Origin of the sequence: Pseudomonas sessilinigenes, assembly GCF_003850565.1 — a bacterium.
Lineage (GTDB): Bacteria > Pseudomonadota > Gammaproteobacteria > Pseudomonadales > Pseudomonadaceae > Aquipseudomonas > Aquipseudomonas sessilinigenes.
This window is the reverse complement of record NZ_CP027706.1, coordinates 5581717-6043089: the sequence shown is the minus strand read 5'-3', so window position 1 is coordinate 6043089 and position 461373 is coordinate 5581717. Positions and strand designations below refer to the sequence as shown.

383 protein-coding genes, 4 tRNA genes, 5 pseudogenes and 1 riboswitch (2 of these 393 cut by a window edge) are annotated in these 461373 nt (G+C 64.0%); of the genes and pseudogenes, 190 read left to right on the top strand and 202 right to left on the bottom strand.

Annotated features, from left to right (window positions below):
• Window positions 1-1552, top strand: the 3' portion of a protein-coding gene (fauA, locus tag C4K39_RS27620; RefSeq protein WP_068581319.1) for a TonB-dependent alcaligin siderophore receptor FauA. 656 nt of this gene lie to the left of the window's left edge; 1552 of the gene's 2208 nt are visible here — the last part of the coding sequence; its start codon lies beyond the left edge, outside the window; it ends in the stop codon at window positions 1550-1552.
• A gap of 29 nt (window positions 1553-1581) precedes the next feature.
• Here fauA and C4K39_RS27615 read toward each other — a convergent pair whose 3' ends face one another.
• From C4K39_RS27615 to C4K39_RS27600, 4 genes are all read right to left on the bottom strand, one after another.
• Window positions 1582-2643 (bottom strand): NAD(P)/FAD-dependent oxidoreductase, encoded by a 1062-nt coding sequence (locus C4K39_RS27615; RefSeq protein WP_124347945.1) that lies wholly within the window; start codon window positions 2641-2643, stop codon window positions 1582-1584.
• A gap of 18 nt (window positions 2644-2661) precedes the next feature.
• Window positions 2662-3228 carry a GrpB family protein gene (locus C4K39_RS27610; protein ID WP_124347944.1) on the bottom strand — a complete coding sequence of 189 codons (567 nt, stop codon included), beginning with the start codon at window positions 3226-3228 and terminating at the stop codon, window positions 2662-2664.
• Window positions 3229-3381: 153 nt separating this feature from the next.
• Window positions 3382-4923, bottom strand: a complete 1542-nt coding sequence (locus tag C4K39_RS27605) for an MFS transporter (RefSeq protein ID WP_124347943.1) — start codon at window positions 4921-4923, stop codon at window positions 3382-3384.
• Window positions 4920-5417, bottom strand: coding sequence for a GlcG/HbpS family heme-binding protein (locus C4K39_RS27600; protein ID WP_124347942.1), 498 nt, complete (start codon window positions 5415-5417; stop codon window positions 4920-4922). Before C4K39_RS27600 ends, C4K39_RS27605 begins: the two co-directional genes overlap by 4 nt.
• 103 nt (window positions 5418-5520) lie before the next feature.
• On the opposite strand from C4K39_RS27600, the gene C4K39_RS27595 reads away from it, so the two are divergent.
• The 8 genes from C4K39_RS27595 (at window position 5521) to C4K39_RS27560 (ending at window position 28708) form a co-directional block, all read left to right on the top strand.
• Window positions 5521-6396, top strand: a complete 876-nt coding sequence (locus C4K39_RS27595; protein ID WP_124347941.1) for a LysR family transcriptional regulator — start codon at window positions 5521-5523, stop codon at window positions 6394-6396.
• Between the two features lie 489 nt (window positions 6397-6885).
• Window positions 6886-8454, top strand: a complete 1569-nt coding sequence (locus C4K39_RS27590) for a TerC family protein (protein WP_124347940.1) — start codon at window positions 6886-6888, stop codon at window positions 8452-8454.
• A 291-nt stretch (window positions 8455-8745) separates the two neighbouring features.
• Window positions 8746-10857, top strand: coding sequence for a type I secretion system permease/ATPase (locus C4K39_RS27585; protein ID WP_124348419.1), 2112 nt, complete (start codon window positions 8746-8748; stop codon window positions 10855-10857).
• Entirely contained in the window at window positions 10857-12239 is a 1383-nt protein-coding gene (locus C4K39_RS27580) for an HlyD family type I secretion periplasmic adaptor subunit (RefSeq protein ID WP_225926514.1), read from the top strand. The genes C4K39_RS27585 and C4K39_RS27580 overlap by 1 nt, the downstream gene beginning before the upstream one ends.
• 2 nt (window positions 12240-12241) lie before the next feature.
• Window positions 12242-14383, top strand: coding sequence for a type I secretion system permease/ATPase (locus tag C4K39_RS27575; RefSeq protein ID WP_124347939.1), 2142 nt, complete (start codon window positions 12242-12244; stop codon window positions 14381-14383).
• 114 nt (window positions 14384-14497) lie between these two features.
• Window positions 14498-23488 (top strand): TcdA/TcdB pore-forming domain-containing protein, encoded by an 8991-nt coding sequence (locus C4K39_RS27570; protein ID WP_124347938.1) that lies wholly within the window; start codon window positions 14498-14500, stop codon window positions 23486-23488.
• Between the two features lie 111 nt (window positions 23489-23599).
• Window positions 23600-25027: a TolC family outer membrane protein gene (locus C4K39_RS27565; RefSeq protein WP_225926600.1), complete on the top strand. Its 1428-nt coding sequence runs from the start codon at window positions 23600-23602 to the stop codon at window positions 25025-25027.
• Between the two features lie 81 nt (window positions 25028-25108).
• A complete protein-coding gene (locus C4K39_RS27560) occupies window positions 25109-28708 on the top strand; it encodes a PAS domain-containing protein (RefSeq protein ID WP_225926515.1) in 3600 nt (1199 codons plus the stop codon).
• Here C4K39_RS27560 and C4K39_RS27555 read toward each other — a convergent pair.
• From C4K39_RS27555 to C4K39_RS27520, 8 genes are all read right to left on the bottom strand, one after another.
• Window positions 28705-29622, bottom strand: coding sequence for a LysR family transcriptional regulator (locus C4K39_RS27555; RefSeq protein ID WP_068581288.1), 918 nt, complete (start codon window positions 29620-29622; stop codon window positions 28705-28707). The two genes, C4K39_RS27560 and C4K39_RS27555, sit on opposite strands and share 4 nt — an antisense overlap.
• 20 nt (window positions 29623-29642) lie before the next feature.
• Window positions 29643-30617, bottom strand: coding sequence for a response regulator transcription factor (locus tag C4K39_RS27550; protein WP_124347937.1), 975 nt, complete (start codon window positions 30615-30617; stop codon window positions 29643-29645).
• Window positions 30618-30696: 79 nt separating this feature from the next.
• Complete coding sequence (locus C4K39_RS27545) at window positions 30697-31773, bottom strand: GGDEF domain-containing protein (RefSeq protein ID WP_124347936.1); 1077 nt, start codon at window positions 31771-31773, stop codon at window positions 30697-30699.
• Window positions 31774-31791: 18 nt separating this feature from the next.
• On the bottom strand, window positions 31792-32637 hold the full coding sequence (locus C4K39_RS27540; protein ID WP_124347935.1) for a DUF4434 family protein: 846 nt from the start codon (window positions 32635-32637) through the stop codon (window positions 31792-31794).
• Window positions 32637-35801 (bottom strand): NfrA family protein, encoded by a 3165-nt coding sequence (locus C4K39_RS27535; RefSeq protein WP_124347934.1) that lies wholly within the window; start codon window positions 35799-35801, stop codon window positions 32637-32639. The genes C4K39_RS27540 and C4K39_RS27535 overlap by 1 nt, the downstream gene beginning before the upstream one ends.
• The gene (nfrB, locus tag C4K39_RS27530) at window positions 35798-37975 is read right to left on the bottom strand and encodes a cyclic di-3',5'-guanylate-activated glycosyltransferase NfrB (RefSeq protein WP_124347933.1); all 2178 of its coding nucleotides are present in this window, start codon (window positions 37973-37975) and stop codon (window positions 35798-35800) included. Before nfrB ends, C4K39_RS27535 begins: the two co-directional genes overlap by 4 nt.
• Entirely contained in the window at window positions 37972-39123 is a 1152-nt protein-coding gene (gene wecB / locus C4K39_RS27525) for a non-hydrolyzing UDP-N-acetylglucosamine 2-epimerase (RefSeq protein WP_068581272.1), read from the bottom strand. The genes nfrB and wecB overlap by 4 nt, the downstream gene beginning before the upstream one ends.
• A 592-nt stretch (window positions 39124-39715) precedes the next feature.
• Entirely contained in the window at window positions 39716-40261 is a 546-nt protein-coding gene (locus C4K39_RS27520) for a P-loop NTPase family protein (protein WP_083235750.1), read from the bottom strand.
• A 270-nt stretch (window positions 40262-40531) separates the two neighbouring features.
• Here C4K39_RS27520 and C4K39_RS27515 point away from each other — a divergent pair, with 270 nt between their 5' ends.
• The 9 genes from C4K39_RS27515 to kdgK all read left to right on the top strand — a co-directional run bounded on the left by C4K39_RS27515 (window position 40532) and on the right by kdgK (window position 48394).
• Window positions 40532-40828, top strand: coding sequence for a hypothetical protein (locus C4K39_RS27515; protein ID WP_225926516.1), 297 nt, complete (start codon window positions 40532-40534; stop codon window positions 40826-40828).
• A 109-nt stretch (window positions 40829-40937) separates the two neighbouring features.
• Window positions 40938-41753, top strand: coding sequence for a hypothetical protein (locus C4K39_RS27510; RefSeq protein ID WP_124347931.1), 816 nt, complete (start codon window positions 40938-40940; stop codon window positions 41751-41753).
• Window positions 41754-41874: 121 nt separating this feature from the next.
• Window positions 41875-42069 carry a hypothetical protein gene (locus tag C4K39_RS27505; protein WP_124347930.1) on the top strand — a complete coding sequence of 65 codons (195 nt, stop codon included), beginning with the start codon at window positions 41875-41877 and terminating at the stop codon, window positions 42067-42069.
• Window positions 42070-42225: 156 nt separating this feature from the next.
• Window positions 42226-43659, top strand: a complete 1434-nt coding sequence (locus C4K39_RS27500; RefSeq protein WP_068581262.1) for an RtcB family protein — start codon at window positions 42226-42228, stop codon at window positions 43657-43659.
• A gap of 188 nt (window positions 43660-43847) precedes the next feature.
• The gene (locus C4K39_RS27495; protein ID WP_124347929.1) at window positions 43848-44393 is read left to right on the top strand and encodes a hypothetical protein; all 546 of its coding nucleotides are present in this window, start codon (window positions 43848-43850) and stop codon (window positions 44391-44393) included.
• 533 nt (window positions 44394-44926) lie between these two features.
• Window positions 44927-45313 (top strand): RidA family protein, encoded by a 387-nt coding sequence (locus tag C4K39_RS27485; RefSeq protein ID WP_085597965.1) that lies wholly within the window; start codon window positions 44927-44929, stop codon window positions 45311-45313.
• A gap of 62 nt (window positions 45314-45375) precedes the next feature.
• Complete coding sequence (locus tag C4K39_RS27480) at window positions 45376-46140, top strand: IclR family transcriptional regulator (protein ID WP_124347927.1); 765 nt, start codon at window positions 45376-45378, stop codon at window positions 46138-46140.
• 47 nt (window positions 46141-46187) lie between these two features.
• On the top strand, window positions 46188-47405 hold the full coding sequence (locus C4K39_RS27475) for an amino acid deaminase (protein ID WP_124347926.1): 1218 nt from the start codon (window positions 46188-46190) through the stop codon (window positions 47403-47405).
• A gap of 71 nt (window positions 47406-47476) precedes the next feature.
• Window positions 47477-48394: a 2-dehydro-3-deoxygluconokinase gene (kdgK, locus tag C4K39_RS27470; RefSeq protein WP_124347925.1), complete on the top strand. Its 918-nt coding sequence runs from the start codon at window positions 47477-47479 to the stop codon at window positions 48392-48394.
• Between the two features lie 101 nt (window positions 48395-48495).
• Here kdgK and C4K39_RS27465 read toward each other — a convergent pair whose 3' ends face one another.
• The 12 genes from C4K39_RS27465 to C4K39_RS27410 form a co-directional block, all read right to left on the bottom strand.
• The gene (locus C4K39_RS27465) at window positions 48496-48771 is read right to left on the bottom strand and encodes a peptidylprolyl isomerase (RefSeq protein ID WP_011061856.1); all 276 of its coding nucleotides are present in this window, start codon (window positions 48769-48771) and stop codon (window positions 48496-48498) included.
• Window positions 48772-48808: 37 nt separating this feature from the next.
• Window positions 48809-51361: a PAS domain-containing hybrid sensor histidine kinase/response regulator gene (locus C4K39_RS27460; protein ID WP_068581246.1), complete on the bottom strand. Its 2553-nt coding sequence runs from the start codon at window positions 51359-51361 to the stop codon at window positions 48809-48811.
• Between the two features lie 348 nt (window positions 51362-51709).
• The gene (locus tag C4K39_RS27455; protein ID WP_124347924.1) at window positions 51710-53665 is read right to left on the bottom strand and encodes an acetoacetate--CoA ligase; all 1956 of its coding nucleotides are present in this window, start codon (window positions 53663-53665) and stop codon (window positions 51710-51712) included.
• Window positions 53666-53736: 71 nt separating this feature from the next.
• Window positions 53737-54510 (bottom strand): 3-hydroxybutyrate dehydrogenase, encoded by a 774-nt coding sequence (hbdH, locus tag C4K39_RS27450; RefSeq protein ID WP_124347923.1) that lies wholly within the window; start codon window positions 54508-54510, stop codon window positions 53737-53739.
• 7 nt (window positions 54511-54517) lie between these two features.
• Window positions 54518-55909 (bottom strand): GntP family permease, encoded by a 1392-nt coding sequence (locus tag C4K39_RS27445; protein ID WP_124347922.1) that lies wholly within the window; start codon window positions 55907-55909, stop codon window positions 54518-54520.
• 285 nt (window positions 55910-56194) lie between these two features.
• Window positions 56195-57613 carry a sigma-54 interaction domain-containing protein gene (locus C4K39_RS27440; protein ID WP_124347921.1) on the bottom strand — a complete coding sequence of 473 codons (1419 nt, stop codon included), beginning with the start codon at window positions 57611-57613 and terminating at the stop codon, window positions 56195-56197.
• Window positions 57614-57837: 224 nt separating this feature from the next.
• Window positions 57838-59412 (bottom strand): ABC transporter ATP-binding protein, encoded by a 1575-nt coding sequence (locus C4K39_RS27435; protein ID WP_124347920.1) that lies wholly within the window; start codon window positions 59410-59412, stop codon window positions 57838-57840.
• A gap of 14 nt (window positions 59413-59426) precedes the next feature.
• Window positions 59427-60449: an ABC transporter permease gene (locus C4K39_RS27430; protein ID WP_068581232.1), complete on the bottom strand. Its 1023-nt coding sequence runs from the start codon at window positions 60447-60449 to the stop codon at window positions 59427-59429.
• The gene (locus C4K39_RS27425; RefSeq protein WP_124347919.1) at window positions 60449-61507 is read right to left on the bottom strand and encodes a microcin C ABC transporter permease YejB; all 1059 of its coding nucleotides are present in this window, start codon (window positions 61505-61507) and stop codon (window positions 60449-60451) included. The genes C4K39_RS27430 and C4K39_RS27425 overlap by 1 nt, the downstream gene beginning before the upstream one ends.
• Window positions 61507-63369 (bottom strand): extracellular solute-binding protein, encoded by a 1863-nt coding sequence (locus C4K39_RS27420; protein WP_124347918.1) that lies wholly within the window; start codon window positions 63367-63369, stop codon window positions 61507-61509. The genes C4K39_RS27425 and C4K39_RS27420 overlap by 1 nt, the downstream gene beginning before the upstream one ends.
• A 151-nt stretch (window positions 63370-63520) precedes the next feature.
• Complete coding sequence (locus C4K39_RS27415; RefSeq protein ID WP_068581222.1) at window positions 63521-63802, bottom strand: peptidylprolyl isomerase; 282 nt, start codon at window positions 63800-63802, stop codon at window positions 63521-63523.
• A 157-nt stretch (window positions 63803-63959) separates the two neighbouring features.
• Window positions 63960-65039: a 3-deoxy-7-phosphoheptulonate synthase gene (locus tag C4K39_RS27410; RefSeq protein WP_068581219.1), complete on the bottom strand. Its 1080-nt coding sequence runs from the start codon at window positions 65037-65039 to the stop codon at window positions 63960-63962.
• 650 nt (window positions 65040-65689) lie between these two features.
• Between C4K39_RS27410 and C4K39_RS27400 the strand changes: the two genes are divergently transcribed.
• Together C4K39_RS27400 and C4K39_RS27395 are read left to right on the top strand one after the other, a co-directional pair.
• Window positions 65690-66445, top strand: coding sequence for a carbon-nitrogen hydrolase family protein (locus C4K39_RS27400; RefSeq protein WP_124347917.1), 756 nt, complete (start codon window positions 65690-65692; stop codon window positions 66443-66445).
• Entirely contained in the window at window positions 66442-66903 is a 462-nt protein-coding gene (locus C4K39_RS27395) for a GNAT family N-acetyltransferase (RefSeq protein WP_124347916.1), read from the top strand. The genes C4K39_RS27400 and C4K39_RS27395 overlap by 4 nt, the downstream gene beginning before the upstream one ends.
• Window positions 66904-66916: 13 nt before the next feature.
• On the opposite strand, the gene C4K39_RS27390 is transcribed toward C4K39_RS27395, so the two are convergent.
• Window positions 66917-67147, bottom strand: a complete 231-nt coding sequence (locus C4K39_RS27390) for a DNA-binding protein (RefSeq protein ID WP_068581210.1) — start codon at window positions 67145-67147, stop codon at window positions 66917-66919.
• Window positions 67148-67228: 81 nt separating this feature from the next.
• Here C4K39_RS27390 and C4K39_RS27385 point away from each other — a divergent pair, with 81 nt between their 5' ends.
• The 8 genes from C4K39_RS27385 (at window position 67229) to C4K39_RS27350 (ending at window position 73691) form a co-directional block, all read left to right on the top strand.
• Complete coding sequence (locus tag C4K39_RS27385) at window positions 67229-67594, top strand: helix-turn-helix domain-containing protein (RefSeq protein WP_124348415.1); 366 nt, start codon at window positions 67229-67231, stop codon at window positions 67592-67594.
• A gap of 146 nt (window positions 67595-67740) precedes the next feature.
• Window positions 67741-68382: a response regulator transcription factor GacA gene (gacA, locus tag C4K39_RS27380; RefSeq protein WP_011061841.1), complete on the top strand. Its 642-nt coding sequence runs from the start codon at window positions 67741-67743 to the stop codon at window positions 68380-68382.
• 1 nt (window position 68383) lies between these two features.
• Window positions 68384-70207 carry an excinuclease ABC subunit UvrC gene (uvrC, locus tag C4K39_RS27375; RefSeq protein ID WP_068580282.1) on the top strand — a complete coding sequence of 608 codons (1824 nt, stop codon included), beginning with the start codon at window positions 68384-68386 and terminating at the stop codon, window positions 70205-70207.
• Between the two features lie 32 nt (window positions 70208-70239).
• Window positions 70240-70800, top strand: coding sequence for a CDP-diacylglycerol--glycerol-3-phosphate 3-phosphatidyltransferase (pgsA, locus tag C4K39_RS27370; RefSeq protein ID WP_068580280.1), 561 nt, complete (start codon window positions 70240-70242; stop codon window positions 70798-70800).
• Between the two features lie 65 nt (window positions 70801-70865).
• A tRNA-Gly gene (locus C4K39_RS27365) sits at window positions 70866-70941 on the top strand.
• Between the two features lie 515 nt (window positions 70942-71456).
• Window positions 71457-71906, top strand: a complete 450-nt coding sequence (locus tag C4K39_RS27360) for a hypothetical protein (protein ID WP_068580911.1) — start codon at window positions 71457-71459, stop codon at window positions 71904-71906.
• A gap of 181 nt (window positions 71907-72087) precedes the next feature.
• Complete coding sequence (gene hchA, locus C4K39_RS27355) at window positions 72088-72966, top strand: glyoxalase III HchA (protein WP_068580909.1); 879 nt, start codon at window positions 72088-72090, stop codon at window positions 72964-72966.
• Window positions 72963-73691 (top strand): PA1136 family autoinducer-binding transcriptional regulator, encoded by a 729-nt coding sequence (locus C4K39_RS27350; RefSeq protein ID WP_124347915.1) that lies wholly within the window; start codon window positions 72963-72965, stop codon window positions 73689-73691. Before hchA ends, C4K39_RS27350 begins: the two co-directional genes overlap by 4 nt.
• A 62-nt stretch (window positions 73692-73753) precedes the next feature.
• Here C4K39_RS27350 and C4K39_RS27345 read toward each other — a convergent pair whose 3' ends face one another.
• The gene (locus tag C4K39_RS27345; RefSeq protein ID WP_124348414.1) at window positions 73754-74740 is read right to left on the bottom strand and encodes an NAD(P)H-quinone oxidoreductase; all 987 of its coding nucleotides are present in this window, start codon (window positions 74738-74740) and stop codon (window positions 73754-73756) included.
• 164 nt (window positions 74741-74904) lie between these two features.
• On the opposite strand from C4K39_RS27345, the gene C4K39_RS27340 reads away from it, so the two are divergent.
• From C4K39_RS27340 to C4K39_RS27310, 7 genes are all read left to right on the top strand, one after another.
• A complete protein-coding gene (locus C4K39_RS27340; protein WP_124347914.1) occupies window positions 74905-75801 on the top strand; it encodes a LysR family transcriptional regulator in 897 nt (298 codons plus the stop codon).
• Window positions 75802-75870: 69 nt separating this feature from the next.
• A complete protein-coding gene (locus tag C4K39_RS27335) occupies window positions 75871-76953 on the top strand; it encodes a glycosyltransferase family 2 protein (protein WP_225926517.1) in 1083 nt (360 codons plus the stop codon).
• Window positions 76954-76992: 39 nt separating this feature from the next.
• Window positions 76993-78024 (top strand): hypothetical protein, encoded by a 1032-nt coding sequence (locus C4K39_RS27330; protein WP_225926518.1) that lies wholly within the window; start codon window positions 76993-76995, stop codon window positions 78022-78024.
• Window positions 78021-78755 carry a hypothetical protein gene (locus C4K39_RS27325; RefSeq protein ID WP_031320029.1) on the top strand — a complete coding sequence of 245 codons (735 nt, stop codon included), beginning with the start codon at window positions 78021-78023 and terminating at the stop codon, window positions 78753-78755. Before C4K39_RS27330 ends, C4K39_RS27325 begins: the two co-directional genes overlap by 4 nt.
• Window positions 78752-79843, top strand: coding sequence for a glycosyltransferase family protein (locus tag C4K39_RS27320; RefSeq protein ID WP_124347913.1), 1092 nt, complete (start codon window positions 78752-78754; stop codon window positions 79841-79843). Before C4K39_RS27325 ends, C4K39_RS27320 begins: the two co-directional genes overlap by 4 nt.
• 51 nt (window positions 79844-79894) lie before the next feature.
• Window positions 79895-80515, top strand: coding sequence for a phosphatase PAP2 family protein (locus tag C4K39_RS27315; RefSeq protein WP_124347912.1), 621 nt, complete (start codon window positions 79895-79897; stop codon window positions 80513-80515).
• Window positions 80502-81467 (top strand): fatty acid desaturase family protein, encoded by a 966-nt coding sequence (locus C4K39_RS27310; protein WP_124347911.1) that lies wholly within the window; start codon window positions 80502-80504, stop codon window positions 81465-81467. Before C4K39_RS27315 ends, C4K39_RS27310 begins: the two co-directional genes overlap by 14 nt.
• A gap of 41 nt (window positions 81468-81508) precedes the next feature.
• Here C4K39_RS27310 and C4K39_RS27305 read toward each other — a convergent pair whose 3' ends face one another.
• From C4K39_RS27305 to nspC, 3 genes are all read right to left on the bottom strand, one after another.
• Entirely contained in the window at window positions 81509-83248 is a 1740-nt protein-coding gene (locus C4K39_RS27305) for a dipeptidase (protein WP_068580885.1), read from the bottom strand.
• Window positions 83249-83458: 210 nt separating this feature from the next.
• Entirely contained in the window at window positions 83459-84703 is a 1245-nt protein-coding gene (locus C4K39_RS27300; protein WP_068580880.1) for a saccharopine dehydrogenase family protein, read from the bottom strand.
• A gap of 31 nt (window positions 84704-84734) precedes the next feature.
• Window positions 84735-85832 carry a carboxynorspermidine decarboxylase gene (nspC, locus tag C4K39_RS27295; RefSeq protein WP_068580877.1) on the bottom strand — a complete coding sequence of 366 codons (1098 nt, stop codon included), beginning with the start codon at window positions 85830-85832 and terminating at the stop codon, window positions 84735-84737.
• 402 nt (window positions 85833-86234) lie between these two features.
• Between nspC and C4K39_RS27290 the strand changes: the two genes are divergently transcribed.
• The 7 genes from C4K39_RS27290 (at window position 86235) to C4K39_RS27255 (ending at window position 94652) form a co-directional block, all read left to right on the top strand.
• Window positions 86235-87533 (top strand): flavin-containing monooxygenase, encoded by a 1299-nt coding sequence (locus C4K39_RS27290; protein ID WP_124347910.1) that lies wholly within the window; start codon window positions 86235-86237, stop codon window positions 87531-87533.
• Entirely contained in the window at window positions 87533-87943 is a 411-nt protein-coding gene (locus tag C4K39_RS27285) for a RidA family protein (RefSeq protein WP_022639313.1), read from the top strand. Before C4K39_RS27290 ends, C4K39_RS27285 begins: the two co-directional genes overlap by 1 nt.
• Before the next feature lie 214 nt (window positions 87944-88157).
• On the top strand, window positions 88158-88835 hold the full coding sequence (locus C4K39_RS27275; RefSeq protein ID WP_124347909.1) for a DUF1028 domain-containing protein: 678 nt from the start codon (window positions 88158-88160) through the stop codon (window positions 88833-88835).
• Window positions 88828-89991: an acetylornithine deacetylase gene (argE, locus tag C4K39_RS27270; protein ID WP_124347908.1), complete on the top strand. Its 1164-nt coding sequence runs from the start codon at window positions 88828-88830 to the stop codon at window positions 89989-89991. The genes C4K39_RS27275 and argE overlap by 8 nt, the downstream gene beginning before the upstream one ends.
• 231 nt (window positions 89992-90222) lie before the next feature.
• Window positions 90223-91713 carry an aldehyde dehydrogenase gene (locus tag C4K39_RS27265; RefSeq protein ID WP_124347907.1) on the top strand — a complete coding sequence of 497 codons (1491 nt, stop codon included), beginning with the start codon at window positions 90223-90225 and terminating at the stop codon, window positions 91711-91713.
• A gap of 87 nt (window positions 91714-91800) precedes the next feature.
• A complete protein-coding gene (locus C4K39_RS27260; protein ID WP_124347906.1) occupies window positions 91801-93249 on the top strand; it encodes an APC family permease in 1449 nt (482 codons plus the stop codon).
• 2 nt (window positions 93250-93251) lie between these two features.
• Entirely contained in the window at window positions 93252-94652 is a 1401-nt protein-coding gene (locus C4K39_RS27255; RefSeq protein ID WP_068580859.1) for an aspartate aminotransferase family protein, read from the top strand.
• A gap of 148 nt (window positions 94653-94800) precedes the next feature.
• On the opposite strand, the gene C4K39_RS27250 is transcribed toward C4K39_RS27255, so the two are convergent.
• From C4K39_RS27250 to C4K39_RS27220, 7 genes are all read right to left on the bottom strand, one after another.
• Window positions 94801-100032 carry a putative Ig domain-containing protein gene (locus C4K39_RS27250; RefSeq protein WP_217884154.1) on the bottom strand — a complete coding sequence of 1744 codons (5232 nt, stop codon included), beginning with the start codon at window positions 100030-100032 and terminating at the stop codon, window positions 94801-94803.
• A 114-nt stretch (window positions 100033-100146) separates the two neighbouring features.
• Window positions 100147-100683, bottom strand: a complete 537-nt coding sequence (locus C4K39_RS27245) for a GNAT family N-acetyltransferase (RefSeq protein ID WP_068580852.1) — start codon at window positions 100681-100683, stop codon at window positions 100147-100149.
• Entirely contained in the window at window positions 100683-101222 is a 540-nt protein-coding gene (locus C4K39_RS27240; RefSeq protein WP_124347905.1) for a phage tail protein, read from the bottom strand. Before C4K39_RS27240 ends, C4K39_RS27245 begins: the two co-directional genes overlap by 1 nt.
• 30 nt (window positions 101223-101252) lie before the next feature.
• Window positions 101253-101828 carry a phage tail protein gene (locus C4K39_RS27235; protein WP_124347904.1) on the bottom strand — a complete coding sequence of 192 codons (576 nt, stop codon included), beginning with the start codon at window positions 101826-101828 and terminating at the stop codon, window positions 101253-101255.
• A 35-nt stretch (window positions 101829-101863) separates the two neighbouring features.
• Window positions 101864-102409 (bottom strand): phage tail protein, encoded by a 546-nt coding sequence (locus C4K39_RS27230; RefSeq protein ID WP_068580842.1) that lies wholly within the window; start codon window positions 102407-102409, stop codon window positions 101864-101866.
• A gap of 717 nt (window positions 102410-103126) precedes the next feature.
• Window positions 103127-104260 (bottom strand): branched-chain amino acid ABC transporter substrate-binding protein, encoded by a 1134-nt coding sequence (locus C4K39_RS27225; RefSeq protein WP_124347903.1) that lies wholly within the window; start codon window positions 104258-104260, stop codon window positions 103127-103129.
• Window positions 104261-104341: 81 nt separating this feature from the next.
• On the bottom strand, window positions 104342-105601 hold the full coding sequence (locus tag C4K39_RS27220; protein ID WP_124347902.1) for a methionine gamma-lyase: 1260 nt from the start codon (window positions 105599-105601) through the stop codon (window positions 104342-104344).
• 124 nt (window positions 105602-105725) lie between these two features.
• Here C4K39_RS27220 and C4K39_RS27215 point away from each other — a divergent pair, with 124 nt between their 5' ends.
• On the top strand, window positions 105726-106205 hold the full coding sequence (locus tag C4K39_RS27215) for an Lrp/AsnC family transcriptional regulator (protein ID WP_068580830.1): 480 nt from the start codon (window positions 105726-105728) through the stop codon (window positions 106203-106205).
• An 11-nt stretch (window positions 106206-106216) separates the two neighbouring features.
• On the opposite strand, the gene C4K39_RS27210 is transcribed toward C4K39_RS27215, so the two are convergent.
• Window positions 106217-107131, bottom strand: coding sequence for a LysR family transcriptional regulator (locus C4K39_RS27210; protein WP_124347901.1), 915 nt, complete (start codon window positions 107129-107131; stop codon window positions 106217-106219).
• Between the two features lie 105 nt (window positions 107132-107236).
• Between C4K39_RS27210 and C4K39_RS27205 the strand changes: the two genes are divergently transcribed.
• From C4K39_RS27205 to C4K39_RS27185, 6 genes are all read left to right on the top strand, one after another.
• Complete coding sequence (locus C4K39_RS27205) at window positions 107237-108982, top strand: amidohydrolase (protein WP_124347900.1); 1746 nt, start codon at window positions 107237-107239, stop codon at window positions 108980-108982.
• Entirely contained in the window at window positions 108979-109143 is a 165-nt protein-coding gene (locus tag C4K39_RS31610) for a hypothetical protein (protein WP_164487333.1), read from the top strand. The genes C4K39_RS27205 and C4K39_RS31610 overlap by 4 nt, the downstream gene beginning before the upstream one ends.
• A gap of 64 nt (window positions 109144-109207) precedes the next feature.
• Entirely contained in the window at window positions 109208-110263 is a 1056-nt protein-coding gene (locus tag C4K39_RS27200; RefSeq protein ID WP_068580822.1) for a sugar phosphate isomerase/epimerase family protein, read from the top strand.
• Window positions 110264-110289: 26 nt separating this feature from the next.
• Window positions 110290-111177, top strand: a complete 888-nt coding sequence (locus tag C4K39_RS27195; RefSeq protein WP_124347899.1) for an alpha/beta fold hydrolase — start codon at window positions 110290-110292, stop codon at window positions 111175-111177.
• A gap of 138 nt (window positions 111178-111315) precedes the next feature.
• Entirely contained in the window at window positions 111316-111924 is a 609-nt protein-coding gene (locus C4K39_RS27190) for a TetR/AcrR family transcriptional regulator (RefSeq protein WP_124347898.1), read from the top strand.
• A gap of 126 nt (window positions 111925-112050) precedes the next feature.
• A complete protein-coding gene (locus tag C4K39_RS27185) occupies window positions 112051-113232 on the top strand; it encodes a sugar transporter (RefSeq protein ID WP_124347897.1) in 1182 nt (393 codons plus the stop codon).
• Window positions 113233-113397: 165 nt separating this feature from the next.
• Here C4K39_RS27185 and C4K39_RS27180 read toward each other — a convergent pair whose 3' ends face one another.
• From C4K39_RS27180 to C4K39_RS27150, 7 genes are all read right to left on the bottom strand, one after another.
• Window positions 113398-114615, bottom strand: coding sequence for an MFS transporter (locus tag C4K39_RS27180; protein ID WP_124347896.1), 1218 nt, complete (start codon window positions 114613-114615; stop codon window positions 113398-113400).
• Between the two features lie 3 nt (window positions 114616-114618).
• Complete coding sequence (locus C4K39_RS27175) at window positions 114619-115398, bottom strand: ABC transporter ATP-binding protein (RefSeq protein WP_124348410.1); 780 nt, start codon at window positions 115396-115398, stop codon at window positions 114619-114621.
• A gap of 47 nt (window positions 115399-115445) precedes the next feature.
• The gene (locus C4K39_RS27170) at window positions 115446-116513 is read right to left on the bottom strand and encodes a FecCD family ABC transporter permease (protein ID WP_124347895.1); all 1068 of its coding nucleotides are present in this window, start codon (window positions 116511-116513) and stop codon (window positions 115446-115448) included.
• The gene (locus C4K39_RS27165) at window positions 116510-117643 is read right to left on the bottom strand and encodes an ABC transporter substrate-binding protein (protein WP_124347894.1); all 1134 of its coding nucleotides are present in this window, start codon (window positions 117641-117643) and stop codon (window positions 116510-116512) included. The genes C4K39_RS27170 and C4K39_RS27165 overlap by 4 nt, the downstream gene beginning before the upstream one ends.
• Window positions 117630-118511 (bottom strand): PepSY-associated TM helix domain-containing protein, encoded by an 882-nt coding sequence (locus C4K39_RS27160; RefSeq protein WP_124347893.1) that lies wholly within the window; start codon window positions 118509-118511, stop codon window positions 117630-117632. The genes C4K39_RS27165 and C4K39_RS27160 overlap by 14 nt, the downstream gene beginning before the upstream one ends.
• A gap of 6 nt (window positions 118512-118517) precedes the next feature.
• The gene (locus C4K39_RS27155) at window positions 118518-120749 is read right to left on the bottom strand and encodes a TonB-dependent siderophore receptor (protein WP_124347892.1); all 2232 of its coding nucleotides are present in this window, start codon (window positions 120747-120749) and stop codon (window positions 118518-118520) included.
• A 222-nt stretch (window positions 120750-120971) separates the two neighbouring features.
• Window positions 120972-121874, bottom strand: coding sequence for an AraC family transcriptional regulator (locus C4K39_RS27150; RefSeq protein ID WP_124347891.1), 903 nt, complete (start codon window positions 121872-121874; stop codon window positions 120972-120974).
• Window positions 121875-122247: 373 nt separating this feature from the next.
• On the opposite strand from C4K39_RS27150, the gene C4K39_RS27145 reads away from it, so the two are divergent.
• From C4K39_RS27145 to C4K39_RS27105, 9 genes are read left to right on the top strand one after another with little or no spacing between them, the layout of a single operon-like run.
• A complete protein-coding gene (locus C4K39_RS27145; RefSeq protein ID WP_124347890.1) occupies window positions 122248-123915 on the top strand; it encodes a (2,3-dihydroxybenzoyl)adenylate synthase in 1668 nt (555 codons plus the stop codon).
• Window positions 123908-125653: an ABC transporter ATP-binding protein gene (locus tag C4K39_RS27140; protein ID WP_178083977.1), complete on the top strand. Its 1746-nt coding sequence runs from the start codon at window positions 123908-123910 to the stop codon at window positions 125651-125653. Before C4K39_RS27145 ends, C4K39_RS27140 begins: the two co-directional genes overlap by 8 nt.
• A complete protein-coding gene (locus tag C4K39_RS27135; protein WP_124347888.1) occupies window positions 125650-127416 on the top strand; it encodes an ABC transporter ATP-binding protein in 1767 nt (588 codons plus the stop codon). Before C4K39_RS27140 ends, C4K39_RS27135 begins: the two co-directional genes overlap by 4 nt.
• Window positions 127406-130873: a non-ribosomal peptide synthetase gene (locus tag C4K39_RS27130; protein WP_124347887.1), complete on the top strand. Its 3468-nt coding sequence runs from the start codon at window positions 127406-127408 to the stop codon at window positions 130871-130873. The genes C4K39_RS27135 and C4K39_RS27130 overlap by 11 nt, the downstream gene beginning before the upstream one ends.
• Window positions 130870-136287, top strand: a complete 5418-nt coding sequence (locus C4K39_RS27125) for a non-ribosomal peptide synthetase (RefSeq protein WP_124347886.1) — start codon at window positions 130870-130872, stop codon at window positions 136285-136287. The genes C4K39_RS27130 and C4K39_RS27125 overlap by 4 nt, the downstream gene beginning before the upstream one ends.
• Window positions 136284-137408: a saccharopine dehydrogenase NADP-binding domain-containing protein gene (locus tag C4K39_RS27120; RefSeq protein ID WP_225926520.1), complete on the top strand. Its 1125-nt coding sequence runs from the start codon at window positions 136284-136286 to the stop codon at window positions 137406-137408. Before C4K39_RS27125 ends, C4K39_RS27120 begins: the two co-directional genes overlap by 4 nt.
• A complete protein-coding gene (locus tag C4K39_RS27115) occupies window positions 137405-138184 on the top strand; it encodes a thioesterase II family protein (protein WP_124347885.1) in 780 nt (259 codons plus the stop codon). The genes C4K39_RS27120 and C4K39_RS27115 overlap by 4 nt, the downstream gene beginning before the upstream one ends.
• Window positions 138185-138207: 23 nt before the next feature.
• Window positions 138208-138531 carry an isochorismate lyase gene (locus C4K39_RS27110; protein ID WP_164487366.1) on the top strand — a complete coding sequence of 108 codons (324 nt, stop codon included), beginning with the start codon at window positions 138208-138210 and terminating at the stop codon, window positions 138529-138531.
• Window positions 138524-139939, top strand: coding sequence for an isochorismate synthase (locus C4K39_RS27105; protein ID WP_124347883.1), 1416 nt, complete (start codon window positions 138524-138526; stop codon window positions 139937-139939). Before C4K39_RS27110 ends, C4K39_RS27105 begins: the two co-directional genes overlap by 8 nt.
• A gap of 47 nt (window positions 139940-139986) precedes the next feature.
• On the opposite strand, the gene C4K39_RS27100 is transcribed toward C4K39_RS27105, so the two are convergent.
• The 4 genes from C4K39_RS27100 to C4K39_RS27085 form a co-directional block, all read right to left on the bottom strand.
• A complete protein-coding gene (locus C4K39_RS27100; RefSeq protein WP_068580812.1) occupies window positions 139987-140931 on the bottom strand; it encodes an alpha/beta hydrolase in 945 nt (314 codons plus the stop codon).
• Window positions 140932-141045: 114 nt separating this feature from the next.
• Window positions 141046-143436, bottom strand: coding sequence for a TonB-dependent siderophore receptor (locus C4K39_RS27095; protein WP_124347882.1), 2391 nt, complete (start codon window positions 143434-143436; stop codon window positions 141046-141048).
• A 116-nt stretch (window positions 143437-143552) separates the two neighbouring features.
• Window positions 143553-144536 carry a DUF4880 domain-containing protein gene (locus tag C4K39_RS27090; RefSeq protein WP_124347881.1) on the bottom strand — a complete coding sequence of 328 codons (984 nt, stop codon included), beginning with the start codon at window positions 144534-144536 and terminating at the stop codon, window positions 143553-143555.
• Window positions 144533-145042, bottom strand: a complete 510-nt coding sequence (locus tag C4K39_RS27085) for a sigma-70 family RNA polymerase sigma factor (protein WP_022639277.1) — start codon at window positions 145040-145042, stop codon at window positions 144533-144535. The genes C4K39_RS27090 and C4K39_RS27085 overlap by 4 nt, the downstream gene beginning before the upstream one ends.
• 175 nt (window positions 145043-145217) lie before the next feature.
• Here C4K39_RS27085 and C4K39_RS27080 point away from each other — a divergent pair, with 175 nt between their 5' ends.
• The 3 genes from C4K39_RS27080 to C4K39_RS27070 all read left to right on the top strand — a co-directional run bounded on the left by C4K39_RS27080 (window position 145218) and on the right by C4K39_RS27070 (window position 149078).
• Window positions 145218-146186, top strand: coding sequence for a bifunctional helix-turn-helix transcriptional regulator/GNAT family N-acetyltransferase (locus C4K39_RS27080; protein WP_124347880.1), 969 nt, complete (start codon window positions 145218-145220; stop codon window positions 146184-146186).
• 180 nt (window positions 146187-146366) lie between these two features.
• Window positions 146367-147374 carry a zinc-dependent alcohol dehydrogenase family protein gene (locus C4K39_RS27075; RefSeq protein ID WP_068580800.1) on the top strand — a complete coding sequence of 336 codons (1008 nt, stop codon included), beginning with the start codon at window positions 146367-146369 and terminating at the stop codon, window positions 147372-147374.
• A gap of 93 nt (window positions 147375-147467) precedes the next feature.
• Window positions 147468-149078, top strand: a complete 1611-nt coding sequence (locus C4K39_RS27070; protein ID WP_124347879.1) for a gamma-glutamyltransferase family protein — start codon at window positions 147468-147470, stop codon at window positions 149076-149078.
• Between the two features lie 30 nt (window positions 149079-149108).
• Here C4K39_RS27070 and C4K39_RS27065 read toward each other — a convergent pair whose 3' ends face one another.
• Complete coding sequence (locus C4K39_RS27065) at window positions 149109-150257, bottom strand: MalY/PatB family protein (protein ID WP_124347878.1); 1149 nt, start codon at window positions 150255-150257, stop codon at window positions 149109-149111.
• Between the two features lie 492 nt (window positions 150258-150749).
• Between C4K39_RS27065 and C4K39_RS27060 the strand changes: the two genes are divergently transcribed.
• Window positions 150750-151790: an ABC transporter substrate-binding protein gene (locus C4K39_RS27060; RefSeq protein ID WP_068580789.1), complete on the top strand. Its 1041-nt coding sequence runs from the start codon at window positions 150750-150752 to the stop codon at window positions 151788-151790.
• 7 nt (window positions 151791-151797) lie between these two features.
• Here the strand turns inward: C4K39_RS27060 and C4K39_RS27055 are convergent, their stop codons facing one another.
• A complete protein-coding gene (locus C4K39_RS27055) occupies window positions 151798-152952 on the bottom strand; it encodes an alpha-hydroxy acid oxidase (protein ID WP_124347877.1) in 1155 nt (384 codons plus the stop codon).
• A gap of 112 nt (window positions 152953-153064) precedes the next feature.
• Window positions 153065-153976 (bottom strand): LysR substrate-binding domain-containing protein, encoded by a 912-nt coding sequence (locus tag C4K39_RS27050; RefSeq protein WP_124347876.1) that lies wholly within the window; start codon window positions 153974-153976, stop codon window positions 153065-153067.
• A gap of 340 nt (window positions 153977-154316) precedes the next feature.
• On the opposite strand from C4K39_RS27050, the gene C4K39_RS27045 reads away from it, so the two are divergent.
• The 3 genes from C4K39_RS27045 to C4K39_RS27035 all read left to right on the top strand — a co-directional run bounded on the left by C4K39_RS27045 (window position 154317) and on the right by C4K39_RS27035 (window position 155850).
• Window positions 154317-154390 (top strand) — tRNA-Cys (locus tag C4K39_RS27045).
• 303 nt (window positions 154391-154693) lie between these two features.
• Window positions 154694-154987 (top strand): IS3 family transposase, encoded by a 294-nt coding sequence (locus C4K39_RS27040; protein WP_033974343.1) that lies wholly within the window; start codon window positions 154694-154696, stop codon window positions 154985-154987.
• Window positions 154984-155850 (top strand): IS3 family transposase, encoded by an 867-nt coding sequence (locus tag C4K39_RS27035; RefSeq protein ID WP_124347875.1) that lies wholly within the window; start codon window positions 154984-154986, stop codon window positions 155848-155850. The genes C4K39_RS27040 and C4K39_RS27035 overlap by 4 nt, the downstream gene beginning before the upstream one ends.
• Window positions 155851-156133: 283 nt before the next feature.
• Here C4K39_RS27035 and C4K39_RS27030 read toward each other — a convergent pair whose 3' ends face one another.
• The 7 genes and pseudogenes from C4K39_RS27030 to C4K39_RS27005 all read right to left on the bottom strand — a co-directional run.
• Window positions 156134-156571 carry a hypothetical protein gene (locus C4K39_RS27030; RefSeq protein ID WP_225926521.1) on the bottom strand — a complete coding sequence of 146 codons (438 nt, stop codon included), beginning with the start codon at window positions 156569-156571 and terminating at the stop codon, window positions 156134-156136.
• 10 nt (window positions 156572-156581) lie between these two features.
• Window positions 156582-157193, bottom strand: coding sequence for a hypothetical protein (locus tag C4K39_RS27025; RefSeq protein ID WP_053130902.1), 612 nt, complete (start codon window positions 157191-157193; stop codon window positions 156582-156584).
• The gene (locus tag C4K39_RS32075) at window positions 157194-157379 is read right to left on the bottom strand and encodes an ATP-binding protein (protein ID WP_124347874.1); all 186 of its coding nucleotides are present in this window, start codon (window positions 157377-157379) and stop codon (window positions 157194-157196) included.
• Between the two features lie 1349 nt (window positions 157380-158728).
• A pseudogene (locus C4K39_RS27015) lies at window positions 158729-158979 on the bottom strand (hypothetical protein); the annotation flags it as partial.
• A 213-nt stretch (window positions 158980-159192) separates the two neighbouring features.
• Window positions 159193-159351 carry a hypothetical protein gene (locus C4K39_RS31605; protein WP_164487332.1) on the bottom strand — a complete coding sequence of 53 codons (159 nt, stop codon included), beginning with the start codon at window positions 159349-159351 and terminating at the stop codon, window positions 159193-159195.
• A 159-nt stretch (window positions 159352-159510) separates the two neighbouring features.
• A complete protein-coding gene (locus tag C4K39_RS27010; RefSeq protein WP_124347873.1) occupies window positions 159511-159822 on the bottom strand; it encodes a hypothetical protein in 312 nt (103 codons plus the stop codon).
• A 146-nt stretch (window positions 159823-159968) separates the two neighbouring features.
• Window positions 159969-160202 (bottom strand): annotated as a pseudogene (locus C4K39_RS27005) (phage head morphogenesis protein); the annotation flags it as partial.
• Window positions 160203-160439: 237 nt separating this feature from the next.
• On the opposite strand from C4K39_RS27005, the gene C4K39_RS27000 reads away from it, so the two are divergent.
• The 8 genes from C4K39_RS27000 (at window position 160440) to C4K39_RS26965 (ending at window position 167100) form a co-directional block, all read left to right on the top strand.
• Window positions 160440-160973: a hypothetical protein gene (locus C4K39_RS27000; RefSeq protein WP_068580609.1), complete on the top strand. Its 534-nt coding sequence runs from the start codon at window positions 160440-160442 to the stop codon at window positions 160971-160973.
• Window positions 160974-161192: 219 nt separating this feature from the next.
• Window positions 161193-161633 (top strand): hypothetical protein, encoded by a 441-nt coding sequence (locus C4K39_RS26995; RefSeq protein ID WP_225926522.1) that lies wholly within the window; start codon window positions 161193-161195, stop codon window positions 161631-161633.
• Window positions 161634-162100: 467 nt separating this feature from the next.
• Window positions 162101-162475: a hypothetical protein gene (locus tag C4K39_RS26990; protein ID WP_124347872.1), complete on the top strand. Its 375-nt coding sequence runs from the start codon at window positions 162101-162103 to the stop codon at window positions 162473-162475.
• 322 nt (window positions 162476-162797) lie between these two features.
• Complete coding sequence (locus tag C4K39_RS26985) at window positions 162798-163457, top strand: carbonic anhydrase (RefSeq protein ID WP_068580604.1); 660 nt, start codon at window positions 162798-162800, stop codon at window positions 163455-163457.
• Window positions 163458-163563: 106 nt separating this feature from the next.
• Window positions 163564-163977, top strand: coding sequence for a hypothetical protein (locus C4K39_RS26980; protein ID WP_225926523.1), 414 nt, complete (start codon window positions 163564-163566; stop codon window positions 163975-163977).
• Window positions 163978-164329: 352 nt separating this feature from the next.
• On the top strand, window positions 164330-165142 hold the full coding sequence (locus C4K39_RS26975) for an alpha/beta fold hydrolase (protein ID WP_124347871.1): 813 nt from the start codon (window positions 164330-164332) through the stop codon (window positions 165140-165142).
• Window positions 165135-166310 carry a PAS domain-containing sensor histidine kinase gene (locus C4K39_RS26970; protein ID WP_068580601.1) on the top strand — a complete coding sequence of 392 codons (1176 nt, stop codon included), beginning with the start codon at window positions 165135-165137 and terminating at the stop codon, window positions 166308-166310. The genes C4K39_RS26975 and C4K39_RS26970 overlap by 8 nt, the downstream gene beginning before the upstream one ends.
• A 364-nt stretch (window positions 166311-166674) precedes the next feature.
• On the top strand, window positions 166675-167100 hold the full coding sequence (locus tag C4K39_RS26965) for a GNAT family N-acetyltransferase (protein ID WP_068580598.1): 426 nt from the start codon (window positions 166675-166677) through the stop codon (window positions 167098-167100).
• A 70-nt stretch (window positions 167101-167170) separates the two neighbouring features.
• Here the strand turns inward: C4K39_RS26965 and dmpG are convergent, their stop codons facing one another.
• From dmpG to C4K39_RS26920, 9 genes are all read right to left on the bottom strand, one after another.
• Complete coding sequence (gene dmpG / locus C4K39_RS26960) at window positions 167171-168205, bottom strand: 4-hydroxy-2-oxovalerate aldolase (protein WP_124347870.1); 1035 nt, start codon at window positions 168203-168205, stop codon at window positions 167171-167173.
• Window positions 168206-168216: 11 nt separating this feature from the next.
• Complete coding sequence (locus tag C4K39_RS26955) at window positions 168217-169158, bottom strand: acetaldehyde dehydrogenase (acetylating) (protein ID WP_068580594.1); 942 nt, start codon at window positions 169156-169158, stop codon at window positions 168217-168219.
• Window positions 169159-169180: 22 nt separating this feature from the next.
• Window positions 169181-169972, bottom strand: a complete 792-nt coding sequence (locus C4K39_RS26950; RefSeq protein WP_068580593.1) for a 2-keto-4-pentenoate hydratase — start codon at window positions 169970-169972, stop codon at window positions 169181-169183.
• Window positions 169969-171708, bottom strand: a complete 1740-nt coding sequence (mhpA, locus tag C4K39_RS26945; RefSeq protein ID WP_068580590.1) for a bifunctional 3-(3-hydroxy-phenyl)propionate/3-hydroxycinnamic acid hydroxylase MhpA — start codon at window positions 171706-171708, stop codon at window positions 169969-169971. The genes C4K39_RS26950 and mhpA overlap by 4 nt, the downstream gene beginning before the upstream one ends.
• Window positions 171705-172700 carry a VOC family protein gene (locus tag C4K39_RS26940; RefSeq protein ID WP_068580588.1) on the bottom strand — a complete coding sequence of 332 codons (996 nt, stop codon included), beginning with the start codon at window positions 172698-172700 and terminating at the stop codon, window positions 171705-171707. Before C4K39_RS26940 ends, mhpA begins: the two co-directional genes overlap by 4 nt.
• 15 nt (window positions 172701-172715) lie before the next feature.
• Window positions 172716-173585 carry an alpha/beta fold hydrolase gene (locus C4K39_RS26935; RefSeq protein ID WP_068580586.1) on the bottom strand — a complete coding sequence of 290 codons (870 nt, stop codon included), beginning with the start codon at window positions 173583-173585 and terminating at the stop codon, window positions 172716-172718.
• Window positions 173586-173768: 183 nt separating this feature from the next.
• Entirely contained in the window at window positions 173769-175133 is a 1365-nt protein-coding gene (locus C4K39_RS26930) for a DUF1329 domain-containing protein (RefSeq protein ID WP_124347869.1), read from the bottom strand.
• A gap of 14 nt (window positions 175134-175147) precedes the next feature.
• A complete protein-coding gene (locus C4K39_RS26925) occupies window positions 175148-177004 on the bottom strand; it encodes a DUF1302 domain-containing protein (RefSeq protein ID WP_124347868.1) in 1857 nt (618 codons plus the stop codon).
• A 242-nt stretch (window positions 177005-177246) separates the two neighbouring features.
• Window positions 177247-177855, bottom strand: a complete 609-nt coding sequence (locus C4K39_RS26920; protein ID WP_083235707.1) for a TetR/AcrR family transcriptional regulator — start codon at window positions 177853-177855, stop codon at window positions 177247-177249.
• 294 nt (window positions 177856-178149) lie between these two features.
• Between C4K39_RS26920 and C4K39_RS26915 the strand changes: the two genes are divergently transcribed.
• From C4K39_RS26915 to C4K39_RS26905, 3 genes are all read left to right on the top strand, one after another.
• Entirely contained in the window at window positions 178150-179220 is a 1071-nt protein-coding gene (locus tag C4K39_RS26915; protein ID WP_124347867.1) for an amidohydrolase family protein, read from the top strand.
• A gap of 100 nt (window positions 179221-179320) precedes the next feature.
• Window positions 179321-180451 carry an amidohydrolase family protein gene (locus tag C4K39_RS26910; RefSeq protein WP_124347866.1) on the top strand — a complete coding sequence of 377 codons (1131 nt, stop codon included), beginning with the start codon at window positions 179321-179323 and terminating at the stop codon, window positions 180449-180451.
• Between the two features lie 127 nt (window positions 180452-180578).
• Entirely contained in the window at window positions 180579-181088 is a 510-nt protein-coding gene (locus tag C4K39_RS26905) for a ProQ/FinO family protein (RefSeq protein WP_068580578.1), read from the top strand.
• Between the two features lie 264 nt (window positions 181089-181352).
• Here C4K39_RS26905 and C4K39_RS26900 read toward each other — a convergent pair whose 3' ends face one another.
• A complete protein-coding gene (locus tag C4K39_RS26900; RefSeq protein WP_124347865.1) occupies window positions 181353-182363 on the bottom strand; it encodes an AraC family transcriptional regulator in 1011 nt (336 codons plus the stop codon).
• A 169-nt stretch (window positions 182364-182532) separates the two neighbouring features.
• On the opposite strand from C4K39_RS26900, the gene C4K39_RS26895 reads away from it, so the two are divergent.
• From C4K39_RS26895 to C4K39_RS26875, 5 genes are all read left to right on the top strand, one after another.
• Window positions 182533-183375, top strand: a complete 843-nt coding sequence (locus tag C4K39_RS26895; RefSeq protein WP_124347864.1) for an SDR family NAD(P)-dependent oxidoreductase — start codon at window positions 182533-182535, stop codon at window positions 183373-183375.
• A gap of 137 nt (window positions 183376-183512) precedes the next feature.
• On the top strand, window positions 183513-184457 hold the full coding sequence (locus C4K39_RS26890; RefSeq protein ID WP_225926524.1) for an alpha/beta hydrolase: 945 nt from the start codon (window positions 183513-183515) through the stop codon (window positions 184455-184457).
• A gap of 47 nt (window positions 184458-184504) precedes the next feature.
• A complete protein-coding gene (locus C4K39_RS26885; protein ID WP_068580632.1) occupies window positions 184505-185344 on the top strand; it encodes an SDR family NAD(P)-dependent oxidoreductase in 840 nt (279 codons plus the stop codon).
• 99 nt (window positions 185345-185443) lie between these two features.
• Window positions 185444-186310, top strand: a complete 867-nt coding sequence (locus tag C4K39_RS26880; RefSeq protein ID WP_124347863.1) for an SDR family NAD(P)-dependent oxidoreductase — start codon at window positions 185444-185446, stop codon at window positions 186308-186310.
• A gap of 82 nt (window positions 186311-186392) precedes the next feature.
• Window positions 186393-187499 (top strand): YheT family hydrolase, encoded by a 1107-nt coding sequence (locus C4K39_RS26875; protein ID WP_124347862.1) that lies wholly within the window; start codon window positions 186393-186395, stop codon window positions 187497-187499.
• A 342-nt stretch (window positions 187500-187841) separates the two neighbouring features.
• Here C4K39_RS26875 and C4K39_RS26870 read toward each other — a convergent pair whose 3' ends face one another.
• The gene (locus C4K39_RS26870) at window positions 187842-188756 is read right to left on the bottom strand and encodes a LysR family transcriptional regulator (protein WP_124347861.1); all 915 of its coding nucleotides are present in this window, start codon (window positions 188754-188756) and stop codon (window positions 187842-187844) included.
• A gap of 137 nt (window positions 188757-188893) precedes the next feature.
• On the opposite strand from C4K39_RS26870, the gene C4K39_RS26865 reads away from it, so the two are divergent.
• Window positions 188894-189835, top strand: a complete 942-nt coding sequence (locus C4K39_RS26865) for an alpha/beta hydrolase (RefSeq protein ID WP_244935446.1) — start codon at window positions 188894-188896, stop codon at window positions 189833-189835.
• 64 nt (window positions 189836-189899) lie between these two features.
• Here C4K39_RS26865 and C4K39_RS26860 read toward each other — a convergent pair whose 3' ends face one another.
• On the bottom strand, window positions 189900-191390 hold the full coding sequence (locus C4K39_RS26860; protein WP_217884184.1) for a UbiD family decarboxylase: 1491 nt from the start codon (window positions 191388-191390) through the stop codon (window positions 189900-189902).
• A gap of 358 nt (window positions 191391-191748) precedes the next feature.
• On the opposite strand from C4K39_RS26860, the gene C4K39_RS26855 reads away from it, so the two are divergent.
• Window positions 191749-192693 (top strand): LysR family transcriptional regulator, encoded by a 945-nt coding sequence (locus tag C4K39_RS26855; protein ID WP_124347859.1) that lies wholly within the window; start codon window positions 191749-191751, stop codon window positions 192691-192693.
• A gap of 122 nt (window positions 192694-192815) precedes the next feature.
• Window positions 192816-193541 carry an alpha/beta fold hydrolase gene (locus tag C4K39_RS26850; RefSeq protein ID WP_124347858.1) on the top strand — a complete coding sequence of 242 codons (726 nt, stop codon included), beginning with the start codon at window positions 192816-192818 and terminating at the stop codon, window positions 193539-193541.
• A 51-nt stretch (window positions 193542-193592) separates the two neighbouring features.
• Here the strand turns inward: C4K39_RS26850 and C4K39_RS26845 are convergent, their stop codons facing one another.
• Window positions 193593-193916: a hypothetical protein gene (locus tag C4K39_RS26845; protein ID WP_206600591.1), complete on the bottom strand. Its 324-nt coding sequence runs from the start codon at window positions 193914-193916 to the stop codon at window positions 193593-193595.
• 201 nt (window positions 193917-194117) lie between these two features.
• Between C4K39_RS26845 and C4K39_RS26840 the strand changes: the two genes are divergently transcribed.
• Window positions 194118-194615 (top strand): hypothetical protein, encoded by a 498-nt coding sequence (locus C4K39_RS26840; RefSeq protein ID WP_083235709.1) that lies wholly within the window; start codon window positions 194118-194120, stop codon window positions 194613-194615.
• Window positions 194616-194730: 115 nt separating this feature from the next.
• Here C4K39_RS26840 and C4K39_RS31900 read toward each other — a convergent pair whose 3' ends face one another.
• Both C4K39_RS31900 and C4K39_RS26830 read right to left on the bottom strand, forming a co-directional pair.
• Window positions 194731-194940 carry a hypothetical protein gene (locus tag C4K39_RS31900; RefSeq protein WP_083235710.1) on the bottom strand — a complete coding sequence of 70 codons (210 nt, stop codon included), beginning with the start codon at window positions 194938-194940 and terminating at the stop codon, window positions 194731-194733.
• 112 nt (window positions 194941-195052) lie between these two features.
• Complete coding sequence (locus tag C4K39_RS26830; RefSeq protein ID WP_068580650.1) at window positions 195053-195337, bottom strand: DUF4156 domain-containing protein; 285 nt, start codon at window positions 195335-195337, stop codon at window positions 195053-195055.
• Window positions 195338-195805: 468 nt separating this feature from the next.
• On the opposite strand from C4K39_RS26830, the gene C4K39_RS26825 reads away from it, so the two are divergent.
• From C4K39_RS26825 to C4K39_RS26810, 4 genes are all read left to right on the top strand, one after another.
• Window positions 195806-196819, top strand: coding sequence for a sensor histidine kinase (locus C4K39_RS26825; protein WP_124347857.1), 1014 nt, complete (start codon window positions 195806-195808; stop codon window positions 196817-196819).
• 172 nt (window positions 196820-196991) lie between these two features.
• Complete coding sequence (locus C4K39_RS26820; RefSeq protein WP_068580654.1) at window positions 196992-197426, top strand: YfbO family protein; 435 nt, start codon at window positions 196992-196994, stop codon at window positions 197424-197426.
• 90 nt (window positions 197427-197516) lie between these two features.
• Window positions 197517-197840, top strand: a complete 324-nt coding sequence (locus C4K39_RS26815; protein WP_068580656.1) for a ribonuclease E inhibitor RraB — start codon at window positions 197517-197519, stop codon at window positions 197838-197840.
• Between the two features lie 64 nt (window positions 197841-197904).
• The gene (locus tag C4K39_RS26810; protein WP_124347856.1) at window positions 197905-199062 is read left to right on the top strand and encodes an FAD-dependent oxidoreductase; all 1158 of its coding nucleotides are present in this window, start codon (window positions 197905-197907) and stop codon (window positions 199060-199062) included.
• A gap of 34 nt (window positions 199063-199096) precedes the next feature.
• Here the strand turns inward: C4K39_RS26810 and C4K39_RS26805 are convergent, their stop codons facing one another.
• The 4 genes from C4K39_RS26805 to C4K39_RS26790 form a co-directional block, all read right to left on the bottom strand.
• Window positions 199097-200266, bottom strand: coding sequence for an MFS transporter (locus tag C4K39_RS26805; RefSeq protein ID WP_124347855.1), 1170 nt, complete (start codon window positions 200264-200266; stop codon window positions 199097-199099).
• A gap of 420 nt (window positions 200267-200686) precedes the next feature.
• Complete coding sequence (locus C4K39_RS26800) at window positions 200687-201556, bottom strand: proline iminopeptidase-family hydrolase (RefSeq protein ID WP_124347854.1); 870 nt, start codon at window positions 201554-201556, stop codon at window positions 200687-200689.
• A gap of 58 nt (window positions 201557-201614) precedes the next feature.
• Window positions 201615-202979 carry an APC family permease gene (locus C4K39_RS26795; protein WP_164487331.1) on the bottom strand — a complete coding sequence of 455 codons (1365 nt, stop codon included), beginning with the start codon at window positions 202977-202979 and terminating at the stop codon, window positions 201615-201617.
• Window positions 202980-203169: 190 nt separating this feature from the next.
• Window positions 203170-204186 (bottom strand): AraC family transcriptional regulator, encoded by a 1017-nt coding sequence (locus C4K39_RS26790; RefSeq protein ID WP_164487330.1) that lies wholly within the window; start codon window positions 204184-204186, stop codon window positions 203170-203172.
• 243 nt (window positions 204187-204429) lie between these two features.
• Between C4K39_RS26790 and C4K39_RS26785 the strand changes: the two genes are divergently transcribed.
• From C4K39_RS26785 to C4K39_RS26775, 3 genes are all read left to right on the top strand, one after another.
• Complete coding sequence (locus C4K39_RS26785) at window positions 204430-205455, top strand: PAS domain-containing protein (RefSeq protein WP_124347851.1); 1026 nt, start codon at window positions 204430-204432, stop codon at window positions 205453-205455.
• A 486-nt stretch (window positions 205456-205941) separates the two neighbouring features.
• Window positions 205942-207057 (top strand): ribonucleotide-diphosphate reductase subunit beta, encoded by a 1116-nt coding sequence (locus C4K39_RS26780; RefSeq protein ID WP_416220683.1) that lies wholly within the window; start codon window positions 205942-205944, stop codon window positions 207055-207057.
• Between the two features lie 53 nt (window positions 207058-207110).
• The gene (locus C4K39_RS26775; RefSeq protein WP_124347850.1) at window positions 207111-207548 is read left to right on the top strand and encodes a DUF1289 domain-containing protein; all 438 of its coding nucleotides are present in this window, start codon (window positions 207111-207113) and stop codon (window positions 207546-207548) included.
• Between the two features lie 69 nt (window positions 207549-207617).
• Here the strand turns inward: C4K39_RS26775 and catB are convergent, their stop codons facing one another.
• Complete coding sequence (gene catB / locus C4K39_RS26770) at window positions 207618-208253, bottom strand: type B chloramphenicol O-acetyltransferase (RefSeq protein ID WP_124347849.1); 636 nt, start codon at window positions 208251-208253, stop codon at window positions 207618-207620.
• Window positions 208254-208436: 183 nt separating this feature from the next.
• Window positions 208437-209693, bottom strand: a complete 1257-nt coding sequence (locus C4K39_RS26765) for an NADH:flavin oxidoreductase/NADH oxidase family protein (RefSeq protein ID WP_068580673.1) — start codon at window positions 209691-209693, stop codon at window positions 208437-208439.
• Between the two features lie 110 nt (window positions 209694-209803).
• Between C4K39_RS26765 and C4K39_RS26760 the strand changes: the two genes are divergently transcribed.
• Window positions 209804-210265: a MerR family transcriptional regulator gene (locus C4K39_RS26760; protein ID WP_124347848.1), complete on the top strand. Its 462-nt coding sequence runs from the start codon at window positions 209804-209806 to the stop codon at window positions 210263-210265.
• Between the two features lie 27 nt (window positions 210266-210292).
• Here the strand turns inward: C4K39_RS26760 and C4K39_RS26755 are convergent, their stop codons facing one another.
• Window positions 210293-210538 carry a hypothetical protein gene (locus C4K39_RS26755; protein ID WP_068580675.1) on the bottom strand — a complete coding sequence of 82 codons (246 nt, stop codon included), beginning with the start codon at window positions 210536-210538 and terminating at the stop codon, window positions 210293-210295.
• Between the two features lie 105 nt (window positions 210539-210643).
• Between C4K39_RS26755 and C4K39_RS26750 the strand changes: the two genes are divergently transcribed.
• Window positions 210644-211279, top strand: a complete 636-nt coding sequence (locus tag C4K39_RS26750) for a hypothetical protein (protein ID WP_225926525.1) — start codon at window positions 210644-210646, stop codon at window positions 211277-211279.
• Here C4K39_RS26750 and fabF read toward each other — a convergent pair.
• Window positions 211263-212531 carry a beta-ketoacyl-ACP synthase II gene (gene fabF / locus C4K39_RS26745; RefSeq protein WP_124347847.1) on the bottom strand — a complete coding sequence of 423 codons (1269 nt, stop codon included), beginning with the start codon at window positions 212529-212531 and terminating at the stop codon, window positions 211263-211265. The two genes, C4K39_RS26750 and fabF, sit on opposite strands and share 17 nt — an antisense overlap.
• A gap of 116 nt (window positions 212532-212647) precedes the next feature.
• Between fabF and C4K39_RS26740 the strand changes: the two genes are divergently transcribed.
• Window positions 212648-213133, top strand: a complete 486-nt coding sequence (locus C4K39_RS26740; protein ID WP_068580677.1) for a winged helix-turn-helix transcriptional regulator — start codon at window positions 212648-212650, stop codon at window positions 213131-213133.
• Window positions 213134-213237: 104 nt separating this feature from the next.
• Here the strand turns inward: C4K39_RS26740 and C4K39_RS26735 are convergent, their stop codons facing one another.
• Both C4K39_RS26735 and C4K39_RS26730 read right to left on the bottom strand, forming a co-directional pair.
• Window positions 213238-213951 (bottom strand): HAD-IB family hydrolase, encoded by a 714-nt coding sequence (locus C4K39_RS26735; protein ID WP_068580678.1) that lies wholly within the window; start codon window positions 213949-213951, stop codon window positions 213238-213240.
• A gap of 95 nt (window positions 213952-214046) precedes the next feature.
• Window positions 214047-214616, bottom strand: a complete 570-nt coding sequence (locus C4K39_RS26730; RefSeq protein WP_124347846.1) for a TetR/AcrR family transcriptional regulator — start codon at window positions 214614-214616, stop codon at window positions 214047-214049.
• Window positions 214617-214786: 170 nt separating this feature from the next.
• Between C4K39_RS26730 and C4K39_RS26725 the strand changes: the two genes are divergently transcribed.
• Together C4K39_RS26725 and C4K39_RS26720 are read left to right on the top strand one after the other, a co-directional pair.
• Window positions 214787-215398 (top strand): NAD(P)H-dependent oxidoreductase, encoded by a 612-nt coding sequence (locus tag C4K39_RS26725; RefSeq protein WP_124347845.1) that lies wholly within the window; start codon window positions 214787-214789, stop codon window positions 215396-215398.
• A gap of 663 nt (window positions 215399-216061) precedes the next feature.
• Window positions 216062-216340 carry a hypothetical protein gene (locus tag C4K39_RS26720; protein WP_068580685.1) on the top strand — a complete coding sequence of 93 codons (279 nt, stop codon included), beginning with the start codon at window positions 216062-216064 and terminating at the stop codon, window positions 216338-216340.
• Between the two features lie 74 nt (window positions 216341-216414).
• Here C4K39_RS26720 and C4K39_RS26715 read toward each other — a convergent pair whose 3' ends face one another.
• Window positions 216415-216903 carry a P-loop nucleotide/nucleoside kinase family protein gene (locus tag C4K39_RS26715; protein ID WP_124347844.1) on the bottom strand — a complete coding sequence of 163 codons (489 nt, stop codon included), beginning with the start codon at window positions 216901-216903 and terminating at the stop codon, window positions 216415-216417.
• 319 nt (window positions 216904-217222) lie between these two features.
• On the opposite strand from C4K39_RS26715, the gene C4K39_RS26710 reads away from it, so the two are divergent.
• From C4K39_RS26710 to C4K39_RS26690, 5 genes are all read left to right on the top strand, one after another.
• Window positions 217223-217474 carry a DUF1652 domain-containing protein gene (locus C4K39_RS26710; protein WP_068580778.1) on the top strand — a complete coding sequence of 84 codons (252 nt, stop codon included), beginning with the start codon at window positions 217223-217225 and terminating at the stop codon, window positions 217472-217474.
• Window positions 217475-217733: 259 nt separating this feature from the next.
• Window positions 217734-217794, top strand: a riboswitch (Fluoride riboswitch).
• Window positions 217795-217936: 142 nt separating this feature from the next.
• Window positions 217937-218320, top strand: coding sequence for a fluoride efflux transporter CrcB (crcB, locus tag C4K39_RS26705; protein WP_124347843.1), 384 nt, complete (start codon window positions 217937-217939; stop codon window positions 218318-218320).
• 185 nt (window positions 218321-218505) lie between these two features.
• Window positions 218506-219720 (top strand): MFS transporter, encoded by a 1215-nt coding sequence (locus C4K39_RS26700; protein ID WP_124347842.1) that lies wholly within the window; start codon window positions 218506-218508, stop codon window positions 219718-219720.
• Window positions 219650-220120 (top strand): glycoside hydrolase family 19 protein, encoded by a 471-nt coding sequence (locus tag C4K39_RS26695; protein WP_124347841.1) that lies wholly within the window; start codon window positions 219650-219652, stop codon window positions 220118-220120. The genes C4K39_RS26700 and C4K39_RS26695 overlap by 71 nt, the downstream gene beginning before the upstream one ends.
• The gene (locus C4K39_RS26690) at window positions 220117-220635 is read left to right on the top strand and encodes a lysis system i-spanin subunit Rz (RefSeq protein ID WP_124347840.1); all 519 of its coding nucleotides are present in this window, start codon (window positions 220117-220119) and stop codon (window positions 220633-220635) included. The genes C4K39_RS26695 and C4K39_RS26690 overlap by 4 nt, the downstream gene beginning before the upstream one ends.
• A 103-nt stretch (window positions 220636-220738) precedes the next feature.
• Here the strand turns inward: C4K39_RS26690 and C4K39_RS26685 are convergent, their stop codons facing one another.
• From C4K39_RS26685 to C4K39_RS26675, 3 genes are all read right to left on the bottom strand, one after another.
• Window positions 220739-221629, bottom strand: coding sequence for a hypothetical protein (locus tag C4K39_RS26685; RefSeq protein WP_124347839.1), 891 nt, complete (start codon window positions 221627-221629; stop codon window positions 220739-220741).
• An 866-nt stretch (window positions 221630-222495) separates the two neighbouring features.
• A tRNA-Leu gene (locus C4K39_RS26680) sits at window positions 222496-222582 on the bottom strand.
• 186 nt (window positions 222583-222768) lie between these two features.
• Window positions 222769-223704 (bottom strand): hypothetical protein, encoded by a 936-nt coding sequence (locus C4K39_RS26675; RefSeq protein ID WP_124347838.1) that lies wholly within the window; start codon window positions 223702-223704, stop codon window positions 222769-222771.
• 188 nt (window positions 223705-223892) lie between these two features.
• On the opposite strand from C4K39_RS26675, the gene C4K39_RS26670 reads away from it, so the two are divergent.
• The 5 genes from C4K39_RS26670 to C4K39_RS26655 all read left to right on the top strand — a co-directional run bounded on the left by C4K39_RS26670 (window position 223893) and on the right by C4K39_RS26655 (window position 226623).
• Window positions 223893-224537, top strand: a complete 645-nt coding sequence (locus C4K39_RS26670; protein WP_124347837.1) for a GNAT family N-acetyltransferase — start codon at window positions 223893-223895, stop codon at window positions 224535-224537.
• The gene (locus C4K39_RS26665; RefSeq protein WP_124347836.1) at window positions 224534-225304 is read left to right on the top strand and encodes an APH(3') family aminoglycoside O-phosphotransferase; all 771 of its coding nucleotides are present in this window, start codon (window positions 224534-224536) and stop codon (window positions 225302-225304) included. Before C4K39_RS26670 ends, C4K39_RS26665 begins: the two co-directional genes overlap by 4 nt.
• Window positions 225305-225383: 79 nt before the next feature.
• Entirely contained in the window at window positions 225384-225776 is a 393-nt protein-coding gene (locus C4K39_RS26660; protein WP_124347835.1) for an MliC family protein, read from the top strand.
• 236 nt (window positions 225777-226012) lie between these two features.
• Complete coding sequence (locus C4K39_RS31600) at window positions 226013-226171, top strand: hypothetical protein (RefSeq protein ID WP_164487329.1); 159 nt, start codon at window positions 226013-226015, stop codon at window positions 226169-226171.
• A 131-nt stretch (window positions 226172-226302) separates the two neighbouring features.
• Window positions 226303-226623, top strand: a complete 321-nt coding sequence (locus tag C4K39_RS26655; RefSeq protein ID WP_068580716.1) for a YbjQ family protein — start codon at window positions 226303-226305, stop codon at window positions 226621-226623.
• 22 nt (window positions 226624-226645) lie between these two features.
• On the opposite strand, the gene C4K39_RS26650 is transcribed toward C4K39_RS26655, so the two are convergent.
• The 6 genes from C4K39_RS26650 to C4K39_RS26625 form a co-directional block, all read right to left on the bottom strand.
• On the bottom strand, window positions 226646-227038 hold the full coding sequence (locus C4K39_RS26650; RefSeq protein ID WP_068580718.1) for a VOC family protein: 393 nt from the start codon (window positions 227036-227038) through the stop codon (window positions 226646-226648).
• A gap of 86 nt (window positions 227039-227124) precedes the next feature.
• Window positions 227125-228765, bottom strand: a complete 1641-nt coding sequence (locus C4K39_RS26645) for an ATP-binding cassette domain-containing protein (protein ID WP_124347834.1) — start codon at window positions 228763-228765, stop codon at window positions 227125-227127.
• A 184-nt stretch (window positions 228766-228949) separates the two neighbouring features.
• Window positions 228950-230032, bottom strand: a complete 1083-nt coding sequence (gene modC, locus C4K39_RS26640; protein ID WP_124347833.1) for a molybdenum ABC transporter ATP-binding protein — start codon at window positions 230030-230032, stop codon at window positions 228950-228952.
• 4 nt (window positions 230033-230036) lie between these two features.
• Window positions 230037-230717, bottom strand: a complete 681-nt coding sequence (modB, locus tag C4K39_RS26635; protein WP_068580724.1) for a molybdate ABC transporter permease subunit — start codon at window positions 230715-230717, stop codon at window positions 230037-230039.
• The gene (gene modA / locus C4K39_RS26630; RefSeq protein ID WP_068580726.1) at window positions 230718-231485 is read right to left on the bottom strand and encodes a molybdate ABC transporter substrate-binding protein; all 768 of its coding nucleotides are present in this window, start codon (window positions 231483-231485) and stop codon (window positions 230718-230720) included.
• A gap of 148 nt (window positions 231486-231633) precedes the next feature.
• Window positions 231634-232698, bottom strand: a complete 1065-nt coding sequence (locus C4K39_RS26625) for an NAD(P)H-dependent flavin oxidoreductase (RefSeq protein WP_124347832.1) — start codon at window positions 232696-232698, stop codon at window positions 231634-231636.
• 210 nt (window positions 232699-232908) lie between these two features.
• On the opposite strand from C4K39_RS26625, the gene C4K39_RS26620 reads away from it, so the two are divergent.
• Complete coding sequence (locus C4K39_RS26620) at window positions 232909-233397, top strand: GyrI-like domain-containing protein (RefSeq protein WP_068580730.1); 489 nt, start codon at window positions 232909-232911, stop codon at window positions 233395-233397.
• Here the strand turns inward: C4K39_RS26620 and ada are convergent.
• The 5 genes from ada to C4K39_RS26600 form a co-directional block, all read right to left on the bottom strand.
• Window positions 233361-234434 (bottom strand): bifunctional DNA-binding transcriptional regulator/O6-methylguanine-DNA methyltransferase Ada, encoded by a 1074-nt coding sequence (gene ada / locus C4K39_RS26615; RefSeq protein WP_124348403.1) that lies wholly within the window; start codon window positions 234432-234434, stop codon window positions 233361-233363. The genes C4K39_RS26620 and ada overlap by 37 nt on opposite strands.
• 31 nt (window positions 234435-234465) lie before the next feature.
• Window positions 234466-235200 (bottom strand): DNA oxidative demethylase AlkB, encoded by a 735-nt coding sequence (alkB, locus tag C4K39_RS26610; protein ID WP_124347831.1) that lies wholly within the window; start codon window positions 235198-235200, stop codon window positions 234466-234468.
• On the bottom strand, window positions 235190-235906 hold the full coding sequence (locus C4K39_RS26605; RefSeq protein ID WP_124347830.1) for a 2OG-Fe(II) oxygenase: 717 nt from the start codon (window positions 235904-235906) through the stop codon (window positions 235190-235192). Before C4K39_RS26605 ends, alkB begins: the two co-directional genes overlap by 11 nt.
• An 87-nt stretch (window positions 235907-235993) precedes the next feature.
• Complete coding sequence (locus C4K39_RS31595) at window positions 235994-236164, bottom strand: hypothetical protein (RefSeq protein WP_164487328.1); 171 nt, start codon at window positions 236162-236164, stop codon at window positions 235994-235996.
• Between the two features lie 35 nt (window positions 236165-236199).
• Window positions 236200-236502 carry a DUF1883 domain-containing protein gene (locus tag C4K39_RS26600; protein WP_068580737.1) on the bottom strand — a complete coding sequence of 101 codons (303 nt, stop codon included), beginning with the start codon at window positions 236500-236502 and terminating at the stop codon, window positions 236200-236202.
• Between the two features lie 210 nt (window positions 236503-236712).
• On the opposite strand from C4K39_RS26600, the gene C4K39_RS26595 reads away from it, so the two are divergent.
• The 4 genes from C4K39_RS26595 (at window position 236713) to C4K39_RS26580 (ending at window position 239149) form a co-directional block, all read left to right on the top strand.
• The gene (locus tag C4K39_RS26595) at window positions 236713-237063 is read left to right on the top strand and encodes a hypothetical protein (protein WP_068580739.1); all 351 of its coding nucleotides are present in this window, start codon (window positions 236713-236715) and stop codon (window positions 237061-237063) included.
• Window positions 237064-237281: 218 nt separating this feature from the next.
• A complete protein-coding gene (locus tag C4K39_RS26590; protein WP_124347829.1) occupies window positions 237282-237932 on the top strand; it encodes a c-type cytochrome in 651 nt (216 codons plus the stop codon).
• Between the two features lie 65 nt (window positions 237933-237997).
• A complete protein-coding gene (locus C4K39_RS26585) occupies window positions 237998-238849 on the top strand; it encodes a c-type cytochrome (RefSeq protein ID WP_164487365.1) in 852 nt (283 codons plus the stop codon).
• Window positions 238850-238918: 69 nt separating this feature from the next.
• Window positions 238919-239149 carry a hypothetical protein gene (locus tag C4K39_RS26580; RefSeq protein ID WP_124347827.1) on the top strand — a complete coding sequence of 77 codons (231 nt, stop codon included), beginning with the start codon at window positions 238919-238921 and terminating at the stop codon, window positions 239147-239149.
• A 13-nt stretch (window positions 239150-239162) separates the two neighbouring features.
• Here the strand turns inward: C4K39_RS26580 and C4K39_RS26575 are convergent, their stop codons facing one another.
• Window positions 239163-239444 carry a hypothetical protein gene (locus C4K39_RS26575; RefSeq protein ID WP_124347826.1) on the bottom strand — a complete coding sequence of 94 codons (282 nt, stop codon included), beginning with the start codon at window positions 239442-239444 and terminating at the stop codon, window positions 239163-239165.
• A gap of 410 nt (window positions 239445-239854) precedes the next feature.
• Between C4K39_RS26575 and galU the strand changes: the two genes are divergently transcribed.
• Together galU and gorA are read left to right on the top strand one after the other, a co-directional pair.
• Window positions 239855-240694 (top strand): UTP--glucose-1-phosphate uridylyltransferase GalU, encoded by an 840-nt coding sequence (gene galU, locus C4K39_RS26570; RefSeq protein WP_011061681.1) that lies wholly within the window; start codon window positions 239855-239857, stop codon window positions 240692-240694.
• A 132-nt stretch (window positions 240695-240826) separates the two neighbouring features.
• Window positions 240827-242185 carry a glutathione-disulfide reductase gene (gene gorA / locus C4K39_RS26565; RefSeq protein ID WP_124347825.1) on the top strand — a complete coding sequence of 453 codons (1359 nt, stop codon included), beginning with the start codon at window positions 240827-240829 and terminating at the stop codon, window positions 242183-242185.
• Here the strand turns inward: gorA and C4K39_RS26560 are convergent, their stop codons facing one another.
• Window positions 242186-243190 (bottom strand): DNA-binding protein, encoded by a 1005-nt coding sequence (locus C4K39_RS26560; RefSeq protein ID WP_124347824.1) that lies wholly within the window; start codon window positions 243188-243190, stop codon window positions 242186-242188.
• A 178-nt stretch (window positions 243191-243368) separates the two neighbouring features.
• Here C4K39_RS26560 and C4K39_RS26555 point away from each other — a divergent pair, with 178 nt between their 5' ends.
• The 3 genes from C4K39_RS26555 to ahpF all read left to right on the top strand — a co-directional run bounded on the left by C4K39_RS26555 (window position 243369) and on the right by ahpF (window position 246708).
• A complete protein-coding gene (locus C4K39_RS26555) occupies window positions 243369-244307 on the top strand; it encodes a site-specific integrase (protein WP_068580754.1) in 939 nt (312 codons plus the stop codon).
• Window positions 244308-244458: 151 nt separating this feature from the next.
• Window positions 244459-245022, top strand: a complete 564-nt coding sequence (ahpC, locus tag C4K39_RS26550) for an alkyl hydroperoxide reductase subunit C (protein WP_017907017.1) — start codon at window positions 244459-244461, stop codon at window positions 245020-245022.
• A 120-nt stretch (window positions 245023-245142) separates the two neighbouring features.
• Window positions 245143-246708 (top strand): alkyl hydroperoxide reductase subunit F, encoded by a 1566-nt coding sequence (ahpF, locus tag C4K39_RS26545; RefSeq protein ID WP_124347823.1) that lies wholly within the window; start codon window positions 245143-245145, stop codon window positions 246706-246708.
• 77 nt (window positions 246709-246785) lie between these two features.
• On the opposite strand, the gene gloA is transcribed toward ahpF, so the two are convergent.
• On the bottom strand, window positions 246786-247307 hold the full coding sequence (gloA, locus tag C4K39_RS26540; RefSeq protein WP_068580758.1) for a lactoylglutathione lyase: 522 nt from the start codon (window positions 247305-247307) through the stop codon (window positions 246786-246788).
• 196 nt (window positions 247308-247503) lie between these two features.
• Between gloA and C4K39_RS26535 the strand changes: the two genes are divergently transcribed.
• Window positions 247504-248031 (top strand): DUF4946 domain-containing protein, encoded by a 528-nt coding sequence (locus C4K39_RS26535; protein WP_068580762.1) that lies wholly within the window; start codon window positions 247504-247506, stop codon window positions 248029-248031.
• A gap of 240 nt (window positions 248032-248271) precedes the next feature.
• On the opposite strand, the gene C4K39_RS26530 is transcribed toward C4K39_RS26535, so the two are convergent.
• The 3 genes from C4K39_RS26530 to C4K39_RS26520 form a co-directional block, all read right to left on the bottom strand.
• The gene (locus tag C4K39_RS26530; RefSeq protein ID WP_068580765.1) at window positions 248272-248637 is read right to left on the bottom strand and encodes a histone-like nucleoid-structuring protein, MvaT/MvaU family; all 366 of its coding nucleotides are present in this window, start codon (window positions 248635-248637) and stop codon (window positions 248272-248274) included.
• 241 nt (window positions 248638-248878) lie between these two features.
• Window positions 248879-250417 carry an EAL domain-containing protein gene (locus C4K39_RS26525; RefSeq protein ID WP_068588141.1) on the bottom strand — a complete coding sequence of 513 codons (1539 nt, stop codon included), beginning with the start codon at window positions 250415-250417 and terminating at the stop codon, window positions 248879-248881.
• A gap of 61 nt (window positions 250418-250478) precedes the next feature.
• Complete coding sequence (locus C4K39_RS26520; protein WP_124347822.1) at window positions 250479-251372, bottom strand: LysR family transcriptional regulator; 894 nt, start codon at window positions 251370-251372, stop codon at window positions 250479-250481.
• 83 nt (window positions 251373-251455) lie between these two features.
• Between C4K39_RS26520 and C4K39_RS26515 the strand changes: the two genes are divergently transcribed.
• From C4K39_RS26515 to hpaR, 3 genes are all read left to right on the top strand, one after another.
• Window positions 251456-252412: a DMT family transporter gene (locus C4K39_RS26515; RefSeq protein WP_124347821.1), complete on the top strand. Its 957-nt coding sequence runs from the start codon at window positions 251456-251458 to the stop codon at window positions 252410-252412.
• 247 nt (window positions 252413-252659) lie between these two features.
• A complete protein-coding gene (gene hppD, locus C4K39_RS26510; protein WP_022639100.1) occupies window positions 252660-253736 on the top strand; it encodes a 4-hydroxyphenylpyruvate dioxygenase in 1077 nt (358 codons plus the stop codon).
• 128 nt (window positions 253737-253864) lie between these two features.
• Complete coding sequence (gene hpaR, locus C4K39_RS26505; RefSeq protein ID WP_068588147.1) at window positions 253865-254287, top strand: homoprotocatechuate degradation operon regulator HpaR; 423 nt, start codon at window positions 253865-253867, stop codon at window positions 254285-254287.
• Between the two features lie 99 nt (window positions 254288-254386).
• Here the strand turns inward: hpaR and rarD are convergent, their stop codons facing one another.
• The 3 genes from rarD to C4K39_RS26490 all read right to left on the bottom strand — a co-directional run bounded on the left by rarD (window position 254387) and on the right by C4K39_RS26490 (window position 257460).
• On the bottom strand, window positions 254387-255268 hold the full coding sequence (gene rarD / locus C4K39_RS26500; RefSeq protein ID WP_124347820.1) for an EamA family transporter RarD: 882 nt from the start codon (window positions 255266-255268) through the stop codon (window positions 254387-254389).
• A gap of 186 nt (window positions 255269-255454) precedes the next feature.
• Window positions 255455-256468 (bottom strand): aldo/keto reductase, encoded by a 1014-nt coding sequence (locus C4K39_RS26495; protein WP_124347819.1) that lies wholly within the window; start codon window positions 256466-256468, stop codon window positions 255455-255457.
• A gap of 92 nt (window positions 256469-256560) precedes the next feature.
• On the bottom strand, window positions 256561-257460 hold the full coding sequence (locus C4K39_RS26490; protein ID WP_124347818.1) for a LysR family transcriptional regulator: 900 nt from the start codon (window positions 257458-257460) through the stop codon (window positions 256561-256563).
• 100 nt (window positions 257461-257560) lie between these two features.
• Between C4K39_RS26490 and C4K39_RS26485 the strand changes: the two genes are divergently transcribed.
• Entirely contained in the window at window positions 257561-258292 is a 732-nt protein-coding gene (locus C4K39_RS26485) for an SDR family oxidoreductase (protein ID WP_124347817.1), read from the top strand.
• Entirely contained in the window at window positions 258289-258699 is a 411-nt protein-coding gene (locus tag C4K39_RS26480; protein ID WP_124347816.1) for a VOC family protein, read from the top strand. Before C4K39_RS26485 ends, C4K39_RS26480 begins: the two co-directional genes overlap by 4 nt.
• A 63-nt stretch (window positions 258700-258762) precedes the next feature.
• On the opposite strand, the gene C4K39_RS26475 is transcribed toward C4K39_RS26480, so the two are convergent.
• Window positions 258763-260073: an MFS transporter gene (locus C4K39_RS26475; protein WP_124347815.1), complete on the bottom strand. Its 1311-nt coding sequence runs from the start codon at window positions 260071-260073 to the stop codon at window positions 258763-258765.
• A 191-nt stretch (window positions 260074-260264) separates the two neighbouring features.
• Between C4K39_RS26475 and C4K39_RS26470 the strand changes: the two genes are divergently transcribed.
• Both C4K39_RS26470 and C4K39_RS26465 read left to right on the top strand, forming a co-directional pair.
• Window positions 260265-261386: a sugar diacid recognition domain-containing protein gene (locus tag C4K39_RS26470; RefSeq protein ID WP_068588167.1), complete on the top strand. Its 1122-nt coding sequence runs from the start codon at window positions 260265-260267 to the stop codon at window positions 261384-261386.
• 167 nt (window positions 261387-261553) lie between these two features.
• Complete coding sequence (locus C4K39_RS26465) at window positions 261554-262705, top strand: glycerate kinase (RefSeq protein WP_124347814.1); 1152 nt, start codon at window positions 261554-261556, stop codon at window positions 262703-262705.
• 172 nt (window positions 262706-262877) lie between these two features.
• On the opposite strand, the gene hpaI is transcribed toward C4K39_RS26465, so the two are convergent.
• The 8 genes from hpaI to C4K39_RS26425 all read right to left on the bottom strand — a co-directional run bounded on the left by hpaI (window position 262878) and on the right by C4K39_RS26425 (window position 270339).
• Window positions 262878-263678 (bottom strand): 4-hydroxy-2-oxoheptanedioate aldolase, encoded by an 801-nt coding sequence (gene hpaI / locus C4K39_RS26460; protein WP_124347813.1) that lies wholly within the window; start codon window positions 263676-263678, stop codon window positions 262878-262880.
• Between the two features lie 10 nt (window positions 263679-263688).
• Complete coding sequence (hpaH, locus tag C4K39_RS26455) at window positions 263689-264492, bottom strand: 2-oxo-hept-4-ene-1,7-dioate hydratase (RefSeq protein WP_124347812.1); 804 nt, start codon at window positions 264490-264492, stop codon at window positions 263689-263691.
• A gap of 2 nt (window positions 264493-264494) precedes the next feature.
• A complete protein-coding gene (locus C4K39_RS26450) occupies window positions 264495-265802 on the bottom strand; it encodes an MFS transporter (protein WP_124347811.1) in 1308 nt (435 codons plus the stop codon).
• Between the two features lie 54 nt (window positions 265803-265856).
• Complete coding sequence (locus C4K39_RS26445; protein WP_068588180.1) at window positions 265857-266243, bottom strand: tautomerase family protein; 387 nt, start codon at window positions 266241-266243, stop codon at window positions 265857-265859.
• Between the two features lie 134 nt (window positions 266244-266377).
• Window positions 266378-267235, bottom strand: coding sequence for a 3,4-dihydroxyphenylacetate 2,3-dioxygenase (gene hpaD, locus C4K39_RS26440; protein ID WP_053130720.1), 858 nt, complete (start codon window positions 267233-267235; stop codon window positions 266378-266380).
• Between the two features lie 199 nt (window positions 267236-267434).
• Window positions 267435-268895, bottom strand: coding sequence for a 5-carboxymethyl-2-hydroxymuconate semialdehyde dehydrogenase (gene hpaE / locus C4K39_RS26435; RefSeq protein WP_053130717.1), 1461 nt, complete (start codon window positions 268893-268895; stop codon window positions 267435-267437).
• Entirely contained in the window at window positions 268892-269671 is a 780-nt protein-coding gene (locus C4K39_RS26430; RefSeq protein WP_124347810.1) for a fumarylacetoacetate hydrolase family protein, read from the bottom strand. The genes hpaE and C4K39_RS26430 overlap by 4 nt, the downstream gene beginning before the upstream one ends.
• A complete protein-coding gene (locus C4K39_RS26425) occupies window positions 269668-270339 on the bottom strand; it encodes a fumarylacetoacetate hydrolase family protein (RefSeq protein WP_124347809.1) in 672 nt (223 codons plus the stop codon). Before C4K39_RS26425 ends, C4K39_RS26430 begins: the two co-directional genes overlap by 4 nt.
• A 205-nt stretch (window positions 270340-270544) precedes the next feature.
• Between C4K39_RS26425 and hpaA the strand changes: the two genes are divergently transcribed.
• Both hpaA and C4K39_RS26415 read left to right on the top strand, forming a co-directional pair.
• Window positions 270545-271465 carry a 4-hydroxyphenylacetate catabolism regulatory protein HpaA gene (gene hpaA, locus C4K39_RS26420; protein ID WP_124347808.1) on the top strand — a complete coding sequence of 307 codons (921 nt, stop codon included), beginning with the start codon at window positions 270545-270547 and terminating at the stop codon, window positions 271463-271465.
• Between the two features lie 110 nt (window positions 271466-271575).
• Complete coding sequence (locus C4K39_RS26415; RefSeq protein WP_124347807.1) at window positions 271576-272667, top strand: DUF1176 domain-containing protein; 1092 nt, start codon at window positions 271576-271578, stop codon at window positions 272665-272667.
• An 8-nt stretch (window positions 272668-272675) separates the two neighbouring features.
• Here the strand turns inward: C4K39_RS26415 and C4K39_RS26410 are convergent, their stop codons facing one another.
• From C4K39_RS26410 to C4K39_RS26390, 5 genes are read right to left on the bottom strand one after another with little or no spacing between them, the layout of a single operon-like run.
• A complete protein-coding gene (locus C4K39_RS26410; protein ID WP_124347806.1) occupies window positions 272676-274337 on the bottom strand; it encodes a GMC family oxidoreductase in 1662 nt (553 codons plus the stop codon).
• Between the two features lie 35 nt (window positions 274338-274372).
• Window positions 274373-275674, bottom strand: coding sequence for a carbohydrate porin (locus C4K39_RS26405; protein WP_124347805.1), 1302 nt, complete (start codon window positions 275672-275674; stop codon window positions 274373-274375).
• Window positions 275675-275724: 50 nt separating this feature from the next.
• Window positions 275725-276789 carry a 2,3-butanediol dehydrogenase gene (locus C4K39_RS26400; RefSeq protein WP_124347804.1) on the bottom strand — a complete coding sequence of 355 codons (1065 nt, stop codon included), beginning with the start codon at window positions 276787-276789 and terminating at the stop codon, window positions 275725-275727.
• The gene (locus tag C4K39_RS26395) at window positions 276786-278051 is read right to left on the bottom strand and encodes an MFS transporter (RefSeq protein ID WP_068595965.1); all 1266 of its coding nucleotides are present in this window, start codon (window positions 278049-278051) and stop codon (window positions 276786-276788) included. The genes C4K39_RS26400 and C4K39_RS26395 overlap by 4 nt, the downstream gene beginning before the upstream one ends.
• Window positions 278052-278083: 32 nt before the next feature.
• On the bottom strand, window positions 278084-278617 hold the full coding sequence (locus C4K39_RS26390) for a 2,4'-dihydroxyacetophenone dioxygenase family protein (protein WP_068588209.1): 534 nt from the start codon (window positions 278615-278617) through the stop codon (window positions 278084-278086).
• Between the two features lie 281 nt (window positions 278618-278898).
• On the opposite strand from C4K39_RS26390, the gene C4K39_RS26385 reads away from it, so the two are divergent.
• Entirely contained in the window at window positions 278899-279873 is a 975-nt protein-coding gene (locus C4K39_RS26385; protein WP_068588212.1) for an AraC family transcriptional regulator, read from the top strand.
• Window positions 279874-280053: 180 nt separating this feature from the next.
• On the opposite strand, the gene C4K39_RS26380 is transcribed toward C4K39_RS26385, so the two are convergent.
• The 6 genes from C4K39_RS26380 to hpaB all read right to left on the bottom strand — a co-directional run bounded on the left by C4K39_RS26380 (window position 280054) and on the right by hpaB (window position 286681).
• Complete coding sequence (locus C4K39_RS26380) at window positions 280054-281175, bottom strand: class II histone deacetylase (RefSeq protein WP_164487327.1); 1122 nt, start codon at window positions 281173-281175, stop codon at window positions 280054-280056.
• Between the two features lie 27 nt (window positions 281176-281202).
• Window positions 281203-282369, bottom strand: coding sequence for an MFS transporter (locus C4K39_RS26375; protein WP_124347802.1), 1167 nt, complete (start codon window positions 282367-282369; stop codon window positions 281203-281205).
• 23 nt (window positions 282370-282392) lie between these two features.
• Window positions 282393-283265: a transporter gene (locus tag C4K39_RS26370; RefSeq protein ID WP_124347801.1), complete on the bottom strand. Its 873-nt coding sequence runs from the start codon at window positions 283263-283265 to the stop codon at window positions 282393-282395.
• 137 nt (window positions 283266-283402) lie between these two features.
• Window positions 283403-284380, bottom strand: coding sequence for a helix-turn-helix transcriptional regulator (locus tag C4K39_RS26365; protein WP_068588218.1), 978 nt, complete (start codon window positions 284378-284380; stop codon window positions 283403-283405).
• Between the two features lie 171 nt (window positions 284381-284551).
• Window positions 284552-285064, bottom strand: a complete 513-nt coding sequence (gene hpaC, locus C4K39_RS26360; protein ID WP_053130693.1) for a 4-hydroxyphenylacetate 3-monooxygenase, reductase component — start codon at window positions 285062-285064, stop codon at window positions 284552-284554.
• Between the two features lie 54 nt (window positions 285065-285118).
• A complete protein-coding gene (gene hpaB, locus C4K39_RS26355) occupies window positions 285119-286681 on the bottom strand; it encodes a 4-hydroxyphenylacetate 3-monooxygenase, oxygenase component (protein ID WP_124347800.1) in 1563 nt (520 codons plus the stop codon).
• Window positions 286682-287038: 357 nt separating this feature from the next.
• Here hpaB and C4K39_RS32340 point away from each other — a divergent pair.
• The 3 genes and pseudogenes from C4K39_RS32340 to C4K39_RS26345 all read left to right on the top strand — a co-directional run.
• Window positions 287039-287803 (top strand): annotated as a pseudogene (locus C4K39_RS32340) (MCP four helix bundle domain-containing protein); the annotation flags it as partial.
• A gap of 42 nt (window positions 287804-287845) precedes the next feature.
• Window positions 287846-288709 (top strand): methyl-accepting chemotaxis protein, encoded by an 864-nt coding sequence (locus C4K39_RS32335; RefSeq protein ID WP_437179392.1) that lies wholly within the window; start codon window positions 287846-287848, stop codon window positions 288707-288709.
• 75 nt (window positions 288710-288784) lie between these two features.
• Window positions 288785-289957 carry a pyridoxal phosphate-dependent aminotransferase gene (locus tag C4K39_RS26345; protein ID WP_068588227.1) on the top strand — a complete coding sequence of 391 codons (1173 nt, stop codon included), beginning with the start codon at window positions 288785-288787 and terminating at the stop codon, window positions 289955-289957.
• Between the two features lie 129 nt (window positions 289958-290086).
• On the opposite strand, the gene C4K39_RS26340 is transcribed toward C4K39_RS26345, so the two are convergent.
• The 21 genes from C4K39_RS26340 to C4K39_RS26240 form a co-directional block, all read right to left on the bottom strand.
• Complete coding sequence (locus C4K39_RS26340; RefSeq protein ID WP_124347799.1) at window positions 290087-291067, bottom strand: 2-hydroxyacid dehydrogenase; 981 nt, start codon at window positions 291065-291067, stop codon at window positions 290087-290089.
• Window positions 291068-291085: 18 nt separating this feature from the next.
• Window positions 291086-292381, bottom strand: a complete 1296-nt coding sequence (locus C4K39_RS26335) for an MFS transporter (protein WP_068588231.1) — start codon at window positions 292379-292381, stop codon at window positions 291086-291088.
• Window positions 292382-292445: 64 nt separating this feature from the next.
• The gene (locus tag C4K39_RS26330; RefSeq protein WP_124347798.1) at window positions 292446-293402 is read right to left on the bottom strand and encodes a sugar kinase; all 957 of its coding nucleotides are present in this window, start codon (window positions 293400-293402) and stop codon (window positions 292446-292448) included.
• Window positions 293395-294177 carry a sugar phosphate isomerase/epimerase family protein gene (locus C4K39_RS26325; protein ID WP_068588237.1) on the bottom strand — a complete coding sequence of 261 codons (783 nt, stop codon included), beginning with the start codon at window positions 294175-294177 and terminating at the stop codon, window positions 293395-293397. Before C4K39_RS26325 ends, C4K39_RS26330 begins: the two co-directional genes overlap by 8 nt.
• 159 nt (window positions 294178-294336) lie before the next feature.
• The gene (locus tag C4K39_RS26320) at window positions 294337-295362 is read right to left on the bottom strand and encodes a LacI family DNA-binding transcriptional regulator (protein ID WP_124347797.1); all 1026 of its coding nucleotides are present in this window, start codon (window positions 295360-295362) and stop codon (window positions 294337-294339) included.
• Between the two features lie 206 nt (window positions 295363-295568).
• Window positions 295569-296174 (bottom strand): LysE family translocator, encoded by a 606-nt coding sequence (locus C4K39_RS26315; RefSeq protein WP_124347796.1) that lies wholly within the window; start codon window positions 296172-296174, stop codon window positions 295569-295571.
• 50 nt (window positions 296175-296224) lie between these two features.
• Window positions 296225-297064, bottom strand: a complete 840-nt coding sequence (locus C4K39_RS26310; protein WP_124347795.1) for an AraC family transcriptional regulator — start codon at window positions 297062-297064, stop codon at window positions 296225-296227.
• A gap of 73 nt (window positions 297065-297137) precedes the next feature.
• Window positions 297138-297779 carry a DUF1345 domain-containing protein gene (locus C4K39_RS26305; protein ID WP_053129007.1) on the bottom strand — a complete coding sequence of 214 codons (642 nt, stop codon included), beginning with the start codon at window positions 297777-297779 and terminating at the stop codon, window positions 297138-297140.
• Window positions 297780-297894: 115 nt separating this feature from the next.
• On the bottom strand, window positions 297895-298509 hold the full coding sequence (locus C4K39_RS26300; RefSeq protein WP_124347794.1) for a glutathione S-transferase: 615 nt from the start codon (window positions 298507-298509) through the stop codon (window positions 297895-297897).
• On the bottom strand, window positions 298506-302150 hold the full coding sequence (locus C4K39_RS26295; RefSeq protein ID WP_124347793.1) for an AAA family ATPase: 3645 nt from the start codon (window positions 302148-302150) through the stop codon (window positions 298506-298508). Before C4K39_RS26295 ends, C4K39_RS26300 begins: the two co-directional genes overlap by 4 nt.
• A complete protein-coding gene (locus C4K39_RS26290; protein ID WP_068595962.1) occupies window positions 302147-303391 on the bottom strand; it encodes an exonuclease SbcCD subunit D C-terminal domain-containing protein in 1245 nt (414 codons plus the stop codon). The genes C4K39_RS26295 and C4K39_RS26290 overlap by 4 nt, the downstream gene beginning before the upstream one ends.
• Before the next feature lie 135 nt (window positions 303392-303526).
• Window positions 303527-304498, bottom strand: a complete 972-nt coding sequence (locus C4K39_RS26285; protein ID WP_124347792.1) for an AraC-like ligand-binding domain-containing protein — start codon at window positions 304496-304498, stop codon at window positions 303527-303529.
• Between the two features lie 90 nt (window positions 304499-304588).
• Window positions 304589-306679, bottom strand: coding sequence for a caprolactamase subunit alpha (gene capA, locus C4K39_RS26280; RefSeq protein WP_124347791.1), 2091 nt, complete (start codon window positions 306677-306679; stop codon window positions 304589-304591).
• A gap of 18 nt (window positions 306680-306697) precedes the next feature.
• The gene (capB, locus tag C4K39_RS26275) at window positions 306698-308443 is read right to left on the bottom strand and encodes a caprolactamase subunit beta (RefSeq protein WP_068588266.1); all 1746 of its coding nucleotides are present in this window, start codon (window positions 308441-308443) and stop codon (window positions 306698-306700) included.
• A gap of 216 nt (window positions 308444-308659) precedes the next feature.
• Window positions 308660-310294 carry a BatD family protein gene (locus C4K39_RS26270; RefSeq protein WP_068588269.1) on the bottom strand — a complete coding sequence of 545 codons (1635 nt, stop codon included), beginning with the start codon at window positions 310292-310294 and terminating at the stop codon, window positions 308660-308662.
• Window positions 310291-312027: a VWA domain-containing protein gene (locus C4K39_RS26265; RefSeq protein ID WP_068588272.1), complete on the bottom strand. Its 1737-nt coding sequence runs from the start codon at window positions 312025-312027 to the stop codon at window positions 310291-310293. Before C4K39_RS26265 ends, C4K39_RS26270 begins: the two co-directional genes overlap by 4 nt.
• Window positions 312024-313100: a vWA domain-containing protein gene (locus C4K39_RS26260; RefSeq protein WP_068588274.1), complete on the bottom strand. Its 1077-nt coding sequence runs from the start codon at window positions 313098-313100 to the stop codon at window positions 312024-312026. Before C4K39_RS26260 ends, C4K39_RS26265 begins: the two co-directional genes overlap by 4 nt.
• Window positions 313093-313587, bottom strand: coding sequence for a DUF4381 domain-containing protein (locus C4K39_RS26255; protein ID WP_068588277.1), 495 nt, complete (start codon window positions 313585-313587; stop codon window positions 313093-313095). The genes C4K39_RS26260 and C4K39_RS26255 overlap by 8 nt, the downstream gene beginning before the upstream one ends.
• A complete protein-coding gene (locus C4K39_RS26250; RefSeq protein ID WP_068588279.1) occupies window positions 313584-314525 on the bottom strand; it encodes a DUF58 domain-containing protein in 942 nt (313 codons plus the stop codon). Before C4K39_RS26250 ends, C4K39_RS26255 begins: the two co-directional genes overlap by 4 nt.
• A gap of 5 nt (window positions 314526-314530) precedes the next feature.
• On the bottom strand, window positions 314531-315490 hold the full coding sequence (locus C4K39_RS26245; protein WP_068588282.1) for an AAA family ATPase: 960 nt from the start codon (window positions 315488-315490) through the stop codon (window positions 314531-314533).
• 246 nt (window positions 315491-315736) lie between these two features.
• Window positions 315737-316093, bottom strand: coding sequence for a hypothetical protein (locus C4K39_RS26240; protein ID WP_068588284.1), 357 nt, complete (start codon window positions 316091-316093; stop codon window positions 315737-315739).
• 519 nt (window positions 316094-316612) lie between these two features.
• Here C4K39_RS26240 and C4K39_RS26235 point away from each other — a divergent pair.
• Window positions 316613-321472: an NAD-glutamate dehydrogenase gene (locus C4K39_RS26235; RefSeq protein WP_124347790.1), complete on the top strand. Its 4860-nt coding sequence runs from the start codon at window positions 316613-316615 to the stop codon at window positions 321470-321472.
• A gap of 135 nt (window positions 321473-321607) precedes the next feature.
• Window positions 321608-321786 (top strand): annotated as a pseudogene (locus tag C4K39_RS26230) (DUF3363 domain-containing protein); the annotation flags it as partial.
• Here the strand turns inward: C4K39_RS26230 and C4K39_RS26225 are convergent.
• Window positions 321779-322678, bottom strand: coding sequence for a LysR family transcriptional regulator (locus C4K39_RS26225; protein WP_124347789.1), 900 nt, complete (start codon window positions 322676-322678; stop codon window positions 321779-321781). The pseudogene C4K39_RS26230 and the gene C4K39_RS26225 sit on opposite strands and share 8 nt — an antisense overlap.
• Before the next feature lie 174 nt (window positions 322679-322852).
• Here C4K39_RS26225 and C4K39_RS26220 point away from each other — a divergent pair, with 174 nt between their 5' ends.
• Both C4K39_RS26220 and C4K39_RS31700 read left to right on the top strand, forming a co-directional pair.
• Window positions 322853-324385 carry an MFS transporter gene (locus tag C4K39_RS26220; protein ID WP_124348402.1) on the top strand — a complete coding sequence of 511 codons (1533 nt, stop codon included), beginning with the start codon at window positions 322853-322855 and terminating at the stop codon, window positions 324383-324385.
• Between the two features lie 5 nt (window positions 324386-324390).
• A pseudogene (locus C4K39_RS31700) lies at window positions 324391-324550 on the top strand (helix-turn-helix domain-containing protein); the annotation flags it as partial.
• 270 nt (window positions 324551-324820) lie between these two features.
• On the opposite strand, the gene C4K39_RS26210 reads toward C4K39_RS31700, so the two are convergent.
• From C4K39_RS26210 to C4K39_RS26195, 4 genes are all read right to left on the bottom strand, one after another.
• The gene (locus C4K39_RS26210) at window positions 324821-325636 is read right to left on the bottom strand and encodes an META and DUF4377 domain-containing protein (RefSeq protein WP_068588297.1); all 816 of its coding nucleotides are present in this window, start codon (window positions 325634-325636) and stop codon (window positions 324821-324823) included.
• A 387-nt stretch (window positions 325637-326023) separates the two neighbouring features.
• Complete coding sequence (locus C4K39_RS26205) at window positions 326024-326434, bottom strand: cupin domain-containing protein (RefSeq protein ID WP_068588301.1); 411 nt, start codon at window positions 326432-326434, stop codon at window positions 326024-326026.
• 106 nt (window positions 326435-326540) lie between these two features.
• Window positions 326541-327974 carry a MocR-like pyridoxine biosynthesis transcription factor PdxR gene (gene pdxR, locus C4K39_RS26200; RefSeq protein WP_068588304.1) on the bottom strand — a complete coding sequence of 478 codons (1434 nt, stop codon included), beginning with the start codon at window positions 327972-327974 and terminating at the stop codon, window positions 326541-326543.
• 105 nt (window positions 327975-328079) lie between these two features.
• Entirely contained in the window at window positions 328080-329444 is a 1365-nt protein-coding gene (locus tag C4K39_RS26195) for an ArnT family glycosyltransferase (RefSeq protein ID WP_225926526.1), read from the bottom strand.
• Between the two features lie 380 nt (window positions 329445-329824).
• Between C4K39_RS26195 and C4K39_RS26190 the strand changes: the two genes are divergently transcribed.
• A complete protein-coding gene (locus C4K39_RS26190) occupies window positions 329825-330451 on the top strand; it encodes an FMN-dependent NADH-azoreductase (RefSeq protein ID WP_068588306.1) in 627 nt (208 codons plus the stop codon).
• Between the two features lie 14 nt (window positions 330452-330465).
• On the opposite strand, the gene C4K39_RS26185 is transcribed toward C4K39_RS26190, so the two are convergent.
• The gene (locus C4K39_RS26185) at window positions 330466-330783 is read right to left on the bottom strand and encodes a hypothetical protein (RefSeq protein WP_068588309.1); all 318 of its coding nucleotides are present in this window, start codon (window positions 330781-330783) and stop codon (window positions 330466-330468) included.
• Between the two features lie 289 nt (window positions 330784-331072).
• Between C4K39_RS26185 and C4K39_RS26180 the strand changes: the two genes are divergently transcribed.
• The 3 genes from C4K39_RS26180 to C4K39_RS26170 are packed head-to-tail and all read left to right on the top strand — an operon-like array spanning window position 331073 to window position 333215.
• Window positions 331073-331684 (top strand): STN domain-containing protein, encoded by a 612-nt coding sequence (locus C4K39_RS26180; protein ID WP_124347788.1) that lies wholly within the window; start codon window positions 331073-331075, stop codon window positions 331682-331684.
• A complete protein-coding gene (locus tag C4K39_RS26175) occupies window positions 331681-332226 on the top strand; it encodes a sigma-70 family RNA polymerase sigma factor (RefSeq protein ID WP_068588316.1) in 546 nt (181 codons plus the stop codon). The genes C4K39_RS26180 and C4K39_RS26175 overlap by 4 nt, the downstream gene beginning before the upstream one ends.
• Before the next feature lie 38 nt (window positions 332227-332264).
• The gene (locus C4K39_RS26170; protein WP_124347787.1) at window positions 332265-333215 is read left to right on the top strand and encodes a FecR family protein; all 951 of its coding nucleotides are present in this window, start codon (window positions 332265-332267) and stop codon (window positions 333213-333215) included.
• A 155-nt stretch (window positions 333216-333370) separates the two neighbouring features.
• Here C4K39_RS26170 and C4K39_RS26165 read toward each other — a convergent pair whose 3' ends face one another.
• Window positions 333371-333982 carry a PulJ/GspJ family protein gene (locus C4K39_RS26165; protein WP_068588945.1) on the bottom strand — a complete coding sequence of 204 codons (612 nt, stop codon included), beginning with the start codon at window positions 333980-333982 and terminating at the stop codon, window positions 333371-333373.
• Complete coding sequence (gene gspH, locus C4K39_RS26160) at window positions 333979-334440, bottom strand: type II secretion system minor pseudopilin GspH (protein WP_068588942.1); 462 nt, start codon at window positions 334438-334440, stop codon at window positions 333979-333981. The genes C4K39_RS26165 and gspH overlap by 4 nt, the downstream gene beginning before the upstream one ends.
• Before the next feature lie 118 nt (window positions 334441-334558).
• Between gspH and C4K39_RS26155 the strand changes: the two genes are divergently transcribed.
• A complete protein-coding gene (locus C4K39_RS26155) occupies window positions 334559-334987 on the top strand; it encodes a type II secretion system protein N (protein WP_068588939.1) in 429 nt (142 codons plus the stop codon).
• A 3-nt stretch (window positions 334988-334990) separates the two neighbouring features.
• On the opposite strand, the gene gspI is transcribed toward C4K39_RS26155, so the two are convergent.
• Window positions 334991-335377 carry a type II secretion system minor pseudopilin GspI gene (gene gspI / locus C4K39_RS26150; RefSeq protein WP_068588936.1) on the bottom strand — a complete coding sequence of 129 codons (387 nt, stop codon included), beginning with the start codon at window positions 335375-335377 and terminating at the stop codon, window positions 334991-334993.
• Between the two features lie 232 nt (window positions 335378-335609).
• Here gspI and gspG point away from each other — a divergent pair, with 232 nt between their 5' ends.
• The 10 genes from gspG to C4K39_RS26100 all read left to right on the top strand — a co-directional run bounded on the left by gspG (window position 335610) and on the right by C4K39_RS26100 (window position 359579).
• On the top strand, window positions 335610-336071 hold the full coding sequence (gene gspG, locus C4K39_RS26145; RefSeq protein ID WP_068588952.1) for a type II secretion system major pseudopilin GspG: 462 nt from the start codon (window positions 335610-335612) through the stop codon (window positions 336069-336071).
• A gap of 8 nt (window positions 336072-336079) precedes the next feature.
• Window positions 336080-337063 (top strand): type II secretion system minor pseudopilin GspK, encoded by a 984-nt coding sequence (gene gspK / locus C4K39_RS26140; protein WP_068588933.1) that lies wholly within the window; start codon window positions 336080-336082, stop codon window positions 337061-337063.
• Window positions 337060-338307: a type II secretion system protein GspL gene (gene gspL, locus C4K39_RS26135; RefSeq protein WP_124347786.1), complete on the top strand. Its 1248-nt coding sequence runs from the start codon at window positions 337060-337062 to the stop codon at window positions 338305-338307. Before gspK ends, gspL begins: the two co-directional genes overlap by 4 nt.
• Window positions 338300-338866: a type II secretion system protein M gene (locus C4K39_RS26130; RefSeq protein ID WP_068588928.1), complete on the top strand. Its 567-nt coding sequence runs from the start codon at window positions 338300-338302 to the stop codon at window positions 338864-338866. The genes gspL and C4K39_RS26130 overlap by 8 nt, the downstream gene beginning before the upstream one ends.
• A complete protein-coding gene (gene gspD / locus C4K39_RS26125) occupies window positions 338863-341253 on the top strand; it encodes a type II secretion system secretin GspD (RefSeq protein ID WP_124347785.1) in 2391 nt (796 codons plus the stop codon). Before C4K39_RS26130 ends, gspD begins: the two co-directional genes overlap by 4 nt.
• A 67-nt stretch (window positions 341254-341320) precedes the next feature.
• Window positions 341321-342742 carry a type II secretion system ATPase GspE gene (gspE, locus tag C4K39_RS26120; RefSeq protein ID WP_124347784.1) on the top strand — a complete coding sequence of 474 codons (1422 nt, stop codon included), beginning with the start codon at window positions 341321-341323 and terminating at the stop codon, window positions 342740-342742.
• Entirely contained in the window at window positions 342742-343953 is a 1212-nt protein-coding gene (gene gspF / locus C4K39_RS26115; RefSeq protein ID WP_068588917.1) for a type II secretion system inner membrane protein GspF, read from the top strand. Before gspE ends, gspF begins: the two co-directional genes overlap by 1 nt.
• Before the next feature lie 380 nt (window positions 343954-344333).
• Complete coding sequence (locus tag C4K39_RS26110) at window positions 344334-345518, top strand: substrate-binding domain-containing protein (RefSeq protein WP_068588914.1); 1185 nt, start codon at window positions 344334-344336, stop codon at window positions 345516-345518.
• Window positions 345519-345668: 150 nt separating this feature from the next.
• On the top strand, window positions 345669-346844 hold the full coding sequence (locus C4K39_RS26105) for a substrate-binding domain-containing protein (RefSeq protein ID WP_068588909.1): 1176 nt from the start codon (window positions 345669-345671) through the stop codon (window positions 346842-346844).
• A gap of 201 nt (window positions 346845-347045) precedes the next feature.
• Entirely contained in the window at window positions 347046-359579 is a 12534-nt protein-coding gene (locus tag C4K39_RS26100) for a filamentous hemagglutinin family protein (protein ID WP_124347783.1), read from the top strand.
• Window positions 359580-359637: 58 nt separating this feature from the next.
• Here C4K39_RS26100 and C4K39_RS26095 read toward each other — a convergent pair whose 3' ends face one another.
• Window positions 359638-360534 (bottom strand): alpha/beta hydrolase family protein, encoded by an 897-nt coding sequence (locus C4K39_RS26095; protein WP_124347782.1) that lies wholly within the window; start codon window positions 360532-360534, stop codon window positions 359638-359640.
• Between the two features lie 43 nt (window positions 360535-360577).
• A complete protein-coding gene (locus C4K39_RS26090) occupies window positions 360578-361375 on the bottom strand; it encodes a crotonase/enoyl-CoA hydratase family protein (protein WP_068587140.1) in 798 nt (265 codons plus the stop codon).
• A gap of 168 nt (window positions 361376-361543) precedes the next feature.
• On the opposite strand from C4K39_RS26090, the gene C4K39_RS26085 reads away from it, so the two are divergent.
• Complete coding sequence (locus C4K39_RS26085) at window positions 361544-362110, top strand: TetR/AcrR family transcriptional regulator (protein ID WP_068587139.1); 567 nt, start codon at window positions 361544-361546, stop codon at window positions 362108-362110.
• Window positions 362111-362213: 103 nt separating this feature from the next.
• Here C4K39_RS26085 and C4K39_RS26080 read toward each other — a convergent pair whose 3' ends face one another.
• The gene (locus tag C4K39_RS26080) at window positions 362214-362711 is read right to left on the bottom strand and encodes a hypothetical protein (protein ID WP_068587138.1); all 498 of its coding nucleotides are present in this window, start codon (window positions 362709-362711) and stop codon (window positions 362214-362216) included.
• A 140-nt stretch (window positions 362712-362851) separates the two neighbouring features.
• On the opposite strand from C4K39_RS26080, the gene C4K39_RS26075 reads away from it, so the two are divergent.
• Window positions 362852-363157, top strand: a complete 306-nt coding sequence (locus C4K39_RS26075) for a MafI family immunity protein (RefSeq protein WP_068587137.1) — start codon at window positions 362852-362854, stop codon at window positions 363155-363157.
• 10 nt (window positions 363158-363167) lie between these two features.
• Here the strand turns inward: C4K39_RS26075 and C4K39_RS26070 are convergent, their stop codons facing one another.
• Window positions 363168-364373: an MFS transporter gene (locus tag C4K39_RS26070; RefSeq protein ID WP_124347781.1), complete on the bottom strand. Its 1206-nt coding sequence runs from the start codon at window positions 364371-364373 to the stop codon at window positions 363168-363170.
• Window positions 364374-364493: 120 nt separating this feature from the next.
• Between C4K39_RS26070 and C4K39_RS26065 the strand changes: the two genes are divergently transcribed.
• Window positions 364494-365402, top strand: a complete 909-nt coding sequence (locus tag C4K39_RS26065) for a LysR family transcriptional regulator (protein WP_068587133.1) — start codon at window positions 364494-364496, stop codon at window positions 365400-365402.
• Between the two features lie 45 nt (window positions 365403-365447).
• On the opposite strand, the gene C4K39_RS26060 is transcribed toward C4K39_RS26065, so the two are convergent.
• Window positions 365448-365522: transfer RNA gene (locus tag C4K39_RS26060), tRNA-Gln, on the bottom strand.
• Between the two features lie 169 nt (window positions 365523-365691).
• Window positions 365692-366396 (bottom strand): hypothetical protein, encoded by a 705-nt coding sequence (locus C4K39_RS26055; protein WP_124347780.1) that lies wholly within the window; start codon window positions 366394-366396, stop codon window positions 365692-365694.
• Between the two features lie 157 nt (window positions 366397-366553).
• On the opposite strand from C4K39_RS26055, the gene C4K39_RS26050 reads away from it, so the two are divergent.
• From C4K39_RS26050 to C4K39_RS26030, 5 genes are all read left to right on the top strand, one after another.
• Complete coding sequence (locus C4K39_RS26050) at window positions 366554-368149, top strand: FAD-binding oxidoreductase (RefSeq protein ID WP_124347779.1); 1596 nt, start codon at window positions 366554-366556, stop codon at window positions 368147-368149.
• Window positions 368150-368153: 4 nt separating this feature from the next.
• Window positions 368154-369749 (top strand): glycerol-3-phosphate dehydrogenase/oxidase, encoded by a 1596-nt coding sequence (locus tag C4K39_RS26045; RefSeq protein WP_068587127.1) that lies wholly within the window; start codon window positions 368154-368156, stop codon window positions 369747-369749.
• 13 nt (window positions 369750-369762) lie between these two features.
• The gene (locus C4K39_RS26040; protein ID WP_124347778.1) at window positions 369763-371334 is read left to right on the top strand and encodes an FGGY-family carbohydrate kinase; all 1572 of its coding nucleotides are present in this window, start codon (window positions 369763-369765) and stop codon (window positions 371332-371334) included.
• 137 nt (window positions 371335-371471) lie between these two features.
• Window positions 371472-371822 (top strand): VOC family protein, encoded by a 351-nt coding sequence (locus tag C4K39_RS26035; RefSeq protein ID WP_124347777.1) that lies wholly within the window; start codon window positions 371472-371474, stop codon window positions 371820-371822.
• Window positions 371823-371989: 167 nt separating this feature from the next.
• Complete coding sequence (locus tag C4K39_RS26030; protein ID WP_124347776.1) at window positions 371990-374116, top strand: TonB-dependent receptor family protein; 2127 nt, start codon at window positions 371990-371992, stop codon at window positions 374114-374116.
• A 36-nt stretch (window positions 374117-374152) separates the two neighbouring features.
• On the opposite strand, the gene C4K39_RS26025 is transcribed toward C4K39_RS26030, so the two are convergent.
• Window positions 374153-374650 carry a hypothetical protein gene (locus tag C4K39_RS26025; protein WP_068587122.1) on the bottom strand — a complete coding sequence of 166 codons (498 nt, stop codon included), beginning with the start codon at window positions 374648-374650 and terminating at the stop codon, window positions 374153-374155.
• Window positions 374651-374778: 128 nt separating this feature from the next.
• On the opposite strand from C4K39_RS26025, the gene C4K39_RS26020 reads away from it, so the two are divergent.
• Window positions 374779-375150, top strand: a complete 372-nt coding sequence (locus C4K39_RS26020) for a hypothetical protein (RefSeq protein ID WP_124347775.1) — start codon at window positions 374779-374781, stop codon at window positions 375148-375150.
• 123 nt (window positions 375151-375273) lie between these two features.
• Window positions 375274-375822: a hypothetical protein gene (locus C4K39_RS26015; RefSeq protein WP_225926527.1), complete on the top strand. Its 549-nt coding sequence runs from the start codon at window positions 375274-375276 to the stop codon at window positions 375820-375822.
• Between the two features lie 60 nt (window positions 375823-375882).
• On the opposite strand, the gene C4K39_RS26010 is transcribed toward C4K39_RS26015, so the two are convergent.
• The 4 genes from C4K39_RS26010 to C4K39_RS25995 form a co-directional block, all read right to left on the bottom strand.
• Complete coding sequence (locus C4K39_RS26010) at window positions 375883-377592, bottom strand: amidase (RefSeq protein WP_124347774.1); 1710 nt, start codon at window positions 377590-377592, stop codon at window positions 375883-375885.
• Between the two features lie 294 nt (window positions 377593-377886).
• A complete protein-coding gene (locus C4K39_RS26005; RefSeq protein WP_124347773.1) occupies window positions 377887-378744 on the bottom strand; it encodes a tetratricopeptide repeat protein in 858 nt (285 codons plus the stop codon).
• Window positions 378741-379160 carry a hypothetical protein gene (locus tag C4K39_RS26000; RefSeq protein ID WP_124347772.1) on the bottom strand — a complete coding sequence of 140 codons (420 nt, stop codon included), beginning with the start codon at window positions 379158-379160 and terminating at the stop codon, window positions 378741-378743. The genes C4K39_RS26005 and C4K39_RS26000 overlap by 4 nt, the downstream gene beginning before the upstream one ends.
• A 20-nt stretch (window positions 379161-379180) precedes the next feature.
• On the bottom strand, window positions 379181-380059 hold the full coding sequence (locus tag C4K39_RS25995) for a suppressor of fused domain protein (protein WP_124347771.1): 879 nt from the start codon (window positions 380057-380059) through the stop codon (window positions 379181-379183).
• A 179-nt stretch (window positions 380060-380238) separates the two neighbouring features.
• On the opposite strand from C4K39_RS25995, the gene C4K39_RS25990 reads away from it, so the two are divergent.
• A complete protein-coding gene (locus C4K39_RS25990) occupies window positions 380239-380670 on the top strand; it encodes an HIT family protein (protein ID WP_068587114.1) in 432 nt (143 codons plus the stop codon).
• A gap of 127 nt (window positions 380671-380797) precedes the next feature.
• Here C4K39_RS25990 and C4K39_RS25985 read toward each other — a convergent pair whose 3' ends face one another.
• The 6 genes from C4K39_RS25985 to C4K39_RS25960 form a co-directional block, all read right to left on the bottom strand.
• The gene (locus C4K39_RS25985; RefSeq protein ID WP_124347770.1) at window positions 380798-381814 is read right to left on the bottom strand and encodes an Ldh family oxidoreductase; all 1017 of its coding nucleotides are present in this window, start codon (window positions 381812-381814) and stop codon (window positions 380798-380800) included.
• Between the two features lie 98 nt (window positions 381815-381912).
• Entirely contained in the window at window positions 381913-383490 is a 1578-nt protein-coding gene (locus C4K39_RS25980) for an aldehyde dehydrogenase (NADP(+)) (protein WP_124347769.1), read from the bottom strand.
• Between the two features lie 119 nt (window positions 383491-383609).
• On the bottom strand, window positions 383610-384554 hold the full coding sequence (locus C4K39_RS25975) for a dihydrodipicolinate synthase family protein (RefSeq protein ID WP_124347768.1): 945 nt from the start codon (window positions 384552-384554) through the stop codon (window positions 383610-383612).
• A 246-nt stretch (window positions 384555-384800) separates the two neighbouring features.
• Complete coding sequence (abaF, locus tag C4K39_RS25970) at window positions 384801-386174, bottom strand: fosfomycin efflux MFS transporter AbaF (protein WP_124347767.1); 1374 nt, start codon at window positions 386172-386174, stop codon at window positions 384801-384803.
• A 272-nt stretch (window positions 386175-386446) separates the two neighbouring features.
• Entirely contained in the window at window positions 386447-387106 is a 660-nt protein-coding gene (locus C4K39_RS25965) for a GntR family transcriptional regulator (RefSeq protein WP_068587144.1), read from the bottom strand.
• 158 nt (window positions 387107-387264) lie between these two features.
• Window positions 387265-388056 carry a helix-turn-helix transcriptional regulator gene (locus C4K39_RS25960; protein WP_124347766.1) on the bottom strand — a complete coding sequence of 264 codons (792 nt, stop codon included), beginning with the start codon at window positions 388054-388056 and terminating at the stop codon, window positions 387265-387267.
• A 140-nt stretch (window positions 388057-388196) separates the two neighbouring features.
• Between C4K39_RS25960 and C4K39_RS25955 the strand changes: the two genes are divergently transcribed.
• Both C4K39_RS25955 and C4K39_RS25950 read left to right on the top strand, forming a co-directional pair.
• Window positions 388197-389300: a polyamine ABC transporter substrate-binding protein gene (locus C4K39_RS25955; RefSeq protein WP_068587105.1), complete on the top strand. Its 1104-nt coding sequence runs from the start codon at window positions 388197-388199 to the stop codon at window positions 389298-389300.
• 314 nt (window positions 389301-389614) lie between these two features.
• Window positions 389615-390778, top strand: a complete 1164-nt coding sequence (locus C4K39_RS25950; RefSeq protein WP_124347765.1) for a contractile injection system protein, VgrG/Pvc8 family — start codon at window positions 389615-389617, stop codon at window positions 390776-390778.
• A gap of 36 nt (window positions 390779-390814) precedes the next feature.
• Here C4K39_RS25950 and C4K39_RS25945 read toward each other — a convergent pair whose 3' ends face one another.
• Complete coding sequence (locus C4K39_RS25945; protein WP_124347764.1) at window positions 390815-391240, bottom strand: hypothetical protein; 426 nt, start codon at window positions 391238-391240, stop codon at window positions 390815-390817.
• Between the two features lie 206 nt (window positions 391241-391446).
• On the opposite strand from C4K39_RS25945, the gene C4K39_RS25940 reads away from it, so the two are divergent.
• The 12 genes from C4K39_RS25940 (at window position 391447) to C4K39_RS25885 (ending at window position 403514) form a co-directional block, all read left to right on the top strand.
• Entirely contained in the window at window positions 391447-392061 is a 615-nt protein-coding gene (locus tag C4K39_RS25940) for a class I SAM-dependent methyltransferase (protein WP_124347763.1), read from the top strand.
• A gap of 349 nt (window positions 392062-392410) precedes the next feature.
• Window positions 392411-393022, top strand: coding sequence for a transposase (locus C4K39_RS25935; RefSeq protein WP_124347762.1), 612 nt, complete (start codon window positions 392411-392413; stop codon window positions 393020-393022).
• Window positions 393023-393096: 74 nt separating this feature from the next.
• Window positions 393097-394731: a ShlB/FhaC/HecB family hemolysin secretion/activation protein gene (locus C4K39_RS25930; RefSeq protein ID WP_437179340.1), complete on the top strand. Its 1635-nt coding sequence runs from the start codon at window positions 393097-393099 to the stop codon at window positions 394729-394731.
• A 22-nt stretch (window positions 394732-394753) separates the two neighbouring features.
• Window positions 394754-396571: a DUF2341 domain-containing protein gene (locus C4K39_RS25925; protein ID WP_124347761.1), complete on the top strand. Its 1818-nt coding sequence runs from the start codon at window positions 394754-394756 to the stop codon at window positions 396569-396571.
• A gap of 11 nt (window positions 396572-396582) precedes the next feature.
• Window positions 396583-397005 carry an ExbD/TolR family protein gene (locus C4K39_RS25920; protein ID WP_053129146.1) on the top strand — a complete coding sequence of 141 codons (423 nt, stop codon included), beginning with the start codon at window positions 396583-396585 and terminating at the stop codon, window positions 397003-397005.
• 3 nt (window positions 397006-397008) lie between these two features.
• The gene (locus C4K39_RS25915) at window positions 397009-397725 is read left to right on the top strand and encodes an energy transducer TonB family protein (protein ID WP_068587087.1); all 717 of its coding nucleotides are present in this window, start codon (window positions 397009-397011) and stop codon (window positions 397723-397725) included.
• A 39-nt stretch (window positions 397726-397764) separates the two neighbouring features.
• A complete protein-coding gene (locus tag C4K39_RS25910) occupies window positions 397765-399471 on the top strand; it encodes a putative porin (protein ID WP_124347760.1) in 1707 nt (568 codons plus the stop codon).
• Window positions 399472-399488: 17 nt separating this feature from the next.
• A complete protein-coding gene (locus tag C4K39_RS25905) occupies window positions 399489-400136 on the top strand; it encodes a DNA repair protein (RefSeq protein ID WP_068595636.1) in 648 nt (215 codons plus the stop codon).
• A 20-nt stretch (window positions 400137-400156) separates the two neighbouring features.
• Window positions 400157-400651 (top strand): YbjN domain-containing protein, encoded by a 495-nt coding sequence (locus C4K39_RS25900; RefSeq protein WP_068587084.1) that lies wholly within the window; start codon window positions 400157-400159, stop codon window positions 400649-400651.
• Window positions 400648-401604, top strand: a complete 957-nt coding sequence (locus C4K39_RS25895) for a peptidylprolyl isomerase (RefSeq protein ID WP_068587082.1) — start codon at window positions 400648-400650, stop codon at window positions 401602-401604. Before C4K39_RS25900 ends, C4K39_RS25895 begins: the two co-directional genes overlap by 4 nt.
• 153 nt (window positions 401605-401757) lie before the next feature.
• The gene (locus tag C4K39_RS25890) at window positions 401758-402735 is read left to right on the top strand and encodes a LysR family transcriptional regulator (protein WP_068587073.1); all 978 of its coding nucleotides are present in this window, start codon (window positions 401758-401760) and stop codon (window positions 402733-402735) included.
• Window positions 402736-402995: 260 nt separating this feature from the next.
• Window positions 402996-403514, top strand: a complete 519-nt coding sequence (locus tag C4K39_RS25885; protein ID WP_068587074.1) for a GNAT family N-acetyltransferase — start codon at window positions 402996-402998, stop codon at window positions 403512-403514.
• Between the two features lie 95 nt (window positions 403515-403609).
• Here the strand turns inward: C4K39_RS25885 and C4K39_RS25880 are convergent, their stop codons facing one another.
• Window positions 403610-404302, bottom strand: a complete 693-nt coding sequence (locus tag C4K39_RS25880; RefSeq protein ID WP_124347759.1) for an aspartate/glutamate racemase family protein — start codon at window positions 404300-404302, stop codon at window positions 403610-403612.
• 78 nt (window positions 404303-404380) lie between these two features.
• Here C4K39_RS25880 and C4K39_RS25875 point away from each other — a divergent pair, with 78 nt between their 5' ends.
• Window positions 404381-405151: a helix-turn-helix domain-containing protein gene (locus C4K39_RS25875; RefSeq protein ID WP_124347758.1), complete on the top strand. Its 771-nt coding sequence runs from the start codon at window positions 404381-404383 to the stop codon at window positions 405149-405151.
• A 73-nt stretch (window positions 405152-405224) separates the two neighbouring features.
• Here C4K39_RS25875 and C4K39_RS25870 read toward each other — a convergent pair whose 3' ends face one another.
• Both C4K39_RS25870 and ccoN read right to left on the bottom strand, forming a co-directional pair.
• The gene (locus tag C4K39_RS25870) at window positions 405225-405443 is read right to left on the bottom strand and encodes a cbb3-type cytochrome c oxidase subunit 3 (RefSeq protein WP_124347757.1); all 219 of its coding nucleotides are present in this window, start codon (window positions 405441-405443) and stop codon (window positions 405225-405227) included.
• Between the two features lie 59 nt (window positions 405444-405502).
• Window positions 405503-406930, bottom strand: coding sequence for a cytochrome-c oxidase, cbb3-type subunit I (ccoN, locus tag C4K39_RS25865; protein WP_124347756.1), 1428 nt, complete (start codon window positions 406928-406930; stop codon window positions 405503-405505).
• Between the two features lie 274 nt (window positions 406931-407204).
• Between ccoN and C4K39_RS25855 the strand changes: the two genes are divergently transcribed.
• The 3 genes from C4K39_RS25855 to C4K39_RS25845 all read left to right on the top strand — a co-directional run bounded on the left by C4K39_RS25855 (window position 407205) and on the right by C4K39_RS25845 (window position 410153).
• On the top strand, window positions 407205-408875 hold the full coding sequence (locus tag C4K39_RS25855) for a nitrite/sulfite reductase (RefSeq protein ID WP_124347755.1): 1671 nt from the start codon (window positions 407205-407207) through the stop codon (window positions 408873-408875).
• Window positions 408872-409366 (top strand): DUF934 domain-containing protein, encoded by a 495-nt coding sequence (locus tag C4K39_RS25850; protein WP_068587166.1) that lies wholly within the window; start codon window positions 408872-408874, stop codon window positions 409364-409366. Before C4K39_RS25855 ends, C4K39_RS25850 begins: the two co-directional genes overlap by 4 nt.
• Window positions 409367-409481: 115 nt before the next feature.
• The gene (locus C4K39_RS25845) at window positions 409482-410153 is read left to right on the top strand and encodes a DUF3313 domain-containing protein (RefSeq protein ID WP_068587167.1); all 672 of its coding nucleotides are present in this window, start codon (window positions 409482-409484) and stop codon (window positions 410151-410153) included.
• Between the two features lie 34 nt (window positions 410154-410187).
• Here C4K39_RS25845 and C4K39_RS25840 read toward each other — a convergent pair whose 3' ends face one another.
• Together C4K39_RS25840 and C4K39_RS25835 are read right to left on the bottom strand one after the other, a co-directional pair.
• Window positions 410188-411162, bottom strand: coding sequence for a DUF3829 domain-containing protein (locus tag C4K39_RS25840; RefSeq protein WP_124347754.1), 975 nt, complete (start codon window positions 411160-411162; stop codon window positions 410188-410190).
• Entirely contained in the window at window positions 411159-412796 is a 1638-nt protein-coding gene (locus tag C4K39_RS25835; protein ID WP_124347753.1) for a J domain-containing protein, read from the bottom strand. The genes C4K39_RS25840 and C4K39_RS25835 overlap by 4 nt, the downstream gene beginning before the upstream one ends.
• Before the next feature lie 536 nt (window positions 412797-413332).
• Here C4K39_RS25835 and tpx point away from each other — a divergent pair.
• From tpx to C4K39_RS25800, 7 genes are all read left to right on the top strand, one after another.
• Window positions 413333-413833 carry a thiol peroxidase gene (gene tpx / locus C4K39_RS25830; protein ID WP_068587172.1) on the top strand — a complete coding sequence of 167 codons (501 nt, stop codon included), beginning with the start codon at window positions 413333-413335 and terminating at the stop codon, window positions 413831-413833.
• Window positions 413834-414011: 178 nt separating this feature from the next.
• Window positions 414012-415343 carry an MdtA/MuxA family multidrug efflux RND transporter periplasmic adaptor subunit gene (locus C4K39_RS25825; protein WP_068587173.1) on the top strand — a complete coding sequence of 444 codons (1332 nt, stop codon included), beginning with the start codon at window positions 414012-414014 and terminating at the stop codon, window positions 415341-415343.
• The gene (locus C4K39_RS25820) at window positions 415340-418432 is read left to right on the top strand and encodes an MdtB/MuxB family multidrug efflux RND transporter permease subunit (RefSeq protein WP_068587175.1); all 3093 of its coding nucleotides are present in this window, start codon (window positions 415340-415342) and stop codon (window positions 418430-418432) included. Before C4K39_RS25825 ends, C4K39_RS25820 begins: the two co-directional genes overlap by 4 nt.
• Before the next feature lie 97 nt (window positions 418433-418529).
• Window positions 418530-421637: an efflux RND transporter permease subunit gene (locus C4K39_RS25815; RefSeq protein ID WP_124347752.1), complete on the top strand. Its 3108-nt coding sequence runs from the start codon at window positions 418530-418532 to the stop codon at window positions 421635-421637.
• Window positions 421634-423127, top strand: coding sequence for an efflux transporter outer membrane subunit (locus C4K39_RS25810; RefSeq protein ID WP_068587182.1), 1494 nt, complete (start codon window positions 421634-421636; stop codon window positions 423125-423127). Before C4K39_RS25815 ends, C4K39_RS25810 begins: the two co-directional genes overlap by 4 nt.
• 346 nt (window positions 423128-423473) lie before the next feature.
• Window positions 423474-425630: a putative bifunctional diguanylate cyclase/phosphodiesterase gene (locus C4K39_RS25805; protein WP_124347751.1), complete on the top strand. Its 2157-nt coding sequence runs from the start codon at window positions 423474-423476 to the stop codon at window positions 425628-425630.
• 153 nt (window positions 425631-425783) lie between these two features.
• A complete protein-coding gene (locus C4K39_RS25800; protein ID WP_124347750.1) occupies window positions 425784-426530 on the top strand; it encodes an SDR family oxidoreductase in 747 nt (248 codons plus the stop codon).
• A 70-nt stretch (window positions 426531-426600) separates the two neighbouring features.
• On the opposite strand, the gene C4K39_RS25795 is transcribed toward C4K39_RS25800, so the two are convergent.
• The 6 genes from C4K39_RS25795 to C4K39_RS25770 all read right to left on the bottom strand — a co-directional run bounded on the left by C4K39_RS25795 (window position 426601) and on the right by C4K39_RS25770 (window position 432684).
• The gene (locus tag C4K39_RS25795; RefSeq protein ID WP_068587189.1) at window positions 426601-427164 is read right to left on the bottom strand and encodes a hypothetical protein; all 564 of its coding nucleotides are present in this window, start codon (window positions 427162-427164) and stop codon (window positions 426601-426603) included.
• 43 nt (window positions 427165-427207) lie between these two features.
• On the bottom strand, window positions 427208-428005 hold the full coding sequence (locus tag C4K39_RS25790; protein WP_124347749.1) for a PoNe immunity protein domain-containing protein: 798 nt from the start codon (window positions 428003-428005) through the stop codon (window positions 427208-427210).
• A gap of 15 nt (window positions 428006-428020) precedes the next feature.
• A complete protein-coding gene (locus tag C4K39_RS25785) occupies window positions 428021-429061 on the bottom strand; it encodes a hypothetical protein (protein WP_124347748.1) in 1041 nt (346 codons plus the stop codon).
• Window positions 429062-429280: 219 nt separating this feature from the next.
• A complete protein-coding gene (gene mapR / locus C4K39_RS25780; protein ID WP_068587200.1) occupies window positions 429281-430690 on the bottom strand; it encodes a GntR family transcriptional regulator MpaR in 1410 nt (469 codons plus the stop codon).
• Window positions 430691-430828: 138 nt separating this feature from the next.
• Entirely contained in the window at window positions 430829-432244 is a 1416-nt protein-coding gene (gene ccoG, locus C4K39_RS25775; protein ID WP_068587202.1) for a cytochrome c oxidase accessory protein CcoG, read from the bottom strand.
• A gap of 206 nt (window positions 432245-432450) precedes the next feature.
• Window positions 432451-432684 (bottom strand): DUF3203 family protein, encoded by a 234-nt coding sequence (locus tag C4K39_RS25770; protein WP_068587205.1) that lies wholly within the window; start codon window positions 432682-432684, stop codon window positions 432451-432453.
• Window positions 432685-433206: 522 nt separating this feature from the next.
• On the opposite strand from C4K39_RS25770, the gene C4K39_RS25760 reads away from it, so the two are divergent.
• The 3 genes from C4K39_RS25760 to glgB all read left to right on the top strand — a co-directional run bounded on the left by C4K39_RS25760 (window position 433207) and on the right by glgB (window position 440860).
• Complete coding sequence (locus tag C4K39_RS25760) at window positions 433207-435201, top strand: alpha-1,4-glucan--maltose-1-phosphate maltosyltransferase (RefSeq protein ID WP_124347746.1); 1995 nt, start codon at window positions 433207-433209, stop codon at window positions 435199-435201.
• Between the two features lie 77 nt (window positions 435202-435278).
• Window positions 435279-438632, top strand: a complete 3354-nt coding sequence (gene treS / locus C4K39_RS25755; RefSeq protein WP_124347745.1) for a maltose alpha-D-glucosyltransferase — start codon at window positions 435279-435281, stop codon at window positions 438630-438632.
• Window positions 438629-440860, top strand: a complete 2232-nt coding sequence (glgB, locus tag C4K39_RS25750; protein ID WP_124347744.1) for a 1,4-alpha-glucan branching protein GlgB — start codon at window positions 438629-438631, stop codon at window positions 440858-440860. Before treS ends, glgB begins: the two co-directional genes overlap by 4 nt.
• Window positions 440861-441074: 214 nt before the next feature.
• On the opposite strand, the gene C4K39_RS25745 is transcribed toward glgB, so the two are convergent.
• From C4K39_RS25745 to C4K39_RS25680, 14 genes are all read right to left on the bottom strand, one after another.
• The gene (locus C4K39_RS25745; RefSeq protein ID WP_124347743.1) at window positions 441075-441764 is read right to left on the bottom strand and encodes an alpha/beta hydrolase; all 690 of its coding nucleotides are present in this window, start codon (window positions 441762-441764) and stop codon (window positions 441075-441077) included.
• Between the two features lie 117 nt (window positions 441765-441881).
• A complete protein-coding gene (locus C4K39_RS25740) occupies window positions 441882-442640 on the bottom strand; it encodes a PIG-L deacetylase family protein (protein WP_068587214.1) in 759 nt (252 codons plus the stop codon).
• Window positions 442641-442970: 330 nt separating this feature from the next.
• Window positions 442971-445133: a glycogen debranching protein GlgX gene (glgX, locus tag C4K39_RS25735; protein WP_068587217.1), complete on the bottom strand. Its 2163-nt coding sequence runs from the start codon at window positions 445131-445133 to the stop codon at window positions 442971-442973.
• Window positions 445134-445238: 105 nt separating this feature from the next.
• Entirely contained in the window at window positions 445239-445526 is a 288-nt protein-coding gene (locus tag C4K39_RS25730) for a DUF2934 domain-containing protein (protein ID WP_068587218.1), read from the bottom strand.
• A 21-nt stretch (window positions 445527-445547) separates the two neighbouring features.
• Window positions 445548-448322, bottom strand: a complete 2775-nt coding sequence (locus C4K39_RS25725) for a malto-oligosyltrehalose synthase (RefSeq protein ID WP_124347742.1) — start codon at window positions 448320-448322, stop codon at window positions 445548-445550.
• Window positions 448319-450400 carry a 4-alpha-glucanotransferase gene (gene malQ, locus C4K39_RS25720; RefSeq protein ID WP_124347741.1) on the bottom strand — a complete coding sequence of 694 codons (2082 nt, stop codon included), beginning with the start codon at window positions 450398-450400 and terminating at the stop codon, window positions 448319-448321. Before malQ ends, C4K39_RS25725 begins: the two co-directional genes overlap by 4 nt.
• Window positions 450397-452193, bottom strand: a complete 1797-nt coding sequence (treZ, locus tag C4K39_RS25715; RefSeq protein WP_124347740.1) for a malto-oligosyltrehalose trehalohydrolase — start codon at window positions 452191-452193, stop codon at window positions 450397-450399. Before treZ ends, malQ begins: the two co-directional genes overlap by 4 nt.
• A 14-nt stretch (window positions 452194-452207) precedes the next feature.
• Window positions 452208-453773 carry a glycogen synthase GlgA gene (gene glgA / locus C4K39_RS25710; RefSeq protein ID WP_068587228.1) on the bottom strand — a complete coding sequence of 522 codons (1566 nt, stop codon included), beginning with the start codon at window positions 453771-453773 and terminating at the stop codon, window positions 452208-452210.
• A 588-nt stretch (window positions 453774-454361) separates the two neighbouring features.
• Window positions 454362-454796, bottom strand: a complete 435-nt coding sequence (locus C4K39_RS25705) for a YqaA family protein (RefSeq protein WP_068595627.1) — start codon at window positions 454794-454796, stop codon at window positions 454362-454364.
• A complete protein-coding gene (locus tag C4K39_RS25700) occupies window positions 454793-455242 on the bottom strand; it encodes a DUF411 domain-containing protein (RefSeq protein WP_124347739.1) in 450 nt (149 codons plus the stop codon). Before C4K39_RS25700 ends, C4K39_RS25705 begins: the two co-directional genes overlap by 4 nt.
• Window positions 455243-455365: 123 nt before the next feature.
• Window positions 455366-456286, bottom strand: a complete 921-nt coding sequence (gene copD / locus C4K39_RS25695) for a copper homeostasis membrane protein CopD (RefSeq protein WP_124347738.1) — start codon at window positions 456284-456286, stop codon at window positions 455366-455368.
• Window positions 456287-456289: 3 nt separating this feature from the next.
• Window positions 456290-456673, bottom strand: coding sequence for a copper homeostasis periplasmic binding protein CopC (gene copC / locus C4K39_RS25690; protein ID WP_068587014.1), 384 nt, complete (start codon window positions 456671-456673; stop codon window positions 456290-456292).
• 59 nt (window positions 456674-456732) lie between these two features.
• On the bottom strand, window positions 456733-457626 hold the full coding sequence (locus C4K39_RS25685; protein ID WP_124347737.1) for a copper resistance protein B: 894 nt from the start codon (window positions 457624-457626) through the stop codon (window positions 456733-456735).
• Window positions 457623-459455, bottom strand: a complete 1833-nt coding sequence (locus C4K39_RS25680) for a copper resistance system multicopper oxidase (protein WP_124347736.1) — start codon at window positions 459453-459455, stop codon at window positions 457623-457625. The genes C4K39_RS25685 and C4K39_RS25680 overlap by 4 nt, the downstream gene beginning before the upstream one ends.
• A gap of 222 nt (window positions 459456-459677) precedes the next feature.
• Between C4K39_RS25680 and C4K39_RS25675 the strand changes: the two genes are divergently transcribed.
• Entirely contained in the window at window positions 459678-460115 is a 438-nt protein-coding gene (locus C4K39_RS25675) for a nuclear transport factor 2 family protein (RefSeq protein WP_124347735.1), read from the top strand.
• Here C4K39_RS25675 and C4K39_RS25670 read toward each other — a convergent pair whose 3' ends face one another.
• Window positions 460116-460571 (bottom strand): SRPBCC family protein, encoded by a 456-nt coding sequence (locus tag C4K39_RS25670; RefSeq protein ID WP_068587021.1) that lies wholly within the window; start codon window positions 460569-460571, stop codon window positions 460116-460118.
• A gap of 73 nt (window positions 460572-460644) precedes the next feature.
• Window positions 460645-461373, bottom strand: partial view of a methyl-accepting chemotaxis protein gene (locus tag C4K39_RS25665; protein WP_124347734.1) — the end only. It continues 1266 nt past the right edge of the window; the window shows 729 of its 1995 coding nt (coding positions 1267-1995); its start codon lies beyond the right edge, outside the window — the gene reads right to left on this strand; its stop codon occupies window positions 460645-460647.

Sequence of the window (461373 nt, the reverse complement as noted above, 5' to 3'; positions counted from 1 at the left end):
ACCCTTGGCGGCGGACGGCAGAGTGGCGGCGCGGGTGGTGGCGGCCTATTCGGAAAAAGACAGCTACACCCGCTTTCTGGAAAATGACTCACGCACGCTCTATGGGGTCGTCAGCGCCGAGCTGACCCCCAGCACCCGGTTGACCACCAGCCTGGAGTACCAGCGCAACCGTGTGCGGGGCATGGGCAGCGGTTTTCCGTTGTTCTACAGCGATGGCTCGCGCACCGATTTCGGCCGCTCGACCGCCAACAATACCCGCTGGAGCCGTACCGGCAGTGAGTCCACCACGGCCTTCGTCGACCTGGAACACACCCTGGACAACGACTGGAAGCTGCGTACGGCCTACAGCCGCTACGAGGGCAACTACGGCATGCACTCGCTGTTTCGCGGGGGCTATCCGGACCGTGCCACCGGCTTGGGCATGAAGGTCAACTTCCTCAATTACGATGGCGAGCGCAGCCGCGATACCTGGCACCTGACGGCCAGCGGCCCGTTCCAGTTACTGGGGCGCGAGCATGAACTGGGCCTGGGCTGGATGAGCATCGACGACGACCTGAACATCGACCAGTTCCAGCCCGCTGGCAAAACTCCGGCGATCGGCAGCTTCACCGACTGGCGCAACGGGCGTATTCCCGAGCCGGTGTGGTCACGCACCCGGTCCTCTGGCGATGCCACCCATACCCGACAGACGGGCGGCTACCTGGTCACCCGGCTGTCCCTGGCCGACCCGTTGCACTTGATCCTCGGCGCGCGGATCAGCGACTGGCGGATCGACCAGAACTACTACGGCGCCCAGCGCCAGTACCGCTACAAGAATGAAGTCACGCCCTATGCCGGGTTGATCTACGACATCGATTCGACCTACAGCGCCTACGCCAGCTACACCAGCATCTTCAACCAGCAGAACGCGCGTACGGCCAATGGCAGCATCCTCGACCCAGTGACTGGCGACAGCTACGAAGTGGGACTCAAGGCGGCCTACCTGGAGGGGCGGCTCAATGCCGCGCTGGCGGTCTACCGTACCCAGCAGGAGGGGCTCGCCGAGGCCATCCCCGGGGTGAACGTGCAAGGTCGACCCAACGAGCAGGCGTACAAGGCAGGCACCGGGGCGCGGGTCGACGGATTCGACCTGGACCTGAGCGGCCAACTGAGCGACGACTGGAACCTGTCCGCCAGCTATACCCACTTCATTGCGCGCAATGGCGATGGCCGGGCGATCAACACTGAGTTTCCCAGGACCCAGTTCAAGCTGTTCACCACCTATCGGCTCTCGGGTGTGCTGGACCGACTGACCCTGGGCGGTGGCACTACCTGGAACAGCCGGACCTCGCGCAACCGGGTACCCAGCCCCGGGGGGCTGACCGATGTGGGGCAGGGCGCCTATGCCTTGACCAGCCTGATGGCGCGTTACCAGGTCAATGACAACCTGTCGGTCAGTGCCAACCTGGATAACCTGTTCGACAAGCGCTACTACGAGCAGATCGGCTTCTACAGCCAAGGCTTGTGGGGCGAGCCGCGCAGCCTGCGCTTGAGCGCCAAGGCGGCGTTCTGATGACTCGGCTGCGGGTGTCCTGCGACGGGTTAATGACCGAACCGGTCCGGGCGGCAAGGGGCGAGTTCGGCGCACTGACGCGCCTGCAGCAACTCCTGGCAGATGAGGCGCCCGACGGTGGGTGCCAGGGTTACGCCGGCATGCATCACGGCCAGATAGAGCCTTGGATGCGTGTGGCATGGACCGATAACCGGCAGTTGATCGACAGGCATCGGGCGCTGGCCCACCTCCACGCTACGCAGCGTTACCGACTCGGCGCCGCGAAATGACTGGTGGATGCTGGCCAGGGCCTGTTCAGCGATGGCCTGTGGCCCTTGGGGCCCTTGGGCGTCGATATAGTCCTCGGCCGCCAGCAGGCTGCCATCGCTGGCTTCGCGTATCTCCAGCAGGTCGTTGGAAACCAGGGTCTTGACCAGCCCAGGGGGGGCATCCAGGCGCAGCAGGATCGACGGTGAAGGCTGGACCGGCAGTTCGATGCCCAGGGGCGCCAGCAGGGCTGGCGTGCCACAGCCTGTGGCCAGCACCACGTGGTCGGCCTGATGGACCCCGGTCGAGGTGATGACCCGGACGGGTTCCTGCCCCTGCACTTGTAACTCCAGCGCCGCCGTCTGGAGCAGTATCCGAGCCCCATGGCGCCGAGCGCCTTCAAGCAGGCAGTCGGTGACGGCTAGCGGGTCGAGGCTGCCTTCGCCCGGGGCGAACCTGGCCCGTTCCGGCGGCTGGCGCAGGTTGGGCTCCAATTGGCCGATCCGATCCTGATCCAGCCACTGGCGTGCAAGCCCGGGCTGCTGGTCATCTGCCGAGGGGACATCTTCCGGGTGATAGCACAGCGCTCCGGACCAGTTGATCTGCAAGTCCGGTAGTTCCTGCTCCAGGCGCCGGTAGTCGGCCAGGGCCTGGGTGCGCAGGGGGCGTGCGGCAGCAGGAAACTCCCCCAGGGGATTGATCCAGGCGAATGAATGAGCGGTGACGCCGGAGCCGGGGCTGGACTGCTCCAGTACGGTCACCTCGGCACCCTGGCGGGCCAGGTGGTAGGCGATGGAGGCGCCGACGATGCCCGCGCCCAGTACAACGATCCGTGGATGGTTCATGTTCACCTCGTCCTGTGGTCAGTGGTTGCGCTGCCGTTCGGCCAATGCCTGGGCCTGTACCCGTTGGATCCAGGCATCCTTGCAGTCGCTGTAGGCATGGGAGTCGCCAGGGTGCAGGGCCTGGCAGCGAAGTTTTTCCTGCTGGTATTGCTGGGCGATGCCCGGGTGTTGGCGCAAGTGGTCGGCAAAGGCCAGGTGCCGCTCGATCTCCGGCGAGCCCTGGGCATAGCAATGCAACTGCACGAGACGTTGACCGCTGTCCGGATCGTCGAGGCTGCAATAACGCCGCCCGGGCAGTCCCAGCTCGCCGCGCCAGGCATAACCCAGTTCCTGCAAGGCTTTTTGGCAGGCATCCAGCTCGGCCAGCGAGCGGACTTCCGGCAGCAGGTCGAGCACCGGCTTGGCGACGATGCCGGGAATGGCGGTGGAGCCGATGTGATGGACCTGGAGCAGATTGTCGCCCAGTGCTGCGTGCAGGGTGCCGGCGACCCGGCGAGCCTGCTCGGCCCATTGCGGATCGTGAGGGCGCAGCTCGACCTTGATCGGCACCGGCAACGTCGTGGCGGCAGGTGGTACGGGGCTCATGGGCGGGTGTCTCCAGGCGTTGGGGTGGAGGGGGATTGGCTGGGCGCACCTTAACCGCGGGGCGTGAGCCGGGCAATTTGCGCAATGTTATGAAATTGCAAGCGAGCTACAGGCGCCTTTGGCAGCGCACCTGTAGCCGTTGCCAGGCGTTGCTCAGGAGGACTTCAAGGCCACGCCCTGGGCCTGGGGCAAGGGGTTGCGCATCAACCGGCCCACGCACAACGCCCCCAGCAGGGCCAGGCAGCCGGCCACCGCCAGTACCCGCGTGAATCCGCCGACAAAGGCCTGCAGGGCCAGGGGCTCGAGCAGTGCCCTGGCGCTGTCCGGAAGGTTGGCCAGGGCACCTTGCATGTCGCCCGCCACTACCCGTGAGGCGATACCCGGTGCTTTCGCCAGCCAGGGCCCAGGCACTTGGCTGAGGCTGTCTTGCAACAGCTGTCGGGTCTGATTGCCCAGCACGGCACCGAACACGCCGATGGCCAGCATGATGGCGCTGAAGCGCATGGTGGTGCTCATCCCCGAGGCCATGCCGGTACGTTCCCGGGGCACGCAGGCCATGATGTTCTTCTGCGTGTCGCCGTTGAGCAGGCCGGCACCGGCACCTGTCACGGCAATCGCCAGGGCGAAGTTCAGGTAGCCCCCGGCATGCACCGCCCAGGCGCTGAGCAGGTTGCCGCTGCCCACCAGGGTCAACCCGGCGGCCATCAAGGTGGCGGGCGGATAGTGTCCGGCCAGGCGTGCGCCGATCCGTGGGCAGACCAGCATGGTCAAGGCGAAAGGCAGCATGCCCAGCCCCGAAGCGATGGCCGAGAAGCCCAGGCCGTTCTGCAGGTAGAAAGGCAACAGGGTCATCATCACCTGGGCGCAACCGGCGTAGGCGAACATGCCCAGCAAGGCTCCGATGAAGCGCGGATGGCGAAACAGTTGCAGGTCCACCATGGGGCGTTGTTGCATGCGCTCGACCAGTACGAACAGTCCCAGCAGCACCAGGCCGGCCAGTAGCCTGATAACGGTGACCGGATGGCTCCAGCCGATGCGGTTGGCGTCGATCAGGCCCCAGATCAGGCAGAGCAGGCTGGCGCTGAAGGCCAGGCTACCCCAGGGGTCCAGGCGGGCGGCCCGTGTATCGCGGGACTCCTCGACGTTACGCAGCACGCTCCATAGCAGCAGTGCACCCACCGGCAGGTTGAAGTAGAAGATCCAACGCCAACCCAGGTACTCGGTGAGCAATCCGCCGACCGTGGGCGCGGCGGTCATCGCCAGGCCCATGCAGCCGCCCCAGAAGGCCCAGGCCTTGGCGCGCTCCATCTCGTCGTGAAAGGTATGGCCGATGGTGGCCAGGGCCGAAGTCAGCAGCAGGGCTGCGCCGACGCCCTTGAGTGCCCGGGCGATGTCCAGGACCAGGGCGTTGGGCGCGGCGCCGCAGCCCAGGGAGGCGAGGATGAACAGGCCAAGGCCGCAGAGCAGGGTGCGTTTGCGGCCGAAGCGGTCGGCCAGGCTGCCGGCGGGCAGCAGGAGTGCGGCAAAGGCCAGCATGTAGGCGCTGACAACCCATTCGATATCGACGAAATCGGCCCCCAGGTCCCGGGCGATGCTGGGCAGGGCCACCGCGACGATATTGGTGTCCAGGACGATCAGCGAGCACACCCCGGACGCCGTCAGCAGGGTCAGGCGCGGGTTCAGTGGGCGGTTCATGGCGCGCTCTGGCGGTTGAGAGTAGCCAGTGCCGCCAGGGCGATTTCATCGTCATGGGCCGGAGTATCGGCACTGACTCCGATGGCGCCGATGACCTGGCCATCGACGATGATCGGCTGGGCTCCCTTCATCATCAGCAGGCCTGCGCTGAGGGCCGCCGGGCGCCCGCCGTTGATCGCGTTCTCCAGGTCGCCCGAGGGGCGGCGGAACAGCGCCGAGGTGCGGGCCTTGCCCTGGGCCAGTTCGATGCCGGCGACTACCGGGGCGCCGTCCATGCGCGCACCGATAATCGGCCAGCCGCCGTCGTCGACAATCACCACTGCACAAGGCCAGCCTTTGGCCTGGGCAGTTTCCTGGGCGGCCTTGAGCAGGTTCTGGGCGCGCTCCAGCGTAAGGATTGCCTTGTGGGCAACAATGGGTTGGGTCTCTGCGGCCACGGCGTTTTGCAGGCTGCAGCAGGTGATCATTGCCAGAAGCAGGGGTTTGACGCGCATGGCACGCTCTCTCTAGTGTGGAGGTCCGTCGAGCTTATCCCGGTCGTTGGCGTGGTTCGTTAGCCACTGACCGCTAGTTCATTACCTTTGAGCTAATGCATTTATGGACATTCGTCACTTTCGCTACTTCCTGGCGGTGGCCCGCCAGCGCAATTTCACCCGTGCCGCCGAGCAACTGGGCATCGCGCCGCCGACCCTGAGCCGGCAGATCCAGGACATGGAAAAGGCGCTGGGGACCCGTTTGTTCGTGCGCCAGCAGCGTGAGGTCAGCCTCACCGAGGCCGGGGCCACGTTGCTCCTGGAGGCCGAGGCCACGGTGCGTCAGTTCGAGTTCGCCCAGCGCAATGCACAACGTGCCGGACGTGGCGAGATCGGCCATATCGAGTTGGGTTACGTGGCCTCGGCGATGTACTCGGGATTGCTGCAGAAGCAGGTCCAGGCGTTCGCCCGCGATTGCCCTGATGTCAGCCTGAGCGTGCGCGAATGCCCCATGGCCACCTTGCCGGCGCGGATCGCCGACGGGCGCCTGGATGTGGGTTATATCCGTGCGCCCATGACCCTGCCGGAGGGTGTCGAGGCCATTCGCCTGGATGCCGAAGGGTTTGTCCTGGCACTGCCGGCCGAGTCCTGGTTGTGCCGCTTGCCGCAGATCGCCTGCGAGCACCTGCTCAATGAAACCTTCATCCTGCCGGAGCAGATCAACGGCACCCTGCAGGTGGCGGCCGAGGGCGGCTATGCCCCCAAGCTCGGTGTACAGCCCGGTGGCCTGGTGGCAGTGCTGGCCCTGGTATCCCTGGGGCAGGGTGTCGCCGTGGTGCCGGAGTCGGTGGTGGGCCATGTCAGCCTGCCCCATGTCCTGTACCGACCGATCCTGGGTAGCTCGGCCTCTTCCTGGTTGTCGCTGGTCCATCGGCGTTTCGAGCAGGCCCCGGCGGTGACTCGCTATATCGAGCAAGTGCGCCGCGAATACCGCCGCTGACCGTCACTGGGGCAACCGCTTTGCCCCGGCAAATCCTCGTGTAGCCGTTGCCGGGCTTGCGAGGCTGCACACGGGTGCGTAGCGGCTCCAGCCTTGTATCAGGCCAACTGCGCACCCCATTCGCACGGCTCGTACCGAGCCGTGCGCAGCCTGCGGCAGCGGCTACACTCAGCGTCCTTGGAGGCGGATAAAATCTTGTAATGATTTGCCGCTGGGGCTACGAGGCCCATGCCTTGTAATCTCCAAATCCGTTTTTTCACTCAGGACTTGCATGAACACGCTCTCGGAGCCCCCCAATCGGCGCTCTCATTCCGCCTTACCCCCTGCTTTCCCACGCCACTGCGTCATCCTGAGGCGCAGGCGCCCAGGCTGCCATGCCAGTAGCCACGTTTTCCCGGCATCCGCCGCTTCCCACCCTTGCCAGAACGTCCCCGAGGCCTTGCGCCTTGGCGCCGTGTCGCGCCTGGCCGCCTGAGGAACCTGAATCGTATGGAATGGATCGCAGACCCCACGGCCTGGCTTGGCCTCTTGACCCTGATCGTCCTGGAACTGGTGCTGGGCATCGACAACCTGGTGTTCATCGCCATCCTGGCCGACAAGTTGCCGCCCCATCAGCGCGATCGGGCGCGGATCATCGGCCTGTCCCTGGCGCTGTTGATGCGCCTGGGCCTGCTGGCCAGTATTTCCTGGATGGTGACCCTGACCCAGCCGTTGTTCGAGGTATGGGGCAAGAGCTTCTCGGGCCGTGACCTGATCCTGCTGTTCGGTGGTGTGTTCCTGTTGTTCAAGGCCACCATGGAGTTGCACGAGCGCCTGGAAGGCCATGTCAGCCAGCGGGCCGGCAACGCCGGTTACGCACTGTTCTGGCCCATCGTGGCGCAGATCGTGGTGCTCGATGCGGTGTTCTCCCTGGACGCGGTGATCACCGCCGTGGGCATGGTGGACGAGCTGGCAGTGATGATGATCGCGGTGGTGGTGTCCATTGGCGTGATGATCGTGGCCAGCAAGCCGCTGACCCGCTTCGTCAACAGCCACCCGACGGTGATCATGCTGTGCCTGGGCTTCTTGATGATGATCGGCTTCAGCCTGACCGCCGAAGGCCTGGGCTTCCACATTCCCAAGGGCTACCTGTACGCGGCCATCGGCTTCTCGATCCTGATCGAGCTGTTCAACCAGATCGCCCGGGCCCGGCGCAAGAAGTCCATGCAGGGCCTGCGGCCGATGCGCGAGCGTACGGCCCACGCGGTGATGCGCCTGCTGGGCGGGCGCAAGCTGGCAGCGGAGGAGGTGGGCGAGGATATCGCCGACCTGGTGGAAGGCGACGAGATGGCGCCCAACGAGCTGTTCGACCGCCGCGAGCGGGTGATGATCAGCGGCGTGCTGCAACTGGCCGAACGCCCGATCCGCAGCCTGATGACGGTACGTGCCGACGTCGACTACATCGACCTGGCCGACGATGCTGAAAGCATCCGCGAGAAACTGATGCATTCGTCCTACTCACGCCTGCCGCTGATTCGCGACGGTGCGGTGGAGGAGCCGCTGGGCTTCGTGCACAAGAAGGAGCTGCTCAAGGAGTACCTGGCCGGCAACCAGCCGAACCTTGCGCACCTGGCGCGGACCACGATCAACCTGCTGGACAGCTTCACGATCCTCAATGCCCTGGAGCAGATGCGCAAGGCCTCGACCCACATCGCCTTCGTGATCAACGAATTCGGCGATTTCGTCGGCGTCCTGAGCATGACCGACATCCTCGAGTCCATCGCTGGCGAATTGCCTGACGCCAGCGAAATCGAAGGTCCGGACATCGTCGAGGAGCAGGGCGGGTTCCTGGTCAGCGGTGCCTTGAACCTGGCGCAGATCCGCCAGCGCACCGGCTTCGCCGCCGAGCCGACCGAGGACTACCAGACCCTGGCGGGGCTGGTCATGAGCCTGCTGGACCGCTTGCCGGTCAAGGGTGATTGCCTGGAGTGGCAAGGCTGGAGCCTCCAGGTGATGACGGTCGAGGAGCGGCGGGTGACCCGGGTGCGGATGCACCGGCAGGATCCGCCAGATCCATGAGGTGACAGAGCCGGATGCGAGTCCGGCTTTTTTTTGCCCGGTCCATGCCTGGTCTATGCCTGGCCCCCCGCTGCGCGCGCCTGTTCGACCCTCGAAAGCAGGCTTTGATTGCTTAAGTTTTGCTTGAAAGCTTTCAATCGTGCGGCTGATTATCATTCCCGGATAGCTGCCGCAGACTGGCCTCGAATCTCCCTGTCCCCGTGTTCTTGTAGCCCGGGGTCTTGAAACGAGCGGTCTATGCCAGTCAATCCCCAAACCCCTGCATCGCCACTTCTTGGCGAACGTCCTGCGATGGCGCAGGCCGACGCCACGGACACCATCCAGTGCGCCCTGGCCTGTTGCCAATTGCTGCTGCAACTGACCCAGGAGCGCGCGCCACGAGCCAGCGCCGCGGCAGGCGGGCACAACCTGCGCCAGGCGCTCAAGGGCTACGCTCGGGAGGCTGGCGTCGACCTGCGCCTGGAGCGCCTGGCACTCAAGCGCCTGACCCCGAAGATGCTGCCCCTGGTCTGGCGCGACCGCAGCGGCGCCTTCGTCCTGTTGGCCCGGCTTAGCGAAGCCCAGGCCCTGGTACAACGCCCGACTGCCCCGACCCCGCAAGTGCTCGAGCGCGCAGAGTTGGCCGAGGCCTGGAGCGGCGAGGTGATTCGCTTGCGCCAGGGGAGCCTGCGTTTCGACCTGTCCTGGTTCGTGCCGGAACTGCTGCGCCACCGGCGGATACTCGGCGAAGTGTTGTTGTGTTCCCTGGTCTTGCAAGTGCTGGCCCTGGCGACTCCGTTGTTCTTCCAGGCGGTCATGGACAAGGTCATGGTGCACCGGGCGCTGTCGACCCTCGATGTGCTGGTGATGACCCTGGTGGCGGTCGGCCTGTTCGAGGTGCTGCTCAAGGGGCTGCGCGAATACCTCTCGGCGCACACCGCCAACCGCATCGATATCGGCCTCGGGGTCAAGCTGTTCCGCCATCTGCTGGGGCTGCCCCTGCTGTACTTCAAGCAGCGCCAGGTAGGCGCGATCATCACGCGGGTGCAGGAGCTGGACAGCATTCGCGAATTCCTCACCGGCTCCCTGCTGACCCTGTGCGTGGACGTGGCCTTCACCTTGGTGTTCTTCGCGGTGATGGCCTGGATCTCCTGGCCGCTGACCCTGCTGGTGCTGCTGACCCTGCCGCTCTACGCACTCCTGGCCTGGGCCAGCACCGGCGCGCTGGAGAAGCGCATCGAGCAGCAGTTCTACAGCGCGGCGCGCAATAGCGCCTTTCTCAACGAGAGCGTGAGCAGCAGCGAGACCATCAAGAGCCTGGCGGTGGAGCCGCGCATGCAAAGGCGCTGGGAGGCGCAGACGGCGCAGATGGTCGAGGCCGGGTTTGCCAGCCAGACCCTGGGCAGCGCCATCAGCCAGGTGGTGACGTTGTTGCAGAAGGTCACGGCGGTGGCGGCGATCTGCTGGGGAGCGAGCAAGGTCATCGACCTGCAGATGACCATCGGCCAATTGATCGCCTTCAACATGATGCTGTCCCACGTCAGCCAGCCGGTGGCCAAGCTGATCGAGGTCTGGCAGCAGTTCGTCCGCGTCCGGGTGTCGGTGGACAAGCTGGGCGACATGCTCAACCTGCCGGTGGAGCAGGCCGAGGGCGATCGACGCCCGGCGCAGGCCTTGCGCGGCGAGGTAAGGATCGAGCGCCTCGCGTTCCGCTATCGCCCGGAACTGGAGCTGGTGCTGCGGGGCCTGGACTTGCACATCGCCGCCGGCCAGACCCTGGGTATCGTGGGGCCGTCCGGCTCTGGCAAGAGCACGCTCACCCGCCTGCTGCAAAAGCTCTACACCCCGGACGCCGGGCGCATCCTGATCGACGGTGTACCGCTGCAGCAGTTGCAGCCGGCCTGGTTGCGCAGCCAGATCGGCGTGGTGCTGCAGGAAAACTACCTGTTCAACCGCAGCGTGCGGCACAACATCGCCCTGCGCCAGCCAACCGCGTCCCTGGAGAGCGTGATCGAGGCGGCGCGCCTGGCCGGTGCCCATGAGTTCATCCTGCGCCTGCCCCTGGGCTATGACACGGTACTGGCCGAGGCCGGCAGCTCGCTGTCCGGCGGCCAGCGGCAACGCATCGCCATCGCCCGGGCACTGATGGGCGACCCGCGGCTGTTGATCTTCGACGAGGCCACCAGCGCCCTGGACGACGAATCCCAGGCGCTGATCCAGGACAACATGGCGCGCATCGCAAAGGGGCGCACCGTGATCATCATTGCCCACCGGCTGTCCGCGGTACGTCATTGCCAGCGGATCATCGCCCTGGAACACGGGCGCATCAGCGAATCGGGCAACCATCAGCAATTGCTCGCCAACGGTGGTTGCTATGCGCGCTTGTGGGCGCTGCAACAGACGCTGCGCAAGGAGGGCGAATAATGCAAGGCCTGCTGACTGCCTGGCGGCGCGCCTGGCAACTGTTGCGCGCGGCCCCGGCCCTGGTGCAACGCAGCCGCGACGAATACGAATTCCAGCCCGGTTACCTGGAGATCGTCGAGCGCCCACCCGCACCCTGGGCCCGAGGCACGGCCCTGCTGCTGATCCTGAGCATCGCCCTGGCCCTGGGCTGGGCCATTCTCGGTTTCCTCGACATCCACGCCAGTGCCGCCGGGCGCCTGATGGTCTCCAGCTACACCAAGGTGATCCAGGCCCACGAAGCCGGCGAAGTCCGTGCGATCCACGTACGCGATGGGCAACGGGTCAAGGCCGGCGACGTGCTGGTGGCGCTCAACCCCATCGGCATCGATGCCGAGCTGAGTGAGTTGCGTGCGCAACTGGCCTTCAAGCGCCTGGAGCTGGCCCGGGCCCGCGCCTTGCTGAGCGAGGACCCGCTGGCTAGCTACCAGCCACCTGCGGGCCTGGATGCGGAGCAGGTCGCGGCAGCGCGGCAACAGTTGGCCAGCAGCTGGAAGGAGATCCGCGCCAACCTCGACAGCCTCAATGCCGAGATCGCCATCAACCAGGCCAGCCAACGGGCCCGCAACAGCGAGATCGCCGCTCTGGGCAAGCTGGCCGGCAACGTGCGCCGGCGCCTCGATGCGCGCCGGGCGATGGCCGCCGAACAGTTGATGCCCCGGGTCGAGTTGCTCGAACAGGAAAAGGAACAGCTGGAGGTCGAGCGCTCCCTGGCCCAGCAGCATGCCGAGCTGCAGGTGCTCAAGGCCCAGGCGCAGAACCGCCGGGAACAGCGCGACAGCTTCCTGGCCCGGACCCAGCGCGAGCAGCACGAGTTGCTCAACCGCAGTCGCCAGGATGTCGCCGTGCTCGAGCAGCAGTTGATCCGTGGCCGTGACCGCCAGCGCCTGCAGACCCTGCTGGCACCGGTGGACGGTGTGGTCCAGCAACTGGCGGTACACACCCTGGGCGGCGCGGTACAGCCGGCGCAGCAACTCTTGGTGATAGTGCCTGAAGGCGCCGAGCTGGATGCCGAGGTCATGGTGCTGAACAAGGACGTCGGTTTCGTCAGGGCCGGCCAGCCGGTGGAGCTCAAGGTCGACGCCTTTCCCTACACCCGCTACGGCACCCTGCGCGGCACGGTGGAGCATGTTTCCGGCGACGCCATCAAGGATGAACAGCTGGGCCTGGTGTTTCCGACTCGTATCCGCCTGGCGCGCGAGACGCTGGCCGAGGGACAGCAGCCCATGCCCCTGCAAGCCGGGATGAGCGTCACGGGTGAGATCCGCACCGGTGAACGGCGGGTGATCAACTACCTGCTGGGGCCGATCCGCGAGTACCAGTCCGAAGCGTTGCGGGAGCGTTGAGCATGAGCACAGCCTTCAATCCCGCCGTCGAACAGGCGCCGACGATGCTCGATACTGGCCTGCATGCACTGGCTTGGGCCGCCAGACGATTCGACCTGAGCATCAGCGTGGCGCAGTTGCAGCACCGCCTGGGCCGGGTCGAGGGCCTGGCCGACAGCCTCGACCTGCGGCGCTGCGCCGGTTGGATCGGCCTGCGGGCACGGGCGGTGCACAGCCGCCTGGGGCGCCTGCACAACCTGCCGTTGCCGGCATTGCTGGAGACTACCCGGGGCTGGGCGGTGCTGGACGCGGTGGACGGTGACCGGCTGCGGCTGTTCTGGCCGTTGCAGGGGCAGTGCCAGAGCCTGTCCGGCGAGGAGCTTGCCGGGCTCTGGCATGGCCGGGTACTGCTGCTGGCCGAGCGGCATGTCGAGCCCCGGACCCAGGGTTTCGGAGTCGGCTGGTTCCTGCCTTCGATCCTCAAGCACGCACGGCAGTTTCGCAGCGTATTGCTGGTCTCGCTGATGCTGCAACTGGTGGCGCTGGTCACGCCGTTGCTGTTCGAGAACATCATCGACCGGGTCCTGGTCAGCCGCGGTATGTCCAGCCTGCAAGTGCTGGGCATCGCCATGCTGGCCCTGGCGCTGTTCGAGCCGCTGTTCGGCCTGCTGCGTTCCTGGCTGTTCAGCAACGTGGCGAGCAAGATCAACGCCGAGTTGTCCGCGCGCCTGTACCAGCACCTGGTCCAGCTGCCACTGGGATACTTCCAGGGCCGGCAGACCGGCGAGATCATCGCCCGGGTCGGCGAGATGCAGCAGGTCCGCCAGTTCCTCACCGGCTCGGCCCTGACCCTGGTGCTGGACCTGGCCTTCTGCGGGCTGTTCATCGCCGTGATGTACGCCTATGCGCCGCTGTTGACCTGGGTGGTGGTGGGCTCCCTGGCCCTGTATTTCCTGTTCTGGTTGTGCGTGGGGCCCTTGCTGCGTAGCCGGGCCCTGCGGGAGTACGAGTTGAATGCGGCCAACACGGCATTTCTTACCGAGGCCGTGACCGGCATCGAGACCATCAAGACCGGGGCTATCGAGAGCGGCTTCCAGCAACAGTGGCAACGGCAACTGGCGGCCTATGTACGTGCGGCGTTCCACACCCGCATCGTCGGTATCTGGGCCGGGCAGGGCATTGGCCTGATCCAGAAGCTGTGTTCTGCGCTGCTGCTGTGGTGGGGGGTGATGCTGGTGCTGGACGGGCGGCTGAGCCCGGGGCAACTGGTGGCCTTCAACATGCTGGCCGGGCATGTGGTGGAGCCGATCCTGCGCCTGGCCCAGGTCTGGCAGGACTTCCAGCACACGCTGATTTCCCTGCGGCGCCTGGGCGACATCCTCGACACCGAATGCGAGAGCGGCAGCGGCGGCCTGGCCTCGGTGCCGGCGTTGCAGGGCGCGGTGAAGTTCCAGGGCGTGCGCTTTCGCTACGAGGAAGACGGCCAGGAGATCCTGCGCAACCTCGACCTGGAGGTCCGTCCGGGGGAGTTCGTCGGCGTCACCGGGCCTTCGGGTTCCGGCAAGTCGACCCTGACCCGCCTGTTGCAGCGGCTCTACGTGCCCCAGCACGGCCAGGTGCTGGTGGACGGCATCGACCTGGCCATCGCCGACCCGGTGGCCCTGCGTCGCAACATGAGCGTGGTGCTCCAGGAAAGCGTGCTGTTCGCCGGCAGCGTGGCCGAGAACATCCGCCTGTGCCGGCCCCAGGCCAGCGATGCCGAGGTCCGGCACGCGGCCAGCCTGGCGGGCGCGGCCGATTTCATCGAGGCCCTGGCCCAGGGCTACGAGACCCAGGTCGGCGAGCGGGGCGGCCAGTTATCCGGCGGCCAGCGCCAGCGCATCGCCCTGGCCCGGGCCTTGTTGGGCAACCCCGGGATCTTGTTGCTGGACGAGGCCACCAGCGCCCTGGACTACGAGTCGGAAGCCGCGGTGATGGCCAACCTGCGGGACATCGCCCGCGGCCGCACGGTGATCAGCGTGGCCCATCGCCTCAATACCCTGCGCCACGCCGACCGCATCCTGGTCATCGACCAGGGGCGGGTACTCGAACAGGGCACCCACGAACAACTGCTCGCCCTGGACGGCCTGTACGCCCGGCAATGGGCCTTGCAGATGAACGATTGATTCCACCAACGGCAGGAGGGCTCACCAACCAGCCATGTCTCCCCACCCCGCATCTCCCTAGAGGGCCCTTGGCGACACCAAGGGCCGCCGTAAGACAGACAGAGGATCACCGCAATGGCTTTTATGTCCAAGGACTTCACGCGCCTGCTCAATACCCTGGTCGACCAGCAGATCAAGGCGTCCGGCAGGCAGACCGAATGGTTCAACATGAGTGCCGACGAGCGCGCCAGCTACATCGCCGAGGTCGGCGAGCGCCTGCTGGACATGCAGCAGAGCACCCTCAGCGTGCTGGCCGCCCAGCACTACCAGATGCAGGACAACCCGGTCTCGATCGGTGACCAGCTCAAGACCCTGCAACAACGACGCGAGCAGATGAACGCCATTGCCGACACCCCGGCGACCAGCGCCTACAAGCAGCAACTGGACCGCGACATCCTGCTCTACAGCCGCCAGCAGACGGCCACCAGCCACTACGAGCGGACCTGGCTCAAGGCCCTGGGCGTGCTCAGCCCCGAGGGCGCCAAGCGCCTGGAGCACAAGAGCCTGGTGGCCAGTGCCCAGGCCAAGCAGGACAAACTCAAGGGACGGATCAAACGCCTGGAACAGCAGCTGGCCATCCAGGTGGCCGACTCCACCTTCAGCCAGTCCTACGTCACCCTGTTTTCCGAGTTGCAGGCCTACAAGGACGTCAGTGCCCGCTACGCGAGCCTGCTCGACGCCGCGCCCGCGCAACAGGCTGCGAGCCTGGCAGTGCTGGCCAAGCCGCCGCGCAGTTCCGACGAGCTGCCGGTGAACCTCTCGCTGCTGCTGATGGAGGAACGTCCCGGCTACATCCGCATGAACGTGGCGCTGGTCAGTCCCAGCACCGACGGGCGCTTCAAGGATTTCTTCCTCGACCACGGCAAGCTGGTGGTGCCCACCGACGGCGTGCTGAACTTCTCCTTCGGCACCGCGGCCCGCTCCCTGGCCTGGCAGCAGCAGTACCGCCTGAAGAGCGAGCCGCCGTCCCGGCGTTCGCCGACCTACGCGCCGATCCGCTCGGTGCTGGTCAAGACCGCCTTCGTCGAGCAGTACTTCGCCAACCACCTGGTGTCGGAGAGCACCCTGCGTGAAGGCTTCAAGGCCCAGGTGCTGGGTAACGGCCGCAAACTGTTGCTGACCGGGGTCGATCGCAAGGTGCCGAACCAGGTCGGTATCCAGGTTTCCGGCCAGTCGCCCGGCACCAGCGTCAGCCGCGAAGTGCCGCTGGGGAGCGCCTTGAGCGAGCTGATCAACCAGAACGCGGATATCGCCAGCTTCCAGACCATTGGCCTTGAAGACTATCGCCAGCACGGTTACCACCCCGATCGTGACGGCGTTTTCGTCAACATCCATGAGCTGGAGCGCTCGGTGGGTTTCACCGAGCGCCAGTACCTGCTGGAAATGCCCCAGGACGGTGGCTACCGCGCGGCAACGCCGTTTGCCCTGATCACCGTCGAGGGCGACAAGGTCAGCAGCAGCCACCTGAGCCAGGCGCAGACCGATGCCCTGTATCAATACAACGCGGCGTTCTTCGACAAGCTGGAGCAATTGCGCAACGGTGGTATCAAGGCCAGCCGCCTGTTCGAGGGCAGCAGCGAACGCGCGACTTTCGTCCAGCAACTGGGCCGCTTGCTCGAACGCAACCACATCACCCCGGCCGGGGTGTTGAAGCCGGAACACAGCCGCGCCAGCCTGCGCGATATCAAGGGCAACAACCTGAACAAGGTGCTCTGGGAGCAGGCGTTCGCCGCGTCGGCCTGGCACAGCGCCGACGGCGACGCACTGCTGTTCGACCTGGCAGCCCGCCTGGCGGACGATCCGGCACTGGCCAAGGCCCTGGACGGTGGTTATGTGCAAAGCGACATCGCCCAGGCCAGGTTGCTGCTGGCGCCGCTGTACGAGCCCTGGCAGGCGCGTGCGGTCGATACCGAGAACCAGCGGGTGGCCGCGGCCAACGCGGCGCAGCATCCGGGTAATCCGCGAATACAGTTGTTCGATGCCGTGGCGGTGCAGCGTGCCCTGGACGCCAAGGTGCTGGACCTGCTGTTACGCGGCCCGGCGATCCTGGAACCCATCGATGCATCGCTACGCCCGGCGGTCGAGCAGTTGCTGGCCAGCGAGCAGGGCCGCAGCCTGCGCAAGCAGGCGTTGTTCCATGCCCTGCGCCCGCTGGCCGACAGCCTGGGCAAGGCTGCGGCACCGATCAATGCCCATGCCCAACTGGCCCCGCCCGGTGGCGCCGACAAGGTGGTGATCAACAACCGGCTGAACCAGCCCGATCCCTACCTGATCCTCAATACCCACCCGGAGCAGGCCCAGGCCGCTGCCACCTGGCTGGTGGAGGACGACAAGTACCGCAGCTACAACCAGTTCCGTCCTGACCCGGAGAATGTCGCCACCCGCTACATGAACGACCTGGACACGCCGTTCGTGGGCGGGATTTCCGGCACCACCCAGACCGTCAGCAATGCCTTGCCGGAGCTGTTCGGTGGCGCGCTGAGCGTCAAACAGTACTGGCAGTTCCAGATGGCCAATGCGGCCTTCATGATCCGCAACGGCTATCACTCGTTCTTCGAGACCCTGTATGTCGCCGCCCGCTACGAGCCCCAGGGCGCGGGCAGCATTGGCCAGGACTTGTTGCAGATGTTCGACCGCTTCCAAACCAAAGGCCACGAGCAGGCATTGCAGGGCGAGTTGTACGACGGGGTCATGGCCCGCGTGCTGCCCATCGTCAACGAAGGCCTGCCCGCCAGCGAACAGTTCCACCCTCCGCGCTTTACCAGCATCGGCCCGATGCCCTCGTTGCTGGGGCAGGCTGCCAAGGACTTGCAGCTCAAGGCCGGGCTGGAATCGCTGGGCAGCGGTTTCGAACCGCGCCAGGGCAGCGCCGACATCCAGCAGTTCGCCGCCGACCCCGTGCAGTTCGCCAAGACCCACGCCCTCAGTGCCGAGGCGCTGGTCAAGGCGGGGCGCTTGCCGGCCCAGGGCGACGTGCAACTGGTCAAGGTCGCGGCGAACCTGTACGAGCTCGAATATACCGAGCATGGCAGCAACGAGATCGCCGCTGGCGGCGACAGCGTGCCGGCGTACTTCCTCGGCTACAACGGGCCGAACCAGGCCAATGCCGCGCCGGCCTATGTGGACATTCCCAAGCACGCGGCAGCAGGCAGCTTCCTGTTCACCGGCACCTTGTCCGGTTGCTCGCTGGTGGTGACCAGCCTGGATGCCGATACCTTCAGGGTCTACCACGATGGCCGGGTCAACAGCTCGTTGCTGTACGACAACGTGGTGATGGCGGTCGACTACAAGGACTATCAGGTCGCCGGCACCGCCGAAGGCCTGGCCGCGGCCTACATGCAGTACCTCGATGGCCAGTGGCAGTTGGTGTTCCAGCGTCAGGAGTACCAGCGCGAGGGCCACACGGTCTGGCCGAAGTTGCGTGCGGGCGCCGAGCCCCTGGCGATCCAGACCGCCGATGCCCAGGTGCAGGCGCGCAACCACAGCGAGTTCGCCGCCTACCGCGAGCAGGTGCACCAGAACCTGAAGAAGGTCGCGGCCCAGTTCGGGGTGGCGAGCGACGGGGTGGCCGACGGCGTCTACAGCGGCGGGGACTTCGCTCCCGATCATCCGGCGATCGCCGCCTGGAACCGGCTGCGCGAGGAGGTCCAGGCCAAGGTCAACGCCGATATCCAGCAGGTGGTCGACCAGCGCTTCGAGCTCCAGGATCGGCGGCGCACGGCCAGCGACAAGGGCCTGATCGACCAGCAGATCAAGCAGCTCAATCTCACCCAGGATTACTACCGGGCGCAGTACGACCCGGTCCTGCGTGAAGCCGGCTCGGTGGAGAAGACCTGGCTCTGGCAGCAGATCAAGGCCAGCCAGGGCAGCGCCGCGGTGGTGCGCACCGACGATAGTGCGATCCAGGGCGGAGGCGAGGAGCGCACCAGCAGCATCGGTGAGCGGTATGCCATTGCCGAGGCCTACCAGCGCGGTGCGCGGGGCACGGCGTTCAACGACGGCCTGCGGGATTTTCGCCAGATCAAGATTCCCGGGGTGGACGACAAGATGTCGTCCCTGGAGATGAAGCGATTGTTCCTCGACGGTTCGCTCACGCCCCAGCAGCGCGGTGCCCTGAGCGCACGCATCAGCGAGACCGCACAGGCCGAATACATCGACAAGGTGCTGCGCCAGACCGCAGTGTTCAGTGAAGACTTCCACAAGGCCGGCAGCGTCTTCGGCCAGCTGGCGCCCCAGGATTTCTACCTGTCGTTGGTGGGCGACCGCTCCGGTGGCCGCTGCTACCCGCTGGTGCGGGCGATGGCCGTGGCCCTGGCCAGTGGCGGCGAGGCCGGCGTCAACAGCCTGGTGCAGAAGCTGTTCCTGGCCTCCGCCGACCCCGAGGCGGGCAGTTCGACCCTGCTCAAGAACAGCCTGATCCGCCTGCACTCCAATGTCGACGCGGTGCAGGCTTCGACCGAGGTGGGGCAACTCAAGCTGTCCGAGGTGGTGGCGCGGCTGGCCGCCAGCAAGGGCACGGCGATGTTCGCCCTCAATACCCAGAATCACTCGATGATGGTAGGCAGCACACAAGGGGCCGAAGGCCAGCGCTATTACTTCTACGACCCGAACGTGGGCATCTTTGCCTTCGATTCCACCCAGGCGCTGGCCAGTGCCATGCAGCAGCACCTGGTGACGCGCAAGCTGGCCGCGCACTACGGATCGTTCGGCAGCCAGTCGCAGCCGGCCTTCAACCTCGTACAGATCGACACCGCCAAGATGGCCCAGGTGCCGGTGGGCAACGGCCTGGATGTCGCCGATCTGTCCCGTCCCCAGGAGCTGGCCGGGGTCATTGGCCAGCGCCGCCAGGTCGAGCAGGCGGTGGGCGCCCAGCAGCGGGTCAGCGAGGACCTGCGCCTGGGCGCGGCATTGACCACCTTCGACGCCGAACAGTGGGGCGCGCGCTTCGAGGCCGCCAGCATCCGCCTGGCCGCCGAGCACCAGCTGGACGGTCACTGGATACCGATCATCGGCACCCTCGAGGAGCCGAAGGAGGGCGGCTATCGGGTGCAGTTCATCAACCGCGATCAACCGCAACTGGAGCCCCGCTGGCTGGCCACCGAGGACGGCACCTTCGTCGAATTTCGCCGGTTCGTCGATGAGCACATGCGCGTGTTCAACGAACACTTCACCCTGGAGCACGGGCAGATCCGCCCCCGTGCCGGCGTCGGCGAAGCACCGGCGGTGGATGGCCTGAACGCCGGGTTCGCGGTGCAGACGCTGATCCAGTGGTTCGCCGACAAGAACCGCCAGGAGGCCGCCCAGGGAACGCTCGCACCGGACCTGGCCACTGCGCTGAAGATCCACAGCTACCTGGGCCTGGCGCAGATCGGCCATGGCACCTTGCAGGATGTGGCCAAGGTCACCGAGCTGGTGCGCACCGCGCTGCGTGGCGAAGCCATGGCCGCCCAGACCTCGCTCAGAGACTTCGCCTCGACCCTGGGCCACACGGTCAACGAAGGGGCGGGCCTGCTGTTCGGCGGGGCCATGGTCGGCCTCGATGCCTATGAGCTGGCCCACGCCGAAAACGATGTGCAGAAGGCGGTATTCGGCACCCAGCTGGCGTTCGATTCGGCCAGTTTCGTCACCGGCGCCGCCGGGGTTGGCGCCGGGCTGCTGGGCGCCTCGACGGCGGCCGCGGCCCTGGGTGGCGCGGGGGTGATCCTCGGCGGCCTGGCGGTGGGCTTCACGGCGCTGGCCCAGGCCTTCGGCGCGGTGGCCGAGGACGCCAAGGCGGTCGGGCGCTACTTCGACGCGCTGGACCAGGCCTACAAGGGCAACGGCTATCGCTACGATGCGGACAAGCAGGTGCTGGTGCCGCTGGCTGGAGCTGTGGTCAAGCGCCTGGACCTGCGCAACAACCAGATCGGTTTCGACAGCCAGTACATCTACCGTACCCACCATGGCTCCACCGGTTCCGGGGCGATCAACTACTTCTTCTGGGCCGGGGACTTCCCGCGGATGATCCACGACCGTGACCAGGCGATCGAGGTGCGCAGCGGCATCGGCTACGGCCAGGACACCAAGGCCCTGGAGCATGGCGACAGCAGGGCGCTGATCCTGCCGGGCACGCCCAAGTCCTACATCAGCTACGAGTACATGATCCTGCCCGGGGCCACCACCCGGCATGACACCGGTTTCGACGTGATCCGAAGGCTCGAGGAGGACCGGCGCTTCGACTACGACTTCTACATCTTCCCCAGCGAGGAGACCATCCGGCGGATTCGCCAGGAGTACGTCTGGACCCCGGTCGAGGTGCTGCTGGACTCAAGCGACCGGCAGTTGATCGTCCCCGAGTTGCCCAAGGAGTTGCATGGCTACCTGAACTACCAGGTCAAGGGCTCCGGCGGGCGCTATCTGGTGGGGCTCAACGAAGGCGCCCAGGTCGAACTCGCCAGCGAGGCCGGCACGGTTGCGTCGCGCTGGATCATCGACACCAGCCAACTGGCGGACCAGTCCATCAGCGTGGCGAAGGACCAGCTGAAAGTTGGCGGCGTGGTGGTCAAGCTCGATCCGGCGCACAACGGCCAGGTGCTGCTGGTCAACGCCAAGGGCGAGGTGCGTGAAGTCGATTTCACGAGCCTGAGCACCCAGGTGGTGGAAGAAGACGCGAGCAAATGGCAGGTGCCGGGCCAGCGTATCGAACAGCACCTGAGCGAGTTGGCCAAGGCTCACCAGTTGCATGGCCAGTATGTGACGGTGGAAAACTACAGCCATGGCGGGCGCAATGTCGGCCGGGCGTTCTACGACGTCGCCAAGGAGCGCATGCTGTTCACCGACACCCAGGTGGAGCAGGCTCGCAATGCCCAGTTGGGGGCGGTGGTCGGCGACCATGCCTACTTCGTCGATGCCGAGAACGCCGCGGCCTGGCGTGTCGAGATCGCCACCGGCAAGGTGGACGCGCAGTTCGCGCCCTCGTTCAACCAGAGCGCCGGACGCATCAGCCGATTCTGGCAAGAGGGCGACGCGGTCTACCTGGCCCGGCGCTACCAGCTCAAGGAGCGCGAGGCCGAGCTGAACTTCCGCATCCTCGGCGATCGCATGGAGCTGGTGGGCGTGGTAGGCGATGATGCCTTGCTGCAACTGTCGGCCCGTAGCCAGCAGCATGGCGATACGCTCAAGACCTTGCTCCAGGGCTACCAGGAGCAGGCCACCGAGCGTGCCACGCCGGTCTACAGCCTCGGTGCGCCGATGCTGGAGCCCAGCGCCGCGGCCCTGGTGACGGTGTTTGGCCTGGACGACGCGAAGGTGGCGCACCGCTACTGGGTACGCACCAGCGACGGCACCCTGATCAAGCCCAACCTGGCCCCGCCCGAGGGTGAGCAACCCGCACCGGATGCCCAGGGCCAGCCCCGCAGCGCCTGGCCGATTCCACCGGACCTGGTGTTCGCCGGCAGCATGTTGCAGCCCGCAGGCCCGGAGGTGTTTTTCTTCTACAGCCAGCAGCAGAAGGTGGTGTTCCGCCAGGAGGGCGCGGGGCAGAAGGTCCTCGACGGCAGCCAGCCGAGCGCCTTGCGCCTGGCCCTGCCGGCCCTGGCCAACGTGCTGGAGCTCAACGGGCACCTGGTGGCCGTGACCGAAGATGGGCGCGTGGCGCGCATCGAGGCCTCGGGCCAGCTGGCCTATGAGGCGGTCAACGAGCATTGGCTCAAGGGGCGGGCGACCTGGTGGCAAGACCTGGCCAGCGTCAACGGCAGCAGTGCGACCTTGGCGGTGTTCGGGGCCAAGACCACCGATGGCAAGGGGGCGTTGCCGGTCTGGTATCACAATGGCCAGGTGGTGGTGGCGTCACCTGCGTTGCACGGCAAATCCCTGCAGTTCCTCGGCTTCGACGACGCCAGTGCCAGCGCCCGGCTGTTCGAACCCGAGAGCGGCAAGCTTTACCTGCAGGCACCGATGTCCGCCGAGGCGCTGGCGACGGCGTTCGCAGCAGACCAGGTGCTCGTGGCCTCGGCGCAGGTGCCGGCGGCCACGGCGCTGCTGTCCGACGTGCCGCTGCGTTCTGCGGTGCAGGTGGATGCCGGGTTGCGGCTGACCACGGCCAAGGGCGAGGTGCTGCTGCGCAATAATGCGGGCGAGGTGCAGTTGGTGGCGCTGGACAAGGGCTGGCAGCGCGAGCGGCTGGGCAATTTGCCCGAGGCGCTGGCCGAGGTGGCAGGGCATTGGCGGGCCCAGGGCGTGTTGACCTTGCAAGGTGACGGCACCCAGGGCTGGTTCGATGTCGCCAGCGCGCAGATGTTCGCCAGTAACGGTATCGCCGCGGCCAGCGACCTGCGCTTTATCGGCGTGGCGGCCGAATCGCCGAACTCGGCCTACGTCTACAGCCCGGCGGAGCAGGCGCTGTACCAGGTCCAGCCGCAGGGCGCGCAGAAGCTTGGCCACTACGGCAACGTCCAGCGAGTGGGCTCTTCGCTGCTGCTGCAAGGCGGCGGTGTCGACGGCCGCCAGGATGAACTGGTGCCGCCGTTGATCGCCGGGATCGACAGTGTCGTGCTGCACGGCGGCAGTGCTGACGATACCTATCGCCTGAGTGCGCAGACCTGGGCGCACTACCGTACCGTGGTGATCGACAACGATGACCCTGGCCAGGCCCTGGATCGCCTGATCATGCCGGTGGCCGATGCCAAGGACATCCTGGTCAGCCGCCAGGGCGACGATGTGCTGCTCACCGACGCCGGCACCGGCTCGGCCCTGGTGCTGCGCCAGGTGCTGGGCAGCCAGGCCGCGGCGCATGGCCACTTGCAGATCGAGCTGCAGGGCGATTCGGCGGTGATCAGCGTCGAGCAGCTGTTGCAGGGCTTCGCCCAGACCGGATCGAGCAAGGGCGGGTTGTTCGAGCTGGCGTCGCGTGAGCGCCCGGCCTTGCCAGAGAGCAATGACCTGGCGGCACTGGTCGATGCCGAAGGTCCGAGCCTGGCCAAGCTCAGCGGGGCCATGGCGGCCTTCGCCGACACCGGTGGCGCTCGTGAACACCTGCCGCAGAACCGCCAGGCCACCCAGGCGCTGCTGGCACCACCACTGACCTGACGACACGGCAATGACCACAGGAGGGGCGCAATGCCTCTCCTGTCCCGTGGCTGCATTTCCCGGCTACGGCCGAATGATTTTCCCTACGTAGAACAGACCATGACCGAATCCATGCATTTATCGCGGCGAGCCCTGGCCGGCTGCTTGCTCATACTGTTGTCGCCGTTCGCCGGCCTGGTCCGGGCGACAGAGCCCCAGGCCATGCCCAGCGATCTGTGGCGGGTGTACCAGGATGCCCGGCACAACAACAGCGAACTGGCTGCGGCCCGTGCCGACCAGGCTGCCCGTGCCGAGGCGGTGCCCCAGGCCCGTGCCGGGCTGTTGCCTACGCTGTCGGCCAGCGCCGAGCACAACGGCACCAGCACCTCGCTGCAACAGCCGCGGCAAGCCACTCGGCGCAGTGGCACCAGCTACCAGGCGGTGCTGAACCAGCCGGTGTTTCGTGCCGAGCGCTGGTTCGGCCTCAAGGCCGCCGAGGCCGAGGACCAGCAGGCCATGCTGGAGCTGGCGGCGGCCGAGCAGAAACTGATGCTCGACAGCGCCCAGGCCTATTTCGGCCTGCTCAAGGCCCAGGACGCCCTGGCCGCAGCCACCGCCGAAGAGGCGGCGCTCAAGCGCCAGCTGGCTCTGGCCCAGAGGGGCTTGCAACTGGGCCTGTCGGACCGCACCGATGTGCTCCAGGCCGCGGCCGGGCATGACACCGCGCAGGCCAACCGGATTGTTGCGCGCAAGCGTACCGACGATGCCTTCGAGGCCCTGGACACCTTGACGCACCAGCAATACCCGGCCCTCCAGGGCCTGCGGCACGACATGCCGGTGCTGCTGCCCGAGCCCAACGATGCCCGGCGCTGGGTCGACAGTGCGGTACGCCAGAACCTCACCTTGCAGGCCAGCCAGTACGCCCTGGAGGCGACGCAGCAGACCCTCAAGGCGCGCAAGGCCGGGCACGCTCCGACCCTGGACGCGGTGCTGCGTTACCAGGTGGGCGACAACGACAACCTGGGTTATGGCAACAGCGATATCCGTGGCAGTGGCTACGGTGGCAATGTCCAGCAGCGTTCCGTCGGCCTGCAATTGAACATTCCGTTGTTCAGTGGCGGCCAGACCTCCTCCCAGGTGCGCGAGGCCTATCAGCGGATGAGCCAGCGCGAGTCCCTCAACGACAACCTGCGGCGCCAGGTGGTGGAGCAGACCCGCAACCTGCATCGCGGCCTCAACAGCGGGGCCGACCAGGTCCGGGCCCGGCGCCAATCGATCATTTCCAACCAGGGCGCGGTGCTGGCTTCGCAGCTGGGCTTGCAGGTCGGCACGCGCAACATCGTCGATGTGCTGGAGGCCCAGCGCCAGTTGTACAACGCCGTGCGCCAGTACAACGACAGCCGCTACGACTACATTCTCGACACCCTGCGGCTCAAGCAAGCGGCGGGAACCTTGTCGCCCGAGGACCTCAAGGCGCTTTGTGATTACCTCAAGGCCGACTACGATCCTGACCGCGATTTCTTGCCGCCGGAGTTTCCACGCCGGCTGGCGGCGCGCTGAGGTCATGGGCCGGACACCAGGTACAGGTTCACCAGGCACAGGTCCAGCAGATACGGGTTCATGGGGTAGAGGGGCTAGGTGTTGCACAGGTTGACCAACTTCTTCGACAGCCACAGGGGCTGTTGCTATGCACTGGGCGTGGTGCTCGCGGTCGCTGCCGCCGTGGTTCTGGGCAACGGTTATCGCCTGCAGGTCGAGGACGTCTACCGGGCCGGCAGCCAGATGCAGGCCCGGGAGTACGCGGCGGACCTGCAGCAATGGAAGTCCGATGGCTTTGCCATTGGCGCCTTGTCCATTCTCGGGCGTCATACCCCCTCGCTGAAGCAGGTGATCCTGGAGCGCGAGCCCCGCGCCGAGCTGCTGGAGCGCGCGGCTATCCCGCTCAAGGCGCTGACCATGGTGCTGGGCGCCAATCACGCCTTCGTCCTTGACCGGGACGGCGTGGTGGTGGCCGCCCATGATCACCAGGGCCAGGCGCCGCTGGGGTTGAACGTGGCCTTCCGGCCCTACTTCAAGGTGGCGCTGGCGGGGGGCAGCAGTGTCTATGGCGCGATCAGCCGCAGCACCGGTACGCGGATGTTCTACATGGCGGTTCCGGTCTATGAGTCGCGCACCCGCCAGGACCGGGTGATCGGGGCGCTGGTGGTGCGTTTCGACGGCGAGCAGCTCGATGCCCGCCTGGGCAAGCAGTATGGCGACGACCTGAAGATGCTGCTGTCGCCCGGTGGGGTGGTAGTGGCCGCCAGCGCTCCAGAGTTCCTGCTCAAGGCTGACCGCGCCTGGTCGTTATCCGACTTCAATACGCAGTCCGCTGGCCAGTTCGGCGATTACCCATTCGCCCACGGCGTTCCCGAACGCCTGCCATTCGATGTCCACGAGCCCCTGGTCAAGCTGGATGGGCGACGCTACAGCCTGTCCCGGGTCGAGTTCGACTGGAACGACCCCAGTGGTCCCTGGACCCTGGTCACCCTGGGCGATCTGGACGGGGTGCTGCCGGTGGGGCAAGTGCTGCTGATCGAGGGTGTGAGCGCCGCAGTGTTCCTGTTGTTGCTGTGGGGCGGCGTGCGGCGCCTGGGCGATGCCAGGCGGCACAAGGCCGACCTGGCGCGGATCGAGCAGAGCGAACGGCGCCTGGACCTGGCCCTGCAAAGCGGGGCGCTGGGGCTGTGGGATTGGAATGTCAGCCAGGGCATCGTCATCAACAACGATGTCTGGTTGCGGATCCTCGGCTACAGCAAGGAAGAACTGGACCAGGCCTTCGGCCATGGCCTGGACCGCTGGGCCTGCCTGGTCCATCCCCAGGACCATGGGCCGGTGCTGGCCCGGCTCCAGGCGCACCTGGACGGCGAAGCGCCCGAGTACCGTGCCGAGTACCGCATGCGCAGCAAGAGCGGGCGCTGGTTGTGGGTGCTGGACATCGGCAGGGTCATGCAGCGCGATGCCACTGGCGCACCGATCCGGGTCACCGGGGTCTTGCAGGACATCAGCGAGGCAGTGCAAGTGCAGCAGTCGATCGTCGACAGCCAGGGCAAGCTGCAATCGATGATCGCCAACATTCCCGGGGTGGTGTTTCGCAGCCTGCCGGATGCCGCGCGGACCATGGTGTTCGTCAGCGATGCCATCGACGGCCTCTGTGGTTTCACGGCGGCGCATTTCCTGGCCGGGCACAGTTATCGCGAGCGGGTCCACCCCGATGACCTGGAAGCATTCGACCGTTGCCTGGGCCATGCCAGCTACATGCTGGAGTACCGGATCATCACCGCCAGCCAGGAGGTGCGCTGGGTCTATGACAAGGGCCAGACCATCGTCGTGGATGGCGTACCGCAGTACCTGGACGGGGTGATCTTCGACATCAGCGAGCGCAAGGCGGCCGAAGCCCTGGTCCAGCGCGCGCGGCGCGATGCCGAGCTGGCCACCCAGGCCAAGTCGGAATTCCTCGACAGCATGTCCCATGAGATCCGCACCCCGCTGAACGCCATCATCGGCATGGCCCACCTGGTGCAGGACATGCCCTTGGAGCGGGCGCAGCGCGACTGCATCGAGAAGATCGACCGCGCCGCCAGGCACCTGGTGGGCACCATCAACAGCGTGCTCGATCTGTCGAAGATCGAAGCCGGCAAGCTTGGCCTGGAGCAGGTCTGCTTCGACCTGCGGCAGTTGGTGGACGATGTCTTGCTGCTGGTGCGCCAGCGTGCGCAAGAGAAGGCGCTACAACTGCGCCTGGACATTCCGTCCGCGCTGCCGCGTTGTTACCTCGGCGACCCCGCGCGCCTGGCCCAGGTGCTGACCAACCTGGTGGACAACTCGATCAAGTTCACCGAGGTCGGCGATGTCTGTATCGGTGTGTGCCTGGTGCGCCAATGGGACGACAAGGTGCTGTTGTGCTTCAGCGTCACCGACAGTGGCGTGGGCATCAGCCAGGAGCAACAGCTGCGCTTGTTCGATGCCTTCGTCCAGGCGGACCGCTCCATCAGCCGGCGCTACGGCGGCAGTGGCCTGGGGCTGACCATCGCGAAGAAGCTCGTGCAGATGATGCAGGGTGATATCTGGGTACGCAGCACGCCGGGGCAGGGGGCGGTATTCAAGTTCAATGTGCAGTTGATCCTGCCCCGAGCGGCGCAGGTGCAATTGCCAGCGCCCTCGGCGAGCCCCGCGGCGGTGCTGTTCAGGGACAACGAGCACGGACAACTGCTGGCGGGATCGCGGGTGCTGGTGGTCGAGGACAATCGCCTGAACCAGGATGTGTTGCAGGGCCTGTTGCAGCGTGCCGGGGCTCGGGTGGTGCTGGCTGCCAACGGCGCCGAGGCCTTGGGGCTACTGCTTGAGGACGCGCATTTCGACGCGGTGCTGATGGACTGCCAGATGCCGGTCATGGACGGGTATGGCACCACGCGCAAGATCCGCGGTTACGCCCACCTGCGTTCGCTGCCGATCATTGCGGTGACCGCCAGCAGCCAGGCCGATGTCCAGGGCCGGGTCATGGCTGCCGGCATGGATGACCTGGTGAGCAAGCCCCTGGAGGTCATGGCGTTCTACCGGACCCTGGTGCGCTGGATAAAGCGCCGGGAGTTGCCGCTGCAGGCGCTTGCGCGCGAGTTGCCCGGGGCTGTTCCCGCGCCGGATCATGCGGGCATCGATTCGGCGCTGGGCATGGCGGTGGTGAACCAGGATCTGGCGCTGCACCACAAGCTGCTGGCGGATTTTCGCGATGACCAGCGGCCAACCCTCCAGCGCTTGTGGTCGGCCCACGCCGCCGGCGACTTGCAGTGCATCGGCTTTCTCGCCCATGGCCTGCAGGGCGCCGCCGGCAACATCGGCGCCACGGCCCTGGCCGAGGCCGCCAGGCACCTGGAGGCGCAGTGCACCGCAGGGGGCGACCTGGCGCTGTCGATCCAGCAGTTGGCGCAGTGCCTGGAGCCGCTGCTGGCGGAGCTGGCGAACTTGCCCGGGGTGGCTGCGCCGGCAGCGGCGCACCAGCGGCTGGATCATCAGCAACGGCTCAAGCTGCAGCGCCTGGCCGAGTTGCTGCGCGATCACAATGCACAGGCCCTGGGGCTGATCGATGAACTCTGCGAGCAGAGCCGCTGCACTGCCTTGCGCGCGCTGCAGGAGCGGATCTACCGGTTGGAGTTCCGGCAGGCCCATGAACTGTTGGTCGAGCGGGGCATGGCCCAGGGCTAGCTGGCGGCCCGGATCAGTTCCTGATAACGCGCCATGCGCTGCGCGCAGTGTTGCGCCAGGCACTGGTGCAGGGCCCGCAGCGACTCGGTGATTTGCGAGCGATGGGACACCACCAGGCTCAAGGGCGCGGCGTCGGCCTGCCAGCCCGGAAGCAGGGGCAGCAGGCGCCCGGCCAACAGGTCCTCGACCACGTTCAACAACGGTAGATAGACCACACCGTGGCCGGCCACCGCCCAGCGCCGCGCGGCGTCGCCGTCGTCGCAGCAGAAGTGCCCCTGTACCCGCACGTCCTCGACCTGGCCCGGCGCATGGAAGCGCCAATGGCTCTCCGGCCGGCCGATGCTGTGGCAGATGATGCATTCGTGCTGGCTCAGTTGTTCGGGTGCCTCGGGCGTGCCGTGTGCGGCCAGGTAGTCGGGCGCGGCACAGGCGATGAAGTGGTGCTGCTTGAGTACCGGCAGTTCCACCAGGTCCAGGGCCAGGCTCTTGCCATAACGCAGCGCGGCGTCGAAGCGGCCCTTGAGCAGGTCCTCTTCCTTGTCGCTCAAGGCCAGCTTGATATACAGGCGCGGTCGTTCCTGCTTGAGCTGGGCGAGCAGGTCCAGCAGCAGGTTGCGGCCCAGATCGGAAGACACCGTGAGCTCCAGCATGCCGTCGTCGTGGGTCAACGAGCGTTTGCCATTGGCCAGGATCTTCAGCGCGTGCTGTGCGCTTTCCAGGTAGCGCATGCCTTCGGGGGTGAGCTTCAGGGTACGCGTGGAGCGGGTGAACAGGCGCACGCCGAGGCGGTTCTCCAGGCGCTTGAGTGCCAGGCTGGCGGCGGCCGGGGTGATCGACATGATGCGTGCGGCGGGCGACAGGCCTTGCAGTTCGGCAATCAGCACGAACAGTTCCAGGTCAGCGAGGTTAGGCATGGGCGAGGTTCACTGTCCGTTCAAAGGCCGAAAAAGGTCTGTGACGAACTCAACAAGGCCGCCGAGAGTGATTCCGGGCCGCGCTCGATGCATTGCCCGAACCCCGGTTGTGCCTGCATCCGCGCCATGGCCCGGGCATGCCGACCGGTAAGGTCGGTGCCTGGTTGCAAGAGCTCCAGGTGATAGTCCAGGGCCAGGGCGAACAGCCGGGCCGGGAGCGGCAGGGAGGCCGGCAGAGGCTGGGCCGAGCCATCCGGGAACAGCGCCTGGGCCTGGGTGAGATTCCAGGCGAGGTTGAGGATGGGGTCTTCCGGGTTGGCGTGGGCGAGGATCTCTTCGATCAGCGTTTGGCCGTGGGCCAGGGCCGGGCCGATGGCTGTCGCTTGGCCGAGCCCCATCAGCGCCAGGCATGCGGCGTTGCGCAGCATCGCGGGCTCACCTTGGCAAGTGCTGTTGTCGAGCAGGATCGACAGGCCATCGAGCAGCGCATCGAGGCGGATCCTCGGGTTGCCCGCCAGCTGCAAGGCCAGGGCGGCGATGAAACCGTCGCGCATGTCGCTGCCGGCCGAAGGCTCGGCCACCGGCTGCGGGCGGTGCAGGGGCTTGTCGCGATAGCTCAGTTGCGCCGCCACCCGGGCCAGTACCACCGGTGGTGAAATCGGCTTGGCGATGTAGTCGGCGGCGCCCAGCAGCAGGCCCAGGCGTTCGTCTTCGACACTGCTGCGCGAGGTCAGGAAAATCACCGGGATGGCGGCGGTCGCCGGCTGGCCCTTGAGCTCGCTGAGCACCTGGAACCCATCCATCCCGGGCATCAGGATATCGAGGATGATCAGGTCGGGAGCGGCGCTGCGGGCCAGGGCCAGGCCTTGTTCGCTGTCCTTGGCCAGCAGCACTTCGTATTCGGCCGTCAGGGTCTTGGAGAGCACGATCAAGGATTGTGGATCGTCGTCGATCGCCAGCAGGGTATAGGGCTTGGGGGCGTGCTCTGGGGGCATCAAGGGGGCGCCTGGACAAGATAGGGCGGCAGTCTATCTTATTTGACCGGCCGGTCGCGGCGCTGCATTGCCGCAGGCCTCAGGGGTGGAAGGTATAGCGGTCCTTGCCGCCGTGCTTGGACCGGTACAGGGCCTGGTCGGCCTTGACCAGTGCCTGGTTCAGGCTGTCATCGTCCTCGATCCGGGTCAGGCCGATGCTGATGGTGGCCGGGTGCCGGGTCGGTTGTTCGCGAACCACCTGGCATAGGCGTGCGGCGAGGGCCTCGACGTGGTCGTGGTGCACGCCCGACAGGTAGACGGCGAACTCCTCGCCCCCCAGCCGGGCGTAGTCGAAATCCTTCATGACCGACTGGATGTCAGCGGCGATGCGTTTGAGCACCTCGTCGCCAATATCGTGCCCGTACCGGTCGTTGATCCTCTTGAAGTTGTCGATGTCGATCATTGCCAGGTAATGCTCGGGCTCGCGAGGCTGTGCCTTGATGCGCTGGCCGGCGCGGGCCATGAACGAGCGGCGGTTGGGTATCTCGGTCAGGGCGTCGACATAGGCCTGCTCCAGCAAGCGCTTGGCCATGATGTAGTTGTACAGCCGGGCCTGGCGCAAGGTGATGAAGCTGTACAGGGTCAGTGCGGTGAGGAACAGCGAGTAGGCCAGGACGATCAGGCCCTTGAGTTCGGTGATCGAGGTGCGGGTCATCCAGTAGGGGTTGAGTACGCTCCAGGTGATCAGCACCGCGACGAAGAACGACCAGCGCCGCAACGGCATCACCGAGGCGCTGTAGAGAATGCTCGAGGCGCCGAGGATCAGCCAGACCGGGTGCAGGTCCATGGGCAGGCCTTCGATCACCAGCCGCACGGCCAGGGCGATGACCAGCACGAACAGCAGGTTGACCCATTGGAAGTGCCGGGCCCTGCGGGTGAAGCCCAGGATGATGGTGTTGATCACCAGCAATGTCAGGAATACCAGCGAAAGGAAGGTGAAGCCCTGCTGGCCGGGAAAGCTGACGATCAGGTCGAAGATCAGCCAGATGCTCAGGCTGGCGATGTAGGTCAGGATGCAGAAGCTGTGCAGGCGTTCGAAATCGTATTGGGCGAACTCGTTCTTCAAGGCCGCCGGGGCGGCCTGGCTGAGTACCTGTTCTTCAATGGTCCTGAACATCGCCGGCCCTTGGGTGAGCTAAGGAGTGCGCAAGGCCTGGCCCCAGGGTCGGTAGCGCAGGGAGAACACGGCCGTGGCATGGCAACCGGCCGCCAGGGTGTCAGGGGGGGCCGGCTCGGCCTGAAACGGCTGGCCTTCGGCGCTGGTCTGGCGAAAGGCTTCGCGGACGATGCCGACCCCGCAGGGCAGGGCATTGGCGTAACTGTCGCGCACCAGCGGCGACAGGCGCGCGGTACCGGCACCGTCCTGCCACCAGACCTGCAATCCGGCGTTCGCCAGATCACCGAGCCAGGCACCGTTGACCTGGGGCGCCAGGTGCCCGGCGCTGAACGCGCTCAGGTGCAGCGGCGCGTCGAGCTGGCGGGCGAAGTCCTCGAGTTGACGTTGCAGGGTGGTCCGGCGCTGGGCATCGAGCAAGTGCAGGTCGTCCAGCTCCATGGGCAGGTACCAGCCACTGACCGGCAATTGCCAGTCTTCGCGCAGTTTGCGCTGGCGGTCCAGGGAGGTGGCCAACTGAGCCTGCCAGTAGGCTTCCAGGCCGGCACTGTCCAGTTGCTCGATGCGTTGGTAGTAGGCCGGGTCCATGTACAGGCCCAGCACCAGTTGCAGGCCCTGTTCGCGGGCCTGGCGCAGGCTGTCGGCGAGCCAGCCATGGGCGTCGCCGAAATGCGAGTCGCCGTAGGCGGTCCACTGCACGATCAGGGTCTTTACGCCGTTGCGGGCGCTGTCCTGCCAGATCTTGCGCCACTGTTCGCGGCCCAGGGCCGCATCGCTGTTCAGGGGCTGGTAGAACAGTCGCTCCTCGGCCTGGGCCGGCAGGCCCAGGATCAGCCACAGCAGGGTGATGTACATCAGTCGTTTCATCAGAAATTCAGCTCCACGCCCACCAGGATGCCGTTGCCACCTTCATACAGATTGCCGCCGAGGGATTGCTGGTACTCGGTGCGTACGGTCAGGCGCGAGCGGTAGGCGTTGTATTTGTCGTCATCGAACCAGTATTGCCAGCGCAGGCCGAGCCCGGTACGCAGGTCCTGGCGCCAGTCGTTGCTGGGGTCCTGGGCGGCGAATTCGAGAAAGCCGTAGGGCATGATGGTCTGCGCGGTGCTTACCGGCAGTTTCCAGGCATGGCCCTGCTGGTAGCGCGACAGCCACTGGTGGTCGCCGGCCTTGGTCCACCAGGCCGCGTCCAGATAGAGGAAGCGTTCGTCCCAGTCGCTTTCGTCGATGCGCCAGTCGTTACGGTAGCGGCCTTGGTCGAGGACCGAGGCAGTGGCCCGCAGCAGGTAGTCGGTGCTGGTGTGGCCGCGCTTGCGATGATCGTTGAGCTGGTCCAGCAGCCGCCCGGGATCGAGCATCTGGCCCAGGCTCAGGCCATGGTTGTCGCGGTCGTCGAACTGGCTCTGCTTGTAGATCTCGCCGTAGAAGTTGACGTTGGCGTTGCCCCAGGGCTTGTAGCGCAGGCCGACCCCGGCTGCGGCCGATTCGGCGTAGGAGGAGCGTCCCAGGCCACCCAGCAGAGTACGGCCATAGACCGACAGGGTGCTGCCGTTGCGGCTCGGCTCCTCGCCCAGGGCGTGGTCCCACATGGCGACCTGTACGTTCTGCGACTGCGGGCTGCGCCGAGCGCCCTTGATCCCGCTATCGGGCAACAGGTTGTTGTTGGTGGAGACCCCACCCGGCGACCAGGTACTGGCGATGGTCACGCTGTCGCGTCGGGACAGGGCCTCGTGGGCGCGGCGCTGGCGATAGCGGCGCGCTTCCAGGCTGCCACTCTCGTCATCAGCGGCCACCGGGTTCTGTTCCAGGTCGATGACCCGGCGCAGCTCCTTACGGGCGGCGGCGCTGTCTTCGACTTCGGCGTAACGCCAGGCCAGGGTTTCGCCCAGGCGATAGTCCTCGGGGAAATCACCGGTGGCCTGTTGCAGGTGGGGAATGGCCAGGCGCCGTTGTTGCGGGGTGTCGGTGGCGGCCAGGCGCATGCCGTAGTCGGCAGCAAAGCGCGGATTATCCGGTTGCTGGCGTACGGCCTCGGCCAGCCATTGGGTGCTTTGTTCCGGCTCGCCGGCTTTTTGCGCGGTGACCGAGGCCGCGTAGTAGTGCCCGGCGTCGGGTGCCTGTGTCAGTGCCTGGCGCTGGCGTTGCAGGGCTGTCGGGTAGTCGTGGCGCTGCTCGGCGATCGCCGCGCCCAATGCCCACTCGTTGGCGCCTCGGCTGCTGCTTTGCTGCCAGTAGCGCTCGGCGCGGGCGTTGTCGCCGACGTTGAGGGCGCTGCGGCTGGCCGTGAGCCGGGCGTTATCGCTCAGTTGGGCGTCCGGGATGCTGCGCCAGATGGCCAGGGCCGCGGCTGAATCGCCGGCAGCCTCGAGGGCATAGGCCAGGGGCAGGCGGCTGCCACGATCGCCCAGGCGCTCGGCCGCCTGGTACCAGGCCGCGGCGGCTCCTGGTTGCGCAGGCATGGCGCAGCGGCCCAGGGCACGGTACTGCGCGACGTCCCGGGGCTGCTGGCCAATGCTCTGCTGTACCACATCGCAGCGCCCGTTTTCGGCCAGTTGGGCCAATAGCTGGCTGCGGGTGGCTGGGTCGGCCCGCTTGATCAAGCCTGCCATGCGCTGCAATTGCTGCGGGTTCAGCTGTGGCGTGGCGGCATAGAGTCCGGCCAGGCGCTGCAGCAAAGGGGCGGGCAACGCGCCGCCGTGGCGGTCGTAGGCTTGTTCCAGCAGGGCTTGGGCCTGGGCCTGGCGACCGTCGCCCATGGCCAGGTAGGTGGCCTGGTCCAGCGCCGCGAGATTGCCGCTCTGGCGGTATTGGCGCTCCCACAGCTCCCCGGCTTCGCGCTTGCGCCCCAGGGCCTGGAGCAGCTCGGCGCGTTTTTTTTGTACGGCCGGGGTTTGTGGTTGCAGGCTCAGCCATTGCAGCGCCTGGGCTCCCTGGCCCTGTTTCTGCCAGACCTCCACCAGGCGTTCGCGTCGGGCACTGTCCCAGGGCTCGGGCAGGCGCTGGCTTTGCAGCAGGTCGCTGGCTTGCAGGCGTTGGGCCAGAACCAGCCAGGCCTGGGGGTCGTCGTTGGGCGAGCACTGGCGCAGTTGCTTGAGGGCCGCATCCGGATCGTGCCGCGACAGCCACTCGGTGGTCTCCAGGCAAGGGCGTTGCAGTTCGTCGCTGAGGCGGCGCACGGTGTCGCTGTCGTTCTCCTCGCGGGCCAGTTCCCAGTGCTGCAGGCGAATGGCCGGGTCGGCCTGCTCGGCCGGCGACAGGCGCAGGATCCAGCGTTGGGCCTGGTTGTTGTGGCCCAGGGCAATGGCTCGCTGGATCATCGCCCGGTGCACCTGGTGCGCCGCTTGGGGGCTTGGGGCCTGTTCAAGCAGGGTTTCCAGCTTGGCTTCGTCCAGGTGCTGCATGTAGGCGTTGGCCAGGCGCTGCCAGTCTTCGGCGTTCAGCTGCCGGCTGGCGGCCAAGGGTTCGAGCTGGGCGATGGTGTCGTCGGTGTTGCTCATCTGCTCGGACCAGTTGGCCCGCGCCTGGCGCAGTTCGGTGTCGTCGCCCTTGGCTGGCAATTGTGCCAGCCAGTCATAGGCCCGACGGGCCCCACCGTGCTTGGCGAGGCTCAGGCTATAGGCCTGCCACAACTGGGTGCGCTGTGGCATGGGCGTCGTGTCGAGCCAGCGTTGCACCTCCTGCGGGGCGGGCGGGTCCTGCTCGATCCAGGTCAGGCGCAGGTCCAGCAGGGCCTCGCTGTCTGGCGGGGCGTTGTCCATGGTTTCGGCGGCGTCCTTGTAGCGTCGCTGCTTGGCCAGGGCCTGGGCCAGCAGGCCTTGGGCTTCCTGGTTCCTGGGAACCTGCTGTAGCAGGTGGCGGGTCAGGCGCTCGACTTCCTTCCAGTTGCCTTTCTGGGCCTCGCGGTAGCTGCGATCCAGGTAGGGGTAGCTGCGAAAACGCTCGAATTCGGTCAGTTCCTGGGCCTGTGCCAGGGCCAGGCCGGACAGGCTCAGCAGCAGGCTGCCCAGGAGCCAGGGAGTACGGCTCTTCATGCATCCACCTCCGCGACGATACGGTAGGCCGCCTGTTGCTCCTCGGCCTGCTCCGCCAGGGCCTGTTGCAAGACCTCGGGAGTGATCATGCCGCGTTCGATCAGGTGTTCCCCGAGGGAGCTGCGATCGGCGTCGTAGTCGATCATGGCCTGGTTGAACAGGCTCGGTGGCACCAGGCCGTGCACCTGCAACAGGCGACCGATCTGGACCTGGTGGTGACTGACGCGCTCAAGCAGCGCCTCGTCGTCCTGATGGCGTTCCAGCGTGGCGAGCATGTGCCGGGTTTCCTCGCCCTGGTGTTTGCCCGGATACCAGTGGCGGATACCCAGGGTCACCCGTCCCTGGGGCGCCAGGCGACATTTCACCGGACGCTTGAGCTGGCGGCTGATGGCCCCCAGCGAAACTTGGCTGACCGGGTCCTCGGAGGCCAGGATCAGCGTGCCGTCCTCTTCCTTGAGCGGTAGCACTCCGTACTGCACGGCGATGCGCCGGGGGACCGCGGCGATCAGTTGCGGGTCGAGTTTGAATGGGTTGAGCGGCGTCCACTCCAGTTCGAACTGCGCGGCCAGCTCCTGGACCAGTTGGGTGCTGTCGATGTAGCCGCGCAACAGCAGTTCGCGGCCCAGGCGCCGGCGAACCGGGCTGGTGATGACGGCTTCGAGCTGCTCTTCGCTGAGCAGGCCCTTTTCCACCAGGCGATGGCCCAGGGGCGTGCGCTGGGCCTTGGTCAGGGCAGGAAACTCATGGGTGGTCTTGTCCCAGGCCACGCGTCGCGAGTCACCCATTTGCAGAACCTGGCGCAGGGCCCGCAGGTTGGCGAAGAAGTTGACGAAGTTGCTCCACATCATCCGTGGCGCGGAGAGCAAGCCCTGGCCCAGGCCATAAAAACGGGTGACGAACCAGGCTCGCTGGAACAGGCGGTTGACCAGCATCAGGCCGTTGAGCCAGAGCAGTGCGGCCAGCAGCGGGCTGTCGGCGAGAATCGACTGGAAGTGCCAGGCATCCGGGGACAGCACGGTGATCAGCCACATGCCCAGCAGCACCAGGAACAGCAGGTTCACCAGGAAGCTCAGCAGGTAGGCGATCAGCCCGCGGCGATCGCGCCAGAGGAAGTAGTTGAGCAGGTTCTTGCGGCTCCAGCCCAGGTTGGTGGTGCCTTGGAACACGATGCCGACGATCCACCGCGACTTTTGCCGGACAGCGTGCTGCCAGTCCCGGGGGAAGTGTTCGCGCACACAGATCACCTGGGCGAACTGGCGATTCATGCCCGGGACCCATTCATAGTCCAGGGCCAGTTTCGGATCGTTGATGGAGTAGCGGGCGAAGATGCACTTCATGCCTTTTTGCTTCAGGCGAAAACCGATGTCGTAGTCCTCGGTCAGGCTCTGCACGTCGAAGGCGATACCGTCGCCATCCTCCAGCAGGGCGCCAATGGCCCGGCGACTGAAGCAGGTACCGACCCCGGCGCTGGGCACCTGGCCGGTGAGGGCTTCGCGCACGATCACGTCCTTGCCGTGGTTCTCGGCGAACTCATCGACATAGTGCCCGGCGGTGAAGCCCTGCCATTCCGGCGCGTAGGGATAGACCGGGATCTGGATCAGGTCCTTGTTCGGCAGCAGGTAGTTGTAGAGGCGCAACTCCATGGGCGAGATCACGTCTTCGGCGTCATGCAGGATGAAGCCGGCGAACTCGATCTTCGCCTCGTTCTGAAAGCGCAGGATGGCGTCGATGATGTTGTTCAGGCAGTCGGCCTTGCTGGTGGGGCCGGGGCGGGCGCAGACCACCTTGTGCACGTTCGGGTAGTGCTGGCAGACGGCGTCGACGTCGGCCTGGGTCTCGGCATCGTTGGGGTAGGTGCCGACGAAAATCTGGTAGTTCTGGTAGTCGATGGTGGAGGCAGCCAGGCGAGCCATCTCGCCCACCACGCCGACCTCGTTCCAGGCCGGGACCATGATCGCCAGGGGCTTTTCCGGGGTTTCGAACAGGCGCTCCTCGTCCGCCGGCTTGAACTTCTCATAGATGCGCCAGCGGCGGATCAGCTTGCGGGTCCAGTACACCAGGTCAATGAACAGGTCATCCAGGCCCAGCAGGAACATCAGCAGGGCCAGGGTGATGGCCAGGTACTTGAGGCCGTAGAGGATGTAGATGAAGATGTCGATCAGGGCCAGGTTCATGCCGGGCCACCCGCGGCTTGAGCCTCCAACCAGGTGCTCAAGTGGCGGGCGATATGTTCGCTGGCATGGCCGTCGCCATAGGGGCTGTGGACCCTGCTCATGCGGGCATAGACCTTGTCGTCGTCCAGCAGTTGGCTGGCGTGGTGCACGATGCGCTCACGGTCGGTACCCACCAGCAGCACGGTGCCGCCCTCGAGCACCGCGGGCCGCTCGGTGACGTCGCGCAGCACCAGCAACGGCTTGCCAATGGCCGGAGCCTCCTCCTGGACGCCGCCGGAATCGCTGAGAATGAAGTACGAACGTCCCATCAGCCAGACAAAATGCTGATAGTCCTGGGGCGGGACCAGGTAGATGTTGGGCTTGTCCGAGAGCAGGCGGTAGACCGCGTTCTGCACTTGGGGGTTGAGGTGCACCGGATACAGGAACTGCACGTCGGGGTAGCGCTGTCCCAGTTCCGCCAGGGCTTCGCAGATCTGCTGGAAGCCATCGCCGAAGTTTTCCCGGCGGTGGCCGGTGATCAGCACCATGCGCCGCTTGTCGTCGAGCACCGCCAGGGGCGAGTCGGCAGAAGGGCGCCAGTGGAGATCTTCCTGATGGCTGCGCATCCACAGCAGTGCATCGATCACGGTATTGCCGGTGATCTCGATGTTGGCTTCCGGAACGCCTTCGCGCAGCAGGTTGGCTTCGCACTTGGCGGTGGGGGCGAAGTGCAGGTCGGCGATCACGCCGGTCAGGCGGCGGTTGGCCTCTTCGGGCCAGGGGGCCTTGAGGTTGCCGGTGCGCAGGCCGGCTTCGACGTGGCCGATGGGCAACTGGCGGTTGAAGGCGGCCAGGGCGGCGATGAAGCTGGTGGTGGTATCGCCGTGCACCAGCACGATATCCGGTTGCAGGCGCTCGTAGGTGGCATCCAGGTTGATCAGCAATTGCTGGGAAAGGCCATTGAGAGACTGGCCCTGGGTCATCACCTGCAGGTCTTCGTCGACACTCAGCTCGAAGGAGTCGAGCACCTGCCTGAGCATTTCCCGGTGCTGCCCGGTGGAGCAGATATGCAGCTCGATTCCGGGCCATTGACGCAGGACCCGGGCCAGGGGCGCCATTTTGATTGCCTCAGGGCGCGTACCGAAAACCATCATGACTTTGAAAGGCATTGACCCCTCCAGGGTGTGATGCAACCGGTTCTGATCCTGAATAAAAGCAGTGGGATCCACTCTTGTCCAACCAGGGTCCGGAATGCGCGCTATCGCTCAAGCACGCGGTTGCGAAGAAAAGAGGGGGTCTGGCAATGGGATCAAATCGAAGTTCCAAAGACGTTCGGGCCAACCGTCTGGAAAATGCAAGATGATGTTTCTACAGGCTTCGGTCGGGCGCGCGAGAGTCAATTGTTTATTACATTTTCGTCATAAAAATGACGCTATTGCCATTTATCGGGAGCTTTCAAATTAGCGCGGTATGAATGTGTCAATATGATGTCGCTCGCTGCTAAAATGCCTGCCATTGGCCGCTCGTTGGGTGGCCGGGCAAGTGTTCTGTTTTGCGAGGTGGTTCCGTGGGTCGTGCGTTGGCGTTGTATGTAATGGGAATGACGTTGGTCCTGACGTGTTTTGCCTGGGCGGTATCTTTTTTGTTCCATTGAGCGCCCGGTGGCGTATCGAATCTTTGCGCTTGCCCAACCGGTGAGCTTGGAAGTCTTTGTCCAATAGCGATGCCTTGGCCCGTGATGACGCCAGCTCGCATTCGACCTCAGCAGGGCCCGGTGATGATTGCCAATGCCTGGTCCAGCATTTGTTGCATTGAACCTGAACCCTCGATGCGCCCTTGGGGCTGGTCCAGTCGTGCCAGCCATTCCTTGTGACGTGGGCGGCTGCGACCTGCCCGAGAGCCGCCGTCGTAGGCCGCTGCCCATTCGAGAAAGGCCAGGTGCTGGGTATGCATGTCACCGCCGGGCAGGATTCGCGGGCCAAAACGCTGTCGTTCCCGTGAGCGGATGCGTTGCAGGCGCAAAGGCGTGGGGGTATCGACATACAACACCCAGTCGGCTTGCGCGATGATTGCATCGCCCCAGCCGTCCATCGAGCCCGAGAGTACCCAGGGCTTGTCCTCCAGGGCCTGCTTGAGGCCCAGCAGCCGCTGTTCTACGGGGCGCGCCTGCTGGAAGGGCGGATCGCTGGGGTGCCAGTAGTGTTCGTCGACGTCGACATGGGGCAGGCCCAATTGCTGTGCCAGGAGCGCGCCCAGGGTACTGACGCCGGCACCCGAGGCGCCGATCAGATAGATGCGTTGATTCAAGGCACGTCCTCCGGGGTCGAACAAGGGGCGACAGAATGCCATCTCGCTGGCTATTGGGTCGGTCTTTGTGTCCAAGGAGCGGAAAATCTTCATCTTCAACTGCTAGAACAAGGCTTCACTCGTTCAGGCAGGGGGCTCCAGTGGAGTGTCCTGTCGCCAGGGAGGCTTGTATCTATGCGCCCCATACTGTTTTTAACCCCGTTGTTGCTATGCACAAGCATTGCCCATGGAGAAGACGCGGCTTCTGTATTGGGGCATGGCTTTGGCTCCTTGAGCTGTATCGACCTGCAGGACCCGGACAGCAAGGCCACCTGTGGTGCTCGTGCATTGTCCAATGGCAAGGGCTGCCAGGGCCTGTCCAGCCAGGGTATGCGCGATAAGTGCCTGGATGAGGCGTTGTATCCTTCGAGCAGCTCGAGTCGCACTCGGGTAACCAGGCCCAAGCCTGCGGTGCCGGCTCGGCTGGCTTCGGACCCGCCGAGCGCGGCGCTTGCGGCACCGCCGCTGTCGGACGCCGAGGTCAAGCACCTGGAGCAGGTGCTGGGCGTCAACGGCGGCCAGCCCTGAGGGGATCGGCTCGGGCAAAACCAGCTTTTGTGTGTCTTCGCGCCAGCCTATATGCTCCCGGCCCTTGGATGATGCGACCTGCTGCAGGTCCCGGGGCCTGGACTTTCCCATGGAGCGAACCGTGCACTACCGACTTTTTGAATGCCTGATGCGGTTTGCCGCTGGGAGCCTGCTGCTGGGCGGGCTGCTGATGATCGCTGGCTGTAGAAGCTCCTCAGTGCAGAGCGAGGAACAACAGGCTCAGGATCGGATGGCGAGTCTTCGCGCCGACTTCAAGCAGGTCCTGGATCAGGGCGTGAACAGGTATCACTTCGACGATTGGGTCGGCGGGCTGTCACTGCGTGCGGTGATCAACCGTCGCAACGAGGTGGTCAGTTGTACCGCCGAGGCTCTGCCCGACTACCCACTGCAACGATTTCCGGACAACCGCAAGCTGGCGCCGCTGCTGGAGGAAATCTGCTGGAACATGGTGTTTCCCAGGGTTGGGCCACAACTGTTCTCCAACGACCCGGGGGAAAACCTGCAAGTGGTGATCCCGATGGTTTTCTCGCCCCCCCGGTCGCGCCCCATGGAGGAGCAACGAGTCCGCGCAACGGTCCGTGAGTACAGGGATCAGGAGCGGTATCTCTGGCGGCAGCTGTTTGTCGGCGAGCGCCTGGATAGCATCGGCATCGCTCGGTTCCACGGCGTCGTCAGCGAGCAGGGGCAGATAGCGCGCTGCCAGGTGGAATGGGTCGCCATTGACGAGCGCCTGCCCGACTTCAAGCCGGATTCCGGTCTGGTGCAGCGCCTGGAGGCGCGCTGTGCAACCCTGGATCTGCAACAGATGTCGGTTTTCCTGACCTCGCTGCCGGTGGGCCAGCGATTTCTCTTCGAGTTGGAGTACACCCCCTGGAAGACCTGGTCGAAACACAGTTTCCAGTAGGCTGGAGCGGGCCTGCACTGCAACGCTCGATCAGCTATGGGCGCGGGAGCATGGCAGTGCGTCATGGCGTACGGCCTGTCGTTATCTGGAGCAGGAGCTGGGCTTCAACCGGCAAGGCAGCGTGATCCAGGGATTGGGCGAGGGCATTTACCCCTCGTTCTGCCGTGATGGATGGGTGCTCGAGGCGGGTTGGGACCACTGGAGCGGTGACTACCTCTACGCAACGTCGGTGGCCGGTGACGACCTGCTGCGCCAGTTGTTCGCGGTCATCGAGGCTGGCTTGGCCTCTCATCTGCCGGTGGACCGACCTGGCTGAAAGTCGGCCACCATGCTGGCAAATATTTGCTCGACACTATTTACATCCGGCCTGGCGCTGTTCACCATACGCGCCGTCTAAGTTTCGCTGCTGACCAGACAATTCCAGCCACCAAAAGGGTGGTTGTTTTGTTGCGTCCAAAAAAAGCAGTCGAATATGACCCAAGTACCGTTCAAGAGAATTCAGCACAAGCTCGCCCGTTCCGGGGTGGCCATCGAACGCCTGAATTCCAATTCCCTTTCCATCTCCTCGATCAATGACGCCGGGCTCAAGGCGGATTTGCTGTTGCCCGAAGGTTTTGCCATCGAAGAGAAGGCCATCACCCAACTCATGGATTTCGCCCGGGTTGCCCACCCCCATGGCGGCGAGGTCAAGTGCGCGTGCGCCACGCCGGACTTCCACACCGGCAGTTCGATTCCGGTGGGCAGCGTGATCGTCACCAGTCATGACCTGGTGGTGCCCCAGGCCATTGGCACCGATATCAATTGCGGCATGCGCCTGCACAAGCTGGGCCTGGACTACGAGCAGTTCATGGCGCAGAAGGCCAAGTGGACCGCCCTGGTGCGTGGCGACCTGTTGGAAGGCACGCGCAACATTCCCACCAGCCCGCAAGCCATGAGCGCGTTGTTCGAGGCGGGCCTGGGGGACTTCTGGGCCCAGGTCCGGCAGCAGGCCCCGGTCGGCTTGTTCGCCGGAGCGGATTTTGCTCAGTTGCAGCGCGAGCTGGCTGGCCTGCATGAGTCGTCCTTTGCCCGTGGTCGCGCCGCCTATGGCCCGGAGGCCTTGCAGGACCGGTCGCGGCAGGTCTTGCGGGATCCGGGCCTGGGCTCCCTGGGCGGCGGCAATCACTTCGTCGAGATCCAGGTGGTTACCGAGCTGGTGGATCGCCAGGCCTGCTTTACCCACGGCCTGGCGGTGGGGCAGGTGGTGATGATGATCCACACCGGCTCGCGGGATGTCGGGTTCTATGTCGGGCGGCGCTGGATGGACAAGGCCAAGGCCTTGTGGCCGGCGGGGCTGAAGCATCCGCAATCGAAGATCTTCGCCCTGTTCGGCGAGATGGCCGACGAGTACCTGCTGGCGATGCACAGTGCTGCGCATTACGCCGATGCCAACCGCGCGCTGATCGCCGAGATGGTGCGCCAGCGCACGCGGCAGGTGTTCGGCGCGGGAATCGAGGCGCCGCTGATTGTCGATGTGCCGCACAACATCGTGTTGCGCGAGGAGGTGGGCAACGTGCACCGCAAGGGCGCGACCCCGGCCTATGCCGGGCAGCCGCTGCTGATTCCCGGGAGCATGGGCCACGATTCCTACCTGCTGACCGGGCTGGGCAACGAGCGCTGGATGCGTTCGGCCAGCCACGGCGCCGGGCGTTCGATGTCGCGTGGCGACGTGATCGTGCGGGCCAAGCGGGACAAGGCGTTCCTGGGGTTGCAGGGGGTGGAGTGCATCACCACCAAGGAGGAGCGGATGATCGAGGAGGCGCCGGGGGCGTACAAGGAGATCGGGCAGGTGATTCGTTCCCAGGTGGAGGAGCAAACGGTGTCGGTGATTGCGCGGTTTTCGCCGGTGTTGACCTTCAAGGCGTAAGAGCGGTGGGCTCGCGGGGCTCGATGGCTTGCGGATTTGCCGTTCAAGTAGGCGGCCGCTACATTGTCGCCCCCTCTGGCCCGTTCGTTCTGAGCGGTGCCGTTGCGGTTATTTGCGGTCGCAGAAGCCCAGGGCGCAGTAGCCGCTAGGGCGATTGCCTGTTTGCGAACAAAGTCGGGTGCTTGATCATGAAGCAAGATGAACGTCTGAAGCACGATGCTGTAGCGCCATTTACAGTTGCCAGCGAGTTCGTCGTCGACAAGCCGCCCCTTGCCGAACTGCTGGCCGTGCTTGCCCAGTGTGGTGAGGTGGTTTCCAGCTTCTTCAAGCCAGATCCATGCATCAAGGTACTGGGTGAGGGGCGGCGATTGGCCGAGTTTCTGGAGCGTTTCAGCGACTTCGCCGGGGCGACGGCGATCGGGCAGGTCGAGCCTGAGTTCGGGCCTTTTTCCCTGTTGAATCGATACGAGTTCGAGGGCTCGTTGCTGGCGGTGGTGCTGCGGGGCGGGTGTCATCACTCGACCCACGGGTTGAGCCTGGCCAACGCTCGGAAGTTGGTGGGAGAGGCGCTGGAGGCCGTGTTTCCGGCGCCGTTTTCCGAGCTTGTGGTGTATCGGTTTGACAGCCTCGATTGGTGTGAATTGACCCGGGGGTCGACGATTTCTTCTGCTTATGTGGTGTGTCAGGGGGCTCGGAATCTCTGGTGGGTGTTGTGCGTTTCTGACTTTGATTGAGGCCTTCGCCAAAAAAGTAAGCAAAAACGCTTGTCCCTCCACTCGGTGCCTCGCCTAGGCTCGACATGCCCTCTCTCCGGCATTGATCCATAGCCAATGCGGCTAACCCGGCGTCCTGCCGGGTCACCCACGGCTCAAGGCCTGCGTTCGGCCATCGTGGTTAACGGGGCCCTCAGGATCAAAAGCCAAAGCAAATCTAAGCAGAGCGAAAGCCCTGGCATCGCCTTGTGTAGCCGCTGTCGCAGGCTGCGCACGGGCGCGCAGCGGCCGCTGGGATCGTCAATCCGCTGAAGGTCCTTTGGCCCTTGTCGCAGCCTCGCCCAGGCTCGACAGCGGCAACAGGGGACGAGAGGGCGCGTTCGATTTTCCTCTGTTGTCGCCGTTGGTTTGTGTGGCAGACTCCGTAAATATTCCGTTGTTACGATTTATGTTCCGTTATAGCGGAATTTAACTTGGGATCTGTCGCTGCTGCGATGGGTTCCGGAGCTCTCAGGCGTGGTCGTGGATGGCCACCTTCAACCAGGAGAAACCCCATGAGCATTACCCGTTACGGCACTGGCAGCACCGCAGGCGGTGGCCAGCCGCGTCCTTTCGCCCGTGCCGTGGAGGCCGATGGCTGGCTGCATGTGTCCGGCCAGGTGCCGGCGCTGGATGGCGAAATCATCCATGGCGGCATTGTTGAGCAGACCCATCAGACCCTGCGCAACCTGGTGGCCATTCTCGAAGAGGCCGGTTATGGCCTGGAGGATGTGGTGCGGGTTGGCGTGTGGCTGGAGGACCCGCGGGATTTCTGGAGTTTCAACAAGGTCTTCGGCGAGTACTTCAAGCCCGAACACGCGCCTGCCCGGGCCTGTGTGCAGGCCAGCATGATGGTGGACTGCAAGGTCGAGATCGACTGCGTGGCTTACAAGCAGCGGTAAGCGGCTAGCTGCAAGCGGCAAGTCGAGGCGTGAATGGGAGTGCTTTGGGGAATGGTTCGAAGATGAGCGAAGACAACATCAAGCGCCGGGCCAGGGGCCTGGACCGGGCGTTCGACATCCTCGATTTCCTCAAGGAGGTCGGCCAGCCGCTGCGTCCCAACGATATCGCTAAGGGCGTGGGCAGCCCCAAGTCCACGGTCTACGAGCTGGTGGAATCCCTGCTGGAGCGGCGCATCCTGGAGCCGGTGGGGCGCGACGGGCATGTGTACCTGGGGCGCCAGTTGTACTTTCTCGGCCAGGCGCACTTGCGGCATTTCGACCTGAGCCGCGAGGCCGACCAGGCCCTGCAGGACATCGTCGCCCAGACCGGCGAAACCGCGCAGATGTGCCTGCTCAATGGGCGCAAGTACACGGTGGCGCTGATGAAGGAGGGCGCGCGGCACTTTCGCATTTCCTCGGACATCGGCGAGAACGCGCCCATTCCCTGGACCGCGTCCGGGCGCTTGCTGCTGGGGCACTTGAGTGATGAGCAGATTGTCGAGCTGATCGACGAGGGCGACTTCATCCTCCCCGATGGCCAGCGCTTGTCGCTGGAGGTTTTCCTCAAGGAAATCCGCCAGGCCAGCGAGGAAGGTTTCTTCTCTTTCGACAGCGTCGCCGACACCTTCACCCATTGTTTTGCCGCGCCGGTGCGCGACGAGCACGGGGTGTGTGTCTGTACCCTGTGCATCGTCGCGCCCCGGGCCGATGCCCAGGCCAACTACCGCCACTATCGCCAGGTGCTGCTCGACAGCGCCGATCGCCTGGCCCGGCGGATCAACGACTAACGTGTACCCCGCGGCCGTCGCTGGCCGCTTTGCCAAGGAGTAGCCACATGTCTTCTGTTTCGAATCTGCCGCTAGTGCAAAAGGGCGCGGCCGCCACCGGCGCCAGCTTGCTCAAGGACGTCAGCCTGCCGGCCCTGGTCCTGCATCGCCAGGCCCTGGAACACAACATCCGCTGGATGCAGGCATTTGTCAGCGCCAGTGGCGCCGAGCTGGCCCCCCATGGCAAGACCAGCATGATGCCGGGGTTGTTCCAGCGGCAATTGGACGCCGGCGCCTGGGGCATCACCCTGGCCACCGCCGTGCAGGCGCGGGCGGCCTATGCCCATGGCGTGCGCCGGGTGCTGATGGCCAACCAACTGGTGGGCGCGCCGAACATGGCGCTGGTGGCCGAGTTGCTGGCCGCTGGGGATTTCGACTTCTATTGCATGGTCGATCACCCGGACAACGTCGCCGACCTGGGGGCGTTTTTCGCCCAGCGCGGCGTCACCCTCAAGGTGATGATCGAGTACGGCGTGGTGGGCGGGCGCTGTGGCTGTCGCAGCGAGCAGGAGGTCGTGGAACTGGCCCGGGCGATCAAGGCCCAGCCGGCGCTGGCCCTGTGCGGGATCGAAGGCTACGAGGGGGTGATCCATGGCGACCAGGCGGTAGCGGGTATTCGCCAGTTCGCCGACTCCCTGGTGCGCCTGGCGGTGGACCTGCAAGACGACGGCCTGTTCGCCATCGAGCGGCCGATCATCACCGCTTCGGGCTCGGCCTGGTACGACCTGATCGCCGAGTCTTTTGAGACCCATAACGCCAAGGGCCGGTTCCTCAGCGTGCTGCGCCCGGGCAGTTATGTGGCCCATGACCATGGGATCTACAAAGAGGCCCAGTGCTGCGTGCTGGACCGACGCAGCGACCTGGACGAAGGCCTGCGCCCGGCGATGGAAGTCTGGGCCCATGTGCAGTCGCTGCCGGAGCCGGGGTTCGCGGTGGTGGCCCTGGGCAAGCGCGACGTGGCCTATGACGCCGGCCTGCCGCTGCCGTTGCGGCGCTACCGGGCCGGGGCCGAGGCGAGTGCAGGGGATGACGTCAGTGGCTGCAAGGTTACCGCGGTGATGGACCAGCATGCGTTCCTGACCATCGCCCCTGGGGTACAGCTGCGGGTGGGGGACATCCTCTCCTTCGGCACCTCCCACCCATGCCTGACGTTCGACAAGTGGCGCACCGGGTTGTTGGTGGACGAGCACTTGCGGGTCTTGGAAAACCTCGAGACCTGCTTCTGATTCTGGCACCTGCTGCGCAGGTGATGATGTCCTCCCCGACAACACAAATACTCGCCAGAGATGCCTTCATCATGAACACCGCCAACCTGCGCATCGCCTTGATCGGCGAATGCATGATCGAACTGCAACACCGCGCCGACGGCAGCCTGCAACAGAGCTTCGGCGGCGACACCTTGAACACTGCGGTGTACCTGGCCCGAGAGCTGGGCGAGGGCGCCCGGGTCGATTACGTCACCGCCCTGGGCGACGACAGTTTCAGCGAAGCTATGTGTCAGGCCTGGGCCGCCGAGGGGATCGGCCTGGACAAGGTCCAGCGCCTGCCCGGGCGCTTGCCGGGGTTGTATTGCATCCAGACCGATGAGCGTGGCGAGCGGCGCTTTTTGTATTGGCGCAACGAGGCGGCGGTGCGCGACTGCTTCAACACCCCGGCGGCCGGGGCGATCCTGGAGCAGTTGCAGGGCTACGACGTGCTGTATTTCAGCGGCATCACCCTGGCGGTGCTGGGCGAGTCCGGTCGTGCCCGGTTGTTGGAACTGTTGCCCGAGGCTCGTCGGCGAGGGGCGCAGGTGGTGTTCGACAACAACTACCGGCCCAGGCTCTGGGCATCCGTGGAGCAGGCGCGGCAGACCTACCGGCAGGTGCTGGAGCAGGTCGACCTGGCGCTGCTGACCCTGGATGACGAACAGGCGCTGTTCGGCCATGCCAATGCTGAAGCGGTGCTGGCGGCCTATCCCGGGCTGGCCGAAGTGGTGGTCAAGTGCGGCGCCCAGCCGTGCTGGGTGCGCTGTGGCGAGGGCCTGTACCAGGTGCCGACGCAGCAGGTGGACAAGGTGGTGGATACCACGGCGGCGGGGGATTCGTTCAGCGCCGCCTACCTGGCTGCACGTTTGTCAGGGCAGGGGGTGGTGTCAGCCGCCGAAGCCGGGCATCGCCTGGCGGCACGGGTGATCCAGCACCCAGGTGCCCTGATTCCTCGCCACGCGGTGTAGCCACTGCCGCAGGCTGCGTATGGGCCGCAGGGTCGGTCTTGAAGGCGCTGAAGGCCCTGTGGGCCTTGGCGCAGCTTTGCGGGCTCGGCAGCGGCTACAGGTCAGTCGCGGAAGAAGACTTGTACCAGGTGGTAGCCGAACTTGCTCTTGATCGGGCCGTGCACGGTGCGCAGGGGTTTCTTGAAGATCACCTGGTCGATGGCGCCGACCATCTGTCCCGGGCGCACTTCGCCCAGGTCGCCGCCGCGCTTGCCGGACGGGCAGGTGGAGTACTTCTTGGCCAGCACGTCGAAGGCTTCGCCCTTGGCGATGCGCTGCTTGAGCTGTTCGGCCTCTTCGGCGGTTTTCACCAGGATGTGGCGGGCTTGGGCTTTCATGGGGGTAACCTTGTCGCGGGAAATCGGCGGCCGCGGATTATGCCTGATTCGCAGGCTCGCGGCCGATCATCTGGCGAATCTTCTGCGCCAGCTCCTCGATGGAAAACGGCTTGGCCATCAAGTCCATGCCCGGCTCCAGGAAGCCCTGGCGCTCGGCGGCCTTTTCCGCATAACCGGTCATGAACAGCACCTTGAGCCCGGGGCGATGCTGGCGGGCGATTTCTGCCAGTTGCCGCCCGTTCATGCCCGGCAGGCCGACGTCGGTCACCAAGAGGTCGACACGCATCGGCGACTCCAGCAAGGGCAGGGCGCTACGAGCATCTTCGGCTTCGAAAGCGCGGTAGCCCAGTTCGCTCAGCACATTGAGCACCAGCATGCGCACCGCCGGATCGTCCTCGACCACCACCACGCTTTCCCCAGCAATGGCCTGGGGCGGCTCGCCGCTGGCACCGGGTTCGCTGTGCTCCTGGGGCGCGGCGTGCAGGCGCGGCAGGTAGAGGCGCACGCAGGTGCCCTGGTCCGGCTCGCTGCTGATGGTGACGTGTCCCCCCGACTGTTGGGCGAAGCCGTAGATCATCGACAGGCCCAGGCCCGTGCCCTGGCCGATGGGCTTGGTGGTGAAGAAGGGGTCGAAGGCCTTGGCCAGGATCCGCGGGCTCATGCCGGCGCCGTTGTCGCTGACGCCGAGCATGACGTAGTCGCCAGCCTTGACGGGCTCCAGGGTGCTGATGTCGCTGCCGTCCAGATAGCTGTTGCTGGTCTCGATCAGCAGCCGTCCGCCGTTGGGCATGGCATCGCGAGCATTGATCACCAGGTTGAGCAGGGCGTTTTCCAGTTGGCTGGCGTCGGTATTCACCGACCAGATGCCATCGGCCAGTTGCAAGTGCAGTTCGATGTGCTCGCCCTTGGTGTGGTTGAACAGATCATTGAGCGAGCGCACCAGTTGGTTCGGGTCCAGGGGGCGGCGGTCCAGTGACTGGCGGCGGGAGAAAGCCAGCAGGCGATGGGTCAGGGAGGCCGCGCGCTTGGCCGACGACATGGCTGCGTCGGTAAAACGGCCGATCTGGTCGCTGCGGCCGTTGTCGATGTAGCGCTGCATCAGGTCCAGGCTGCCGATGATGCCGGTCAGCATGTTGTTGAAGTCATGGGCGATACCGCCAGTGAGCTGGCCCACCGCTTCCATTTTCTGCGCATGGCGCAGGGCGTCTTCGGCGCGCTCGCGCTCGAACATCTCGTTCTGCAGGCGCTGGTTGGCCGTGGCCAGCGCCTCGGTGCGGCGATTGACCCGCTCCTCCAGGGTTTCATTGAGGTTGCGCAGGGCTTCCTCGGTCTGCCGGCGCTCGGTCTCGTCGTTGACGAAGATATAGAACCCGTTGACTGCGCCATCGGCGCCATGGCGTGGCAGGTAGCGGGTCAAGGCATGGCGCGGGCGACCGTCGCGATGGGGGGAATTGGCCTCGAAGCTGCACGGCTTGCCGGACAGGGCGAGGGCGATCTTCTCGGCTCGCGAGGCATAGATTTCTTCGCCTACCACCTCGCGGATGGTCTTGCCGTACAGCTCCTGGGGCGTCACGCCGTACCAGTCCAGGTAGGCGCTGTTGTTCAGGCGAAAGCGCTCTTCGCGATCGACGTAGGCGATCAATGCCGGCATGGCGTTGATGATCAACTGCAACTCGGTCTGGCCCTGGCGCAGCGCCTGTTCCATCTGCTTGCGCTCGGTGAGGTCCAGGGCCGCGCCGAGAAAGCGCGTCGGCCGGCCATGGTGATCCTTGTAGCAGCGGCCCCGGGCAAAGACCCAGCGCATCTGGCCATCAGCCAGTTGCAGGCGGTACTCCTCGGCATATTCGCTGCCATGGCTGATGCAGTGCTTGATGCTGCGGGCCACCATGCCGCGGTCTTCAGGGTGCACGCCCTTGAGGTACTCGCTGATGGGCAGTTGGCGCGAGCGCAGTGGGTCGACACTGTGCAGTTGGGCGAAATGCGCATCGGCAATGAAGCGGTCTTCGCCAATGTTCCAGTCCCAGGTACCCACCGCATCGGTGGCGGCCAGGGCCAGTTGCAGGCGTTCTTCGGTCTCGTGCTGGGCTCGCAGGCTGTCGTCGGAGCGCTGCTTGAGCTCCAGGGCGATGCGCCGGCGTTCGTTGGTTTCGATGGCGGTGACCAGGATCCCGGCGACATCGCCGTGTTCATTGCGGATCGGACTGTAGGTCAGGTCCAGCCACAGCTCGTAGGCGGTGCCGTTGGTGCGCTGCAGGTTGAAGCGCTGCTCGCTGAAGGTGCGTACCTGGCCGTTGAGCACGGCGCGATAAACCGGGTCGGTAAAATCCATCAGCTCCGGCCAGATCAGGTGTGCTGGCTGGCCGAAGGCCCTGGGATGCTTGTTGCCCGCCAGCAGGGCGAAGCCATCGTTGTAGATTTGCGTCAGTTCGCCACCCCAGAGCAGCAGCATCGGCATCGGCGAATGGATCACGATGTCTACCGCAGTGCGCAGGCTCTGCGGCCATTGCCCTGAGTCACCCAGGGCCGTGCTCGCCCAGTCCAGGCGGGCAATCAGGGTGGCGGCTTCGCTGCCGTGGTGGGAGCCATTCATGTCGAGGGAGTCCTGGGCGCTGCGGTACGGCGCAATGACCGGCAGCCTGTGAAGCGTGCTGCCTATGCAAACGGATGGAGTGTAGGTGGTTCTGGCGTGGTCATTTTCACCCGCATTGCCGTTCGATGACCAGCGCCGGGCATCGCACAGCGGCCGCGATCTCGCTTGGCGCGGTGTGCCAGGTGCGGCGGGGAGTCAGATTTGGGGGGGGCTGTGCCGGGCCGTACGCAGTCTGCGGCAGCGGCTACACCAAGCGCAGCCAATCCAGCGCGGTGCCTGTAGCCACTGCCGAGCCTGCGAGGCTGCGCACGGGCGCGCAGCGGCCGCAGGAGCGGTCGGTGCGGTGTATCAGCTGCGCAGTTCCTCGCGGTCGCGGAACTGTTCCAGGGCCTCGGGGTTGGCCAGGGCGTCGGTATTCTTCACCGGCAGGCCATGGACCACATTACGCACTGCGAGCTCGACGATCTTGCCGCTGATGGTCCGGGGGATGTCGGTCACCGCAAGGATCCTGGCCGGCACATGACGTGGCGTGGTGTTGCTGCGGATCACCTGGCGGATGCGCTCGCGCAGGGCGTTGTCCAGCGCCACGCCCTCCTGCAGGCGCACGAACAGCACCACCCGCACGTCCTGCTCCCAGCTTTGGCCGATGGCCAGGCTCTCCAGCACTTGTTCGAGCTTCTCCACCTGGCGGTAGATCTCCGCAGTGCCGATGCGCACGCCGCCGGGGTTGAGCACCGCGTCCGAACGACCGTGGATCAGCCAGCCGCCATCGGCCAGTTGTTCGGCGTAGTCGCCCTGGGCCCAGACCCCGGGGAACAACTTGAAGTAGGAGTCGCGCAGCCGGCTCTGGTCCGGGTCGTTCCACAACCCCACCGGAATGCTCGGGAAGTGCCGGGTGCAGACCAGTTCGCCTTTCTCGCCGAGCACCGGCTGGCCCTGGTCGTTCCAGACTTCGATGGCCATGCCCAGGCCCTTGCCCTGCATCTCGCCACGGTGCACCGCTTGCACCGGGTTGCCGGCGACGAAGCAGGCGACGATATCGGTGCCGCCGGACATCGAGGCCAGGCACAGGTCGGCCTTGATCTGCCGATACACGTAGTCGTAGCTCTGGGGCGACAGCGGCGAGCCAGTGCACAGCAGGGTCTTGAGGCTGTCGAGGCGGTGGCTCAGGCGTGGCCGGCTACCGGCTTTCTCCAGGGCGGCCAGGTACTTGGGGCTGGTGCCGAAGGCGTTGATCGCTTCGCTGTCGATCAGGTCGATCAGGCGCTCGTTATGGGGGTGGAACGGCGAGCCGTCGTAGAGCACCAGGCTGGCGCCGGTGGCCAGGGTCGAGACCAGCCAGTTCCACATCATCCAGCCGCAGGTGGTGTAGTAGAACAGCCGCTGGCCGGGGCCGAGGTCGGCGTGCAGGCCGTGTTCCTTCAGGTGCTGCAACAGCACTCCGCCGGTGCCATGGACGATGCACTTGGGCACCCCGGTGGTGCCGCTGGAGTAGAGGATGTACAGCGGGTGGGCGAAGGGCACCGCGACGAACACGGGGTCGCCGCCGCTCCGGTAGAAGTCCTGCCACAGGCTGACCCGGGCCTGGGTCCGGTAGTCCTCGGCGCGGGCCTGGGGCCGGGTGCCGGGCACGATCAGCAGTTGTTCCAGGGAGGGCAGGCGCTGGAGGATCTGGTCGATCTTTTCACCCTGGTCCACATCCTTGCCGGCGTAGCGGTAGCCGGCACAGGTGATCAGCACCTTGGGTTCGATCTGGCCGAAACGGTCGATCACGCCCTGGGTGCCGAAGTCCGGCGAGCAACTGGACCACACCGCACCCAGGCTGGTGGTGGCGAGCATGCCCACCAGGGTCTGCCAGGTATTGGGCATGCAGGCCGCCACCCGGTCGCCCAGGCCGACCCCGATGGCCCGCAGGCTGGCTTGCAGGCCGGCGACCTGGGCCGCCAGCTCGGCGTAGGTCAGTTGCTGGCGCTGGCCGTCTTCGGCGATCGCGACCACCGCCACACTGTCGTCTCGGCGCTTGAGCAGGTGTTCGGCGAAGTTCAGGGTGGCCCCGGGAAACCACTGGGCGCTGGGCATCTGCGGCCCTTCGCGCAGCACGCATTCGGCGCCTTGGTGGAAGCTGACCTCGAAGAAGTCGACGATGGCCTGCCAGAAGGCTTCGCGCTGGTCGATGCTCCACTGGTGCAGGCCGGGGTAGTCGCCGATGTCCAGGCCGTGGCGCTGGTTGATGAAGCGGCGGAAGGCGTCGATGCGCGTATTGCCAATGCGCTCGGCGCTGGGTTGCCAGAGTATGTCGGACATGCAAGGGCTCTCTTGTTGTTCTTCTGATCTGCTGTTGCTGGCGGCTCACCGCTTACAGCTTGCCGCTGCCGTTATTGCGCCAGCCAGCCGCCATCGATGTTCCAGGCCGCACCGCGGACCTGGGCTGCGGCATCACTGCACAAAAATAGCACCAGCTCGCCCAGCTGCGCCGGGGTGACGAACTCCAGGGAGGGCTGCTTTTCCGCCAGCAGGTCGTGGCGCGCCTGTTGCGGGTCGATGCCGCTGGCTGCGCGGTCGTCGATCTGCTTCTGCACCAGCGGGGTCAGCACCCAACCCGGGCAGATGGCGTTGCAGGTAACGTTGCTGGTGGCGGTCTCCAGGCCCACCACCTTGGTCAGGCCGATCACCCCGTGCTTGGCCGCGACATAGGCGGCCTTGCCCACCGAACCCACCTGGCCGTGCACCGAGGCGACGTTGACGATCCGCCCCCAGCCCTTGGCGCGCATGCCCGGCAGCCCCAGGCGGGTGCTGTGGAACACCGCCGACAGGTTGATGGCGATGATCGCGTCCCAGCGTTCCACTGGAAACGCCTCGACGGTGGCCACGTGCTGGATGCCGGCGTTGTTCACCAGGATGTCGACGCCACCGAACTCGCGTTCGGCATAGGCGAACATCTCGGCGATCTGCGCCGGGTCGCTGACGTCCGCCGGGTGGTGGCCAACCTTGACGCCGTGCTGCCGGACCTCGGCGATAGCCTGGGAGGCGTCGCCGAAGCCGTTGAGAATCAGGTTGGCTCCGGCCCGGGCCAGGACCTGGGCGATACCCAGGCCAATACCGCTGGTGGAACCGGTGACCAGGGCGGTCTTGCCAGAAAGAGTGGTCATGAATACCTCACACGATGCCAGTGGCGTAGAAAGTGGCGATGACGACGAAGACCGCCAGGGTCTTGATCAGGGTAATGCAGAAAATGTCCTTGTAGGCCTCGCGGTGGGTCAGCCCGGTGACCGCCAGCAGGGTGATCACCGCGCCGTTGTGGGGCAGGGTGTCCATGCCGCCGCTGGCCATGGCGGCCACCCGGTGCAGCACTTCCAAGGGAATGTTGGCGGCGTGGGCGGCGCTGATGAAACTCTCGGACATGGCCGCCAGGGCGATGCTCATGCCGCCCGAGGCGGAGCCGGTGATGCCGGCCAGCAGGGTCACGGTGATGGCCTCGTTGACCAGCGGGTTGGGGATGCTCTTGAGCCAGTCGGCCAGTACCAGGAACCCCGGCAGGGACGCGATCACCGCGCCGAAGCCATACTCCGAGGCGGTGTTCATGGCCGCCAGCAAGGCGCCGCTGACCGCGCTCTTGCTGCCTTCGGCGAGCTTGCTGCGAATGGCGCCGAAGCCACATGCCAGCACCATCAGGATGCCCACCAGCAAGGCGGCCTGTACCGCCCAGATGGCGGTGAGCTTGGCGATCTCGGTGGTCACCGGCGCCGCCATGCCCGGCAGGGCCAGGCTGTGGGTCTTGCCATACCACTGGGGGATCCAGTGGGTGAACAGCAGGTTCATGACCCCTACCAGCAACAGCGGCGACAGGGCCACCCAGGGGTTGGGCAGCTTGAGGTCGGCGGCGGTCTCCGGTTCGTTGCGCAGGTCGCTGCCGTAGCCTTCACCGGCCTTTTGCGCCTTGCTGCGTTGGCGCTGGAGGAACAGCATGCCGGCGCAGAACACGAACAGGGTGCCGATCAGCCCCAGCCAGGGCGCGGCCCAGGCGGTGGTGTTGAAGAAGGTGCTGGGGATGATGTTCTGGATCTGCGGGGTGCCGGGCAGGGCGTCCATGGTGAAGGAGAACGCCCCCAGGGCAATGGTCGCCGGGATCAGGCGCTTGGGGATTTCGCTCTGGCGGAACATCTCGGCGGCGAACGGGTAGACCGCGAACACCACCACGAACAACGACACGCCACCGTAGGTCAGCAGGGCGCAGACCAGCACGATCACCAGCATCGCCTGGCGGGTGCCCAGCAGGCGGATGGCGGCGGCGACGATGGAGCGGGAGAACCCCGACAACTCGATCAGCTTGCCGAACACCGCACCCAGCAGGAACACCGGGAAGTACAGCTTGATGAAACCCACCATCTTTTCCATGAACACCCCGGTGAAGGCAGGCGCTACGGCGGATGGGTCGGTGAGCAGGACGGCGCCGAGGGCGGCGATGGGGGCAAACAGTATGACGCTGTAGCCACGGTAGGCGGCCAGCATCAGCAGCGCCAGGGCTGCCAGGGCAATGATCACACTCATGGTGTGTCTCTCCAGGATTGTTCTTGTTGTGGGTACTGCGTGTGGAGAGGGGCTATAGCGAGTTTTGTGCCATTTTTACAAGTTATTGAAATATAAGGAGTTTTTATATTTATTAAGTGACGGCAAGGAATTTTGTCTCTATTTTGAGACTTTTCTCGAGCCTGAGGGTGCTATCGCGGGCAAGCCCCGCTCCTACAAAAGCCACGCACGTCTCTGTAAGGATGGGTCTTACCCGCGATCAGCGCGAAGCGCTGGCTATTTCTCCAAATGGAGATATGTGTCTCTTTATTGAGACTCAGCGATGCCCAGGGCTGCCATTTTCTTGTACAGCGTCGAGCGGCCCAGGCCGAGGTGCCGCGCCGCTTGGTCCACTTTGCCGGCGCATTGCGCCAGAGTCGTCTCGATCAACTGACGGTCGAAACGCTCGCGCGCCGCGGCAAAGGTTTCATGGGGCAACGCCTCGGCGGACGCGGCGATGGCCGTGGGCGGCAGTGGGTTGAAGTTGCCAATCGCCGCCCGAATATCCCCGGCACCGAGCAGCAGGTCGTCGCTGAGCAACGCCGCGCGCTCCAGCACGTTGCGCAGTTCGCGGATGTTCCCCGGCCAGGCGTGCTGGCCCAGCAGCGCCAGGGCCTCGGGTGTCAGTTCGTGCTGGCTGCGCAGTTCTTCGAGGATGCCTTCGCTCAGCGCCGGCAGGTCGTCCAGGCGCTCGCGCAGGGCCGGCACCTGGATCGGCAGTACATTGAGGCGGTAATACAGGTCGGCGCGGAATTCTCCGCGCTTGATCGCCGCCTCCAGGTCGGTGGAGGTGGCGGCAATGATCCGCACATCGCTGTGGATCACCTCGTTGGAGCCCACCGGCTCGAACTCCTTTTCCTGCAGCACTCGCAGCAGCTTGCTCTGCAGGGGTAACGGCATGTCGCCGATTTCGTCGAGGAACAGGCTGCCGCCCTGGGCGATCTGCAGCTTGCCGGCGCGCCCCTTGCGGTCGGCGCCGGTGAAGGCGCCGGGGGCGGTGCCGAAGAACTCAGCTTCCAGTAGGGCTTCGGGAATCGCCGCGCTGTTGATGCTGACGAAGGGCTTGTGCGCCCGTGGCGAGGCGGCGTGGATGGCCTGGGCCAGCAACTCCTTGCCGGTGCCGGTTTCGCCTTGCAGCAACACCGGCGACTCAGTGCTGGCGCCGCGCCGGGCCCGGCGCTTGACCTCCAGGCTGGCGCTGCTGGTGCCGATGAAATGGGCGAAGTTGTACTTGGTCTGCCGGGCCCGCAGCAGCGAGCGGGTGGAGGCCAGTTCTTCCTGCATGCTCAGGTAGCGCTTGAGCATCGGCGAGAGGCTGCGCAGCTCGTCGTACAGGGCAAAACCGATGGCGCCGATCACCAGGCCCGCGGCGTCGTGGATCGGCAGGCGCATGACCACCAGCGGTTCCTTGGGGGTGTCCTGCATGTCCAGCAGGATCGGCCGGCCGGTGCGCACCACTTCACGCAGCAGGCTGCCGGGGATCACGCTCTCGCAGGGCTTGCCGATGGCGAATGTCGCCGACTCCAGGCCGAAACGCCGGGCATAGCGCTCGTTCATCCAGACGATATTGGCGTCGCGGTCGACGATCACCGTGCCTTCGCTGGATTGCTCGATGATTTCGAACAGCGAGCGGATCGCCAGTTGGCGCACACGCTGGTAGTCCTTGAGGTTTTCGCTGTCGTTCATGGGCTGGGGTCCTGGGGCTGGCGGCGCCGATTATGCCGACAATCCCCTCCCGGGCGCGACCAGGGAAGAGGTGGCTGGAGATTGCCGGAATGTCCTGCGGACCTTGCCGCAGCCTCGCAGGCTCGGCAGCGGCTACAGGGGCGAGGCTTGGTGTAGCCGCTGTCGCAGGCTGCGCATGGGCGCATAGCGGGCACGAACGGGGAGGGCCGTCGATCGCCGCAGGTTCAGCCGGGTTGGGCGGCGGCCAGCAGTTCCCGGGTGTAGGGGTGCTGCGGGGCTGCGAATACCTGGTGGCTGGCGCCGCTTTCCACCACCTGGCCGTCCTTGATCACGATCATGTCGTGGGCCAGGGCACGGATCACCGCCAGGTCGTGGCTGATGAACAGGTAGGTCAGGCCGTACTTCTCCTGGAGCTGGCGCAACAGGGTCACCACTTGTTTCTGCACCGTGCGATCCAGGGCCGAAGTGGGTTCGTCCAGCAGGATCAGCGCCGGCTTGAGCACCAGGGCCCGGGCGATGGCGATGCGCTGGCGCTGGCCGCCGGAGAATTCGTGGGGATAACGATGGCGGCTTTCCGGGTCAAGGCCGACTTCCTCCAGGGCGCGGATCACTTGCTCGTCGCACTGGCGGGCATCGTACTGGCTGTGCACTTCCAGCCCCTCGCTGATGATCTGCGCCACCGACATGCGCGGGCTGAGGCTGCCGAAGGGGTCCTGGAACACCACCTGCATCTGCTTGCGCCAGGGCCGCAGCTGTTTCTGGTTGAGCCCGTCCAGGGCCTGGCCCTGGAAGCGGATGCCACCTTGGGAATCCAGCAGCCGCAGGATCGCCTGGCCCAGGGTCGACTTGCCCGAGCCGGATTCGCCAACGATGCCCAGGGTCTTGCCCTGCTGCACGCGCAGGCTGATGCCGTCCACCGCCCGCAGGTACTGTTTGCGCCTCAGCAGGCCGCCGCCGACCTGGAACTCGACGCAGAGATTGTCCACCTCCAGCACGGTGTCGCGGGTGTCGCGGCACAGTGGCAGGCCCTCGGGTTCGGCGTGCAGCAACTCGCAGCTATAGGGGTGCTGCGGAGCGTTGAACAGGGTGTCGCAATCGGCCTGCTCGACGATTTCCCCGGACTTCATCACACACACGCGCTGGGCGATGCGCCGTACCAGGTTGAGGTCGTGGCTGATCAGCAGCAGCGACATGCCCAAGCGTTGCTGCAAGGACTTGAGTAACAGCAGGATCTTGCGCTGTACGGTGACGTCCAGGGCGGTGGTGGGTTCGTCGGCGATCAGCAGCTCCGGTTCGCAGGCCAGGGCCATGGCGATCATCACCCGTTGGCGCTGGCCGCCGGACAACTGATGTGGGTAGGCCTTGAGCCGCTCCCGGGGTTTCTGGATGCCCACCAGCTCCAGCAGTTCGAGGATGCGTGCCTGGGCCGCCTTGCCGCCCAGGCCGCGATGCAGCAGCAGGGTTTCGCCGATCTGCTTCTCGATACTGTGCAGCGGGTTCAGCGAGGTCATGGGCTCCTGGAAGATCATGGCGATGCGGTTGCCCCGCAGCTTTTGCAGCGTGGCGCTGTCGGCGCCGATCAGCTCCTGGCCGCGGTAACGCACGCTGCCGCTACTGCTGCAGCCGGTCTGGGGCAGCAGTTGCAGGATCGAGTGGGCCGTCACCGATTTGCCCGAGCCGGACTCGCCCACCAGCGCCAGGCACTCGCCGGGACGGATGTCCAGGCATAGGTCGCGGACCGCCGGGCGGCCGCCGAAGGCCACATTGAGTTGGCGGATTTCGATCAGGTTTTCAGTCATTTCTACAGTCCGCTTCAAGATCGGGGATCAAAGGCATCGCGCAGCGCCTCGCCGATGAACACCAGCAGCGAGAGGATCAGCGCCAGGGCGAAGAACGCCGTCAGCCCCAGCCATGGCGCCTGCAGGTTCTGCTTGCCCTGGCCGATCAACTCGCCCAGGGAGGCGCTGCCGGCGGGCATGCCGAAGCCGAGGAAGTCCAGGGCGGTGAGGGTCGAGATGGCGCCGGTGAGGATGAACGGCAGGTAGCTCAGGGTGGCGTTCATGGCGTTGGGCAGGATGTGCCGCAGGATCACCTTGCGATCGCTCAGGCCCAGGGCCCTGGCAGCCTTGACGTATTCCAGATTGCGCCCGCGCAGGAATTCGGCGCGGACCACGTCCACCAGGGCCAGCCAGGAGAACAGCGCCATGATCCCCAGCAGCCACCAGAAGTTCGGTTCGACGAAACCGGACAGAATGATCAAAAGGTACAGCACCGGCAACCCCGACCAGACTTCCAGCAGGCGCTGGCCCAAGAGGTCGACCCAGCCGCCGTAGTAGCCTTGCAGTGCGCCGGCGGCAATGCCGACCAGGGCACTGATGGCGGTCAGGGCCAGGGCGAACAGGATCGATACCCGGGCACCGTAGATCACCCGCGCGAGGACGTCCCGGGCCTGGTCGTCGGTGCCCAGCCAGTTGGTCGCCGTGGGCGGGCTGGGGGCCGGTCGGGTCAGGTCGTAGTTGGGCGTGTCTTCGCTGAAGGGGATGGGTGGGAACAGCAGCCAACCGCCGTCCTTGCGGATCAGCTGCTGCACGTAGTCGCTGCGGTAGTCGGCCTGGAACGGTAACTGGCCGCCGAACTCCTGCTCGGTGTAGCGCTTGAACACCGGGAAGTACAGCGAACCCTGGTAGCTCAGCACCAGCGGCTTGTCGTTGGCGATCAGCTCGCCGCCCAGGGTCAGGATGAACAAGCCGATGAACAGCCACAGCGACCACCAGCCCCGGCGGTTCTGCTTGAAACGGTCAAGGCGTCGGCGCGCCAAAGGGGAAAGCTTGAGCATCAGGCGTTCCTCGCGGCGAAGTCGATGCGCGGGTCGACCAGGGTGTAGCACAGGTCGCCGATGAGTTTTATCAAGAGCCCGAACAGGGTGAAGATGAACAGCGAGCCGAACACCACCGGATAGTCCCGGGAGACCGCGGCCTCGTAGCTCATGCGTCCCAGGCCATCGAGGGAGAAGATCACCTCGATCAGCAACGAGCCTGCGAAGAACACGCTGATGAAGGCCTGGGGAATGCCCGAGACCACCAGCAGCATGGCGTTGCGAAACACATGGCCGTACAGCACCCGGCGTTCGCTCAGGCCCTTGGCCCGGGCGGTGACCACGTACTGGCGGGTGATTTCGTTGAGGAAGCTGTTCTTGGTGAGGATGGTGAGGGTAGCGAAGCCGCCGATCACCAGGGAGCTGACGGGCAGCACCAGGTGCCAGAAGTAGTCGGCGATCTTGCCCAGGGTGCTCAGCTGGTCGAAATCGTCCGAGACCAGGCCGCGCACCGGGAACCAGTTCAGCGAGGTCCCGCCGGCGAACAGCACGATCAGGAACATGGCGAACAGGAAGGCCGGCATGGCGTAGCCGATGATGATCGCGGTGCTGCTCCAGATATCGAAGTGGCTGCCATGGCGCACCGCCTTGCGAATCCCTAAGGGGATCGACACCAGGTAGGTGATCAGGGTCGCCCACAGCCCCAGGGAGATGGTCACCGGCATCTTTTCCAGGATCAGGTCGGTGACCGTGGCACCACGGAAGAAGCTCTTGCCAAAGTCCAGCTGGGCGTAGTTCTTGAGCATCAGCCACAGGCGTTCATGGGCCGGCTTGTCGAAGCCGTACTGTTTCTCGATGTCCTGGATCAGCTTGGGGTCCAGGCCGCGGCTGGCTCGCGAGCCGCCACTGCTCATGGCGTCGGCGGAGCCACCGACACCGCCGCCAATGCCCTGCAAGCGGGCGATGGCCTGTTCCACCGGGCCGCCGGGAGCAGCCTGGACGATCACGAAGTTCACCAGAAGGATGATCAGCAGGGTCGGGATGATCAGCAGCAAGCGCCGCAGGATATAGGCCGGCATCAGGGGCGTGCTCCGGGTTTGTTACGGCGCGCGAGCTCGGCGGCCATCTGTTCATTGGTCAGCGGGGTGGGGCTGACTTCCCACCAGGTCTCGATGGCTTCGTCGTTGCTGGCCGGTACCTTGGGCCTGCCAAAGCGGTTCCACCAGACGGTGGACGTGCCGGGTGGGTAGTAGTTGGCGATCCAGTAGTAGTTCCATTGCAGCACCCGGTCCAGGGCATGGGCGTAGCGCAGCATTTCCGGTTGGCTGGTGGCCTTGACCAGGCCGTTGACCAGGGTATCCACCGCCGGGTTCTTGAGCACCATGAGGTTGTTCGAGCCCGGGTCGTTGGCGGCAGCGGAACCATAGTAGTTGTAAAGCTCCAGCCCGGGCGAGGTGGACACCGGGTAGCCGGTGACGATCATGTCGTAGTCGCGGGCCATCAGCCGGTTGACGTACTGCGCGGAATCGATGCGGCGGATGTTCAGGGTGATGCCAATCTGGGCCAGGTTGCGCTTGTAGGGCAGCAACAGGCGCTCGATGGAGCCCTGGGTGATCAGGAAAGTGAACGCCAGGGGCTCGCCCTGGGCATTGACCAGTTTGTCGCCCTCAGGCTTCCAGCCGGCTTGTTCCAGCAGGGACAGGGCCTGCAATTGCTTGTCGCGCAGTACGCCACTGCCGTCGGTCTTCGGTGCTTCGAACACCTGGGTGAAGACCTCGTCGGGAATCTGCCCGCGCAATGGCTCCAGGATCTTCAACTCCTCGGCGTCCGGCAGGCTGCGGGCCGCCAGCGGGGTGTTGGAGAAGAAGCTCTGCTGGCGGATGTACAGGTTGCGCATCATCTGCCGGTTGCTCCACTCGAAGTCCCAGAGCATGGCCAGGGCCTGGCGTGTGCGGCGGTCCTGGAACACCGGGCGGTCGAGGTTGAATACGTAGCCCTGGGCCGGTTGCGGTGCGGCCTGGGCCAGATGGGCCTTCTGCAGGCGCCCGTCGGTCAGGGCCGGGCTGTCGTAGCCGATGGAGTAACCGGTGGCGGAGAACTCGCGGTTGTAGTCGTAGGCCCCGCCGCGCAGTACTTGGCGGGCGACGTCGATGTCGCCGAAGTACTCGACGCTCAAATGATCGAAGTTGTACAGGCCGCGGCTGACCGGCAGGTCCTTGCCCCACCAGTCGGGGTTGCGGATGAAGGTGATGCTGTTGCCCGAGTCCACCTTGCCCACGCGATAGGGGCCGCTGCCCAGGGGCGCTTCATAGCCGCCACCGCCAGCGAAGTCGCGACTCTTCCACCAGTGTTCGGGAAACACCGGCAGGGTCGCGATATCCAGGGGCAGGGTACGGTTCTCGTTGTTCTTGAAGTCGAAGCGGATCACCCGTGGCGACTCCACGGTGACGCCGCTGACATCGGCGAACTGGGTGCGATAACGCATGCTGCCCTGGGTCATCAACAGGTCGTAGCTGTAGTGCACGTCTTCGGCGGTGATCGGTGTGTCATCGGCGAAACGGGCCTTGGGATTGAGGTAGAAGCGCAGCCACAGGCCGTCCTCGGCGCGCTCCATCTTCTCGGCCACCAGGCCATAGACGGTGTAGGGTTCATCCAGGGAGCGCAGGGCCAGGGGGGCATACACCAGGCCGTCCAGCTGGGATACGCCGATGCCCTTGTCGATATAGGGCAGGACGTGGTCGAAGCGGCCGATCTCGATGGCCGAGCGGCGCAGGGTCCCGCCTTTGGGGGCCTGGGGGTCGACGTAGTCGAAGTGGCTGAAACCCTGGGGATACTTGGCGGGCTCGCCGTAGACGGTCATGGCATGTTGCGGTGCCGCTTGGGCACCTGTGGCGCCCAGCAGCAGGGCGATGAACAGTACGGTAGGGGAAAGCAGTCGCATTGTCAGCCTTAAGAGCCGGGTGATCGTTGACCACGATTTTTACGCTAGCGGCGCGTGACTGGCCAGCCGCATCTGTCTTGGTGCGTACAGGTTTCATAAAGACAACGGCCCGCCGAGAGGCAGGCCGTTGGAACGAACGCTGGGCTGAGGATCAGTCCTGGCGGCTGGTGACTTCCAGCAGGTGATAACCGAACTGGGTCTTCACCGGGCCTTGCACGACATTGACCGGGGCGCTGAATACCACGGTGTCGAATTCCTTGACCATCTGGCCTGGGCCGAAAGAGCCCAGGTTGCCGCCGTCGCGGCTGGAAGGGCAGGTGGAGTGCTGCTTCGCCACGTCGGCGAAGTCGGCGCCGGCTTCGATTTCGGCTTTGAGTTCGTTGCACTTGGCTTCGCTGGCAACCAGGATGTGACGGGCAGTGGCTTTGGCCATGGGAATTGCTCCTTTCAAGAAAGTGCAGAGACTACCGGAATCAGGTGGCCATTTCCTGTCAAAGTTCCTTCAAGCCGTTACCGCCACGACCGCCGGTTTGACGCTCGAAGCCGTCCGCAGCCACTGTCGCCGTTCGCGACAGTGGCTGCGCGGATGCTCAGGCGCTAGCGGCCTGTGCCCGTAGTTGCTGGGCGGCGTTGCCCAGTAGTTGCTCGGTGGTGTCCCAGCCCAGGCAGCCGTCGGTGATCGAGACGCCGTAGCGCAGGTTGCCGCTCAGCGGTTGGCAGCCTTCGAACAGATGGCTTTCGAGCATCACGCCCATCAGCGAGGCGTCGCCTTGCAGGCGCTGCTCAAGCACGTCGTTGAACACTGCCGGCTGGCGCGCGGGGTCCTTGCCGCTGTTGGCGTGGCTGCAATCGACCATGATCCGCGCCGGGATCTTCAACTTGTGCAGGTCGCGCTGGACCTGGGCGATGCTCTGGCGGTCGTAGTTCGGTCCACGGTGGCCGCCGCGCAGCACCAGGTGGGTATCGGGATTGCCTGCAGTCTGGATGATCGCCGGATGGCCCTGGCTGTCGACGCCGAAGTGGCGGTGCGGATGGGCGGCCGAGCGCATGGCGTCGCAGGCGATGGCGACGCCGCCGTCGGTACCGTTCTTGAAGCCCACTGGCATCTCCAGGCCACTGGCCATTTCCCGGTGGATCTGCGATTCGGTGGTGCGTGCGCCGATGGCGACCCAGCTCAAGAGGTCGTCGAAGTAGCCAGCGGCCATGGGTTGCAGCAGCTCGGTGGCGATCGGCAGGCCCAGGCGCAGCATCTCGCGCATCAGCTCCCGGGACAGGGCCAGGCCACCGGCCATGTCATCGCTGCCGTCCAGGTGCGGATCGTAGGCCAGGCCTTTCCAGCCGACGGTGGTACGGGGTTTTTCCACGTAGGCGCGCATCACCAGGAGCATCTGGTCGCTCACTTGCGCGGACAGCCGGGCCAGGTTGGCGGCATATTCCAGGGCCGATTGCGGATCGTGGATGGAGCAGGGGCCGACCACTACCAGAAGGCGTGGGTCCTGGCCTTGGAGGATGGCGCGGATGGCTTGGCGATGGGTGCTGACTTGCTGGCTCAGGGCCGTGGATAGCGGCAGGTGCTGCTTGAGTTCCAGGGAACTGGGCAGGCGCTGGGTCAGGGGTTCGTTGGCGCTGGCTTGAGCGGACAGGGACAGAGCGGATACGGACGAATTCATGTGCGGTCTTCCTGGGCGGGCGGCGGGTGATGTCCCGCGCGCGGCCCTACTGGGGTGTTCGACAATTGGCCGTACTGGCCATGAGTGTGCAATTGCCACCGGTAGGTGACCGATCGGAGGCGGCAGGCTGTCCCGAGCGGAGGCTGCTAAATCGCCAGGTGGAAAACATGTCGTAACGGTAATAGGTGGCGTAGTTCATGGTGCAATCCTCGGTAAGTTCGGTGTGTCGCAAAAAATCGTGGTTGAAAATCCAAGCCCCGGAAAAACAAAACCCCCGGTCGGGAGGCCGACCGGGGGTTGAGAATTCTCTGGTGGGCGACCCGTTTTTATGGGCGCCGGTTGGGTATCAGGCGCGCCAGTGGCTAAACCAATACCCAAAATAAAAGCTCGCCGCCGCGCTGCCAGTGACCCAGGCAGCCGCAACCGAGCGCAGTGCGCAGGCGGTGTGGCGATGCAGGGAAAGGGTCTGGGACAACATGGGGTTTCTCCGTGAAGTGCAGCGAGCTTACTAGAGGCTGGGGCGGCGATTCAATCAGTAATTTCTATGGCGCAGGGAGACTTGCGACTATGGATTAATCCACTGGGGGTTTTGTGCGACACTCGCGGCACCTGCCTGGTTACCCCCGTCGCTGCTCGAAAAAGGACTGTCCATGACCTTGCTGACCCTTGCCGCTGCCCAATCGGAATCCATTGCTGGCGACCTGCCAGCCAACCTTACCGGACATCAGCGCTTGATGTGCCTGGCGGCGCAGCAGGGCGTGCAGTTGCTGGTATTCCCCGAGCTGTCGCTCACCGGTTATGAGCCGCAACTGGCGGCCGAGCTGGCGGTGGCTCCGGATTCGCCGGTACTGCAACCGGTGCGCGACCTGGCTCGGGAGCTGCACATGACTACGGTGGTGGGGATGCCGATTCGCCTGGTCGATGGCGGGCCGGTACTGATTGGTGCGTTGGTACTGGGGGCTGACGGTTCGCTGGCGGTCTATAGCAAGCAGCACCTGCATCCCGGGGAGGAGCGCGCTTTTGCCGCAGGCAGGGGTGGGGCTCCCTTGGCATTTGCCGAGCACCAGATTGCCCTGGCGGTTTGTGCAGACTTCAGCCATGCCAGCCATGTGCAGGCGGCAGCGCAGGCCGGGGCCGCTGTCTATGCCGCGGGCGTGCTGATCAGCGAGGGCGGCTATGCCGTCGACAGCGCACTGCTGCAAGGCTACGCCGGGGAGCATGGACTACTGGTGCTGATGGCCAATCATGGTGGCCCCAGTGGCGGCTGGACCTGTGCCGGGCGCAGTGCGGCCTGGGGCCCCACGGGGGAGCTGCTGGCAGCGGTGGAGGGGACTGGCGAGGCATTGCTGATCGTTCGTGGCGAGGCCGGGCGGTGGCAGGCCGAAGTGCTGCCGCTCGAGCGATGAGCCGATTCGAACTGCGTCCGGCCGCCGAGACGGACCTGGTATTTGCCCGGGAGCTGACCCGCTCCACAATGCTGGGTTATTACATCCGTCATGACCTGCTCTGGCTTGACGAGGCTTTCGATGTGGCCTGGGCTGGTCGTGAAAACCTGTTGATCTGCCAGGACCACCAAACGCTGGGTTTCGTCAGCCTGAGTCGTGATCTGCGGGCGCTCTATGTCCGTGAGTTGCATGTGCTGCCGGCCTGGCGCGGGCAGGGGGCTGGGACATGGAGCCTGCAGCGGATGATGGAGATGGCGTGTCGGGAGCGCCGGCAGTTGCTGCGCCTGACCGTGTTCAAGGGCAACCCGGCACAACGCCTGTATGAGCGCATGGGGTTACAGGTGGTGGGCGACGACGATTGCTTCTGGCGCATGGAGCGTTCGGTCTCCAGCGAAGCCAGCGACAGCCGCCCGGGCTGAACGGCAGGCCGGCTCAGATCAGGGCCGGGTCCACCACTGGCACTTCATCCAGAATGATGCCGTCCTTCATTCCCAATAGCACCGCAACCTTGTGTGCTTCCCCTCGTTTGCCTTTCTTGCGGCCTGCCAGCACCTGGTAGGTCGTGGCCGGATCAACCCCATGTTCGCGGGCGAACTGTTGAACCGATTTTCCTTGATGTTCCAGCCAGGCCTTGGCTTGTGCGGCAGTGCGGATACCGGGCATAGTTCAAAACCGTTCAATTTTGTTCAAGGCTTGAAGAGTATGACACCCCTTGGGGTGTATCTGATGGGATCATACATCCAAATGAGTGGAATCGGTTTGCGGTTGAGGCAGGAGCGGGAGCGCCTTGGACTGTCGCAGAGAGTCTTTGGTGAAATCGGCGGGGTGGAAGCCAACGCCCAGGGTAAGTACGAAAGTGGCGATCGCGCACCCAAGGCAGATTATCTGTCCCGGGTAGCGGCAAAGGGAGTGGATGTTCTTTATGTACTGACCAGTGAACGGACGCCAGTCGTGGCTGGCAGGTTGAGCCAGATGGAGGAACAGGTGCTTGATTGTTATCGGGCCCTGTTCAAGGAAGATCAGGATACGATCTGTCGCTTGACCTCCACCTTGGCCGAGTTGTCGCAGATCCAGGGCTCGAGGAAAAAGTCCCAAGCCGCCGAGTCCTGAGGGACTAGAGCATTTGCCGGCGAGGGAGGCATGACATCTTTTATCGCTCGTCGAAGTGTTTTAATCGCGCTTGTGATTAGGTTTGTACGCCGCTTTTTTGCTAAGGTGTCCGGCAACCTATAACGACCATATCGCGAGGTGTCTGCTTGATTAGGGTGCTAGTAGTCGATGACCATGATCTCGTTCGTACGGGCATTACACGAATGCTGGCTGACATCGATGGCCTGCAAGTAGTCGGGCAGGCAGAGTCGGGAGAGGAATCCTTGCTCAAGGCGCGGGAATTGAAGCCCGATGTAGTGCTGATGGACGTGAAGATGCCCGGGATCGGCGGTCTTGAAGCTACGCGCAAGTTGTTGCGCAGTCATCCGGACATCAAGGTCGTGGCGGTAACCGTCTGCGAGGAAGATCCATTTCCTACTCGGCTTCTGCAAGCGGGCGCAGCGGGATACTTGACCAAGGGCGCGGGCCTCAACGAAATGGTCCAGGCCATTCGCCTGGTCTTTGCCGGTCAGCGCTATATCAGCCCGCAGATCGCCCAGCAGTTGGTGTTCAAGTCATTTCAACCGTCCAGTGATTCGCCATTCGATGCCCTGTCGGAGCGGGAAATCCAGATTGCGCTGATGATCGTCGGCTGCCAGAAGGTGCAGATCATTTCCGACAAGCTATGCCTGTCGCCGAAAACCGTGAACACCTATCGCTATCGGATTTTCGAGAAGCTCTCGATCAGTAGCGATGTGGAGCTGACGCTGCTGGCCGTTCGTCATGGCATGGTCGATGCCAGCCTCTGAAATGACCGACCTGTTTGATCCCAGTGCTTTTCTTTCTACCTGTAGTGGCCGCCCCGGTGTGTATCGCATGTTCGACAGCGATGCACGCCTGCTCTACGTGGGTAAAGCCAAGAACCTGAAGAACCGCCTCTCCAGTTACTTTCGCAAGACCGGCCAGGCACCGAAGACCGCCGCCCTGGTGGCGCGCATCGCCCAGATCGAAACCACCATCACCGCCAACGAGACCGAGGCGCTGCTGCTGGAGCAGACGCTGATCAAGGAGTGGCGGCCGCCGTACAACATCCTGTTGCGCGACGATAAGTCCTACCCCTATGTATTTCTTTCGGATGGCGACTTTCCGCGTTTCAGCATTCATCGCGGGGCGAAGAAGCTCAAGGGCAAGTACTTCGGGCCTTATCCTAGTGCCGGTGCGATCCGTGAGAGCCTCAGTCTGCTGCAGAAGACCTTCCAGGTTCGCCAGTGCGAGGACAGCTACTACAAGAACCGTACCCGGCCGTGCCTGCAATACCAGATCAAGCGCTGCAAAGGGCCCTGCGTGGGCTTGGTGGAGCCTGAGGTCTATGCCGAGGATGTGCGCCATTCGGTGATGTTCCTCGAGGGGCGCAGCAACGCATTGAGCGACGAACTGTCCAGTTCCATGGAAGCTGCCGCCAGCACCCTGGATTTCGAAAAAGCCGCCGAATTGCGCGATCAGATTGCTTTGCTGCGCCGGGTCCAGGACCAGCAGAGCATGGAAGGCGGTACCGGTGATGTCGATGTGGTGGCGGCTTTCGTCAACCCGGGCGGCGCTTGCGTGCACCTGATCAGTGTGCGTGGCGGGCGAGTGCTGGGCAGCAAGAACTTCTTCCCGCAGGTCGGTATCGAGGAGGATGTTGCGCAGGTCATGCTGGCATTCCTGGGGCAGTACTTTGTCAGCAGTCCGGAGCGGGACTTGCCATCCGAACTGATCGTCAATGTGACCCATGAAGACTTCCCGATCCTGATCGCTGCCATTGACGAGCTGCGTGGTCGCGAATTGACCATCAGTCACAGGGTCCGTGGCACGCGTGCTCGCTGGCAACAACTGGCAGTGACCAATGCCGAGCAGGCCCTTGGGGCGCGCCTGGCCAACCGGCAACATGTGGCCGCTCGTTTCGAGGCATTGGCCGAGGTGCTGAACCTGGACGAGCCGCCGCAGCGCCTGGAGTGCTACGACATCAGTCACTCCAGCGGCGAGGCGACTGTCGCCTCCTGTGTGGTCTTCGGCCCGGAAGGTCCGTTGAAGTCCGACTACCGTCGTTACAACATCGAGGGCGTCACCGCGGGTGACGACTATGCGGCGATGCACCAGGCCCTGACCCGACGCTTCAGCAGGCTCAAGGATGGGGAGGGCAAATTGCCGGATATTCTCTTGGTCGACGGTGGCAAGGGGCAGCTCTCCATGGCTCGCGATGTACTCAATGAATTGGCCGTGCCTGACTTGATTCTCCTCGGTGTGGCCAAGGGCGCGACGCGCAAGGCCGGTTTCGAGACCCTCTACCTGAACGATGCGGCCCATGAGTTCACGCTCAAGGGCGACTCGCCAGCGCTTCACCTGATCCAGCAAATTCGCGATGAGGCTCACCGATTCGCCATCACCGGTCACCGTGCCCGACGTGGCAAGGCCCGACGCACCTCGACCCTGGAAGGGGTCGCAGGTGTCGGGCCAACACGCCGGCGTGATCTCCTTAAACATTTTGGTGGATTGCAGGAGCTGTCCCGTGCCAGCATCGATGAGATTGCCAAGGCCCCGGGAATCAGTAAAAAGCTTGCAGAGTTGATTTATGCAAACCTGCACAGCGAGTAGAATGCCCAATCACCTCGTAGCCAGTTGTGCCGATGAATATCCCTAATCTGATCACCGTTCTACGCGTCCTGCTTATCCCGATCTTCATACTGCTGTTCTATATGCCTTATAGCTGGAGCTACATGGCAGCCAGTTCAGTGTTCGCCTTCGCAGCCGCTACGGATTGGCTAGACGGGTATCTGGCTCGACGCCTGCAGCAGACCACGCCGTTCGGCGCGTTCCTCGATCCCGTGGCCGACAAGCTGATGGTGGCGGTGGCCCTGGTGTTGCTGGTGCAGGAGCACGCGAACCTGTGGCTGACCTTGCCGGCAGCGGTGATCATCGGGCGCGAGATCGTGGTCTCGGCCCTGCGCGAGTGGATGGCCGAACTTGGCGCCAGGGCGCAGGTGGCGGTGTCCAACATGGGCAAGTGGAAAACCGCGGCCCAGATGCTGGCGCTGGTAATCCTGCTGGCCAATCCCTCGGTCTTCAGCTTCTGGGTATTGCTGGGTTATATCCTGCTGATGGTGGCGGCAGGCCTGACCTTGTGGTCGATGCAGCAATACCTTCGTGCCGCATGGCCGCATTTGAAAATCGACGGCGATAAAAAATAAGTTTTTTTGAATCAAGGGGTTGACGTAGATTCTGGTTTCTATAGAATGCGCAACACCAAGACGATGCGGGAATAGCTCAGTTGGTAGAGCACGACCTTGCCAAGGTCGGGGTCGCGAGTTCGAGTCTCGTTTCCCGCTCCAAATTCAAAAAAAGCCACTCAATCGAGTGGCTTTTTTTATGCCCGAAATACAGGCCCGCGCTGCCGCAGCGGGGCATTCCCAGGCCGCTCGCTCGGTGGGTCTGCCAGGCGAAAAATCATCCCTGTCGGCAAAGCGTCTACCTGCCATGGCTGCGGGATTTCCCGGCATGATGATGCATCCACTCATTCATACCCAACACGCACCGGACTCCTGCAGGCCCAGGCATATGCCGTTGGCGATGTTGATGGTCTTGGCGTGACCATATCGCCAACCAAGCTAGTTCAAGTATCCAATAGAATGGTGTTCCGGCCTTGGCCTCTGAACAAGAGCCTCAAGTAAAGCAAAGGGGTGCAATCATTCAATGGTCTCGGTTTGAAGATGGCCTCATGAATGCACCTAGCGTTCACCTGGCTTGGTGCGCTCATCTCGTGATGTTCAATGGAGTGGTGTGGAAGTGAAGAATGGCGAGTGAAAGGACGTATTCAAAAGAATGGCTTCGCCTGTCAGGAGCAGAGATGGAGCTGTTTTCAGCATGCCATGAGTTTAGGCATTCTGCGGGCTTTATCAGTGAGTTGTCGTTGGCCCTCGCGGACCGTTTGGAGCAGGGAACCGCTCTCAGGTTTATCCGGGATGATGTGTTTGCGGATAATGAGCTTGATGATTTGCTTCCGGGAATTATTGATGCAGCGATAGAAGGTGATATAGGTAATGTGCCTCTCGCCAGAAGTGTGCTGCATAAGTTCAGGAAGAATGGTCTGCTCAAGGAAAAACTCGCGTCCAGTTTGAGCGGGTATCTCGAAGCCGAAGATTATTATGTGTACATGAGGGTCGCTGAGCTGTTGCTGGAGTTGGATTACTTCGATCTGAAAGCTGTTTTCGTGAGCAAATGCAAGGAAAGCGACAACGAGGATGTAGTCGAGGTTTATGACTTCTTTGCTGATGAGTTCAAGGCTGATGGCCTCTAGTTGAGGTGCTGGAGTCGTCTGGCCCGTGTTTCCGGCGCCGATGCTGTGACGGCGTAATCGAACAGCCTCCTGATAGCGACAACCTCTTCTGACGATGCTCGACTTGAGGGAAAACCCTCATTGCTGCCTACGTGCTTTCCTACAATGATGATGGAATTCGCCCTGCACAATGGAGCAAGCCATGAACCATACCCTCACCGACGACAAACGCCCGACGCCGGATCCGGCCGAGGACAATGCGTTTTTCCCCTCGCCGTATTCGCTAAGCCAATTCACTTCCGCCCACTCCGACCTCAGTGGTGCCGACTACCAGCGGCCCTATACCGGTGGACGCTGGAAGGTGCTGGTGATTGGTGCGGACGAGCGTTACCTGCTGACCGACAACGGCACGATGTTCTCCACCGGCAATCATCCGGTGGAAACCCTGCTGCCCATGTACCACCTGGACAAGGCCGGCTTCGGTTTTGATATCGCCACCTTGTCGGGCAACCCGGTCAAGTTCGAGTTCTGGGCCATGCCCTCGGAAGATGTCGAGGTCAAAGGCCTGTATGCCAAGTACCGCGACCAGTTCAAGCAACCCTTGAAGCTGGCCGAGGTCCTGGACAACGCCCTGGGCGCCGATTCCGACTACATCGGGGTGTTCATTCCCGGCGGCCATGGCGCGCTGATCGGTCTGCCCGAAAGTGCCGAGGTGAAAAAACTCCTGCAATGGGCCATGGCCAACGACAAGTTCGTCATTTCCTTGTGCCACGGCCCCGCGGCATTGCTGGCTGCCGGGCTGGGCGAGACCAGGGACTCCTGCCTGTTCAACGGTTACCGCATCTGCGCCTTCCCCGACGCCCTGGACGCCCAGACCCCGGCCATCGGCTACATGCCCGGCCACCTGACCTGGAAGTTCGGCGAGCAGCTGTCCGCCCTGGGGATCGAGATCCTCAACCAGGACATCTCCGGGGCCGTGCACCAGGACCGCAAGCTGCTCACCGGCGACAGCCCGCTGGCGGGCAACTCCCTGGGCAAGCTGGCGGCCACCGCGTTGCTGCAAGCGGTAGCGGCCGGGTGACTGCGACCAGCGCTGAAGCGGCCCTGCACAGCGTCCTGGAATTGGAGCGCGCCACGGCGCTGCCTGCGATCCAGGCGCTGGTGCGGGGCCTGGCGGGCCCTTTCGGTTATGACCGTTTCGTACTGTTTTCCGCCTCATCGGCCAGGGACGAAGTGCTCGAGCGCATCTATTGGGTCGAGGGGGACTGGTTCGGCGACGGCCAGGTGGTCGATGCCGCGACCTACGTGCGCCGCTGCCCGGTCACCCGGCATATCCTGGAGGCACGCGAGCCGTTCTTCTGGAGCAAGCGCGGGGACCGCTACCAGGTGGTCCGCCGCCCTCAGGGCGCCGGCCTGCATGGCCTGCAGGTACCGGTGTTCGGTCCCTTGGGCCTGGAGGGCGCCATGAGCTTGGGCGGTGAGCGGATCGACAGCAGCCCCAGGGTTCGGCTGATGTTGGGCAGCGTCGCCAGTGCGGCGTTCTGTACCGCACGGCGGTTGCTGGAGGTGGCCGTCAGCGACCCGTCCAGGCAGTTGTCGGATCGGGAGCGTGAAGTCCTGGCCTGGACCGCCGCCGGCAAGCGCCAGGCCGATATCGCCGTGACGCTGGGGTTGTCCGGGCGCACCGTGGAAAACCACCTGCGGGCGGCGCGTCGGCGCCTGGGCGCCAGTACCACCGCACAAGCCATCAAGGTGGCGGTGCGCAACGGCGAATTGGACGCCGTGCCTGGCCGCCAGGAGCCGTAGCCGGGTTGCCGGGCAGGGCACGGCCGAGGTTGTCATGGACAACCTCGGCCTGGGCTCCGGGGTTAGTGGGCGACGGTCAGCACCACCTTGCCGATGTGCTGGCCGGACTCCATCAGGGCGTGGGCCTGGTCGGCATCCGTCAAGGCGAAGGTCTTGAAGATCAATGGCTTGATCGCGCCGCTCTGGACGTGGGGCCAGACCTTGGATTCCAGCTCGGCGATGATCCCGGCCTTGTCCTCTGGGCTGCGCGAGCGCAGGGTCGAGCCCATGTGGGTCAAGCGCTTGACCAGCATCGGGAACAGGTCGACCTGGGTCGCCGGGCCCTTGACCACGCCGATCTGCACGATCCGCGCGTTCATCGCCGCGGCCTGGAAGTTACGCGCCACATAGTCCCCGGCAATGATGTCGACGATGACGTCGACCCCAAGCTGCTCGGTCCCGAGCATCACTTGCTCGACGAAGTCCTCGCGGTTGTAGTCGATGGCCACGTCGGCACCCAGGGCCAGGCTGGCCGCCTGTTGTTGTGCATTGGCGACCGTGGTGAAGATCTTCGACGCGCCCAGGGCCTTGGCCAGCATGGTCGCCGTGGTGCCGATGCCGGAGGCGCCGCCATGCACCAGCAGCGATTCGCCGGTCTTGAACTGGCCGCGCTGGAACAGGTTGACCCACACGGTCATGAAGGTCTCGGGCAGCGCCGCGGCTTCGATCATCGACAGGCCGCCGGGCAGGTGCATGGTGGTGCGTTCGTCGGCGACCGTGTACTGGGCGTAGCCGCCGCCAGTGACCAGGGCGATCACCGGGTCGCCCACGCTGAAGCGCGTCACTTCGCTGCCCAGGGCCGCGACTTCCCCGGCGATTTCCAGGCCCGGGATGTCCGAGGCGCCGGCTGGCGGATCGTAGAGGCCCTTGCGCTGCAGCAGGTCGGGGCCGTTGACGCCGGCGGCGTGGACCCGGATCAGGATCTCCCGTGGGCCAGGGGTAGGCACCGCCCGGCGGGCAGGTTTCAATACCTGGGGATCACCCGGCCGGGTGATCTCGATAACGGTCATCTGCGCCTCTGGCGCACTATGGAAATGGCTCATAAATGGGTCCTGGTAAGGTGGATGCCGGCCGTTCGGGCTGGGGTGGGCAAAGGTTACGCAAGCGGGCCGGTGCCGGCGTGCGGCGATTTTACGAGGCTGTGTTGCAATGATTCTTCATGGGGAAATCTTGAATGAACTGGGATGATGCACGGGTCCTGCTGGCCCTCGGGCGCGAGCTGACCTTGCGCCGTGCGGCGCGCGTGCTGCACGTGGACCAGGCCACGGTGGGGCGGCGTATCGCGGCCATGGAGGCGGACCTGGGGTCGACCCTGTTCCTGCGCACTCCGGCCGGCTACCAGCTGACCAGCGTTGGCGAAATGGCGTTCGCGATGGCCGGGAAGATGGAGCAGATGGCCCTGGAGCTGATCCGGCGCACCGGGGGGATGGATAACGAACTGGCCGGCGAAGTACGGATCTCCACCACCGACTCCCTGGCCTGTGATTTCGTGATGCCGGCACTCAAGGCGCTGCACCTTGCGCACCCGGATATCCGCATCGTGCTCAACAGCACCTCCGAGGTGGTCAACCTGTCACGACGCGAAACCGATATCGCCATCAGGAACCTGCGTCCGGACAATCCCGACCTGATCCTGCGCAAGCTGGCCGAGTGGCCGATGGGCCTGTTCGCGACTCACGAATACCTGGAGCGCCATGGCCAGCCCGAGCCAGGCACCGGCTTCAAGGGCCATGACCTGGTGATGTACGAGCCGTACTGGCGGGATCGTGCGCAGCCGACCTTGCTCGACGAGCCCATCGACCAGGCCCGGGTGGTGATGGCGGTGAACTCCAACATGTTGCTGCGGCGCTCCATCGCCCAGGGTCTGGGCATCAGCGAGATCCCCATCGAGATGGGCCGGCGTGACGGCCTGGAGCGGATCTGGCCCGGGCGCACGGCCGGCAAGCCATATGAGGTGTGGATGGTCACCCACCAGGACCTGCGGCATACCACGCGCATGCGCCTGGTGATGGAGCACCTGGCGCGGTCCTTCGCCAACACGGGCGGGCCGGCGAATCCGCCGTTTGAATAATCCCCGGAATAATGCTGTGATTGCGCCCCTGAAGCCCGGCAGCCCTGCCTTTTCCTGAGATACCGCGCCATGGATAGCCAACAATCGACGACCCGGATGTCGCAACAGCCCGCCTGTGATGCCGGGACCCTGGCAGCGATCGCCGGCAGGGCCGCGCTGGTGCTGGAGACCAACAACCTGCGCGGCGGCAAGGACGCGGCGCAGGCCCTGGACAGCCTCAAGCACCTGGTCGCCCGCCTGGCTCGCCAGAGCCTCTGCCCGCAATCGCTCGGCCAATGGGTCATCACCCACGATGGCCTCGGACAAGCGGCCCGGGAGGCGCTGTGCGCACTGGCCGGGCGAGTGCTGGAGTTCGTCGAGATCGATCCCCGCACCGGTTATTACGAGGCCAAGAATATCGGTTTCGAGGCGGTCGACCAGGCGCGCTGCCAGTACGTGGTGTTCGCCGATGCCGACTGCCTTCCCGCCAGCCACTGGCTGGAACAGTTGCTCTTGCCCTTCACCGAGGTGGATGCGCCCCTGGCCGTCGCCGGGCGCACCAGCTATGCCCCGAGCGTGGTCGGCAGCGCGTTGACCACCATCGACTTCATGTACTTCCCCAGCCCGCTCGGTGCCCGGGCGACCCGCAATTTCTACGCGAACAACGTGGCCTTTCGTTGTGCCACCTTCGAGCAGTATCGCTACCAGCCGCTGGACGGCGTCTACCGTGCCCACTGCCAGGTCATGGGCCTGCGCCTGCAAGCAGCGGGGGTGGCGGTACGCTACGTTCCGGCGGCCCATACCGAGCACCGGTTGCCCGACAGCCGTGGCGAAGTGTTCAAGCTGCGCTGGTTGCGCGGTGGCGACAGTGTCGACCTGACCCCCTACCTGGTGCGTGCCTATATGCCGGGCTGGTTGCAGTGGCTTGGACGCAGCGGACCTATCGGCCCCTTGTGCGTGATGCTCGGGCGCCTGGGCTACAGCCTGCGCGCGCTCAACCACCAGGACCTGCCGGCCGTGCATGGCCGGCGGCGCCTGGGTGCGATCCTGGCGATACTCGGTATCTCGTCCCTCGATAGCGCCGGTGCGCTGGTCCGCGGGCTGGGGTTGAACATCGGCCGTGCCAGCGCGCGCCAGGGGCAAGCCCTGTCCTATCACCGCCAGCTGGATTGATCCGCGCCGCCCCCCTTGGCGCCCCTACAGGAAGTTCCCATGAGCATGAAACCCCTGGCCGTATTCGGCTCCTCCCTGGCGTGCCTGGCATGGTTGGCGTGCGCCGTCCCGGCCAGCGCCGCGTCCAGCGAAATCAGTGGCCGCAGCGTGTTGCACTTCGTCTCCGGCAGTGGCTGTGCGACGGTGCAGGGCGGCGCCGCGCAGGACTGCAACCGCCTGGCCCTGGACGTGGCGGACGCACGGGCCAGCGTTGACCCGCAGGCGCGCACCATAGTGTTCAGCGTCGAGGCCCGGCATGCCGGCAAGGGCGTGATCGGCGACGTGCTGCTGCATGGCAGCGGCATCGCCAGTGACGGCCAGCGCGTGCCCTTGAGCTTGCAGGTACTGGTGCGGCGCTCGGGCAAGACCTGGAAGGCCGACACCTATGTACATGCGCCGGTGCGTGGCACCTTCCGGGATATCGCTCTGGACCCTTACCAGATCAGCGTCCACCAGGGGCGTGACGAGTACGTGCTGCTCAATCCCGAGCTGGCGCGCAAGGTCCTGGCGCAGCCATCGATTGCCGCCCGGGTCGCCAGCTATTTGGTGGTGGTGCGTCCCAGCGACGGGGAAAATCCGACGGCCGATGACATCACCATCGGTCTGGGGGTCGGGCGGGTCTCGAAGTCGCTGATGCGTGCCCGCTTCAGCTCGAGGCAACCAGGCAGCCTGCCGCTGGACCAGGTGCTGGAGCAGGGCACCTGGAATCTCGACCTGCAAGCCTTGAGCGGCCAGATTCCGCTGTGGGTGGTCCAGCGCCAGTTGTTCGTCTTCGGCCTGGAGGACAGCCCCTTGCTCGAGGACGTGCGCCAGCGTGGCTTGCGCAAGCACGACCGCCTGGAGCTGGGCGCGGTCAATGGCAAGGGCTACCTGCGTTACAACGGCCAGGAGCAAAGTTTCCCCGGGGCCACTGCCAGCGGTACGGCCTTCATGCGTGACAGCTTCATCGGCTTGATCCTGGCCTGGCATCGCAGCGCCCAGGCGGCCACCACTGCGCCCCAAGGCGTGGACACCGCGCAGTCCATGCCATGAGTGCCGGCGAAGCGCTTGCAAGCCAAGCGGACTTCAGTTGCCTGGACATGCCCCGGCCCCGTGGGCTGGGAGCCGTGCAGGCGCGCCTGGTGGACCGCATCAAGCGCGTCGCCCTGCAGCGCCTGCATCGCAGCGTGCGTGGGGAGCGCCTGCTGTTGCGCATCTACCTGGCTGGGGAGGATGCCACCGAACGTGCGCTGCTGGATGAGTTGCTGCCGCAGTCGCCACCCTGGCTCGAGCGCCAGGTCGAGCGGCACCTGGCTGACGAACAACGGCACGTGACGCTGTTCGCCGCAGCCCTGGGCGAACGTGGCGGTGAAGGTACGGCACGCCTGGAACCGGATTGGCTCAGCCGGCGCAAGATCCTGCGCTGGCAGCGCCTGGCCCGCCGCTATGCGGGGCATTTCGAGCATGGCCTGCTGGTGCCGGCCTATGCCACCGGCCTGTGTGCCGAACAGATGGCGCAACGGGTGCTTAGCCGCCACTGCGCGGTCATCGGCGCCGAGCATGGGCTGTATCCGTTGCTGTCGCAGGTCCTGGCCGATGAAAAGGCCCATGTGCGCTTGTGCCAGGGCACCTTGCAACGCATTGTCGCCCCCCATGAAACCGTGCATCTGGCGCGCCTGCTCAAGGATATCCGCCGGGTCGATGCGAGCTTTGGCGTGACCGGCGCCCTGGCGATGTACCTGGCCGGCTGGGTACTGGGCGGTGGACGCGGCGCCATTCGATGACTCCACGCATTCTCTATCTCGCCACCGCCGATGCCCGTGGCCACCTGATGCGCGCGCAGTTGTTGGTGCATGCCCTGCGCGCGACCGGCGCCCAGGTCGAGGTGCTGACCACGTCGGACCAGGGCCAGCGCTTCCTGCGCAGTTTCGGGGTCCAGGCCGAGGTCCTTTCGCGGCACTATGCGGTGCAGTTCGACAGCCAGCAGAACATGCTGCGCCGGGCCACCAATCGCAATGTTGCCCAGTACCTGTTCCGTCCCGGGCGGATGCTGCGCGATATCCTCCAGCTGCGGCGCCGTTTGCGCGGCGTGGAGCTGGTGGTCAACGACTCCTTCCACCCGGCGTTGCTGTACATGGGCATGTTGCCGGGCTGGCGGCGCAAGGTGGTGCATGTGTACGGCGCGAGTCTGAAGGTGGCGTTGCTGAACAACTTCGACGGCATGTGGCCACGGCAGTTCGGGCGGTTGTTCGCCTGGATCGTCGGACGCCAGATCGATGCCGCGCGGGGGCGCATCGAGCACGATTTTGCCTATGAGGTCGACGATACCGTGGCCCGAGCGCTGTATCGCCTGCCGACCCCGGTGGCCCTGGCCGAGGCGTTGCCGGAGGAGCTCACGGTGGGCGCGGCGGTGTACCTCAACCCGCACTTTCGCGAACCCGGGCTGGCCGATGCCCTGGAGGCCGGCCTGGACGATGCCGGCCTGGATCGACACCTGGTGGGCGAAGGGTATGCCGGGCGCAACGGCTGGCTTGGAGTCGACCCGCACTGGGCCAGCCGCGCGGCCCGGGCGCAACTGCTGGTATCGGCACCGGGCATGGCGGCGCTGTCCATCGCCCGGGTCTACCAGCGGCCGATCATCCTGGTGGTAAGCGACCAGCCGGAGCAGGCCAGCAATGCCGCCCGGGCCAGCCAGTTGCAGTTGCTGCACCGGGTAGTGACCTGGCGCGGCGACATTGCCGACTTTCGGCGCCAGGTGAGCGCGGCGGCGCAGCAATTGAGCGCGGCCGCCCCAGCGCCTGACGTGGTGTCGGGCAACCAGCGGGCCCAGGCACGGATCGATGCCTGGGCCAACCACCTGCTTGGCTTGTGAGGGCGCCGTCTTGAATCGCCATGCCCCCATGCCCGTGGCGAGCCGACAGCCATGACCGGCTCCTGGTCGCGTCTCGGGTCCGCCAATCCTCGGCAGGCCCTGGCGGCGGCGTTCGGCTTGCTGCTGGGGTTGGGCGCGTTCATCGGCCTGCAGCGCCTGGTCACGCCGCGCTATCACTGGGTCACGCCGCTGGATGAGCTGATTCCTTTCGTGGCCCAGTCCTGGTTCCTTTACGTGCTGTTCTTTCCCTTTGTCCTGTTGGCGGCGGCCTACGCCAGCCAACAGGGCTTCAAGGCCTTGCGCAACGCTACCGGCATCGCCTTCGTCGTGGGCCTGTTGTGCTTCTGGCTGTTTCCCGAGCAGGTGCCCCGGCCGGATCTCGGCGTGCTCGGCAGCGGCTTCCTGCAGCAGCGACTGAGCCGGATGTGGCAACTGGACCTGGCCTGCAATGGTTTTCCCAGCCTGCATGTCACCGTGACGTGCCTGGCCTGCCGAGCACTGTGGGGCCGGTGTGGCAAATGGCTGGTCGCCGGCAGCGGCCTGTTGATCTGCCTGTCGACCCTGACCCTCAAGCAGCACACCCTGGTCGACGTCGCTGGCGGCCTGCTACTGGCCCTGGCCTGCGCCTTGGCCACTCACCGACAAGGGAGCATTCGCCGTGTCCCAGCTTGAATCGCGTGCCGGGGCCAACCTGGCATTGCGCGCCTTTACCCCCGCCGCCGAGTGGTTCGTCCTCAAGCCGTGGATCGGCCTGTTGGCGTTGCTGGCCGACTGGGGCCTGATCGGTGCGGCATTTGCCTGTGCCGCCTATTGGCCGCACCCCCTGACATACCTGCTGGCGGCGCTGGTCATCGCCCGCAGCCAGCTGGCGCTGGCGGTGATCATGCACGAGAGCGCCCATGGCGTGCTGTTGCGTCGTCAGTCGGCCAATGACCTGGTCGGCCAATGGCTGGCCGCCGGTCCGTTGTTCCTTTCCCTGCGCACCTATCGGGCCGGGCACCTCAAGCACCATCGCCAGCCCATGCTGCATGATGACCCGGTGGTGGCGGTGTTCGGCATCGGGGACTATCCGCTGCCTCGGCGGCGCCTGGCCTTGCGCCTGGCGGCGGACCTGTGTGGGGTGGGGTACTTCATCAGCGCCTTCAGGTTGGCTCGCGGCGACTACCGCCACTGCCTGCCCAAGGTCGACAAGTCGGCGCGCCAAGTGTTCGGGGAAGTCCTGTCGATGCTGGTGGGCAATGGCTTGCTGCTGGGACTGCTGGCCTGGTCCGGGCACCCATGGCTCTACCTGGGGTTGTGGTTGCTGCCGGCCATCACCTTGTTGCCGCTGATGGGGCGCGTGCGGGCGATCCTCGAGCATGCGGGCTTGCCCGCCAACACCGACCAGAGCCAGAACGCCCGCAGCATCGTGGCGCCCAACTGGCAGACCTTCGTCTTCGGCCCCCACGGGATCCACTACCACATCGAACACCATCTCTACGTGCGCATACCCTTCTATCACCTGCGCAGCGCCCATCGCCAGCTGGCGGTCCGAGGGCTGCTGCCGGTGGAGAACCTTTACCGGGGCTATATCGCGGTGCTGCGGGATGTCAGCCGCCCGGCGCAGGACGCTGCGGGCGGCTGAGGCAGGTGCACTGGCCGCAGGGGCCAGTGCCAAGGGGACGGCTAGAGCTTGGGCAACTGTCCGACCCGGCCGACCATCTCGGTGACGATCTGCAGGTCCAGCAGGAACTGCTCCACGGTCTTGAACTCGTTGTCGGTGTGGCCGGTGTATTTCACCTCCGGACGCGCCAGGCCGAATTGCACGCCGTTGGGCAGTTCATGTACCGAGGTTGCCCCGGCGGAGGTGCCGAACGTGTGGGCCATGCCCAGGTTCTCGCTGGCCACGTCCAGCAGCGCCTTGACCCATTCGCCCTCGGGGTTGCGGTACATCGGCGCGGCGACCGAGGTATTGAACTGCACTGCCACCTGGTTCTGCTTGCTCCAGGCCTCCAGCTTGTCGCTGATCTGCGCCTTCAGCGCCTCTGGCGCCTTGCCCTTGGGCACGCGCAGGTTCACCGCGACCTTCAGTGCCTTGTCATCCACGCTGACCAGGGTCGGGGAGGTGGTCAGCGGGCCCATGAAGGCATCCGAGAAACCCACGCCCAGCTTCTTGCCTTCATAGTCCAGGCCCCAGTTGTCGGCGAGGTAGTGCGCGGCGTCAGTGAACTGGTTGTGCTTGAGCGCCACCTTGCCCTCCAGGCCGTGGACGAAGTCCAGCATCCGCGCCACCGGGTTGACCCCGGACTCGGGTTCGGAGGAGTGGGCGGACACGCCAGTGACGGTCAGCAGCACGTCCTTGCCTTGCACCCGGGCATCGATCTTGAAGTCGCCACCGTGGCGCTTGACGTAATCGGCGCCGGCCTTCTGCAGGCTGGCAACCAGTTCGCCCGGTTGCTCGCTGGTCAGGGTCGCCACCGAGGTGGAGGGGATCTGGTTGGTGGCCAGCCCGCCGGTCAAGTGGGTGATCTGCGCGCCCTTACCCTCGGCGGCACGCTGGGGGAAGGTCGCCATCACGGTGCCGTAGCCTTTCTCGGCGATCACCACCGGGTAGCCGCCATCGAGCGCCAGGTTGTAGTTGGGCACCGGGTTGTGTTCGAAGTAGTAGGGGATGGCATCGCCGCTGGTTTCTTCGGTGGTATCCACCAGCAGCTTGAAGTTGCGGGCCAGGGGCAGTTTTTCTTCCTTGACGATCTTCATGGCGTAGAGCGCCACCACGATGCCGTTCTTGTCATCCTCGGTGCCGCGCCCGTACATCCGGTCGCCGATCAGCGTGACCTTGAACGGGTCGAGCCGGGTACCGTCCTGCAGCACCCAGTTCTCCGGGGTGACCGGCACCACGTCGGCGTGGGCGTGGATGCCCACTACTTCGTCGCCGCTGCCGGTCAGGGAGATCTCGTAGACGCGGTTGTCGACATTGCGAAACGCCAGGCCGAAGTCCTGGGCCAGGCCCTTGATCTTCTCGGCGATCTTGAGGAATTCCGGGTTCTTGTATTGGGGCACGCCCTCGACATTGAAGGTTGGGATCTCAACCAGTTCGCGCAGGGTCTGGGTGGCCGCCGTGCCATATTTCACTCGGGCATAGAGGCCCAGCAGGCGGTGGATCTCGTTCTGCTGCTCGGCCGAGAGCGTCTTGCCGGCCAGGAAGCCATCGATGGCCGGGGCCAGGTGGGCACTCTTGCCCGGCTGGCTCTTGGCGACCTCACCGATGAACTGGCGGAAGTCCTTGACCGAGGCGTCGTTGAAGTTCTTGAGGATGGCCGCGCTCTGTTGCGGCGTGATGTTGGCCTGGGCGACGTTGGCGAACGCCGACAGGCTGGCGAGCATCAGGGTGGCCGTGGCCAGGTGCTTAAGGGAAAAGTCCATTACGCAGGGCATTCCTTTGCAGGAGGTGGGTAGGGAATGTCTGATAGGCCAGACAGAAACCTTGCCAAGCTAACACTGCGCAGGAGGGCTGCGGGAGCCCCGGAAAGGGGAACTGTCGCACGGAAATGCAAAAGCGGCGCACAAACGAAAGATGTGTCGCCGGCGGGGCAGGGGGCGCCGCGGTGGGCGCCCCCTGCGTTCGGGACTACCTTAGATGGCGGCGTCCCACGGACGGTCGCCGTGCTCGTCCTTGATGCGGGTCGGCAGGCCCATCACGTCCAGCGCCTTGAGGAATGGCTCAGCGGCCAGTTCCTCGACGTTGACCATGCGCTGCACATCCCACTCGCCACGGGCCACCAGCAGGGCGGCGGCAACTGGCGGTACGCCAGCGGTGTAGGAAATGCCCTGGCTGTCGGTCTCGGCGTAGGCTTCCTCGTGGTCGGCCACGTTGTAGATGAACACCTCGCGCGGCTGGCCGTCCTTGGTGCCCTTGACCAGGTCGCCGATGCAGGTCTTGCCGGTGTAGCCCGGGGCCAGGGAAGCCGGGTCGGGCAGTACGGCCTTGACCACTTTGAGCGGCACCACTTCCAGGCCTTCGGCGGTCTTGACCGGCTGCTCGGAGAGCAGGCCCAGGTTCTTCAACACGGTGAACACGTTGATGTAGTGTTCGCCGAAGCTCATCCAGAAGCGCACGTTGGGCACTTGCAGGTTCTTGGACAGCGAGTGCACTTCATCGTGGCCGGTCAGGTACAGGTTTTGCGAGCCCACCACTGGCAGGTCGTCGGTACGCTTGACTTCGAACATGGTGTTGCTGGTCCACTGGCTGTCCTGCCAGCTCCACACCTGTCCGGTGAATTCGCGGAAATTGATTTCCGGGTCGAAATTGGTGGCGAAATACTTGCCATGGGAACCGGCATTGACGTCGAGAATGTCGATCGAGTCGATGCGGTCGAAATGCTGTTGCTTGGCCAGGGCAGCGTAGGCGTTGACCACGCCCGGATCGAAGCCCACGCCGAGGATGGCGGTGACGTTCTTCTGCTGACACTCCTCGAGGTGTTTCCACTCGTAGTTGCCGTACCACGGCGGGGTCTCGCAGATCTTGCCCGGCTCTTCGTGGATCGCGGTGTCCAGGTAGGCCACACCGGTATCGATGCAGGCACGCAGCACCGACATGTTGAGGAAGGCGGAACCGACGTTGATGACGATCTGCGAGCCGGTCTCGCGGATCAGCGCCTTGGTCGCCTCGACATCCAGAGCGTCAAGCGAGAAGGCCTGGATATCGGCGGGCACCTTGAGGCTGCCCTTGGCCTTTACGCTTTCGATGATGGCCTGGCATTTGGAGATGTTGCGCGACGCGATAGCAATACGACCGAGTTCGTCGTTGTGCTGCGCGCACTTGTGGGCCACCACCTTGGCGACACCTCCTGCACCAATGATAAGAACATTCTTCTTCAATTTACTTACTTCTCCTTAATTACCTGCCCGTTCAGGAAAGGCTGGACAGATAGTCTTCGAAACCAAACTCGCGAACCACTTCGACACTACCGTCGAGTTGTTTCACGACGATGGACGGCATTTTCAGACCGTTGAACCAGTTTTTCTTGACCATGGTGTAACCCGCCGCGTCAACGAACGACAGTCGATCGCCGATGGCCAGCGGACGCTCGAATTGGTACTCGCCGAAGATGTCGCCGGCCAGGCACGACTTGCCGCAGACCATGTAGGTGTGCTCGCCGTCGTTGGGGGCCATCTTGGCGTTGAGGCGGTAGATCAGCAGGTCGAGCATGTGCGCTTCGATGGAGCTGTCCACCACCGCCAGTTGCTTGCCGTTGTACAGGGTGTCGAGCACGGTCACTTCCAGCGAGGCGCTCTGGGTGATCGCCGCTTCGCCGGGCTCCAGGTACACCTGCACGCCGTATTTTTCGGAGAAGGCCTTGAGCCGGGCGCAGAACGCATCCAGGGCATAGTCTTCGCCGGTGAAGTGGATGCCGCCGCCGAGGCTGACCCATTCGACCTTGTGCAGCAGGTGGCCGAAGCGCTCCTCGATGTGGTTCAGCATCTGGTCGAACAGGCCGAAGTCGCCGTTCTCGCAATTGTTGTGGAACATGAAGCCGCTGATCTGCTCGATCACTTGCTCGATCTTCGCCGGGTCCCATTCGCCCAGGCGGCTGAACGGACGAGCCGGGTCGGCCAGCAGGTAGTCGGAGCTGCTTACCTGGGGGTTGACCCGCAGGCCGCGGACCTTGCCGGCGGACTGTTCGGCGAAGCGCTGCAACTGGCCGATGGAGTTGAAGATGATCTTGTCGCAGTTATCGAGCATTTCCTCGATCTCATCGTCGGCCCAGGCCACGCTGTAGGCATGGGTCTCGCCGTCGAACTTCTGCCGGCCCAGCTTGAGCTCGTACAGCGACGAGGAGGTGGTGCCGTCCATGTACTGCTGCATCAGGTCGAACACCGACCAGGTGGCGAAGCACTTGAGGGCCAGCAGGGCCTTGGCGCCGGATTGCTCGCGCACATAGGCGATCTTCTGCATGTTGACCAGCAGCTTCTGTTTGTCGATGAGGTAATAAGGCGTCTTGATCATTGGGCGATCTCCGGCAGGGCCAGCCAAAAAGGTACGCATTGTGCCTTCAGTGTCCACAGATCGAAAGCACGGAAATGGATTTTCGCCGGACGGCCCCGATTGCATCGGGCAGGGCGGTGTCCGAAGGCCCAGCGGGCCTTGTCGCGGCAGCGACCACAGGCATGGACCCGATCATCGAGGCAGGCCCTGTAGGCGCTGGCGCCGGCTGCGTACGGGCGCGCAGCGGCCGCCGGGCGATCCCGCGCAAGCTGCCTCGTTTTTTGCTCTCCAGCGAGCACATATTTAGTAATTTTCCTTCGCTGATGTCTGCCGCACCATCTGCCGCATCCGACTTACACCCGGGTTCTGAACAGAGCGTCCAGCCTTGCGCTGGCGTCCACCGTCTCGCAGAAGGACACAGACATGAGCGTTGAACAAATACACGTGGATACCCTGGTGGTAGGCGCAGGCCAGGCCGGAGTCGCCATGAGCGAACACCTGGGCAAGCTGGGCGTGCCGCACCTGGTGCTGGAGCGCAAGCGCATCGCCGAGGCCTGGCGCAGTGGCCGCTGGGACTCCCTGGTGGCCAACGGCCCGGCCTGGCACGACCGTTTCCCGGGGCTGGAATTCGACCTGCACCCCGACGCCTTCGCCGCCAAGGACCAGGTGGCGGACTATTTCGAAGCCTATGCCCGCCAGGTCAACGCGCCGATCCGTACCGGTGTCGAAGTACGCCAGGTACAACGCAACATCGGTCGCCCCGGCTTCACGGTCGAGACGTCCATGGGATCGATCCAGGCCAATCGCGTAGTGGCGGCCACCGGGCCGTTCCAGCGTCCGGTGATCCCGCCCATCGCTCCTGCCGACACTGGGCTCCTGCAGATCCACTCCGCCGACTACCGCAATCCCCGGCAACTGCCGGAAGGCGCGGTGCTGGTGGTAGGCGCCGGATCGTCCGGGGTGCAGATCGCCGATGAGCTGCAACGTGCCGGCCGCCCGGTGTACCTGTCGGTGGGCGCCCACGACCGGCCGCCGCGTGCCTACCGTGGTCGTGATTTCTGCTGGTGGCTCGGGGTCCTGGGGGAGTGGGACGCCGAGATCGCCAAGCCCGGTCGCGAGCACGTGACTATTGCTGTCAGTGGCGCCCGTGGCGGCCAGACCATCGACTTCCGTGCCCTGGCCCACCAAGGCATCACCCTGGTGGGGCTGACCAAGGCCTTCGAAGGCGACCGGGTGAGCTTCCAGTCCGACCTGGTGGACAACCTGGCCCGTGGCGACGAGAACTACCTGGCCCTGCTGGATGCCGCCGACGCCTACATCGCCCGCAACGGTCTCGACCTGCCGGTCGAACCCGAGGCCCGGCGACGTCTGCCGGACCCAGAGTGCGTGACGCGACCGATCCTCGAGCTGGACCTGCAGGCCGCCGGTATCACCTCGATCATCTGGGCCACCGGCTACGCCGTGGATTTTTCCTGGTTGCAGGTCGACACCTTCAGCGAGCAGGGCAAGCCCTTGCACCAGCGCGGCGTGTCCCGCGAGCCGGGGATCTACTTCCTCGGCCTGCCATGGCTGTCGCGGCGCGGCTCGTCGTTCATCTGGGGTGTCTGGCACGACGCCAAGCACATCGCCGATCACATCGCCACCCAGCGCAAGTACCAGGCCTACGGCAGCGAGCCGGCCGGGTCCAGCGTCCATACCTTCAGTTCCGTGGGAGCCCGTTGATGCCAGTCCATACCCGTATCCGCATGTTCAACACCAAGGACACCTATCCCAACCAGACCCTGGACAACGACCTCTGCCAGGCCGTGCGCGCCGGCAACACGGTGTATGTCCGGGGCCAGGTGGGCACCGATTTCGCCGGCAACCTGGTGGGGCTCGGCGATCCACGGGCCCAGGCCGAGCAGGCGATGAAAAACGTCAAGCAGTTGCTGGAGGAGGCCGGCAGCGAGCTGGCCCATATCGTCAAGACCACCACCTACCTCACCGATCCGCGCTATCGCGAGCCGGTCTACCAGGAGGTGGGCAAGTGGCTCAAGGGCGTGTTCCCGATCTCCACCGGCCTGGTGGTCGCGGCCCTGGGCCAGCCCCAGTGGCTGATGGAGATCGACGTGATCGCGGTGATTCCCGAGTGAGTGCCGCGCTGTGGAGTTCGGCGGCGCCGCTCGGCCCGCCCCAGGGCACCTCCGAAAACCTAGGCGAGGCCGCCAGCGCAAGGCAAAAACCGGCGAAAAAGCGCAGTTTACAAGGGGTAAATGAGCATTTTGAGCCGGTTTTTAACGCAGCGATGGCAACGCAGGTAGTTTTTAGGGGTGCCCCCCAGAGGTCCTTATGGGCCAAGGAGTTGCCATGACTTTTTCCATCGTTGGGCGCTGCGCCGAAACCGGCCAGCTGGGCATTGCCATCAGTTCCTCGAGCATCGCCGTGGGCGCGCGCTGTCCCTGGGTGCGGGCCGGGGTCGGGGCGGTGGCCACCCAGAATGTCACCCTGCCGGCCCTCGGGCCGCAGATCCTCGATCTGCTGGAGAGCCACAAGCTGGAACCGCAGCAGGCGTTGCAACAGGCCCTGGGGCGCAATGGCTGGAGCCAGTACCGCCAGGTCACGGTGATCGACGACCAGGGGCGCACCGCACTGTTCAGCGGCCAGCAGGCCCTGGGCACCCATAACGCCCTGGCGGGGGAGCAGTGCGTGGCGGCCGGCAACCTGCTGGCCGGGACCGAGGTCATCGACGCCATGGTCCGGGCTTTCGAGGGCACCCCGGGGATGCTCGCCGAGCGCTTGCTGGCGGCCATGCACGCCGCGATGCGCGCCGGCGGCGAGGCCGGGCCGGTGCATTCGGCGGCGCTGATGGTGGTGGACGACCTGACCTGGCCCGTGGTCGACCTGCGGGTGGACTGGGCCGAGGAAGACCCCATCGGCCAGCTCAATGACCTGTGGCAAGCCTATCGCCCGCAGATGCAGGACTACCTGACTCGGGCCCTGGACCCCACGGCGGCCCCCAGCTATGGAGTGCCGGGCAATGAATGATCCGTCGAGCCGCGAACTGCTGGCACGGCTGGTGGGGTTCGCCACGGTCAGTCGTGATTCCAACCTGGAGCTGATCGCCTTTATCCGCGATTACCTGGCGGGCCTCGGGGTCGACAGCGAGCTGATCTACAACCCCGAGCGCACCAAGGCCAACCTGTTCGCCAGCATCGGTCCCGACGACCGTGGCGGCATTGTGCTCTCCGGCCACACCGACGTGGTTCCGGTGGATGGCCAGGCCTGGACGGTGGAGCCCTTCGTGCTGAGCGAGCGCGAGGGGCGCCTGTACGGGCGTGGCACGGCAGACATGAAGGGGTTCATCGCCGCGGTGCTGGCGGCGGTGCCGACCTTGCTCCGGCGGCCGTTGCGGTTGCCCGTGCATTTGGCGTTCTCCTATGACGAGGAGGTGGGTTGCCTCGGCGTAAGGCCGATGCTCGCCCGTTTGCAGGCCCGAGCGCACCGGCCGTTGCTGTGCCTGATCGGAGAGCCCACCGAGCTGCGGCCGGTGCTGGGGCACAAGGGCAAGCTGGCCATGCGCTGCCAGGTGCGGGGCGCCGCCTGCCATTCGGCCTATGCGCCCCAGGGGGTCAATGCCATCGAGTACGCGGCGCGGTTGATCGGCAAGCTCGGGGAGATCGGCACCCGCTTGGCGCAGCCGCAGCACCATGACCGACGGTTCGATCCGCCCTTCACCACACTGCAGACCGGCATCATCCGTGGCGGCCGGGCACTGAACATCGTGCCGCAGGATTGCCAGTTCGATTTCGAGGTGCGCACCCTGCCGGGCTTCGACCCCCAGCAGGTGGTGGATGAGCTGCAAGACTATGCCCAGCAGCAGTTGCTGCCCGGGATGCGCGCGGTGCAAGCCGATACCGCCATCGACCTGCAGCCCTTGAGTGCCTATCCGGGGCTGGCCACCGCGCCCGACAGCGAGGCCGCCGAACTGCTGGCGCTGCTCAGTGGCTCCCGGGAATTCGGCACCGTGGCTTTCGGCACCGAGGGCGGACTGTTCCATGAGGCCGGCATCCCCACGGTGGTCTGCGGGCCGGGCAGCATGGACCAGGGGCACAAGCCGGATGAGTTCATCAGCCTGGAGCAGCTCGCGGCCTGCGATGCGCTATTGCTGCGCCTGGCGGACTGGCTGGCGCAACCGGCCTGAGTCGACCTCGTCTACCGACCCCGGCACAGCCCCGCGCAGCCTGCTGCTTCAAACCCTGACGGTCGTCCGCGAGGGCTCTGCGACGGGGTGTCGAGGCTCATCGGGCTACAGAGTTTTTTCATGGGACTGGAGCATATTTTTAGTATTTTTCCTCCGCTCCCCAGTGACGCACCATCGCCTTGAACTCCAATAACAACCAGGCCGTGGCAACGGCCGACGAGGGCATGCAGCGTGTTCGATCTTCGTTACTGGCAGCAACGGGCTGCCCAACAGACATTCATTGACCAGGCGCTGATCGGCGGTCGGCGTTTGCCGGCGGCATCCGGTGCCACCTTCGATGCGATCAACCCCGCCACCGGCCAGGTACTGGCCCGGGTCAGCGCCTGCGGCGCCAGTGAGGTAGACCTGGCGGTGACCGCGGCGCGCCGGGCGTTCGAGCATGGCCCCTGGGCACGCATGGCGCCGGGGCAACGCAAGCAGGTACTGCTGCGCCTGGCCGAGTCGATGCTCGCCCATCGTGAAGAGTTGGCCTTGCTGGACTCGCTGAATATGGGCAAGCCGGTGATGGACGCCTGGAACATCGATGTGCCGGGCGCTGCCAATGTCTTTGCCTGGTACGCCGAGAGCATCGACAAACTCTATGATCAGGTCGCTCCCGGCGGCACCGGCAGCCACGCCACCATTCGCCGTGAGGCCCTGGGTGTGATTGGCGCGGTGGTGCCATGGAACTTCCCCCTCGACATGGCTGCCTGGAAGCTGGCACCGGCCCTGGCCGCGGGCAACTCGGTGGTGCTCAAGCCCGCCGAGCAGTCGCCGTTCTCGGCCCTGCGCCTGGCCGAGCTGGCCCTGGAGGCCGGCTTGCCGGAAGGGGTGCTCAACGTGGTGCCGGGCCTTGGGAGCGAGGCCGGGCGTGCCCTGGGCCTGCATCCCGATGTGGACTGCCTGGTGTTTACCGGTTCGACCACCGTGGGCAAGTACTTCATGCAGTACTCGGCACAATCGAACCTCAAGCAGGTCTGGCTGGAGTGCGGCGGCAAGAGCCCGAACCTGGTGTTCGCCGACTGCCAGGACCTGGATCTGGCTGCTGAAAAGGCCGCGTTCGGCATCTTCTTCAACCAGGGCCAGGTGTGCTCGGCCAATTCGCGGCTGCTGGTGCAGCGCAGCATCCATGACGAGTTCGTCGAGCGCCTGCGCCTCAAGGCCCGGGACTGGCAGCCGGGTCATCCGCTGGACCCGGCCAGCCGTGCCGGTGCCATCGTCGATCGACGCCAGGCGGCCAGTGTCATGGGCCATATCGAGACTGCCTGCGAGCAGGGCGCGCAGCTGGCCTGTGGCGGTCGGCGCTTGTCTATCGATGGCAGCGACAACTACATCGAGCCGACCATCTTCACCGCTGTCGACCCGTCAATGAGCATCGCCCGGGAGGAGGTCTTCGGCCCGGTACTGGCGGTGACGGCGTTCGATGATGAAGAGCAGGCCATCGCCCTGGCCAACGACAGCGTCTATGGCTTGGCCGCCTCGTTATGGAGCGATGACCTGAACCGTGTCCACCGCGTGGCGCAGCGTTTGCGCGCCGGCACGGTGTCGGTGAATACCGTGGACGCCCTGGATGTCACCGTGCCTTTTGGTGGTGGGCGCCAGTCGGGATTCGGGCGCGACCTGTCGCTGCATGCCTTCGACAAATACACCCAGCTCAAGACCACCTGGATCCAGTTGCGCTGAGCTACGCGGGTGCCTTGCGGTGCCGAGCGGCACCCCCTCGCCTGTCTTCGGTGGCAGGTTCACAACAATAAGAAAGGAGTGTGTGGCATGAGTGCAAATGTCTTGGACACAGCGGCAGCGCCTGCTGCCGGTGGCGGGTTGCGCCGGGTTCTCGGGCTGGGCTCGCTGGTTTCGGTGGCCGTGGGCCTGGTGGTGTCCCAGGGGGTCATGGTGTTGATGTTGCAAGGGGCCGGGATGGCCGGGTTGGGCTTCTTCATCCCCTTGCTGCTGGCCTACCTGCTGGCCCTGACCTATGCGATGTCGTTTTCCGAACTGGCCCTGCTGGTACCTCGGGCCGGTAGCCTGAGCAGCTACACCGAGGTGGCCATCGGGCACTTTCCGGCCATCCTCGCGACCTTCTCCGGCTACATGGTGGTGGCGATGTTCGCGCTGTCTGCCGAGTTGCTGCTCCTGGACCTGATCATCGGCAAGGTCTACCCGGGGGCGTTGCCTCCGATGCTGGTGGCCTATGGCGTGCTGGGCACCTTTACCGCGCTCAACCTGCTGGGTATCGATGTCTTCGCCAAGCTGCAGACGGTGTTGGCGGTGGTGATGGTGGTGATTCTCCTGACCCTGGGGCTAGGCGCGGTCAGCAGCGCCCAGGCCAGTGTGCAACTGTCCCTGGAGCAGGGCTGGAACCCCATGGGCATCGGCGCCCTGGCCCTGGCGGCGATGGCCATCTGGGGCTTCGTCGGCGCCGAGTTCGTCTGCCCGCTGGTGGAGGAGACCAAGCGGGCGGAGCGCAATATCCCGCGTTCGATGATCATCGGCCTGAGCCTGATCTTCCTGGTCATCACCCTGTATTGCCTCGGCGCCTTGCTGTGCATTCCCCGGGACCAGCTGGTGAGCGATCCGCTGCCGCATTTCCTGTTCGCCACCACGGTGTTCGGCGAGTCCGGCAAGTTGTTCCTGGTGGGGGCGGTGATCACTGCCACCTGTAGCACCGTCAACTCGTCCCTGGCGGCGCTGCCTCGCATGCTCTACGGCATGGCCCAGAACGGCCAGGCCTTCCCTCAGTTCAAGCGCCTGAGCCGGCGTACCCGAACGCCCTGGGTGGCGGTGCTGTTCATTGCCGCCATCACCGGTCTGCCGATCCTGGTGCTGGGGCAGGACCCGGACTCCATCAGCCTGCTGTTGCTGGCCGCTGCAGTGGCCTGGCTGTTGGCCTACATCATCGTGCATGTCGATGTGATTGCCTTGCGCCGACGCTACCCGGATGCACCACGGCCGTTCCGTTCGCCATTCTATCCCTGGCCCCAGGTGGTGGGCATCGTCGGCATGCTGTTTGCGATCTATCACGTCTCGCCGTCACCTGAGGTGACTGGGCGGATCTTCGGCAGTGCCGGTGTGGTTCTGGGGGTGATCTCGTTGATTGCCGTGCTCTGGGTCAAGTGGGTGATGCGCAAGCCGCTGTTCACCCCGGAGCCCTTGGTGCCTGCCGCCTCCACTGCTTCGCCACGTTCTTGCAATGAACCTTCCCATAGCGCAGGAGAATGACCATGAGTGCTTATACCCCCCAGCCGCAACGCAGCACCCGGGACTACCAGGATCTGGACGCAGCGCACCATATCCATGCGTTCCTCGACCAAAAGGCCCTGAATGCCGAAGGTCCGCGAGTGATCGTCCGGGGTGAAGGCTTGCAGCTCTGGGATAACGACGGCAAGCGCTACCTGGACGGCATGTCCGGCCTGTGGTGCACCAACCTCGGCTACGGCCGCAAGGACCTGGCCGCCGCGGCCACGGCCCAGCTCGAACAACTGCCGTACTACAACATGTTCTTCCACACCACCCACCCGGCGGTGGTGGAGCTGTCCGAACTGCTGTTCAGCCTGTTGCCGGGGCACTACAGCCATGCCATCTACACCAACTCCGGTTCTGAGGCCAATGAGGTGCTGATCCGCACTGTGCGCCGCTACTGGCAGATCCTCGGCCAGCCGCAGAAGAAGGTGATGATCGGCCGCTGGAACGGCTATCACGGCTCGACACTCGCGGCCACGGCCCTGGGCGGCATGAAGTTCATGCATGAAATGGGCGGGCTGATTCCGGATGTCGCGCATATCGACGAACCCTACTGGTTCGCCCATGAGGGCAACTTGAGCCCGGCCGAGTTCGGCCTGCGTTGCGCCCGGCAATTGGAGGAGAAGATCCTCGAACTGGGGGCCGAGAACGTCGCCGGGTTCATCGCCGAACCCTTCCAGGGCGCTGGCGGCATGATCTTCCCGCCGCAAAGCTACTGGCCAGAGATCCAGCGCATTTGCCGCCAGTACGACGTGCTGCTGTGCGCCGACGAGGTGATCGGCGGGTTCGGGCGTACCGGCCAGTGGTTCGCCCACCAGCACTTCGGCTTCGAGCCCGATACCCTGTCCATCGCCAAGGGCCTGACCAGCGGCTACGTGCCCATGGGCGGCCTGGTGCTGGGCAAGCGCATCGCCCAGGTGCTGGTGGAGGAGGGTGGCGTGTTCGCCCACGGCCTGACCTATTCCGGGCACCCGGTGGCGGCAGCCGTGGCCATCGCCAACCTCAAGGCCTTGCGCGACGAGGGCGTGGTGGACCGGGTCCGCGACGATACCGGCCCGTACTTGCAGCAGTGCCTGCGGGAGGTGTTCGGCAACCATCCGCTGATTGGCGAGATCCAGGGCACCGGTCTGGTGGCCGCCTTGCAATTGGCCAAGGACAAGGCCAGCCGCCAGCGCTTCGCCAACGAGAACGACATCGCCTGGCGCTGTCGCACCCTGGGTTTCGAGGAGGGGGTGATCATTCGCTCGACCCTGGGCCGGATGATCATGGCCCCGGCCCTGGTGGCGACTCGGACGGATATCGACGAGCTGGTGGACAAGACCCGTCGCGCGCTGGAGCGCACCGCAGGTGAGATCGACGCCGGGAGCTTGCCAGCGGCCTGATGGTCGATAGGCGCTTGTCCCGATCCGTTATCGGGTGAGAAAAAACACCCCGCCGGAGCCTGGCTCCGGCGGGGTGTTTTTTTCTGCAGTACAGGGGAAGGGGTTCCCGCTGCACGGTGCCGGCCACAACCGCTAGCCTGCTTTGGGTCTAGAACTTGCCGTTCAGGCCCAGGCGGAAGCTGTCGTTGCGCTCATCGGAGCCCAGGGCGGTCTTGTAGGAGAAGCCCAGTTGCCAGGCGCGTCCGAGGTTGAAGTCCATACCCATGTCCAGGCTGGCGAAATCGCTGTCCTGGGCGTCGGGCTTGAGGCGATACAGGATGCCCTCGTCGCCCTGGTCGGTGTAGCGCATCTTGTAGTCGCTGTGGGTGCTGAAATTGTGCCCCCAGGCCAGGCCTACCTTGGGAGTGACCACACCGACCCGGGTCATCAGGTCATAGCCGGTACGCAGGCCCAGGTAGGACGTGAAGTTCTGCTGGCGCTGTTCCTCATAGGACAGGCCGTAGATGCCTCCGCCGTTTTCGCTGAAGGCGTCCAGGCGCGTGGTGCTGGCATTGAAACGCCCATAGGGCGTCAGCGACAACTGGCCCTGGCGGTATTCGTAGCTGGCGGTGAGGGACGCGAACAACTGGTCGGCATCGCGCGAGCCACGGGCGTAGTCGTTGGCGCTGCCGGTGATGTAGCGACGCGAGTCGAAGCTGATGCGGTTATAGCCCAGCAAACCGTCCAGGTAGAACTGCGAGGCGGGGTTCAGGCTCAGATAGGTGGCGATGCCAATGGCGTCCGCATCGCTGCGGGTCTTGTGGTCGCCAATCTCGCTGCGATCGGTGCCGTAGCCGATGCCGATACCGGCGATGACGGTAGGCGACAGGCGATAGTCGGCACCGGCGCTCAGGCCCATGGTGGTGAAGCTGTTGTCGCGGGCGCCGCGGGCATGGGTCGAGCCGTTGTTGACGAAACCATCGCTCCAGAACGCCAGGGCCTGCTGTTGGCACTCGCCATTTTGCGCAGCGCTCGCAGCTTCGCGTTTTTGCTGCTCGGTCTGGTTTGCCGAACTCCCCAGTTGCTGCTCGATGGCCTTGGCCATCTCGCCCAGGGGCAGGTCGCTACCGTCCTTGCGCAGGCTGGCATTGAACGAATTGCGGTCGCAACGCATTTGATGCAGTTGTTCCAGTCGATGGTTGAAGTTGTCCATCTGGGTACTGGCAAAGCGTTCTGCGCTTCGGCTCTGGGCATTGAGCAGGCCGATCACTTCGCCATCCTTGGTGGGGTCCGGGCGCGGCTGGACGATGAAACTGACCGTGCTAGCAGCGCTGGAGCCCGTGCCGTTGTGCAACCTGAAGCTGATGATCGCGGTACCGGCAAAGGCCGCCGAGGGCACGAAGCGCATCGAGAAGGGGCCGCGCATCATGGCCCTACCGGCCGAGGCCGGACTCACCGTACCCAGGATGACCTGGGTGAAGGGGCCACCCGTGGCGCCCTGGGTCAGGTCGACGATGGCTTCTTCTCCGGCCGAGAGGATCTGGCTGGAGGCCGGCACGCTGATGGGCACGGCGCTGATGCTGATCGAGTAGGCCCGCGAGCCCGTGGCGCCGTTGCTATCGGTGCTGGTGAGGGTCAGGTTGCTGGTGCCGCTGGCCGTTGGCGTACCGCTGATTGTCCCGGTGCTGGCGTTCAGGCTCAGGCCTGCGGGCAGGCTGCCGCTGGTGATGCTGTAGGTGTAGGGCGCGCTGCCTCCGGAACTACTGAGGACGGCGCTGTAGGCCGTGCCACTGGTGCCCGCGCCCAGGCTTGCGGGGTTGATACTCAGGGTCGGTGCACTGACGGTGAGGGTCACGGTGGCCGGGCTGGAAGTGCCACTGGTGTTGGTGGCGGTATAGGCAAAGGTGTCGTTGCCGGAGTAACCAGGGGCAGGGGTGTAGGTGATGCCGGTACCGGTGGCGGTAGCGGTGCCGTGGGTTGCGGCGGTGGAGACTGTCACGCTGGTGGCGGTGCCGCCGCTGATGCTCAGGGTGATCGGGTTAGTGCTGCTGTTGGCTGCCACCGTGGCACTGACCGCGTTGGCTACAGGGACCTGTGCATTGATTTGCAGGGTGTAGGCCTTGCTGCCTGTAGCGCCATTGTTGTCGGTGCTGGTGAGGGTCAGGTTGCTGGTGCCGCTGGCACTTGGGGTACCGCTGATTGTCCCGGTGCTGGCGTTCAGGCTCAGGCCTGCGGGCAGGCTACCGCTGGTGATGCTGTAGGTGTAGGGCGCGGCGCCGCCGCTGGTGCTGAGGGTGGTGCTGTAGGGCGTGCCACTGGTCCCTGCGCCCAGGCTCGCGGGGTTGATACTCAGGGTCGGTGCACTGACGGTGAGGGTCACGGTGGCTGGGTTGGAAGTACCACTGGCGTTGGTGGCGGTATAGGCAAAGGTATCGTTGCCGGAGTAACCAGGGGCAGGGGTGTAGGTGATGCCGGTACCGGTGGCGGTAGCGGTGCCGTGGGTTGCGGCGGTGGCGACGGCCACGCTGGCGGCGGCGCCGCCACTCAGGCTCAGGGTGATCGAGTTAGCGCTGCTGTTGGCTGCCACCGTGGCACTGACCGCATTGGCTATAGGGACCTGTGCATTGATTTGCAGGGTGTAGGCCTTGCTGCCTGTAGCGCCATTGTTGTCGGTGCTGGTGAGGGTCAGGTTGCTGGTGCCGCTCGCTGTTGGCGTACCGCTGATCGCGCCGGTGAGGGTGTTCAGGCTCAAGCCGGAAGGCAGGCTGCCGCTGGTGATGCTGTAGGCATAGGGTACGGCGCCGCCGCTGGTGCTGAGGGTGGTGCTGTAGGGCGTGCCCACTGTGCCATTGCTGAAACTGGCCGGAGTAATTACCAGGGTTGGAGCGTTGATGGTGAGGGTCACGGTGGCCGGGCTGGAGGTGCCGCTGGCGTTGGTGGCGGTGTAGGCGAAGGTGTCGCTGCCGGAGTAACCAGGGGCAGGGGTGTAGGTGATGCTGGTGCCGGTGGCGGTAGCGGTGCCGTGGGTCGCGGCGGTGGAAACGGCCACGCTGGTGGCGGCGCCGCCACTCAGGCTCAGGGTGATCGGGTTGCTGCTGCTGTTGGCTGCCAACGTGGCGCTGACCGCGTTGGCTACTGGGGCCTGTGCATTGATTTGCAGGGAATAGGCCTTGTTGCCTGTAACACCGTTGTTGTCGGTGCTGGTGATGGTCAGGTTGCTGGTGCCGCTCGCTGTTGGCGTACCGCTGATCGCGCCGGTGAGGGGGTTCAGATTCAGGCCGGAAGGCAGACTGCCGCTGGTGATGTTGTAGGAGTAGGGCGCAGTGCCGCCGCTGGTGCTGAGAATGGTGCTGTAGGCCGTGCCCACCGTGCCACTGCTGAAACTGGCCGGGGCAATCACCAGGGTGGGAGCGCTGACGGTGAGGCTCACGGTGGCCGGGCTGGAGGTACCGCTGGCGTTGGTGGCGGTATAGGTGAAAGTGTCGCTGCCGGAATAGCCGGGGGTAGGGGTGTAGGTGATGCTGGTGCCGGTGGCGGTAGCGGTCCCGTGGGCTGCGGCGGTGGCGACGGCCACGCTGGCAGCGGTGCCACCGGTGATATTCAGGGTGATCGGGTTGCTGCTGCTGTTGGCCACGACCGTGGCGCTGACGGCGTTGGCAACCGGTGCTTGAGCGTCGATCGTCAAGGTGTAGGCCCTGGAGCCGGTGGCGCTGTTGGCGTCAGTGGCGGTGACGGTCAGGTTGGTGTTGCCACTGGCGCTCGGCGTACCGCTGATCGATCCGTTGCTGGTGTTCAGACTCAGCCCGGCCGGCAGGCTGCCGCTGGTGATTGCGTAGGTGTAGGGCGCAGTGCCGCCGGAGGCGGTCAGGGTCGTGCTGTAGGCCGTGCCCTGGGTGCCGTTGGGCACAGTGGTCGGCGTTATCGCCAGGGTCGGCGCGCTGACGGTGAGGCTCACGGTGGCCGGGCTGGAGGTGCCGCTGGCGTTGGTGGCGGTATAGGCGAAGGTGTCGCTGCCGGAGTAACCGGCAGTGGGAGTGTAGGTGATGCTGGTGCCGGTGGCAGTGGCTGTCCCGTGGGTCGCGGCGGTGGAGACGGCCACGCTGGTGGCGGTGCCACCGGTGATATTCAGGGTGATCGGGTTGCTGCTGCTGTTGGCCACGACCGTGGCGCTGACGGCGTTGGCAACCGGTGCTTGAGCGTCGATCGTCAAGGTGTAGGCCCTGGAGCCAGTGGCGCTGTTGGCGTCAGTGGCGGTGACGGTCAGGTTGGTGTTGCCACTGGCGCTCGGCGTACCGCTGATCGATCCGTTGCTGGTGTTCAGACTCAGCCCGGCCGGCAGGCTGCCGCTGGTGATTGCGTAGGTGTAGGGCGCAGTGCCGCCGGAGGCGGTCAGGGTCGTGCTGTAGGCCGTGCCCTGGGTGCCGTTGGGCACAGTGGTCGGCGTTATCGCCAGGGTCGGCGCGCTGATGGTGAGGGTCACGGTGGCCGGGCTGGAGGTGCCGCTGGCGTTGGTGGCGGTATAGGCGAATGTGTCGCTGCCGGAGTAACCGGCGGTGGGGGTGTAGGTGATGCTGGTGCCGGTGGCAGTGGCGGTCCCGTGGGTCGCGGCAGTGGAGACGGCCACGCTGGTGGCGGTGCCGCCACTCAGGCTCAAGGTGATCGGGTTGCTGCTGCTGTTGGCGGCCACCGTGGCGCTCACCGGGCCAACGGTCGGGGCCGGTACGGCATAGGTATAGGCATTGGTCAGGGTCGCCGTGCCGCTTGGGGTGGTAACCATCACATTCACCGCGCCAGCGGCATGGGCCGGGGTAGTGGCGGTAATGGTGCTGGCATTGCTGACGCTAAAACCCGTGGCGGCCGTGCCGCCAAAGCTGACCGCGGTCGCCCCGGTCAGGTTGGTGCCGCTCAGGGTGACGGCGGTGGCACCGGCGGTGGTCCCGGTGTTGGGGGAGACCGACGTCAGGGTCGGCGTTGCCCCGCTCGTGACCAACAGGGTGTAGGTGGCGACACCGCCCTGATTCAGGCCGTCATTGAGGGTGATGCTGAAGGTGTAGCTGCCGGCGGTGGTTGGAGCGCCGTGAAGTGTGGTGGTTGCGCTGCCCGGTGACGGATCGAGGATCAGGCCCGAGGGCAGGCAGGGGGTCACGCCATCGTAGTCCGGGTCGTTGGCATCGCATTCCACCCACCTGTCCAGAGGCAGGGCTCCGCCAGTGGAACTGATGGGGATGCTCATGGACTGGCCCACCGCCACGCTGGGCAAGGTACTGCCCGAGGCCGGGCTGGTGATCACGGGAGCCGCGGCCATTGCCTGGTTCGCCAGGGACAGCATGACCAGCAGCATAAAGAGTGAAAGCAGCGGGCGTTTCACCCAGGTACCTAGCGCGATAAGTGGCGTTTTCATGGGGCTTCCTGCCTTGCGACCGGCTTGCGGGTCGTGTCCAGCGTGAATGTTGATAAAGGTCCAGCGGTTACAACATGGCTACAGCCGGCCCAATGGGCAGGTCCTGCACGACACTCAAGGGTTGTCGAGGTCCTCTTGCGCAACAGGCCGGACGGGCCGCTGCATCTGGGTATAGAGGCCGCTATCGGCGCCGCTCTGGAAGCCCAGGCGCTCATAGAGTCTGCGGGCCGGGCTGCCTTGTTCGACGCTCAGGCTGCAGGAGCGCCCCAGGGCATCGGCCTCGGCGAGCAGGCTCTGCAGTAACTGCGTGCCAATGCCCTGGCCGTGCCAAGCCGGGAGCAGGGCGATATCGACGATGCGCACATCGTTCGCCTGGCGATTCACGCACAGCCGCCCGATGGGGAGGCCCGCCTGCTCGATGATCAGGAAATCCGCCGCGGGGTAGTGTTTTTCATAGTGCTGGCGTTGCAACTCAGCCTGGGACACCAGGAAGTCACGGCGCTGGTCGTCATGCCAGCCGGGCACCGCGCTGACCTCGGCCCAGCGGCGCGACAGGTACAGCCCATGCAGGAACGCCCGATCGTGGTCGTCCTGCTGGCGCAGTACGACCGCGGGGCTTGCCGTTGGTGAGAGGTGCGTGGAGTACGTCATCAGGGTTTGACCGGGTACTCGCCATCCAGGCAGATGCAATAGCACAACGTCAGGTAGGGCTGCATGGTGTTGCGCATTGTCGGCGGTATCGTGGGGTTGCCGGCCGGTCCCACTGTGCCAGGGTCCAGCGTTTGGTCGCCCGACGTCGGGACGACGGTGCTGTACAAACGCACATTGCGTGGTTGTGCCAGGTAAGCGGTGTTGTTGGGGGTGTCCAGGGCCGCTGCCGTTTCGCTGCCGTCCTTGGCCAGGACCAAGTGGGTATGGGACGAGATGTTATTGGGCTGCAGTTGTATCCGGTCGGCGCCCATCTTGATACCCACGGCGAACTGGCTGAGGGCTCCGGCACCCATGGCGACGCGTCCGCTGAGATCGGGCAGTTGGAAGGTTATCCCTGGAGTGCCGCCATACATGTTGCCAATGACCGAAAAGAGCCCTGGGTTCTGTTGGACAGTAAGGGTCGAACCATCGCAATAGGCCCAGTTTCGCGGTGCGAAGTTGTAGGGGAACAGTCTGATTTCACCGGTAAACGCGTCCATGATCGGTCGTTCCAGATTGAGTGATAAAAGTTACTGGTTGCGGGTCGGATACAGGCCGGCCAGGCAAATGATGTAGCAGATGCTCAGTGAGCCCATCAGGTTTGTATGAGGGGTCGCGTTGATGCTGGGGGGGATCAGCGCGGTGTCGAGAAAGGCCGGGTCCAGGGCTTGGGCAGGTGAGGTACCGGTTCCCTTGCTGTACAGGCCGGTGATGATGCCCGCACCCGGGAACGTGCCGAAGGTCATCTTCTTGGAAGTGGCCGCGGGGGAGGGTTCTGAGGAGATGGCGTTGTCGGTGCTCACGTTGAAAGAGTGGCTATGGCTTGGCGTGTTCTCCGGGCGCATGGTGACTGCTGTCACTCCCATGGTTGTCACCAGTGCCCTTGGGGTCAGGCCCGGACCACTTCCCATCCCTACAACGAGTCGGTCGGAGTAGTTCGGCACGGCGAAGGTGGTGGTGCCGTTGCCGCCATACAGGGTGCCCAGTAACGAATACAGGATTTGGTAGTCGTTGATCGAGAGAAGCTTGCCGTCACACACTGTCCAACCTTGAGGTGGATAGTTACCAGCGAATATGCGGATCTCTCCGACGAAGGCTTCAGACATATCAGTTTCCTTGCTTGAGGGCCTGTAGATAGCCGTTAAGGGCGCGGAGGGTAGGTGCCGGTCGTGGCAATGCAGAAACAGCCAACGATGGAAGGTTGCATGTTCTGCATGGGCAAGCCCTCGGTCGGAACGACCGTGGCGTTGTTGAGGCGCATGGGATTGTTCGCCGCCAGGGTGTAGGTCGGTTTTGCAACCGCGCCCGCGGTGTTCGAGCTGATGGCGGGAATGTTGCCGGCAGGTCCTGCGTTACCGGTGGTATTCGAGACATGGGTGGCATGGGTGTGCGCGAGCAGCGAACTTTGCGGCATGGCCACTGTTTCAGTGCCGCCCTGAGTGCCCAGCACATGGACATCCATGATCGGAGGAACAGTCGAGGGCTTGAGGTTCTGTCCCAGGGCTACCCGGCCACGCAGGTCCGGCAGGCCGAAGGTGGTGGTGCCATCGCCACCAAAGGTCTTGCCCAGCAGGGAGGCCAGCGCCACGTTGCTGTTGAATGGCAGGATCTGCCCCTCGCACGGGAGCCAGCCTTCAGGTGCCCAACCCCAGGGGAACAGGCGGATTTCGCCGAGAAAGGGATCCATGTTCTTTTCTCCTTAAAGATGCTGGCTGAAGTGATTTCTAAAGCTGGCAATTTGATGTTGCGCACGATATACAAAATGGAATTTAGTTAGCAAACAGTATTTTTTTGCTGAAATAAGTGGAACTGGCATTCGCCTTTATTGACTTTTTAGTTGCGGTGGATTTTTCACTTGTGCAGTAACATTAGTTTCATCTTTGGCGGTAACGCTTGCTGGAAGGACTGGTTTTTAGCTTTAACGTTTTAGTTGGATGGCAGAGTGCCTTGATTGGGTGCTTGGTTACCGCCATGGCGCGACCTTTACCCAACAGGGGCAGGCATTCGAGCGGCAGCTTGTCGCCCCATGGCCTGGGCTTTCATTAATGGCAGGGGCCTTTTACCACGGGCTTTTCAGGGCTTTAGAGCGAATTTTAGTTGAGCTTTCAGGGCGGGTTTCAGGGTTTAAAGTTGTGGAGAAAACAAAGCACGCTAACGACTTTTCGAAAAAAGCCTGACCTCATTCCAAAGTGATTGGAAGGTTAAGGTTTTAGATTGGAGATAGAGGGAAGTGTTACCTGGTGCGGTTCTTTTTGTTACCAGGGTTTCAACTTATTCCCAACTAGAACACTCGGGAATCATGGCGAAAGTTTGGCTCCAGAAGGGCCGTCTTGCAGGACGCTTTCAGGCCTTGCACCTGAAAGCGTCCGGGCGCCGCCAGATTGGCGGCGCCCGGTACGGTACTTCAGAGCCCGGCGTTATCGGCCGTTGCTGTCTTCGGCTTGCCGTAGTGCCATTCGTAGACCACGAACTTGAAGTCCTTGAGGTCGCCTTTTTCATCGAAGCTCAGGTCCCCGGTCGGGGTCTTGAAGGTGCCGGCGTGGATCGCCTGGGCGACCTTCTCCGGGTCTTCGCTCTTGGCCGCGGCGATGGCGCCGGCAATCACCTCTACTGCCGAGTAGGAAGGCAGCACGAACGGTCCGCTGGGGTTTTCCTGCTTGGCCTGGAAGGCTTCCACCAGGGCCTTGTTGGCCGGGTCCTGGTCGAAGGACTTGGGCAGGGTCACCAGCATGCCTTCGGAGGCATCCTTGGCGATTTGCGAGATGGAGTCGTTGCCCACGCCTTCAGGTCCCATGAAGCGCGCGGTCAGGCCCTTTTCCTTGGCCTGGCGCAGCAACAGGCCCATTTCCGGGTGGTAGCCGCCGAAGTACACGAAGTCGACATTGGCCTGCTTGATCTTGGCCAGGATCGAGGAGTAATCGCGCTCGCCAACGTTGATGCCTTCGAACATCGCCACCTTGATGCCTTCCTTGCCAAGGATGTCCTTGACCGAGCTGGCGATGCCTTCGCCGTACTGCTGCTTGTCGTGGAGCACGGCGACGTTGGCGGGCTTGAGCTTGGCGATGTAGCGTGCTGCCGCCGGACCCTGGGCATTGTCCAGGCCGATGGTGCGGAACACCATCTTGTAGCCACGGGAAGTCAGCTCCGGGCTGGTCGCGGCCGGGGTGATCATCACGATGCCTTCGTCTTCATAGATGTCCGACGCTGGCTGGGTGGAACTGGAGCACAGGTGGCCGACCACGTACTTGACGCCGTCATTGACCACCTTGTTGGCCACGGCCACCGCTTGCTTGGGGTCGCAGGCGTCGTCGTATTCAACGGCTTCGAGCTTCTTGCCGTCGACGCCGCCCTTGGCGTTGATCTGCTCGATGGCCATGCGCGCGCCGCTGAACTGCATGTCGCCGTATTGCGCGACCGGGCCGGTCTTGGCCCCGGCGATACCGATCCGGATGGTGTCGGCGGCCAGGGAATGGCAGGCGAGGCCGGCGAGGATCATGGCGCTGAGCAGTTGGGTGGCTTTGTTATTGATACGACTCATTGTTGGTTCCACTCCTGTGGGTAACGGTTCAAAGGGTGTTGCGGGTACTGCTTGGGTTGCAGATAGGGCGGTCCGGCCCGTTCAGGGCAGGACCTTGTCGAGCCGGCTGGCGTTCTCCTGGGCGGGTGCTGCCACTGCTATGGGCGCGCAGGCTTCCAGGGCCTGGGCGAGGTCGGCCAGCAGGTCGTCGATGTCCTCGAGGCCCACCGAAAGACGTACCAGGCCTTCAGCGATGCCGTGTGCGGCGCGTTCCTCGGGGGTGTAGGTGGAATGGGTCATGCTCGCCGGATGCTGGGCCAGGGACTCGGCATCCCCCAGGCTCACTGCCCGACTGAACAGCTGCAAGGCGTTCATGAAGCCGCAGCCACTGGGCAGGCCTCCCTTGAGTTCGAAGGCGATCATGCCGCCGGGCAGCTTCATTTGCCGCTTGGCCAGGGCGTACTGGGTAAAGGAGGGCAGGCCGGGGTAGGCCACCCACTGCACCAACGGATGCGCTTGCAGATAGCGAGCCACGGCCAGGGCATTGCTGCAATGGCGATCCATGCGCAGGCTCAGGGTCTTGAGGCCGCGCATCAGGAGGAAGGCATCCTGGGGCGACATCACCGCCCCAGTCAGGTCCTTGAGGCCCTGCAAGCGGATCTTCTGCGCCAGCTCCTGGCGGGTGACGACGATACCGGCGGTGATGTCGCCATGGCCGCACAGGTATTTGGTGGCCGAATGCACGACCAGGTCGGCCCCCAGGTCCAGGGGGCGCTGCAGGTAGGGAGTGCAGTAGGTGTTGTCCACCGCCAGGGTGATGTTGGGGTGCTGGCGGACGATGCGCGCCACTGCGGTGATGTCCACCAGTTGCATGTTGGGGTTGGCCGGGGATTCGAAGTAGACCATCCGCGTGGCGGGGGAGATGGCGGCGCGCAGGTTCTGCGGATCGGTCATGTCCACATGGCGGACCTTGACCCCGAACTCCTCCAGGCCGTGGTGCAACAGGGCAAAGGTGCAGCCGTACAACGTGCGGTTGACGATGACCTCGTCTCCCGGGCGCAGCAGCGTCCAGAAGGTGGCGGCGATGGCGCCCATGCCGGAGCCGAAGGCCACCGCGGCCTCGCCATTCTCCAGGTCGGCCATGCGCGATTCCAGCAAGGCCAGGGTTGGGTTGCCGATACGGGTGTAGAAGTAACCGGGCTCTTGTCCGGCGAAGCAGCCGGCACCGTACTCGGCCGTTGCGAAGGTGAACGTGGAGGTGAGGTAGATCGGAGGAATCAGCGCGCCCTGATGCTCCTGCGGGTTGTAGCCGTGGTGGATGGCGCGGGTGGAAAAACCAAGATCACTGTTTTTATTGTTCATGGTGAAGACTCCCGGATTTGCTCTAATGCTATGCTCAAATCCGGCGCAATAATTTCTAATCTGGCCCCTTAAAAAGCTGAAGATTGGAATAAATAATCATAAAAACAAAAGATAGAGGCAAAATATGCCCGCTGGCCTGGACCGTACCGACAAAGCCCTGCTTGTCGCCCTGCAAGACAATGCCCGACTGACCAATGCGGAATTGGCCGACACGGTCGCCCTGACCACTTCGCCGTGCTGGCGCCGGGTCAAGTTGCTGGAGGACAGCGGAGTCATCACCGGCTACCAGGCGATCCTCTCGCCCAAGGCCCTGGGCTACGGCGTGACCGCCTTCGTCAGCGTCATGATGGAATCCCACTCCCGCGAGACCGCCCGAGCCTTCGAGCAGCGGTTGCTGGAGATTCCCGAGATCATCGCCTGCCACAACGTCTCCGGGCGCTATGACTTTCTCCTCGAAGTGCTGGCCAAGGATCTGGAGTCCTTCGGCGAGTTCGCCCGCGAAGTGCTGCAGACCCTGCCCGCGGTGAAGGAAATCTACTCGAGCTTTTCATTCAAATCGGTAAAGCCGGCGCGATTGATCCCGGTGCTTCAACCCGGCGGTTGAGCGATCCGGGCTCAGTGCAAATGCTGTTCGTCCAGGTACTGTTTCAGGCATTCGACGAAGGCCTGGTGCTTGCGAGTGTGGCGCCGATGGGCTGGGTAGATGATATGGATCATCGGGCCGAACTGCCCCGGATCGGGTACTGCCTCGGGCAGCAGTTGCACCAGCTCGCCCCGTTGCAGGTAAGGCAGGGCGCTCCATTGCGGGCACAGTTGCAGGCCCAGGCCTGCCAGTAACGCACCGAACAGGAAATCGTAGTTGTCACTGGCCAGCCGTGGCACTGGCTGGGCCATGCGCTGTTGCCGGCCATCGAGGGTGAAGTGCCAGAAATGCGGATTAAGCGCGGGGTGGCGGAAGATCAGCCAGTCATGCTCGGCAAACGTCTGCGGGGTGACCGGCAGTGGCTTGCGTTGCAGGTAACGCGGGCTGGCACAGAGCAGGATGCGGTTGGCGGTCAGTGGCCGAGCGACCAGGTCCGGCAGGTCCACCGGGCCATCGCGTACCGCCAGGTCGTAGCCGCCCCTGAGCAGGTCGACGAATTCGTCGGTCAGCTCTACGTCCAGGCGCATCTGCGGGTATTGCTCCAGGAACCGATAACAGACGGCGTTGAGAAAGGCTGGGGCGAAGGAGGGCGGCGCCACCAGGCGCAGGATGCCGCACATCTGCTGCTGCAACTGATGGATATCCTCCCGGGCCTGTTGCAGTTGGGCCAGCACCTGGCGGGCGCTGGCCAGGTAGAGGTGCCCGGCCTCGGTGAGGGCGATGCGGCGTGTGGAGCGTTCGAACAAGCGGGTACCCAGCTGGGTTTCCAAATGGGTGACGGCCTTGGTCAGGGCCGAGGTGGTCTTGCCCAGGTGGGCGGCGGCGCGAGTGAAACTGCCCTGGTCGGCGGTGGCGACGAACATGCTGATGGCGCCCAACTGGTCCATGGGGTCTTGCCTCTTTGGAAAGAATGAGTTGCCCGAAGCAGTATTCTTAAAACCCCCTCGGCTTGGCTAGTCTCTTGCCCATTCTGACCAAGGGCGCCAATAACAATGAAAAACGCACTGACGATCACGCTGGCCTCGGCGCTGGCTTTTGTCGCAATGGAAAGCCAAGCGGCGGTGGATTTGCTGCTGCACAACGGCAAGGTGTTCACCGCCGAGCAGGGCCAGCCCCTGCAGCAGGCGGTGGCGGTGGAGCAGGGGCGGATCGTCAAGGTCGGCAGCGACGCCCAGGTGCTGGCGCTCAAGACGGCGGGCACCCGGGTGGTCGATCTGCAGGGCAAGGTGCTGATGCCCGGCTTCATCGACAGCCACAGCCACGCGATCTTCGGTGGCCTCAAACTCAAGGCCGCGGACCTGGAAAGCCAGCTGTTGCCGGTGGATGAGCTGGAGCGACGCCTGCGCGGCTGGCGTGACGACGGCAAGGCGCGCCATGGCGATACCCTGAGCGTCAGCGGTTTTCCTTCCACTTATTGGAGCCAGGTGGATGCGCTGGAGCAACGCTTCAACCAGGGCGAGTGGGCGGATACACCGATCCTGTTCGTCGGCTGGGACTACCACACCGGCTGGGCCAACCGCGCCATGCTCAAGCGTGCCGGCATCGATGCCCAGCGGGTCAAGGCGCTGACGGGCGAGGCGGTGGCCACCATCGGTCACCATCCCGATGGCACGCCCAATGGCTTCGTCGCCGATGCCGGGCTCTCGGCCCTGACCTCCCAGGTACCGGCGCCGAGCTTCGAACAGATGCTCGACGCCGGGCGTGCTGCCCGGGACCTGAACCACAGCCTGGGCATCACCGCGCTAATGGACCCGGCGGCCAACGCGGTACCCAGTGATGCGCTGTTCGCCATGCATCCCACGGCCCAGACCGTGGGCGTCTTGCCGGTGTACAAGGCGCTGGCCGAGAAAGGCGAACTGGACCTGCGGGTCGCCGCGTTGATGGTGGCCAATCCCAAGAGCCGGCCAGCGGATCTTGCGGTACTGGACCAGGTACGCCGGCAGTTTCTCGATGTGCCCAACCTGAGCTTGCCGGGAATCAAGATCTTCGCCGATGGTGTTGCCGAGTTTCCGGCCCAGACCGCGTCCTTGCTGACGCCCTACAAGAACTCGCAGAAGGGCGGTGAGTTGCTGATCGACCCGGCGCATTTCGGCGAGTTGGTCAGCGCCGCCGACGCCCGTGGCTGGCTGGTGCATGTGCACGCCATCGGCGATCGCGCGGTGCGTGAGTCGCTCAACGGCATCGAGCAAGCCCGGCGCCAGCGCCACAGTGGCGTGGTGCACTCGATCACCCACCTGCAAATGGTCAATCCCAAGGAGTTCGCGCGCTTCAAGCCGCTGGACGTGATCGCCTCGATGCAGCTGTATTGGGCCTCCGCCGATGAACTGAGCATCGACCTGCTCAAGCCCTACATCACGGCCATGCAGTTCCAGTTCATGTACCCGGCGCGCTCGTTGTTCAAGAACGGCGCCACCATCGCTGGTGCCAGCGATTGGCCGGTGAGCACGCCCGAGCCATGGAAGGCCATCGCCCAGGCGGTCAGTCGCAAGGGCCCCAAGGGGGTGTTGAACAAGGATGAAGGCATCGATCGCCAGGCCATGTTCTACGCCTACACCCGCAATGCCGCCCGTGCCATCGGCCTGGAGCAGCAGATCGGCAGCCTGGTCCCGGGCAAGCAGGCCGACCTGATCGTGCTCGATCGCGATGTGTTCCAGGTTCCCGATGAGCAGTTGGCCGGCACCCAGGTGCTGAGCACCTATTTCGCCGGTCGCGAGGTCTACCACCGCCCGGGCGAATGACCTCGGCCATTGCGCCAAAGCGGCCCGCGACCCTGTTCGCGGGCTTTTTTTCAGCCGTCGATCAGGCTCCGTCGATGGGGCTGGAGACATTGATTTACCTGGGCTCTGGCGTTTTTCCCAATGGCGGCGAAGGCCTGCGCCATGGCCTGTCCGGCGATTGAACAGTTGACGTTGGCAGCGGCTTGTTCCTATTCTTTGTCGATCGACAAATAATAGGAGCATTCGATGAAAACCCTCAAGGGCCCCAGCCTGCACCTGGCGCAGTTCAGCGCCGATACGGCGCCATTCAATGACCTGCCGGGCATTGCCCGCTGGGCCGCCGACCTGGGCTTCAAGGCGTTGCAGGTCCCGGCTTGGGATGAGCGGCTGTTCGATGTCGCCACGGCGGCGCACAGCCAGGACTACTGCGATGAAGTCAAGGGCCAACTGGCCGAGCACGGCCTGGTGATCAGCGAGCTGACCACCCATATCTTCGGCCAACTGGTGGCGGTACACCCGGCCTACGACGCGATGTGCGACAACTTCGCCCCCGAGGCCCTGCGTGGCAATCCCAAGGCGCGCACCGACTGGGCCATGGACCGCATGCAGCTGGCGGCACGGGCTTCCCGGCGCCTGGGGCTTGCTGACATGGGCACTTTCTCCGGCTCGCTGGCCTGGCCCTACCTGTTTCCCTTTCCCCAGCGTCCCGACGGCCTGATCGAGACCGCGTTCGCCGAACTGGCGCGGCGCTGGCGGCCGATCCTCGATGCCTGCGACGAGCAGGGGGTCAACCTGTGCTACGAGATCCACCCCAGCGAAGACCTGCACGACGGCACCAGTTTCGAGCGTTTCTTCGACCTGGTGGATCGGCATCCGCGCTGCCACATCCTCTTCGATCCCAGCCATTTCGTGCTGCAGCAACTGGACTACCTGGCGTACCTGGACATCTACCACGAGCGCATCCGCATGTTTCACGTCAAGGATGCCGAGTTCAATCCCAGCGGGCGCCAGGGCATCTATGGCGGCTACAGCTCCTGGGTCGAGCGGGCCGGGCGGTTCCGTTCGCTCGGCGACGGCCAGGTGGATTTCAAGGGGATCTTTTCCAAGCTGGCGCAATACGACTACGGCGGCTGGGCGACCCTGGAGTGGGAGTGCTGCCTCAAGGACCAGGAGGACGGCGCCCGGGAAGGCGTGGAGTTCATCAACCGCCACATGATCCGCGTCACCGAACGGATCTTCGACGACTTCGCCGGTGCCCGCATCGACCGCCAACAGATCAACGCCATGCTCGGCATCGCCTGAACCTTTCCCCCCGGAGATCACTATTGATGAATGCCTTTACCGACAACACCCAGGTCGATGCCCACGGCCTGGCCCATCGCTACGTGCGCATCGACGGCCAGCGGATCCATTGCGTCAGTGCCGGCAGTGGCCGGCCGGTGCTGCTGATTCCCGGCTGGCCGCAGACCTGGTACGCCTGGCGCGAGGTGATCCAGGCCCTGGCCGCCAGGGGCTTCCAGGCCATCGCCGTGGACCCGCCGGGCACCGGGCAATCCGATCGCCCGGAGCACGGCTACGACACCGGCGCCGTGGCCGATGTGCTGCACCGAGTGATGGAGCAGCTGGGGTTCGAACGCTATAGCGTGGTCGGCCATGACGTAGGCATGTGGGTCGCCTACGCCCTGGCCAGCGACCGGCCCGAGGCCGTGGAGCGCCTGGCGCTGACCGAGGCGGTGATCCCGGGGCTGGCCGAGGCGCCGCCGATCTTCGTCGAGCCGGGGCAGAACATCTTTCTCTGGCACTTCATGTTCAACCAGTTGCGCGATTTGCCGGAAGCGCTGATCGCCGGCCGCGAGCGGGTCTACCTCAACTACATCTTCGACAAGTGGTCCCACCGCCGCGACGCGGTGGCCACCGAGGAGTACATCCAGGCCTATGCCGCCCCGGGCGGACTGCGTGCGGGCTTCGCCTACTACCGGGCGATTCCCGAGACCGTGCGCCAGAACCAGCAGCGCGCCGAACGGTTGCTGGCAATGCCGGTGCTGGCCATCGGCGCCGAGCACGCTACCAACGATGCTCCGCTGCTGACCCTGCAGGGCCGGGCCAGCGATCTGCGTGGCGCCATCGTGCCGGACTGCGGGCACTTCATCATGGAGGAGGCGCCAGAGGCTTTCCTTGGCCACTTGCTGCCGTTCCTGGAAGAGCAGGCGGGCTGAGCCTCGACCGTCGTCCCCGGGCAGGGAAAATGGCCCGGGGACGGCGCAAATCTAATATCATTTCGTCCCGGCGCCCCGTGCCGGCCGCCGATCGGGCCACACCGATCGCCGCTCATCCTGACGAGATACCTGACTCCCATGGCTGGAAGACCCCGCGAATTCGACCGCAACCAGGCGTTGCGCCAGGCGCTCGAACTGTTCTGGGCCCGTGGTTTCGAAACCACCTCCATGGCCGACCTGGTGGCCGCGCTGGGCATCGCCTCGGCACGGATCTACGCTGCCTTCGGTTCCAAGGAGGCGCTGTTTCGCGAAGCCATCGAGCTGTACGAGAGCCACGAGGGCGGTTTCGCCGATCGGGCCCTGGCCGAAGAACCCAGTGCCCGTGCCGCCATCGCCCGCCTGCTCGAGGAGGCCGTGCAACTCTATACCCGGCCAGGCCAACCCCTGGGTTGCATGGTGGTGTCCTCGGCGGTGAACTGCTCCAGCGACAACGACGGCGTGCGCCAGTGGCTGGCCGAGCACCGGCTGGCGCGCACCGCCAGCATCGTCCAGCGGCTGCAGGCGGCGGTGCAGTCGGGGGAATTGGCAGGTCATGGCGATGCAACTTCCCTGGGCGATTATTACTCTACGGTGCTGCATGGCCTGTCGGTGCAAGCCCGGGATGGCGCCAGCGCCGAGCAACTGCGCAAGGTGGTGGCGTTGGCCATGGGCGTCCTCGATACCGCGTGCAACGTAACCCCTGACTAACCTGCGATTCATTACCCTGGCTGCGCTCGCCGTGGGCGCCGGACAGCGCTACCAGCCGAGCAGGGGCCGGGTTTTTCATCGGATCCAGGATCCGCTCCACCTTCGAACGAGTAGTACGACCCCGACATGAGCAATCCCCAGGCGACACCCCAAGGTAACTGGCAGTCGGTCATCGCGTTGGCCCTGGCCGCCTTTGTCTTCAACACCACCGAGTTCGTCCCGGTCGGGCTGCTGAGCGCCATCGGCGCGAGCTTCGACCTGGCCAGCGAACAGGTCGGGCTGATGCTGACCATCTACGCTTGGGTGGTTTCCCTGACCTCGCTGCCGGTGATGCTGCTGACCCGCAACGTCGAGCGCCGGCGCTTGCTTACGCTGCTGTTCGGCTTGTTCATCGTCAGCCACATATTGTCCAGCCTGGCCACCAGCTTCGGCCTGTTGATGCTCAGTCGCATCGGCATCGCCCTGGCCCACGCGTTGTTCTGGTCGATCACCGCATCCCTGGCGGTGCGCCTGGCCCCCGCGGGCAAACAGGTACAGGCCCTCGGCCTGCTGGCCACCGGCACCTCCCTGGCCATGGTCCTGGGCATTCCCCTGGGGCGCCTGCTGGGCGAGGCCCTGGGCTGGCGAACCACCTTCAGCGTGATCGCCGGCCTGGCGGCGCTGCTGGTGCTGTGGCTGATCCGCACCTTGCCGCTGTTGCCCAGCCAGAACTCCGGTTCGCTGCGCAGCCTGCCGCTGCTGTTCAAGCGCCCGGCGCTGGTGGCGGCCTATGTGTTGACGGCCATGGTGGTGACGGCGCAATTCACCGCCTACAGCTACGTCGAGCCCTTCATCAAGTTGGCCTCGGGCCTGGGCGGCGACGTGGTGACCCTGGTGCTGCTGGTGTTCGGCGGCTCGGGGATCATCGGTTCGCTGCTGTTCAGCCGCCTGCACCGCCACAGCCCCCAGGGTTTCCTGCTGGTGGCGGTGGCCTTGTTGATGTTGTGCCTGGGCCTGTTGCTGCCGCTCAACGGGCATGTCTGGTCGCTGGTGGCCCTGAGCGTGGTCTGGGGCATGGCGATCATGGGGTTTGGCCTCTCGCTGCAGTCCAAGGTCCTGACCCTGGCACCGGACGCCACCGACGTGGCGATGGCGATGTTCTCCGGGATCTACAACATCGGCATCGGCGGTGGCGCCTTGCTCGGCAGCTGGGTCGGCGGGCAACTGGGGTTCGCCTATGTCGGCGTGGCCGGCGGCGCCCTGGCGGCCCTGGCGCTGATGCTCTATGGCTGGTCGAGCTGGCGCATCGCCCGCGCCACCGCGCAATGAAGCCCTGGATGTAGTCGCTGCCCCAGGCTGCGCCCGCGTGCGTAGCGCCCGCCAGGGCGGTGTTGCTAGATCGTTAGCTGAAGGCCCGCCGGCCTTGTCGCAGCCTCGCGGGCTCGGCAGCGGCTGCAGGATTTGCGCGGCCTTGTGTAGCCGCTGCCGCGAGGGTCAGGACTGGCGCCGGGCCTCGGGCCAGGCGGCGACCAGGAGCAACAACAGCGCCGCCAGCAGGTAGGGCAGGCGCGGCTCCACGGCATACACCAGGGTGCCGGCCAATGGCCCGACCACCACGCCCAGGCCTTGGGCCGCGCCGATGGAGCCGGCGGTGGCACCTTGCTCGGCGGCGTCTACCGAATTGCTGGCCAGGGCGGCGAACGACGGGAAGATCCAGCCCATGCCGGCCGCCGAGATGAAGAAGCCCAGCCACAATACCCAGGCGTGGGCGGCGACGATGCTCGCGGCAAACCCCACGGCCGCCACCAGGGCGCCGATGCGGATCATCCGTAGCGGTGGCCATTCCAGCTTGCGCACCAGCAATTGCGAGACGATCAATGCCACGCCCACCAGGGTCAGGGCGATGCCGGCGGTCTGTGCTGCCATCGCCGGAGCCATGCCCAGGCGATCGAGGGCGAAGAAGCCCACGGTGATCTGCGCCATGGCCACGCACAGCATGGCCACGAAGGCCACCAGCAGCGGACGGCGCAGGCGCCGGTCAGCCAGGCTCACTGACTTCGGCGGCTGCTGCAGGTGCAACTCCTGGCGTGGCAGGCGGGCGCGCAGGAACAGGAAACCGAATAACGGCAGCAGCGCCATGGCATAGAACGGCAAGCTCAGGCTCTGGCGCGCCAGCAGGGCGGCGATGGCCGGTCCCAGCACCAGGGCGCAGGCATTGGCCGCACCCAGCGAGGCCATGGCCCGGGCGCGGTGCTGGAGCTCGATGTTGTCGGCAATCAGCGCATAGCCGCCTACCGGAATCGCCGCATAGAACACCCCGATCAACCCGCGTCCCAGCAACAACCCGGCGAAGGCCAGCAGCGCCGAGGGCAGGGCGTGCAGCGCCAGGTCGATGAACAGGCTCAGGGCCAGGAAGGCCAGGGTGAAGCCACCGGTACCCAGCAACAGGATCCGCCGTCGGCCGAGGCGGTCGCTGGCCCGGCCCCAGGGCCGGGCCAGGAGCATCCAGATCACCCCGGACACGGTGACCGCCATGCCGGCCTGCCAGGTGGCCAGGCCGAGGATCCGGGCGATGGGACCGATCAGCGCGACGAAGGCCATCATCGCCATGGTGCAGGCCAGGTTGGCCACCAGCAGCGGGCGCAGGTCGAAGGCCGTGGCGTCGGTGGAGGTTGTCGAGGTCTCGTGGGGCAGTGGTTGAACGTTGCTCATGGTCTATCCCAGGGCTGAGTGAAAGGGCAGGCGGCCATCGACCATCACCAGGGGACGACCGCGCACGTGTTCCAGGCTGGCATCGACGCCATAGACGTCGCGCAGCAGCTGTGGGTCGATCACCTCCAGGGCCGGGCCGGCGGCGGCCAGGCGGCCGTTGTGCAGGACCACCACCTGTTGGCTGAAGCCCAGGGCCAGGTTGATGTCGTGGACCACCACCAGGGTGATCAGCTGGCGCTCGCGGGTGGCATGGGTGATGGCTTCCACCACCTGGCATTGGTGGTACAGGTCCAGGGCGCTGGTGGGCTCGTCGAGCAACAGCACCTTGGGTTGGCGCACCAGGGCCTGGGCCAGGCCCACCAGTTGCCGCTGGCCGCCGGACAGGGCGTCGATGGGGCGGTCCGCCAGGGCCGTCAGGTCGAGGTCGGCCAGCACCTGCTCGACGCCCTGCAACACTGCCGGGCTTGGCCGCCCGGGAGTGAAACCGGGGCTGCGGTGCCCGGCCATGGCGGCACTGAGGATGGCCTCGAAGGCACACAGGCGGGTCCGCTCCGGCAGGCTCTGGGGCAGGTAGACGATATACCGTGCCCGCTCCACCTGGGGCAGGCGAGCCAGGTCGGTACCGTCGAGCAGCACCTGGCCCGAGGTCTTGTGCAGGCCGGCAATGCCCCGCAACAGCGTCGACTTGCCGGCCGCGTTGGGGCCGATCAGTGCGGTCACGCTGCCGGCCTGCAGGGCCGGCAAGTCCACTGTGTCGAGCACCTGGCGGTTGCCGTAGTGCATGCTCAGGCTGGCGGTACTCAAGCCCTTGGCCGAGGATGAGGAATGGTTCACAGGACACCTCGACGGTTGCGCATGACGATGGCCATGAAGAACGGAATGCCCACCAGGGCGGTGACGATGCCCACCGGGATCAGCACCCCGGGAATCAGCGCCTTGCTAGCCACCGACGCCATGGACAGGATCAACCCGCCGCTGAGCACGCTGGCCGGCAGGAACAGCCGATGGTCTTCCCCCACCAGCAACCGGGCGATGTGCGGGGCGATCAGGCCGATGAAACCGATGGTGCCGACGAAGGACACCGCCAGCGCCGACAACAGGCTGATACGCAGCAGCGACAGCAGGCGCAGGCGGCCGACATCGACGCCGAAGCTGCGGGCCCGCTCCTCGCCCAGGGTCAGGGCGGTCAGGGCCCAGCTCTGGCGCAGGGAAAACGGCAGGCACAGCAGCAGCGCCACGGCCAGGATCGCCAGCTTTTCCCAGGAGGCGCGAGCCAGGCTGCCCAGGGTCCAGAACACCAGTTGCTGCAAGCTGTCCTGGCTGGCGACGAATTGCAGCAGGGCCACCAGCGCGTTGAAGGCGAATACCAGGGCGATGCCGAACAGCACCAGGCTTTCCACACCGAACCCACGCCAGCGCGCCAGCAGGTACAGCAGCGCCACCGAAGCCAGGGCGAACACGAAGGCATTGGCCGAGACCAGGTATTGCGCGGGTACCCCGGGCAAGCCCAGGCCGAGGACAATGGCCAGCGCCGCGCCGAAGGCTGCGGCGGCGGAGACGCCGAGAGTGAAGGGGCTGGCCAGGGGATTGTCGAGCACCGTCTGCATCTCGGCCCCGGCCAGGGCCAGGGCGGCGCCCACCAGCACCGCCATCAAGGCGTAGGGCAGGCGTACGTTCCAGACGATCACCGCTTCGACCCGGGGCATCGAGCCTGGGTCCCACAGCACTTGCAGCAGGCGTTCCAGGCTCATGCCCGAAGGCCCGGTGGTGATATCCAGGGCCAGGGACAGCAGCAGCGCCAAGGCCAGGCCGGACAACAACAGGACCCGCCGGCCATGGCGTTGGCGGTAGTGGCTCGAAGCGAGTGGTTCTTGCACCTCGGTAGCCGCCTGGGTCATGGCGCCAGGCTCGTGGCGAACACGCCGCTGGCGGGAATCGGCATGAACCGTTGGTACAGCTCGCGGCGGGTCTGGTCCGGATCCAGGTCCTTGAACAGCTGCGGATGCAGCCACTTGGCCAGGGCCTGGACCGCCACCAGGTGCTCGGGCGAGTCATAGAAGATATGCCACAGGCCATGCACATTGCCCTGGCGTACCGCTCGCAGTTCGTTCAGTGGCGGGCGCTGGGCGGCCTGGCGCAGGCTGTCGTGGGCCTGTTGCAGGGTGGCCGAGTAGCCCAGGGTGACGCCACCCTGGCCCGCGGCGAAGACCCCGGTGGCCACGTACACATCCGGATCGCTGGAAAGGATGTATTCCACGTTCAGGGTGCCGATGGGGCCGGGGATACGGCCGTCGGCGATGTTGCGACCACCGGCCAGCTTGATCATCTCGCCGAAGTTGCCAGTACCCGGCGAGCCGCAGCATTCCTGCAGCCCGGCAAGCATGTCGATGAAGATTGTCGGTTGCTCGAGCTGGCCGGCCTGGGCCAGGGTGTCGGTGACCCGGGCCAGGGAGCGCTGGTAGAAGTCGATGAATGCCTGGGCCTGCTGTTCACGCCCCAGGGCCTGGCCCAAGAGGCGCATGCTGGGCACGGTGTTGCTCAGCGGATGGTTGCTGAAGTCGACGAAGACCACTGCCACCCCGGCCGCTTCTAGTTGCTTGACGGCCTCGCTGTCGGGGCTCGGGCCATGGCCGCCGCTTAGGGCCATGATCGCCAGGTCCGGATGCACGGCCAGGGCCTTCTCGACGCTGAAGGTGTCGGCGGAAGTTCCTCCCACCAGCGGTATCTTCTCGGCTTCCGGGAAGGCCCGGTGGAAGGCGCCGTAGCCTTGCACGTCGAGGCCGCGAAAATCTCCCTGCCAACCGGCGACCCGGGCGAATGGATGCTTGCCCTCCAGCAGCGACAGCGAATAGATCATCCGGCCTTCGCCGAGCAGGATGCGTTCGACCTTATCCGGCACCTGGACTTGGCGTCCGGCCAGGTCGGTAAGGGTCGCGGCGCTGGCCGCTGCGCTGCACAGCAGCCCCAGCGGCAACAGGCCCAACAGGAGCCCGCGGCGGGCCCGGCGCAACAGATCACGGTGTGTCATGGGTCATTTCCTTGAACGATGGGACGGCCCGGCGAGCGGCGCGCTTGCGCCACCACAACAGCAGGCCGGTGATGTACAGCAGGGGGAGCGCCAGGCCACAGGCAAAGGCCAGCCAGGCACCGGGAGCGCCCAGCAGCAGCTGGCCGTGGGCGGCGGAGAACAGCGGCTTGAGCGCCAGGGGTTGCCCGGTCAGCCAGGTGAACCACTGCGGTTGTGCCAGCCAGGCGCCGCTGCCGGCAATCAGCGCCAGGGGCAGGCATAGCCAGGCCGCAGCGACGTTGTGCCACTCGCGCAAGCGCCGGGTGCCGCGGCTGCCGGGACGCAGGCTGGCGGCCTTCCACCAGCTGCGCCGTCCCGGCCACCACAGGTACAGGCCGCTGCCCAACGAGACCAGCAGCGCCAGGCCGCAGGCCAGCACCAGGAGCGAACCCCAGGCTGGCGGCAACAGCAGGCTGCGGTGCAAGGCCACCAACCGCGCCAGCCACAGGTCCTCGAACACGAAGAACCCCCGGGGCTCGGCGCGGTAGGGATCGATCATGGCAATGCCGGTGCCAGGACGATCTTCGAGTGCACCAAAGACGATGGCGTTGTCCGATTCGAGAAAGCCCTGGCGTGGCGCGGCGGCACCGAACACCTTGTGCAACTGTGGGTAGGCGCTGGACGCAGCGCTGATCCAGGCGCTCTGTTCCAGCAGGGCGCCGTGCTCGCCGGGAGCCAGCTGCAGCATCTGCCCGCCGACCTCCCAGCGCAGGATCGGGCCCTTGAGCTCCAGCAGTGCGCCGCTGAGCCCCAGGAGCGCCAGGAACAAGCCCAGGCCCAGGGCCAGCCAGCGATGGACCCCGAGCCAGATTTCACGTAGCCGCAGCATGCCGGCCTACCAGCGGTAGCGCAGGCTGGCGATGAGACTGCGGTCGTAACCGGCACTGCAACTGCTCACCGAACAGCTTTCGTAGTAGTGCTTGTCGGTGAGGTTGTTGGCATTGACTGCCAGGCGCAGGCCCTTGGCCGCCGGGACCAGTTTGTCGAAGTCGTAGTGCACCTCGGCATCGAGCAGGGTGTAGGAGGGCACGTTGAGGGTGTTGGCGGGATCGCCCTTGGTGCTGCCGATGTAGCGCACCCCGGCGCCGAACCCCAGGCCTCCCAGCGGCCCGTCGGGCAGGCTGTAGTCGGCCCACAGCGAGGCCATCTTTTCCGGGGTGTCGGTGGGCCGCTTGCCCTTTTCCAGCGGGTTGTTGCTCTTGCTCACCTCGGCGTCGTTCCAGGTCAGCGCCGCCAGCAGGTCCAGGCCCTGGGCCAGGCTGGCCTTGCCTTCCAGTTCGACGCCGCGGACGTTGATCTCGCCGGTCTGCAGCCTGTTCAAGGGCTGGGCGGGATCGGCGGTCTGGACGTTCTCCTGGGTCAGGTCGAACAGCGCCAGGGTGATGTAGCTGTCGATGCCCGGTGGTTGGTACTTGATCCCCACCTCCGACTGCTTGGCGCTGGTGGGCTTGTACGGCGTGCCGTAGAAGTTGGTGCCCAACACCGGATCGAACGAAGTGGAGTAGCTGATGTAGGGCGCCAGGCCGTTGTCCGCCAGGTACACCAGGCCGGTACGGTAGGTGAACTTCTCGTCCTTCTGCTTGTTGCCGGTGTTTTCCAGGCGGTTGTCGGTACGGGCGCTGGAGCGATCCTGGCGGCCGCCGACGGTGAGTACCCAGTGGTCGTCGAAGGTGAATTGCTGCTGGGCATAGACCCCGACCTGATCGGCGCGCTGCATGGTGTTGGCGAACGGTTTATCGGGCGCGAAGACTCCACCGTGTACCGGGCGATAGATATCGATGGGCGATGCCGTACCGCCCAGCAGATGGTAGTCCTCGCGGGTGCGCCGGTAGTCCAGCCCCAGCAGCGAAACCATCTGCGTGCTGCCCAGGTTCCAGCGGGCCTGGACGTTGTTATCCAGCGAATAAGTATCGCCAACGATGCGAAAGCGATAGGCGGCGCGGTTCAAAGTCCGCAGGTCGGGGGCCAGGGACATGCCGCTGGCGGTGTTGGTCAGCAGGTTGACGTGGCCATAGCGGGCGCTGGAGTTCAGGCTCCAGACGTCGTTGAAGCGATGCTCCAGCAGGTAGCCGAGGCTGTACTGGTTGCGGCCGTTGTCCAGCCCCGGCTCGTCGAGGAACACGTTGCGCTTGAGTTTGCCATTGGGGTTGCCCAGCAGCGTGCCACGGCTGGGCAGGAGCACGCGTGGAGCGCCGAAGCTGTCCTTGGTGTAGTCGGCCAGCAGGGTCAGGCTGGTGTCTTCGTTGGGTTTCCAGGTGAAGGATGGTGCGATGAACTGCTTGTCGTCGGGGATGTGGTCGAACTGGGTGCCGCTGTCCCGTTGCAGGCCGACCAGGCGATAGAGGAACTGGCCCTGGTCGTCCAGGGGCCCACTGAAATCGAACTGGCCCTGGGTCCGGCCGAAGCTGCCACCCTGGATCTCCACCTCGTGGAAGGGGGTGTCCAGGGGCCGCTTGCTGACCTGGTTGACCACGCCGCCGGGAGCGTTCTGGCCGAACAGCACCGAAGCCGGGCCCTTGAGCACGTCGATACGCTCCAGGCCATAGGCTTCCACCTTGGGCCAGGCCTGGGCGGTGTTGCCCTTGAGGCCATCGCGGAGCATGCCGGTGGTGACGTCGAAGCCACGGATCGAAATGGTGTCGAAGCGCTGGCTGGCGGCGATGGTGTTGGCCTGGACCCCGGCGGTATAGCGCAGGGCCTCGTTCACCGATTGCACTTTCAGGGCGTCCATCTGGTCGCGGGTGACCACGGAGATCGCCTGGGGGATTTCACTGAGCGAGGCGTCGGTCTTGGTTCCGCTGAGGCTGCGCTTGGCCACGTAGCCACTTTGCTGCCCGGTGGGCGAATCGACGGCGTTGGTGCTGATCACGCTGGTGTCCAGGACCAGGGGCTGGTCTTGCTCCTGGTCGGCGGTTGCCGCCAGGGCGCTAGCGGCCTGGGTCAGCGACAGACCCAGGGCCACGCCGTGGACCAGGCAGGACAGCGGGCCGCGGTTGGACGGGGGGCGCGCGGCCACATGCTCGACTGGCCAACCTGGGGTATTTCGGTGCGCAACGCGGGTGCCCATGCTTCACTCCGTGATGGGGATTAAATGAGAATGCAAACGTATCTCATTAGTGAACGTTGCCTGGTGGCTAAAACTTTGGCTGCAGCGATCTTTTCTTTCGTTTGCGGCACTCGTTGGCACAGCCAGGATGGGCCCGGCGCAAACACGCGAGCGTCAATGACGAGTAGGGAAGCAGGTCAGGCGATGTTCAGCGCTGGGCGCCCGGTGTAGCGGGCGCGGCATTCAGCGCAGGGATTTGGGGGAAACCCCGAAGCGCTTGCGAAACGCCGTGGAGAAATGCGCGGGACTGTAGCCGACCCGGTAGGCGGCGCTGGACACATTGGTCTCGCCGCTGGCCAGCAAGCGATAAGCCTCGCCCAGGCGCTGCTCCTGCAGGTAGGCGTAGACGCTGGTGCCGAACACCTGGCGAAAGCCGGCGGTGAGTTTGCGCGGGTTGAGGCCCACCTGGCGCGACAGCTCGGAGAGCGACGGCGAGGCTGGCAACGAATTGAGCAGCAGGTCGCGGGCGGCGTGGATACGCTCGATGTCCGCCGAGCTGCAGGGGCTGTCCTGCAATGGCCGGGATTCGGCATGGGCGAGGATGCCCTCGACCCCCAGGGCTGTCAGTTCCAGGGCCTTGCCGCCCAGGTAAAAGGAACGGGTGGGGCCTTGCAGCGGGCAGGTGACGATCTGCTGGGCCAGGGCCAGCAGGGGTTTGCTGGCCGGTTGGCAGAACAGCATCGGCCCGCCGCCACGCTGGTCCAGCAGGCGCTCCGGCTCCAGGCCGACGTTACGGATCGAGGGAAAGTCCAGCTGCACCGTGGTGTAGCGCACCGGTACGCCGCTGGCGAACAGGTGGTCGCCGCAGTGCTCGCCCTGGTTGGCCACGGCGCACAGGGTCGGTCCGCGGATCTCCACCTCCGGCTGGCCTTCGACCCGGCAATTAAGCTGGCCGCTGAGCACCAGGATGATCTTCAGGCCCTGCCAGAGCGATTCCTGCATCCACATCTGGCTCTCCATCAACACGGTCCCGGTGGACAGGGTGATCTCTGGCACCACGGTGGCGGCACCGTCCTGCCGGGGGTTGGGAAAGTGCAGAGTGAAATCCTTTTTGACAGGCTGCGGCGCAGCTTGGCGGCTGAGCATGGCGAACTCCCTGTGGACCAGAAAAGAGGTCATAAGCTAGCAGGAAATTTCTGATCTGTAATTAAGAATGATTATCCTTTAGCTTTTGAGGCTCTCCCCGTAAGGCTTTGCCGGCGGGGCGTTGCGCAATCAAAAGAAAAAGCCGCGCAAACGAATGTCCTGGCAATTGCCCGGTCCAGGAAATTGCCTATTAATAATCACTCTCATTTCCAGGCACTCAGCTCCATGGACGAATCCTTGCGCAATACCACCATAGCCCAGCCGGCGAGGCCTGGTTCCCGCCGCGGCTGACGCTTCCTTTTTTCGCATTTCACTCGGATCTGGAATTCCAGGTCCATGGCCGCCTTTTGCCTCAAGAAAACCAGGAGACAGCATGTCCACTTACGATGATCAGCAGGATTGCCCCGCGTGGCCCGAGGCCTTCGCCGAACGTTATCGCCAGGCCGGTTACTGGCGCGAAGAAACGTTCGGCGACGTGTTGCGCGAGGCTGCCCGGGCCTTTGCCGAGCGCGAGGCGCTGAGCGCTGGCGAACAGCGCCTGAGTTATCGCCAACTGGACCTGCGTGTCGACCAGCTGGCCAGCGGGCTGTATCGCCTGGGCCTGCGAGCCGGTGACAACGTGGTGCTGCAATTGCCCAACAGTGCGGCGTTCGTCGAGGTCTGCTTTGCTCTGTACCGCCTCGGCGTGCGGCCGATTTTCGCCTTGCCGGCCCACCGTCAGCTGGAAATCGGGCGCTTCTGCGAGTTCGCCCAGGCCCGGGCCTACCTGTGCGCCGACCAGGACGCCGGCTTCGACTACCGGGCCATGGCTCGCGAGCTCAAAGCCTCCAACCCACACCTGGAGTGGGTGATCGTCGCTGGCGAGGCCGAGGAATTCACCGCTTTGTGCGGGCTCTACGACGCGAATCCAACCCTGGTGCTGCCGTCCCCCAGCCCTGAGGCAGTGGCTTGCTTCCAGTTGTCCGGTGGGTCCACCGGGATTCCCAAGCTGATCCCGCGTCGGCACCAGGAATATGTCTACAACCTGCGCGCCAGTGTCGAGCGTTGCGGTTTTACCAGTGCCAGCGTGTACCTGGTGGTGCTGCCCATGGCGCATAACTTTCCCATGTGCTGCCCGGGTTTCATCGGCGCCTTGTCAGTGGGAGGGCGGGTGGTGCTGAGCACTTCGCCGAGCCCGGAGGTCTGCTTCGAGCTGATCGAGCGCGAGGCGGTGACCCATACCGCCCTGGTGCCGCCGCTGGCGCTGGTCTGGCTGGAGGCGGCCCAGGCCCGTGGCCGGGGCGTGCCCCAGTTGCAATTGTTGCAAGTGGGTGGTGCCCGGCTCAGCTTCGAGGCGGCCCGGCGTGTGGAACCTGTGCTGGGGTGCCGCCTGCAACAGGTGTTCGGCATGGCCGAAGGCCTGATCTGCTACACCGACCCCCAGGACCCGCCGCAGAGGGTGCTGCATACCCAGGGCCGGCCGCTGTCGCCGGCGGACGAGATCCGCGTGGTGGATGAACAGGACCAGCCTGTGGAGGCCGGCCAGGTGGGCCAGTTGCTGACCCGCGGCCCCTATACCATTCGCGGCTACTACCGCTATCCCGAACACAATGCCCAGGCCTTTACCGCCGAGGGTTTCTATCGCACCGGCGATCGTGTGCTGTTGACCGCCGACGGCTACCTGGTGGTGGAGGGGCGAGACAAGGACCTGATCAACCGCGGCGGGGAAAAGATCGCCGCCGAGGAGGTGGAGAACCTGCTGCTCAGTCATCCGGCCGTGGCCGATGTGGCCCTGGTGGCCATGCCCGATGCCTTCCTGGGCGAGCGTACCTGCGCCTTCGTCATTCCCCGCGGCCCGGCGCCCCGGGCCCCGGCCTTGCTTCGCCACCTGCGGAGCCAGGGGTTGGCGGCGTTCAAGCTGCCGGATCGCTTCGAGTTCATTCCGGCGTTTCCCCAGACCGGGGTTGGCAAGGTCAGCCGCAAGCACCTGCGCGAGGCGATCCAGGCCCTGTATTTCGGCGATCGGGCCGAGTTGCCGGAGGGAAGTGCTAGCCGTGGCTGATCGACAAGGACTGTCCGACCTCCTGCGCCCAGTGCGTGGGCGCTTGCTGGCGGCGATGGCGCTGCAGGCAAGCGCCGCGCTGGTGGGCTTGTTGCCGTTGATCGCCGTGGCCCAGCTGGCGCCGTTGCTCCTGGCCGGCGAGCTGGATCTGGAGCAGGCGCGCTTCTGGTTGCTGGCCGGTGCCGGGGCTTTGCTCCTGCGCCTGCTGGGACTGGCGGCGGCGTTGCAGATCAGCCACCTGGCCGACAGCGACCTGCAGCGCCAGCTGCGCCAACGCATCGCCGCGCACCTGTCGCGGGTGCCCCTGGCCTGGTTCGGTCGCCAGCGGGAAACCGCCGAACGGGCGCTGCTGGACGATGTCGGCGCCATGCACCAGCTGGTGGCGCACCTGCCCAACAATCTGGTGGCGGCACTGGTGGTGCCCCTGGCCAGCCTGGCCTATCTGCTGAGCGTCAACCTGGTCATGGCCCTGGTGGTGCTGTTGCCGCCGCTGCTCGCCCTGTGGCGCCTGCGTGCCATGCGCAGCATGGACTACCGCGAGGAGCGCCAGCGCCTGGGGAGTGCCTTGGGGGCGCTGTCCACCGCGACCCTGAACTTCGTCCAGGGCATCGCCATGGTCAAGTCCTTCGGCCGGGTAGAGCGGGTGCAGGAGGACTTCGCCAGCGCGGTACGCGGTTTCGGGCGGTTCTTCTCCGAGTGGGTGGAGCGCTGGGCCGGCCTGGGGGCCAGTGTCGAGGTGCTGTTGTCCCCATTGCTGGTGCTGGCGCTGGTGCTGGTGGCCGGAGTGCCGCTGGTGGCTGCCGGATGGCTGCCAGCCACGCAGCTGCTGCCGTTCGCCTTGCTGGGTCCTGCCCTGGCGGCGCCGGTGGCGGCCCTGGGGCATGGCGCCGACTCGCTGGTCCAGGGCCGGGCGGCGGCGCAGCGGATCGCTACAGTGCTGGCCACTCCGGTATTGGTCCAGCCAGCCTTTTCCCTGGAGCCCCAAGGGCACCGGGTGACCTTCGATGCAGTGGACTTCAGCTATCCCGATGGCACCCGGGTTTTGCGGGGCATCGACCTGCAACTGCAACCCGGCACCCTGACCGCCCTGGTGGGCGACTCCGGGGCCGGCAAGTCCACCCTGGCCACCTTGCTCGCCCGTTTTGCCGACGTCAGCGGCGGGGCGATCCGCATCGGTGGGGTCGACCTGCGGGACATGGACAGTGCGACCCTGTATCGCCAGGTGGCCTTTGTCTTCCAGGAGGTGCGCCTATTGCGCGCCAGCGTCCTGGACAACCTGCGCCTGGGGCGGCCCGAGGCCAGCCTGGAGCAAGTCGAGGCAGCAGCGCGGGCGGCACAGATCCACTGCCGCATCAGCACCCTGGCCGAGGGTTACCACACCCTGCTCGATGGCCAAGTGCAGTTGTCCGGTGGCGAGGTCCAGCGCTTGGGGATCGCCCGGGCGATGCTCAGCCAGGCACCGATCCTGGTGCTCGACGAGGCCACTGCGGCCAGCGATCCGGAGTCCGAGGCGGCGATCCAGCAGGCGCTGTCGCAATTGGCCGTGGGGCGTACGGTGCTGGTGATTGCCCATCGCCTGAGCAGCATCCAGGACGCCGACCAGATCGTCGTATTGCAAGCTGGAGAACTGGTGGAATGCGGTTGCCACCAGGCGTTGCTCCAGAGGCAGGGGGTGTATGCCGGGCTCTGGGCCGCCGAACAGTTCTGCGCCACGCCGGCGAGCGGGGGGCAGTCATGATCCGTGCCTTGCTACGCAGTGTGCAGCCCGGGGAAGCCGGCCTGTTGCGCCGGGCCCTGGTGGCGGTGGCTGGCAGTGCCTTGGCCCAGGGCGCGGCACTGGCCTTGCTGCCCATGGCCTTCGCCAGTGTCTTCGAGGCCGCGGCCGGTGCCGCGTCCTGGTGCTGGGCCGGGCTCTTCGCCGGGTTGGCGACCCTATGCCTGGTCCTGCGCCGGTATGCGCAACTGGCCGGCTATCGAGCCGGTGGCGCCGCGGCGCAATCATTGAATCTGCGCATCGGAGAGCAATTGGCACGCTTGCCCCTGGAGTGGTTCGTCGAGCAGCGGGGCGCCGAGCTCAATCGCCTGGTGACCCATACCGTGCTGCAGATCATGAGCACTCCGGCGCATCTGTTGCAGCCCATGGCCAATGCCTTGCTCACGCCCCTGGCATTGCTGGTGGCGCTGTTCTTCTACGACCGCGACATGGCCCTGGCGGCCTTGGCCAGCGTGCCCCTGTTGTTGCTGTTCTACCACTGGGGCGTGCGCTGGGGCGGGCAGGCCGAACGGCTCAGCGAAGCGGCGGCCAACGAGGCGGCGGCACGGGTCCTGGAGTTCCTGCGCCAGCAGCCATTGCTGCGCGCCAGCGGGCGCAATGGCGAGGAATTCGGCCTGCTGGCCGTGGCCCTGCAACAGCAGCGCGTGGCCCAGCGCCGGGCCCATTGGCGCACCTTCCCGGCGGCCCTGGGGTTGGCGGTGGCGTTGCAGGCTGGCTACACCGGGGTCTTGCTGAGCGGTTTGTACGCGGTGCTCGGTGGCAGCCTGGGCGCCGTGCAATACCTGGCCCTGGCGATACTCGCCACCTGCCTGGTGGAGCCCATGGGCGCGCTGGTCAATTTGGGCACCACCTTGCGCCAGACCCGCCACGGCCTGGAGCGCCTGCGCGAGCTGTTGCAATTGCCGGCATTACCCGAGCCCGAGCGGCCCCAGGTGCCCAGCGATGCGCGCCTGGAGGTTCGCGACCTGGGACTGGTACGCCAGGGGCGGACGTTGTTGCAGGACATCAGCTTCGAGCTGGCACCCGGCTCGCTGACCCTGGTGGTGGGCCCTTCGGGCTCCGGCAAGTCCAGCCTGTTGCGCTTGCTGGCGCGCTTCAGTGATGTCAGCAGCGGCGCGATCCTGCTCGGTGGCGTCGATTTGCGGCAGATCTCGGCCGCCCAGCGCGATGCCTCCATTGCCTTGATGTTCCAGGACTGCCCGCCGTTGGCCGCCAGCCTGTGGGACAACCTGCGCCTGGGCCGCCCCGAGGCCAGTGACAGTGAACTGCTGGCGGCGGCCCAGGCCACCGGCCTGGATCACCTGGCCCAGCGCTTGCCTCAGGGCTGGCAAACCCTGGTGGGCGAGGGCGGTGTCAGCCTCTCCGGTGGCGAGCGCCAGTGCCTGGCGCTCGCCCGGGTGCTGCTCAAGGACGCGGGGCTGATCCTGCTGGACGAACCCACGGCGGCCCTGGATGCCATCAGCGAGGCGCGGGTCAACCGCACCCTGCTGCAATTGGCACGCAAGCACAGCGTGGTGCTGGTGACCCACAAACCGACCCTGGCGCCCAGCGCCGGGCAGATCCTGCTGCTGGAGCAGGGTCGCCTGGTCCAGCGCGGCAACCATAACCAGCTGATGGCGGCCCCCGGCCGTTATCGCGACCTGTTCCACGAGCGCGAGGCGATCAATCGCTGGCGCTTGCGGCCTATCCCTTCCGTACCCCAAAGGACCGTCTCCCATGACCGATAACCCAGCACTGGCCCGCGCTCACCCAGCGGATGCCGGCCTGAGTCATTCACCCCAAGGACTCTGCGAGGGCATTGCACGACTGTTGAACTATGAGCCCGAGGATCTTGAGGCGCAGGTGTCGCTGATCGAGCAGGGCCTGGATTCGGTAAGCATCATGCGCTTGCCGGCGCTGCTGGCTGCCGAGGGTGTGAACCTCGGCTTCGCCGAGTTGATCGAACGCCCGACCCTGGACGCCTGGTGGGCGCTGATCCAGGCCCGGCGTGGCGCCGTGGCCCTGTGCCCGGAGGAGCCAGGCAGCCAGGTCGATGGTGATTTCGGCCTGACGCCGCTGCAGCAGGCCTACTGGTTCGGCCGCGATCCCGGCATGCCCCTGGGTGGCGTTGGTTGCCACCTGTACCAGGAGCTGGACGGCCAAGGGCTCGATCCCGAGCGCCTGGAGCAGTCCCTGCGGCGCCTGTGCCAGCGCCATCCGATGCTGCGGGCCTGCTTCGTCAGCGATACCTGCCAGCGCATCCTGCCCGCCAGCCCCTGGCGCGGCTTGACCGTCCACGACCTGCGCGAGGCCTCGTGCGTGGCCACGGCCGAGGCCCTGGAGCGGATTCGCCAGCAGTTGTCCCATCGCTGCCTGGAAGTCGGCCGTGGCGAGGTATTCGATGTGCAGTTGAGCCTGCTGCCCGAAGGCCGTAGTCGCTTGCACTTGAACATCGACCTGCTGGTGGCCGACGTGCTGAGCATCGGCATTCTGCTACGGGACCTGGCGCTGATCCATGCCGGCCAGGAGCAGCAACTGCCGGCGCTGGAGTGGGATTTCGCCCGTTACCTGCGGGCCGAGCAGGCCCTGCGTGCGCCGCAACTGGCTGCCGCCCGGGACTACTGGCAGCCGCGCCTGGAGCAGTTGCCGGACGGCCCGCAATTGCCCCTGGCCCGTGAGCCGCAGCAAGTGGAGCGGCCACGGTTCCAACGCCTGGCCATGCGCCTGGACCACGCTCAGTTGCAGAGTCTGGAACAACGTGCGCGTCAGTACGGGCTGACCCTGGCCAGCGTCCTGGCCTGCGCCTATGCCCAGGTGCTGGGCCGCTGGAGCGCCAATCCGCATTTCGTGCTCAACGTGCCGCTGTTCAACCGCCAGGAACTGCATCCCTGCGTACCGCATTTGCTGGCGGACTTCTCCAACCTGGTGCTGCTGGAAGTGGACCTGCGCCAACCCCGGGATTTCTGCCAGCAGGCCCTGGCCTTGCAGGCCCAGTTGCACCAGGACATCGCCCACAGCGCCTGGCCCGGGGTCGAGGTGCTGCGCGAGCGCGCGCGGTTGCGCCAGGGCACAGGCCAGGGCGCACCGGTGGTGTTCGCCTGCAACCTGGGGCCGGCGTTCGTCGACCAGACCTGCCGCGAGCAACTGGGCGAGCCAGGCTGGGCCCTGTCGCAGACGCCCCAGGTCTGGCTGGATCACCAGAGCTACCCCCAGGCCGATGGCCTGTTGTTGAACTGGGACGCGGTGCAGGAGCTGTTTCCCGAAAACCTGCTGGAGCAGATGTTCGACGCCTATCGCGGCCTGTTGTTGTGGCTGTGTGCCAATGACTGGCAACAGGTGGCGCCCTTGCCTCTGCCGGCGGCCCAGCAGCAGGTGCGCCAGGTGGCCAATGCTTGCCTGCACGCCACCCCGGCGCAGCTGCTGCACCAGGGGTTCTTCCAGCAGGCGCAAGAGCACCCCGAGCGCCTGGCGCTGGTTTGCGACCAGGGCAGCCTGAGTTATGCCGAGCTGGCCCGCCAGGCCCTGCAGTTGGCCGGCGCCCTGGTGGCGTGGGAGGTGCAACCGGGCGATACGGTGGCCATCACCCTGCCCAAGGGGCGTGCACAGGTGATCGCCGCGCTGGGCATCCTCGCGGCCGGCGCGGTCTATGTGCCGGTGGGCATCGAGCAGCCACCGGCCCGGCGAGACATGATCTACCAGCGGGCCGGGGCCCGAGTGGTGATCACCGACGACGCCCATCGCGACGGTGGCATCTGGCTTGCCGAGCTGCGCGTGGTGACCCTGGCCCAGGCCCGGGTGGCGCCGGCCCTGGCGCAGCCACTGGTCATGGCGCCGCAGGCCCTGGCCTACGTGATCTTCACCTCGGGCACCACCGGCGAGCCCAAGGGCGTGGAGCTGAGCCACGAGGCGGCGATGAACACCATCCAGGCGCTCAACCGCCATTACCAGGTGGGTCCGCAAGATCGGGTGCTCGGGGTCTCGGCCCTGGATTTCGACCTCTCGGTGTACGACCTCTTCGGCCTGCTGAGTGTCGGCGGCGCGCTGGTGCTGCCGGCCGATACCCTGCGCAAGGAGCCCCGGGAGTGGCTGCGTCTGGTGCGTGAGCATGGCGTGAGCCTATGGAACTCGGTACCGGCGTTGCTCGACATGCTGACCCTGCAAGTGCGCAGCCCCGGCGAGCTGGCGGGGCTGCGCCTGGCCATGGTCTCCGGTGACTGGGTCGGCCTCGATCTGCCGCGGCGCCTGCGCGAAGCGGCCGGGCCGGCGGTGCGTTTCGCCGCCCTGGGCGGGGCCACCGAAGCTGCGATCTGGTCGAACCTGCAAGAAGTGGACGAGGTACCCGGGCACTGGCGTTCGATCCCTTATGGCCGACCCCTGGCGAACCAGTGCTTCCGGGTGGTGGACTCGCAGGGGCGCGACTGTCCTGACTGGGTGCCCGGCGAGTTGTGGATCGGTGGCGCCGGGGTCGCCGTTGGCTACCGCGGCCTGGCAAACCTCACGGCCCAGCGTTTCGTCGAGCATGACGGTGGACGCTGGTACCGCACCGGCGACCAGGGTCGTTACTGGGCCGACGGCACCCTGGAATTCCTCGGGCGCATGGACCATCAGGTCAAGGTCCGCGGCTTTCGCATCGAGCTGGCGGAAATCGACGTGGCCCTGGAGCGCCACCCGGCCATCAGCCGGGCATTGAGCCTGGTGCTGCCCGGTGCCGAGCCGCAATTGGCGGCGGTGCTGGTTGGCGTGGCGCCACTGCCCGACCACCAGTCCCTGCGCCAGTGGCTGGGGCAGTGGTTACCCGAGCACATGCTGCCCGATAGCTGGCTGACCCTGGACGAGCTGCCCCTGAGCAGCAACGGCAAGGTCGATCGCGCGGCCCTGGCGTGGCTGCTGCAAGAGCAGCGCCAGGGAGCCCAGCCCCAGGGCGGCGAGGCTCCGCAGGGCGAGTGGGAGCAAGCCCTGGCGGCGCTCTGGCAAGAAATTCTGCAAGTGCCGCGGGTGGGCCGGCACCAGGGTTTCTTCGCCCTGGGCGGCAATAGCCTGCTGGCGGCCCGGTTGATCGAACGTATCGCGCGGCAGTTCCAGGTGGAGCTGTCGCTCAAGGACTTTTTCAACGCGGCCACCGTGGCCCTGCAGGGGCAGTTGCTCGCCTCGCGCCGGGAACAGCGGCCCGTCAATCAGAACGCAATGGTGGAGGGCGTGCTATGACGCTGGAACAACTGCAACAGGACCTGCAACAACTGGGCGTGGAACTCTGGGAAGAACAGGGGCGCCTGCGCTACCGGGCCCCGGCTGGGGTCATGGATGAAGCGCGCCTGGGGCAACTGCGCGAGCACAAGGATGGGCTACTGCAACTGTTGCAAGCGGCGCAGCTGCCGACCCTGGAGGCCGACCTGGCCGCGCGGGACGAACCCTTCCCGCTGACCGATGTGCAAGCCGCCTACTTGCTGGGGCGTACCACGGCGTTCAGCTATGGCGGCGTGGCCTGCCATGGCTACCTGGAGTTCGCTCGGCAGGAGCTGGACCCGGCACTCCTGGAACAGGCCTGGAACCAGCTGATCGTGCGCCACGACATGCTGCGCGCGGTGGTCGCGGAGGAGGGCTACCAGCGCATCCTGCCCCAGGTGCCACATTACGCCGTCGTGCGCCACGACCTGCGCGAAGATGACGGCAGCGCCTTGCAGGCCCTGCGCGAGCGCATGGAGTTGCGTCGGGCCAGCCCCCAGCAGTGGCCGCTGATCGAGCTGTGCGTCAGCCAGGGCCGTGACACCGCGCGCCTGCACCTGTCGGTGGACCTCTTGGTCTGCGACTACCAGAGCGTGCGCATGCTGTTGGCCGAATTGCAGCAGCTGTACCGTGGCGAGGCGCTGCCGGCGCCGGCGCCGATCAGCTTCCGCGACTACGTGCTGGGTGAACGTCGCTTGCGTGAGCAAGCGCGCTACCAGCGCGATCGCGAGTACTGGTGGGCACGGGTCGACGGCTTGCCGGGAGCTCCGGAACTACCGTTGCTGGGGGCGCCCAGCGGGCCGCGCTTCCTGCGTCGGGCCATGAGCCTGGAACAGCGCGATTGCAATGCCTTGCGCCTGAACGCGGCAACGGCCGGGGTCGGGGTATCGGCTGCGATCCTCTCGGCCTATGCCGAGACCCTGGGCCGTTGGAGCCGGCGCGGGCACTTCTGCCTGAGCCTGACCCTGCTCAATCGGCTGTCGCTGCATCCCCAGGTGGACCGCCTGGTGGGCGACTTCAGCTCGGTGGAATTGCTGGAAGTGCAGACCCTGCAGGGTGGCAGCTTCGGCCAGCGCAGCCAGCAGTTGCAGGAACGCCTGTGGCAGGACATGGACCATCGCCTGTGCTCGGGCATCGAGGTGTTGCGCGAGCTGGCGCGGCGCAAGGGCCAGGACGCGGCGCTGATGCCCTATGCCTTCACCAGTACCCTGGGGGCCGGTGGCGAGAGTGGCGGCGGGGCCTTCATGCCCGGCGCCGAGCTGGTCTTCGGTATCAGCCAGACGCCCCAGGTGCTGATCGATTGCCAGGTCAGCGAGCGTGATAACGGCCTGGCGATCAATTGGGACATCCGCGAAGGGGTATTCAGCGCCGAGTTGCTCGATGCCTTGTTCGACACCTTCGAACGTTTGCTCAAGCGCCTGGCGCGAGAGCCCTCGGCCTGGACTCTGGAGGACTGCCTGGAACTGCCGGCGGCCCAGCGTTTGCAACGGGAACTGGTGAACCAGACTGCCCAGCCGCTGCCCGCCGGCTTGCTGCACGAGCCATTCTGGCGCCAGGCGGCTGCCGCCCCGCAGCGGGTGGCGCTGATCCAGGGCGCCGGGCAATTGAGTTATGGCGAACTGGCCGGGCGTGCCGAGGCGGTGGCCGAGGCTCTGCTGGAGGCCGGATGCCAACCCGGGGAACGGGTCGCGGTGTGCATGGACAAGGGGCTGGAACAGGTGATTGCGGTGCTGGGGATCCTGCGGGCCGGGGCGGCCTACCTGCCCCTGGATACCAACCAGCCCGAGGCCCGGCGCGAGCTGATCCTGGACAACGCCCAGGTCAGCCGCGTGCTCAGCCAGTCCTGGCTCGCCGATGCCCTGTGCTGGCCGGCACGGGTGACCCAGTTGATCCAGGTCGACCAGGGCCCGTTGGCGGCCCGCCAGCCGCTGCCGGCGTTGGCCGTCGACCCTCTGCAACTGGCCTATGTGATCTACACCTCCGGCTCCACCGGGGTGCCCAAGGGCGTGATGATCAGTCACCAGGCGGCGCTCAATACCATCGTCGACATCAACCAGCGTTTCGCCATCGATGCCGACGACCGAGTGCTGGCCCTGGCCAGCCTGGGCTTCGACCTGTCGGTCTACGACATCTTCGGCCTGCTGGCAGTGGGGGGTGCCCTGGTGCTGCCGGACCCGCAACGCCGGGCTGACCCTTCGCACTGGGCCGAATGTGCCCGGGAGCACGGCGTGACCCTGTGGAACTCGGTGCCGGCGCAGTTGCAGATGCTCACCCACTACCTGCAAGCGGTACCGTCCATGGCTGCGCCTTCGTTGCGCCTGGCGTTGCTCTCGGGGGACTGGATCGCCCTGAACCTGCCCGCCGAAACCGCGCAACTGCTGCCGCAACTGCGCCTGGTCAGCCTGGGGGGCGCCACCGAGGCGGCGATCTGGTCGATCTATTACCCGATCACCCAGGTTGCCTCGCACTGGCGCAGCATTCCCTATGGCACGCCGCTGGCCAACCAGCGTTTCATGATCCTCGACGAACAGGGCCGTGATCGGCCGCAAGGGGTGGCCGGCGAGCTGTACATCGCTGGCGACGGCCTGGCCATGGGGTACCTGGGGGACGCCGAGAAAACCGCCGAGCGCTTCATCGACCATCCGCGCAGCGGTGAGCGGCTGTACCGCACCGGCGACCTGGGGCGCTACCTGGAGGACGGCTTGATCGAGTTCCTCGGGCGTGAGGATTTCCAGGTCAAGGTCCGTGGCCATCGCATCGAGCTGGCGGAAGTGGAAAGTGCGCTGCTGAGCCACCCCCATGTGGAGTCGGCGGTGGTGGTAGCGGCCGGCGAGGGGGCCTTCGACCGGCGCCTGCAAGCCTGCCTGCGGGCCAGCCTGCGGGACATGCCGCTGGCCTGGCCGCAGGAGCTGGAGGCCAGGACCCAGGCCGCCGCGCAAGCGGTACGCGGACACCTGAGCGATGCCCAGGTCAGTGAGATGTCGGCCTGCGTCGAGCGTGCCGCGTTGCTGTCCATGGGCCTGGCGCTGAAGCGTCCGGGGTTGTTCGAGGAACCGGGACAGGAGCATGACCTGGACCAGGTGTTGCAGGTCTGCGAGGTCGCGCCACGCAACCAGCGGCTGATCCGACGCTGGTTGCAGGCCCTGGTCCGTGAAGGCCTGATCAGCCATGACCGGCAAACCGGGCGTTACTCGAACCTGCTGGTCGAGCGTGAGGAATACCGCCGCCAGTGGCAGCGCATCGAGGCCCTGGAACCGTCGGTGGGCTGGGGTGGCGAGGTCTTGCGCTACCTGCGCGAAAGCCAGGAGCAACTGCCGGCGCTGATGAGCGACCAGCTCGATCCGCTGCACCTGCTGTTCCCCGAAGGCCGTACCGATACCGCCGAGGGGGCGTACCGCAAGAACCTCATCAGCCAATACCTGAACCAGGCGGTGTGCGCTGCGGTGCAGGAAATCATCCACCAGCATCCGGCTGGCCAGCGCCTGCGCTTGCTGGAGATCGGCGCGGGGGTCGGAGGCACCAGCGCTGACCTGATCCCGGCCCTGGACGGCCTGGCGGTGGACTACCAGTTCACCGACCTGTCGCAGTTCTTCCTCAACGAAGCGCGGGAGCATTTCGCTGCCTATCCCTGGGTCAGCTATGGGCTGTTCGACCTCAACCAGGACCATTGGGCCCAGGGCGTGGCGTCCAACTCGCTGGACGTGATCCTGTGCGCCAACGTCTTGCACAACTCGCGGCATGCCAGCCGGGTACTGGCGCGGTTGCGGGAGATGCTCGCCCCCGGTGGCTGGCTGATCTTCATCGAGGCCACCCGCGACACTTACCAGATCATGGCGTCCATGGAGTTCAAGGAGGGCCTGACGGCCTTCGAGGACTTTCGTGCCGAGTTGGACACCACGTTCATCCGCCGCGAGCAATGGCAGCAACTGCTGCTGGAAGCCGGGGGCGAGCCTGCGCTGTGCTTGCCCAAGGCCGAGGAGGCGATGTCGGAAATCGGCCAGCACCTGTTCATCACCCGGTTCAAGAGCGAGCGCCACGATCTTCAGCCCGAGTCACTGCGTGCTCATCTGGCCCGGTGCCTGCCGGACTACATGATTCCAGCGGATTGGCAGATCCTCGACGAGATGCCCCTGACCGCCAATGGCAAGGTCGATCGCCAGGCCCTGGCCCGCATCGGCGTCGCTGGCCCCGAGCAGCAGGTCAACAGTGGCGCGGCGCCCGTGGATGACCTGGAGCGCAGTATCGCCCAGGTCTGGCAGACGCTGTTGCGGGTTCCGGCGGTGGGCCGCGAACAGGGTTTCTTCGAGCTCGGTGGCGACTCGCTGCTGGTGGCGCAGGTGGTGGGTCGCTTGCGCGAAGCCTTGCCCCAGGCCCGGCAATTGCCCTGGAGCGACCTGCTGCGCCAGTTGATCAACCAGCCCACCGTGGCGGCCTTGGCCGACTACTTGCGCGGGCAGGGCGTGGACGGCGATTCGCCGCTGGTACGCATCAGCGACAAGGCCCAGGGACCGGCGCGGATCTTCGTCCACGACGGTAGCGGCACGCTGGCGCCGTATCGCGCGCTGTTCGCCGCCCTGGGCGAACAAGTGCTGCTGGAGGGCCTGGTGCTCAACGATGTGCCGGGTTACCTGGCACTGGAGCCGGCCACCGCCATTCGCCAGTTGGCGGAGCGTTATGCCGATACCTTGCAGGCCGAGGGCCGGCGCCAGGTGAGCATCGTCGGCTACTGCCTCGGCGGCTTACTGGCCACGGAGCTTGCGGCGTGCCTGGCGGCGCGGTCGATCGAGGTGCTGCAACTGAGCGTGATCAGCAGCTACCGGGTGCCGTTCATGATCGAGGATGACTTGCTGGCCGAGTACGTCTTTGCCCGAGTGATGCAGGCCGATCCACTGGAACTGGGGTATCCGGCCGACGAGCAGGCCATGGAACGGACCATCGCCCGGGTGCTGGCGCAGACTCCGGGACGGGTGCCCCAGGGGTCGCTACTGGCCCTGGCGGACGACGCCCAGTGCGCACCGGCCCTGGCCTGCCTGCGACGCCTGGCGCAAAAGACCCAGGAACAACGCCTGCAGGCGATCGCCGAGGCCATGCGCCATGCTGGCTCGCAGTTGAGCGACCTGGGCTGGCTGCGTGAACAGTTGCAGGTATTGCGCCATAGCCTGGCGGCGGTGGCCTTGCACGAGGCCACGCCATACCAGGGCGACATGCTGTTCATTCGCCAGAGCGGCGAGGTACAGGTACTGCCGGGCATGCACCGGGACATGAGCGCCTACTGGCAGGCGCTGTGCCAGGGGCAGCTACGGGTGGTGGATGTGCCGGGCGATCACTTCAGTTGCATGCAGAGTCCCCAGGTACAGGCCGTGGCCCGGGCCTTCGGCGCCGAGGTGGCGGCATGAGCGGGATGAGCATCGGCCTGGTGGGCGCCTACGGCAGTGTCGGCCGCCAGGTGGCCCTGCTGCTGGCCGACAGCGGGCGCTTGCGCCTGGGCGGCCGTGATCGGCAACAGGCCGAACAGCTGAACCGGCAACTGGGCGGACGGGCGCAAGTCTGTCCCCTGGACTTGTGGGACGAATCGAGCCTGGCGGCGTTCTGCTCGGGCTGCGGGTTGGTGATCAACTGCGCCGGCCCCAGCTATCGGATCCTCGATCGGGTCGCCCAGGCGGCGCTGGCCGCCGGCGCCGACTACCTGGACGTCGGCGGTGACGATCCGCTCTACGAACGGCTGGCGGGCCAGTTGCCGGCAGGGCGCCGGGTGCTGGTATCGGCGGGCATGCTGCCGGGGCTCTCCGGGCTGTTCGCCCAGCTGCCGGCCCGCTCGTTCCAGCGCATCGATGCCATGCGCTGCTACGCCGGCGGCCTGGGGCGCTTGTCCAACACTGCGGCCGAGGACTTCCTGCTGAGCCTGGGCAATGGTTTCGGCCAGGCGCAGATGGCCTGGTCGGCGGGACGGCTGCTGCGCAGCACCGCTCCCGCCGAGCAGTGGCTGGAGCGTGAGTGGCTGCCGGTGGCCGGAGTGCAGGCCTATCCCTACCTGAGCACCGAGCAGCAACGCCTGTTCGCCGATCTCGAGGTCGGGCATGGCCAGGGTTTCAACCTGTTCGAGGGTGGGCAGCTGGCGGCCGCGTTGCGGCGGATCCAGGGCTCGGCTCCGGAGTCGCGGCACTCGCCCCGGAATATCGCCGCGCTGGTCCAGGCCAGTGCCCTGGATGTGGCGGGACGCCAGCCTTACCAGGTGCTGGCGGTGGAGATCGACGGCCTGAGTGAGGGGCGCCAGCACCAGGCCAGCGCCTGGTTGCGGGCCAGTGATGGCTCGCGCCTGACGGGCAGCGTCGCGGCCTTCTGTGCCCTGCATTGGGACCGTTTGCCCGAGGGCCTGCACTACGCGGCCCGGGTGCTGGATGCCGTCGCATGCCTGGAGCAGGTGCGCCGTTGGCTGCCGGATACCCGGGTCAGCCTTGCGGGCGGTCTTGCCGCTGGCCCGATATCGACCCTGGAAGTCGAGGAGGGTGTGCTGTGAGAAAGCCCCCCAGTGCCTGGCTGCGTCGTTATCCGCAGTCGCGACCGCCACGCTGCCGGTTGGTTTGCCTGCCCCATGCCGGAGGCAGTGCGAGCTTCTTCAACGATTGGCGCGACCAACTGCCGGCGGATATCGAGCTGATCAGTGTGCAATACCCGGGGCGCGAGGAGCGCCTCGGGGAAACCTGGCCCGGCAGCCTGGAGTGGATGGCCGGCACCATCACCCGGGCGCTCTCGGACCTGGCAGACCGACCGCTGGTGCTGTTTGGCCACAGCATGGGCGCGGCCGTGGCCTTCGAGGTCGCGCTGCGCTTGCAGCAACAGGGTTCGGCACCGCAGCGCTTGATCGTCTCGGCCCATCCGGCTCCCCATCGCCAGCGCCACAGCGAGTTGCACCTGGGCCCGGACGCCGGGTTGCTGGCGGATGTGCGGCGCTTGTCCGATGGCCAGCCGTCGCCCCTGGATGACCCGGCCCTGCGCGAGCTGTACCTGCCGGCCTTGCGTAACGACTACCGGTTGATCGAGTCCTATCGCGGCGACGCCAGCCGGACCCTCGACCTGCCGCTGAGCGTATGCCTCGGTGCCCAGGATCGCGAGGTGGACCATGACGAGGCCTATGCCTGGGCCGAGAGCAGCCGCCAGGTCACGGATTTCCAGACTTTTCCCGGCGGGCATTTCTACCTGCGCCAGCAGCAGGCCGAGGTACTGCGCCACCTGACCCGACTGCTGGCCAGCCTTGGCGAGCCGGCGTGGCAATGCTGGCCCTCGACCCCATGACCCTTTCCCTGATGGACACCGATATGAAGACACCCGAGCAATGCAGCAGCCTGGACGATGTGCGCCGCGGGATCGACGCCATGGACGAGCAGATCATCCGGGCCCTCGGCCGGCGCCTGGCATATGTCAAGGCGGCGGCACAGTTCAAGCCCACGGAGCAGAGCATCGCCGCTCCGGAACGGGTCGCGGCGATGTTGCCGCAGCGTCAGCAATGGGCACGAGAGGCGGGACTGGACCCGATGTTCGCGGTGCCGCTGTTCGCCCAGATCATCCACTGGAACATCGCCCAGCAAGTGCGCCACTGGCGCATCTGCCACGGGCTGGAGCAAGGAGCGCAAGATGAATGAAGCATGCCTGCCCGGGTTGACCCGGGCGTTGCAGGATGCCGAAGCCCAGGCCCGGCGCGAGGGCCGGGCGGTGCTGGTGGTGTTCAGCCAGGCCGCCGAGCGCCTGGACCCGCTGCGGCTGTTCGCGAGCAACCGCCAGGTGTTCGGCCAGAGCCTGTTCTGGTCCGGCGACCAGGGTGCCCTGGCCATGGCCGGTTTCGGTTGTACCGAGGAAATCAGTCCGCCGGCCGCCGAGCGTTTCGCCGCCAGTACCCAGGCCTGGCGCCAGTTACTGGAGCGGGCGCATCAGGTGGGGCCGCGCAAGGCCTATCTGTGTGGTGGGTTTTCCTTCGACCCGGAGGCTGTCCGTGGCGCCTTGTGGCAATCGTTCGCCGACACCTCGCTGGTGCTGCCACGCATCCTGTTGCTGCGCGAGGGCGACCAGCAGCACTGGTTGTTCAGCCTGTGGATCGAGGCCGAGGCCGATGTTGACCAGTGCGCGGCAGCGATCGCTGCGGAGTGGAACCTGTTGCAGGCCCGCTATGCCCATGGGCCGCGCTTGCAGGTGCCAGCTTGCAGCCAACCGCAGGACCTGGACAGTGGTGCGCAGCAGTGGCAGGCGACGGTCGCCGGCGCCATCGAACGCATCAATGCCGGAGCCCTGAACAAGGTGGTGCTGGCCCGGGAGGTGTGCCTGCAGGCCGAGCGCAACATTCCTTGTGGAGCGTTGCTGGAGAACCTCAAGGCGGCCTATCCCCAGGCGTTCCTGTTCGCCTTCAGCCGTGGCGACAGCTGCTTCCTTGGCGCCACTCCCGAGCGCCTGGTGCGGGTGGCGCGCGGCACCTTGAACACTGTGGCCCTGGCCGGCACCTGTGCCCGTGGCGTCCATGAGCAGCAGGATGCGGAGCTGGGACAGCGGTTGCTGGACAGCCCCAAGGACCGCTATGAGCACGCCTTGGTAGTACAAACCCTGCGTGAGGCGCTGCAGCCTTTCTGCGCGATGCTGGAGATCGCCCCGCAGCCGCAATTGCACCGCCTGGCTCACGTCCAGCACCTGCTGACCCCGGTGCTGGGACGCCTGCGGCCTCAGGTGGAGCTGCTGCAACTGGTGCAGGTCCTGCACCCGACCCCGGCGGTGGGCGGCTTGCCCCGGGCCAGTGCCCTGGAGTACATCCGCGAGCACGAACAGCTGGACCGTGGCTGGTACGCGGCGCCGGTGGGGTGGCTCAATGCCGAGGGCGATGGCGAATTTGCCGTGGCCCTGCGCTCGGCGCTGATCCGCGGCAACCAGGCGCACCTGTTCGCCGGCTGCGGCATCGTCGCCGAGTCGGACCCGCAGAGCGAATACCGGGAGACCTGCCTGAAGCTGCGGACTATCGGCGAGGCGCTGCGCCCGACCTCAAGCACACCGGGCATGCAGGCCGGGTGATGCACCGGCCGATCGCTGAAGGCCCTGCGAGCCTTGTCGCAGAGCGGCTACAGGGTTTCGTGCCGGGTGGCCGAAGGTTGGCTGGCCAGGCCGGTGGCGGGTTGGTGTTTCAACAATGCACCGATCGCCACGGCGTAGTCCTTGCCGGCCAGGTTCATGCTGTTGTTATGGGTGCCGCCGGGTACCAGCAGCAGTTTTTTCGGCGGCAGTGCCGCGGCGAACAGTTGTTGGCTCAAGCGGGCGGGGACGTAGTCGTCCTTCAGGCCGTGGACCACCAGCAACGGCATGCCGATTTCGCTGATCTTGTCGATGGAATCGAACTTCTGCGACATCACCCAGCGCACCGGCAGGCGGGTCTTGGTCACTGCCACGGCAGCGTCGGCCAGGGTGGTGAACGTGGATTCGACGATCAGGCCGCGTGCGGCCACCGGACGCTGTTCGTTGGCAGCCTGGCGGCCCAGTTCGGCGGCCAGGTCGATGGCTACCGCGCCGCCCAGGGAGTGGCCGTAGATCAGGCGCTTGCCCGCCTCGGGCTGCAATACCTTGAGGCGTTCCCAGGCCACGCGGGCATCTTCATAGACGCTGGCCTCGGAGGGCAGCTCGCCGTGGCTCTGGCCAAACCCCCGGTAGTCGATGGCCAGCACCGAATAACCCAGGGCGTGCAACTGCTCGATGCGAAACAGCTGGCCGGTGAGGTTCCAGCGTACCCCGTGCAGGTAGAGGATCGCGGGCGCATCGGCGCGTTGCGCCGGCCACCACCAGGCGTGGAGGTTCTGTCCGGCCCTGAAGCGGTTGGACTTGAGTTCCAACTCCTGCACCGCTTGCGGCAGGCCGTGGAACCAGCCGGCAGTACCGGGCTCGATGCGAAACACCAGCTGGCGTTCCTTGTACTGCAGCACCGCGCAACTGGTCGGCAGGCCAATGATCAGCAGGGCCATGCACAGCAGGGGGAGCCAGCGGCGACGCAGGCGCTGGGGCAGGGTTGGGGGCATGGAAAGCTTCACCACAGAACAATCGAAGGGGCGTTTTAACAGATGTCGCCAGGAAGGTCGTAGAGATTTCGTCGAGTCTCCAGTGACCGCCCGGCGGGGGCCGGGCGGATTGGGTCAGAAATTCCAGCGAGTGCTGACCATCACGTTGCGTGGGTCGCCATAGTAAGCCGACTCGAAGAATCCGATGTTGGTGTAGTAGCGCTTGTCGAACACGTTGTAGACGTTGAGGCTGGTGGAAAGATTCTCGGTGATCTGATAGCGCGCCATCAGGTCTACCAGCCAGTAAGGATCTTGGGTTAGCTTTTCCTGGGTCTTCTTGGGCTTGTTGTTGATCACCTGCCAGCCTTCGCCTTGCCAGCGGGCTCCACCGCCCAGGGTCAGCTTGTCCAGTGGGCCGCTGAGCTTGTAGGTGGTGTAGAAGTTGAGCTGGTCCTCGGGTTCCCAGGTCGACACCTTCTGCCCAGCCTTATCGCGCATGATCTTGTGGGTGTAACCGGCTTGTACCTGCCAGTTGGGCATCAGCTCCCCGGATATCTCGGCCTCATAACCCTTGGTCTTAGCGGTCACGGGCTTATAGGCAAGCATATTGGCCTGGCTTTTGTTGAAGTCCAGGTCTTCTATCGCGCGATTTTCTTCATGCAGTTCGAAATAGGCGAGGCTGGAGTTCAGGCGGCCATCGAAGAACTCGCCCTTGATGCCAACTTCATAGTTCTTGCCTTCGTTAGGCTCGATCATCTTCTTGTTACGGTCGCGGAACTGCGTCTGCGGCAGGAAGATCTCGCTGTAGCTGGCATACAGCGAGAAGTGGTCATCGAGATCATAGGTCAGGCCAGCGTAGGGAATCACCTTGCCGCTGTCCTTGGCATCGGAGGTGCCAGTGACCTGGTAGTTGGCTATGCGAGTTCCCAGCAACAGTTTCAGGTCATCCATGAGGCTGAAGCGCCCGGTCATGTAGATCCCGGTCTGGCGGGTGACTTCATCGTTGAGCGAGGTTGGCGATCCCCAGTCCGGCTCGATGCTCTTGCCGTTCCAGGAGAAGAAATCGTAGGCGTTGCCGAAGTAGGTCGGTGCGCCGTAGTCCTTGCCTTTCCAGTGCGAACGAGACGCCGAAGTACCGATCACCATCTCGTGGTCACGCCCGGCAAAGCTGAAAGGGCCGGAAACATAGGCGTCGAGACTATCGCTGGTGGTTTCACCGGTGAACTTGTTGGCGTAGATCGAGCCGATAACGGGGTCATCGGGAGTGATCGAACCCAGGGGCGCGTAATAGCCGTTGAGTTGATGGTTGTACTGTCCCTTGGCGACCCAGCCGTTGGCGAAACTGTGCTCCAGGGTCGCGAATACCGTGCGGGTGTACTGTTCCCAGCGACTCCATTTGGCGCCGTTGTTGAATGAGCGTGACATCTTCAAGGCATTGCCCGAGGCATCGTAGAGCGGTTGGCTGCCGGACCAGCTGGAGCCACGCGGATCGTTGTCCTGGTAGTCGGCGCCCAGTGTCAGCAGGGTGTCGGGCGTCAGGTCCATTTCGAGGATGCCGTAGTAGACACTGGTCTTGCGCTGATAGTGGTCCATGAACGATTGCTTGTCCTGATACGCCGCTACCGCCCGCCCGCGAACGTTGCCGGTTTCGGTGAGCGGGCCGCTGAGGTCGATCTCCGAGCGATAGTTGTTCCAGGAGCCTGCACCCAGGTCGATATGCCCCTTGAACTCGCTGGTCGGTTTCTTGCGTACCAGGTTGATGGTGCCGCCAGGGCCCCCCGCGCCGGTGAGCAGGCCGCTGGCGCCCTTGAGCACTTCGACCCGGTCATAGATCGCCATGTCGGTCAGGGTATGGCCGGCCGAATAGGCGCTACTGCGTGTGGTGGGAATGCCGTCGTACTGGAAGCTCTGGATAGAGAAACCGCGGGCATAGTAGTTGGTGCGTTCACTGTCATAAGTCGACACGGTGATGCCCGGGGTATGGCGCATGACATCATCGATGGAGTTGAGCCCGAAGTCGTCGATGACCTGGCGAGTGACGACCGAGATCGACTGTGGTGTTTCCCGTGGCGTCAGCACCAGGCGCGTGGCTGTGGCGATGGTGCCCGGTGTATAAGAGCCTGTGCCTTCGGTGACGGTCCCTAACTGGTTGGCAACGACGTTGGTCGTTCCCAACTGCAATGGGCCGCTGGCTACTTCGGGGGCCACTTGAACCCGGTAGCCTTCGCCTTCTTTCACTGCCACAAGACCCAGTGGGGCCAGTAGCCGTTGCAACCCCTCGCTGACGGCGAAACGGCCCTTGAGGCCTGGGCTGCGTAGGCTCTGGGTCAGGTTCGAGTCGACGGCGATCATGGTCCCGGACTGCTGGCCAAAGGCGCCCAGCACCTGGTCCAGGTTGCCTGGCGCGATGTCATAGCCTACAGACGGGATATCCGCAGACAGCAGGGGCGGGCTGCAGGTGGCGATGACAAGGCCGATGACGATCGGGCGCAAGGCCGCGGCAAGGGGCGTAAGGCGAATGTGCATAAGGAAAATCCGTGGGTTGGAAAGGGTTGGCGCAGAGCTGTTTTCCAGCTTCTTCCCTGGTCTTGATGCACGAGATTGAAAAAACTGCCGCCGTCTTGAAAAAAACTGAGGAAAAATCAGGCCGCGTCCACGGAGGCCCAGTAGCCCATTACCCGCCGGATGCGAATCGGCAGGGTCTTGGCCAGCAAATCGAGGCTGGCGTCCGGCTGGTTCAGGGAGAACGAGCCGGAAACCCGCAACCCGGCGACTTCGGCGGCGCAGCGCAGCAGGCCGGGGCGATAGCGGTCGAGTTCGGCGATCACCTCGCCCAGGGGGCGGCGCTCGGCAATCAGCAGGCCCTGGGTCCAGGCATTGGCCGTGGTGGGCACGACGGCCAGGGCGCCGATTCGCTGTTGGGCGACATCCACTTGCTGGCCCGGGCCCAGGCTTAGCGCAGGGGCATGGGCGGTACTCACCGAGCTGCTGCCAGCCAGCAGTTGTACCCGGGTGCCGTTGATGCCCGGCAAGCCAACGCTGAGGATCAGTTGAGAGCGCGGCGCGAGCTGGATGCGGCCATCGGCGGTGATGACCTGCACGGATGCAGCGTTGCCCAGGGTCAGCAACAGGCGGCCGCTGTTGAGCCGCAGTAGCAAGCCCTGCGGGCTGGCCTGCTGGTCGAGGCTGGTGCGGGTATCCAGTTCCAGGCTGGCGCCAGCGCCCAGTTGTAGCTGGCGGCGCTCGCCAGTGGCGGTGTGATAGTCGCTGAACAGCTGCGGCAACAGCAGTCGTTCGCGCACGCTCCAACTGCTGGCGGCCACCACGCCCAGGCCGACGATGCCCTTGAGCAGGGTGCGCCGCCCGGGGTGGCTGCGAGCCTGCAACAGTTGCCGGGCGCGGGGCGCGGGCAGGCTGCGGGTGCTGTCGCGCAGGTCCTGGCCGATGCCGGCCAGGCGCTGCCAGGCCAGTTCATGCTGCGGGTCGGTCCGGCGCCAGGCCAGGCAGGCGGCCTGCTGCTCGGGGTTGCTGATGCCCGATTGCAGCAGCACCAGCCACTCCAGGGCCTGGTCCAGAACCTGCTGTTCCACAGCGCCCTGATCGTCCACCGGCTGGAAGGCGTTCATCCCGGGTACACCGCCGCATAGCAATGGCGGTAGGCCTTGAGCATGGCTTTTTGCACCACGTTGACCGAGAGCTGCAGGCGTTCAGCAATCTGCGGGTAGGTCAGGCCTTCGAGCTGGGACAGCAGAAACACCTCGCGCACCCGGCTGCCCAGGCCGTCCAGCACCTGGCCCACGGCGTCCAGCGCCTCGAGTACCAGCAGTCGGGTTTCCGGCGAGGGCTGGTGCTGCGGCTCCAGCTGCGCGAGGGTCTCCAGGTACGCGCGCTCCAGGGCCTGGCGGCGGAAATACTGCCCGCACAGGCGGCTGGCCACGGTGTTCAGGTAGGCCCGGGGTTCGCGCAGTACCGGCAGTTGCTCGCTGCGCAAGATGCGCACAAAGGTGTCCTGCGCCAGGTCCATGGCCTGGTCCTGGTTGCCGAGCTTGCGTCGCAGCAGTTGCACCACCCAGTTGTGATGCTGGAGGTAGAGCTCGCCCACGGCGTGCTGTAGCGAAGGGGTGGGCACCATCGATAAGGGTTCCGAGGTCGAGGTGGGCAAAATGGGTGCTTATGGTAATGCTTCTCATTATTGGGTGCTTGAATTTTTATTACTGTCCACCAGGGCTTGTCGTCAGCCTGAGCCAGGGTTGTGGGTTAAATGGTTGTAAGGTACAACTAAATGCTTCACTTGTGAGGTCACCCTTATGTCGAGCCAATCTGCTTCCCTTATCCCGCAGTTGCGCCAGGCGTCCCGGCAGATGGTTCGTGAGCTGGGCTTCATGCAGGCCACCCTGGCCGCCACCGACTACCCGCCCTCGGCGGTGCATGCGTTGCTGGAGATCGGCCAGGGCCATGCCTTGACTGCCGGTGATCTGGTGACGCTGCTGGGGCTGGAGAAATCCAGCGTCAGCCGCCTGGTGCGCAAGTTGGTGGAGGCGGGCGAGATCTGCGAACTGGCCCATGAACAGGACGCCCGCTCGAAGAAACTGCAACTCAGCGCCCGCGGGCGCCAGACCCTGGAGGGCATCGACCATTTTGCCCAGACCCAGGTGGCCGCGGCCCTGGCGCACTTGAGCGCGGAACAGCAGCGCAGTGCCTCTGCGGGCATCGCCGACTATGCCCGTGCGTTGCGCGCGGTGCGTCTGGGCGAGGCGCCCGAGCAGCTCGCATGCGGCACCATCGCCCGGGGCTACCGGCCGGGGGTGATTGGTCGTATCGCCGAGATGCACGCCCGCTACTACGCCGCCCTGGCCGGTTTCGGCCAGCCCTTCGAAAGCCTGGTGGCGGCGGACATGGCCGAGCTGATGGGGCGTTTGCACAATCCGCGCAATGAAGTCTGGGTGGCGCTGCAGGGGGAGCGGATTATCGGTTCCATCGCCATTGACGGGGAGGGCGAGGGTGGTGAAGCGATCCTGCGTTGCTTCATTCTCGATGATGCCGCCCGCGGCCAGGGGCTGGGCCGGCGTCTGCTGGCCGAGGCTCTGGCGTTCTGCGACCAGTGGGGCTTTGCTGCCACCCGCTTGTGGACCTTCAAGGGTCTGGATGCGGCACGCGCGCTGTATGAGGAACAGGGCTTTGTGCTGGTGCAGGAACAGGTGGGCGAGCAATGGGGCGCGACCGTGACCGAGCAGTGTTTTGTGCGGCCGGGAGTGGAGCTTTGTAGCCGCTACTGAGCCTGTGAAGCGGCGCAAAGGCCCGCAGGGCCTTGCCTGGCGATCCTGTGTCGACCCCGTAGCGGCTGAAAACCTGCATCCCGGTGACGCAGTGTACGCAGCCTGCGGCAGCGGCTACAGCCAGGCGTTCGGTGGTAGGGTTAGCCCCCTGGAAGATTATCGATCTGTGGAGTACCTCCCATGCAAGCCATCAAGCTCAGCCTGCCGGCATCCCTGGACAACCTGAAGCTCGTCGAGCTGCCCGACCCGGGCCAGCCCGGCGCCGGGCAGATCCGTGTGCGGATCCATGCCTGTTCCCTGAACTATCACGACTATGCGGTGGTGACCGGCGGCCTGCCCACCGCCGATGGACGGATTCCCATGGCCGATGGCGCCGGCGTGGTGGAGGCCGTGGGCGAGGGCGTCAGCGAGTTCAAGGTTGGCGACGCGGTGGTGTCCTGCTTCTTTCCCCATTGGCATGACGGCGGCCCGGCCATCGCCGACTTCAGCACCACCCCTGGCGATGGCGTCGATGGTTATGCCCGGCAGGTGGTGGTCCAGCCCAGCCACTGGTTCACCCATGCCCCCCAGGGCTACAGCCATGCCGAAGCCGCGACCCTGACCACCGCTGGGCTCACCGCCTGGCGCGCACTGGTGGTGGACGGCGGCCTCAAGGCCGGTGAAACCGTCCTGGTGCTGGGCACGGGCGGGGTGTCGATCTTTGCCTTGCAACTGGCCAAGGCCATGGGCGCCACCGTGATCGCCACTTCGTCCTCGGACGCCAAGCTGGCGCGGGTGCGCGAGCTGGGGGCCGACCACACCATCAACTACCGCACCCAGCCGGAGTGGGGCGCTGAGGTACTCAAGCTCACCGGCGGGCGGGGCGTCGATCATGTGGTGGAAGTCGGCGGCCCGGGCACCTTGGCCCAGTCCATCACTGCGTGCCGGATCGGCGGGCACATCGCCCTGATCGGCGTGCTCACCGGTTGGGCCGGGCCGGTACCCACGGCGGCCCTGATGGCCAAGCAGCAGCGCCTGCAAGGCTTGATCGTCGGTAGCCGCCAGCAGCAGGTGGAGATGGTCCGTGGCCTGGAGGCCACCGGCATCAAGCCGGTGATCGACAGCACCTTCCCCTTGGCCGAGATCGCCAAGGCCTTTGCCCATGAAGCCTCCGGCGCCCACCTGGGGAAAATCTGCCTGAGCCTTTGAGGTCCAGCCAGGGCAACGTCGGTCGCTACTCCGACGTTGCCGTCCATACTGCTTCAACGGTGTGCCGCAATCCGCTCTGGAAGGGCTCTGGCCATGTTGAAGTTCTCCGCTCATCACTACCCCTATGCCTCGCAACGCCAGAGCGTGTTCGCTCGCCGTGGCATGGTCGCGACGTCCCAGCCACTGGCCGCCGAGGCCGGTATCCAGATCCTGCGCCAGGGCGGCAATGCCATCGACGCGGCGATCGCCACGGCTGCGGTGCTGACGGTGGTTGAGCCCACGGGTTGCGGCCTGGGCGGCGATGCCTTTGCCCTGGTCTGGACCCAGGGCCAGCTCCATGGCCTGAGCGCCAATGGCCAGGCTCCGGCAGCCCTGAACATCGATGCGGTGAAGGCCGCGGGGCATGCGCGGATGCCGCTCCATGGCTGGACGCCAGTGACCGTACCCGGCTGCCCGGCGGCCTGGGCCGAATTGTCCCGGCGCTTTGGCCGGTTGGAGTTTGCCCGATTGCTGGAGCCGGCCATCGAACTGGCCCACGACGGTTTCCCGTTATCGCCGGTAGTCGCCCTGCAATGGCAGCGGGCCCTTGAGCTGTTCAGCGCGCAGAGCGATCCGGTGCTGGAGCCCTGGTTCGCGACCTTCCTGGTCGAGGGGCGTGCGCCGCGGGCCGGTGAAGTGTTCCGCATCCCGGCCCTGGCCCAGACGCTGCAAGCGTTGGCGGCCAGCGCTTGTGAAAGCCTGTATCGCGGCGAGTTGGCCCAGCGCCTGGACGCCCATTCCCGGGCCACGGGCGGTTATCTACGGGCCAGCGACCTGCAGGATTACCGGCCGCAATGGGTGCAGCCGATCAAGATCGATTACCGAGGCTATGAAGTCTGGGAGATTCCTCCCAGTGGCCAGGGGCTGGTGGCGTTGATGGCCTTGAAGCTGCTCGAAGGTTTCCAGTTCGACCAGCGCGACAGCCCGCGCACCTGGCACCTGCAACTGGAGGCCCTGAAGCTGGCCTATAGCGACGGCCTGCACTACATCACCGACCCGGCCCATATGCAGGTGGCGGTCGGCGACCTGCTCAGTGATGCCTATAGCCGGCGGCGCCGGGCACTGATCGGCGAGCAGGCCCGGCTCCCGACGGCGGGCGTACCCCAGGCCAGTGGCACGGTGTACCTGGCCACGGCCGATGCCGAGGGCAACATGGTCTCGTTCATCCAGAGCAACTACCACGGGTTCGGTTCGGGCGTGGTGCTGCCTGACAGCGGCATCGCCCTGCAGAACCGTGGCCAGGAGTTCAGCCTCGATCCGGCCCACGCCAACTGCCTGGCCCCGGGCAAGAAGACCTTCCATACCATCATCCCGGGGTTTCTCAGCCAGGGGGGCGTGCCCCTGGGGCCTTTTGGCGTGATGGGCGGCTACATGCAACCCCAAGGGCATGTCCAGATGGTGATGAACCTGGTGGATTTCGGCCTGAACCCTCAAGCGGCACTGGACGCCCCGCGCTGGCAATGGCTGGGCCAGAAGCAGGTCGCCATCGAACGGAGCGCTCCTGACGAGTTGCTCAAGGCCCTGGGCCAACAGGGGCATCAGACCCAGGTCACCCATGACCTGAGCCGCTTTGGTCGCGGCCAGATCATCCTGCGCGACCCGCAAAGCGCGGTGCTGTGTGGCGGCACCGAGCCGCGGGCGGACTCGCATATCGCTGTCTGGTAGGCGCCTGTCACTGGCTGTGGGGCACCTCGGTCAGCGCTGCTCCAGACTCCGCTCCATACGTCGGATGCCTTCTTCCAGCAGGGCCCGTGGGCAGCCGAAGTTCAGGCGCACGAACTGCTTGCAATCGTCACCGAACTCCAGCCCCGCGCTGAGGCCGACCTTGGCATGTTCGAGGAAGAAGGCATGGGGATCTTCCAGGCCCAGGCCGCTGCAATCGAGCCAGGCCAGGTAGGTGCCTTGCGGTGCGTGCATGCGGATGCCCGGCAGGCGGGTGCGTATCGCCTCGAGCAAGTAGTCGCGGTTGGCCTGCAGGTAGGCGATCAGCTCCCGTTGCCAGGAGCCGCCCTGGACCAGGGCCGCATGGGTGGCCTCCAGGCCCAGGGGGCTGACGCTGTCCACCATGCCGGCCCGGGCCTCATTGAAGGCCAGGCGGGTGGCCGGGTCCTGGACGATGGCGAAGCAGGTCTTCATGCCCGCGACGTTGTAGGCCTTGCTGGCCGACATCAGGGTGATGGTACGCCGGGCGATCTCCGGGCCGAGGGTGGCGGTGGGAATGTGCCGACGACCGTCGAAGCACAGCTCGGCGTGGATCTCGTCGGACACGATCAGCGCGCCCTGTTCCAGGCATGCCTCGGCCACCGCTTGTAGTTCCTCCCGGGGGAAGACCTTGCCCAGGGGGTTGTGCGGGTTGCTCAGCAGTAGCGCGCCGGCACCCTGCAGGGCCTGGCGCAGTTCGGCCATGGGCGTGGTGTAGGTGCCTTCGGCGGTGACCTGGAACGGCACCTCGATCTTGCGCAGTTGCCAGTTGCCGGGGGCCAGGCGCAGGGGCCGGTAGTTGGGGGTCTGCACCACCACCTGCTGGTGCGGTTTGACGAAGGCGTGCAGGGCCATGTTGAAGCCCGGCTCGACCCCGGGCAGGAAGATCAGCTCATCCGGTTGCACGCGCCAGGCGTACTTGTGCCACAGGTCGGCGACGACCGCCGCGCGCAGCTCGTCCCGGGCCACGCTGTAGCCCAGCAGCGGGTGCTCCAGGCGCTGGCGCAGGGCATCGATGATTTCCGGTGCGGCGGCGAAGTCCATGTCGGCCACCCACATGGGCAGTACATCTTCGGGATAGCGGCTCCACTTGGTACTGCCGGTGCCGTGGCGTGGGTGCAGGGTATCGAAGTCGTAGCTCATGGGCGGGTCTCGTCGGCTTGCAAGGCAAAGGTGCAGAGATTCTAGCTGGCTTGTCCTGCATTGGGCATGGCCCTTGGGGAGCGCCTGCAAGGCAGCTTTTCCCTTGCCTGTGCCTCATAAAAACCTCGTTTCGCCAGGTTCCGGGTTATGTCGACAATGAGCCCCTGCATGCGCTAACGCCCCGTCCGGGAGCCTTGGCGATGCACGGCCGATCGATTTGTTCTTCCTACAAAAACAACAGGGAGCAAGCGATGACTCGCCATCGGAACATGGCCTGCCCGGGATATCCGCCACAGGCCACAGGCGCATCCGAACAACCGGATCACAGAAATCTCAGTCATGGCTACCAGGCATTGCGGCCCGGGTTGCGGGCGCCTGGGCGCTGAACAAGGTTCGTCGTGCCTGGTGCGGTGCCGCCCGTGGATACGGTCGTAGCCAGGCCCATGGGATGCCGGTTCGTGCGGGCGGGCCGGCTTCATTGAGGTAGATCTTATGTCCAGTATCTTGCGTTGCGGCGTTGCATTGTCGTGGCTGTTGTTATGTGCCAGCGCCTTGGCCGAGCCACAGAAGCTCACGGTCATCTCCTTTGGTGGCGCTACCAAGCAGGCCCAGGAGCAGGCCTATTTCCAGCCGTTCGACCAGACTGGGGCGGCCCGGGTGATTGCAGGCGAGTACAACGGCGAGTTATCGAAGATCAAGGCCATGGTCGAGGTCGGCAAGACCAGTTGGGATGTGGTCGAGGTGGAGAGCCCAGAGCTGCTGCGTGGCTGTGACGAGGGGCTGTTCGAGCCCCTGGACCTGGCCCGGTTCGGCGATCCGGCGCAGTTCGTGCCCGGCACCCTGACCGAGTGTGGCGTAGCGACTTATGTCTGGTCGATGGTCATGGCCTTTTCTCCGCAGAAGCTGGCCAGGGCGCCCGAGTCCTGGGCCGATTTCTGGAATCTCAAGGATTTTCCGGGCAAGCGTGGCTTGCGCAAGAGCGCCAAGTACACCCTGGAGATTGCCCTGCTGGCCGATGGCGTGCCGCCCGCGCAGCTGTACCAGGTGCTGGCTACCCCGGAGGGCGTGAGCCGGGCTTTTGCCAAGCTCGACCAGATCAAGCCGTATATCCAATGGTGGGAAGCCGGCGCCCAACCGCCCCAGTGGCTGGTCGCCGGGGACGTGGTAATGAGCGCCGCGTACAACGGGCGGATCGCCATGGCCCAGAAGGAGGGCATGCAGTTGAGCATCCTCTGGCCCCAGAGCCTGTACGACCCGGAGTACTGGGCGGTGGTCAAGGGCTCGCCGAACAAGGCCCTGGCCGAAGACTTCATCCTGTTCGCCAGCCAGCCCCAGGCGCAAAAGGTATTCTCGCAGAACATCCCCTACGGGCCGGTGCACCGCCAGGCGTTGCCATTGCTGGCGCCGACGGTGCAGCGGCAGTTGCCTACCTATGAAGCCAACTTGCAGGGCGCACGGGCGGTGGATGCCGGGTTCTGGGTCGATCACGGCGAGGACCTGGAGCAGCGCTTCAATGCCTGGGCGGCCCGTTGACTGAAGCTCAGGGCAGGGGGTAGCTGCCGGGCACCAGCAGTTGCCGGTCGACTTGCTCGATCCGGGTGTGGCCACAAAGCGCCAGGGTCAGGTCCATTTCCCTGGCGATGACCTGCAAGGCCTGGCTGACCCCGGCCTGGCCCAGGGCGCCGAGGCCATACAGGTGCGCCCGGCCGATCATCGCGCCCTGGGCGCCCAGGGCCAGGGCCTTGATCACGTCCTGGCCGCTGCGGATGCCGCTGTCGATCCAGACCTCGGCCTGGCCGCCAACGGCGTCGACAATGGCTGGCAGCATGTTGATGCTCGACGGCGCGCCATCGAGTTGGCGCCCGCCGTGGTTGCTGACGATCAGCGCATCGGCGCCGCTGGCCACTGCCAGGCGGGCGTCCTCCACGTCGAGGATGCCCTTGAGAATCAGGGTGCCGCCCCAGCGCTGCTTGATCCATTGGATGTCGTCCCAGCTCAGGCAAGGATCGAACTGCTGGTAGGTCCACTCCGCCAGTTGGCGCATGTCATGCACGCCCGTGACGTGGCCCATGATGTTGCCGAAATGCCGACGCCGGGTGCCCAGCATGCCGGCGACCCAGCGAGGCTTGCCCAGCAGGTTCAGCAGGTTGGCCAACGTCGGCCGGGGCGGGGTGCTGAGGCCGTTCTTCAGGTCCTTGTGCCGTTGCCCGCTCAGTTGCAGGTCGAGGGTCAGCACCAGTGCGTCGCAACCGGCGGCCTTGGCTCGGTCGATCAGGCGGCCGACGAAGTCGCGGTCGCGCATTACGTACAACTGGAACCAGAACGGTGCGGCCGTAGCCTCGGCCACGTCCTCCAGGGAGCAGATGCTGACTGTGGACAGGGTGTAGCGGATGCCGGCTGCCGCTGCGGCCCGGGCCGCGAGAATCTCGCCATCGGCGTGGACCATGCCTGCCAGGCCAGTGGGGGCGATGGCCAGGGGCATGGCCATGTCGATGCCCAGCCTGTGTACCTGCAACGAGCGATTGTCGATGTTGCGCGCCACCCGTTGGCGCAGCTTGATGCCTGCGAAGTCGGCCTGGTTGGCGTGGTAGGTGCTCTCGCTCCAGGAGCCGCCGTCGACATAGTCGTAGAACATCCGTGGAACACGGCGTTGGGCCAGTCGGCGCAGGTCTTCGATGCAGGTGATGATGGGCATGGGCCACTCCTGTGTGATGGATCGCAGCAGACTAGTGCGCCGGGCCAGGAGCGTTGCGGAAAACTATTCCCGGCGCGCGGGCGTTTTTTTCCCGGAGCCGGTAAGGGCTGTTTCAGCCCTGGACGTGGGCGCTGCCTTGGGCCACGGCGTCGCGGCAGATGCGTTGCAGCCAATGGGCCAGATCCTGGGCGGCGGGCGAGGGCGCGGGCATGTCCAGGATGTAGTGGTAGGACGGCGGGCTGCTGACCTGGCCGAGGATCACCAGGCGGCCCTGGGCCAGCCAACTGCGGGCCAGGGACGGTCGGGCCAGTACCACGCCCTGAGCGTTGGCGGCGGCCTCCAGCAGCATGCCCAGGTCCAGCAGGGTTGGCCCTTGGTCGGGCTCCGGCAAATCCAGGCCGGCGGCCTGCAGCCAGGGGCGCCAGGGTTCCAGGGGCGAGCGCAGCAGAGGCAGCCGGGCGAAGTCCGCCGGTAGTTGCAGAGGCTGGAAGCGGGCGAGCAGGGCAGGGGCGGCCATCGGCAGCAGTTGTTCGTCCAGCAGGCGCCGGGTCGCTGGCGCGTCGAGGCTATCGCCACGGACTTCTAGGTCGCACTGGCCATTGGTGGCGTTGGACAAGGGCGCCGAAAGCTGGATCTGCAGGTCGATATGGGGATGGGCCCGGCTGTGTTCGTTGAGGCGCGGGATCAGCACCTGGCGGGCGAAGGTCGGCGGGCTGCACAGGATCAGCCGCTGCTTGCGCTGCACGGTGCGCCGGTGCTGGGGGATGCCCAGCAACTGTTGCAGTACCGGTGCCACCTGTTCCAGGTACAACTGGCCATCGGCAGTAAGCCGCAAGCTACCGCCCTGACGCTCGAACAGGCCCAATCCCAGCAGTTGCTCAAGCCCGGCAATGCGCTTGCGCAGCGCGCTGCCCGTCAACGCCAGGCTCTCGGCCGCCTGCTCGAAGCTCTTCAGCCGGGCGGCACTTTCGAAGGCCAGCAACGCATCCAGGGAGGGCAGGCGGTAGTCGTTGGGAGTCTTCATGGGAATTCCTTCAGGGTAGCCAGCAGCAGATCTTACGGGGTGGTGCGATGCAGGGCGAGCAATGCCCGGCGATGTATGGGATCATCCGCCCCTGGCCACGGTGCAGGGAGCGGATGCTTCCAGCCCGAAAAGCCTTAGAAACCCCTCGCTAGAAAAAATATCGAATAAGAGTTGCCAGGACTGGAAAACACGTCCATAATTGCGACCATTCCTCAGCGAGGAAACGGAAAAACTCTTTATAAATCAATAGGTTAGATAAAGAGTCGAGCGATCGAAAAGATCCTCACGCCGTTCCAGTTTGTACGTGTTCAGTGTTGTTTTTCAGGCATTGGACATTTGGGGCCGAGTAGCAAAATGGTTATGCAGCGGATTGCAAATCCGCCTACGCCGGTTCGATTCCGACCTCGGCCTCCACCCTTGAAAACCCCGTAGATTAACGTCTACGGGGTTTTTTGTTGCCTGGGATTTGGGTGATCACTTCCGCAAGGTTTTGGATCGCTTCCGCAACTCGCCTTTTTCTAGCGGCACATTGAAAAAGCTTTCGGCATTGCTTTGAGATGCCGCTGGGTGTTGGTTGGGAGGTTTGTTTTTGTTGCTGTGAGCTATCCTGGATATCCCTGACAACGTTCAGATCTGGTTCTTAGGATGCACACTGGTCTGTCCCGGGCTGAGTGGACACTGACTTAAGGTGGATAATGTCCACCGCAAGGAGTGTTCATGACTCAGACCAGACGACGTTTTCCCGAATCCTTCAAACGCGAGGCAGTAGACCAGGTACTTGCCGGCACGCCGCTTCGTCATGTAGCCGAGACGCTCGGCATCGCTGAAAGCCTGCTGGGCAAATGGAAGCGCCAGTACGAGCAGCAAGGTGACGATGCCTTTCCGGGCAACGGCAAGCAGCGTGGTGAGAGCGCGGAGTTGCGTCGTCTACGCCAGCAACTGGCTCAGGTCACCATGGAACGCGATGTTTTAAAAAAGGCGCTCGCCATCTTCTCGCAGCCCACGAAGTGAAGTTCCGCGCCATCGAGGCGTTGGCTGGTCGCTATCTCGTAGCCCCAATGTGCCGGCTGCTGCGGGTATCCCGCAGCGGCTTCTATGCCTGGCAGCAGCGGCCACCTTCGGCGAGAGAGATGGCGAATCGGCGTCTGAGCAAGGAGATCCACACCATTCACCACGAGGTGAATGGGATCTATGGCCATCGCCGAATCAAGGCCGAGTTAGCGGCCATGGGGCATGCGTGTGGTCGACACCGGGTTGCTCGACTGATGCGCGAAGCCGGTCTGCGCGTTCGCTCGCGCAAGCGCTGGCGGCTGGTTTCCAGCAGTCATCATGCTCTGCCGATTGCCCCGAACCACCTGGATCGCCAGTTCGCCTCGGATCGCGCCAATCGGCACTGGGTCTCGGACATGACCTACGTGCGGACGGCCCAAGGTTGGCTGTATCTGGCAGTCGTGCTCGATCTCTATTCACGAGCCGTCGTCGGTTGGGCGATGCACCACCGCATGCAGCAGGCCTTGGTACACGCCGCGCTGGAGATGGCCATTGCACGCCGGCAGCCGAAAGAAGAAGTGCTGCTGCACTCGGATCGAGGCAGCCAATACTGCGCGTACGACTACCAGGCCTTACTTCGGCGACATCGAATCGTGCCCAGCCATTCACGTCCCGGGAACTGCTGGGACAACGCCGCGATGGAGAGCTTCTTCCGTTCGCTGAAGGCTGAGCGGGTGTACCTGACGCGCTATGCCAGCTACCACGAGGCGAAAATCGACCTGTTCGACTACATCCGCTTTTACAATCACCGTCGCCGCCACTCGACGCTGGGCTATCTCAGCCCGATGGAGTTTGAGCGGCGCTATGCGAGCAGTAACTCTTAACTACCTGTCCACCAGCTCCGGGACAGACCACTTCAGCCCAAGGAGCAAAGCAAGGGAGGCATGAGTCGTTGACCCAACGTCAATAAACTGAAAATGTTGCAGTTGTCGGGTCTTGGTGTTTTCGTTTCAAAACTGGGCAAAACTTTGGAGCGTCCCTTCAGACCATTATTAGGATTAGGAAAAAATCCGAGGATGCAATACTAGGCGGTCTGAGGGACTGTTTCGAAAAAATAACTGCCGCGAATCCCCTCATCAGTTATCCCTTCAGCACTTATAGAAGATGCTAAAAGCCTGGGGGGATATAACCGGGAACATAAGGAATATTTTGGCACTTGCCATGAAATACTTCTCCATTCTGAATTTTGAAAAGCACTATTTTTTTTGCTTTGTTCACCGTTGCTTCAATTTTGCATTCGGAGCTATGAGCGACGTTCTCGTAATACTCGGTATGGGTCAAACCATTACTGCCGTGTGTCATGGATGTTCCGGCTGCCTCAGTTGTCGACCACTGAGAGGATTTGTACCACGTCATTACGACAAGTGTACCTGCATCAGGATCTTGAGTTGCTTTCATCGTATCGGGCCTGCCAAACAGATTCAGCGCCTCTTGGGCATCGCGACCTTCCCAACGACTTTGAGCAATTAAGGAACAGCCGCTGCTTACCATTATTCCTGGCACTGCTAGCATTAAAGAAAACGTTTTAATCCATTGATATATCATGGAGTTTACCTTACCTGGACTTTTCAGGGTTTTTGTTGTTTAACATTTCATCCAGCTCTTCCATTGGGCTCTTCGGCGGTGCTTGTACCTCCGTGATGATCCCGAGCATTTTCATCTGATCAAATTTACCCAGTGACAACATGCCGTTGAAGACTCGATCTTGGGGATTACATACAAAGGCAAATGTATATAAAAGCGCCTCGTCATCCAACGTATGCCACTCATTGGAGACTTTTAAATCCCGGCGTGCGTAGCTCGTTCGTTCTATTGATGTTCCTTTAAGAAAGCGGGCTCTGTGCTTGGAGCACTGGACTTCAACTGAATAGACATCCGCCAATGGCTTGGATGGGTCAGCGAAGACTTGGTTTACATCTACTGACTGAAGCCCATCCGCCGCTTGACTCCGTGGCGTCATGGACGTGAGATCAGCGACAAACACTATGTTGTTTTTGCCCGTGCCTATGCTATAGACACGCCACCAATCGCCAATGGGGTTCGCTTTGTCAGCTATCGCTGAAGTGGAGGCAGCAAGTAGTAAAGTAATTGGTATGACGTATTTATTTAACTTCAAAAACTCTGGCATGCTGTGTCGTGCCTCCTTGAACATGAATTTGTTATCCATTTACATTAAATCAATCAAGCTAAACAAGCACGCTAAAAAATAGAATTTCTCAACTGAGTATCTCGAGTCAGTGATATTTGCTGGCCAGCACATGCTGCCATGCTCGTAGCGTCTGGCGATTAAATTAAGAAGCAAATTAGCTTCGTTACAATCAAAAAGTAAATAACATATTTCATCGATTGTCATCAACTTCGAGCGTTAAACTACCCAGCCAAACGTCCCTTGTGATACTGCGCGACTAGTCGGAATGTCCGATTGACTGGAATCTCAGAATGGCAGCACTATTCGGGACTATGATCCCCGTAGGAGGGGGGGAGTCAACTAGCACAAATGTACTAGTTCGAGCGCTTGAAGAAACCCTGGAAAGGACTTCAAGGTTTGGTGAAACACCCACCACGCACAAACGGAGCAGTTGAGTTCCGTTGGAAGAGATGTCCCTGTTGATCAACCTTGGCAAAGAGGGTTATTGCGAACAAGGGTTGATTAGGCGAAAGCCAGCCGAGGTGGGACTGGCCTGCTCGTCTAGGGGATGTGGGCCTTTTTAGTGGTCGCGGTAACCATGCCCCCTACATTTGGCTACTGGTACCGGTCGTGCTGGTAAGCGTATAAGCAGCGCTTAATTATGGGGATTGGGGCATGCCAGGCATCAGCGTATTAACGATTAGCGATCAGCCCGGTTTGCCGAGCGCAGAGTCCAAACAGCCTGGCTTTTGCGGTTGAACTCAGTACATAAATCGAGCGACTGGGCTTCTGGTGTTCGCGCCTACCATAATGCAATCGGCTACACGCAGGCCCTGCGAGACGCTGAACTTATTACGAATGATACAGAGTTGGCCATGACAGCCTCTCTGGCCGAAGTATGGCAGACGGCTTCGGACCGCTTGAGTGGAAATATGGTGGCGAAAGGCGCATGGGTGACGCGTTCCCACAAAACGGGATCAGCCTGCCGGATTTGATCCACACCGAGTGGCTGATCACTTGGCACACCTCGGACGCGTTATCCTCGCTACCCTGGTTTGCAGATGCCGAACAGGTTGTTGGCTAGAAGCGCAGATGATCTTAGGGCATTTTTAGGGCATAGCGGATACCGCTTTAGGCCTATATAGGCCTTAACTCAGGTGCTACATACTCTAATTTCGTGGCCTTGAGCGGACTACGGTTGATTATGGTCGGGTTCGAATCCCTATCCGATTTTGAGCCATCAGCGCACAAGCCTAGCGACGGTGGAGGGCAGCAGTTGTTGGATTCTGAATAGTGGGATAGGTCTACAAAATCAGTTCCGCAATCAAAATCACGACCTGCGTGGGCCGCGGGTTACAGCCTTTCTAGGCGTTGGCATTTGCGGAACAGATCTATCACTAACCAACTGAAAACAATGAAATTTTATCTGGATTGCAAATCCGCCTACGCCGGTTCGATTCCGACCTCGGCCTCCACCCTTGAAAACCCCGTAGATTAACGTCTACGGGGTTTTTTATTGTCTGCAGGAAAGCGCAGGCGTACTAAAACTTTACTGGTTGGTAGGGTTACTCCATTTATTTGGGCAATTTCAGGTAGGCGTCCTGGCCGTTTGCAGTGATGAACTCACGCTTGGCGACAGAGGACATTTTGGATCGTTTCAGAGCGGCCCCACCGTTATTCCTGCACCGTCGGCCCCGCCGCCAGATGCCTTGCTGCCTGCGATCAGAGGACCGAACGCAGGGTCTTTCGTGAATTCATTCTTCAGCTCTTCCAGCGTGGTTGCGGAGAGCTTGCCAGCCGTATCCAGCACCGCGACGGTTGGCTTCGTCGACACCATCCAGGCTGTCCAGTTGGAATTTCAGTATTGGTTGTCTCCCAGAGACGATTTACAGGCCCTGCCTGTAGATATGAAAAGCCCCGTCGTTGACGAGGCTCGTGTAAGGCGTGGGAATAAAATATCGGCGGACGCCGGGGCTTGATTTAAAGCAAGTAGGACCGAGCGGGTGGACGGACCTTTTAGGTATTAAAAATTTCCACGTCAGTCGTCTTGATCAATCTGATCAAGAAAATCAACGTCATCGTCTTCTTCGTCAGCAATTCCCTGAGCATCTTCTTCAACCCATGACTCGTCATCATGGAATTCATGATCGAGCAGATGGTCGTGCTCGGGCTCTGGAATATCTCGTTCTTCGCTCATGACTTACCGAAACAGAAATTGAAAGAACGGACTGTATATGCAGATCCGCTCTCTCCGTCAACGATCACGAAACAACTTGGCATTGTCTTCCAGACACGAGAATGCAGCACCTGCCGGGGTGCAAGAAAACCGCCAAAGCGGCCTAGATATTTGGAATTTTCAGCCTGGCATAAACCGGTAGGTATACGGAGCCAAGCGCTCCATCTTGATTGTCGATCCAGCCACCAAGGCGTGATCGTTCAAGAACTTGGTCACGACAAAGGCGCTGCGCTTTCGGAAGATTTTTTTGTCCCCCGCCACTTCATCCTCAATTGGATCTTGGCTGCCGTAGAAAACCGTTGCCAGCTGCTTGGCAGGGAACTTCCTATTTTTACCACCGACGATCTCCGGCTCTAGCCAGTCGAAAACATCGGTGAGCAGGATGTAGCTTCGTTGAGCATTAGTTTTTAGAGGAAACGTCCTGAATGCCATGGTGCAGCCCTCCTGAAATGAAGCCACTATGGTTTCAAGTGGAGATAGGCTATTCAATATTTTTTAAATTCATAAAAAACAAATAGTTACAGTGGAATACCCGCTTTTCGAATGCCAAAGGCTTAAGAACCTTCATCTGTAAAAGGGTCAACGGTAATCGGCGGCCTCGGCCCTTCAGTGAGCTTGAACCGATGCTTGTCGAGCGTTCGGCGCTGAGGCGTTGTCTTCGAATTCAGCGTGCTGACCCACTCCACGGCCTGGACAACATTGGAGTTCTCTTTCAGCGTCTCCATGCGCGCCTGGATGGCGACGTACTGAACTGCCGTCCGCACAATGGCGCCAGCGTTGCGGTTGGTTGTGGCCAGGATGCAGTCGTTGTAGTTGGCCATGCGTACTTTGCAGCCTGACCTGGAGTCGTCTGAGGCTGCGCTGAAAAACTCATCCCTTGCGTGGACCTTATCAAAGCAAAAGTCATTTGAAATGGCCTTCTATTTCAACAAGATCAAACTTTGTATGTACCCTATGAGATGAGTGTCTACTGAGATTTTCTGCTCGGTTGAAAAGGGAATCCAGAGGACCCTGGGTTTCTGTGGTGTTTAGATTCTGGAGATTTATCGGTGTTACAGACGTTGTGGGTCTTGTTCAATTGGGAGGTCTGGGGGGAGTCACTTGTAATAGCTTCTATTCCATTTCTGCTATTTGTCTGGGTTGGGGCTCTGGTCACAATGCTAGTCATTCGTTTTCGTGGCCGTATTCCTGTCTTTTGGGCCAATCTGTTGGCGGGCGGGGTTGCGGGTCTGGCAGCTACGCAGGTTTGTATGATGTCGGCACCTTATGCGCTTGATTACAAGGCTTACCGCGAGAGCGTTCGGCAGTTGGAGGCTAAGGAGCGCTTACAGCAACAACGGGAGTCGCCAGATGTTAATGCGCAGCCTGTTGAGTTGGCCGGTGGGATGGCAGGACTGGAGTCAATGAAGGTTTTAATGGCACTGGTTTCATACCGGGTAGATTCCAAAAATTCCCAAGAGAGCGCCCAGCAACCGGAAGAAAAGAAGCTCTTACAGACTCCAAAAACGTCGCAGGCGGTTGACGTTCAATCTGTGAGCAATCCTGAAAAAGCTCCAGGAGAGGTTTCAGATTCTTCAGGATGAAGATAAATGTTTTAAAGAGCCTCGCACAAACGGGGCTTTTTTATTTCCGGAGCTTACCCCTAATGAAATTGAGTGCTGTTGTTGGCCAGTTGCGGGCGACCTGTCCGACGATGGGCGGCGTTGAGTAATGACCAGAGGTCATCCGTCCCTAGACAGGCAAACAAATAGCTAAGAACAACTACTCATCACCGATGTTAATGACACCGCAGGTTGCCGCCGGTGCGCATCATCACGCAGCTCGGACACCGTCGATGTTGGTTAGAATGGCGTGTTGAAGTCTATGGCTCGCAAGGGAACCCAATGAGCACTGAAAAGCCGGAGCTTTTGTTTATCCTTCAAAGATTTCTAGATAACGTTTATGAAAAGGCTTCGAAATGCCAGAGTGGTTTGCTCAAAAGAAATCATGGCCACTACACATACGCGAATGAAATACTCTTCGTCTACGTGACGATCTTCCCTAAAGAGGTTGAGCTTGTTTTTGAGAGCCAGCAGGTAGGTAACGGGGTTTTTAGTATTACTTTGGATATGTGCATGTCCAGTGGAGAAGTGCTGGCTGGCGACCTGCTGTCTCTGAATGGAAGATGCGAGGACATCAGCGCGGCATTGGCCTTGCAGGAGGACTGGGTGTTGGCCCTGTTGTTAAAGTGCTTGGACAACTGAGTTTTTTCAAGAGCGTGGACACCGCAGGTGTTCCGGTTTGCCGATTCGCGAGCGCCGAGTTTATGCAGTGACCGATCCTGGCCGAAGGCCGCCGCTCATGACTGACCTTCTTTGCGCATTAGCCCCCCCTAAGAAACCAGTTCCGCCATCAAAGTCCTGCTCCGCATAGACCGTGGGTTCCAGCCTTCCTGAAGATTCACACCTGCGGAACTGGTCTATCGTTAACTGATTGAAAAATAGAATTTTTATCTGGATTTCAAATTCGCCTACCTCAGTTCGACTCCGACCTCGGCCTCCACCTTTGAAACCCCGTAGATCAACGTCTACGGGGTTTTTTCATTGGCTGTAGAAAATGCTGGCGTACCAGAGCTTTACAGTTGGGTAGGGTTTTTATTCGCTTGCCCATCCTCAGGATGTTTCTCAAAATGCGGCACATTTGATCGACCGCTAGATGGGTAACAAACAACATGGATGCAGTAGAAGTACGTGAGGAGTGCGAGCGCCTTCTTGAAACAGATCACATGGACCACGAGGAGATTATCTGGTCCCTTCAACAGGCCGCGAATCCCGACAGCATTCCCTTTCTCCGCCAGGCCATATTGCTCAAGCCTGATCTTGAGTACCTCGACTACGATAACTACGGCAGCTTCTATAAAAAATGCCTCTGGGCATTGCGAGCGATTGGTACGCCGGACGCTTTCGCCGTTATCGAAGAGTGTACGCATTCGGTGGAGGATGATTTGTTCGAGCAAGCGATGTATCGCATGTCGCGAATAGGTCTCAAGGTGCGCGGCTCTACTGGTTTGGCTATGTGGAGCCCCGAACATGACGTTAGTCCTTGAAGTGGGCCAGGGTAATCCCGAAACCTGAAGCTATGCGAGCGCCGAGGATTTGATCCTGTATGCGGTGAAGTTCGGTGTGATCATTCCTGCAGAAGTTTCTGTTCAGGCGGCCGTCCAGGCAATGTGAGGGTATTGGGTCGGCAGCATTTTGCGTGTGCGATGCTCTTGTTCGGCATTGTTTTATCCCTATCTGCCGCGATGATTATGTCTCGATGTCCATCTACAGCCAGCGTGCGACGTCTGCAATAATGACAAGCACTGCGGCGCGATGGCCTATCGAGTGCTTTGCGCCAACATCTGGTATTAGGGTTTGGAGAACTCCATGCGTGACATTATCGACGGCTTTCTGCGCTTCCAGCGCGAGGTTTATCCGCAACGCATCGAGCTTTTCAAGCAGCTCGCGACGACACAGAACCCCAAGGCGTTGTTCGTCACCTGCTCGGACAGTCGTGTTGTACCTGAGCTCCTGACGCAGCGTGAGCCGGGCGAACTATTCGTTATTCGCAACGCCGGCAACATCGTGCCGTCCTACGGTCCCGAGCCGGGCGGCGTTTCGGCCACTGTCGAATATGCAGTCGCCGTGCTTGGCGTACAGGACATCGTGATTTGCGGACACTCGGACTGCGGAGCGATGGGTGCGATTTCACGCTGCACGTGCCTGGACCATCTCCCGGCGGTCGCCAACTGGCTACGCCATGCGGACGCCGCAAAAGCGATCAACGCGGCCCATGAATTCGACACGCCGCGTGCGAAGCTCGACGGCCTGGTGCGTGAGAACGTGATCGCGCAACTGGCGAACCTGCGTACGCATCCATCCGTGGCACTGGCGCTCGAGCAGGGACGCATGAATTTGCACGGCTGGGTCTACGACATCGAAGCGGGAGGCATCGATGCGCTTGATGGTGCGACGCGAAAGTTCGTACCACTTGCTGATTCGCCGACCACTGTTGCCATCTCTGCGCGAAACGCCAGGCAGATGTAGTAGCGACTAGCCAATAACGGTGGCTGCGCTGCTTCCAGAATGATGATGGGCAACGTGTTGGTGGTGGTACCAGCGAAATGGCCAGATGGCATCCGTGAGTACAAATGTGAAAGCCATTAGACGCTGGCGAAATGTGGCCGTCCTCTCTCTGTTGATGATCTCGCCGTTTGCGTTCTGGTATGTCGCAACTCCGACTGTAACGGTTCACTATTCAACCCAAGCCACAGAAAATCTCGGCATCGTCTGGAATACGCAACACCGAATCTACAGGAGCGGGCGCGGGGGGCTGTATCCCGGCGAGACTTCAATGGATTTCGGCCACATATTTCCAAATGAAGGCTTTTTCATGGAGTTGTACTGGTGGGGAAAAAGAACCGGCAATCATTGCGTCAATATCACGCCCCAATGGCCGACGACGCATATTTACCTCAATGCGAACGGCGACATCGATAGAGGCGAAGACGGTGGTACGGATACCAACCGCTTGAAGCCATGCACCTCGGATGACGCGAAACCCTAAGCTGATATCGACAGAATCTGGCCCCCGCCGTTTGGACATGTTGTACGGGGTGAGGGCGGGTGCTTTCTGGTCTGGAACAATGAGCTGTCGGCCCATCACGGCTTGGCAAGCACTTGGCTTCCTCCGGGACGGTCAGCACGTTATGCAGACCATTTAGCCAGTCGAGCGCCGAGCGGCCGTTTCGCGTATGTTGGCGGGCTGGCCATGATGCACTGCTGAAGCAAAATGGCTACAAGAACGAAAAAACTAGCGTCAAATGCAAGGTCGATTGCGTCAAATTGCTACTATTCTGAATTGGCAGCTCAACCAATGGCCGCTGCCAAGCATTTTGCTGCACAACAATGGGATAGGTATGACCCTGCAAAAACGCAACAACGTCCACATGGCTGGCGGCGGCAGTGAAACCTTGATCCTTTCCCATGGATTCGGCTGCGACCAGTCGATGTGGAAATTCCTCCTGCCCCATTTCATCAAGCGTTTTCGGGTGATCACCTACGACCTGGTCGGGGCCGGCCAATCCGATCTGGGCAGCTATGACCGGGATAAATATGCGTCGCTCTGGGGCTACGCCGCGGATCTCAATGAGCTGATCGATGAATACGCCGAAGGGCCGGTGATCCTGGCTGGCCATTCGGCAGGAGCGATGATCGGCGCCTTGGCGGATCTCCAGCTTCCGGGACGGATCGCCGCCCATGCGATGATCGGCGCCTCGCCTTGCTACATCGATGCTGCTTCTTACATCGGCGGTTTTTCGCCAGATGAGATCCATTCATTGCTCGATACCCTCGACGACAATTACCTGGGCTGGTCCAGCACCATGGCCCCGGTGCTGATGGGCGCCCCGGGGCAACCGGCGCTTGGCGAAGAGTTGATCAACAGCTTTCGGCGCACCGATGCGCAGATTGCCAGGCAGTTCGCGCGGATCATCTTTCTGTCCGACCACCGCCAGGATATCGCCGGCCTGCAGACTCCAGCGCTCATCGTGCAATGTTGCGACGACCCGGTTGTGCCGGTTGCCGTGGGCGAGTACCTGCATCGCGTGCTCCCCAATAGCCAGCTGAGCGTGATCGACAATATCGGCCATTATCCGCAGTTGAGCGCCCCCAGCGCCTGTTCCGCAGTCATGGATACCTTCTTCACCCAATGTGAATTTGGCCATGGATGACTCGCTACTGCTCTGTACCGCGTCGTTATTCGAGGAGGCTCCCTGCGGGCTGGTGGTCATCGCCGAAGATGGCACCCTGTTGCGCTGTAACCAGACCCTCTGCAATTGGCTGGGCTATGATCGGGCCAGCCTGGATGAGCGTCCCTTTGAGCAGTTGCTGACGGTCAGCGGCCGGTTGTTCCAGCGCACCCACTGGATCCCGTTGATGAAGATGCAGGGCTCGGTCGCCGAGGTGAAACTCGAGCTTGTGCACCGCGATGGACACGTCATTTCGGTGCTGCTCAATGGTGTGAGGCGTGAAACCGCCGAGGGTGTCCGCTACCAGCTTGCCTTGTTCGGCACGACCGAGCGTGACCGCTACGAGCGCGAAGTGCTTGCGGCGCGCCAGCGTGCCGAAGAACTCCTGGCCCAGAAGATCAGCGCCGAGACCGCGCTGCAGCAGGCCAAGGCGGAACTCGCGGCGGCCTATGAAAGCAGCCAGCGCCGCGCAGCATTCGCCGAGCGGATGGTCGCTATCGCCAGCCATGACCTGAAAACCCCGATGACGGCCATCAAGATGGCCACGCAGTTGCTCGAACGTGATGCGCGTACCGACAAGGCGCATCGCTTGTTGAGCAGCATCAGCCAGTCCGCCGAGCGTGCGCAGCGCATGATCGTCGATCTGCTCGACTTCGCCTCGGTGAGGATTGGCCAGGGCATCAGCATCCGCCGCCACCCGGTCGACGTGGTGCAAGCGGTGGAACAAAGCTTGAGTGAACTGCGGGTGGCCTTCGGCAATGCCGATATACGCCACCTTTCGCGGGGCAGCGGGGCGTTCACCCTGGACCAGGACCGCCTGCAGCAGATGATCGGTAACCTGGTGGCGAACAGCGTGGCCTACGGCGACCTGGGCTTCCCGATCACGTTGACCACCGATCTGTCGGAGCAGGGTGCGATCATCACCGTGCACAACCATGGGTCGGCGATCGCCGAGGACTTGCTTGCGACCTTGTTCGAGCCGATGGTGCGTGCCAGCGAGCAACAAGATTCGCTGCGTTCGGTGGGGCTGGGCCTGTTCATCGTCCGGCAGATTGTCGAGGCCCATGAGGGCAGGGTCTCGGTGACGTCGAGCCCGGTTTATGGCACCACGTTCTCTATCCATCTGCCTGCGGACGTTGGGTTGGACTGAGAGCTCTGTCGGATGCCTTGGCCGCATTCTCAAGAACCCCGTGGATCGATGCCTACGGGGTTTTTATTGCCCGGGATTCGGGCAAGCGCATTCTTTTGCATGCGATCCGCGGATCATGCGGCGATGAGCCGTCCCCTCAGCGACAGGCGCCGCCAAGGACGCTATCGGGCAAGCTTGATTGAAAGGCCGGCAGTAGCCTGATTCGGCGGTCGCGGTCGAGGCTGCCTGGCGTCAAGCAGGGCTTCAGGTGCTGGTGTTGGGGGATGCTAGACTCGCCGAGCCCATGGCAGGCCAGCGTCCGACCCGAGATCGAGCGTTAGCCGGTATCTGTCCCAATCAATATGAGCATCCAAAAGGACAAGCGATGGCGATTCGTATAGAGATGATGGTCGATCCGGGAGAGGCGGAGCGCGCTGCGATCCTCAAGCCCTTGCGCGCCCACAACCGCGCCAAGGCGGGCGACCCGAAGACCGAGGCGATCGCGCTGCTGGTGCGTGACGAGCAGACCGGCGAAATCCTCGGTGGGCTGTCGGCGGAGATCTTCTATCGCTGGTTGTACATCGAGTTGCTGGCGATCCCCGAGCAGACCAGGGGACAAGGCACCGGCTCGCGCCTGCTGCACATGGCCGAAGACCTGGCCCGGGAGAAGGGCTGTGTCGGGATCTGGCTCGATACCTTCGATTTCCAGGCGCCGGCTTTCTACGCGCAACATGGCTTTAGCCAGTTTGGCCAGCTCGATGGTTTCCCTCCTGGCCATCAGCGCCTGTTCCTGCACAAACGCCTGGACTGACCCTTGGCTGGGTAGCCAGGGGCGCCCGACACTCGAGCGCTTGAGCAGCGGGTATCGGGCGATCCCTGTCTCAGGTGGGCAGCACCTCGAGCTTGAGCAGATCCAGGGCGACGTCGACGATCATGTCTTCCTGGCCGCCGACCATGCGCCGCTTGCCCAGCTCCACCAGGATGTCGAGGGTCTTGAGGCCGTATTTGCCAGCGGCCATTTCCGCATGGCGCAGGAAGCTTGAGTACACGCCGGCATATCCAAGGCCGAGGGTTTCGCGGTCGACCCGCACCGGGCGATCCTGCAAGGGGCGGACGATGTCGTCGGCCGCGTCCATCAGGGTGTAGAGATCGGTGCCGTGATTCCAGCCCGCGCGCTCGGCCGCGGCGATGAAGACTTCCAACGGCGCGTTGCCCGCGCCCGCGCCCATGCCGGCGAGGCTGGCGTCGATGCGATCGCAGCCTTCTTCCACTGCGGCCATGGAGTTGGCCACCCCGAGGCTGAGGTTGTGGTGGGCATGCATGCCGGTCTGGGTTCGTGGGTCCAGGACTGCCTTGAATGCCCGCATGCGCTCGCGGATATCGTTCATGTTCATCGCGCCGCCGGAGTCGGCCATGTAGATGCATTGCGCGCCGTAGCTCTCCATCAGCTTGGCCTGTTGCGCCAACCCTTCGGGTGTCTGCATATGGCTCATCATCAGAAAACCCACGGCCTCCATGCCCAGCTCCCGGGCATATTCGAGGTGCTGCCTGGATACATCCGCCTCGGTGCAGTGGGTGGCCACGCGGACGATCCGTGCACCAGCCTCATAGGCGTTCTTCAAGTCGTGGACGGTGCCGATGCCGGGCAGCAACAACGTGGCGATCTTGGCGTGGCGCAGCTCGCCGGCCACGGCCTCGATGTATTCGAGATCGCCGTGGCGGCCGAAGCCATAGTTGAAGGACGAGCCCTGCAGGCCGTCGCCATGGGCCACTTCGATGGAGTCCACCCTGGCCCGGTCCAGGGCCCGGGCAATGGCCCGCACCGAGTCCAGGGAGTACTGGTGGCGTATCGCATGGCTGCCGTCGCGCAGGGTGACGTCGGAGATGTAGAGCTTCTTGCCTGGATCGAAAGTCATGTACTCGTTCCTCAGCCGTTGAGCATCGATTGGGCCATGCGCTCGGCCGTGGCCAGCGCGGCGGAGGTCATGATGTCGAGGTTGCCGGCATAGGCCGGCAGATAATGGGCAGCGCCTTCGACTTCGAGGAACACCGAGGTCTTGAGCCCACTGAACTGGCCATGGCCGGGAATGTTCAGTGGGGCGGATGGCGCGATGAGGTCGAACTGCACCCTCTGCTTGAGCCGGTAGCCGGGCACGTAGGCCTGCACGGCGGCGGCCATCTGCTCGATGCTGGCTTCGATGCGGGTTTGGTCGGCTACCTCGGACAGCACGAACACCGTATCGCGCATCACCATCGGAGGTTCGGCGGGGTTCATGATGATGATCGCCTTGCCCTTGGCTGCGCCGCCGATCTCCTCGATGGCCTTGCTGGTGGTTTCGGTGAACTCGTCGATATTGGCGCGGGTACCGGGGCCTGCGGATTTGCTGGCGATGGAGGCGATGATCTCGGCGTAATGCACCTTGGCGACTCGCGACACCGCCGCGACCATCGGGATGGTGGCCTGGCCGCCGCAGGTGACCATGTTGACGTTGGTCGCCTGCAAGTGCTGCTCCAGGTTGACCACCGGCACGCAGTACGGGCCGATGGCTGCAGGGGTCAGGTCGATCAGGCGGATGCCTGGCTTGAGCCCACGCAGAAAACCGGCATTGCGCACATGGGCGCTGGCGCTGGTGGCATCGAAAACGAAGTCGATCTCGTTGAACACCGGCAGGCGGCTCAGCCCCTCGATGCCCCCATGGGTCGTGGCCACCCCCAGCCGCTGGGCACGGGCCAGGCCGTCGGAGGCCGGGTCGATGCCGACCATGGCGGCCATTTCCAGGTGTTGTGCATTACGCATCAGCTTGATCATCAGGTCGGTGCCGATATTGCCGGAACCGACGATGGCGACTTTGAGTTTCTTGGTAGTCATTCTGATTCTCCAGGCGTGCGGCTCAGTAGAAATGGCAGCCGACTTCGCCCAGGCGAGTCAGGCGCAGATGCAGGTGATCGCCCGGGACGACTGGGGTCATGGGGCCTAGCGCACCCGAGAGCAGCACATCGCCGGCCAGCAATGGACGGCCGGACTCGGCCATGGTGCGGGCCAACCACAGGCAGGCATCCAGTGGATTGCCCAGGCAAGCGGCGCCGACCCCAATGGCGGCCTGGCTGCGATTCTTCTCCAGCAACATGCCTTCCAGGCGCAGGTCCAGCGCCGACAGTCGGGTGGCTTGCTTGCCCAGTACGTAGAGGGCGGATGAGGCGTTGTCCGCCACGGTGTCGGCCAGGGTGATCCGCCAATCGACGATGGCGGAATCGACGATCTCGATGGCCGGCAGCAGGTACTCCACAGCGTTCATCAACTCGGCCAGCGTGGTGTCGGCATGGGGCAGGTCGCGCCCGAGGACGAAGGCGATTTCCCCTTCGGCCTTGGGCTGGATCAGTTGGCGGCAGTCGATGCCCGCGCCGTCGCTGATCTCCATGTCGGCGAACAGCATGCCGAAGTCCGGCTGATCGACGCCCAACTGCTGTTGCACCGCGGTGGAGGTCAAGCCGATCTTGCGTCCGACCAGTCGCCGGCCCTGGCCCAGGGCGCGCCGGGTGTTGATTTCCTGCACCGCGTAGGCCTCGGCCAGGGTGGTGATGCCCAAGCTCTGCGAGATGGGTTGGCAGGGCTCGCGCCGTTGTCGCGCCTGGGACAATGTCGCGGCCGCCTGGTCGAGGTTGTTCAAGGTGTCGTGGCTCATGCGCTTTTCCTCAGGGTGGCAACAGGGGGCTGTGCGCTGACCAGGTTCGGTTGCCAGCCCAGCTGGCGCCGGAGTTCGGCCAGTGCGGCGTTCAGTTGCGTGGCGGGTACCAGGGCGAAGACGAACTTGTCCGGGCGCACCACCGCCACCAGGTCACGACCGTGTCCGGCACGCTTGAACCAACGCACCAGTTCCTCATCGGGCTCCTCGACCTCGGTCAAGTCGGCCGGACTGAAGCGCTGCACGTCCATGCCCTGGGGACGCCCGCCAAAGGGGTAGAGCGTGACGTAGCGGGTATCCAGCGCCGCCAGCAACTGCTGGGACTCGGCCGATAGCGCCACGCGCGGATTGTTCTCCAGGCCCAGCAGGGAGAAGCCTTCGCCCAGGATTTCGTCGAGGGGCACGCGCTTGCCCTTGAAGGTGCGGACCTGCGGCTGGGGCATCAGCTTCCCGGCGACCCCGCGCCAACCATCCCTGGGCAACCCCAGGTAGGAGCCGGGCTTGTAGGTCGGGGTAGGCTTGAAGCCGCCCTCGCGCAGCCACTTGCCCAGTACCGGTGTGACATTCAGTGCCCGGACTGCAAAGTTGCGCAGCGCCGTCTTGAATGGATTGGACATGGACACGAAGTCCTTCATCCGCACCGAGATGTCGATCATTGCCTTGGCGTGGTGGTAGCGCTCGCTGCCGTAGGTGTCGAGCAGCTTGTCGGCAGCCTTGCCGCGTAGCACCGCCTCCAGCTTCCACGCCAGGTTGTAGGCGTCGCGCACCCCGGAGCTCATGCCCTGGCCCATGAACTGCGGGGTCATATGCGCGGCATCGCCTGCCAGCAATACGCGACCCTTGCGCCACTCGCGCGCGACCAGGGCGTTGAAGGTGTAGACCAGCTTGCGCTTGACCTCGAACTGGTCCGGGTTCACGTACCGGCTCAGCAGCTTGCGCACGGTGGCCGGGTCCTCCATGTACTCCTTGGTCTGGCCGGGCATCAGCATGAATTCGAAGCGATGGAAGCGCCCGGGCTGCGGACAGCTGACCACCGGGGAGTCGGGGTCGCAGATGAAGTTGAAGTAGGGGATGTGGCGCAGCGCATCTTCCCCTTCCTTCATTTCCAGGTCGACCACCAGCCAGGGCTCGGGGAAGTTCTTGCCGTCCATGCCAATGCCCAGTTGTTCGCGCACGGTGCTGCGACCGCCATCCGCGCCCACCAGGTAGCGTGCCTTGAGGGTGACCGGTGCCAGGTCGACGTCCAGCTCGATACGGCTGGCGTCGCCATCGCCGAAGCGACAGTTCTGGGTGGCCTGGTGGGTGAGGGTGACCAGCGCGCCGTCCTGCTTGAAGTCCACCAGTTCGCGACCGCGTTCGACCCTTACCGTCGGGTGATTGGCCAGCAGGTCGCTGAGCTTGGTTTCCAGCCAGGGCTGGTAGAGGAAGTTGATCACCGGCCAACCGAAGCTGCGCTTGAGCTGCCAGTAGCGGCCGATCACGCGTCCATCGGGGAAAGTCCATTGGGCCGGGGTATCGATCTGCATATCGCTGGCCAGGTCCTTGGCTACCCCCGCGGCCTGCATCACACGCATGCACTCATCGTCGGTGTAGACCGCGCGAGCATTGCCGTAGAACACCGGCTCACGCTCCAGCACCAGCACCGAGAGGCCGCGCTTGCCGAGCAAATGGGCCAGGGTAGCGCCGGTTGGACCGAGGCCAGCGATGACGACGTCGAAGATTTCAGTAGTGTTCATGGCTGTTCCTGCAGTGGGGAATACTCGGCGTGGCGCAGGGAGCGCAGGCCTTGGCCGAAATTGCCCAGGTTGGTCTTCAGCTTGTTCCAGGTCCCTGGCTTCTGCGGCTTGTGGCCCCACAGGCTGATGCCCTTGTAGGTGGTGACCTGCCAATCGGCCTCGTCGACTTCCAGGGCGTTCCAGCCCAGCTCCAGCTCGAAACCCGAAGGCGTGAGGACGTAGAACGACTGCTCGCGGTCGTTGGGGTGCTCGCCGATTTCGTGGGCCATCTCGAAGCCCAGCTTGCGGCAACGCAGGAAGGCATCGGTCAGGCCGGCGACCGAGGTGGTCAGAAGGTTCATGTGCTGGGCCTTGGTGCGGATCGGGTCGAGCGCCAGGCCCCGTACCTGGGCGATGGCGATCGAGTGATGGCGCGGGTTGACGCGAAAGAACTCGATGTCCAGCGTTACGCCTGCCAGGTGCTCGACAACGCTATCGCTCTGCCGGGCATCGAATATTTCCTGCCAGAAGCGGCGCATGTCCTTGCCGCGACGACTGGTGATCGCCAGGTGGCCCATGCCGGACTCACCGGTAATGAAGCCTTCGCTGAGCATGCTCAGGGGCTCCTGGGTGGTCAGTGGCTCGACGAACAGCTCGATGGCCATGCGCTTGGGGCCAAGCACTCGCCAGAAACGCACCACACCGCGTTCTGCCGCCTGGGCCGCAGTGCTTTCGTGGATGGCGATACCGCGGGCCCTCAGGCGCTGCAGTACGATGTGCAGGGTGTCCTGGTCGTTCAGTTGCCAGCCGATGGCCGCGAAGTCTTCCGCCGGGCCGCGCTGGACGATGATGCGCCGTTGGTGCTGGTCCATGCGAAACGCCAGGAGCTGGCTGTCCGCATGTTCAAGGTGCAGGCCGATGCCGCCTTGCAGCAGCGCCTGCCAGCGGTCCAGCTGGTTCGACTCGATGACCGCATAACCCATGCTGCTGGCGCCGAAGATGTCCTGTTTCATAGGTATTCCTTGTCTTCAGGCCGGGGTATGGCAGGCGAGGAAGCTGGCGGTGACGGCGTTGAATTCGCTGGCGCGTTCCCACTGCACCCAGTGCCCGGTCTTGCTGAACAGGTACAGGTCGCAGTTGGGCATGCGCTTGCACAAGGTCTGGCCGCCACTGGGACGATTGACCTTGTCCTCCGTGCCCCACAGCACCAGGGTCGGGACCTGGCAACGGTCGAGCCGCGGATCGCGGGTCAGGTCCATGCGCACTGCGGCCTTCAGGCCTGTAGGGCGGCGCAGGGGCGGTGCGGCGACCACTTCAGGGTCGGTGCTGGCGCGATAGCGCTCGGCGATCATGGCGTCGGTCACCAGGCTGCTGTCGTAGACGAGGTCTTCGCGGATGAAGCGGGTGATCTTCTCCAGCGTCGGGCCCGCGCCGTTGTAGTAGTCGAGCAGGTGGTTCAGCCCCTTGGTGGGCAGGCTACGGGTGGTGTTGATGCCGCCCGGGCCCATCAGCACCAGGGCCGAGACCCGGGTTGGTGCTTCCAGGGCCATGCGCAGGGCGCAGGAGCCGCCGAGGGAGTTGCCGGCCAGGTGCGCAGATTTGATCTGCAATGCGTCGAGCAGGCCGAGCATGCTCTGGGCCAGGTCGCCGAAGCAGTCGCTGCGGTCCAGGCCCTTGGTCGATTGCCCGTAGCCCGGCATGTCTACCACCAGCACGCGAAACTGCTTGGCCAGTGCTTCGATATTGCGCGAGTAATTGGACATTCCGGAGGCGCCCGCTCCGCCGCCGTGCAGCATGAGCAGGGGATGGCCCTGGCCCACCTCGCTGAGGAAGATTTGCCGCCGGCCAACCCTGACGTGGCGGGATGTAAGACCTGGAATGGCTGCGATGTCGTTCATGTGCTCTCCAGAAAGGCCTGATTGTTTTGTCCTGTTAAATCTATATTTGCTCATAAATGAACACAAGTGTTCATTTGGTGGTTGTGGTGATCTTTCGCAGGACGCGAGCATGGCGTCCTGCGCAAGCCGCCTGGTCATGCGGCGAGGATCTGGGGGCGTCCCCTTGGGCCTAGAAGGCTGGAATCAACGAATGCCTTCGTTGCGCAGGGCCGCCGGGGTGTACTCGGAGGACAGCGAGGAGAAGCCGAATTCGATCGGTTCCTTTTCCTCGTTGCGCATGCCGGAGACGATGTAGCGGCCATTGATCAGGTCGTACAGCACCTCGACGCCGAGCCAGGGCACCTGCACGTCGTACAACGGAGTCAGGTGGCCTTCGGCGGTGCGCCACAGCATGCCGTGGGAGTCGTAGTGATCGGCCAGGGCGATCTGCCAGGAGTCCTCGTCAATGAAGAACACCCGCTTGGCGTAGATATGCCGCTCGCCCTGCTTGAGGGTGCCCTCGACCTGCCAGACGCGGTGCAACTCATAGCGGGTGTGGGCCGGGTTCAGGTGACCGGCCTGGACGATGTCGCTGTACTTGAGCGTCGGTGAGTCCAGCTTGAAGCTGTTGTAGGGGATATAGATCTCGCGTTTGCCCACCAGCTTCCAGTCGTAGCGGTCGGGTGCGCCGTTGTACATGTCCAGGTTGTCGGATACCCGCTGCCCCTCGGAAGCCGGATAGGGGCCGTCGTAGGAAATTTGCGGCGCGCGCCGCACTCGCCGCTGTCCGGCGTTGTAGATCCAGGCCATGCGGGGGTCCTTCACCTGGTTCAGGGTCTCGTGCACCAGCACGACATCCCCGGCCTGGCGTGCTGGCGCGGTGATCAACTGCTTGTAGTAGAACAGCACGTTGCCCGGATCGGCTGGATTGAAGTCCTTGATCCGGTCGCGAAAGGTGAACTGTTGCTTGAAGTACACCGGCACGAAGGTGCCGCTGGCCAAGGGGGTGGCCTGCACGTGGGTGCGCTTGGCGCTGCCGCCGCGGTAGCGGGTGATGTGGTTCCACAGCACTTGCAGGCCGTCCTGCGGGATCGGGAAGGGAATGGACGTGGCGAACTCGGACAGGCCGTTGCCGCCTTCGACCAGCCTGGTCTTGGTCGCATTGTCCTTGGCATCCCGGTAGACCGCATCAGGCAGGCTGGCCGTGCGATGGCTGGGGTAGACCGGTATCCGGTAGGTGGCATAGCGCTTGAGCATCGCCTGCTGGCCCGGGCTCAGCTTGTCCTGGTACTGGGCCATGTTCTGCGCGGTGATGGTGAACAGCGGCTGTTCATTGGCGAAGGGATCGCTGAGGAAGCCTTCGCGGCTGAGGGTTCCCGCGCTCTTGGGCAGGCCACCGGTCCAGGCCGGGATGCTGCCATCGGCGTTGCCCTGCATTTGCGCACCAGTGGGGGTCAGGCTGGAGCCCAGCTGTTGAGCCTGCTCGGGACTGACCGCCGCCAGGGCGGGGAGGGTGCTGAAACTGCAGGCAAGGGCGAGTGAGCAGGCAGAGAGTATTTTGTTATTCATCTTGGTAACTCCACTTAGAACGATACGGCGAAACTCAGGGCGGCATAGTCGCGATCGGTCATCGCGTTGTAGTCGCCGCCAAAGAAGTCGGTGTAGGTGAGGCTGGCGGTGTAGGTATTGAGGTAGACGGCGTCCAGGCCCAGGCTGATGGCCTTGGCGCCTTCGTTGAAGCCAGGCTCCGGCCCGTAGCCCTTGACGTCATGGGACCAGGCCAGGCTGGGCTTGAGATCGACACCGTCGAACACGTTGCTGTATTCCCAGATCGCCCGTGCCCGATAGCCCCAGGAGGTGCTGGTGGTGTAGCCGTCATTCGTGCAGTACTGCGGGGTCTTGGTGTTGATCTGGCGGGTGCAGATGCTGTTGTCGGCCAGCTCGCCCATGCCGAAGGTGGGATTGCGCCCATAGCGCAGTCCGCTGCCCCCCATGCCGCTGACGTGGGTCACCCCGACCTCGCCGATCAGGGTCAGGCGGTCGGCCCCCATGACCTGGTCGAAGAAGTGCGTGGCGCTGACCTGGGCCTGGGTCAGCTCCTTGCGCTGGTATCCCTTGATCGAGCTGCTGTTGGCAATGGGTAGGTAACCCGATGAAAGCACTGGTGACGCGCTGGGGTCGCCGAAGGTGGCGGCGATGAGGTCGGCCGAGTTGATCTGGATCGGCATGTTCGGCCGGTAGCTGAGCTCGCCGGAGAGAATGGTGCCGGTGGGCAAGCTGGTGCTGAAGCTCAGGCCGTACAGTTGGATATCTTCCGGGTAGTCGGCGAGGTACTGCGAGGTACCCAGCCTGTAGGCCTGGGCCGCCGCTTGGCCCAGGGGACTGCCAAGGAGCGCATTGCACACGGCCGGATTGCCGATGCCGAGGTTGGCGCAGATCGGGCCGGCGAAGCCCCGGTCGGCCATGTGCGGGCTGGCGACGCCGCTGATGTAGGCCATGCGGCTGTGGTAGTTCATGAAGTAGGCGGCGAACTCGCTGTTCAGCTCCGGGGCGAACCAGCGCAGTGCCGCGCCCCATTGCCCGTCGTTGCGCGGATCGTTGTCGTGCCCCCGTGGCACGCGGATGCCCTCACTGGTCAGGTCGATGCCCAAAGGCGACAACGCAGCCTGGGCCAGGGCGTTCTGATTCAGCGCGGGGCCGGCGGTCAGGCCGGTGCAACCGTCGGGCAGCGCATCGTTGACGGCGAAGAACGTGCCGCAGTTGTCGATCACACTCTGGTCCCAGGCCAGCTGGTAGAACAGCTCGGTGCTCAGGTTGTCCGTGAGGTTCTGCGACAGGTAGAACATGTTGACCGGGATCAGGCCTTCCTTGATCTCGGAGCCAGGGCGGCGCAACGCGGCGAAATCCACCGGGTTGATGCTGTTGATGCCGCCCTGGATGAAGGTGCTTTCGCCCCAGTTCACCACCTGCTTGCCCAGGCGCACGGTGCCCGGCAGGTCGCCGATGGTGTAGCTGTGATAGACGAAGGCATCGAGCAGTTGCACGCCGCTGGATTGGGCGCCGGGCTTGCGCCCGTGGTCGTCGATATCCTTGAACGGGCGGCTCTCGTCCTTGAGCTCGAAGTCGTACCAGTACTTGCCGCGCAGGAATACGCCGGTATCGCCGTGGCTGAGCTGCAGGTCGTGGATGCCCTTGAAGAGCTTGGAGAAGGTCTCGCCCTTCTTGAAGTTGCGCCGGCCGTCGTCGGTGATGCTGCTGCCCAGCAGATCGGGGTCCGGGTTGCGCAGCGCCCAGCTGGCGCCGACGGAGAGGGTGGAATCCAGCTGGCCATCGATTTCACCGATGGCAAAGCTCACGGCCCGGGCTTGGGCGCAAGCCAGGGTTGCAAGGCTGACGACACTGGCGAGCCGGATTGCCCGCCATAGGGGGTGCTTGAGCATCTTCACTACCTCTTGTTGTTCTTGTTGTGCGACGCAGGCTCTTTTTGCGGGACGAGCCGACCCGTACAGGTCATCGAGGGTTCGATGAAGTCCGTATTCGTGGGCGTGATGGATTTGCCCCCGGTACCGGCGGGCGGCTGATCAGCAGGCGGAGCTGATTGGCCTAACCTGTTCGTTCACTTTTTTTAAGGCAATAAGCGCCTCCTGCGCATCTCGTGGTGCGCGTTGCAGAACCCGGTTGATCAGTCGTCCAGAGGGGGGAGCTCCGGGAGTGGGGCGGTGGCGAATGCCCGGGCTTCGTCTGCCGGAACGCCCAGGGCGCGCAGTACGAATTCGGCGGTATCGGCACCGGCATCGCGCCAGGTCTTGTGTCCTTGCAGGACGAGGCTGATGGCCAGCAATACCGAACCGGCGGCCACGCCAATGACCGACAAGAGCTGGTCCTGGCGGAAGCTGTAGCGCTGGCAGGCAAGCCCTTCGAGGATGTCCCTTACGGGTGGGCCATCCCACAAGGCCTGCAGCGAGGCATGGGAGGCTGCGTAGCGCACCAGGAAGCTGCCCCAGTGGCGTTCCTCATGGGCCCGGCGGATGTAGAAGCGAATGCCGTTGGAGAGGCGTTGCGCCGGGTCCAGCCCGGGGGCTGCGCTCCTGCCAACGCGTTCGTTCATCTCGGAGGCCAGTTCGGTGGCGACCGTTTCGAACAGCGTTTCGATGGAGTCGAGATTCTTGTACACCGTGTTGCGCGCCAGCCCGGCTTTCTGGGCCAGTTCGCTGACGTTGATGTCAGCCAGTTCTTTCTGGGCGAAGAGCTGCAGGGCCGCTTCATGGATACGCTTTTGAATGATGCTCACGGATTCAGGCCTTCGCAACGTTGAATGCTCGCTAGTGAACACTGCTGTTCACGTTAAATCAACTGACAGGCCGCCTATTTTTTCCCGGGATGTGCTTTAAAAAACCGTATTGATGAATTTATTCGATGTTTTTCAAGTGGTTATCTATTTTTAGAGAATGGGGTAGGCGAATAAAGTGCCTCTCCCTGGTGAATCATTCTTGACCTTAATGAACAGTGGTGATCATTATTAAGCGGTTGTGTTAGTGGTGAGTCGCCGGTCGACTCTAACTCCATGCTCGCCAAGGTAACCCTCATGGCTATCCAGCAAGGGCGCATAGACGTCCATCACCATGTCATTCCCCCTGCCTTCGTCGCCACCATGCAAGCCAAGGGCATCCAGAAGGTCGCCGGGGCCCTGCTGCCCAAGTGGACGCCGGAGAAATCCATTGCCGTGATGGACGCCAACGGTATTCAAACGGCGATTGCCTCGCTCTCCGCTCCGGGCGTGCACTTCGGTGATGGCCCGGTCCAGGCCGTCGACCTGGCCAGGCGTTGCAATGAGTTCTGCGCGGGGATGATGGCCCGTTACCCGGGCCGGTTCGGTTTCTTCGCGGTGCTGCCCATGCCGTTCACGGCACACGCCTGCAGCGAAGCCATCTACGCCCTGGATGTACTCAAGGCTGATGGGGTGGTGCTGCTGGGCAGTACCGACGGCCACTTCCTGGGCGACCCGCTGTTCGATGAGTTGATGAGCGAGCTGGATCGCCGTCGGGCGGTGGTTTTTGTGCACCCCAACCTGCATGCGACCAGCATCGACATCGCCCTGGACATGCCGGGTTTTCTCATCGAGTTTCTCTGTGACACCACCCGCGCCGCCGTCAACCTGATCCTCACCGGGACCCAGGAGAAGTACCCCCATACCCGCTGGATCCTGGCCCATGCCGGCGGCTTCCTGCCGTTCGTGGCCGGGCGCTTGAGCGCGGTGGATCTCGGCGATCTGCAGCGCCATGTGCCCCAAGGCGTGCAGCACTACATCGAGCGCTTCTACTTCGATACCGCGCTGTCGCCGTCACGCTATTCCATGGTGGCCTTGAAGGAGCTGGTGGACCCTTCGCACATCCTGTTCGGCAGCGACTTTCCGTTTGCCCCGGCCCCGGCCACGGCCCTGCAGTGCCGCACCCTGGATACCTCCGACGTATTTGCCGAGCCGACCCGATACGGCATTGCCCGGGGCCATGCGCTCGAGCTGTTCCCCCAGTACCGCCGGCCCGACGAGGTCGTCACGGCCAGTCCCATCTTCAAGGACGAGTCCATGGTAGGGCGGCTGCGACGGGCTATGACCAGGCCGATGTCTGTCCTCGCCGAGTCCATGCGGGATCGTTGATTTCCAGGGTTTACCTATAAGTACATGAGGTGGTCATGAAAGGTTTTACAGGGGTCGTGGGTGCTGGCGCGCTCGTGGGGACAGGGAGTTCGCGGCGGACATGAACAGCACATCACAGAGCCATTCGCTGGGGCGCCTCGATGCTGTTGCTGGCGAGGCGCTCGTCACTGGCGATGCACGCTTGGGCACCATCGACATTCACCGCCATACCCGGTCTCCGGCCTTGCGCGGCCTGCTTGCCCGTCACAACACCCGGTCGCTGGCCGGGCTGGAGCTACCCGATGGGTCGCCCGAGTCGTTCATGGCGTCCATGGAGGAGGAGGGTGTGCAGACGGCCATCACCTCTGAAGTACTGCCTGGCATCCAGCTGGCCGCAACTGAACTGGCAGCCTTTTCCCGCGGCAGCAACGAGTTCTCCCGGGCCCTGGCCGAGCGCCACAAGGGGCGGATCGGGTTCTTCGCGCACCTGCCATTGCCCTACACCGAACTGGCCTGCGCCGAAGCCATCCACGCGCTGGATATCTTGCAGGCCGATGGCGTGGTGCTGATGGCCAGCAACGAGGGGAAGTTCCTCGGCGATCCGCTGTTCGAGGAACTGATGCACGAGCTCAACCAGCGCAGTGCGATCGTTTTCGTCCACCCCAATGTACCGGCCAAGGATGCTCTGGGCCTGGGCACGCCACTGAGCGTGGTCGAATACCCTTGCGACGTTACGCGAGCGGGGCTGAACCTGATCCTGTCGGGCACCATGGAGCGTTTCCACAGGATCCGCTGGATTCTCGCGCATGCCGGGGGCTTCCTGCCCTATGTCGCCTGGCGGGCATCGCTGGCGAACACCATGATCGAGTACGGGGACACCGCGCCCCAGGGCGTGCTGACCTACTTGAGGCGCTTCTACCTGGATACCGCCACATCGGTATCGCGTCCGGCCATGGCCACGTTGCGCGAGTTGTTCGAGCCCGATCGATTGCTGTTCGGCACCGACACACCCTTCGCCTCGGGTGCCCGCAGCGGGGCACAGATCGACGAGTTGGTCGCTTCTGGCTTCTGGAGCGCGGCCGAGGCTGCCGGTGTCCGGCGTGGCCATGCCCTGGGGTTGTTCCCCAGCTACAAGCAGCCAGGTGAGCGTATTCCGGCATTGCCCCTTTTCATGCAGGAGTCGCTCCTTGCCGGGGCCAGACGGCAGGTGCTTTCGCCACTGCGGGCGGTTGCCCAGAAGCTCAGGGAATGAGGGCTGAACCCTCAAGGCCAGCCACCGCTCGCCGTGCTGTTGTGATTTCGTTGCTTGATTAGGCTGCTCCAAACGACTGCTTGGGGTAACCTTGCGCCACGAATCAACCATGAAGCTGAAATGAACGATGGGTTTTGAGCAACTAGCTGAGCTACGTGACCGCCTGCGGGCTGAACAACAGCAGGTAAAAACTGATAGCGCCAAACAGGGCAAGCGCAAGCCCCCTGCGCAACCCAAGCCTCGCGAGCAAGACCCGGCGGTGGAGGCGATCTGGCGATTGCAGAAGCACTTCCCCTTGGCCTTCCCGGTCAATCCGGCGCCCAAGGTTCCGCTCAAGGAAGGCATTTTCAAGGATGCCGAGCAGCACCTGGAGCTGCTAGGGCTGACCAGCGAGCAGCTCAAGCTGGGTATCGCCACCTGGTGCAAGGGCAGCCGTTACTGGGCCAGCATGACCCAGGATGCACCACGGCTCGACCTGAATGGCCAGGCTGCAGGCATCGTGACCGCCTCGCAGGCACTGCATGCCAGGCAGCAGGCTTCACGCCAGCGTGGGCAGGCGCGACGCAAGCAGTCCAAGCCCAAGGAGCGTCCCCAGGAGCAGGGGAGCGAGGGCGCCACGGAACAAGTCGTGGGCTGAAGCCGCTCTTGGCCTCGTTCCCATGGCCACGGCATTGACCTGTCGGCACGCTGCCCGCAATGGGCAGCGTGCCGACTGCTGGTGCATGGGCCAAGGATGAAAGTGCTCGATAGCCGGTGAGCGCTGTATCGGTACGTCCATGAGTCGCTGGGTATTTCACCCACCCCGGACCTGTCTTTCATACCTGGCCTGTGTCGTCAGGCGAAGGGCCCTGGCCAAGGCGCGAAGGCTTGGCCTGCCTTGAGCCAAGGGCCGGCGCTCTGGCTAGGGGCTTTGGTTCTGCCTGGCTTCGAGCGGTGTCTGCCCACTCCACTCCTTGAATGCCCGGGTGAAGGCGCTGTGCTCCGAATACCCGAGGAGCATGGCGATATCCACGATCTGCAGGCGTGGGTCGCGCAGGTACGACAATGCCAGTTCATGGCGGACCAGGTTCAGCTCGCCACGAAAGGTGGTACCGGTCTCTTGCAGGCGCCGCTGCAGAGTGCGTGGGGAGAGACTGAGCCGGGCCCCGATTCGCTCGATGCTTGGCTCACCCTCGTGCAGTTCCCTGGAGATACTCCTGCGTACCTGCTCCACCATCTCATCCTGTTGTGGCAGCTGCGCCAGGAGCCGATCCGCATGCTGTTCCAGCAAAGTGATCAGCGCCGGGTCAGGGCTTTTCAGCGGCATCGCCAGCACATCCGGGGCAAAGCGCATCACCGCTTGCGCCTGGCCAAAACGTACCGGGCAGGCAAAGAATTCCTCATAAGGGCAAGGGTCGGTCGGGCCCAGGTGGTTGAAGTCGATCTGGATCGGATCGACCACGCCAACGACCAAGTCGCGGCAGAACTGCACCATCGCCACGATCCCCGTTTCATTGACCAAGGGGCCGGGCTGGTACTCGCTGGTGTCCCAGACGATTTCCACCCAGCCCTGTCCTTCACGGCGGTACATCGGCAGGACATCGAACACCAGGCGCAGGTAGCGTTCCAGGCGCATCAGGGCCGCCTCGAGGTTATTGCAGGCCAGGAGCACCGAGCCCAGCACTCCAAAGTGTCGAGGGCTGATCGTCCGGCCCAGGTGGATGCCCAGCAGCGGATCGCCCAACTGCTGCGCAGCCGTCGCCAGCAAGTGTTCCCAATGCTCGACGTCGATGCCTCCAGCGCCGTTCGGGTCGGGCTGCGGCCAAGGTTCTGCGAGCACTGAAACCGGATCGTGTCCGTGGGCTTTCAGGTAGTCGTAAAGCAGTTGCACGTAGGTTTCGGGAACTACGCGCCGGTGCAGGGGCTGGCTCATGCGAGCTCTCAATTGTTGTTTGGCGCAAAGTGTCAAACCGTGCGACGGGTAGCGTCAAGCCGTTCTTTCGGGAGTGGTCAAGAATGCCCCTATGCGCTGCCACCAGCGCCATTCGATCCCGAACCAATCCTTGCCTCACTCCTCCCTGAGACTTGCTGAAGGTGCTGCCATGAACAACTACGACCTCAAAGGCCGCGTGATCGCCATAACCGGCGCCACTGGAGGGCTGGGCAGAGCGGCGGCCCAGGCGCTGCGGGGCAGGGGGGCCAAACTGGCCTTGCTGGACCTGGACCTTGAGGGGCTGGATCAACAGGCCGCTACCTTGGGTCAACCCGATGAGGTGGCGGGCTGGGTCGCCAACGTGCGCTCGCTGGATAGCCTGGAGACGGCCCTGGCGGCCGCTGCGCAGCACTTCGGCGGGATCGACGTGGTGGTGGCGGCCGCCGGCGTGGCCACCCAGGAAAGCATGGAGTCCATGAGCCCGGAGGTTTTCGAACGGACCATCGATATCAACCTCAACGGCGTGTGGCGGACCTTTCGCGCGGCGCTGCCCCATGTGAAGAGGCGCCAGGGCTATCTACTTGCCGTCTCGTCCATGGCCGCCTTCGTCCACTCGCCGCTGAACGCCCATTACTGCGCCAGCAAGGCTGGCGTCTGGGCCATGTGCGACAGCATTCGCCTGGAGTTGGCGCAGTTTCGGGTAGGGGTCGGCTCTCTTCACCCGACGTTCTTCATGACGCCCATGATGGATGCCGCGCTCCAGGGGCCTTGCAGTGCGCTGGTCTGGAACAACCACCAGGGGCTCTGGAAATTCGTGGCGCTGGAGCAGGTGGTCGCGGCCCTGGTCGATTGCATCGAGCGCCGGCGCGACACGGTCACCGTGCCGGGTAGCAACAGCCTGGTGGCCAAGGCCCCCGGACTGCTACGGCGGATTATCGAGCGCATTGGCTTCGACACTGACCGCGTCGCCAAGGCTGTTAGAGAGCAGGCCAATCCCCAGGAGGCAGGCTAAACCCCACGTGCCTGCTGCTTTGCAGCCCACTGTGTTGTTGGCGTGAACTGATAAGCGGCCCGGCGGATAGCGTCAAGCAGGGCCGGCTTACCTTGCCAACAATGCAATCACGCCAGCTATTCCAACGGAAGCGAACCATGAGCGATATCAGTGAATTCCCGGTCTCGACAACGCTGCACTTTTACTCCAATGCCACTCGCTGTGTAGCCGACTTCTATCAGCCGGCAGGTGCCGGGCCGTTTCCTGTGGTGGTGATGGCCCACGGGCTGGGCGGCACCCGGGGAATGCGTATTCCGGCCTTTGCCCAACGTTTCGTGGCGGCCGGGTACGCCTGCCTGGCCTTTGATTACCGCCACTTTGGCGACAGCGATGGCGAACCCCGTCAATTGCTGGACATCAAGCGCCAGCTGGAGGATTGGCATGCAGCGCTTGCCCATGCCCGAAGCCTTGCGCAGGTGGACCCGGAACGTGTGGCGATCTGGGGCACCTCCTTTGGCGGCGGGCACGTACTGACGATCGCCGCCGAGGATCCGCAGGTGGCCGCGGTGATTTCCCAGTGCCCCTTCACCGATGGCCTGGCCTCCAGTCTCGTCACCCAGCCACTGGTGTCTATCAAGCTCACCGCGCTGGCGGTGCTGGACCGCCTCGGCGCGATGCTCGGTGCCAAGCCGGTCATGGCCGCGCTCGCCGGCCAGCCGGGTGAAACGGCGTTCATGACTTCGCCCGATAGCTGGGGCGGGTACCACGGGCTGATCGCACCCGGTGCCAGCAATCGCAACGAAATCGCCGCACGCTTCGCCCTGGACATCATCCGCTACTACCCCGGGCGCCGGACTCCCGGGATTCAAGTGCCCGTGCTGTTCAGCGTTTGCGACCCCGATAGCGTGGCTCCGGCCAAAGCGACCCTGCGACACGCCGGGCGCGCTCCGCATCACGAGATCAAGCGTTATCCCTACGGCCACTTCGCGATCTACGTCGGCAAGCCGTTCGAGGAAGTGGTGGCCGACCAGGTCGACTTCCTCCTTCGCACGGTCCCGGTGGCGCAAAAGAAGAATGAGCCTGAGCGGCGCTCCCGCGGATAACGCGGCCTGTGCACTCCCTGCATCCAAGACTCGCTAGGAAAGCAACCATGACCCACTACGTACTCAGCGATCGCGTCATCGCCATCACCGGCGCCACAGGCGGCCTTGGCAGGGCCGCTGCCGTCGCGCTGCGCGGGAAGGGGGCCAAGCTGGTCCTGTTGGACCTGGACCGCGACAGCCTCAATGCCCTGGCAGTCGAGCTGGGCGGTCCTGGTGTTGCTGCTGCGTGGGTGGCCGATGTGCGATCGCTGCAGAGCCTGGAGGCGGCGCTCAAGGACGCGGCAGGGCATTTTGGCGGCATCGATGTGGTGATCGCCGGGGCGGGCATCGGCTCTCCCGAATCGCTGGAGTCCATGGAGCCCGCCGCCTTTGACCGGGTTGTCGATATCAACCTCAGTGGCGTCTGGCGCACCTTTCGTGCCGCTCTGCCGTATGTCAAGGCGCGCCAGGGTTACCTGCTGGCCATCTCCTCGATGGCGGCGTTCGTGCATTCGCCCCTGAACGCGCACTACACCGCCAGCAAGGCTGGGGTCTGGGCCCTGTGCGACAGCATTCGCCTGGAACTCAAGCCCCAGGGCGTCGGGGTGGGGAGCTTCCATCCAACGTTCTTCCAGACGCCGATGATGGAGGCGGTCATCGACCATCCGTGCAGCGCCCTGGTGTGGAACAACCACCGGGGTATCTGGAAGTTCGTGGCGTTGGACCAGGTGGTTGCCTCTCTCGTCGACTGCATCGAGCGTCGGCGCGACCTGGTCACGGTGCCGAGCAGCAACGGCATGGTGGCCAAAGCATGCGGTCTGCTGCGGCGCTTGATCGAGCGGATCGGCTTCGAGCCCAGCAAGGTGGCTGAGGCGGTACGACTCACGAACACCCGCAAGGCCCCCTGAGCATCGCCGGCCGGCGCTGTCCCGTGGGCCATGAGCTCGATGGCGGCGTAAATAAGGCGGTGCGGCCATTTCCCGACCCAACAACAAGAGACAGACAGCATGAACTACGACCTTCACGGCAAAGTTGTCCTGATCACCGGTGCGGCCGGCGGCATCGGCTCCGCCACCGCCCGGGAGCTGTATGTGCACGGCGCCAACCTGGTGCTGACCGATACCCGGCAGGAGGCGGTGGACCAATTGGCCCAGGAGTTCGATGCCCAACGGGTGCTGGCACTGGAGTTGGACGTGACCGACAGCGCGGCGTCCAGGCAGGTGGTGCACCTGGCAGTGGAACGCTTTGGCCATCTGGACGTGGCCTTCGCCAATGCCGGCATTTCCTGGAAGGGCACGCCGGCGACCTTGCGTACCTGCGATGAGGACGAGTTCCGGAGCATCGTCGAAGTGGACCTGTTCGGCGTGTGGCATACGGTGCGTGCGGCCTTGCCGGAAGTCGTGCGCAACCGTGGGCAGATCCTGGTCACTTCGTCTACCTACGCCTACCTCAATGGCATGGCCAATGCGCCCTACGCCTTGTCCAAGGCCGCGGTGGAGTCGATGACCCGCTCGCTGCGCGCCGAGCTGGGCAGTACCGGCGCCACTGCCAGCGTGCTTTATCCGGGGTGGGTGAATACGGCCATCGCCAAGGTTGCCTTCGGTGGCAACGCCATCGCCACCAAGATGAACGAAATCGGGGTTCCGCCGTTCTTGAACCAGCCGGTGGGACCGGAAGTGATCGGTCGTGGCGTGGTGCGGGGCTTGCGCAAGCGCCAGCCGCGCATCACCGCGCCTTTTCGCTGGGCGCCCATCTCGGTCATGCGCGGTATCTTCAATGTGTTCACGGATTGGCATGTTGCGCGCGAGCCTCGCCTGCAGCGCTTGCTCCAGCAACTGGAGCAAGAGGTGGTGCGCAATCGGCCCCAGGGCTGAAGCCAGGTATTGACGTGGGGCCGGGTCTTGGCCAGCGTAGCGACCTGAACCCGTGTTGCACATTTTGATCGAGGGACTCTGGATGTCGATTTGGATCAGCGCCTGTGCCGTGCTGGCGGTAGTGCTGGGTGCGTACTATCTGTTCACGGCCGCACGCAGGCCACAGTTGATCTATCAGCCCAACCCGCAGAACCAAGCGCTGATTGCCCGAGTACCGCGCTTGACCCGACGCTTCTGGGCCACGCCCTGGTTGTTCAACGGCCACCTGCAGCTGCTCGGGCTGGGGTTGAAGAAGGTCCTGGCTGCGCGCCTGAGCTACGACCATGTCGATACCTTGCGCATGGCCGATGGCGGCACTACCGCACTGCATTGGCTTGGCAGCGATTTGTCGGAGCAGGTCCCGACCTTGGTGGTGTTGCATACCATCACCGGCTCGCCACATAGCATGCGTGGCTTCGTCCGTGATCTTCAGCGGCTCACTGGCTGGCGCGTGGTGCTGTGCGAGCGGCGCGGCCACGGCCAGTTGCCGCTGACCAGCCCGCGTTTCAACACCATGGGCGATACCGCCGATCTGCGCGAACAACTGCAGTTGATCGCCGAGCGCTACCCGCAATCGGCGCTTTACGCCGCCGGCATTTCCGCCGGCACCGGCTTGCTGATTCGCTACCTGGGCGAGCAGGGCGCCGATACGCCGCTGCGGGGTGCCTTTGCCTATTGCCCGGGCTACGACATCCGCGTCGCCTTTGGCCGTGCACGTGCGCCCTATACCCGTTTGATGGCCAGGAAACTGGTGCGCCAGTTCGTGTCCCCCAATCGCCAGGCACTGGCGCACTTGCCCAGCCTGGCAGCCCTGGAGGGCGCGCAGAGCCTGGATGAATTCCACCGGCACCTGTACGAGTGCGCGGGTTACCCCACCCAGCAAGCCTTTCTCGAGGCTTGCAACCCGATGCTGGTGATGGAGACCGTGACCATCCCGCTGCTGGTGCTCAATGCCGAGGATGATCCGGTCTGCGTCCTGGGCAACGTGCGCGATCACCAGAACGCCCTGTCACGCATGCCCAGGACGTTGTTGGCCGTTACCCGCAGAGGCAGCCACTGTGCTTATCTCGCAGGCTTTACGGCGCGTTCATGGGCGCACCACCTGGCGGCCGATTTCCTGCGGGCGGTGCATGGGCAAACCCGCTCCTGATCAGTTTCCGTTCGTTCAACTTTGCAGTAGCGGGCCTGTGGCCGCGCCATGTCGCGGCAACTTGGCTGATTTGGACAAGCATGCAGCCGCACAGGCCGATGGCGATTCCCGGGCGCTGGAGCCCGTCCACTCCGGTGCCGTGTGGGCGCATCTTGCGTGGCGCCATGCGCGCCAGTGTGAGCCCCTGGAAGACCCAGGTCAGCATGCCCACGGGCGCCTTGCGTGGCCCGCACCTGGCGTTGCATCTCCAGCCAGGTCGGGAATGGACCGTGGCCGAGCTGGGGGCACAGCAAGGTCCTCAAGCGCATCAATGGTCAGCCACCGGGAGCCATTCAGCACACCTCAGGTAGATAACGTGGCGGCCTGTGGTTTATGGCGCAATGCCTCGAGCAGCAGGGTAAAGGCTGCCGAAGGGTGGCGCCGGCTGGGGTAGTACAGGTAGTAGGGTTCGAATGTCTTGCGCCATTGTGCCAGCACTTCGACGAGCTGCCCGCTCTCCAGGGCATCACTGACGTAGGCCTGGGGCAGGTACGCCAGGCCGAGGCCGTGCAAGGCCGCCTCGCGCGCCGAGGCGATGCTGTTGCTGATGAACTGGCCCTCGACCCGGACCCGTTGCTCATGGCCCGCCTTGGCGAACACCCAGGCAAAGTGCTCGCCATGGGTGGGCAGGCGTAGATTGATGCAGGCGTGTTCGGTCAGGTCTCGCGGCTGCTGCGGCGCTTGGCGCTGCGCCAGGTAGGCGGGCGAGCCCACCACGCTCATCGGGTGTGGTGCACTGATGTTCACTGCAATCATGTCCTTGGCCACCAGCCCGCCCCGGCGTACACCGGCATCGTAGCGACCACTGATGATATCGGTCAGGCCATAGTCGACGGTGAGTTCGACGTTGATGTCCGGGTATTGCGGCAGGAAGTGCCTGAGCGCTGGTTGCAGCACGCTGTGCACGGCGTATTCATCGGCACTGATGCGGATGGTGCCCGAGGGCTTGTCCCGCAGCTCGGTGACTTTCTCCAGCCCCGCATGGATCTGGCCCACCGCCGGTCCGATGAGCAGCAGCAAGCGCTCGCCGGCCGGCGTTACCGAGACGCTGCGGGTGGTGCGGGCGAACAGTGGCAAGCCGAGGCTTTCCTCCAGCCCGCGGATGACCTGGCTCAGGGCCGATTGCGAAATGCCCAGCCGCGCAGCTGCGCGGGTGAAGCTGGCTTCTTCCGCTACTGCGAGGAAAGCCTCCAGGTCCCGAAGTCGATGTCCTTGCATTTATCAAATCTGCTTATGACTGAATGCTGATTCTGAAGGATTATCAATAGGCTGCTCAAGGCCTAACCTGCATGGCACGCGGCAGATGCCGATGCAGGCATAACCCCGATTGTCATCATCAATTCAAGGATCCGGTCATGAGCCACACGATTGAAACCGTCCAGTTCCGCAACCCAGGCATGGCCTGGCACATCGCCGCGGACCTGCACTTCCCACCCCAGTTCGACAGCAACAAGCGATACCCGGCCATCATCAGCGCGCACCCCATCGGCAGTTGCAAGGAGCAGACCTCCGGCAATGTGTATGGCGCGGCCCTGGCCAAGGCGGGGTTCGTGGTGATCGCGTTCGACGCCAGCTACCAGGGCGCCAGCGGTGGCGAACCGCGTTTGGTCGAGGACCCGGGACAGCGCGTGGAAGACTTTCGCCAGGTGGTCGATTACCTGGTGACGCTGCCCTATGTCGATGCCGATCGGATCGGCGTGCTGGGCATCTGCGGTGGCGGCGGCTATGCCATCAGCGCGATCAAGTCCGAACGGCGGATCAAGGCCGTGGCGAGCATCACCGGGGTCAATTTCGGGCGCCTGAGCCGTGAGGGTTTTGGGGGCTACGATCCAATCGCTACGCTGGAAGCCATCGCGGCGCAGCGCACCGCCGAGGCCCGAGGTGGCCAAGGGCGGGTGGACGATGTGCTGCCGCCGTCGGTGGAGGCGGCCAAGCAAGCCGGAATCAACGACATCGATGTCCTCGAAGCCACCGATTACTACAAGACTGCACGGGGCCAGGCCGAGCAGGGGCCGACCAGCTTCCTGCTCTCCCGTCGCGCGGCAGCGGTGGATTGGGACGCCTTCCACCTGGCCGAGGTGCTGTTGACCCAACCGCTGCTGCTGGTGATCGGTGACAAACCCGGGGGCTTCGGGGCCTATCGTGACGGCCAGGAACTGTATGGCCGCGCAGCTTCGAAAGACAAGGAACTGCTGGTCTTGCCCAACACTTCGCACTACGAGCTGTACGACCAGCCCGAGGCGACGGGGAAGGCGCTGGAAAGGCTGGTGCCGTTCTTCAAGAAGCACTTGGGGTGAAACCACATTGATCACCGCTGCGCGGCTGCCAGCAGGTTCTTGCACGGCCTGCTGCGTTGCCCTGTCAGCGCTCCTTGAAACCGTAGTCTTGCCACTTCGCCAATACCTGGTTCACGAGCTGTTCAGGGTAGGAGTGCTTGAACGAAGCCGTGGCCGCGCGGATTTTTCCCTGGAACTGCTCGGGAAAGAGGCAGTTGATAATTGCCTTGCCTCCCGTGCCGCGCTGTTTATCGTCAGCGTTCAAGTACGGCACCATGGGAAATGCACGGACCTCTGGCAGCGAGTAATGATCGGATCCTGGGTGGTGCCGGGTGGCGAGGGCCCAAACCACCTCATCGATATGGGTGATATCGAGGTCATTGCCCACCAGGATCAGCTTGGGAATCAGGTAGCCGGCATGTGAACCGAAGACGACGTCTGCAACCCTGTGCACGAACTCCTCGGCAGTGGTGTTCAGGCTCGCCAGCTTCACCGGGTCGACCGCCAGCACTGCCCAGCAAGTCGCGGCCTCGTACGAGCACCAGGCCATGTCGATCGGCAGGCCCGCCTCCTGGCAGGTGTCGAGCAGCTGCGCCGAGATCATGGTGCCCCAGATCGTATGATTCTCCTCAGGTGGCAGGCCCGCCACGCAGATCGGCAGAATGGGGTTGTTGCGAAAGGTCACCGCATGGACATGGAAGACAGGCTGAACATTGCCCTGATGATGCTGGTAACCGTGATATTCGCCCATCGGTCCTTCCATGGCCTGTTCGCTGAGGCTGATTTCTCCTTCCAGGACGATTTCGGCATTGGCGGGAACCAAAAGGCCGTTGGTCTCGGTCCTCACCACCGGCAGGCCTTGCCCTAGCAGGGCGCCGATGTAGCCCGGCTCGCTGACGCCAGTCGGCAGTGGCATGCCCGCCACCGCGACGGCCGCCGGCGGGGCGCCGAGCACCATCGCCCAGGGCGTTGGCTTGCCCAGGTCCGTCCACATCTTTCTCACCTGGCCAATGTGCTGGGTCGCCATCGCCGGGCCCACCAGCGAGTTGCGGCCATTGAGCATCATGCGGCCGATGCCCCAGCTGTCCCAGGTCCCGTCGGGCGATTGCACGACATGGAAACCGTAGGTCGCGAAATAGCGGCCACCATCGGCCTCATGCAGCAGAGGGACGGGAAACTGATTGAGGTCGACTTGCGCGCCGATCCATTTGTTCTCCTTGACCGGCCCGGTGTCTACGACAACCGGATCGATCGGGCGAGCCTTGACCGCAGAGCGAATTTTCTCCACCAGTTCCGGGGCGGTCGTCGTTTCCGGCAGCCCGAAGTGCAAGGCGAGACGCGAGTAGGCCAGCCGCCTGTTGCGCAGCAGGCCTGCGGGCGCTCCCAAGAGGCGAGCGCCTGGCATCGCTCCGGTGAGGTTGTGGAACAGTGGGGCAGGGAGGCGTTCCTCATACACGCGGCGGATGATCGCGGCGGCCTCCAGTATCGGGTCGACGACCGTCTCGACATCCACCAGATCGTTGCGCTGACGCAGTGTTTCGATGAATGTGCGCAAATCCAGGGCGCTTTCAATCAAACTCATGTTTTCGACTCCTTGCTTGCTATGGCGGGATGAAGGGGCAGGCCGTCTCGACACTGGCGTGCGGCTCGATCGCTCCGTCCTGTGGAAGGGGGCTGACCCAAGAGACGTCGAACTCCACAGAAGTATCCGGGGGCAACCATCCAGGAGGCGCGTGAGCAGTGATGTCGGCAGCCCGGTTCTATACTGGGCTTCTTGTGCCTGGCAGCAGCTTGCGTATCGGTGCTGGCCGAGCGCGAACAAGATCGCCGACACCTTGCTCATCGTCAGTCATACCCAGGTGGTTGGCGCCAGGGGTGGTGGCTCGAATACGACGTAGCGCATTTCAAATGATCGACTAAGAGGCTAGTACAGCATGCCGCCCCTGGACTTGACGCGTTTCGATCTCAACCTCCTGGTGGTGCTTGAGGCGCTCTGGATCGAAAGGCACGTTGGTCGCGCCGCGGCACGATTGCATTTGTCCCAGTCCGCAACGAGCCACGCCTTGTCGAGGTTGCGGATCGCGTTCGCTGATCAGCTTTTCATTCGCAATCCCCGTGGAATAGCACCGACACCCTTGGCCGTGGAGGTCATGCCGCGGGTGGCCGAGGTGCTCGAATCCGTCAGGCTCATCGCCAGTCCGCGAGGCTCGTTCGACCCGAGCCGCCTCCAGGCGAAACTCTGGGTGGCGGCTACCGATCACGCGATCTTGACCGTCATTGCCCCTGTGCTGGCCAAGATCCAGGCCGCCGCGCCGGACCTGGTGCTGGGGCTCAGGCCGGCTGATGTCGAGTCGGCGTTGCGCATGCTCGATTCCGGCGAACTCGATATCGTGCTGGGGGCCGGTTCTTTTGCCCAGATCCCTCAGCGCTTCGATTGCCAGCGTGTCCATCAGGAACGTTTTATCGGTATCGCCCGCAAGGGACACCCGGCGCTGGTCCAGCGCGGCAAGAAGTGGCACATGGGCCTGGATGACTTTGTGCGCTTGCCCCATATCCTGGTTTCGCCGCGCGGCGATACCCGGGGCGTAGTGGACGCCGCACTGGAGAGTCTTGGCCGTGCCCGCAAGGTGGGCGTCGCCTGTCCCAGCTTCCTGGCCGTGCCGTTCATGGTCGGCGCTTCGCAATCGATCGCGGTTGTCGCCGAGCGGGTCGCATTGCGCATGCAAGAGACTGCGCAATTGGCTGTGTTCGAGCTGCCCCTGGCGTTGCCAACCTGGGAGGTATGGGTTATTCGAGCCCAGGGACGGGTCACCGAACCGGCCATTGAGTGGCTTACCAACATGCTATTGCGCGACGAGTCATCAGGTGGCCCGCTGTGACTGACAGTGGCCCAGGACCATGAATCTGGTGCATCGACAGGCTGTGCAAATGCCATTGGATCGATGATCCAGGTACTCCTAGAGTGCGGGCGTCACTTCTTCATACCCGCCAGGAGTTCCTCATGAAAGCGACGCCAACCTTGGTCATGATCCCTTGTTTCGCAGGAGCCCCGTGGCAACTGAACTCGTTGACCCACCTGCAGGGGCGCAACATGCGCACTTTGCGCCTGCCCGATGACGTACATGACCTGGAAACGTTGGCCGATTTTTTGGCCGATCAGGTGAGGGATCTGCAGAGTTACGTGCTGGTTGGCGATTCCTACGGGGCGGTGGCTTCGCTCGCATTCGCCACACGCCAGCCAAGAGGGCTTGCAGGCCTGGTCCTTTCGGGTGGTTTTGCCAAGAGCCCGATCACCTCGCCCTTGCTCAAGGCGCTGGCGGCACTGGCGCCATTCTTTCCCGGGCCCTTCTACCGCCAGGCGACCTTGCGCATCCATGCCGCGCAGCTGGCTTCATCGTTTGACAATGAGGGGGAGGTTCCCTGGTCGGTCGCCAAGAGCCGTGCCTTCTTCGTCGAGAAGACGCCCCACAGGGCCTACGTCAACCGCATGCGTTCGATTGAGCGGGCGGACTATACGGGGCTGCTGGCGAGAATCGCCGTCCCCACACTGATCCTGACCCCGGAGGAGGACAAGTTGATCGGTGAGCTGGCGGCGAAGGTGCTCCTTGCAGGCATAAGGGGCTCGCAGGAGGTGGTCATGCCGCGTACGGGCCACATGTTCAGGTTCTCCCACCCTGGCGCCTACTCTCTGGAAATAAGCAAGTTCTTGGAGCGGGCAGCGCTTTAAGCGCGGGCGCTATGCCCAGGCTCTATGTATAGGCTCCATGCCAATAAAGGTTCATGGGCAATGAAACTGTGCGTAGGCCTCGGCCTCGATTTCACCCGTATCTGAAATCAGCTCTCCAGCTTCATCCCGAAGTTGATACTCGCACTGTTCTCCACCAATGGATGCAGCTCCATCAAGGCCCAGCAGCAAGGTGTAGAACACATCGGTCAGGGCCGTATCGACCGCTTTCCACAGTTTCTGCGATTGCTCGGCGTCCAGTTCAAGGGCTTTGAATTGCTCGGCGGCCCGTCCCGGTCCTTGGCGCAGGTTGTCGAGCGCCAAGGTCTTCTCTGCCTTCCAAAGCGCTACAAATTCTTGCGCATTCATAGTGTCCATTCTGCTCTCGAGGTTCGGCCCGACAGTATGAAAGTGTTCAGGTCGGTGGGCAATTTCCGGGCACTGGTGCGGGACCTGTGAGGGCGATCGTGCACAGGGGGCTTGTCGGGTATAGGGTGGTGGCATTTTGGTATTGCTTGAGTACAATCGCCAGCGGTCGATTTCCGGCCATGCCAATGATGGCGCAATGGAGTTGTATTGATGACGTTTCGGAAGATGGCAGGAGCAGTGGCGTGTGCTGTGGCGATGGGGCTCCAGGGGTGTGCCAGTATCGTCGGTGAGTCGAGTTATCCAGTCGCTGTTTCAAGCACACCGCCGGGCGCTGCATTTGAAATCGTCAATAAGAACGGGGTCGTGGTGCATTCTGGAAATACCCCCGGCACCGTGACCCTGGAATCTTCCCGGGGATATTTCTCAGGCCAGACCTACACGCTGCATTTCAAGAAAGATGGGTACGCTGACAAGACTGTCACGCTGGACTCCAGCCTCAGTGGTTGGTACTGGGGAAACATCCTGGTGGGTGGGTTGATCGGCATGCTGATCGTGGACCCGCTGACTGGAGCCATGTACAAGTTGCCGGAACAGGCATCCGCCGACTTGGGCGCTCCTCTGGCAGGCTCCTCCAGCGGCACGCTGAAGGTGGGGCTGATAGATGACCTGACGCCAGCCCAGCGTGAACGTTTGGTTCTGATCAACTGATCTTTGTTACCGCTGTCACAGCACGCCGGCCACTGTTTTTTCACGACAGGCCGGCCCGCTCGGCGAGGCTTGCCAGGCAAGCGTGACACTGAGCATGAGCTTCATTGGCGCTCGGTCAATGGAGAGTGGCGGCCCTGCGGCTTTCTCCAATCCTGATGCGATCAAGGGCTCGGTTCAGGGCATCCAGGGCATTGATGAGAGCCTGTGCCTCGGGCTCCCGACCTTCTCCCCAGAGGCGTTCAGCCATTTTGTTAAGGGCCAGGATGGACCGTTCGATGTCCGCAGCGGTTGCGGCGGGTGCACCTGTGGGCTGGTTCTTGGGCATTTGCTGAGCTCTCTCAAGGCCTATGGCGCGACCCGGTTGATCGGCTGCTGGCTGCTTGATGAAGTGGAAGGGAAGTCTACCAGGCCATACCGCTACTGATAGGCCGCCCCCCTTACGGATGGCATTGCAAGGCCGCCGCCTGGATGCTGGAGTCGTCCGCAACATCGACGACCGCCACGCTATCTCCCCCCAGTTCGGCTGATTTATTGAAGGCCATGTTCAATGCGTCTGCATTGGAGGAGCCTTTTACCGTGAACGGCTTGAGCACTTTGCACGCCTGGGCAGAGGCGGCCGTGACCAGGCTCACTTGCCTGCCGGCTTCCGTCAGTTGCGTCGTACACCCACAGATCAAGGTGAGGGGGACGAAGAGCAGCAGAGCGACGCGCAGATGACCCATGGTGAAAACCCCTATCGACTTGGCTATCGGTTTATTTCGGCAGGTGATCTTAAGCGATCATTCGCTGCGTAAATAAGCGGAAAATGTGCAGGCCGGTGATAGGCGGCAATCTTTCCTGGGCGGGTGGCAATCCCCGGGGACTTTCCGATCATTGAGTGGTGCCGCTGGGCTGGCGTTGAGGGCAAGCACTGCGCGAGTCCGAGCAGGTGAGTGTTCCATGGCCGCATGGGCTCTTTGGAGGGCCTGGACAGTAGCTTGGATAGAAGCACCGTTTGTACCGAATGACTCCCGGTAATAGTACGGCGCGTGAGTTGCTTTATTGCCGGGAGTTGGCTGAGTCGAACAGTTTCGTTTCTATGGTTTTACTTTGGGGCAGACGGAGTGGTTGCCGTTGGGCGGCTTTTATATTGCTACTACTGGATTTCTTTTAGTCTTTGGCGAGTTTTCGGCCTTTGGGTAGTTGGATGTATGAGAAAGGACGATAACGAAGTTCGCGTTCGCCGGGATGGCGAGCCGCCCGTGTTCGACCTGCAGCGCGCGATGTTGGATGCCACACCCGATTGCATCAAGGTCCTGGCGCCAGATGGCACCCTCTTGGCCATGAATGCATCCGGATGCGTGGCACTGGATATCGCACCGTCGAAGGTCAAGGGTTCGGCCTGGGTGCCCCTGCTTCCCCCTTCGATTCATTCGGCGGCCTATGACGCACTGGCTTTGGCCGCGACGGGGCTGAGCGCACGCTTTGCCGGGTACAGCGATGCCTGTGGGAAGGTCATCTACTGGGACAATTTGCTGACCCCGACCATCGACCCTGCAGGGCGTGTGCATACCATCGTCTGCGTTTCACGTGATGTCACCGAGCAGGTCCTGTTGCAAAAGGAGCTGGATCAGTCGCTGGCCAGGGAGCAGTTGCTGTCGGGGGAAATGGTGCACCGCATCAAGAACCTCTTCACCGTGGCGGCGGCGGTGATCCTGATGGCCGACAGGGAGGCGAGGGCGTCCGGCACAACCGAGCCGTTGGCCAAGATCGCGGCAGGCAAGCTCCGGGCGCTGTCCAGGGCCTACTCCACGGTACTGGCGGCGGACGATGTGGCCCATGTGGAAATGGAGGCGTTCATGGTGTCGGTGCTGCACCCCTTTGGCGCCCAGTGCCGCTTCAGTGGCACGAAGAATCTTGTACCCGGGCCATTGGCCAACGTGCTGGCGCTTCTGCTCCATGAACTGGCCACCAACTCCGTGAAGCATGGTGCGCTCAGCGTTGCTGAAGGCGAGGTCGAGCTTCGCTGGTCCGTCAACGATGGCTGGCTGGCGATCCGTTGGCTGGAGAGCGGCGGGCCTGTCATCGCCGAGCCGCCAGCCCGGTATGGCTATGGTTCGGGACTGATCGACCAACTGGCCGGTAGCGTCGGTGGGACGCTCCAGCGCGACTGGCATCGCCGTGGCTTGCAAGTCGAACTGCGGGTGCCGTTTCCAGCAGGGTAGTGGCTTGATTGCGCCTCGGGCTGATGCCTGAAACAGGTTTTGAAGCTGGAGCCGGGCCGGCCATTGGTTTCATAATGCGCGGGTTCGCCAGGGCAGGCGCTTGCCCAGTGGGTGATGCCGTTGCGTGCTCCTGGTGATGTTTGCGAGTAGGACCTCGACCGATAGGTAAATCATGAGTCATCGAAAGATCTTGCTGGAAAGAGTCGAAGCGCTGGACGCACTGGATGAAGATCATTTCCCCATCGTTACCCTGGATGAGTACTTCCTGGGCAACGACCAGGAGCAGTCCATCGCACCCAACCAATGGGGCTTTGGGCGCCCATCGATCCGGGAAATCCATGCCCGGTTCAAGTGCATAGAACAACGGCCTGACGTGCAAGGCGTCTATGTAGGCCTGCATCAGGACTGGTGCGAAGCGCTGGAGTGCGACGACTGGCCAGCGGCAGAAAACATCCATGTCTACTCATCGGCACCGCAAGCTGTCGCCGATCAGTGGATCGAGGGCCTGGAGTCCGATGGCATTATCGTCGGCTGGCCTTATGGCAAGCACGCCGGTGCGCCAGAACCACAGGACGGCTACCAGGTATATACCGTCTACTGGGATTGAATCGGCCCATCGCCAGGCTCGCCCCAAGTGACATTTCCGGCCGGCCGAAAGCCGCCTGGAAGACCATTGAATCAGTATCTAAGGAATGGAATGAATACCAGCCAGGCGTCGATTGATGCTGCTTATACAGATATGCAAAACAACGGTTGGGACACGTCGGAACCGCTGAAGTGGGGGTTCTTTTTCTTCGGCAAGAACGAGGATGATCTCAAGGGCGTCTATAGCGAACTCATCGAGAGTGACTACCTCGTCGAGAGCGTTCATGAGAATGACGACGGCAACCTGACGCTATGCGTCAGCAAGGTCGAGTCATTGCCCGCGGACAAGCTTTTTCGCAGGTGCATGGCCTTCAATGAATTGGCCGAGGCCTATGGGACCTTCTTCGACGGCTGGGATGTCGAGAGAGTCGAGTAGTCGTGGCACAACGCACCGGCGATACCGCCGGTGCCGTTGAGAGTCCCGGAAGGAGGGGCTGTCGATGAACAAGGCAACAAGAGGGACCGACAGGGCGATTGCGATCATCGGTGCGGGACTTGGCGGCTTGACCCTGGCCCGGGTCCTGCACCGGCATGGAGTGGTTGCCACGGTGTATGAGGCCGAGTCTTCGGCCATGGCCCGCTCCCAGGGCGGGCTGCTGGATATTCACCAGCACAATGGACAGCCGGCGTTGAAGGCCGCCGGTTTGCACGAGGAGTTCTTGCGCCTTGTTCGCCCTGGCGAAGACGCCAAACGGATCTGCGACAGCACGGGCAAGGTCCTCCTGGACCGCCCCTCCACCGGGGCAAGCAGCAGGCCGGAAGTGGATCGGGGCGAGCTTCGCCAGATGCTGCTCGACTCGCTCCCCGAAGGCTGTGTTCGCTGGAACCACAAGCTGACCCAGGCGATATCGATGGGTAATGGGCGCCATCAACTGGTGTTTGCCGATGGTTCTTCGAGCCAGGCCGACCTGCTGGTTGGCGCCGATGGCGCCTGGTCGAAGGTACGCCCGTTACTTACCGCGACAAGACCGCAGTACACCGGCATTTCATTTGTAGAGACGTTTCTTTTCGACGCCGACGCTCGTCATGCTGCCAGTGCCCAGTTGATCGGGCAGGGCACCTTGATGGCCACGATGCCGGGCAAGGGAATCTTTGCCCATCGCCATCGCGATGGAACGCTCCAGGCCTATGTGGCGTTGAAAGTGCCGGAGAACTGGTTCCAGAACCTCGATCTTTCCCGGCCGGCAACGGCCTTGCCGCGGCTTGCCCGGGAGTTCGAAGGATGGTCGCCGGCGCTCACGGCACTTATCGACGACTGCGAGAGCACGCCAGTCCTGCGCCCGATCCACGAGTTGCCCATCGCTCACTGTTGGGCGCGCGTACCAGGGGTGACGTTGCTAGGTGATGCGGCGCACCTCATGTCGCCCTTTGCCGGGGAAGGCGCGAACCTGGCCATGTACGACGGGGCGGAACTCGCCAGGGCGATTTGTGAGTCGGGTGATGATCTGGAAGCGGCATTGCTTGCCTATGAGCAGGAGCTGTTCGCTCGCAGCTCTGACGCGGCCACGCAAACCGGGAACAACCTCGAGGTGTTCTTCAATGAGCAAGCTCCCCATGGCCTTGTGGAGCTGTTCGGCAACTTGTCGCCAGCAAGGTAAGCGCCTGGTTCTCCGGTAGAGAACCGGGCGGGCTTCACTGGACTGTCGCCGACCGGCGCAGCGCCAGTAGCGCAACGAACAGCGCCCCGGCTACCCCCACCGAAATCATCAGGCCATGTGGACTGATATAGGACACCGTGGCCCCGGTGATGATCGGCCCCAGCACGCTGCCCAAGGTATAGAACATCGCGATGGCGGTCATGGCCGTGGAGACCTGATGTTCGTCTACTCGATGCCCCGCCTCGATCACCGCCAACGTGTTCATGCCCCCGATGGCTCCACCCCAGAAGAACACGATGAATGTGGCCAGCCATGGAAAGGGTTGGCTGAAGGGAATGGCCACCGTGCCCAACAGCAGCACCAGGCAGCAGATCAGTTGCCCGGCCTTGCAGGAGGTGCGGTCGGCCACCCAGCCAATCGGCAGCTGCAGGACCGTGCCGCCCACCCCGAACACCGAGATCAACAGCGTCGCGGCGGTCAGGGCATACCCCGCCCAGAGGCTGTAGCCGGCCAGGAACGACACCGACGAGGTTTCGGCAAATCCGGCAATGAAGGCTCCGCACAGGGCCACTGGAATCACGCCGAACAGCTTCGCATGGCGTTTCTGCGTCGGGGTCTGCGGCTGCGTGTCGTGCTCCTTCAAGGTCAGGGCCAGGCCCCCGGAGATCAGCACGATGGTGGCGCAGGCGTAGTAAGGCACGACACTGCCGACTCCGAACACCACCAGTAGTAGCGGGCCCACCGCGATACCCAGGCCCATGAGGGTTTCATGCACGCCGATCGCTCGGCCACGTTCGTTCCTGGACGCGACCGAGACGATCCAGGTATCGCAGGCGATCCAGCGCAGGATCAAGCCGATGCCCAGGATGAAGTTCAAGGCAAAGATCAGCACCAGGTTGCTGGTCAGGGTCATGCCGATCAGCGCGGCAATGGTCAGTGCTGCGCTGAGGATATTGGCCCTGACCAGTCCCAGCTGCCCCAGCAGTCGTGGAACGACTTTGTATAGCAGCAGGATCGCGATCCAGGAGGCGCTGACAATCACCCCGATCTTGGCCGGCTCAACGTTTTGTTGTTCCAGTGACAGCGACAGCAAGGGCGTGATGGTGCCGATCTGCACGACCTGCGAAAGCACCGAAAGCGTGTTGATCTTGGTCAGGGCGAACCAGCGCTGCTTGTCGGTGTATTCGATACCAGGGTTTTCCATAAGAGGTGCCGGCCTAAAGCATTCAGAAAGTCAGGGGAGCCTGCCTGAGTACGACTCGGCCCTCGAAGCGCCGATCCATATGACCCGGCAATTCTTACAATGAAACATTTTCATACGCAACGGGCGCTACTAAATATCGATATAGCGGGATCGCTGCCTGTTTGTGGATGTTTCGAGCGGCATAGATGAGGACGCTGCATGAAGTCCAGTACTAGCAACCAGGTTGCTGGAAGCAGGGCTATAACGATTTTGCAGCTCTAGTGTGGTGGGATGTTCGTCGATTGAGTGGGCCGTTCGGTCGCCGCATGCCGTGCTTGTTTCGCCCCTCGCCTTGAGTTCGGATGTCGCTGTGGTGCCGATTATCGCGGGCAGCGGGACGGCCTTGTACCGACCCGCAATCGCCTGTTTTCGACTCAACCTTCAAGCCAGCGCGTCGTAGCGCGCGAGGGTTTCACCGAGCCAGCCAAAGAACAGCTCCGGCTGTTCGATATGGGCCAGGTGGGAGGCCTCCGGCACTACATGCTCGCCACCATTGTCCAGGTAGCGGACATAGCGCCGTATGGCGGCGGGGCTGCATTCGTCGTGTTCGCCAACGATAAAATGCGTGGGGCACTTGATCCGTCGCAGGGCATCGCGCAGGTCCAGTTCGCAGAGGGTGCCATCGCCAAAGAAGTCCGCGATTCCCCACATGTGGCGAAACAGCGTGCTGTTGTACAAGCGATCAGATTCCTTGATGAACGGCGGCTCTTCGTCGAGCCTGAGCATGTGCCTGCGGTTGAACATTTGCAGCGCCTCTTCGAATTGCGGATGCCCTGAGTCGCCTGCCAACAGGACCTCGCGCCACGGGCTGGGGAGTTTTTGCAGATGGGCCCGGTTGTCGGCGTTCCAGTCGGCGGCGCTGATCAACGGCCCGGCGAGGACCAGGCTGGCCAGCCGAGGGTCCTGGCAACTGGCATAGGCCGCTGCAATCGAGCCGCCCCAGGAGCTGCCGAGCAGGTGGAATCGGGTGAGCCCGTGGAATTCGACGACCGCGGCCAATTCATCGCAAGCGCGCTCCAGTGTCCAATGGGCAGCATCGTTAGGACGGGCTGAATAGCCGCTGTCGAGTTGGTCGTAGTAGATCAGGGAACGCTCCTTGAGGTGTTCGCTGAAGTTCGACAGGTACAAGTGATTGGAGCCGGGACCGCCATGCACGACGACCAGGGGCAGGCCAGATGATTCGCCGTGCCTGATGGCGGTCCATATCTGCCCTCCGGGGGCCGCAATGCGATGTTGTTGGTCGAAATGCATGATGTGCCTTTGTGCTTACGACGATTGGAAGAGGGCACCCCTGGCGCCCGGGAGAGAGTCATGCCGATAGGTCGATACTGGCGAGCCGGCCTTTGCGTTGGAGCACCCATGCCAGCACCAGGCCGATACACAACCATGCACTGCCGAGCCATTTGGCATGCTCGTTCATGCTGGCCAGGGCCGCGACCAGGATCACGATACCGGCCAGGGGCGAGATCACGTGCTTGAACCAGTGGCGCTCGGGATGCTTGCGAAAGCGATAGAACAGGCTGATGTGCAGGGTGATGTAGGCGAACAGCGCGCCGAAGGTGACCAGGGTCACCAGCAACTCCACTTCGTTGGCGGCCAACAGGCCGACGACGGTGGAAACCAGGGCGACAGACAGCAGCGCCGCTATTGGGTTGCCTCGTCGATCCAGGCGTGCCAGGCATGAAGGAAACCTGCCGTCGCGGGCCATGCTGAAGATCAATCGGGACGTCGTCATCTGCGACACAATGGTATTGGCCACCCCTGCAACGGTCCCGGCCGCAACCACCAGGATGGGTTGGAACCAGCTGCCGACGATCGTCGCGCTCAGGGTGTAGAACGCGGTCTCGGCTTGGTCCGTGCTGTATTGGGTACCCTTCGGCACGAAGACATTGGCCAGGTATACCTGGGCGAAGAACAGCAGCGAAACCAGGAGCAGGAGCATGAGCGTGGCCCTGGAGACGGTATGTCCACCGCCGGTGGCTTCCTCGTTGAGCGCGGAGATGGCGTCGAAGCCCACGAAGCTCAGGGCGGCGACCGGTATCGCTGAGAGAATCGCCATCAGTTGCAAGTGTTGGCTGTCCCAGATCGGCGCCAGCAACGAGACCAGATGGTTGTGCTGGACAATGCCCCAGAGCGAATAGACGAAGAACACGGCCAGGACGGCCAATTGCACCAACAGGAAAACCTTGTTGACCCTGATGGTCAGTTTGAGGCCGATGATATTGAGCAGTGCTGGCAGCCAGATGAACAACAGGATCCAGAATGAGCGCGAGCTCTGTGGAAACTGCAGGACCATGCCGATGGCGGTGAGAATGGACAGCAATGCCGGCAGCAGGAAGTAGTCCAGCAGGATCAGCCAGCCGGTGACAAAGCCGGTGAAAGCGTTGGTGCACAGGCTGACATAACGGTACACCGAACCGCTCACGTTAACGCTCCTGGCCATTTCGCTGTAGCTGATCGCACTGAAGGTCATGGCCAGTGCGGCCACGGCATAAACCAGTGCGGCCATGCCCGCGGACATGTCGTAGACGATGCCGAACACCGCCGTAGGTGCCAGGGGGCAGAAGTACAGCAGCCCATACACCAGGACATCGGAGAACGAGAGTCGGCGAGGCAGTCGTGATTCGGTGACTGCCGATTGTGCGCAGGGATCTGCAGTGGAGGTGGTTCGCATTCGAAGTGCTCCTGTGAGCGCCGCGGCGTGGCCGTTGGCTTGCCGGGGCGGCCGTATTATTAGAATTGGCGGGCCATGAAGCGGGCTCCAGTATCGGATGCTGGACAGCGCTTGAGGTGATGAAACTGGCCAGCTTTTTGTCTTTTCCGGCCAAGCCATCGTTTTGACCCAGAAGCTGGCGGGAGCGGGCTCAGCTTCGTAGCGATCGGCGAAAACGCCCGGGGGATACACCGGCCCATTTGTGATAGGCATGGACGAAGGAGGACGGGTCGGCAAAACCCAATTGCTGGCTGATGGCGTCCAGCGACAGGTGAGTACTGCTGAGCAGCCGATTGGCCAGTTGGTGGCGGGCCATGCTCTGCAGGCGCTTGAAGGTTACCGTGCGTTCGGCCAGCCGTCGGCGCAGGGTTCGTTCGGAGATATTCAAGGCCTGGGCCACGGCTTTCAGATCGCTGTAGCGCTGGATGTCCGATTTGAGCAAGGTGCTCACTTCATGGGCTATTGCGCTACCGGCGCTGGTCTCCAGCTCTCGTTCTCGTGCTTGGGTCAGCTTCAGCATGGCCAGGTGGCTGATCGGATCCGCTAGCGGCAACCGTTGGTTCAGTAGGGCCTTGGGGAGCTTGAGGGAATCCGAGTGGCTGGAGAACTGGATGTCGCCGCCGAACAGTTGGCGATAGGGGGCCAGATCGCTGGGGGCCGGACGTTTGAAATGAGCGCTGAATGGCTCATGGGGAGATTGCAGGCAGTCGCGGATGACGCGCAAGGTCGCGCTGAGAAAGACGTCGGTGGAGAAACTGTAGCCCTCGAAAAAACCATGGCAATCGCGGCCTACGAAATGCTGGTCGTTACCGTAGTGCAGTAGGTGCGGGGCGAACTGGCTGGCCAACTGGATGGGGAACTGCAAGCCGCAGTTCAGGGCCTCGCCCAGGGTAGGCGCTGCCAGCAGGGTGTAGCCGAGCAGACCCAGTGTCGAGATCGGCATGGAGCTGCCAATGAGCAGGCCCAGATGCTGTTCGGGAATGGCCCGGCGAGCGTTGTCGAATACCACCAACTCCTGCTCCATGGTGATGGTCGCATCGGGGTCGGTCAGGGAATCGGGCAGGCGGCCTGCACCTCTCAGGATGATTTCATCCGGTACGCCCCGTGCCCGGGTAATGGCGAGTGTCGCTAGCACTCCATGCAGCGATACGGGGCGAACTTCATACATTGAAACACTCCAGTCATACCGAGCGCTTGCAGGAAACCCCAGGTGATGGTCACCGTCGCCCATCATGCGCGCCAGGTGACGGAACCGCCAGTCCATGGCCCGCAGAAGCCAAGGGCATGGAGGGACCGTCGTCGATGAGAACGGCATGTTTTTACACGCCTGGTCTTGTGGGGAGGCGAATGATTGTCGTCCCCATTGGGTTGTCTTATCGTTGGCTGTCTCGGCCTTTAGGTAGTTGAAATCATGCACAAGGACGATAACCAGGGCGGGGCTTCCACCAGGCCTGAAGGGGATGACCAGCCCGCTGTTTTCAATGCGCAACGGGCCATGCTCGACGCCACTTCCGACTGCATAAAAGTCCTGAGTCCGGACGGTCTTCTCCTGGCCATGAACGAGGCAGGACGTGTCGCCCTGGGGATTGCACCCGCCCAGGTCCGGGGCGTGCCCTGGATACCCTTGCTGCCGGCTTCGGTCCAGGCCGCTGCCGATGAAGCCCTGGCCTTGGCCCTCACCGGTGTCACCGCTCGTTTTGCCGGCCACAGTGAAGCCTCGGGGCAGGTTGTTCATTGGGACAACCTGATGACGCCGGTTGTCGGTCCCTCAGGCCAGGTCTTCTCGGTCGTGTGCGTGTCGCGGGATGTCTCCGAGCTGGTGCTGCTACAGCACAAACTGGACCGGCTGTTGCTCAGGGAGCAGTTGTTGTCGGGAGAGATGCTGCATCGGATCAAGAATCTGTTCACCGTGTCGGCGGCGGTCATGATGATGGCTGATCGTGAGGCCCGTGCCTCTGGGAAAGCCGATCAGTTGGCGATGATCGCCGAAGGCAAGCTGAAGGCATTGTCCAGGGTCTACGACAAGGTGCTGGCAACGGACGATCTGTCCAGTGTGCAGATGCGGTCTTTGGTCAAAGCAGTGCTTCTGCCCTTTGGCAATCAATGCCGGTTCAGTGGTGCCAGGCATGTGATTCCGGAAGCGCTGGCCAATCTGCTGGCGCTGGTCCTCCATGAGTTGGCGACCAACTCGGTGAAGCATGGTTCGCTCAGTGTTCCTCAAGGGCAAGTCCACATCAGTTGGAAGACGGCCGAAGGACGGCTGGCACTCAAGTGGCTGGAAAGTGCTGGGCCCAGGATCATCGCACCGCCGGACAGGTGTGGTTATGGCACTCAGATGATCGATCAGCTTGCCAGTACTGTTGGTGGGATCGTCGATCGCCGATGGCATGCCCACGGCTTGCATGTAGAACTGCAGGTACCACTGGACGGAGCATAGGCGCCGCCGGTCCGGCTTTGACACCGGTGCTGTTTCGGCAACCTTCCCGCCACGCCTTTAAGCCCGTCTCCCTTGCGTCGAGCCGCCTTATCGTCGATGCGCATTTTTTTGACCTGAAAACACTACATGTAGTGTTTTTGTTTAGTTTTTTGTCTATATATTGTGTTGACGCACCATCCTACCCTCTATATCTTGTGCCCCGCTTTCGCTGAATGCACTACATATTGTGTTTTGTTGTTCTATTTTAACTATATGTGGTGTTTTTGTGGGAAGGCTTTGCGGTACGCATTCTCGAAAACATGACTTTCTGGTCGAGCTGCTGCTCGCCAGACGGCAAGAATAAGGATGGATGAAATGTTGAGTTGGGATGGGCTTGATGTGAACGATCATGAAGCTGCAGGAACGGGTGGACCTGACAGGCCGCATGAAACGACACCAAAGGACGGTCTCGACGTGGCAGGAAATACCGCCGCGCAGGAAGCCAGGATGATTGTGCCTGGTGATTCGCCAGCAGTGATTCGAGCGAAGAAAGCTCTCAACTCACTGGAGTTCAACCAGCGCCTGGATGAGTTGGAAGGGGCCTCGGGACGGGTTGCCGTCGATGAAAAGCGCATGATCAATTGTCGAGCGGACCTGAACCAGCTGGTTCCACTGAAATATGACTGGGCCTGGCAAAAATACCTGGACGGGTGTGCGAATCACTGGATGCCGCAAGAAGTCAACATGACGGCAGACATCATGCTTTGGAAGAACCCGCAGGGGTTGAGTGACGATGAGCGTCGTATCGTCATGCGCAGTCTTGGGTTCTTTGCGACTGCCGACTCCCTGGTAGCCAACAACCTGGCCCTGGCGGTGTACCGCCTGATTACCAACCCCGAGTGCCGACAATACATCTTGCGCCAGGCCTTCGAGGAGGCCATCCATACGCACGCCTATCAATACTGTATCGAGTCCCTGGGCATGGACGAGGGGGAGATCTTCAACATGTATCGCGAGGTTCCTACCGTGGCCAAGAAAGCCGCGTGGGGATTGCGTTATACCCGGGCCATATCCGATCCAAGGTTCAAGACAGGCAGTGTCTCTGCGGACAAGGAACTGCTCAGGAACCTGATCGCCTACTACTGCGTGCTGGAGGGCATCTTCTTTTATTGCGGTTTTACCCAGATTCTCTCCATGGGGCGAAGAAACAAGATGAACGGCGTCGCGGAGCAGTTCCAGTACATCCTTCGCGATGAGTCGATGCACTTGAACTTCGGCATAGACGTCATCAACCAGATCAAGATCGAGAACCCTCACCTCTGGGACCATGCCTTGATGGAGGAGGCGACTCAAATGATCCTGCAGGGTACCCAGCTGGAAATCGAATATGCGCGAGACACGATGCCCCACGGAGTCCTGGGCATGAATGCGGCCATGATGGAGGACTACCTGAAATTCATCGCCAATCGCCGCCTGTGCCAGATAGGGCTGAAGGAGGAGTATCCAAACGTCGAGAATCCATTCCCGTGGATGAGCGAGATAATGGACTTGAAGAAGGAAAAGAACTTCTTCGAGACCCGTGTCATTGAATATCAAACCGGTGGCGCCTTGTCCTGGGATTGATCGGCCTGGAAGACAAAGGGTCGATAAGCGAGGTTCGATCCCAGGAGTGCTGAATGAGTCTGGAGAAAATCAAGACGCCTTGTATCGGGCTTTGCTCAACGGTCTACGGTGATCGGGTGTGCCGGGGTTGCAAGCGATTCGATCATGAGGTGATTGAGTGGAATGGTTATGGTGAAGATCAGAAACGCAGTGTCCTGCAGCGTTTCGAATGTCTTTTGAGCCAGGTGATGCTCGACAAGTGCGAGATCTTCGATCCTGACTTGCTGGCACTCAGGGTGCAGTCTGGCAGGATCAATTGTTCACCGCTGAACTCCATTCAGTACTGTGCCTACCAGGTCATCAGGCGTGGTGCGGGGGTGATAAGGAACATCGAGGAGTTCGGCATAAGGATCCTGCCGGCATACAGCCAGTTACGCCTGGTGGAACTGCGGGATGTCATCGATAGGGAGTTCTTTTCGCTATCGGAGCAACGCTACGGTACAGGTGGCTGAGCCTGATTCTTGAATGCCTGGCTGAAGCCCGTGGATCGACGATCCACGGGCTTTCTTGATCTGATTGGATCAAGCGCGGCGCACTACGTTTTGCCAATGCACGTATAGCGCTTGGACATTGCCGCTGGTCATCAGTGGCATCACGTCCTTCAACTGGTCGGTGGACCAGTCCCACCATTTCATTTCCAGGAGCATTTGCACGGTGCGCTCATCGAAGCGCATGCGAAGGGTCTTGGCCGGGTTGCCGCCGATGATGGCGTAGGGCTCGACATCCCGGGTCACCAGGGCGCGGGTGCCGATCACCGCGCCGTCACCCACCTTGACGCCCGGCATGATGATGGCTTCGGAGCCGATCCAGACATCGTTGCCGATGACCGTATCGCCAGCGGATTCATAGCCATTCTGCGCTCCCGCAAAGGCTGGTTCTTCTGGCATCCAATAGAAAGGAAAGGTGCTGACCCATTCGTTCCGGTGGCCTTGATTACCGGCCATGATGAACGCGGCACCCGAGCCGATCGAGCAGAAACTGCCGACGATCAGTCGGTCCACGCCTTCGTCTGGTGGCAGGTAGCGTGCACATTCGTCGAAGCTGTGGCCGTGGTAGTACCCGGAGTAATAGCTGTACCGGCCAACCTGGATGTTCGGATGGGTGACCTGCTTGTCCAGTGTGATGCCCTTGAAAGGACTCTCGAAGTAATTGCTCAAGACTTTCTCCATGTGGCTAGCCGGCACTTTCTTTCAAGCGCGCGGCACTGCAGCGATCGTGTTCGCAACGCTCAGCGGTACCGCTGAGTGGCGTCTCTGGAGCTGCCAGGTTGCAAGCTGGTCTGCAAACAGCGTCGCGCCGGCCAGCTCCATAGAGGCCGCACAATAGCCTTGATGGCAGTGTCATGCACTGGCTCTTTCCACCAGAACCGCACGGCCTTGCATCATCCGACGGTATTGCCGGGTCCGATGCAGGGTTGCCCATTGCTCCAGCAACAGGGCGCGCAGGGGCGAGGAGCCTGGTTTGGTCTGGCGACCCTCGGCAAGGTGCCGCATCTGCAGCTTCACCAATGCCATGTAGGCCAGCGCTGCCAGGGCCTTGCGTTTCCAGCGGATCGGCGGCAGTTCGGCACTGGCCTTGCGATCGCCCTGTTTCCAGCGGCGGGGCAGGGCAGGGTCTACCGCCAGGGCGGTTGCGATGCCGGCCATGGCCACGCCGCTGTCCAGGACCTGTTCCACTACCGGCAAGCGGCGGATGCCGCCCGTGACCATGACCGGCATGCGTGCAATGGCTGCGATCTCTCGGGCGAATTCGAGGAAGTAGGCTTCGCGAGCCAGGGTCCGGCCATCGCGGGCATCACCCTGCATGGCTGGGGCTTCATAGCTGCCGCCCGACAACTCCACCAGGTCCACCGGCAGCTCATTGAGCCACAGCACCACCTGGCGTGCGTCGGCGGGTTCGAAACCACCCCTCTGGAAGTCGGCCGAATTGAGCTTGACGGCCACGCTGAACCCAGGAGAGACCGTCGCGCGTACGGCCTTGACCACCTCCAGCAGCAACCGTGCACGATTCTCCAGGCTGCCGCCCCAGCGATCCTGGCGCTGGTTGCTCAGGGGCGAGAGGAACTGGCTCAACAGGTAGCCATGGGCTGCGTGGATCTGCACGCCGCTGAATCCGGCCTCTTCGGCCAGCGCCGCAGTACGGGCGAAACGCTGGATCAGTGTATTGATCTGAGCTTCTTCCAGTGCCTTGGGGAGGGGAAACATCTTCGATAGCCCACCCATGTCCAGGGCCACTGCAGAGGGGGCGACGGTGGTCTGGCCGAGGCTCGCCTGCATTTGCCTCCCTGGATGATTGATCTGCATCCAGAACTGCGCACCCTGGGCCTGCCCGATGCGTGCCCATTGGCGAAACCGTTGCAGTTGCTGGCTGTCGTCGAGCATTACACCGCCAGGTCCGGTCATGGCGCTGGGGTCGACCATCACATTGCCGCTGAGCAACAGACCGGCTCCACCTTCGGCCCAGGCCTGATACAGGCGCAGCAGTTGATCCGATGGGGTCTGGTCCAGGTTTGCCAGGTTCTCTTCCATCGCGGCCTTGGCGATGCGGTTGGGCAGGGTGCTGCCATTGGGTAAACGCAGGGGCTGGAAAGCGTTCATGGTGTTCTCCGGTGAGGCGCCGCGCGTCGATTTATGTGCGGCGGGGCTGTATTGCGAAGAAGCCTAAGGTTAAAGTTATCCTTAAGGTCAACCGGAGATTTGCAACTCAAATGAAGATTGGTGAACTGGCCCGACGTACGGGCCTGAGCGCATCGCGCCTGCGTTTTTATGAAGCCAGTGGCTTGATCGAGTCCCAGCGCCTGGGCAACGGCTATAGGGACTACCCAGAGGATGTGGTGCAGCGCCTGGAAATCATCACCTGTGGGCAGCAGGCCGGTTTCAGCCTGGAGGAAATGCGCACCTTGACACTTGAGTCAGCAGTGAAAGGGGGGGAGCGCCATGATCGACTGCTGGCGAGCCTGAGGCGCAAGGTCACGGAGATCGAGACGTTGCAGGAGCGCCTGGCGCACAACCGCAGTCACTTGCTGGCCCTGATCGCCGGGATCGAAGGCAAGCCCGATGGCATGGATTGCGAAGAGAATGCTCAGCGGCTGCTGGCGCAATGGCGGGACAACGAGGCGAGTGCCGTTGGCGTTGCCAGCACCGGGCGTCAACAGAAATCGCGTCGCTGAGCCGCCGTCGGCAGCTCCGGGTTCCTGTCAGCGCAGGCCCTCCGGAGCCGAACCCATCGGCAGGGCTGGTAGGTTCATGTTGCCCATGGCGGCCTCCAGCTTGTCCTGGTAGAGGCTCAGGATCGAGTAGTCCAGTTTCTGCGTGATGCTGGCGCTGGCGACGCAATTGGCCAGCAGTTCTTCCAGTGCACCGGCGACCAGGTCCGCAGTGACCTGCAGGACGGTCAAGCCATGGCTCTTGTCGACAATGACCAGATTCTTCAAATCGTACATACAGCACCTGTGGTCACTGTTCTTATCTTATGGTTGATGGCTATGAGCCATTATCAGGATAACTAAACTGCCTGTGTCCTGTCACGGGGGAAGATGGCTGTAGGGATGCTGAAGAGCGAGGAGATTTTGTCCATCGACTTGTCCTGTCTGTGTAGGATGGCCCGCACAAAAATCATCAGGGCGATGTTCATGCTTATTCTCACCAAGGGCGACCATCAGGGATTGACGATCGCGCCGCGTTGGCCATCGTCGCAGGTGGCGCTGGATTCGCAGGTCTTCCAGCAGTTGCTCAAGGTCCAGCAAGGCTTGCCGGGTACCACGCGACTGTTGGTGACACGAGGCTATGAGAATCGCAGCAGTAGGCTGGGCGGCTTCCGGACGCTGTCACGCTGGCTGGGGATTCGCCTGTTCTGCTGGTGCTACCCGGGACGCCAGGATGAGGTGGACGATATCTTTGGTGCCAATGGCCACGATGTGGATGGCACGCATGTCGATGTTTCGATTGTCCTTGAGGGCAAGCGCTTGCGCTTCTTGCCCCTGGGAGTGTTTACCTCACCCAAGCGCCAGCAACTGCTGAAGGCGCGTTATGCAATGGCGCTGGATGGCGTCAAGGCAGACTTGGTGCAGTGCGGTTTCCAGATTCACCGCAACCACACCGAAAGCTTGCAGATCCATTGCGACTACAAGCCGCTCTTCGTACCAGGCACCGCGCAGGCCTGCGGCCTTACGCCCAACGCTTGAACAGTACGCTGGCATTGACCCCGCCAAAGCCGAAGCCATTGGACAGCGCATACTGCATGGCCATCTTCCGGGCCTGGCCGCGGACCAGGTCCAGGCCTTCGGCTGCGTCGTCCGGGTTCTCCAGGTTAAGTGTTGCCGGAGCGACTTGATCACGCAGGGCGAGGATGGTGAAGATCGCCTCGATCCCGCCTGCGGCGCCCAGCAAGTGCCCCGTGGCGGATTTCGTGGCACTGATGGCCGGGCTGGCGCCGTTACCGAACAGCGCCCTGATGGCCGCCAACTCGCCCTTGTCGCCTACCGGGGTCGAGGTGGCGTGGGCGTTGAGGTGCTGCACTGCAGAGGGGGCGATACCGGCCTGTCGCAAGGCCAGTTCCATGGCGCGACGGGCGCCGTTGCCGTCCTCCGGTCCTGCCGTCATGTGGTAGGCGTCGCTGCTGGTGCCATATCCCACCACTTCTGCAATGGGCTGGGCGCCTCGTGCCAATGCGTGCTCCAGCTCCTCGATGACCAGCAGTCCCGCTCCTTCTCCCATGACAAAACCATCGCGCCCCTGGTCGAATGGCCGCGAGGCGCGATGGGGCGTGTCGTTGTAGTCGCTGGACAGGGCACGTGCGGCAGCAAAGCCCGCCAGGCTGACCTGATGGATCGTGGCTTCTGCGCCACCACACAGGGCGACATCGACTTCACCTGCACGGATCATCCGGGCGGCATCGCCTATGGCCTGGACTCCGGCGGCGCAAGCCGTGACCGGGGTGCCCAGCGGCCCTTTGAGCCCATGGCGGATCGACACCTGGCCGGCAGCCAGGTTGCTCAGGAATGATGGGATGGTGAAGGGCGAAAGACGTCGCGGTCCCTTGCTATCGCTGGTGCGTACCGCTTCGGCGATAGCAGGGAAGCCGCCGACCCCCGAAGCGATGATGGTAGCCGTGCGTTCCTGGGCCTCGGCGGTATCCGGGCGCCAGTTGGCCTGGGCCAGGGCTTCTTCGGCAGCGGCCAGGGCGAACAGGATGAAGCGGTCCATCTTGCGCTGTTCCTTGGCGGCCAGGAGTCGGTCAGGATCGAAGCCGGCTTGAGGATCCTCGATCGAATCCGGCACCTGGCCACCGATGGTGGTGGACAGGCCTGCAATGAATTGCTCTGGCAGTTGGCGGATTCCCGAGCGACCTGCCAGCAGGCGCTGCCAGACCTGCTCGACTCCGCAACCCAGCGGAGTGATTGCACCCATGCCTGTAACTACGATGCGTTTGCTCATGCCGCACTTGCTCCTTCGATTTACCTGATCGGGGAAGATGAAGCGTGGACGATACTATCATGATGAAAGTAACATCCGGTTCCACAAATACTTGAACGTTACCGCAGGAGTCGGCCATGCAGCGAAGAAGCCTGGAGCAGGCAGAATGTCCGATCGCCAGGTCCCTGGAGCGGGTGGGGGAATGGTGGAGCATCCTGATCATGCGTGATGCACTGCATGGCCTGAGGCGTTTCGATGAGTTCTCCCGCAGCCTGGAGATCGCTCCGAACATGCTGACCCGGCGTCTCAACTCGCTGGTGGAGGCGGGGTTGCTGGAGCGTCGAGCTTATTGCCAGCGTCCTGTGCGCCATGAGTATGTGCCTACCGCCAAGGGAGAGGATTTTCGCGTGGTGCTCATGGCGTTCGTGGCATGGGGCAATCGCCATTTCGCGCCTGAAGGCCAGAGCGTGCAGCTCATCGATAGCCAGAGTGGCAGGCCGGTAGAGCCGGCAATGGTGGAGAGGGTCGAGGGTCGGGTGGTGCCGCTGGAGGCCTGCACCATAAAGGCCGGCCCCGTTGCCAGTGCCAGCATGCGCCAGCGGCTGGCCCACAAGCCCGATTGAAGGCGGTGGACCGCTGAGCCGGGCTCGTTTCGACAACCGCTGCTGGGACCCAGGGGCACTGGCTGGGCTAGTCGAGCACGACCAGAGTGGGCTGTTGGTGAGCCTCAGCGAGCGAGCTGCCCACGGCGCCAGGCTGGGTGAAAGTGCCGCCAGTGAGCGTCCTGGGCCGCGGCGAGCAACTCGCGATCGCCCCGGGTATCGCCCCAGGCGCGCAAACGGTACTGCTCCAGGGGGCCATAGATGCTTTCAAGGCGCAGGACCTTGTTCTCGCAGCGACAATTGTTGCCAACGATATGCCCGGTCAGGACGCCATCGATGACCTCCAGTTCGGTGCCGATCAACTCGATCCCCAGGCGCTTGGCGAATGGCTGTAGAACCAGGGCCGGCGAGGCCGAGCACAAAGTCACCTGGGCTCCGGAGCGCAGTTCGTCGGTCACCGCCAGCAGGCCGGCGGGGCGCATCAGTTGGTTCCAGGAGCGTTGGCAGAATGCCTCGGCCTGCTGTTGCACCCACGCCGCTTCGATCCCCTTGAGGAAGACGTTGATCAGTCGCGCCTTGAGTTGATCGCGAGCCACCCGGCGGGCGAGAAACCCCAGGCTGGGCAGGGCCAGCTTGAGCATCCGCTGATGGAAGCGGCGCGGGCCGAAGGCGAAGCGCAGAAACGGCACGAAACTGTCGTGGCGGGTGAGGGTGCCATCGAAGTCGAAGACCGAGAGCACGCGGCTGGCTTGTGGGTCGAGTACCAGGGTGTCCGGGGTGAGTGGTGGCTCGGCGCTGTCGGCAAGGGGCGTCGAGGATGCAGGCGATTGTCGCGACATGGTGGCTCTCGGTCTGTGCGCCCCGGGCTGGCGGGCATTGTCGGTCATGTGCGCAGTCTACGCGTTCCGGTTGTTCTAGGGATGCAATGGGGGTTTCATTCAATTGCACCCCGACGGGATATCGATTCGTTTGCGCGAGCGCGCTCGACCATGGCCACGATGTTGGCGTAGAGCTCGTCCTGAGCTTGCGCTGGAGTGATGTCCCCCAGGGCTGCCGCATGGGAGACCGCCTCGGCAGCGCCGAGCATCGCCCGCAATGCCGCGGCTGAGATGATGGCGCCCTCAGCAAAGGGCTGCAGGTTGCTACGGCATTTATCCAGGAAAACTTGCTGATACTGGAGTTTGACGGCTTCCAGTTCCGGCGAGCTGGCCAGGGCCGCAATGACCCCGGGTATCTCCCGTCCCTGGAGTAGCACGCAATCGACATAGGAGCTGGCGATCACCCTTGCGCGATGGGCCAGCAGTGGTTCGCTGCGCTCAAGGGCCTGGTCCATCTGGAGGGTCTGGCGCTGATCGAAGTCCTGGTACAGCGCTATCAGCAGCACCGCTCGAGTGGCGAAATGGTCATAGACCACAGGCTTGGTAACCCCCGCCTGCTCGGCCAGGTAACCCAGGGTCAGGGCTTCGGTGCCATGTTCACGGACAATCCTCCAGGCCACTGCCATCAATTGTTGCAGCCGCTGTTCCCGGGACAGGCGCCGTCGGGGGGCGGATTGGGAGTGCTTTCCTGGTTGCTTGACATGCTTATGTACCAAAAGTAACTTATCGTTAGTAACTTACTAAAAGTATATAAACCCCCAGCAAGTCGCGCAATCCAGCAACAGGAGCCTTTGCCATGCACGCACTCATCGTGGTTGCTCATCATGATCCCCTGTCCCTGAGCCAGCAGTTGGCACGGGAAGTCATCGCAGGTCTCGAGGACTCTGGTCCGGAGCACTCCTTCGAATTGGCCGACCTCTGGGCCGAAGCCTTCGATCCGTGTTTCGCTGCCGCCGATATCGCGGTACACCGAGGGCAGGCCGCACCGCCCGCCGATGTGCTTGCCGAGCAGGCCCGGATCGATCGCGCCGATGTCCTGGTGCTGGTTTATCCCGTCTATTGGTGGGCCATGCCGGCCTTGCTCAAGGGCTGGATCGACCGGGTATTCGCCAATGGCTGGGCCTTTGATTTTCAAGCCGACACCCCGTTGGTGAAGAAGCTTCGGCACCTGCGGGTACATATGGTGGGGGTTGCCGGAGCCGATGCCGGTACCTACGAACGGCATGGTTACCTCCAGGCCATGAAAACCCAGATCGATCACGGCGTCTTCGATTACTGCGGAGCACGGGTCGAGACTTCAGCGCTGATATTCGAGTCGGAATCGAGCCAGGTGCAAGCGCATCTGCTAAGGGCTCGGGCTATCGGTCGGGGAGTGTTCGGCAATTGCAGGCTTGCTGAGCCGGTGTGAATCGTAGGGCGGGAAAGGGATGCCTGGGTGGTGTTGGTGCTTGCGCCTCGAAGGTGTGGCCTAGCCCCAGCAGCACCAGGCAAAGGTGGTGAGGCACAGGAGCAGGGGCAGCGTATCGAGGAAGTCGTTCATGCAGCACATTCCGTTCAGGCAGGTGCCGGCAATTTAAGGGTGCCCTGGATGCCTGTCTGTTGCGATTGTGTGAATTTTCAGCGCACTTTCGTTTAAACGGTGGGCTGTCGGACGAACGTTGTGGCAGTTCGTCGAAAGGTAATTGCCAATTGCTGGAAAATAAATCCTTGAAATCCAATGACTTAAAAAAAGTGTGGATATTTTCCAAATAAAGTGATTTTATTTACGTTTTTTCCGGAAAAAAACTTGTTACAGAATGTACCAGTCCGTTACTATAGCCCTGCGTTCACCTACCACGGTTTATGCATTTTTAGCCCCAAGTGTCCATCAGCTACTTGGGCTTTTTTTTGCCTGAAATTTGACCAGATAAGCTCCCCTGTCTGATGTTTTTCTGGCTCTGGCGCCGTCCTGATATCGGGCGGGCACGAGGGCGGGCAATGTCACTCCCGGCCTTTGGCGGCTTCGGTCGTTGTTGGCAGAACTGCTACAGTACGCAACCTCCTTTGGGGGAGTTTGTGTATTGGCGGCGGGATGCTGATGATCCAACACGATGACGGAAGGGATGACCGTGAGGACGGATTTAGGACGCTGGTGCTGTCCCTGGTGGGTATTGCTGTGGTCTTGGGGGCCTGCATCGTCAGGTACAACGCTGAGATAGACCGGGAACGGGAACGGGCCCAGGACGAGATCCTCCATTGCCGCCGACTGAGCATGGCAATGCCGGGCTCTTCCACTGGCCCATCGCCATTTGCTGAGAAGTGCCGTCGTCTGGAAGACCAGTACATCGAGCGCTTCGGCTACCTCCATTGAGGCCTGGCCAGGCCCCACATGCGTTGCGCCAGCCCCATGACGACAGGAGCGGGATCGTTGTGGGGCTGGCCCTGTCAGGTTTCCACCAGATTCAACTGTTCCTCGGCCTGCGGTGGAACGAAGTGACTGCAGATCAATTCGAATTGCTCATCGCTGGTGGAAAAGGGGTGTTCGCCCAAGCTGTTGCGCTCGCGCAAGCGGCGCCGGCAGGTCTCCTCGTCGACGTTCAGTACATGCAGTTGATGGGTGACACCCGCCTGGTCGGCAAGGGAGCGCAGCCAGGCGCGCTGGGCCAGGGTATTGGCCGGGAAATCCATTACAACGCTGGTTCCCGCTCGCAACATGGCTACCACCAGGGGTTCCAGGGCGCTGCCCAGGTGCCGGGCGCATGATACGTAGTCAGCGAGCGAATGGATCATCTGCGGATACAACGTTGCCAGCCACTGATCCTCGCTGATCAGCACGATGCCTGGGGCTTCTGCCAGTTGTCTGGCGCGGGTCGATTTACCTGAAGCGATCTTGCCGCACAACAGGTGCAAGACGGCAGTGGAGGTGTGGTTCATGCTTCGTCTCCTTTCTTGTAGCCCCAGAAGAGTGGTCATGAGCCCCGCCTCCGAGGCGGGTTGATGCGGTCCAGCCGCTAGCCCACCTTATCGATGAAGGTGGTAATAATCGGGGTGCTATGGGGTTTGGGACGCCGGTTCATGGAATGAAACTTACACAGCTGCCGGGAAAAAGAACAGGGCACTTGGGCAAAACAGGATGTTCAGAAACTGTGCGGCACCGCACATTTTCCTGTGTGTTTCTTGATACATGTGTAGGAATACTGTTCTAACCTGAATGGGAAAAATTCCCAGAACCCTCCACACAGGTCAGAAGGCCATGCTCTCTACTCGCGAGCTTTGTCACATACTGGAGTCCGGCTTTCTCCCGCTTTCCTGCATTTGCAGCGTTAACGCCAACGGGTCGTTGAGCATCAAGATCTACGATGCGGCTTCAGGCCGAGTGGACCTGCTGTTGAACGGTGTGTCCCAGGCCCAGCTCACTAGCGTGCGGGATGTCTCCAATCTCATTGGCGAGCTACGTACCGAGCTGCGCGCCGGGCGCAGGGCGTTTGCCGGTGCCGGCCAGTAATCAGGGCAAGCCACGGTCCAGGTCAATTATTGCTGACAGTTGAACATCTCATGGCGAGCGCATAGCGTTGAGACGTTCGCCCGGTACCCGTGGCTCTTTACCGGTTCATGGATGGCGAGGCCATGGTGCTGGGCGAACTCTTCTGCTAAGCGCCAGGTGAATCTGCAAGGAATGTGCTGCCTGGTTGGATGGGCCACTGGCTTGGCGCTGCACTTTCCGGGTGATGCAAACTTGAAGGTCGCATTGGCCTTGCTATAGGATTTGCCCCGGAGATGGCATTCCTCCTTGAACCGCTTCGTGCTGATGATGCCTACGCAAACCCTGGACAGGGTGCGTAGGCGTGCCTGCTTCCCTGTCCTCAATCCAGGACAGGACCATGACCCTACCGCCTTTATTGCCCTTATCTTGTCACTCCCGCTTGCAGCGCCCTAGGCCATCGCAATCACCTGGGGGCTGCCCATCATGCTGAAGTCACTGCTGGTCATCGCCACTGGCGCCTCTATCGGAGCCTGGTTGCGCTGGTTCCTGGGGCTCAAGCTCAATGTGCTGTTCCCGGCCATCCCGCCTGGCACTGTGCTGGCGAACATGCTTGGGGGCTACATCATTGGCCTGGCCATTGCCTTTTTGGCGGCCTCTCCCTCTTTGAGTCCCGAGTGGCGCTTACTGATCATTACCGGCTTCTGTGGAGGGCTGACGACCTTCTCGACCTTTTCGGCCGAGACGGTCTCCCTGATACAGGAGGGCCGGTTACTCTGGGCGCTGGGGTCGATTTCGTTGCACGTGGTCGGTTCGTTGCTGATGACGGCAGCAGGGTTGTTGTCCTTCCAGCTGCTGGGTGCCCGTTGAGGAGGGCTCTCCCTCCAGAAGTTCGCCGCTGTGCGGGGCGACGCTAGATGATGGGTGCCCATCGCAGCGGGCATGTTTCGATGAACCGAATATGATGTGTCCCGGTTTTCGTCGGGCCCACCCGCATCCAGCCCAGGTGCGGGTGAGGCTTGCTGACTCGATCATGAACAAGGATGAATTCGCCCATGGACCACTCAGCTCTGCGGATAGGGTGTGCGCTTTGCGTGCTGTGCATCGCCTCGTTCACCATGGTCACCTCCGAGTTCGCGCCCATTGGCTTGCTGTCGCAGATCGCTGGCGATCTTGGACGGGCGCCATCCACCATCGGCTTGACGGTCACTGTGTACGCCTGGATCGGTGCTGCCAGTGGCCTGTTGTCCAATTGGCTGAATCGGTGGATAGGGCGCAAGGCGCTGCTGCTTGCATTGATGCTGATCCTGGCGCTGTCCAATGGCCTGGCGGCACTGTCTCCTGAGTTCTCGTTGCTGCTTGCCGCTCGTATCGTCGGGGCGCTGGCCCATGGGGTGTTCTGGGCAATCGTGGCGGCAACAGCCGCCCACCTGGTGCCGGTGCAGCGTGTTGGAGTGGCGACTTCGATCGTTCTGGGCGGCATCACGATCGCTACCGTGATGGGGGTTCCATTGGTCAATCTGGTGGGTCAGTACGTGGGATGGCGCACGGCGTTCGCCTGCCTGGCGCTGATGTGCGCGGTCAGTGCCGCAGCCATGATGCTGGTGCTGCCCTCCATGACCATTCCCTCGCTGGCCAAGGGTGTTGGCTTTGGGGCAATCCTGCGCCGCAAGGATCTGTTGAGCACTTACTTCATCACCGGGCTGACAGCCGCTGCCCATTTCGGCGCCTATACCTTTGTCGAGCCCTTTATCGGCCAGGTACCCGGTATCACGTCATACATGATCGCGGTCCTGTTGTTCGCCTTCGGGGCTGCCGGTTTTCTGGGCAACCTGCTCAGCGCACTCTTCATCGATCGTCACTTGCGAGCCTTGATCTTGCTGGCCTTGGTCACCATGACCCTGGTGCTGGCCGTGCTGGGCATCCATGGCCCATTATTGGGCGTCGTACCTGTCGTCGTGCTGCTGGTGGCTTGGGGCGTGGCGATCTCTGCCTTGTTTACCGGCTTGCAAACCTGGGTGTTACGGATCGCTGGCAGCCATACCTTGCCAGCGACCGCCATCCATACGGCGGTATTGAACAGCGCTATCGGAGTGGGGGTGATCATCGGTGCACAAGCGTTGAAGGTGGCCGGGGTCGAAGGCGCGATGCTCGTGGCCAGTGCGGTGGTCGTTCCGGCCATTGTCTTGATGGTCGTCACTGGCTTTCGTGCCCGTGGCAATCGTCACTCGTCTGCGCATGGCGGCGTTCCTGGCGCAGATCGGCCATGAGTCTGGCCAGTTGCTGTACGTGCGTGAGCTGGGCAACGATCAGTACCTGAGCAAGTACGACACTGGCCGCCTGGCCAAACGCCTGGGTAACACTCCCGAGGCGGACGGCGACGGCCAAAAGTACCGGAGCAGGGGGCTGATTCAAGTCACCGGCCGGGCCAACTATGAAGCGTGCAGCGAAGCACTGTTTGGCGACTCGCGACTGCTCAATACCCCTGAGCTGCTTGAAAGCCCAGTCTATGCCGCGCTGTCGGCTGGGTGGTTTTGGCAGAAGGCCGGCCTGAACACCTTGGCCGATAAGGGCGACTTTCTCACGATCACCAAGCGTATCAACGGCGGCACCAACGGCTTGGCGGATCGCCAGGCGCTGTATGAGCGCGCATTGAAGGTGCTGGCGTGAAGGCCCCGGGCTGGTTGTTGCCAGCCCTGGCCCTGGTGCTAGGGTTCGCCCTGGGCGGCTGGCTGGCCTGGTCCTGGCAGGCCAACGCCTACGGCAAGGCCCTGGCCGAGCAAGCCGAGGTGTACAGCACAGACCGGGAGCAGGCCGCTACGGTGGTGATCAACTGGCAGGGGGAGCAGCAAGACGCCCGCCGTGCGCTGGAGGATCACCTGCAAGCAAGCGATGAAACCCACTACAAGGAATTGCGCGATGTTCAATCGAACCAGGTTCGCCTGCGTGACAAGCTTGCTACTACTGAGTTGCGGCTATCAGTCCTACTCAATACCACCGCCTCGGGTGGTAGCTGTGGGGTGTCAACCACTGCCGGCGCCGGCGGCATGGGTCATGGAGCGGCGAGAGCCGAACTTGACGCATCGGCTGCTCAACGAATTGTCGCCATCACCGGTGACGGCGATCAAGGATTGATCGCTCTGGCCGCGTGCCAGGACTATGTGAAGGGAGTTGTTTCAGAGTGAAACCAAGCCCCGCTATGCGAGACTTGGCCGCCGATCTAGCCTTGTGAGATGGTCGATAGTAGCTCTTGACCGCCTTACTGCACACGATTGTCTGCAAGTGCCTCTAAGAAAGCGCCAGTGGATCGAGAGAATATAGATACTCCCCGCTTTCCGAATTGATGCAACTTAAAACCTGGCCATTTACTACATCGCTGATAGTCTGCACGATACTATCGCCGTACGCGCCTTGAAAAACCGCACTGCTCCCCTTTAGGTAGACTTTTTTTTCTTTATAGTCTATTTCAATAAGGTCACGAAGTAGATAAGTGGGTAGAATGTAGCTGTTGTTATTTTTACGGTAATGAACGCATAGGTTCGCAGTTGCTAGGTTGTCTTTTTTCTCATAAATCAAGCTGAATATTTCAAAGGGGGTTTTTCTGTCATTATAGTTTACTGGTGGGGTTGCCTTTCTGCCATCCCAGAAATTAATCCAGACAGCTAATAGGTCTTCTGGGAACATGCTCTTAATAAGTTGTTTGTTTTTTGCGGTAAAAGAAAAAGTTATTTCTTTATAGGCGAATGATATTCTTAACTTTTTTCCAGCTCCCACATCCTGTTCTCCCCCTCCATATGTTATGGTCTTTTCTACTGAGTTTATTTCGGTTTTGGTAGTTGAGAATTTTTGTCCGAATGTCGCTGTTAGTCTAGCCTTTAGCGATGGTGAAAGTGGTACTTCTGGTCCGGATGCCTCAATAGATATTTCTTGGCCGAAGGTGAATTCTTGGTTGCTGGAAACGGAAATGCTTGAGTTTTTTCTCGTTGTACGCTGAGGAACTGTCATTTTTCTAGATGTTTTAGAGTTGCTATTGTCTAAAATGTCTGAATCCAGTTCTATCATTTTTTCTGTGGTGTGGTGTAAGTTCTCAATTGTTGTATTTGTACTAGTATCCAAACATCCATCTTCGTACAGAACCCATTTTTTGAACTCGCTCATACCAAGTTTGGCTGATGCCATGTCGAAATCTCCTTTTTTCAAGGTTTTCACTTCATTGTGGGACACTGCAAAAAGTGTAGGCGTAAATTTAGATTCTAATGAGCACGTGCCTAAAGTTTTTTCAATTATTAAATTATCCCTGATTAAACAGGCACATAGAATTTACCGCTTCTGGCTAGTCTCGCTCCGTCGTGGCCGGTAGCTCACGGGATGAGTGTCCGCTTTTAGCTGATTTCTGCCGGTAAAGGCCACCCTGTTTTGGTCAAGTTCGTGTAATTACGCAACTGAAAAACGCTGAGATGTTTTAGGGCAAAACGGGACCGCCAAGAGTCGTCTTAGGTTGAGGGCCGACTGACAAGGGCTCGTATTTACGGGCCTTGACCGGCCTATGCAGAAATAGGAAGGGGGGTTCTAGTAACGGCCGGTCATGGTGTGTGGCAAGACTGGGCCATCCTGAGATTAGGAAAATATAGGGCGCCACCGAGGTCGGACCACTGCTCCTAGTGGTCTGTCGGCAGAGTGTCGGAGGAGGGTAGTTGCGGAAACTAAAGAAATGATGCGCAAACGGTCAGTTGGTGGCGCTAAGCGACCGTGAGCAGCAGAGAGATTTGGCGGAGGCGTAGAGATTCGAACTCTATAACCTGTCTATCCATACAGTAAATGCTTGCGAGCCTATGACCTCTCCCATCATTCCTTGGATGGCCGGCAAGCGGCGTCTAGCCGCCCGCTTGATCCCTCTCTTTCTTCCTCATGCACGGGCAGTCCGAGGTGATTAGGGAGCTGTAGGGGGAAAGAGGCTTGGTCGGCAGGACGCCGGAGATATGAGAATTGCGGAGCAAAAACAACAAGGGCCTGCATGATGAAATCACGCAAGCCCTTGATTTATATGGTGCCCGAAGCCGGAATCGAACCGGCACGCCCTTACGAGCGGGGGATTTTAAGTCCCATGCGTCTACCAGTTTCGCCATTCGGGCGGTAGCGCGATAATGCGGCACTGGGGAGACAGTCACCCAGTGTTTGAAACAGGGTGTGGAATATATACATCCACTCCTCTCGAATCAAGGTCGAACTCGGCAAAAAGGCCGCTTTCCTGGCTCTGTAACCAGTAGAAAAACCAAGATAAATCAGAGAGCTACGATCATCCTTGGTTCGAAGCGACTTCAGCTGCGCCCCAACTCCGGCTGCACCAGGTGGCGCCAGGGGAATACCTGCTGGGCGAAATGGCTCACATAACCTCCCGCTGTGGCCTGGATCACCATGAACTGCAAGCCCGGGCGCATCCGCTGCAAGGTTTGCAGCTGCTCAAGGCTCAGGCAGGTATTGCGCAGGCGCAAGGCTCGCACTGAGTCGAAGGCTGGGCTGGCAAACAGCTTTTCATAGCTGGCAAAGGACGTGACGGTGCCAGGCTCGCGTTGCTCCGGCCAGGTTTGCTGCAGTTCGGTGGACTCGCTGAAGTCAAGGTTGAACAGCCGTGGCAGGTTGCTCGATGCGGCCAGGTTGTCGATAAAACCCTGGGTATCAGAGCCTGCGCCGATGTGGAGCTGTTCCAGGTACGGCAAATCGACCTCGAAGAAGTTGCCATCGGGGGCATTGGGCAGGGTCAATTCACTGAGGTAGGGCGTCTTGGCGACGAAGCGGGCGACTTCCCCGGCTTCCTCCATAATGCGGCCCGCTTTCTGCACCAGCGAGATGTTGTGGTGCTCAGGTTCGGTCGGGCGGATCACCAGTGACCTGAGCTGGCTAAAGGTCGCGTCGCTGTCCAGCAGCGCAGTGAACTCCCATTCACGGGTGCCGTTGGCCCCGGTATCGGGACCGGAGAACAGCAGCGAGCTGAGCGTACTGGCCACGGCTTGTTCGGCCAGGCACTCCAGGGTCCAGGCAAAAGGTTCGTCCCACAGTTCGCCGTGGTATTCCACATGCAATCCGCCGCGCATCGGGGCCAGGGCCAGGTAGTTGTAGTCGCTGGTCCACAGTGGGGTGGCAAGGTCATCGGGGTGGTCACCGCGCTCGGCGGCCTGGTCTTGGGTGAATTGATGAATGCGCTGCTGCAGGGCCAACAAGCGCAGATAACCAGGGGAGGACAAGGGATCGGGCATTGGGCAAATCCACAGCAAAAAAACACAGTTGGTCGTGTAGGGCGGCCGGATGATAACAAAACGGATGAGCACTGCCGCCAGGGTCGCGGGTACAGTTTTCCAACAAATAATGCCGGTTGCCAGGTCTTCGGCGGGCTAGGATCGCTCCTTCCAAATCATGCCTAGAACGTTCGGAACGGAGTCAGAACATGTCGCCGACAGTGTTGCCCCAGGTTGCCTCGATGGCACTGAGGGCCAGGGAAATCACCCTGGCCGATGAGGCTGCGTTGCAGTGTTTCTTTGTTGCCAATCCGGATTATTTCCACATTGTGCATGGTTCTGCGCCACAGCCGGACGAGGCCCGGGACGAGATCCAGGACAGCTTGCCCGCGGGCTGGAGTTTTACTCGTAAATGGAAGATCGGGTTTTTCGATGCCCGGGATGAGTTGGTGGCGTTCAGCAGTATCGTCAGCGACCTGATGGTCGTGGGGGTCTGGCACATCGGCCTGTTCATGGTAGCGACTGCCCGCCAGGGCAGCGGTATCGCCCGGCAACTGCATCGAGCACTCCAAGACTGGGCCGGCCAGCAAGGTGCGCGCTGGTTGCGGTTGGTGGTCGTGGAGGACAACCTGCGGGCCCGGGCGTTTTGGAGCGGTTGTGGTTACGTCCTGGTTCGCCGTCGCGACGATATCGAGATGGGCCTGTTGCGCCACCGTGTACATATCATGGTCAAGCCTGTGGTCCAGGCCGGGCTCGCCGACTATCTGGAACTGATGCCGTATGACCGAAGCGAGCCGGCAGAACCTGTCGCCACTACGCCACCCTCTGGAGTGGCAGGGGCGCCCGGTCGATGAAGCTGCCTGCCAGTATCGCCCGCTTCATCGGTGAAGCGACCCTGCTGCCTGATACGATCGGCGAGTCGCCGTGCCAGGTGCATGGCTTTCGCCGTGGGGGCGAGGGGTTTTTCCTCAAGTCGTCGCCCGCGATCTTCGCACCCACCACCTACAGTGTGTTGCGCGAGGCCAGGGTGCTGGAGTGGTTGGCCGGGCGCCTGAAGGTACCCGAGCTGGTGCTGGTGGCGCAGGACCAGGAGCATGAGTTCATGATCACCCGCCAGGTACCGGGAGTGCCGCTGTCCCAGTTGGTCGGTGAACCGCGGGTGGCATTGGAACTGTTCCAGATGGCCTTGCAGCGGGTGCAGGCGGTGCCAACACAGGGTTGTCCATTCGATTCGGGGATCGCAGTACGCCTCGCCGAGCTGGACTACCTGTTGGCCAATGGACTGTGCGCCGTGGAGCATGACCTCGGGCAATGGCCGGGCCTGGCCGGCGCCGAGGACTTGCGGGCCCGCTTGCAGGACAACAGGCCCAGGGAAGAGCTGCTGTTCTCCCACGGCGACCTGGGCGACAGCAATGTCTTCGTCGATGGGCGCGATGAGTTGCACTTCATCGACCTTGGACGCGGTGGCCTGGCCGATCGCTGGCTGGATATTGCCTTCGTCCATCGCGACCTGCGCGAGCAGATCGGCCTGGAGATTGCCGATCAATACCTGCGCGAGCTGGGGATGCCGGACCAGCCCCTGCAGCGCGAATACTTCGAGCAACTGGACGAGCTGTTCTAGGGCGGGGAGTCGGCATGGCTGAACTAAAAAGGGAGCTGCCAGTCCCATCAGGCGTCTTATTCTGTCTGGGGGAAACACCATGAAAAACCGTCTCGCACCGCTCTGCGCCGCTGTCCTGGTTGCGGCCCTGCCGATCCTGGGCCAGGCCGCGCAGCCTCAGCCGGAGGTCCAGGAGCCGTCCTACCAGAGCCAGGTTGCGCGCTATCAGTGCGAAGGCAAGGTTCGTGTCGATGCCGCCTACCTGAACATCGACAATGGCACCTCGTTCGCCACCCTTTATTACAAGGACCAATTGATCCCCATGCATATCGCCCGCTCGGCCTCTGGAGCCTTGTATGTGGCGGACGACGAACAGAACAGCTTCCGCTGGCACACCAAGGGCAAGGAGGCCGTGCTGTCGTTCCTGGAGGCCGACCACACCGCCAAGGAGCAGGTCCTGCTCAAGGATTGCCAGGAAGTCGAGCCCCAATGAGGCCCTGGGCCTCGGTATTGCCGAGGCAAAAAAAAGCCCGCGGGAGAGCGGGCGAACAACGTAGTTGCTTGAATGAGCAGGGCGACTATACAAGGCTCAAGCGGGCGCCTGGGTGAAACAAGTTTCATCTTCGAGCAGGACGCCAGCGTTGTTTGGTCGGCTGACTGCGGATCGTTGCCAGATCTGTTCTAACCTGATTGGGCGACTCGAAAATCCCTTCAGGAAGAGAGGTGGGCATGGCAATACAACGGCAGCGCCCTTATGAGCATGAAAGCAGCGATGAGACGGAGCCCTGCGAGGTCGAGCACAAGGAACCGCCACCGCAGACGTGGAAGCATCCGGACGATGGCAAGAGCCTGTCGGAACTGGATGAAGAGCGTCCCCTGAAACCCTGATACCAAGCCCCGCCATCGAGCGGGGCTGTTGTTCGTGGCCATCCCTGCGGCGCTCACTGCCGCTCTGCTACCATCGCCGGCGTTGCCGTCCCGGGCTATCGGGATGGGTTGTCCGTTCAAGGGAGAAACACATGATTGTCACCACCACCGCCCATATCGAAGGTCGCGAAATTGCCGCTTACCTGGACATCGTCAGTGCCGAATCTGTCCAGGGCATCAACGTGGTGCGCGATATGTTCGCCGGTATGCGTGACTTCTTCGGTGGCCGCTCCCAGACCCTGGAGCGAGCCTTGAAGGAGGCCCGCATCCAGGCCACCGACGAAATCAAGGAGCGTGCCCGCCAATGCCACGCCGATGCGGTGGTCGGGCTGGACTTCGAGATCAGCATGCCATCCGGACGTGGTGGCATGGTGGTGGTCTTTGCCACCGGGACGGCGGTCAAGCTCAAGTAGTCTTGCCCACCTGCTTCCAGCTTCAGGCCCCGACCGGGGTGCACAATTCCACCAGGGTTCCGTCCGGGCAGCGTACGTAGGAGACGATCTGCCCCCAAGGCTTGCTGTTGGGGGCGGCGAGCTCCTGGGCTCCATAGCGCAGGGCCCTGGCGTGGGCCGCATGAACGTCGTCGGTGACCAGGCCCAGTTCCATGCCCAGAGGTTGTGGTGAGGCATGGGCGGCAACATGGCCCGTCTTGAAGTTCATCTCGGCCAGTTGATGGTCGGCAAAAGCCAGGGCCGTGCTGCCGGTTTCCAGTTCGCCGTAGGTGCCGGATTCATGCAGGAAACGGCGTTTGAAGCCGAAGGCCTGCTCGAAGAACTGCAAGGATTTTTCGACCTCGGGTACATAGATGATGGTGTAGCCGAACTGCATGGGCTGGCGCTCCCTGTCCATTGATGAAAGGGACAAATCTAGCATGAAGGCTTGTCCCTGGCGGGTGTTGGCGGCGTGATTTCAGTTCATGGGTGCAGCTCCCTGAGGTGCCAGCCCTGGGGGGACCATTCCAGGACATGGGTGACAACCAGGGCCTGGAGAAAATCCTGATCGTGGGAAGCTACTACCAGGGCGCCGGGAAAGTCGCGCAGGGCCCGTTCGAACGCCTGCACCGATTCCAGGTCGAGGTGGTTGGTGGGTTCGTCGAGCAACAGCAGGCGGGCCGGGGTGCCGTTCCACAGTGCCAGGGCCAGGGCGGCTTTCAACCGTTCTCCACCGCTGAGCAGGGCGCAGGGTTGCTGTACCCGTAGGGCATCCAGTTGCAGACGCGCCAGGCGGGTGCGCAAGGCGCTCTCTTCAAGAGGGGTGTCGGCTGTACCCAGTTGTTCGAGCAGTGAGCGTTGTGGGTCCAGTTGCGCCAGGTGCTGGTCCAGGTAGGCGCTGCTCACCGCTACCCGGCAATCGCCGGTCACAGGAGACAACAAGCCAGCAAGCATCTTCAGTAAGGTGGACTTGCCGCAACCGTTGGGCCCCACCAGGGCGATACGGGCTGGTCCGGTGACGTTGCAGGTCAGGTATGAGGAGGGTGCCTGGCTGTCCAACCATGGCAGTTGGGCCCGTTGCAGGTTGAGTACTGCCTGGCCAGCCTGCAGGGTCGTCGCGGGCAAGGTGAGCAGGGTCGGTTGCTCCGGGCCGACCCGGGCAAAGGCTTCGCGCACCTGATCGTCAAGAGCGCCCTTATGCCCCTGGTGGGCCTGGCGCACCTTGCCCATGATGTCTCGCGCGGCGCCAAGCATCTTGGCCCGCTCGAATCCCGAGACATTGGCGGACTTGGCGTATTTACGCGATGCCGCAGCGTGGCGCTGGATGGTGTCGTGCTCGCGTTGCAGGCGCTTGTGTTCACGGCTGCGCTGGGTGCGGGCATGCTCCAGGGCCGTCTGGGCCGCTTGGTGATGAGCTTCGCGCTGGGCCTGGAACAGTGCGTAGTTGCCACCGTAGGCCTGCACCCCCTGGGGGGTGAGTTCAACGATGCGCTGCACCTGCATCAGCAGTTGGCGATCGTGGCTGACCAGGATCAGGCCGCCGCGCCATTGTTGGAGCTGCTCCATCAGCCAGTGCCTGCCAGCGCGGTCCAGGTGGTTGCTGGGCTCGTCGAGCAGCAGGAGCTCGGCGCCGCTGAGCAGGGCTCCGATCAGCACGACCCGGGCCAGCTGGCCGCCGCTCAGGGTGGCGGCGAGGTCATGCGGCTCGACGCTCTGCAGCCCCGAGGCGTCCAGGGCTTGGCGCAGGCGTTCGGCCAGGTCCCAGCGCTCATCGACCTGTTGCAGGTCGTTCAGACTGGCGGTGCCGCCTGCCAGGCGCTCAAGAGCTTCCAGGGCCTGGGCAAGCCCCGCGACCTGGGCGACGCTCTGCTGCGGTTGTGGCGATGGGTCCTGGGGCACATAGGCCAGGCGAGCGTTGCAGTTGATGCTGCCGAACGAGGCGGGCAGTTCACCGGCGATCAGGCGCAACAGCAGGGACTTGCCCATGCCGTTGCGCCCAACGATGGCCGTTGGTTGGCGATCGAATGTCAGGTTCAGGGCGTTGAACAGGATCTCGCCATTGGCGAATTGATAAGTCAGCTGGTTCAGGGAAACCAGCGCAGGCAGCCGTGTGACGTGAGTCATCAGCACCTCCGGAAAATGTGAGAACAGATCAACGAGCGCTATCGAGGCTCGTTGCGAGTACATTTCTGGAAGGCTTAGTTGTTCACGTCGGCAATCGTCCTGGGACGGGAAAGAAGGCGCGTAGCCTAACGCCGGAATATTTCTCCTGACAAGCACTTTGCTGCAATGAGCATCGCCCTGGGGGTCAAGCCAGGACCGCCACTGCCTTGATCTGCGCCCAGAGTTGCTGGCCTGGGTGCAGTTGAAGTTGGTCGCGGGAATAGCGGGTGATGCGCGCCAGCAGGGCAGAACCCATGGCATCCAGGCGCACGAGGACATGGGCGTTGTTGTCGGCCGGTATTTCTTCGCGGACAGTAACCGGCAGGCGATTGAGGATGCTGCTGTGTTCGCTGGCCTGCAGGCTCAGGCTGACATCCCGGGCCTGGACCTTGAAGCGTACGGTCTTGCCCGGCGCTACCGGCTCGTGAGCTACGCGCACCTGCAGGTCGCTACCGGGCAATTGCAGGTTCAGTAGCTGGTAAACCGAGTCGTAGGCACTGACCTGGCCTTGCAGCACCACACCAGCATCGTCCCCCTGGGCCAGCGGCAGATCGAGACGGGCCAGGGTTTCACCAATGGGCCCGCTGGCCAGGGCCTGACCCTCGCTGAGCAGGACGATGTGGTCGGCCAGGCGCGCTACTTCATCCTGGGAGTGGCTGACGTAGAGGACGGGGATGTCCAGCTCGTCGTGCAGGCGTTCCAGGTAGGGCAGGATTTCGTTCTTGCGCTTGGAATCCAGGGCGGCCAGGGGTTCGTCCATCAGCAACAGTCGGGGGCTGGTGAGCAGGGCCCGGGCAATGCCGATGCGCTGGCGCTCGCCACCCGACAGGTGCTGGGGATGGCGTTGCAGCAAGTGGCCGATACCCAGGAGTTCCGTCGCCTGGATCATGTCGACACGGCGCTGTGGCTTGGGGATGCGCCGTAGGCCGAATTCCAGGTTGGCCTGCACCGACAGGTGCGGGAACAGGCTGGCTTCCTGGAACACATAGCCCAGGGAGCGCTTGTGGGGCGGGACGAATAGCTTGCGCTGGCTGTCTTGCCAGAGTTCATCGTTGACCTGGATGCGTCCGCGTCCAGCGCGTTCCAGGCCAGCAATGCAGCGCAGGCAGGTGGTCTTGCCCGAACCTGAGTGGCCGAAGAGCGCGGTCACGCCTCGCCCAGGCAATTGCAGGTCCAGATCCAGGGCAAATTGGCGGTAGCCCAGTTGCAGTGTGAGTTGGATGCTCATGGGGTCAGCTCCAGCCGGCCTTGGTCTTGCGGCTCGAATACAAGGCCAGCAGCACCAGGAACGAAAACACCAGCATGGCTCCGGCCAACCAGTGGGCCTGGGCGTACTCCATCGCCTCTACGTGGTCGTAGATCTGCACCGAGACCACCCGGGTCTTCTCTGGAATATTGCCGCCGATCATCAACACCACGCCGAACTCGCCGACGGTATGGGCAAAACCCAGGATCGAGGCGGTGATGAAGCCCGGCCGAGCCAGGGGCAGGATCACGCTGAAAAAGGTATCCCACGGATTGGCACGCAAGGTCGCGGCCACTTCCAGGGGACGGCTGCCAATGGCCGAGAAAGCGTTCTGCAGCGGTTGCACGACAAAGGGCATGGAGTAGATCACCGAGCCCAGCACCAGGCCGCTAAAGCTGAAGGTCAGGGTGCCCAGGCCCAGGGATTGGGTGAATTGGCCGAAGAAACCGTTGGGTCCCAGGGCCAGCAGCAGATAGAAGCCGATCACCGTGGGCGGCAGGACCAGGGGCAGGGCCACCACGGCACCGACCGGTCCGCGTAGCCAGGAGCGAGTACGTGATAACCACAGGGCTATCGGAGTGCCGACGACCAGCAGGATCAGGGTGGTCAGGGACGCCAGTTTCAGGGTCAGCCAGATCGCGGAAAAATCGGCACTCGATAGGTTCATTTACAGTTGGTAGCCATAGGACTTGATGATCGCTGCCGCCTTCGGCCCCTTGAGGTAGTCAACCAGGGCCTTGGCGGCCGGGTTGTCCTTGCCCTTGTTGAGGATCACTGCATCCTGCTTGATCGGGTCATGCATGTCGCCCGGTACGATCCAGGCCGAACCGCCGGTGACCTTGCCATCCTTGTAGATCTGCGACAGGGCGACGAAGCCCAGCTCGGCATTGCCGGTGGAGACGAACTGGTAGGCCTGGGTGATGTTCTGGCCTTCGACGATCTTGCCCTTGACCTTGTCGGTCAGGCCCAGTTTGGCCAGGACCTGGGTAGCGGCCAGGCCATAGGGTGCGGCCTTGGGGTTGGCAATCGACAGGTGTTGGTATTGATTGTCCTTGAGTACCTGGCCCTTGCTGTCGACGTAGCCGTCCTTGGCCGACCACAGGGCCAGCGTACCGACGGCGTAGGTGAAGCGGGAGCCCTTGACGATGTCGCCTTCGCTCTCGAGTTTTTGCGGAGTGCTGTCGTCGGCGGAAAGGAACACTTCGAACGGCGCGCCATTCTTGATCTGGGTATAGAACTGTCCAGTGGCACCATAGGCGGCTACCAGCTTGTGCCCGGTGTCTTTCTCGAAGTCGGTGGCGATGGCCTGGATCGGTGCGGTGAAATTGGCTGCGACCGCAACCTGGACTTCAGCGGCCTGGGCCGAACCGAGGGCGAAGACGGCGAGCAGGGTGGCGAGGCAAGTCGGGGCAAAACCTGGGACGCGAAGGTTCATCGAACAGCTCCATTGGGCAAGGAAAGCGTTGGGCGGTGGGTGGTTGCAAGGGGGCGTGCCAACGCGGGGGAATCGCTGTGTAGCGAAATATATAGCGATTTGCCGACGAACGGAACTGTGCCGCGACCTGGGTCGCGGCCAGGTTCCATCAACGCCTGCGCAGTTGGGCCAGGGCCTGTTCGGCCAGGCGCAGGGTCAGCTCGTAGGCTGGCAGTTCCACGCCCAGGCGCAGCGCTTGCCCGGACCAGAGGTTGGCGAAGTCCGCTTCGCCCTTGGCTCGCAGAGGCTGCAGCGCACCGCCGGCGCGAGGAAAGGCCGGGGCCAGGGGGCTGATGGGGCCGACTTCACGCATGATGCGGTTGACGATGCCGCGGGCCGGACGCCCGGTGAACAGGTTGGTCAGCGCCGTCTGGCTTTCCTTGGCGGTCCGCAGGGCCTGGTGATGAGCGGCGCTGACCTTGGCCTCTGGAGTGAACAGGTAAGCCGTGCCGATCTGTACCGCGGATGCTCCCAGGGCCAGCGCCGCGACGATGCCCCGGGCATCGCCAATGCCGCCAGCGGCAATCACTGGAACCTTCACCGCATCGGCAACCTGCGGAACCAGGGCCATGGTGCCGACCTGGGTATTGAGGTCGTCGCTGAGGAAGATCGCCCGGTGACCGCCGGCTTCATAACCCATGGCGATGATCGCATCGCAACCGCGAGCCTCCAGCCACAACGCCTCGTCCACGGTGCTGGCCGAAGACAGGATCTTCGCGCCGGTGGCCTTGACCCTGGCCAAGAGCGTGGGCTCCGGCAACCCGAAGTGGAAACTCACCACCTCGGGACGCAGCTCTTCCACCAGCCGGCAGCTGGTTTCATCGAAGGGCGCGCGATCGCTGACCGGTGTCGGCGCGTCGAAATCGACGCCCAGTTCGCGATAGTAGGGCTCCAGGGCGTTTTTCCAGCGCTCTTCACGCTCCGCATCGACCGGCTGCGGTTGATGGCAGAAGAAGTTGAGATTCAGCGGGTGATGGCTGGCCGAACGAATGACCTGCACCTCCTGGCGGATCTGCTCGGGGCTGAGCATGGCACAGGGGAGCGACCCCAGGGCTCCGGCACGGGCGGCGCCAATGACCATGGCGGAGCCGGCGGGACCGGCCATCGGTGCTTGAATGATCGGCAGGTCGATTCCCAGCAGGTCCAGGAGGCGGGTATCAGTCCATGGGCTCATTTGACGTGGTTCTCCAGCGGCGGTTTTAGACGATGCTGCGCAGGTTTTAGCAGGAGACGGCAGGCTGAGGCCAGTCGGATTTTCCTCTCGGAGGCAAGTGAGCCGTGCGGGTTGCTACTGCAAGAAGGGCCCCTGGGCTGTCGAGGCTGCCGGACAGGCGCTAGACTGCGGCGGTTTTTCACTCATCGCATTATCAAAGGAAGGCCGACCATGGATGTAAAACTGCGCCAAGTGCAGCCCTTCAGTGTGGCTGGATTGCAGGTACGTACCCTCAATGCCCATGAGCAACAGCCAGGCACTGCCTTGATCGGCCCGATGTGGCAGCGTTTCTACGTCGAGAATCTGTACGACAAGATTGCGCCAAGGCAGGAAGACTCGTTCGTCTATGGGGTTTATTCCAACTACGAGTCCGATGCTACGGGATACTTCGACGTGACCGCCGGTGTCGCGCTGGATGGGGCCTGCGTCGAGTATCCCGGTGTCCAGATCCAGGGCGGTGAATACCTGGTGTTCAGTGCCAAGGGGGCCATGCCGGAGTGCGTGATCCAGGCCTGGGGATTCATCTGGGCCTACTTCCAGGACAACCCCCAGGTGCGTCGTGCCTATGCCACCGATTTCGAGGTCTATACCAGCGCCGATTCGGTGGCGATCTACATCGGTGTTCAGGCCTCGGACGAGCCTTCGCGCTCCAGCAACTGACGCTTGCGCTCCACGCCCCAGCGATAGCCTGACAGGTTGCCATCACTGCGCACCACCCGGTGGCAGGGGATGGCCACTGCCAGGCTATTGGCGGCGCAGGCCTGGGCCACGGCCCGGCAGGATCGCGGGGCGCCTATGCGTCGGGCAATCTCGGTGTAGCTGACCGTGCTGCCGGCGGGGATGCTCCTCAGGGCTTGCCATACCCGCTCCTGGAACGCCGTGCCGCGCAGGTCCAGGGGCAGGTTCAGGCCAATGGCCGGCGCTTCGATGAATCCCACCACCTGGGCCACCAATCGCTCGAACGAGTCATCGGCGCCGATCAAGTTGGCCTTGGGGAACTTGTCCTGCAACTCTTCCACCAGCAGGTTGGGGTCGTCTCCCATGAGGATGGCGCAGACCCCGCGCTCGCTTTGTGCCACCAGAATCGCCCCGAGGGAGCATTGGCCCACGGCAAAGCGAATGTCGTTGTTGGGGCCGCCAGCGCGGTAGTCGCTGGGCTTCATGCCCAGGAGCTGGTCCGCAGCCTCATAGAAACGGCTGTTGGAGTTGAACCCGGCGTCGTACAGGGCATCGGTCACCGAGTGGCCGCGCTGCAGGTGCGAGCGTACCTTGCGCGAGCGCTGTGCATTGGCATAGCCCCTTGGTGTCAGGCCCGTGGCGGCCTTGAACACTCGATGGAAGTGGTAGCTGCTCATGCCGGCCTGTTGTGCCAGTTGTTCCAGGCTGGGTACCGACTCGGCGCTTTCGATCTGGCGACAGGCTGCGGCCACCACGGCCCCATGATGTGCTGCGACCTGGGTCTGGTCGCTGGCCAGTCGCTTGCTGGGACGGTAGCCCGCGGCTTCGGCCTGTTCGGCGCTGTCGAAGAACTCGACGTTCTCCGCCTTCGGCAACCGTGACAGGCTGCTGGGGCGGCAATACACGCCGGTGGTGCGCACGGCATAGACGAAGCTGGTGTCGGCGTTGGCATCGCGCCTGAGCACGGCCTGCCAGCGGGGATCCTGTTCGATGCGATGTTTACGTGACGTCGCGTTCATGGTCGATTCTCGATGGGTGATGCCGGCCAGGTTAGTCATTCGGACGCTGCCCGGCACTCCGGGTCTTGCGTTCGAATTCCTGGCCGGCCCCGGCCTGGCGAAACGTCAGGTTGATCCGCTGTTGGCCCAGCAGGGCGTGAGTCCCTTCCTTGATCGGCATCACGCCGTGGAAGCGCAGGCGGTCTACTCCACCCCAGACCACCACGTCGCCGTGCAGCAATGGCACTCGCTGGCTCTTGTCACTGCGTTGCTGGCCGCCGAATAGAAAGATCGCTGGCAAGCCCAGGGACAATGACACGATTGGGGCCCGGTAGTCGCGTTCGTTCTTGTCCTGGTGCAAGGACATCTTCGACCCGGGCCGGTAGCAGTTGATCAGGCAGGAATCGGGAGAAAACCCGGTGAAGCCGGCCGCATCCGCCGCCGCCTGGGCCAGCTGTCGAAATACCTTGGGCATCGCTGGCCACGGGCGTGAGCTCTGCGGGTCCACCGGGCTGTAGCGATAGCCACTGGGGTCGGTGGTCCAGCCCAGCTGTCCGCAACTGCTCAGGCCGACCGACATGCTGAAGCCGCCTGGCGTCACCATGTGGCGAAAGGGCGCCTGCTCCAGAACCCGTTCCAGCTGTGGCAGCAGGTGCTCGACCCAGGGCAGGGCGAAGCCTCGCAATACACGAGACTGCGGGCCAAGTACCTGGATGTGCGCAGGCTGTTGCAGGTCCTCTTCGCTGAAGAGTCCGAGGCTTGCGGGCCTCAGGTCATCACAATGCATCGTGGAAAATCACTCCGAGGGTATGGCGCTGGCCACTGTGCACGCGGCTGACGCCGTGGCGCATGGTCACTCGATAATGGCCGCGAGAGCCTTTGACTGGTCGATGGTGCACGGCGAAGAGCAGGCCATCACCTTGCTTCAGACCAATGACCTGCGGACGCGATTGCATGCGTGGGCGCTGCTCGGTGAGCACCAGTTCACCACCGCTGAAGTCTGTTCCCGGTTGCGATAGCAGGAAGACCGCTTGCAGGGGAAATACATGCTCGCCATACACGTCCTGGTGCAGGCAGTTGTAGTCCCCGGCGCCGTATTGCAACAACAACGGCGTGGGGCGTTGCTGGCCGGCAGCGTGGCAACGCTGGAGAAAGTCCAGGTGTTCCCTGGGGTAGCGTGTATCGATGCCCAGTGTCTGGTTCCAGCGGTTGGCCAGGTCCACCAGGTAAGGGTAGATTCGCTGGCGCAACTCGGCCACGGGGTCTGGCAGTGGGTAGCGAAAGTACTGGTATTGGCCTAGCCCGAAGCCATGGCGGGCCATGAGGACCTTCGAGCGGAACCGGCCGGTGTCTTGATAGAGGCTGCTCATGGCCTGGCATTCAGCCTTGTTGAGCAAGCCTTCGAGCCGGGCGCAGCCATCCTGGTCGAGGGCCTGTTCGATGCAGGCCCAGTCAAACCGTTGCAGGCGTTCATGGAGAGGGGAGAGAGGCATGGCGAGACGGTCCTGGATGTGAATGACTCCAGCCAGTCTGCGGTTCACCTGCTCGGCAAACACTCCGATGCTTGCGCTGGAATCCGTTTACAGGGCCTTGCTCACACTGACATCGCTGATGACATCGGTACTCTGGCCATGCAGGGCCAGTAGCGCGGCATGGGCTTCTTCGGCGGTACCGTTCTGGAGTTGGGCGAATTCGAAGCGGCGCTCGCCGTTGAGCTTGTATTTGATGACGTACTTGGTGGTCTTGGACACGGGATTACCTGTTGGCGCAAGGAGCAGGCTGAGGGCTAGCGCAGTTTCGAGGTGGAGCGGCGGATGATGCGGATCGAATGCGTGAGGGTCGGCTTACGGGTGACGCTGATGGCTCGCCGACTGACGGTATCGATGGTGATGTTCCAGAATCCGGTGCTGGGCGCGGTGATCTTTGCCGGGAACTTGTCGAAGGCACCGCCGTGGTACGTATGGCGACCGCCGTTCTTGAAACTGCGGAAGTTGGCATCATTCATGAGGCGGATGTTGCAGACCTGGGAGCACTCGATGACGACAATGTCGTCCTCGTTCAGGTGCTCGCGCTGGTGGATGAATTTCATGGGCGCCTCCAGATGGGCTATTACAAAGCAAACAACGTTTGCGTGGGCGATGCTGCAGTTTATCAGGCCCAAGGGTTTATGATTCGGCCCCGCTGTCGGACTTTGACAATTTAAAACAGTTATTTGGATTTTTATCGGCGATAAAAGCCGTGCCTCCGGAGAAAAACAGCAGCTTTACTGTCGGAGGGATTTTATTGGAGATTTCATATTATGAAGCGGTGGGTATGGGTTCTGGCGTTGGCAATGGGTGGTTGCTCAACCGTTTCGGATATCAATCAGACGCCGCCGACCTTGAACGTCATTTCAGGCAAGAAGCCTGATGAGTACGCCAAGTGCTTGGCCGAGAAACTCTCCAAGAGCCGTGGAGCCTTGCAGGTGGAGCCCCACAAGGGTGGGTATCGGGTGATTGTGCCGCAAAGCCTGTCTTCGGCACCTGCGGCGGTTTTCTACATTGATGAGCGGTCCTCGGGTAGCAGCATCAAGTTGCACGAACAGATGTCCAATAACCCGTTGCGTCCTCAGGACGTGCTCACTGCTGGGGAAAAATGCATCTCGGGCTGACCTGCGCCAAGTTCAGTCCCCAAAAAAGCCAGTCGAGACTCTCATCGCTAGCGGCATGAGTCTCGACTGGCTTTTTTGTTGCTCCGAAGAACTCGGAGGGCTCATGTAGCACGAATGACGAAGGCTAATTTTGCGTTGTCGGTGTGGATCGATTGTCCTACTATTTGCTCGCTTATATCTACTAAGTCTAAGCATATAACTAGAATAATGGAGTTCATATGATCCCACTGGATCGAATGCTATTGAGTGGCCTGATGCTACTGTTTGTGCAAACTGCCCATGCCGTGGATGGACAGAAAATCTTCATCCAGGGAGGCTCCCAGCCAGGGGCGGCGGCTTGCATGGCTTGTCATGGTGCGGATGGAATGGGCCTGGCGCCTGCCGGGTTTCCGCGCCTTGCCGGGTTGCCGGCCAGCTACCTGAGCAAGCAACTGCATGATTTTCGCAGTGGCGCCCGCACTAGCCCGGTCATGCAGCCGCTGGCCAAGGCCCTGACTGAAGACGAAATCACCGCCATCACCAGCACCCTGGCTTCCATGCCCGCCCCGAAGACTCCCCTGAGCAATCGTGGCCAATTGGCCGAAGGTGTCGGTGAGCGCCTGGCACTGCGAGGAGCCTGGGACCGACAGGTTCCGGAGTGTGTCAGTTGCCATGGTCCTGGTGGTGTAGGTGTCGGCCAGGCGTTTCCGCCTCTTGCCGGGCAGCCTGCCACTTACCTGGTGGCGCAGCTGAACGCTTGGCGCGAAGGTGGGCGGCACAATGATCCCAACAACCTGATGGGGCATATCGCCAAGTCCCTGAGTGCCGAAGAAGTGACGGCCGTGGCGGATTACTTCGCCAGTCTGGGCCAGAAGGAGGCGCATCAATGAAGCTGTTGATTGCAGGGGGGCTGATGAACCTGCTGGCGGCCCAGGTACAGGCAGCCAATATCGCCATGGAAGATCAGTCGCAGATTCCGGCGCCGAGCGCTACTGCCCACACCGAGTATTTCAAGCCGCCAGCCGAGAGCGAATTGCCTGACAATGCCTATGGCAAGCTGGTGCGAGAGGGGCATGCGCTGTTTGTCGATACCAAGCGTCTGGCACCGCAGTATGTGGGCAATGGACTCAATTGCAGCAATTGCCACCTCGACCAGGGGCGCCTGGCCAACTCCGCGCCGTTGTGGGGCGCCTACCCGATGTATCCCGCTTATCGCAAGAAAAACGACAAGGTCAATACCTTCGCCGAGCGTCTGCAGGGGTGCTTCCAGTTCAGCATGAACGGCGGCAAGCCGCCTGCGGCGGACAGTCCGGAAATCACTGCGTTGTCGGTGTATGCCTATTGGCTGGCGAGCAAGGCCCCCTTGGGCGTCGAGTTGCCCGGTCGCGGTTATCCTGATGTGCCGCCGCCTGCCAAGGGGTATGACCTCAAGCGCGGGGCTGCGGTCTATCAGGCGCAGTGCTCGATCTGTCATGGCGACCAGGGGCAGGGCCAGAAAGCCGGTGCGGACTATGTCATGCCGCCGCTTTGGGGCAAGGACTCCTACAACTGGGGGGCGGGAATGCACCGGATCAATACCGCCGCGTCTTTCATCAAGCACAACATGCCTTTGGGTAAAGGGGGCAGCTTGAGTGATGAGCAGGCTTGGGATGTCGCCGCTTTCGTCAATAGCCATGAGCGGCCCCAGGATCCGCGGCTGGTGGAAGGCTCCATCGAGAAGACCCGCCTCAAGTTCCACGCCAATGATGGAGTGAATCTGTATGGCCAGACGGTAGATGGGGTGCTGATAGGCCAGGGCATCCGATAAACTATGCTCTATCGTCACCGATGCCGCCCGGGTCCGCGCCCGGGCGGCATCGTTTTTTTGGGAGAGAGCATGAAGCGGGAACACATCAGGGAAAAGCATGCAGAGGGCTTGATCTCTGCCACCCATGTGATCCAGAACCCGGCCAACTCGGGAGAATGGATCGTGTTTTTCAAGAAGAGTGCCGGGCGCAGCTACTTCCTGGTAGATGACAGCGACGAAGTGGAGTCCTTTACTCGCCTGGACGACTTGATCGAGACCATCCGTGGCCTGGGTATCAAGTTCGCCGAAATCCACATGTAGCGAATTTTTCCTCTTACTTGCAGACCACCACTACGCTACGGCTCTTGTAGTTGCCGACGTCGGCACCCAGCGTCTTTTCGCTGTCGCTGGGGGCTGGAGTGCCTTGGGTACCGATGATCCGATAGCCCGTGCCGGCGCAGGAGGCTTCGGCTTTCTCATAGCAGCTGGCCCAGGAGCCAGCCTCGCCAGAGCAGTCGATGCTCAACGCCTGCTCGCCATCGGCCAGGTAGGTGTCGGTGATGCTGGCGCAACCGCCCAGGGCCAGGGCGATGGTCATTGCGAGGATTTTTTTCATGGATACACCTGGCGGGAGCAAGCAGAGATCTGATGGCGATGCTATAGCTAATGGCCATTTCGGTATAGCGCATCCCGGGGCTTCTGGTCGGCACGAGCCGATGCATTGTGCTGGTGGCATTGATCCTGTCGGCCATACTGTTTCGAGTGCCGAGGGGTGGCTACGGGTAGGCTGGAGTGGGGGGAACAGGCCTGATCGTGATTGTTCAGGATTGGCTGAAGGCCCCGGCCTGCGGGCCTCATCGTGTTGAGAGTGGTTCTCTTGCAAGCTAACTGAAACTCGCGGTGGAACTATCTGGCGCTTTATTTCTCTATGATGGCAGCGGATAGCCAGTGTGGGGCATTGTAAGGTGCTCGCCGCCTGATTAGACTGCGCCGAAACTTGTAAGCACAGCCTTTTTAAGGACTCATATGATCAAGAAATGCTTGTTCCCAGCAGCCGGTTACGGTACTCGCTTCCTGCCAGCGACTAAGGCCATGCCCAAAGAGATGCTGCCGGTGGTGAACAAGCCACTGATCCAGTACGGCGTAGAAGAAGCGCTTGATGCCGGATTGAATGAAATCTCCATCGTGACTGGCCGCGGCAAGCGTGCGCTCGAAGACCACTTCGACATCAGCTACGAGCTGGAAAACCAGATCAAGGGCACCGACAAGGAAAAATACCTGGTCGGTATCCGCAAGCTGTTGGACGAGTGCTCGTTCTCCTACACTCGCCAGACTGAAATGAAAGGTCTGGGCCATGCGATTCTCACTGGCCGTCCGCTGATCGGCGACGAACCTTTCGCTGTGGTGCTGGCCGACGACCTGTGCGTCAACCTCGAAGGTGACGGCGTACTGACCCAGATGGTCAAGCTGTACAAGCAGTTCCGTTGCTCGATCGTGGCCATTCAGGAAGTCGATCCGCAGGAAACCAACAAGTACGGCGTGATTGCCGGCGAGATGATTCGCGACGATATCTACCGTGTGCACAGCATGGTCGAGAAGCCGAAGCCTGAAGACGCACCTTCGAACCTGGCGATCATTGGCCGCTACATCCTGACTCCGGACATCTTCGACCTGATCGAGCAGACCGAGCCGGGCAAGGGTGGCGAGATCCAGATCACCGACGCGCTGATGAAGCAGGCGCAAAATGGCTGCGTAATGGCCTACAAGTTCAAGGGCAAGCGTTTCGACTGCGGTGGTGCCGAAGGCTACATCGATGCGACCAACTTCTGCTTCGAGAACTTCTACAAGACCGGCAAGGCTTACTGATAGCCGCTGTACGGACCTGTCTGGAAAAGCCACCTTCGGGTGGCTTTTTTATTTATCGCCCTTATGTCCATCCTCTGCGCTGACCCGCTCGCCAACTGAGGTTATGCTTGTCAGCCTGCCTGGGAGAGTGAAATGGCCTACGATTTTGATCTTTATGTAATAGGTGCCGGTTCCGGTGGTGTACGTTGCGCGCGATTCGCCGCAGGCTTCGGAGCCAAGGTTGCAGTGGCTGAGAGCCGGTATCTGGGGGGCACCTGCGTCAATGTCGGTTGCGTGCCGAAAAAACTCTTGGTGTACGGTGCCCACTTCGCTGAAGACTTCGAGCAGGCCTCGGGTTTTGGCTGGGATCTTGGCGAAGCGAACTTCGACTGGGCGACCCTGATCGCCAACAAGGATCGTGAGATCAACCGCCTCAATGGCATCTACCGTAATTTATTGGTCAATAGCGGTGTGACCCTGCACGAGGGTCACGCCAGACTCATCGACCCGCATCAGGTGGAAGTCAATGGCCAGCGCTACACCGCCAGGCACATCCTGATCGCCACCGGTGGCTGGCCGCAGATCCCGGATATTGCAGGGCGCGAACATGCCATCAGTTCCAATGAGGCGTTCTACCTCAAGGAGCTGCCCAAGCGCATCCTGGTCGTAGGTGGTGGTTATATTGCGGTGGAGTTCGCCGGGATCTTCCATGGCTTGGGAGCCGATACCCAATTGCTGTATCGCGGGGATCTGTTCCTGCGGGGGTTCGATGGTGCGGTACGCAAGCATTTGCAGGAAGAACTGACCAAGCGCGGCCTGGGATTGCAGTTCAATGCCGATATCGAGCGTATCGACAAGCAGGACGACGGCAGTCTCCAGGTCACCCTCAAGAACGGTCGTACGCTGCTGACCGACTGTGTGTTCTACGCCACCGGACGTCGGCCGATGCTCGACAACCTGGGCTTGGAAAACACTGGGGTCAAGCTCGACAAGCGCGGTTTTGTCGAGGTCGATGACCTGTACCAGACCAGCGAGCCATCAGTCTTGGCCATTGGCGACGTCATCGGGCGCGTCCAGTTGACTCCGGTCGCCTTGGCCGAAGGCATGGCGGTGGCCCGCCGCCTGTTCAAGCCCGAGCAGTATCGCCCGGTGGATTACCGGATGATTCCCACTGCCGTGTTCAGCTTGCCGAATATCGGCACCGTTGGCATGAGCGAAGAGCAGGCCCGTGAAGCGGGGCATGAGGTGCAGATTTTCGAGAGCCGCTTCCGGCCGATGAAGCTGACGCTCACTGAATGCCAGGAGCGTACGCTCATGAAGCTGGTGGTCGATGCGCAGACCGATAAGGTGCTGGGCTGCCACATGGTCGGCCCGGATGCCGGTGAAATTGTCCAGGGCCTGGCGATCGCGCTGAAGGCTGGGGCGACCAAGCGCGACTTCGACGAAACCATTGGCGTGCACCCCACGGCTGCCGAAGAGTTCGTGACCATGCGTACCCCTGTCGCGGGCTGATCAGGAGCCCGCTGTAGCGCCTGGCTGTGCCTTGCTGCCAGCCAGGCGCAGCGCCTCCAGGCTGGCTTCAGCCTTGGCGGCGCGTAGCTCCATGTCCTTGCTGGCCTGGGCCTGTTTGTCGTGGTTCTCCTTCAGAGCCAGGATTTCCTCCGAGGCCACGCGCAAGCGTTCCTGCAGTAGGGCGCTTTCGCTGTCCAGTCGCGCCAACTGCTCGCTGAGTTGGGATTGTCGGGTTGTGCTCTTGTTCGCCATCTCCTGGGCTTGCTTGAGTTCCTTGCCGGTTGCTCGCTGCTCGCTGAGCAGGCGTTCGTTGTCGCGATGCAGCTGGGTGATTTCATCCTGGCGTACCAGGGCGCTTTGTTGGGCCTGGCGCAGTTCCATCTGTACCTGTTGCATTTGCCCTTCGTGGCGACGCAGTTCCTGTTCGCGCTGCTCCTTGCTGGCGGCGCGGTAGTGCTCCAGGGCATCGCGGGCATGCAGGTGCTTCTCTTCCAGCGAGTGGATCCGCTGTTCTTTATCCGCAAGGCGCAGGTCGGCGTCCTTGAGTGCCTGATTGAGCTCGGCGCTGCGGGTCTGCTCAGCATGCAGCATGGCTCGGACGTCCTGTAGCGCGGCGCTTTCACTGGCCAGGGCATTGGCCTGGGCCTGCAGTTGTCCTTGCAGTTGCTCCTGATGCTGGCGCATTTCATCCAACTGCTGCTCAAGGGCCTGCTTCTGCGATTCGAAGTGGGAGAGGGCTTGTTCCAGAGGCTCTTGCGCCTGCTCCTGGAGGCGCTGGGCCAGCCTTCCTACCAATTCTCCCAGTTCTTCATCCAGGGGTACGGGGCCGATATCGCGACGGCCAGCACCATCATCCAGCTCTTTCAGGTAGCGATGGATGGTGGTCTTCGAGCCGGTATTACCCATTTCTATACGTACCGCATCGATGCTCGGGTGACCGCCGCGGGCAAGGATTGCCTGGCGTGCTTTTTTCACCACCGCTTTATTGATGCCTCCACGAGCCATGCTACCTCCAACGATTTAATACTGTGTTACGTGGTATGTAATTTATCGTTATTGTACAGCTTGTTTTGCTTGCTTGATAACTGAAATCTGACATGGAATATTTTAATATTATTCCTTGTGATGAGGAGTGAAGATGCCTTTCACCCCACAGCCTTGTATCTGTTAGAGCCTAGAAGCCATGAGTGAGCTGGATCGTTATCTGCAAGCCGCCACCCGCGACAACACCCGGCGCAGCTATCGGGCGGCCATCGAGCACTTCGAGGTCCAATGGGGTGGGTTTCTGCCGGCGACGGCTGAGGGGGTTGCACGTTACCTGGTGGCCTATGCCGGTGAGCTATCGCTCAATACCCTGAAATTACGCCTGTCAGCATTGGCTCAGTGGCATAACAGCCAGGGCTTTGCCGATCCCACCAAGGCGCCAGTGGTACGCCAGGTGCTCAAGGGTATTCGTGCCGTGCACCCTGCCCAGGAGAAGCAGGCCGAACCTTTGCAGCTACGGCATCTGGAGCAGGTGGTCGCCTGGCTCGACGAGGAAATTGCAAGCGCCATCGCCGAACAGCGCCAGGCCGATCTACTGCGTGCCCGGCGTGATCGGGCGTTGATCCTGCTGGGTTTCTGGCGCGGCTTTCGCAGTGACGAGTTATGTCGCCTGCAGATCCAGCACGTAGAGGCCAATGCTGGCTCCGGTATCAGCCTGTACCTGCCCCGTAGCAAGAGCGATCGTGAAAACCTCGGGCGCACCTATCACACCCCGGCCCTGCAGCGTTTGTGTCCGGTACAGGCCTATATCGAGTGGATCAACGGCGCCGCGTTGGTGCGTGGGCCGGTGTTTCGCGCAATCGACCGTTGGGGCAACCTGGGCGAACAGGGGCTGCATGCCAATAGCGTGATTCCCTTGTTGCGCCAGGCGCTGGAACGCGCAGGCATAGCCGCCGAGCACTACACCAGCCATTCCCTGCGTCGAGGCTTCGCCACTTGGGCCCATCGCAATGGCTGGGATCTCAAGTCATTGATGACCTATGTCGGCTGGAAGGACATGAAATCGGCCATGCGCTACATCGATGCCGAGCCTTTCATGGGCATGGCAGTCCTTCAGGACCCACGGGCGCGCTCGTAGATTTGAGGTTCTTCTATTAATACAGCGGGCTGATAGCCAAAACCAATCGATAGCATCAGGTTTACCAATGAGCCAGATGGCGACTCATTGGCTAGGATTCTCCCCATAAAGTTTTTACCCAATGTCTTCAACCACTGATGGAGAGTCAACGATGCCTATCATCAACAGCCAAGTTAAACCGTTCAAAGCCACTGCATTCAAAAACGGTGAGTTCGTCGAAGTATCGGATGCCGACCTGAAAGGCAAGTGGTCTGTCGTATTCTTCTACCCAGCTGACTTCACCTTCGTCTGCCCGACCGAGCTGGAAGACCTGGCCGATAACTACGCCGAATTCCAGAAGCTGGGCGTTGAAATCTACAGCGTTTCCACCGACACCCACTTTGCCCACGCTGCCTGGCACAACACCTCGCCAGCCATTGGCAAGATCAAGTACACCATGATCGGCGACCCGACCCTGGCTATCTCGCGCAACTTCGACGTGCTGATCGAAGAAGCCGGCCTGGCTGACCGCGGTACCTTCGTGATCAACCCTGAAGGCCAGATCAAGATCGTTGAAATCAACGATGGCGGCGTAGGTCGCGATGCTTCCGAGCTGCTGCGCAAGATCAAGGCTGCCCAGTACGTTGCTGCCCACCCAGGCGAAGTCTGCCCAGCCAAGTGGAAAGAAGGCGAGGCCACTCTGGCTCCGTCCCTGGACCTGGTCGGCAAGATCTAAGTCCATGCGTCATCCAGGGGCGGTCATCCGCACTTAAGTAAGCCGCACCGCCCTCAAATAACGCCCGGGCGAGATTCGCCCGGGCGTTGTTTTTTTACCGAATCAAAGGAAATCGCCCGTATGTTGGACGCCAATCTTAAATCTCAGTTGAAGTCATACCTGGAGCGGGTCACACAGCCGATCGAGATCGTTGCCTCCCTCGACGACGGTGCGAAATCCCAGGAAATGCTCGCGTTACTCAAAGACATCGTCAGTCTTTCCAATCAAATTACCTTGCTCGACAACGGTACCGATGTGCGCAAGCCATCGTTCTCGTTGAATCGCCCGGGGAGTGATATCAGCCTGCGTTTCGCTGGTATCCCCATGGGCCACGAGTTCACTTCCCTGGTACTGGCCCTGCTGCAAGTAGGTGGTCATCCGTCCAAGGCCAGTGCGGAAGTGATCGAGCAGGTCCGTTCGCTCAAGGGCGAATTCCACTTCGAGACTTACTTCTCGCTGTCGTGCCAGAACTGCCCGGATGTGGTCCAGGCGCTGAACCTGATGGCGGTACTCAACCCCAATATCCGCCATGTCGCTATCGATGGTGCCTTGTTCCAGGCTGAAGTGGACGAGCGCAAAGTCATGGCCGTGCCCAGCATCTACCTCAATGGTGTGAACTTCGGCCAGGGCCGCATGGGCCTGGAGGAGATCCTCGCCAAGCTCGACACCGGCGCGGTGGAGAAGCAAGCGCAGAAACTCAGCGCCAAAGAAGCCTTTGATGTGCTGGTGGTCGGCGGTGGCCCGGCTGGCGCTGCAGCTGCCATCTATGCTGCCCGCAAAGGTATTCGTACGGGGGTTGCTGCCGAGCGTTTCGGTGGCCAGGTCCTGGATACCATGGCGATCGAGAACTTCATCTCGGTACAAGAAACAGAAGGCCCGAAATTGGCAGCGGCCCTGGAAGAGCATGTCCGCCAGTACGACGTCGACATCATGAACCTGCAACGTGCCAGCGCCCTGGTTCCTGCTAGCGAAGTCGGTGGGTTGCATGAAGTGCAGTTCGCCAATGGGGCCAGCCTCAAGGCCAAGGCGCTGATCCTGGCCACGGGTGCCCGCTGGCGGGAAATGGGTGTGCCGGGCGAGCAGGAGTACAAGGCCAAGGGCGTGTGCTTCTGCCCGCACTGCGATGGCCCGTTGTTCAAGGGCAAGCGCGTGGCGGTGATCGGTGGTGGCAACTCCGGTGTCGAAGCGGCTATCGACCTGGCCGGTATTGTCAGCCACGTCACCCTGCTGGAGTTCGATAGCAAGCTGCGCGCCGATGCGGTGTTGCAGCGCAAGCTGTTCAGCTTGCCGAACGTCAAGGTCATCACCAGTGCCTTGACCAGCGAAGTGAAGGGAGATGGCCAGAAGGTCACCGGCCTGGTCTATAAGGACCGCGACTCGGGAGAGTTCAATACCGTCGACCTGGAAGGCATCTTCGTACAGATTGGCTTGTTGCCTAACACTGATTGGCTCAAGGGGGCGGTCGAGCTGTCGCCGCGGGGCGAGATCATTGTCGACGCACGTGGTGAGACTTCGCTGCCGGGGGTCTTCGCAGCAGGTGACGTGACCACAGTGCCGTACAAACAGATCGTGATTGCGGTGGGCGAGGGGGCCAAGGCATCCCTGAGTGCCTTCGACCACCTGATCCGGACCTCTGCGCCGGCCTGATAGCCAGCCCAGGTAAAACAAAACCCCATGAGCCAGGCTCATGGGGTTTTTTATTGTCCCTGGAAAGGGCGGGGTGCTTACAGCTCAGCAGGCTGGATGATCTCGACCCAGTAGCCATCCGGGTCCTTGATGAAGGCCAGGCTCTTCATGCGACCGTCGGTCAGTCGTTTCTGGAAGTCGCAGCCCAGTGCTTCGAAACGTTCGCAGGCAGCGACGACATCCGGTACCGAGATGCAGATGTGGCCGAAACCGCGTGGGTCAGTGTTGCCGTTATGGTAGGCGAACTCAGGATCGTTCTCGGTACCGTGGTTGTGAGTCAGTTCGAGAATGCCGGGGATCGACTTCATCCACTCGGTGCGCGCAGCGGCCTCTGTCGGAATCTGTGCCTTGTCCACCAGCGCAAGGAAATACAGGCTGAATTCGGCCTCAGGGAAGTCACGTTTTTCTACCAGGGAAAACCCCAGGACACGGGTGTAGAAATCCAAGGAGCGAGTGATGTCCTTGACACGCAGCATGGTGTGGTTGAAGACGAAGCGGGCAGTAGCGGCATCGGGCTGGGCTGTCACGCCGGGAAAGGTATTGAGTTCGTTGAGGCTCATGGGCCCTCCTGAAAAAAAGTGCAAGGAGTTGCTCGGGCTCGGGCAACTGCTTGCCAGGCAATGGTTCGGACATCCTTGGGATGGGGCAATGATACGCAACTGCCTGGGATGGCGCCAAACCCAAAGCTCCTGATGTATTGCCCATTCCTGGCGCCAGGCTCAGACTTCCAGGTTCGTTCCCTTGGTGTGCGTTCACATGATCAAGTCGTTTAAATGTCGGATCGCTTCGCTGTTCCTGGTCATGCTGGCCACTGGAGTGCAAGCCGATCCAGAGATCGCCTGGCCCCAGGGTTGGATCGTGGAGCCGATACCTTCCCAGGGTGAGGACCCGACGACCAAGGTTTCCCGGCAGCGGGCGGTGAAGAATGACGCAGCAGGCAATCCGCAAATGGTCATGGAGTTGACCATGACTCAGGTCGCTAGTGGGCATGTGGTCAATCTTCAGGGGGTGTTGTTGGAGATGCGCAAATCGGTGCAAAAGGATTTTGCCCAAGGTGGTTATCAGAGTGTGTGCAACAAGATCCACGCTGCGCAGTTGAGTCGTCTCGATGGATTGGAGACCACTTGCACCATTACCCAGAACGGCCGGCATGTACTGTCGCAAACATTGGTGGCGGCGTTGGATGGAGATAAGGCCTATGTACTTTCATACGCCGGCCAGGCGACTGCTTATACCGATAGTCGGGAAGAAATACTCGCGATACGAAATAACCTGAAACTTTAAATGGGTTTCCAAGGTCAGGGCTTTGATTTTCGCGTGTTACAGGTTCGTTATCGAAAAGGTACTAAGCAAGAAGTTGCTCGCCGCCTGGCCTTATTGCAGGCCGCTTGTAGCGCGGCCTCGAGGCAGTAGGGCGGGGTGATGTGCAGCCGATATTTCCTTAGATGCAGATAGCAATAAGAATATTCTGATGAATGTAAAAAGCCCCGCATATGCGGGGCCTTTGACAGAGTGCGGCTTTGTTCAAGCGCGCAGCCAGGAGTCCACAGTGGCGGCGCCGTACTGCTCTTTCCAGGCTTTCAGGCCGCGATGATTGCCACCCTTGGTTTCAATCAGTTCACCGGTGTGCGGGTTCTGGTAGACCTTGACCACACGGGCGCGGCGCTGTTTAGGCGCATTGGCCTGCGGCAAGCCGGCCTTGCCCAGGTTTGGATCGAGGATCGCGATGATGTCACGCAGGTTCTTGTCGTAGGACTTCATCAGGGCCTGGAGTTTTTCCTCGAACTCGATTTCCTTCTTGAGGCCGGCGTCGTTCTTCAGCGACTCAAGCTGGGCGAGCTGTTCTTGAAGTGCTTTTTCAGCAGCACGAAATTCAGCAAGTCTGGACAATATCTTCACTCCAATAGTCTATTTTTGGCTGATACAAACCACAAACAAAGCTATAAGCCATGAACTGGTTAAGGTTCGATTAAGTGGCCTACCTGTGAATTTTGTACAGGCATGAAAAATTGTAGTAGTTAATGCGCCGAGAGTAAATCATGTTGTTCTTGCTCATCGACTATTTGCCAGTTGATACAAATCGGTGCAGGTCTTGAGTTGTGTGTCGAGCGTTATTTTCAGGTATGGCTATTTAATGGCGCGCGATGCTCCTAACAAACTCCTTGCTGGGCATTGGCCGTCCAAACAAGTAGCCCTGGAGAAAATGCACGCCTTTGTCCAGCAGATAGTCACGCTGTTCGGGAGTTTCAACTCCTTCGGCGACTATACCTAGATCGAGTTTGATCGAGAGTTCGATAATGCTGTCCAGTATATGCAGCGACAGCGCGTCGGCGCCGATCATGGCAACGAAGCTCTGGTCGATCTTCAAATAATCGACATTGAACTTGCGCAGATAGCCCAGGCTGGAATGCCCGGTGCCGAAATCGTCGATGGCAATCATCACCCCCAGTTCGTGCAGCGCGCTGAACAATTGCTGGGTGACGGGGGTGGGCTCGATCAGCTCGCGTTCGGTCAGCTCCAGCACCAGGATCACCTTGCCCGGCGCGAACGCGGCGAGAAACTCCCGGCAATCCTCCAGTAATTGCAAATCCTGGCAATGGCGGGCGGTGATGTTGATATTGATATGGAAACCATCGATGAAGTCGGCGGCGCAGGGCACCAGGGCCTCCCGAGTCTGTTGCAGCAACGAGCGCGTCATGGGCACGATCAGCCCTGTGTGCTCGGCGAAGGGAATGAACAGGTCCGGACGCACCAATCCCTCCCTGGGATGCTGCCAGCGCATCAACACTTCGATACCCGCCCATTGCAAGCTATCGCTACGCACCACCGGCTGGAAGTACGGGATGAACTCCCGGGCCCCCAGCGCCCTGCGCAGTTCATGGCTAGGGGAGACGGCACGTTTTTGCAGCCAATGGGCGAGGGCGCCTGCGGCGGTTCCGAGAAAGATCAGCAAGCTGAACAGCGCCGGGTACTGGCTCCTCATGTAGTGCCAGACACTACCTTCGGCAAAGCCGGCGTCGACACTATAGGGGTAGCGCGACGACTCCAGGTATTGATTGGCCACGGCGGCCCGGGGCGCAATGCCATCGCGCACCTGACCGTCGCTGGACAGCCAATGCTGGCCCACTTGCAAGTGCAATTGGGCGAAGCGGTTGAGCATGCGCAGGGTATTGGTCGGGTGATAACCGTTGATGGCTGCCAGCGCAGCACCTTCCCCGTCACTCAAGCGATAGACCAGTAGCGGGGTGTCGGGAGTGAGATGGTTGCCGTCCATCAGTTGTAGCCGGCCATCCACATAGTTCCCGGGGTCGAGGGACGCGGCGTAGTTGCCCAGGTAGGAACTGCAATAGTTGTTGTTGCGCCATACCAGGTTGGTGGAGCGCACCCACGGCAGACGGGTGACTTGTTCGCGCAGCGCCAGTTGCTGCGCAGCGTTGCAATCTTGCCCGGCCAGGGGCAGCAACGCGCGGGTGGCGCTGTCGGTGTGGTCCAGCATCTGGTCGAACTGCTCGATGGCCTCCTCGGCGGTTTCCAGGCTGGAGCGCAGCAGCGTACGTTGCGCCTGGAAATAGAGAATGACGGCACCGAGCACGATTGGCAGGAGTATCGCCATCAGGGTCCAGAAACTGCGGGTGGCGTGTGTAAGTGGACCTTTGGCGGTCAGCGGCATGGGTCGGACCTGTGGCAGGAGAGGGGCGCGACGCGATGCCGCTTGGGAGCCGGTATTGCAATCATCGCAGGATAGACGGCTTTGCCTGGCCATAGAGACGTTGGGCAAGGTCGATGAAGGCCAGCGTTGCAGGTGAGGACTGGCGTCGGTCCAGCACCGCGATGGCGATCCTGCGTTGCACTGTCGGTTCCAGTGGCCGGTTTGTATAACGTGGATCTGTCCCTTGGGGCAATGAAAACTGGGCGACGATGCTCAAAGCGTCGCCTCGTGCCACGGTTTCCAGGGTGCTGAGCAATTGTGAGCAGCGATAGCGGATATTGGGTTTGAGCCCGGCACCGATGAACAATCGCGAAACCAGCTCTGAGGACCCCGCCTCGGTCAGCACGAATGGATCGTTGCACAACTGTTCCAGACGTACCTGGGGTTCCTGGGCCAGCGGGTGCTCGGCTGGAAGCAGTGCCACCAACTGATCCTCCGCCAGGGCAAAGGTATCGAAGCGTTCCTGGGGCTGCACGACGAAACCCAGATCGATGCGCCGCTCCTCCAGCCACTGCAGGACCTGTCGATCCGGCCCCTCGTCGATGTGCACCTCGATGCCCGGGTACTGGCTGCGAAATTGCGCGAGGATCGGGGGTAGCAGCCGGATGGAAGAGCTAGGGCCGAACGAACCGATGCGCAAGGTGCCACGCTTCATGCCCCGGGCATCGGCTGCCTCCTGTTCCAACGTCGCTGCCAGGCCGAGCATGCCCCGGGCACGTGTCAGCAATTGCTGGCCAATATCGGTGAGTTCGACCTGGGCCTGGTGCCGGTGGAACAGCTCGACCCCCAGCTCCTGTTCCAGGGCGCGAATGGCATGGGACACGGCCGACTGGCTGATGCCCAGGCGCGTTGCAGCGCTGGTGAACCCTTGGAGTTCGGCTACCCGGGAGAAGATTTCCAACTGGGTCAGGGTCATGAGTAAAAGCTCATTTTACGATGATTGGGTATTAGACAAAGAATGCGCTGGCAATACAAACCCTTCTCCCGAGTGCGATGAATATGAGTGAAAGCAGCGTTCATGATTCCCTGGTGGCCAGGCATAGCGACCTGACGGTGTACTGCAAGCTGGCGGCGGTCACCATGATTTGGGGCGGCACCTTCGTGGCGGGACGTTACCTGGCCTCGGGGCTATCGCCGTTGCTGGCCGCCAGCCTGCGGTTTCTCCTGGCCAGCCTGGCCCTGCTTGGCTTCATGGCCATTGCACGCATCCCGCTGGCCCGCCCGAGCCTTCGGCAACTGGGCCAGTTGGCGGTGCTGGGCTTTTCCGGAATCTTCTTCTACAACCTGTGTTTCTTCCTGGGCCTGCAGCAGATCAACGCCTCGCGGGCCTCGTTGATCGTCGCGCTGAACCCGGCGGTGATCGCCCTGGCGTCCTGGGCGTTGTTCAAGGAGCGCTTGAGTCGACGCAAGCTGCTGGGGGTCTCCCTGTGCCTGGGGGGCGCGGCCCTGGTGATCTGCAGCCGTGATCCCTCGGCCTTGATCAGCCAGGCAGGGAGCTGGCGGGGCGACCTGCTGATCCTTGGCTGTGTCTTGGGCTGGGGAGTGTACTCGCTGTTTTCCAAGGGCTTGAACCAGAGCCTGGGGCCCTTGCAGACGGTGACCTACTCGGTGGTGATGGGCACCTTGATGTTGTGCGCCGCGACCCTGGCCCGCGGCGAGTTCGACCTGCAGGCAGTGCTTGGCCTGGACCTGGCCCAGGGCTTGAGCCTGCTGTACCTGGGCGTATTGGGTTCAGCGCTGGCCTACATCTGGTACTACGACGGTTTGCGGCGAATCGGAGCAACCCGCTCTGGGGTGTTCATCGCCCTTAATCCACTGACAGCGGTGATCCTCGGTGCCGTGCTGCTCGGGGAGCAACTGAGCCTGGTGATGGCGTTCGGCGCAGCGTTGATCCTGGGAGGCATCTACCAGTGCAACAAACCCCTTGCGAGCGGGGCAAGAAAGACGATTTTATAAAGAGTGCGGACAAAGGCTTTTACGCTGTGTAGAATCTGGTTACGCATACAATAATAAAGTCTTCTGGCAGCAGAAGCCTGGCCAGCCGGCAAGACAGGACCGATATGAAGATTCTCGGATTCCAACTCATCTATGGTGACTTCCTCGCGCGCAGCGTGCGGGGCATTTCCTGCGCACCACCTGCCTTCCTCAGCATTGATAACAACTAACGTTCCGTTAATTCTAAAAATATGATGAGGCGCCAACCATGGCAGATATCTTTGAAAACCCGATGGGCCTGATGGGCTTTGAATTCATCGAATTCGCATCGCCCACCCCCAATACCCTCGAGCCGATCTTCGAGATCATGGGTTTCACCAAAGTCGCGACCCATCGTTCAAAAGACGTGCACCTGTATCGCCAAGGCGCGATCAACCTGATCCTCAACAACGAACCCCACAGCATCGCTTCCTACTTCGCCGCAGAACACGGCCCGTCGGTATGCGGCATGGCGTTCCGCGTCAAGAACGCCCAGCAGGCCTACGCCCGCGCCCTGGAACTGGGTGCGCAGCCGATCCACGTCGCCACCGGCCCGATGGAGCTGAACCTGCCGGCGATCAAGGGCATCGGCGGCGCGCCGTTGTACCTGATCGACCGCTACGGCGAAGGCAGCTCGATCTATGACATCGACTTCGTGTTCCTCGAAGGCGTGGACCGCAACCCACCAGGTGCGGGCCTGAAGATCATCGACCACCTGACCCACAACGTGTATCGCGGGCGCATGGCCTACTGGGCCGGTTTCTACGAGAAGCTGTTCAACTTCCGCGAGATCCGCTACTTCGACATCAAGGGCGAGTACACCGGCCTGACTTCCAAGGCCATGACCGCTCCGGACGGCATGATCCGCATCCCGCTGAACGAGGAATCGTCCAAGGGCGCAGGCCAGATCGAAGAGTTCCTGATGCAGTTCAACGGCGAAGGCATCCAGCACGTGGCCTTCCTCACCGACGACCTGGTCAAGACCTGGGACGCCCTGAAGAAGATCGGCATGCGCTTCATGACCGCACCGCCTGATACCTACTACGAAATGCTCGAAGGTCGCCTGCCAAACCACGGCGAGCCGGTTGATCAACTGCAATCGCGCGGCATCCTGCTCGACGGTGCGTCGGATAAAGAAGACAAGCGCCTGCTGCTGCAGATCTTCTCGGAAACCCTGATGGGCCCGGTGTTCTTCGAATTCATCCAGCGTAAAGGCGACGATGGCTTCGGCGAGGGCAACTTCAAGGCGCTGTTCGAATCGATCGAACGCGACCAGGTACGTCGTGGTGTGCTCGCTACCGAGTAATCCCCACAAGGCCTGAATCCAGAGCCCGGCCAGGTCTTTCCTGGCCGGGCTTTGTTTTGCCTGTCGGTTGGCGATTGTGAATGTGTTAATGTTCTCGCCTTTGTTTCCCAGCCCTGACCTGTGCCGCGATGAAAACACCCAGACCTTCCCTGACCCTGACCCTGCTACAGGCCCGTGAGGCCGCCATGGCGTTTTTCCGTCCTTCCCTGAACCAGCACGACCTGACCGAGCAGCAATGGCGGGTGATTCGCATCCTGCGCCAGAACGGCGAACTGGAGAGTCACCAGCTGGCGAAGATGGCCTGCATCCTGCCGCCGAGCATGACCGGAGTGCTGACCCGCCTGGAGCGTGACGAATACGTCAGTCGGCGCAAATCCCCGGAAGACCAGCGCCGCCTGTTCATTACCCTGACCGAGAGGGGCCACACCTGCTTCGAGTCGATGAGCGACGACATGGAGGTCAACTACCAGAGGATCCAGCAGCAGTTCGGCGAAGACAAGATGCAGGCCCTGCTGGCCCTGCTCAACGAACTGAAGCAGATCAAACCCTGACGAAGCTTGGCACGGCCGTGGCCGTGCTTCAGTCAGGGCGGGACTGCACGAGGGCCCTCGGGGCCTTGCCCCAGGCTCTTTTACCCACCTTCAAGAGCATCACCTGCGACGCTGGCGCAGCAGATGGCGTGCGCCCTCGATGATCAGCACCACTACCGCCAGCCAGATCGGCACGTACGTCAGCCATTGCCTATCCTTGATGCTTTCTCCCAGCAGCAGCGCCACGCACAGCAGGAGCACCGGCTCCACGTAGCTGAGCAGGCCGAACAGGCTGAAGGCCAGCTGGCGGCTGGCGATGATGTAGCACACCAGGGCCGAGGCGCTGATCAGGCCCAACAAGGGAATCAACAGGTACAGGCGGGGGTAGGCCTCCAGCACGGCGAAGCCTTGTTCACCGCTTTGCACGAACCACAGCGCCACCGGTATCAACAACGCCATGTCCAGCCACAGGCCGCCCAAATGATCGCTTTGCAAGCGCCGGCGCAAGACGAAATACAGTGGGTAACCCACCGCCACCACCAGGGTCGCCCAGGAGAAACTGCCCACCTGGTACAGCTCGTTGAGTACGCCGACGCACGCCAGGAACGCGGCGACCTTCTGCAACCAGGACAGGTGTTCGCCGTAGACGATGCGTCCGGTGAGGATCATCGTCAGCGGCAGCAGGAAGTAGCCTTGGGACACATCCAGGCTGTAGCCGTTGAGCGGTGCCCACATGAACAACCACAACTGCACACCCACCAGGGCCGAGGACAACAGCAGCGCCAGGGCCATGACTGGAGTGTCGCGTACCCGGCGCAACACTTCGCCGACCCGTCGCCATTCACCGGTCAACAGCATGAACACGGTCATGCAGGGGAGGGTGAGGAGCATTCGCCAACCAAAGATCTCCACCCCGGTGAGGGGAGCCAGCAGCGACGTATAGAAATACATGACGGCAAACAGCACCGACGCCAAGACCGATAACGCAATACCTTTCGACACACTGTCCTCGTAAGACCCGGATGCGCAGCGCGCACGGAGTAGGGGAAATAAGCGGGGGCAATATAGAGGGTTTGGCGCGAAATTTTTGCTCTGTTTGCGACATCCCCGAGGGATATTGTTTCGTTTGTGCCACAGGCAGCGCTCGGAAGCCGCCGGTGGCGACCCTTGCGCTGCCACTGGCGCGGCTCAGTCCAGGCGGGCGAAGCGTCCCGGGACGAAGTGGCTGACATCGTTGAACCCTGGGGTCGAAGCGTGCCCCGGCGTGACCAGGGAATCGATGAAGGCCTCGTCCTCGGCACTGATCTGTACAGCCAGGGCCTGGGTATAGGTATCCCACTGGGCCTCGGTGCGAGGGCCGACGATGGCTGAGCTCACGGCCTGGTTGTTCAGCACCCAGGCAATGGCGAACTCGACGATCCCGACCCCTCGGCCCTGGGCGTATTGCTGGATCTGCTGGGCAATGCGCAGGGACTCCACGCGCCATTCGGTCTCCAGGATGCGCTTGTCCTGGCGCCCGGCCCGGCTGCCGCTGTCCGGGGCCGCATCGGGTGCGTACTTGCCACTGAGCACGCCGCGGGCCAGCGGGCTGTAGGGCACCACCCCCAGGCCATAGGCACGGGCTGCGGTGATCTGCTCGGCCTCGGCCTGGCGATTGACGATGTTGTACAAGGGTTGGCTGACGATCGGGCGCTCCACACCCAACTGGTCGGCAATGCGTACCGCGTCGGCGATCCGCCAGCCCCGATAGTTGGACAGCCCCCAGTGGCGGATCTTGCCCTGGCGCAGCAGGTCGCCAATGGCCGCGATGCTCACCTCCAGCGGCGTGCCGTGGTCCTCGCGGTGCAGGTAGTAGATATCCAGGTAATCGGTACCCAGTCGCGTCAGGCTGGCTTCGATGGCATTGAAGATGTGCTTGCGGCTCAGGCCGCTGCGGTTGGGCACGCCGTCCGTGGGGCCGAAGCCGACCTTGGAGGCCAGGACCCACTCATGGCGATGCCTGGCGATGGCTTCACCGACGATTTCCTCGGAGCGGCCCTGGGTATAGACGTCAGCGGTATCGATGAAGTTGATCCCTTGGTCCCAGGCCTTGTCGATGATGCGCAGCGAGTCTTCGGTGCTGGTCTGCTCACCGAACATCATGGTGCCCAGGGTCAGGCTGGAAACCTTGAGGCCGGAGTGGCCGAGGAGGCGATAGCTCATGGTGCGAAGTCCTTGTGCTAGAGAGGTGGCCGGAGTTTTGGCCGTTGGGACCGAGCATCAAATACCAGAACCACCTACCAGGGCAATGCCTGTCATGGACACAGTTCACGACAGCGCTGGACCAGGAACCCGTGCAGCAGGCGCACCCGCTCGGACACCTGCAAGCGATGCGGGCACAGCAGGTTGAAGGGCAGTGGCTCCCCTTGCCAGTCCGTGAGCAGCGGCACCAGGCGCCCGGCGCGAAGGTCCTCGGCCACATCCAGTCGGGCCTTGTAGACCAGGCCATGGCCGGCGAGGGCCCAGCGACGGGCCACCTCGCCGTCGTCGCACGCGTAGTCGCCGCGCACCTGGACCTCGCGCACCTGGTCGTCCCGGCTGAAGCGCCAGAGGTCGTAGAGCTGGCCGTCGCGCAGGTAGAGCAGGGCGCTGTGCCCGGCCAGGTCCTCGGGCACTTGCGGTGTGCCATGGCGGGCCAGGTACTGCGGGCTGGCGCAGACCACCCGGTGATGCACGGCCAGGATCGGCAGGGCCACCAGGCTGGAATCCCCGGGCACGCCAAAGCGCAGGGCCACATCCACGCTCTCGCGGAACAGGTCGGCATGGCGGTCGTTGAGCTGCAGTTGCAGGCGCAGTTGCGGGTGCTGGTTCTTGAACTCGTCGAGCCAGGGCAGCAACGCGTTGCGCCCGAAATCCGAAGGGGCCGACAGCTGCAGCACGCCGCATAGGCCCTGGCCCTGCTGCCTGAGCGCCTGTTCGCCATCCTCCAGGGTGGCCAGGGCCAGGCGCACGCTGTCCAGGTAGCGGCGGCCCTCCGGGGTCAGGCGCAGGCTGCGGGTGGAACGGGCCAGCAGGCGACTGCCCAGGCGGGTTTCCAAGCGCTTCAAGGCAATGCTGGCGGCCGCCGCGGTGATGCCGAGGCTACGCGCCGCTGCGGAAATACTGCCTTCGTCGGCGATGCGAACGAAGATCTCCAGGTCGAGGATCGAGCTCATTGATAAAAATCCTTTAAAGATCTTTGCGTTTTAAGCGGATTTTTCTCCGATTGGCAAGCTGTGAAGATGTAATTCCTTTCCTTCACAACAGGTGATCGCAATGACTCTTTCCAATCCAGGCTTGCACCAGCAGACCGTCGTGGTCATCGGGGCCGGCAGTGGCATCGGCGCCGCCGTGGCGCACCAGGCCGCCGCCCGTGGCGCCCGGGTAGTGCTGGCCGGGCGCGATCTTAAGGCCTTGCAGCGCCAGCAGGCACGCCTGCCGGAGTCGGCCCGGGCGCTGAGCGTGGACATCACCGACAGCGCCAGCCTGGAGGCCTTGTTCCAGGCCGTGGGCGCCTTCGAGCACTTGGTGATCAGCGCCGGTCCGGCCATCGTTCCCAAACCCTTGGCCGACACCGACCTGCACGATGCCCAGCGGGCTTTCGAGGTCAAGTTCTGGGGCGTATGGCGGGCCGTGCAGGCTGCACTGCCGTACCTGGCGGCCCGGGGCAGCATCAGCCTGACCTCGGGCATGTTGTCGCGCAAGATGGTCCCCGGGCAGGTACTCAAGACCACCCTCAATGCCGCCCTCGATGCCCTGGGCAAGCACCTGGCCAAGGAGCTGGCGCCACGGCGGGTGAACGTCATCAGCCCGGGGATCACCGATACCGAGGCCTACGCTGGCATGTCCGCCGATGCCCGCGCGGCGATGTTCGCCAAGGCGGCCGCGAGCTTGCCGGTCGGCCGGGTCGGGGAGCCGGGGGAGGTGGCGGCGGCTTTCATCCTGGCCATGGAGAACGGCTTCATCAACGGCAGCCTGATCGATGTCGACGGCGGAGGCCTGTTGTGAACTGGCGCTTCGACCACCTGGCCTTCAACACCGATGGTGGCTCGACGCTGCCTGAGGCCTTTGCCGAACTACTGGGGCTGCATGCGGGCCGCCGTCCGCCGTTTCCGTTCCCCGGGCGCTGGCTGTACCAGGATGATCAGGCGCTGGTGCATGTCATCGAGCAGGACGCTTGCCCCACGCCACAGCTGAGCCATATCGCCTTCAGCACCCAGGAGGCCGCCGCAGCGGTCTTGCTGCGGGTGCAGGCCAGCGGTCTTGAGCACCAGGTGGCGCAGGTGCCGGAAGATGGCCTCTGGCAGATCTTCGTGCGCCTGCCCGGGGGCCTGGTGCTGGAACTGGATGCCCCGGCATCGGGGGCGTTGGCCAGCAGTCATGATTACGCCCTGCACCCTGGCGCACCGGACTGACCCCCACCACGAAAAAAGCCCGTTCCAGCCGATGCTCGAACGGGCTTTTGCCGCAGCCGGGGCTCAGCGATGCAAGGTACGGGTCATGCGCAGGGCCAACAGGGCGCCGGCGACGATCACGGCCGCCAGCAGGTACAAGGCGGCATCGGTGGAACCAGTGCTGTCCTTGACCCAGCCGACGATGTAGGGGCTGAGGAAACCGGCCATCTGGCCCATGGAGTTGATCAATGCCAGGCCACCGGCAGCCGCCCCGGCGCTGAGCAGCGCCGTAGGCACTGGCCAGAACATCGGCAGGCCGGTGAGGGCACCCATGGTGGCGATGCTCAGGCCGAGGATGGCGATGGCCGGGTTGGCGGCGAAGTTCACCGCGATCAGCAGCCCCACGGCGCCCATCAGCATCGGCACCACCAGGTGCCAGCGGCGCTCCTTGTTCAGGTCCGCCGAACGTCCCACCAGCAGCATGAACACGGCCGCCAGCAGGTAGGGAATCGCGCTGAGCCAGCCGATCACCAGGTTATCGGCAAAACCGAGGTTCTTGATGATTGACGGCAGCCAGAAGTTGATGGCGTAGACCCCGCTCTGGATGCAGAAGTAGACCAGGCCGAAGGCCCAGATCGCCGGGTTCTTGAACACCTGGGCCAGGGAGTCGCTGGCAGTCTTGGGCTGGTTGGCGGCGTCTTCGGCCTGGTCGGCCTCCAGCACCGCACGCTCGGCCGGGCTCAGCCACTTGGCGTGGGCGAAGCCGTCGCTGAGCAGGAAGTACGCCAGGGCACCCAGCACCACCGTCGGAATGCCTTGCAGCAGGAACATCCACTGCCAGCCGGCGAGGCCGCCCTGGCCTGCGGCGAAGTGGTTGAGGATCCAGCCGGAGAACGGGCTGCCCAAAAGGCCCGAGACCGGGATCGCCGACATGAACAGGGCCATGATCCGGCCACGGCGGAAGGTCGGGAACCACTGCGACAGGTACAGCACCACGCCAGGGAAGAAGCCGGCTTCGGCAGCGCCGGTGAACAGGCGCAGGGTGTAGAACTGGGTCGGCGTAGTGACGAACAGCAGGCAGGTGGACAGCGTGCCCCAGGCGATCATCATCAGGGCGATCCAGCGCCGCGGGCCGAAGCGGGTCAGCGCCAGGTTGCTGGGCACGCCGCACAGCACGTAGCCGATGAAGAAGATCCCGGCGCCCAGGCCGTAGACCGTTTCACTGAATTTCAGGGCGTCGAGCATCTGCAACTTGGCGAAGCCGACGTTGACCCGGTCCAGGTAGTTGAACAGGTAGCAGATGAAGATGAAGGGGATCAGGCGCAGGGTGATGCGCTTGTAGACGGCATTCTTGTCGTCAGCCTGGGCCAGTGCGGCAGCGGCTCTGTGTGACATGGTGTGTCTCTCTTTATTATGATTTTTCACGGTGCAAGGGTAACGTTGACCGCCCTGAGAGTCTCGGCCACCCCGGTGCCGCTGTCTTTGTGCCGGCGCACAGCGAATGGTTTCAGGGCCTGTGCCAGCGAACAACGCCGTACGGTTTGCAGTCCCGTCTTAGTCGCATCAGCCTCAAGGATCATCCCCCTATGTTCGAACTCGATCATGACCTGGCCCAGGACATCGTCGACCGCACGATGGCCATCCTGCCTTATAACGTCAATGTCATGGACAGCCAGGGCCTGATCCTCGGCAGCGGCGAGCCGGAACGTATCAACACCCGCCACGAAGGTGCACAACTGGTGCTGGCCAACGGCCGCGTGGTGGAGATCGACGAACCTACCGCATGCCGGCTCAAGGGCGTGCAGCCGGGGATCAACCTGCCGTTGCTGCACGACCAGCGCCTGATCGGCGTGCTGGGCATCACCGGCGATCCAGCGCTGTTGCGTACCTATGCCGAGCTGGTGCGCATGACCGCCGAGATGCTGGTGAGCCAGCGCCATCAGCAGGCCGAGCAGCAATGGCGGCGCCAACGTTGCGACGATCTGCTGGCATTGCTGCTGGGCGAGGGGGGCGACTCGCCGCGCCTGGTGGATGAGGCCCGGCAAATGGGACTCAAGCCACAACTGGCGCGTACGCCTTATCTGTTCGAGCTCGCCCCGGGGCAGAACGTCGAAGCCCTCAGTGCCTGGCTGCTGTCGCGTTACCCGGACAGCTGGTGCGTCAGCGCGGCGCAGACCTCGCTGCTCTGGTGTCGACCGGCGACCCTGAGCCTGGACAACCCGCGGTTGCTGGAAAAGCTCGCCAGCCAGGGTTGGAGCATCGTGCGGGTGGCCGTGGGCGGGCAGGCCGATGGCCTGCCCGGGCTGCGTCGCTGCTATCGCCGGGTGGGCGACCTGCTGGCCTACGGTCGCGACATCCTGCCGGATACCCGGGTGTTGACCCTGGATCGCTACCGCTTGCCGGTCATGCTCTGGCGCCATCGCAACGACGATGCCCTGGACGAGCTGCTCAGCCCTTTGCGCAAGGTCCTGGCCAAGGACAGCAATGGCCAGTTGATCGCGACCCTGCGCAGTTGGTGCGACCACGACGGCCAGAGCCAGGCCTGTGCCGATGCCTTGGGCATCCACCGTAACAGCCTGCGCTATCGCATGGAGCGCATCACCGAACTCAGTGGCGTCGACCCTTTACGCCTGGACGGCATGCTCTCGCTGTACCTGGCCGTGCAACTGCTACCCCAGCAACCCGCCTCCCAATTCCCTCCTGAATAACGGCGGTGCCGGTATTACGGGTGCTGCGTCCCCGGTCGCAGCCCCATCATCCCGACTGCGCGGGTTGTAGCAATGAACAATAAAGTGCCTGCGTCCTTGTGCAGCGGACTGGCGTCAGCCGCTGCGGCAAATGGCAGCATGGCGCCACAAGAACCGGAGATAGCCCCATGAAGATCATCATCGCCCCCGACTCGTTCAAGGACAGCCTGAGTGCCGAAGGCGTGGCCCAGGCCATCGCCCAGGGGCTGGTCGAGGCCTGGCCCGAAGCCCAGGTGCTGCAGTGCCCGATGGCCGATGGTGGCGAGGGCACGGTGGAGTCGGTACTCGCCGCATGCCAGGGGCAACTGCGCAGCACCCGGGTCCAGGGCCCGCTGGGTAGCGAAGTGCAGGCCCGCTGGGGCTGGCTGGCATCGAGCCACACGGCGATCATCGAAATGGCCGAGGCCAGTGGCCTGCAACTGGTGCCGCCAGGCCAGCGCGATGCCTGCCACAGCAGCACCTTCGGTACCGGTGAATTGATCCAGGCGGCCCTGGACGCCGGCGCCCGGCGCATCATCCTGGCCATCGGCGGCAGCGCCACCAACGACGGCGGGGCTGGAGCCCTGCAAGCCCTGGGGCTCAAGCTGCTGGACCGTCGGGGCCAGGTGCTGCCCCGGGGTGGCCTGGCCCTGGCCGACCTGGCCAGCATCGAGCTCGATGCCATGGACCCGCGCCTGGCCCAGGTGCGTTTCGAGATCGCCGCCGACGTCAACAACCCACTGTGTGGCGAGCAGGGGGCCTCGGCCATCTTCGGCCCGCAAAAGGGCGCCTCGGCGCAGCAGGTCCAGGCCCTGGACCAGGCACTGGGGCACTTTGCCGATCTCTGCGCCCAGGTGCTGCCCAGGGACGTGCGTGACGAACCCGGTAGTGGCGCCGCCGGTGGCCTGGGATTCGCCGCCAAGGCGTTTCTCGGCGCGAGGTTCCGCCCCGGGGTGGAAGTGGTCGCCGAGCTGGTAGGGCTGGAACAGGCGGTGCGTGGCGCCGACCTGGTAATCACTGGCGAAGGACGCTTCGATGCCCAGACCCTGCGTGGCAAGACGCCCTTCGGCGTGGCACGGATCGCTCGCCAGCAGGGGGTGCCGGTGATCGTCATCGCCGGCACCCTCGGCGAGGGCTACCAGCAGATGTATGCCCATGGCGTGGACGCGGCCTTCGCCCTGACCTCCGGGCCCATGAGCCTGGAACAGGCCTGCGCCGAGGCCCCGCGATTGTTGCGCGAGCGGGCGGCGGACATCGCCCGGCTCTGGCGCCTGGCCGCTACCCGCCAGGCCAGTGTCTAACAGGCCGTTGAAAAATGTAGGCGAGGCAGCCAGCGCAAGGCGAAAACAGGCGAAAAAGCGCAATTTACATGTGGTAAATGAGCATTTTGACCGGGCTGGCGCACCAGCCTGTTTTCAACGCAGCGATGGCAACGCAGGTAGATTTTCAACGGTCTGCTAGCGCAAGCCCCGCTCAGTAGACCCCACCCTCGCTGCTGGGGGCGTCCTGGGCCTTGTACTGCCCGGCCAGGTTCTGCAAGCCCTTCATCAGCACCGTGGTATCGACCCCCACCGCGACGAAGTTGGCCCCCAGCTCGATGCAGCGCCGGGCCAGGCCCTGGTCGGCACTGAGGATGCCCGCGGCCTTGCCGGCCTGGCGCACCCGCAGGATGGCGTCCTCGATCGCCGCGACCACCTGGGGATGTCCGGGATTGCCGCGATGACCCATGGCCGCCGACAGGTCGGCCGGGCCGATGAAGACCCCGTCGACCCCCTCCACCCGGACGATCTCGTCCAGGTTGCGCAAGCCCTCCAGGTTCTCGATCTGCACCAGCAGGCACATGTGTTCGTCGGCCTGGTCCAGGTAGCCGGGGATGCTGTTCCAGCGTGAGGCCCGGGCCAGGGCGCTGCCGACCCCGCGAATGCCCTGGGGCGGATAACGCATGGCGCTGACCAGCTGGCGCGCCTGGGCCGCGCTTTCGACCATGGGCACCAACAGGGTCTGGGCACCGATATCCAGCAACTGCTTGATCAGCGCGGTATCGCCGATCGGCGGGCGGACGATGCCGTGGGCGCCGTAGGGGGCGATGGCCTGCAATTGCCCCAGCAAGCTGCGCAGGTCGTTGGGGGCGTGCTCGCCGTCCAGCAGCAGCCAGTCGAAACCGGCATTGGCCGCCAGCTCGGCGCAGTAGGCATTGGCCAGGCCCAGCCACAGGCCGATCTGTGGCTCGCTGCCTTGCAGGCGTTGCTTGAACAGGTTCTGCGGCATGTCCATGGCGTTCTCCTCAGACGAAACGGCAGGCGATGCTGCCCAGTTGGTCGTAGTCGACGTGGAATACATCCCCCGGGCGTGCGGCCACCGGACGGGTGAACGAGCCGCCAAGGATGATCTGCCCGGCTTCCAGGCCGACGTCGTAGGCTGCCAGCTTGTTGGCCAGCCAGGCCACGCCCTTGGCCGGGTGGTTGAGCACCGCGGCCGAGACCCCGGACTCTTCGATCACACCATTGCGGTACAGCACCGCCGGCACCTTGCGCAGGTCCACGTCGCCGGGGCGCACGGCCCGGCCACCCATCACCACCCCGGCGTTGGCGGCGTTGTCGGAAATGGTATCGAAGACCTTGCGCGTGGCCTGGGTCTGCGGGTCTACCTGCTGGATGCGCGCGTCGATGATCTCCAGCGCCGGGATCACCCAGTCGGTGGCTTCCAGTACATCGAACAGGGTGCAGCCGGGGCCCTTGAGGGGCTTGCCGAGGATGAACGCCAGCTCCACCTCGACCCGCGGCACGATGAAGCGCTGGAAGGGAATGTCACTGCCTTCCTCGAACAGCATGTCGTCCAGCAGGGCGCCGAAGTCCGGCTCGCTGATGTTCGACGACACCTGCATCGCCCGGGAGGTGAGGCCGATCTTGTGGCCCACCAGCCGGCGGCCGTCGCGGATCTTGCGTTCCACCCAGCTGCGCTGGATCGCATAGGCATCCTCGATGCGGATGTTCGGGTATTCCAGGGACAGCTGGCCGATCTGTTCGCGGCTGCGTTCGGCGGCGTCGAGGCGCGCCGCGGCCTGTTGGATGTCGGAGGGGCTGAGCATGTTCATTTCTCTTGTGGATTGACGATAGGGGCCGGTACCCAGAGCACCAGCCAGGCGCCCAGGGCGATCAGCAGAGCCAGGGCATACAGCGCCAGGCTGGCGCTTTGGGTGGCGTCACGCACCACGCCGATCAGGTAAGGCGCGAGGAAGGCCGCGACGCTGCCGAAGGAACTGATCAGGGCGATGCCCGCCGCCTGGGTATTGCTGGCCAGAAAGGCCGGTGGCAGTTGCCAGAACATCGGCAATGCGGCGCTGGCGCCCATGCCCGCCACCACCAGGCCGAACATCACCAGCCAGGGGTTCTGTGGCGCCAGGGCGGTCAGCGCCAAACCCAGGCAGGCCATCAGCAGTGGCACGGCCAGGTGCCAGCGGCGTTCGCGCAGGTGGTCCGAGGAGCGGCCGACCGCCAGCATGAACAGGCAGCCAGCCAGGTAGGGCAGGGCGCTGAGCAGGCCGACGTCGCTGTCCCCGGCCACACCGGAATGGTGGATCAGGGTCGGCATCCAGAAGGCGATGGTGTTGACCGCCAGCATCACCGCGAAATAGATGCCCACCAGCAGCCAGGCGTGGCGGTCCTTGAGGATGTCGCTGAAGCGGTTGATGGATTTGCGCTGCTCCTCTTGCTGCTGGGCCTTGTGCAACCAGGCCTTTTGCGCGGCGCTGAGCCATGTGGCCTGGTCGATGCTGTCCGGCAATGCCTTGAGCACCAGCAGCCCGAGCAGCACCACCGGCAGGCCCTCGATCAAAAACATCCATTGCCAGCCGCGCAAGCCGCCCCGGTCATGGAAGTTCTCCAGGATCCAGCCCGACAGCGGGCCGCCCAGGACCCCGGCCATGGGCACGGCGATGGCGAACAGCGCGGTGGCCTGGCCACGGCGGCCGGCCGGGAACCAGCGGTTGAGCAGCACCAGGATGCCGGGAAAGAAGCCGGCCTCGGCCACCCCCAGCAAGAAGCGCAGTACATAGAAACCCCAGGCGTCCTGAACCAGCATCAGCGCGCTGGACAACAGCCCCCAGACCAGCATCAGCAGGGCGATCCAGCGCCGTGGCCCGACCCGCTCCAGGGCCAGGTTGCTGGGCACGCCGAACAGCGCGTAGGCGATGAAGAACAACCCGGCGCCCAGGCCGTAGACGCTGTCGCTGAAGCCCAGGTCCTGGGTCATCTGCAACTTGGCAAAGCCGATGTTGATCCGGTCCAGGTGGGCGAAGATGTAGCAGACGAACAGCAATGGCATCAGGCGCCAGGTGATCTTGCGATAGCAATCGTTGGCCTCGGCCAGCGGGGCCTGGGCAATGGCAGGGCGGGACATGGGCGTGGCCTCGTTGTTGTTCTTGTGGGTTGCGCAAGCCGTGGGTTACGGCGGCTACAGCGACTTGAGGAAGGCGTGGACGTTGTTGTGCTTGAAGTTGAGCTCGGCCTCCAGCTCGCTCATCTCGAACGACAGGGCCAGCAAGCGCTGGGCCTGCAATTGGGCGAAGTGCGCCTTGATGATCTCGAACAGGCCCTCGGCCACCTGGCGCCGGGTTTCAAGGTCGCGCCCGGCCCCCACTTGCAGGCGCATATGGACGAAGGCGTAGTCATGCTTGCCGTCGGCCATGCGCCAGGTGTCCAGGCGCACCCCGCGGCTGCGGATGCCACCCAGGGGGAACACGCCACTGGCGCCCAGGTAGTCGTGGACCTTTTCGAACAGCCCCGGCAGATCGGCCTGGGCTTCGATGTTGTCGGTGTATTCAGCGATGAAATGCGGCACGGGAACCTCCTTTGTGGGCAGCGGCAAGTGGCAAGCCGCAAGCTGCAAGAGGGATCTCCTGTGGCTGGGGCTCGCGGCTCACCGCTGCTCTTGGCGTTTTCTTGCAGCTCGTAGCTAGAAGCTTGTCGCTGCCTTCACAACGGAAAAATGGCGTTGATCTGGCCGGTGCCGGAGCTGCCGAACAGCGGCGTGACGATCTCGGCCGGGCGGTTGTACTCGGGGCCGCCCAGCAGCCCGAGGAGCATCGCCGTGTCGTGCATCTTGCCTTCGCCATAGCAGTGCTCGGCGTAGTCGGGGAGCATCGCGCAGAACTCGCGGAAGCGGCCCTGCTGCCACAACTCCACCACGCGCTGGTCGACCTGCTTGTCGAATTCCCGGGTCCAGTTGTGGATGTTGGCCTCGGCCTCGCGGTCATCGGAAAACCGGTGGGACAGGGAGCCGGAGGCCAGCACCAGGACCTTGCGGTCGCTCTTCTCGATGGCCCGGCGCACGGCGGCGCCGAAGGTGAAGCTGTCGGCCAGCTTGTGCCAGGCGCACCAGGCGGCGATGGACACCACCTGGAAATGCTCGGCGGCGGGCACGTCCATGTGCATGTAGCGCATGGGCACCAGGGTCCCGTACTCCAGCTCCAGGCTGGGGATGTTATGGGCCAGGGTACGCACGTCGGCGGCGTTGGCCTCGGCGGCGATCAACTCCCCCAGCGCCGGGCAGCCCGGGTAGTCGTAGGTCATGTTCTTGATAAAATGCGGCAGCTCGTTGCTGGTGTAGGTGCCGTTGAACACCTCGCCGCAATTGATGTGGTAGCCGCTGTTGACCAGCCAGTGCACATCGAACACCACCGCGGTGTCGGCGCCCAGGGCCCGGGCCCGGCGAGCGATTTCCTTGTGCCCGGCGATGGCCGCCTCGCGGCAGCCGTGGTGCTTGCCCGGCAACTCGGACAGGTACATCGATGGAACGTGGCAGACCTTGGCGGCCATGACGACTTCGCCCATGGTGCTTCTCCTGAAACATCTTATTGTTGGGGGGATCCGGGACGGTCCTGAACCTTACCAGACCGTTGAAAAAACGTAGGCGAGGCAGCCAGCGCAAGGCGAAAACAGGCGAAAAAGCGCAGTTTACAAGTGGTAAATGAGCATTTTGAGCCTGTTTTCAACGCAGCGATGGCAACGCAGGTAGTTTTTCAACGGCCTGTTACACGCCCCAGCGCGGGATGTGGTGGCTGCCCATGGAGAGGCAGACGTTCTTGATCTCGGCGAACACCTCGAAGCTGTATTCACCCCCTTCGCGCCCGGTGCCCGAGCCTTTGACGCCGCCGAATGGCTGGCGCAGGTCGCGCACGTTCTGGCTGTTGATGAACACCATGCCGGCCTCGATGCCCCGGGCCAGGCGGTGGGCCTTGCCGATGTCCTGGGTCCAGATGTAGGACGCCAGGCCGTACTCGGTGTCGTTGGCCAGGGCCAGGGCCTCGGCTTCGTCCTTGAACGGGATCAGGCACACCACCGGGCCGAAGATCTCTTCCTGGGCGATGCGCATCTTGTTGTCCACGTCGGCGAACACCGTGGGCTGGATGAACTGCCCGCGCGACAGGTGCGCCGGCAGGCCGGCCGGCCGCTCCAGGCCGCCGGCCAGCAGGGTCGCGCCTTCCTCGATGCCGATGCGGATGTAGCCGGTGACCTTGTCGTAGTGCTGTTGGGTGATCATCGAGCCGACCTGGGTCTTGGGGTCCGTCGGGTCACCGACGATCAGGCGCTTGGCCCGGGCCGCGAACTCCTTGACGAACTGCGGGTACACGCTTTGCTGGATGAAGATCCGGCTGCCGGCGGTGCAGCGCTCGCCATTGAGCGAGAAGATGGTGAACAGCGCGGCGTCCAGGGCCCGTTCCAGGTCGGCATCCTCGAAGATCAGCACCGGCGATTTGCCCCCCAGTTCCATGGAGTACTTCTTCAGGCCCGCGGTCTGCATGATCTTCTTGCCGGTGGCAGTGCCGCCAGTGAAGGAAATGGCGCGCACATCCGGGTGGCGCACCAGGGCATCGCCGGCAGTGGCGCCATAGCCCTGGATCACGTTGAGCACGCCGTTGGGGATGCCGGCCTCGACTGCCAGGCGTCCCAGTTCATTGGCGGTCAGCGGCGACAGTTCGCTCATCTTCAGCACCGCAGTGTTGCCCAGGGCCAGGCAGGGCGCGGTCTTCCAGGTGGCGGTCATGAACGGCACGTTCCACGGCGACACCAGGGCGCAGACCCCCACCGGCTGGTACAGGGTGTAGTTGAGCATCTGGTCGTCCACCGGGTAGCTGTGGCCATCCATGCGGGTGCAGACCTCGGCGAAGAAGTCGAAGTTGTGCGAGGCCCGGGGAATCAGCACGTTGCGCGTCTGGTGGATCGGCAGGCCGGTGTCCAGGGTCTCCAGCTCCGCCAGTTGCGGCACGTTCTGGTCGATCAGCTCTCCCAGGCGGCGCATCAGGCGTGCGCGTTCCTTGGCCGGGGTATTGGCCCATTTCGGGAATGCCTCCTTGGCCGCGGCCACTGCACGGGCCACTTCTTCGGCGCCACCGCTGGCGACTTCGCCGATGGCCTCGCCGGTGGCCGGGTTGTAGTTGACGAAGGTGTCGCGGCTTGCGACTTCGCGGCCGTCGATCCAATGCTTGATCATGCTGTTGCCCCTTGTGCTGGATGGGCGAAGAACTCGGCTTCGCTGACGATTCGGTTGACCAGGCGCCCCACGCCTTGCACTTCCACCACCACTTCATCGCCGGGCACCACGTCGGCCAGGCCCTCGGGGGTGCCGGTGGCGATCATGTCGCCCGGTTGCAGGGTCATGAAGCTGGAGAAGTATTCGATCAGGTAGGGAATGTCGAAGATCATGTCCGCAGTGCTGCCTTCCTGCTTCAGCTCGCCGTTGATCCAGGTGCGCAGCTTCAGGTTGCCGGGATCGGGTACGTCGCTGACGTCGACGATCCAGGGGCCCACCGGGGTGGTGGCATCGCGGTTCTTCACCCGCAGGTTGGGGCGGTAGTAGTTTTCCAGGTAGTCGCGGATGGCGTAGTCGTTGCACACCGTGTAGCCGGCCAGGTAGTCGAGGGCGTCCTCGCGCTTGACGTTCTTCGCCGGCTTGCCGATGACCGCCACCAGCTCGCACTCGTAGTGCATGTAGGCCACCCCATCCGGGCGCCAGGTCCGCTGGTTGTGGCCGGTGTAGGTGCCCGGCGACTTGATGAACGCCAGGGGCTCGGTGGGCGGGGTGAAGGCCAGTTCGCGGGCGTGGTCGGCATAGTTCAGGCCCAGGGCGAACATGTTGCCGGTGGCGGGCGGCAGCCAGGTGACCTGTTGCTCACCCAGCACGCGGCCATCGGCCAGGCGCACGTTGTGCTGGTCGTCGACCTGGACCTTGTGAGCCTTTCCTTCGAACAGGATGCGGGCGTGTTTCATGGGCGGGCCTCCTGTGGCGCGACGACGTGGTTGGTGAGGCGGCCCAGGCCGCTGATCTCGATATCGACCCGATCACCGGGCTGCACATCGACCCGGCCTTCGGGGGTGCCGGTGAGCAGCACATCGCCGACGTCCAGGGTCATGAATTCGCTGAGCTCGGCGATCAGCCGGGCCACGCTGCGGACCTGGTTGGCAGTGGTGTTTTCCTGCACCACCTGGCCATTGACCAGCAGCTTGATGGTCAGCGCCTGCGGGTCGGCGACCTCGGCGACCGGCACCAGGACCGGGCCCAGGGCGCAGAAGCCATCGCGGCACTTGGCCTTGACCGCCGGGCGGTAGTAGCTGTCCTCCGGCAGGCTGAATTCGTTGGCGATGGTGTAGCCGGCCACGTGCTCCAGAGCCTGGGCCTCGCTGACCCGGCTGGCGCGCTTGCCGATCACCACGGCCAGGGCCGGGCCCGGTTGCAGGCGTTCGCCGGCCGGATGCTCGACAGCACCGTCGTGCTGGTTGCGGGTGTTAGGGGTCTTGATGAACAGCACCGGCTTCACCGGTGGCTTCTGGTAGGGCGGCTGGCTGAAGCGCTCTAGGTGCTCGTGCAGCAACCCCTGGTAGTTCAGCGCCACGCCGAACAGGGTGCCGCCAGCGTGGTCGTTCAAGGCTCGGCTCATCGAGCGTCTCCTGGTTGCGGGTCTCGGGGCCCGTGCGGCGCTTGCCGGTCGCGGGGTGAATTCGTTAATGTGTTAACGTTATATTTAATATGTTAACGATCGTCAAGCAGCTGTCTTGCCTGTTGTGCCGCACCCTGGCGGGCAAGCGGCGAATCACCCAGGATGGCCCAGGCCCGCGTGCTGAAAACAACAAGAGAGGGGCACCATGCACCCACGCCAACCGATCCCCAACATCAACATCGGCCAGGTCTACGACCAGCGTTACGCCGATGCCCAGGTGCACTACGACAAGCTGAGCAACCTGGCCGGTTTTTTCGGCCGCAACATGCCGGTGCACCGCCATGACCGATTCTTCCAGGTGCACTACGTGCAAAGTGGCGCGGTGCGGGTCTACCTGGACGACCGGCAATACCTGGAGTCCGGGCCGATGTTCTTCCTCACGCCGCCGACCATCGCCCATGCCTTCGTTACCGAGGCCGATGCCGAGGGCCATGTGCTCACGGTGCGCCAACAACTGGTATGGGAGTTGATCGGCGCGGACCCGGCTCTGGCCCCGGCTCCCCAGGTGCCGCCGGCGTGCGTGGCCCTGGGCCGGCTCGGTGCCGGGTTCGCTGGCGAGGTGCGGCGCCTGGAGTGCCTGTTCCATGAGTTGCAGCAGGAGATCGACGGGCAGGGGGCCGGGCGCGAGCCGGCGCTGCAAGCCTTGACCCGGTTGCTGCTGATCAGCCTGCTGCGGCTCTCGGCCAACTCCCTGGAAGCCCGCCCGGCGCGCCATGAAGACCTGCAGATCTTCCATCGCTTCAACGAACTGATCGAGGCGCACTACCTGGAACACTGGCCCCTGGGGCGCTATGCCGGGCAGATCGGGGTGACCGAGGCGCGGCTCAACGATGTCTGCCGGCGCATCGCCGACTTGCCGTCCAAGCACTTGGTGTACGAACGCCTGATGCAGGAAGCCAAGCGCCTGTTGCTGTTCACCGGCAGCTCGGCCAACGAAATCTGCTACCAGCTGGGGTTCAAGGACCCGGCCTATTTCAGCCGGTTCTTCCAGCGTTATGCCAAGGCCGCCCCGGGCGAGTATCGGGCGCGCCAGGGGCTGGTCACGTCGCCTGTGCCGGGTCACTGAGTACAGCCGCCGGGCTGGGTGGGCTGGCGCCACCCGCAGGCCTTGCCAGTGGTATTCGAAACCTGGCGAGCGTGGCAGAATCCGCGCCTTTTCCGACAAGGAGCGTCGTCATGCTGCGTCCCGTTGCGTTGTCCCTGCTGATGCTTGGCGCCATGGCCTGCCAGGCCCGGGAGCTGCCCGAGCTGACGCCGTTGTGGCAGCAGCAGAAGGGCTGGATCAGCGCGTGCGACAACCGCCGCGATTGCCAACTGCTCTATGTGCCGAACATCGAGTTTGCCGAGCAGGTCAACCACCTGACGCTGATCATCCGCAGCCAGGCCGGCCCCGAGGGGCGGGTGCAACTGCAACTGGAACACCAGGGGGCGCCATTCGATCTGCAGGCGCTGCGTCTCGACGGCCAGCCGCTGGAGCCCGGCTTGCTGGCAGCCCTGGTCCTGGAGCCGGAAGCCCCCGACAGCACCCGCGAGCAGCAGTACTACCGGGTTGACGATCAGGCCCTGGCCCGTCAGTGGCTGGCGCGGCTGCAGGCCGGCCACGTGCTGGGGCTGCCGGGCGAGGAACCGGCCCAGGTGCTCCTGACGGCTCTGCCGCACTTGCTGCACCGGGTGGACCAGGTCCAGCACCGCCAGGACACGGTCAGTGCCCTGGCCGCACCCGGCGAGCAGCCAGCGAACTCGGTGCCCCGGGTCCAGCCGCCCCGGGCATTGCGTCCCTATCCGGGGGTGACGCCCCTTGGCGCTCAGGAACGTGCAGGGCTGCTGGCGGCGGTGCAGGCGGCATTGCCGGCACCGAAGGCCGTGCAAGACGATGACTACGTCATGCCGCCGAGGATCGAGGTCTATCCCCTGACCGAGCAGCAGGCGCTGGTATTCGAGTTCTCCGACTGCGGCGCCTACACCTGCCTGTTCGATATCAGCAGCCGCTCGCGGAGCGCGCCATACGGGCTGCAAGCCCTGCAGATACAGGCGTTGCCGGCGGGCAGTGTCGATCATGCCGGTGGCCTCAACTATGACCCTGAGACCGGCCTGCTCAGCAGCTACCTGATGGGGCGCGGCATAGGCGACTGCGGTGAAATGGCCAGTTGGCACTTCGACGGCCAGGCCTTCCAGCTCACCGACTACCGGCGCATGCCCAACTGCAGCGGCCTGGGTTACAACCAATGGCCGGTGCTCTGGAGCGCCGAGGCGCCGAAGCGCTCCTGAGCCCGGCATCAGGTGCAAGCCTCACCCTGGGGCACGAGGCTCGCTTGCGCCCGCGCACTGGCCAGCACCAGGTCGGCGGCCTTCTCGCCGATCATGATCGCTGCGGCGTTGGTGTTGCCGGTGATCAGCTGCGGCATGATCGAGGCGTCCGCCACCCGCAGCCCCTGCAGGCCATGGACCCGCAACTGGTCGTCCACCACCGCCCATTCGTCATGGCCCATCTTGCAGCTGCCCACCGGGTGGAACACCGTGCCCAGGTTGTGGCGGATCCACTGCTCGATCTGTTCCTGGCTCTGCACCTGCGGCCCGGGCACCTGCTCGTCCTGCAGGTGTTGGGCGAAGGCCCGGGTCGCCGCCAGCCGGCGCACCAGGCGCAGGCCCTCCACCAGCTTGTGCATGTCCTCCGGGTGGCTGAGGAAGTTGGCCTCGATCAGCGGCTTGGCCTGCGGGTCGGCCGAGTTGAGGCGCACCCGGCCACGGCTCTGTGGGTGCATTACCGCCACGTGCAGGCTGATGCCATGGCCTACCGGCACCAGGCGTTGGGGCTGGTTCTTCAATGCCGGGGCGACGATCAGGCCCAGCTCCGGCACCGGCGAGTCCGGGTCCAGGCGCAAGAAGGCCCCGGACTCCACCGTGTTGGACGTCAACGGCCCCCGGCGCCGGGCCAGGTATTGCCAGGGCGAGCGGGCCAGGGGTAGCAGGCCCCGGGGCGACAGGCCGTAGCTCAATTCGGGACGGCAGCGGTACATCAACACAATGTCCTGGTGGTCCTGCAGGTTGTGGCCGACGCCGGACAGGGCATGGCGCTGGGCGATGCCATGGCGCTGCAGTTCCTCGGCAGGCCCGATCCCCGAGAGCAACAACAGTTGCGGCGAGTTGATCGCGCCGGCGCAGAGAATCACCTCGCGCCGCGCCAATAGCTGGCGTGCCTGGCCATCCTGGCTGACTTCCACGCCGGTGGCGCGTTTACCCTCCAGCACTACACGGTGGGTCAGGGTGGAACTGAGCACGGTCAGGTTCGGCCGCTGCAGAATCGGGTGCAGGAATGCGCGGGCCGAGCTGCAGCGTTCGCCGTTGACCTGGGTAACGTGAAAAGGACCGAAACCCTCCTGTTCCGGTCCGTTGAAGTCCGGGTTATAGCTCCAGCCCAACTCCGTGGCCGCCTCGAAGAACACCTGGTTGACCGGACTGGGGCTGCGCTGCTCGGCGACGTTGAGTTCGCCGCCGCGGCCATGCCAGGGCGCATCCCCTGGCTCGAAGTGTTCCGAGCGCTTGAAGTAGGGCAGCAGCTCGTCATGACTCCAGCCCTGGTTGCCGGCGGCGGCCCACTGGTCGTAGTCGTGGCGATGGCCACGGATGTAGATCATGCCGTTGATGGCGCTGGACCCGCCCCAGACCCGGCCCCGGGGGCAGGGGATCGGGCGCCCGCCGCTGGTGGCCTGGGCGCTGAAGGCATGCATCCAGTTCCAGCGCGGGTTGGCGATCAGGCGGATGATGCCCGCCGGCGTGCGTATGTAGGCGCCCGGCAGCAGGCTGCGGTCGCTGGGGCCGGCTTCGATCAGGCACACCTTGAGGCTGGGGTCGGCGGACAGTCGGTTGGCCAGCACGCAACCGGCGGAGCCGGCGCCGACCACGATGTAGTCGTAGCTGTGGGGTGGAGTTTCAGGCATGGCGGTAACCTCGTGGGCAGTCGGGGAAATCCATCTCACAACCCCAGCAGCGAGCCGACGTCCAGGCTCACTTGCAGGCCGACGACAAAGCCGTTGCCGCTCAGCTCACGGGCTTCGGGGTTGTAGAAATTGTCCGGGTTGATCAAATACTGGACGCTCGGCTCCAGGGTCAGCTGCCGGGTCAGGGCGATGTTCGCGTTGGCTTCCAGGGCATAGACATTGCGCCGGCCCAGGCGCGGGTCGCCGTCGTTGGCGATCCGTGCCTGCTGTTGGAAGCGCAGCTGGTGATCGTTCAGGCGCAGGTAGCTGGCCTTGAAGTTGAGCTTGTCTTGCGGGCGGTCGAAGGGCGCGAGATAGGTCAGGCCGGCCTCGGCGAAGTGGCTGAAAGGTTGCTTGGCATCGGCCGCCGCCGACAGTGAGCCGAACAGCAGCAGGGCCTGTGGCGCACTGCCTGATCCGCCGTCGGCGCGCCACACGGCCTGCTGGAACTTGAAGAAGGCACCAGCGCTGCCGAAGGCGGTGGCGCCGGTCAGCGGATCTTCCTGCTTGGAGGTGTTGTAGTAGCCGTTGAGCTCGTAGTGAAAACCATAGCCGTCCTGCCGCTGGCTGCCGAGGCCCAGCAACAGGCTGGTGCCGCTGGCATCGTCAGTACTGAAGTCCAGGCCCTGGCGATGCTTGAGGTAGTCCACCGGGTTGGATTCGAAGGCGCCGCCATGCAGGTACCACTGCGGCGTCACCTGGTACTTCAGGTAGCCGCCCCAGGCCCCGTAGGGTGGCGGCAGGATACCGGTGGAGGCCTCGATGATCGGGTCGTTACAGGTCACCGTGCTCTCGCAGTTGTAGATGTAGAAGTAGCGCCGGGCGTTGGTCCGCCCCAGGCTCAGGTCGACCTGGCTGTCGAGCCAGGTTTGCTGGTAGGTCAACAGGCTCAACTGGTTGCTGGTCAGGTCGTTGTGGATCGGCGCGCCGCCGAAGTAGCTGCCGGCGGCCCCTTGCCAGTTGCGCGAGGTGGGCACGCCGGTCCCCTGGTCGAGGATGAACAGCGTCTGCTCGACATGCAGGGCCGCCCCGTCCAGGCCGGCGAAGGTTGCAAGGTCGATATCGGCCCCGACGAACAGGTCGCCGCTGTTGCCGAAACTGTGGGGCCGGGGGCCGGTGTCGAGGTTTTTCATCGACAGGCTGAGGAACTGGAGATGCGGGGTGATGCCCTGTCCGGCCAGGTAGTCGCCCAGGCCGGCCAGCGGTCCGCTGCGCGGCTCGCTGGCGGTAGCGGCAAGGCCGGGCAGGGGCAACAGCAGGGCGGCCAGCAGCGGGCCGAGTGCATGGGTGGCATTCATGTCGGGTACTCGTTTGTTGTTCTTGTGGTGAGTGATGAACAGCGCCTCGATCAGGCTTCGGCCAGGGCCGGGCTGGGGTTGACCAGCACCTTGATCTGGCGCTTGTCCTGCAGCAGGACCTCGAAACCCTCCGTTACCGCCTGCTCCAGGGACAGGCAGCGGCTGACCAGTCGCGACAGGTCCAGGTCCTTGCTGGCCAGCAGCTCCAGCAACTGCGGATAGACGTCGCGGTAGCCGACGCTGCCCAGCAGGCGCAGCTCGTTGTTGACCAGGTGGAAGGCATCGAATTGCACCTGGCCCATCAGCCCCACCAGCACCGCTTCGCCGCCTTTGCGCAGGCTGTGCAGGGCATGGTCCAGGGTCTGCTGGCTACCGGCCGCCTCGAAGGCGCTGTCCAGCCCGCCATCGCTCAACTGCCGCAGGCGCTGGCGCAAGTCGGGCGCCGCGCCATCCAGGGCCTGGGTGGCGCCCAGTTCCAGGGCCAATTGCCGGCGCCCGGGGTCCAGGTCTACGGCATAGATGCGCTCCACCCCCCGGAGCCGGGCCAGCAGTACCAGTAGCAGGCCGATGGGCCCCAGGCCGAACACCGCGCAACTGGCGCCGGGTTGCAGGCTGCTCTGGTTCAAGGCATGGCAGGCCACGGCCGCCGGTTCCAGCAACGCCGCCTGGCGGAAACTGACGCTATCGGGCAGCCGGTGCAGCATGTAGGCCGGCACCAGCGCCTGTTCGGCAAAACCGCCGTCGCCCATCAGGCCGATGAAACCCATGGACTCACAGAGGTTGTACTGGCCCGCCTGGCAATACTGGCATTGGCCGCAACGGTATTCCGGCTCCACCGCCACCCGCTGGCCGAGCAGCCCGGGATCGACTCCGGGGCCCAGGGCCAGCACCTGGCCGCAGAACTCGTGGCCCAGGGTCAAGGGGGCCCGGCAACCGGACAGCGGATGCGCCTGCTGCTGGGGGATGGAATGCGGGCCATTGGCGTATTCGTGCAGGTCGCTGCCGCAGATGCCGCAATAGGCGACTTGCAGCAGCACCTGGCCAAGGCCGGGCTGGCGCAGTTGTACCTGGCTCAGGCGCAGGTCGCGGGCAGCATGCCAACGCAGTGCTTTCATGGGCGGTCTCCTTGCAGGGTCGGTGAGTGGAGGTTCGCGGCCTGGCGCCGGGCCAGCACCGCCGGCGCGGTCTCCTTGAGCAGCAGGGCCAGGGCCGCGGCCAGCAGCGCGCCGGCGCAGGACATCCACATGACGATCGACAAACCGAAGCGGTCGGCGGCGAAACCGGCGAGGGTCGGGGCGACGAAACCGCCCACCAGCTCACCGATGCCCATGATCAGCCCCAGGGCCGTGGCCATGACTTCCCGGGGCACGGTCTCCGCCGGAATGGTGGCCATGAACAGGGTGAAGCAGCCCAGCCCGGTGTAGGTCAGCAGCATCAGCACGCCCAGCAGCCACGGCGTGGGCGCAAAGAGCAGGGCCAAGGGACAGCAGGCCGCCACCAGCGAGAACAGCACCAGGGTCGGGCGCCGGCCGATGCGGTCGGAAATCGCCGGTACGCCAAACCCCCAGAGCACCCAGGCACCGCCCAGGCAGCTCATCACCGTGCCCATGCTGGCCGGGCTGTAGTCGCGGACCTTGACCAGAAAGGTCGGGGTGAAGGAGATCAACACGATGAACCAGGTCAGGAAGAAGCAGCTGATCAGGGTGCACAGCAGGATGTTGCGGCTCTTGAGCAGCGCCAGCCGGCTGACGCCGTTGCCGCTGGGGCCCTGCATGGGCGCTGCGCGGCTGGGCGCATCCGGCTGGACGTAGCGCCAGATCAGCAGGGCGATCAGCAAGCCGGGCACCAGCGAGATGATGAACGCATGGCGCCAGCCGTAGGCCTCGGCCAGGGCCACCAGGACCGGCGGGCCGATCACCGCCCCCAGCAAACCGGCGGCCGAGCCTTGCAGCAGGCCCATGTTCAGGCCCCGGCGGTGGGGTGAGGAAGCTTCCACCATCAGCGATTGCGACAGTGGCAGGATCGGCCCTTCGGCCAGGCCCATGATGGCGCGAAACAGCAGCAGGCTGAGGAAGCCGGTGACCAGCCCCGACAGCGCCGAACACAGCGAGAACAGCAACACCGCGACGATCAAGAGCGGCTTGCGCCGGCCCCGGCGGTCCGACCAGGCCCCTACCAGCGCCCCGGATACTGCCCAGGCCAGGGCCAGCACCGAGGACAGCAAGCCCAGGTGGCGGTTGCCCAGTTGCAACTCGTCGGCCATGAAGGGGAACAGGAAGGACAGCGCCAGGCGGTCGAAAAACACGAAGCCGAAGGTCAGGAACAGCACCCCCAGCAAGGTGTTCTCGTAGCTGGCCTTGTTGTTTTTATAAGCCATGGTGATTCTCCGCACGCAGGTCGAGGCCGTGATCAGCGAAACAGGGTGTCGATATGGGCCGCGCCCAGGCCGTTCTTTTCGTAGTGCGCACGGCACAGGGCGATGTAGGAGTGCACGTCGAAGTAGCCGTCGGGCTCGCCCTGTTCGTCGAGCCAGATCAGCGGGCCCTTGACGATGAAGAACACCCGCATCGGCTGCTCGTGTTCGTAGGCCACCAGGGTGTGGCCTTCGCCTGGGGTCTCGTAGACGAAGTCGCCGGCGGTGGCGGTCCAATCGTGCTCCAGGTAGCCCCACTTGCCGGACAGGGTGTAGGCGAAGACCTCGTGGGGGTGGTAGTGACGGTTGACCAGCCCGGCGCTGCGGGCCATCAGGATGTCGCACCAGCGGTTCTCGCTGGGGGAGATCCACAGCGGGCGCGAAGACACGGTCTCGGTGAAGGGCACGTACAGGCTCAGGTCGTCGCTGGCGGCGTCGGGCAGGTAGACCTCGGGCTTGGCGTCGGGCTTGAAGCAGTTGGCGATGGGCTGCAGGTCTTTCCAGAACTCTCGGGTGGCGGCTTCAGGCATGGTCGGTCTCTCTTGTTGTCGTGGAGTCGTCGGTGCAATGCCAGCGGGGCTGACGGCACGACTCTAGGCCGGCCGGGGGCGGGTGGTTTGTCCGGATCGGACCGCTTTGTTGTCGGTTTCGGACGGTTGCGCCCTGGCTGCTGCCAGTGGGCGGGGGAAGTTGACAGGGCAAATCATTCAGATATTAATGAATGGCCGCAGGCCACGGGTTCCGTGGCTTCAGGTACCTGGACGGAGCCTTGCCGTCCGGGAAACATCCCGCTGCCATGAGAAGAACAACAATGTCTCCATGCGCCTTGCTCGAAACCCGCCACGCCAGCACCCAGGCCATCGACCGGGACCTGCGCCTGGCATTCTGGGAGGACTACAACGCCAGCACCCTGGTGGGGCTCAAATGCAACTCCTACGCCGAGAGCGGTTTCGCCGCCCGCCAGGACAACCTGCACTTGAGCGCCATGCGCCTGGCGCGGATCGTCGGCAATGAACATGTCGTGGAGCGTGACCGTTCGATGATCCGTGGCGCGCCCAAGGAATCGATCTTCGTCTCCCTGGTCACCGACAGCGGTTCGTTCTTCTACCAGGGTGGCACCTGCCAGTTGCTGCAGCCGGGCGAGCTGGTGGTGTATCGCACCGACAAGCCCTACCTGTTCGGTTTTTCCGCCGCCATGCGCCAGTTCATCTTCGATATTCCCCAGGAGCAGTTCGCCCGCCGTTGCCTGCGGCGCTTCGACCAGCCGTTGAAGATCGGCGGGCAGGGCGGTGGCCAGCGCCTGTTGTTGCGTACCCTGGCCGAGCGCACCCGGGTTTTTTTCCAGCAGCCCTTGTGCGGTGCGGCCGAGGACTACCAGGAGCAGGCCTTCGAACTGCTGGCCAGCCTGATCGCCGGGCAAGTGGGGCAACGGCCGATCAACGCCCTGAGCGCCTCCTACCTGCTGGCGGCCAAGCAGTACATCCAGGAGCACCTGGCGGACCCGGAGTTGAGTTGCGAGCGGGTGGCGGCGCAGGTCGGCGTGTCGCCGCGCCACCTGGCCCGGTTGTTCGCCCTGGAGGAGTGGGTGCCCAGCCGCTTCATCCTGGAGAAGCGCCTGCAACAGGCTCACCAACTGCTGTGCAGCCCCCAGGGGGCTGCGCTGGATATCAGTGAGATCGCCTATCGCCATGGCTTTGCCAGCCAGGCGCACTTCGCCCGGGCCTTCAAGGCCCGCTACCAACGCACGCCCAGTGAGGCGCGGCGCCACGGCCCCACGCCAGCTTGAGGGCGCCTTAAAAAAACGTAGGCGAGGCAGCCAGCGCAAGGCAAAAACCGGTGAAAAAGCGCAGTTTACAAGGGGTCAATGAGCATTTTGACCGGGCTGGCGCACCAGTCGGTTTTAACGCAGCGATGACAACGCAGGTAGTTTTTAGAGGTGCCCTTGAGCGACCGGGCGCCGCAGGGCTCAGGGCGCGAAAGCCTCCAGCGCCTGGGCCTGGCGCTCCAGCAGCTGGCGTTGCAGGGCCAGCACCGGTTCCTTGGGCTGCTGCAGGCGCACGAACTCCAGCATCGGGTCGGTGACCGCAGTGCGGATGCCTGACAGTGCCTCCAGGGTCGCCAGGCCACAGAACGGCACATAGGCCTCGGAGTAGCCGCCTTCATGCACCAGCACCAGGCGCCCGCCACACAGGCGCGCGGCGGTGTCGCGCAGGCACTGGGTCATCTCGCGGAACGAGTCGCTGTGCAACAGCATCCGCGCCAGCGGGTCCACAGCGTTGGCGTCGTAGCCGCAGGCGACGATGATCAGTTGCGGCTCGAAGCGCTCCAGCGCCGGCACCACGATGCGCTGCATGGCTTGCAGGTAGGCGTCGTGCCCGCCGCCGGGCAGCAGCGGAACGTTGATGTTGTAGCCCAGGCCCGGGCCGCGCCCACGGTCTTGCTCGCCGCCGTAGCCGGCCGGGAAGCAGCCGTCCTGGTGCAGGGACAGGGTCAGTACGTCGGCGCGCTCCTCGAAGATCGCCTGGGTGCCGTTGCCGTGGTGCACGTCCCAGTCGATCACCGCTACTTTGCCCAGGCCGTGGCGGGCCTTGGCCGCCTCGATGGCGATGGCGATGTTGGCCAGGAAGCAGAACCCCATGGCCTGGTCGGCCAGGCAGTGGTGCCCCGGTGGCCGGGACAGGGCGTAGGCGTTGTCAGCCTCGCCGCTGAGCACCGCATCCACCGCGGCGATGGCCAGCCCGGCAGACAATTTGGCGATTTCATAGCTGCCGGGCCCTACTGGCGCCTGGTCGCCCAGGTCACCGCCGCCGGTATCGCTCAGGGCCTTGAAGCGCTGCAGGTAGGCGGCGCCATGGACCCGCAGCAGGTCCTGGTCGCTGGCCGGTTCGGCGCTGCGCAGTTGCAGTTGCCGAGTCAGCCCGCTGACATCCATCAGGCTCTTCAGCCGGCGCTTGGTTTCCGGCGACTCGGCATGTCCGGCGGCTGCCGGTGGCTGCACCCAACCGCCTACCGGCAGGGTCAGGCTGTGGGGGCTGGCGCTGTGCCACAGGCACAGCTCATCGAAGAAAAACGCGGTTTTGCAGGTCATGGTGACATCCATCGTTCAAGAAAACGGTTACGAGCGGGTGGGGCGGCAGCCCAGGACCAGGGCCAGGGACAGCAGGGTGAGGGCGGCGCCGGCCAGCAACAGGCTGTGGAAGCCGCCGCTGCTTTCGATCAGGCGTCCGGCCAGGGCCGGGCCGATGGCCAGGCCGACGCTGATCACCAGGTTGGAGGCGTTCATCAACCGTCCGCTGCGATCCATCTGCGCCATGCGCGCCAACACCAGGGGCAGGATGAAGGTCCAGGTGAACTTGAACACCAGGGCCGCCAGGGCGAAGCGCGCCAGTTGCGGTTGGCCGTACAGCACCAGCACCGAGCCGGCCATCAGGCCGTAGCCCAGCCACAGCAGGCCGCTGCCGGGCAGGCGGTCGCCGAACAAGGTGGCGCACAGGGCACCGACGATGCCCATCAGGGTGGCGATGGCCAGGATGTCGCCGCTGGCCTGGGCCGAGAGCCCGGCCTGGCTGCCAATGGCGCCGATGAAGGTCCAGACCCCGCTCAGGCTGATGTAGAAGGTGAGGATGCCGAGGATGCCCAGGCCGGCCTTGAACCAGGAGATCGGTGGGGCGGGCGTGGCGGCGTCCAGTGACTGTTCGGCGCCGGCGGGAAAGCACCGGGCCAGGGGCAGGCAGAGCACCATCAGCAGCGCCAGGATCAGGTAGCAGGCGCCGAGGCCGAAGTGCTCGAACAGCAGCGGTAGCAGGCTCAGGCCAATGGCCCCCAGCACCAGCTGGCCCATCACCCAGAAGCCGTAGGCGCGACTGGGGTTGGGGCTGGCAGCGGCGCTGGCCAGGCAGATGATCATTAGCGAGCCGCCGGCCAGGGCGCTGCAAAAACGCGCCACCAGCAACAGCCAATAGTCATGGACCAGCATCGACAGCAGGTTGGCGGCGATGAACAGCACGGCGCTGCACAAGGCTGCGCGGCGCCAGTCCAGGTGCTTGAGCCACCAGATGGCAGGCAGGGTGGCCAGGCTCATGGCTCCCAGCTCGGCGCTGAACAGGTCGCCGATCTGGGTTGGGCTCAGTTGCCACTGGCTGGCCAGTTGCGCGGCGATGGCCGGGGCCATCAGTAGCACCGCGGGGGTGATGGCGGCGAACAGCACGATCGCCGCCAGGAGCCCCAGGGGTTGGTGGGCAGATGGCGCGGTGTCGCTCAGGGCGGGGGTGTGACTATGCATGGACGGGCTTCCTCGGACGGGGGTCAGAACACGTGGACCAGGCGCAACAGGGCGTCGGTGCCGGCGAAACCGTTGTCGGTGGCGACGTTGCGCGACAGGCTGAACATCAGTTGGTTGCGCGAATCCAGCCAGTGGCCCAGCTCGAATCCGACCTGGGTGTAGCGCCGGTGGGTGTCGTCGATGCGTCGGTCGTCGATGCGCAGTTCGCCGCCATCGGCCTGGATCAGCCGCAGGGCGCCGTAGGTGCTGGGGGTGAAGTCGTAGGACGCGAAGGCTTGCAGGCGGTACAGCGGGTCCTGCTTGAGGTCGCTGCCCAGGTAGTCATCGTTGGTGGCGTAGAACTGGGCTTCGAGGTTGGCCTCCAGGACCCACTTCTCGCCCAGGCCCTGGGTGTAGTTGTAGACGAAGGTCGCGCCCCAGCGGTTGGCCCCTGGCGAGACCCCGGGCTCGCGGCTGTGGTACTCGCCCACCGGCAGCGTGATCAGGGTCAGCAAGCCGCTGTAGGTGCGGCTTTGCGGCTGGTTGATGAAGAACAGCGTGCCGCCCACCTGGGGATCGCCAAAACCGCTCTGGCGACTACGGCCCGCGGCGCCCGGCAGGCGCGCATCGGTGTCGACGAAGGGCACGATGAACTGCGGCGTGCACAGGGTGCCGCACAGGTCGCTGAAGAACACCTGGCGATAGGCCATGGCATTGACTCGCAGGTCGGCCTTGCCGGTGGTGTCGGCGGGGCCATGGAAGTTGTCGGCGCGGGTGGCGGGTAGGTACAGCACGCCCAGGTTGGTGCCCACCGGGGCGGCGAAGAAGTCCCGGGCGTTGAGATCGGCGGCCTGGGGCGACAGGCTGGCCAGGGTGCTGGCCACGGCAAGCGCGGTACGGATAAGGTTCCTGGTCATGGGCGATGCGTCTCTTGTTGGCGTTGTTGTTCGGCGCAGGGCTTGCCGGCAGGCGGCAGGGACTGGAAACAGGGCAAAGGCTGCCCGTGGCCGTCACAGGCGACGGCGCGAATCAGCGTGGGAAGGCGCGACGAGGGTCAGTCGGGCGGGGCGTGCAGCAGTTGGGCGATGCGCGCCTTGTCCTTGACCCCGAGCTTGCTGTAGATGGCGCGGATGTGATGTCGCACGGTGTTGGGCGACATGCCCAGGTCGCGCGCCACTTCCTTGTAGGTCTTGCCGTCGCCGAAGCTCTGCGCGACCTCGTTTTCCCGGGGGCTGAGCTGGGGCAGCAAGGTGCGACTGCGAGCCGCCAGCAGGAACAGGTCGCCCACCGCCTGGGACTCCACTTGCAGGCACTTGCCTTCGTAGTTGCCCAGCTCCAAGGGTTGCGGCAGCTGCGGGCCGCTCCAGTGCGGCCATTCGTTGAGCAGCAGTTCGACGAAACCACTCTCGGCGCAGTGCAACACGCCGCGCTGGTCGCAGACCGCCAGGGCCAGGTTGCGCGGCCGGGTGAGTTGCTCGCGGGTGGCCACCAGGGTGCGGATCTGGTTGGCCGAGACCGCCGCCACCAGGTGCAGCATCAGGTTGTCCAGCAGCTCGCAATCCTCCGTGGTGAAACGCGCTGCGCCGGGTTGGCGGTACAGGGCCAGGTGGCTGCTCAGCTGGGTATGGGGATCGATGTGCACCACGCACAGCAGCTCGCCGATGTTGTACAGGCGCCCCAGCCAGTTCAGGCCGGCGCCGTTGTCCGGGTCGGCCATGTCGACGATCACCGACCGGCCCGGTACCTGGTGAACCCGGCTCACGGTGACATCGACATGGCGGATCGATTGCCAGTCCGGCAGGTAGCTGGGGGGCAGGCGGTACAGGTAGCAGCTGTGTTCGTCCGGCACGCCGTCCACCAGGGCCGAGCGGCCCCACCAGGCGCTGTCGAAGGGCAGCAACCTGGCGATGCGGGCCAGGGCGTGCTGGTGCAGGTGTTCGATGTCCTTGTTATGGGCCAGTTGCTGCAAGGCCAGGACCAGTTCGCTGAAGGCCTGCAAGCGGCCGGGCGAAGGAGGCTGGGATCGACTCATGGCGCGGTACCTCGGGGCGACGTTGTTATTGTTTTCGTCACTGAAGGATCGACGGCCGGTACGCCAGGGCAGGCGTGGGCAGGGCCTGGGTCGAGTATCGGCGCCTGGACCGCTGGCCGCCATCCTACAAATGCAGGAGGTGGCACGGGGCCCGGGCCGGGAGGGCGGGGTTCAGGCGGCCTGGCAGGGCCGGGGTAGGCGGTGGAAGCTGCGGCTGAAGTACACCAGCGAATCACCGCGCTCCTGCACGCTGATCTCGTCCAGCTCCACCAGCATCAGCGAGTGGGTGCCGATTTCCTGGACCTCGGTGATCCGTCCCTGCAGGCTGGCCAGGGCATCCTCCAGCACCGGCAGGGCCTGCAGGCCGTCGCGCCAGGGGTGCAGGCCGAAGCGCTGGTCCATGGCTACGCCGGTCATGCCGGCGAAGTGCCGGGCCAGGTCTTCATGGGCGCCGCTGAGGATGTTCACGCACAGCCGGCCATTGCCCTTGAACACCGGGTTCAGGGCGCTGTTGCGGTTGACGCAGACCATCAGCGTCGGCGGGCTGTCGGTGATCGAGCACACCGCCGTGGCGGTGATGCCGCAACGGCCGGCCGGGCCATTGCTGGTGATGACGTTGACCGCTGCGGTCATGTGCGCCATGGCGTTGCGAAAGGCGAGTTGCTTGGGGTCGAGTACGGACATGAGGGTTCTCCGAAGGCCTGGGTGGCGAGGGCTCGTGGCCCTCGCTGCACACGACTACTGGCGGATGCGGTCGAGCATGTTGATGTCGTCGGGGTTGCTCAGGTGCGGCACGGTCCAGCCATTGAGGTCGTAGTCGCTCAGGCACTTGTCCACCAGGGCGGTCATGGCTTGCATCGAGCCGCTGGCCTGGGCGTGGCGCAGGCACTGCATGCGGATCTCGTCCTGGCTGCCGGCGTAGTTGATCTCGTACAGCTCGTGGCGGCCGCCGAACTCGGTGCCGATGGCATCCCACAACAGCTTGAGGATCTTGATCCGCTCCTCGTGACCCATGCCTCCCGAACCGCGGCAATAGGTGCCCAGGTACTGGTTGAGCACGGGGTCCTTGAGGTCCCGGGAACCGGAGGGCAGGTAGATCAGGCCGCTGGCCACCACCTGCTCGATGATCTTCTTGATCTCGGTATAGGCCTGGGGCGCCAGCACCCGGTAGGCCTGCAGGGCCTGGGCGCTGGGCAGGTAGACGCCGTTTTGCCACTCGCTGGCATTGCCGTGCATGGCGTCGGTCAGGGACCAGAACAGGTTGCGCCAGGCCACCACCTCGCCGACCTGGGCCTGGACCCCGCGAAACTCCAGGGCACCGGTGCATTGCAGGGCCTTGACCAGCAGGCCACTGATGAAGTCCAGCTTGACCGCCAGCCGGGTACAGCCCTGCATCGGGAACAACCGGCCGAAGCCGCCCTGGGGGAACCACTGTCGGCAACGCTCGAAGTCGCGGTAGATCAGCACGTTCTCCCAGGGGATGAACACCTTGTCCATGATCAGGATCGCGTCGTTCTCGTCGAAGCGGCTGGACAGCGGGTAGTCGAAGGGCGAACCGCTCATGCCGGCCTGGAGTTCGTAGGAGGGGCGGCAGATCAGCTTCATGCCCCGGGTGTTCATCGGCGCGATGAACATCAGGGCGAAATCGGTGTTGTCCCCCAGCAACTGGGCCGAGCCCTGGCCGACGAAGTTGTAGTGGGTCAGCGCCGAGTTGGTGGCCACCACCTTGGCGCCGCTGACGATGATCCCGCCTTCGACTTCCTCGTCCACCGAGATGAACACATCCTTGACCTGGTCCACCGGTTTGTCGCGGTCGATGGGCGGGTTGACGATGGCGTGGTTGAGGTAGAGGCAGGCCTCCTGGATGCGCTTGTACCAGGTCCGCGCGTTGTCGGCGAAGGGCCCGTAGAACTCGGCGTTGGCCCCCAGCACGCTGCCGAAGGCCGCCTTGTAGTCGGGGCTGCGGCCCATCCAGCCGTAGGTCAGGCGCGACCAGTCGGCGATGGCGTCGCGTTGCTGGCGCAACTCGTCGGGGCTCCTGGCCGAACGGAAGAACTTGTGGGTGTAGCCAGCATTGCCGGTGTCGGTGGGCCAGCACAGTTGCTCGTGGGTGGCCGGGTCGTGCAGGGCATCGTACAGGCGGGCCATGGACGCGGCCGAGTTGCGAAAGGCCGGGTGGGTGGTGACGTCCTTGACCCGGTCGCCATAGATATAGATTTCACGGTCGTCGCGCAGGCTGGCCAGGTATTCGGCACCGGTCAGCGGGCGATCGGGGGAGGCACGAAAGTCTTCGGGTTTCATATCCAGTCTCGGCGTTGTTTTTATTGACCGGGACCATGATGGGCAGCGGCGGGTAGGGGAGAAATGGCTTTTTCGGTGAACGGCTTGCACTTTCCATGGGGTTGCCGGGAACTGCCGCGAACCGGGGCAAAAACGCTTGAGCAGCGTTTTTTGGCCTGCACCTAGACGGGTTGTCGGTGCTTTATCGATTCACTTCACGTTATGTCGTTGTCGTCCTGAATCATGGGTCATTTTCAGGATTTTTTTTGCAAATCAGCCATATGAAAGCGCAACTCCGGCCGATATCCACAATAGGCCCACGGACGTTGGCGCCGCAGTGTTCCTCGCCGGTACAGCCCCTGATGCACCGGTGGTCCAATGGCATGGATGCACATCACCCCGTTCTCCTTCGAGAGTCGCCCTATGACCCTGCGTAACCTGAATATCGCCCCTCGAGCTTTCCTCGGTTTTGCCTTTATCGCCCTGCTGGTCGTCGTGCTGGGGGTGTTTGCGGTCAATCGCATGTCGATCATCCGCGAAGCGTCGGTCGACATGGAGAGCAACCAGCTACCCAGCGTCGGTTTCCTCGGCAACCTGACGGAGAACGTCCTGCGCCTGCGGATCCTCTCGTTCCGGGTGCTGGTCAACCGTGAGCCGGCGGGCCTGGCCGAAGCCCAGACGCGCATCGGCGTGCTGGTGGACAAGGTGCGCCAGGCCCAGGCCAGCTACGCTGCGCTGCCGGCAGGGCCCCAGGAGGCGGCGTTGTACAAGACCTTCTCCACCACCCTGGAGAACTACCTGCAGGCACAGAAGGAGATGCTCGAGCTGTCGCGCCAGGACAAGCTCGATGAGATGCGCCAGTTGATCAACACCCGGATCAAGGACGGCACCGACCAGATGGGCGAGCAACTGAACCAGCTGATCGCCATCAACGCTGCCGATGCCACTGCCGCCTCCAAGGCCGCCGGCGAGCATTACAGCAGTGCGATCGCCGGGATCGTCGTGGTGGCGCTGATCGCCGCGGCATTGACCATTGTCCTGGCGCTGCTGCTGACCCGCAGCATCGTCACCCCGTTGAACAAGGCCTTGAACGTCGCCGAAGTGATCGCCGGTGGCAACCTGCGCCAGAGCATCGAGATCGATGGCCGGGACGAACCGGCGCGGCTGCTGCGGGCATTGGCCGAAATGCAGGCCAGCCTGCGCCGCACCATCGAGCAGATCGCCGGTTCGGCGACCCAGCTGGCTTCGGCCTCGGAACAACTCAGTGCGGTCACCGAGGAAGCCTCCCGCGGAGTGCAGCAGCAAAACTCCGAGATCGAGCAGGCCGCCACGGCGGTCAATGAGATGACGGCCGCGGTGGAGGAGGTGGCGCGCAACGCGGTGTCCACTTCCGAGGCTTCGCAACAATCGACCCAGGCCGCCCGTGACGGTCGCGATCGGGTGGTGCAGACCGTCGATGCGATCCAGACCATGGCCCATGACGTACAGAGCACTTCGGTGATGATCGAGGGCCTGGCGACCCAGGGGCGGGACATCGGCAAGGTGCTGGATGTGATCCGCGCGATTGCCGAGCAGACCAACCTGCTGGCATTGAACGCTGCAATCGAAGCCGCCCGGGCCGGTGAGGCCGGGCGTGGTTTTGCCGTGGTGGCCGATGAGGTACGGGCCCTGGCCCATCGCACGGCCCAGTCGACCCAGGAAATCGAGAAAATGGTGGCCGGGATCCAGAACGGTACGGGCCAGGCCGTGGAGTCCATGCAGCAGAGCAACCAGCGCAGCCAGAGCACCCTGGAGCTGGCCCGCGCCGCCGGTGAGGCCTTGGAACAGATTGCCGAGTCCATCAATCAGATCAACGAACGCAACCTGGTGATCGCCAGCGCCTCGGAGGAGCAGGCCCAGGTATCACGCGAGGTGGATCGCAACCTGGTGAACATCCGTGACCTGGCCACCCAGTCGACGGCCGGGGCCCAGCAGACCAGCGCCGCCAGCCATGAGCTGTCGCGCCTGGCGGTGGACCTCAACGCCATGGTCGCGCGTTTCGTGGTTTGACCTGCACCGGGCCGCTCGACGAGTCCGGTTACAGCACCTAGGGTTTGGGCTGAGGCGTCTTTCAAGGAGAAAGCCATGCGCTACTCAGCCCTGACCCAACGGATCGCCGGCGAAGGCTCTGCGGCCTGGAATATCCACTACCGGGCCCTGGTCCTGCGCGATCAAGGGCGTGACGTACTGCTGCTGACCATTGGCGACCCGGATTTCGATACCCCGGGACCGGTGGTCCAGGCGGCCATCGACAGCCTGTTGGCCGGTGATACGCACTACTCGGAGGTACGCGGCAACCTGGCGCTGCGCAGCTGCATCGCCCGCTGCCATCACCAACGCAGCGGCCAGGTGGTCGATGCCGAACATGTGGTGGTGCTGCCAGGAGCGCAATGCGCGGTGTTCTCGGTCGCCCAGTGCCTGCTGGGGCCGGGGGACGAAGTGCTGGTGGCCGAACCCATGTACGTCACCTACGAAGGGGTGATTGGTGCATGCGGGGCCACGGTGGTGCCGGTACCGGTGCGGGCCGAGCGGGGCTTTTGCGTCGACCCACAGGACGTTGCGGCGCGGATCGGCCCGAACACCCGCGCGATGCTGCTCAACAGCCCGAACAATCCCTCGGGTGCCAGCCTGTCCCTGGATGATTGGCAGGCCCTGGCGCGCTTGTGCCTTAAGCACGACCTGTGGCTGATTTCCGATGAGGTCTACAGCGACCTGTTGTACGAGGGGCAGCACCTGAGCCCGGCCAGCCTGCCACGGATGGGCGAGCGCACGGCGACCATCAACAGCCTGTCCAAGTCCCATGCCATGAGCGGCTGGCGGATCGGCTGGGTCATAGCCCCCACGGTGCTGGCCGGGCACCTGGGTAACCTGGCCCTGTGCATGCTCTATGGCTTGCCGGATTTCATCCAGAATGCCGCGGTGGTGGCGTTGTCCAGCGACTTGCCGGAACTGGTGAGCATGCGTGAGGAGTATCGCCGACGCCGGGACCTGGTGTGCGCCATGCTGGAGCAGTGCCCCGGGTTGCATCCGGTGCGGCCCGACGGCGGCATGTTCGTCATGGTCGATATCCGCAAGACGGGCCTGGGGGCCCAGGCCTATGCCGAAGGCCTGTTGGAGGGCCAGGGTGTTTCAGTGCTGGCCGGCGATGCCTTTGGCCCCAGTGTGGTCGGGCATATCCGTATCGCGCTGGTGGTGGATTGTGAACGCCTGGCCGAGGCCTGTCGGCGCATTACCCGTTTCACCGCCTCGCTGCTGTGACGTGGCCAATGTGCCCCGAGGGCCTTGTCACAGCCTCGCCTTAAAGATGGCGCACTGGTGTAGCCGCTGCCGCACGGGCGCATAGCGGCCGCCACTTGGCAGGTTCGACTGCGGCTACCAGGCACCGGGTCATGGGCGGTTCCAGGCCGCCGGGTTGACCAGGTTCGGCGGACGCTGGCCCGCGAGCGCCGCGAGGATGTTGTCCACCGCGCAGCGGGCCATGGCCTCGCGGGTTTCGAAGGTGGCCGAGCCGATGTGCGGGGTGGCGACCACGTTGGACAGTTGCAGCAGCGGCGAATGGTGGTCCAGCGGCTCGCGCTCGAACACGTCCAGGCCTGCGCCACGGATGCGCCGCTCCTGCAGCGCCTGGATCAGCGCCGCCTCGTCCACTACCTTGCCCCGGGAAATATTGATGAAGATGCTTTCGGGGCGCATGAGGGCGAACTCTCGGGCGCCGATCAGGCCTTGGGTTTGCGGGGTCAGGGGCAGGGTCAGGCAGATGAAGTCGGCTTCTTGCAGCAGTTGCTCGAGGCTGCGATAGCGGGCCCCGAAGCGTTGCTCCACCGCAGGCTTGGGGTGGTTGCTGTGGTAGATCACCGGCATGCCGAAGCCGAAGTGCCCACGCTGGGCCAGGGCCTCGCCGATACGGCCCATGCCGATGATGCCCAGGGTCTTGCCGTGTACGTCGCTGCCAAAATGCGCCGGGCCGATATTACGGTTCCACTGCCCGGCGCGAACCATGCCGGCCAGCTCCACCACGCGCCGGGCACTGGCCAGGATCAACGCGAAGCCGGTGTCGGCGGTGGTCTCGGTGAGCACGTCGGGGGTGTTGCTCAGGAGGATGCCGCGCCGGGTCAGGTAGTCGATATCGTAGTTGTCGACCCCCACCGAGACGCTGGCCACCGCCTCCAGCCGTGGCGCCCGATCCAGCAATGCCGCATCCAGGCGCAGGCTTGCACCCAGTAGGCCATGGGCCTCGGGCAGGGCCTGGCGCAAGCGCTCCAGGCCGGTATCGTCGAGGTTTTCGATCAGGGTGACCGCCACCTGTTCCTGCAGGCGTGCCATCAGCGACGGTGAGAGTTTTTTGTACAGCAGCAGATGTTTTTTCATGAAAGTCTCTGTGGCGATTCAGGAATGGGCCAGGCGCCGGCGCAGCGCCAGGGGTTTGGCCTGCGGCGTGCTGGCGCCGGGCTTGAGCAACAGGGTGAGCAGCACCGAGAGCAGCAGCGCGCCGCTCATCAGCAGGTAGGAGGCCGCCGGCGAACCGGTGGCGCTGTTCAGGTAGCCCACCAGGTAGGAGCCGCCGAAGGAGCCCAGGGCGCCCATGCTGTTGATCAGCGCCATGGCGCCACCGGCGACGTTGGCCGGCAGGATTTCCGGGACGATGGCGAAGAACGGCCCGTAGGGCGCGTACATGCAGGCCCCGGCGAGCACCAGCAGGGCGTAGGACCACCAGAAGTGCTCCGCCCCCAGCAGGTACGAGCCGTAGAAGGCGAAGGCGGCCACCAGCAGCGGTGGCCAGACGAAGCGCTTGCGCTTCTGGGTTCGGTCCGAGCCCCAGGACACCGCGAGCATGGCGATCACCGCCGCCAGGTAGGGCAAGGCCGAGAGCCAACCGGCCTCGACCATGTCCATCTGCGCGCCTTGCTTGAGGATCGATGGCAACCAGAGGACGAACCCGTAGACGCCGATGCTCCAGCAGAAGAACTGCAGGGCCAGGAGGATCACCTTGGGCGAGCGGAACGCCTCGGCGTAGTTTTTCACCGCCTTGATGCCTTGCTGCTCGGCGGCCAGGGCGTTTTCCAGGTCTTGTTTTTCCTGCTCGCCCAGCCATTTGGCCTGGCTTGGCCGGTCATCGGCCAGGCGCCACCAGATAAAGGCCCAGAGCACTGCCGGCAGGCCTTCGATGATGAACATCCAGCGCCAGCTGAAGTGCTCCACCAGATAACCCGAGACCACCGACATCCACAGCATGGTCACCGGGTTGCCGAGGATCAGGAAGGTATTGGCCCGCGAGCGTTCGGCCCGGGTGAACCAATGGCACAAATACACCAGCATCGCTGGCATCACCGCGGCTTCCACCACGCCGAGCATGAAGCGGATGGCGATCAGCGTGTAGGCGTTGGCGACAATGCCGGTGAGCGTGGCCAGGCCGCCCCAGAGGATCAGGCTGACGAAGATCAGCTTCTTCACGCTGCGCTTTTGCGCATAGATCGCCCCGGGCACCTGGAAGAAGAAGTAACCGAGGAAAAACAGGGCGCCCAACAGCGACGACAGGCCCGGGGTGATGTTCAGGTCGGCGGCCATGCCCGAGGCAGCGGCGAAACCGTAGTTGGCGCGGTCCAGGTAGGCCAGGCTGTAGGTGATGAAGACGATGGGCATGATGTACCACCAGCGGCGGGCGGCGAGTTTGAGCGTATCCATGGGCGTTCTCCTGAGCTTGTTGTTTTTGTCGCAACAGGTGGTTCTTGGGGCGTTTGGCCAGCCGCTACAGCGCCGCCTTGAGGCACGGCGGCTCCGTAGGCAACTCATGGCGATAAGGCAGGCCCTCCATGTCACCCCGGCTCTGTACCGCGCGGCTGCCGGTCCAGTTGGCCCGCTGCACGGCCTCGGCCATGCCGCAGCTTTCCAGCAGGGCGCTGACCAGGCCGACGGCGAAGGCGTCGCCGGCACCCACGGTGTCCACCACCTGGGGCACCGGTACGCCCTCGACGAAGCCGGCATCCTGGTGGGTGCGGTAGTAGGCGCCATGGGCACCGAGCTTGATCACCACCGCCTCGGCACCCTGGTCCAGGTAGAAGGCGGCGATGTCCGCCGGGTCCTCGTGGCCGGTCAGCAGCCGGCCTTCGCCGAGCCCCGGCAGCACCCAATGGGCCAGGGCCGCCAGGCGGTTGATCTCACGGATCATCACGCTCTCGCTGGGCCATAGTGTGGGGCGCAGGTTGGGATCGAAGGACACGCTGCGCCCCGTGGTGCGCTGGGTCCGCATCAGGTATGTGGTGAGTTCCCGGGCCGACTCCGACAACGCTGCGGGAATGCCCGTGGCATGCAGGTGCCGGGCCTGCAGCAGCGGCGGCGCGACGTCACTGATGCCCAAGTGGCTGGCCGCTGAGCCACGGCGGAAATATTCCACCTTGGGGTCATCGCCGTTGTCTTCCCGGGACTTGAGCTGGAAGCCGGTGGGGTGCAGCGGGTCGCAACGCACGAAGCGGCAGTCCAGGCCCTCGGCCTTGAGGGTGTCGAGCACGAAGCGCCCCAGGGAGTCGTTGCCGACCCGGCTCAGCCAGGCGACCTTGAAGCCCAGGCGCGACAGGCCGATGGCCACGTTGCTGTCGGCTCCGGCGATACGTTTGTGGAAGTGCTCGACCTGGGCCAGGTCGCCGCTGTGTTCGGCGACGAACATGGCCATGGTCTCGCCGAAAGACAGGATATCGATCTCAGGCATTGGCGTTCTCCAGTCGCGACTGGCCCAGGCGGGCCAACAACTCGACCTGCCCGGCAGTCACCTGCACCAGGTCGTTGCCTTGCAGCGGGTATTCCACGGCCCGGGTAATACCTTGGGTCATGTGCCGCAGCAGTTGTTCCCACTGATGCAGTTCCGGGCTGCCGGGCGGTATCGCCACCAACTTGCCGTCGACCCGCTGGCGCACCGCCTTGCAGTGCACGTAGCCGACATGCCGGCCCAGCACTCGCGCGGCGTTGACCGCCGATTGTTCCTGCCACTGCCAGTTACCGATGTCGAAGGTCATGCGCAGCGGCAGGTTGAGGGCTTCCACGGCGCTGAAGAAACGCTGGAACGGCTCGATGCGCCCGCCATGGGTGGTCTGGTCGTTCTCTACCAATAGCTGCAGCGGCTGGCGGAACAGCAGGCTGGCCAGGCAGCGCAGGTCGTGGTGTTCGTTGAAGTGACCAAGGGACACCTTGAGCTGCCGGGCGCCGAACTCCCGGGCCCGCTGCAAAGTGGCGGACAGTTCCGGGGCCGGTTCGCAGCGCCCGGGTTGCCACAGTTCCAGGGGCGAGGAATACACGCTGTCCAGCCCGTGTTCACGGGCGCTCCGGGCCAGCTCGGCGGGGTGCTCGCCGGTCAGCAGTTCTTCGCGCCATTCGATGCACGACGCCCCGGCGGCGGCCACCAAGGGGATGAAATACCCCTGGCCATGCTGGCGCACCAGGTCCGCGCCGTAGCTGGACAGGCTGATGGAAACGGGTGATCTGTTCATGTTACCTACCTCTGAAACCGGTTTCATTTTTGTTCGAATAAATGCCGTATTGCTGTCTATCCCTGTGCTCGCCGCACCTTGTGGCCGCTGCGCGTCCATGCGCAGCCTGCGGCAGCGGCTACCCGCGATGCGCCCAGGCTCGCACGGCCTTCCATAGCCTTACTCTCGGGCCTGGCGGGTCGAGCCGCGGACGATCAGTTGTGCGGGAAAGTCCACCACCCGGGCCGGGCCGCTATCGCCGCGCAGGCGCTTGAGCAGGCATTCGAAGGCGCTGGCGCCGATGGCCGCCGTGGGTTGGGCCAGGGCGGTGATACCGTTGCCCACCAGCGGGTACCAGTCCAGGTCGTCCAGGGCGATCAGGCCCAGCTCGCCGAACAGCGGCCGGTCGAGCTGGCGCAGGGCATTGGTGGCTGCCAGGGCAGCCACGCCGTTGGCGCAGAACAGCGCCTTGGGGCCTGGGCCCGGGCTGTCGAGGAAGGTTTGCAGGCCGGCGTTGAGCCCGCTGCCGGTTACCAGCACCTGGCCACGCAGGGCCGGGTGCCGGACGATCTCGGCGTGGAAGCTGGTGCTGCGCTCCAGGCGCGAGCTGGTGCCGTCATGGGGTTCGCTGACCAGCAGCAGGTCGCGGTAGCCCTGTTGTTCCAGGTGCTCGATGGCCAGGTGCACTGCCGCCGGGTTGTCCAGGCCCACCAGGTCAGCCTGCAACTGCGCCAGCTTGCGATCCACCAGCACCATGGGCATTTCCTCCTGCAATTGCTGCAATTGGTCCAGGTGGTGGCCCAGGGTATTCACGATCAGGCCTTCGATGTTGTAGGCCCGCAGGTTGGCCAGGTGCCGGGCTTCCTGCTGGTCGTCGCGGTCGGTGTTGCACACCACCAGGCTGTAGCCGTGCAGGCGGCAGGCGGTTTCCACGCCGTGCATCACGGCAATCGAATACGGGTTGCGGATATCGGCCACCAGCATGCCGATCAGGCGCGTGCGCCCGCGCTTCAGGCCGCGGGCCATCTGGTTCGGGCGATAGCCCAGTTCGCTGATGGCTTGCTCGATGCGCAGGGCGATGGCGTCGGAAAGCAGGGCGCGGTCTTCGCCGATGAAGCGCGACACACTGGCCTTGGAGACTCCGGCACGGTGGGCGACATCGAGCATGGTGACGCGGCTGCGCTGGGCGGCGGAAAACTGATTCACGGGCGATGACCTTGTTCTTGGAATTATCGGTTCGCAGGATCTGTGAGGTTGGCCTGAAACCGGTTTCAGGAAACCGCAGAATCGGTTGCGCCGTCAAGAGCGGTGTGGGGGTAAATCAACGCACATCCAGCTACTGGCTGACCAATGGTGCATTCCGGCCCAGGCCCCGGATGATTGGCCTGGGGCCTGTGGCGACCGGTGGTCTCTCAGGCCCACAGGCTCAGCCAGGTGGCGGCCAGCAACAGCAGCGCCATGCCCCGGTTGAATCGCTGCATCGCCCGGGGCGAGCCCAGCCAGCGGGCCGAGCCAGCCCCCAGCAGGGCCCAGGCGCCCAGGCAGGGCAGGGCGACGAGCAGGAACACCAGCGACAGGCACAGCACCCGACCCTGGCGATCATCCGCAGGCCCGGCGAACACGCTGACCACCGCCAACGCCATCAGCCAGGTCTTGGGGTTCACCAGTTGCAGGGCCGCCGCGCCGAGGAACCCCAAGCGTCGTTGCGCGGCGGTGTGTGCGGTGTGGGTCGGGGCGTGCCAGATCTGCCAGGCCAGGCCGCTGAGCCACAGCAGGCCGACCACTTGCATGGCCAGTTGCACCTCGGGCAGGTGGGCCAGCTTGTCCCCCAGCCCGCCGCCCACCAGCCAGACCATGCCAGCCGCGGCGCCGCCAGCGCCGAAAATGATCGGCAGTGCGGCCCGCAGGCCATAACGGGCACTGTTGCTCAGCACCAGGAGATTGGTTGGCCCCGGGGTGATGGAGGCGACGATGGCGAACATGACGAAGGGCAGCAGGCTGGGCAGGGCAGGCAACATGATGGGGCGCTCCAGTGAAGATCGAAGAGCTGATCTTCGCGGCCCGCGCCTCAGGCGTCTGGAAGCTTTGTGCAGCGCTTGCGGTACAGCGCCGGGCTCAGGCCGTAAGCCCGCATGAACCAGCGCCCGAGATGGCTCTGGTCGGCAAAGCCCAGGGCGCTGGCCACCTCGGCCGGTGCCGCACCGCCGGCCAGCAAGCGTCGGGCGTGGCTCAGGCGCAATTGCACCAGATAGGCGTGGGGCGGCAGGCCGAAGGCGGCCTTGAAGGCCCGGCTCAGGCGGAAACGGTCGACGCCGCAGGCGCTGCTCAGGGCTTCCAGGCTCAGGTCCTGGTAGAGGTGGGCGTGCAGGTAGTCGCGAGCCCGTTGCGCCACCCGGGGCAGGCGCGGGTCGTGGCCATAGCGCTGGCGCCACTGCAGGTGCCCGGTCAATTGCTCGAGCAGGCGATCCATGGCGCTCTGGCGCACGATGCGCAATTCGCCGTGGTGCAGGCTGTGAAATGCCGCGCTGGTGGCCTGGGCCAGCCGTGGATCGCAGGCCAGGGTGCTGTCGAACCCCAGTTGGCTATCGATCGGCGCTTCGGCGAACAGCGCTCCCAGTTCGCGCGTCAGCCATTGCGGGTCCAGGTACAGCATGCGGTAGGTGAAGCCACCGGCGGTGGGCGCCTCGCCGTCGTGGATTTCCCCGGGCTCGAGCAGAAACACCTTGCCGGGTGTACTCTGGTGCCGGGTGCGACGGCAGTTGAACTGCTGTACACCTTGTTCGGTGACCCCCACCAGGTAGCTGTCGTGCCAGTGCGGGTCGTAGGCGTGGCCAGTGAAATGGGCGCGCAGGGTCTCGATGCCGGTGTCGGCGTCCTGGGCCAGGTCGATCCAGTTGTGCGTACTCATGCTGGGCTGCCGGTGGATTTCACCTGGGCATTCAACGACCGGGCTGGACGGGCGTCTAGAAGTTTCGTGCAGTTCAGCTGAACAGTCCGGCGGCGATATTGATGGAAAAGCCCAGGATCGCGGTGTTGAACAAAAAGCCGATCAGCGACTGGGCGAGGACGATCCTGCGCAGTTCGCGGGTGGCCACGCCGACGTCCGAGGTCTGCACGGCCACGCCAATGGTGAAGGAGAAGTACAGGAAGTCCCAGTAGTCGGGGTCCTTCAGGTTCTCGGCGAAGCGCAGGGCCGGCTCCGGGCCGTCCCAGGTGTAGTAGAGGCGGGCGTAGTGGACGCTGAAGATCACCCCCACCAGCAGCCAGGAGCCGATCACCGTCAGGCCGGTGAAACCGTAGTGCAGCAGGCGTCGGGTGGTGTCCAGGTCCTTGCTGCCCACCAGTTCCAGGGTGATGGCCACCAGGCTGGCGATGGCGGCGACGCAGACGATCAGCAGCACCAGCCCGGCGTTTTCGTCCTCGGCCTCGGCGATGCGCTTGACCTGGTCGGCCCGGGCCCGGACCGTGAGCCAGAACATCAACGCCAGGTAGGTCCAGACCGCCACGTTCCAGCCGATGAGGATCTTGCCGGTGAGGGTCTGGGCCGGCACCAGCAAGCCGGCGATGCAGCCGGCCAGGACACCGAAGGTCAGGCGGGGATGGGTACGGATCACGATGGACATGGCGGCTCGCCGTTGCTGGACAGGTGCTGAACCTTAGCACGGCAATTTTGCCGATTTCGCCTGGCGGCAGCCGCGCAGGACCCTCGGCGTTCGGCCAGGCAAGCGCAATTTGGTGTCAGGCGGGCTTGGCCATGATCGCGCTGAACAGCTCGGACTCCAGCCAGCCCTGCAACCAGGCTTGCAGCGCCGGGTAGGGCGCCTGGGCGAACCAGTCGCGATCCACGTGGGCGAACTGGCGGACGAAGGGCAGCAGGGCCGCGTCCGCCAGGCTTGGATGGCCGCCCAGCAGATAGCGCTGCCGGCTCAGTAGCCGCTCCAGGCGCGCCAGGAACAGCTCGCCCTGGGCCCGGTAATGCTCCATCGGTGCCTCGGGGTAACGCTCGGCGTACTTGTAGCGATTGAGGTGGACCTTGAACACCTGATCGTTCTCCTCGATCAGCCCCGCCATCTGCACCCGGGCCTGGGGCTCGCCCAGCAGGCGCCAGTCCCCGGGGTCATTCTGCTCCAGGGCCCAGAGCATGATCTGCAGGCTTTCATCGATCACCCGCTCGCCGACGCTGAGCACCGGCACCGTGCCCTTGGGCGACAGCGCCAGCATTTCGGGTGGCTTAGCCTTGAGGCTGACCTCGACCATTCGTGGCCTCACCCCGGCATAGCGCAGGGCCAGCCGGGCACGCATGGCATAGGGACAGCGGCGGAACGAGTAGAGGGTGGCCTGGGCGTCGTTCATTTCACCTCCAGGTGGCTCAGGCCGTTGCCCTGGCGGCTGACCTGGATCTGTACCGGGATCCGCTCGTGCATTTCCTGCACATGGGAAATCACCGCCACCTTGCGGCCCTGGGCCTGGAGGCCGTCGAGGGCGTCCATGGCCAGCTGCAGCGACTCGGGGTCGAGGCTGCCGAAGCCTTCGTCGATGAACAGCGACTCGATCTTCAAGGTGCTCGAGGCCATGGACGCCAACCCCAGGGCCAGCGCCAGGGACACCAGGAAGGTCTCGCCACCGGACAGCGAATGCACCGAACGCAGTTCGTCGCCCATCTCGGTGTCCAGCACCAGCAGGCCGAGCATGCTGCCGCCGCGCTTGAGGCGATAACGCCGCACCAACTGGCGCAGTTGCGCGTTGGCGTGGTGCACCAGCAGGTCGAGGTTGTAGGCCTGGGCGATCTTGCGGAACTTGTCGCCTTCGGCCGAGCCGATCAGGGCGCTGAGCCGGGCCCAGCGTTGCCATTGCTCGTATGCCTGGGCGATGCCCTGGGCCAGGGCCTGGTTGGCCTCCTGGCGACGTTGGTCTTCGCTCTGCCGGGCACGCAGTTCGGCCACTTGCTGTTCGTCGGCCAATGCCTGTTGCTGGGTGGTTTCCAGGGCCTGGGCCAGTTCCTCGGCTTCCAGGTTGCCGTTGTGCTGGGCCTGGTGCTGCTCCAGGCGCTGCTGGCGTTCCTCGAGCAGTACCCGGGCCTGTTCGATGGCCTTGTCGTTAGCCTGCAGGCGCTCGCGCAGTTGTCGGACCTGGCTGTCGTCCAGTTCCAGCAGCGCTTGCAAACCGGCATCGTCGAGTTGCGGGTGCTGGGCGCGCCACTGCTCGATGCTGGCGGCCAGTTGCTGTTGCTCGGCTTCCAGGGCCTGGCAGCGCTCCTGGCCGGCCTTGAGCTCGGCGGCCAGCTGGATCAGTTGCTGCTGCAGTTCCTGCGCCTGCTGCTGGGCCGTGGCCTGGGCCGAGCGGGCCTGCTCGACACTCTGTTCCAGTTGTTGTTGCCAGTGCTCGGCACTGTCGTGGGCTCCCAGCAATTCGGCCAACCGCTGCTGGCGCGCCTGTTGCTGCTGGTGCAGGGCCTCGGCCTGCTGCCGGGCGTCGTGCAGTTGCTGCTGGCGGGTCTGCTGGCGGTCCTGCTCCTTGTCCAGGGCCAGCTGGCGCTGCTGCTGTTCTTGGGTTTCATCCTGCTGTTCGCGCAGTTGCTCGATGCGTTGCAGCACTTGCTGGTCCAGTTGCATGAAGCTCGCCGCCGGGTCGCGGCGCAGGCCGTCGAGCTGCTCGCTGGGCAGCCATTGGCTGAAGCCGCCAAGCTCTTCGTCCAGGCGCTGGCGATCGGCGTCCAGCTGCTCGCGCTGCTTCTCCAGTTGCTGGGCGGCCTGCTGGCTGGCATCGACGGCGGCCTGCAACTGGCCTTGCAGGCGCGCGGCATCCTTTTGCAGGGTCAGCAGGGCGTCCTGGCGCTGCTCGTCCTGGGTGATGCTCTGTTGCAACTGCTCCAACTGCCGTTGCAACCAGGCATCGCGCTGGGGCGGGTCCTGGTCCAGCAACTGGGCGCCCAGGGGGTGGGCTTGCAGGCTCGGAGCCAGGGCCTCTTGTTGGGTGGCCAGTTGTTCCTGTTGCTGTAGCAAGTCTTTCTGCTGGGCGATCAGGCCCTGGACCTGGGCGCGCAGTTCGGCCAGTTGCTCCTTGAGCCCATCCACGACTTTCCGGGCAGCGGCTTCTTCGTTTTCGTCATGGCGCCCAAGGCTTTGCAACAGGGCCTCGGGTTGGTGATACGGATGCTCGACGCTGCCGCACACCGGGCACGGCTGATCGTCCTGCAATTGCGCGCGCAACTCTTCCACGCTGGCGCTGCGGGCCAGGCGCTGGCGCTCCAGCAGGGCCTGGGTCACGCTCAGGGTCTGCTCGGCTACCGCCAGGTCGGCCTTGGCCTGGATACCGGCCTTGGTCAACGCATCGCGCTCGATGGCCGCCGTTTGTTGCTTGTCCTGCAGGGCCTGGGTGCGCTGCTCCAGCTCTTGCTGCTGGGCCCAGAGCCGGGCCAGGTCCTCGAACGAACGTTGCTGCTTGCGGTTGTCTTGGAGCAGGGTGCCCAGCAATTGGATCTGCTCCGCCACGGCCTGGGGCTCGGCGCCGGCCTCGCGGTACAGCAACTCCAGCTGTGAGCGTTGCTCGCTCAACTGGCGAGCGGCGGTGTCGGCACGCTGCTCAAGGCCCGGCAGTTCCGCCTGGCCCTGGTTCAGGCGATTGCCGATCTGCACCAGTTGCTGCAGGCGCCCGCGATGGGCATCCCAGGCCTCGCTCAGAGGGGCAAGGGCGGCGCTGTGCTGCAGTTGCCCGGCGATCCGCTCCAGGCGCTCGGCCACCAGGCGTTGCTGCTCCTGCAAGTGCTGGATGTCCTGCTGGCCCTGGGTGTTGGCCTGCTCGGCGCGCTCCTGGGCCTGGGTGGCCTGGGCCAGCTCTTGCTCCAGGCGTTGCAGGCTGCCTTGTTCGGCAAAGGCTTCGCGCAGCAATGGGGCCTTGTCGTTGGACTGTTCCTGGGCCTTGGCCAGGCTGGCGGTACTGTCCTGGACCTGTTGCTGGTGCGTTGCCTGCTGCTGTTGCAACTGCGTGTGTCGTGCCTGCTGTTGCTCGATCTGTTGCCGCAGGGGCTCGAGGGTTGCGCTCAGTTCGACCTGGCGCAGGAACTGATGGCGTTGGGGCGCCAGTTGTTCCAGGCGCTCCAGGCGCAGGCGCTTGGGGGCCAGGACCTTTGCCTCTGCCTCGGCTTCCTGCAACTGTTCGGCGGCGCTGTGCCGAGCCTCCTGCCACTGGCGCAATTCCTTGAGCCAGCCGTGCTGGGCCTCCAGCTGCTTGAGTTGCAGTTGCCGGCCCTTGAGCTGGTCACGGGCGGCGCCCAACTGCTGGTCCAGTTCGGCACGTTCTTCGTCTGGCAGCGGGGCAACGCCGCTGGCCTGGGTGGTGAGGGCCTTGTGCGCTTCGTCGGCTTCCTTGGCCTTGCTGAAGGCGCGCTTGCCCAACTGGCTGTAGATCGCCGTATTGGTGAGCTTTTCCAACAGCTCGCTGCGCTCTTTGTCGTCGGCCTTGAGGAAGGCGCTGAACTCGCTCTGGGCCAGCATCACCGCGCGGGTGAACTGTTCGAAGTTGAGCCCCAGGCGTGCTTCGATCAACTGCTTGTATTCGGCCTTGCTCTGGTTGCTCAGCAGTTGCGTATCGTCCAGGTCGGTGAGGCTCTGGCGGCTGCCCTGCAGCTTGCCGTTGGCCTTGTCCCGGGCGCGGTTGGTTTCCCAGCGGGCGCGGTAGCGGCGGCCGTCGATGCCGACGAAGTCCACCTCGGCAAAACCGCTGCCGGTGCCCCGGCGCAACAAGGTGCGGGGATCGCTGGTGAGAATTTCGCTGTCGACTTCCGGGACCTTGGTTTCCCGGCCGATATTGTTCAGCCGTGGCACGGCGCCGAACAACGCCAGGCACAGGGCATCGAGCAGGGTGCTCTTGCCGGCACCGGTGGGGCCGGTGATGGCGAACAGGCCGGCGCTGGCCAGGGGTTCGGCGGTGAAGTCGATCTCGAACGGGCCGGCCAGGGAGGCCAGGTTCTTCAGGCGGATGGCCAGGATCTTCATGGCTGCTCACCTTCGTGCTGGACGTCCTGCAACAGCAGGGCGAAATCCTTGAGGGTCTGTTCATCCGCTTCATTGGCGTAGGCGTCGCGCCAGGCCCGGCGGAACAGTTCTTCGGGGCTCAGTTGATCCAGTTCGATCAGCTGGCCGCCACTGTCTTGAGTGTCGTGCGCACCCTGGCCGGCGTATTCGGCCGCGATCCTCACCAGGCGCACGGCCTTGCCTTGCAGGGCGCTTTCCAGTTGCTGGCGCAAGTCCGGTTGTGGTTCGTCCAGGCGTACCCGCACTTCCAGCCAGGGCTGGCGTTGTTCTTCGGCCAGCAGGTCGATGTCCGGCAGCGTGCCGAGTTGGCTCAGGACTTCGCCCAAGGGGGCGGGACCGACACGTTGCAGGTTGACCGCCCGGGGGATCAGCCGCGGCTCGACGCTGAGCAACCGCTCGCCGTCCAGGCGGATGTCCAGGACCTGGTGCTTGTAGTCGATCTCGGAGAACGACAGCGGGATCGGCGAGCCGCTGTAGCGGATGCGTTCCTCGCCGTTGACCTTCTGTGGCTTGTGCAGGTGCCCCAGGGCCACGTAGCTGATCTGCGGGCCGAACAGGCTGGCGGGCAGGGCCTCGGCGTTGCCGATCACCAGGCTGCGTTCGGAGTCCTCGGAGACTGAGCCGCCGGCCATGTGCGCGTGGCTTACGGCAATCAGGGCCTGGCCCGGTTGGCGGCGTTCCTCGGCGGCGGCAATCAACCACTCATGGACCTGGGCGATGCCCTGGAGGTAGTCCTCGCCCAGGTGTCGGCCGGTGACTTCCGCCGGTCGCAGGAAGGGCAAGGCCAGGCACCAGGCCGCGACCTTGCCGCTGGCATCGGGCAGGGGCAGCAGCAGGCGCTCGGTATCCAGTTGGCCGTCATCGAGCCACAGCACCCGACCCAGGGCATGGGCGTGCAGGCGCCGCATCAATGGCGCAGGCAGTTCGATACGCGAACCGGAATCGTGGTTGCCGGCGATCATCACGATGCTCAGGCCCGGTTGCTGCTCGTGGGCGCTGACGATGAAGTCGTAGAGCCGTTCCTGGGCTTTGACCGGCGGGTTGACGGTGTCGAAGATATCGCCGGCGATCAGCAGCGCGTCGGGCTGCTCGTGCTTGAGCTGGCGCAGCAGCCACTCGAGGAAGCAGGCGTGTTCGAAGTCGCGCTCCTGGCCATGGAGGTTCTGGCCCAGGTGCCAGTCGGAGGTGTGAAACAGACGCAAGGCAGGCTCCGCATGCAAAAGGCTTGGCCGCACGGCAAATGATCGCGGCGAAAGGGCAGGGAGTTTACTGGCAAATGCGTGTTCATGCCCGGCGCCGTGGCAAATTCCCCGGCGCCTCTGTGTGTGGGGCGGCGTTCAGTGGCGGGGTGCGGCGGTGCTCTGGGCGGCGCGCGCTTCGCTGGCGGTGCACCCGAACTGCTGGCGAAAGTGCCGGGCGAACTGGGCCTGGTCGGCAAACCCCCAGCGCGCGGCCAGCTCGCCGATCGACAGGCGGCAATGGGCGTCGCGCAGTTGGCGGTGCACCGCGTAAAGGCGCTGTTGGCGGATCCATTCGCCCAGGCTGAAGGGGCTGTCGGCAAACAGCTTGTGCAGGTAGCGCAGGGAAATGCCGCAGGCGCTGGCGATCTGCCTGGGGTTGAGCTCTGCCGAGCCCAGGTGCTGGTCCACGTAGCTTTCGATGCGTTGCAGGTGCAGGGCAGCCAGGCTGGAGCTTTCGCTGCTGAGCACCCGTTCGTCCTGGCGCAGGGTCAGCAACAGGGTCGCCAGGGCCTGTTCCAGCAGCATATGCCGCGCCGCCGGGGCGCATTCGTCGAAGCGCGCGGCGCACATGGCCAACTGGTCGGCGAAGATCCGCCCCAGGCCGCGCCGGGCATCGAAACAGAAACGGGTGTAGCGCTCGGCGCCGCGCAACTGGCCGTGCAGGGCCTGTTCCGGCAGCTTGAACACCCACAGGTCGTTGTCGCTGGCGTAGCCGAAGCGGTAGGGCGCATCGCCCCGTTCGAAGATGAAGCTGCCGGGGCGGCAATGCAGTTCGCGGCCGTCCTGTTCGAACAGCACTTCGTGGCGCCGGGGAATGGTCACCAGGTAGCAGGCCTGGGTGTCGTTGCTGACCTGCGCCTTGCTTCGGGAATAGCCCAGGCGGCTGGAGCGCAGGCGCGACAGGGCGACGGCGCTGCTGGGGGTTTCCCAGATCCGCAGGTTGCCCTGGAAGGGGCCGTCGCTGCTGAATTCAAGAGACAGGGGAAAGTAGGCGTTGCCAATGGCTTCGGCCCAGCGGGGCTGGCATTGGTGTTCGGGCCAGTAACGGGTGGAAAGTTGCTGAACCATCATCACTCCTGCTTTTTTGTGTTTTTAGTCAGGACAGCACCGGGTGGTCAGCCACGGTGCCGGTGATATTTGGGTAAAAGCGCGGGTCGGTCAATCGGCAGGCGTCAGCCGGTAGCAGGCCGAGGGCGCGAGCGTCGCCTGCCAGCCCGGCGGCACCACGATGTTGGTGGTGGCTTCCTCGATCACGCAGGGACCCTTGAGGGTCTGTCCGGCCTGCAACTGCTCGCCCTGGTAGACCGGTGTCGGTTGCCAGCCGCCAGCCTCGTCGAACAGCATCGAGCGCTGTTCTCGGGGCGTTGCCGGCACCTGTCGCTCGGGGATCGGCAGTTCTGGCATCGGTGGGTGTTGCAGTCGGGCGATCACCGAGCATTCAAGGTTGACCAGTTCGATCGGGCTCTGCGGCTCGCTGTAGGAGAACAGCGCCTCGTGCCGCCTGTGGAAGGCCTCGCGCAGGGCCGCGAGGCCGGCCGGGTCCAGCTCGCTGCTGGCCAGTTCAACGCTGCATTCGTGGATCTGCCCCAGGTAGCGGATTTCCAGGTGGTACTGGGTGTCGATCCGGTTGCCGCTGCTGAAGCCGTCCTGACGCAGGTTCTCCAGGCCCTGTTCGCGCAGCCGGGCCAGGGTCCGGTTGAGTAGCGCCAGGTCCACGTGCTGGTCGTCCAGGCGCATGGGCAGGGTGGTCAACTGGTCGTAGCGGATGTCCGAGAGGATCTGCCCGAAGGCACATAGCCCTGAGGCCACCTTGGGAATCAGCACCACCTGGCTGCCGATTTCCTCGGCCAGGCGGATCACGTGCATGCCCGCCGCGCCGCCGGCGCCGATCAGGGCAAACTGGCGTGGGTCGTAGCCGCGTTCCACCGAGACCCGGCGGATACCGCTGACCATGTTCAGGTTGACCAGGGTGATGATTCCCAGTGCCGCGCGCTCGACGCTGATGCCCAGGGGCTCGGCGATCCGGCTGCCGATGGCCTCCAGCGCTGCCTGGCGTGACAGGCGGATGCTGCCGCCGAGCAAGGCGCCGTCCGCCAGGTAGCCCAGCGCCAGGTTGGCATCGGTCACCGTCGGCTCGCTGCCGCCCTTGCCGTAGCACACCGGCCCGGGGTTGGCCCCGGCGCTGCGCGGGCCGACCTGGAGCATGCCGAAGGGGTCCAGGTGGGCGATGGAGCCGCCGCCGGCACCCAGGGTCTCCACCTGGATCATCGGCACGCCGATGCGATAGCGCAAAAAGTCGCTGTCCTTGCTGAAGTTGGTGCGCCCGCCCTGGCTCAGGGTGATGTCGAAGGAGGTGCCGCCCATGTCCACGGTGATCACGTTGTCGATGCCGAACGGCCGGGCCACGCACAGCCCGGCCTGGGGTGCCGAGGCCGGGCCGGAATTGATCGCATTGACCGCCCGGGTGCTCATGATCGCGCCGGGGGCCAGGCCGCCGTTGGACTGGAAGTAGCGGGTCGGTTGCTGGGCCCCCAGTTCTTCGAACAGGTTGTCGATGCGTTCCACGTAGCGTTGCATCACCGGGCTCAGGTAGGCGTTGACCACGGTGCTGGAGGTGCGGGTGTATTCGCGGATCTGCGGGAACACTTCATTGCCGGTACAGACGAAGACCCCGGGCAGGGCTGCGCGTACCAGTTGTGCGGCGCGCTGCTCGTGAGCCGGGTTGCGTACCGACCAGACAAAGGAGATGGCCACCGCCTGGACCTCCTGCTCGCGAAAGTACTCGATGGCCCGCAGGATCGCCGCCTCGTCCAGGGGGGCGTGCTCCTGGCCGTCGCTGCGCATGCGCCCGCCGATGGGCCGGCGCAGATGGCGTGGCACCAGCATGTGCGCCTGGGGGTAGCTGGCGTCGTAGCGGTGGCCGTCTTCCTTGTGCCCCAGGCGGATCTCCAGGCTGTCTTCGTGGCCGTCGGTGCACAGTAGGCCGACCTTGACCCCGGTCTTTTCGATCAGGGCGTTGAGGGCCACGGTAGTACCGTTGATGCACAGGTCGCAGTCGCCGATGATCTGTGCCGGGCTGCGCCCGAGGGCGTCGGCCATCTGCGCCAGGCCGTTGCGAATGGCCAGGGTGCCGTCCTGCGGGGTCGAGGGGGCCTTGAACAGCTGCACATTGCCGAGCTGGTCGGCGAGGATGAAGTCGGTAAAGGTGCCGCCGGCGTCGATGCCCAGGCGATAGTGTTGCTTGCTCATGGGAGATGCTCCGTGGGGTCAGGGGCGGGCGCGCAGGGCGCGGGTGGCGTCGTGGTCCAGGCGCTGCTCGGTGTCGAACACCACGCCGTAGTCCAGGCGCGCGCCTTCGAGGGAGATCAGGCCGTTGCGCAGGTCTTCGGCCACTCGCTCCAGGGGTCGCAGGAAGGGGTCGCCATAGCCGCCACCGCCGGGATTGAGGTTGATCACCCGCTCCCCCGGTTGCGCGATCAACTGGGCGTTGTGCTGGTAGGCCTGTTCCTGGCCGTCGGCGCGGCGATGGGTCAGGCGTCCGAGCTTGGGCGCCAGCAAGCCGTTGCGCGCCCCGGCGGCCCCGGCGGTGGGCAGTTGCCGGCCTTCGCCGAAACCCACCACGGTCATGGGGTGCTGCAAGGGTTCGATCTCGATGCAGGTGCCCGAGCCGCCGCGAAACTGCCCGGCGCCGCCGCTGTCGGTGATCAGGCTGTAGCGGTGGATGAGGATCGGGTAGGCGTATTCCAGCAGTTCGATGTCGCCGGACATCAGCGCGCCGAAGCAGCACAGCGGGCCGCAGGCCGGCCAGCCGTCCATGGCCTGGTTGGCCCCGGCCCCGGAGATGATCGAGGCCAGGACCATGGTCACGTATTCGGCGTTGTCGTTGCGCGGGTCGTGGCCGGCGATGTTGATTCCGCTGGCATGGCCCCAGGACGCGGTGACCCGTTCCGGCGCGGCCTGTTCCAGGGCTTGGCGCACCGCGTCGGCGAGGGTTTCCATGGGGGTGGTGGTGCTGTTGACGTGGGGCGCGGGTTCGCTGGCGTTGCACAGGGTTCCTGGCTCCCCCAGGTCGACGCTGATGCAGCGATACAGGCCCTCGTTATAGGGCGGCGGCACCTGGGCGAACATCATCAGCCCAAGGTACACCCCGGACACCGAGTTGCCGGCGTAGGAGTTGATGAAGTAGGGCACCTGGGGCGGGCTGTCGATGCGCACCCGGGCCTGATCGCCGCTGATCTGCACCTGGGCGGTGATGGTCAGCTGGCCCAAGCCGTGGCCCGAGTCCTCCAGCACCGCGCTGCCATGGTAGAGGCCATCCGGCACCTCGCGCAGCAGCGCGCGCATGTGCCGGTCGGCCATGTCCTTGAGCTCGCCAATGCAGGCGCGCACCTGCTCCACGCCGTAGCGCTCCAGGAGTTGCAGCAGGTGCCGCTCGCCGACGCTGCAGGCGCCGTACTGGGCATTCAGGTCGCCTTCCTGGTAGACCCGGGCGCGCATGTTGGTCAGCAGCAGGTTGATCACATCCTCGCGGCGCTGGCCCCGGGACCAGAGCTTGACCGGAGGAATCCGCAGGCCCTCGGCGTAGATTTCCCTGGCGTCCGGGTTGTAGCCGGCGGGCACCGGGCCGCCGATGTCGGTGAGGTGGCCCTTGCACACGGTCCAGAACACCAGTTCGCCCTGGTAGAACACCGGTTTGTACATGCAGCAGTCGAGGATATGGCTGCCCTGGTAGGCCGGGTCGTTGTGGTAGATCACGTCCCCTTCGTGGATGTCGTCGCCGAAGAACCCGGCCACGCATTTCATGGCCGGGATCAGCGAGCCGAGGTGGATCGGGATGTCCTGGCCCTGGAGGACCATTTCCGGGAGGTGGTCGAACAACGCATTGGAGTAGTCGTGGGCCAGGTTGAAGACGCTGGAACGGCCGGTTTTCTCCAGGGTCAGGGTCATTTCACGCTGGGCGGTCTCCAGCGCCCCTCGCACCACGGCGAGGGTGATCGGATCTACTGTGCTCATGGCTCACCTGAGTTCTTGTTGTTCTCGAGGTGGTGCGCGACGGCTGTTGCGCCCACGGCCTTAAGTTACGCGCAGGCATGCGCCCCTGGCTTGTCGCCGGGTGCAGGGCTTTTTGCGTTCTGGTGCACGGCCGCCATCGCTGAATGCAGGAGGGGCGCTGCCCGCGAAGAGGCCCGCGAGATCACCTTCGCGGGCAGGCCGGCTCCTGGGGGCGGGTTACTTGGGGTAGAGCGGTGGCAGGCTCGTGGTGTCGGCTTGCGGGGCCTGGGTCCGCTCGGCTACGGGGAGGGTGCCGACCGCTCGCCACAGCTCCTCGCCTTGCCAGTACTGGCCGCTTTCGCTGTAGAGGGCGCCGTTGAGTCCGTCCAGGGCGTCGGAGAGCAGGACAAAACGCGCAGCCATTTCGGCCAGGGTCTCGGGTTGCTGGCGGGCCCAGGCATCCAGGGCCTGGCGCGTGGCTTGGGGATCGTTGGCCTGGCAGGCACGCTTGAGGTCGTCCAGCAGCGAGCGCGGGCTAGGGCCGCTCTGGGCCACCCGTGCTACCGCCGGTTGCGAGCGGGCGCGCCACCACAGGCCGAAGCCCAGCAGGGTGGTACAGGCCAGCAGCAGCGTACTGAGTTGCCAGAGCCACAGGCCTTCGGCGGTGTTGCTGGCCTGTGGGGTGCTGGCCGGAGTGTCCACCATCAGGTTCGGGTTGCTTGCCACCTGCAGGGTTCGTGCCGGCAGGCTGGCGTGTTCCAGGCGGTCTTGCTGGGTGTTCCACCAGGTGACTTCCATGGCCGGCAGCTCGATGTTGCCGGTCCGGCTCGGCACCAGGGCCTGGCGCTCTTCGCGGATGCCCAGCACACCTTGCTCGACCGGCTGGTTGCTCAGTTGCGGCTGATCCGGGTAGCTGCGCAGGCCACTGACCTCGGTGGTCGGTAGCGGCGGCAACTGGGCGCTGGATAAGCCCTCGGCGCGCAGGGTCAGGCTGCGGGTCAGGGAGTCGCCGACCTGGGGTTGCTCGGGCTCGGGGCTCCAGCTCTCGCTCAGGCTCAGGCTGCGGGCCGGTAGCCAGGGCTCGTCGGCAGGGTAGGTGGCCGGCTTGGCCATGACCGCAAGCTCCATTGGCGCCGAGCTGACATGGATCAGCTTGCCGGACCTGGAGGCTTGGGGCGAGTTGTCCTGGGGGTTGCCGGGAGTCGCCAGGGTGGCGCTGAACGTCAGCGATGGGATCTTGAGCACGCCGCTGCGCTGGGGGTAGATGGCATAGCGCATCTCGATCACCCCGTGGCGCACGCCATTGATGAGCTTCTCGTAGGTGCGCGGTTCTCCCAGCTGTTCGACCCGGGCATCGCTCAGTTGCAAGGGGCTCAGGTTACTGTCATCGAACAACGGCACCGAATGGTAGATGTGCAGGGTCAGCAGGGCCTGGGCCTGGACATAGACCTTGGGCTGGTCCAGCTCGGCATCGATGAACACCGGCTCCAGGTGCGTTTGCTGCTCCTGCGCAGGGGTGGCGTTGACCTGCAGGGTCAGGGCCTGGCTGCGCATCTCGCCCAGTTGCAGTGGCTCGATGGCCAGCGTGCCGGTGTGCAGCGGCAGCAGGGTGATGATCCAGCGGGTACTGGCGTGGCTGTCCCCGAGGCTGTTGAGCTGGTTGACCTGGCGCGTACCGCGTACTTCGAACTGCGCCTGCAGAGGGGTCAGGTCCGGCTTGCCGAACTGGGTGACATCACTGGACTCCAGGGTCAGCTCGACGGTTTCCCCGGCGTTCACCTGGCTGCGGTCCAGGCTGGCGAGCAGCCCGGCGGCCTGGGACTGTGAGCACCAGAGCACAAGGGCAAGCAGAAGGGCGGTGCAGCGGCTCATCGAGTTTTTCCCTGATCCTGATGGGTTTGCTGTTCGTACCAGAACTTGCGCCTGAGCAGTTCCCCCGGATCGTCCGGGATCTTGCGCAGCCACTGCTCCAGTGCCTGTTGGTGTTCAGCATCCAGGCTGTCTACCGCCGGGCGCAGCGGGGTGGTTGTGTGTTCGTCGTCCAGTTCGCTGCCGGGGACCTCGCTGTGCCCTGGGGCCTGCGGGTCCGGTTGCGTGGTTTCACCTGTACCTGGCGTCGCCGGAGGAGGCTCGACTGGAGTCTCGCTGCCGGGCACCGGGGTGGTGGCCGCGCCATTGGCCTCGGAGCGGGCACTGTCCTCGGCCTCGGGGTCGGCCGTCTGTGGCGCTGGCGGCTCGGCAGCCTGTTGCTGCAGCAGGCTTTGCACCAGGGCCAGGTTCTGCTGTGCCGGTTGCAGGTCGGGCTCCAGGTCCAGCGCCTGTTCGTAGGCGTCGACAGCCGCCTCCAGCTCGCCGCTGCGGGCCAGGGCATTGGCGCGATTGTAATGGGCGCGGGCATCGTTGCCTTCGGCAAAGCGCTCGGCGGCGGCAGTGTAGTTGCCGGCTTCGTACAACGCCATGCCTTGCCACTGCCGGTCCTGGAAGTGCCGCGCGGCTTCGGCTGGGCGCTGTTGCTGCAACAGGCGCTGGCCCTGTTGGTCGGGGCGCAGCCAGAGATCGTTGAAGTCGAAGGCGTAGCTGGGTTGTGGTGCGCCGAGCAACAGCAGCGGCAGGCAGAACAGCCAGCCTCGGCGACCGGCGCAGGCGGCCAGGAGCAGCAACGGTAGCAGCAGCCAATAACCCTGATCGGCCCAGGTATCCAGGCGCAGGGTCTGGCCGTCGTTGCGCACGCCTTGGGGGTTGCCTAGCAGGCCCAGGCCTCGCAGGTCGCTGTCATCCAGGCGTGCCTGGCGATAACGGCCGTCGACCTCACCGATGAATTGCTTGAGGCTCGGGCTGTCCAGGCGCGATACCAGGATCGCCCCCAGGTCATCCTTGAGGTAACTGCCATCATCCAGAGGCACCGGGGCCCCGTCGCGACTGCCGATACCCAGCATCAGCAACTGTGGGCCATCGCCGTCCAGGGCCTGGCGGATGCCCTGGCGCTCCTGTTCGCTGAGGGAGGAGGCCATCAGCAGTACCCGGCCCTGGCCCAGGGCACCCTGGTCCAGCAGCTTGAGCGCCTTGAGCAAGGCCAGGTCGGCGCGCTGGCCGGCCTCGGGCATGATCGACGGCTTGAGGGCGTCCAGCAGGTTGCGACTGGTCGCCAGGTCGTCGGACAGCGGCACCAGGGTGTGGGCGCTGCCGGCATAGACCACGATGGCGGTCTGGGCATCGCTGCGCAGGGCCAAGAGGTCCAGCAGTTTGTGCCGGGCCTGGTCCAGGCGATTGGGCGGCACATCGCCGGCCAGCATCTGCGGGGTCAGTTCCAGCAGCACCACCAGCGGATCGGCGGGCTTCTGGCTGGTCTGTTCCACGCGCTGCCAGCTGGGGCCCATCAGGGCCAGCACCGCCAGCAACCAGGCCAGGCCCAGGGCGATCCATGGCAGCTTGCTTTCGCGACCACTGCCGCCGCTGAGCAGGGCGGCATGAAAGGCCGGTGGCAGGATCAGTTGCCAGCGTCCGGCACGTTTCTGCCGGTGCCAGAGCTTCCATAGCAGCAATGCCAGCAGCGGTAGCACCAGCAGCCACCAGGGTCGGAACCAGTGAGGCCAGAGGCTGATCATCGACGCCTCCGCAGGCGCAGGCGCTTGAGGCGTTGTCGCCAGTCGGGCAAGGGTTGCAGAAAGTGCTCCTGGGTGAGGAATCGTTGCAGGGGGTTGTGCGGCCAGCGCTCGCGCACCACCAGCAGTACGCTGAGCAGCAGCGCCGCCGCCAGTGGCCAGCTATACAGGGCCTGGGCCGGACGGGCCTGGGTCGGTTGCTGGGCCACCGGCTCCAACTGGTCGAGGGTGTCCTTGATCGTCGCCAGCTCCTGGCCGTCGCGGGCACGGAAGTAGCGCCCGCCGGTGACCTCGGCCAGCTCCTTGAGCGCCGGTTCGTCCAGGTCCAGGCTGGGGTTGATCCCCAGTACGCCCAGGGTGGCGCTCTGTTCGGGATCGGCACCGATGCCGATCGGATAGATCTTCACGCCTTCCTCGGCGGCCAAACGCGCGGCGGTGATGGGGGCGATCTCGCCGCCATTGTTGGCGCCATCGGTCACCAGGATCAGCACCCGGCTCTGGGCCGGGCGCAGGCGCAGGCGTTTCAGGGCCAGGCCAATGGCGTCGCCGATGGCGGTGTTCTTGCCGGCGATGCCGATCTTCGCCTCATCCAGCCAGACCCGCACCGTATGCCGGTCGAAGGTCAGGGGCGCTTGCAGGTAGGCCTTGCTGCCGAACAGGATCAAGCCCACCCGGTCGCCTTCGCGATGTTCGAGAAAGTCTCCCAAGAGGTGCTTGACCAGGCTCAGGCGGCTGACGTCCTCGTCTTGCCACTGCATGTCGGGGAAATCCATGGAGCCGGAAACATCCACCGCCACCAGCAGGTCGCGGCCGCTGGCGGCCACCGGCAGCGGTTCCCCCAGCCATTGTGGGCGTGCCGCCGCCAGTAGGAGCAGGACCCACAGCAGGATGAAGCGGGCCTGCTGGCGCCAGGTGGGCAGGTGCGCCCGGGCGCGCCTGCGCGACAGGCTTTCCAGGTCGCTGAGGAAGCTGACCTTGAGCGCCGGTTCGCCGCTATCGGCCACTGGCAATACCAGGCGCAACAACCAGGGCAGGGGCAGCAGGGCGAAGACCCATGGCCAGGCGAACTCAAACATGCTTGCGAATCCAGGTATCCACCGCCTGGGTCAGGCCGGCGATGGCTTTGTCGTCGAGCTTGCACTCGGGCTTGTAGGCGCCTTCGACCAAGACCATCCAGCGGGTCAGCCCGGCGGCCGGGCAGCGGTTGTCGAGGAACGCCAGCCACTTGCGACCGTTGAGGGTATGGCTCTGGCTATTGGGGTAGTGGTTGCGGCACAGGCGCTTGAGCAGCGCGTTGAGCGCCTGCAGCCAGGCGCCGGCCGGGGCGCCGTCATAGGGCTTGGGCAGCAGCGCCAGTTCCGCCAGGGCGGCCAGGCGCACCGGGTCCAGGGGTTGCTCGGCCCGGGTCGGTGCTTTCTTGCGTGGCCACAGGTGCCGCCAATGCCAGGCCGCGAAAGCCAATGCCGGTAGCAATACGGCCAGCAACCACCAGCCTGGCGCCGGAGGCCACAGGCCGACTGGCGGCGGTGGCAGCAGGGGTTGCAGTTGCTCCAGGCTGCTCATCGGCCGGCTCCCGGACGCTGCGGGTTGAGGTACTCGCGCAGTTGCTCGACCATCTCGCTCTGGGTACTCAAGGGCATCAGCAATACCCGCAGTTTTTGCGCCAGGCGCTCCCAACGGGCGATGCGTGCTTCGCTCTGGGCACGGTAGGCCTGGCGCAGCTCATAGCTCAGGGTATCGAGTTCCAGCTGTGCGCCGCGCTCGGCGAAGCGCATCAGGCCGGCGGCGGGCAGGGCGTGGTCCAAGGGATCGGAGAGCGGCATCAGTAGCAGGTCGCAATGACGCGACAGCAGGCTCAGTTGTTGCTCGGCGGCATCGCTCAGGGCGCGCTCGTCGCAGATCACGATCACCAGGCTGCCAGGGCGCAGCACTTCGCGGCCGCGCAGCAGGGCGGTGCCGAGGGCGTCGCGCTGGGGCTGGGCTTCGGCGTGCAGCGACTGGTTGACCCGCACCAGGCGGTTGAGCAATTGCAGCAGGCTCTGCTTGCTGCGCCGGGGCTTGATCTCGTAGTGCTCGTCGTCGCCAAAGACCAGGCCACCGACCCGGTCGTTGTGGCCCAGGGCGGCCCAGCCGATCAGGCTCGCGGCCTGGGCGGCGAGCACCGACTTGAACATCAGCCCGGAGCCGAAGAACAGCTGGCGGCTCTGCTCGACCATGATGAAGATTGGCCGCTCGCGCTCTTCGTGGAACAACTTGGTATGGGGTTCCTGGGTCCGCGCGGTGACGCGCCAATCGATGGTGCGCACGTCGTCGCCGGCCTGGTAGACCCGTACCTGGTCGAAGTCCACCCCACGCCCGCGCAGCTTGGAATGGTGCAGCCCCACCAGCGGGCTGCGCTGGCTGGGCGTGGAGAACAGCTGCACCTCGCGCACGCGGTGGCGCATCTCGATCAGTTCACCGAGGGTGATGCGGATGCCGGGTTCGGCGCTGGCGTGGGTCATGGAGGTCAGGCGACGGCAACGACGTCGAGGATGCGCTGTACCACACGGTCCTGGTCGATGCCTGCCGCTTCTGCTTCGAAGGACAGGATGATGCGATGGCGCAACACGTCGAACAGCACCGCCTGGATGTCCTCGGGGCTGACGAAGTCGCGTCCGGCCAGCCAGGCATGGGCGCGCGCGCAGCGATCCAGGGCGATGGAGCCGCGGGGGCTGGCGCCGTAGGCGATCCACTCGGCCAGTTCCGGGTCGAACTTGCCCGGGGTGCGGGTGGCCATGACCAGTTGCACCAGGTATTCCTCCACCGCATCGGCCATGTACAGGCCGAGGATTTCCTTGCGGGCGGCGAAGATCGCCTGCTGGCTGACCCGTCGCTCCGGCATGGTCTCGCCGTTCAGCGCTTCGCCCCGGGCCTGCTGGAGGATGCGCCGCTCCACGGCGGCATCCGGGAAACCGATCTTGACGTGCATCAGGAAACGGTCGAGCTGGGCTTCGGGCAGCGGGTAGGTGCCTTCCTGCTCGATGGGGTTCTGGGTCGCCATCACCAGGAACAGCGGCGACAGTTCATAGGTGCTGCGACCGACGCTGACCTGGCGCTCGGCCATGGCCTCCAGCAGCGCCGACTGGACCTTGGCCGGGGCCCGGTTGATCTCGTCCGCCAGCACCAGGTTGTGGAAGATCGGGCCTTGCTGGAACACGAAGCTGCCGGTTTCCGGGCGATAGATCTCGGTGCCGGTGATGTCGGCGGGCAACAGGTCGGGGGTGAACTGGATTCGATGGAACTGTGCTTCGACGCCGTCGGCCAACTCCTTGATGGCCTTGGTCTTGGCCAGGCCCGGAGCGCCCTCGACCAGCATGTGGCCGTCGGCGAGCAGGGCGATGAGCAAGCGCTCGATGAGTTTTTCCTGGCCGAGAATCTGCGTTGAAAGAAAGGTTCGCAGCGCTAAGAGCGCTTCACGATGTTCCATCGATGAGTGTTCCTGGAGAGGGTGCGCCCGGACGTTGTGATAACGCCTGGGCCGGGGGCGATACTTTAATCCATAGCAGGCCCCGCCGACTAACGGGGAAAGAGTGATTTCGAAAAAATCCCGACTTTTTCGCAAGGCGCCTGGCACGACCGGAGCCTGGTGCCCGCTATGGGGGCATGTGCAGCTTGCGGTAGTGGCTACACGATGCCCTCGGCACCCTAGGAACTGGCGCCTGCTGCCACAGGCTCAGGACAGTTGGCTGATGTAGGTGCCGGTGCCCTTGAGGATGTTCTTGAGGGTCAGCTCCACTTCGGCCAGGTCGGCGGCGCTGGTGGCGTGGTGGATTTGCAGGTGGTCCGAGCCGTTGAGGGCATCGGCGTCGGTCGCGGCGATCTCGATCAGCAGGGTGGTGGGGCTGAGGGTCACCTTGACCCCGTCCAGGGTCGAGGGCTCGCCGTCGAGGGTGATTTCCAGCTCATCCTCGTCCGGATAGCGGCTCATCAGGAACATCTCGCCCTGGGTGCTGTGGCAGCAGAGCATGGCCATGTTGTCTTCTTCGTCATCGCAGGGGTTGGCGATCAGGTGGGCGGTGGTCATCTGCATGGAGGTATTCCTGGGGCAGGGCAAAAGAGGCAATTCTGCCAGCGCCGGGGAATTTCTGCTGATCTGTCTGCCAGTGGACAGGTTGTGAACGCAATCGGTGCCTCGGTCATTTTTGGTACGCAAGTCCCGTGAAAGCGGGGAAAACCCGAGGTTTTTCTCCAGTGGCTGCTAGTGTTGTTCTGGGCGTGAGCAGCCGGTTGCGTGCCGTTGACCGAATATGTCGCAGCATCGCAAGCAGCTGTCGCATCGCACTCGTTAAGCTGCGCAGCGGACAATTTGTTCTCAAGTGCAATGGGTTGCGTCTGTTTTGTGATGGTCACCGGCCAAGGCATGGCCCCGTTCGCCTTGGCAGATGCCCATCCCGGGAAGAAGTGAATGTGACCTGCACGCCTCGTCCAGCTTCATTCACCTGGCACCCTGCAACCTCTGCCCGAGATTCAGGAGCAGGATGCCCCGGCGCCCCTCAAGGGGACACACGCGACGCTACCATCAATAACAAGCTCAAGCGGAGTACCACAGATGGCGTTCTTCACCGCAGCCAGCAAGGCCGACTTCCAGCACCAACTGCAAGCGGCACTGGCGCAGCACATCAGTGAACAGGCACTGCCACAAGTGGCGCTGTTCGCTGAACAATTCTTCGGCATCATTTCCCTGGACGAACTCACCCAGCGTCGCATGTCCGACCTGGCGGGCTGCACCCTCTCTGCCTGGCGCCTGCTTGAGCGCTTCGATCACGCGCAACCGCAAGTGCGCGTCTACAACCCCGATTACGAACGTCATGGCTGGCAGTCGACCCACACCGCGGTGGAAGTCCTGCACCATGACCTGCCTTTCCTGGTGGACTCGGTCCGCACCGAGCTCAACCGTCGCGGCTACAGCATCCACACCCTGCAGACCGCCGTGCTCAGCGTGCGCCGCGGCAGCAAGGGCGAGCTCCTGGAGATCCTGCCCAAGGGCACCCAGGGCGAAGGCGTGCAGAAAGAGTCGCTGATGTACCTGGAGATCGACCGCTGCGCCAACGCCGCCGAACTGAGCGTGCTGGGCAAGGAGCTGGAGCAGGTGCTGGGCGAGGTGCGTGTCGCCGTGGCCGACTTCGAGCCGATGAAGGCCAAGGTCCAGGAACTGATCCAGAGCATCGACAACAGCCAGTTCGCCATCGCCGCCGACGAGAAGTCCGAGATCAAGAGCTTCCTGGAGTGGCTGGTGGACAACCACTTCACCTTCCTGGGCTACGAGGAGTTCGTGGTCGGCACCGACCAGGAAGGCGGGCATATCGAATATGACCCGAACTCCTTCCTGGGCCTGGCCAAGCTGCTGCGCGCCGGCCTCACCGGCGACGACCTGCACATCGAAGACTACGCCGTGAACTACCTGCGCGAGCCGACGCCGCTGTCGTTCGCCAAGGCTTCGCTGCCCAGCCGCGTGCATCGCCCGGCCTACCCGGACTTCGTGTCGATCCGCCAGATCGATGCCGACGGCAAGGTGATCAAGGAATGCCGCTTCATGGGCCTCTACACCTCCTCGGTGTATGGCGAGAGCGTGCGGGTGATCCCGTACATCCGCCGCAAGGTCGAGGTCATCGAGCAGCGCTCCGGCTTCCAGCCCAAGGCCCACCTGGGCAAGGAACTGGCCCAGGTCCTGGAAGTGCTGCCCCGTGACGATCTGTTCCAGACGCCGGTGGACGAGCTGTTCAGCACCGTGATGTCCATCGTGCAGATCCAGGAACGCAACAAGATCCGGGTATTCCTGCGCAAGGACCCGTACGGCCGTTTCTGCTACTGCCTGGCCTACGTGCCGCGCGACATCTACTCCACCGAAGTGCGGCAGAAGATCCAGCAGGTCCTGATGGAGCGCCTGCAGGCCACCGACTGCGAGTTCTGGACCTTCTTCTCCGAGTCGGTCCTTGCCCGCGTGCAACTGATCCTGCGGGTCGACCCGAAACAGCGTATCGACATCGATCCGCTGCTGCTGGAGCGCGAAGTGGTGCAGGCCTGCCGCAGCTGGCAGGACGACTACGCCAGCCTGGTGGTCGAGAGCTTCGGCGAAGCCCACGGCACCAACGTCCTGGCTGACTTCCCGAAAGGTTTCCCGGCCGGCTACCGCGAGCGTTTCGCCGCCCACTCGGCGGTGGTGGACATGCAGCACCTGCTGAGCCTGAGCGAAAGCAACCCGCTGGTGATGAGCTTCTACCAGCCCCTGGGCCAGGTGACCGGCCAGCGCGAGCTGCACTGCAAGCTGTACCACGCCGATACCCCGCTGGCGCTGTCCGACGTGCTGCCGATCCTGGAAAACCTCGGCCTGCGGGTCCTGGGTGAGTTCCCGTATCGCCTGCGCCACAACAATGGCCGCGAGTTCTGGATCCACGATTTCGCCTTCACCGCCGCCGAAGGCCTGGACCTGGATATCCAGCAGCTCAACGACACGCTGCAGGACGCCTTCGTCCACATCGTCAGCGGCGACGCCGAGAACGATGCCTTCAACCGCCTGGTGCTGACCGCCGGCCTGCCATGGCGCGACGTGGCGCTGCTGCGTGCCTACGCCCGCTACCTGAAGCAGATCCGCTTGGGCTTCGACCTGGGCTACATCGCCAGCACCCTGAACAACCACACCGACATCGCCCGCGAGCTGACCCGGTTGTTCAAGACCCGCTTCTACCTGGCCCGCAAGCTGACCCAGGAAGACCTGGACGACAAGCAGCAGCGCCTGGAGCAAGCGATCCTCACCGCCCTGGACGACGTCCAGGTGCTCAACGAGGACCGCATCCTGCGGCGCTACCTGGACCTGATCAAGGCCACCCTGCGCACCAACTTCTACCAGCCCGATGCCAACGGCCAGAACAAGTCGTACTTCAGCTTCAAGTTCAATCCGAAGCTGATCCCCGAGCTGCCCAAGCCGGTGCCGAAGTTCGAGATCTTCGTCTACTCGCCACGGGTCGAGGGCGTGCACCTGCGCTTCGGCAACGTCGCTCGCGGCGGCCTGCGCTGGTCGGATCGCGAGGAAGACTTCCGTACCGAAGTCCTGGGCCTGGTAAAAGCCCAGCAAGTGAAGAACTCGGTGATCGTGCCGGTGGGCGCCAAGGGTGGCTTCCTGCCGCGTCGCCTGCCACTGGGCGGCAGCCGTGACGAGATCGCCGCTGAAGGCGTAGCGTGCTACCGCATCTTCATCTCCGGCCTGCTGGACATCACCGACAACCTCAAGGACGGTGGCGTGGTGCCGCCGGCCAACGTGGTTCGCCACGACGACGATGATCCGTACCTGGTGGTGGCGGCCGACAAGGGCACCGCGACTTTCTCCGACATCGCCAACAGCATCGCCATCGACTACGGCTTCTGGCTCGGCGACGCCTTCGCTTCCGGCGGTTCGGCCGGCTACGACCACAAAAAGATGGGCATCACCGCCCGTGGCGCCTGGGTCGGCGTGCAGCGTCACTTCCGCGAGCGCGGCATCAACGTCCAGGAAGACCCGATCAGCGTGGTGGGCGTGGGCGACATGGCCGGCGACGTGTTCGGCAACGGCCTGCTGATGTCCGACAAGCTGCAACTGGTGGCGGCGTTCAACCACCTGCATATCTTCGTCGACCCGAATCCGGATCCGGCCACCAGCTTCGTCGAGCGCAAGCGCCTGTTCGACCTGCCGCGTTCGGCCTGGAGCGACTACGACGCCAGCATCATGTCCGAGGGTGGCGGCATCTTCTCCCGTAGCGCGAAGAGCATCGCCATTTCGCCGCAGATGAAGGAACGCTTCGACATCCAGGCCGACAAGCTGACCCCGACCGAGCTGCTCAACGCCTTGCTCAAGGCGCCGGTAGACCTGTTGTGGAACGGCGGCATCGGTACCTATGTCAAGGCCAGCAGCGAAAGCCACGCCGATGTCGGCGACAAGGCCAACGACGCCCTGCGGGTCAACGGCAACGAACTGCGCTGCAAGGTGGTGGGTGAGGGCGGCAACCTGGGCATGACCCAACTGGGTCGCGTCGAGTTCGGCCTCAACGGCGGCGGCTCCAATACCGACTTCATCGACAACGCCGGTGGCGTGGACTGCTCCGACCACGAAGTGAACATCAAGATCCTGCTCAACGAAGTGGTGCAGGCCGGCGACATGACCGACAAGCAGCGCAACCAGCTGCTGGCGAGCATGACCGACGAAGTGGCGGGCCTGGTCCTGGGCAACAACTACAAACAGACCCAGGCCCTGTCCCTGGCTGCGCGTCGTGCCTACGAGCGGATCGCCGAGTACAAGCGCCTGATGGGCGACCTGGAAGGCCGTGGCAAGCTGGACCGGGCCATCGAGTTCCTGCCCAGCGAAGAGCAGCTCAACGAGCGCGTCGCCGCCGGCAAGGGCCTGACCCGTCCGGAGCTGTCGGTGCTGATCTCCTACAGCAAGATCGACCTCAAGGAGCAGCTGCTGGGCTCCCAGGTGCCGGACGACGACTACCTGACCCGCGACATGGAAACCGCGTTCCCGCCGACCCTGGTCAGCAAGTTCGCCGAAGCCATGCGTCGTCACCGCCTGAAGCGCGAGATCGTCAGCACCCAGATCGCCAACGACCTGGTCAACCACATGGGCATCACCTTCGTGCAGCGCTTGAAGGAGTCCACCGGCATGAGCCCGGCCAACGTGGCCGGCGCCTATGTAATCGTGCGCGACATCTTCCACCTGCCGCACTGGTTCCGCCAGATCGAGGCCCTGGATCACCAGGTCTCGGCACAGGTGCAGCTGGAGCTGATGGACGAGCTGATGCGCCTGGGTCGCCGGGCTACCCGCTGGTTCCTGCGCAGCCGTCGCAACGAGCAGGATGCCGCCCGTGACGTGGCGCACTTCGGTCCGCACCTGGCAGCCCTGGGCCTGAAGCTCGACGAGCTGCTGGAAGGTCCGACCCGCGAAGGCTGGCAGTCGCGCTACACCGCCTACGTCGAGGCTGGTGTACCGGAGTTGCTGGCACGCATGGTGGCCGGTACGACCCACCTGTACACCCTGCTGCCGATCATCGAGGCTGCCGACGTCACCGGGCACAACGCCGCCGATGTGGCCAAGGCCTACTTCGCCGTAGGTAGCGCCCTGGACCTGCCGTGGTACCTGCAGCAGATCAGCGATCTGCCGGTGGCCAACAACTGGCAGGCCCAGGCACGCGAAGCCTTCCGCGACGACGTGGACTGGCAGCAGCGGGCGATCACCATCTCGGTCCTGCAAATGGCCGATGCGCCACAAGACATGGAAGCCCGCGTGGCCCTGTGGCTTGAGCAGAACCTGAGCATGGTCGAGCGCTGGCGCGCGATGATGGTGGAAATCCGTGCCGCCAGCGGCACCGACTACGCCATGTACGCAGTGGCCAACCGGGAACTGCTGGACCTGGCCATGAGCGGCCAGTCGGGCCTGTAACCGACCGACCCCGCTGCAACGCAAAAGCCCCGTATCGCAAGATACGGGGCTTTTTTCATTCAGGCGCCTACGGTCAGGAGCTGTGCGAAAAGTTCATGGAGGATCGCTCCAGGCAGCGCAACAAGCCCAGCACTCCGGCGCTGCATCATGCTCGCCAGCGGGCGCTGGGCCATGCTTGATGACGGCATGGGATTTTCGCTGCTGCCAAGGAAGCCTGTGATCGAGCAGCGCCTAGGCCAACAGCTTGCCGCCGGGGTACACGGCACAGGCGTGTCCTGGAAATTGGGTGGCAACGCGGACCTCCAATCATCTGAGTGATCCCGCCGGGAACAGATGCTCAGCCATGAAATCAACGAACGCCCGCACTCTGGGCAACAGCTGCCGATTAGAGGGCCACAATACCCAGAAGGTACTGGACGAACCGGCCCAGTCGTCCAACACCGTCACCAGTTCTCCACGATCGAGGGCTGCCTTGACCGCGAAGTCCGGCAGATAGGCGATACCGTGGCCCTGGATGGCCATGTGCCGCAGCGTCTCCAGGTGGTTGCTCGTCATGCTTGGTGCCGGGCGTAGGTCGACGTCTTCGTCGCGGCGTCGCAAACGCCATTTCTCCAGCAGGCCGGTGCTTGGGACGCGATGCAGCAGGCAAGCGTGCCGGGCGATGTCCTCGGGCTGTTGGGGCCTGTCGTGCTGCTCGAAATAGCCTGGTGCGCCCACGCAGACAAAGCGGCTGATACCCAGGCGCTTGCTCATCAGTCGGGAGTCGCTCAACTCTCCAGTGCGCACCACCGCATCGAACCCTTCGTCCACGACATCCACTAAGCGGTCGCTGAAATCCAGGTCGAGTTCGATCTGCCGATAGTGGCTGGCAAAAGCCGACAACACCGGCCACATCAACCCGCTGACCAGAGGCAGGCTTACCCGCAGCCGGCCTTGCGGGGTCGCCGTCGTGCTGGCCAACTCATGCTCGGCCGCAGCGATCTCGGCAAGAATGCGCCGACAGCGTTCGAGGAACAGCGCGCCTTCCGCTGTGAGGCTCACGCTGCGGGTACTGCGTTGAAACAGGCGCACGCCCAGCTTCTGCTCCAGCCGGGCCACGCCCTTGCTGACCGCCGATGCGGAGATACCCAACTGCCGTCCCGCTGTCGCGAAGCTGCGCGATTCGGCTACCTGCACAAAGATCGTCATGCCGCCGTGGCTATCCATTTCATCCCTCCAATTGCTGACTGATCTGTCATGTTTGTCGTGATGTTTGCACTATTTTTCCATCACTGGTTCCTTTCTATCATCAATTATTCAACGAGGTGGCCGCGGCATTGCCGCGACCACCGTGAATCCGCGGGCGCCATGCATGGCCTCGCTATTTTCAAGGGATACCCGATGAGTACCAGCACTGCGTTCGAGTCGGACGCGAAATTTGGCAAAGCTGCGTTGATCGTCACCGGTTGCCTGACCGCCGCCGTCATTCCATTGAGCATCGCCGGCCCCGCGGTGGTCGTTCCCTCGATCAACCAGGCACTGGGCGGCAGCGCGGTCGAGCTAACCTGGATCATCAATGCCTACATCCTGACCTACGGCAGTGCGACACTGGCCGCCGGCAGCCTGGCCGACACCTATGGGCGCAAGCGGGTCTGGCTGTCCGGCATGCTGTTGTTCGCGGTGATAACAGCGGCCATTCCCTTCATGCCGTCGGTGTTCTGGATCGACATCCTGCGGCTCATTCAGGGCCTGGGCGCGGCGGCAGCCTTTGCGGGGGCGATGGCTGCACTGACACAAGAGTTCGATGGACATGCCCGCACGCGCGCATTCAGCCTGATCGGTACGACTTTCGGCGCTGGAGCGGCATTCGGCCCGTTCATGGCTGGACTGCTGATCGACACCCTGGGGTGGCAATGGGTGTTCTTTCTACCGGCGCTGGTCGCCTTGCTGGCATCGGCACTCATTGCCCCATTTGCCCGCGAGACACGCGACCCCGGTGCCACAGGACTGGATTGGCCCGGCGCCATCAGCTTCACCGCCGGGCTGGCCGTGCTGACCTACGGCATCATTCTTGCGCCCGAGCGAGGTTGGCACCATGCCTGGGTGCTGGCGTGCCTGGCGGGTGCCCTCATGTTGCTGGCCGCCTTTGTCGTTATCGAACGTCGGCAGGCCAAGCCCATGCTGGACTTGTCGTTGTTCGCCAATGCCCGGTTCGTCGGGGTACAGGTGCTGGCGATTGCGCCGGCCTATGCGTACATCGTGCTGCTGGTCATGCTGCCAGCCCGATTCATCGGGGTCGAAGGATACAGCGCACTGGCAGCCGGGCAGATGATGATCGCGCTGTCCGCGCCGCTACTGGTGGTGCCCTTCGTTGCCGGCGTGCTGGCGCGCTGGATCAACGTCGGCGTGCTGTCCGGCATTGGCCTGGTCATTGCGGCAGCCGGGCTGGCCTGGTTGGGCTTGACGCTATCGGGCGGTGCGCAAAGCGCGCGCTTGCTGGCGATGCTGGTGATCGGCATTGGCATCGGCCTGCCCTGGGGGTTGATGGATGGCTTGGCCGTGAGCGTTGTTCCCAAGGAGCGGGCGGGCATGGCTGCGGGAATCTTCAATGCGGTGCGCCTGGCCGGCGACGGGATGGCCATTGCCGCCGTGGGGGCCATGATGTCCGCCAACATTCTCTCAGGGCTGGTGGTTTGCGTGCCGGATGGCGCATCAGGGCAAATGACGAATGCAGACTTGGTCGAAGCATCCAACCGGTTGGCAATGAGTGACCTACACAATGCCCTGGCGCATTGGCCAGCGGTTGGACGGTCGCTGCTGTTGCAGGCATATGAAGGCGCATTCCGTTTTCAGCTTCTTGTCCTGGCGGGGGCTGCGGCAGCGACGGCGATCCTGGTGCTCGTGCTGTTGGGAAGAGTAAGACGGCATGACTGATCGCGATGGCGTTCAGACATTTGCGTTGCTTGCTGGCCGTCGCTGAAGAACAACACTTCGCCCGTCCCGCCGGACGGCTGCACATCGAACAATCGCACGTTGTCACGCGCGATTAGGGAGCGGGAAGAAGCACTGGGCGTGGTGCTGTTCACACGCATCACGCGCAGACCTAATGGCGAGGCCGTGGATGCGGCGACACTGATCCTGCCTATGCGGGAGGCGTTTATGGCTGGGATCGGGGATTCAGGAAGGGCAGCTCCATCGCCAAGACTCACCAGCAGAAGCTGACCTGGCGACATGCAGTTGCCTGGAGGCCAAAGCGCAGCCCTTTGGCTGCGCTTTGGTTTGTTGTTGGGCGAGGGTCCTCTACGATGGCAAGCCGATCCTGCTTGCTGCGATAAGGATCGCCAGGCACTGGCAGGGCGAGGGCAGTGCTTACTTGCTCTTGCCCGAAGCGTCCTGCTCGACTACCAGGTCCAGTACATAGACCTGCGACGAGGCGTCGGCCGGCGGGTTCTTCCACTCGTACTGCTTGACCCGCAGTACGGTACGTACGCCGTTGTGGTGCTCGTAGCCCTGGATCGAGTCGTACATCGGGTGCCAGGTGTCCTGGGTCGGCAGTTGCAGGCCGGCGTCGTCATAGCGGCGCTCGCGCACTTGCAGGCATTGGTAGTTGGGGATCAGCGGATGACTGCACTTGACGGTCTTGGCGGCCACTTCCAGGAACTTGATCTCACCCTTGCTGCCGTAGCGGGTCTCCGGGGTTTCTTCGCCCTGGAACTTGAGCACCGAACCGTCCTGGGTGGTCAGCTGCAGCATCGGCTCGGGGGTATCACCGGTGACGCTGGTGCGCAGGTCACCCTTGAGCAGGCGGCCGACCTCGCTGTCCAGGTCCATCAGGCTCTTGTCGCAGGCCATCAGGGTCGAAGCCAGCTGTTGCACCTTCAGTACGCCGTTCTGGTAGGTGTAGCCACCGAACTGGCCGTTGCAGCCGCCGCTGATGTTCAGGCTCTGGTCGCCGAAGGTCAGGCGCAGCTTGCGCTCGATGCCTTTGGCCAGGGCCGGGATGGGCTTGCCCGAGGCGTCGGTGGCCGATACCAGGTTCCAGTAATAGGCCGGGAGCGCCGGCTGGGCAGCGGTGGACGAGGTGGCGGCGGGCATGGAAGGCGATCCTTCATGGGAAGTGTTAGCCGAGGTGCAGGCCTGGAGCAGGGCGGCGCAGACGGCAACGAGGAGAATGTTCTGTTTCATGGTTCGCTCTTTCAGCCTTGATTGAGTAGGTGCGGCATGCTGCGCAGGCAGGATGCACGTGCCGGTAAACAGGGGGGACGAGGTCGCTTGAAGAGGGTAGCGCACTGCGCAACCCGATGGGCCCGAAGGCCGGTTCGGGCGACCCCGACCGTTACCGATAGCGATGAGACAGCATCATGGCGATTCGGTTTCACCTGGGTGTTTGTCCGGTAGTGTTACCAAATCTTGCAACATGCTGGGTGTGGCCGCTGTTGCAGGCTTCGCAGGGCGCGTCGCGTCTGCAGGGCGGGGCGATGGGGTTGCCAGGTCGAGCGCTGAAGGCCCTGGGGGCCTTGTCGCAGCTTCGCCAGCTCAGCAGCGGCTACAGGTGCGTGTGCGGCTAGAGGATTAGTGTTCCAGGGGCGTCAGCACTTCGTCCTTGGCGTCCATCAGCATGAACACCAGTAGCTTGGCCGGCTGGGTCTGGCTGGCGTTGGCCGAGACCGGATGCTGCGAGCCGGCAGGCTCGAACCAGGATTGTCCAGCCTGGTAGGTGACGCTCGGACCATCGTTGACCCGGGAGGTGATGGCGCCCTCCAGGACATAGGCCATGGCCGCCCCAGCGTGGCGGTGAGGCACGGTGGCTTGGCCCGGGGCGTAGTCGACGGTGAGCATCAGGGCTTTCTTGCCCGGCAGGTGGGCCAGTGGCTGCTCCTGCAGGATCGCCAGTTTCTCCTGGCCGTACACCGGCTCGTGGGCCGCGGCCCCCAGGGAGGTCATCAACGCAAGTGTGGCCAGGGCGGTACTCAGGGCTTTCATTTTCGGCTTCTCCAAAGGATTGAAATACGCCTTCAGGCTAAGCCCGGGGGCCTGGCCGCCCTATAGCCAATCCTGGCTAAGAGCGCCAGACCAATGCCGTCACGCCTCAGGTGATCTGCCTCAGGATATCGCGCACCTTGTCCAGGGCCGGGTCGATGTCCAGGGTCTCGATGGCTCCGAAGCCGATGAACAGGCCAGCACGTACCGGGTGGTCGTGGAAGAACTCGTGCAGGGAGTAGAGGCCGACTTCCACCTTCTTCGCCAGGTCCAGCAGCAGCGGGATGTCCACCGGCACCTTGCACAAGGCCGCCAGGTGGAACCCGGCCGTGCAGGGCACCGCCTCCAGCCAGGGCGCCAGGTCGCCTTGCAGGCGCTGGAGGATGCGCTCGCGGCGCCCTGCGTACACCGTGTGGCAACGACGGATGTGCTTTTGCAGGTAGCCCTCGTCGATGAACTTGGCCAGCGCCCATTGCGACAGGGTCGCGGTGTGGCAATCGCTCAATTGCTTGGCCTTGGTCACCGCAGCCAGGATCGCTGGTGGTAGTACCGCGTAGCCCAGTCGCAGCTGCGGCAGGATGGTCTTGGAGAAGGTCCCGACATAGGCCACCACCCCGAGGCTGTCCAGGCTTTGCAGGGAGTCGGCAGGACGCCCCTCGTAGCGGAACTCGCTGTCGTAGTCATCCTCGATGACGATTGCCCCCAGTTCCCGTGCCCGTTCCAAAAGAGCCTTGCGGCGAGCCTCGCTCATGGGCATGCCCAGGGGGAACTGGTGCGAGGGCGTGACATAGATCAACCGTACGCCATCGGGGATCCTGGCCACCTCTATGCCCTCGTCATCTACCGGGATTCCCAGCACCTGGGCACCCTGGGCCTGGAACAGCAGGCGCGCCGGGGTGTAGCCCGGGTCCTCCATGGCCACCAGGCTGCCGGGTTCCAGGATCACCCGGGCAATCAGGTCCAGGGCTTGTTGGGCGCCATTGCATACGACAATGTCCTGGTCCGTGCACACCACGCCGCGGGAAAACGCCACATGCCCGGCGATGGCGTGACGCAGCACCGGCAAGCCCTCGGGTTGGCTGTAGAAGCTGCCTGCCTGGCTCAGGCGGCGCAGTGCATCCTGGGTGCAGCGTCGCCACTGTTCTGCGGGAAACTGCGCGCGGGTGGTAGCGCCACCAATGAACTCATAGCGCAGCGTGCCTTCCAGGCTTGGGTGGCGCAGTGGCGAGGGTATGGCTTGCCAGCGGGCCAGGCTCTGGGCGCAGGCCAGGTCCTGGGCCTCTTGCTTATGTGCGGCCTTGATCGGGCGAGGGCTGACGAAGGTGCCGCGGCCGATCTTGCCAACCAGGTAGCCTTCGTAGGTCAGCAGGGTGTAGGTGTCGGACACCGTCTTGCGCGAGATACCCAACTGTTCAGCCAGCAACCGGCTGGGAGGAAGCTGGCTACCGGCGGCCAGTCGTCCGGACTCCATGGCGCTGCGCAGCTGCTGGTAGAGCTGCTCGGCCAGGTCCTTGCGGCCGTTGATCACTACATGAAGTTCCATTGGCTTGCCCAAATCTGATAGATAGGCGCAAGGTTACCCGTCCCACAGGGCTTCGTGTAGTTACCGACCGGGGCCATGAGCGCTGGCGGAACGGCCCCGATGGCATTACCAGAACCAATAAGGCAGGAACTTGGGCGTCGGTTCTATGGCCAACTCCTGGTAGTAAGTGATGGGGTTGAAGAAGAACGCATCCAAGGCAAGAAATGCCGCGACCCCGAAGGCCAGGACGAGCAGCTCGCGATGGGGGTGGACATAATAGTTTCGGTCCATGAAGTAGCGGACGATAGTCAAGATGGCAAAACTTGTGAACACACCAATATAGTTTGGCTTTAACGGCTCGCTCGCGTAGCAGTTATAGATCATTACCGCCAGTGCCAATCCCACGCCAATGGCCGGAAGTTTCAGGCAGAAACCCAATACCCAGTTCCTGGCACGGCTGAACATGTTGCTCTTGTCGATAAAAATATAGGCCGCCAGTAGTGAAATGGCCGGAGTTATTGCAATGATGTAGCGAGCCTTCTTCGAATTGGGGATTGTAAAGAACAGGATCAGTGCCAGGAACCAGACGGTAAGATAGAGCAGCATGCTGCTATCGAGTGAACGGGCTTGTGTAAAAAACTGTTTGTACTTCCTGGCGATGACATTCAGGGCGAAGAACACTGTGATGCCATAGGTAATCAATCCGCCAGTAAAGTAGAAGTAGTAGCGTGGCCTGTGATTGCTGGCGATACGGTCCAGCCCCTGCATCATCAATACTTCACGCATGAAGTTCTCGCCACCCTGTATATAGGCAGCCCATGCCAGCAGTGCTACACCGACAATGAACAGCAGGCCGGTGACCAGCGAAAACAGGACCAGCGTACGCCACTGGCGGCTGAACAGGTAATAGGACCCCACCACGATCGCCGGGCCGATCAAGCCGATAGGCCCGCGAAACATGAAACCAAGCACCAGGCAAAGGAATACCAGGGCCAGGCGCCAAGGTTGTCGCTTCAACTCTGCACAATAGGCCAGATAGAAACACACAACGGTAAATAGTGCTGGATAGACATCGAGCGCCAGCGAGTTGACGGCATCGAGAAAACCCCAGGTAAAAAGGGCAAAGAGAACACCATACAGTCCCCACTTCTTGTCATGCAGGGCTCCCAGTTTATAAGTGAATACCAGGATCAAGGCTGCGCAAATGCAATAGGGCAGACCCATTGAAAGAATGGATAGGCGACCGAAAGGCAACGATGACAGATAAGCCAGGAATGTATTGGCAATCGTATAGTCGGGGTAGGGCTTCAAATCGTCGGAAATTGGGAACAGTGTCATGCCGTGATAAAGCATGTAGTCCGCAAAGTCGACGAAGCGGGTAGTGTAATTAAGTATCGCCAGCTTATATTGCAAACCCATGAACAGAGCGAGGGCTATCACAAAAATACTCAGGCAGGGTCGTTGCATGACCTGTCTTGTCAGTCTGTTCATCTACTCAATGATTCCCCAGGAAAGCGCGAATATACAGTGGCTATCAAACGGACACCATAGAGCAATATAACTGTCTGTTTGCTGAACTTGTGTCGGACTTGCAGGTGCAGCAACCTAGCCAATAGACGGTTACAGGCGGGTATACGGGCGGTAGGTCCGGCAAGTGGTCTCCCGGGAATATGTTGAATTGGTTATAGGGTCCTGGCACTCGGGGCCTTAGTCTCTCTCTCGCCAGGAATTGCATAGGCCCAAAGTGACCGATCATGCCTGGCCCTGGATGTTGGCACGCCTGCCATCGTCCATCTAAGGCGCAAGATCGCCCGCAGTTTCCCAGCAGGTAGGCGCGAACTTTTTCTTTTTTTGCAAGACAGGTACCCACCATGAAGTTGCTGCACGTCGACGCCAGCGCCAAGGGCGAGCGTTCCAATTCCCGCGCCCTGGGGCGTTATTTCATCGAGCAATTGCAGGCGCAGGGGCTGGAGCTGGAAATCGACTATCTGGATTTGGCCCGGGAGGCGCCAGCGGCCGTTACCGAAGCCTTCGCCATCGCGACCTACACCGCGCCCCAGGCGCGTACTGAGCAGATGCGCCAGACCCTGGCGGCATCCGACGTGCTGTGCGAGCGCCTGCTACAGGCCGATGCGTGCCTGTTCGCCATGCCCATGTACAACTGGTCGATGCCTTCGAGTTTCAAGGCCTACATCGACAACATCACCCGTACCGAATTGACCTACTTGAACACCGCCGATGGCATCGTCGGTCAGTTGAGCCGGCAGAAGGTGTTGTTCCTGACCAGCCGCGGCGCTGACCTGCGCCCGGGCAATCCCATGGCCTGGATGGACGCCCTGACCCCGGCGCTGAGGGCCGCCTTCGCTTTCATTGGGGTGCAGCATCCGCAATTCGTCGATGCCCAGCCCCTGCAGTTCGCCGATCCACAAGCCCGTGGCGAGGCCCTGGAGCGGGCGCGTGGCGAACTGCTACAAGTGGCCCGCCAGTGGGCTGCCTGAGGTCCCGGGCGCGTTCAAGGACGCTGCTGGGGCGTGACTGAGGTGCCGAAGGTATTACCCATGCGTACGCCGGTGGCGGCGGGAGTCGCCAGGCCGTTCTGGTTCGGTGGCCGTTTCTCCACCGGGTTCTGCATCGCCTGCTGATTGGCTTTGGCGGCCTTGACGGCCTCCGGGTCATTGCCCATCTGTTTGCTCAGGCAGTTGTAGTCGGGGGCCTTGTAGCCGCCGACGCTGACCTCGACACAACCTTCTTTGGCTTCTTCTGCCTGCACCGTCCAGGGCAAGGCTGAGAACAACACAAGAGCTACGGCAAATCGGCTAAATCGTTTCATCCTGGCCTCCTGGCTGGCCCGGGAAAACGAGCCTCGATAGGGGCCGAGTGTAGTGCAAAGCCCGAGCCGCAAAAGTGATGATTTTTTTGCCGTGGCCGTAACACCAGATTCATAAACTGGCCTCAGGATGACGCTTTTCAAGGATTGGACAGCAGTGCAGCGACACAGAGCGCAGGTCGGGCGATGGACTTCATTGCACGGGGGCTTGGCGACCTGTGTGCTGGGGTTCGCTCTGTGGCTACCGGGATTTGCCGTCTGGGCAGGCGATAGGCCTCCAGGGCCGCCGCATGTGGATTCCCAGGCCTTGTTGGGGCTGGATATCCCGGCGCAGGACCTGGCCCAGGCCCTGGAACTGTTCAGTCGCTCCACCGGAATGGCCGTGCTGGTGGACCGAGAGCTGACCCGGGGGCGGCGTTCGGCGGGGGTCAAGGGGCGCTACAGCGCTCGCGAGGGCCTGGCGCGTTTGCTGGCCGGTAGTGGATTGATGGCCCGTTATGCCCGTACCGATGCGTTTACCTTGCAAGTGCCGGCGGCTTCCCAGCCGCGGGTAGAGCAGGGGGCCAGGGGGCGCCAGGCCGCACGGCTCAACAGCAGCTATGCCACGGCGTTGCAGCGCGCGGTGGAGCGTGGTTTGTGTGGCTCGGAGTTGACCCGGCCGGGCGGTTTTCGTGCCTTGCTGCAACTGTGGGTTGGCAGTGATGGCCGGGTGGAACACAGCCGCCTGGTGGGCTCCACCGGCGATTGGCAGCGAGATGAGGCACTGGTGCAGCGCCTGGCGCAAATCCGCATCGAGCGCCAGGCGCCCAGCTCGTTGCGCCAGCCGTTGACCTTACTCTTGATACCGGACACGACAGGGAAACGCATGGATTGCAAGGAATGGGAAGGAGCTTCCGGGGTATGAAGAACACCGGGCACAGTGCGATGGTCAGGCTGTTCCTGACGTCCTACGAGGACTTTCGGGTGCGCTTGCGCAGGCGCCTGGGCTCGGAGGACCTGGCCAACGATGTCCTGCATGAAACCTACCTGCGGGTCGACCGTATGGAGGAGCCACCGAACCTGGTCCAGCCCAATGCCTACCTGTACCGCATGGCGTTGAACATTGCCGCCGACCGGCGCCAGTCCGATGCCCGCTTGCTCACCGGAGAGGAAGTGGAGGAGCTGCTGCAGGTCGCCGACGAGGCCCTGGACCCGTCGCGGGTCGTGGGTGGCCAGAAAGAAATCCAGACCCTGCTCAAGGCCCTCTACGAATTACCGGCGCGCCGCCGGCGAATCTTCATTGCCGCGCGCCTGGAAGAGGCGCCGCACCTGGAAATATCCCAGCGTTTCGGCATTTCCACACGGATGGTGGAGAAGGAACTCAAGGCCGCCCTGGGCCATTGCGCCCTGCGTCTTGAAAGAAAAGTCATTCAGCGGTTCGGTCCCGGGGCTGGAAAACCGTCCTAGACAAAGAGTCCCTGACTATTCCGTGAGTATCTGCGCGCTTGAACATTTTTAGCATTTCCACGCCCCGGCCCTCGGCGGACCAGCAACTGCTGAGTGATGCCCGGGACTGGCTGCTCCTGCTGACCTCCGGGCGGGCCACCGCGGCCGACGCCAAGGCGTTGCGCCAATGGTGTGGGCAAAGCCCGCAGCACGCCGCTGCCTTCGAGCAAGCCAAGGCCTTGTGGCATGGCCTGCTCCCGGCTGCCGAGCGCCTGGAGCAACAGGCGCGTCCTCGAACCCTGGCCCGCCGGGCATTCCTGGGCGGGGCGCTGGCGGCATCGGCGGCGTTGTTCATGGTCCGGTTCACGGTACCGGGCGGTTTTGCCGGGCTCACCGCGGATTTTTCCACTGAGGTTGGCGAGCAGCGGCGGGTGGACCTGGCCGAGGGCGTGAGCCTGGAACTCAATACCCAGACCCGCATCAGCCGTCGCGATCTCGGGGCAGGGGAGCAGGGCATCGAGTTGCTCGAAGGCGAAGTGGAGGTCTTCAGCCAGGGTGTCCAGCCGCTCAAGGTACAGGCCGGCGAGGGCTGGTTGAGTGCCCGCCAGGCACGCTTCAATTTGCGTAATACCGAGCAGCAGGTGTGTGTGACCTGCATCGAGGGCAGCCTGCAGGTGGAGGTCGCGGGGCGTAGCATTCGCCTGGACAGCGGCCGCCAGCTGACCTATGACGTGCGCAGCGTGGGCGAGCCTGTGGTGGTGGACCCCCGTGCAGTGATCGCCTGGCGCGAGCAGGTGCTGGTGTTCGACAACGCGACCCTCAATACCGTGATCAGCGAGATCAATCGCTATCGTCCGGGCATGTTGGTGTTGCTCAACGCCGAGCTGGGCAAGCGCAAGGTCCAGGCGCGCTTCAACCTCAATCAACTGGCCGGCGTTGCCTTGCTGATTCGCGATGCCTACGGCGCCAAGTGCACCGAACTGCCCGGTGGCGTCGTCCTGCTCAGTTGACGCTCCTCCGGCGTCCGGTTGCGCAGGCGCCGTAATGTCCAAACTGCCTGATCCATCCCGTAGATGCCCGGTGTCCGCTGCGCGGCCATGCGCAACCTGCGGCAGCGACTACAGGCGGCTCGAGTCGCAGCCGCTGCAATCCCTGGCTGCTGGCCTCATTCCAGCGGGCCCAGCACCTGGCGGTAGCGCTCCTCGCCCTGGGGCGTCTGGCGCACCAGGCGGATCTCCAGGCCCACAGGGTTGTCCTGGCGATTGCCGCTCAATTGGCGCCAGCCCTTGTCGGGGTTCCAGACGCGAACCTGCAAGTCACTGACCCGGCCCAGCACCGCGACGCCATTGCGGGGGGCCGGCAACGGGTAGCGATCCCGGGGTTCGGCCACCGCACGATACAAGGTGTCGCCCTTGAGCCACCAACGCACCCGTTGCAGGCCAATGTCCGGTGCGGCGGCGCTGCGGATGATCTCCAGGGCAAACCCCTTGCTGTCGGAGCTGCGCACGCTCAAGGGTGGCGGGCCTTCGGGCTCGGCGGTGTCGCCCTCGCTGAGGTTGGGCTCGCGCAGTTCGGTGCTGGCTCGCAAGGCTACATCGCGTTCCAGTTGGTTGAGGGTACGCAGCAGTTCCTCGGTCTGCTCGGTACCGGCCTTGAGGTGGCCGTCGGCGCGAGTCACGCTGTCCAGGCCACGCCAGGCAATCAGGCTGACCACCGCCATGAGCATGATCGCCACCATCACCTCGATCAGGGTGAAACCTTCCTGGCGACTGTTCATGGCCGCTCCACCACCCTTAATTGGCCCGCTGCCGTGCGCTCGACCTGCAGGCTGTGCTGGCCATCGGAAAGCACCACCTGCAGCGGCGGGTTGATCCATTCGGCATTGAGCACCAGGCGTGGCCTGGGCTCGATGCGTACCTGCATGGAGGGCGTGTCCCAGTTCCGCGGTCGCAACTGGCTGTCCTGGCGAAAGTCATCGATGCCCTGGCCGGTCTCGTCGTAGCGGTTGAAGGCAAAGCCCTTGGCATTGGCCCGCCAGGTGATGCTACGGCCATCGGCACGGGCCTCGGCCTGGGCCACTTGCAGCAGTTGCGCCAGGCGCTCGGCGTCCTTGCGCAGGGATTGCAGCGGATCAGGCTTGATGCTCAAGCCCACGGCCGCACTGGCGATGCCGATGATCACCAGCACGACCATCAGCTCGATCAGGGTAAAGCCCTGTTGTTGATAAACCCGCATCGCATTGCACTCCTTGGCGAGGGTTCCAGGCTGCCCGAGGCAGATGATGATCTAGTGAAATAAAACCGTGAAATTTGACCTGTAGGCTGCTGGCATGGACAAACAGGAGGTTCTGCCCATGCCATTCGCCCTGCGTTTCTCTGTTCCCCAGGTATTGCAGTACGCCGCCCTGCTGGTGGCCCTGGCCGGAGTCGGCACCTGGTCGTCGCTGTTGCTGACTCCGGCCGAATCCCGCACGCCCACCGCCGCGCCCCAGGCCCTGGCTGCGCGCTCCGACAGTCCGGCCTTGCAGTGGTTTGCCAACCAGCCGGTGCAAGTGGACATCAAGGTGTCCGGGGTCATGGCCGGAGCCCGTGGCGCGGTGGCCATCCTCAGCCTGAACGATGGGCCGCCGCGCAGCTTCCTGGCTGGCGAGCGGCTGACCCAGGGTGTGCAATTGGTGGCAGTGGAGGCCGACGGGGTGCTGATCGAACGCGGTGGGCAACGTTCGCAAGTCAAGGTCAGCAAGCTGCCGGACTCGCCGAGCCTGCCAAGGTTGACCCGCTAGGGCTCACTGGCGCGGCACCGTTGGCCGGCTGATCAGGGTCTCCAGGCGAGCCAGGGGCGGCGCCTCGCGGCTGCGATCGCGCACCTGCACACTGACCCGCAACAACCCAGGCGTGGTGCTGGCGACAATGGCCTGCTCGCAACGCAGCTTGAGCCGGCCCTGGTCGCATTCGAGGTTTTTCATCCCGGTCGCCAAGCCCCCCTCCAGGCGCAACTCCGCCAGGCGACTCTGGGCCGCCAGCAGCGCCACGGATTTGTCCCGCAACAGGCCGTTGCCCTGGGTCATCAGCCCCGCCACACGCACGGCGGCCGACATGGCCACGGCAATGATGGCCAATGCCACCAGCACCTCGATCAGGGTGAATCCCGCTTGTTTGGGCACAGCTCGCATGGGCCGCTCGATACCGGAGGACAGCCTCGCAGACTAGTCCCCGGGCTTGACCGAATGGCGACCGAAACTCCCGAGGTTTTTCAATATCACTGACATATCTTCTTGCAACACTGCGCCACGAATCGAACTCAAGCCAAGGAATGTCGAGATGGATATCGCGCATGTAACGTCCCCCCCCGAGGCCTGTGGTGGCTCGCTGCGGCCGGAGCAGGACGCTCCGGGCGCCGCCGCCATGGCGACGCGACAGGGGGCAGTGACCCAGCCGGCCCACCGGCGACGCCCGCGTGCCCAGCGTGGTTTTACCCTGATCGAGATCATGGTGGTGGTGGTGATCCTCGGGATCCTGGCCGCCATGGTGGTGCCCAAGGTCCTGGATCGTCCCGACCAGGCCCGGGCCACGGCGGCCAAGCAGGACATCGCCGGACTGATGCAGGCGCTGAAGCTGTATCGCCTCGACCATGGCACCTATCCCAGCATGAACCAGGGCCTGAAGGTGCTGGTGGAACGCCCGGCCAATGCCAAGGACAGCAACTGGCGCTCATACCTGGAGCGCCTGCCCAACGACCCCTGGGGCCGTCCTTACCACTACCTCAATCCGGGGGCCAACGGTGAGGTCGATGTGTTCTCCCTCGGGGCCGATGGCCAGCCCGATGGCGAAGGCGTGAATGCCGACATCGGCTCCTGGCAGCTGTAAGGCCGGTCATGAACAGCCGTTCGCCCAGTGTGGCGAAGCAGCGTGGCATGGCCATCATCAGTGCCTTGCTGATCGCCGCCGTGGTGGCGGTGATCGCGGGCGCCATGCTCACCCGCCAGACCTCCTTCATGCGCACCGTGGAAGCCGAGCAAGGGCGGGTCCTCGGCACCGGGGTGTTGCAGGGTGGCCTGGAGTACAGCCGCCTGTTGCTCTGGGATGCGCGCCAGCGTGACGTCCTGACCCGTCTCGACCAGGCCTGGGCGCAGCCCATCGGCGACCAGGCGCTAGGGGGCTTCAACGGGGCGTTCCAAGGCCGCCTGCAGGACCAGCAAGGCAAGTTCAACTTGCGCAACCTGGTGTTCCAGGGCGAGGTGGATGCCGTGCAACTGCAAAGCTTCGAGCTCTTGTGCCAGTCCCTGGGGATCGATACGGCCCTGAGCCGTCGCATCAGCCAGCGAGTGATCGCGTCCTACCCGCAACGCCTGGGCAATCCACAGGCCACCAGCGGTACTCGTGGTGCTTTCAACAGCGGCCGCCTGACGTCGCCAGGCGCAGCCGAACAGATCCTGCCGCCCCGACAGCCGATGCTGCGCAGCGTGGAGGAATTGCAGGGCCTGCAGGGCATGAGCGATGCCATGCTGGCGCGTCTTTCCCGCTATGTCAGCGTGCTGCCGGGCAATACCTGGGTCAATGGCAATACCGCCCCGGCCGAAGTATTGGCCGCGGTGGTCCCGGGGCTGGCGTTGTCGCGGGCCAAGGCCTTGGTGGCGGAGCGCGATGCCGGGCACTGGTTCATCAACCGTGGCGATTTCGTCAACCGTTTGCGCATGCCGGAAGTGGCGGTGGAGCAGATCCGGGTCGGTATCACCAGTGAATGGTTCCTGCTCCAGGGCCAGGCGCGCCGCGATCAACGCCGGGTGAGCCTGCAAGCTTTGTTGCACCGGCCCGAGGACCGCATGCCCCAGGTGATCTGGTCGCGGGTGGGAGCATGAATCGCCTGCGCATCGCCTTGCCGCCCCTGGCGGAACTGGGCCCGAGCGAACAGCCCTGGCAACCCCAGGTGGACTTCGCCCGCCTGGATCGTGCATCGCGGGTGGTGGAAACCGGTCGCTGCCCGCTCGGGCAACTGGGGGCCTTGGGCAAGGGCGCCAGGCCGCTGCCAGTGGAGTGCTTCCTGCATCCGCAAGACAGCCTGCTGACCAGCATCGAACTGCCGCAACTGCCGGCGGCCAGGATCAAGGCCGCGGTGACCTGTGCCGCCCAGGCATTGATCCTGGGGCCCCTCGAACAGATGCATGTGGCCCACGGCCCGCGGGACTCGGCCGGGCAAGTGGTGCTGGGCTGGCTGCCACGGGAGCGCCTGCAGGCCTTGGGCAGTGAGCTGGAGCGGGCCGGGCTCAAGCTCCAGGGGCTGTATCCGGCCCCTTATGCCTTGGCCGTACCGGCTCCGGCGCAGGTGAACCTGTGCCTGGTGGATGGCCAGTTGGTCCTGCGGCACAGCGCCGGGCAGGGCAGTGTGCAGCCCTTGCTGCCGCAGTCCCGGCCGGAGGGTGGCCAGGAGCCGCCAGCGCAGCCGCAGTGGCAGGAAGCCCTGGAGCAGTTGCGCAGTACGGCCGGCGAACTTTGCTGGATCGGCCATGAAGCCCCACCGGGTATCGTCCAGCATCTGGCGAGCGAACAACGCTGGAGCGGCCCGGCCCCGGCCTGGAGCCTGCACGCAGGAGCGGCCACTGGCCGGGTCGCCGCCAAGGGCTGGGGGCGGGCCCTGGGTTGCTGCGCCCTGGCGGTGGTGGTCTGGGTGGCGGGGCTCAACCTGTATGCCGCCCGTGAAGCCGAGCAGGGGCAGCGGCTCAAGACCCAGATGAACCTGCGAGTACGGCAGGTGTTCCCCGAATTGCCGGTGGTCCTCAATCCCCTGCAGCAGGCGCGCCAGCAGCTGGCTGCACGCCAGAGCGGCAACTCGGCCGAGCCGAACCAGGGGTTTGCCAACCTGCTGCTACAGGCCGCAAGCGCCATGCCATTCATGGTCGGCAGTGTGCAGCGCCTGACGTTCGCCCAGGAGCGCCTGCAACTTGAACTGCTGCCCGATACCCCCATGACCGCCGATGACACCTGGCAAGGCGCCTTGGCCCAGGCGGGCTATAGCGTGCAGCGTGAGGCCAACGGTTGGAGCCTGGTCCCAGGCGGGCAGCCGACCGGGGAGCAGGAGAGCGCCGGGAGAGACGATGATGAGTAAGGCCATGCTGGCACCGTACCGGGCGCGCTGGTCGCGCCTGCAGGCCCAGGCCCTGGGCCATTGGAATGGCCTGGCCCTGCGGGAGAAACGCTTGCTGGCCGGCACTGCCGCGGGGCTGCTGGCCTTGTTGTTGTGGTTGCTGTTGATCCAGCCGCCGCTGCGCAAGATCGAATACTGGCAGGCCGAGACGCCCAAGCTGCGCTCCCAGGCCGAGGCCCTGGAGGTACTGCTGCATGAAGTCGCGCCAGGCGCTGGCGATAGCGCCGGGGGGAGCCTTGAGCAGTCCTTGCGCCAGACCCTGGACCAGGCCGGCCTGAAGGATCGCTACCAGTTGCAACAACCTGATGAAGCCGGCCCCGAGAGCTGGCGGCTGACCTTTGAGCAGGCCCCGGCAGATGCTGTGGTCGGCTGGCTGCTAGGGGCTCCCCGGCAGCTTTCACTGCAGGTGGTGGAGGCTCGTCTGCAACGCGCAGCCGAGGCCGCCGCCGATGACTCGGCAGGCACACTGTCCGGGACCGTTCGCATGGATCAGGCGCAGGGCGCTAAGGAAGCTTCATGAAGTGGTCAGGTTCCATCTACGTGCGCCAGTGTCGCAAGGCTGCACCTTTCCTGCTGCTGGCGCTGGGGGCTTGCAGCAATACCCAATCCACCACGCCACCGCCCTTGCTGGTGGACAGTGAACTGGGCCAACCCCTGGCCGATACCCGGCGTGGTGGCGATGTCCTGGCTGACCGCCAGCGCTTGCAAGCGCAACAGGCCCAGCGTCCCAAGGTCGTGCATCCGGTCACCAGCAACCGGGCCTCGGGGGCTTCGCGTAGCACCAGCGTGCCGCGCAATCCCCTGGGCGACCAGCCGGTGCAGTTGAACTTCGTCGAGGCCGATATCCAGGCCGTGGTGCGGGCCTTGTCCCGTTCCACCGGCCAACAGTTCCTGGTGGACCCCAGGGTCAAGGGCAACCTGACCCTGGTCAGCGAAGGCCAGGTGCCCGCGCACCAGGCCTATGACATGTTGCTGGCGGCCCTGCGCATGCAAGGCTTCAGCGTGGTCGATGTCGGCGGCGTGGCCCAGGTGGTGCCCGAGGCCGATGCCAAGCTGCTGGGCGGACCGATCTACAGCGCCGACAAGCCGGCGGGCAACGGCATGCTGACCCGCACCTTCCGCCTGCAGTACGAAAACGCGGTGAACCTGATCCCGGTGCTGCGGCCGATCGTTTCGCCCAACAACCCGATCAATGCCTATCCGGGCAACAACACCATCGTGGTCACCGATTACGCCGAGAACCTGCAGCGGGTGGCGCAGATCATCAGTGGCATCGACACCCCGAGCGCCATCGACACCGATGTGGTGGCGGTGCAGAACGGAATCGCCGTGGACATCGCCACCATGGTCTCCGAGTTGCTGGAGACCCAGGGCAGCGACCAGACCCAGAAGATCAGCGTGATCGGCGATCCGCGTTCCAACTCCATCATCATCCGCGCCGGCAGCCCCGAGCGCACCGAGCTTGCGCGCAACCTGATCTACAAGCTGGACAACGCCCAGAGCAACCCCAGCAATCTGCACGTGGTGTACCTGCGCAATGCCCAGGCCGGCAAGCTGGCCCAGGCCCTGCGCGGCCTGCTCACCGGGGAAAGCGACAGCTCCAGCAACGATGGCGCCCGGGCCATGCTCAGCGGCATGGGCGGCGGCACCGGCGCCAGCCAAGGCAGTAGCCAGGCGGGCAGCACCAGCGGCGCCAGCACCAGCTCCAGCCTGGGTAACAGCAGTAGCAGTAGCAAGGGTTATGGCCAGGGCGGCAGCACTAGCAGCGGCCTGGGTAGCAATGGCCAGCAGAACGACCAGAACACCGCCTTCAGCGCCGGTGGCGTGACCATCCAGGCCGACGCCACCACCAACACCCTGTTGATTTCCGCGCCGGACCCGCTGTATCGCAACCTGCGGGAAGTGATCGACCAACTGGACCAGCGCCGGGCCCAGGTGGTGATCGAGAGCCTGATCGTCGAGGTCAATGAAGACGATGCCAACGAATTCGGCGTGCAGTGGCAGGCCGGCAACCTGGGGGGCAAGGGTGGTTTTGGCGGGGTCAACCTCGGCGGCAGCGGCGTGGTGGGCAACCCGGGCAGCAAGACCAGCATCGACGTGTTGCCCAAGGGCCTGAACATCGGCGTGGTCAATGGCACCGTGGACATCCCGGGGATCGGCAAGGTCCTGGACCTCAAGGTCCTGGCCCGGGCGCTCAAGAGCAAGGGCGGCTCCAACGTGCTGTCGACGCCGAACCTTCTGACCCTGGACAACGAGGCCGCGAGCATTTTTGTCGGCCAGACCATCCCCTTCGTCACCGGCAGCTATGTCACCGGCGGCGGTGGCAACAGCAACAATCCGTTCCAGACGGTGCAGCGCGAGGAGGTGGGGCTCAAGCTCAATGTGCGGCCGCAGATTTCCGAGGGCGGCACGGTCAAGCTGGACATCTACCAGGAGGTCAGCAGCATCGATGCCCGGGCTTCGGTGGCGGCCGGCACGGTCACCCAGAAGCGCGCGATCGACACCAGCATCCTGCTCGACGACGGGCAGATCATGGTGCTCGGCGGACTGCTGCAGGATGGCTATAGCCAGAGCAACGATGCCGTGCCGTGGCTGTCGAGCATCCCGGGGTTGGGAGCGCTGTTTCGCAACGAGAAGCGCAGCATCAACAAGACCAACCTGATGGTGTTCCTGCGACCCTACATCATTCGCGACAGTGGGGCGGGGCGCAGCATCACCCTCAATCGCTACGACTTCATGCGCCGGGCCCAGGGCCAGTTGCAGCCCGAGCACAGCTGGGCCATGCCGGACATGCAGATGCCACAATTACCTCCGGCGGCCAAGGCCATTCCCGGCGCGCAACCGGTGTCGTTGCAGGACGCGCCCCAGGGCATCCGGGCGACCATCCACGCGGTGCCAGTGCAATGAGCCGGGCGCCAGATCCGAGTCATGGCCTGCTTCGTGCGGGGATTCCTGGACGGATGGAGGTTTGGCGATGACTTCCCAGCTCCCCTATGCCTGGGCCAAATCCCATCGCATCCTGCTGCGCCACGACGAGGAGGGCGCGGTGCTGCTGGTGTGCGCCTCGACCCCTGGCTGGTCCATCAGCGAGGCCCGGCGCCAATTCGGTCCGGCGCGCCTGGAGCGGGTCCGCGACGACGAGCTCGACGGCTTGCTGGCCACGGCCTATGCCGACACCGGCAGCGCCGCGGCAGTGGTCGGCGCGGCGGAGAACGAGGTCGACCTGGACCGGCTGATGCAGGATATGCCGGAGGTGACCGACCTGCTGGACACCCAGGATGGCGCGCCGGTGATCCGCATGATCAACGCCTTGCTCACCCAGGCGGCGCGGGACGAGGCCAGCGATATTCATATCGAGCCCTACGAGACCCATTCGGTGGTGCGCTACCGGGTCGACGGCACCCTGCGCGACGTGGTCTCGCCACGCAAGGCGCTGCACGGGGCCCTGGTGTCGCGGATCAAGATCATGGCCCAGCTGGACATCGCCGAGAAACGCTTGCCCCAGGACGGCCGGATCGCCTTGCGGGTCGCCGGGCGGCCCATCGATATCCGCGTGTCCACGGTGCCCACCGGCCATGGCGAGCGGGTGGTGATGCGCTTACTGGACAAGCAGGCCGGGCGCCTGCAACTGGAGACCCTGGGCATGGACCCGGCACTGCTGGCCCGGCTCGACGGCCTGATCCGCCAGCCCCACGGCATCGTCCTGGTCACCGGGCCCACCGGCAGCGGCAAGACCACCAGCCTCTATGCGGCCCTGGCCCGGCTGGACGCCAGCACCAGCAACATCCTCACCGTGGAGGACCCGGTGGAGTACGACCTGCCGGGTATCAGCCAGATCCAGGTCAACGCCAAGATCGACATGACCTTCGCCCTGGCTCTGCGCGCCATCCTGCGCCAGGACCCGGACATCATCATGATCGGCGAGATCCGTGACCTGGAAACCGCACAGATCGCGGTCCAGGCGTCCCTCACCGGGCACCTGGTGCTGGCCACCCTGCACACCAACGACGCGGTGTCGGCGGTCAACCGCCTGATCGACATGGGGGTCGAACCCTTCCTCCTGGCGTCGTCGATGCTCGGGGTATTGGCCCAGCGCCTGGTGCGCCGGCTGTGCAACCAATGCAAGGCGCCCGATCCCGCCAATCCTGGTACCTGGCACCCGGTGGGTTGCCCGGCCTGCAACCATATCGGCTACAGCGGGCGTACCGGCATCCACGAACTGTTCTGCATCGACGATGACATCCGCAGCCTGATCCACCAGGGCGCGGATGAGCAGGCCCTGAGGGCCTCGGCGCGGCGGGCGGGGATGTTCAGCATGCGCGAGGACGGTGAGCGCTGGGTACGCAGCGGCACCACCGCGCCGGAAGAAATCCTTCGTGTGACACGGGACGCCTGATGAATCGTTATCGCTACGAAGCCGCCGACAGCCACGGCAAGATCGAATCCGGGCACCTGGAGGCCGATAGCCAGGGTGCGGCCTTCGCCACGTTGCGCAGCCGGGGCCTGACGGCCCTGGACGTACGGCTGGATGGCAACCAGGGCGCAGGCGGGGCAGGGGGGCTGTTCAGCCCCAGGCTCTCGGACAACGACCTGGCCTGGGCGACCCGCCAATTGGCCAGCCTGCTGGGCGCCAGCCTGCCGCTGGAGGCGGCGCTCAGCGCCACGGTGGAGCAGGCCGAGCGCAAGCATATCGCCCAGACCCTGAGCGCGGTGCGCGCCGATGTGCGCAGCGGCATGCGCCTGGCCGAGGCGCTGGCGGCCAGGCCGCGGGATTTTCCGGAGATCTACCGAGCGCTGATCGCCGCTGGCGAGGAATCCGGCGACCTGGCCCAGGTCATGGAGCGGCTGGCGGACTACATCGAGGAGCGTAACGGCCTGCGGGGCAAGATCCTCACGGCCTTCATCTATCCCGGGGTGGTGGGCCTGGTGTCCATCGGCATCGTGATCTTCCTCCTGAGCTATGTCGTGCCCCAGGTGGTCAGCGCCTTTTCCCAGGCGCGCCAGGACCTGCCAGGGCTGACCCTGGCGATGCTCAACGCCAGTGACTTCATCCGCGCCTGGGGCGGCTTGTGTTTCGCGGCCCTGGTGGCCGGGTTCTGGGGCTGGCGGATCTACCTGCGCAACCCCCAGGCACGCTTGAACTGGCATAGCCGGATCCTGCGCCTGCCACTGGTCGGGCGCTTTGTCCTGGGCCTGAACACCGCGCGCTTCGCCTCGACCCTGGCCATCCTCGGCGGGGCCGGGGTGCCATTGTTGCGGGCCCTGGAGGCCGCGCGCCAGACCCTGTCCAACGACCGCCTGAGCCACAGCGTCAACGAGGCCACGGCCAAGGTCCGCGAAGGCGCCAACCTGGCGGCCGCGCTGCGGGTGGAGAAAGTCTTTCCGCCGCTGTTGATCCACCTGATCGCCAGCGGTGAGAAGACCGGCGCCTTGCCACCGATGCTCGAGCGGGCGGCGCAGTCCCTGTCCAGCGATCTGGAGCGCCGGGCCATGGGCATGACCGCGCTGCTGGAGCCGCTGATGATCGTGGTCATGGGCGGCGTGGTGCTGGTGATCGTCATGGCGGTGCTGCTGCCGATCATCGAGATCAACCAGCTGGTGAGCTGACGGCGCCAGCTTTTTTCAGCCGGGTGCTAACGCTCCCGACTCCCAGGATAAGGATCCTCGGGTTCCTCGTTCTGTCATGTTCCAGGCTTGCCTGCCCGGCCGGCAACGGCTTGGCGCTGGTGCCGGAGAAACCGTCTGCAACCTGGCTGTCACCTTGGGTAAAAGGGCCTTAAAAAAGGCCCTGAACACCCGAGAATCTTTTGCAAAAACAGCCGGCTTCTCCCGAGCATTTTTCCTTTAACTGTCACCGGAAGCTGCGAACTTCTCTCCCCATGGCCTCACCCATCAAGCCCTCTGGATCAAGGCTTCTGGCCCGAGTGCCATGGCGTCATGCAAGAGCTATTCACCCAACGTACGAACACGACGAAAGGAGATTCTTCATGTTTAAGCGCAATGTTCTCGCGGCATCCCTGACCCTGGCCGCCCTGTGCTCGGCACAGGCTGCACTGGCTGACATCAACGGCGGTGGCGCTACCCTGCCACAACCGCTGTACCAGACCGCTGGCGTTCTGACCGCCGGTTTCGCTCCCTACATCGGCGTAGGCAGCGGCAACGGCAAGGCTGCCTTCCTGAACAACGACTACACCAAGTTCGTGGCCGGCACCACCGGCAAGAACGTGCACTGGGCCGGTAGCGATTCCAAACTCAGCACCACTGAGCTGGGCAACTACGTCACTGCCCACCAGGCTGCCTGGGGCAAGCTGATCCAAGTGCCTTCGGTGGCCACTTCGGTTGCCGTTCCATTCAACAAGGCCGGCACTGCTGCCGTTGACCTGAGCGTCAACGACCTGTGCGGCGTGTTCTCGGGCCGTGTCAACAACTGGAGCCAGATCGCTGGTGCCGGCCGTACTGGTCCGATCACCGTGGTCTACCGCAACGAAAGCAGCGGCACCACCGAGCTGTTCACCCGCTTCCTGAACGCCAAGTGCGCTGAAACCGGCACCTTCACCGTGACCACCAACTTCGCTTCCAGCTACTCGGGTGGCTTGCCAGCCGGTGCCGTGGCCGCTGTGACCAGCCAGGGCGTGATGGACGCGCTGAACGCTGGTGATGGTCGCATCACCTACATGAGCCCTGACTACGCCGCGCCAAGCCTGGCTGGCCTGGACGATGCGACCAAGGTGGCCAAGGTTGCCGGCGTTTCGCCAGCTCCTGCCAACGTTTCGTCCGCTATCGGCGCTGTTCCAGTACCTGCCGTGGCCAGCCGTGGCGACCAGAACCTGTGGGTTCCGGTCTTCACTTCCCAGGCCAACATCGACGCCAACCCTGGCGACAAGAGCCTGCGCCTGTACCCAACCAGCGGCTACCCGATCCTGGGCTTCACTAACCTGATCTTCAGCCAGTGCTATGCCGACGCTACCCAGACCTCCCAGGTCCGGACTTTCTTCGCTCGCCACTACGGTGCCGGCGCTCTGTCCAACAACGACACCGCGATCAAGAACAACCGCTTCGTGCCGCTGCCAGATGCCTGGAAAACCGCTGTACGTGAGGCTTTCCTCACCACCACCAGCGACCTGAACATTGGCCAGGCCAGTGTTTGCAACGCCATCGGTCGTCCGCTGTAAGGCTGGTTCCCAGCTGACTGCAACACCCGGATCAGCAACGGTTTCGACCGTTGCTGATTTTTTCATTCAGGCCCCGACGAACTGGCGCACGGACAGACAGCGTGCGCGCTGGCCGGCCTGCTTCACGCTCGTCATACAAGAGGGTTTGTCATGCCAAAACATCAAGGGTGGATAGCATCGATGTTGTTCGCAGCCTTGTGCATGCAGCAGGCACAGGCGGATATCAATGGGGGTGGTTCGACATTGCCTGCGAAGCTGTACCAGACGCCGGGTGTCCTGACGGCAGGTTTTGCGCCTTATCTGGGCATGGACCGCGGGCGGGACAAAGCGGCTTTCCTGCGTAACGATTACAGCCTGCTCAGCTCTCTGCCCAGTGATCGGAATGTGCATTGGGCAGCGAGTGAGTCCAAGCTCAAGTATTCCGAGGTAGGCGACTATTTCTCGGCTCACCATGCTGACTGGGGGCCTCTTATCCAGGTGCCGTCGGCGGCCACTACGATTGCCATTCGATTCAACAAGGCCGGCAGTGCCGAGGTGGATCTGAGCACCAATGATCTATGCGGGATATTTTCAGGTCGGGTGAATGATTGGAGACAAATCAAGGAGTCGGGGCGCACAGGTCCGATCACTGTGATTTATCCCAATATCGCAAGCGGTAGCACCGAATTGTTCACCCGTTTCCTGAATGCCAAGTGCGTTGAAACCGGCACCTTCGCCGTGACCACGGATTTCGCGTCCAGTTATTCGGGTGGCCTGCCGGCAGGAGCCCGCTCAGCCAATAGCAGCGAAGCGATAATGGAGGAACTGTATGTATTAGACGGCAGAATCACCTTTATCGGGCCAACCTACGCCGCCGCGACACTGGAAGGCTTGAGCGACGCGACCAAGGTCGCCCGTGTCAATGGTGTGTCGCCAACTCCGGCCAATATTTCCGATGCCATTGCTACTGTTCCGGTACCTGCGGTGGCTGAGCGCAGAGATCAGAACCTGTGGGTTCCGGTCTTCACTTCCCAGGCCAATATCGACGCCAACCCTGGCGACAAGAGCCTGCGCCCGTACCCAGCCAGCGGCTACCCGATCCTGGGCTTCACTAACATGCTCTTCAGCCAGTGCTATGCCGACGCCACCCAGACCTCACAGATACGCAGTTTCTTTTATCGTCATTACGGCGCCTTGGTAAGCAACGATGCAGCTATTCGTGATAACCGATTGGCGCGTCTACCCGCCGCCTGGAAAACCGCAGTGCGTGACGCCTTCCTCACGCCTACCAGCCCTTTGAGCATCGGCAACGCCAACGTCTGCAATGGCATCGGTCGCCCACTCTAGGGGCTGCCACAGAGCATCTGGATGATCGGCGACGGGCGTTTTCGTCGCTGGCCATCGAGTCCTACACCGCACAGATGAATTTTCCATGACATCAGTTCGGTCGCATCCCCCGACAACGGCCTATCCCCTAGAGCAGTGACGCGCGCCCTGGGCCGTACAGCGTCGCGCACCCCTGGGCGTCATAACAAAGGATGAGTAGTAATGGTTCGCTGCAAACCACCGGTTAATACCCCTGGCCTGGACTCCCAGGCGCCGATCCTGCGGCTCAAGCCCCTGGCCCAGGCCATCGCCCTGTTGCTCATGGCCGGCAGTGCCCACGCAGCCCCGGCGTTCAGTTCCGGCTGGTTCGCCGACAAGGGCGCCTCCCAGGCGGCCACTGCCGCGCGGCCCGGTGCCCAGGTGCCGGGCATGCCGCCACCGTTGTCCCAGCAGGCCCAGGTCAACCAGCAGTTGCAGCGTTCCCTGGGCAACCTCAACTCCACGGTGGCGGCCATCGCCGCCCAACAAGCGGCCCAGGCCGCCGCTCGCCAGGCCGCGCTCGGCACGGTCAGCCGCATTCCCGACGGCCTTGGCCAGGGCGGGCTCAAGGTCGACAACAGCCTGACCCAGGGCTGGATCAACGCCAAGGGCCCGGTGCAGAGCCAGTCCGGCGGCAAGACCACGGTCACCATCGAACAAACCGCCGACAAGGCCATCCTCAACTGGGAGACCTTCAACGTCGGGCGCAATACCACGGTGGACTTCCAGCAGCAGTCCAATTGGGCGCTGCTGAACAAGATCAATGACCCCAATGGTCGGCCCAGCGAGATCCAGGGGCAGATCAAGGGTGCCGGCACGGTGATGATCATGAACCGCAACGGGGTGATCTTCAGCGGTACCAGCCAGGTCAACGTGCGTAACCTGGTGGCGGCCGCGGCGACCATCAGCGACGAGCAGTTCAGCAAGCGTGGGCTCTATGTGGATGCCAGCGGTACCCAGCCGACCTTCAGCGATGCGGCAGGCAAGGTCCAGGTCCAGGGTGGGGCGCTGATCCAGACCCACGCCCCGGCGACCTCCACCGATGCCGGTGGCTATGTCCTGATGCTGGGCTCGGAGGTGGAGAACGCCGGGACCATCGTCACCGCCAAGGGCCAGACCGCCCTGGCTGCGGGCGATAGTTTCTACATCCGCCGCGGGGTGGGGACCGAGGGCAACCAGCGCTCCACCACCCGTGGCAATGAAGTGGCTACCTCGCTCAAGCCCGGCAGTAGCGCAGGCAAGGTCAGCAACAGTGGGTTGATCATGGCCTCCACCGGCGACATCACCCTGACCGGGCACCAGGTGCAGCAGAACGGCGTGGCCCTGGCCAGCACCTCGGTAGATACCCGGGGCACCATCCACTTGCTCAATGCCGCCAGCGACAGCACGGGTAGCGTGACCCTGGGGCAGGGCAGCACCACGGCGATTCTCCTGGACAGCAGCGGCAATACCGCCCTGGACAGCCAGCGCAACAGTGGCCTGGGCAACCTCGACGGCAGCCCGACCAACCTGATCACCGGCCAGTTCAATAACCTCAGCAGCGTTGCCGACCGTACCGACCAGTCCCGGGTGGAGATCGTCAGCGGCGGCACCGTGGATTTCCAGAAGGGCTCCATCACCCTGGCCACCGGCGGCCAGGTAGCGGTCAGCGCCGGCCAGCGCAGCCTGGTGCGCGACGGTGCGGTGATCGATGTCGCCGGCGCCCTCGGGGTCAAGGTGGCGATGGAGTCCAACAACGTCAAAATCAACGTCCAGGGCAATGAGCAGCGTGATTCGGCGGGCAACCGTGATAGCGGCAAGCTGATCAACAGCGATGTCTGGGTCGACCTGCGAGAGCTGGTGTTCGTGCCGGCCGGCACCAATGGCTACGCCACCGATCGCTGGTACACCGCCGGTGGCCTGCTGGAAGTGGGCGGCTACCTGGGCACCCAGCGGCATAACGTCGGTGAGTGGATGGCCCAGGGCGGCACCCTGACGTTCACCGGCAAGGAGGTGGTGACTCAGTCCGGTGCTCAGCTGAACCTGTCCGGTGGCACGGTGGACGTGCAGGACGGCTACATCCAGCAGACCTGGCTCAAGGGCGTGGACGGGCGCCTGTATGAATTGTCCCGGGCCCCGGGAGACCTGCTCTACACCGGGATCTACAAGGGCTATGTGGACAGCAGCCCGCGCTGGGGCCGCACCGACTATTACTACAACCCGCTGATCGCCCAGCAGCAGCGCTACGAGGCGGGCTACACGGTGGGCCGTGATGCCGGCAAGCTGGTGATCGGCACCGGCAGCGCGGTGCTCGAGGGGCAACTGCTCAGCGATGTGTACAAGGGCGACCGCCAGACCCAGGTGCCCAACGTCAATCTCGATGGCTACCAACAGTCCCACAAGGCCGCGGCCCAGCGGGCGCAACTGATCATCGGCAACTACACGCCGATCTACAACAAGGCCAATGGCACCCTGCGCTATGCCCTGACCCCCACCGTGGACCAGGTGCTGATCGCGGCTAACCAGCAGAAGATCGCCGACGGCCTGGACCTGGGCAGCGCCTTGCCCGCCGATCGCCAGGGGCGCTTGGTGCTCGACAGCGACCAGCTCAATGCCCAGCAGCTGGGGGCGATCAAGGTCGGCGCCCGGCAACAGATCCAGGTCAACGGCGCGTTGACCGTGGCCGACGGCGGCGACATCACCCTGTTCGGTCCCCAGGTCAAGATCAACGCCAACCTCACGGCCCATGGCGGCAGCATCAACGCTGGTAACGTGCTGAACCAGGTGGATGTCAACCGCAACTTCGTGGTCGGTGACGTGATCTTGGCGCCTACCGGCAATGCCCAGGCTCGGGTCGATGTGGCCAGCGGGATCAAGCTGGATGCCTCCGGGCGCTGGAACAACCTGGTCCTGGACCCCTCGAACAACCTTGGCGTGCCCTTTATCAACGGCGGCAAGGTGTCGCTGCGCAGCAGCGGCGACCTCAACCTGGCCAGCACCTCCCTGGTGGATGCCGGCTCCGGCGCGACCATCGGCTTCGATGGCAAGACCACAGGTGGCAAGGGCGGCGACGTGACCCTGGCGGCGGACGGCAAGCTGGACTTGTCCGGGGAGCTGCGCGGCTATGGTGTCAACGGCGGCGGCACCCTGGCGCTGCAGGCACACAAGGTACTGATCGGTGCCGGCAGCACCGTGCCCGAGGCGGGCACCGTGCAACTGGCGCAAGACTTCTTCAACAAAGGCTTCTCGGCCTATGACATCACGGGTAACGAAGGGCTGAAGGTGGCCGACGGCGCCAAGGTCGAGGTCAATGTCCCGATCTATCGCTTTGGCTCCCAGGCCACCAATGCCGTCACCGGGAGCGACCCGGGCAGTGTGCTGGAGCGTTGGCTGCCGGACCTGTACCAGGAAGATCCGGCCAAGAGCGTGCTGACCCAGCGCCGTGGCGCCGGATTGACCCTGACCGCCGGCAACCAGTATTCCACCGGGGCGCAACTGGCGAGCACCGCGCTTGAGGTCGGCAAGGGCGCGGTGATCAGCGTCGATCCCGGCCAGGCCATCAACCTGCGCAGCGTCGGTCAGTTGACCCTGAGCGGTACCCTCAATGCCTGGGGCGGTAGCGTTAGCCTGGGTGGCCTCACGGTGGCCAGTTCCGAGGCGGCCAATGCCGCAGGCCATGGGCGCTCGATCTGGGTCGCCGAGCAGGCGCTCATCGATGTCGCGGCCCGGGCGGTAAGCGCGGTGGACAGCCAGGGGCGCAGTTACGGCCAGGTGCGCAATGGCGGCAAGATTTCCATCGGCGGCGAGATCAACCTGGCCACGGGCATCGCCAAGGCCAGTGACCTGTTCGTGGTGGTGCGCGATGGCGCACGGCTGGATGCATCGGGTACCCAGGCGGCCCTGGACATTCCCGGTCAAGGCCGGGTGCAGGTGGCCAGCCAGGGCGGCAGCATCAGTTTTGCTTCCAACAATGGCCTTTACCTGGACGGCAGCTTCGTCGCCCGAGCGGGTGGTACTGGCGCAGCAGGCGGTAGTTTGTCCGTGGCCCTGGAGAGTCCTTACTACACCAAGAACGCGGTGACCGACCGGGTGCTCAAGGCCCGCGAATTGGTACTCAGCCAGACTCACCAGGCCAACGTCCTGCCCGGATCGCCAGAGTCTGCGGCCAGCGCTCTGGAGTATGGCCATGGCCGCCTCGGTGCGGATCAGGTGGCGGCCGGCGGCTTCGACAACCTGGCCTTGCTGAGCAACGGCCTGTTGAGCTTCGATGGCGATGTGTCGCTGAACCTGGCCCAGAGCCTGCGCCTGTACAGCGGCGCCCTGAGCTTGGCGGAAGATGCCGCGGCCAAGACTCGGGTCAAGCTGTCGGCGCCTTACCTGTTGCTGGCGGGCATTCTCGCGCCCCTGGAGGCCAAGGACCTGTATGTCCGCCCGGTGGTGGCCGTCGGCAAACCATCGCAACGCTCTAGCCAGGCACTGTTTAACGCCAGCGGCAACCAGATCGATGTGCGTGGCAACGTGATGTTTGGCAGCAAGGGCGACTTGCGCCTAGCCGACAGCAGCCTGGTGAACATCGAGCGCCGTGGCTTCGATCACGTCCAGCTCGACAGCCAGGGCGATCTGCGCTTCCTCGCCGGTGTCGGCGCCGATGTGATCGCCAAGGGCATCAGCACCCAGCTGTTGACCCAGGGCGATATGACCCTGCGCGCCGCGCAGTTGTACCCGGGCACCGAGGTCGGGGCTCGGGTGATCGCCGGTTATCGAGGCGAGCCTTCGGGTGCCAGTATCGATTTCGACCCGGTACGGACCTTGACCATTGCGCGTAATGGCAACGCTGACCTGGCCGTGCCGTACTCGGCCTTCGGCCGCCTGCAACTGGGCGCCGCGACCATCAAGCAGGGCGGCGTGCTGCGCGCGCCCCTGGGCCTGATCGAGATCGGCAACCTGGGCAGCAGCAAAGTCCAATTGCTACCGGGCAGCCTGACCTCGGTCAGCGGCAAGGGCCTGGTGCTGCCTTATGGCGGTACCGTCGATGGCCAGCTCTACAAGTACAACGGCAAGACCGTGAACTTCGTGGGCCAGGGCGGGATGGTCAATGAAAACAGCGAGCTGAGTGTCGGCGTGATCCTGGGCGGCAAGTCGGTGAAGGTGCAGCAAGGGGCGACCCTGGACCTGTCCGGCGGTGGCGAGTTGCTGGGCGCTGGCTTCATCTCCGGCCGTGGCGGCTCCACCGATGCTCGCTACAACCCGCTGGTGCAGATCGGCACCAACGGCGGCCTGGTCCTGCCGGGCCTGGCCAGCAACCCGATCTACGCCATTGTCCCCGGCACCCAACCCGGCTACGCGCCGGTGGCACCGGAAGGCGGCGCGGTGGACCCGATGATCGGCCAGCAGGTGACCATTGGTGCCGGGGTTCCGGGGCTGGCGGCGGGTACCTATACCCTGATGCCGTCCACCTACGCCCTGATGCCGGGGGCCTTCCGTGTGGAGATTAACGGCCTGGCGGGACTTGGCAGCGAGGGCTCGGCCCAGCAGATGCGCAATGGTTCCTGGGCCACCGCCGGGCGCTTGTCCATCGCCAACACCGGGATCGGCAACAGTATCGCCAGCCAGTTGATCCTGACCTCGGCCGATACCTTGCGTCGTTATTCGCAGTACAACGAGACCAGCTACGCGCAGTTCGCCATGGCCGACGCGGCCAGGCTCGGCGTGCCACGGCCGCTATTGCCGGTAGATGCCAAGACCCTGAAGCTGGCGCTGGAAACCGGTGCCGGAACCGAGGCGTTTTCCTTCCAGGGTACTGGCCGTTTCGAGGCCGCAGCGGGAGGCTTTGGCGGTACTGTTTCGGTATTGAGCAGGAGCGATGGTGACGGCATCGAAGTGGTGAAGGCCGGGCAGTCGGCCACTGACGGGTTTACCGGGATCACCCTGGATGCCGACAGCCTCAATGCCCTGGGTGCTGCCCGCCTGATGCTCGGCGGCCTGACCCTGGTCAAGTACGGCCAGAGCGGTAACCTCATCACCCTGGCCGAGGGCACCAGCACCAGCAATGGCTCGATCATCCTGCGCCAGGGCGCGGCCCTGGCGGCGCCGGAGGTGTTCCTGGTGGCCAACACCGGCAAGATCCTGGTGGAGCAGGGCGCCTCGATCAACACCATCGGCCGTGGCAAGGCCAGCTATGACGCGCGGGATGGCTTCGTTTACCAGGTGGGCAACATGCTGGCGGTGTCCAATGGCTTGCTCAATGTGGTGAGTGCGCCTGCGACCCAGCAGTCCAGTGGCGGTATCCGGGTGGGTAGCTGCAACACCAGCCTTTGCGCCGGACAAACCGCGCTGTACTCCGAGGGCAGCATCGTTGCCCTGACCGACAAGACCTTCGAGCTGGGCGACCAGGTACGCTATGGCACCCGGCACCTGAATCTGGGCTTGAGCAGCATCAATGTGGGCAGCCCCGAAGCCCTGGCTGCGGCAGCCGCGGGTAATCGCCTGCCGGCCGGCATGACCCTGACCCAGCAAGTGCTGGATCGCCTGTTGCGCGGCGATACCCAGTTCGGCGCCCCGGCCCTGGAGACCCTGCAACTCTCGGCCCGGGACAGCTTCAACTTCTACGGCAGTGCGGGCCTGGATACCTACGATCCGGTGACCGGCAAATCGTTGCTGAGCAACCTCATGCTCTCGACTCCGGCCATCTACGGCGCCGGTGGTGCCAATGACGTGGCCACTATCCACACCGCCAACCTGATCTGGCAGGGGGCTGTGAATCCGGCCGGGGCGGTGGTGGCCGGCGGCGCCGGGACGGGCAGTGGGCTCCTGGATATCAACGCCGAGCGCATCGAGTTCGGCTACGGTGCCTTCGCCCAGCCGAGCACCACCAAGACTTTCGATCGCCTGGCCCTGGGGTTCGCCAACGTCAACCTCAACGCCAGCCAGCGCATCACTGCCAACCACAAGGGCAGCCTCGCGGTGTACCAGAGCCAGGGTGCCTACGATCCGCTCAAGGGTTTTACCTACAGCGGTGGCAACCTGACTATCCGCACGCCGTTGATGACCGGCGAAGCCGGTTCGGTGAATCGCATCACGGCCGGTGGCGCCATCGATATCGGGGCCACGGCCGGCCCTCGTGGCCAGGCCAATGGCCAGGGCGCCGAGTTGTCCTTGAGCGGTGACAGCATCCGCCTGGCCAGCGCCGTGGTCCTGCCCAGCGGCAAGGTGACCCTGGATGCCCGTGGCGATGTGCAGCTCACCGACACTGGGCTGATCGATGTGGCCGGGCGTGCCATCGCCTTCAACGATCTGACCAAGTACGGAGCCGGCGGTGAGGTGCTGCTGCAGAGCCGTACTGGCAATGTATTGCAGGCGGCGGGCTCGAGCATCGACCTGTCGGCGCAGAACAACCAGGCCGGCAAATTGCGCGCAGTGGCCCTGGACAATGGTGCCGGCCTGGTGGACCTGGCGGGCAAGATCCTTGGCGCCAGCAGCGGCTCTTACGATGCCGGCGGTACCCGGGTGCCGTACCTGGGCGGCGCGGTGGAAATCCAGGCCCAGCGCCTGGGTGGCAGCGGTACCCTGGACGAGCAGTTCGCTGCCCTCAACCAGCGCCTGAACCAGGGCCAGGTGTATGGCGCGCGCAGCTTCCAGCTCAAGCAGGGCGACCTGACCATCGGCAATGGCCTGAAGGCCAACAGCATCAACGTCTCCCTGGATAACGGCAGCCTGCGGGTCAATGGCCTGGTGGACGCCAGTGGCGAGCGGGTCGGCAGCATCAACCTGGCGGCCGGCAAGGGCCTGGCCCTGGACTCCGGCGCGGTGCTCGACGCCCATGGCAGCAAGCTGCGGGTGGACAGCTACGGCAAGATCATCGATGCGCCCAACCGCGCCACGGTGGTGCTGGGGTCTGGCAAGGGCCAGTTGACCCTGGCCGAGGGCGCGCGCATCGACCTGCGCCATGGCACGGAGGTGGCGGTCGGTGGCGCTGCGGGACAAAACGACGGCCGCAGCCGTGGCACCCTGGAGCTCAATGCCCCACGGATATTCAAGCCCGACGGCAGCAGCGACGATATTGCCATCGATGCCCGAGGCCGCCTGGATATCCAGGGTGCGCGCTCGATCGCGGTCAACGGCATGGTCAGCTATGACGATGCGCCGCAGAAGAACGATGCCGCCAGCGGCCGTCCCTATCAGGAAATCACCCAGGATTACCTGGACCAGAAGCACCAGCTGAGCAGCGCCTTTATCAACGCGGCCCTGCAGAACAGCGACCTGATGCAGAACAAGCTGGCCGGGCTGAACAACGCAGGTTATGCCGACGCCTTCCACCTGCGCCCCGGGGTCCAGATCGTCAGCAAGACCCCTGACGGCGACCTGGTGGTGCAGGGCGACCTGGACCTGTCCGGCTACCGCTATGCCAGCGTCAACCCCCACAGCCAGAAGACTTCGGTGTATGGCTCAGGCGAGGTCGGAGCCCTGGTGTTGCGCGCCGGTGGCGAGCTGAGTATCTACGGCAGCATCAACGACGGCTTCGCCCCGCCACCGCAGACCGTGGACGACAAGGGCTGGGTGCTGTTGCCAGGCGTGGACTTCACCGGTGGCAACATCATCGTGCCGGGCACCGGGGTGACCCTGGCCGATGGCACCAGCTTCCCCACCGGCGCGACCCTCAACTATGACCTGCCGATCAAGGGCCTGACCCTGGCGGCAGGTACCCGCTTGCCGGTGACCGCGATCCTCGACCAGAGCCTGGTCCTGCCGGCCGGCACCGTGCTGGCAGCGGCCATCCGTGATGCCGCCGGCAACTTGCTGTTCGCCGCCGGGACCCTGCTCGGCGAAGCCCAGACCCTGGACGCCGGGACCCAGCTCGAGGCCGGCAGCCTGCTGGCCCAGAACACCCGGGTCAAGGCCATGACCTGGCCCAAGGGCGTGGGCCTGCCAACGGCCGTTGGCGGCCAGGTGTTGCTCGATGGCAGCCAGCCGTTGGCCAAAGGCGCGCTGATTCCTTCCGGCACCAACGTCAAGCTGCCGGACGGCGTCAGCTCCATCGCCTTGCGTACGGAGGAGGTGGGGCGCCAGGGCAAGCTCTGGGCCATTGCGCCGATGCTCGCCGAGGGCTCGCAGTCCTGGTCCCTGCGCCTGGTGGCCGGGGGGGATACCGAGGCGGCCGACAGCCGCATCCTGCAAGCCAATCCGAGCCAGGGCGACCTGCATCTGGCCGACAGTCACTACGGCATGTTCGCCAAGGAGGTACCGGCCAAGGGCGTACAGACCTGGACCCAGGACGCGGTCAACGACCTCGCGGCCATGGGGATCGATGTCAAGCTTGGCGATCCAGTGGACCAGAAGCTCCTCGACGATCTGGGCATGGGTTCGATCGACGACTTCTGCGGTGCCAGCCCTGTCTACTGCGCAATCAGGGTCAACTACGGCTGGAGCGCCCTGGTCGTACACGACCTGGCGGACCTGGGCGTCGTGGTCAAGGAGGGCGACCCGATCGACCAGAAGGTCCTCGACGACCTGGGCCTGGGCAGCATCAGTGACTTTTGTGCTGCGTCCCCGGCCTATTGCATCTCCTTGAGCAACAAGGAGTATGCCCCGATGCCGGGCAGTACCCGCTTCAGCGTGATCCGCACCGGGACTGGCGATCTGGAACTGCTCAGTGCCGGCAACCTGAGCATGGACTCGCTGTATGGGGTTTACACCGCGGGTACTTCGTCACTGGCCACTGCGCCAGGTTCTCCTTACAACCAGGCCAAGGCTCCAGGGCGGGGCACCACGGTGCTCAACGACGTGAACAGCTACTTCGAGAAGTTCGTCGATGGCGGTAGCGAAAGCCTGTACCGCGCCTGGTATCCCGATGGGGGTGGCAACCTGAGCCTGCGGGTCGGCGGCAACCTGACCGGCAATATCGTGGATACCGCCGCGGAGTCCCAGGCCCGGCCCAATCCCCAGGACAGCGGCCATGACTCGACCCAGGTCGGCAACTGGTTGTGGCGCCAGGGGGGAGGGCAGTCCTTGCCGACGGCCTGGTGGATCAACTTCGGCAGCTACACCGCCACCGCCACCGCCGACCAGTTGGTGGGCTTTACCGGTTTCGGCACCCTGGGCGGCGGCAACCTCGATGTGCGGGTGGCCGGCGATGCCGGCGTGCTGAAACCGCTGGCCGGCAGCGTGCTGGAACGATCGGCCAACCCACGTACCCAGGGGCTGGTGCTGGCGGTCGGCAGCACCGGCAGGGTCACCGCCGATGGCGGACTGCAATTGACCGGTGGCGGAGACCTGCGCTTTGAGGTGGGTGGCGGCCTGAACCCAGGCAGCAGCCTCACCAAGCAAAGCCAGACTGACGGCGTACTGCTGAATCTGCGCGGCAATGCCCAGGTGCTCGGGGCTTCGGTGGGCAGCCTGGACCTGCACTATGGCAGCCGTCCGGAAGACCGCAGCGCGGGAGAAACCCGGGCCTTCGATCCTGTACGGGCCACTACGGCCCTGGCGGCAGGGGGGATCACCCTGGTGCCGGGCGATGCCACTTTCAATCTGTCGACCCGCGGTGACCTGGTACTGCAAAGCGTGATCGATCCGGGACGCACCTCGTTGATGAACGGTTATGCCCTGGAGGGTATCCAGGGTTCCGGGAAAACCTGGTTCTCCCTATGGACCGACCGCACCGCCATCGACCTGTATTCCGCAGGCGGCAATGCCACGCCGATGATGACGGCGGTGGAATCCGACCTCGCCGTCGTTTATCCGTCGATCCTGCGGGTAACGGCCGCCAGCGGCAGCCTGTACTACGGCAGCGCGAAAGGGGTCGGTACGGTGAACAACAACCGCTCGACCCTGGTGCTAGCGCCTTCGAACAACAGCCAGCTGCAGTTGTTGGCTGGAGATTCGATCTATGGCGGGAACCTGTCCATCAACCAGTCTTTCGCCGCGCCCACCACCCTGGCGACACCTTTCAACCCGGCCTATGAGGCGAGGAATGGGAACGGAGTGCTGATCCCCGGGATGGGCAACCTGTCCGCGGATGCGAACCTTGCCGGCGACAGCTATCCACTGTTCACTTTCGGTTCTCCTTCGGCCACGGGGGGCTGGCAACGCAATAGCGGCCCGGCGCGTTTTTATGCGCTCAAGGGCGACCTGCTGGCGGTCGGCAGTGGTCGTAGCCTGGTGTTCACCGATAGCGATCGGCGTTTTGGCCAGACTCGTTATGAGGGTGGCGGTCCGGTATGGATGATGGCCGGGCGCGATATCGTCAGCAGTGGAACCTCCCTGGACGGTGCTCGAGTAGGAGGTAATGAGCTTGGCTATTACACCTTCACTGGCAACCTGTTCATCCACGACAACCCCAACGATATCTCCATCGTCAGTGCCGGGCGCGACGTCCTCTACAGCAACTTCAACGTCGCCGGCCCCGGTACCCTGGAGCTGACGGCGGGGCGCAACATCCTGATGGAGGACAAGGTCAGCGTCACCAGCCTCGGCGCCGTGGCGCCGGGTGACAGCCGCCCGGGGGCGAGCATCGTGATGCAGGCCGGGGTTGGGACCAGCGGGCCGGATTATCGACGCTTCGTCGAGGCCTACCTCGACCCGGCCAACCTGGCCGGTAGCGGCGAATCCCTGGTTGGCAAACGAGTGGCCAAGACCTACGAGAGCGAGTTGCTGGCCTGGCTGGCCGAACGCTTCGGTTTCGTTGGCAGTGCTGCCGAGGCCCGGGCCTACTACGCGGCCTTGCCGGCGGAACAGCAGCGGGTGTTCGCCCGGGATGTGTATTTTGCCGAGCTCAAGGCCGCTGGCCGCGAGTACAACCAAGAGGGTGGGGTACGCCAGGGCAGCTACGCCCGGGGCCGGGCGGCCATTGCCGCGTTGTTCCCGCAGACCGACGTGGCCGGCAACCCGATCACCTACAAGGGCGATATCACCCTGTTCGGTGGTTCCGGGGTACATACCAACTTTGGTGGCAAGATCCAGATGCTGACGCCGGGCGGCAGCCAGACCTTTGGTATCGAAGGCGACGCGCCACCGGCTTCGGCGGGGATCATCACCCAAGGCGCCGGGGACATCCAGCTGTACTCCCTGGGCAGCATCCTGCTGGGGCAGAGCCGGATCATGACCACCTTCGGCGGGGCCATCATGGGCTGGTCGGCCGAGGGCGACATCAACGCCGGCCGGGGTTCCAAGACCACCGTGGTCTACACCCCGCCCAAGCGGGTCTACGACAACTGGGGCAACGTCAGCCTGGCGCCATCGGTGCCCAGTACGGGCGCGGGGATCGCGACCCTGGCACCGATTCCCGAAGTGCCGTCGGGGGATATCGACCTGATCGCTCCTTTGGGTACGGTCGATGCCGGCGAAGCGGGGATCCGGGTTTCGGGTAGCGTCAACGTCGCAGCCTTGCAAGTGGTCAACGCCGCGAATATCCAGACCCAGGGCAAATCCTCGGGGATCCCGGTGACCGCGACGGTCAACACCAGTGCCATGACCTCGGCCAGTGCAGCAGGCTCGGCGGCTTCCCAGGCTGCGCAAGATGCGGTGCGCAACCAGCAGACAGCCGCGAGGCAGGGCCGGGCGTCCATCGTGACCGTGGAGGTGCTGGGTTTTGGCTCCGAGCAGGTGGAGCGTGCGCGGGAGGAAGCCAGCCATGCCCCGGCCTACAACCCGGACAGCCCGGTGCAGGTGCTGGGCGCCGGGCCGCTCAACGACCAGGCGCGAGCCCGCCTGACCGAAGAGGAGCGCAAGCAACTGACGCTATAGGTTTTCTTGTGGTAGTCACGCTTGGGGCGATCGTCGATCGCCCCTTTTTTTGTCCGGATCAGGCTGGGGGCTGGCCGGGATGGTCCAGCAGCCAGTCGAGAATGTCGTCCCACAGGGGCTGGGCATCGTCGCGGAAGTAGCCCATGTGGCCATAGGGGCGGGCGCCGGCTGGCGGCTTGAGGTCGAGCCGGGTCATGGGGGCGTTGCAGTAGCCCTTGGCGAAGGCATCCAGCGAGCGCGGCGGGGCCCAGGGATCGTCCACCGAGGTGGCGAACAGACAGGGCGTGCGTACGCTGGCGTAGCGCTCGGCCAGGTGGGCCATCTGCGGGTCGTCGAAGTAGTAGTGCGGGTATTCGCACCAGCGCTTGAGGTCGCGGTAGACCCCCAGCGGCAGGTCCTCGCCCATGCCCAGGAGGCTCCAGGCCATATAGCCCTTGTACGCCACCAGCGGTGGCAGGATGAGCTTCCAGAGCAGGCGCATTTTCAGTGCCTCGCGCCAGTGCATCCAGCCGCTCCAGCCGGCGCCGCTACCCAGGCTGTAGCAAGCGCTGACGGCCTGGTGGTTGGGTAGCAGGCCGAAGGCGTGGCCGCCGAAGGAGTGCCCGACCCAGTACAGCGGCAGCGTTTCGTGGCGCAGCAGTTCCACCGCCGCGGCCAGGTCCTGGTAGGCCCAGTCCAGGAAGGACATGGCAAACCCCTTCAGGCTCCCGGCGCGGGATTGGCCGATACCCCGGTAGTCCAGGGTCAGCACGTTGAAACCGCGACGCGCGGCATGTTCGGCGAAGCGCCGGTAGAAGCGTTGCTGGACGCCGGCGGCGCTGGCCAGGAGCAGATTGCCCCTGGCAGTGCCGATGGCCGGGTAGCGCAGGGCACTCAGGCGATAGCCATCGGCGGCCACCAGGGTCAACGGCTCGCTGTTGACGGACGGCTGATCGGCACGGACTGCAATGTTCAATACAAGCCTCCTTGAGGCAGAGGTTCGGGACGGGCAGGGCGGTTCAACGACCCAGGAATACCGGCTGGCGTTTTTGTAGCATGGCCATCACTCCCTCGCGAGCGTCTTCGCTGCGAACCTGCTGCATGAGCTGCGGATTGAGCTGGGCCAGGGCCGCTTCATCTCCCTGCTCCAGGGCGAGGAAGGCCGACTGCAAGGTCGCCCTGACCGCCAGCGGCGCAGCCCTGGCGATGCGCTCGGCATAGTCGATGGCCCGGGCCAGCAGTTGTTCGGGGGCCACCACTTCCACCAGCAGGCCCATGTCCAGGGCCGTGGCCGCATCGAATTCCTCGCCGGTGAGCATGTAGCGCATGGCCCGGGTCCAGCCGGCCACCCGGGGAAAGCGCAGTGTGGCGCCGCCGGCCGGGGAGATGCCGCGCAGCACTTCCAGCTGGGCGAAGCGTGCATTGCTGGCGGCGATGGCGATATCGGCGTTGAGCAGCAGCTCGATGCCGGCGGTCCAGCAGGCGCCCTGTACCGCAGTCACCACCGGTTTGTTGCGCCGGGGCCCGACCACGCCCCAGGGGTCGATGCCGTCTTCGGGGTAGGCGATGCCGCCGTTGGCCAGCTTCGGCGTCAGCTCCATCAAGTCCAGCCCGGCGGTGAAGTGCTCGCCGTGGGCGAACAGCACCGCGCAGCGCAGTTGTTCGTCGCGCTCGTATTCGCCCAGGGCCCGGGACAGGTCCTCGAGCATGGCGCTGTCGAAGGCGTTGCGCTTGGCGGCCCGGTCCAGGCCGATCAACAACACCTGGCCCCGTTGCTCCCGGGTGACCCGGCCCGTTGTACCAGTGGCTTGGTTCATCTTGGCGTTCTCCTGAAGTACGTTGTTGGTTGAGTGAGCGAGCGCCTGGCGAGTTATTGACCAAGCGTTCGGTTACTGAAACTAAACAAACATTCGGTAATCGTCAAATTGAGGCGGGCCCGCTTATACCCTAGAATCACTGGCCGTGATCCCGCCCAGGAATGAGCCATGCGCCCCCCGAAGATTTCCCGTGACGAACTGCTCCAGCGCTGCGCCAGCACCTTCAAGCGCCTGGGGTATCACGGCACCACCATGGACACCCTGGCCGCCGCCTGTGGCCTGACCAAGGCCTCGTTCTATCACCATTACCCGAACAAGGAATCGCTGCTGCGCGACGTGCTGGAGCAGACCCACCAGGTCATCGCCGGGAGCTTGTTCGCCGTGGCTTGCGACGAGCAGCTCACCCCGGGCCAGCGCCTGGAAAAGATCGGACGCAAGTCCATGAAGCTGTTCCAGGATGGGGCCATCGGTTGCCTGATGGGGGTGATCGCGGTGGATGCGACCTACGGCAAGAGCGAGCTGATGCAGCCGATCCGGGCCTTTCTCGATGACTGGGCCAAGGCCCTGGCCCAGCTGTTCGCTACCCGGTACGAGCCGGAGCAGGCGCTGGCCATGGGAAGGCAGTTGGTGGCGGACTACGAGGGGGCGATCCTGCTGGCGCGCATCTATGGCGAACCGGCCTATATCGAGCAGGTGACCCGGCGGGCCCTGGCGAGCCTCGACGAGGGCCTGTAGGCGCGAAGCATGCTCGCGATGGAGGTTAACGGTAGTGCGTATCGACTGGATAAACGCAGCGCCCTGAAGTCCATCGCGGGCAAGCCTCGCTCCTGCAAATGCCTTAATCGATCAACATTGGGCTACTGCCCAGGCTTTCCTCGGGAACCGTGACGATCATGCAGCCGATGGCTCCGGCATGTTGGTAGATCGTGGTGGTGTCATGGGTCCTGGCATATTCAACCAGCGCGCGCTTGCCCTCGTCGCTGTAGCCCAGGCCTACCACCCAACGGGCCTCCACGGTTTGCTTGGTGTACTTTTTCAGCTTCAGGATGTCCTTCTCAATTTCTTCGAGCAGTTTCTTGCCAGCGTTGGTGGCGCTCTCGACCTTCAACTCGATGGCGTATTCATCGACGCCCTGGCGCGCCAGTACATCCAGGCGCAGTTTCTCGTTCGGTGGCGGGTAGGGCACTTCCCGGGCGGCACTCATATGGGGCTGGCGCAACAGCAGGATCAGGAACTCCACCTGGAACCATATTTCCCAGGCGGCTCCGGTGGCAATGGCCGACTCGATGCGGGCGTGGTCGTTGAGGATCAACTGGCTCAATTGGCTACTTTTCATGGGGCGTCACTCTTTGCTGGGTAGATGCACAGAGGAACGGGGTGCAGCAGGAGTTGTGAAGGCCTGGCGGCGTGACAGGGGCCGGTTGGCAAATTCCGCGGACGGTACCCGACAAGCGATTTCCAGCAAACGAGGAGTGCATGAGCATGCTTGTACCGATAGACCCCTGGCGAACCGACTTGATCCAGGTGCTGGATGAGGCGTCGTTGCTCATGGCCCAGGCTTACCAGCGGCTGGGCGACCGGGTGCCGCCGGAGCATGCGCTGGCCCAGGCGGGGCTGGAGCACGGACGGGAGATCGTCCTTGACTACCTGGAACATAACGAGGCCGGCCTGGCTTTCGAGCATCTGCGGTACATGATCGAGGAGCCGCCCCTGGTCTTGTCCGAGTCGGCCCAGTGCGCGTTGTTGCGCATTGCCCGGTACCTGGGGCAGGCACCTGCCTGAGCGCCACCCTTCAGTCCGCCGGCCGGGCATGCACCTGGCCGAGGTTGGCGGCGCCCAGGCAGTAGAACAGCCCGCCGCTGACGACGAACAGGCCCAGCATCCAGAAAATTGCCTGGGGCGCTTGGCTGGCCAGGACCAGGCCGCAGAGCATCGGCCCCAGGGCACCACCGAGGTTGGACAGGTTCTGTGCGCCGTAGTACAGCCCGCGCAGGTGCTCGGGGGCGATGCAGTCGATGAACATGTACTCGGCAGGGAAGACGATGATCTCGCCCAGGGTGAACACGGCCATGGCCAGCACCCACAGCGCCAGGTTGCTGGCCAGGGCGAAGCCGGCGATGCCCAGCAGGAACAGGCCCAGGCCCGTGGCCAGCCACAGGTTCAGGTGTTGGCGCAGGATGCGCCGGCCAATGGCGTACTGCAGGCTGATCACCAGCAGCGCATTGGTCGCCACCAGGGTGCTGATGGTGGTGTAGGCAACCTCGGCCGATGTGGTGACCACCAGGTATTGCGACAGATAGGCCGAGAACTGGCCGAAGACCACGGCGCTGAGCAGGCCGCCCAGGGTGAAGCAGACCAGGCGGTAGTCCGCCAGCAATTGCTTGCCCAGGGCCAGGAAGGACAGCGGGGGCTGGGCGGGTTCGGTGATGACTGGCGTTCGCTCGCCCCGGGCGAGGTACAGGCAGAAGAACCCCCCACCCAAGGCGGCGGACAGCACGAAGGGCAGGCTGATATCCAGCTTGGCCAGCCCGGCGCCAAGGAACGGGCCGATCGCGTAACCGATGTTGGTCAGGGTGTACTTGATGGAAAACCCCGTGCTGCGCTGGTTTTCCGGGAGCAGGCGGGCCAGGCCGGCCTTGATGGCGATATCGAACACCGCGTAGGCCAGGTTGATCGCCAGCAGGCACAGGTAGAACGACCAGAGGCTGCGGGCGGCGAAGCTACCGACGAAGCCCAGGGTGAACACCGCGCAGCAGCACAGGACCAACCGATGGTTGGCCATCCGGTCCACCAGGAAACCGCCGTAGAGGCTCAACACCGATCCGATGATCAGGCTGCTGCCCAGTACCAGGCCGATTTCGGCGACATCCAGTTGGAAGCTGCCTGCCAGGTAGATCACCAGGTAGGGCAGGGTCACCGCCCGGGCCAGGGTCAGCACCAGGGTGCCGGCCAACAACAGGTTGAGGGCCGCCGGATAGTGTTTCAGGGTGCGCAGCATCTGTGCCTCTTGCAGTGATACCGATGGGATGGCGATCAGCTTACTAGGGAATCTGGTTCTGTTTTATGATGCTTTTTACCAACTGATGTGAACTAGATTCATTAATAGACAGGGTGCCGCATGTTTTCCTCCGAACGCTTGAAGGGTATCGACGTGTTTGTCTGCGTGGCCGACTGTGGCAGCTTCAAGGCGGCCGGCGAGCGCCTGAACCTCACGGCGTCGGCCATCAGCAAGGCCATCGCCCGTTTGGAGGCGCGGCTGCAGGCGCGATTGTTCCGCCGTACCACCCGCAGCCTGGCCCTGACCGATGCCGGCCTGGCGTTCTACCGAACTTGCAGTGGCGTGCTGGCCGACCTGGAAGAGGCCGAGCTCGAGTTGCAAGCGCAACGGCATGAGCTGCGCGGCAAGCTGCGCATCGACCTGCCGGGGGCATTCGGCCGGGCCCGGGTCCTGGGGCCGATCCTCGAATTTGCCCGGGAGCACCCGCAGTTGCAGCCCCATGTGACCTTCTCCGAGCATCTGGCCAATCCCATCGAGGCCGGGGTCGATATCGCCGTGCGCTTGGGTGGCCCCGACCTGTGGCCGGCGGAACTGGGGCATCGGCACCTGGGAACCGAGCAGTACCTGTTCTGTGCCACCCCGGGCTACCTGGCGCAGCGCGGCGAGCCGCAGGTCATCGCCGATCTGGAGCGGCACCAGTGCATCGCCTATGGCTGGGCGGACGGGCGCGTGCACCCCTGGAGCTTCGCCACCGACGAGCCGGGGCAGATCGAGCGCCGGTCGGTTACGGCCAGTTGCGTGGTGGGTGCGGGGGAGGGCTTGCTGATGGCGGTGCTGGGCGGCTATGGCATCGCCCACCTGCCGTCGTGGCTGGTCAAGCGCCAACTGCAGGATGGCAGCCTGGTGGAAGTCTTGCCGCATTTGGCGACCCGGGGGCAGACGATCAACCTGCTATGGATGAAGAGCCGGCAGGGATTGCCCAAGGTCAACGCGATGCTGGAGTTCCTGGCGCGAAGCCTGGAGGAATGAACAATGATGAAGGAACAACGAGGAAGGAACAACGAGGAAGAAAAATGGCAGGGGCGGCTGGATTCGAACCAACGCATGGCAGGATCAAAACCTGCTGCCTTACCGCTTGGCGACGCCCCTGTAGCTGTTGCGACGTTACTTGCTTGAAGTGCCGGTCCGGGGAGGACCGCTGCAAGAACGGGCGCAAATTTAACAACTCGCCGGCGGTTTGGGAAGCCCCCAGCGCAAAAAAAATCGGTTTGAAAACAGCTGCTTAGTCTTGCCCGGGAGTTTTTTCCTCGATTGACACTCAACCGACGAGGTAGGCGTCCTGGGTGTCCTGCAGCGGCCGGGCGTGCTCCAGGGCCCGGCGAATGGCAATGAGCTCCGCACCCGCGAGCACTCGCCGACCCCATTCGTAAGTATTCCCGCCAGGGCCCAGATGCACCGATAACAACCCGCTGACCTGGTCACCGATGATCTCCAGGATCATTTCCATCATGCCTTCGCTGCCGTTGGCGGCGCTCAGGCAAGTCAATCCGCCGACGTCGGCGCGCCCGCACCAGAGGGCTTCATCCCAACTCAGGCAAGCGTCCTGCGGCCTGCCGATGCCGGGCAGGCTCCAGGCCTGCTGGTCCAGCGGCTGGGCCTTGAGGGCCGCCAGCAGTGGGGTGCAGGCCAGGACCTGCAAGGCAAAGCGCTGCCTGCCCCGATGCAGGTCATGCATTGGCTGGGCGGGTGGCTGCTGCGGCCCGCTGACCCTGACCTGCAGCAAGTGGCTGTGGACGAGTTCCGAAGGTTGTTCGCTCCAGCCGTTGATGTCGCTCACGGGTGGGTGCCAGATCAACTGCAGGGTCTCACCGACCAGCAGCCGATCCTGCGGCTCGAAGAACGCCGAGATGCCCTGGCCTACTTGCGGCAGCAGGTCGCGCAGGCTCAGCGTCGCAGCGCCATAGTCGATGCCCAGGTCCGGGGACCAGAACAACGGGGAGCAGGTTTTCAGCGGGGCGGGCATGGACGACTCGATCCTGGGCAGGTAGGGAATGGTTTGGCAGCGCGGGTGACTCAATCGGCTACACCAACTGGCTCAATGCGACCGTGACAGTGTCCGGCGGCGCACTAGTATAGGGAACCTTACGCAAGACCTATAAGAACAGCAGAGGAACACACGCATGCGACGCTGGAATGGCTGGGGAGATGCATCCACGGTGGTCGAATTGCCGGCCGAGGGCGCGGGCTTTCTCGCCGAGCGACTGGGACCGGGCTACAGGTTGCCGGAGGCCTCCCTGGAGCAGGCGTTGGCCCGGGTGCCCGTGTCGCGGCTGGCGGCTCATCCGCTGTACAGCATCGATCCCCAGGAGCGCCTGTTGCACGCCCGTGGACAAAGCCTGCCGGACTGGCTGGCGCTGCGCGAGGGTGAGCTGGGGGCTTACCCGGATGCGGTGGCGTTTCCTGAAACCGCCGCCCAGATCCGCCAGTTGCTGGCATTGGCCGAAGAACATGACTGGTGCCTGATTCCTTATGGGGGCGGCACCTCGGTAGCCGGTCATATCAACCCTGTTTGGTCCGAGCGCCCGACACTGACGGTGTCCCTGGCACGCATGAGCCGTCTGCTGGACCTGGACGAAGACAGCCTGCTGGCCACCTTCGGCCCCGGCGCCAGTGGCCCCCAGGTGGAAAGCCAGCTGCGCGCCCGGGGCTACACCCTGGGACATTTCCCGCAGTCCTGGGAGCTATCGACCCTCGGCGGCTGGGTGGCCAGCCGTTCCAGCGGCCAGCAATCGTTGCGCTACGGGCGCATCGAGCAATTGTTCGCCGGCGGGACCCTGGAGACCTTCGCCGGGCCAATGCCCATCGCCACGTTCCCGGCCTCCGCCGCGGGGCCTGACCTGCGTGAAGTGGTACTGGGCAGCGAAGGGCGCTTCGGGATCATTTCCGAGGTTCGGGTGCGGGTCAGCCGCTTGCCGCAGCATGAGCGCTTCTATGGGGTATTCCTGCCGGACTGGCCCCAGGCCTTGCAGGCTGTGCGGGCCTTGGCCCAGGCCCGGGTGCCGTTGTCGATGCTGCGCCTGTCCAACGCGGTGGAGACCGAGACCCAACTGGCCCTGGCCGGCCACCCGACGCAGATCGCCTGGCTGGAAAAGTACCTGGCGCTGCGTGGTGCGGGCCAGGGCAAGTGCCTGTTGACCTTCGGCGTGACCGGCAACCGCCGGCAGAACGCCTTGTCCCTGCGCCAGGCGCGCCAGCACTTGAAGGCCTTCGGCGGAGTGTTCACCGGCACCATGCTGGGCAAGAAGTGGGCGCAGAACCGCTTTCGTTTTCCCTACCTGCGCGAAAGCCTGTGGAATGCCGGCTATCTGGTGGACACCCTGGAAACAGCCACGGACTGGAGCAATGTCGATGCGCTTTTGCAGCGCATCGAAAACAGCCTGCGCGATGGCCTGGCCGCCGAAGGCGAGCAAGTGCATGTGTTCACCCACCTGTCCCATGTCTATGGCGAAGGCTCGAGCATCTACACCACCTACGTGTTCCGTCCTGACCGCCAGTATCCGGCAACCCTGGCCCGTTGGCAGGCGCTCAAGCATGCCGCCAGCCGGACCATCGTCGAGCACCAGGGCACCATCAGCCACCAGCATGGGGTGGGCAAGGATCATGCACCCTACCTGCCACGGGAAAAGGGCGCGCTGGCCATTGAGACCCTGCAGGCCCTGAGCCGCCATTTCGACCCGGCCGGACGCTTGAACCCCGGCACCCTGCTGGAGCAGTAAGGCTATGAGCCAGGACTGGAACGGCCAATGGCGGCAACAGGCGCTGCCGAGCCTGGCGGCGCAGAGCTGGGATTTGATCGTGATCGGCGGCGGTATCAGCGGCGCCGGGATCCTGCGTGAGGCGGCCCGGCGTGGTTGGCGCTGCCTGTTGCTGGAACAGCGGGATTTCGCCTGGGGAACCTCCAGCCGGTCTTCGAAGATGGTCCATGGCGGCTTGCGCTACATCGCCAAGGGCCAGTGGCGCCTGACCCGGGACTCGGTGCGCGAGCGCCAGCGCTTGTTGCAGGAGGCTCCCGGGCTAGTGGACCCCATGAGCTTCCTGATGCCCCATTACCGGGGCCAGTTTCCCGGGCCGCGGGTGTTCGGCAGCCTGCTGAGCCTGTATGACGCCCTGGCCGGACGGCGCAACCACAGGTTCCACGATGCCGGGCAGTTGCAGTTCCTGGCGCCTGGGGTCAAGGAGCCGGGCCTCTTGGGCGGCACCTGTTTTCTCGACGCCTTGACCGATGATGCGCGGCTGGTGATGCGGGTATTGGCCGAGGCCCGGGCCGATGGAGCCCAGGCGTTCAACGGCCTGCGCGTGACCCGCTTGTTGCGTGATAACGGGCGGGTGTGTGGGGTCGAGGTGGATGACAGCGAAGGCGGCGCGCCCTGCCAGCTGCGCAGCGAGAGTCTGGCGGTGGCCACCGGGGCCTGGGCCGAGCGTTTGCGTCCGGCGGATGCGGGGCGTCAACTGCGACCGTTGCGTGGCAGCCACTTGTTGCTGCCGGGTTGGCGGCTGCCAGTGGCCCATGCCTTCAGTTTCATGCATGCCGAGGATCGCCGGCCAGTGTTCGTCTTCCCCTGGGAAGGCGCTACCGTGGTCGGTACCACCGACCTGGACCATCGCGAAGATCTGGACCTGAGCGCCAGCATCAGCCAGCAGGAGCTGCATTACTTGCTGGCGGCCTGCGCCCAGCAGTTTCCCGAGGCGCGGATCGTTGCCAGCGACGTGCTTTCGACCTGGGCCGGGGTGCGCCCGGTGGTGGCCGCTGGCGGTGCGGACTCCGAGGACAAGCCCTCCAACGAAACCCGCGAGCATGTGCTGTGGCAGGAGCCGGGATGCGTGACCCTGGCCGGCGGCAAGCTCACCACCTTCCGGCCCCAGGCCATCGAGGTCTTGGCTGCCTGCGGGGCGATGATCGGACGCAGTGTCAGCGACGACGGCGCGCCGGTGTTCGCTCCGGTCCCGACCGTGGAGATTCCCGGCCTCAGCGGCGCCCAGCAGCGGCGCCTGGCCGGGCGCCATGGTCGCGACCTGCCGCGGCTGGCCCAACTGGTGGAGCAGTTGGGTCACGAGTGCGTCGGCGCCAGCGACACCCTGTGGGCCGAGCTGGCCTTTGCCGCCGAGACGGAAATGGTCCTGCACCTGGACGACCTGCTGCTGCGCCGCACGCGCCTGGGCCTGCTGCTGGCCGAGGGCGGCGCCAGCTACCTGCCAGCCATCCGCAACCTGTGCCAGGGGCGCCTGGGCTGGAGCGACGCCCATTGGCAAGCCGAAGAACAGCGCTACCGGACCTTGTGGCAACGCCACCACAGCTTGCCCAGCACTGATGCCTAACCAAGAGAGCCCCATGGATAATCACAACAACAAGCGGGACTACCTGCTGGCTATCGATAACGGAACCCAGAGCGTACGCGCGCTGCTGTTCGACCTTCAGGGCAACCTGATCGGCAAGGGCAAGGTGGAACTGGAGGCCTACTACTCGACCCAGCCCGGCTGGGCCGAACAGGACCCGGACTACTACTGGGCCAAGCTCGGCGAAGCCTGCCAGATCCTCTGGCAGCAGACCGGCATCGACCGTTCGCAGATCCGCGGGGTGTCCCTGACCACCCAGCGCGGCACCCTGATCAACGTCGATGCCCAGGGGCGGGCGCTGCGCCCGGCGATCCTCTGGCTGGACCAGCGCCAGGCCGAGATCGAGGGCAAGCTCAAGGGCCCCTGGAGCTGGTTGTTCAAGTTGATTGGCGCCGAGGCCACGGTGGATTACTTCCGCGCCCAGGCCGAAGCCAACTGGGTGGCGCAGAAGCAGCCGGAGATCTGGGCCGCCACCGACAAGTTCCTGCTGTTGTCGGGGTTTCTCACCCATCGCCTGACCGGCCATTTCGTCGATTCGGTGGGGTGCTGCGTGGCCTACCTGCCGTTCGACTACAAGCGCCTGCGCTGGGCCGCCCCCAGCGATTGGAAATGGCAGGCCCTGGCGGTACGCCGCGAGCAACTGCCGACCCTGCACAAGCCCGGCGAAACCCTGGGTCGGATCACTGCCGAGGCCAGTCGCCACACCGGTATTCCCGAGGGCCTGCCGTTGATCGCCGCGGGTGCCGACAAGGCCTGCGAGGTGCTGGGCTCCGGGGTCCAGGATTCCACCACGGCCTGCGTCTCCTACGGCACCACGGCCACCATCACCACCACCCGCTCGCGTTACCTGGAGGTGGTGCCACTGATTCCGCCGTATCCGGCAGCGGTGCCGGACCACTACAACTGCGAGGTGATGATCTTCCGTGGCTATTGGATGGTCAGCTGGTTCAAGCAGCAGTTCGGCCTGCGCGAGGTGCAGCAGGCGGCGCAGCAGGGGTTGGAGCCCGAGCAGTTGTTCGACGCCCTGGTCCAGGCAGTGCCCCCGGGGTCCATGGGCCTGACCCTGCAACCCTACTGGTCGCCGGGTATCCGTGAGCCGGGGATGGAGGCCAAGGGCGCGATGATCGGTTTCGGTGACGTGCACACCCGGGCGCATATCTACCGGGCGATCCTCGAGGGCCTGGCCTACGCCTTGCGCCAGGGCATGGAGCGCATGGAGAAACGCTCGAAGCTCAAGATCACCCGCCTGCGGGTGGCCGGAGGCGGTTCCCAGAGCGATGCGGCGATGCAACTGACCGCCGATATCTTCGGCCTGCCGGTGGAGCGCCCGCATGTCTACGAGGCGTCGGGGCTGGGCGCGGTGATCGCCTGCGCGGTGGGGTTGGGGCTGTACCCGGATTTTTCCACGGCCATCAGCGCCATGACCCGGGTCGGCGCGGTGTTCGAGCCCCAGCCCCAGGCCCGGCAGATGTACCAGCGGCTGTACAGCCAGGTGTACTTGCGCATGTATCGCCAGCTCAAGCCGCTGTACCAGAGCATTCGCGAGATCACCGGTTATCCGGCCTGAGATCGGCCCGGGCAGCGGCAAGCGGGGCTGGCTCCAGGGGGAGGGCGTTTGCTGCTAAGGTGGCGTCTTTCCCCTGCTGCATGATCCCTGATGCATGGCGAAGCCATCGCCGTGCCGGTCGCCCCCTGGAGTCCGAGATGCCGCTGACCTGCCTGCTGCGCTGCAATGACCTGTCCCGCACCCGTGAGCATTACCAGCGGATACTCGGCTTCGCCGTCAGTGATGGCGCGGAGTCGACGCTGTTGGTGCAGTTGCAGGACTGTCGCCTGACGTTCACCGAGCAGGACCTGTGGGGCAGCGCCCCGGGCTGTACCGGGACCCTGTATTTCGCCCTGGAGGATGTGCAGGCCTATTTCGATTCGATCAAGGATCGGGCCGATATTGCCTGGCCCCTGCAGGACATGCCCTACGGCACTCGCGAGTTCGGCATCCGCGACTGCAACGGCTACTACCTGGCGTTCATGCAGGGCCAGCCGGTTCCGGACTGATCCGGTCCGGGTAGGCGGGCGTCGAGGCTCGCCTGCCATCGCTCCATGCTCCCTCGCGCCAGGTCGCGCCCGCGTCCTGGCAAAAAAAGCCAAATCGGCCTGTGTTCTCTTCGTTCCTTCCTGCGTCGCAACCTTCATTGTCTATTGCCCACGCCGGAGTCGTACCGATGCTTTCGCCCAGAACCCTGCCCACCACTTTGTTGGGCCTGGCCCTTGCCTGTCCGGCCATGGCCGAGCCCGGGGGCCTGGAACTGGCTCCGGCGCAGGTCCTGGGACAAGGCCAGGAGGACGCCGGGCAGGGGGCTGAAGAAGCCCGAGCGCGGCTGGCCCAGGTTCCCGGCGGGAGCAACCTGGTACAGATGAGCCGGCCATTGCAGGGCCGGGTGGCCAGCAACCAGGACGTGCTGGCCTACCAGCCAGGGGTCTATGCCCAATCGGCGGGCAACGAAGGGGTGAAGATCTCGATCCGTGGCTCGGGCATCAACCGTGCCCCCGGGGCCCACGCCTCGGGGCTCTACACCATGCTCGACGGCCTGCCCCTGACCGGCCCCGGCGGTACCCCCTACGAGTTGCTGGAGCCACTGTGGGTCGACCGCGTGGAGGTGCTGCGTGGGGCCAACGGTTTCGACCGCGGCGCCCTGGCCCTGGGCGGCGCCATCGACTACATCAGCCATACCGGCTACGACGCGCCGCTGTTGCAGGTGCGCTACGTCACCGGCAGCCACGGCTACCAGCAGCGCCAGGTCAGTTCCGGGCAAGTGCTGGGGGACTTCGACTACTACGTCTCGCTGACCGATTCCAATGCCGACGGCTACCAGCGCCATACCGCCAGCGACAGCCGGGGAGTCGTGGCCAACTTCGGCTATCGCTTGAACCCGAACCTGGAAACCCGTTTCTACCTGCGCTACCGGCAGACCGACAACGACCTGGCCGGGCGGGTGACCAAGCATTCCATCGAGCATTCCCCCAGGGCGGCCAACCCGGCCTATGTGTCCCGGGACGACCGGCGCAAGCAGCCGGGCAGTACCTTCGTCGGCAACAAGACCACCTGGTACATCGATGACGATTCGAGCCTGCAGGCTGGCCTGGTCTACCACGACTACCCCATGGACCTGCGCGAAGGCCCCAACCGCCTGAAGGTGGCGTATAGCGATGTCAGCGGCACCCTCGACTACAAGCGCCGCGACACTCTCTGGGGCCTGGAGAGCCGCAGCACCCTGGGCCTGCGGGTGACCAAGCACCTGCCCAACGACGGTGCCAGCGAGTTCGTGCGTATCCCCACCGGCAATACCAGTGATTACGCACCGGGCACGCGGATGCGCAATTTCACCTACCAGGGCTCGGACAGCGTCCTGCATGTCAGCAATGACCTGGAGATCGCCGACGACCTGTGGCTGACCACCGGCCTGGCGGCCATCTACACCCGCCGCGAGAGCGCGGTGACTTACCCCGAGGGCGGCGGCAAGACCAGCCTCGGCGACTGGGACTATGCCCCGCGCCTGGGCCTGCGCTACCAGTTGAACCGCGATGTGCAGCTGTTCGGCAACCTCAGCCGTTCGGTGGAGGCGCCGCATCCCTGGTCGCTGATCTATAGCTCCAACATTCGCTTCCCGAAAGACAGCGGTGCCGCCACGGGAACCCAGCGCGACCCGATCAAGCTGCAGAACCAGACCGCCACCACCCTGGAGCTGGGTGGCCGTGGCGACAGCATCCTGGGCCAGTGGAGCCTGGCCTGGTACTACGCCCAGGTTCGCCATGAGCTGTTGTCGGTATGGCCGGATGCCAACGCCACCATGCCTTATGAACTCAACGCCAGCCCCACGGTGCACCAGGGGGTGGAGGCCAGCCTGGAGAGCGAGCTGTGGTCGCGGCCCGGAGTGGGGCGCCTGGGCCTGCGCCAGGCCTATACCTTCAGCGACTTCCACTACCGCGACGATCCACGTTTCGGCGCCAACCGCCTGCCGGGCCTGCCGATGCACTACTACCAGGGCGAGTTGCGCTACGACTGGCCGCAGGGCTTCTTTGCCGCCGTCAACACCCAGCTGGTGTCCAAGGTGGCGGTGGACTACGCCAACAGCTACTACGCCGACCCCTATGCGCTGTTCGGCGCGACCCTGGGCTACAACGCGCCGAAGAACGACTGGCAGGCCTGGGTCGACCTGCGCAACCTGACCGGCCAGCGCTATGCGGCCACCGTCACCCCGGGCTACGACGACAAGGGCCAGGATACCGCCCGTTCGACCCCGGGCGAGGGCATGGGGGTGTATGTCGGGATGTCCTGGAGCCTGCGTTAAGGCCGATGGTTGTGCCGGTCGTGACGGCGCGCGGTGTCAGTTGCGAAAGTACAGCTCGTCCAGTTGCCGCCGGCGTATCGCCAGGTACTCCTCCCAGACCTTGGGGAAATCCTCGTCCCGGGTCAGGGGGAAGGTCAGGTAGATGAACTTGCCGATCACCCGGATGTACTGGCGCTCACGCTTGAAGGTCGGTTGTTCGCAGACCGAGACGCTTTCATCGTAGCCAGGATGGTGGTGGTAGATGTTCACCCGGTGCGGGGCAAGCATGGAGCGGGCGAAGTCCAGCACCCAGCCGTGGTCCGGCCCCATGGCCAGGTAACCCTGGGTGCCGTCTTCGGAGAGGCTGATGCAGGAGCGGGCCTGGGTGCCATCCTCGTCATTGACCAGCACGATCTGGCTGTCGAAGTAGCCGATGCGCTGTTGCCCGGGGCCTTCCAAGAGCAGGCTCCAGCCTTCGGCGCCCATGCGAAATTCGCCACGGTAGGTGAACCGGGCAGTCCAACCGTTGGCCAGGGGAACATGGTGGTTGTTCATCGGTGTCCTAGGGGAAAAAGGGTCGGCAGTAGGGTACAGGGCGCCAGCGAGGTTTGACGAGGCCGGACTGTTGGTGCCGGGGCGCGCATCCATTAGCATGGCCGCCGCGCAATTTCAGGAGAACCACCATGCACGCAGGGGACCTGCAACGGATCTACGACTTGCTGGCCGGATTGCTGCGAGCGATCCAGGGTGGCGAACCCAGTACTTTGGCGCAGTACGGCATCAGCACCGCGATTTATGAGGAAGTGCTCGAGGAACTGGAGGCTGGCGCGGCTTGCCTGGCCAGTCTCGCGCTGCCCGCCTGGGAGATGGCGCTGGCGCCCGACAGGAGCGGGCGAGTGGATTTTGACTGCTACCCGACCCAGCAGCCGGGCACGCTGCGGGTGACGTGCCGGTTGTGGTCCGCAGGCCGGCCCAGTGAACTGAGCCTGACGGCCGACTATTGCCCAGGCCAGGCTGCTTCGCCGCTGCAGTTCAGGCTGCTGGAGGTGCAGTAGCCGCTGCAGGTCAACGCGGTGTTCGATAAGGCTATCTAGCTTGCCCCGAGTGCTTTACATTCGCCGCCCTGACGAATGGACGTCAGGCCAGGTGTGAGAGTTGATCGGGAGGATCAGGCCGTTATGCACAGATTTGCACACATGATCGATGACCAGTGGGTCGAGCACAGTTACCCGCCGGTCTTCGAGATTGCGCCCTTCAACGGTGGCGAGCGGGTGGTGGCCGGCGTGCCGGGGTCCGATCCGCAGGTGTTGCTCAGCCTGGCCCGTTGCCTCACCCAGCCGCTGCTGTTGCTGTTCGTGTTGCACACCAGCCGCGAAGACGTGCCGGTAGGCCGTTACATGAGCCCGATGCTGTCCCTGGCCGAGGTCGAGGATTTCATCGATGAGTTCAAGCCATTTCTATGTGGCGACAGCCGCTTCGATTTCTGGGTGCACTCGCCCGAAGACCAGGCCACGGTGGTCTGGGACCGGCACAACCTGATCTACGCCTACGGCCCGCTGGAAAGTTATGCCAGCGCTCTGTACGGCCTGGGGTTCGGCCATGGCAAAGCGCAGATTCCGGTGCCCCATATGCATTACTACCATCCGCAACTGGATGAGCTGTGCAGGCAGTTGATCGCGCGGTTCGACTGGCAACATTCGCCGCTGCAGCCTGTGGATGAGCAGTGAGGCCTTGAGCGGGCAGGAATGAGGATCGGGGCCATGGCGGCCCCGATTGCGTTTTTTGCGTTACTGCGCGGCCAGCTTGGGCGTGCGCGGCGGTACCAGGCGCTTGCTGCCGGTGGACTCGTAGGCCGAGGCCAGGCGCAGCAGGTTCGCATCGTCATAGGCCCGGCCGGCGAAGGTCAGGCCCACTGGCATGCCGATGTCCGCCATCACGCCCATGGGCACGGTGACGGTGGGCACGCCCAGGTGGCGGATGGCGAGGTTGCCGTTGGCCACCCAGATGCCGTTGCTCCAGGCGATGTCCGCCGACTCGGGGTTGATGTCGGCATCCGCCGGGCCGACGTCGGCGACGGTGGGGAACAGCACCGCGTCCAGCCCTTGGGCGTCCATCCAGTCTTCCAGGTCGAGCTTGCGGGTCTGCTCCAGGCCGCGCAGGCCATCGGCCAGGGTGGCGATCTGGTCCCAGGTCTTGAGGCCGCGCTTGGCCATGTTGACGTACTCGTCCATGCCTGCCGCCAGGTCATCCTCGCGGTTGGGCAGGGTGCCCGGGTCATGGGGGAAGATCTGTGGCCCGTCGACATCGGCCAGGCGGTTGAGCTTGGGATCGTCGTTGGCCCGCAGGAAGTCGTCGAAGGCCCAGCCCGAGAGCTCCCACAGCTCGTCATGGAGGAATTCCTGGCTGACGATGCCGCGATTGAACACGGTGGGCGCGCCGGGGCGATCGCCTTCGCAGTTGGACACCAGTGGGAAGTCCACTTCCAGCACCTCGGCGCCAGCGGCTTCCAGGGCCTGGCGCGCCTGGCGCCAGAGCTCGATCACCGACTCGCGGGTGGCGATGCGCTGGCCGGTGGGGCCGCCGATCCCCGGCTTGGCACTGGTACCGGCCTCGGCGTCGGCATTGATGTACATGCGCGGCACGCCGAAGCGCTTGCCCTTGAGGGCGCCGGCGTCGGCCGCCAGTTGCGGGTAGGAAGCGGGGCGCACGCCGGCCACGGCCGGGATCGGCACCCAGGGCTGCAGGCGCCACAGGTCACCGCGTTTATCCGGGTCTTCGGCGACTACCACGTCCAGCACTTCCAGCAGGTCGGCCATGGTCCGGGCGTAAGGCACTACCACGTCCATGGTCGGGGTCAGCGGCCAGTTGCCGCGCACCGAGATCACGCCGCGCGAGGGGGTGTAGGCGCAGAGGCCGTTGTTGGAGGCCGGGCCACGACCGCTGGACCAGGTTTCCTCGGCCAGGCCGAAGGCGCTGAAGCTGGCGGCGGTGGCGGTGCCGGCGCCGTTGGACGAGCCGGAGGCGAAGGGTGCGGTCAGGTACTGGGCGTTGTAGGGGCTTTCGGCGCGGCCATAGACCCCACGCTGCATACCGCCGTTGGCCATCGGCGGCATGTTGGTCTTGCCCAGGCAGATGGCGCCGCCGGCGCGCAGGCGCTCGATGGTGAAGGCGTCGCGCTGGGCCACCAGGTCCTTGAAGGCCGGGCTGCCGGATGCGGCGGTCAGGCCCTTGACCAGATAGCTGTCCTTGGCGGTGTAGGGGATGCCGTCCAGTGGCCCGAGGAGCTGGCCCTTGGCGCGGCGGGCATCAGAGGCTTGCGCTTCCTCCAGAGCCTCGGGGTTGCGCACCACCACGGCGTTGAGGGCGGTGGCAGTGGCGGGGCCGTCGTAGGCATCGATCCGCGCCAGGTAGGCCTGGACCAGTTCCACGGCAGTGGTCTGGCCGGACTCGAGGGCGGCGCGCAGTTGGGCAATGGAGACTTCGGTGACTTCGATCATGCGGGTTCTCGTGGTACGGCTTGGCACGGCAAGGGTTGAGTCGGGGCTTGGGTTGATGCCTGTCAGTCAAGCGAGGTGACCTTTTGTAGGAGCGCAGCTTGCTCGCGAGGGTCGTGAACGGTAGCGCCTGTTGACTGGGTAAACCCAGCGCTCTGAAGTCCATCGCGGGCAAGCCTCGCTCCTACCTTGCCTTGACTGATCGGCATTGGGGCTTGGGGGCCTTTTTAGCATCAAGTGCCCGTCAGCGGAATCTCCGCTCGATCGCAGGTGCGCACTTTGGGCCAAAAGGCCGGGTCATCTGGCATGTGGGTCGATATGGGCCTTTACCCGCCAGGCCTCCTGGCCGGCCTGGGGGATCGGCTGGCCGACAAAACGATAGCTGCCCAGGTTCTGGAGGATGGTTTGGTCCAGGGACGTGTCGCCGGAGCTTTCCAGCAGCTTGAGCCGCGGCTCAGCGGAGCCGGGCACGAACTGCACCTCGACCACCACGGGCTTTACATCAGGTCCGAGCTTGAGTTTGCCGAGCGTTCGGTGCTGGAGCAGTCGCAGCTTGAGGCTGAGCCGGCTCCTGGCTGAGGCGGTCCAGACCTGGCTGTACCGCGCTTGTTGCTCGGCATTGAGCTCCAGGCCCTGGTCACGCAGCCGGTCGATGCCTTTCCAGGCAGCGTCGCCGCTCTGCTTGAGAACGCTGAAGTACATCTGCTGCGCGCCTGGAAGATCCTGCGGGCCGCCTTTGCCTTCTTCCATCAACCTGGCCAGGGCCAGGATACTTTCCTTGCTCCCCACCGCCGCAGCACGCTGGTAGTGATCCCTGGCCAGGACGTAGTCGGCCTCTTGTTCGTCCAGGCGCCCGAGATGGTGGTAGGCCCTTGGGTTTGTCTGGGCCTGCGAGAGATACAGGGCTTTGGCCCGGGCGGTATCCTGCGCGACTCCATGACCGCGTTCGTACAGGGTGGCCAGCAGGGTCTGGCACATCGAGTTGCCGGCTTCGCCCTGGCGGCGGATATAGTCGAGCATTTCCCGGGAGATGGTCTCCTGGTCGCGGTAGTGCCAGCAGCGCAGGCCGACCATGGAGTCGTTCTGCACGCTGGTAGCGCTCTGGCAGCCGCTGAGCAGTCCGCCGAGCAGTGCCAGGACGACAATCCTGTTCATGGATGGGGACCGTTGAATTCGCCCAGGTAGTCCAGGGACAAGGTGGATGGAAGCGCAAGCGATTGCCCGAAGTGTGCAATGCCAGCGTGGGCAACGAGGATGAAGTGGCTGTACTGCAAGAGAACGGGCCAGTGCAGCCGTTGCCTCTGGGCGGCGCTGCGGATCATGGACTCCAGGTACTCTAGATGGCCTTGCTGGGGGATCAGCTCGACAAAGTCGGAGTCGATAGACCACCCCAGTTCCTGGCGCAGGCGCCAGCTTGGATTGCGTGCCTCCCAGGCATGGTACTGGGCATCCGTGGCGTCGGGGCCGGGTTCGGCTTCCCACTGTTCGAAGGCGAACAACGCAGCTTCGGTGTCATTTGCAAAGCGTGCGGCAAACAGGTGAAAAGCGAAGTAGTCGTCGCATTCCGACATGGACATGGCTCCTGGCAGCTTCAGATCACGCTGGCGCGTTGCAGGTGGCTGACGTGGCCCAGGCCGGACGCGTTCAAGCGCGCGACCAGGTCTTCGCGGGCCGGGCCGCCGCCGTTGCGCAGGTACTCCAGCTCCGAAGCGGTGATCACTACCACCGGCACCAGGGTCACCGGTGATAGCGGCATGTCCGGCAGATAAGTAGGGAAGCTGGCCGTTGGACCGCCAATCAATACGCCGACGCAGTCGTCGTTGCTGACGAAATGCTCGGGCAACTGCTCGCACATGGCACGAGACTGGCTGACGCCGGGCAGCTCCAGGGACAGCACGCCATAACGCTCCAGGCGCGAGACATAGCCGCCGGCATCGGCCACGGTATTGGCCACGCAACGCAGCAACTCGAAAGCCCAGCTGTCGGCGAAGGGATAGACATCCCCCTGCGGGCCCTGGGCATGGGCCGGAATATCCGGTGTCTCGATAAACAGCTCCATTTCGAAGCCGTTGCCCTGGCCTTCACCGTCGTCGAATGGATCGGACAGGCCCTCGGTGGCCAGGATGATGCTGTTGGGGCGACGCACGATGCGGTAGGCCTGGCGGGTGGAGGGCCAGTGGGGGCCGCCCATGAAGCTTGGGCTGATGGCAAAGCCCAGCACGTCCTGCTCACAGGTACCGATGGTCTGCCAATGACGTTCGAGGCAGGCGGCGCCAGCGTCCATCAATGCGATCAGCTCCTGCTCGGCACTGCTTGGCTGGTCGTGGGCAGGGGTGTCGACGGGGCCAGGCTCTGGCGTGGCCAGGGGCGGTACGGATTTGGCAGGAGCGGGCTTATTGAAGATGGAAAGCAGTTTTTGCAGGAAATTCAACGGGCGATCCTTGCTCAAGAGTGTTGTCTGGGCGCGCATTGTGCCGACTCGACACAGCCCTGGATAGCCGTTTGAGATGGCAATGTGCCTTGTGCCGTTACTGCTTGGCAATCCAGACGTCGGATCGATACATTCGCCGGTGCATGCAATGCATGGCATGGGTGCAGGCCGATGACCGTTGCATGCGCAATCTTGCAAAGCATTCCCAAGGATTTTGTATGCCGTTGATTTCGCAACGTGTTGAGTTGGCTCGCAATGGCGCCAACGACAAGGTGATCTGCCGCATGGCCTCCGGTTGGGCTGTCATGGGGGATGTGCAGTTTCTGCCGGGTTATTGCCTGTTGTTGCCCGACCCTGTGGTGCCGAGTCTCAACGATCTGGATGAAGCCGCCAGGACCACCTACCTTCTGGACATGGCTCGCCTTGGCGATGCCGCCTTGCAGGCCACTGGGGCCCTGCGCATGAATTATGAAATCCTCGGCAACTCAGAACCTGAGTTGCACTGTCATGTTTTCCCGCGTTACGCCTCGGAGCCGGAACACCTTCGCCGGATGCCAGTCTGGTTCTACGATTGGAAAACGGCCGTTGCCTACTCCGAAGAGGACCATGGCCAGTTGCGTCGGCGCATTGCCCAGCTACTGGGGCACTGAATCGAACGAGCCCTGGCCCGGTGTGAGGGCGCTTGCCGGCCATCGCCTCGGTGATAACGGGATCGAAGGCCGGTGACCGGGGCCGCGACGGGGGGATCGCCGCAGCCCCTGGATCAGGTGCAGCGGTTTATTTATCCAGCAGCTTGAGGATGTCCTCGTACAGGGCCCTGGGTATGAACACGCCTTGTTCCTCACTGCGCCGCCGGGCGTCGTAGCGACGTTGCGATGGTAGGCGGGCGCCTTGGTCGACAATCGCGGCGAACATCTCCTCGGCGCGCCTGGCGCCTTCCTCGGCGTTGCCATTGGCGAACAGCTGCGGGTCGAAGGCCAGGATCAGTTCCCCATGAAGGGGAGTAGCGCCGACGCCGTTGTCGAAGGCCATCGACTCCATGCTGGTCATGTCATTGATCAGGGCACCTGCCAGCAATTCCACCATGGCCGCCAGGGCCGAACCCTTGTGGCCGCCGAAGGTCAGCATGGCGCCAGACATGGCGGCCAGCGCATCGGTGGTCGGCTGGCCCTGGTCGTCGACGGCGCAATGTTCGGGCAGTGGGCGGTTGGCCCGGCGATGCAGCTCGATGTCGCCGCGGGCAATGGCGCTGGTGGCGAAGTCGAAGACAAAGGGATTGTGGCCCACGCGCGGCCAGCCGAAGGCAATGGGGTTGGTGCCGAAGACCGGCTTGCTGCCCCCGGCGGGGGCGACCCAGCTATGGCTGGGCGTGAGGGCCAGGGCTGCCAGCCCGTGTTCGGTCACGGCCTCGATTTCCGGCCATAGGGCCGAGAAGTGGAAACAGTTGTTGATGACCATGGCCGCCACACCCACCTGCCGGGCTTTTTGCACCAACAGCGGCAGCGCAGTTTGAAATGCCAGCAGCGAGTAGGCCCGGTGCGCATCCGCGGCCACGATGGCCGCGGAACGCTCGGTGACAGTCGGCAGTGCCTGAGGGTCGACCTGGCCCTCGCGCATGGACTTCACGCAGACCAACAACCGGTACAGCCCATGGGAGTGGCATTCGTCGGCCTGCCCGCGGGTGATGGTGCGGGCAATGGCCTGGGCGTGGGCAGCGCAGAAGCCGTTGTTCGCCAGTACATCGTTGGACAGTCGGAAGGCTTGGTCGAGCGACAGATTAATCAAGTCAGACATGAAACGTATCCTTGGATCATGGGTGAACGCTGGATAGACGAGGACTGCGCCGAGTGGGTGCAGCGCAGGCCTCTGTCGTCACCTCTGGCAGTGAGCCGTCAGGTTTCGCGCTGGCCGTTGACCAGGCGGCAAAGGCCCAGGGGATTGGCCTGCTGGATGGCCGGTTGCAGCAAGGTGTCCGGGAAGTTCTGATAGCAGACCGGTCGCAGGAAGCGGGCAATGGCGGCGGTACCGACCGACGTGGAACGGGCGTCGGAGGTGGCTGGAAACGGCCCGCCGTGGACCATGGCGTCACAGACTTCGACGCCTGTCGGCCAGCCATTGACCAGGATGCGCCCGGCCTTGCGCTCCAGGGTCGCCAGCAGGGTCCGGGCGGTCTCGGTATCGGCCTCGTCCAGATGCAGGGTCGCGGTCAACTGGCCCTCCAGGTGTTCGGCCACTTGCCTGGCCTGGGCGATGTCATCGCACTCGACCAGCAGCGAGGCCGAGCCGAAGATCTCTGCCTGCAGGGCCGGTTGCTCAAGAAAATCCCTGGCGCAAGTGACGAACAAGTGCGTCTGGCACTGGTTTGGCCCCGTGCCCTCAAGGCCTGCGCCCACCAAGCGCGCGTCGGCGTTGCTGGCCAGCTCTTGCAGGCCATGGCGGTAGGCCTTGAAGATTCCGGGCGTCAGCATGGTCTGGGCGGGACTGCGTTCGACAGCCTGCCGGGCGGTTGCGAGGAAGGCGTCCAGGGCTGGGCCCTTGATGGCGATGACCAGTCCCGGGTTGGTGCAGAACTGACCGGCACCCTGGTTGAGGGAGGCGATAAAGCCCTCGGCCAACGCCGCGCCACGGTTGAGCAGGGCATGCTCGAACAGGAAGACCGGGTTGATCGAACTCATCTCGGCATACACCGGGATCGGCTCGCGACGTGCCTGGGCCACTTGGGTCAAGGCTATGCCGCCGCTGCGCGAACCGGTGAAACCCACGGCCTTGATCCTGGGATCGCTGACCAGGCCCGTGCCGATTTCCACGCCGGAGCCGAACAGCAGCGCAAACACTCCCGGTGCCAGGCCGTGCTTGGCCACGGCTTGCTGGATCGCCTGGCCCACCAATTCGCTGGTGCCGGGGTGGGCACTGTGCGCCTTGACGATCACCGGGCAGCCGGCAGCCAGCGCCGAAGCGGTGTCGCCGCCGGCCACGGAGAAGGCCAGGGGAAAGTTGCTGGCGCCGAACACGGCGACCGGGCCCAGGGCGATATGCCGCTGGCGCAGGTCCGGGCGGGGCAGTGGCTGGCGCTCGGGAAGCGCTTCATCGACCCGCACGTCGAGCCACTCGCCGGTGCGTACTGTGCGAGCGAAGGTGCGCAGTTGGAAGCAGGTACGGCCCACCTCGCCCTGGATGCGTAGGCGAGGCAAGCCCGATTCCGCCACCGCGCGATCCACCAGGGTGTCGCCCAGCGCCTCGATCTGTTCGGCGATGCTTTCCAGGAACGCCGCGCGCTCCTGCAGCGAGGTTTCGCGGTAGCTATCGAAGGCCGACCAGGCCAGCGCACAAGCCTGCTCGACATGCTCGCGCGAGCCACCGGGATAACCCGGCTCCAGTACCTGGTCGGTGGCTGGGTTGATGGCCTTGATCGCATCACGAGTACCTGGCACGGCTTGGCCGCCAATCAGCATATTTCCTGTCAGACCCATATCGGCCTCCTGAGGTAATGAACGTCCACCTGCCGGTTTTAAAGAATGCAGTGGCAGAGGAGGGGGAAATGAAAGCGGTGCGCCTGGGCGCACCGCTTCAGGGGAACATCTGCCGGGTGTCAGGCCAGGTTGTGTTCTTTGCTCCAGTTGGCGTACCAGGTACGGAACAGCGTGTACTGGGCCTCGGCATAGTTGCGCTGGGAGTCGCTCAGGGCATCGGTTTCGTTGAAGTGCAGGGTGTATTCCAGGTCGCCGTTGAGCACCATCAGGTGCTTGTAGTACAGCACCAGGTCGCAGCCCTCATCGAACGAGGACAGTACGTGCAGGGCCGACTCCAGTTCTTCGGCCAGGCGTCGGGCCTTGGCGTCGCCCTTGGCAGCCTGCTTGCTCAGGGCCACCAGGTGCAGCACTTCGCGAGGCAGCGCGTTGCCGATACCGGTGATGGAACCGGTGGCGTTGCAGTTGACGAAACCGTTCACCACATCGGTATCGACACCGACCATCAAGGTGACCGCGTCATCCTTGGAGGTAATGAACTCAGCGGCATAACGGCTGGCTTGGGCGCCGCCGAACTCCTTGAAGCCGATCAGGTTCGGGTGCTCGCCGCGCAGTTCGAAGAACAGGTCCGCGCGAGTGGCAAAGCCATAGTAGGGGCTGTTGTAGATCACCGACGGCAGGTTCGGGGCTGCTGCGAGGATGGCCTTGAAATGCGCCTTCTGTGCGACCAGCGAGGCACCGCGGGACAGGACTCGCGGAATCACCATCAGGCCCTGGGCGCCGACCTTGGCCGCATGAGCGGCGTGGGATACCGCTTCCCGGGAGTTGACCGCGCCCGTGCCGACGATGGTTGGGATACCGGCCGCTACCAGGCGGGCAACGCCTTCCTGGCGCTCGGCTTCGGTGAGCAGGGGCCAGTCACCCATCGAGCCGCAATACACCACGGCGCTCATCCCCGCTTCGATCAGCTCGCGACCCTTGCGGACCAGGGCGTCGAAGTCGGGCTTGCGATCCGGGGTGCAGGGGGTCATCAGTGCGGGAATGGTGCCGGTGAAAATGTTGCTCATGACGCTACCTCATAGTTTTTAGGTGGTTGTAGCTACATCTATGGCACTGGCCAGGAATGGCTGGGGACCTGTTCCAGTGGTCATAATCGAATATCGTATACGTTATATAATCGATGCCTTGGGAAGTAAAGCCTCGGTTGTCATTTCAAATGGCGGCGTTCTGGGTAAACGGCCTGGATTGCAGGGCTCATCAAAGCTTGCAGGCCAAGGGGCTCTTCCGTGAGCCGGGTCAGGGCGAGGGGAGTATCAGCGACTGGAGACCCGCGCCGCCGACGCCTTGTCCACCTCGCGCAGCGACATGCCACGGGTCTCCCTGGCGGCCGCCACGGCAATGATCGAGATCACGGCCGATGCCACCAGGTACCAGGCGATCGGCGTCGAGCTGTTGTATTCCTTGAGCAGGGTAATGGCGATCAGCGGTGCCAGGGAGCCGGCGAGAATGGGCGCCACCTGGTAGCAGAGGGACAGGGCCGTATAGCGCACATGGGTCGGGAACAGTTCCGACATCAAGGCGGAGTAGGGCGCATAGGTCATGGATTCGATAGCCAGGCCCAGGGTGATGGCGGCCATGATCAGCCAGTCGTTCCCGGTATCCATCATGGGGAACCCGACGAAGCCCCAGAAGCCGGTAAGTATCGCACCGATCAGGTACACCGGTTTGCGCCCGATGATGTCGGACAGGTAGCCCATGAAGGGAATCATGAAGAAGTGCAACAGGTGGGCGCCGAACATCAATAGCAGGATTTGCGAAGTGTCTTTGTGCACGACCAGCTTGAGGTAGGTGATCGAGAACGTGACGACGATGTAATAGAGGATGTTCTCGGCAAACCGGGCGCCGATGCCGATCAGCACTTCACGCCAGTATTTTGTGACGACCTCGACCACGCCCAGCTGCTCTTTCTCGATCTTGTGCTGGCGGGCCTGGGCTTCCTTGAAGATGGGGGCGTCATCGACCCGGGTGCGGATCCAGTAGCCGACCAGGACCACGACGGCGGAGAACCAGAACGCTACGCGCCAGCCCCAGTCAAGGAACTGCGCCTCGCTGAGATTGGATGACAGAAGCAGCAGGATCACCGTTGCAATCAGGTTACCGGCCGGGACCCCGGCTTGCGGCCAACTGGCCCAGAATCCGCGGCGGTTGTCCGGGCTGTGCTCGGACACCAGCAGTACCGCGCCTCCCCATTCACCCCCGAAGGCGAATCCCTGGATCAACCGCAGCAGCACCAGCAGGATGGGGGCGGCGTAACCGATGCGTTCGAAGGTGGGCAGGCACCCCATCAGGAACGTGGTGATACCGACCACCACCAGGCTGATCTGTAGCAGATGCTTGCGTCCGATCTTGTCGCCGTAATGACCGAAGACCAGCCCGCCGATCGGCCTGGCCAGGAAGCCTACGGCATACAGGGCGAAGGCCGCGATGATGCCATCCACCGCGCTACCGGTCTGGCGGAAGAACAATTGGCCGAACACCAGGGCCGAGGCGGTGCCGTATAGAAAGAACTCGTACCACTCGGCCACGGCACCGGCCATCGCTGCGGCCACCACTCGCTTGATCCCGGCGGGGGCCTTGCCCGCCGTTCGTTCCAGTTCGCTGGCTGTTGCAGAAGTCGTCGAGGTCATCAATGTCGCACTCCGATAGATCTTGTTAGAGGGGGTTGCCTGGGCACTGCGCCAGGCCTGACTGTTGAAACAGTCGGCATATACTGTATTTCGTATACGATATATTTCAAAGCAAGATTGACGCCAGAATAGCCAGCCGCTCGCCATCGAGCTGCAAGCCTTGATTCTGTGTGTGTCAGATGTTGGCCTCGATGCAGGCCATGGGCGCGAGGGTGTTACGACAGGTGGCACCCGCCATGGGGGATGCCACCTAACGGAGCAACCAGTAGCGGTCAGTGGGGCAGGTGTTCGTACAGGCTCTGGCAGACGCCGTTGATGTGCTCTTCGATCAGCTTGGCCGCGAGTTCGACATTCCCGCTGCGGCAGGCGGCGACGATGTCCTTGTGCTCGTGGTCGGCGCGATCCTTCCCGGCTGAAAGGCTCATCTGCATGCGCAGGTAGCGTTCGATCTTGTCGTGGATCGAGCGGATCAGGTTGACCAGGAAAGGGCGCTGGGCCGGCTCGTACAGGCAGGCATGCAATTCCCAATTGAGTTCGGCCCAACGGCCGATGTCGTTCTCCCCGACGAACTCGGCGCAGATCGCTTCGGCCCGGGCAAAGGTTTCTTCGGTCATGTTGGGAACGGCCAGGCGGATCGCCTGGACCTCCAGTAGCACCCTCACTTCGAACATCTGGGCCAGCTCTGGCTCGGAGATCTTGGTCACCAGGGCGCCGCGATTGCGATGAAAGTCCACCAGCCCCTCGGCCTCCAGGCGCTTGAGCGCCTCGCGCACCGGAATCTTGCTGACATTGAACACCTGGGCGATGTCGTCCTGGCGCACCGGTTCGCCTTCAGCCAGGTGGCCGGAGATGATGGCTTCACGCAGGTGCTTGGCAATGATTTCCGAGGTCGAGGGCACGACGCCAAGGTTGGGGGCTTTGTGAAAGGGCAGGGGCACGAGGGTTACCGAGTGAGGATGAATGCGAATATCTTATACGAAATGCCGTGGGGGCCAAAAGATGCGCCGCTTACGCGCACCTCCCGGAATCAGCTCGCGATGATCAAGCAGGCCAGCTTCGAATCAGTAGGGCGGGATCGGGACGTCTTGTTTCAAACTGAAGAAAAGGCATCTTTCTTGGGCATGAAGAAGCGAGCGAACAGTTCGGATTGGGACTTGATGTTCAACTTTGCGTAGATGTTGCGGCGGTGAACCTTGATCGTTTCGGCCGACAGGCAGAGTTTTCCGGCGATCTCCTTGTTGGAGAAGCCACTGAGCAATAGCCTGAGCACGTCGCTTTCCCGCGTGGTTATCTGCGTGCCGAGCTGGGTAATGGTTTGCGACCATAAAGGCGCGCTGGTGAGGTGCTTCTCTTCCTCGATCTCGAAACTCATGCGCTGATGCATCAAGGCGATCACCCATGGCTTGATGATATCGAGCATGGTGATCTGGTCCTGGCAAAAGTGAGTGCTGCTACCAATGGAGATGCATAAGGTCCTGTCCCCGTCGAGTTGCGCGTTGTACTGCACTTCATCTACAGAAATGTATTGTGCAAAGTACTTGTGGTAGTACTCGGTTTCGAGGAAATACTCAGGAACGATATCCAACAAGTGAAAGAAACCACTTTGTGGGTTCTCTCGATTGGCTATGTAGAAAGGGTCCAGCAGATAAAGCCCCTTGACGTAACGCTGGGTAAATGCGTCCACCTCTTCGGTATCTGCTACTTCGGGGAGACTGACAACCTGAACTTGTTTGCTGCTGAAAATCAATACGACCCAGTTATCGACTTGTACATATTCATTCAATGTCCGAATAAGCGAGCTCCAGAACTCTGGACGATTCAACTGCATGATCAGTTTTCCAATCGATCGATGCCAGGCCAGGCTATGAAGGTCGAGCGGCATTTTCTACCCCTTTAGGGTTAGGGAGTCGTGGGCTAGAGGTAAGTATTCGTAGGTATTTACTATTCGTTAACCCCCGGTATATTCACGTTCGGGTGTTAACGATGGCCATGAGGGCACATCGGCTTGAACAAGGATGTTGCATGAGAAAGCTTCGTTTGCGAACCATTTTTTCGGCTGCGTTGCTGTGTGCGGGGATAAGCACATCGGCGGCCGCTGCAGAACCCGGGATGTACCTGTACAACTGGTTCGGGCTCCTCGCCCCACAGACTCCCAAGGAGTTCGAGCGGGACGCTGGCATCAGGATTCACATGGATGCGTTCGACAGCGCTGAAATCATGCAGAGCAAGGTCATGGCCGGGCGTACCGGATATGACGTGGTCGTGGCAACCTCCAACGTGTTGCCCAGCCTGATCCAGGCCGGCGTCCTGCAGCCGTTGGATCGCAGTCAACTGAGCAACTTGGCGCATATCGACCCAGATCTGCTGGCCCAGGTCGCGGTCAACGACCCAGGCAACCGTTATGCCGTGCCTTACTTGTGGGGAACCACGGGCATTGGCTATGACGTCGATAAGGTCAAGGCGGCGCTGGGCGATGATGCACCGGTGAATAGCTGGGACCTGATATTTAAAGAAGAAAACATCAGCAAGCTCCAATCCTGTGGCGTGGCGATGCTCGACTCGCCAAGCGAGATCATCTCGATTGCCTTGCATTACCTGGGACTTCCCAGCAACAGCAGAAACCCGGACGATTACCAGAAGGCTCAAGCCCTGCTGTTGAAGATCCGTCCCTACATCCTCTATTTCGACTCGTCCAAGATCGACACCGACCTGGCTGATGGCAATATCTGTGTTGTCGTGGGATGGGCCAACGGTGCCCTTGCTGCACAGGCCGTTAATGAAAAGGCCAACACCGGCCGCAAGATTACCTACAGCCTTCCTCGCGAGGGGGCACTGGTCTGGTCGGAAAACCTGGTGCTGCTAAAAGACGCTCCCCATCCAAAGGAAGGGCTGGCGTTCATCAACTACATGCTGCGCCCGGAAGTTATTGCCAAGACTTCAAACCATACGCTCTATCCTAATGCGAATAAGGATGCCACGGAGTTTGTCGAACAAAAGTTGCGGGACAACCCATGGATTTATCCAGACCGGAAAGTCGTTGCTGAATTGGTTCCGCTTGAGCCATTACCCTTGAAACTGGAGCGAATTCGCACGCGGGTCTGGACCAAGGTGAAGAGTAGTATCTGATCCGGACCGATCATCTCAATGATTGTTCTTTGCAGGCTTTCACCCTCTACGAAAGCTTGCAAAGAGTTAAAGCAGCAAGTCGTTTCGATAAGAAGTTACTGGGAAATGCAAGGCGCTCCTCGCAAGTGTCTGCATGTCGTTGAACAGTCAATTACTTGTAATTGTTTACTGTTGTTCAAGCCCTGTTGGTCGCAATGGTGGCGAGGCAGTATCAGATTGATTCGCCCTGGACGTGGTTCTTCAAGTAGAGCCATGCCTGCATTGCTGTCCGCGACAGCATCAACTCAACACTTCATCCAATACGAGAACAGTGGATGCCCAGACCAGCCCATCAGACATGTTTCAGTTTGACAATCGACGGTCTCGAGCGCGACGTTCAAGTGCTCGAATTTAGTGGTGAGGAGGCAATCAGCAAGCCTTACTTCTTCAATATGGAGTGGCTTGCAAACCCTGGCCTGGACCTGGAAAGCCTGGTCGACGCCGAGGCGTTTCTGGGTTTCGACCCGCAGGGTAGGGGAATTCATGGGCGGATCTACCACATCGAGCGCAGTGGCGATCGCTACCGAGCGGTCCTTGTTCCGCACCTGTCCTATTTGCGCCACCGCATCAATCGCAGGGTCTATCAAGGATTCTCGGTGCCGAAAATCGTCGCCCTGATACTGGAGGAGCACGGCATCCTGGGCGATGCCTATCGGTTGGAGCTGAAGGCGACCTATCCCCAGCGTGACTACCGCACCCAATACGATGAAACCGATCTGCACTTTATCCAGCGTTTGTGCGAAGAGGAGGGGATTCACTTTCACTTCCAGCACAGCGCTCAAGGTCATGTGCTGGTATTTGCCGACGACCGGACGGCTTTTCCCAGGATCGGGCAGGCCACGGCTCTAGCACAAGAGAACGGCTGGGTGGCTGGCGAACACATCCAGGTTCCGGGTGCGCGCACCCTGGAGCGCCGCTACATGGTTCATCGCCAAGTCGAGGGGCAGAGCAAACAGGTCTACTTGCACAGTGGCCATGTGGTGGAATGCTCGGATTGCCCAGGCCAGGGCAACGATCTATGGCTGCTCACCCAGGTCTTCCATGAAGGCCGGCAACCCGAGGCCTGGGACGATGGTGTCGAGCCCGGCGACGACGCGCTCCAGGGCTATCGCAACCGTTTTACAGCGCTGGCGTGGGAGGTGTTCCATCGTCCCCCCGTGGTTCATCACAAACCCCAGGTACCAAGCAGCCAGGTCGCGGTGGTCATCGCCCTGGAAGATGAAGAGACACCCGGTGAGCCGCGCCCTGGACGGGTCAAGGTGCGGTTTCCCTGGGACCGTGAAGGTCGCTTTGATGACAAGAGCAGCTGTTGGCTCGTTGGCGCCGCCAGCGAATGCGGCCAGGTGAAACCCTTGCAGGTCGGGGAGGAGGTCACGGTCACCTTTGTTGACGGTGACCCCGATCAACCGCGGATCGGCGGCTGCCAGTGCTGTCGCTGAAAGGACCAGCACATTGCCTTGTGCGCGACCTGGTATTCACCGAGCGGCGAATGTTTTACCCGTGACGATGATCGAGTCCTCTTGCAGGTAAAGGTCGGTGATGTCGTTGATCACGACGTCGAGGCCGACTGAGTTCGGAAACAGCGAATAGAACAAATCAAAGTACAGATAGTCCCGGATCAAACGCGCGGCCAGGTCGGGATGGCTTGTCAAAAGTGTCCTGAAACCTGGGTAGTCGATCGCTTCCAGCTCCGGGATGTCGATAAAGCCCTGGGCCAGGTCATCGCTCTGGCATTGGGCGGTAAAGCTGTCGGCGTGGTCCAGGAAATCCGGTGGGAGTTCACTGTGGCTGATGCGCAGCTCATAAGGGGTTGCTGCGATGGCCAGCGCTTCGCCGAAGCCCAGGCTGCGATAACCGACGCTCTTCGGGTCGATGACTTGACCGGCCAAGGTGAATTTCATGGGGTGATTCCGGTTTTCCAATGGGGTGAGCGTTTGTCGACCTGATCCTTGTGGAGCTCCCCGAACCTGGCGGCCGCAGGGTATCGAAGCGTGCGCATTCTCACATTGCTACCTATGCCCATGCCACTGTTCACATTCTGTCATCCACTCTCTGGCAGTATCGCCAAGCCTTACACCACCCATGACCATCCGCAACGGTTCAAGGAATGCAGTCGCGAAATCCAGGCGGTCCAGCACCGTGGAGCACCTACTACGAGCATCACAAGGAGCGTCCGGCCTCATCGCTGCTTCAGGCTGCGATGGCGCTTGCAAGCCTTTCGACAGGTTCGGCAAGAGCCATTGACCTGGGGTGCGGCGCTGGTAACGAAACCCGTGCCCTGATGGCGGCAGGGTGGGATGTTCTGGCGATAGACCAGGAACTTGGTGCAATCGAAAGGGCCAGGGCCATCGGCGCAGGCTTCCCATGCCGCGAATGCGTCGCTGTCGTGCAAAGGTTCGAGGACCTTGTGGCATTGCCGGCGGCCTCATTGATCCATGCCGGCATGTCGATGCCATTTTGTCATCCGCAAAGCTTTGAAAAATTCTGGGCCACGGTCAGGGCTGCCCTGCTTCCCGGAGGGATCTTCGTGGGCCAGTTCTTTGGCGACAGGGATGGCTGGGCGGGCGATCCGTCGAGAACGTTTCACTCCGAGCCAGAAGTTCGTGCCTTGTTTCTCGATTTCGACTTGATCCACGTCCAGGTCCACGAGTACGACGGCCCCAGCCTGCGGGGGACCAAGCATTGGCACCGGATTGACGTGATCGCCCAACATCCCCTGTAGCCGCTGCCGAGCCTGTGAGGCTGCGATCGGCCGCCCAGCGGCCATGGCTCCCTATGTATCTGGCCCAACGCGGCGCCCGGCCTGGTGGGCGCTGCGCACCCCTGCACAGCCTGCGGCAGCGGCTACACGAGCCTGTGCGGTGGTTGTAGCCCCTCCATATATCCGACCCAACGCAGCCTGCGGCAGCGGTTGAATTGCTGTGATGGCAGTTTGATTTTCAGGTTGTGAATGAAGCTTTTATGACAAAAGTTCGGTAGCGCATAGCCACTTGGGTCTTGGGTATGTAACGCGCTTGAGGGGGCCGCAAGGCCACTTTTTTAAGCCGAGGCGGGATGCCGGGAGTGAGGCTATGGGGACTATGGAACGCTACTCGAAAGTGGGCATGCAGGAGCTGGACCAACGGCTGTCGAAGATTGTCGAAGCGGCTCGCAAGAAGCCGGTCTCGGTCTATCGCTATGGCGCTCCGTGGGTCTGGATCGTGTCCCAGGATGATTGGCAGGGGGCCTTGAAGGAGGTGTCCAGCTACATCCCGCCGGGGCATTCGCTGGTGTTGCTGCGCCCGCAGATCGAGGAGTTGCTTGATCAGCAGGGCGACCTGTTCCTGAGCCTCCATGCCGAGGCCGGTATGTTCATCGCGCCGCGTACGGTGATGCACATCCTGTTGTTGCAGCTTTTGTACTCGGTCCAAAGCGAACAGCAGCTTTACGAACAGCTCAACTACAACCTGCTGTTCCGCTGGTTCGTCGGCCTGGGCCTGAACCAGAAGGTCTGGAGCTTCAGTGTCTTGAGCCGCGACATCGCCACGCTGCTGAACAACCCGCAGGCCGTGCAACTGATCCACAAGATCATCGGTGAAGTGTTCTGCGGCGCCCTGCTGCAGATGCCGGAGTTTTCGCTGAACTTCGCGCTGCTGCATACCTGGCTGGCACGCCACGACAACACCACGATCACCAGCAATTGAATCGGCCAAACGCTGTGCAAACGGCGACGGCAATGCGCGTGCGCGCGCCAATTTTCAGACTTCTAGGGGGCGGTGTGGAGCATCTGGGCAAATCAGGACGACCGGGCAGTGGCGGGCGCTGGTGGCCGTTGTGCGGTTGGTTGACGCTATTGGCGCTGGCGCCGGTGGTGCAGGCCGAGGAGGCCGGGCAGGCCGCCGTGGCCGAGACGGCACCAGCCAAGCTGGTGGACGTCAACGAGTACTTCGTACGCGGCAATACGGTGCTCGATGCCCGGGCGATCGAGGAGGCGGTGTACCCGTACCTGGGCCCGCAAAAGGCCTTGAGCGATATCGAAGGCGCTCGCGATGCCTTGCAGAAGGTCTATCAGGCCCGGGGCTACCAGTCGGTATACGTCGAACTACCGGAGCAGAAGGTCGAGGACGGCATCGTCTACCTGCAGGTCAGCGAGACCAAGGTCGGTCGTGTGCGGGTCGTGGGCGCCAAGCACTATTCACCGGTGGAGATCCGCGACCAGGTGCCGGCGCTCAAGGAAGGCCAGGTCCCGGACTTCGCCACGGTGCAGAGCCAGCTGGCCGGCCTCAATCGGGGAACGGGGCGCCAGGTCATGCCGTTGGTGCGCGAGGGCCAGCGCCCGGGAACCATGGATGTGGACCTGCAAGTGGAGGACCAGAATCCCTGGCGCGCCAGCCTCGGCCTGAACAACGACTACAGCGCCGACACCGAAAAGCTGCGCTCGGTGGCCAGCGTCGGCTACGACAACCTGTGGCAACTGGGCCACAGCGTGTCCCTGACCTTTTTCACCGCCCCCCAGGACACCGAGAACGCCAAGGTCTGGTCCGGTTCCTACACCGCGCCGTTGACGGATCGCTGGAGCCTGCAGTTCTCCGGCTACCAGTCCGACAGCAACATCGCCACCATCGGCGGCAGCAATGTGCTGGGCAAGGGCCACTCCTATGGATTGTCGGCGATCTACACCCTGCCGGCCTCGGGCAACTGGGCCAACTCGTTTTCGCTGGGGGTGGACTTCAAGGACTTCAAGGAAGAAGTGCGCCTGGGCAACAGCCGCGATGAGATCCCGCTCAAGTACGCTCCGCTGACCTTCGGCTACAACGGTTACCGCTACAGCGAAAAGTCCCAGCTGGGCCTGGGGTTGAACCTGGTGATCGGTACCCGGCGCTCTTTCGGCTATGGCAGCGAGGCCCACGAATTCCAGTTCAAACGCGATGAAGCCAGTGCCAGTTTCTCGGTGCTCAAGGGCGACCTGAACTTTACCTACACCTTCGACAACGATTGGCAGTCGGCATCCAAGAGCGCCTTCCAGCTGGCCTCGGGGCCGCTGGTGTCCAACGAGCAGTATTCCGCCGGCGGTGCCACGTCGGTACGCGGTTACCTGGCCGCTGAACGCACAGGAGACGAGGGCTATCTGTTTTCCCAGGAGCTGCGCACGCCGTCCCTGGCCAAGTTCCTCGGCAGCTACGTGCAGGAATGGCGCTTCTACGCCTTCGCCGAAGGTGCCCGCCTGAGCCTGCATGAGCCCCTGCCGGAACAGGACGACGAATACAGCCTGGCCAGCGTCGGCCTGGGCACTCGCGCCAGCCTGAGCAAGTGGCTGTCCGGCAGCCTGGACTGGGGCTACCCGCTCAAAGACGGGCCCAACACCCAGAAACACGACCCGCGCGTGCACTTCAGTGTGCAGGCGACGTTCTGACTTTTTACGGAGAACCCCTTCCATGCAACGCTTATTCCTGAGCCTGTTGATCTGCCTGGGCTTCGTGCTCCCGGCCACGGCCCATGCCTGGTGGCAGGACGACTGGCACTACCGCAAGCAGATCACCGTGGACACCACGCCCCAGGGCGCCGGCATCAACGAGGCCTTGGGCCGCACCGCCTTGCTGGTGCGCTTGCACACCGGCAACTTCACGTTCGACGGGGTCAAGGAAGACGGGTCCGACCTGCGGTTTGTCGCCGCCGATGACAAGACCGTGTTCAACCATCAGATCGAGAGCTTCGACCCATTGATGGGCATGGCGCTGATCTGGGTCGATGTGCCCCGGGTCGAAGGTGGCCAGCGCCAGGATATCTGGATGTACTACGGCAACCAGAAGGCCCCGGGTACTGCCAACGGCCAGCTGACTTTCGATCCCAGCTACACCGCCATCTACCATTTCGATGGCAGCAATGGCACGCCCGCCAAGGACACCACCGCCTACGGCAACACCGCGCAGAACGCCACTGGCGCGGCCATCGAGGGCGTCATCGGCCGTGCCTTGCAGTTCAGCGGCCAGCCGCTGCTGTTGCCGGCCAGCCCGTCGCTGCAGCACAACGCCGGTGGGGCGTTCACCTTCAGCGCCTGGGTACGCCTGGACCAGGCCAGTGGCGAGCAGCTGTTGCTGGCCCGTCGCGAAGGTGCCGCCAGCCTGCTGATCGGGGTCAACCAGGGCGTGCCGTTCGTGGAAGTGGATGGCCAGCGCGCGGTGTCCACCCAACCGTTGAATCCGGGGCAATGGCAACACCTGGCCTTGAGCGGGGAGGGCAGCAAGCTCGCCCTGTACGTCAATGGCCGCGAGACCGCGAGCCTGGCCCAGGCCATCGCCAGCTTCAACTCGGTATTGGCCATCGGTGCCGACCTGCCGCCGGCCCCTGGCGCCGAGGCCAGTCATTTCCTGCCATTCACCGGGGCGCTGGACGAGTTGCGGCTGTCCAAGGTGGTACGACCTGCAGCGCTGATTCTTGCGGATGCAAGTTCCCAGGGGGCCGAGTCGAAGCTGGTGGCCTACGGCGTCGATGAAGAACAGTCCGGTTTCGGTTTCGGCAGCCTGGGCTTCCTGCTCAAGGCGGTACCGATGGATGCCTGGGTGATCATCCTGGTGCTGGTGGCGATGATGATCCAGTCCTGGGTCATCATGCTGCGCAAGAACCGCATGGTCAGCCGTGTCAGTGCCGCTAATGCCTTGTTTCGCGAGCAGTTCGCCAGGGTCGGCACGCGCCTGGAAATGTTCGCCGATGACCAGGCCCTGGCCGAGCGCCTGGAGCAATCCTCGCTGTGGCGCTTGTACCTGGTGGCGGTCAAGGAGATCCGTACCCGCCGCGAGCAGGGCGCCGATACCTCGTCGGTGTCGGCGGCCACTATCGAGGCCATCCGCTGCTCCATGGACGGGGTGCGCACCCGCGAGAACCAGCAACTGAGCGCCAAGCTCTCGACCCTCTCCAACGCCATCGCCGGCGGCCCCTACATCGGCCTGTTGGGCACGGTGCTGGGGATCATGGTGGTGTTCCTCGGTACCGCCATGGCCGGCGACGTCAACATCAATGCCATCGCCCCGGGCATGGCTGCGGCCTTGCTGGCCACCGCCATGGGCCTGTTCGTCGCGATCCCGGCGTTGTTCGGCTACAACCGCCTGATCACCCGCAACAAGGAAGTGGGGGCCGACATGCGGGTGTTCGTCGATGAGTTCATCACTCGCCTGGCGGAACTGCATGGCGAGAGCCAGCAGCACGAGAACGCCCACTGGCGCGTCAGCCACAGCAACGCATCGGTCCCGGCCTGAGGAGAACTGCCATGGCTTCCGTGAACGCCTCCCATGACGACGAAGACGATGCCGCCGTCGACAGCATCAATATCACGCCCCTGGTGGACGTGCTGATGGTGGTGCTGGTGATGTTCATCCTCACCGCCACCGCCCAGGTCTCGGGCATCCAGATCCATCTGCCCAAGGCCAGCGCCTCGGTGTCCCTGTCGGAGGCCAAGACCAAGGCCATTTCGGTGAACGATGGCGGCCAGGTGTTCCTCGACGCCTACCCGGTGACCCTGGGTGAGCTGGAAGAGCGCCTGCGCATCGAGAAGGCGCAGAACCCCGACTTTCCGATCATCGTCCGCGGCGACGCCACGGTGCAGTACCAGAAGGTCATCGAAGTCCTCGACCTGCTGCGCCGCCTGGAGTTGTCCCAGGTCGGCCTGGTCACCGGCAAACCCCAGGGCTGAGTCATGACCGCACAACAACCGATCCAGCTACCGCCCGTTCAGCGCAAGCCGAGAGTCGTGCGCGTGCTCAAGTGGGGTGTCGGGCTGCTGCTGGCTGGCGCTGCCGCCTGGCTGCTGTGGCAGTGGGCCAACGACATGGCCGGGGTGCGCCGGGAAGCGCCGAAGGTGCCGACCATCATCCCGTTGCCGCCACCACCGCCGCCACCTCCACCGCCGCCGGAAAAGCCCAAGGAGCCAGACCCGGTGGAAGAAAAGGTGCCGGAGCCCGAACCCACGCCGACCCCCGAGGAGGTCAAGCCGGAGGAAGAGGCGCCGCCATCGCCGGCGGACGACCTGGCCAACCCGATGCAGATCGACGGTGATGCCCAGGCTGGCAACGATGCGTTCAACATCGGCGCCGGCAAGGGTGGCGGCATGGCCGGCTCCGGTGGCGGCGGCCTGGGCACCGGAACCTACAAGCAATACCTGGCGGCGACTTTCCAGCGAGTGCTGCGCGAGGACCCTGAGCTGCGCAAGAAGGCCTATGCGCTGCAGGTGGACCTGTGGCTGGGCGCTGACGGCCAGGTCACCCGGGTCGTGCTGGCCCATTCCAGTGGCGATGCCCAGACCGACGAACAGGTACTGGCGGCACTGCGAGCCACGCCGCGCTTGAAGGAACGCATGCCGGCTTCCCTGACCTTGCCTGTGCGCCTGTCCCTCAAGGGCCGGCGCCCGGATTGATCGAACCTCTTTTGCAGTTTCTACAGGAGTTGTGTGCAGATGATTTCCACCATGAATCGATTGACCCTGGCGCTCGGCATGGTTGCCCTGACCCTGGCCGGACAGGCCACGGCCGCCGCGACCGCGCCCTCGGAGAACGCCACGATCAACCTGATCCGTCTGTTGGTGCAGCAGGGAGTGCTGAAGCAGGAGCAGGCCGACGGGCTGATTGCCCAGGCCGAAAAGGAGGCCCAGCAAGCCCGCCAGGCCAACGCTACAGTGGCTGCGGTGGCCGCCAGCGGACCTGCGGCAGCACCGGGAGACGTGCGGGTGCAGTACGTACCGGCGATTGTCCGCGACCAGATCCGCGACCAGGTCAAGGCCGAGGTCATGGCCACCGCCAAGCAGGAGAACTGGGCCCAGCCCAATACGTTCCCGGATTGGGTCTCGCGCATCACCTTCGATGGCGACATTCGCCTGCGCAGTGAGTCGCGGTTCTTCGCCGACAACAACAGCAACGAGATCGTCGACTACGCCAAGCTCAACGACAGCGGCCCCTACGACGTCAACAAGGACACCAACAGCAAGCTGCCGCCGCTGCTCAACACCCGTGAAGATCGTGACAACCTGTTCCGCCTGCGGGCCCGCCTGGGGATGAAGGCGGTGATCTCGCCGGAATGGACCGCCGGCATCCGTATTGGCACGGGGTCGGACAACAATCCGGTGTCCACCACCCAGACCCTGGGCGGCGGCTTTGGCAAGAAGGACATTTGGCTCGACCAGGGCTACCTGACCTGGAAGGCCACCCAGGACCTGACCCTGACCGGCGGGCGGATCGCCAATCCGTTCTATTCCACCGACATGCTGTATTCCAACGACCTGAACTTCGACGGTGTGGCGGCGATCTTCAACCACAAGCTCAACAGCGACTGGGGGCTGTTCGGCACGGTCGGTGCCTTCCCGGTGGAATACACCAACGACACCGCCACCAGCAACGGTTTCGACAAGAACGAAAGCGACACCAAGTGGCTGTTCGGCGGGCAGATCGGCGCCAACTGGAAGATCAACCGCAACAACAGCCTCAAGGGCGCACTGGCCTACTACCGCTTCGACGATATCGAAGGCCAGCGCTCCAGCCCCTGCAAACCATGGGCCGGCGCCCCGGGCTGCGATACCGACGGCTCGCGCGTGGCCTTCATGCAGAAGGGCAACAGCGTATTCCTGTTGCGCAATATCGCGCCCAACCCGGCCACTCCTGGCCTGACCCCGCAGCCGCAATACGTGGGCCTGGCCTCGAAGTTCGACGTGCTGGACCTGAACCTGGCCTGGGACACCGAGCTGCCGGATGACCTGCACCTGCGCACCCAGGGCAACTACATCCACAACCTGGCCTACGACAAGGCCGAAATGCTCAAGCGCAGCGAAGGCCAGATCGTCAACAACATCAATCGCAATGGCGAGTTCGAGAGCGGCGCCAATGCGCTGATGCTGCAGTTCACCCTGGGCAACGCCCTGGAAATGAAGAAGGCCGGCGACTGGAACCTGCTGGCTGGCTACAAGTACATCCAGCCCGATGCCTTGCCCGACGGTTTCAACGACTCTTCGTTCCACCTGGGGGGCACCAACGCCAAGGGCTACTTCCTGGGCGGCAACTACGGCATCGACAAGAACATCTACGCCACGGCCCGCTACATGAGCGCATCGCAAGTCTATGGGCCGCGTTATGAAGTCGACGTCATGCAGCTAGAACTCAACACGCGCTTCTAAGCGCAGGGAGGATGGTTATGAACAGCCGGACAAGGGCAGGGGCCCTGGGCCTGTTGCTGGCCTGTGGCGTGTTGGCCAGCGCGAGCGCCACGGCCGAGGGCATGGAGGAGCGCTTGCGTACCCAGTTGCGCAGCACCACCCAGCAACTGCAGGCCTTGCAGAGCGAGCAGGCGCAGGCGGCCGCCGCGCGGCTGGCCGCCGAGAATGCGGCCAAGGAGGCCCAGGCCCAGGTCAAGCAACTGAGCGCCGAACTGGCCAAGGTCCGCGGCGTGGCCGAGCAACTGGCGGGCCAGCAGCAGAACCTGCAGAGCCAGGCCCAGGCCCAGGCTGTGGCCAACAGCGAGCAGCTGGGAAAATTCAAGAAAGCCTACGACGAACTGCTGGTGCTGGCCCGCGGCAAGGAAGCGGAGCGCGCCAAGCTCCAGGCGCAATTGAACGAACGTGACACACAAGTGCAGCAATGTGCGGTCAAGAATCAGCAAATGTATGGCATCGCCAAGGAAATCCTCACCGCCTACGAGAAGATCGACGTGGCCGAGGTGGTGAAGATCCGTCAGCCTTTCGCTGGCAGTGCTAGGGTCAAGTTCGAGGAATTGGCCCAGGGCTTCGGTGATGACCTGTACCAGACTCAGTTCGACGCTCCCCGGGCGGCGAGCGCTCATTGATTACCAAGGAAGATATGAACATGACTCAAGCAACCTTGATTACCAGCGTAACCACCGACAGCCTGACCGAGCTTTTGCAAGGCGCCGGCTACAGGGTCAACCAGACCGAGCAGAACGGCATCGTGCAGTTGCTCAGTGCCAGCCAGGGCATCGGCTATGCCGTGCGTTTCGGCAATCCGGCGGGGGAGTCGGGACACTATGTGGACTTCACCTACAGCTGCGCCCTGCGGGTCCAGGGCGAGCTGCCGGCCGGGCTGGCCGAGTTGTGGAATGCTTCGCGGCGCTTCGCCCGGTTGTCGCTGCAGGGTGAATTCCTGGTGATGGAGATGGATGTGGTGGTGGCCGGGGTCAGTGACACTCACCTGCGCAGCCAGCTGGAGCTGTGGGATCGCCTGCTCCAGGAGTTCATCGTCTACCTGCGCGAGTACAGCCAGCAGGCCGCTCGCCTGCAGGCCCAGGCCGAACAGGGCGATGCGCCGCAACCTGCCAGTGCTGAAGAGGTAGCGGCCCTGTGAAGAAGCCGACCCTGGTGGTCGGTGCCGGGGCACTGACCTTGCTCGGCCTGGCGCTGGGGCTGGCCTTGCGGCCGGGCAGCGACCCGGTGGCGGCACAGCAGCCGGCATCGGCGCTGCTGCAACAGTCCCAGGCCAGTGGCCCGGCGGTGGCGCGCCTGGGCTCCCAGCAGGTCGCGGCAACGGAGCTCAAGGCCCTGTTCGCCAGCCTGCCCGAGGCGTCCGGCCAGCAACTGCGAGCCAATCGCCCGGCCCTGGAGGCCTGGATTCGCTCGCGCCTGGCGGAGAAGGCGGTACTCGAGCAGGCCGATGCCCAAGGCTGGCGCCAACGTCCGGACGTGGAGCAGCAGACGCGCGCAGCCACCGAGCAGATCGTCTTTCGCGACTATTTGCAGTCGGTCAGCCAGGTACCGGCGGACTACCCCAGTGCGGCCGAGTTGCAACAGGCCTATGACAGCGGCAAGTCGGCCTGGCAGACCCCACCGTTGTACCGGGTCAGCCAGATCTTCCTGGCGGTCAACGAGCCCCAGGCGCTGGAGCAAGTGCGGCGCCTGGCCCAGGAACTGAGCAAGAAGGCGCAGGCGGCCCCGGCCGAGTTCGCGGCCCTGGCCGCGCAGTACTCCCAGGACCCGGGCACAGCCCAGCGCGGTGGGGACTCGGGCCTGCAGCCCTTGCAGCAATTGGTACCGGAAGTACGTGGCGCAGTGGCCCGGCTCAAGGTGGGTGGGGTTTCCGAGGTGGTGCAGAGCGCGGCGGGCTTTCATGTGCTCAAGCTCACCGAGCAGCAGCCGGCACGCACTGCCAGCCTGGATGAGTTGCGTGACCAGCTGACCCAGGCCCTGCGTGCCCAACGTCAGGAACAGATCGCCAAGGCATACCTGGAAGGCATGCTCAATACGGCGACCCTGAGCATCGACGGTGCAGTGCTCAACCAGGTCCTGGAGGAAAAACTGTAGAAAACGGCCCATGTGGGAGCGGCACAAGCGGCGCCGGCCATCTTGCGAGGCTCGGCGCCGGCCCTCTCCCCATGTCCTCTCGACGGCGGGCCTACGACCGCCAATACCGGCGCAAGCCAAGGAAGCAACAGTCAACAAGACAGGGAGTCATCGATGTCATTTCTCGAACCTGCTCCACTCCTGGGGGGCGCGCCCTACACCGTTCCCCAGGAACCCCGGGAAGCCTGGCTGGCCCTGGCCGCCGGGATCGATCCTGAGGTCGCCCAGTATTTTCTGGTCAGTGCCCGCTGCGGTTGCTTCATGCAGGCCGCCCGCAGCCTGAACATCAAGGCCACGCTATTGCGCAAGCAATTGGCCTTGTTGGAGGAACACTTGCGGCGCTCGCTGTTCTGCTACCAGGGCAACGCCCTGAGCCTGAGCCGTGAGGGCCTGCAACTGCAGGCGCAATTGATCGCCCTGGCGCACCAGCGACGCTTGCCAGTGGTGGAGCAGCCCCTGATCCGCCTGGCTGTTGCGGAAACCATCCTGCACGACATTCTTGGGCGCGACCTGATCGCCTTGTTGCGGCGCAATGCCAGCGCACGCCTGGAGATCATTTCCATTGACAGCGATCTGTCGCTGCGTGCCCTGAGCGCCGACCTGGTGCTGTGGCTGGCCGCCGAGGATTCCCCGCTGCCGGGCCCCAGTTTCGCGATCCGCGAGCCCCAGCCCCTGGCGCGCATCGGTTATTTGCCGCATATCGCCAAGCGCTACTCCCGAGTCGCTGCGCGCCCTGACAGCCTCGATGACCTGACCGACTACATGCTGGTGCAGTGGCAGCACGATCGCCAGATCGAACCCTTTCGGCCCTGGAACAGCCTGGTGGAGCAGCGGTTGGCCGGGGTGGTGCATGTGCATTCCTATGAGCTGATGCTGGAAATGATCCGTTGCAGCGCCTGCATCGGCCTGCTGCCGCAGTACATCAGCCGTTTCGACCGTGGCCTCACGGCCTTGCCCGGGTTGTTCAACGAACACATGCAACGTCGCGCCTGGCTGGCGGTGAACGCCGAAGTAGAGCATGAGGAACAGGTGCAGCAATTGGTCGACCTGATACTGCACACCTTCACCGAGCGCCAGGAGTGGTTTGTCTAAGGGCCATTCATGGTTGGAGTGTTTCGACGTGCTCGCAGGCTGCCCATTGATCGGCGGCACCTTGCCGGAGGGTGGGGTGTCGTACGCAGTTGTAGCCGTCGCCACGGGAGCTGGTTGGTTTTGCGCTGAAGCTCAAGTGCAAGCCTGTATCGGAACATCCCACGTCGCCATACAGGCAATCTGGCATTCACTTGCCTGGCCAGAATAGCTTTGGGAGTTTTACACTCGGTGGCCATTTGTATAGCAATGACGACTGCACCATGGCCAACGACCACCCCCGGATCATCATCGAGCGCGCCACCGAAGCCCATGTCGACGGGCTGACCGTGCTGTACAGCACGCCCAGTGTGGCGGCCCAGACCCTGCAGATGCCTTATCAGTCCCGCGAGCTGTGGCGCCAGCGCCTGATCCAGCGGGCTGACAACGAGCGCCTGGTGTCCCTGGTGGCCCTGCATCAGGGCACGGTGATCGGCAGCTGCAGCCTGGAGCAGATGGCCCGGGTGCGCCGCGCCCATTGCGCGAGCATCGGCATGGGTGTGTCGCCGGAGTGGCAGCGCCAGGGCATCGGCAGCCGACTGCTGGCGGCGGTGCTGGAGGTGGCGGACAACTGGATGAACGTGCACCGGGTCGATCTCACGGTGTATGCCGACAACCTGCCGGCCATCGGCCTGTATCAGAAGTTCGGCTTCGAGAGCGAAGGCCGCCTGCGTGATTACGCGGTGCGTGGCGGCCAGTTTATCGATGTGCTGAGCATGGCCCGCCTGCGGCGCCCGGCCTGACTCATCCTTGCCGTCGGCTGCGGCAGCGCTCGGCCCCGATGGGGGCGTCGCTGCCGCGCTTGTGCCTTTCGAAACACTCGGGGCGGCGCTGTGGGTCAATCCCCCAGGGCGAAGGCCACCGCTGCCCGGGCATGCAACTCGGTGCTGTCGAGCAGGGGCAGGGGACTGTGCTCGGGCTTGAGCAACAGGCCGATCTCGGTGCAGCCCAGGATCACCGCCTGGGCGCCCTGGGCCTGCAACGAATCGATCACCTGCTGATACACCTGGCGCGACGCTTCGCTGATGATGCCCACGCACAACTGTTCGTAGATGATCCGGTGCACCTGTTGGCGCTGCGGCGCATCGGGCACCAGCACCTGCAGGCCATGGCCGGCCAGGCGGCTCTTGAGAAACTCCTGCTCCATACTGAAGGCGGTGCCCAGCAGGCCCACCCGCAGGGTGCCGGCGTCCAGCGCGGCCTGGGCGGTGGCATCGGCGATATGCAGGAAGGGCACCTCGATGGCGGCCTGGATCTGGTGCGCCACCTTGTGCATGGTGTTGGTACAGAGCAGCACGCAGTCGGCGCCACCGGCCTGCAAGCGTCGGGCACCATCCACCAGGATCGCCGCCGCATCGTCCCAGCGCCCGGCATGCTGGGCCTGTTCGACAGGGCCGAAGTCGAGGCTGTACATTAGCAACCGCGCCGAACGCAGCGGCCCCAGCCGGTCACGTACCTGCTGATTGATCAGGCGATAGTATTCGGCGCTGGATTCCCAGCTCATGCCGCCAAGCAGGCCGATGGTGCGCATGGGCAACTCCTCTGTAGTGCTGTTGTGTGAGCTTCAGTTTCGCGCTGCCACGGGTGGCGATCTATCAGGAAATTTCATATGCCCGGAGTGCTCGAACATCGCCTGCTGGATGCTCGCCTGGTGCTGCAACTGCTGCCGGCCGCGGCCTACAGCGCCCGCGACCCCGTGCAGTGGCAGACGTTGGGGGTGACCCTGGAGCGCCAGCGCGGAGTGCATGCCATCGACTCCGATCACCGAGAGGATTTTGACAGCTGGCCCGGCACCCTGGCCCTGACCCCAAAGGGTGTCGAGGTGTTTTCCGAGTCGCTAAGCGGCGGTGAATACCTGCTGGCCCGCTGGCAGGGCGAGGCACCCCTGATTGCCGGCGCGCGACGTGTGCAATGCCCCGGGCATGCGCGGGCCCTGGCCCTGGGCAGGGAGATGCGCCGCCTGCTGCTGGCACCTGTGCGCGATGTGCTGGCCCTGGAGCAGTGCGCCCTGGCCTTTATCGGCCTGCCCCAGCAGCAGGCTGGCGCTGTCGCGTCGATGCCGCGACTGGAGCTGGTGTTGCAGCAGATTGCCGATCAGTACGCGCAACCGCTGTCCCTGGCGCAACTGGCAGTGACCTATGGCCATAACGAACTGCGCCTGCTGCGGGATTTTCGCCGGGCGGTGGGCATCACGCCCCATGCCTGGATCACCGAGGTGCGGCTGCAGGCTGCCCGCCGCTTGCTGGCACATGGCGACCTGCCTTTGGCGGCGATTGCCCAGGATTGCGGTTTTGCCCATCAGTCGCACCTGGGGAGCGCCTTGCGCCATAGCCTCGGCATGACGCCCCGCAGCTATCGCCAGCGCTTTTGCATTTCCTAGCGTGGGCTCGCCGGTAAGGGGCGCCACTTGCCCGGTACGCATCCTGGCAGCCCATGCGCCGGCAAGCCGGCGGCTACATTTCCAGGTTGATCCAGCCCGGCTTGGCTTCCTCCGGGGCTACGGCGTCGACCTTCTTGCCGGTGGCCAGCTCCACTCGGCGGGCCACCTCCGGGTCATCGGCGAAGGGGATCAGGCTGGCGTCATCCAGGCTCTTGGCGCTCTGGTGGCGCAGGCAGTACTCGATGCAGAGGTAGAGAAACGCCACCCCCAGCAGGTTGAACAGAATGTCCATCGTGTGGTGCTCCCGAGATTGGCAACGCCGGCCCCTGGGGCCGGCGTGCAGGGGGTGGGTCAGGCGATCTGGGCGTCGTTCAGTGCCAGCCGGCTATCGGCCACGCGCACGGTGCGCCAGGTGTTGTAGGCCATCAGCAGCATGCCGCTGAGGAAGAACACGCCGCCGGCAAACCGCACCACGAAGCCCGGGTGGCTGGCCAGCAGGGCCTCGACGAAGGAGTAGGTGAGGGTGCCGTCTTCGTTGACCGCACGCCACATCAGGCCCTGGGTGATGCCGTTGACCCACATCGAGGCGATGTAGAGCACGGTGCCGATGGTGGCCAGCCAGAAGTGCAGGTTGATCAGCGGCACGCTGTACATCTGCTCGCGGCCGAAGACCTTGGGCACCATGTGGTAGATGGCGCCGAAGGTGATCATCGCCACCCAGCCCAAGGCCCCGGCGTGCACGTGGCCGATGGTCCAGTCGGTGTAGTGGGAGAGGGCGTTCACGGTCTTGATCGCCATCATCGGGCCCTCGAAGGTCGACATGCCGTAGAACGCCAGGGACAGCACCAGGAACCGCAGGATCGGGTCGGTGCGCAGCTTATGCCAGGCGCCCGAGAGGGTCATCATGCCGTTGATCATGCCGCCCCAGCTGGGTGCCAGGAGGATCAGCGACATGGCCATGCCCAGCGATTGCGCCCAGTCCGGCAGCGCGGTGTAGTGCAGGTGGTGCGGACCGGCCCAGATGTACAGGGTGATCAGCGCCCAGAAGTGCACGATGGACAGGCGGTAGGAGTACACCGGGCGCCCCACTTGCTTGGGCACGAAGTAGTACATCATCCCCAGGAAGCCGGTGGTCAGGAAGAAGCCCACGGCGTTGTGGCCGTACCACCACTGGACCATGGCATCGGTGGCCCCGGAGTACACCGGGTAGGACTTGAACCAGTCCACCGGGATCGACAGGTGGTTGACCACGTGGAGCATGGCGATCACCAGGATGAACGCACCGAAGAACCAGTTGCCGACATAGATGTGCTGGCTCTTGCGCTGCACCACAGTGGTGAAGAACACAATGCCGTACACCACCCAGACCACGGCCATCCACACGGCGCCGGCGAATTCGATCTCGGCGTATTCCTTGGTGGTGGTGTAGCCCAGGGGCAGGGTCACCAGCATGATCACGATCACCGCCTGCCAGCCCCAGAAGGTGAAGGCGGCCAGGCTGTCGGAGAACAGCCGTACCTGGCAGGTACGTTGTACTGCGTAGTAGCTGGCGGCGAACTGGGCGCTGCCGGCGAAACCGAAGATCACCAGGCTAGTGTGCAGTGGCCGCAGGCGGCCGAAGCTGGTCCAGGGCAGGTCGAAGTTCATTTCCGGCCATACCAGTTGCGAGGCGATCCACACCCCCATGGCCATGCCGATCACCCCCCATACCACTGTGGCGACGACGAATTGGCGAACCACCTTGTAGTTGTAGGCCTGTCCGATTGTTGCTGAGTTCATGGTCAATGCTTCCACGGTTGCAAGGTCTTGCCAGGCCACCCGGTCTGGCACGGGGTGCACTGTAGGAATCGAGGAAGAAACAAAACAGGCTCAGAAAAACAGCATTAATACGGATCAGATTTTGCTCATTGAAACTGCGGCATGGCAGGTGCTGATATGGTTTTTTAGTTTTTACCTGCCTCTGTAACGATCTGCGCCGCAAGCGCATAGTCGCCGCCTCACCCCCACGCGCCGTTTAGAGCACGACCAGCACCGATGAGGACGAGGTAGGCACATGTACCAATACGACGACTATGACCGGGCCCTGGTCTTTGAGCGGGTGGCGCAGTTCCGGGATCAGGTCGAGCGCTTCATGGAGGGGCAGTTGAGCGAGGAGGAGTTCCTGCCCTTGCGCCTGCAGAACGGCCTGTACCTGCAAAAGCATGCCTACATGCTGCGGGTGGCGATCCCCTACGGCACCCTGAGTGCCCGGCAGATGCGGACCCTGGCCGGCATTGCCCGGGACTATGACCGTGGCTACGGCCATTTCACCACTCGCCAGAACCTGCAGTTCAACTGGATTGAACTGGCCCAGGTGCCGGACATCCTCGAGCGCCTGGCCGCGGTAGAAATGCACGCCATCCAGACCTCGGGCAACTGCGTGCGCAATATCACCACCGAGGCCTTCGCCGGGGTCGCCGCCGACGAGTTGCTGGACCCGCGCCCGCTGGCGGAGATCCTGCGCCAGTGGTCGACCATCAATCCGGAGTTCCTGTTCCTGCCGCGCAAGTTCAAGATCGCTATCTGTTCGGCGCACGAGGATCGTGCGGCGATCATGATGCATGACATCGGCCTCTACCTGTATCGCGCCGCCGATGGCCAGATGTTGCTGCGAGTCATGGTCGGCGGCGGCCTGGGGCGCACGCCGATCCTCAGCCAGCAGATCCGCGAAGGCTTGCCCTGGCAACACCTGCTGTCGTACGTCGAGGCGGTGCTGCGGGTCTACAACCGCCATGGCCGGCGGGACAACAAGTACAAGGCGCGGATCAAGATCCTGGTCAAGGCCCTGGGCATCGAGGCTTTCGCCCGGGAAGTGGAGGAGGAGTGGCAGCACCTCAGGGACGGTCCGGCGCAGCTCACCGAGGCCGAGTTCCAGCGGGTCGCCAGTGCCTTCGTGCCACCTATCTATGAACACCTGGGGGACACCGACCTGGAGTACGGCAGCCGCCTGGCCGAGTCCCCGGCCTTTGCCCGCTGGGTGACGCATAACGTCCAGCCGCACAAGGTGCCGGGTTACGCCAGTGCGGTGCTTTCGACCAAGCCGGGCATGGCGGCGCCGCCGGGAGATGTCACCGGGCTGCAGATGGAGGCGGTGGCCGATTGGTCCGAGCGCTTCGGCTTCGGTGAAATCCGCATCGCCCACGAGCAGAACATCGTCCTGCCGGATGTGCCCAAGGCACGGCTGTACGAGCTGTGGCAACTGGCGTGCGACAACGGGCTGGGCATGGCCAATGCGGGCTTGCTGACGGACATCATCGCCTGCCCCGGGGGCGATTTCTGCGCCTTGGCCAATGCCCGCTCGATTCCCATCGCCCAGGCTATCCAGCAGCGTTTCGACAATCTGGACTATGTCCACGACCTGGGGGACATCAGCCTGAACATCTCCGGTTGCATGAACGCCTGCGGCCATCATCACATCGGCAATATCGGCATCCTCGGGGTCGACAAGAATGGCCAGGAGTGGTTCCAGGTCACCCTGGGTGGCGCCCAGGGCAAGGACAGTGCGCTGGGCAAGGTGATCGGGCCGTCCTTCAGCGCCGAGGAAATCCCCCAGGTTATCGAGCGGATCATCGGCACGTTCGTGCGTTATCGCGAAAGCGACGAGCCGTTTATCGATACCTTGCAGCGCATTGGCCTGGAGCCGTTCAAGGAGAAGGTCTACCCCAAGGAGGAGGTGCCGGCATGAACAACCTGCTGCGTTTGCACGAGGGCGAGGCCCAGTTGGTGGAGGACGACGCCTGGCACCTGGTACGAGGGCTTGAGGACCCATTGCCTGATGGCCCGTTGATCCTGCCGCTGGGCCGCTGGTTGATGCGTCGCATCGAGCATCACCCGGCCCGGGACGCCGTGTGGATCGGCCCGGACGATGAGGTGGAAAGCCTCAAGCCCTGGTTCAGGCTGATTCCCCTGGTGGCGGTGGACTTTCCCAGCTTTCGCGATGGTCGGGGCTACAGCCAGGCGTACCTGTTGCGCACTCGCCTGGGCTGGAGTGGGGAACTGCGGGCCATTGGCGATGTGCTGCGTGACCAGTTGAGCCATATGCGCCAGTGCGGTTTCGACAGTTTTGCCGTGCGCGAGGACAAATGCGCCCTGGACGCACTCAAGGGGCTGGCCGGCATGAGCGTGCTGTATGGGCGCTCGGTGATCGAGCCGCGACCGCTGTTCCGCCGACGCTAGGTTCCTTGCCCAATTCCTGTGTCGCCCCACAGGTTGGCGGCGCAAGCCAAGGCTTTTGGCTATACCTGTAGTTCCCCTAGCCAGTCCATGGCTGCTTCACCTACAGGAGTTATCCATGAAGCTTGCACTGACCCTTGGCACCCTGTGCCTTGCCTCCCTCGCAGTGGTGGGCTGCTCCAGCCACGAGACCCGGCCCGAGGACTACTCCGGGTTTCTAAGCGACTACAGCCTGCTCAAGCAGGCCAAGTCGCCCTCCGGGGTACAGGTGATGCGCTGGATCGATCCCCAGCTCAAGTTGGACCGCTATACCAGCGTGTACATCGAGCCGACCCAGTTCTACCCGCAACCGCAGCCGACGGTGAAGATTCCCCAGAGCACCTTGTCCGGTATCACCCGCTACTACGATGAGGCGCTCAAGCGCGAGCTTGGCAAATCCATGTCGCTGGCCACAGGGCCAGGACCTGGCGTGGTGGTGGTACGGGCCGCGATTACTGCGGTGAGCAGCAAGACCGAGGGGCTCAAGCCCTACGAGATCATCCCCATCGCCCTGGTCGCGGCTGCGGTCAGCACGGCCAGTGGTATTCGTGACCAGGAGACCACCCTGGGTACCGAGGCGGCCTTCCTCGATGGTGGCAGCAACCGAGTGATCGCCGAAGTGGTGCGCAAGGGCACCGGGAAGTCCCTGGATAACGACACCCAGGTGATGCAGGCCAGCGATGTGAAGAGCGTCATCGACAGCTGGGCCTCGGACCTGCACCAGTCCTATGTGCAACTGAAGAACAAATGAGTCGGGCAGTGCTGCCCTGGCTTGGGCAGCGCTTTCAATAACGGCTACGCGCCAGCTGGTTGTAGTGATAGAGCATCTGGTCGTAGCCCTGGGCCACGGCGTGGAAGTCCTCGCTCAGGCGCTGCGGTTCGGCGTGCTGCAGCCAGTCCCGGTGCAGGGTGTCCAGGGCCTGCAGGTAATGCTGGCTGGGAGCGGCGATCAGTTGCCAGAGGTACAGGGCCTCGCGGGTGTCCTTGTCCTGGATTCCGCCGATGAACTGTTGCCGGGCATCCCAGGCCTGGCGTAGTTCCTGGGTGGCTTGGGTCAATTGCGCCGGGGTCAGGGTGCGCTGGCGAATGCCATGGTCGAGCAGGTCCATGGTGCTTCGGGCCTGGATCATGTAGTTGAGCAAAGCCCAGTGGACGTTACGGCCCAGGCGCTGCTCCAGGCGCTGCAACTGCTGGGGGCGGTGCTCGATATCCTGCGGCTGTAGCAACTGGCGCACAGCGTTCGAGGCTTGCAGATAGTCCGGGGCCTGGATCTCCAGTTGCCGTACCCGTTCATCGAGCTGTGCTTCATCCAGTCTTCGGCCGAGGCCCAGGCGGTGCAGGTGTGCGTCCCCGGTCAGGGCGACGAAGCGCGCAAGCACTTGTTGGTAGCGCTCGGTGGCGGCCAGCAGGGGGCTTTCGGGGTCGAGGCTGCGCAGCTTGGCGCCAATGTCACCGCTGCAGGAGCTGCGATAGGCCAGGTCGATGTCCGGCCCGCCCTGGCTGCGCAGGTCATAGGCTCCAGGGGCCGCCGAGCGCGGCTTGCCCTCGGCCAGATAGGCTTGGTGCACTGCGCGCCAGGGTACATCCACCTGGTTCATGCAATCGATGATCGGATTCAGGGCGTTGGCCTGGGCGGTATAGGGGCTGTCCCGGTGATCGAGCCAGAGATCGATTTGTCCCAACTGCTTGCTGGAACCGGCCAGCCCGAACAGGGCTAAACTCAGGCCCAGGCCGATCGGAAATAACCAATTGGGGTTCATGGCGTGCCCTCCCGGCCGTACCACTGGGCGCGGGTGGCCGGCGCGGCGCAGTCAGGGGCGTTGGCTGGCATCCGTGCGCACAGGCGTTCGCTCCATTGTTGCAGGCCCTGGTTAGCGGTGACCGTGCCGTAGTCGCCCAGCAGCTTGATCGCCAGCAGGCCGGCGGCCAACAGCACGCAGCCCAGGCCGCCCAGTAGGCGTCGTTGCCAGGGGGCGAGCTGACGCCAGGGCATGCCGTGCTTGAACTCGATGTTGCGCACCAGAGCGATGCTCGGCAGGACCGCCAGGTAAACCAAGGCGCTGATTGGGCCGCAGACGTAACCCAGGACCGGGCCGAGCACGGCTACCGGTAACAGGTCCCGCAGGGGCAGCAAGCGCTGGTTGGGATTCAGCCAGCTCGGCAGGCGGCTGCCGAGACGATGATCACGGGCCCACAGGCGATGGGCCAGGGGTTGCCAGAGCCAATGCAGGAGCGCCGCGGAGGCGGCGAAGCAGGCACTCCAGAACAGCGTGACTCCGATGATCTCTCCCAGGCTGTTGCTTTGCGGGGCATAGCGGGCCAAGGCTCCGGCCAGGCAGGCGCTGAACAGCGCCAGGTACATCGGCCAGGAATTGAACGCGAACTCCCAGTCGCGCCAGAAGAATGGCGTACTGCCCGGCATCTGGGCGGCGAGCAGTGGATGGTCGGCATGCAGGCGGGAGCTGAGTTTGCGACAGCTGGCCCAGTCTTCTTCGTTCAGGCGTCGGGCGAAGGCCCGGCGGCGCCCGAGGCTGATGGGCGCCAGCAACAGGTAGGCGGCTCGTTGCTCGGGGGATGCCGGCGGTTGTGTGGCCAGGGTCCGCTGGCGGGCAATGAACACTGGGGCCTCATCGCGCTCCAGCAGGCGCTGCCATGCCTGGGGTGGGCAGGCGTTGTCCTTGCCCTCCTGCCAACCCTGGCCGGCGCAGACAGCCCGGAAGACCTCGCTGGACCAGTAGGGGCTTTCCAGCAACATCGTCGCCAGGCATTGGTTGAACCATTGACGCTGGTCCAGGCTGTGCAACCAGTCCTGTTGCGCGTGCGCCGCATAGACGTGGGTGAAGGCCTCGGCGTCCTGGTGCTCCAGGGCCTCGCGCAAGGGTTGCTCAAGGGCCTGTCGGCATTGTTGCAACAGCGTGTCGGTCAGGTACTCCGGCAGCTCCAGGCGTTGCCAGGCGGTGAGCCAGTGGAAAGTACCCAGGGCCCAGGCCAGCAGTTGGCTGGATTGTTCGGGGTGCTCCACGCAATGGCGCAGCAAGCCCAGCTCGAACTCCAGCAGGCAGTCGGCCTCCAGGGCCTGTCGATGGCGTTGATCCAGTTGCTCGATGCGAATGCCTTCCAGCAGCGGTGCGACCCGTTGTGCCGGAGACAGTGGTGCCGGGGCCTGGAGTACTGGGAGGTCGTCGAGGCAGGGCGCCGGTTGCGGGATGTCCTCGCCTTCGGCCTCGGTCATCCAGTGGGCCTGCTCCAAGGCCTGCTCATAGGCGTCGCGCAGGCGCTGGAAACCCTCCGGGTCTTCGTCCGGGCGGGTCTGTTTCAGCAGTTTGGCGTAGTGGCGCTTGATGGAGCGGGTATCGGAGGTGGCCGGTAGGCCAAGCAGGGTCCAGCAACTCATTGGGCGGTACGACTCCATGAAAACCGCGGCAAGGATCGATAATGGCGTGATGATACTACTGAGTGGACGTGTTTCACGAGAAAAAACCGCCGGCAGGGTGGGTGGCACCCCGTATCGCGCGATGATTGATATTAAAGTGATTTGTAATTATTTCAATGTAGTTTGTATGGTTAATTTAATGTGTTTTCTAGATTGATAAAAATCTATATAAAACAATTAATTATGTGATTTATATGATGTAAATTGTTCTTATTGATGGCGCTGGATTGTAGCCCTTTGCCCCGTTTCGAGAGCCGGTTACCTGGCCTGGCGGGTGCTCTTTTTCTTGGGCGAGAAGGAGCTTGCGGTTCGCCATGCTGTCGGGGCTGCTCCTGGTCATCGATTCGGCACGATTGGCGTCTCTTTGGCAGGCGCAGGGCGTGTCGGACAATTTGTTCTGCCGGGCATAGGTGCCTGAAGCGTTTCATGCTTAACTTCGGCCTCTCGATCATTTCTCGATGCTGTTTTATTTCCTCTGCTGAAAAAGGACTCCGTTCATGGCTCAAGTTACCCTCAAAGGCAATCCGGTCCAGGTTAATGGTCAACTGCCACAAGTGGGCTCCAAGGCCCCAGCGTTCTCCCTGGTGGGCGCCGGCCTGGCCGATGTCTCCCTGGCCAGCCTGGCCGGCAAGCGCAAGGTGCTGAACATCTTCCCAAGTGTCGATACGCCGACCTGCGCGACATCGGTGCGCAAGTTCAATGCCCAGGCCAATGACCTGGCCAACACCGTGGTGCTGTGCATCTCCGCCGACCTGCCGTTCGCCCAGGCCCGCTTCTGCGGCGCCGAAGGCCTGGAAAACGTACAGAACCTGTCGACCCTGCGTGGTCGCGAATTCATCGAGAACTATGGCGTGGCCATCGCCGATGGCCCGTTGGCCGGGCTGACTGCCCGCGCCGTGGTGGTGCTGGATGAAAACGACAAAGTGCTGCACAGCGAGCTGGTCAAGGAGATCGCTGAAGAGCCGAACTACGACGCCGCTCTGGCCGTGCTCAAGTAAGCGCTTTTACAATTATTCACGGCCTGGCCTGTCCAGGCCGTTTTTATTTGTGCTTCAGTAAGTTAGAACTGAACGTTAAAACGTCAGGCAAAGGTAAATTGCCGGTAAAGGCGCTTTGCTAAAACCGCTCTAGTGCTTATCTTTCAGCCTTCTTGAATAGACCGATTCCACGCGCCCAATGGTTGATCACTCCATGCAATCCTCTGCTACCCGCAACTCCCGTCGCTGGCTGTTCGGCCTGTTCGTCCTGCTGCTGGTCGCCGGCCTGTGCTGGAAATTCTGGCCGGCCGGCAGCACCCACAAGGAGGCGGCGGCTCAGAAGGCCGCTACCGGGCATACCGGGCGCAGTGGCAGCATGCGCCCCGGTTTTGGTGGCGCCAGTGGTCCGATCCCGGTGCGGGTGCTGCCGGTGACCCAGGGAGACTTCGCCTTGTACTACAAGGCCCTTGGTACAGTGACCGCTCTGAACACCATCAATGTACGCAGCCGGGTGGCGGGGGAGCTGGTGAAGGTCAACTTCGAGGAAGGGCAGATGGTCAAGGCCGGCGACCTGCTGGCCCAGATCGATCCGCGGCCTTACCAGAACGCCTTGCTCCAGGCCGAAGGCACGCTGTTGCAGAACCAGGCGCAGTTGAAGAATGCCCAGATTGACCTCGAACGCTATCGGGGGCTGTACGCCCAGGACAGTGTCGCCAAGCAGACCCTGGATAATGCCGTGGCGCTGGTGGGCCAGTACCAGGGGACCGTCAAGACCAACCAGGCGGCCGTCAACGATGCCAAGCTCAACCTCGAATTCACCCAGATCCGTGCGCCTATCGCCGGCCGCCTGGGCTTGCGTCAGCTGGACGTCGGCAACCTGGTGGCGGCCAATGACACCACGGCGCTGGTGATCATCACCCAGACCCAACCGATCAGCGTGGCGTTCACCCTGCCGGAAAACAGCCTGGAAACCGTGCTCAATCGCTACCACGGCGGCGCCAAGCTGCCGGTGGAAGCCTGGGACCGGGGCGACGTCAAGCTGCAGGCCAGCGGCGTATTGCAAAGCCTGGATAACCAGATCGACACCACCACCGGCACCCTCAAGTTCAAGGCCCGTTTCGAGAACCGCGACCAGGGCCTGTTCCCCAATCAGTTCGTCAACGTGCGCCTGCTGGCCGATACTTTGAAGAATGTGGTGCTGGCGCCTTCGGCGGCGATCCAGTTCGGCACCAACGGCACCTTCGTCTATGCCATGGATGGGGACAACAAGGTCAAGATCCGGACGCTCAAGGTGGGCGCCAGCAACGGTGACTCGACGGTGATCACCGAAGGCCTCAAGGCCGGCGACAGGGTGGTGATGGAAGGCACCGACCGCCTCAAGGACGGTAGCGAGGTGGAAGTGGTCAATGACGCCATCGACGTGCCGACCACTCCCACCGAGCACCTGCAAGGCCAGCCCGCAGGTTCGGCCAGTGCCACGGCGCCCGATGCAGCGCCAGTTGCTGGCAAGGCACAAAAGGCCGGCGCATGAATTTCTCGCGGCTGTTCATCCTCCGTCCGGTAGCCACCACCCTGAGCATGCTGGCCATTGTCCTGGCCGGCCTGATCGCCTATCGCTTGCTGCCGGTCTCGGCCTTGCCCCAGGTGGATTACCCGACCATCCGGGTCATGACCCTATACCCGGGGGCCAGCCCGGATGTGATGACCAGCGCGGTGACCGCGCCGCTCGAGCGCCAGTTCGGGCAGATGCCGGGCCTGACCCAGATGGCCTCCACCAGTTCCGGTGGCGCTTCGGTGCTGACCCTGCGTTTCAGCCTCGACATCAACATGGACGTCGCCGAGCAGCAGGTACAGGCGGCGATCAATGCGGCCACCAACCTGTTGCCCAAGGACCTGCCGGCGCCGCCGGTGTACAACAAGGTCAACCCTGCGGACACCCCGGTGCTGACCCTGGCGATCACCTCCAAGACCATGCTGTTGCCCAAGCTCAATGACCTGGTGGACACCCGCATGGCGCAGAAGATCGCCCAGATCAGCGGCGTGGGCATGGTCAGCATCGCCGGCGGCCAGCGCCAGGCCGTGCGGATCAAGGTCAACCCGGAGGCCCTGGCGGCCAACGGCCTGAACCTGTCGGACGTGCGCACCCTGATTGCCGCGTCCAACGTCAACCAGCCCAAGGGCAACTTCGACGGCCCGACCCGGGTGTCGATGCTCGACGCCAACGACCAGCTGACTTCGCCCAAGGACTATGCCGAGCTGATCCTGGCCTACAAGAACGGTGCGCCACTGCGCCTGAAGGATGTCGCCGAGATCGTCGACGGTGCCGAGAACGAACGCCTGGCGGCCTGGGCCAACGAGAACCAGGCCGTGTTGTTGAACATCCAGCGCCAGCCCGGGGCCAACGTCATCGAGGTGGTGGACCGGATCAAGGCGATGTTGCCGAGCATCACCGACAACCTGCCAGCGGGCCTGGATGTCACCGTGCTCACCGACCGTACCCAGACCATCCGCGCCTCGGTCAACGACGTACAGCACGAGTTGCTCATCGCCATCGCCCTGGTGGTGATGGTGACGTTCCTGTTCCTGCGCCGGGCCAGTGCGACGCTGATCCCATCGATTGCCGTGCCGTTGTCGTTGGTCGGGACCTTTGGCGTGATGTACCTGGCCGGTTTTTCGGTGAACAACCTGACCCTGATGGCCCTGACCATCGCCACCGGCTTCGTAGTGGACGATGCCATCGTCATGCTGGAAAACATTTCGCGTTTCGTCGAGGAGGGCGATAGCCCGTTGCAGGCGGCGCTCAAGGGGGCCAAGCAGATTGGCTTCACCCTGATTTCCCTGACCCTGTCGCTGATCGCAGTACTGATCCCGCTGCTGTTCATGGCCGATGTGGTCGGGCGGCTGTTCCGTGAGTTCGCCATCACCCTGGCGGTGGCGATCCTGATTTCCCTGGTGGTGTCCCTGACCCTGACCCCGATGATGTGTGCCCGGTTGCTCAAGCCCGAGCCCAAGGAACACGAGCAGGGGCGCTTCTATCGCGCAAGTGGGGCCTGGATCGATTGGTTGATCGAGGGCTACGGGCGCCAGTTGCAGTGGGTGCTCAGGCACCAGTTCCTGACCCTGCTGGTGGCCATCGGTACCCTGGCCCTGACGGTGTTCCTCTACCTGATGGTGCCCAAGGGGTTCTTCCCGGTGCAGGACACCGGTGTCATCCAGGGAATTTCCGAGGCGCCGCAGTCGGTGTCCTTTGCCGCCATGAGCCAGCGTCAGCAGGACCTGGCCAAGATCATCCTGCAGGACCCGGCAGTACAGAGCCTGTCGTCCTATATCGGGGTCGACGGTGACAACGCCACTCTCAACAGCGGTCGCTTGCTGATCAACCTCAAGCCCCACAATCAACGGGACCTGAGTGCCGCCCAGGTCATTGCGCGGTTGCAACCGCAGGTGGACAAGCTGCTGGGTATCCGCCTGTTCATGCAGCCGGTACAGGACCTGACCATCGAGGACCGGGTCAGCCGGACCCAGTACCAGTTCAGCCTGTCATCGCCTGATGCCGACCTGCTGAGCTTGTGGAGTACTCGCCTGGTCGAAGCCCTGGGCCAGCGTCCGGAACTCACCGACGTGGCCAGCGACCTGCAGGACAAGGGGCTGCAGGTCTACCTGGTGATCGATCGTGATGCCGCGTCGCGGATCGGGGTCTCGGTGTCGAACATCACCGACGCCCTGTACGACGCCTTTGGCCAGCGGCAGATCTCCACCATCTATACCCAGGCCAGCCAGTATCGGGTGGTGCTCCAGGCCCAGGCCGGGGAGCGCATCGGACCCCAGGCCCTGGAGCAGATCCACGTCAAGACCACCGATGGCGGGCAAGTGCGCCTGTCGAGCCTGGCCCATGTCGAGGAGCGCCAGGCGCAGTTGGCGATTGCCCACATCGGCCAGTTCCCGGCGGTGATGATGTCCTTCAACCTCGCACCCGGGGTAGCCCTGGGCGAAGCGGTGCAGGTGATCGAGCAGGTGCAGCAGGACATCGGCATGCCGGTGGGGGTGCAGACTCGCTTCCAGGGCGCGGCCGAGGCCTTCCAGGCTTCTCTGTCCAGCACCTTGCTGCTGATCCTGGCGGCGGTGGTGACCATGTACATCGTGCTCGGTGTGCTCTACGAGAGCTACATCCATCCGATCACGATCCTCTCCACCTTGCCCTCGGCAGCGGTGGGGGCCTTGCTGGCACTGATCCTCAGCGGTAACGACCTGGGCATGATCGCCATCATCGGCATCATCCTGCTGATCGGTATCGTCAAGAAGAACGCGATCATGATGATCGACTTCGCCCTGGATGCCGAACGCAACCAGGGCGTCGCGCCGCAGCAAGCCATCTACCAGGCGGCGCTGCTGCGCTTCCGGCCGATTCTCATGACCACCCTGGCGGCATTGTTCGGTGCCGTACCCTTGATGCTGGCCACCGGTTCCGGTGCCGAGCTGCGCCAGCCCCTGGGCCTGGTGATGGTCGGCGGCCTGCTGGTGAGCCAGGTCCTGACCCTGTTCACCACGCCCGTTATCTACTTGTACTTCGATCGCTTGGGCCGCCGGTTTGCCAAGCCCGCCGTAGGAGAAGTGGTGTGAGGGGCGTCAGCGGCAAGCCGGAGCAAAAGCCAGAGCCGCTGCTGGGCGTCCTGCTTTTCTCTTGTAGCTTGCAGCTTGAAGCTTGGAGCTGCCGCCCATGAACCTGTCCGGACCTTTTATCAGGCGTCCCGTGGCGACCATGCTCTTGAGTCTGGCGATTATGTTATTGGGCGGCGTCAGTTTCGGGCTGTTGCCGGTGGCGCCGCTGCCGCAGATGGATTTCCCGGTGATCGTGGTCCAGGCCAGCCTGCCCGGGGCCAGCCCCGAGGTCATGGCCTCCACGGTGGCCACGCCCCTGGAGCGCTCCTTCGGCGCCATTGCCGGGGTCAACACCATGAGCAGCCGCTCCAGCCAGGGTTCGACCCGGGTGATCCTGCAATTCGACCTGGACCGCGACATCAATGGCGCGGCGCGGGAAGTGCAGGCGGCGATCAATGCCTCGCGCAACCTGTTGCCCAGCGGCATGCGCAGCATGCCTACCTACAAGAAGGTCAACCCGTCCCAGGCGCCGATCATGGTGCTGTCCTTGACCTCCGATGTGCTGGAAAAGGGCCAGCTCTACGACCTGGCCTCCACCATCCTGTCCCAGAGCCTGTCCCAGGTGCAGGGCGTGGGCGAGGTGCAGGTCGGAGGCAGCTCGCTGCCAGCGGTGCGCATCGAGCTGGAGCCGCAGCTGCTCAACCAGTACGGGGTGGCCCTGGACGACGTGCGCAACGCCATCGCCAATGCCAACCAGCGCCGCCCCAAGGGCTCGGTGGAGGATGACCAGCGCTTGTGGCAGATCCAGGCCAACGACCAATTGGAGAAGGCTCGCGATTACGAGCCGCTGATCATTCACTACAACAACGGCGCGGCCCTGCGACTGAAGGACGTGGCCAAGGTCAGCGATGGCGTCGAGGATCGCTACAACAGCGGTTTCTTCAACGACGACGCGGCCGTGCTGCTGGTGATCAACCGCCAGGCCGGGGCCAACATCATCGAGACGGTGAACGAGATCAAGGCCCAGCTGCCGGCGTTGCAGGCGGTGCTGCCGGCCAGCGTCAAGCTCAACCTGGCCATGGATCGCTCCCCGGTGATCAAGGCCACCTTGCACGAGGCGGAGATGACCCTGCTGATCGCCGTGGCCCTGGTGATCCTGGTGGTGTTCCTGTTCCTGGGCAACTTCCGCGCCTCGGTGATCCCGACCCTGGCGGTACCGGTGTCGCTGGTGGGCACCTTCGCGGTCATGTACCTGTACGGCTTTTCCCTGAACAACCTGTCGCTGATGGCGCTGATCCTGGCCACGGGATTGGTGGTGGACGATGCCATCGTGGTGCTGGAGAACATCTCGCGGCATATCGATGAGGGCGTGAAACCGCTGCAGGCCGCTTACATGGGGGCCAAGGAAGTGGGCTTCACCCTGTTGTCGATGAACGTCTCGCTGGTGGCGGTGTTCCTGTCGATCCTGTTCATGGGCGGGATCATCGAAAGTCTGTTCCGCGAGTTCTCCATCACCCTGGCGGCGGCCATCGTGGTTTCGCTGGTGGTGTCCCTGACCCTGACTCCGATGCTCTGCGCCCGTTGGCTCAAGCCCCACCTGCCGGGCCAGGAGAATGCCCTGCAACGTTGGAGCCGGCGCAGCAACGACTGGATGGTCGGCAAGTACGCCAGCAGCCTGGACTGGGTGCTGCGGCACCGGCGCCTGACCTTGCTCAGCCTGCTGGTGACCATCGGTGTCAACGTTGCCCTGTACGTGGTGGTGCCCAAGACCTTCATGCCCCAGCAGGACACCGGCCAGTTGATCGGTTTCGTCCGTGGCGACGACGGCCTGTCCTTCAGCGTGATGCAGCCGAAGATGGAGATCTTCCGCCGCGCCGTGCTCAAGGATGAGGCGGTGGAAAGCGTGGCCGGCTTCATCGGCGGCTCCAACGGCACCAACAACGCCTTCATGCTGGTGCGCCTGAAACCCATCAAGGAGCGCAATATCTCGGCGCAGAAGGTCATCGAGCGCCTGCGCAAGGAAATGCCCAAGGTGCCTGGCGCCCAGCTGATGCTGATGGCCGACCAGGACCTGCAGTTCGGTGGCGGCCGCGAGCAGACCACCTCGCAGTACTCCTACATCCTGCAGAGTGGCAACCTGGGTGAGCTGCGCGAGTGGTATCCGAAGGTCGTCGCGGCGTTGCGGGCGTTGCCCGAGCTGACCGCCATCGATGCCCGGGACGGCCACGGTGCCCAGCAGGTGACCCTGGTGGTCGATCGCGACCAGGCCAAGCGCCTGGGGGTGGACATGGACATGGTCACCGCGGTGCTCAACAACGCCTACAGCCAGCGGCAGATCTCCACCATCTATGACAGCCTCAACCAATATCAGGTGGTGATGGAGGTCAATCCCAAGTACGCCCAGGACCCGATCACCCTGAACCAGGTACAGGTCATCACCGCCGATGGGGCGCGGATTCCGTTGTCGACCATCGCTCATTATGAGAACAGCCTGGAAGACGATCGAGTCAGCCACGAGGGGCAGTTCGCCTCGGAAAGCATTTCCTTCGACATGGCCGAAGGTGTCACCGTGGAGCAGGGCACCGCGGCCATCGAGCGAGCGATCGCCAAGCTGGGCATGCCCGAGGATGTGATCATCAAGATGGCCGGCACCGCCGACGCCTTCGCTGCCACCCAGAAAAGCCAGCCGTTCATGATCCTCGGCGCTCTGCTGGCGGTGTACCTGGTGCTCGGAGTGCTCTACGAGAGCTACATCCATCCGCTGACCATCCTTTCCACCTTGCCTTCGGCCGGGGTCGGTGCCTTGCTCTCGATCTATGTGCTGGGCAGCGAATTCAGCCTGATTTCGCTGTTGGGGCTGTTCCTGTTGATCGGGGTGGTGAAGAAGAACGCGATCCTGATGATCGACCTGGCGCTGCAGCTGGAGCGGCATCACGGGCTCGACCCGTTGCAATCGATCCGCAGCGCCTGCCTGCAACGCCTGCGGCCGATCCTGATGACCACCCTGGCAGCGATCCTCGGCGCCTTGCCGCTGTTGCTGGGTGCGGCCGAAGGCTCGGAGATGCGCCAGCCGCTGGGACTGACCATCATCGGCGGCCTGGTCTTCAGCCAGGTCCTCACGCTCTACACCACCCCGGTGGTCTACCTCTACCTCGACCGCCTGCGCCACAAGTTCAATCACTGGCGCGGGGTTCGTACCGATGCCGCTCTGGAAACGCCGCTATGACCGAACATCCGTCCCGTCCCGTTTCGCCGCTGTCCACCCAGCGCCTGGCCATGGCCCGGGGCTCGCGGGTCCTGAGCCTGGGCCTGTGCGCCGCGTTGCTCAGTGCCTGCGCCATCGGCCCCGACTATCAGCGACCCGAAGTGGCCGAGCCTGCGCAATACAAGCAGGCCGAGGGCTGGCGCCAAGCCAATCCCAGCGATGCCCTGGCCCGCGGTGCCTGGTGGCAGCTCTACGGCGACGCCCAGCTCAACGACCTGGTGGACAAGCTCAACAATGCCAACCAGAGCGTTGCCCAGTCGGAGGCGCAATTCCGCCAGGCCCAGGCCCTGGTGCGCAGCTCTCGCGGAGCGTTCTTTCCCAGTGTCGACCTGAGTGCCGGCAAGACCCGCGCGAGCCAGGGCACCGGTAGCAGCAGTTCGGCCTTGAGCAGCTCCAGCAGCGGTATTCGCGACACCTACAACACCCAGCTGGGGGTGAGCTGGGAGGCGGATGTCTGGGGCAAGCTGCGGCGTGGCCTGGAGGCTAACGAAGCCAGTGCCGAGGCGAGTTTTGCCGACCTGGCGGCCATGCGCCTGAGCCAGCAGTCCGAGCTGGTGCAGAACTACCTGCAGTTGCGGGTGATCGACGAGCAGAAACGCCTGCTGGAGGCCACGGTGGTGGCCTACCAGCGCTCCTTGACCATGACCCAGAACCAGTACCAGGCCGGCGTTGCTGGCAAGGATGCGGTGGCCCAGGCCCAGACCCAGCTCAAGAGCACCCAGGCCGACCTCATCGACCTGATCTGGCAGCGGGCGCAGTTCGAGAACGCCATTGCCGTGCTCATCGGCGTGCCGCCGGCAGCGTTCAACCTGGCTGAAGCCAAGAGCGTGCCGGTGCTGCCCCAGGTGCCCCTGGGCGTGCCGTCGCAGTTGTTGGAGCGGCGTCCGGACATCGCTTCGGCGGAGCGGGCGATGATTGCCGCCAATGCCAACATCGGCGTGGCCAAGGCTGCTTATTATCCGGACCTGACCCTGAGCATGGCCGGTGGCTATAGCAGCAGCACCTATGCCAACTGGATCACGCTGCCAAATCGTTTCTGGTCGGTGGGGCCGAAACTGGCGATGACCTTGTTCGATGGCGGCCAGCGTTCGGCGGAAGTGGACCGTACCGTGGCGGCCTATGACCAGACCGTGGCCAAGTACCGGCAGACTGTGCTCGACGGTTTCCGCGAGGTGGAGAACTACATGGCCCAGCTCAAGGTCATGGACGATGAAGCAGGGGTACGCCAGCAAGCCCTGGACTCGGCTCGCGAGGCCCTGCGCCTGACCGAGAATCAGTACAAGGCGGGGCTGATCGGCTACCTGGATGTCGTGACCAGCCAGACGACGGCCTTGAGCAATGAACGCAGTGTGCTGAGCCTGCTGCAGAGCCGGTTGATCGCCAGCGTGCAGTTGATCGCTGCCCTCGGCGGTGGCTGGGATGGGCAATTGCAAGTCAGCGAGCAGAAGTAGCCAGGTGTCGGTCGCTACAGGGCGAGCGCGGCATGGAAGGGCTCGCCAAGCAACACCTGTGCTGGATGGGTGGTGATTTATCCCTGTTACATCCAGCAACAACAGCTACAGTATGTCGTGTCGCAGTCGATATGCGGGTATGGCCCAGATCGTCTGGTGATCGATTGCGGTTCGCTCCTGAAATGCACAAAAGTCATGTCCACAAGGCCTGTATGGGCTTGCGGACCCTCTGTCTGACTAATGGCCTTTTGATGACATTTGTAGATGCGTTATTTCCTGCAATCAGTACAATCTGCGATTTTGCCCGCCGCGCAAGGATGTCGGCACAACGGCCAAGAGACGCCTAATGCTCATCGGTAGTTACTCCTCCGCACTGGTCCTGATCTCCATTTTCGTGGCGATCCTCGCTTCCTATACCGCTCTTGATCTCACCGGACGCATTGCCACCACCCAGGGGCGGGCCGCCTACTTGTGGATGGGCGGCGGGTCGCTGGCCATGGGCATCGGCGTGTGGTCCATGCACTTCATCGGCATGCTGGCCTTTTCATTGCCTATCGAGCTGGGCTACGACATCGGGCTCACCGGGCTGTCGTTGCTGATCTCGTTCCTGTCCTGCGGGTTCGCCCTATGGCTGGTAAGCCAGCCGCGCCTGCCGTTCTGGCAGCTGATATTCGGGGCCTTGATCATGGGGGCCGGCATCAGCGGCATGCATTACACCGGCATGGCGGCCATGCGCATGCAGCCGGGCATCGACTATGACCCGGGGCTGTTCGGCGCCTCTTTGCTGATTGCCTTTGGCGCCTCCCTGGCGGCGCTGTGGATTGCCTTCCGCCTGCGGCAGAACACGCCCTATGTGCGCCTGGTGCGTACGGGGGCCGCCGTGGTCATGGGGTTCGCGATCGTTGGCATGCACTACACCGGCATGGCCGCGGCGCGTTTTACCGATGGCAGTTTCTGCGGCGCCCTGACCAACGGCCTGAGTGGCAAGGGCCTGGACAACCTGGTGCTGATCACCACCCTGGCGGTGCTGATCATCGCCTTGCTGACTTCGGTGCTCGATGCCCGGCTCGAAGCCCGTACCGCAGTGCTGGCGCAGTCCTTGACCGAAGCCAACAAGGAACTGACCCAGCTGGCCTTGCACGACACCCTGACCGGATTGCCCAACCGCATCCTGCTGGCCGACCGGATCGACCAGGCGATGCATCGGGTGACGGCCCATGGTGGCTGCTTTGCGCTGATGTTCATCGACCTGGACGGTTTCAAGCCGGTCAACGATGCCTTTGGCCATCATATGGGCGATCAGTTGCTGCGCGAAGTTGCCTTGCGCCTGCGCGAGGACTTGCGCACTGAGGACACCCTGGCCCGTATCGGCGGCGATGAGTTCGTTCTGCTGGTACAGCTGGCCGAACCGGACGATGCCTTGCGCCTTGCCGCGCGCCAGGTCGGGCTGGTTTCCCGTTCCTTCCGGGTGTCCGATCACGACCTGCAGATTTCCGCCAGCATCGGGATCGCGGTGTATCCGGGCAACGGTCACAGCGCCCAGGAACTGTTGATGAACGCCGATGCGGCGATGTACCACGCCAAGGGCACCGGCAAGAACGGCTACAGCTTTTTCGACGCTTCGATGAACAGCAACGCCCGGCGCCAATTGCAGTTATTGCAGGATTTGCGCAACGCCGTTGAACAGCATCAGTTCCGCCTGCATTACCAGCCCAAGTTCGATGCCGCCAATGGCCGGCCGGTTGGCGCCGAGGCGTTGTTGCGCTGGGAGCATCCGCAACATGGCTTGCTGATGCCGGACAAGTTCATCGAACTGGCGGAAAAGACCGGGCTGATCATTCCCATTGGCGACTGGGTCCTGAACGAGGCCTGCCGGCAGATGCACGAGTGGTATGCCCAGGGGCATACCGGCTGGCGTATTGCGGTGAACCTCTCGGCCATGCAGTTCTGTCATGTGGGGCTGGTCGCCAGCGTCGCCGAAGCGCTGGAACGTTATGACCTGCCGGCCAATAACCTGACCCTGGAGATCACCGAGACCACGGCGATGCACGACGCCGATGTCAGCATGATCGTCTTGCAGCAGTTGGCGGACATGGGGGTGGACCTGTCCATCGACGATTTCGGCACCGGCTATTCGAGCCTGATGTACCTCAAGCGCCTGCCGGCCAACGAGCTGAAGATCGACCGTGGTTTTGTCCGCGACCTGGAGCATGACAGCGACGATGCCGCCATCGTCTCGGCCATCGTCGCCCTGGGCCAGGCCCTGGGGTTGCGGATTGTCGCCGAAGGCGTGGAGACCGGCGTGCAGCAGACGTTCCTCACCGAGTTGGGCTGCGATTCGCTCCAGGGTTATTACCTGGGGCATCCGATGCCTCCCGAGCGTTTCCTGCAAGGGGTACTCATCCCCAATGGCAAAGTCGAGGCGCATGCTCCGCTAGCCGCCATCGAACCTGTAGGGCCGCACTCGGCGTCGCCGCAGCCAACGGTCCCCGGGGTCAACTGAGCCGTCCGGCTGCCGGGCTGACACCCACTGCACTGCCGACCGCATTGGGTGCATGCAAGGGGCCTTCGATGATCGGCGCTCTGGCGGTTTCCATCACTGGCTGCGCGGTGTTTAATGGCTCGCGTTGAAATGATCAGTGAGGGAGTCGGCAGTATGGACAAAGTCATCGTCATCACCGGTGGCGGGCGGGGAATCGGCGCAGCCACGGCGTTGCTGGCTGCGCAGCAGGGTTTCAAGGTGTGTATCAACTATCAGGCCGACGAGCAGTCTGCCCAGCAAGTGCTGGAGCAGCTTCGAGCCTTGGGCGCCCAGGCGATCGCCGTACGTGCCGATGTCAGTATCGAGGATGAAGTCATCGGCCTGTTCCAGCGGGTCGACGCCGAGCTGGGGCGAGTCACGGCCCTGGTCAACAACGCCGGGACCGTGGGCCAGAAGTCTCGTCTTGAAGACATGTCCGAGTTTCGTATCCAGAAGATCATGAAGACCAATGTCATGGGGCCGATCCTCTGTGCCAAGCACGCGGTGCTGCGCATGTCGCCGCGCCATGGCGGGCAGGGTGGCAGCATCGTCAACGTCTCCTCGGTCGCCGCGCGCCTGGGCTCGCCCGGCGAGTATGTGGACTACGCCGCCTCCAAGGGGGCGCTGGACACCTTCACCATCGGCCTGGCCAAGGAAGTAGCGGGTGAGGGCATCCGGGTCAACGCGGTACGCCCGGGCTATATCTATACCGATTTCCATGCGCTCAGCGGCGATGCCGACCGCGTCAGCAAGCTGGAGAGCGCCATCCCCATGGGCCGCGGCGGGCGCCCGGACGAGGTGGCCGAGGCCATCGTCTGGCTGCTGTCGGACAAGGCTTCCTACGCCACCGGTACCTTCGTCGACCTGGGCGGCGGTCGCTGATCCCGAACTGATGAGCCGGTTTGTCGGCCAATAGCCCCTGAGCCTGGCACCAAGCGGCGGATGCCAGGGCTCAGGGCAACGCGTCGACGGTGCGGCGGCGGGGCACGATCAGCAAGGCCAGCAGTAGCCCCAGCAGGCCGGCGCCATAGCTCATCGACAGCGGCAGCAGACGACTCAGGGTTTCGCCAGGGCGTATGCAGCTGTAGCTAAATCCATAGCCCTGTTCATCTGCCCGGACTCCCGGGACCTTGTTCACCGGTGCCGGGTCTGATGGCGCCATTTGCTCATTCGAGAGCTCCAGCTTGGCATGGCTCGCTTCACGTGCCGCCAGTTGTTCGATGGCCTGCAACTGGGCGTCGTTGCAGCGGCTCTCGCTCCAGTTGTGCAACACCAGCAAGGCGGATAACAGCAACAGCAAGGGCACCGGGTAGAAGCGCTGGGCCGGCAACAGGGGGGCTACCAGCAGTCCGGCCAGAAAACCGGCCAGTAGCAGGTTGGCCCAGTACCAGCCGCCGCCTTCCCAGCTCGGCAGCATTATCAGCATCAGTACCGGGGGCAGTACGACGCGGGCGAACAGCAGGCACAGGGCTGCGGCGAGGAGGGTGACCAGCAGGGTCTTGATCCAGGACTTCATGGCTGTTTCATCGCCTGTATGAGTGGGGGCAAAACGGCACGCATCAAGCTTGTGCCGCCTGCCCGGGAATGTTCGGTGGGGTGAAGCGGCGGGCGTACTCGAGCATGTCCCGGGGATAGATCATGTGCCGCACCGCGCTATCGTCCAGGCCGTAGAGGTAGACGATGGCCGCGGCCTCGAAGGCCCAGTAGCCGAAGTAGCCGCCATCGTCGTCGAAACTGTGACTGTCGTGCCACGGAGCGTGCACGAAGGCCGGGTACCACTGGTTGCAGTACTCCACCAGCAATTCGCGCTCTTGCGCAGGCTCCCCGTGGTAGACCGCGCGCACCAGGGGCGTGTAGACCTCGTGGTACCACTCATCCACCTCCACCCGGTCGGGTAGGAAGCCCTTGAGCAGGTCTTCGATCAGCACGTCCTCGCCATGGTAGCCGGCTCGATCCTGCAACAGCGCCACTCGTGGCAGCAGGTCGCTGCGCTGCAGGAGGATGCACAGGCTGATGACCTGTACGTACTCTTCGAAGTCATGAGGGTAGTGATCGATCGCCAGGGGCGCGATGTCCGGCAGTTCTTCATAGCGCGCCAGCTTGCGCTGGTAGTCCTCGTAGCTTTCCACCACTGCGTCCAGGGCCTGGGCCAGCGCTTGCATGGGCTCGCCAGCGGTGTAGCCGAGGATCAGCCGGTGCAGGCGCGCTTGCTGCACCTGCCGGGCCTTGAGGGAGGCTTCCTGGAGGGGGCAGTCGGCTTCCATGGAGTGCTCCTGCCAGAAGGCCTCGGTGCCTTCCAGGTGCTCACTGAGCTGGTAGTACTGTTTGTGGCTGAGAAACACTTGCCTGCGGTTCATCGCGCTCGCCTCGGTTCAATAGGGGATCAGGGTGAAAGCCGGCTTGCGCTCGGACGTTTCCAGCAGCAGGGTCGGCAGGTCCACCTCGGCAGGCTCCAGGCACAGGATGTCGAGTTCCTCCTCCAGGGCTGGGCGGTCGGCCGCCAGTGCCCGGATCGGCAGGCGTTCGTAGGGGCGTGGGTCTTCGCCGTAGTAGACCTTGGCGGTGCCGGGAGGAATGCCTTCCAGGCGGGCGAAGCCTTCTTCGTCGAGGTGCCCCTGGATTTGCGAACCGTCGGTGAAGACCACCCGGTAGGCGGCACCGGACACGGGTTCGAGGTTGGAGTAATGCAGGTTCAGTTCCAGCCAGTGGCCCTCGCCGGTGAGATGCTCCATGCCCTGGTTGATGGCTTGTGGAGTGCTGGCGGCCTCGCGGGCCGCGGGCAGGGCGCTGCTGGTACTGGCACTGCCTGCCGATTGCGGCTTGGGCAACAGGGCCGGGCCCTGGCTGTGGGCCAGGGCCGAACTGTTGCGTTGCACCGCCAGCCATGGCGCGATGCGTTGCTGCACCGCTTGCATGAGCATCTGGCTGTGGTCCCGGGCCTCGCCGAGGTTGTACAGCACCCGTTGCTGCTGGCGTGGGGCAAGGCCGGCGAAGGTCGAGGACGCCTGCACGCCACGGACGATCTCTGGCATTTCCTCGGTCAGGCGAGCGGGGTCCAGGGATTTTTCCAGCAGTTGTTCCGGGCTGGTCTTGATCCGGCAGCTCAGCAGCGTATGGCGGATCAGGTCGAAGAGTTTTTCGGCGTGACGCCAGGGGGCGCGGTTGATCTGGCGCAGGATGAGCTTGAATTCCTGCCCAGGGCCGGGGATCCAGCCGATCAAGGCCAGGGCCAGGTCGAAGAGGGCGTCTGCTTCGTCCTGGTCATTGTCTACCGCATCCAGTTCGAGGATCGCCTGGACCGTATCGTAGGCATTGAGCTCCTGGGTCAGCAGTGGCAGGCGACCGCGCTTGATGGCCTGGCTCAGTTCGGCCTTGGCCTCTGGATAGTCGTCGTAATACAGGTCTTCGACCATGCCGTGCTCCTTCCCTGGAAAATTCGAGCGCGGATGCTGCACCAGTGCCGGCCTGGGGGCAAGTCGTTTGGCCAACCAGGGGTGTTGCCACTCCCTCCCTGCGGTCGCTGCGCGCCCTTGCGCAGCCCGCGGCAGCGGCTACGCGACGCTGTAGCTGCTGCCGAGCCTGCGAGGCCGCGCCAGGGTCCGCAGGACTTTCAGCATTCGGATCGGTGCTGGTCAGAACGAGCGGATGATCCGCCCCAGGGTCTCCATGGCTTTTTCCGCGGCTTCGTTCCAGGGGCTGCCGTAGTTCAGGCGGATGCAGTTGCGAAAGCGCTGGGTCGGGGAAAAGATTGGCCCGGGGGCGATGCTGATGCCTTGGGCCAGGGCCATCTGGAACAGCTTCAGGGAGTCCATCTGCGGCGGTAGCTCCAACCACAGGAAATAACCACCGGCAGGCTGGCTGACCCGGGTCTGGGCCGGGAAGTGCCGGGCGATCGCCGCCAGCATGGCGCTCTGCTGTTCTTCCAGGGCATAGCGCAGCTTGCGCAGGTGACGATCGTAGCCACCGTGCTGCAAATAGTCGGCAATGGCCGCCTGGGCTGGCATCGAGGCACACAGCGATGTCATCAGCTTGAGTCGCTCGATCTTCTGCGCATAGCGCCCGGCGGCGACCCAGCCGACCCGGTATCCGGGGGCCAGGCTCTTGGCGAAAGAGCCGCAATGCATGACCAGGCCCTCGGTATCGAAGGCTTTGGCGGGTTTTGGCGCCTGCTGGCCGTAGTACAGCTCGGCGTAGACGTCATCCTCGATCAGCGGCACCTGATGTTGGCGCAGCAGTTCCACCAGCTCCTGTTTCTTGGCCTCGGGCATGCTCGCGCCCATGGGGTTCTGGAAGTTGGTCATGCACCAGCAGGCCTTGATCGGGTGACGTTCCAGGGTCTGGGCCAGCACGCCCAGGTCGATGCCGTCGCGCGGGTGGACCGGGATCTCCACGGCCTTGAGCTTGAGGCGCTCCAGAACTTGCAGGCTGGCGTAGAACGCCGGAGCCTCGATGGCCACCAGGTCGCCCGGCTCTGTCACGGCTTGCAGGCACAGGTTCAGCGCTTCCAGGGCGCCATTGGTGATCAGCAGTTCCTCCATGGGCAGCATCAGCCCGGCCACCATGTAGCGCAGGGCGATCTGCCGGCGCAGCTGCGGGTTGCCCGGCGACATGTCGGTCACCACGACTCGCGGGTCCATCTCGCGACTGGCGCTGGCCAGGGAGCGCGACAGGCGTTGCAGGGGAAACAGGGTCGGGCTGGGGAACGCCGAGCCAAAGGGGACGGTGCTCGGGTCCTTGATCGAGTCGAGCACCGAGAACACCAGTTCACTGACATCGACTTCGGTGGATTCATTGACCTCGCTGCTGATCACCGGCTCGGAGAACGGGCTCGGTGCATGGGCATTGACGAAGTAGCCGGAGCGCGGTCGGGCACGGATCAGGCCGCGGCGCTCCAGCAGGTAGTAGGCCTGGAATACCGTCGATGGGCTGACCCCGTAGGTCTGGCTGGCATAGCGCACCGAGGGTACGCGCTGGCCGGGGCCCAGCACTCCGGAGCGGATCAGTTCGGCGATGTCGTCGGCGAATTTTTCGTAGCGTTTCATCTGCGGTGCAAGATCCAGTCTGGTCATCGGGTCAGGGTTGTTACGCTAGCGAGGAAGTTAAGGGGATGCGCCGTGGCTGGCGCTGGGAGCCAGGCTCCCAGGCGGGAGCACGCTCCCTCGCCACGGCATTCTAAAGACTCAACGGTTCATCGGTGAGACAAAACGGCTTTCGGCCACGGCATAGACACTCGGGTCATCGCTGTCGCTGACCTTGAAGCTGATGTCCTGGGAGCTGCTTTGCGCGCGGTCCTGGATCAGTGCCACCGAGACCGGCAAGTCGACGATTTCCCCCGGGGCCAGGCTCAGCTCGGTCTTGCCCTGCAGCTCGAAGCCCGTACCGTCCACCAGGGCAATACGGTATTGCTGGCGTTCCTGGGTCTTGTTGATGATCTTGAGGCTATAGATGTTCTCGATCTGCCCGAGGGCGTTCTCGCGGAACAGGCCCCGGTCCTTGCTGACATCCAGCGATACCATGGGCCGCTGCGTCAGGGCCAGGACCAGGGCGCCGATCATCACCAGCAGTACCACGCTGTAGCCCACCAGGCGCGGCCGCAGCAGGTGGGTCTTGCCCCCTTGCAGTTCATGCTCGGAGGTGTAGGCGATCAGCCCGCGGGCATAGCCCATCTTGTCCATGATCGAGTCGCAGGCATCGATACAGGCGGCACAACCGATGCACTCCATTTGCAGGCCATCGCGGATATCGATGCCGGTCGGGCAGACCTGGACGCACAGTTGGCAATCGATGCAGTCGCCAAGGCCGACATCGGCAGGCTTGACGTCGCGCTTGCGCGGACCGCGGCTTTCACCCCGGGCCGGCTTATAGGAAATGGTCAGCGTATCCTTGTCGAACATCACGCTCTGGAAGCGCGCGTAAGGGCACATGTGCATGCACACCGCCTCACGCATCCAGCCGGCATTGATATAGGTGGCGCCGGCGAAGAACAGCACCCAGAACAGGCTCAGGCCACCGATCTGCAAGGTCAGCAGCTCCTGGGCCAGCGGGCGGATCGGGGTGAAGTAGCCGACGAAGGTCAGGCCGGTGAGCAGGCTGATACCCAGCCACAGGGTGTGCTTGGTGGCCCGGCGAAGCAGCTTGTTGGCGCTCCAGGGCGCGGCCTGCAGCTTGATCCGCTGGTTGCGGTCACCCTCGGTGACCTTTTCGCACCACATGAACAGCCAGGTCCATGAGCTCTGCGGGCAGGTATAGCCGCACCAGACCCGGCCGGCGAATACCGTAATGGAGAACAGCCCGAAGGCGCAGATGATCAGCAGCGCCGAGAGCAGGATGAAGTCCTGGGGCCAGAAGGTGGCGCCGAAGATATGGAACTTGCTGTCGGCCAGGTCCCAGAGGACTGCCTGGCGGCCGCCCCAGTTCAACCAGACGGTGCCGAAGAACAGCAGGAACAGGAAACCTGCGCCACTCATGCGCAGGGTGCGGAACAGGCCGCTGAAACTACGGGTATAGACGTGCTTGTCGGTGCTCTTCGTCTTCATCTGTTTGGGGCGTGAAGGTTCGAAGGTCTCTACTAATCGGACGGGGATTCTTTCGCTCATGGTCGTTCGCTCATCAGCCTCCATCAGGCCGGGCAACTATGACCATGGAACTGTTTGCATAACAGACTCAGCTATTTGATAAAAAAGCGGATCAGATGCGCTTTTCCGGCCCCCTGCGACAACTTGCTGCACCCCGGCAAGCTCCGCAGGCCTGGCGATGACGCTGCCTGGCATAGGCCCGCAGGGCGGGCCCTGATCCAGATCAGTCAAATTACCGAATCACCATTAGTGGCCTTTAGATGGCGTCGGCCGTCGACGGCGCCTGCTACGGTCAATGCGTCGGCTTCTGCTTCGGTGATGTAGATCCGTTGCCCCTTGATCTCGACGGCGGACATGGCCCTGGCCCCGTCGGTGATGATGGTCACGGCGCTGGCAGGCAAGTGCTCGTGGAGCGTCTGGGTGTCGAAGTAGCAGTGCTGTCGGTCGATGCGCAGGCTCATGGCGGATACCTCTTCGCGGTGGACGTACAAGTTAGGCGGGCGAGTCATGGCCAGGGTTCGACGCCGCTGACGGGCGGTGCTCGATGGGTGAATCTCGCCAGCTTCGCGCAGGCTGTCTATCTATGCTTGTGGGCGTGCCACTGATAGTGGCCTCGATGCTTCCACCGGTGGCCTTGGAATGGGCGGGTCGCCCATGGGCGGTGGGGGCGTGTCCGGTGGCTCCTGCTCGGGAACCGCCGGTGGTTCGCCAGGCGGTAGGGGTGGCTGGTCGATGTTCGGATCAGGCGGTTCTGGCGGAATCGGGATACTCATTGCACGGGTCTCCTTCGTGCCTGTCGGCGCATGGGCGTGCTCGGTGGACCCTGAAAAGGTGCATTTGATTCCGGTTCGCTTGGCGATCAATCGCGCTGAACTTTCGACGACGAGCACCGCTCGGAACCTAAGTATGTTGATTCAGCCATTCACCGGGGCCGACCAGCCCTATCACTACAGCGCCGCTGGCGCGGGACAGGGTGATGTTCGATGACGACAGGAAAACCGACCGAACAGCAATACCAGGCCCACTTGCCATTGCCCCAGGCCCTGTTGCTGCCGCGCATCGCCATCGAGAATCCCCGCCCGGTGCTCGACGCCGGCCAGTTCGCCGTCAAGGCAGTGGCTGGGCAGGAGATCGAGGTGGGGTGCAAAGTCTTCACCGATGGCCACGACACGCTGGCGGTGCGAGTGCGCTGGCGCAACGAACGGCAGGACGCTTGGCACAGCCGGGCGCTGGAAGACCAGGGCAACGACGGCTGGCTGGGCCACTTCCCGGTGCCGGAGGTGGGCCGCTACCGTTTCTGTATCGAGGCCTGGATCGACTCGTTCGCCAGCTTCTGCTACGAGCTGGAAAAGAAGCACCTGGCCGCCCAGCCGGTCAGCCTGGAACTGCAAGAAGGGCGGACCCTGGTGCAACAGGCTGGCGAACGCAGCGAAGGCGCGCTGCGTGAACAACTGCTGGTACTGCACCAGCAACTGGGCGGCTTGCTCGCGGCCGAGCAGGTGGCGCTGTTCTTGAGTGCCGATAGTGCCCGGCTGATGGCCGAGGCCGACCTGCGTCCCTATCTCAGCCTGAGTCCCGAGTACCCGCTGGACGTGGAGCGCGAGCGTGCGCAGTTCGCCAGCTGGTACGAGCTGTTCCCCCGTTCCATCACCGACGATCCTGCCCGCCATGGCACCTTCGACGATGTGCATGGGCGCTTGCCGATGATCCATGACATGGGCTTCGACGTGCTGTACTTCCCGCCTATCCACCCCATCGGCCGGCGCCACCGCAAGGGCCGCAACAATGCCCTGGTTGCCGCGCCGGACGATCCCGGCAGTCCCTATGCCATCGGCAGCGAGGAGGGCGGCCATGAGGCGATCCATCCTCAATTGGGCAGCCGCGAGGATTTTCGCCGGCTGGTGGCCGCAGCCGCCGACCATGGCCTGGAGATCGCCCTGGATTTCGCGATCCAGTGCTCCCAGGACCATCCCTGGCTGACCCAGCACCCGGGCTGGTTCAACTGGCGCCCGGACGGCAGCATCAAATATGCCGAGAACCCGCCGAAGAAGTACCAGGACATCGTCAATGTCGATTTCTACGCCGCCGATGCCATCCCCAGCCTGTGGCTGGAACTGCGGGATATCGTGGTCGGCTGGGTCGAGGAGGGCGTCACTATCTTCCGGGTCGATAACCCGCATACCAAGCCGTTGCCATTTTGGCAGTGGTTGATCGGCGATGTGCGCAGCCGGCATCCGCAGGTGATCTTCCTGGCCGAGGCCTTCACCACCCCGGCGATGATGGCGCGCCTGGGCAAGATCGGTTACTCCCAGAGCTATACCTACTTCACCTGGCGCAACACCAAGAGCGAACTGGCCAGCTACCTGAGCGAGCTCAACCAGTCGCCCTGGCGCGAATGCTTCCGGCCGAACTTCTTCGTCAACACCCCGGATATCAATCCCGGTTTCCTGCATGACTCGGGCCGCCCCGGTTTTCTCATCCGGGCGGCGCTGGCCACCATGGGCTCGGGCCTGTGGGGCATGTATTCGGGGTTCGAACTGTGCGAGTCGGCGCCGTTGCCGGGCAAGGAGGAGTACCTGGACTCGGAGAAGTACGAGATCCGCCCGCGGGACTTCAATGCCCCGGGCAACATCATCGCCGAGATCGCCCAGCTCAACCGTATCCGCCGCCAGAACCCGGCGTTGCAATCGCACCTGGGGCTCAAGCTGTACAACGCCTGGAACGACCGGATCCTGTACTTCGGCAAGCGCAGCGCCGATGGCGGCAACTTCGTGCTGGTGGCGGTCAGCCTCGATCCCTTCAACCCCCAGGAGGCGCATTTCGAGCTGCCGCTCTGGGAAATGGGCCTGCCCGACGATGCCGCCACCCAGGGCGAGGACTTGATGAACGGCCATCGCTGGACCTGGTACGGCAAGGTCCAGTTCATGCGCCTCGAACCGGCCCAGCCGTTCGGCATCTGGCGCATCAGCGTCGACTGACCCGGCCGCGCCGCCGGCCCGAGGGCCTGGTGGCGGTGGCCGGGGCAGGAACCTGCCAACAGATTCAGGAGTGAGCAATGGCGAAGAGAACCCGACCCTCGACCTTTATCGACGACCCGCTCTGGTACAAGGACGCGGTGATCTACCAGGTGCATGTGAAGTCCTATTTCGACTCCAACAACGATGGCATCGGCGATTTTCCCGGGCTGATCGCCAAGCTGGACTACATCAAGGAACTGGGGGTCAACACCATCTGGTTGCTGCCGTTCTATCCCTCGCCACGGCGCGACGACGGCTACGACATCGCCGAGTACCGTGGGGTCAGCCCCGACTATGGCACCCTGGCGGATGTCCGGCGCTTCATCGCCGAGGCCCACAAGCGCGAACTGCGGGTGATCGCCGAGCTGGTGATCAACCACACCTCCGACCAGCACCCCTGGTTCCAGCGCGCCCGCAAGGCCAAGCCCGGTTCGGCGGCGCGCAATTTCTACGTATGGTCCGACGATGATCAGAAGTACGCCGGTACGCGGATCATCTTCCTCGACACCGAGAAGTCCAATTGGACCTGGGACCCGGTGGCCGGCCAGTACTTCTGGCACCGCTTCTATTCCCACCAGCCGGACCTGAACTTCGACAACCCGCAGGTACTCAAGGCCGTACTCTCGGTCATGCGCCACTGGCTGGACATGGGCATCGACGGCCTGCGCCTGGACGCCATTCCCTACTTGATCGAGCGCGATGGCACCCACAACGAGAACCTGGCCGAGACCCACGATGTGCTCAAGCGCATCCGCGCCGAGATCGACGCCCATTATCCGGACCGCATGCTCCTGGCCGAGGCCAACCAGTGGCCCGAGGACACCCAGCTGTACTTCGGCCAGGCCAGCGGCAACGGCGCCGATGGCGACGAATGCCACATGGCCTTCCACTTTCCGTTGATGCCGCGCATGTACATGGCCCTGGCCCAGGAAGACCGCTTCCCGATCACCGACATCCTGCGCCAGACCCCGGAAATCCCGGCCAATTGCCAGTGGGCGATCTTCCTGCGCAACCACGATGAGCTGACCCTGGAGATGGTCACCGACAAGGAGCGCGACTACTTGTGGAACTACTACGCCGCTGACCGTCGGGCGCGGATCAACCTGGGTATCCGCCGACGCCTGGCACCGCTGATGGAGCGCGATCGGCGGCGCATCGAGTTGCTCAACAGCCTGCTGCTGTCGATGCCCGGTACCCCGACCCTGTACTACGGCGACGAGATCGGCATGGGCGACAACATCTACCTGGGCGACCGCGATGGCGTGCGCACGCCGATGCAGTGGTCCATCGACCGTAACGGCGGTTTCTCCCGGGCGGACCCGGCGAGCCTGGTGCTGCCGCCGATCATGGACCCGCTCTACGGCTACCCGTCGGTGAACGTCGAGACCCAGTCCGGCGACCCGCATTCGCTGCTCAACTGGACCCGGCGCCTGCTGGCGGTGCGCAAGCAATCCAGGGCCTTCGGCCGGGGCACGCTGAAGATGCTGTCGCCGAACAATCGCCGGATCCTGGCCTATACCCGCGAATACACCGGGCCCGATGGCAAGCAGGAGATCATCCTGTGCGTGGCCAACGTCTCGCGCAGTGCCCAGGCGGCGGAGCTGGACCTGTCGAGCTTCGCCGGCATGGTGCCGGTGGAAATGCTCGGTGGCAGCGCCTTCCCGCCCATCGGCCAGTTGAACTTCCTGCTGACGCTGGCGCCCTACGGCTTCTACTGGTTCGTCCTGGCCAGTGAGAACCAGATGCCCAGTTGGCACGTCGAGCCGACCCAGGGGCTGCCGGACTTCACCACCCTGGTGTTGAAAAAACGCCTCGAAGAACTGCTCGATGAACCGTCGCGCACCATCCTGGAGCAGGAGGTCCTGCCCAATTGGTTGCCCAATCGGCGTTGGTTCGCCGACAAGGACAGTGCCATCGAGCAGGTGCGCCTGGACTACGGGGTGCGTTTCGGTGATCCGCAGCATCCGGTGCTGCTGGGCGAGATCGAGGTCACCAGCCAGGGCCGCAGCCAGCGTTACCAACTGCCGTTCGGCCTGCTGGCCGAGGACCAGATCAGCAGCGCCTTGCCCCAGCAACTGGCCATGTCCCGGGTACGGCGCGGGCGGCAGGTGGGGCTGATCACCGATGCCTTCGCTCTGGAGAGCTTCGTGCGCAGCGTGCTGCAGGGGCTCAAGGCCCAGGCCCGACTGGACAGCGACGCCGGGCAGATCCGCTTCGACGCCGGCCCGCAGCTGCAGCAACTGGGGCTGGATGCCGAGGTCGACGTGCGTTACCTGTCGGCCGAGCAATCCAACAGTTCGGTGGTGGTGGGCGAAAGCCTGGTGCTCAAGCTGATGCGCAAGGTGGTAGGCGGTATCCACCCGGAACTGGAAATGGGCGCCTTTCTCACCCAGGCCGGCTTTGCCCATATGTCGCCGTTGCTGGGGTCGGTGGTCCGGCGTGACGAGCAGGGCGAGGACCACCTGTTGATGATCGCCCAGGGCTACCTGAGCAATCAGGGCGACGCCTGGGAGTGGACCCAGAGCAACCTGGACCGGGCCATCCGCGATGAGCTGGCCAGCGCCATATCGGAACAGGAGCAGCATTACAACGCACTGGGCGAGCTCGAGGATTTCGCCGCTCAACTGGGCCAGCGGCTGGGGGAAATGCACCGGTTGCTGGCAGCCCCCAATGCGACGCCGGACTTCCGAGCGCAAACCTATACCAGGCCACAGGCTCAGGTTTGCGGACGGCAGATCGCCGAGCAGGTGGAACGCGGCTTGCAGCTGCTCGAAGAGCACCAGGGCGAGCTGGGGGGCGCCGATCGCGAGCTGAGTCGGCGCCTGGAGCAGTACAAGCCGCAGATCCTGGCCCATATCCAGCACCTGGCCGAGCACTTGCAGGGTAGTTTGCGGATTCGCGTGCATGGCGACCTGCACTTGGGCCAGGTCCTGGTGATCAAGGGCGATGCCTACCTGATCGACTTCGAGGGCGAGCCAGGGCGGCCGCTGGCGGAACGGCGGGCCAAGTACAGTCCCTACAAGGACGTCAGCGGCATCCTGCGTTCTTTCGACTACGCGGCGGCCATGGCCCTGGAGGCCCCGGCACTGGATGCGCAAGCGCCAACCCAGGCGATCCGGGAGCGGGTGGTGCGGCGGTACCTGGCCCAGGCGCGCCAGGCATTTATCGACGCCTATCGGCTGTCGACGGCTAGTCTTGCCCATGACTGGCAAGACCCTCAGGCCGCTGACGCGGTCCTGGCGTTGTTCAGTCTGGAAAAGGCCGCCTATGAGCTGGCCTATGAGGCGCAGAACCGTCCGGGCTGGCTGCATGTGCCACTGCGCGGGCTGGCCGGATTGCTGCGCGAGCTGCGGGCTTTTTCCGATATTGAGCATGCTGGAGAGCAGCCATGAGTTTCTCGAACAGAGAGCAGGGACAGGGGCACGCGGCACGGTTGCCAGCAGTTGGGGCGGTGGAGGCCCTGGTGCGCGCCGAGCACAATGATCCGTTCGCCATTCTTGGGCCCCACGCTGATGGTAAAGGCGGGCAGTTCATCCGCGCCTACCTGCCTGGCGCGTTGAGCGTGCAGGTGCTGGCCAGGGAGGGGGGACAGTTGCTGGGCGAACTCGAGAGCGGCGAGGTGCCGGGGCTGTTCGTCGGGCACTTTGGCCAGGCTCAGGCGTACTTGCTGCGAATCCAGTGGGCGGGCGGCGAGCAGGTCAGCGAGGACCCTTATAGTTTCGGGGCGTTGCTCGGGGAGATGGATCTGTATCTGTTCGCCGAGGGCAACCATCGTGACCTGGGTGCTTGCCTCGGCGCGCAACTGGCCATCGTGGATGGCATCGAGGGCGTGCGTTTTGCGGTCTGGGCCCCCAATGCCCGCAGGGTCTCGGTGGTGGGCGACTTCAATGGCTGGGATGGACGCCGCCACCCCATGCGCCTGCGTCATCCCTCTGGGGTCTGGGAGCTGTTCATTCCCCGCCTGCGTGCGGGGGAGGCCTATAAGTACGAGATACTCGGCCCCCATGGCATCTTGCCGCTCAAGGCCGATCCAATGGCCTTGGCCACCCAGTTGCCGCCAGACACCGCCTCCAAGGTGGCCGCGCCCCTGGAGGTCGACTGGCAGGACCAGGCCTGGATGCTGGCCCGTGGCGAACGCCAGGGGGTCGAGGCGCCGTTGGCGATCTATGAGTTGCACGCTGGCTCCTGGCAGTGCGAGGTCGACGATGTGGGCGAGGTGGCCCGTCACTACAGCTGGCCCGAGCTGGCGCAGCGGCTGATTCCCTACATCAAGGACCTGGGGTTCACCCATATCGAATTGATGCCGATCATGGAGCATCCGTTCGGTGGCTCCTGGGGCTACCAACCCCTGGCCCAATTCGCGCCCAGTGCCCGTTATGGCACGCCCGAGGAGTTTGCCGCGTTCGTCAATGCCTGCCACCTGGCGGACATCGGGGTGATCCTTGACTGGGTGCCGGCGCATTTCCCCACCGATACCCACGGACTGGCACAGTTCGACGGCACGGCGCTCTATGAGTACGGCAACCCGCTGGAGGGGTTCCATCAAGACTGGGACACGCTGATCTACAACCTGGGGCGCACCGAGGTGCATGGCTTCATGCTGGCGTCGGCCTTGCACTGGCTCAGGCATTTCCATGTCGACGGCCTGCGGGTGGATGCCGTGGCCTCGATGCTCTATCGCGACTATTCGCGCAAGGCGGGGGAGTGGGTGCCAAATCGCCATGGCGGCCGGGAGAACCTGGAGGCTATCGATTTTCTGCGCCATCTCAACGATGTGGTCGCCCTCGAAGCGCCAGGGGCCCTGGTGATCGCCGAGGAGTCCACCGCCTGGCCCGGGGTCAGCCAGGGTACCGACCATGGTGGCCTGGGGTTCGCCTACAAGTGGAACATGGGCTGGATGCACGATTCCCTGCACTACATCCAGCAGGACCCGGTCTACCGGGCCCACCATCACAACGAACTGAGCTTCGGCCTGGTGTATGCCTGGTCCGAGCGCTTCATCCTGCCGATTTCCCACGATGAGGTGGTGCACGGCAAGCATTCGCTGATCGACAAGATGCCCGGCGATCGCTGGCAGAAGTTCGCCAATTTGCGGGCGTACCTGAGTTTCATGTGGACCCATCCGGGCAAGAAGCTGTTGTTCATGGGATGCGAGTTCGGCCAGTGGCGTGAGTGGAACCATGACCAGCAACTGGACTGGTATTTGCTGCAGTATCCCGAGCACCGTGGCGTGCAGCAGTTGGTGGGCGACCTCAACCGCCTGTACCGCGAGTATCCGGCGCTGCACGAGCAGGACCACGTGCCCCAGGGCTTCCAGTGGCTGATCGGCGACGATGCGGTCAACAGCGTGTATGCCTGGCTGCGCTGGAGCCGTGGTGGCGAACCCTTGCTGGTGGTGGCCAACTTCACTCCGGTGCCGCGTGAGGGCTATCGGGTGGGCGTGCCGCTGGGAGGACGCTGGAGCGAGCTGCTCAACAGCGATTCGCAGCTGTATGCGGGCTCCAACTATGGCAATGCCGGCGAAGTCTTCAGCGAAGAACAGCAAAGCCACGGCCAGGCCCTGTCCCTGGTGCTCAACCTGCCGCCCCTGGCGGTGCTGATCCTGCGTCCCGGGCACTGATCCCGGCATGCCGAAGGCCTTGTGGGCCTTGTCGCAGCCTCACCAGCCCGGCAGCGCCTACAAGGCCTCGTGTAGCCGCTGCCGCAGGCTGCGCACGGGTGCGCAGCGGCCGCCATTACCGATGTCCGGATGAATGCAGAAGGCCCCGCCAGTCTTGTGGCAATGGCAGCCACTGCACCTGTAGTCGTTGCCATTGCGCTGAAGGCTTGGCAAGTCAGAGGCTGGCGGCGGCTTCGGCAATCAAACCGGCCACGGCGCCGGGCTGGGAGGCCAGGGAGGCATGGCTGGCATCCAGGCGAATCACCTTGCGCGCGTTCAGGCGCGCAGCCATGCGCTCCTGATTGTGCGGGGCAATCATGCGATCGGCGCTGGAAACCTGATACCACGAAGGTTTTTCGCGCCAGGCCGGGGCGCCGAGGGTATCGCCGAAGGTGCTGGCCAGGGGGGCCTTCTGGGTCAGGCCCATGACCAGTCCTTCCTGGGCGGGAAGGTCCTGGCAGAAGCTCTGCTGGAAGCGCTCCGGGCGAACCCACAGGTAACCGTCGCTATCGGGCTCGAGGTTGGGCGCGGCCTCGGGTGGAAACTCCTGGGTCAGGCCACCGGGGCTTTCGCCGTTGTCAGGGGCGAAGGCGGCGATATACACCAGGCCCACCACATTGCTTGCATGCCCGGCCTGGGTAATCACTGCACCGCCATAGGAATGCCCCACCAGCAGCACCGGCCCGGTCTGCTGGGCCACCAGCTTGCGCGTACGCTCGACGTCCTCGGCCAGGGAGGTCAAGGGCAGTTCAACGGCGCGGATCTTCTGGTAGCCGCGCTCCAGCAGTTCGACGATGACTCGGTTCCAGTGGGCGGCTCCACCCCAGAACCCGTGGACCAGCACGATGGTAGGTTGATCACTCATGGCTAACTCCTCTACGGGAAATTCCCCGCAAGGAGCATGCACTACTGCGATGGGCGCGCCAGCATTTGCAGGAGAATCCAGACATACGGCAACCCTTGCCTGGATCACCCAGCGGCATTACATGAGGATGATCTCGTAGGGCAGGCGCAGGCGCTCCAGCACGACCGGCGACAACGAGGGCTCCAGGCCGATCTCGGGTTCGCCCTGCAGCTGGCTGGCATAGGCGTGGGCGGCATGGCGCTTGCGGGCTACGGTCCAGGTATCCAGGCGTAGCTTGCGCGCACGGTGCCAGGGAATCTGGTGCTCTTCGCGTGGCGACCAGTGCCAGGCCCACACCGGGATCTCATGGAAGCACGCGCCCATTTGGGCAGCGGCCTTGGCCGCCGCCCGTCCAACGGCCTCGTGGTCGAGGTTGCCGTCGGCTCGCCAGGTGCTGAACACCACATCGCCCGGACGCAAGTAACGGCTGATGAAGGGCACCAGCTGGTGTTCGCGTTCGCTCAGGGCTCTGTCGGCAAAGCCACCGCGAATCCACTTCAGGCTGTGCAGAGGCAGGCCCAGGCGACGCAGGGCTTCGGCGCTTTCCTGGGGGCGAAATACACTCAGACGGCGTTCTGGCCAGACTTCCGAGCCTGGATGGCTGGCACTACCGTCGCTGACCGAGATCAGTTCTATCGGGTGCCCGTGATGGGCCAGGACTTGCAACAGGCCGCCTGTGGCGATCACCTCATCGCCAGGGTGCGGAGCAACGATCACCGCCCGTGAACCGGCGGGGACCAGCATGTCGAACTTGATGGCTGGCACTTCGGCCAGGCTGCGGGCACTGTTCCAGATCTGGCTGGGCCAGATACTGTCTATTGCGGGTATGGCTTTCATAACCTGATACATCCCTGTCTCCGGGTCACCGATAAAGATGATGAGCGACTGTCCTGTCGCACCCTGGGTTTGCACGCACGTCGATTCCATGGCGCTTGCCTCGACGTGAAGTACCGCGGCTCCATCCCTTTGGAGTCGCGTGGTCGCTGCGCAATCATACTCAGCCGCGGCCCTTTGACACAGGGCGTTGGCTTGATTTATCGATTGCGTTGCTACTTAAGGGTAGACGCAATTCCCCGGAAGGCGTTCCGGGCTGACGGGCGTTTACCCTCGGCGGACACCCAAATCCATGACATGGCGCTACAAACTCACAGGGCCTGGGGGGCCTAATCAGTCCTGTGGCTCTTGCTTGAGTTCGAAAAACAGCAGCGAGCGACCCGTGACCGAGTACTCGTCACCGAAGGCGAAGCGCTCCTGGCCATGCACCGCTGGCTGGTTGGTGTCGATCATGCAAGTCCAGAACTCCCCGGCCGGCACCTGTGGCAGGCGGAAGTTGACGATGTCGTGATGGGCATTGACCACTAGCAGCACCGTGGCGTCGGCTCCCGCACGGCGGATGCCGGTTTCCTGGGCGCGCCCGTCGAGCAGCATGCCCAGGCAGCGGCCGTGCGGGTCCTGCCAGCGTTCGGTGGTCATTTCGCTGCCGTCGGGTGCCAGCCAGGTGACATCCTTGACCCCGATATCTTCGTTGTAGCTGCCCACCAGGAAGCGCCCACGCCGCAGGATCGGGTAGCTCAGGCGCAGCTTGACCAGGCGCTTGACGAACTTGAGCAGCGACTTGCCGTCCTCGTCCAGGTTCCAGTTGACCCAGCCGATCTCGCTGTCCTGGCAATAGGCATTGTTGTTGCCGTGCTGGGTACGGGCGAACTCGTCGCCGGCCACCATCATGGGAGTCCCTTGGGCCAGCAACAGGGTGGCGAAGAAGTTGCGCATCTGGCGCAGGCGCAGGGCATTGATCTGCGAGTCGTCGGTGGGCCCCTCCGTCCCGTGGTTCCAGGACAGGTTGTTGTTGCTGCCGTCCTGGTTGTTCTCGTCGTTGGCTTCGTTGTGCTTGTCGTTGTAGGACACCAGGTCATGCAGGGTGAAACCGTCATGGGCGGTGACGAAGTTGACCGAGGCATAGGGACGCCGGCCCCGCTGGTCGAACATTTCGCCAGAAGCCGTCATGCGCGCGGCGAAGTCTGCCAACTGGCCATCATCGCCTTTCCAGAAGGCGCGCACGGTATCGCGAAAGCGATCGTTCCACTCCATCCAGCCCGGCGGGAAGCGGCCTACCTGGTAGCCCCCGGGGCCGCAGTCCCAGGGCTCGGCGATCATCTTCACCTGGCGCAGCAGCGGGTCCTGGCGGCAGGCCACGAGGAAGCTGTGGCGCTCGTCGAAACCATCGTGATAACGCCCGAGAATGGTCGCCAGGTCAAAGCGGAAACCATCGACGTGCATCTCGCCGGCCCAGTAGCGCAGCGAGTCGGTGACCATTTGCAGGACGCAGGGGTGGCTCAGGTCCAGGGTGTTGCCGGTGCCGGAATCGTTGATGTAGAAGCGTTTGTCGTCGGGCATCAGGCGGTAGTAGGAGGCATTGTCGATACCGCGCATGGACAGTGTCGGGCCTTGCTCGTTGCCCTCGGCGGTATGGTTGTAGACCACGTCCAGCAGCACCTCCAGGCCCGCCTCATGCAGGTGCGCAACCATTTCCTTGAACTCGGCGATCTTGCCGCTGGCCAGGTAGCGCGGGTCGGGGGCAAAGAACGCGATGCTGTTGTAGCCCCAGTAGTTGGTCATGCCCTTGTGCAGCAGGTGCTGGTCATTGACGAAGGCGTGGACCGGCAGCAGTTCCACCGAAGACACCCCCAGCTTGCGGATGTGCGCCAGCACCTCGTCCACCATCAGCCCGGCACAGGTACCGCGCAGGGCTTCTGGTACCGCCGGATGCGCCATGGTGAACCCCCGCAGGTGAGTCTCGTAGAGGATGGTCTTGTCCCAGGGCACGCTGACCCTCTGGTCGTCGCCCCAGGTGTGGGCCGGATCGATGACCTTGCACTTGGGGACGAAGGGCGCGCTGTCGCGCTCATCGAAGCTCAGGTCGGCCTCGGGGTGGCCGATGGTATAGCCGAACAATGCCTCGGACCATTTCAGCGTCCCCACCAATTGCTTGGCGTAGGGGTCGATCAGCAGTTTGTTGGGATTGAAGCGATGGCCATTGGGCGGATCATAGGGCCCGTGCACGCGGTAGCCGTAGACCAGGCCGGGATGGGCATCGGGCAGGTAGCCATGGAAGATCTCGTCAGTGTATTCCGGGAGTTCGATACGTTCGAGCTCCACCTCGCCGGCGGCGTCGAACACACACAGTTCGACCTTGGTGGCGTTGGCCGAGAACAGCGCGAAGTTGACACCCAGGCCGTCCCAGGTGGCACCCAGGGGGAAGGGCAGGCCTTCGCGGATGCGTGATGGCTCGCCCTGGGGTGTGAACGTTGTGCCGTGCTTGGATGTGCTCATGATGGCTCCTGCAGTGACAGTGGCGGATCGAGCGGGGTGCATGCCCCACGCCCAAATGGGGGTGGCAGGGGCCTGTCACGGGCTCCGGTCAGGCCGGGTCGGGTCTCAACGGGCCGGGGGCTTGCGCGGGGCGCGCGGCTTTTTCGCGGCCACCGGCTTCTCGCCCGGTGGCACCACGGCGGTGGGCGCCTTGGCCTTGGGTTTGGCTGTTGCCTTGCTGCCGGGCTTGGCGGTAGCCGGGCTGGCCTTGACCGGCTTGCTTGGCGCCAGGGCCTCGGCCTCCGCCAGCTTGCGGGCCATTTCCCAGTGGCGTTTTTCCTGGCCTTCGGGTTTACCCTCCGACTCCCAGATCTGATAGGCGAACTCACGAATGCGTTTGTCGTCGGTACTCATCGCAATGCTCCTGGAGTGGCTTCAATGTTCGATCAAGAGGTTGAGCGTAAAGTCTCGTAGCACCTCGCTGAGCATCAGCTCACCGTGAGCTGTGACTGGCCCGTTGGAAAAAAGTCCATTCAAATTGCCCCTCGAGACGGCGAACGGTAGTTGCACCCGGGTATCGCCCCAGAGCTCGGGAGCGACCTGGGGACACGTACTGTCGCCCAGCAGTCCGGCCACCTGTATCGGCACCACCACCAGCAGCCGCTGCTGGCGGTATTCACGGGCAAAAGCCAGCACCTGCCCGGCGTGTTGCCCGAGCACGGTCAGTGGCCGGTAGCTGCCGCGCTGGAACAGCCCCGGGTGCTGGCGCCGTAGCCCCAGGGTGCGGGCGATCAAACCTTGCTTGATAGGCCCTTCGCGCCATTGGGCCAACTGGCAGGCCAGCGGTGCCGGGTGCTCCAGCGCTCGTTGCCGGGTTGGGTAGTCCACGGGGCGGCGGTTGTCCGGGTCCACCAGGCTCAAGTCCCAGAATTCGTTGCCCTGGTACAGGTCGGCAACGCCGGGCACGGTCAGGCGCAACATGGTCTGCACCAGGCTGTTGAGGGCGCCGGCGGGCGCAATGGCGTTGGCGGCAGCGGCGATCGACTGGCGCAGGAGCGAGCCCTGGGGGGACAGCAGCAGGTGCTCGATAAAAGCGTGTACCGCCTCTTCATATGGCCGGTTCGGGCTGGCCCAGCTGCTGTGCAGCTTGGCCTCGCGCAGGGCTTTTTCCTGCCACTGCCAGATACGTCCGGCATAGGCCTGCAGGGCAGGTCGGTCTTCGGTGTGCAGGTCCAGGGGCCAACTGCCCAGCAGGACCTGGTAGAGAATCAACTCGTCCGCCGCCGAAGGTGCCAGGGCGGATGGGCGCAAGGGAGTGGCCAGGGCCCGCCAGTGGTCCACCTGCCGGGCGTACCAGGTGGCGCGTTCGCTGAGCACGGCCAGGCGTGCACGGCTGTCTTCGCCGCGCTTGTGGTCATGGGTGGCGCTGGCCAGCAGATTGTCGGGAAAGCTTGCCAGGCGCTCGATGCAAGCCTGGTGGAAGGCGGCCATAGGGGCGCTGAATACCTCGCTGTTGAAACCCACGTCGTTGCGCGCCAGGGACACCGCCGAGCGGTAGAAGGCCGTGTCTTCCACGGCCTTGGCCGCCGCGGGCGAGGTCAGTTGCTGGAAGCGCCTGCCGGCGTGGCGCAGCAGCTTGCGAGCCTGGCCCAGGGGCTGTTGTCGCCAGCCCTGGCCTCCGAGCCAGCGTTGCAGGTAGTCCAGCACCGGCCAGTCGGCTTCGCCCAGGCTGGCCCGGGCACCCTCCATGGCTTGCTGGAAGAACCGCTGGTCCTCTGGACCGCGGCCGCAGGCACCGATGTAGGTGCGGTAAACCGGGAAATGCACGATCAGTTCTTGCAGTGCCCGGCGGATCGCCCCCAGGGTCAGGTCGCGGCTCATCAGGTCCAGGCGTGCCACTTGCAGCAGGGCCTGGGCCACGCTCTCGAAGTCTCCGGCCAGGGAGCCGTTGAGCACCTGCTGGCGTGCCAGGCGCGCTTCCTCGGCAAAGTGTGCCGGTCGCTCACTGTGCCGACTCCACAACTCGCCCAGCACCGCCTGGCTGCTGCTGGCATGTTGCAACAGCGACAGCTGGTTCATGAATTCATAGCCGGTGCTGCCGTCCACCCCCCAATCGCGGTGCAGGGTCTCGCCGTCACCCAGGATCTTCTCCACATAGATCGGCAAATGCTGCCCCGGACGCAGGCGATCGACCCGGCGGCGCAACTTGCGGCAGTAGCCTCGGGGATCGGCCAGGCCATCGATATGGTCGATTCGCAGGCCATCCACCAGGTGCCGTTCGATCAGCTCGAAGATCTTGGCGTGGGTGGCCGCGAATACCCTTGGACGTTCGACGCGCAGTCCGGCCAGTTCGTTGATGTCGAAGAAGCGGCGCCAGTTGATGTCGTCAGCGGCAGTACGCCAGCTGGCCAGGCGATAGCTCTGCTGCTCCAGCAACTGGTGCAGGCGTTCGAAGCCAGGGGCGTGCCTTGAATCGTAGTTGTGCAGGCGCTCTTGCACGGCCCGGCGTAGCAGCGGTTGTTGCAGCGCCTGGGCCAGCGCCTCTTGCAGGAGCAGCGCCTGGGCGTGGGCGTCGCCGTTGAAGCGCAGGGCAGCGAAGTCGTCGGCCAGGGGTTTCAAGGCCGCCCCGGCCTCTGGGTGCCGGGTTTCGTCGGGGCGTAGCAAAGGGGCGTAGTCGCTGGGGCAGATGGGGAAACGATGCTCGTGGTGACGGACATGGAAACCACGGCAATCCTCCTCCAGGCAAAGTTGCAGGCTGCCTTCCTGCAGCGCCTGGCCGTAGTCGCTGCCCAGGAACGGCAAGAGCAGCTGGCCTTCCAGCAGCGGGTCGGGTGAGTGCCACTGGATATCGAAGAACTCGCCGTAGGGGCTCAGGCGACCCCAGCGCAACAGGTCCAGCCACCAGGGATTGTCGTCGCCACCCACCGCCATGTGGTTGGACACGATATCCAGGATCAGGCCCATGTCATGCTGGCGCAGGGCGGCCACCAGGCGCTCCAGGGCGGCTTCGCCCCCCAGCTCCGGGTTGACCCGGGTCGGGTCCACGACATCGTAGCCATGCAGGGAGCCGGCACGGGCGCACAACAGCGGCGAGGCATAGACATGGCTGATGCCCAGGCTGGCGAAGTAGGGCACCAGCGGCACGGCATCGTCCAGGGTGAAGCCCCGGTGGAACTGCAGGCGCAGGCTGGCTCGCACGACCCCGGTCATCGGTCACGCTCATGGGCTTGTTGCCGCGCCCGGGCCAGTTGCTCCAGGCGCCGGGCCGCGTCGCTGTCGTCCAGCAGGCGCCTGGCGCTGCCAGCCAAGCGCCGACGCCAGTTGGGATGGCCCTCGACGGTGCCGGGCAGGTTGGCCTGCTCGTCGATCCCCAGTGCGTCCTCAAGGGGCAGTAGCACCAGGGGCGCCCGCGTGTGCCCAAGAAAGCGCACACTGGCATCCAGCACCTGGTCGGTCTCGTCAAAGGGCTCGCGAAAGTTCTGTGGGTCCCGGGCCAGGGCATGGCGCAAGCCGTCGCGTTCACGCTGGCGGTGCTCGCGCCACTGCCGGGCAGTGCTGTCGTCCACCAGGCCCAGGTGCTGGTTCCAGTCGATATCGCGGCCACGCCACCAGCCATTGAGCGTTGGCAGGTCGTGGGTGCTGGAGGTGGCCAGGGCATTGTCCGGCCAGTCGAGGATGGGCTTGAAGTGGCAGCCGTGATCCTGCTCGAACAGCAACACGCGCATGCCGAGCATGGCCCGGGTCGTGAGTTTCTCCCGCAGGCCGTCCGGGACGGTGCCCAGGTCTTCGCCGAGCACGATGGCCTGGTGCCGGTGGGACTCCAGGGCCAGCAGGCGCAACAGATCATCCACCGGATAGTGCAGGTAGGCCCCATCGCAAGGGGCGGCGCCCAGGGGAATCACCCACAGTCGTTGCAAGCCCATCACGTGGTCGATGCGCAGGCCGCCGGCATGGGCGAAGTTGGCCCGCAGCATCTCGATAAAGGCTTGGAAGCCGTTGCGTTGCAGGCCCTCCGGAGAGAAGGCCGAGATCCCCCAACTCTGGCCCTGGCGATTGAGGATATCCGGCGGTGCGCCCACGGTCAGTTGCGCCAGTAACTGGTCCTGGCGGCTCCAGGCCTGGCTGCCGCCGCCATCGGCGCCTACCGCCAGGTCGGCGATCAGACCGATGCCCATACCACTACTGCGGGCGGCATTTTGGACCCGTTCCAGGCAGCGGGCGATCAACCACTGGCAGAAGGCATGAAAACCGATGTCGTGGGCCTGTTCCCTGGCCAATTGGGCCAGCGCCGGACTCCCGGGATGACGCCAGTGCGATGGCCAGTGGCGCCAGTCCGGATCTTCCCCGCGGGCCACTCGCAAGGCCTGGATAGCCTCGAAGCGGCAGTGGTTTTCCAAGGCTTCGCCTGCGGCCTGACGATAGCTGGCGAAGTCCTGGTGCAAGGGGTGTTCGCCCTGGCAGAACCCCTCGTACAGGGCGCGCAGTGCCTGTTGCTTGGCCTTGGCTGCTGCGGGCCAGTCGATCAAGGGCAGCTTCTCCAGTGCCTGCAATGGCTCCGCCAGGTCGCAGCTCTCGACGGCGATGCGCCAGGCTCGCTCGCCAAGGATCGCTGCCGGCGCGGCATACAGGCTATTGAGAAACAGGCGGCTGGAGGGCGAGTAGGGGCTATAGCGCTGCGGGTCGTTGCTGAACATGGCATGTAGTGGGCTGATGGCCAGTGCATCGGCGCCGCGCTCCGCAGCCTGGCGGGCCAGCTCCTCCAGGGCCTGGGTATCGCCCAGGCCGCCGTCTCCGCTACGTCGCAAGGCGTATGCCTGCACGCTCAGCCCCCAGGCCCGGGGAACGGCCTGGTGCATCGCATCGGCCACGCTGTAGCAGCGTTCGGGGGCTACGGCGAGGATGAAGTGCTCATCCTCTATGTGCGCCGCGTGATAGCCCACGGGCAGGCTCCCGGGCAGCACGCTGCCTTCATCCAATTGCAGTTGCAGGGATGCGCCGTCTTCCAGCTGGACCTGGCAATGAGTCAACGGGGGAAAGTAGCGGGCCAGGTCGAGGCCCTGGCCGATATCCACGGTAAGCAGGGGAGGCAGGTGTCGGTGCTCCTGGAGCGCCTGCAATTGACCCAGGCTGTGCGCGATCTCCTGGTCGTTGTCGGCGGCATGCCCCAGACCGGCCAGAACCGCCCGCAGGACCCGTGGCTCGACCTTTTGCGGGCGGCCATTGGCGTCGATCCAGTCCACCGCCAGGCCGGCGCGGCTGGCGAGGATTTCCAGTTGCGCATCGCTCATGGGTGCTCTCCATTTGCGGTAGTCGAGGGGCTTTGCAAGTCCAGTCGCACCTGCACGCTGAAGGCCGGCAAGCTGCCTTGGCTCCAGTGCCCGCTGGGCTGGGGTGGATACTGGAACCAGGGCTGGACACTGGGCGCCTGGGGCACCTGGACCGGGTGTGCGCTGAGGTTGATATCGATGCGCAGCAAGCAACCGTCGCCCAGGCGCCAGCGGGCGCTAAGGGCTCCCTCGGCCAACACGTCGGTGCCCAGGGGGCGGGTGCCGGGCAGGCGCCAGACCAGCTCCCGATGCCGCAGTTGCAGCAGTTCACGATAGAGCGCCCGGGTACTGGCAGCGTCTTGCGGGCAGGGACGTGGGCACGAGGCCTGGAAGGTCTCCAGGGCATTGGGATCGGGAATGCGCTGGCGCTGCTCGGCGTCGGCAAAGGCGCTGAAGGCTGCGAATTCACTGCGTCGGCCCTGGCGCACCGCCTCGGCCAGCTCGCCCTGATGACTGGTGAAGAACAGGAACGGCTCCCGGGCCGCTGCCTCGTCACCCATGAACAGCAACGGGATCATGGGCGATAGCAGCAACAACACCGTGGCCGCGTGCAGGGCCTGGGGGGGCGCCAATTGATTGAGGCGTTCGCCAAAGGCGCGGTTACCGATCTGGTCGTGGTTCTGCAGGAACAGCACGAAAGCTGTGGGTGGCAGGTCGGCGCTGGGTTCGCCACGGGCCTGCCCATGGCGGTCGGTGTGTCCCTGGAAGGCGAACCCCTGGCTCAGGCAACGGGCCAGTTGCTCGGTGGGCTGTTGGGCAAAGTCCGCGTAGTAGGCTTCCTGCTCGCCGGTCAGCAGCACATGCAGGGCGTTGTGGGCGTCATCGTTCCATTGGCCATCGAAGCCCTGGCGCAACAGGCTGGCCTGGTTGCGCTCATTTTCCAGGGTGAGCCAGATGTGCCGTCCGGTGGGGGTCGCCTCGCGTATCCGGTGCGCCAGTTCCTGGAGAAAGTCCGGATCGTCGATGGCGTGCACGGCGTCCAGGCGCAAGCCATCGAAGCGATAGTCCAGCAGCCACATCAACGCATTGTCGATGAAGAAGTCGCGCACCGGCCGGCGGCGGAAGTCGATGGCTGCGCCCCAGGGGGTATGCCGGTCGTCACGAAAGAACCCGTGGGCATAACGCTGCAGGTAGTTTCCGTCCGGGCCGAAGTGGTTGTAGACCACATCCAGGATCACCGCCAAGCCCAGGCTGTGGGCCGTATCGATCAGTGCCTTGAGCTCGTCCGGGGTGCCATAGGAGGCTTGGGGGGCATAGGGCAGGACCCCGTCGTAGCCCCAGTTGCGGGTGCCGGGGAATTCGGCCAGGGGCATGAGCTCGATGGCGGTCACGCCCAGTTCCACCAGGGCGGGCAGTGCCTGGGCCACGGCGCCATAACCGCCCATGACGCCAACGTGCAGTTCATAGATCACGGCTTCATGCCAGGGGCGGCCGCACCAATGTGGGTGTTGCCAGCGGTAGGCCTGCTGGTCGAGTACCAGGCTGGTGCCATGGACACCGCCGTGCTGCGCCCTGGACGCCGGGTCCGCCACCTGGAGCTGGTCGTCGATATTGAAGCGATAGCGGCTACCGGCGGGGCAGCGCGCCTGGATCACGAACCAGCCTTCGGGTTGGGGCAGCATCGGCAGGGACTGGCCGTTCTCCAGCTCCACGCTGACGTAGCGTGCATCCGGTGCCCACAGCGCGAACCGAGTGCGCTCTGCATCGAGCGGCAGTGCGCCGTGGTGCCAGGTCGGTGGCGTGCTTGAGGGCATCGGCGTGGCCTCCCTTACCTGGCGGTGTGCCCCAGGGCCTGGGCTACCAGCTGTTCATAGAGTTCGGCGTAGGGCTCCACGGCCTGGCACCAGTTGAATGGCGCGGCCATGGCCCGGCAGCGCATGGCATTGAGCAGCCGTGGGTACGCGAAGACCTTGAACGCCCGGGCAAGGGCCTGCTGGTAGCTGGTCACGGTGGACTCGTCGAACAAAAAGCCGGTGACGCCGTTGTCGATGGTGTCAGCCAGGCCACCGGTATTGCGCGCCACCGGCAGCGAGCCGAAGCGTTGTGCGTACATCTGGCTCAGGCCACAAGGCTCGTAGCGCGAGGGCATGAGCAGGAAGTCGCTACCGGCGAACATGCGCCGGGCATCGGTCTCGTTGAAGCCGATATGGACGGCGATGCGTCCGGGAAAACGTTGGGCCAGGGCACGCATGGACTGCTCTTCTTCCGGTTCGCCGCGCCCGATGATGGCGATCTGGCCGCCTGAGGCGACGATGAACTCGGCCACCGCCTCGGTGAGGTCCAGGCCCTTTTGGTAGACCAGGCGCGAAACCACGGCGAACAGCGGCCCGTTGCTGGGCTCCAGGCCGAACAATTGCCGGACATGGGCTGCATTGGCGGCCTTGCCGTCCCAGTCGCCGATGCCGAATGGGCAATGCAGGTGCGGATCGGTGGCGGCATCCCAGCTCTCGTCGATGCCATTGGGGATGCCGCTGAGCAGGCCCTGCTGGGTCTTGCTGGCCAGGAAACCATCGAGCCCGCAGCCGAAGGCCGGCGTGGTGATCTCCCTGGCATAGGTGGCGCTCACCGTGGTGATGTGGCTGGCGTAGGCCATACCGGCCTTGAGGAACGACAACTTGCCGTAGAACTCCATGCCCTCTTGTTGCAGGGCATGTTCGGGGATGCCCAGCTCCGGGCAGGACGCCAGGCTGACCACGCCCTGGTAAGCGAGGTTGTGGATAGTGAACAGGGTCGGGGTGCGCTGGCCACGCCAGTGCATGTAGGCCGGGGCCAGGCCGGCAGGCCAGTCGTGGGCGTGCACCAGGTCGGGACACCAGTGGATCTGTGCCAGGTTGGCGGCGATATCGGCGGCGGCCAGGCCCAGGCGGGCGAAGCGGATATGGTTGTCCGGCCAGTCGCGGCCATTATTGGCGCCGTAGGGCGTGCCTTCGCGTTCGTAGAGTTCGGGGCAGATCAGCACGTAGATCACCAGGCCGTCGGGCATGTCCATGCGGCCGATCTTGCAGGCGGGTAGCGCTGCATGGCCGCCCAGTTCACCGATGACATGAATCGGGTTCTCGCTGTGCAGCACCTGGGGGTAGCCGGGAATCAGGACCCGTACATCGTGCAAATGAGCCATGGCCCGGGGCAGGGCGGCGGAGACATCCCCCAGGCCGCCGGTCTTGACCAGGTCGGTGAGTTCCGAGGTCACGAACAGTACGCGCTTGCGGTTGGGGTTCTGGCGTGCCAGCGGCAGGACCGTCTTGCTCCCAGGGTACGGGCCCGGGGCATTGCTGCGCCCGCCGGCCTGCTGTGGAAGGGGGTCTCCCTGGGTATCCAATACGGTACTGATCATGTGTCTCTCCCGTGTTGTTGATCTGTTCTGGCGTGTTCAACGCCGTTCCCGCCCGTTCCATGGCCGGGCGCGAGCGCACCGCACCTTGCGCAGCCTGAATGGCCCGAGTGTCGAAGCAGAAAGGACGCAGAGGCCGTTGCAAGGAATGCACCAGTGGCAGCGGCCCTACCTTTACCCTGACTCTGGGTTTGAACGAAAAGTTTCGACTTTTTTCCGCGCGGCGTGACTGCCTGGTCACGGTGCGAAAGCCAGTCTAGGACAGAACCCTGGGCGGTGCCGGGCAGGGTTCGCGTTTGGCCATCGCGCCAGTCCGGCCGGTTGAACGCAGCCGACGAAAGGTCGGCCCGAGGCTCGCCGTGCCAGGGTTTGGTGCAGGGTCCAGTAGGTTGTGCGCCGGTAATGGGCATCGCGCCGAGCGGTGGTGTCGCCTGCGTTGAACTGACGAGGCGCTGGTAGCCTGCCAGGGCAGTATCTGGCCGGGGTGAACGTGGCCAGTGCCGACGACATCCTGTTCGATGAGGAAGGTGTTTCAGGCCCCGGATGGTCTCAACGACCACAGCGGCCGCGCGAAGGTCCGAGGCGGGCCGGTCAGCCGATCCAGCCCAGGGTCAGCCAGGCCAGCACCGCATAGCGTGCGCCCTTGGCCAGGGTGACGATCAGCAGGAAGCGCTTGAGCGGCTCGCCCATGACCCCGGCGACCAGGGTCAGCGGGTCGCCGACCACCGGTAGCCAGCTCAACAGCAGCGACCAGTGGCCGTAGCGCTGGTAGTGCTTCCGGGCGCGTTGCAACTGGCGTGGGGCGATGGGGAACCAGCGGCGATCTTTGTAGTGTTCCAGGCGCCGCCCCAGCCACCAGTTGACCAGCGAGCCCAGGACATTACCCAGGGTCGCCACCAGCCACAGGCCGAAAACCGCCCACTGGCCATTGAGCAACAGGCCCACCAGCAAGGCTTCCGATTGCAGCGGCAGCAGGGTGGCGGCGCCGAAGGCCGCCAGGAACAGGCCGCAGTAGACGCCGATCAATGGGCCGGGTAGTCCGCGACCACCACATCGCGGCCTTCTTTGGTCAGGCCGATGACCTGATAGGCATCGGCGCCCATGCCGTCCATCTCCATGCCGGGGGAGCCCATGGGCATGCCCGGGGCTGCGATGCCCAGCAGGTCGGCGCGCTTGATCAGGGCCAGGACCTGGTCGGCCGGCACATGGCCTTCGACGAACTTGCCGTCGATCACCGCGGTATGGCAGGACGCCAGGCGGGGTACGACGCCCAGGCGCTGCTTGACGCTGCTCATGTTGTCTTCGACATGGTCCTTGACCCTGAAACCGTTGGCTTGCAGGTGTTCGATCCATTTCTTGCAGCAGCCGCAGTTGGCGTCCCGGTGGACGTCGATATCGATAGGGGCTGCGGCCTGGGCCAAGCTGGTGAAAAACAGTGCGGACAGGGCCGCCAGACGCAGGAAGTGTTTCATGCAGTATCTCGTGTCGAACAAAGGGAACGCCCAGGCGGGCCTGGGCGGATCGCGGTGCATTTTGCGGCTTTTGCAATGCCAGGGGCGAGGCTTGTGTTTCAAGGTTATACGGCTCGGTTGCCTTCAGGGTTCGGGGTTCAGGGTGCCTAACCAGGCCACCAGGGCGAAAATCGCCAGGGCTATCGATGCTTCCACGCCCAGGCTGCGGCGTAGGGCAACAAGGGCGGCAGCGTGGTCGCCAGCCTGGGTCGAGCGCTCCAGCAGGGGCGTCAGGTGAAAACGATTGAGCGCAGCCAACCCCAGCATTGCAGCCAAGAGCAGCAACTTGAGCAGCAACAACTGGCCATAGAAACTATCTGCCAACGGAGCGAATACCGGGCCGCTGATCATCAGGTGGTTGGCCATGCCGCTCAGTAGCAGGACCAGCACGATCAGGCCTCCGGCTCGCTCAAAACCTCTCAGGGCACTGGCTAGCAAGTGCGGCTGGTCTTCTACCACCAGGCAATTGCCCCTGAGCAGCAGGACAAAGGCCAGCAGGGCACCGAACCAGGCCCCTGCAGCCCATAGATGGAGAATGTCGCTGGCCAGGTGCAGGTAGTGGAGCGGGCCCTCGCTCATGGCGCCGTGTCCGTTCCAGGCCAGGGTGGCCAGGGCCGTGGTGGAACAACCGGCCAGCAGCCACAGGCCGCCGTAGGCTGCCCGGGTCATCAGGATCAAGGCCAGGAGGACTCCGAGCAGCATTGCCATGCGCAGGATCCAGCTTTGGCCCACGGCAGTCTGGGTCCATAGCATGTACAGGGTGGTCGCTTGCAATTGGCTGAGCTGGTTCTGGCCGTCGAGCTCCAGGGCCAGGCGTACCAGGGCGATCAGCGACAGCAGCAACCCCAGTAGCGCACAGGGCATCAGCAGGCGCTTCAACTGGCGCGGATTCCAGTTCGCACGCAGTTGCCCAGGCGCCTGGAGCAGGAACAGCGGCAGCCCTGCCAGCAGCATCAGGTCGAGGTACAGCGCCAGGCGCAAAGCAATGGTGAGGACGTGGTCCATGGTTTAGTCGACGGTGAAGGTCATGGCGCCGGTAATCGGGTGCGTATCGGCGGATACCGCACGCCACTCCACTTTGTAGCGACCGGCAGACAGGCGACTGGAGGGGGTGACGAGCAGGGTCTTGGGATCGCTACCGGCACTGATCCTGGCGTTGATCGGCATCGGGGGATGGACCATGCCCGGCATGGCGGTCATCACCAGCTTGGCGGCGGAGAACTGCGGCGTTAGGGTTTCCGAGAATTTGAGTTCGATGCGTTCCGGCGCCGGTCCCCGCGCTCCTTCGGCCGGCAATGAAGACAGCAGTTTCGGGTGGGCCTGGGCGAGTGCGGCAAACAGCAGGGCACTGCCCAGGACAAGGCTGGTGTTGAGTGTTTTCAGGGATGGCATGCAAGGCTCCCGGCGACGTAGCCGCCAATGGTTGATGTGAGGAGTGGCGCTGTTGGATTTCAGAACCACAGGCGCACGCCCAAGACCAGGCGCGTTTCGCCGCGCTTGTCGCCTTCTTCGCGGGCGTAGTCGGCGCTCTTGCCGTAGCTGCGGTTCCAGGTCACGCCGATGTAGGGGGCGAACTGGCGGTGCAGTTCGTAGCGCAGGCGCAGGCCGACTTCGCTGTCTGCCAGGCCCGTACCCATGCCCCGTTGAGGGTCGTTGCGGCTGTACAGGTTGACCTCGGCGGTGGGCTGCAGGATCAGCCGGTTGCTCAGCAGAATGTCGTAATCGCCTTTGAGGCGCAGGGCCGCCTGGCCGCCTTCGCCCAGGTAGGCGGTGGCCTGGCTTTCGAAGTTGTACAAGGCCATGCCCTGCAGGCCCAGGGCGGCCCAGGTTTGTGGCGAGCCGGGTTTGAAGTCCTGGCGTACGCCCGTGACCAGATCCCACCAGGGCCCGACGGCATGGCCCCAGAGTGCCTCCAGTTCGGCGTTCTCGGTGACACCGTTGGTGCGTTCGCCCTCACTGCGCAGCCAGAGGCGGTCGATGTCGCCGCCGATCCAGCCATTGAGTTCCCAGGCCAGGGCGCTACCGCGCTCGGCATCCTGGTATTCCAGTTGATTGAGCAGCCAGAACGAGTTGATGGCGCGGTCGTGCACGCCATGACCGTCGACGTCGGGGAAAGCGGCCTGGCGGTCGGCATCGCTGGGCAGCGGGATCGGTGTACGGCTGGTGGTGGGGGGTGGCGCGCTGTCCATGGCCTGCATGCCATCGTGCAGGGTGCCCATCTGGCTATGGTCCATGGCGGGCATGGCCTGCCCTAAGCCCGTGGTTGCCGCGCCGGCCGGTTGAAACCCGGCCAGGCCCAGGCCGAACAGGGCTGCGGACAATAGACGGCATGCGGTCAGTTTCATGTCGCAGCCCTCTCTTCCTCGATTCGCACTTCCCGGAACATGCCCATCTCCATGTGGTACAGCAGGTGGCAGTGGTAGGCCCAGCGCCCGAGGGCGTCGGCGGTGACCCGATAGCTGCGCCGGGTACCCGGTGGCATGTCGATGGTGTGCTTGCGCACCAGGAACCGGCCCTGTTCGTCTTCCAGGTCGCTCCACACTCCATGCAGGTGGATCGGGTGGGTCATCATGGTGTCGTTGACCAGGGTGATGCGTACCCGCTCGCCGTAGTGCAGGCGTAAAGGTTGTGCGTCGCTGAACTTGATGCCGTCGAAGGACCAGGCGAACTTTTCCATGTGCCCGGTCAGGTGCAGTTCGATAGTGCGGCCAGGCTCGCGGCCGTCGGGGTCCTCGAAGGCACTGCGCAGGTCGGCGTAGGTCAGTACCCTGCGGCCGTTGGCGCGCAAGCCGATCCCGGGATCGTCGAGCTTTGGCGTCGGGTTCATGGTTTGCATGTCCACCAGTGGATTGCCGGTTTCCGAGGCCGGGTGAGACTGCATCTGGCCCATGCCGGTCATTTGCCCATGGTCCATTCCCTGCATTCCCTGCATTCCCTGCATTCCCTGCATTCCCTGCATGGAACTGTGGTCCATCGAGGCCATCGGCGGGTGCTCGCCCTGCATATCGCCCATGGCGGATGGGGCTCCATGGTCCATGCCGGCCATGCTGGCGTGGTCCATGCCCATGTCGGCCATGCTGATCAGTGGGCGCGGGTCCAGGGCCGGGATCGCGGCACTCAGGCCCTGGCTCACGGCCAGGGTGCCACGGGCGTAGCCGGTGCGGTCCATGGATTGGGCGAACAGGGTGTAGGCCGGTTCAGGGCCTGGTTCGACCAGCACGTCGTAGGTCTCGGCCACGGCTATGCGCAGTTCGTCGACACTGACCGGCAGCACGTATTGGCCGTCGGCGGCGACCACGGTCATTTTCAATCCGGGGATGCGCACATCGAAGTAGGTCATGGCCGAACCGTTGATCAGCCTCAGGCGCAGCCGTTCTCCTGGCTTGAACAGCCCGGTCCAGTTGCTGCCCGGGGTCTGGCCGTTGAGCAGGTAGCTGTAGGTGGCCGCGCTGATGTCGGCCAGGTCCGTGGGGCTCATCTTCATTTCGGCCCACATCTTGCGGTCCGCCAGGGTCGCGGCCCAGCCATCGCGACTGACGTCCTCGATGAAGTCGCCCACGGTGCGCTTGTGGTAGTTGAAGTAGCCGGACTGTTTTTTCAGGATGTGCATCAAGCGCTGCGGTGCCATGTCGCTCCAGTCGCTGAGCAGCACCACGTGCTCGCGCTCGTACTGGAATGGCTCGGGCTCGCGGGCGTCGATCACCAGGGGGCCGTAGACCCCGGCCTGCTCCTGCAACCCGGAGTGGCTGTGGTACCAGTAGGTGCCGTTCTGCCGGACCTGGAAGCGGTACTCGTAGAGCCCGCCGGGGGCGATGCCCTGGAAGCTCAAGCCAGGGACACCGTCCATGTTGGCTGGCAGGAGAATCCCGTGCCAATGGATCGAGGTGTCCTGTGCCAGGCGATTGCGTACGCGCAGGGTGACGGTGTCACCTTCGCGCCAGCGCAGCAGCGGACCGGGCAGGCTGCCGTTGATGGTCATGGCGGTGCGCGGCTGGCCGGTGAAGTTGACCGGCGATTCGCCGATGAACAGATCGAACTGCTGGCCGCTCAGCTCCAGGGGTTGGCCACCGGTACCCAGCGCCCAGACTGGAGAGCGCCAGAGATCGCTGCCGGCCAGCACTCCGGCGGCGGCCAGGCCTTTGATGAAGCTGCGTCGAGTGGGGTTGCCATGCATGCCGATTAGGTCCTGTTTGTCCTGGATTTCAGGTTGAGGCAGAGACTAATCAGCTACGGCTGTCAGCAAACTGAGGGGCAGGTTACAGATTTGTCAGCGCGATCCTATTCAAGGAAAGGCTTGTAGCGGTGAAGGACTGTGGGGTTATAAATGCCCAGGGTCATGGCTCCTGGCTGCCCGATGTTTTCCCGAGACTGGAGAGGTCCCACGAGGCGATACCTGATGTTGCTGGTGTTGGTGTGTTTTTGCGCTCCAGCCCTGGCGGAGCATAGCCCCCTGGAGCAGGAGAACCGGCGCAAGGTGCTGGCGTTCTACCAGTTGGCCCTGAACGACAAGGACTTCGCCGCCGCCCGACCTTACCTGGGCGATCACTACATTCAGCACAACCCCGGCGTCAAGGACGGTATCGAGGGGTTTCGGGAGTTCATCGAGTTTCTGCGCGAGCACTATCCAACGTCGCGCAGCGAGGTGCGCCAGGTGTTCGTCGATGGCGACCACGTGATAGTGCAGGTCAAGAACACCGGTCGCGAGCCCGGGGTGGTCAGGTCGATCATCGATATCTATCGCCTGGAGCAAGGCCGGATCGTCGAGCATTGGGATGCCACCCAGGTGCTGCCGGACAAGACGCTGAACAGCAACGGGGTGTTCCCGGGGGACTGATCAGCCCGGTGGGGCCTCGAGCACACGCTTGAGATTATCCAGGGCCTGGCTGGACAGGCGCTCCATGCGCGAGCGCAGGCCACCCAGGTTGAGATCGGTGGAGAAGTGCAGGGTACGCTTGAGGAGCGTGCCATCGCCTTGCTTGCGCAGTTGGTAGTCGATGCTGCCATCCAGTGGCGCGGAGCTGAAAACGGCCCTGAACTCCCGGGGCAGCACGGCGCTGGTCACTCGATAGCTGAGTTGGACCTGCAGCCCCAGCAGGTCGATGATTTCGCTGAACCGGTGGCCGGCTGGCAATGAGCCGCACAAGCCGGTGTCGGCCCGCAGGGAGCCGGGGTTCCATTCATGCCAGCGATCCGGCTGGGACAGGTAGTAGTAGACCGTGTCGATGCCGGCAGCGATGTACCGCTGCTGGCTGATGTATTCACCCGTCAAGTGGGGCTGGCGCTGGCCCATGACGCACCTCCTTGTGACCGGAGCTGCAAATATAGCTGCCCTCGCGCACTGAATCGGGAGGGCGCTCGACCGTTCAGCGGACTTTGAAGCGTCCCATCAAGGCACTGACTCGCGAGTTGGCCTGCAACAGGCTCTGGGTGTTGTCTTCACTGGCCTGGCCGCTGCGTACCAGCTCCTCGACCATATGTCGGATGCTCACCATGCTGCGGTTGATCTCTTCGGTAACGGCGCTCTGTTGCTCGGCGGCGGTAGCGATCTGGGTGCTCAGGCTGTTGATCTGGCTCACCGAACCGGCCATCTCGTCCAGGCCGGCGTTGACCCGGGCCGTGGCGTCGGCTGCCGACTGGCAGCTGGCCTGGGTGTTCTCCATGGCGGCAACCGAAGAGCTGACGCCCTGGGTCAGGCGGCTGAGCATTTCGTTGATCTCTGACGTGCTGGCCTGGGTACGGGCGGCCAGGGCTCGTACTTCATCGGCTACCACGGCGAAGCCGCGACCTTGTTCCCCGGCGCGTGCCGCTTCGATGGCCGCGTTGAGGGCCAGCAGGTTGGTCTGGCCGGCGATGGCGCCAATCACGCCAAGGATTTCGGTAATGCGCTGGGCATCTTGTTGCATGGCTTCGACTTTCTGGGTCGCGCTGGCCACTTCCTCGACCAGGGCGATCACGCTGCCCGAGGCTTGGCCCACCACCTGTCGCGAATGTTCGGCATGCTCATTGGCACGCTGGGTGAAGGCTGCGGTCTCGGCGGCATTGGCCGCGACACTGTCGGCGGTGGAACTCATCTGGGTAATGGCAGTGACGGT

Excerpts from the sequence above, each read along its gene's own strand:
- C4K39_RS27485 (WP_085597965.1), top strand. The coding sequence starts at position 44,927 with ATGAGCATTACCCGTTACGGCACTGGCAGCACCGCAGGCGGTGGCCAG.
- C4K39_RS27260 (WP_124347906.1), top strand. The coding sequence starts at position 91,801 with ATGAGTGCAAATGTCTTGGACACAGCGGCAGCGCCTGCTGCCGGTGGC.
- C4K39_RS26825 (WP_124347857.1), top strand. The coding sequence starts at position 195,806 with ATGAGAAAGGACGATAACGAAGTTCGCGTTCGCCGGGATGGCGAGCCG.
- C4K39_RS25945 (WP_124347764.1), bottom strand. The coding sequence starts at position 391,240 with ATGAAATTCACCTTGGCCGGTCAAGTCATCGACCCGAAGAGCGTCGGT.
- C4K39_RS25785 (WP_124347748.1), bottom strand. The coding sequence starts at position 429,061 with ATGGTCGAAGACCTGTATTACGACGACTATCCAGAGGCCAAGGCCGAA.
- C4K39_RS26840 (WP_083235709.1), top strand. The coding sequence starts at position 194,118 with ATGACGTTTCGGAAGATGGCAGGAGCAGTGGCGTGTGCTGTGGCGATG.
- C4K39_RS27180 (WP_124347896.1), bottom strand. The coding sequence starts at position 114,615 with ATGAGCAACGTTCAACCACTGCCCCACGAGACCTCGACAACCTCCACC.
- C4K39_RS26900 (WP_124347865.1), bottom strand. The coding sequence starts at position 182,363 with ATGAGCCAGCCCCTGCACCGGCGCGTAGTTCCCGAAACCTACGTGCAA.
- malQ (WP_124347741.1), bottom strand. The coding sequence starts at position 450,400 with ATGAGCGATGCGCAACTGGAAATCCTCGCCAGCCGCGCCGGCCTGGCG.
- C4K39_RS26475 (WP_124347815.1), bottom strand. The coding sequence starts at position 260,073 with ATGTCACACAGAGCCGCTGCCGCACTGGCCCAGGCTGACGACAAGAAT.
- C4K39_RS27555 (WP_068581288.1), bottom strand. The coding sequence starts at position 29,622 with ATGCCTAACCTCGCTGACCTGGAACTGTTCGTGCTGATTGCCGAACTG.
- C4K39_RS26090 (WP_068587140.1), bottom strand. The coding sequence starts at position 361,375 with ATGAACCAAGCCACTGGTACAACGGGCCGGGTCACCCGGGAGCAACGG.
- C4K39_RS26970 (WP_068580601.1), top strand. The coding sequence starts at position 165,135 with ATGGATGACTCGCTACTGCTCTGTACCGCGTCGTTATTCGAGGAGGCT.
- C4K39_RS27185 (WP_124347897.1), top strand. The coding sequence starts at position 112,051 with ATGAGCAATCCCCAGGCGACACCCCAAGGTAACTGGCAGTCGGTCATC.
- C4K39_RS26020 (WP_124347775.1), top strand. The coding sequence starts at position 374,779 with ATGCACGCAGGGGACCTGCAACGGATCTACGACTTGCTGGCCGGATTG.
- gspE (WP_124347784.1), top strand. The coding sequence starts at position 341,321 with ATGACTTCCCAGCTCCCCTATGCCTGGGCCAAATCCCATCGCATCCTG.
- C4K39_RS27435 (WP_124347920.1), bottom strand. The coding sequence starts at position 59,412 with ATGACTGAAAACCTGATCGAAATCCGCCAACTCAATGTGGCCTTCGGC.
- C4K39_RS27080 (WP_124347880.1), top strand. The coding sequence starts at position 145,218 with ATGTCGAGCCAATCTGCTTCCCTTATCCCGCAGTTGCGCCAGGCGTCC.
- gspD (WP_124347785.1), top strand. The coding sequence starts at position 338,863 with ATGAAGTGGTCAGGTTCCATCTACGTGCGCCAGTGTCGCAAGGCTGCA.
- C4K39_RS27495 (WP_124347929.1), top strand. The coding sequence starts at position 43,848 with ATGAAGCAAGATGAACGTCTGAAGCACGATGCTGTAGCGCCATTTACA.
- C4K39_RS26305 (WP_053129007.1), bottom strand. The coding sequence starts at position 297,779 with ATGTCCATCGTGATCCGTACCCATCCCCGCCTGACCTTCGGTGTCCTG.
- C4K39_RS27235 (WP_124347904.1), bottom strand. The coding sequence starts at position 101,828 with ATGTCTGAAGCCTTCGTCGGAGAGATCCGCATATTCGCTGGTAACTAT.
- C4K39_RS25850 (WP_068587166.1), top strand. The coding sequence starts at position 408,872 with ATGAACAACCTGCTGCGTTTGCACGAGGGCGAGGCCCAGTTGGTGGAG.
- C4K39_RS26715 (WP_124347844.1), bottom strand. The coding sequence starts at position 216,903 with ATGAACCACACCTCCACTGCCGTCTTGCACCTGTTGTGCGGCAAGATC.
- C4K39_RS26220 (WP_124348402.1), top strand. The coding sequence starts at position 322,853 with ATGAGTACCAGCACTGCGTTCGAGTCGGACGCGAAATTTGGCAAAGCT.
- C4K39_RS26875 (WP_124347862.1), top strand. The coding sequence starts at position 186,393 with ATGTCGATTTGGATCAGCGCCTGTGCCGTGCTGGCGGTAGTGCTGGGT.
- C4K39_RS27200 (WP_068580822.1), top strand. The coding sequence starts at position 109,208 with ATGAAAACCCTCAAGGGCCCCAGCCTGCACCTGGCGCAGTTCAGCGCC.
- hpaH (WP_124347812.1), bottom strand. The coding sequence starts at position 264,492 with ATGCTCAGCCCCTCCGACATCCAACAGGCCGCGGCGCGCCTCGACGCC.
- C4K39_RS27585 (WP_124348419.1), top strand. The coding sequence starts at position 8,746 with ATGGCGCAGGCCGACGCCACGGACACCATCCAGTGCGCCCTGGCCTGT.
- C4K39_RS27305 (WP_068580885.1), bottom strand. The coding sequence starts at position 83,248 with ATGGACTTTTCCCTTAAGCACCTGGCCACGGCCACCCTGATGCTCGCC.
- C4K39_RS26905 (WP_068580578.1), top strand. The coding sequence starts at position 180,579 with ATGGGTTTTGAGCAACTAGCTGAGCTACGTGACCGCCTGCGGGCTGAA.
- C4K39_RS31600 (WP_164487329.1), top strand. The coding sequence starts at position 226,013 with ATGGCAATACAACGGCAGCGCCCTTATGAGCATGAAAGCAGCGATGAG.
- C4K39_RS26885 (WP_068580632.1), top strand. The coding sequence starts at position 184,505 with ATGACCCACTACGTACTCAGCGATCGCGTCATCGCCATCACCGGCGCC.
- abaF (WP_124347767.1), bottom strand. The coding sequence starts at position 386,174 with ATGACCTCGACGACTTCTGCAACAGCCAGCGAACTGGAACGAACGGCG.
- modA (WP_068580726.1), bottom strand. The coding sequence starts at position 231,485 with ATGAACCTTCGCGTCCCAGGTTTTGCCCCGACTTGCCTCGCCACCCTG.
- C4K39_RS27065 (WP_124347878.1), bottom strand. The coding sequence starts at position 150,257 with ATGAGCTACGACTTCGATACCCTGCACCCACGCCACGGCACCGGCAGT.
- C4K39_RS25840 (WP_124347754.1), bottom strand. The coding sequence starts at position 411,162 with ATGAACCCCAATTGGTTATTTCCGATCGGCCTGGGCCTGAGTTTAGCC.
- C4K39_RS26645 (WP_124347834.1), bottom strand. The coding sequence starts at position 228,765 with ATGACTCACGTCACACGGCTGCCTGCGCTGGTTTCCCTGAACCAGCTG.
- C4K39_RS27460 (WP_068581246.1), bottom strand. The coding sequence starts at position 51,361 with ATGAATGGCTCCCACCACGGCAGCGAAGCCGCCACCCTGATTGCCCGC.
- C4K39_RS26795 (WP_164487331.1), bottom strand. The coding sequence starts at position 202,979 with ATGCGAACCACCTCCACTGCAGATCCCTGCGCACAATCGGCAGTCACC.
- C4K39_RS26130 (WP_068588928.1), top strand. The coding sequence starts at position 338,300 with ATGAGTAAGGCCATGCTGGCACCGTACCGGGCGCGCTGGTCGCGCCTG.
- gspL (WP_124347786.1), top strand. The coding sequence starts at position 337,060 with ATGAATCGCCTGCGCATCGCCTTGCCGCCCCTGGCGGAACTGGGCCCG.
- C4K39_RS26430 (WP_124347810.1), bottom strand. The coding sequence starts at position 269,671 with ATGAAACACGCCCGCATCCTGTTCGAAGGAAAGGCTCACAAGGTCCAG.
- C4K39_RS26390 (WP_068588209.1), bottom strand. The coding sequence starts at position 278,617 with ATGCCTGAAGCCGCCACCCGAGAGTTCTGGAAAGACCTGCAGCCCATC.
- C4K39_RS27320 (WP_124347913.1), top strand. The coding sequence starts at position 78,752 with ATGACTCCACGCATTCTCTATCTCGCCACCGCCGATGCCCGTGGCCAC.
- C4K39_RS26470 (WP_068588167.1), top strand. The coding sequence starts at position 260,265 with ATGTTCGAACTCGATCATGACCTGGCCCAGGACATCGTCGACCGCACG.
- uvrC (WP_068580282.1), top strand. The coding sequence starts at position 68,384 with ATGACCGACCTGTTTGATCCCAGTGCTTTTCTTTCTACCTGTAGTGGC.
- C4K39_RS27400 (WP_124347917.1), top strand. The coding sequence starts at position 65,690 with ATGACCTTGCTGACCCTTGCCGCTGCCCAATCGGAATCCATTGCTGGC.
- C4K39_RS27230 (WP_068580842.1), bottom strand. The coding sequence starts at position 102,409 with ATGGATCCCTTTCTCGGCGAAATCCGCCTGTTCCCCTGGGGTTGGGCA.
- C4K39_RS27025 (WP_053130902.1), bottom strand. The coding sequence starts at position 157,193 with ATGGATAACAAATTCATGTTCAAGGAGGCACGACACAGCATGCCAGAG.
- C4K39_RS25670 (WP_068587021.1), bottom strand. The coding sequence starts at position 460,571 with ATGGGCCAGCGCCAGCCCCACTTGACGGGTGAATACATCAGCCAGCAG.
- C4K39_RS26535 (WP_068580762.1), top strand. The coding sequence starts at position 247,504 with ATGATCAAGTCGTTTAAATGTCGGATCGCTTCGCTGTTCCTGGTCATG.
- C4K39_RS26365 (WP_068588218.1), bottom strand. The coding sequence starts at position 284,380 with ATGAGTCGATCCCAGCCTCCTTCGCCCGGCCGCTTGCAGGCCTTCAGC.
- C4K39_RS26720 (WP_068580685.1), top strand. The coding sequence starts at position 216,062 with ATGCTGATGATCCAACACGATGACGGAAGGGATGACCGTGAGGACGGA.
- C4K39_RS27285 (WP_022639313.1), top strand. The coding sequence starts at position 87,533 with ATGCCAGTCCATACCCGTATCCGCATGTTCAACACCAAGGACACCTAT.
- ahpF (WP_124347823.1), top strand. The coding sequence starts at position 245,143 with ATGTTGGACGCCAATCTTAAATCTCAGTTGAAGTCATACCTGGAGCGG.
- C4K39_RS27445 (WP_124347922.1), bottom strand. The coding sequence starts at position 55,909 with ATGAGTGTGATCATTGCCCTGGCAGCCCTGGCGCTGCTGATGCTGGCC.
- C4K39_RS26870 (WP_124347861.1), bottom strand. The coding sequence starts at position 188,756 with ATGCAAGGACATCGACTTCGGGACCTGGAGGCTTTCCTCGCAGTAGCG.
- C4K39_RS26775 (WP_124347850.1), top strand. The coding sequence starts at position 207,111 with ATGAGTCTGGAGAAAATCAAGACGCCTTGTATCGGGCTTTGCTCAACG.
- wecB (WP_068581272.1), bottom strand. The coding sequence starts at position 39,123 with ATGCCTTTCAAAGTCATGATGGTTTTCGGTACGCGCCCTGAGGCAATC.
- C4K39_RS26030 (WP_124347776.1), top strand. The coding sequence starts at position 371,990 with ATGCTTTCGCCCAGAACCCTGCCCACCACTTTGTTGGGCCTGGCCCTT.
- C4K39_RS26515 (WP_124347821.1), top strand. The coding sequence starts at position 251,456 with ATGAGTGAAAGCAGCGTTCATGATTCCCTGGTGGCCAGGCATAGCGAC.
- C4K39_RS26375 (WP_124347802.1), bottom strand. The coding sequence starts at position 282,369 with ATGCATAGTCACACCCCCGCCCTGAGCGACACCGCGCCATCTGCCCAC.
- C4K39_RS25870 (WP_124347757.1), bottom strand. The coding sequence starts at position 405,443 with ATGGACATTCTGTTCAACCTGCTGGGGGTGGCGTTTCTCTACCTCTGC.
- C4K39_RS26070 (WP_124347781.1), bottom strand. The coding sequence starts at position 364,373 with ATGCTGCGCACCCTGAAACACTATCCGGCGGCCCTCAACCTGTTGTTG.
- C4K39_RS26725 (WP_124347845.1), top strand. The coding sequence starts at position 214,787 with ATGCACGCACTCATCGTGGTTGCTCATCATGATCCCCTGTCCCTGAGC.
- treS (WP_124347745.1), top strand. The coding sequence starts at position 435,279 with ATGGCGAAGAGAACCCGACCCTCGACCTTTATCGACGACCCGCTCTGG.
- C4K39_RS27040 (WP_033974343.1), top strand. The coding sequence starts at position 154,694 with ATGACTCAGACCAGACGACGTTTTCCCGAATCCTTCAAACGCGAGGCA.
- C4K39_RS25820 (WP_068587175.1), top strand. The coding sequence starts at position 415,340 with ATGAATTTCTCGCGGCTGTTCATCCTCCGTCCGGTAGCCACCACCCTG.
- glgX (WP_068587217.1), bottom strand. The coding sequence starts at position 445,133 with ATGAGCACATCCAAGCACGGCACAACGTTCACACCCCAGGGCGAGCCA.
- capA (WP_124347791.1), bottom strand. The coding sequence starts at position 306,679 with ATGAGCAAGCAACACTATCGCCTGGGCATCGACGCCGGCGGCACCTTT.
- glgB (WP_124347744.1), top strand. The coding sequence starts at position 438,629 with ATGAGTTTCTCGAACAGAGAGCAGGGACAGGGGCACGCGGCACGGTTG.
- C4K39_RS26175 (WP_068588316.1), top strand. The coding sequence starts at position 331,681 with ATGAAGAACACCGGGCACAGTGCGATGGTCAGGCTGTTCCTGACGTCC.
- modC (WP_124347833.1), bottom strand. The coding sequence starts at position 230,032 with ATGAGCATCCAACTCACACTGCAACTGGGCTACCGCCAATTTGCCCTG.
- C4K39_RS26700 (WP_124347842.1), top strand. The coding sequence starts at position 218,506 with ATGGACCACTCAGCTCTGCGGATAGGGTGTGCGCTTTGCGTGCTGTGC.
- C4K39_RS26205 (WP_068588301.1), bottom strand. The coding sequence starts at position 326,434 with ATGAAAGCCCTGAGTACCGCCCTGGCCACACTTGCGTTGATGACCTCC.
- C4K39_RS27455 (WP_124347924.1), bottom strand. The coding sequence starts at position 53,665 with ATGTCCGACATACTCTGGCAACCCAGCGCCGAGCGCATTGGCAATACG.
- fabF (WP_124347847.1), bottom strand. The coding sequence starts at position 212,531 with ATGAGCAAACGCATCGTAGTTACAGGCATGGGTGCAATCACTCCGCTG.
- C4K39_RS25905 (WP_068595636.1), top strand. The coding sequence starts at position 399,489 with ATGAACAGCCGGACAAGGGCAGGGGCCCTGGGCCTGTTGCTGGCCTGT.
- C4K39_RS27440 (WP_124347921.1), bottom strand. The coding sequence starts at position 57,613 with ATGAACGACAGCGAAAACCTCAAGGACTACCAGCGTGTGCGCCAACTG.
- C4K39_RS31900 (WP_083235710.1), bottom strand. The coding sequence starts at position 194,940 with ATGCCCAAGAACCAGCCCACAGGTGCACCCGCCGCAACCGCTGCGGAC.
- C4K39_RS26910 (WP_124347866.1), top strand. The coding sequence starts at position 179,321 with ATGAACAGCACATCACAGAGCCATTCGCTGGGGCGCCTCGATGCTGTT.
- C4K39_RS27410 (WP_068581219.1), bottom strand. The coding sequence starts at position 65,039 with ATGAATTCGTCCGTATCCGCTCTGTCCCTGTCCGCTCAAGCCAGCGCC.
- C4K39_RS27570 (WP_124347938.1), top strand. The coding sequence starts at position 14,498 with ATGGCTTTTATGTCCAAGGACTTCACGCGCCTGCTCAATACCCTGGTC.
- C4K39_RS26415 (WP_124347807.1), top strand. The coding sequence starts at position 271,576 with ATGCTGCGTCCCGTTGCGTTGTCCCTGCTGATGCTTGGCGCCATGGCC.
- C4K39_RS26260 (WP_068588274.1), bottom strand. The coding sequence starts at position 313,100 with ATGTTTGAGTTCGCCTGGCCATGGGTCTTCGCCCTGCTGCCCCTGCCC.
- C4K39_RS27545 (WP_124347936.1), bottom strand. The coding sequence starts at position 31,773 with ATGTTCAGGACCATTGAAGAACAGGTACTCAGCCAGGCCGCCCCGGCG.
- C4K39_RS26575 (WP_124347826.1), bottom strand. The coding sequence starts at position 239,444 with ATGAAAAAAATCCTCGCAATGACCATCGCCCTGGCCCTGGGCGGTTGC.
- C4K39_RS27595 (WP_124347941.1), top strand. The coding sequence starts at position 5,521 with ATGGACATTCGTCACTTTCGCTACTTCCTGGCGGTGGCCCGCCAGCGC.
- C4K39_RS26785 (WP_124347851.1), top strand. The coding sequence starts at position 204,430 with ATGCACAAGGACGATAACCAGGGCGGGGCTTCCACCAGGCCTGAAGGG.
- C4K39_RS26955 (WP_068580594.1), bottom strand. The coding sequence starts at position 169,158 with ATGACTACCAAGAAACTCAAAGTCGCCATCGTCGGTTCCGGCAATATC.
- C4K39_RS26315 (WP_124347796.1), bottom strand. The coding sequence starts at position 296,174 with ATGTTGCCTGCCCTGCCCAGCCTGCTGCCCTTCGTCATGTTCGCCATC.
- pdxR (WP_068588304.1), bottom strand. The coding sequence starts at position 327,974 with ATGGAACTTCATGTAGTGATCAACGGCCGCAAGGACCTGGCCGAGCAG.
- C4K39_RS27500 (WP_068581262.1), top strand. The coding sequence starts at position 42,226 with ATGACCCAAGTACCGTTCAAGAGAATTCAGCACAAGCTCGCCCGTTCC.
- C4K39_RS26380 (WP_164487327.1), bottom strand. The coding sequence starts at position 281,175 with ATGACCTGCAAAACCGCGTTTTTCTTCGATGAGCTGTGCCTGTGGCAC.
- C4K39_RS26425 (WP_124347809.1), bottom strand. The coding sequence starts at position 270,339 with ATGAGCCGAGCCTTGAACGACCACGCTGGCGGCACCCTGTTCGGCGTG.
- C4K39_RS25835 (WP_124347753.1), bottom strand. The coding sequence starts at position 412,796 with ATGAGTTGCTGGACCCTGCTTGGCCTACCGGCCACCTCCGATACCCGC.
- C4K39_RS27610 (WP_124347944.1), bottom strand. The coding sequence starts at position 3,228 with ATGAGCCCCGTACCACCTGCCGCCACGACGTTGCCGGTGCCGATCAAG.
- nfrB (WP_124347933.1), bottom strand. The coding sequence starts at position 37,975 with ATGAACCTGGCCCTGATCGACATCTTCATCTACATCCTCTACGGCCTC.
- gspG (WP_068588952.1), top strand. The coding sequence starts at position 335,610 with ATGGCGACGCGACAGGGGGCAGTGACCCAGCCGGCCCACCGGCGACGC.
- C4K39_RS26105 (WP_068588909.1), top strand. The coding sequence starts at position 345,669 with ATGCCAAAACATCAAGGGTGGATAGCATCGATGTTGTTCGCAGCCTTG.
- C4K39_RS25815 (WP_124347752.1), top strand. The coding sequence starts at position 418,530 with ATGAACCTGTCCGGACCTTTTATCAGGCGTCCCGTGGCGACCATGCTC.
- argE (WP_124347908.1), top strand. The coding sequence starts at position 88,828 with ATGAATGATCCGTCGAGCCGCGAACTGCTGGCACGGCTGGTGGGGTTC.
- gspH (WP_068588942.1), bottom strand. The coding sequence starts at position 334,440 with ATGCGGGTTTATCAACAACAGGGCTTTACCCTGATCGAGCTGATGGTC.
- C4K39_RS27290 (WP_124347910.1), top strand. The coding sequence starts at position 86,235 with ATGAGCGTTGAACAAATACACGTGGATACCCTGGTGGTAGGCGCAGGC.
- ahpC (WP_017907017.1), top strand. The coding sequence starts at position 244,459 with ATGCCTATCATCAACAGCCAAGTTAAACCGTTCAAAGCCACTGCATTC.
- C4K39_RS27165 (WP_124347894.1), bottom strand. The coding sequence starts at position 117,643 with ATGACACACCGTGATCTGTTGCGCCGGGCCCGCCGCGGGCTCCTGTTG.
- C4K39_RS27325 (WP_031320029.1), top strand. The coding sequence starts at position 78,021 with ATGAGTGCCGGCGAAGCGCTTGCAAGCCAAGCGGACTTCAGTTGCCTG.
- ccoG (WP_068587202.1), bottom strand. The coding sequence starts at position 432,244 with ATGAGCGAAAGAATCCCCGTCCGATTAGTAGAGACCTTCGAACCTTCA.
- C4K39_RS26310 (WP_124347795.1), bottom strand. The coding sequence starts at position 297,064 with ATGAGTACGCACAACTGGATCGACCTGGCCCAGGACGCCGACACCGGC.
- C4K39_RS25810 (WP_068587182.1), top strand. The coding sequence starts at position 421,634 with ATGACCGAACATCCGTCCCGTCCCGTTTCGCCGCTGTCCACCCAGCGC.
- C4K39_RS25875 (WP_124347758.1), top strand. The coding sequence starts at position 404,381 with ATGCCCGGAGTGCTCGAACATCGCCTGCTGGATGCTCGCCTGGTGCTG.
- C4K39_RS25770 (WP_068587205.1), bottom strand. The coding sequence starts at position 432,684 with ATGAGCCTGCGCATCGACCGACAGCACTGCTACTTCGACACCCAGACG.
- C4K39_RS27220 (WP_124347902.1), bottom strand. The coding sequence starts at position 105,601 with ATGAACAATAAAAACAGTGATCTTGGTTTTTCCACCCGCGCCATCCAC.
- C4K39_RS26620 (WP_068580730.1), top strand. The coding sequence starts at position 232,909 with ATGGATGTAAAACTGCGCCAAGTGCAGCCCTTCAGTGTGGCTGGATTG.
- C4K39_RS27110 (WP_164487366.1), top strand. The coding sequence starts at position 138,208 with ATGAAGACACCCGAGCAATGCAGCAGCCTGGACGATGTGCGCCGCGGG.
- C4K39_RS26100 (WP_124347783.1), top strand. The coding sequence starts at position 347,046 with ATGGTTCGCTGCAAACCACCGGTTAATACCCCTGGCCTGGACTCCCAG.
- hpaC (WP_053130693.1), bottom strand. The coding sequence starts at position 285,064 with ATGTCCGTACTCGACCCCAAGCAACTCGCCTTTCGCAACGCCATGGCG.
- C4K39_RS27275 (WP_124347909.1), top strand. The coding sequence starts at position 88,158 with ATGACTTTTTCCATCGTTGGGCGCTGCGCCGAAACCGGCCAGCTGGGC.
- C4K39_RS27225 (WP_124347903.1), bottom strand. The coding sequence starts at position 104,260 with ATGAGTCGTATCAATAACAAAGCCACCCAACTGCTCAGCGCCATGATC.
- C4K39_RS26405 (WP_124347805.1), bottom strand. The coding sequence starts at position 275,674 with ATGAATGCCACCCATGCACTCGGCCCGCTGCTGGCCGCCCTGCTGTTG.
- C4K39_RS26765 (WP_068580673.1), bottom strand. The coding sequence starts at position 209,693 with ATGAACGCTTTCCAGCCCCTGCGTTTACCCAATGGCAGCACCCTGCCC.
- C4K39_RS27070 (WP_124347879.1), top strand. The coding sequence starts at position 147,468 with ATGTTGAAGTTCTCCGCTCATCACTACCCCTATGCCTCGCAACGCCAG.
- C4K39_RS26555 (WP_068580754.1), top strand. The coding sequence starts at position 243,369 with ATGAGTGAGCTGGATCGTTATCTGCAAGCCGCCACCCGCGACAACACC.
- C4K39_RS26625 (WP_124347832.1), bottom strand. The coding sequence starts at position 232,698 with ATGAGCCCATGGACTGATACCCGCCTCCTGGACCTGCTGGGAATCGAC.
- C4K39_RS26335 (WP_068588231.1), bottom strand. The coding sequence starts at position 292,381 with ATGGATACGCTCAAACTCGCCGCCCGCCGCTGGTGGTACATCATGCCC.
- C4K39_RS27060 (WP_068580789.1), top strand. The coding sequence starts at position 150,750 with ATGTCCAGTATCTTGCGTTGCGGCGTTGCATTGTCGTGGCTGTTGTTA.
- C4K39_RS26240 (WP_068588284.1), bottom strand. The coding sequence starts at position 316,093 with ATGCAGATGACCACCGCCCACCTGATCGCCAACCCCTGCGATGACGAA.
- C4K39_RS27240 (WP_124347905.1), bottom strand. The coding sequence starts at position 101,222 with ATGGACGCGTTTACCGGTGAAATCAGACTGTTCCCCTACAACTTCGCA.
- hpaE (WP_053130717.1), bottom strand. The coding sequence starts at position 268,895 with ATGATCAAGCATTGGATCGACGGCCGCGAAGTCGCAAGCCGCGACACC.
- C4K39_RS25885 (WP_068587074.1), top strand. The coding sequence starts at position 402,996 with ATGGCCAACGACCACCCCCGGATCATCATCGAGCGCGCCACCGAAGCC.
- C4K39_RS26740 (WP_068580677.1), top strand. The coding sequence starts at position 212,648 with ATGCAGCGAAGAAGCCTGGAGCAGGCAGAATGTCCGATCGCCAGGTCC.
- C4K39_RS27395 (WP_124347916.1), top strand. The coding sequence starts at position 66,442 with ATGAGCCGATTCGAACTGCGTCCGGCCGCCGAGACGGACCTGGTATTT.
- C4K39_RS27210 (WP_124347901.1), bottom strand. The coding sequence starts at position 107,131 with ATGGACCAGTTGGGCGCCATCAGCATGTTCGTCGCCACCGCCGACCAG.
- C4K39_RS27055 (WP_124347877.1), bottom strand. The coding sequence starts at position 152,952 with ATGCCCATCATCACCTGCATCGAAGACCTGCGCCGACTGGCCCAACGC.
- C4K39_RS25960 (WP_124347766.1), bottom strand. The coding sequence starts at position 388,056 with ATGCCGCTCGACCTTCATAGCCTGGCCTGGCATCGATCGATTGGAAAA.
- C4K39_RS26400 (WP_124347804.1), bottom strand. The coding sequence starts at position 276,789 with ATGAAAGCACTGCGTTGGCATGCTGCCCGCGACCTGCGCCTGAGCCAG.
- C4K39_RS27150 (WP_124347891.1), bottom strand. The coding sequence starts at position 121,874 with ATGCTCAGCCGCCAAGCTGCGCCGCAGCCTGTCAAAAAGGATTTCACT.
- C4K39_RS27155 (WP_124347892.1), bottom strand. The coding sequence starts at position 120,749 with ATGGGCACCCGCGTTGCGCACCGAAATACCCCAGGTTGGCCAGTCGAG.
- C4K39_RS26015 (WP_225926527.1), top strand. The coding sequence starts at position 375,274 with ATGCACAGATTTGCACACATGATCGATGACCAGTGGGTCGAGCACAGT.
- C4K39_RS26915 (WP_124347867.1), top strand. The coding sequence starts at position 178,150 with ATGGCTATCCAGCAAGGGCGCATAGACGTCCATCACCATGTCATTCCC.
- C4K39_RS26790 (WP_164487330.1), bottom strand. The coding sequence starts at position 204,186 with ATGTATGAAGTTCGCCCCGTATCGCTGCATGGAGTGCTAGCGACACTC.
- C4K39_RS25740 (WP_068587214.1), bottom strand. The coding sequence starts at position 442,640 with ATGAAAGCCATACCCGCAATAGACAGTATCTGGCCCAGCCAGATCTGG.
- C4K39_RS26585 (WP_164487365.1), top strand. The coding sequence starts at position 237,998 with ATGGAAGATCAGTCGCAGATTCCGGCGCCGAGCGCTACTGCCCACACC.
- C4K39_RS26040 (WP_124347778.1), top strand. The coding sequence starts at position 369,763 with ATGGATAATCACAACAACAAGCGGGACTACCTGCTGGCTATCGATAAC.
- C4K39_RS26055 (WP_124347780.1), bottom strand. The coding sequence starts at position 366,396 with ATGCCCGCCCCGCTGAAAACCTGCTCCCCGTTGTTCTGGTCCCCGGAC.
- C4K39_RS25700 (WP_124347739.1), bottom strand. The coding sequence starts at position 455,242 with ATGAAACACTTCCTGCGTCTGGCGGCCCTGTCCGCACTGTTTTTCACC.
- C4K39_RS26560 (WP_124347824.1), bottom strand. The coding sequence starts at position 243,190 with ATGGCTCGTGGAGGCATCAATAAAGCGGTGGTGAAAAAAGCACGCCAG.
- C4K39_RS27475 (WP_124347926.1), top strand. The coding sequence starts at position 46,188 with ATGTCTTCTGTTTCGAATCTGCCGCTAGTGCAAAAGGGCGCGGCCGCC.
- hpaR (WP_068588147.1), top strand. The coding sequence starts at position 253,865 with ATGAAAACACCCAGACCTTCCCTGACCCTGACCCTGCTACAGGCCCGT.
- C4K39_RS25800 (WP_124347750.1), top strand. The coding sequence starts at position 425,784 with ATGGACAAAGTCATCGTCATCACCGGTGGCGGGCGGGGAATCGGCGCA.
- C4K39_RS27390 (WP_068581210.1), bottom strand. The coding sequence starts at position 67,147 with ATGCCCGGTATCCGCACTGCCGCACAAGCCAAGGCCTGGCTGGAACAT.
- C4K39_RS27540 (WP_124347935.1), bottom strand. The coding sequence starts at position 32,637 with ATGAAACGACTGATGTACATCACCCTGCTGTGGCTGATCCTGGGCCTG.
- crcB (WP_124347843.1), top strand. The coding sequence starts at position 217,937 with ATGCTGAAGTCACTGCTGGTCATCGCCACTGGCGCCTCTATCGGAGCC.
- C4K39_RS27135 (WP_124347888.1), top strand. The coding sequence starts at position 125,650 with ATGATCCGTGCCTTGCTACGCAGTGTGCAGCCCGGGGAAGCCGGCCTG.
- C4K39_RS26880 (WP_124347863.1), top strand. The coding sequence starts at position 185,444 with ATGAACTACGACCTTCACGGCAAAGTTGTCCTGATCACCGGTGCGGCC.
- C4K39_RS26295 (WP_124347793.1), bottom strand. The coding sequence starts at position 302,150 with ATGAAGATCCTGGCCATCCGCCTGAAGAACCTGGCCTCCCTGGCCGGC.
- C4K39_RS26580 (WP_124347827.1), top strand. The coding sequence starts at position 238,919 with ATGAAGCGGGAACACATCAGGGAAAAGCATGCAGAGGGCTTGATCTCT.
- C4K39_RS26925 (WP_124347868.1), bottom strand. The coding sequence starts at position 177,004 with ATGCTCAAGCACCCCCTATGGCGGGCAATCCGGCTCGCCAGTGTCGTC.
- C4K39_RS25725 (WP_124347742.1), bottom strand. The coding sequence starts at position 448,322 with ATGACCGGGGTCGTGCGAGCCAGCCTGCGCCTGCAGTTCCACCGGGGC.
- treZ (WP_124347740.1), bottom strand. The coding sequence starts at position 452,193 with ATGCCCTCAAGCACGCCACCGACCTGGCACCACGGCGCACTGCCGCTC.
- C4K39_RS26075 (WP_068587137.1), top strand. The coding sequence starts at position 362,852 with ATGAGCATGCTTGTACCGATAGACCCCTGGCGAACCGACTTGATCCAG.
- C4K39_RS25680 (WP_124347736.1), bottom strand. The coding sequence starts at position 459,455 with ATGCATGGCAACCCCACTCGACGCAGCTTCATCAAAGGCCTGGCCGCC.
- C4K39_RS25675 (WP_124347735.1), top strand. The coding sequence starts at position 459,678 with ATGTTGCTGGTGTTGGTGTGTTTTTGCGCTCCAGCCCTGGCGGAGCAT.
- C4K39_RS25790 (WP_124347749.1), bottom strand. The coding sequence starts at position 428,005 with ATGAACCGCAGGCAAGTGTTTCTCAGCCACAAACAGTACTACCAGCTC.
- C4K39_RS26270 (WP_068588269.1), bottom strand. The coding sequence starts at position 310,294 with ATGAGCCGCTGCACCGCCCTTCTGCTTGCCCTTGTGCTCTGGTGCTCA.
- C4K39_RS26855 (WP_124347859.1), top strand. The coding sequence starts at position 191,749 with ATGCCGCCCCTGGACTTGACGCGTTTCGATCTCAACCTCCTGGTGGTG.
- C4K39_RS26245 (WP_068588282.1), bottom strand. The coding sequence starts at position 315,490 with ATGGAACATCGTGAAGCGCTCTTAGCGCTGCGAACCTTTCTTTCAACG.
- C4K39_RS26865 (WP_244935446.1), top strand. The coding sequence starts at position 188,894 with ATGAGCCACACGATTGAAACCGTCCAGTTCCGCAACCCAGGCATGGCC.
- C4K39_RS27565 (WP_225926600.1), top strand. The coding sequence starts at position 23,600 with ATGCATTTATCGCGGCGAGCCCTGGCCGGCTGCTTGCTCATACTGTTG.
- C4K39_RS25890 (WP_068587073.1), top strand. The coding sequence starts at position 401,758 with ATGTCATTTCTCGAACCTGCTCCACTCCTGGGGGGCGCGCCCTACACC.
- C4K39_RS25910 (WP_124347760.1), top strand. The coding sequence starts at position 397,765 with ATGATTTCCACCATGAATCGATTGACCCTGGCGCTCGGCATGGTTGCC.
- C4K39_RS27130 (WP_124347887.1), top strand. The coding sequence starts at position 127,406 with ATGACCGATAACCCAGCACTGGCCCGCGCTCACCCAGCGGATGCCGGC.
- C4K39_RS27125 (WP_124347886.1), top strand. The coding sequence starts at position 130,870 with ATGACGCTGGAACAACTGCAACAGGACCTGCAACAACTGGGCGTGGAA.
- C4K39_RS26975 (WP_124347871.1), top strand. The coding sequence starts at position 164,330 with ATGACCCTGCAAAAACGCAACAACGTCCACATGGCTGGCGGCGGCAGT.
- C4K39_RS26665 (WP_124347836.1), top strand. The coding sequence starts at position 224,534 with ATGAAGCTGCCTGCCAGTATCGCCCGCTTCATCGGTGAAGCGACCCTG.
- C4K39_RS27050 (WP_124347876.1), bottom strand. The coding sequence starts at position 153,976 with ATGAAGACTCCCAACGACTACCGCCTGCCCTCCCTGGATGCGTTGCTG.
- capB (WP_068588266.1), bottom strand. The coding sequence starts at position 308,443 with ATGAGCACAGTAGATCCGATCACCCTCGCCGTGGTGCGAGGGGCGCTG.
- C4K39_RS26085 (WP_068587139.1), top strand. The coding sequence starts at position 361,544 with ATGCGCCCCCCGAAGATTTCCCGTGACGAACTGCTCCAGCGCTGCGCC.
- C4K39_RS26730 (WP_124347846.1), bottom strand. The coding sequence starts at position 214,616 with ATGGCAGTGGCCTGGAGGATTGTCCGTGAACATGGCACCGAAGCCCTG.
- C4K39_RS26110 (WP_068588914.1), top strand. The coding sequence starts at position 344,334 with ATGTTTAAGCGCAATGTTCTCGCGGCATCCCTGACCCTGGCCGCCCTG.
- C4K39_RS27175 (WP_124348410.1), bottom strand. The coding sequence starts at position 115,398 with ATGCACTACGGCAACCGCCAGGTGCTCGACACAGTGGACTTGCCGGCC.
- C4K39_RS26225 (WP_124347789.1), bottom strand. The coding sequence starts at position 322,678 with ATGGATAGCCACGGCGGCATGACGATCTTTGTGCAGGTAGCCGAATCG.
- pgsA (WP_068580280.1), top strand. The coding sequence starts at position 70,240 with ATGAATATCCCTAATCTGATCACCGTTCTACGCGTCCTGCTTATCCCG.
- C4K39_RS26590 (WP_124347829.1), top strand. The coding sequence starts at position 237,282 with ATGATCCCACTGGATCGAATGCTATTGAGTGGCCTGATGCTACTGTTT.
- C4K39_RS27335 (WP_225926517.1), top strand. The coding sequence starts at position 75,871 with ATGGATAGCCAACAATCGACGACCCGGATGTCGCAACAGCCCGCCTGT.
- C4K39_RS26190 (WP_068588306.1), top strand. The coding sequence starts at position 329,825 with ATGAAGTTGCTGCACGTCGACGCCAGCGCCAAGGGCGAGCGTTCCAAT.
- C4K39_RS25995 (WP_124347771.1), bottom strand. The coding sequence starts at position 380,059 with ATGCGCGCCCAGACAACACTCTTGAGCAAGGATCGCCCGTTGAATTTC.
- C4K39_RS26710 (WP_068580778.1), top strand. The coding sequence starts at position 217,223 with ATGCTCTCTACTCGCGAGCTTTGTCACATACTGGAGTCCGGCTTTCTC.
- C4K39_RS25845 (WP_068587167.1), top strand. The coding sequence starts at position 409,482 with ATGAAGCTTGCACTGACCCTTGGCACCCTGTGCCTTGCCTCCCTCGCA.
- C4K39_RS26935 (WP_068580586.1), bottom strand. The coding sequence starts at position 173,585 with ATGAACGACATCGCAGCCATTCCAGGTCTTACATCCCGCCACGTCAGG.
- C4K39_RS27430 (WP_068581232.1), bottom strand. The coding sequence starts at position 60,449 with ATGCTCAAGCTTTCCCCTTTGGCGCGCCGACGCCTTGACCGTTTCAAG.
- C4K39_RS27255 (WP_068580859.1), top strand. The coding sequence starts at position 93,252 with ATGAGTGCTTATACCCCCCAGCCGCAACGCAGCACCCGGGACTACCAG.
- mhpA (WP_068580590.1), bottom strand. The coding sequence starts at position 171,708 with ATGAACACTACTGAAATCTTCGACGTCGTCATCGCTGGCCTCGGTCCA.
- C4K39_RS26250 (WP_068588279.1), bottom strand. The coding sequence starts at position 314,525 with ATGACCCACGCCAGCGCCGAACCCGGCATCCGCATCACCCTCGGTGAA.
- C4K39_RS26850 (WP_124347858.1), top strand. The coding sequence starts at position 192,816 with ATGAAAGCGACGCCAACCTTGGTCATGATCCCTTGTTTCGCAGGAGCC.
- C4K39_RS25940 (WP_124347763.1), top strand. The coding sequence starts at position 391,447 with ATGCAGTCGCGAAATCCAGGCGGTCCAGCACCGTGGAGCACCTACTAC.
- dmpG (WP_124347870.1), bottom strand. The coding sequence starts at position 168,205 with ATGACTTTCGATCCAGGCAAGAAGCTCTACATCTCCGACGTCACCCTG.
- C4K39_RS26255 (WP_068588277.1), bottom strand. The coding sequence starts at position 313,587 with ATGAGCAGCCTGGAGCAACTGCAACCCCTGCTGCCACCGCCGCCAGTC.
- C4K39_RS25760 (WP_124347746.1), top strand. The coding sequence starts at position 433,207 with ATGACGACAGGAAAACCGACCGAACAGCAATACCAGGCCCACTTGCCA.
- C4K39_RS26985 (WP_068580604.1), top strand. The coding sequence starts at position 162,798 with ATGCGTGACATTATCGACGGCTTTCTGCGCTTCCAGCGCGAGGTTTAT.
- C4K39_RS25925 (WP_124347761.1), top strand. The coding sequence starts at position 394,754 with ATGCAACGCTTATTCCTGAGCCTGTTGATCTGCCTGGGCTTCGTGCTC.
- nspC (WP_068580877.1), bottom strand. The coding sequence starts at position 85,832 with ATGATCAAGACGCCTTATTACCTCATCGACAAACAGAAGCTGCTGGTC.
- C4K39_RS26285 (WP_124347792.1), bottom strand. The coding sequence starts at position 304,498 with ATGGTTCAGCAACTTTCCACCCGTTACTGGCCCGAACACCAATGCCAG.
- C4K39_RS26370 (WP_124347801.1), bottom strand. The coding sequence starts at position 283,265 with ATGACCAGGAACCTTATCCGTACCGCGCTTGCCGTGGCCAGCACCCTG.
- C4K39_RS26810 (WP_124347856.1), top strand. The coding sequence starts at position 197,905 with ATGAACAAGGCAACAAGAGGGACCGACAGGGCGATTGCGATCATCGGT.
- C4K39_RS26035 (WP_124347777.1), top strand. The coding sequence starts at position 371,472 with ATGCCGCTGACCTGCCTGCTGCGCTGCAATGACCTGTCCCGCACCCGT.
- C4K39_RS26495 (WP_124347819.1), bottom strand. The coding sequence starts at position 256,468 with ATGAGCTATCGCCTCCTCGGCCACTCCGGCCTCAAGGTTTCCAGCCTG.
- copD (WP_124347738.1), bottom strand. The coding sequence starts at position 456,286 with ATGGACCACGTCCTCACCATTGCTTTGCGCCTGGCGCTGTACCTCGAC.
- C4K39_RS25795 (WP_068587189.1), bottom strand. The coding sequence starts at position 427,164 with ATGAAGTCCTGGATCAAGACCCTGCTGGTCACCCTCCTCGCCGCAGCC.
- hpaA (WP_124347808.1), top strand. The coding sequence starts at position 270,545 with ATGCACCCACGCCAACCGATCCCCAACATCAACATCGGCCAGGTCTAC.
- C4K39_RS26165 (WP_068588945.1), bottom strand. The coding sequence starts at position 333,982 with ATGAACAGTCGCCAGGAAGGTTTCACCCTGATCGAGGTGATGGTGGCG.
- C4K39_RS25880 (WP_124347759.1), bottom strand. The coding sequence starts at position 404,302 with ATGCGCACCATCGGCCTGCTTGGCGGCATGAGCTGGGAATCCAGCGCC.
- C4K39_RS26050 (WP_124347779.1), top strand. The coding sequence starts at position 366,554 with ATGCGACGCTGGAATGGCTGGGGAGATGCATCCACGGTGGTCGAATTG.
- C4K39_RS25980 (WP_124347769.1), bottom strand. The coding sequence starts at position 383,490 with ATGGGTCTGACAGGAAATATGCTGATTGGCGGCCAAGCCGTGCCAGGT.
- C4K39_RS27480 (WP_124347927.1), top strand. The coding sequence starts at position 45,376 with ATGAGCGAAGACAACATCAAGCGCCGGGCCAGGGGCCTGGACCGGGCG.
- C4K39_RS26675 (WP_124347838.1), bottom strand. The coding sequence starts at position 223,704 with ATGCCCGATCCCTTGTCCTCCCCTGGTTATCTGCGCTTGTTGGCCCTG.
- gspF (WP_068588917.1), top strand. The coding sequence starts at position 342,742 with ATGAATCGTTATCGCTACGAAGCCGCCGACAGCCACGGCAAGATCGAA.
- hpaB (WP_124347800.1), bottom strand. The coding sequence starts at position 286,681 with ATGAAACCCGAAGACTTTCGTGCCTCCCCCGATCGCCCGCTGACCGGT.
- C4K39_RS26395 (WP_068595965.1), bottom strand. The coding sequence starts at position 278,051 with ATGGCTTATAAAAACAACAAGGCCAGCTACGAGAACACCTTGCTGGGG.
- C4K39_RS27590 (WP_124347940.1), top strand. The coding sequence starts at position 6,886 with ATGGAATGGATCGCAGACCCCACGGCCTGGCTTGGCCTCTTGACCCTG.
- C4K39_RS27195 (WP_124347899.1), top strand. The coding sequence starts at position 110,290 with ATGAATGCCTTTACCGACAACACCCAGGTCGATGCCCACGGCCTGGCC.
- alkB (WP_124347831.1), bottom strand. The coding sequence starts at position 235,200 with ATGCATTGTGATGACCTGAGGCCCGCAAGCCTCGGACTCTTCAGCGAA.
- C4K39_RS26650 (WP_068580718.1), bottom strand. The coding sequence starts at position 227,038 with ATGCAGTTCGGCTACACCATCATCTATGTACCCGAGGTCGAAAAATCC.
- C4K39_RS26490 (WP_124347818.1), bottom strand. The coding sequence starts at position 257,460 with ATGAGCTCGATCCTCGACCTGGAGATCTTCGTTCGCATCGCCGACGAA.
- C4K39_RS26670 (WP_124347837.1), top strand. The coding sequence starts at position 223,893 with ATGTCGCCGACAGTGTTGCCCCAGGTTGCCTCGATGGCACTGAGGGCC.
- C4K39_RS27330 (WP_225926518.1), top strand. The coding sequence starts at position 76,993 with ATGAGCATGAAACCCCTGGCCGTATTCGGCTCCTCCCTGGCGTGCCTG.
- C4K39_RS26010 (WP_124347774.1), bottom strand. The coding sequence starts at position 377,592 with ATGATCGAAGTCACCGAAGTCTCCATTGCCCAACTGCGCGCCGCCCTC.
- C4K39_RS27340 (WP_124347914.1), top strand. The coding sequence starts at position 74,905 with ATGAACTGGGATGATGCACGGGTCCTGCTGGCCCTCGGGCGCGAGCTG.
- C4K39_RS27550 (WP_124347937.1), bottom strand. The coding sequence starts at position 30,617 with ATGCCCCCAGAGCACGCCCCCAAGCCCTATACCCTGCTGGCGATCGAC.
- C4K39_RS27100 (WP_068580812.1), bottom strand. The coding sequence starts at position 140,931 with ATGCCCCCAACCCTGCCCCAGCGCCTGCGTCGCCGCTGGCTCCCCCTG.
- C4K39_RS25855 (WP_124347755.1), top strand. The coding sequence starts at position 407,205 with ATGTACCAATACGACGACTATGACCGGGCCCTGGTCTTTGAGCGGGTG.
- C4K39_RS27385 (WP_124348415.1), top strand. The coding sequence starts at position 67,229 with ATGAGTGGAATCGGTTTGCGGTTGAGGCAGGAGCGGGAGCGCCTTGGA.
- C4K39_RS26265 (WP_068588272.1), bottom strand. The coding sequence starts at position 312,027 with ATGATCAGCCTCTGGCCTCACTGGTTCCGACCCTGGTGGCTGCTGGTG.
- C4K39_RS26450 (WP_124347811.1), bottom strand. The coding sequence starts at position 265,802 with ATGTCCCGCCCTGCCATTGCCCAGGCCCCGCTGGCCGAGGCCAACGAT.
- C4K39_RS25900 (WP_068587084.1), top strand. The coding sequence starts at position 400,157 with ATGACTCAAGCAACCTTGATTACCAGCGTAACCACCGACAGCCTGACC.
- C4K39_RS26525 (WP_068588141.1), bottom strand. The coding sequence starts at position 250,417 with ATGCCGCTGACCGCCAAAGGTCCACTTACACACGCCACCCGCAGTTTC.
- C4K39_RS25955 (WP_068587105.1), top strand. The coding sequence starts at position 388,197 with ATGAGAAAGCTTCGTTTGCGAACCATTTTTTCGGCTGCGTTGCTGTGT.
- C4K39_RS25825 (WP_068587173.1), top strand. The coding sequence starts at position 414,012 with ATGGTTGATCACTCCATGCAATCCTCTGCTACCCGCAACTCCCGTCGC.
- C4K39_RS26805 (WP_124347855.1), bottom strand. The coding sequence starts at position 200,266 with ATGGAAAACCCTGGTATCGAATACACCGACAAGCAGCGCTGGTTCGCC.
- C4K39_RS27215 (WP_068580830.1), top strand. The coding sequence starts at position 105,726 with ATGCCCGCTGGCCTGGACCGTACCGACAAAGCCCTGCTTGTCGCCCTG.
- C4K39_RS27250 (WP_217884154.1), bottom strand. The coding sequence starts at position 100,032 with ATGAAAACGCCACTTATCGCGCTAGGTACCTGGGTGAAACGCCCGCTG.
- C4K39_RS27315 (WP_124347912.1), top strand. The coding sequence starts at position 79,895 with ATGACCGGCTCCTGGTCGCGTCTCGGGTCCGCCAATCCTCGGCAGGCC.
- C4K39_RS27170 (WP_124347895.1), bottom strand. The coding sequence starts at position 116,513 with ATGACCCAGGCGGCTACCGAGGTGCAAGAACCACTCGCTTCGAGCCAC.
- C4K39_RS26330 (WP_124347798.1), bottom strand. The coding sequence starts at position 293,402 with ATGCCTGAGATCGATATCCTGTCTTTCGGCGAGACCATGGCCATGTTC.
- C4K39_RS26185 (WP_068588309.1), bottom strand. The coding sequence starts at position 330,783 with ATGAAACGATTTAGCCGATTTGCCGTAGCTCTTGTGTTGTTCTCAGCC.
- hpaI (WP_124347813.1), bottom strand. The coding sequence starts at position 263,678 with ATGGACATGCCGCAGAACCTGTTCAAGCAACGCCTGCAAGGCAGCGAG.
- C4K39_RS26325 (WP_068588237.1), bottom strand. The coding sequence starts at position 294,177 with ATGAACAGATCACCCGTTTCCATCAGCCTGTCCAGCTACGGCGCGGAC.
- C4K39_RS26595 (WP_068580739.1), top strand. The coding sequence starts at position 236,713 with ATGAAGCGGTGGGTATGGGTTCTGGCGTTGGCAATGGGTGGTTGCTCA.
- C4K39_RS25915 (WP_068587087.1), top strand. The coding sequence starts at position 397,009 with ATGACCGCACAACAACCGATCCAGCTACCGCCCGTTCAGCGCAAGCCG.
- C4K39_RS27420 (WP_124347918.1), bottom strand. The coding sequence starts at position 63,369 with ATGCGACTGCTTTCCCCTACCGTACTGTTCATCGCCCTGCTGCTGGGC.
- C4K39_RS32075 (WP_124347874.1), bottom strand. The coding sequence starts at position 157,379 with ATGACAATCGATGAAATATGTTATTTACTTTTTGATTGTAACGAAGCT.
- C4K39_RS31605 (WP_164487332.1), bottom strand. The coding sequence starts at position 159,351 with ATGAGCGAAGAACGAGATATTCCAGAGCCCGAGCACGACCATCTGCTC.
- C4K39_RS26465 (WP_124347814.1), top strand. The coding sequence starts at position 261,554 with ATGAAGATCATCATCGCCCCCGACTCGTTCAAGGACAGCCTGAGTGCC.
- C4K39_RS26025 (WP_068587122.1), bottom strand. The coding sequence starts at position 374,650 with ATGAACAACCACCATGTTCCCCTGGCCAACGGTTGGACTGCCCGGTTC.
- C4K39_RS26520 (WP_124347822.1), bottom strand. The coding sequence starts at position 251,372 with ATGACCCTGACCCAGTTGGAAATCTTCTCCCGGGTAGCCGAACTCCAA.
- C4K39_RS26830 (WP_068580650.1), bottom strand. The coding sequence starts at position 195,337 with ATGGGTCATCTGCGCGTCGCTCTGCTGCTCTTCGTCCCCCTCACCTTG.
- C4K39_RS27120 (WP_225926520.1), top strand. The coding sequence starts at position 136,284 with ATGAGCGGGATGAGCATCGGCCTGGTGGGCGCCTACGGCAGTGTCGGC.
- hbdH (WP_124347923.1), bottom strand. The coding sequence starts at position 54,510 with ATGACCACTCTTTCTGGCAAGACCGCCCTGGTCACCGGTTCCACCAGC.
- C4K39_RS25975 (WP_124347768.1), bottom strand. The coding sequence starts at position 384,554 with ATGAGCAACATTTTCACCGGCACCATTCCCGCACTGATGACCCCCTGC.
- C4K39_RS26385 (WP_068588212.1), top strand. The coding sequence starts at position 278,899 with ATGTCTCCATGCGCCTTGCTCGAAACCCGCCACGCCAGCACCCAGGCC.
- C4K39_RS27415 (WP_068581222.1), bottom strand. The coding sequence starts at position 63,802 with ATGGCCAAAGCCACTGCCCGTCACATCCTGGTTGCCAGCGAAGCCAAG.
- C4K39_RS26990 (WP_124347872.1), top strand. The coding sequence starts at position 162,101 with ATGGATGCAGTAGAAGTACGTGAGGAGTGCGAGCGCCTTCTTGAAACA.
- C4K39_RS26760 (WP_124347848.1), top strand. The coding sequence starts at position 209,804 with ATGAAGATTGGTGAACTGGCCCGACGTACGGGCCTGAGCGCATCGCGC.
- C4K39_RS26210 (WP_068588297.1), bottom strand. The coding sequence starts at position 325,636 with ATGAAACAGAACATTCTCCTCGTTGCCGTCTGCGCCGCCCTGCTCCAG.
- hpaD (WP_053130720.1), bottom strand. The coding sequence starts at position 267,235 with ATGGGCGAAGTCGTCATGGCCGCCAAGGTCTGCCACGTTCCATCGATG.
- C4K39_RS27085 (WP_022639277.1), bottom strand. The coding sequence starts at position 145,042 with ATGGTGCCCACCCCTTCGCTACAGCACGCCGTGGGCGAGCTCTACCTC.
- C4K39_RS25985 (WP_124347770.1), bottom strand. The coding sequence starts at position 381,814 with ATGTCTGACTTGATTAATCTGTCGCTCGACCAAGCCTTCCGACTGTCC.
- C4K39_RS27575 (WP_124347939.1), top strand. The coding sequence starts at position 12,242 with ATGAGCACAGCCTTCAATCCCGCCGTCGAACAGGCGCCGACGATGCTC.
- C4K39_RS26065 (WP_068587133.1), top strand. The coding sequence starts at position 364,494 with ATGTTTTCCTCCGAACGCTTGAAGGGTATCGACGTGTTTGTCTGCGTG.
- C4K39_RS27600 (WP_124347942.1), bottom strand. The coding sequence starts at position 5,417 with ATGCGCGTCAAACCCCTGCTTCTGGCAATGATCACCTGCTGCAGCCTG.
- modB (WP_068580724.1), bottom strand. The coding sequence starts at position 230,717 with ATGAACCTATCGAGTGCCGATTTTTCCGCGATCTGGCTGACCCTGAAA.
- C4K39_RS26965 (WP_068580598.1), top strand. The coding sequence starts at position 166,675 with ATGGCGATTCGTATAGAGATGATGGTCGATCCGGGAGAGGCGGAGCGC.
- C4K39_RS26940 (WP_068580588.1), bottom strand. The coding sequence starts at position 172,700 with ATGAAACAGGACATCTTCGGCGCCAGCAGCATGGGTTATGCGGTCATC.
- gspK (WP_068588933.1), top strand. The coding sequence starts at position 336,080 with ATGAACAGCCGTTCGCCCAGTGTGGCGAAGCAGCGTGGCATGGCCATC.
- C4K39_RS27030 (WP_225926521.1), bottom strand. The coding sequence starts at position 156,571 with ATGATATATCAATGGATTAAAACGTTTTCTTTAATGCTAGCAGTGCCA.
- C4K39_RS26045 (WP_068587127.1), top strand. The coding sequence starts at position 368,154 with ATGAGCCAGGACTGGAACGGCCAATGGCGGCAACAGGCGCTGCCGAGC.
- C4K39_RS26000 (WP_124347772.1), bottom strand. The coding sequence starts at position 379,160 with ATGTCGGAATGCGACGACTACTTCGCTTTTCACCTGTTTGCCGCACGC.
- C4K39_RS26235 (WP_124347790.1), top strand. The coding sequence starts at position 316,613 with ATGGCGTTCTTCACCGCAGCCAGCAAGGCCGACTTCCAGCACCAACTG.
- kdgK (WP_124347925.1), top strand. The coding sequence starts at position 47,477 with ATGAACACCGCCAACCTGCGCATCGCCTTGATCGGCGAATGCATGATC.
- C4K39_RS27105 (WP_124347883.1), top strand. The coding sequence starts at position 138,524 with ATGAATGAAGCATGCCTGCCCGGGTTGACCCGGGCGTTGCAGGATGCC.
- C4K39_RS26815 (WP_068580656.1), top strand. The coding sequence starts at position 197,517 with ATGAATACCAGCCAGGCGTCGATTGATGCTGCTTATACAGATATGCAA.
- C4K39_RS27605 (WP_124347943.1), bottom strand. The coding sequence starts at position 4,923 with ATGAACCGCCCACTGAACCCGCGCCTGACCCTGCTGACGGCGTCCGGG.
- C4K39_RS27090 (WP_124347881.1), bottom strand. The coding sequence starts at position 144,536 with ATGAACGCCTTCCAGCCGGTGGACGATCAGGGCGCTGTGGAACAGCAG.
- C4K39_RS26340 (WP_124347799.1), bottom strand. The coding sequence starts at position 291,067 with ATGAAAAAACATCTGCTGCTGTACAAAAAACTCTCACCGTCGCTGATG.
- galU (WP_011061681.1), top strand. The coding sequence starts at position 239,855 with ATGATCAAGAAATGCTTGTTCCCAGCAGCCGGTTACGGTACTCGCTTC.
- ccoN (WP_124347756.1), bottom strand. The coding sequence starts at position 406,930 with ATGAACTCAGCAACAATCGGACAGGCCTACAACTACAAGGTGGTTCGC.
- C4K39_RS31610 (WP_164487333.1), top strand. The coding sequence starts at position 108,979 with ATGACCTCGGCCATTGCGCCAAAGCGGCCCGCGACCCTGTTCGCGGGC.
- gloA (WP_068580758.1), bottom strand. The coding sequence starts at position 247,307 with ATGAGCCTCAACGAACTCAATACCTTTCCCGGCGTGACAGCCCAGCCC.
- C4K39_RS26660 (WP_124347835.1), top strand. The coding sequence starts at position 225,384 with ATGAAAAACCGTCTCGCACCGCTCTGCGCCGCTGTCCTGGTTGCGGCC.
- C4K39_RS27360 (WP_068580911.1), top strand. The coding sequence starts at position 71,457 with ATGGAGCTGTTTTCAGCATGCCATGAGTTTAGGCATTCTGCGGGCTTT.
- C4K39_RS27580 (WP_225926514.1), top strand. The coding sequence starts at position 10,857 with ATGCAAGGCCTGCTGACTGCCTGGCGGCGCGCCTGGCAACTGTTGCGC.
- C4K39_RS27245 (WP_068580852.1), bottom strand. The coding sequence starts at position 100,683 with ATGACGTACTCCACGCACCTCTCACCAACGGCAAGCCCCGCGGTCGTA.
- ada (WP_124348403.1), bottom strand. The coding sequence starts at position 234,434 with ATGAACGCGACGTCACGTAAACATCGCATCGAACAGGATCCCCGCTGG.
- C4K39_RS27535 (WP_124347934.1), bottom strand. The coding sequence starts at position 35,801 with ATGAAGAGCCGTACTCCCTGGCTCCTGGGCAGCCTGCTGCTGAGCCTG.
- C4K39_RS25950 (WP_124347765.1), top strand. The coding sequence starts at position 389,615 with ATGCCCAGACCAGCCCATCAGACATGTTTCAGTTTGACAATCGACGGT.
- C4K39_RS27010 (WP_124347873.1), bottom strand. The coding sequence starts at position 159,822 with ATGGCATTCAGGACGTTTCCTCTAAAAACTAATGCTCAACGAAGCTAC.
- C4K39_RS26605 (WP_124347830.1), bottom strand. The coding sequence starts at position 235,906 with ATGCCTCTCTCCCCTCTCCATGAACGCCTGCAACGGTTTGACTGGGCC.
- C4K39_RS26800 (WP_124347854.1), bottom strand. The coding sequence starts at position 201,556 with ATGCATTTCGACCAACAACATCGCATTGCGGCCCCCGGAGGGCAGATA.
- copC (WP_068587014.1), bottom strand. The coding sequence starts at position 456,673 with ATGCCATCCCTGAAAACACTCAACACCAGCCTTGTCCTGGGCAGTGCC.
- C4K39_RS26820 (WP_068580654.1), top strand. The coding sequence starts at position 196,992 with ATGAGTCATCGAAAGATCTTGCTGGAAAGAGTCGAAGCGCTGGACGCA.
- C4K39_RS26155 (WP_068588939.1), top strand. The coding sequence starts at position 334,559 with ATGCCATTCGCCCTGCGTTTCTCTGTTCCCCAGGTATTGCAGTACGCC.
- C4K39_RS27425 (WP_124347919.1), bottom strand. The coding sequence starts at position 61,507 with ATGCCGGCCTATATCCTGCGGCGCTTGCTGCTGATCATCCCGACCCTG.
- C4K39_RS27345 (WP_124348414.1), bottom strand. The coding sequence starts at position 74,740 with ATGACCGTTATCGAGATCACCCGGCCGGGTGATCCCCAGGTATTGAAA.
- C4K39_RS25805 (WP_124347751.1), top strand. The coding sequence starts at position 423,474 with ATGCTCATCGGTAGTTACTCCTCCGCACTGGTCCTGATCTCCATTTTC.
- C4K39_RS27095 (WP_124347882.1), bottom strand. The coding sequence starts at position 143,436 with ATGCACATTCGCCTTACGCCCCTTGCCGCGGCCTTGCGCCCGATCGTC.
- glgA (WP_068587228.1), bottom strand. The coding sequence starts at position 453,773 with ATGATCAGTACCGTATTGGATACCCAGGGAGACCCCCTTCCACAGCAG.
- C4K39_RS27190 (WP_124347898.1), top strand. The coding sequence starts at position 111,316 with ATGGCTGGAAGACCCCGCGAATTCGACCGCAACCAGGCGTTGCGCCAG.
- C4K39_RS25935 (WP_124347762.1), top strand. The coding sequence starts at position 392,411 with ATGGGGACTATGGAACGCTACTCGAAAGTGGGCATGCAGGAGCTGGAC.
- C4K39_RS26655 (WP_068580716.1), top strand. The coding sequence starts at position 226,303 with ATGATTGTCACCACCACCGCCCATATCGAAGGTCGCGAAATTGCCGCT.
- C4K39_RS26895 (WP_124347864.1), top strand. The coding sequence starts at position 182,533 with ATGAACAACTACGACCTCAAAGGCCGCGTGATCGCCATAACCGGCGCC.
- C4K39_RS26930 (WP_124347869.1), bottom strand. The coding sequence starts at position 175,133 with ATGAATAACAAAATACTCTCTGCCTGCTCACTCGCCCTTGCCTGCAGT.
- C4K39_RS26780 (WP_416220683.1), top strand. The coding sequence starts at position 205,942 with ATGATTGTGCCTGGTGATTCGCCAGCAGTGATTCGAGCGAAGAAAGCT.
- C4K39_RS26410 (WP_124347806.1), bottom strand. The coding sequence starts at position 274,337 with ATGCCTGAAACTCCACCCCACAGCTACGACTACATCGTGGTCGGCGCC.
- C4K39_RS27205 (WP_124347900.1), top strand. The coding sequence starts at position 107,237 with ATGAAAAACGCACTGACGATCACGCTGGCCTCGGCGCTGGCTTTTGTC.
- C4K39_RS26485 (WP_124347817.1), top strand. The coding sequence starts at position 257,561 with ATGACTCTTTCCAATCCAGGCTTGCACCAGCAGACCGTCGTGGTCATC.
- C4K39_RS26755 (WP_068580675.1), bottom strand. The coding sequence starts at position 210,538 with ATGTACGATTTGAAGAATCTGGTCATTGTCGACAAGAGCCATGGCTTG.
- C4K39_RS26890 (WP_225926524.1), top strand. The coding sequence starts at position 183,513 with ATGAGCGATATCAGTGAATTCCCGGTCTCGACAACGCTGCACTTTTAC.
- C4K39_RS25730 (WP_068587218.1), bottom strand. The coding sequence starts at position 445,526 with ATGAGTACCGACGACAAACGCATTCGTGAGTTCGCCTATCAGATCTGG.
- C4K39_RS27615 (WP_124347945.1), bottom strand. The coding sequence starts at position 2,643 with ATGAACCATCCACGGATCGTTGTACTGGGCGCGGGCATCGTCGGCGCC.
- C4K39_RS26300 (WP_124347794.1), bottom strand. The coding sequence starts at position 298,509 with ATGAACGACGCCCAGGCCACCCTCTACTCGTTCCGCCGCTGTCCCTAT.
- C4K39_RS26845 (WP_206600591.1), bottom strand. The coding sequence starts at position 193,916 with ATGGACACTATGAATGCGCAAGAATTTGTAGCGCTTTGGAAGGCAGAG.
- C4K39_RS25685 (WP_124347737.1), bottom strand. The coding sequence starts at position 457,626 with ATGAAACTGACCGCATGCCGTCTATTGTCCGCAGCCCTGTTCGGCCTG.
- C4K39_RS26950 (WP_068580593.1), bottom strand. The coding sequence starts at position 169,972 with ATGAGCCACGACACCTTGAACAACCTCGACCAGGCGGCCGCGACATTG.
- C4K39_RS27160 (WP_124347893.1), bottom strand. The coding sequence starts at position 118,511 with ATGCTGCGGCTACGTGAAATCTGGCTCGGGGTCCATCGCTGGCTGGCC.
- C4K39_RS26750 (WP_225926525.1), top strand. The coding sequence starts at position 210,644 with ATGCTGAAGAGCGAGGAGATTTTGTCCATCGACTTGTCCTGTCTGTGT.
- C4K39_RS26735 (WP_068580678.1), bottom strand. The coding sequence starts at position 213,951 with ATGTCGCGACAATCGCCTGCATCCTCGACGCCCCTTGCCGACAGCGCC.
- C4K39_RS27465 (WP_011061856.1), bottom strand. The coding sequence starts at position 48,771 with ATGAAAGCCCAAGCCCGCCACATCCTGGTGAAAACCGCCGAAGAGGCC.
- C4K39_RS26195 (WP_225926526.1), bottom strand. The coding sequence starts at position 329,444 with ATGAACAGACTGACAAGACAGGTCATGCAACGACCCTGCCTGAGTATT.
- gspI (WP_068588936.1), bottom strand. The coding sequence starts at position 335,377 with ATGCGAGCTGTGCCCAAACAAGCGGGATTCACCCTGATCGAGGTGCTG.
- C4K39_RS25745 (WP_124347743.1), bottom strand. The coding sequence starts at position 441,764 with ATGAGTGATCAACCTACCATCGTGCTGGTCCACGGGTTCTGGGGTGGA.
- C4K39_RS32335 (WP_437179392.1), top strand. The coding sequence starts at position 287,846 with ATGCAGGCCAGCCTGCGCCGCACCATCGAGCAGATCGCCGGTTCGGCG.
- C4K39_RS26345 (WP_068588227.1), top strand. The coding sequence starts at position 288,785 with ATGCGCTACTCAGCCCTGACCCAACGGATCGCCGGCGAAGGCTCTGCG.
- tpx (WP_068587172.1), top strand. The coding sequence starts at position 413,333 with ATGGCTCAAGTTACCCTCAAAGGCAATCCGGTCCAGGTTAATGGTCAA.
- C4K39_RS25990 (WP_068587114.1), top strand. The coding sequence starts at position 380,239 with ATGCCGTTGATTTCGCAACGTGTTGAGTTGGCTCGCAATGGCGCCAAC.
- mapR (WP_068587200.1), bottom strand. The coding sequence starts at position 430,690 with ATGAAACGCTACGAAAAATTCGCCGACGACATCGCCGAACTGATCCGC.
- C4K39_RS26600 (WP_068580737.1), bottom strand. The coding sequence starts at position 236,502 with ATGAAATTCATCCACCAGCGCGAGCACCTGAACGAGGACGACATTGTC.
- C4K39_RS26005 (WP_124347773.1), bottom strand. The coding sequence starts at position 378,744 with ATGAACAGGATTGTCGTCCTGGCACTGCTCGGCGGACTGCTCAGCGGC.
- gorA (WP_124347825.1), top strand. The coding sequence starts at position 240,827 with ATGGCCTACGATTTTGATCTTTATGTAATAGGTGCCGGTTCCGGTGGT.
- C4K39_RS27145 (WP_124347890.1), top strand. The coding sequence starts at position 122,248 with ATGTCCACTTACGATGATCAGCAGGATTGCCCCGCGTGGCCCGAGGCC.
- C4K39_RS27510 (WP_124347931.1), top strand. The coding sequence starts at position 40,938 with ATGGAGCGAACCGTGCACTACCGACTTTTTGAATGCCTGATGCGGTTT.
- C4K39_RS26080 (WP_068587138.1), bottom strand. The coding sequence starts at position 362,711 with ATGAAAAGTAGCCAATTGAGCCAGTTGATCCTCAACGACCACGCCCGC.
- hppD (WP_022639100.1), top strand. The coding sequence starts at position 252,660 with ATGGCAGATATCTTTGAAAACCCGATGGGCCTGATGGGCTTTGAATTC.
- C4K39_RS26685 (WP_124347839.1), bottom strand. The coding sequence starts at position 221,629 with ATGGCATCAGCCAAACTTGGTATGAGCGAGTTCAAAAAATGGGTTCTG.
- hchA (WP_068580909.1), top strand. The coding sequence starts at position 72,088 with ATGAACCATACCCTCACCGACGACAAACGCCCGACGCCGGATCCGGCC.
- C4K39_RS25920 (WP_053129146.1), top strand. The coding sequence starts at position 396,583 with ATGGCTTCCGTGAACGCCTCCCATGACGACGAAGACGATGCCGCCGTC.
- C4K39_RS27075 (WP_068580800.1), top strand. The coding sequence starts at position 146,367 with ATGCAAGCCATCAAGCTCAGCCTGCCGGCATCCCTGGACAACCTGAAG.